The sequence below is a fragment of the Streptomyces sp. ICBB 8177 genome (genome assembly GCF_003144095.1).
Classification (GTDB): domain Bacteria; phylum Actinomycetota; class Actinomycetes; order Streptomycetales; family Streptomycetaceae; genus Streptantibioticus_D.
The window spans coordinates 717611-1059619 of sequence record NZ_NSKH01000023.1; the positions used below are offsets into that span (position 1 = coordinate 717611).

290 protein-coding genes, 1 tRNA gene, 2 rRNA genes and 6 pseudogenes (1 of these 299 running past the window's edge) are annotated in these 342009 nt (G+C 73.3%); 162 read left to right on the top strand and 137 right to left on the bottom strand.

Going from position 1 to position 342009, the window contains the following annotated elements; all coding sequences use genetic code 11:
- Both CK485_RS29140 and rrf read left to right on the top strand, forming a co-directional pair.
- A 23S ribosomal RNA gene (locus CK485_RS29140) occupies nt 1-1551 on the top strand (it extends 1977 nt beyond the left edge of the window).
- 133 nt (nt 1552-1684) lie between these two features.
- Nucleotides 1685-1801, top strand: a 5S ribosomal RNA gene (gene rrf, locus CK485_RS23560).
- Nucleotides 1802-1903: 102 nt separating this feature from the next.
- Here rrf and CK485_RS29145 read toward each other — a convergent pair.
- A complete protein-coding gene (locus CK485_RS29145) occupies nt 1904-2908 on the bottom strand; it encodes a hypothetical protein (RefSeq protein WP_199239534.1) in 1005 nt (334 codons plus the stop codon).
- A 90-nt stretch (nt 2909-2998) separates the two neighbouring features.
- On the opposite strand from CK485_RS29145, the gene CK485_RS29150 reads away from it, so the two are divergent.
- Nucleotides 2999-3955 (top strand): hypothetical protein, encoded by a 957-nt coding sequence (locus tag CK485_RS29150; protein ID WP_241968603.1) that lies wholly within the window; start codon nt 2999-3001, stop codon nt 3953-3955.
- Nucleotides 3956-4072: 117 nt separating this feature from the next.
- Here the strand turns inward: CK485_RS29150 and CK485_RS23570 are convergent, their stop codons facing one another.
- Nucleotides 4073-5404, bottom strand: coding sequence for a DUF1015 domain-containing protein (locus CK485_RS23570; RefSeq protein ID WP_109453854.1), 1332 nt, complete (start codon nt 5402-5404; stop codon nt 4073-4075).
- A gap of 128 nt (nt 5405-5532) precedes the next feature.
- Here CK485_RS23570 and CK485_RS23575 point away from each other — a divergent pair, with 128 nt between their 5' ends.
- Nucleotides 5533-6555 carry an HAD-IIA family hydrolase gene (locus CK485_RS23575; RefSeq protein WP_109453855.1) on the top strand — a complete coding sequence of 341 codons (1023 nt, stop codon included), beginning with the start codon at nt 5533-5535 and terminating at the stop codon, nt 6553-6555.
- Between the two features lie 72 nt (nt 6556-6627).
- On the opposite strand, the gene CK485_RS23580 is transcribed toward CK485_RS23575, so the two are convergent.
- Nucleotides 6628-6975: an SCP2 sterol-binding domain-containing protein gene (locus CK485_RS23580; RefSeq protein WP_109453856.1), complete on the bottom strand. Its 348-nt coding sequence runs from the start codon at nt 6973-6975 to the stop codon at nt 6628-6630.
- Nucleotides 6976-7129: 154 nt separating this feature from the next.
- Here CK485_RS23580 and CK485_RS29155 point away from each other — a divergent pair, with 154 nt between their 5' ends.
- The 6 genes from CK485_RS29155 (at nt 7130) to CK485_RS23610 (ending at nt 13580) form a co-directional block, all read left to right on the top strand.
- On the top strand, nt 7130-8425 hold the full coding sequence (locus CK485_RS29155) for a hypothetical protein (protein ID WP_199239485.1): 1296 nt from the start codon (nt 7130-7132) through the stop codon (nt 8423-8425).
- Nucleotides 8418-8714 (top strand): hypothetical protein, encoded by a 297-nt coding sequence (locus CK485_RS23590; protein ID WP_241968551.1) that lies wholly within the window; start codon nt 8418-8420, stop codon nt 8712-8714. The genes CK485_RS29155 and CK485_RS23590 overlap by 8 nt, the downstream gene beginning before the upstream one ends.
- A 7-nt stretch (nt 8715-8721) precedes the next feature.
- A complete protein-coding gene (locus CK485_RS23595; protein WP_109453857.1) occupies nt 8722-9537 on the top strand; it encodes a TlyA family RNA methyltransferase in 816 nt (271 codons plus the stop codon).
- Nucleotides 9534-10481, top strand: coding sequence for an NAD kinase (locus tag CK485_RS23600; RefSeq protein ID WP_109453858.1), 948 nt, complete (start codon nt 9534-9536; stop codon nt 10479-10481). The genes CK485_RS23595 and CK485_RS23600 overlap by 4 nt, the downstream gene beginning before the upstream one ends.
- Nucleotides 10482-10591: 110 nt before the next feature.
- A complete protein-coding gene (gene recN / locus CK485_RS23605; protein WP_199239521.1) occupies nt 10592-12319 on the top strand; it encodes a DNA repair protein RecN in 1728 nt (575 codons plus the stop codon).
- Nucleotides 12320-12455: 136 nt separating this feature from the next.
- Complete coding sequence (locus CK485_RS23610) at nt 12456-13580, top strand: glycosyltransferase family 4 protein (protein ID WP_109453859.1); 1125 nt, start codon at nt 12456-12458, stop codon at nt 13578-13580.
- Nucleotides 13581-13603: 23 nt separating this feature from the next.
- Here CK485_RS23610 and CK485_RS23615 read toward each other — a convergent pair whose 3' ends face one another.
- Complete coding sequence (locus CK485_RS23615; protein ID WP_109453860.1) at nt 13604-15430, bottom strand: glycoside hydrolase family 15 protein; 1827 nt, start codon at nt 15428-15430, stop codon at nt 13604-13606.
- Nucleotides 15431-16121: 691 nt separating this feature from the next.
- Here CK485_RS23615 and CK485_RS23620 point away from each other — a divergent pair.
- From CK485_RS23620 to CK485_RS23660, 9 genes are all read left to right on the top strand, one after another.
- Nucleotides 16122-17768 carry a CTP synthase gene (locus CK485_RS23620; protein ID WP_275124677.1) on the top strand — a complete coding sequence of 549 codons (1647 nt, stop codon included), beginning with the start codon at nt 16122-16124 and terminating at the stop codon, nt 17766-17768.
- Nucleotides 17769-17937: 169 nt separating this feature from the next.
- Nucleotides 17938-18564 carry an NUDIX hydrolase gene (locus CK485_RS23625; RefSeq protein WP_109453861.1) on the top strand — a complete coding sequence of 209 codons (627 nt, stop codon included), beginning with the start codon at nt 17938-17940 and terminating at the stop codon, nt 18562-18564.
- 163 nt (nt 18565-18727) lie between these two features.
- Entirely contained in the window at nt 18728-20692 is a 1965-nt protein-coding gene (locus tag CK485_RS23630; RefSeq protein WP_241968552.1) for an NB-ARC domain-containing protein, read from the top strand.
- 261 nt (nt 20693-20953) lie between these two features.
- The gene (gene ald / locus CK485_RS23635; RefSeq protein ID WP_109453862.1) at nt 20954-22069 is read left to right on the top strand and encodes an alanine dehydrogenase; all 1116 of its coding nucleotides are present in this window, start codon (nt 20954-20956) and stop codon (nt 22067-22069) included.
- A gap of 309 nt (nt 22070-22378) precedes the next feature.
- Nucleotides 22379-23452, top strand: a complete 1074-nt coding sequence (locus tag CK485_RS23640; protein WP_109453863.1) for a ParA family protein — start codon at nt 22379-22381, stop codon at nt 23450-23452.
- Complete coding sequence (locus CK485_RS23645) at nt 23437-24060, top strand: hypothetical protein (protein ID WP_109453864.1); 624 nt, start codon at nt 23437-23439, stop codon at nt 24058-24060. The genes CK485_RS23640 and CK485_RS23645 overlap by 16 nt, the downstream gene beginning before the upstream one ends.
- Nucleotides 24061-24116: 56 nt before the next feature.
- Nucleotides 24117-25208: a segregation/condensation protein A gene (locus CK485_RS23650; RefSeq protein ID WP_109453865.1), complete on the top strand. Its 1092-nt coding sequence runs from the start codon at nt 24117-24119 to the stop codon at nt 25206-25208.
- 49 nt (nt 25209-25257) lie between these two features.
- On the top strand, nt 25258-25851 hold the full coding sequence (gene scpB, locus CK485_RS23655) for an SMC-Scp complex subunit ScpB (protein WP_199239522.1): 594 nt from the start codon (nt 25258-25260) through the stop codon (nt 25849-25851).
- On the top strand, nt 25851-26924 hold the full coding sequence (locus CK485_RS23660) for a pseudouridine synthase (protein ID WP_109453867.1): 1074 nt from the start codon (nt 25851-25853) through the stop codon (nt 26922-26924). Before scpB ends, CK485_RS23660 begins: the two co-directional genes overlap by 1 nt.
- Before the next feature lie 53 nt (nt 26925-26977).
- Here the strand turns inward: CK485_RS23660 and CK485_RS23665 are convergent, their stop codons facing one another.
- Nucleotides 26978-27340, bottom strand: coding sequence for a DUF952 domain-containing protein (locus CK485_RS23665; RefSeq protein ID WP_109453868.1), 363 nt, complete (start codon nt 27338-27340; stop codon nt 26978-26980).
- Nucleotides 27341-27420: 80 nt separating this feature from the next.
- On the opposite strand from CK485_RS23665, the gene CK485_RS23670 reads away from it, so the two are divergent.
- From CK485_RS23670 to der, 4 genes are all read left to right on the top strand, one after another.
- A complete protein-coding gene (locus CK485_RS23670) occupies nt 27421-28506 on the top strand; it encodes a prephenate dehydrogenase (protein WP_109454376.1) in 1086 nt (361 codons plus the stop codon).
- 151 nt (nt 28507-28657) lie between these two features.
- Nucleotides 28658-29341, top strand: a complete 684-nt coding sequence (gene cmk, locus CK485_RS23675; protein WP_199239486.1) for a (d)CMP kinase — start codon at nt 28658-28660, stop codon at nt 29339-29341.
- Nucleotides 29342-29409: 68 nt separating this feature from the next.
- Entirely contained in the window at nt 29410-30000 is a 591-nt protein-coding gene (locus CK485_RS23680; RefSeq protein ID WP_109454377.1) for a lysophospholipid acyltransferase family protein, read from the top strand.
- A 71-nt stretch (nt 30001-30071) separates the two neighbouring features.
- Nucleotides 30072-31529: a ribosome biogenesis GTPase Der gene (gene der, locus CK485_RS23685; RefSeq protein ID WP_109453870.1), complete on the top strand. Its 1458-nt coding sequence runs from the start codon at nt 30072-30074 to the stop codon at nt 31527-31529.
- A 57-nt stretch (nt 31530-31586) separates the two neighbouring features.
- Here the strand turns inward: der and CK485_RS23690 are convergent, their stop codons facing one another.
- Both CK485_RS23690 and CK485_RS23695 read right to left on the bottom strand, forming a co-directional pair.
- On the bottom strand, nt 31587-31931 hold the full coding sequence (locus CK485_RS23690; protein WP_241968553.1) for a hypothetical protein: 345 nt from the start codon (nt 31929-31931) through the stop codon (nt 31587-31589).
- Between the two features lie 187 nt (nt 31932-32118).
- Nucleotides 32119-32946: a hypothetical protein gene (locus CK485_RS23695; RefSeq protein ID WP_109453872.1), complete on the bottom strand. Its 828-nt coding sequence runs from the start codon at nt 32944-32946 to the stop codon at nt 32119-32121.
- 521 nt (nt 32947-33467) lie between these two features.
- Between CK485_RS23695 and CK485_RS23700 the strand changes: the two genes are divergently transcribed.
- On the top strand, nt 33468-34178 hold the full coding sequence (locus CK485_RS23700) for a transglycosylase family protein (protein ID WP_109453873.1): 711 nt from the start codon (nt 33468-33470) through the stop codon (nt 34176-34178).
- 18 nt (nt 34179-34196) lie between these two features.
- Here the strand turns inward: CK485_RS23700 and CK485_RS23705 are convergent, their stop codons facing one another.
- Genes CK485_RS23705 through CK485_RS23715 form a run of 3 tightly spaced genes read right to left on the bottom strand, consistent with a single transcriptional unit; the run spans nt 34197 to nt 38141 of the window.
- Nucleotides 34197-34871 carry an ATP-binding cassette domain-containing protein gene (locus tag CK485_RS23705; protein WP_109453874.1) on the bottom strand — a complete coding sequence of 225 codons (675 nt, stop codon included), beginning with the start codon at nt 34869-34871 and terminating at the stop codon, nt 34197-34199.
- A complete protein-coding gene (locus tag CK485_RS23710) occupies nt 34868-37639 on the bottom strand; it encodes a branched-chain amino acid ABC transporter permease/ATP-binding protein (RefSeq protein ID WP_109453875.1) in 2772 nt (923 codons plus the stop codon). The genes CK485_RS23705 and CK485_RS23710 overlap by 4 nt, the downstream gene beginning before the upstream one ends.
- Nucleotides 37640-37646: 7 nt before the next feature.
- A complete protein-coding gene (locus CK485_RS23715; RefSeq protein WP_241968554.1) occupies nt 37647-38141 on the bottom strand; it encodes a hypothetical protein in 495 nt (164 codons plus the stop codon).
- A gap of 159 nt (nt 38142-38300) precedes the next feature.
- On the opposite strand from CK485_RS23715, the gene CK485_RS23720 reads away from it, so the two are divergent.
- The 3 genes from CK485_RS23720 (at nt 38301) to CK485_RS23735 (ending at nt 41281) form a co-directional block, all read left to right on the top strand.
- Nucleotides 38301-38819, top strand: a complete 519-nt coding sequence (locus tag CK485_RS23720) for a hypothetical protein (protein ID WP_109453876.1) — start codon at nt 38301-38303, stop codon at nt 38817-38819.
- Nucleotides 38820-38952: 133 nt separating this feature from the next.
- Nucleotides 38953-40254 (top strand): ABC transporter substrate-binding protein, encoded by a 1302-nt coding sequence (locus tag CK485_RS23725; RefSeq protein ID WP_199239523.1) that lies wholly within the window; start codon nt 38953-38955, stop codon nt 40252-40254.
- An 811-nt stretch (nt 40255-41065) separates the two neighbouring features.
- Nucleotides 41066-41281, top strand: a complete 216-nt coding sequence (locus tag CK485_RS23735; RefSeq protein WP_109453878.1) for an I78 family peptidase inhibitor — start codon at nt 41066-41068, stop codon at nt 41279-41281.
- 95 nt (nt 41282-41376) lie between these two features.
- On the opposite strand, the gene CK485_RS23740 is transcribed toward CK485_RS23735, so the two are convergent.
- Nucleotides 41377-42468 (bottom strand): phosphatase PAP2 family protein, encoded by a 1092-nt coding sequence (locus tag CK485_RS23740; protein WP_109453879.1) that lies wholly within the window; start codon nt 42466-42468, stop codon nt 41377-41379.
- Nucleotides 42469-43011: 543 nt separating this feature from the next.
- On the opposite strand from CK485_RS23740, the gene CK485_RS23745 reads away from it, so the two are divergent.
- Both CK485_RS23745 and CK485_RS23750 read left to right on the top strand, forming a co-directional pair.
- Nucleotides 43012-44733 carry an MFS transporter gene (locus tag CK485_RS23745; protein WP_109453880.1) on the top strand — a complete coding sequence of 574 codons (1722 nt, stop codon included), beginning with the start codon at nt 43012-43014 and terminating at the stop codon, nt 44731-44733.
- Between the two features lie 187 nt (nt 44734-44920).
- Nucleotides 44921-46108 (top strand): acyl-CoA dehydrogenase family protein, encoded by a 1188-nt coding sequence (locus tag CK485_RS23750; protein ID WP_109453881.1) that lies wholly within the window; start codon nt 44921-44923, stop codon nt 46106-46108.
- Nucleotides 46109-46228: 120 nt separating this feature from the next.
- On the opposite strand, the gene CK485_RS23755 is transcribed toward CK485_RS23750, so the two are convergent.
- Nucleotides 46229-46675, bottom strand: coding sequence for a cell division protein SepF (locus CK485_RS23755; protein ID WP_109453882.1), 447 nt, complete (start codon nt 46673-46675; stop codon nt 46229-46231).
- Nucleotides 46676-46963: 288 nt separating this feature from the next.
- Between CK485_RS23755 and CK485_RS23760 the strand changes: the two genes are divergently transcribed.
- The 6 genes from CK485_RS23760 (at nt 46964) to CK485_RS23790 (ending at nt 53510) form a co-directional block, all read left to right on the top strand.
- Entirely contained in the window at nt 46964-48262 is a 1299-nt protein-coding gene (locus CK485_RS23760; protein WP_109453883.1) for a DUF5685 family protein, read from the top strand.
- A gap of 140 nt (nt 48263-48402) precedes the next feature.
- Complete coding sequence (locus CK485_RS23765) at nt 48403-49314, top strand: S1 family peptidase (RefSeq protein ID WP_241968555.1); 912 nt, start codon at nt 48403-48405, stop codon at nt 49312-49314.
- Between the two features lie 67 nt (nt 49315-49381).
- On the top strand, nt 49382-50356 hold the full coding sequence (locus tag CK485_RS23770) for a YafY family protein (protein WP_199239487.1): 975 nt from the start codon (nt 49382-49384) through the stop codon (nt 50354-50356).
- Nucleotides 50357-50456: 100 nt separating this feature from the next.
- Nucleotides 50457-51602 carry an SPFH domain-containing protein gene (locus CK485_RS29825; RefSeq protein ID WP_241968556.1) on the top strand — a complete coding sequence of 382 codons (1146 nt, stop codon included), beginning with the start codon at nt 50457-50459 and terminating at the stop codon, nt 51600-51602.
- Between the two features lie 524 nt (nt 51603-52126).
- Entirely contained in the window at nt 52127-52843 is a 717-nt protein-coding gene (locus CK485_RS23785; protein WP_241968557.1) for a molybdopterin-dependent oxidoreductase, read from the top strand.
- Complete coding sequence (locus CK485_RS23790) at nt 52827-53510, top strand: cytochrome b/b6 domain-containing protein (protein WP_109453885.1); 684 nt, start codon at nt 52827-52829, stop codon at nt 53508-53510. Before CK485_RS23785 ends, CK485_RS23790 begins: the two co-directional genes overlap by 17 nt.
- A 61-nt stretch (nt 53511-53571) precedes the next feature.
- On the opposite strand, the gene CK485_RS23795 is transcribed toward CK485_RS23790, so the two are convergent.
- Nucleotides 53572-54567, bottom strand: coding sequence for a L,D-transpeptidase (locus CK485_RS23795; RefSeq protein WP_109453886.1), 996 nt, complete (start codon nt 54565-54567; stop codon nt 53572-53574).
- A 323-nt stretch (nt 54568-54890) separates the two neighbouring features.
- On the opposite strand from CK485_RS23795, the gene CK485_RS23800 reads away from it, so the two are divergent.
- The 7 genes from CK485_RS23800 (at nt 54891) to CK485_RS23830 (ending at nt 65465) form a co-directional block, all read left to right on the top strand.
- The gene (locus CK485_RS23800; protein WP_109454381.1) at nt 54891-58355 is read left to right on the top strand and encodes a DNA polymerase III subunit alpha; all 3465 of its coding nucleotides are present in this window, start codon (nt 54891-54893) and stop codon (nt 58353-58355) included.
- Nucleotides 58352-59431, top strand: a complete 1080-nt coding sequence (locus CK485_RS23805; RefSeq protein WP_109454382.1) for a hypothetical protein — start codon at nt 58352-58354, stop codon at nt 59429-59431. The genes CK485_RS23800 and CK485_RS23805 overlap by 4 nt, the downstream gene beginning before the upstream one ends.
- Nucleotides 59432-59617: 186 nt before the next feature.
- A complete protein-coding gene (locus CK485_RS23810) occupies nt 59618-60490 on the top strand; it encodes an alpha/beta fold hydrolase (RefSeq protein ID WP_109453887.1) in 873 nt (290 codons plus the stop codon).
- Nucleotides 60491-60622: 132 nt separating this feature from the next.
- Nucleotides 60623-62209: a carboxyl transferase domain-containing protein gene (locus tag CK485_RS23815; protein ID WP_109453888.1), complete on the top strand. Its 1587-nt coding sequence runs from the start codon at nt 60623-60625 to the stop codon at nt 62207-62209.
- Between the two features lie 89 nt (nt 62210-62298).
- Nucleotides 62299-63477: a methyltransferase domain-containing protein gene (locus CK485_RS23820; RefSeq protein ID WP_109453889.1), complete on the top strand. Its 1179-nt coding sequence runs from the start codon at nt 62299-62301 to the stop codon at nt 63475-63477.
- Nucleotides 63474-63860 carry a GntR family transcriptional regulator gene (locus CK485_RS23825; protein ID WP_109453890.1) on the top strand — a complete coding sequence of 129 codons (387 nt, stop codon included), beginning with the start codon at nt 63474-63476 and terminating at the stop codon, nt 63858-63860. The genes CK485_RS23820 and CK485_RS23825 overlap by 4 nt, the downstream gene beginning before the upstream one ends.
- A 195-nt stretch (nt 63861-64055) precedes the next feature.
- Complete coding sequence (locus CK485_RS23830) at nt 64056-65465, top strand: xylan 1,4-beta-xylosidase (protein ID WP_241968558.1); 1410 nt, start codon at nt 64056-64058, stop codon at nt 65463-65465.
- Between the two features lie 27 nt (nt 65466-65492).
- Here CK485_RS23830 and CK485_RS23835 read toward each other — a convergent pair whose 3' ends face one another.
- From CK485_RS23835 to CK485_RS23855, 5 genes are all read right to left on the bottom strand, one after another.
- Entirely contained in the window at nt 65493-68984 is a 3492-nt protein-coding gene (locus tag CK485_RS23835; RefSeq protein ID WP_241968605.1) for a lipopolysaccharide biosynthesis protein, read from the bottom strand.
- A 175-nt stretch (nt 68985-69159) separates the two neighbouring features.
- A complete protein-coding gene (locus tag CK485_RS23840; protein ID WP_109454384.1) occupies nt 69160-69939 on the bottom strand; it encodes a polysaccharide deacetylase family protein in 780 nt (259 codons plus the stop codon).
- A gap of 41 nt (nt 69940-69980) precedes the next feature.
- The gene (locus tag CK485_RS23845; protein WP_109454385.1) at nt 69981-71024 is read right to left on the bottom strand and encodes a glycosyltransferase family 2 protein; all 1044 of its coding nucleotides are present in this window, start codon (nt 71022-71024) and stop codon (nt 69981-69983) included.
- A gap of 5 nt (nt 71025-71029) precedes the next feature.
- A complete protein-coding gene (locus CK485_RS23850; RefSeq protein ID WP_109453892.1) occupies nt 71030-71908 on the bottom strand; it encodes a glycosyltransferase family 2 protein in 879 nt (292 codons plus the stop codon).
- Nucleotides 71909-72441: 533 nt separating this feature from the next.
- On the bottom strand, nt 72442-72843 hold the full coding sequence (locus tag CK485_RS23855) for a hypothetical protein (RefSeq protein ID WP_199239488.1): 402 nt from the start codon (nt 72841-72843) through the stop codon (nt 72442-72444).
- Between the two features lie 349 nt (nt 72844-73192).
- Between CK485_RS23855 and CK485_RS23860 the strand changes: the two genes are divergently transcribed.
- Nucleotides 73193-73453 (top strand): hypothetical protein, encoded by a 261-nt coding sequence (locus CK485_RS23860; RefSeq protein ID WP_109453893.1) that lies wholly within the window; start codon nt 73193-73195, stop codon nt 73451-73453.
- Between the two features lie 208 nt (nt 73454-73661).
- Here CK485_RS23860 and CK485_RS23865 read toward each other — a convergent pair whose 3' ends face one another.
- The 3 genes from CK485_RS23865 to hmgA form a co-directional block, all read right to left on the bottom strand.
- The gene (locus CK485_RS23865; RefSeq protein ID WP_342673499.1) at nt 73662-74924 is read right to left on the bottom strand and encodes a type ISP restriction/modification enzyme; all 1263 of its coding nucleotides are present in this window, start codon (nt 74922-74924) and stop codon (nt 73662-73664) included.
- 93 nt (nt 74925-75017) lie between these two features.
- Nucleotides 75018-75764 carry a GntR family transcriptional regulator gene (locus CK485_RS23870; protein ID WP_109453895.1) on the bottom strand — a complete coding sequence of 249 codons (747 nt, stop codon included), beginning with the start codon at nt 75762-75764 and terminating at the stop codon, nt 75018-75020.
- Nucleotides 75765-75807: 43 nt separating this feature from the next.
- Complete coding sequence (gene hmgA / locus CK485_RS23875; RefSeq protein ID WP_109453896.1) at nt 75808-77160, bottom strand: homogentisate 1,2-dioxygenase; 1353 nt, start codon at nt 77158-77160, stop codon at nt 75808-75810.
- Between the two features lie 256 nt (nt 77161-77416).
- Between hmgA and CK485_RS23880 the strand changes: the two genes are divergently transcribed.
- The 3 genes from CK485_RS23880 to CK485_RS23890 all read left to right on the top strand — a co-directional run bounded on the left by CK485_RS23880 (nt 77417) and on the right by CK485_RS23890 (nt 80880).
- Entirely contained in the window at nt 77417-78835 is a 1419-nt protein-coding gene (locus CK485_RS23880) for an aldehyde dehydrogenase family protein (protein ID WP_109453897.1), read from the top strand.
- 101 nt (nt 78836-78936) lie between these two features.
- Complete coding sequence (locus CK485_RS23885; protein ID WP_109453898.1) at nt 78937-80019, top strand: Zn-dependent alcohol dehydrogenase; 1083 nt, start codon at nt 78937-78939, stop codon at nt 80017-80019.
- Between the two features lie 180 nt (nt 80020-80199).
- On the top strand, nt 80200-80880 hold the full coding sequence (locus CK485_RS23890; RefSeq protein WP_109454386.1) for an SUMF1/EgtB/PvdO family nonheme iron enzyme: 681 nt from the start codon (nt 80200-80202) through the stop codon (nt 80878-80880).
- Between the two features lie 292 nt (nt 80881-81172).
- On the opposite strand, the gene CK485_RS23895 is transcribed toward CK485_RS23890, so the two are convergent.
- Entirely contained in the window at nt 81173-82345 is a 1173-nt protein-coding gene (locus tag CK485_RS23895; RefSeq protein WP_109453899.1) for a helix-turn-helix domain-containing protein, read from the bottom strand.
- Between the two features lie 202 nt (nt 82346-82547).
- Nucleotides 82548-84029, bottom strand: coding sequence for an amidase (locus tag CK485_RS23900; protein ID WP_109453900.1), 1482 nt, complete (start codon nt 84027-84029; stop codon nt 82548-82550).
- Nucleotides 84030-84585: 556 nt separating this feature from the next.
- On the opposite strand from CK485_RS23900, the gene CK485_RS23905 reads away from it, so the two are divergent.
- The 5 genes from CK485_RS23905 to rbsD all read left to right on the top strand — a co-directional run bounded on the left by CK485_RS23905 (nt 84586) and on the right by rbsD (nt 90526).
- Complete coding sequence (locus CK485_RS23905) at nt 84586-85611, top strand: LacI family DNA-binding transcriptional regulator (RefSeq protein WP_109453901.1); 1026 nt, start codon at nt 84586-84588, stop codon at nt 85609-85611.
- A 65-nt stretch (nt 85612-85676) separates the two neighbouring features.
- Nucleotides 85677-87188 carry a sugar ABC transporter ATP-binding protein gene (locus tag CK485_RS23910; RefSeq protein WP_109453902.1) on the top strand — a complete coding sequence of 504 codons (1512 nt, stop codon included), beginning with the start codon at nt 85677-85679 and terminating at the stop codon, nt 87186-87188.
- Nucleotides 87178-89136 carry a substrate-binding domain-containing protein gene (locus CK485_RS23915; RefSeq protein ID WP_109453903.1) on the top strand — a complete coding sequence of 653 codons (1959 nt, stop codon included), beginning with the start codon at nt 87178-87180 and terminating at the stop codon, nt 89134-89136. Before CK485_RS23910 ends, CK485_RS23915 begins: the two co-directional genes overlap by 11 nt.
- A gap of 77 nt (nt 89137-89213) precedes the next feature.
- On the top strand, nt 89214-90137 hold the full coding sequence (locus CK485_RS23920) for a ribokinase (protein WP_109453904.1): 924 nt from the start codon (nt 89214-89216) through the stop codon (nt 90135-90137).
- The gene (gene rbsD, locus CK485_RS23925) at nt 90134-90526 is read left to right on the top strand and encodes a D-ribose pyranase (protein ID WP_109453905.1); all 393 of its coding nucleotides are present in this window, start codon (nt 90134-90136) and stop codon (nt 90524-90526) included. Before CK485_RS23920 ends, rbsD begins: the two co-directional genes overlap by 4 nt.
- A 37-nt stretch (nt 90527-90563) precedes the next feature.
- Here rbsD and CK485_RS23930 read toward each other — a convergent pair whose 3' ends face one another.
- Entirely contained in the window at nt 90564-91214 is a 651-nt protein-coding gene (locus CK485_RS23930; protein WP_109453906.1) for a TetR/AcrR family transcriptional regulator, read from the bottom strand.
- A 79-nt stretch (nt 91215-91293) separates the two neighbouring features.
- Between CK485_RS23930 and CK485_RS23935 the strand changes: the two genes are divergently transcribed.
- Complete coding sequence (locus tag CK485_RS23935; RefSeq protein WP_109454387.1) at nt 91294-92445, top strand: acyl-CoA dehydrogenase family protein; 1152 nt, start codon at nt 91294-91296, stop codon at nt 92443-92445.
- Between the two features lie 70 nt (nt 92446-92515).
- Nucleotides 92516-93130, top strand: a complete 615-nt coding sequence (locus tag CK485_RS23940; RefSeq protein WP_109453907.1) for a TetR/AcrR family transcriptional regulator — start codon at nt 92516-92518, stop codon at nt 93128-93130.
- An 18-nt stretch (nt 93131-93148) separates the two neighbouring features.
- On the opposite strand, the gene CK485_RS23945 is transcribed toward CK485_RS23940, so the two are convergent.
- Nucleotides 93149-93610, bottom strand: a complete 462-nt coding sequence (locus CK485_RS23945; protein WP_109453908.1) for a MaoC family dehydratase — start codon at nt 93608-93610, stop codon at nt 93149-93151.
- Between the two features lie 203 nt (nt 93611-93813).
- Nucleotides 93814-94386, bottom strand: a pseudogene (locus CK485_RS23950) (hypothetical protein); the annotation flags it as partial.
- A gap of 210 nt (nt 94387-94596) precedes the next feature.
- Here CK485_RS23950 and CK485_RS23955 point away from each other — a divergent pair.
- Nucleotides 94597-97428: a penicillin acylase family protein gene (locus CK485_RS23955; RefSeq protein ID WP_109453909.1), complete on the top strand. Its 2832-nt coding sequence runs from the start codon at nt 94597-94599 to the stop codon at nt 97426-97428.
- An 80-nt stretch (nt 97429-97508) separates the two neighbouring features.
- Here the strand turns inward: CK485_RS23955 and CK485_RS23960 are convergent, their stop codons facing one another.
- Entirely contained in the window at nt 97509-98693 is a 1185-nt protein-coding gene (locus CK485_RS23960) for a hypothetical protein (protein ID WP_109453910.1), read from the bottom strand.
- A 142-nt stretch (nt 98694-98835) separates the two neighbouring features.
- Here CK485_RS23960 and CK485_RS23965 point away from each other — a divergent pair, with 142 nt between their 5' ends.
- The 6 genes from CK485_RS23965 to CK485_RS23990 all read left to right on the top strand — a co-directional run bounded on the left by CK485_RS23965 (nt 98836) and on the right by CK485_RS23990 (nt 105085).
- Nucleotides 98836-99615: an SDR family oxidoreductase gene (locus tag CK485_RS23965; protein WP_109453911.1), complete on the top strand. Its 780-nt coding sequence runs from the start codon at nt 98836-98838 to the stop codon at nt 99613-99615.
- Nucleotides 99612-101339 (top strand): AMP-binding protein, encoded by a 1728-nt coding sequence (locus CK485_RS23970; RefSeq protein WP_109453912.1) that lies wholly within the window; start codon nt 99612-99614, stop codon nt 101337-101339. Before CK485_RS23965 ends, CK485_RS23970 begins: the two co-directional genes overlap by 4 nt.
- Before the next feature lie 72 nt (nt 101340-101411).
- On the top strand, nt 101412-102011 hold the full coding sequence (locus CK485_RS23975; protein ID WP_109453913.1) for a TetR/AcrR family transcriptional regulator: 600 nt from the start codon (nt 101412-101414) through the stop codon (nt 102009-102011).
- Nucleotides 102012-102029: 18 nt separating this feature from the next.
- Nucleotides 102030-103013, top strand: a complete 984-nt coding sequence (locus CK485_RS23980) for an NADPH:quinone oxidoreductase family protein (protein WP_109453914.1) — start codon at nt 102030-102032, stop codon at nt 103011-103013.
- A gap of 159 nt (nt 103014-103172) precedes the next feature.
- Nucleotides 103173-103772: a helix-turn-helix domain-containing protein gene (locus tag CK485_RS23985; RefSeq protein ID WP_109453915.1), complete on the top strand. Its 600-nt coding sequence runs from the start codon at nt 103173-103175 to the stop codon at nt 103770-103772.
- Nucleotides 103769-105085: an MFS transporter gene (locus CK485_RS23990; protein WP_109453916.1), complete on the top strand. Its 1317-nt coding sequence runs from the start codon at nt 103769-103771 to the stop codon at nt 105083-105085. Before CK485_RS23985 ends, CK485_RS23990 begins: the two co-directional genes overlap by 4 nt.
- A gap of 126 nt (nt 105086-105211) precedes the next feature.
- Here CK485_RS23990 and CK485_RS23995 read toward each other — a convergent pair whose 3' ends face one another.
- A complete protein-coding gene (locus CK485_RS23995; RefSeq protein ID WP_109453917.1) occupies nt 105212-106420 on the bottom strand; it encodes an acyl-CoA dehydrogenase family protein in 1209 nt (402 codons plus the stop codon).
- Nucleotides 106421-106426: 6 nt separating this feature from the next.
- Entirely contained in the window at nt 106427-107479 is a 1053-nt protein-coding gene (locus CK485_RS24000) for a phosphotransferase family protein (RefSeq protein WP_109453918.1), read from the bottom strand.
- 200 nt (nt 107480-107679) lie between these two features.
- Here CK485_RS24000 and CK485_RS24005 point away from each other — a divergent pair, with 200 nt between their 5' ends.
- Both CK485_RS24005 and CK485_RS24010 read left to right on the top strand, forming a co-directional pair.
- The gene (locus CK485_RS24005) at nt 107680-108432 is read left to right on the top strand and encodes an SDR family NAD(P)-dependent oxidoreductase (protein WP_109453919.1); all 753 of its coding nucleotides are present in this window, start codon (nt 107680-107682) and stop codon (nt 108430-108432) included.
- Between the two features lie 176 nt (nt 108433-108608).
- The gene (locus tag CK485_RS24010; RefSeq protein ID WP_241968559.1) at nt 108609-109907 is read left to right on the top strand and encodes a glucarate dehydratase family protein; all 1299 of its coding nucleotides are present in this window, start codon (nt 108609-108611) and stop codon (nt 109905-109907) included.
- A gap of 86 nt (nt 109908-109993) precedes the next feature.
- Here the strand turns inward: CK485_RS24010 and CK485_RS24015 are convergent, their stop codons facing one another.
- Together CK485_RS24015 and CK485_RS24020 are read right to left on the bottom strand one after the other, a co-directional pair.
- Nucleotides 109994-111394 (bottom strand): gluconate:H+ symporter, encoded by a 1401-nt coding sequence (locus CK485_RS24015; protein ID WP_109453920.1) that lies wholly within the window; start codon nt 111392-111394, stop codon nt 109994-109996.
- A 105-nt stretch (nt 111395-111499) separates the two neighbouring features.
- Nucleotides 111500-111997: a gluconokinase gene (locus CK485_RS24020; protein WP_109454389.1), complete on the bottom strand. Its 498-nt coding sequence runs from the start codon at nt 111995-111997 to the stop codon at nt 111500-111502.
- Nucleotides 111998-112188: 191 nt separating this feature from the next.
- Here CK485_RS24020 and CK485_RS24025 point away from each other — a divergent pair, with 191 nt between their 5' ends.
- Complete coding sequence (locus CK485_RS24025) at nt 112189-112890, top strand: FCD domain-containing protein (RefSeq protein WP_109453921.1); 702 nt, start codon at nt 112189-112191, stop codon at nt 112888-112890.
- Between the two features lie 106 nt (nt 112891-112996).
- Nucleotides 112997-114121, top strand: coding sequence for a HoxN/HupN/NixA family nickel/cobalt transporter (locus tag CK485_RS24030; RefSeq protein WP_109454390.1), 1125 nt, complete (start codon nt 112997-112999; stop codon nt 114119-114121).
- An 85-nt stretch (nt 114122-114206) separates the two neighbouring features.
- On the opposite strand, the gene CK485_RS24035 is transcribed toward CK485_RS24030, so the two are convergent.
- Complete coding sequence (locus tag CK485_RS24035; RefSeq protein ID WP_109453922.1) at nt 114207-114752, bottom strand: NUDIX domain-containing protein; 546 nt, start codon at nt 114750-114752, stop codon at nt 114207-114209.
- 51 nt (nt 114753-114803) lie between these two features.
- Between CK485_RS24035 and CK485_RS24040 the strand changes: the two genes are divergently transcribed.
- Both CK485_RS24040 and dmpI read left to right on the top strand, forming a co-directional pair.
- Nucleotides 114804-115718 carry a LysR family transcriptional regulator gene (locus CK485_RS24040; RefSeq protein ID WP_109453923.1) on the top strand — a complete coding sequence of 305 codons (915 nt, stop codon included), beginning with the start codon at nt 114804-114806 and terminating at the stop codon, nt 115716-115718.
- A gap of 115 nt (nt 115719-115833) precedes the next feature.
- Complete coding sequence (dmpI, locus tag CK485_RS24045) at nt 115834-116016, top strand: 4-oxalocrotonate tautomerase DmpI (RefSeq protein ID WP_109453924.1); 183 nt, start codon at nt 115834-115836, stop codon at nt 116014-116016.
- 143 nt (nt 116017-116159) lie between these two features.
- Here dmpI and CK485_RS24050 read toward each other — a convergent pair whose 3' ends face one another.
- Nucleotides 116160-116603, bottom strand: coding sequence for a ribonuclease domain-containing protein (locus CK485_RS24050; protein ID WP_199239491.1), 444 nt, complete (start codon nt 116601-116603; stop codon nt 116160-116162).
- Nucleotides 116604-116817: 214 nt separating this feature from the next.
- Between CK485_RS24050 and CK485_RS24055 the strand changes: the two genes are divergently transcribed.
- Nucleotides 116818-118188 carry an FAD-dependent oxidoreductase gene (locus CK485_RS24055; RefSeq protein ID WP_109453925.1) on the top strand — a complete coding sequence of 457 codons (1371 nt, stop codon included), beginning with the start codon at nt 116818-116820 and terminating at the stop codon, nt 118186-118188.
- A gap of 66 nt (nt 118189-118254) precedes the next feature.
- Here CK485_RS24055 and CK485_RS24060 read toward each other — a convergent pair whose 3' ends face one another.
- Complete coding sequence (locus CK485_RS24060) at nt 118255-119076, bottom strand: hypothetical protein (protein WP_109454392.1); 822 nt, start codon at nt 119074-119076, stop codon at nt 118255-118257.
- A 254-nt stretch (nt 119077-119330) separates the two neighbouring features.
- Nucleotides 119331-119996 (bottom strand): methyltransferase domain-containing protein, encoded by a 666-nt coding sequence (locus CK485_RS24065; RefSeq protein WP_109454393.1) that lies wholly within the window; start codon nt 119994-119996, stop codon nt 119331-119333.
- Between the two features lie 15 nt (nt 119997-120011).
- On the opposite strand from CK485_RS24065, the gene CK485_RS24070 reads away from it, so the two are divergent.
- Nucleotides 120012-120350, top strand: coding sequence for a YnfA family protein (locus tag CK485_RS24070; protein ID WP_109453926.1), 339 nt, complete (start codon nt 120012-120014; stop codon nt 120348-120350).
- A gap of 175 nt (nt 120351-120525) precedes the next feature.
- Here CK485_RS24070 and CK485_RS24075 read toward each other — a convergent pair whose 3' ends face one another.
- Nucleotides 120526-120954, bottom strand: coding sequence for a PPOX class F420-dependent oxidoreductase (locus CK485_RS24075; protein ID WP_109453927.1), 429 nt, complete (start codon nt 120952-120954; stop codon nt 120526-120528).
- A gap of 502 nt (nt 120955-121456) precedes the next feature.
- Here CK485_RS24075 and CK485_RS24080 point away from each other — a divergent pair.
- The 4 genes from CK485_RS24080 to CK485_RS24095 all read left to right on the top strand — a co-directional run bounded on the left by CK485_RS24080 (nt 121457) and on the right by CK485_RS24095 (nt 126967).
- Nucleotides 121457-124393 (top strand): nitrate- and nitrite sensing domain-containing protein, encoded by a 2937-nt coding sequence (locus CK485_RS24080; protein WP_109453928.1) that lies wholly within the window; start codon nt 121457-121459, stop codon nt 124391-124393.
- Nucleotides 124394-124554: 161 nt separating this feature from the next.
- Nucleotides 124555-124962 carry a roadblock/LC7 domain-containing protein gene (locus tag CK485_RS24085; protein WP_275124678.1) on the top strand — a complete coding sequence of 136 codons (408 nt, stop codon included), beginning with the start codon at nt 124555-124557 and terminating at the stop codon, nt 124960-124962.
- A gap of 476 nt (nt 124963-125438) precedes the next feature.
- Nucleotides 125439-126560: a DUF6397 family protein gene (locus CK485_RS24090; RefSeq protein WP_109453929.1), complete on the top strand. Its 1122-nt coding sequence runs from the start codon at nt 125439-125441 to the stop codon at nt 126558-126560.
- Nucleotides 126557-126967 (top strand): hypothetical protein, encoded by a 411-nt coding sequence (locus CK485_RS24095; protein WP_109453930.1) that lies wholly within the window; start codon nt 126557-126559, stop codon nt 126965-126967. The genes CK485_RS24090 and CK485_RS24095 overlap by 4 nt, the downstream gene beginning before the upstream one ends.
- 19 nt (nt 126968-126986) lie before the next feature.
- Here CK485_RS24095 and CK485_RS24100 read toward each other — a convergent pair whose 3' ends face one another.
- From CK485_RS24100 to CK485_RS24110, 3 genes are all read right to left on the bottom strand, one after another.
- Entirely contained in the window at nt 126987-127406 is a 420-nt protein-coding gene (locus CK485_RS24100) for an HIT family protein (protein ID WP_109453931.1), read from the bottom strand.
- A 71-nt stretch (nt 127407-127477) separates the two neighbouring features.
- Nucleotides 127478-128359, bottom strand: coding sequence for an acyl-CoA thioesterase II (locus tag CK485_RS24105; RefSeq protein WP_109453932.1), 882 nt, complete (start codon nt 128357-128359; stop codon nt 127478-127480).
- A gap of 55 nt (nt 128360-128414) precedes the next feature.
- Entirely contained in the window at nt 128415-130931 is a 2517-nt protein-coding gene (locus CK485_RS24110) for a DEAD/DEAH box helicase (protein WP_109453933.1), read from the bottom strand.
- 135 nt (nt 130932-131066) lie between these two features.
- Here CK485_RS24110 and CK485_RS24115 point away from each other — a divergent pair, with 135 nt between their 5' ends.
- Nucleotides 131067-131867: a metal-dependent hydrolase gene (locus CK485_RS24115; protein ID WP_109453934.1), complete on the top strand. Its 801-nt coding sequence runs from the start codon at nt 131067-131069 to the stop codon at nt 131865-131867.
- Between the two features lie 50 nt (nt 131868-131917).
- On the opposite strand, the gene CK485_RS24120 is transcribed toward CK485_RS24115, so the two are convergent.
- Nucleotides 131918-132394 carry a MarR family transcriptional regulator gene (locus tag CK485_RS24120; protein WP_109453935.1) on the bottom strand — a complete coding sequence of 159 codons (477 nt, stop codon included), beginning with the start codon at nt 132392-132394 and terminating at the stop codon, nt 131918-131920.
- A gap of 122 nt (nt 132395-132516) precedes the next feature.
- Between CK485_RS24120 and CK485_RS24125 the strand changes: the two genes are divergently transcribed.
- Complete coding sequence (locus CK485_RS24125; protein ID WP_109453936.1) at nt 132517-134373, top strand: ABC transporter ATP-binding protein; 1857 nt, start codon at nt 132517-132519, stop codon at nt 134371-134373.
- On the opposite strand, the gene CK485_RS24130 is transcribed toward CK485_RS24125, so the two are convergent.
- On the bottom strand, nt 134370-134735 hold the full coding sequence (locus CK485_RS24130) for a nuclear transport factor 2 family protein (RefSeq protein ID WP_109453937.1): 366 nt from the start codon (nt 134733-134735) through the stop codon (nt 134370-134372). The two genes, CK485_RS24125 and CK485_RS24130, sit on opposite strands and share 4 nt — an antisense overlap.
- Before the next feature lie 319 nt (nt 134736-135054).
- On the opposite strand from CK485_RS24130, the gene CK485_RS24135 reads away from it, so the two are divergent.
- Nucleotides 135055-136164, top strand: coding sequence for a hypothetical protein (locus tag CK485_RS24135; protein ID WP_146214577.1), 1110 nt, complete (start codon nt 135055-135057; stop codon nt 136162-136164).
- 186 nt (nt 136165-136350) lie between these two features.
- On the opposite strand, the gene CK485_RS24140 is transcribed toward CK485_RS24135, so the two are convergent.
- The 6 genes from CK485_RS24140 to CK485_RS24165 all read right to left on the bottom strand — a co-directional run bounded on the left by CK485_RS24140 (nt 136351) and on the right by CK485_RS24165 (nt 142270).
- Complete coding sequence (locus tag CK485_RS24140) at nt 136351-137967, bottom strand: cytochrome P450 (protein ID WP_109453939.1); 1617 nt, start codon at nt 137965-137967, stop codon at nt 136351-136353.
- 100 nt (nt 137968-138067) lie between these two features.
- On the bottom strand, nt 138068-138706 hold the full coding sequence (locus CK485_RS24145) for an ATP/GTP-binding protein (protein WP_109453940.1): 639 nt from the start codon (nt 138704-138706) through the stop codon (nt 138068-138070).
- Nucleotides 138687-139046 carry a DUF742 domain-containing protein gene (locus CK485_RS24150; protein WP_109453941.1) on the bottom strand — a complete coding sequence of 120 codons (360 nt, stop codon included), beginning with the start codon at nt 139044-139046 and terminating at the stop codon, nt 138687-138689. The genes CK485_RS24145 and CK485_RS24150 overlap by 20 nt, the downstream gene beginning before the upstream one ends.
- Complete coding sequence (locus CK485_RS24155; RefSeq protein WP_109453942.1) at nt 139043-139450, bottom strand: roadblock/LC7 domain-containing protein; 408 nt, start codon at nt 139448-139450, stop codon at nt 139043-139045. The genes CK485_RS24150 and CK485_RS24155 overlap by 4 nt, the downstream gene beginning before the upstream one ends.
- 2 nt (nt 139451-139452) lie before the next feature.
- Nucleotides 139453-141093: an ATP-binding protein gene (locus tag CK485_RS24160; protein ID WP_109453943.1), complete on the bottom strand. Its 1641-nt coding sequence runs from the start codon at nt 141091-141093 to the stop codon at nt 139453-139455.
- Nucleotides 141094-141457: 364 nt separating this feature from the next.
- The gene (locus CK485_RS24165; protein ID WP_109453944.1) at nt 141458-142270 is read right to left on the bottom strand and encodes a G1 family glutamic endopeptidase; all 813 of its coding nucleotides are present in this window, start codon (nt 142268-142270) and stop codon (nt 141458-141460) included.
- Between the two features lie 271 nt (nt 142271-142541).
- Here CK485_RS24165 and CK485_RS24170 point away from each other — a divergent pair, with 271 nt between their 5' ends.
- The gene (locus tag CK485_RS24170; RefSeq protein WP_241968560.1) at nt 142542-143657 is read left to right on the top strand and encodes a hypothetical protein; all 1116 of its coding nucleotides are present in this window, start codon (nt 142542-142544) and stop codon (nt 143655-143657) included.
- A 29-nt stretch (nt 143658-143686) separates the two neighbouring features.
- Here CK485_RS24170 and CK485_RS24175 read toward each other — a convergent pair whose 3' ends face one another.
- Nucleotides 143687-144607 carry a squalene/phytoene synthase family protein gene (locus CK485_RS24175; protein ID WP_109453945.1) on the bottom strand — a complete coding sequence of 307 codons (921 nt, stop codon included), beginning with the start codon at nt 144605-144607 and terminating at the stop codon, nt 143687-143689.
- Nucleotides 144608-144783: 176 nt separating this feature from the next.
- Between CK485_RS24175 and CK485_RS24180 the strand changes: the two genes are divergently transcribed.
- Entirely contained in the window at nt 144784-146196 is a 1413-nt protein-coding gene (locus CK485_RS24180) for a hypothetical protein (protein ID WP_109453946.1), read from the top strand.
- Between the two features lie 13 nt (nt 146197-146209).
- Here CK485_RS24180 and CK485_RS24185 read toward each other — a convergent pair whose 3' ends face one another.
- The 3 genes from CK485_RS24185 to CK485_RS24195 form a co-directional block, all read right to left on the bottom strand.
- Complete coding sequence (locus CK485_RS24185; protein WP_109453947.1) at nt 146210-147409, bottom strand: MAB_1171c family putative transporter; 1200 nt, start codon at nt 147407-147409, stop codon at nt 146210-146212.
- Nucleotides 147402-147926, bottom strand: a complete 525-nt coding sequence (locus CK485_RS24190) for a hypothetical protein (RefSeq protein WP_109453948.1) — start codon at nt 147924-147926, stop codon at nt 147402-147404. Before CK485_RS24190 ends, CK485_RS24185 begins: the two co-directional genes overlap by 8 nt.
- Before the next feature lie 174 nt (nt 147927-148100).
- Complete coding sequence (locus CK485_RS24195) at nt 148101-148919, bottom strand: helix-turn-helix transcriptional regulator (protein WP_109453949.1); 819 nt, start codon at nt 148917-148919, stop codon at nt 148101-148103.
- Between the two features lie 377 nt (nt 148920-149296).
- Here CK485_RS24195 and CK485_RS29830 point away from each other — a divergent pair.
- Nucleotides 149297-149529: pseudogene (locus CK485_RS29830) on the top strand (amino acid permease); the annotation flags it as partial.
- A 217-nt stretch (nt 149530-149746) separates the two neighbouring features.
- On the top strand, nt 149747-149962 hold the full coding sequence (locus CK485_RS24205) for a dodecin (protein WP_109453951.1): 216 nt from the start codon (nt 149747-149749) through the stop codon (nt 149960-149962).
- A 22-nt stretch (nt 149963-149984) separates the two neighbouring features.
- On the opposite strand, the gene CK485_RS24210 is transcribed toward CK485_RS24205, so the two are convergent.
- The 3 genes from CK485_RS24210 to CK485_RS24220 all read right to left on the bottom strand — a co-directional run bounded on the left by CK485_RS24210 (nt 149985) and on the right by CK485_RS24220 (nt 153152).
- Nucleotides 149985-150881, bottom strand: a complete 897-nt coding sequence (locus CK485_RS24210; RefSeq protein ID WP_109453952.1) for a hypothetical protein — start codon at nt 150879-150881, stop codon at nt 149985-149987.
- Nucleotides 150882-151119: 238 nt separating this feature from the next.
- On the bottom strand, nt 151120-151980 hold the full coding sequence (locus CK485_RS24215; protein ID WP_109453953.1) for an IclR family transcriptional regulator C-terminal domain-containing protein: 861 nt from the start codon (nt 151978-151980) through the stop codon (nt 151120-151122).
- Nucleotides 151981-152204: 224 nt separating this feature from the next.
- The gene (locus CK485_RS24220) at nt 152205-153152 is read right to left on the bottom strand and encodes a zinc-binding dehydrogenase (protein WP_109453954.1); all 948 of its coding nucleotides are present in this window, start codon (nt 153150-153152) and stop codon (nt 152205-152207) included.
- Nucleotides 153153-153816: 664 nt separating this feature from the next.
- Here CK485_RS24220 and CK485_RS24225 point away from each other — a divergent pair.
- Nucleotides 153817-154116, top strand: a complete 300-nt coding sequence (locus tag CK485_RS24225; protein ID WP_109453955.1) for an antibiotic biosynthesis monooxygenase family protein — start codon at nt 153817-153819, stop codon at nt 154114-154116.
- A gap of 48 nt (nt 154117-154164) precedes the next feature.
- On the opposite strand, the gene CK485_RS24230 is transcribed toward CK485_RS24225, so the two are convergent.
- The 4 genes from CK485_RS24230 to CK485_RS24245 all read right to left on the bottom strand — a co-directional run bounded on the left by CK485_RS24230 (nt 154165) and on the right by CK485_RS24245 (nt 157450).
- Nucleotides 154165-154398, bottom strand: a complete 234-nt coding sequence (locus CK485_RS24230; protein ID WP_109453956.1) for a DUF6296 family protein — start codon at nt 154396-154398, stop codon at nt 154165-154167.
- Between the two features lie 142 nt (nt 154399-154540).
- A complete protein-coding gene (locus tag CK485_RS24235) occupies nt 154541-155293 on the bottom strand; it encodes a DUF72 domain-containing protein (RefSeq protein WP_109453957.1) in 753 nt (250 codons plus the stop codon).
- A 16-nt stretch (nt 155294-155309) separates the two neighbouring features.
- Nucleotides 155310-156161, bottom strand: a complete 852-nt coding sequence (locus CK485_RS24240) for a peptidoglycan recognition protein (RefSeq protein WP_241968561.1) — start codon at nt 156159-156161, stop codon at nt 155310-155312.
- Between the two features lie 110 nt (nt 156162-156271).
- Nucleotides 156272-157450, bottom strand: coding sequence for a CoA transferase (locus CK485_RS24245; protein WP_275124669.1), 1179 nt, complete (start codon nt 157448-157450; stop codon nt 156272-156274).
- A 128-nt stretch (nt 157451-157578) separates the two neighbouring features.
- On the opposite strand from CK485_RS24245, the gene CK485_RS24250 reads away from it, so the two are divergent.
- The 3 genes from CK485_RS24250 (at nt 157579) to CK485_RS29160 (ending at nt 160863) form a co-directional block, all read left to right on the top strand.
- On the top strand, nt 157579-158196 hold the full coding sequence (locus CK485_RS24250; protein ID WP_146214578.1) for a DUF6230 family protein: 618 nt from the start codon (nt 157579-157581) through the stop codon (nt 158194-158196).
- Between the two features lie 109 nt (nt 158197-158305).
- Nucleotides 158306-158983 carry a DUF6230 family protein gene (locus CK485_RS24255; RefSeq protein ID WP_241968562.1) on the top strand — a complete coding sequence of 226 codons (678 nt, stop codon included), beginning with the start codon at nt 158306-158308 and terminating at the stop codon, nt 158981-158983.
- Complete coding sequence (locus CK485_RS29160; protein WP_199239492.1) at nt 158974-160863, top strand: DUF6114 domain-containing protein; 1890 nt, start codon at nt 158974-158976, stop codon at nt 160861-160863. Before CK485_RS24255 ends, CK485_RS29160 begins: the two co-directional genes overlap by 10 nt.
- A gap of 132 nt (nt 160864-160995) precedes the next feature.
- Here the strand turns inward: CK485_RS29160 and CK485_RS24265 are convergent, their stop codons facing one another.
- The 11 genes from CK485_RS24265 to CK485_RS24315 form a co-directional block, all read right to left on the bottom strand.
- Complete coding sequence (locus tag CK485_RS24265; protein ID WP_109453960.1) at nt 160996-162231, bottom strand: cytochrome P450; 1236 nt, start codon at nt 162229-162231, stop codon at nt 160996-160998.
- Nucleotides 162232-162574: 343 nt separating this feature from the next.
- Nucleotides 162575-163786 (bottom strand): MAB_1171c family putative transporter, encoded by a 1212-nt coding sequence (locus tag CK485_RS24270; protein ID WP_109454398.1) that lies wholly within the window; start codon nt 163784-163786, stop codon nt 162575-162577.
- Entirely contained in the window at nt 163779-164450 is a 672-nt protein-coding gene (locus tag CK485_RS24275; protein ID WP_109453961.1) for a hypothetical protein, read from the bottom strand. The genes CK485_RS24270 and CK485_RS24275 overlap by 8 nt, the downstream gene beginning before the upstream one ends.
- Nucleotides 164447-164959, bottom strand: a complete 513-nt coding sequence (locus tag CK485_RS24280) for a helix-turn-helix transcriptional regulator (protein ID WP_109454399.1) — start codon at nt 164957-164959, stop codon at nt 164447-164449. The genes CK485_RS24275 and CK485_RS24280 overlap by 4 nt, the downstream gene beginning before the upstream one ends.
- A 254-nt stretch (nt 164960-165213) precedes the next feature.
- Nucleotides 165214-166326, bottom strand: a complete 1113-nt coding sequence (locus tag CK485_RS24285) for a cation diffusion facilitator family transporter (protein WP_109453962.1) — start codon at nt 166324-166326, stop codon at nt 165214-165216.
- 208 nt (nt 166327-166534) lie between these two features.
- Nucleotides 166535-167788, bottom strand: coding sequence for a precorrin-6y C5,15-methyltransferase (decarboxylating) subunit CbiE (gene cbiE, locus CK485_RS24290; RefSeq protein ID WP_109453963.1), 1254 nt, complete (start codon nt 167786-167788; stop codon nt 166535-166537).
- Nucleotides 167789-168017: 229 nt separating this feature from the next.
- Nucleotides 168018-168452, bottom strand: a complete 435-nt coding sequence (locus CK485_RS24295; protein ID WP_109453964.1) for a subtilase-type protease inhibitor — start codon at nt 168450-168452, stop codon at nt 168018-168020.
- Nucleotides 168453-168854: 402 nt separating this feature from the next.
- Nucleotides 168855-170531, bottom strand: a complete 1677-nt coding sequence (locus tag CK485_RS24300; RefSeq protein ID WP_241968563.1) for a phosphatidylglycerol lysyltransferase domain-containing protein — start codon at nt 170529-170531, stop codon at nt 168855-168857.
- A gap of 244 nt (nt 170532-170775) precedes the next feature.
- The gene (locus tag CK485_RS24305) at nt 170776-171216 is read right to left on the bottom strand and encodes a hypothetical protein (protein ID WP_109453966.1); all 441 of its coding nucleotides are present in this window, start codon (nt 171214-171216) and stop codon (nt 170776-170778) included.
- A gap of 106 nt (nt 171217-171322) precedes the next feature.
- A complete protein-coding gene (locus CK485_RS24310; protein WP_109453967.1) occupies nt 171323-172156 on the bottom strand; it encodes a heavy metal-binding domain-containing protein in 834 nt (277 codons plus the stop codon).
- Nucleotides 172157-172208: 52 nt separating this feature from the next.
- Complete coding sequence (locus tag CK485_RS24315; protein ID WP_109453968.1) at nt 172209-173228, bottom strand: heavy metal-binding domain-containing protein; 1020 nt, start codon at nt 173226-173228, stop codon at nt 172209-172211.
- A gap of 234 nt (nt 173229-173462) precedes the next feature.
- On the opposite strand from CK485_RS24315, the gene CK485_RS24320 reads away from it, so the two are divergent.
- The 3 genes from CK485_RS24320 to CK485_RS24330 all read left to right on the top strand — a co-directional run bounded on the left by CK485_RS24320 (nt 173463) and on the right by CK485_RS24330 (nt 177532).
- Nucleotides 173463-173951, top strand: a complete 489-nt coding sequence (locus CK485_RS24320; protein WP_109453969.1) for a GNAT family N-acetyltransferase — start codon at nt 173463-173465, stop codon at nt 173949-173951.
- Nucleotides 173952-174335: 384 nt separating this feature from the next.
- The gene (locus CK485_RS24325; protein WP_109453970.1) at nt 174336-174914 is read left to right on the top strand and encodes a MarR family transcriptional regulator; all 579 of its coding nucleotides are present in this window, start codon (nt 174336-174338) and stop codon (nt 174912-174914) included.
- Nucleotides 174911-177532, top strand: coding sequence for an MFS transporter (locus CK485_RS24330; RefSeq protein WP_109453971.1), 2622 nt, complete (start codon nt 174911-174913; stop codon nt 177530-177532). Before CK485_RS24325 ends, CK485_RS24330 begins: the two co-directional genes overlap by 4 nt.
- Nucleotides 177533-177631: 99 nt before the next feature.
- Here the strand turns inward: CK485_RS24330 and CK485_RS24335 are convergent, their stop codons facing one another.
- Complete coding sequence (locus CK485_RS24335) at nt 177632-178216, bottom strand: TetR/AcrR family transcriptional regulator (protein WP_109453972.1); 585 nt, start codon at nt 178214-178216, stop codon at nt 177632-177634.
- Between the two features lie 99 nt (nt 178217-178315).
- Between CK485_RS24335 and CK485_RS24340 the strand changes: the two genes are divergently transcribed.
- From CK485_RS24340 to CK485_RS24355, 4 genes are all read left to right on the top strand, one after another.
- On the top strand, nt 178316-179227 hold the full coding sequence (locus CK485_RS24340) for a glutaminase (RefSeq protein WP_109453973.1): 912 nt from the start codon (nt 178316-178318) through the stop codon (nt 179225-179227).
- 95 nt (nt 179228-179322) lie between these two features.
- On the top strand, nt 179323-181902 hold the full coding sequence (locus CK485_RS24345) for an excinuclease ABC subunit UvrA (protein WP_158288239.1): 2580 nt from the start codon (nt 179323-179325) through the stop codon (nt 181900-181902).
- A 162-nt stretch (nt 181903-182064) separates the two neighbouring features.
- Complete coding sequence (locus CK485_RS24350; RefSeq protein ID WP_109453974.1) at nt 182065-183093, top strand: NADPH:quinone reductase; 1029 nt, start codon at nt 182065-182067, stop codon at nt 183091-183093.
- A 145-nt stretch (nt 183094-183238) separates the two neighbouring features.
- Nucleotides 183239-183628 carry a DUF427 domain-containing protein gene (locus CK485_RS24355; protein WP_109453975.1) on the top strand — a complete coding sequence of 130 codons (390 nt, stop codon included), beginning with the start codon at nt 183239-183241 and terminating at the stop codon, nt 183626-183628.
- A gap of 58 nt (nt 183629-183686) precedes the next feature.
- Here the strand turns inward: CK485_RS24355 and CK485_RS24360 are convergent, their stop codons facing one another.
- The 3 genes from CK485_RS24360 to CK485_RS29165 form a co-directional block, all read right to left on the bottom strand.
- Nucleotides 183687-185432: a bifunctional 3'-5' exonuclease/DNA polymerase gene (locus tag CK485_RS24360; protein WP_241968564.1), complete on the bottom strand. Its 1746-nt coding sequence runs from the start codon at nt 185430-185432 to the stop codon at nt 183687-183689.
- An 84-nt stretch (nt 185433-185516) separates the two neighbouring features.
- Entirely contained in the window at nt 185517-185792 is a 276-nt protein-coding gene (locus CK485_RS24365; protein WP_109453976.1) for a DUF4190 domain-containing protein, read from the bottom strand.
- A 42-nt stretch (nt 185793-185834) separates the two neighbouring features.
- Nucleotides 185835-185996: a hypothetical protein gene (locus CK485_RS29165; RefSeq protein ID WP_199239493.1), complete on the bottom strand. Its 162-nt coding sequence runs from the start codon at nt 185994-185996 to the stop codon at nt 185835-185837.
- Between the two features lie 150 nt (nt 185997-186146).
- On the opposite strand from CK485_RS29165, the gene CK485_RS24370 reads away from it, so the two are divergent.
- Both CK485_RS24370 and CK485_RS24375 read left to right on the top strand, forming a co-directional pair.
- Complete coding sequence (locus tag CK485_RS24370; RefSeq protein ID WP_109453977.1) at nt 186147-186806, top strand: TetR family transcriptional regulator; 660 nt, start codon at nt 186147-186149, stop codon at nt 186804-186806.
- 168 nt (nt 186807-186974) lie between these two features.
- Nucleotides 186975-188519: an MFS transporter gene (locus CK485_RS24375; RefSeq protein ID WP_109453978.1), complete on the top strand. Its 1545-nt coding sequence runs from the start codon at nt 186975-186977 to the stop codon at nt 188517-188519.
- Between the two features lie 22 nt (nt 188520-188541).
- On the opposite strand, the gene CK485_RS24380 is transcribed toward CK485_RS24375, so the two are convergent.
- The 3 genes from CK485_RS24380 to CK485_RS24390 form a co-directional block, all read right to left on the bottom strand.
- The gene (locus CK485_RS24380; protein WP_342673500.1) at nt 188542-189594 is read right to left on the bottom strand and encodes a chitinase; all 1053 of its coding nucleotides are present in this window, start codon (nt 189592-189594) and stop codon (nt 188542-188544) included.
- Nucleotides 189595-189848: 254 nt separating this feature from the next.
- Nucleotides 189849-190811 carry an ROK family protein gene (locus CK485_RS24385; RefSeq protein ID WP_109453979.1) on the bottom strand — a complete coding sequence of 321 codons (963 nt, stop codon included), beginning with the start codon at nt 190809-190811 and terminating at the stop codon, nt 189849-189851.
- Entirely contained in the window at nt 190808-192316 is a 1509-nt protein-coding gene (locus CK485_RS24390) for an APC family permease (RefSeq protein ID WP_109453980.1), read from the bottom strand. Before CK485_RS24390 ends, CK485_RS24385 begins: the two co-directional genes overlap by 4 nt.
- 347 nt (nt 192317-192663) lie before the next feature.
- Here CK485_RS24390 and CK485_RS24395 point away from each other — a divergent pair, with 347 nt between their 5' ends.
- Nucleotides 192664-193833, top strand: a complete 1170-nt coding sequence (locus CK485_RS24395) for an ROK family transcriptional regulator (RefSeq protein ID WP_241968609.1) — start codon at nt 192664-192666, stop codon at nt 193831-193833.
- Between the two features lie 652 nt (nt 193834-194485).
- Here the strand turns inward: CK485_RS24395 and CK485_RS24400 are convergent.
- The 5 genes from CK485_RS24400 to CK485_RS24420 all read right to left on the bottom strand — a co-directional run bounded on the left by CK485_RS24400 (nt 194486) and on the right by CK485_RS24420 (nt 201692).
- The gene (locus tag CK485_RS24400) at nt 194486-196318 is read right to left on the bottom strand and encodes an ABC transporter ATP-binding protein (protein ID WP_109453982.1); all 1833 of its coding nucleotides are present in this window, start codon (nt 196316-196318) and stop codon (nt 194486-194488) included.
- Entirely contained in the window at nt 196318-198171 is a 1854-nt protein-coding gene (locus CK485_RS24405; RefSeq protein ID WP_109453983.1) for an ATP-binding cassette domain-containing protein, read from the bottom strand. The genes CK485_RS24400 and CK485_RS24405 overlap by 1 nt, the downstream gene beginning before the upstream one ends.
- Before the next feature lie 125 nt (nt 198172-198296).
- On the bottom strand, nt 198297-199043 hold the full coding sequence (locus tag CK485_RS24410; RefSeq protein WP_109453984.1) for a succinate dehydrogenase/fumarate reductase iron-sulfur subunit: 747 nt from the start codon (nt 199041-199043) through the stop codon (nt 198297-198299).
- On the bottom strand, nt 199040-200986 hold the full coding sequence (locus CK485_RS24415) for a fumarate reductase/succinate dehydrogenase flavoprotein subunit (RefSeq protein WP_109453985.1): 1947 nt from the start codon (nt 200984-200986) through the stop codon (nt 199040-199042). The genes CK485_RS24410 and CK485_RS24415 overlap by 4 nt, the downstream gene beginning before the upstream one ends.
- A 1-nt stretch (nt 200987) precedes the next feature.
- Nucleotides 200988-201692 (bottom strand): succinate dehydrogenase cytochrome b subunit, encoded by a 705-nt coding sequence (locus tag CK485_RS24420; RefSeq protein WP_109453986.1) that lies wholly within the window; start codon nt 201690-201692, stop codon nt 200988-200990.
- A 94-nt stretch (nt 201693-201786) separates the two neighbouring features.
- Here CK485_RS24420 and CK485_RS24425 point away from each other — a divergent pair, with 94 nt between their 5' ends.
- Both CK485_RS24425 and CK485_RS24430 read left to right on the top strand, forming a co-directional pair.
- Nucleotides 201787-202716 carry a LysR substrate-binding domain-containing protein gene (locus tag CK485_RS24425; RefSeq protein WP_109453987.1) on the top strand — a complete coding sequence of 310 codons (930 nt, stop codon included), beginning with the start codon at nt 201787-201789 and terminating at the stop codon, nt 202714-202716.
- A gap of 306 nt (nt 202717-203022) precedes the next feature.
- Nucleotides 203023-203790, top strand: a complete 768-nt coding sequence (locus CK485_RS24430) for a putative protein N(5)-glutamine methyltransferase (RefSeq protein WP_109453988.1) — start codon at nt 203023-203025, stop codon at nt 203788-203790.
- Nucleotides 203791-204368: 578 nt separating this feature from the next.
- Here the strand turns inward: CK485_RS24430 and CK485_RS24435 are convergent.
- The 4 genes from CK485_RS24435 to CK485_RS24450 form a co-directional block, all read right to left on the bottom strand.
- Nucleotides 204369-204617, bottom strand: a complete 249-nt coding sequence (locus CK485_RS24435) for a hypothetical protein (RefSeq protein WP_109453989.1) — start codon at nt 204615-204617, stop codon at nt 204369-204371.
- Nucleotides 204614-205048 carry a hypothetical protein gene (locus CK485_RS24440; RefSeq protein ID WP_241968565.1) on the bottom strand — a complete coding sequence of 145 codons (435 nt, stop codon included), beginning with the start codon at nt 205046-205048 and terminating at the stop codon, nt 204614-204616. The genes CK485_RS24435 and CK485_RS24440 overlap by 4 nt, the downstream gene beginning before the upstream one ends.
- A 184-nt stretch (nt 205049-205232) precedes the next feature.
- Entirely contained in the window at nt 205233-206741 is a 1509-nt protein-coding gene (locus CK485_RS24445) for a HAMP domain-containing sensor histidine kinase (protein WP_109453990.1), read from the bottom strand.
- Entirely contained in the window at nt 206738-207430 is a 693-nt protein-coding gene (locus CK485_RS24450) for a response regulator transcription factor (protein WP_109453991.1), read from the bottom strand. Before CK485_RS24450 ends, CK485_RS24445 begins: the two co-directional genes overlap by 4 nt.
- Nucleotides 207431-207606: 176 nt before the next feature.
- Between CK485_RS24450 and CK485_RS24455 the strand changes: the two genes are divergently transcribed.
- Entirely contained in the window at nt 207607-208485 is an 879-nt protein-coding gene (locus CK485_RS24455; protein WP_241968566.1) for a trypsin-like serine protease, read from the top strand.
- Nucleotides 208486-208500: 15 nt separating this feature from the next.
- Here the strand turns inward: CK485_RS24455 and CK485_RS24460 are convergent, their stop codons facing one another.
- Nucleotides 208501-209541, bottom strand: a complete 1041-nt coding sequence (locus tag CK485_RS24460) for an enoyl-CoA hydratase/isomerase family protein (RefSeq protein ID WP_109453992.1) — start codon at nt 209539-209541, stop codon at nt 208501-208503.
- A gap of 160 nt (nt 209542-209701) precedes the next feature.
- Nucleotides 209702-209986 (bottom strand): annotated as a pseudogene (locus CK485_RS24465) (sugar ABC transporter substrate-binding protein); the annotation flags it as partial.
- A gap of 326 nt (nt 209987-210312) precedes the next feature.
- On the opposite strand from CK485_RS24465, the gene CK485_RS24470 reads away from it, so the two are divergent.
- Nucleotides 210313-210555: a hypothetical protein gene (locus CK485_RS24470; RefSeq protein ID WP_146214580.1), complete on the top strand. Its 243-nt coding sequence runs from the start codon at nt 210313-210315 to the stop codon at nt 210553-210555.
- 100 nt (nt 210556-210655) lie between these two features.
- On the opposite strand, the gene CK485_RS24475 is transcribed toward CK485_RS24470, so the two are convergent.
- Nucleotides 210656-211462: a polysaccharide deacetylase family protein gene (locus CK485_RS24475; protein ID WP_109453995.1), complete on the bottom strand. Its 807-nt coding sequence runs from the start codon at nt 211460-211462 to the stop codon at nt 210656-210658.
- A 304-nt stretch (nt 211463-211766) separates the two neighbouring features.
- Here CK485_RS24475 and CK485_RS24480 point away from each other — a divergent pair, with 304 nt between their 5' ends.
- The 3 genes from CK485_RS24480 to CK485_RS24490 all read left to right on the top strand — a co-directional run bounded on the left by CK485_RS24480 (nt 211767) and on the right by CK485_RS24490 (nt 216526).
- Nucleotides 211767-213719 carry a Xaa-Pro dipeptidyl-peptidase gene (locus tag CK485_RS24480; protein WP_275124679.1) on the top strand — a complete coding sequence of 651 codons (1953 nt, stop codon included), beginning with the start codon at nt 211767-211769 and terminating at the stop codon, nt 213717-213719.
- A 397-nt stretch (nt 213720-214116) separates the two neighbouring features.
- Nucleotides 214117-215133: a 2-oxoglutarate and iron-dependent oxygenase domain-containing protein gene (locus tag CK485_RS24485; protein WP_109453997.1), complete on the top strand. Its 1017-nt coding sequence runs from the start codon at nt 214117-214119 to the stop codon at nt 215131-215133.
- Between the two features lie 151 nt (nt 215134-215284).
- Nucleotides 215285-216526, top strand: a complete 1242-nt coding sequence (locus tag CK485_RS24490; protein WP_109453998.1) for an amidohydrolase — start codon at nt 215285-215287, stop codon at nt 216524-216526.
- A gap of 35 nt (nt 216527-216561) precedes the next feature.
- On the opposite strand, the gene CK485_RS24495 is transcribed toward CK485_RS24490, so the two are convergent.
- Nucleotides 216562-217062: a VOC family protein gene (locus tag CK485_RS24495; protein ID WP_109453999.1), complete on the bottom strand. Its 501-nt coding sequence runs from the start codon at nt 217060-217062 to the stop codon at nt 216562-216564.
- A 249-nt stretch (nt 217063-217311) separates the two neighbouring features.
- Between CK485_RS24495 and CK485_RS24500 the strand changes: the two genes are divergently transcribed.
- From CK485_RS24500 to CK485_RS24520, 5 genes are all read left to right on the top strand, one after another.
- On the top strand, nt 217312-219768 hold the full coding sequence (locus CK485_RS24500; protein ID WP_199239494.1) for a Tex family protein: 2457 nt from the start codon (nt 217312-217314) through the stop codon (nt 219766-219768).
- Between the two features lie 241 nt (nt 219769-220009).
- Nucleotides 220010-221182: a CaiB/BaiF CoA-transferase family protein gene (locus tag CK485_RS24505; protein WP_109454001.1), complete on the top strand. Its 1173-nt coding sequence runs from the start codon at nt 220010-220012 to the stop codon at nt 221180-221182.
- A gap of 10 nt (nt 221183-221192) precedes the next feature.
- Nucleotides 221193-222335 (top strand): acyl-CoA dehydrogenase family protein, encoded by a 1143-nt coding sequence (locus tag CK485_RS24510; RefSeq protein ID WP_109454002.1) that lies wholly within the window; start codon nt 221193-221195, stop codon nt 222333-222335.
- Nucleotides 222336-222418: 83 nt separating this feature from the next.
- Nucleotides 222419-223633, top strand: coding sequence for an acetyl-CoA C-acetyltransferase (locus CK485_RS24515; RefSeq protein WP_109454003.1), 1215 nt, complete (start codon nt 222419-222421; stop codon nt 223631-223633).
- An 86-nt stretch (nt 223634-223719) separates the two neighbouring features.
- Entirely contained in the window at nt 223720-225903 is a 2184-nt protein-coding gene (locus tag CK485_RS24520; protein WP_109454004.1) for a 3-hydroxyacyl-CoA dehydrogenase NAD-binding domain-containing protein, read from the top strand.
- 424 nt (nt 225904-226327) lie between these two features.
- Here the strand turns inward: CK485_RS24520 and CK485_RS24525 are convergent, their stop codons facing one another.
- The 6 genes from CK485_RS24525 to CK485_RS24550 form a co-directional block, all read right to left on the bottom strand.
- Complete coding sequence (locus CK485_RS24525) at nt 226328-227065, bottom strand: MerR family transcriptional regulator (protein WP_109454005.1); 738 nt, start codon at nt 227063-227065, stop codon at nt 226328-226330.
- Between the two features lie 122 nt (nt 227066-227187).
- Nucleotides 227188-228756, bottom strand: a complete 1569-nt coding sequence (locus tag CK485_RS24530; protein ID WP_109454006.1) for an acetolactate synthase large subunit — start codon at nt 228754-228756, stop codon at nt 227188-227190.
- A 39-nt stretch (nt 228757-228795) separates the two neighbouring features.
- A complete protein-coding gene (locus CK485_RS24535) occupies nt 228796-229833 on the bottom strand; it encodes an acyl-CoA desaturase (protein WP_109454007.1) in 1038 nt (345 codons plus the stop codon).
- 226 nt (nt 229834-230059) lie between these two features.
- Nucleotides 230060-230824, bottom strand: a complete 765-nt coding sequence (locus CK485_RS24540) for an ATP-grasp domain-containing protein (RefSeq protein WP_109454008.1) — start codon at nt 230822-230824, stop codon at nt 230060-230062.
- A gap of 133 nt (nt 230825-230957) precedes the next feature.
- Nucleotides 230958-231146 (bottom strand): antitoxin, encoded by a 189-nt coding sequence (locus CK485_RS24545; RefSeq protein WP_109454009.1) that lies wholly within the window; start codon nt 231144-231146, stop codon nt 230958-230960.
- Between the two features lie 186 nt (nt 231147-231332).
- The gene (locus CK485_RS24550; protein WP_109454010.1) at nt 231333-232019 is read right to left on the bottom strand and encodes a nitroreductase family protein; all 687 of its coding nucleotides are present in this window, start codon (nt 232017-232019) and stop codon (nt 231333-231335) included.
- Nucleotides 232020-232411: 392 nt separating this feature from the next.
- Here CK485_RS24550 and CK485_RS24555 point away from each other — a divergent pair, with 392 nt between their 5' ends.
- Nucleotides 232412-234022: an ABC-F family ATP-binding cassette domain-containing protein gene (locus CK485_RS24555; RefSeq protein ID WP_109454011.1), complete on the top strand. Its 1611-nt coding sequence runs from the start codon at nt 232412-232414 to the stop codon at nt 234020-234022.
- Nucleotides 234023-234111: 89 nt separating this feature from the next.
- On the opposite strand, the gene CK485_RS24560 is transcribed toward CK485_RS24555, so the two are convergent.
- Nucleotides 234112-234507 (bottom strand): nuclear transport factor 2 family protein, encoded by a 396-nt coding sequence (locus CK485_RS24560; protein ID WP_109454405.1) that lies wholly within the window; start codon nt 234505-234507, stop codon nt 234112-234114.
- A 114-nt stretch (nt 234508-234621) separates the two neighbouring features.
- Between CK485_RS24560 and CK485_RS24565 the strand changes: the two genes are divergently transcribed.
- The gene (locus CK485_RS24565; protein ID WP_109454012.1) at nt 234622-235092 is read left to right on the top strand and encodes a MarR family transcriptional regulator; all 471 of its coding nucleotides are present in this window, start codon (nt 234622-234624) and stop codon (nt 235090-235092) included.
- A 126-nt stretch (nt 235093-235218) separates the two neighbouring features.
- Here the strand turns inward: CK485_RS24565 and CK485_RS24570 are convergent, their stop codons facing one another.
- The 3 genes from CK485_RS24570 to CK485_RS24580 form a co-directional block, all read right to left on the bottom strand.
- The gene (locus CK485_RS24570) at nt 235219-236466 is read right to left on the bottom strand and encodes a phosphodiester glycosidase family protein (RefSeq protein WP_241968567.1); all 1248 of its coding nucleotides are present in this window, start codon (nt 236464-236466) and stop codon (nt 235219-235221) included.
- Nucleotides 236467-236677: 211 nt separating this feature from the next.
- Complete coding sequence (locus CK485_RS24575; RefSeq protein WP_109454014.1) at nt 236678-237739, bottom strand: family 2 encapsulin nanocompartment cargo protein polyprenyl transferase; 1062 nt, start codon at nt 237737-237739, stop codon at nt 236678-236680.
- A 209-nt stretch (nt 237740-237948) separates the two neighbouring features.
- A complete protein-coding gene (locus CK485_RS24580; protein ID WP_109454015.1) occupies nt 237949-239391 on the bottom strand; it encodes a family 2B encapsulin nanocompartment shell protein in 1443 nt (480 codons plus the stop codon).
- A 324-nt stretch (nt 239392-239715) separates the two neighbouring features.
- Here CK485_RS24580 and CK485_RS24585 point away from each other — a divergent pair, with 324 nt between their 5' ends.
- Nucleotides 239716-240906 carry a thiolase family protein gene (locus CK485_RS24585; RefSeq protein WP_109454016.1) on the top strand — a complete coding sequence of 397 codons (1191 nt, stop codon included), beginning with the start codon at nt 239716-239718 and terminating at the stop codon, nt 240904-240906.
- Nucleotides 240907-240988: 82 nt separating this feature from the next.
- Here CK485_RS24585 and CK485_RS24590 read toward each other — a convergent pair.
- The 3 genes and pseudogenes from CK485_RS24590 to CK485_RS24605 form a co-directional block, all read right to left on the bottom strand.
- Nucleotides 240989-241780, bottom strand: a pseudogene (locus tag CK485_RS24590) (alpha/beta hydrolase).
- Nucleotides 241781-241933: 153 nt separating this feature from the next.
- On the bottom strand, nt 241934-243157 hold the full coding sequence (locus tag CK485_RS24600; protein ID WP_241968568.1) for an MFS transporter: 1224 nt from the start codon (nt 243155-243157) through the stop codon (nt 241934-241936).
- Nucleotides 243158-243506: 349 nt separating this feature from the next.
- On the bottom strand, nt 243507-244208 hold the full coding sequence (locus CK485_RS24605) for a type III effector protein (protein ID WP_109454020.1): 702 nt from the start codon (nt 244206-244208) through the stop codon (nt 243507-243509).
- 131 nt (nt 244209-244339) lie between these two features.
- Here CK485_RS24605 and CK485_RS24610 point away from each other — a divergent pair, with 131 nt between their 5' ends.
- The 3 genes from CK485_RS24610 to CK485_RS24620 all read left to right on the top strand — a co-directional run bounded on the left by CK485_RS24610 (nt 244340) and on the right by CK485_RS24620 (nt 245799).
- Nucleotides 244340-244774, top strand: coding sequence for an Hsp20/alpha crystallin family protein (locus tag CK485_RS24610; protein ID WP_109454021.1), 435 nt, complete (start codon nt 244340-244342; stop codon nt 244772-244774).
- Nucleotides 244775-244878: 104 nt separating this feature from the next.
- Complete coding sequence (locus CK485_RS24615; protein ID WP_109454406.1) at nt 244879-245301, top strand: DUF2267 domain-containing protein; 423 nt, start codon at nt 244879-244881, stop codon at nt 245299-245301.
- 102 nt (nt 245302-245403) lie between these two features.
- Nucleotides 245404-245799 carry a DUF2267 domain-containing protein gene (locus CK485_RS24620; RefSeq protein ID WP_109454022.1) on the top strand — a complete coding sequence of 132 codons (396 nt, stop codon included), beginning with the start codon at nt 245404-245406 and terminating at the stop codon, nt 245797-245799.
- A gap of 55 nt (nt 245800-245854) precedes the next feature.
- On the opposite strand, the gene CK485_RS24625 is transcribed toward CK485_RS24620, so the two are convergent.
- Nucleotides 245855-245942: transfer RNA gene (locus CK485_RS24625), tRNA-Leu, on the bottom strand.
- Between the two features lie 212 nt (nt 245943-246154).
- Here CK485_RS24625 and CK485_RS24630 point away from each other — a divergent pair.
- From CK485_RS24630 to CK485_RS24640, 3 genes are all read left to right on the top strand, one after another.
- On the top strand, nt 246155-247480 hold the full coding sequence (locus CK485_RS24630; protein ID WP_109454023.1) for a M20/M25/M40 family metallo-hydrolase: 1326 nt from the start codon (nt 246155-246157) through the stop codon (nt 247478-247480).
- Nucleotides 247481-247695: 215 nt separating this feature from the next.
- Complete coding sequence (chpH, locus tag CK485_RS24635; RefSeq protein ID WP_109454024.1) at nt 247696-247929, top strand: chaplin ChpH; 234 nt, start codon at nt 247696-247698, stop codon at nt 247927-247929.
- 186 nt (nt 247930-248115) lie between these two features.
- Nucleotides 248116-248919 carry a chaplin gene (locus CK485_RS24640; protein ID WP_109454025.1) on the top strand — a complete coding sequence of 268 codons (804 nt, stop codon included), beginning with the start codon at nt 248116-248118 and terminating at the stop codon, nt 248917-248919.
- A gap of 125 nt (nt 248920-249044) precedes the next feature.
- On the opposite strand, the gene CK485_RS24645 is transcribed toward CK485_RS24640, so the two are convergent.
- Nucleotides 249045-249233: a DUF5703 family protein gene (locus CK485_RS24645; RefSeq protein WP_109454407.1), complete on the bottom strand. Its 189-nt coding sequence runs from the start codon at nt 249231-249233 to the stop codon at nt 249045-249047.
- A gap of 47 nt (nt 249234-249280) precedes the next feature.
- Between CK485_RS24645 and CK485_RS24650 the strand changes: the two genes are divergently transcribed.
- Nucleotides 249281-249943: a hypothetical protein gene (locus CK485_RS24650; protein WP_241968569.1), complete on the top strand. Its 663-nt coding sequence runs from the start codon at nt 249281-249283 to the stop codon at nt 249941-249943.
- 51 nt (nt 249944-249994) lie between these two features.
- Here CK485_RS24650 and CK485_RS24655 read toward each other — a convergent pair whose 3' ends face one another.
- Entirely contained in the window at nt 249995-252178 is a 2184-nt protein-coding gene (locus CK485_RS24655) for an ATP-binding domain-containing protein (protein WP_109454026.1), read from the bottom strand.
- Nucleotides 252179-252200: 22 nt separating this feature from the next.
- Entirely contained in the window at nt 252201-253181 is a 981-nt protein-coding gene (locus CK485_RS24660) for an aldo/keto reductase (RefSeq protein WP_109454027.1), read from the bottom strand.
- Between the two features lie 127 nt (nt 253182-253308).
- Between CK485_RS24660 and CK485_RS24665 the strand changes: the two genes are divergently transcribed.
- Nucleotides 253309-254358, top strand: coding sequence for an LLM class F420-dependent oxidoreductase (locus CK485_RS24665; RefSeq protein ID WP_109454028.1), 1050 nt, complete (start codon nt 253309-253311; stop codon nt 254356-254358).
- Between the two features lie 114 nt (nt 254359-254472).
- Here CK485_RS24665 and CK485_RS30110 read toward each other — a convergent pair whose 3' ends face one another.
- Nucleotides 254473-255078 (bottom strand): hypothetical protein, encoded by a 606-nt coding sequence (locus tag CK485_RS30110; RefSeq protein ID WP_109454408.1) that lies wholly within the window; start codon nt 255076-255078, stop codon nt 254473-254475.
- 336 nt (nt 255079-255414) lie between these two features.
- Entirely contained in the window at nt 255415-256407 is a 993-nt protein-coding gene (corA, locus tag CK485_RS24675) for a magnesium/cobalt transporter CorA (protein ID WP_109454029.1), read from the bottom strand.
- Nucleotides 256408-256457: 50 nt separating this feature from the next.
- On the opposite strand from corA, the gene CK485_RS24680 reads away from it, so the two are divergent.
- The 4 genes from CK485_RS24680 (at nt 256458) to mshC (ending at nt 260025) form a co-directional block, all read left to right on the top strand.
- Nucleotides 256458-257153 (top strand): histidine phosphatase family protein, encoded by a 696-nt coding sequence (locus CK485_RS24680; protein WP_109454409.1) that lies wholly within the window; start codon nt 256458-256460, stop codon nt 257151-257153.
- Nucleotides 257154-257252: 99 nt separating this feature from the next.
- Complete coding sequence (locus tag CK485_RS24685; RefSeq protein WP_109454030.1) at nt 257253-257849, top strand: DUF3090 domain-containing protein; 597 nt, start codon at nt 257253-257255, stop codon at nt 257847-257849.
- A complete protein-coding gene (locus tag CK485_RS24690; protein WP_109454031.1) occupies nt 257813-258679 on the top strand; it encodes an SCO1664 family protein in 867 nt (288 codons plus the stop codon). Before CK485_RS24685 ends, CK485_RS24690 begins: the two co-directional genes overlap by 37 nt.
- 116 nt (nt 258680-258795) lie before the next feature.
- The gene (mshC, locus tag CK485_RS24695) at nt 258796-260025 is read left to right on the top strand and encodes a cysteine--1-D-myo-inosityl 2-amino-2-deoxy-alpha-D-glucopyranoside ligase (protein WP_109454032.1); all 1230 of its coding nucleotides are present in this window, start codon (nt 258796-258798) and stop codon (nt 260023-260025) included.
- Between the two features lie 78 nt (nt 260026-260103).
- Here mshC and CK485_RS24700 read toward each other — a convergent pair whose 3' ends face one another.
- The 5 genes from CK485_RS24700 to CK485_RS24720 form a co-directional block, all read right to left on the bottom strand.
- The gene (locus CK485_RS24700) at nt 260104-261222 is read right to left on the bottom strand and encodes a PAC2 family protein (RefSeq protein ID WP_241968570.1); all 1119 of its coding nucleotides are present in this window, start codon (nt 261220-261222) and stop codon (nt 260104-260106) included.
- A gap of 237 nt (nt 261223-261459) precedes the next feature.
- Nucleotides 261460-263067: a glycerol-3-phosphate dehydrogenase/oxidase gene (locus CK485_RS24705; protein WP_109454033.1), complete on the bottom strand. Its 1608-nt coding sequence runs from the start codon at nt 263065-263067 to the stop codon at nt 261460-261462.
- Between the two features lie 8 nt (nt 263068-263075).
- Nucleotides 263076-264620, bottom strand: a complete 1545-nt coding sequence (glpK, locus tag CK485_RS24710) for a glycerol kinase GlpK (RefSeq protein WP_109454034.1) — start codon at nt 264618-264620, stop codon at nt 263076-263078.
- A gap of 55 nt (nt 264621-264675) precedes the next feature.
- Nucleotides 264676-265473, bottom strand: a complete 798-nt coding sequence (locus CK485_RS24715; protein ID WP_109454035.1) for an MIP/aquaporin family protein — start codon at nt 265471-265473, stop codon at nt 264676-264678.
- Between the two features lie 209 nt (nt 265474-265682).
- Entirely contained in the window at nt 265683-266450 is a 768-nt protein-coding gene (locus tag CK485_RS24720; RefSeq protein WP_109454036.1) for an IclR family transcriptional regulator, read from the bottom strand.
- Between the two features lie 311 nt (nt 266451-266761).
- On the opposite strand from CK485_RS24720, the gene metH reads away from it, so the two are divergent.
- The 3 genes from metH to CK485_RS24735 all read left to right on the top strand — a co-directional run bounded on the left by metH (nt 266762) and on the right by CK485_RS24735 (nt 273599).
- Nucleotides 266762-270265, top strand: coding sequence for a methionine synthase (metH, locus tag CK485_RS24725; RefSeq protein WP_109454037.1), 3504 nt, complete (start codon nt 266762-266764; stop codon nt 270263-270265).
- Between the two features lie 181 nt (nt 270266-270446).
- Nucleotides 270447-271148 (top strand): HAD family phosphatase, encoded by a 702-nt coding sequence (locus CK485_RS24730; RefSeq protein ID WP_109454038.1) that lies wholly within the window; start codon nt 270447-270449, stop codon nt 271146-271148.
- Nucleotides 271149-272000: 852 nt separating this feature from the next.
- Complete coding sequence (locus CK485_RS24735; protein ID WP_109454039.1) at nt 272001-273599, top strand: ABC transporter substrate-binding protein; 1599 nt, start codon at nt 272001-272003, stop codon at nt 273597-273599.
- A gap of 102 nt (nt 273600-273701) precedes the next feature.
- Here CK485_RS24735 and CK485_RS24740 read toward each other — a convergent pair whose 3' ends face one another.
- Together CK485_RS24740 and CK485_RS24745 are read right to left on the bottom strand one after the other, a co-directional pair.
- Nucleotides 273702-274373: a response regulator transcription factor gene (locus CK485_RS24740; RefSeq protein WP_109454040.1), complete on the bottom strand. Its 672-nt coding sequence runs from the start codon at nt 274371-274373 to the stop codon at nt 273702-273704.
- A gap of 41 nt (nt 274374-274414) precedes the next feature.
- Nucleotides 274415-275365, bottom strand: a complete 951-nt coding sequence (locus CK485_RS24745; protein ID WP_109454041.1) for a PD-(D/E)XK nuclease family protein — start codon at nt 275363-275365, stop codon at nt 274415-274417.
- 115 nt (nt 275366-275480) lie between these two features.
- Between CK485_RS24745 and CK485_RS24750 the strand changes: the two genes are divergently transcribed.
- The 3 genes from CK485_RS24750 to CK485_RS24760 all read left to right on the top strand — a co-directional run bounded on the left by CK485_RS24750 (nt 275481) and on the right by CK485_RS24760 (nt 278649).
- Complete coding sequence (locus tag CK485_RS24750) at nt 275481-276725, top strand: site-2 protease family protein (protein ID WP_109454042.1); 1245 nt, start codon at nt 275481-275483, stop codon at nt 276723-276725.
- 70 nt (nt 276726-276795) lie between these two features.
- On the top strand, nt 276796-277785 hold the full coding sequence (locus CK485_RS24755; RefSeq protein WP_241968571.1) for a tRNA (adenine-N1)-methyltransferase: 990 nt from the start codon (nt 276796-276798) through the stop codon (nt 277783-277785).
- Nucleotides 277786-278088: 303 nt separating this feature from the next.
- Entirely contained in the window at nt 278089-278649 is a 561-nt protein-coding gene (locus tag CK485_RS24760) for a hypothetical protein (protein ID WP_109454043.1), read from the top strand.
- A gap of 158 nt (nt 278650-278807) precedes the next feature.
- Here CK485_RS24760 and CK485_RS24765 read toward each other — a convergent pair whose 3' ends face one another.
- Nucleotides 278808-279113, bottom strand: a complete 306-nt coding sequence (locus CK485_RS24765; RefSeq protein WP_109454410.1) for a ferredoxin — start codon at nt 279111-279113, stop codon at nt 278808-278810.
- 304 nt (nt 279114-279417) lie between these two features.
- Here CK485_RS24765 and arc point away from each other — a divergent pair, with 304 nt between their 5' ends.
- The 6 genes and pseudogenes from arc (at nt 279418) to prcA (ending at nt 285196) form a co-directional block, all read left to right on the top strand.
- The gene (gene arc, locus CK485_RS24770) at nt 279418-281184 is read left to right on the top strand and encodes a proteasome ATPase (protein ID WP_109454411.1); all 1767 of its coding nucleotides are present in this window, start codon (nt 279418-279420) and stop codon (nt 281182-281184) included.
- Nucleotides 281185-281344: 160 nt separating this feature from the next.
- A complete protein-coding gene (gene dop, locus CK485_RS24775; RefSeq protein WP_199239497.1) occupies nt 281345-282856 on the top strand; it encodes a depupylase/deamidase Dop in 1512 nt (503 codons plus the stop codon).
- A 177-nt stretch (nt 282857-283033) separates the two neighbouring features.
- Complete coding sequence (locus tag CK485_RS24780) at nt 283034-283249, top strand: ubiquitin-like protein Pup (RefSeq protein ID WP_109454045.1); 216 nt, start codon at nt 283034-283036, stop codon at nt 283247-283249.
- Nucleotides 283250-283470: 221 nt separating this feature from the next.
- Nucleotides 283471-283578, top strand: a pseudogene (locus CK485_RS29840) (recombination endonuclease VII); the annotation flags it as partial.
- Entirely contained in the window at nt 283530-284375 is an 846-nt protein-coding gene (gene prcB / locus CK485_RS24785) for a proteasome subunit beta (RefSeq protein ID WP_109454046.1), read from the top strand. The pseudogene CK485_RS29840 and the gene prcB, both read left to right, overlap by 49 nt.
- Before the next feature lie 59 nt (nt 284376-284434).
- On the top strand, nt 284435-285196 hold the full coding sequence (gene prcA, locus CK485_RS24790) for a proteasome subunit alpha (protein ID WP_109454047.1): 762 nt from the start codon (nt 284435-284437) through the stop codon (nt 285194-285196).
- Nucleotides 285197-285215: 19 nt separating this feature from the next.
- On the opposite strand, the gene CK485_RS24795 is transcribed toward prcA, so the two are convergent.
- Complete coding sequence (locus tag CK485_RS24795; protein ID WP_109454048.1) at nt 285216-286328, bottom strand: LacI family DNA-binding transcriptional regulator; 1113 nt, start codon at nt 286326-286328, stop codon at nt 285216-285218.
- A gap of 94 nt (nt 286329-286422) precedes the next feature.
- Between CK485_RS24795 and CK485_RS24800 the strand changes: the two genes are divergently transcribed.
- The 10 genes from CK485_RS24800 (at nt 286423) to CK485_RS24845 (ending at nt 297273) form a co-directional block, all read left to right on the top strand.
- Entirely contained in the window at nt 286423-287673 is a 1251-nt protein-coding gene (locus tag CK485_RS24800) for an MFS transporter (RefSeq protein WP_109454049.1), read from the top strand.
- A 9-nt stretch (nt 287674-287682) separates the two neighbouring features.
- A complete protein-coding gene (pafA, locus tag CK485_RS24805; protein WP_109454050.1) occupies nt 287683-289044 on the top strand; it encodes a Pup--protein ligase in 1362 nt (453 codons plus the stop codon).
- Nucleotides 289045-289207: 163 nt separating this feature from the next.
- The gene (locus tag CK485_RS24810; RefSeq protein ID WP_109454051.1) at nt 289208-290194 is read left to right on the top strand and encodes an FKBP-type peptidyl-prolyl cis-trans isomerase; all 987 of its coding nucleotides are present in this window, start codon (nt 289208-289210) and stop codon (nt 290192-290194) included.
- A gap of 64 nt (nt 290195-290258) precedes the next feature.
- Nucleotides 290259-290630, top strand: coding sequence for an FKBP-type peptidyl-prolyl cis-trans isomerase (locus CK485_RS24815; RefSeq protein ID WP_109454052.1), 372 nt, complete (start codon nt 290259-290261; stop codon nt 290628-290630).
- A 128-nt stretch (nt 290631-290758) separates the two neighbouring features.
- Complete coding sequence (locus tag CK485_RS24820) at nt 290759-291730, top strand: WYL domain-containing protein (RefSeq protein ID WP_109454053.1); 972 nt, start codon at nt 290759-290761, stop codon at nt 291728-291730.
- Nucleotides 291731-291772: 42 nt separating this feature from the next.
- Complete coding sequence (locus CK485_RS24825; RefSeq protein ID WP_109454412.1) at nt 291773-292702, top strand: WYL domain-containing protein; 930 nt, start codon at nt 291773-291775, stop codon at nt 292700-292702.
- A 13-nt stretch (nt 292703-292715) separates the two neighbouring features.
- Complete coding sequence (locus CK485_RS24830) at nt 292716-292949, top strand: hypothetical protein (RefSeq protein ID WP_109454054.1); 234 nt, start codon at nt 292716-292718, stop codon at nt 292947-292949.
- A gap of 87 nt (nt 292950-293036) precedes the next feature.
- Complete coding sequence (locus tag CK485_RS24835) at nt 293037-293240, top strand: hypothetical protein (protein ID WP_109454055.1); 204 nt, start codon at nt 293037-293039, stop codon at nt 293238-293240.
- A 191-nt stretch (nt 293241-293431) separates the two neighbouring features.
- Nucleotides 293432-294361 carry a twin-arginine translocase subunit TatC gene (tatC, locus tag CK485_RS24840; protein WP_109454056.1) on the top strand — a complete coding sequence of 310 codons (930 nt, stop codon included), beginning with the start codon at nt 293432-293434 and terminating at the stop codon, nt 294359-294361.
- A 77-nt stretch (nt 294362-294438) separates the two neighbouring features.
- On the top strand, nt 294439-297273 hold the full coding sequence (locus tag CK485_RS24845) for a DEAD/DEAH box helicase (protein ID WP_109454057.1): 2835 nt from the start codon (nt 294439-294441) through the stop codon (nt 297271-297273).
- 54 nt (nt 297274-297327) lie between these two features.
- Here the strand turns inward: CK485_RS24845 and CK485_RS24850 are convergent, their stop codons facing one another.
- From CK485_RS24850 to CK485_RS24860, 3 genes are all read right to left on the bottom strand, one after another.
- The gene (locus tag CK485_RS24850; RefSeq protein ID WP_109454413.1) at nt 297328-298275 is read right to left on the bottom strand and encodes an ADP-ribosylglycohydrolase family protein; all 948 of its coding nucleotides are present in this window, start codon (nt 298273-298275) and stop codon (nt 297328-297330) included.
- A 174-nt stretch (nt 298276-298449) separates the two neighbouring features.
- On the bottom strand, nt 298450-299301 hold the full coding sequence (locus CK485_RS24855) for a siderophore-interacting protein (RefSeq protein WP_109454058.1): 852 nt from the start codon (nt 299299-299301) through the stop codon (nt 298450-298452).
- A 113-nt stretch (nt 299302-299414) separates the two neighbouring features.
- Nucleotides 299415-300356, bottom strand: coding sequence for a 5'-3' exonuclease (locus tag CK485_RS24860; RefSeq protein ID WP_199239498.1), 942 nt, complete (start codon nt 300354-300356; stop codon nt 299415-299417).
- 294 nt (nt 300357-300650) lie between these two features.
- On the opposite strand from CK485_RS24860, the gene CK485_RS24865 reads away from it, so the two are divergent.
- The 3 genes from CK485_RS24865 (at nt 300651) to CK485_RS24875 (ending at nt 304429) form a co-directional block, all read left to right on the top strand.
- Nucleotides 300651-301727 (top strand): betaine/proline/choline family ABC transporter ATP-binding protein, encoded by a 1077-nt coding sequence (locus tag CK485_RS24865; RefSeq protein ID WP_109454060.1) that lies wholly within the window; start codon nt 300651-300653, stop codon nt 301725-301727.
- Nucleotides 301720-303540, top strand: a complete 1821-nt coding sequence (locus CK485_RS24870) for an ABC transporter permease/substrate binding protein (RefSeq protein WP_109454061.1) — start codon at nt 301720-301722, stop codon at nt 303538-303540. Before CK485_RS24865 ends, CK485_RS24870 begins: the two co-directional genes overlap by 8 nt.
- A 175-nt stretch (nt 303541-303715) precedes the next feature.
- Nucleotides 303716-304429, top strand: coding sequence for a helical backbone metal receptor (locus CK485_RS24875; protein WP_241968611.1), 714 nt, complete (start codon nt 303716-303718; stop codon nt 304427-304429).
- A 20-nt stretch (nt 304430-304449) separates the two neighbouring features.
- Here CK485_RS24875 and CK485_RS24880 read toward each other — a convergent pair whose 3' ends face one another.
- The 4 genes from CK485_RS24880 to CK485_RS24895 all read right to left on the bottom strand — a co-directional run bounded on the left by CK485_RS24880 (nt 304450) and on the right by CK485_RS24895 (nt 309150).
- The gene (locus tag CK485_RS24880) at nt 304450-306639 is read right to left on the bottom strand and encodes an FUSC family protein (RefSeq protein WP_109454063.1); all 2190 of its coding nucleotides are present in this window, start codon (nt 306637-306639) and stop codon (nt 304450-304452) included.
- A gap of 85 nt (nt 306640-306724) precedes the next feature.
- The gene (locus tag CK485_RS24885) at nt 306725-307516 is read right to left on the bottom strand and encodes an HNH endonuclease family protein (RefSeq protein WP_109454064.1); all 792 of its coding nucleotides are present in this window, start codon (nt 307514-307516) and stop codon (nt 306725-306727) included.
- 53 nt (nt 307517-307569) lie between these two features.
- Entirely contained in the window at nt 307570-308277 is a 708-nt protein-coding gene (locus CK485_RS24890) for a gamma-glutamyl-gamma-aminobutyrate hydrolase family protein (RefSeq protein ID WP_109454065.1), read from the bottom strand.
- A 96-nt stretch (nt 308278-308373) separates the two neighbouring features.
- A complete protein-coding gene (locus tag CK485_RS24895; protein ID WP_109454066.1) occupies nt 308374-309150 on the bottom strand; it encodes an FCD domain-containing protein in 777 nt (258 codons plus the stop codon).
- Nucleotides 309151-309235: 85 nt separating this feature from the next.
- On the opposite strand from CK485_RS24895, the gene CK485_RS24900 reads away from it, so the two are divergent.
- From CK485_RS24900 to CK485_RS24910, 3 genes are all read left to right on the top strand, one after another.
- Nucleotides 309236-310603, top strand: coding sequence for a glutamine synthetase family protein (locus tag CK485_RS24900; protein ID WP_109454067.1), 1368 nt, complete (start codon nt 309236-309238; stop codon nt 310601-310603).
- A 118-nt stretch (nt 310604-310721) separates the two neighbouring features.
- The gene (locus CK485_RS24905; protein ID WP_109454068.1) at nt 310722-312110 is read left to right on the top strand and encodes an aldehyde dehydrogenase family protein; all 1389 of its coding nucleotides are present in this window, start codon (nt 310722-310724) and stop codon (nt 312108-312110) included.
- Complete coding sequence (locus CK485_RS24910) at nt 312107-312898, top strand: 3-oxoacyl-ACP reductase (protein ID WP_109454069.1); 792 nt, start codon at nt 312107-312109, stop codon at nt 312896-312898. Before CK485_RS24905 ends, CK485_RS24910 begins: the two co-directional genes overlap by 4 nt.
- A gap of 54 nt (nt 312899-312952) precedes the next feature.
- Here CK485_RS24910 and CK485_RS24915 read toward each other — a convergent pair whose 3' ends face one another.
- The gene (locus CK485_RS24915) at nt 312953-314164 is read right to left on the bottom strand and encodes an amino acid deaminase/aldolase (protein WP_109454414.1); all 1212 of its coding nucleotides are present in this window, start codon (nt 314162-314164) and stop codon (nt 312953-312955) included.
- Nucleotides 314165-314423: 259 nt separating this feature from the next.
- On the opposite strand from CK485_RS24915, the gene CK485_RS24925 reads away from it, so the two are divergent.
- From CK485_RS24925 to CK485_RS24935, 3 genes are read left to right on the top strand one after another with little or no spacing between them, the layout of a single operon-like run.
- On the top strand, nt 314424-315383 hold the full coding sequence (locus CK485_RS24925) for a hypothetical protein (protein WP_199239499.1): 960 nt from the start codon (nt 314424-314426) through the stop codon (nt 315381-315383).
- A gap of 5 nt (nt 315384-315388) precedes the next feature.
- On the top strand, nt 315389-316570 hold the full coding sequence (gene mycP / locus CK485_RS24930) for a type VII secretion-associated serine protease mycosin (protein WP_109454415.1): 1182 nt from the start codon (nt 315389-315391) through the stop codon (nt 316568-316570).
- Between the two features lie 46 nt (nt 316571-316616).
- Entirely contained in the window at nt 316617-317366 is a 750-nt protein-coding gene (locus tag CK485_RS24935) for an SseB family protein (protein ID WP_109454070.1), read from the top strand.
- 100 nt (nt 317367-317466) lie between these two features.
- Here the strand turns inward: CK485_RS24935 and CK485_RS24940 are convergent, their stop codons facing one another.
- Nucleotides 317467-317784, bottom strand: a complete 318-nt coding sequence (locus tag CK485_RS24940) for a DUF1844 domain-containing protein (RefSeq protein WP_109454416.1) — start codon at nt 317782-317784, stop codon at nt 317467-317469.
- A gap of 424 nt (nt 317785-318208) precedes the next feature.
- On the opposite strand from CK485_RS24940, the gene infC reads away from it, so the two are divergent.
- From infC to CK485_RS24980, 8 genes are all read left to right on the top strand, one after another.
- Nucleotides 318209-318850: a translation initiation factor IF-3 gene (gene infC / locus CK485_RS24945; RefSeq protein WP_109454071.1), complete on the top strand. Its 642-nt coding sequence runs from the start codon at nt 318209-318211 to the stop codon at nt 318848-318850.
- Nucleotides 318851-319003: 153 nt separating this feature from the next.
- Nucleotides 319004-319198: a 50S ribosomal protein L35 gene (gene rpmI, locus CK485_RS24950; RefSeq protein ID WP_109454072.1), complete on the top strand. Its 195-nt coding sequence runs from the start codon at nt 319004-319006 to the stop codon at nt 319196-319198.
- A 99-nt stretch (nt 319199-319297) separates the two neighbouring features.
- Nucleotides 319298-319681, top strand: a complete 384-nt coding sequence (gene rplT / locus CK485_RS24955; protein WP_006141703.1) for a 50S ribosomal protein L20 — start codon at nt 319298-319300, stop codon at nt 319679-319681.
- A 201-nt stretch (nt 319682-319882) separates the two neighbouring features.
- Nucleotides 319883-320716, top strand: a complete 834-nt coding sequence (locus CK485_RS24960) for an RNA methyltransferase (RefSeq protein ID WP_109454073.1) — start codon at nt 319883-319885, stop codon at nt 320714-320716.
- Between the two features lie 34 nt (nt 320717-320750).
- On the top strand, nt 320751-321881 hold the full coding sequence (locus CK485_RS24965; RefSeq protein WP_109454074.1) for an ATP-binding protein: 1131 nt from the start codon (nt 320751-320753) through the stop codon (nt 321879-321881).
- A 142-nt stretch (nt 321882-322023) separates the two neighbouring features.
- On the top strand, nt 322024-323142 hold the full coding sequence (gene pheS / locus CK485_RS24970; protein ID WP_109454075.1) for a phenylalanine--tRNA ligase subunit alpha: 1119 nt from the start codon (nt 322024-322026) through the stop codon (nt 323140-323142).
- Nucleotides 323142-325631 (top strand): phenylalanine--tRNA ligase subunit beta, encoded by a 2490-nt coding sequence (gene pheT, locus CK485_RS24975; protein ID WP_109454076.1) that lies wholly within the window; start codon nt 323142-323144, stop codon nt 325629-325631. The genes pheS and pheT overlap by 1 nt, the downstream gene beginning before the upstream one ends.
- A 281-nt stretch (nt 325632-325912) precedes the next feature.
- Nucleotides 325913-327277 carry a PP2C family protein-serine/threonine phosphatase gene (locus CK485_RS24980; RefSeq protein ID WP_109454077.1) on the top strand — a complete coding sequence of 455 codons (1365 nt, stop codon included), beginning with the start codon at nt 325913-325915 and terminating at the stop codon, nt 327275-327277.
- Here the strand turns inward: CK485_RS24980 and CK485_RS24985 are convergent.
- From CK485_RS24985 to CK485_RS25020, 8 genes are all read right to left on the bottom strand, one after another.
- A complete protein-coding gene (locus CK485_RS24985; RefSeq protein WP_109454078.1) occupies nt 327255-328151 on the bottom strand; it encodes a glycoside hydrolase family 16 protein in 897 nt (298 codons plus the stop codon). The genes CK485_RS24980 and CK485_RS24985 overlap by 23 nt on opposite strands.
- 167 nt (nt 328152-328318) lie before the next feature.
- Nucleotides 328319-329197: a 3-hydroxybutyryl-CoA dehydrogenase gene (locus tag CK485_RS24990; protein WP_109454079.1), complete on the bottom strand. Its 879-nt coding sequence runs from the start codon at nt 329195-329197 to the stop codon at nt 328319-328321.
- A 113-nt stretch (nt 329198-329310) separates the two neighbouring features.
- Complete coding sequence (locus tag CK485_RS24995; protein ID WP_109454080.1) at nt 329311-329754, bottom strand: DUF6314 family protein; 444 nt, start codon at nt 329752-329754, stop codon at nt 329311-329313.
- Between the two features lie 192 nt (nt 329755-329946).
- Nucleotides 329947-330150, bottom strand: a complete 204-nt coding sequence (locus tag CK485_RS25000) for a DUF1918 domain-containing protein (protein ID WP_109454417.1) — start codon at nt 330148-330150, stop codon at nt 329947-329949.
- A gap of 51 nt (nt 330151-330201) precedes the next feature.
- Nucleotides 330202-331758 carry an MFS transporter gene (locus tag CK485_RS25005; RefSeq protein ID WP_241968572.1) on the bottom strand — a complete coding sequence of 519 codons (1557 nt, stop codon included), beginning with the start codon at nt 331756-331758 and terminating at the stop codon, nt 330202-330204.
- Between the two features lie 93 nt (nt 331759-331851).
- Complete coding sequence (locus CK485_RS25010) at nt 331852-332232, bottom strand: RNA-binding S4 domain-containing protein (protein ID WP_109454081.1); 381 nt, start codon at nt 332230-332232, stop codon at nt 331852-331854.
- Nucleotides 332233-332357: 125 nt separating this feature from the next.
- Complete coding sequence (locus CK485_RS25015; protein WP_109454082.1) at nt 332358-334577, bottom strand: NADP-dependent isocitrate dehydrogenase; 2220 nt, start codon at nt 334575-334577, stop codon at nt 332358-332360.
- 213 nt (nt 334578-334790) lie between these two features.
- Entirely contained in the window at nt 334791-335303 is a 513-nt protein-coding gene (locus CK485_RS25020; protein WP_109454083.1) for a DinB family protein, read from the bottom strand.
- A gap of 69 nt (nt 335304-335372) precedes the next feature.
- On the opposite strand from CK485_RS25020, the gene CK485_RS25025 reads away from it, so the two are divergent.
- From CK485_RS25025 to CK485_RS25035, 3 genes are all read left to right on the top strand, one after another.
- Nucleotides 335373-335792, top strand: coding sequence for a helix-turn-helix transcriptional regulator (locus tag CK485_RS25025; RefSeq protein ID WP_109454084.1), 420 nt, complete (start codon nt 335373-335375; stop codon nt 335790-335792).
- A 10-nt stretch (nt 335793-335802) separates the two neighbouring features.
- Nucleotides 335803-336219: a VOC family protein gene (locus CK485_RS25030; protein ID WP_109454085.1), complete on the top strand. Its 417-nt coding sequence runs from the start codon at nt 335803-335805 to the stop codon at nt 336217-336219.
- Nucleotides 336220-336394: 175 nt separating this feature from the next.
- Nucleotides 336395-338782 carry an excinuclease ABC subunit UvrA gene (locus CK485_RS25035; RefSeq protein WP_241968613.1) on the top strand — a complete coding sequence of 796 codons (2388 nt, stop codon included), beginning with the start codon at nt 336395-336397 and terminating at the stop codon, nt 338780-338782.
- Between the two features lie 33 nt (nt 338783-338815).
- Here the strand turns inward: CK485_RS25035 and CK485_RS25040 are convergent.
- The 3 genes and pseudogenes from CK485_RS25040 to CK485_RS25050 all read right to left on the bottom strand — a co-directional run.
- Nucleotides 338816-338989: pseudogene (locus CK485_RS25040) on the bottom strand (short-chain dehydrogenase); the annotation flags it as partial.
- 177 nt (nt 338990-339166) lie between these two features.
- Nucleotides 339167-340288, bottom strand: a complete 1122-nt coding sequence (locus CK485_RS25045) for an epoxide hydrolase family protein (protein WP_109454086.1) — start codon at nt 340286-340288, stop codon at nt 339167-339169.
- A gap of 51 nt (nt 340289-340339) precedes the next feature.
- Entirely contained in the window at nt 340340-341785 is a 1446-nt protein-coding gene (locus CK485_RS25050) for an MFS transporter (protein WP_109454087.1), read from the bottom strand.
- Nucleotides 341786-342009: the final 224 nt, after the last annotated feature.

A 342009-nucleotide genomic window follows, 5' to 3' on the forward strand; every position in this document is an offset into this window, starting at 1 on the left:
TTGATCTCTTCGGAGTGATGGGGAGTGGTGGAGCCGCCGGCCCGAGGGAGTAGTAGGTAAGTGATGGGGTGACGCAGGAAGGTAGTCCAGCCCGGGCGGTGGTTGTCCCGGGGTAAGGGTGTAGCCCGAGTGGTAGGTAAATCCGCCACTCACATGAGGGTGAGACCTGATGCCGAGCCGATTGTGGTGAAGTGGATGATCCTATGCTGTCGAGAAAAGCCTCTAGCGAGTTTCATGGCGGCCCGTACCCTAAACCGACTCAGGTGGTCTGGTAGAGAATACCGAGGCGTTCGGGTGAACTATGGTTAAGGAACTCGGCAAAATGCCCCCGTAACTTCGGGAGAAGGGGGGCCACACCTGGTGATCACCCTTGCGGTGTGAGCTGGGGGTGGCCGCAGAGACCAGCGAGAAGCGACTGTTTACTAAAAACACAGGTCCGTGCGAAGCCGTAAGGCGATGTATACGGACTGACGCCTGCCCGGTGCTGGAACGTTAAGGGGACCGGTTAGCTCCATTTCGGTGGGGCGAAGCTGAGAACTTAAGCGCCAGTAAACGGCGGTGGTAACTATAACCATCCTAAGGTAGCGAAATTCCTTGTCGGGTAAGTTCCGACCTGCACGAATGGCGTAACGACTTCTCGACTGTCTCAACCATAGGCCCGGTGAAATTGCATTACGAGTAAAGATGCTCGTTTCGCGCAGCAGGACGGAAAGACCCCGGGACCTTTACTACAGTTTGATATTGGTGTTCGGTTCGGCTTGTGTAGGATAGCTGGGAGACTGTGAGGCCTGGACGCCAGTTCGGGTGGAGTCGTTGTTGAAATACCAGTCTGGTCGTGCTGGATGTCTAACCTGGGTCCCTAATCGGGATCAGGGACAGTGTCTGATGGGTAGTTTAACTGGGGCGGTTGCCTCCTAAAGGGTAACGGAGGCGCCCAAAGGTTCCCTCAGCCTGGTTGGCAATCAGGTGTTGAGTGTAAGTGCACAAGGGAGCTTGACTGTGAGACTGACGGGTCGAGCAGGAGCGAAAGCTGGGACTAGTGATCCGGCGGTGGCTTGTGGAAGCGCCGTCGCTCAACGGATAAAAGGTACCCCGGGGATAACAGGCTGATCTTCCCCAAGAGTCCATATCGACGGGATGGTTTGGCACCTCGATGTCGGCTCGTCGCATCCTGGGGCTGGAGTCGGTCCCAAGGGTTGGGCTGTTCGCCCATTAAAGCGGTACGCGAGCTGGGTTTAGAACGTCGTGAGACAGTTCGGTCCCTATCCGCTGTGCGCGTAGGAGTCTTGAGAAGGGCTGTCCCTAGTACGAGAGGACCGGGACGGACGGACCTCTGGTGTGCCAGTTGTTCTGCCAAGGGCATGGCTGGTTGGCTACGTTCGGGAGGGATAACCGCTGAAAGCATCTAAGCGGGAAGCCTGCTTCGAGATGAGGGCTCCCACCCACTTGATGGGGTAAGGCTCCCAGTAGACGACTGGGTTGATAGGCCGGAGATGGAAGCCAGGTGACTGGTGGAGTTGACCGGTACTAATAGGCCGAGGGCTTGTCCTCAGTTGCTCGCGTCCACTATGTAGCTCCCAGATTGCGAACCATCGCACTGGTCGCAGCTGACTTACTCAACTAAAAAGTGTGCTTGTTCACGGCACCTTGCCAACTCCCGCTCAGCGGGATGGCCCGATGGTGTTTCGGTGGTCATAGCGTTAGGGAAACGCCCGGTCACATTCCGAACCCGGAAGCTAAGCCTTTCAGCGCCGATGGTACTGCAGGGGGGACCCTGTGGGAGAGTAGGACGCCGCCGAACAATTCTTACGGACCCTCGGTCCTGGCCTGAGCGCTGGGACCGGGGGTCCTTTTTGTATTACCTGCCGGGACGCAGCCGTCCGGCGGGTACGAGACACTGGCACTACAGCAGTACGAACCGACAGGAGTCACGTCGATGACCAACTCGTCCGAGGATCGCTCGGAGCGACCCGAACGCAGGGAGCGGAACGGGGGCGCCGGCGACCGGCGCGAGTTCCGCGGGGGCGGGGCGCGTCGCAGCGACGACCGTGGTGGTTACCGTCGTGACGACGACCGTCCGCGCGGCCCCCGTCGTGACGACGATCGCGGTGGTTTCCGCCGTGACGATCGTCCGCGTTATGACCGTCCGCGGGACGATCGCCGCGACGACCGTTCCCGTGACGACCGTCCGCGGGGCCCGCGTCGTGAGGACGACCGCGGTGGCTTCCGTCGCGACGGTGAGCGTGGCGGTGACCGTGGTGGCTTCCGCCGGGACGATCGCCCGCGCTACGACCGCCCCCGTGACGACCGTCGCGATGACCGTCCCCGTGGCCCCCGTCGTGAGGACGACCGTGGCGGTTTCCGCCGTGACGATCGTCCGCGTTACGACCGTCCGCGCGATGACCGCCGCGACGACCGTTCCCGTGACGACCGTCCGCGGGGCCCGCGTCGTGAGGACGACCGCGGTGGCTTCCGTCGCGACGGTGAGCGTGGCGGTGACCGTGGTGGCTTCCGCCGTGATGACCGTCCGCGGTACGACCGTCCTCGTGATGACCGCCGTGACGACCGTTCCCGCGATGACCGTCCGCGCGGTCCTCGCCGGGACGACGACCGTGGCGGTTTCCGCCGTGACGACCGTCCGCGTTACGACCGCCCCCGCGACGACCGACCCCGTGGCCCCCGCCGTGAGGACGACCGTGGCGGCTTCCGCCGTGACGACCGGCCCCGTTACGACCGCCCCCGCGACGACCGTCCGCGCGATGACCGCCGTGACGACCGTTCCCGCGACGACCGTCCCCGTGGTCCCCGCCGGGACGACGACCGTGGCGGCTTCCGGCGTGATGACCGTCCCCGCGGCCCCCGTCGAGACGACGACCGCGGCGGGCGGTCCGGCGGCGACCGTGGGCATCGTCCGTACACGTCCGGGCGTGGCCGGTTCGAGAACCGGGACGACCGCCGCCGGGACGACTCGCGCGAGGAGCGGGAGCCGGTCAAGCGGCTGCCGATTCCCGAGGACGTCACCGGTCAGGAGATCGACAAGAGCGTCCGCCAGGAGCTCCAGAGCCTGCCCAAGACGCTCGCCGAGGACGTCGCCCGCAACCTGGTGATGGTGGCCCGTCTGCTCGACTCCGAGCCGGAGCAGGCGTACGGGTACGCAAAGGTCGCGTTCCGGCTGGCGTCCCGGGTGGCCGCCGTCCGCGAGGCGCTCGGCTTCGCCGCGTACGCCAACGAGAAGTACTCGGAGGCGCTGGCGGAGTTCCGCGCCGCGCGCCGGATGACCGGGTCGGTCGAGCTGTGGCCGGTCATGGCGGACTGTGAGCGCGGTCTCGGCCGGCCGGAGCGCGCGCTCGCGATGGCCGGCGAGCCCGAGGTGCACAAGCTGGACAAGGCAGGCCAGGTCGAGATGCGGCTCGTGGCCGCCGGGGCCCGCCGCGACATGGGCCAGGCGGAAGCCGCCGTCGTCACGTTGCAGAGCCCCGAGCTGGCGTCCAACTCCCTCCAGCCGTGGACCGCGCGGCTGCGTTACGCCTACGCGGACGCGCTGCTCGCCGTGGGCCGCGAGGACGAGGCGCGGGAGTGGTTCGGGAAGGCGCTGGAGGCGGACCAGAGCGGCTCCACCGACGCGTCGGACCGGCTCGCCGAGCTGGACGGCGTGGAGTTCGTCGACGCCCTCGACCCCGAGGCCGACGAGGAGCCGATCGAGCCGGGTGAGCCGGAGGAGGCGCGGACCCCTGACGCTCGGGACGCGGACACCGAGGAGCCCGCGGTCCAGGAGCCGAAGGCCGGCGCCGAGGACGTGAAGGCCGACGAGCCGGGCGAGGCGTCCGGGGTACCGGAGACCGAGGCGGCCCCGCAGCCGTCCACCTTCCTCGACAACCCCTTCCGCGAGCCGCAGCCCGGCCCCGCCGCCGAGGACACCGCCGGCCAGGACGGCAGCCACGACCAGCGGGACTGATCGACCGGACTGACCGGCGACCATCCGCCCGAGGGCGGCACCCGTACGCGACGACCGTACGAGTGCCGCCCTCGCGGCGTTTCCGGGCCCGCGAGGACGCCTGGCCCGCCGGACCGATCAGTCCGCCTCGACGCTGCGCAACACCAGGCCTGAGGCCGGCTTGGGGCCGAAGGAGGTCGACTTGCGCGGCATCATCACGCCCTCGCGGGCCAGCTCCAGCACGGTATGCTCGGCGACGGGGTGCATCAGGACCGCGGTGCCGCCCAGCCGTTCCGCCTGCCGCACGGCCGCGGGCGCGTCGTGGACGTAGCCGATGTGCTCGGGGGAGTCCGGTACCCGCCATACGCGGTCGATGAGCAGGCTGTGCAGCACGGTCGCGTCCAGTTCGCGCCAGGCACGCGGCTGGTCCTGGGGCACGGCTTCCGCTACGAGGTGTTCGTCCGGCCTGGTCAGCAGGTGGAACCGCCCGTCGCCCGCGAGCAGGAAGGCGTTCCGCCCACTGCCGTCCCCGCCCTGGGCTGTCGCCGACGCCAGCGCCTCCAACGCGCCGTCCAGCGGACCCCGGACCTCCCGCACGCTGAAGGCGCCGCGTACCGCCGCCAGCGCGTCCGCGACCGGCAGTTCTCGCAACACTCGGTGGATGGCCCGTACGCGCAGCGGATAGCGGGCGGTGTCCACCAGCAGCACCAGCCCGTGGTCCCACGCGCCCGGGTCGTCGGCCGGGCGCTCGGCGAGCAGCCGCAGGTACGTCGCCCAGCGATGGTGGCCGTCAGCGATCAGTGCCTGGCGCGGCGCGAGGTCGGCGTCGACCGCGGCGATGTCATGGGGATCGGTGACCGCCCACAGGCGGTGCCGGGTGCCGTCCTCGGTGGTCGTGGCCAGCAGCGGCGGCAGCCCCGCGGTGCGCTCCACGAGGCGGGCCGCGGCGCCCGCCTCGTCGCCACGGTAGGCGAGCAGCAGCGGCTCCAGGTTGGCGGCCGTCGCGCGCATCAGGCCGGCGCGGTCGGCGACGGGCTCGGGCATGACGCTCTCGTGCGGCAGGACCACCCGTTCCTCCGGCCCGGTCAGCCGCAGGGCGCCGATCAGGCCGCGCTGCACGCCGCCGTCGCGGGGGCGCTGCTCGTAGACGTAGAGCGCCGGTTCGGGGTCGGCGGCCAGCACGCCGTCGTCCAGCCAGCGGCGCAGGGTGCGGGCGGCCTGGGCGTGCCGGGTCGAGATGTCGCCGTCGCGCGGCAGGGTCAGCCGCACGATGTTGTACGGGTCGAGGGTCTCCAGGTGGTCCAGTCCGTCGGGCCTGACCACGACGTCGTACGGTGGCGAGGTGACCGCGGACAGGCTGCCGACCCGCTCGGGGACGTAGCGCAGCCCGCGGAACGGTGCCAGCCGCAGCCCGGGCGCGCGCCGGGGTACCCCTCGGTGAAGGCCGGGGGACGATCCTGGATTGCTCATCAGAGCATGCTATGTGCCCGGCGGCTACGCGCGAAGACGGTACCTCCCGCGTGCGCCGGTGCGCGCCGGGGACGAGGACGCGAACCGTACGGGACCGTACGGAGGACGACGTGAGGGAGACGCGACGGATGGATCCGCGGACCGCGCCGGGCGGCAGTGAGCGCCGGCTCGACGAGGCGTACGACACGGCGCTGCTGGACCTCGACGGGGTGGTGTACACCGGCCCGCACGCCATCGAGCACGCGCCCGAATCGCTGAAGACCGCGCGCGAGCGGGGCATGCGTCTCGCCTACGTGACCAACAACGCCCTGCGCACTCCGGACGCGGTCGCCGCCCACCTGACGGAACTCGGCGTCCCGGCGCGCAGCCAGGACGTCATCACCTCCGCGCAGGCCGTCGCCCGGCTCATCGCGGACGAGGTGCCCGAGGGCGGGCGGGTGCTGGCGATCGGCGGCGAGGGGCTGCGCGCGGCGCTGCGGGAGCGCGGGCTGGAGCCGGTGGACTCGGCGGACGACGAACCGGTCGCCGTGGTTCAGGGCTACGGCGGCCCGGACCAGCCGTGGAGCAGGCTGGCGGAGGCCGGTTACGCGGTGGCGCGCGGCGTGCCGTGGTACGCGTCCAACACCGACCTGACCATTCCCAGCCCGCGCGGCATCGCCCCCGGCAACGGCGCCGCGGTCGAGGTGGTCAGGATCGTCACCGGCGCGGAGCCCAAGGTCGCCGGCAAACCGCGGCCGCCGATGCACCGCGAGACGATCCTGCGCACCGGGGCGAAGCGCCCGCTGGTCGTCGGCGACCGGCTCGACACCGACATCGAGGGCGCCCACGCGGGCGGGGTGGACTCGCTGCTGGTGCTGACCGGGGTCACCACGCCGGCGGCACTGCTCGCGGCCGTCCCCGAGCACCGGCCCACGTACGTCGCCGCCGACCTGCGCGGGCTGCTCACCGCCCAGCCCGACGTGAGCCGGGACGGCGAGGCGTGGCGCTGCGGGGGCTGGACGGCCCGCGCCGACGGCGACGCGCTGGCGGTCGAGGGGGACGGCGACCCGTTCGACGGCCTGCGGGCGCTGTGCGCGGCGGCCTGGACGGCGAGCGGCTCGCAGGCGTGCGGGCTGGACGCGGGCAAGGCGCTGGGGCGGCTGGGGCTGTAGGAGCCTGCGGAGGCGCACCGCCTGCCTGCGCAGGCAGGCGGTGGGACTGCCTGCGGAGGGCCGGACGGGGGCTCAGAGCAGTGTGCGCAGCCGCAGCAGGTCGCGCAGGCCCGCTTCCAGCTTGACGCGGCCGGTGGCCCAGGACACGGCGAAGTTGAGCCGCCCGTCCACCAGGGCCACCAGGTCGTCGCCGGACATCGCGAGCCGGATGTCGGCGCGTTCGGCCGGCGTTCCCCGTACGGGCACGATGTCGCGGATGGCTCCGTCCGACAGCCGGCCGGTGAAGGTCACCCCGAGATCGGTGATCGCGCAGCTCACCGAGCGGTCGACGGCTGCGGCGCGGGCCACCTTGCCGTCGGCCCCGGCGAGGTTGTGCGACAGCCGGTCGAGCGCGCTGCGGCACTCCTCGATGGTCGCCATCGGCGGTCTCGCTCCCCGGTGCGGCGGTACGTACCGCACGACCGTACACCGCCTGCCGGACGGCCCCGGCGGCTCGCGTCCGCTCAGCGGTACGACCGGCGCGCGGCGGCACGCGGTAGCGTCGTGACCATCGGCGTCCTAGGAGAGGCGAGGAGTGAGGGTATTGCGTGACGCGTTGCGCACCTGCCTACAGATCGCGGGCGGGCTGACCGAGGCCACCCGACGGCGGGCCGCCACCACCGCCCGGGAACTGCTCGACCAGGCCGGGGTGGACGTGGACACCCTCCAGCGGCAGATCGGTGAACGCATCCCGCCCGAGGTCCAGGCCCTCGCGGACGAGCTGATCGCCTCCGGACGGGCCAACCGCGACCTGCTGGTCGGACTGGTCAAGGAAGAGGTCGACAAGGCGATGGGCCGGGTCGGCCGGATCGCCGACGAGGTCACCAAGGTCGGCGTGATCCTGGAGGCGCTGGAGCGCCGGGTACGCAACCTGGAGGGCCCCGGCGAGCCGGAGACGCCGCGCGAGCGGGTGCGGCTGGAGGACGAGCCCCCGGCCGCGTCGCACCAGCACCCGAGGGTGAAGACCGCGGAGCCGCCGGTACGGCCGGGCGGCCGCCCGGGCCTTCGCCCGCAGGCGCCCACCGGGACCACCCGACCGGCCCCGGCCCGGGTGAAGACGGCCGAGCCGCCGGCGAAGCGCGCCGCCGCGGAGGGCAGGACGGCCGCCGAGAAGGCGTCCGAGGGCAGCGCCCCCGCGAAGAAGACGGCGGCCAAGAAGACCACGGCGAGGAAGGCGGTCGGCAAGAAGACGGCGGCCGAGAAGACCGCCGCGACGACCGCTCCCGCGAAGAAGACGGCCGCGAAGAAGACCGCGGCGAAGAAGACGGCGGCCAAGAAGACGGCGGCGTCCGCCGGGACGGCCGCCGAGCAGATGGCCGCCGGGAAGACGGCCGCGAAGAAGACCGCCACCAAGAAGGCCGGCGCCAAGAAGACCGCCCCCAACAAGGCCGGCGCCAAGAAGGCCACCGCCAAGAAGGCCGGCGCCAAGAAGGCCACCGCCAAGAAGGCCACCGCGCAGGCCAAGAAGCCCGCGACGGAGAGCGCGTTGACCAAGGCGGCGCTGACCAGGGCCGCGGTCTCCGGCAGGACGGCGCCCGGGAAGGACGCCGCCGGTACGACGGCCCCGGGACGGAAGACCTTCGGCGCCCCCGGCAAGAAGGCGACGACGGCGAAGGGCGCGCCCGCCGTGAAGACGGCGACCGCGCGGGCCGCGGCCGAGGCAGCCGCTGGGCAGGCCTCGCCGCGGCAGGTCGAGGCGACCAGGGCCGCCGCGAAGAAGGCCACCGCGCGGCAGACGGACGCGAAGAAGAGCGCCCCCGATCAAGGTGCCGCCGCCGACCAGCCGCCGACCCGGCCCACCGCCCCTGGTGAGCCGCGTTCCGATGGCTGAGGCGGAGCACTCCGGCGAGGAGATCCCCGTACCGCTGGAGCAGGACGCGCAGGTGCGGGACGCCACCGGGCCGGAGCCGCTGGGTGTCGTGCTCACGCCCACCGGCAGCCCGGAGGTGGACGCGGCGCTGGAGCGGCTGGCGGACGCGGACCACCTGCCCACCGACAGCCACGTCGAGGTGTACGAGGATGTACACGCCCGGCTGCGGGACGCGCTCACCGCGCTCGACGCCGCACCGGGCCCACCGGGGCCGCGGGAGAGCGCGGCCACGTACGACGACAGGAGCTGAACCGAAGGTGGCAGGACCGGCAAGACGCCGTCTCGACGCGGAGCTGGTGCGGCGTGGGATGGCGCGTTCGCGCGAGCACGCCGCGCAGCTGATCGCGGCGGGGAGGGTCACGGTGGGCGGCGGGGTGGCCACCAAGTCGGCGACCCAGGTGGAGACCTCCGCCGCGCTCGTCGTCGCCGCGGACGACTCCGACCCCGACTACGTCTCGCGCGGAGGCCACAAACTCGCCGGGGCGCTGGCCGCCTTCACCCCGCTGGGGCTGCGGGTCGAGGGGCGGCGCTGCCTGGACGCGGGGGCGTCGACCGGCGGGTTCACCGACGTGCTGCTGCGCGCGGGGGCCCGCCAGGTGGTCGCCGCGGACGTCGGATACGGGCAGCTGGCCTGGTCGCTGCGGAGCGACGAGCGGGTCGTGGTCAAGGACCGCACCAACGTGCGGGAGCTGACGCTGGACGACCTCGACGGCGAGCCGGTCGACGTGGTCGTCGGCGACCTGTCGTTCATCCCTCTGGGCCTGGTGCTGCCGGCGCTGGTGCGCTGCTCGGCGCCGGACGCGGACCTGGTGCTGATGGTCAAGCCGCAGTTCGAGGTGGGCAAGGAGCGGCTGGGCAGCGGCGGCGTGGTGCGGCGGCCCGAACTGCGGGCCGAGGCGGTCAAGGGCGTGGCGCAGCGTGCCGCCTCCCTCGGGCTCGGGGTGCTGGGCGTGACCGCCAGTCCGCTGCCCGGGCCGTCCGGCAACGTCGAGTACTTTCTGTGGCTGCGGGCCGGGGCGCCGGAACTCGACCCCGCCGATGTCGACCGTGCGGTAGCGGAGGGGCCCCGTTGAGCGGATGGAGCACGTCAGACAGCACAGGTGGCGACGTCCCCGGTACGGCGGGGCGCACCGTCTTCCTGCTCGCGCACACCGGCCGCCCGGCCGCGGTGCGCAGCGCCCAGCGCGTCGTCCAGGGACTGCTGCGCAGCGGCATAGGGGTACGCATCCTGCGCGCCGAGGCGGCCGACCTGCCGGTGCCGCTTCCGGAGTCGGTCGAGGTGGTGGACAGCCGCCCGGGCGTGGTGGACGGCTGCGAGTTGCTGGTCGTGCTCGGGGGCGACGGCACGCTGCTGCGCGGCGCCGAGTTCGCCCGCGCCTCGGGCGTGCCCATGCTCGGCGTCAACCTGGGCCGGGTCGGCTTCCTCGCCGAGGCCGAACGCGACGACCTGGACAAGGTGGTCGACCGGGTGGTGACACGGGCGTACGAGGTCGAGGAACGCATGACGCTCGACGTGCTCGTGCGCGAGGACGGCCGCGTGGTGCACACCGACTGGGCGCTCAACGAGGCCTCGGTGGAGAAGGCGGCGCGCGAGCGGATGCTGGAGGTGGTCATCGAGGTGGACGGCCGCCCGGTGTCCGGGTTCGGTTGCGACGGCGTGGTGTGCGCGACGCCGACCGGCTCGACCGCGTACGCCTTCTCGGCGGGCGGTCCCGTGGTGTGGCCGGAGGTCGAGGCGCTGCTGATGGTGCCGATCAGCGCGCACGCGCTGTTCGCCAAGCCGCTGGTGGCCTCGCCCTCCTCGGTGCTGGCGGTGGAGGTGCAGCCCAAGACCCAGCATGGCGTGCTGTGGTGCGACGGGCGGCGCACCGTGCCGTTGCCGGCCGGGGCGCGGGTGGAGGTGCGCCGCGGCGGGGTGCCGGTGCGGCTCGCCCGGCTGCACCACGCCAACTTCACCGACCGCCTGGTGGCGAAGTTCGCGCTGCCGGTGGCGGGCTGGCGGGGCGCACCGCGCTGAGCGAGCGCGGCCCCGGCCGCCGGGCCCGCCCCCCGGGAGCCGGGTTCGATGGGGGCGCGCGTCGCGTCGAGGGGGCCGGACCTCGTATCGTCTTGGGCGTGCTGGAGGAGATGCGGATACGGTCCCTGGGCGTCATCGACGACGCCGTGGTCGAGCTGTCGCCCGGGTTCACGGCGGTGACCGGCGAGACGGGCGCGGGCAAGACCATGGTCGTCACCAGCCTCGGGCTGCTGCTGGGGGGCCGGGCGGACGCCGCGCTGGTGCGCATCGGCGCGAAGGCCGCGGTGGTCGAGGGCCGGATCACGGTGGACCCTGCGTCCCCGGCGGCGGCGCGTGCCGAGGAGGCGGGGGCGGAGTTGGACGACGGCGCGTTGCTGGTGAGCCGCACCATCTCCGCCGAGGGGCGCTCCCGGGCGCACGTGGGCGGCCGTTCGGTGCCCGCCTCGCTGCTGGGCGAACTCGCCGACGACCTGGTGGCCGTCCACGGCCAGACCGACCAGCAGGGGCTGCTGCGCCCGGCCCGCCAGCGGCAGGCGCTCGACCGGTACGCGGGAGACGCGGTCGCCGAGCCGCTCGCCGCCTACCAGCGGACGTACAAGCGCCTGCGCGAGGTGACCGCCGAGCTGGACGAGCTGACCAGGCTCGCCAGGGAACGCGCCCAGGAGGCGGATCTGCTGCGGTTCGGCCTGGAGGAGGTGGCCGCCGCCGACCCGCGCCCCGGGGAGGACACGGAGCTGGCCGCCGAGGCCGAGCGGCTCGGGCACGCGGAGGCGCTGGCGTCGGCCGCGTCCGCCGGGCACGCGGCGCTCGCCGGCAACCCGGAGGACCCGGAGGGCGTGGACGCCGCGACCCTGGTGGCCGGGGCGCACCGCGCGCTGGAGGCGGTCCGGGGCCACGACCCCGCGCTGGCCGCGCTGGCCGACCGGCTCGGCGAGATCGCCATCCTGGTCGCCGACGTGGCAGGCGAACTCGCCGGTTACGCCGACAACCTGGACGCCGATCCGCTGCGCCTGGCCGCCGTCGAGGAACGGCGGTCCGTGCTGGGCCAGTTGACCCGCAAGTACGGCGAGGTCGAAGGGGGCGTCGCCGCCGTGCTGGCCTGGGCCGAACAGGGCGCGGCCCGCCTGGCCGAACTGGACGGCGACGACGAGCGGATCGACGCGCTGACCGCGGAACGCGACGGGTTGCGCGCCGAACTGGCGTCGCTGGCGGGCCGGTTGACGGACGCGCGGACCAAGGCCGCGGCGCGCTTCGCCGACGCGGTCACCGCGGAACTCGCCGAACTCGCCATGCCGCACGCCCGGATCACGGTCGAGATCGGGCAGACCGACGACGAGGACGGCATCGCGATCGACGGCCGCACGGTCGCCTTCGGCCCGTACGGCGCCGACGAGGTGGAGCTGCACCTCGCGCCGCACCCGGGGGCGCCGCCGCGGCCGATCGCCAAGGGCGCGTCGGGCGGTGAGCTGTCGCGGGTGATGCTCGCGGTCGAGGTGGTCTTCGCCGGATCCGACCCGGTGCCGACGTATCTGTTCGACGAGGTGGACGCGGGCGTCGGGGGCAAGGCGGCGGTCGAGGTCGGACGGCGGCTGGCCAGGCTGGCGAAGTCGGCGCAGGTCGTCGTCGTCACGCACCTGCCGCAGGTAGCGGCCTTCGCCGACCGGCAGTTGCTGGTGGAGAAGACCAACGACGGCTCGGTGACCAGCAGCGGGGTGAAGGTGCTGGACGGTGAGGAGCGGGTGCGGGAGCTGTCGCGGATGCTCGCGGGCCTGGAGGACTCCGACACCGCCCGGGCGCACGCGGAAGAGCTGCTGGAGACGGCACGGTCGGCCCGCTGAACCTCCCCGGCTCACTCGTCCGGGTGATAGGGGGAGGGCTACGGGCCGGTAGGACGGGAGATCGACACCCGAACTGTCGCACCCTGCTGGCATCCTGGACCCTGCCCGCCCCCGACCCAGGAGCCAGAGCCTTCCGGTGACCAGCACTCACATCCCGCGGCCGTCCGGCCCGTTGCGCGCCGTGCAGGTCTTCGGCGCGTGCGGCGGCGGGCACGTCAGCTCGCTGTCCGGGGGACTGGTCGCGCGGGGCGTCGAGGTGACGGTCTGCGCGCCCGCCACCTCCGCCGCGGCCTACGGCTTCGAGGGCACCGGCGCCCGGTTCGCGCCGGTGGAGATCGGCGGGCGGCCGGGACCGCTGGGCGAGGCCGCCGCGGTCGCCGCGCTGCGCGCCGCCTGCGCCGGCACCCACGTGGTGCACGCGCACGGCCTGCGCGCCGGGATGCTGGCCTCGCTCGCGCTCACCGGCGCGCGGGGCCCGGCCCTCGTGGTGACCTGGCACCCGCCCGCCCCGGCGACCGGCACCAGGGGCGGCCTGGCGCGGCTGCTGGAACGGAGGGTGGCTCGGGCCGCCACCGTGGTGCTGGGCGCCTCGACGGATCTGGTGGACCGGGTGCGCGGACTCGGGGCGCGTGACGCCCGGCTGGCGCCGGTGGCCTTCCCGGTGCCGCGACCGCGGCACGCGCCCGACCGCGACGCGCTGCGGGCCGAACTCGGCGCCGAGAAACGGCCGTTGGTCCTCGCCGTCGGCCGCCTCGAACCGTACAAGGGGCACGATCTGCTGCTGGACGCCGCGCGCTGCTGGCGGGCGCTGGACCCGGCGCCGCTGGTCGCCATCGCGGGCGAGGGCAGCCGCCGGGGCGAACTCGCCGCCCGGATCGGGACGGAGGACCTGCCGGTGCGGCTGCTGGGCCGCCGCGATGACGTGGCGCACCTGCTCCAGGTGGCCGACCTGGTCGCGCTGCCCAGCCGCTGGGAGGCGCATCCGCTGATCGTCCAGGAGACCCTGCGGGCCGGGGTGCCGCTGGTGGCGACCGCGGTCGGTGGCGTGCCGGACCTGGTGGGGGACGCGGCGGTGCTGGTGCCGCAGGGCGACGCGGCGGCGCTGGCCCGGGCCGTCGCCGACCTGCTGGCGGACCCGGCCCGCAGGACGGCCCTGACCGCCGAGGCCCGTGCCCAGGCGGCGACCTGGCCCACCGAGGACCACACGATCGCCCAGATCCTCAGCGTCTACGACGAGCTGACCGGCACCCCGGCCCGCTGACCGGAGCCCCGCGCCCCGCCCGGTCAGCCGCCGTACGCGCCGCTGGCGGTCAGGCGCAGGGCCGTGTCGATCAGGGGGACGTGGCTGAAGGCCTGGGGGAAGTTGCCCACCTGGCGTTGCAGGCGCGGGTCCCACTCCTCCGCCAGCAGGCCCAGGTCGTTGCGCAGCGACAGCAGCTTCTCGAACAGCTGGCGGGCCTCGTCGACCCGGCCGATCATCGCCAGGTCGTCCGCCAGCCAGAACGAGCAGGCCAGGAACGCGCCCTCGTCGCCGGGCAGGCCGTCGACGCCCTCGTCCGAGCCCTCGGTCGGGTACCGCAGCACGAAGCCGCCCTCGACCGTCAGCTCCTTCTGGATCGCCTCGATCGTGCCGATGACCCGCTTGTCGTCCGGCGGCAGGAAGCCGACCTGGGGAATCAGCAGCAGCGAGGCGTCCAGCTCCTTGGAGCCGTAGGACTGGGTGAAGGTGTTGCGCTCCTTGTCGTAGCCCTTCTCGCACACGTCGCGGTGGATCTCCTCGCGCAGCTCGCGCCACCGCTCCAGCGGGCCGTCGACCTCGCCGGACTCGATCAGCTTCACCGTGCGGTCGACCGCGACCCAGGCCATCACCTTGGAGTGCACGAAGTGGCGGCGCGGGCCGCGCACCTCCCAGATGCCCTCGTCCGGCTCGGTCCAGTGCTGCTCCAGGTAGCGGATCAGCTTCAGCTGGAGCAGGCTCGCGTAGTCGTTGCGGGCCAGGCCGGTCATGTGGGCCAGGTGCAGCGCCTCGCTGACCTCACCGTAGACGTCCAGCTGGAGCTGGTGGGCGGCGCCGTTGCCGACCCGCACCGGCTGCGAGCCCTCGTAGCCGGGCAGCCAGGTCAGCTCCGTCTCGCCCAGCTCGCGTTCGCCCGCGATGCCGTACATGATCTGGAGGTTCTCCGGGTCGCCCGCCACCGCGCGCAGCAGCCACTCGCGCCAGGCGCGGGCCTCCTCGCGGTAGCCGGTGCGCAGCAGCGACGACAGGGTGATCGCCGCGTCCCGCAGCCAGGTGAAGCGGTAGTCCCAGTTGCGCACGCCGCCGATGTCCTCGGGCAGCGAGGTGGTCGGCGCGGCGACGATGCCGCCGGTGGGGCCGTAGGTGAGCGCCTTCAGAGTGATCAGCGAGCGGACCACCGCGTCCCGGTACGGGCCGTGGTAGGTGCACTGCTCGACCCAGTCGCGCCAGAACTGCTCGGTCGCCTCCAGCGAACCGGCGGGGTCCGGCAGCGCCGGCGGCTCCTTGTGCGAGGGCTGCCAGCTGATGGTGAACACCACCCGGTCCCCCGGGGCGACCGTGAAGTCCGCGTAGGTCGTCAGGTCCTTGCCGTAGGTCGGACAGTCGGTGTCCAGCCACACGGAGTCGGGGCCGGCGACGGCCACCACCCGGCCCTCGGAGGCCTGCGGGTCCGCGACCTTGTGCACCCACGGCGTGACCCAGCCGTAGGAGAAGCGCATGACCAGCTCGGAACGCATCGGCACCCGGCCGGAGACGCCCTCGACGACCCGGATCAGCTGCGGGGCGCCGTCGCGCGGCGGCATGAAGTCGGTCACCCGGACCGTGCCGCGCTTGGTGTCCCACTCCGATTCCAGGATCAGCGAGTCGCCCCGGTAGCGGCGGCGGGTCGCGGAGGGCGGCTCCTCGGACGCCGGGTGGGCCGGGCCCAGCCGCCAGTAGCCGTGTTCATCGGTGCCCAGCAGTCCGGCGAAGATCGACGGCGAGTCGAACCGGGGCAGGCACAGCCAGTCCACCGTCCCGTCCCGGCAGACGAGTGCGGCGGTCTGCATATCGCCGATGAGTGCGTAGTCCTCGATGCGCCCGGCCACGTGCATCTCCAGTCGAACAGTCGATCAGTTGAACGTCGAGCCGTCCCCCTCCTGCCCCTGCGCGAGGGCGGGCAGCAGAAAGCGTCCGAGCAGAATACGACGTGGAACAGGGGGACGCGCGAGTCTCGGTGGAGCCGGGCTCGGCCGGTCGGGTGAGGCGTCCCCGCACGGTGCCCTGTCGCGCCAACGCACCCATCCTACGGCCCCCGCCGGGCCCTGACCTTGTGGGCGGGACGTGCGGGAACGCGCGAGTGCGCGGCCCGCATCGTAGGGCCTGCGACCCCCTCGGCGCACATTCCGGAGCGCACGCCTGCGGCCGTTCGCCACGGGTGCGGGAGGGCGCCTCGCCGAGGGAGGGGGAGGGCGCCTCCCCACGGGCGCGGAAGGGCCCTCGCCACAGGCGCGGGAGTGCGGCGCGCCGGGCGCCGGAGCGTGCCGGGCGAGGCGCCGTGCCCCCGGACACCCCGGCCCCGGCGCCCCCGCGCCGCCGACGGGTGCGCCGGGGCGCTGATACCCTGGTAGCCCGTGGGCCGGTGGGCTGAACCACTGAACCGCCGCGACGGCACCCCATCTGACCGGCGCCGTCCGACCCTCACCTCGCGACCACGGGAGCCCCCTCTTGGCACTGCCTCACGCCGGCAAGACCGCACTCGGCCGGAACTCCGGGACGACCAAGCACATCTTCGTGACCGGGGGTGTGGCGTCATCGCTCGGCAAGGGGCTCACCGCCTCGAGCCTCGGCGCCCTGCTCAAGGCCCGCGGCCTGCGGGTCACCATGCAGAAGCTCGACCCGTACCTCAACGTCGACCCCGGCACGATGAACCCGTTCCAGCACGGTGAGGTCTTCGTCACCAACGACGGGGCCGAGACCGACCTGGACGTCGGCCACTACGAGCGCTTCCTCGACGTCGACCTGGACGGCTCGGCCAACGTCACCACCGGCCAGGTGTACTCCACGGTGATCGCCAAGGAGCGGCGCGGCGAGTACCTGGGCGACACCGTGCAGGTCATTCCGCACATCACCAACGAGATCAAGTCGCGCATCCGGCGGATGGCCACCGACGACGTGGACGTGGTGATCACCGAGGTCGGCGGCACGGTGGGCGACATCGAGTCGCTGCCGTTCCTGGAGTCGGTGCGGCAGGTGCGGCACGAGGTGGGCCGCGACAACGTCTTCTTCGTGCACGTCTCGCTGCTGCCCTACATCGGCCCCTCCGGCGAGCTGAAGACCAAGCCCACGCAGCACTCGGTCGCCGCGCTGCGCAACATCGGCATCCAGCCGGACGCCATCGTGCTGCGCGCCGACCGCGAGGTGCCCACCGCCATCAAGCGCAAGATCTCGCTGATGTGCGACGTGGACGAGGACGCGGTGGTCGCCGCGATCGACGCCAAGTCCATCTACGACATCCCCAAGGTGCTGCACGGCGAGGGCTTGGACGCCTACGTGGTGCGCCGCCTGGACCTGCCCTTCCGCGACGTGGACTGGGCGCAGTGGGACGACCTGCTGGAGCGGGTGCACAACCCGGCGCACGAGGTCACCGTCGCCCTGGTCGGCAAGTACATCGACCTGCCCGACGCCTATCTGTCGGTCACCGAGGCGCTGCGCGCGGGCGGTTTCGCCAACAACGCCCGGGTGAAGATCAAGTGGGTCACCTCCGACGACTGCGGCACCCCCGAGGGCGCCGCAGCGCAGCTGGCGGACGTGGATGCCATCTGCGTGCCCGGCGGCTTCGGCGACCGCGGGGTCGAGGGCAAGGTGGCCACCGTCACCTACGCCCGGGAGAACGGCGTGCCGCTGCTCGGCCTGTGCCTGGGCCTGCAGTGCGTCGTCATCGAGGCGGCCCGCAACCTCGCCGGGATCACGGACGCCAACTCCACCGAGTTCGACGCGGTCACCGACCACCCGGTCATCTCCACCATGGCCGAGCAGATGGACATCGTGGAGGGCAAGGGCGACCTCGGCGGCACCATGCGGCTGGGCATCTACCCGGCCAAGCTCGCCGAGGGCTCCATCGTCCGCGAGGTCTACGGCGGCGAGCCCTACGTGGAGGAGCGGCACCGCCACCGCTACGAGGTCAACAACGCCTACCGCGGCGAGCTGGAGAAGAAGGCGGGCATCGTCTTCTCCGGCACCTCCCCGGACGGCAAGCTCGTGGAGTTCGTCGAGTACCCCCGCGAGACCCACCCCTACCTGGTCGCCACCCAGGCGCACCCGGAGCTGAAGTCGCGCCCGACCCGCCCGCACCCGCTCTTCGCCGGCCTGGTCAAGGCAGCCGTCGAGTGCCAGGCGCGCCAGGCCCGTCAGCCGCGTACGAGCGGCGACGCCGCGCCGACCGCGTCCTGAGCCGGTGCGGGCCGGTGCGCCCGCCTCGCGTTACGGTGCCGGAGGGGGACTTCCCGATCATGGGCGGTCCCGCTCCGGCACCGCCGTCTTTTCCCACGGCCTTTTTCCCACGGCCCGCCCCGGCCCGAGCGCGGTGCGGGCCGGTCAAGCCCTCGTCGCGGAGGACCGCATGTTGCACGACATCCCCGAGCAGTGGCCGGTGACCGGCACCAGCACGCCGTTCACCGGCAACGTCACCGGTGTGCGCACCGACGAGGTGACCATGCCGGACGGCGGCACGGTGCGCCGGGACTACCAGACGCACCCCGGCTCGGTCGCCGTCGTCGCGCTGGACGACGCCGCCCGGGTCCTCGTCCTGCGCCAGTACCGGCACCCGGTGCGCCACCTGCTGTGGGAGGTGCCGGCCGGGCTGCTCGACGTCCCCGGGGAGCACCCGTTGCGCGCCGCCCAGCGCGAGCTGTTCGAGGAGGCGCACGTCGAGGCCTCCGACTGGCGGGTGCTCGCCGACATCTACTCCACCCCCGGCGGCTCCGACGAGGCGATCCGGATCTTCCTCGCCCGCGGCGTCACCGAGGCCACCGGCGAGCGGTACGAGGCGTCGGAGGAGGAGGCCCAGTTCGAGCACGCCCGGGTGCCGCTGGAGGAACTGGTGCGCGGGGTTCTCCAGGGTGAACTCCACAACGCCTGCCTCGCGGTGGGCGTGCTGGCGCTCAACGCGGTGCTGGCGGGGGACGGCGTGGAGTCGCTGCGCCCGGCGGACGCGCCCTGGCCCGCCCGGCCCTTCGACGCCTCGTAGCGCCCACCGCGCCGACGCCTCCGGCCGGGTGACCGGGCGGCGCCGTCCACCCCTTCCCGGGCGCCCGGTGAACTAGGCTCAAGTCTCCCGCGCACCGGCGTCGAGGCCCCCGCGCACCGCCGGCCGGCGCGGTGTCGTAGGCGCGCAGGAACGGAGTGGGCCGGTGTCGGACGAGGTGACGTCGAGCGGCGACGCGCTGCCGCCGGACCCGGAGCGCTTCGTCGGCCGGGAGCGCGAACTGCGCGAGCTGCGCGCCGACATCGACACTCCGAGCCTGGACGCGCTGCGTGGCAGGCCCGCCGCCACCTGCCGGGTCCTGCTGATCGCGGGCCGCCCCGGGGCCGGCCGCACCGCGCTCGCCCTGCGCCTCGCCCGCGAGCAGGCCGCCCGCCACCCCGACGGGCTGCTGTACGCGGCACTCACCGACGCGCAGGGCGAGCCCCGTACGTCCGGGGAGGTCGCGGCGCAGCTGCTGCGCGGACTCGGCCGGGAGGCGGACGACGAACCCGAGGCCGCCCTGCGCGAGGCGTTGCGGGAGCGCCGCGTGCTGCTGGTGCTGGACGACGCGGCGAGCGGGGAGCAGGTCGCGCCGCTGCTGCCGCACGGCGACGCGGCCCTGGTGGTCGCCACCTCGCGGGGTCCGCTCGCCGGGGTGGCCGACGTACGGCCCTGCACCCTGGGCGGGCTGCAGAGCGCGGCGTGCGTGGAACTGCTGGCCCAGGCGATCGGCTCGACCCGGGTGACCTGCGACCCGCGCGCCGCCGAGACGCTGGCGGAGCGCTGCGGCGGGTCGCCCGCCGCGCTGCGCCTGATGGCCGGGTGGCTCGCCGACCGGCCCGGGACGTCGGTGGCCGACGCGGTCCGCGCGCTGCCCGACGACGACGCCGCGCCGCTGGAGCGGGCGTTCGGGATGGTCGCCGCCCAGCTGCCGGGGCCCGCCGCCCGGCTGATGCGGCTGCTGGCGCTGGCCCCCGGCGCGCTGGTGGACGCCCATCTCGCCTCGGCGCTCGCCGGGTGTGCCCTTCAGACCGCCCGCGACGCGCTGGAGGACTTCGCGCGCTACGGCCTGCTGCGCCGCGACCCCGGGCCCGGCGCGGGCACCGAGCAGGCCGCCTACCGGATCGCCGGGTGGGCGGCGCCGCTGCTGCGCGAGGCGCTGGAGGCGGGGGAGCGGACGCAGGAGGTTCGGCTCGCCCGGGCCCGGATGCTGGAGCGCACCGTCCGGCTGGTGCGGGCGTGCGCCGGGCGGGCCGCCGCACCGGGCGAGGACGCGGCCGACGAGGTGCCGCCCGCCCTGCGCTTCGCGGACCGCGAGGCCGCCGCGGCCTGGCTGCGGCGCAGGCTGCCGGAGCTGCTGGCGGCCGCCCGGGCCGCGGTGGCCGACGGAGAGCTGGACACCCTGGCCAGGCGGCTCGCCTCGGCGGCGGTGCTGGCCCTGGACGCGCACGGGCAGCCGGCGCCGGAGCGCTACGAGCTGCACGGGCTGCTGCTGGAGGTGGCCGAGCGGCGCGGTCCCGACCGCGAGCGGGCGGCGGCGCTGGTCAACCTCGGCGACCTGGACGCGGCGGCGGGCCGCACCAAGGACGCGGTGGCCCGCTACCGCGCGGCGCTGGACGCGGCCCGGGCCGGACGCGACGCCTTCACACTCGGGCGGGCGCTGGAGGCGCTGGGCGACAGCCACCTGGAGCTGGGCGACCGGGAGCGCGCCGCCGACTGGTACGGCAGGGCGCTGGCCCAGCGCGGCGAACGCGGTGAGCTGGCCGACGCGGCCCGGCTGCACTCCCGGCTCGCGCTGCTGCACACCGACGACGGCCGCCGCCAGGCCGCGCTGCGCGAGTGGCGGGCGGCCGCGGCGGCGTACCGCAGGCTGCGCGATCACACCGGGTACGCGGCGACGCTGGCGGAGGTGGCACGGGCGCAGGAGGCGTCCGGGGCGGCGGAGGAGAGCCTGCGCACCGGACAGGAGGCGCTGCGGTGGGCCCGGCAGGCGGACGACGCACCGCTCCAGCGCGCGGTCCTGCTGGGCATGGCGCGGGTGCTCGAACGCCTGGGGGACACGGAGGGGGCCCGGCTGCAACGGGAGGCGGCGGACGGCCTGACGGACCCCGGAGACGCCAGCGACAGCTGAGCGGATCGTTGCTCATCGTTGCTCTCAGCGACCACAACCTACGAATCTGCCAATCGCTTCCGAAAAAATAGTCACTTTGTAAGGCTAGACAGCGCGTCCTCCTTCATTAGACTTGGGTCAACCGCTGGCAACGCGGTCAGGTCCGACGTGTGCCCCCATCTGGGGAAATGTCCGGACGGCAGAGGTGCCCGTGCCGTGAGCGCGTGCGCGAGTGCCCTTGCGCCCCAAGTCAAGCCATCTCATCCAAGGACCGTGATCCACGTGAAGGTCGGTATCCCCCGCGAGGTCAAGAACAACGAGTTCCGGGTCGCCATCACCCCCGCCGGCGTGCACGAGCTCGTGCGCAACGGGCACCAGGTCTACGTGGAGCAGGGCGCCGGCGACGGCTCCTCCATCACGGACGCCGAGTACACCGCGGCGGGGGCGGACATCCTCGGCACCGCCGACGAGGTGTGGGCCACCGCGGACCTGCTGCTGAAGGTCAAGGAGCCGATCGCGCAGGAGTACCACCGCCTGCGCAAGGACCAGACCCTCTTCACCTACCTGCACCTGGCCGCCTCCCGCGAGTGCACCGACGCGCTGCTGGAGTCCGGCACCACGGCCATCGCCTACGAGACGGTGGAGACCGCGAACCGCGCGCTGCCGCTGCTCGCCCCCATGTCCGAGGTCGCGGGCCGGCTGGCCCCGCAGGTCGGCGCGTACCACCTGATGCGCTCGGCCGGCGGCCGCGGCGTGCTGCCGGGCGGCGTGCCGGGCGTCCACGCGGGCAAGGCCGTCGTCATCGGCGCCGGCGTCTCCGGCTGGAATGCCACCCAGATCGCCGTCGGCATGGGCTTCCACGTCACCCTGCTCGACAAGGACATCAACAAGCTGCGCGAGGCCGACAAGGTCTTCGGCACCAAGGTGCAGACGATCGTCTCCAACGCCTACGAGCTGGAGCGGGCCGTCCTGGAGGCCGACCTGGTCGTCGGCGCCGTGCTGATCCCGGGCGCCAAGGCCCCGAAGCTGGTCACCAACGAGCTGGTCTCCCGCATGAAGCCGGGCTCCGTGCTCGTCGACATCGCGATCGACCAGGGCGGCTGCTTCGAGGACTCGCGTCCCACCACGCACGCCGAGCCGACCTTCCAGGTGCACGACTCGGTCTTCTACTGCGTGGCCAACATGCCGGGTTCGGTGCCCAACACCTCCACCCACGCGCTGACCAACGCCACGCTGCCGTACATCGTCGAGCTGGCCAACCGCGGCTGGCGCGAGGCGCTGCGCCGTGACGCCGCGCTCGCCAAGGGCCTCAACACCCATGCCGGCCAGGTCGTTTACGCGTCCGTCGCCGAGGCGCACGGGCTGGAGCACGTCGAACTCGCCGCGCTGCTCGGCTGAGTCGTACCGCACACCTGAACACCCCTTCACCGGCCGGGTCTTGTCCGTCAAGACCCGGCCGGTGGCGTTGTGCGACGTTGCGACACATTCGTGGTTACCGTCGATACGCCCTTGACAGCGGGGTGTTCCATTGCCGACACATCGTGCCGTCTCCGGTGGATTGTGTTGCTGCGGACCGCCGACACGCCATAGAGTCGCAATTCGTCGGCATGGTGTCACGCTGACCTATTGAGAAGTTTCCTGGTCACCAAGGAGGTAAGACGACTTGTGAATGAGTCGACATTTGCTCCCGGGGGTGGTCAACCAGGAATGACCGTTCAGGGCCCGGACCCCGCCCGGTTCGAGGCCGTTGGATCCGTCGCGGTCCGCACCTTCGAGGCACGCAGGACCGAGACGAGCACGGAGACGCAAGCAACGCACCCCATGTCGACATACGAGGAAGACCTGCCGGACGGTCAGTTCTACGACCCCGACGCCGAGTACGAGCCGGACCCCGAGTACGCGGCGACCCTCGCCCCGGACGCCGCCCGGCAGCGCCGCGAGCGCGTCGGCCCGACCGGCCGCCCGCTGCCGTACTTCCCGATCCCCGGCCCGGTCTCCGAGCACGGACCGGCCCAGATCATCGCCATGTGCAACCAGAAGGGCGGGGTCGGCAAGACCACCTCGACCATCAACCTCGGCGCGGCGCTCGCCGAGTACGGCCGCCGCGTGCTGCTGGTCGACTTCGACCCGCAGGGCGCCCTGTCGGTCGGGCTGGGCGTCAACCCCATGGAGCTGGACCTGACGGTCTACAACCTGCTCATGGAGCGGGGGATGGCCGCGGACGAGGTGCTGCTCAAGACCGCGGTGCCCGGCATGGACCTGCTGCCGAGCAACATCGACCTGTCGGCCGCCGAGGTCCAGCTGGTCAGCGAGGTGGCCCGGGAGTCGACGCTCCAGCGCGCCCTGAAGCCGCTGATGTCGGACTACGACTTCGTCATCATCGACTGCCAGCCCTCGCTCGGCCTGCTCACCGTCAACGCGCTCACCGCCGCGCACCGGGTGATCGTGCCGCTGGAGTGCGAGTTCTTCGCGCTGCGCGGTGTCGCGCTGCTCACCGAGACCATCGAGAAGGTCCGCGAGCGGCTCAACCCCGACCTCGACCTCGACGGCATCCTCGCCACGATGTACGACTCGCGCACGGTGCACTCCCGCGAGGTCCTCGCCCGAGTCGTCGAGGCCTTCGACGACCACGTCTTCCACACGGTCATCGGCCGCACCGTCCGCTTCCCGGAGACCACGGTGGCCGGTGAGCCGATCACCACCTACGCCTCCAACTCCGTGGGCGCGGCGGCGTACCGGCAGCTCGCCAGGGAGGTGCTCGCCCGTTGCCACGCCGAGTGAGCCTGCCCGGAGCCGACGAACTGTTCCGCACCACCGGCGGCATGGCCCTCAGTGCGTCAACTCCCCGACAGCACGGCAACGGTGAGGCGGCGTCGCAGGCCGCCGAACGACTGCGCTCGGTCCCCGCTCCGGCGGCCGGCGACGACGACGCCGTGCCCGGCACGGACGGCGCCGTCCACGACGCGGAACCGGACGAGGCGGGCGCCGACCCTAGGGACGGCCGCGAGCGCGCCGCCCGGCAGGCGGACGCCGCGCAGCCGCCCGGCGCCGCCGAGCACACCCGTACCGCCGCCGACGACGCCCGTGTGGCGACCGCGCCCGCGCAGCGCCACGCCCCGCAGGAGCAGGGCGGCTCGCAGCGGCGACGCGGCCAGGGCTCGCCCGCCCGCCGCCCCTCGGGACGCGAGCGGCACGACGAGAAGATCACCGTCTACGTCTCCGCCGAGGAGCTGATGGACCTGGAACACGCGCGGCTGGTGCTGCGCGGGGAGCACGGCCTCGCCGTCGACCGGGGGCGCATCGTGCGGGAGGCGGTCGCGGTGGTCCTGGCCGACCTGGAGTCGCGCGGCGACGCGAGCATCCTCGTGCGGCGCCTGCGAGGCCGCTAGCCACCGGGGCGATAGGCTGCCGGTCCCGCCCCGCACCCTGGACCCCGCCTTCCGTGATGAGCGCCACCGACGACCACGCCTCCCCCCGCCGCCGCAGGCTCGGCCGCGGGGCCGTGGCGACCGCGGAGGCGGAGCCGGCGCCGGCCGTCGCGCCGGAGCAGGGGACCGCGCCGGACGCCGCGCCGGAGCCGGGGGCGGCGACGGGCGCCGCGCCGCCGCCCGGCACGGAGTCAGGGCCCGCCGGCGCGCCGACCGGACCGGAGGCCGCGCCGGGAGCCGAACAGGCCGCCGACGACGGGCGGTTCACCGTCCGGCTGGCGAACTTCGAAGGCCCCTTCGACCTGCTGCTGCAACTGATCTCCAAGCACAAGCTGGACGTCACCGAGGTCGCGCTCTCCCGCGTCACCGACGACTTCATCGCCCACATCCGCGCGATGGGCCAGGACTGGGACCTCGACCAGGCCACCGAGTTCCTGGTGGTCGCCGCGACCCTGCTGGACCTGAAGGCGGCCCGGCTGCTGCCCGCGGCCGAGGTGGAGGACGAGGAGGACCTCGCGCTGCTGGAGGCCCGCGACCTGCTCTTCGCCCGCCTGCTGCAGTACCGCGCGTACAAGCGCATCGCCGAGATCTTCGCGGCACGCCTCGCCGCCGAGTCGAGCCGCCACCCGCGCACCGTGGGCCTGGAGCCGCACCACGCCGAACTCCTCCCGGACGTCGTCATCAGCATCGGCGCCGCGGGCTTCGCGAAACTGGCCGTCAAGGCCATGCAGCCCAAGCCGGCGCCCCGGGTGTACGTCGAGCACATCCACGCGCCCCTGGTCAGCGTGCGCGAGCAGGCGGAACGCGTGATCGCCCTGCTGCGCGAGCGGGGCGGCGCGACCTTCGCGGAACTGGCCGCCGACGCCCCCGACACGCTCACCGTGGTGGCCCGCTTCCTCGCGTTGCTGGAGCTGTACCGCGAGAAGGCGGTGGCACTCGACCAGCCCGAGGCGCTCGGCGCGCTCACGGTGCGCTGGACCGGCGGCGACTCGGACGGCGAACGGGCCCTGGTCACCGACGAGTTCGACCGTGAGACGGCAGGCGGCAGGCCGGACGGGCCCGGGCAACGACGTCAGGAGGACGCCAGTGACGACGACCGCGACGAATGACCGGCCCGCTCCGGACGAACCGCCGGCCGGCACGCTCGACGTCGGCGAGCTGGACCTGCGTCCCGCGCTCGAGGCGGTCCTGATGGTCGTGGACGAGCCGGTCACCGAGGAGCACCTCGCCAAGGTGCTCCAGCGCCCCCGCCGCGCGATCGGCGACGCCCTGCGCGAGCTGTCCGACGAGTACGCCCGCCGGGGCAGCGGCTTCGAGCTGCGGCTGGTCGCCGGAGGCTGGCGCTACTACACCCGCCCCGAGTACGCGGCGGCCGTGGAGACCTTCGTGCTCGACGGCCAGCAGGCGCGGCTGACCCAGGCCGCCCTGGAGACGCTGGCGGTCGTCGCCTACCGGCAGCCGGTCAGCCGCTCGCGGGTCTCCGCGGTGCGCGGGGTGAACTGCGACGGCGTCATGCGCACCCTGCTCCAGCGCGGTCTGGTCGAGGAGAGTGGGACGGAACCCGAGACAGGTGCGATCCTGTACAGGACGACGAACTACTTCCTGGAGCGGATGGGCCTGCGGGGCCTGGACGAACTGCCCGAACTGGCACCGTTCCTCCCGGAGGCGGACGCGGTCGAGGCGGACTCCCTGGAGGGGGTGCCGTCGTTCGACCCGGACGCACCGGACCCGATCTCGACTACGGAAACTTGATGCGAAGCAGTAGCGGCAGGAACAGCGGCAACCGGAACTACCGCGGGGCGGGCAACTCGCGCGACGACAAGACCAAGCGCGCCGGCCGCCCCCGCCCGGAGGAGCGCCGCTACGACGTGGGTGAGACCGGCCAGTCCGGCGGCGGCCGCGGCAAGCCCGGCGGTGCCAAGGGCGGCCCCGGGCCCAGGGGCGCGGCGGCCAAGGGCGGAGCGGCCAAGGGCGGCAAGGGGGCGCCGCGCAGGACCTCCCCGGCCCGCCCGCGCGAGCTGGACGCCCAGATCGAGGAGCGCAACCGCGCCCGGCACGGCAAGCCCCGGCTGAACCTGCCCAAGACCTTCCCCGGCGCCGAGGAGGAGGGCGAGCGCCTGCAGAAGGTGCTGGCCCGCGCCGGCCTCGGCTCGCGCCGCGCCTGCGAGGAGCTGATCGACCAGCGCCGCGTCGAGGTCAACGGCAGGATCGTCACCGAGCAGGGCCTGCGCGTCGACCCGGACAAGGACGAGGTCAAGGTCGACGGCCTGACGGTGGCCACCCAGTCGTACCTGTTCTTCGCCCTCAACAAGCCGGCCGGCGTGGTCTCCACGATGGAGGACCCGGACGGCCGCCAGTGCCTCGGCGACTACGTCACCAACCGGGAGACCCGGCTGTTCCACGTGGGCCGCCTGGACACCGAGACCGAGGGCATCATCCTGCTCACCAACCACGGCGAGCTGGCCCACCGCCTCACCCACCCGCGCTACGGCGTCAAGAAGACCTACCTCGCCGCCGTCCAGGGCCCGCTGCCGCGCGACCTCGGCAAGCGGCTGAAGGACGGCATCGAGCTGGAGGACGGCTACGCGCGAGCCGACCACTTCCGGGTCGTGGAGAACACCGGCAAGAACTACCTGGTCGAGGTCACGCTGCACGAGGGCCGCAAGCACATCGTGCGCCGCATGCTCGCCGAGGCCGGCTTCCCCGTGGACCGCCTGGTGCGCACCTCCTTCGGGCCCATCCCGCTCGGCGACCAGAAGTCGGGCTGGCTGCGCCGGCTCACCAACACCGAGGTGGGCATGCTGATGCGCGAGGTCGACCTGTAGGACGGCGCGGGCGCGGCCCTTCCCGGGCCGCGCCCGGCGTCCTGCGGGCCGCGTCAGGACCACAGGCGCAACGAGACCGCGTGGCCGTCCGCGTCCCGCTCCACCTCCAGCATCCCGGCGACCGCCGTGCGGTTGACGCGCCCGTAGACGTGCGGGAACAGGGTGCCGGGCGCGGTGCCCGGCGGCGGGGACGGCGTGGGCGGCTCCCAGCGCACCGGGGTGTCCAGCGCCGCCTCGTCGATGAGCAGCACCATCAGCGGCCCGACCGCCTCCCGGTAGAACGTGTCGGCCACCGTCAGCGCCGACTTCTCGTCCGGCGAGCAGTGCACGAAGCCGTCCGAGGCCAGCGTCGGCGGGGCGTAGGGGCGGTCGGGGTCGCGCAGCCAGTCGTCCAGCGGCACCACGTGGAAGATCATGCGCAACGTTCTACCGGACGCCGGGCCCGCGACCGTATCCCCGTCGCGGCGTGGGCGCCGTCTGGGAGAGGATGACCTTCATGCGTACCGCCGCCGTCATCGGCACCGGACTGATCGGCACCTCCGCCGCCCTCGCGCTCACCGGACGCGGGGTCACCGTCCACCTCCAGGACCACGACCCGGACGCCGCGCGCACCGCGGCGGCCCTCGGCGCGGGCACCACCGAGCCGCCCGCGGGGCCGGTGGACCTCGCGATCGTCGCCGTGCCGCCCGCCCACGTCGCCCGCACCCTCGCCGACGCCCAGCGCTCCGGGCTGGCCCGCGGCTACCTGGACGTGGCCAGCGTCAAGGGCGGGCCGCACCGGGAGCTGGAGGCGCTCGGCGTCGACCTCACCCGCTGCATCGGCACCCATCCGATGGCGGGCCGCGAGCGCTCCGGGCCGCTGGCCGCGACCGCCGAACTGTTCGAGGGGCGGCCCTGGGTGCTCACCCCGACCCCGGCCACCGACACCGAGGTGCTCAACCTCGCGCTGGAGCTGGTCGCCCTGTGCCACGCGGTGCCGGTGGTGATGGACGCCGACGCCCACGACCGGGCGGTCGCGCTCGTCTCGCACACCCCGCAGCTGGTCTCCAGCCTGGTCGCCGCCCGCCTGGAGCACGCGGAGGAGACCGCGGTGCGGCTGTGCGGCCAGGGCATAAGGGACGTGACCCGGATCGCGGCCTCCGAGCCCGGCATGTGGATCGACATCCTGTCCGCCAACCCCGGCCCGGTCGCCGACGTGCTCGCCCGGGTCGCCGCCGACCTCGGCGAGACCGTCGAGGCGCTGCGGGCCCTCCAGTCCCGCGACGAGGACGAACGGCGCGAGGGTGCCGCCGGCATCGAGGACGTCCTGCGGCGCGGCAACGCCGGCCGGGTCCGCGTGCCCGGCAAGCACGGCGCCGCCCCCGCCGCGTACGAGACCGTCGCCGTGCTCATCGGCGACCAGCCCGGCGAGCTGGCCCGGGTCTTCGCCGACGCGGGCGCGGTCGGTGTCAACATCGAGGACGTCCGCATCGAGCACTCCACCGGCCAGCAGGCGGGCCTGGTGCAGCTCATGGTCGACCCGGCCGCCGTGCCGAAGCTCACCGCGGCGCTGCGCGAGCGGGGCTGGTCGATCCGGCAGTGAGGGCCGTGCCGTCCCGCGACATCTCGTGGCACAGCACCGCCCCCCGGCCGGTAACCTTGGGGGATGGCGTACGCCCGGCGGACGCCGCCCTCCCCCCCCAGGACACCGAACCCCGTACCCCGAACCCGTGCAACGAGGAAGGCCCCGCGCTGTGGAAACTCCGGTGATCGTCGCCATCGACGGCCCCTCCGGCACGGGCAAGTCGAGTACGTCGAAGGCGGTCGCGGCCGAGCTGGGGCTGAGCTACCTCGACACCGGCGCCCAGTACCGGGCGATGACCTGGTGGATGCTGTCCAACGGCATCGACGTGGACGACCCGGCGCAGGTCGCGCTCGCCGCGGACAAGCCGGTGATCGTCTCCGGCTCCGACCCGTCCGCGCCCACCATCACCGTGGACGGCGCCGACGCGTCGCTGCCGATCCGCACCGCCGAGGTCACCGCGGCGGTCAGCGCGGTCAGCGCGGTCCCCGAGGTGCGGCGCAGGCTGGTGGAGCTCCAGCGCGCGGCGGCGGCCCAGGCCCCGGTCGGCATCGTGGTCGAGGGCCGCGACATCGGCACCACGGTGCTGCCCGACGCCGCCGTCAAGATCTTCCTCACCGCCTCCCCGGAGGCCCGGGCGGCCCGGCGCGGCGGCGAGATCGGCGCCAAGGCGGCGGCGGACCTCGCGGCCACCCGGGAGGCGCTGATCAAGCGGGACGCGGCCGACTCGGGCCGCAAGACCTCACCGCTGGCCAAGGCGGCCGACGCGGTCGAGGTGGACACCACCGAACTCACCCTCGACCAGGTCATCGAGTGCGTCGTCACCCTGATCGAGGAGAAGCGGGCGGCTCGGTGAACCGCCCGGACGGCGCGGTCCCCGGCCCGAAGGGAGCGGCGACCGGCCGCAGGATCGGCATCGGCCTGATGCACGGGCTGTGGCGTCCCAGGGTGCTCGGCGCCTGGCGGATGCCGTCCGCCGGTCCGGTGATCCTGGCCGGCAACCACGCGCACAACGTGGACGGACCGATGCTGATCGGCACCTCACCGCGGCCGATCCACTTCCTGGTCAAGCGGGAGGCGTTCGTCGGGCCGCTCGGGTCGTTCCTGCGCGGCATCGGGCAGCTCCCGGTGGACCGTACGGCGCCCGACCGCGTCGCGGTGACGTCCGCGCTGGGGGTGCTGGCCCGCGGGGGCGTGCTGGGGATCTTTCCCGAGGGCACCCGCGGTCACGGCGACTTCGCCGAACTGCGCTCGGGACTCGCGTACTTCGCGGTGCGCTCCGGCGCCCCGGTGGTGCCGGTCGCGGTGCTGGGCAGCGCCCGGCCGGGACGGCTGATAACGGCGCTGCCGCCGCTGCGCGGCCGGATCGACGTGGTGTTCGGCGATCCGTTCCTGGCGGCGGAGCCGTCCCAGCGGCGCACCCGCGCCACCCTGGACGCCGCCACCGAGCGGATCCAGAAGCACCTGGTGGCACACCTGGACGACGCCAGGCGCGCGACCGGGCGCGACGAGTAGGGCCGCACGGCCCGGGGCCGCGAGTGCACGGCCCGCACGGACTTCTCTTACGAGGCGACGAGGAAGACTTCATGGACCACGAGAACGAGTACGGCGAGCACGGCGCGCTCGGCGACGCCGAATACGCCGAGTTCATGGAGCTGGCGGCCGAGGAGGGCTTCGACCTCGAAGAGGTCGCGGGCGACCTGGCCGAGGCCGGGCACGGGCCGCTGCCGGTGCTGGCCGTCGTCGGCCGCCCGAACGTCGGCAAGTCGACCCTGGTCAACCGGATCATCGGCCGGCGCGAGGCGGTCGTGGAGGACCGGCCGGGCGTCACCCGCGACCGCGTCACCTACGAGGCGCACTGGAACGGCCGCCGCTTCAAGATCGTCGACACCGGCGGCTGGGAGCAGGACGTCCTCGGCATCGACGCCTCGGTCGCCGCGCAGGCCGAGTTCGCCATCGAGGCGGCCGACGCGGTGGTCTTCGTCGTGGACGCGACCGTGGGGGCCACCGACACCGACGAGGCGGTCGTCAAGCTGCTGCGGCGGGCCGGCAAGCCGGTCGTGCTGTGTGCCAACAAGGTCGACGGCCCCAGCGGCGAGGCGGACGCGGCGGCGCTGTGGTCGCTGGGCCTGGGTGAGCCGTACGCGGTCTCCTCGCTGCACGGCCGCGGCACCGGTGACCTGCTGGACGCGATCCTCGAAGCGCTGCCCGAGGCCCCGGCGCAGACCTTCGGCGACGTGCTCGGCGGCCCGCGCCGGGTCGCGCTCATCGGCCGCCCCAACGTGGGCAAGTCCTCGCTGCTGAACAAGGTGGCGGGCGAGGAGCGCGTCGTCGTCAACGAACTGGCCGGCACCACCCGCGACCCGGTCGACGAGCTGATCCAACTCGGCGGCAGGACCTGGAAGTTCGTGGACACCGCAGGCATCCGCCGCCGGGTCCACCTCGCCGAGGGCGCCGACTACTACGCCTCGCTGCGCACCGCCGCCGCGCTGGAGAAGGCGGAGGTCGCGGTCATCCTGATCGACGCAAGCGAGACGCTGTCGGTGCAGGACACCCGCATCATCCAGATGGCGATCGACGCGGGCCGCGCCTGCGTCATCGCCTACAACAAGTGGGACCTGCTGGACGAGGAGCGCCGCTACTACCTGGAGCGCGAGATCGAGCAGGACCTCGTGCAGGTGCAGTGGGCGCCCCGGGTGAACGTCTCGGCGTCCACCGGGCGGCACATGGAGAAGCTCGTCCCGGCGATCGAGACCGCCCTTGCGGGATGGGAGACCCGGGTGCCGACCGGGCGGCTCAACGCCTTCCTCGGTGAACTGGTCGCCGCCCACCCGCACCCGATCCGCGGTGGCAAGCAGCCGCGGATCCTGTTCGGCACCCAGGCGGGCACCAAGCCGCCGCGCTTCGTGCTCTTCGCCTCCGGCTTCCTGGAGGCGGGCTACCGCCGGTTCATCGAGCGGCGGCTGCGCGAGGAGTTCGGCTTCGAGGGCACGCCGATCCAGGTCTCGGTGCGCGTGCGCGAGAAGCGCAGCCGCAAGAAGTGACCGGCTGACGGTACGAGCGGCCGTACGGCGGCCGGCCCTGGAGCGGGCCGGGCGCCGTCACAGACCGTGCATCCGGTTGGCGTGCGCGCCGCCGGACGGGGCACCGGGCGGCAGCGCGGCGGGCAGGACACCGCGCGGCCGCCCGGTGCCGTACGGGGAGTGCGCCACGGGGTGCCACTGCGCGGGGCGCGGGGCCACCGGCTGGAGCCGCAGCTGCTCCTCGCCGCTGCGGTCGAACGGCAGCGCCCGGAAGAGCCTGCGGTACTCCGAGTACAGCGCGTCGTAGATCGGCGTGTTGGACACCGTCACGGTGTCGTGCGGGGCGCGCATCGGCGGGATCTGGCTCTGGTACGGAGGCCGGGGCGAAGTGTCGTAGGTGTGCACGTATGGGGCAACGATCATCCTGCGCCCTGGATGCGGCCCGAAAGGACGAAATGGCCAGCTCCTTACCCGCGGGCCCGGCGTACGGAAGCGTGCCGGGGGCGCGGGGCACCGGGCGCGCGGGCCGCGTTGACGGGTGCGGGCAGCGCGAAGGCCGGGCGCGCGCTCGTGGCGGAGCGGTGCGCCCGGCCCCACGGCTCACCGGGGGTCAGGTCCCGGCGAGCGGCATCGTGCCGCCGACCAGCAGGCCCTTGGCGGCGGCGCGGTCGAGCGCCTCGCGCATCAGGTCCTCCCGGGGCTGCCGGCCGATGGTGCCGACCGGGGCGGCGTAGACGAAGACCTCGTTGGTGCGGTTGGCGGCGGCCCGCCAGCCGTCGCTGACCGGCAGCGGCTGGTGCGCCTGCCACCAGGCCGTGGAGTTCTGGCTGTTGGTGCCGCCCTGGAGCACGGCATGCAGCTTGCCCATGGCGAGCAGCACCGACCAGCCGCCCAGCGCGGGCGGCGGGGTCTCCAGGCTCGTGATCGGGTGGAAGCCCTCCTCGCTGAGCAGCAGCAGGAACTCGTCGTCCGCGGTGCTGCCCGGGCGGCCGACCGGGCCGGTCGGTTCCACCACCAGTGCCGGGTGCAGGTTGTCCTGGCACAGCACCAGGCCGCAGGTGATGCCGAGGACCGCCTGCCGCGGCACCTGCGCCCCGGTGGAGGCGAGCGGGCTCGCGGGCGGGGGAACGGCGGCGGGGGCGGGCTGCTCGGAGATGGAGGTCTCGCCCTGGATGCTGCGGACGGCCACCTGGAGCTGTTCCTCGGAGACCGGGACCACCTGTGAGGGGATGCAGGCGGCGTGCGCGAAGGCGAGGACGGCCGTCTCCTCGCCCACGAAGAGCACCGTGCTGGTGCGCTCCTGTGTGGTGTCGCCGGGGGTGCGGCAGGAGGTGCAGTCGTACGGGCCGGGCGCGTTCTCGCCGGCGAGCAGGCGGTCGGCCTCCGCATCGCCGATCTCGGCGCGTACCTCGTCGCTGACATCGAGCAAGGGCGGCACGGATGACTCCTCGGGGGTTGCGGTGCGTGTCGTGCGAGCGCGGAGGTTCCGGCTCGCAGTGACAACGGGTGATCTGTGGCCGGGGTCACGCGCGGAGTCGTGCGGAGTGAATATGCCGGATGCGGAACGTTACAGGGGTCCGGAATTCGCTCACTCTCCGTCGAATCCTCCGACTCGCCCGACGGTGTGACGAGGTGAAGAACGTCACAGGACGGTGACGGTCGGGAGGAACAACAGCGGGCAAAAGGGCGCCAACTGCCCCGCCGAATCTGTTACTTACCTCTGGTAACCGCCAACTGGCCTGCGATCCGCGGCATTTGGTTGATGTGACGGCCTCTCGCTCCCTAGATTCGGCGGCCGTGTGCACAGAGCACCACCCGGGCAGTCCGCACGGAGGATGACGGCGCGTCACCACTGGCGCCGGCAGCGGACGGACAGGCCGGACACGGGACGCAAAGGCGTCCGGTGGACGGTCCGTCGGCAACACAGGGGGAAGCCCGGGGTCGTCGAGAAGGGGATCCATGTCCGGACATCCGGAGCGCCGTAAGCACGCCGCCACGTCGGGCAACGGGAGGGGACTGGGCCGCCGGGCGCGCGCCGCGGTCGTCCTGGCCTCGGCCGCGGCGGTCAGCCCGCTGGCCGCGCTGGCGGCGAGCGGAACGGCGCAGGCCGCAGACAGCGGCGTGTGGGACCGCATCGCCGCTTGCGAGAGCGGCGGCAACTGGAGCATCAACACCGGCAACGGCTACTACGGCGGGCTGCAGTTCAGCGCCAGTACCTGGGCGGCCTACGGCGGCACGCGCTACGCGCCGGTCGCCAGCGGTGCCGACCGCAGCGAGCAGATAGCGATCGCCAACAAGGTTCAGGCGGCGCAGGGCTGGGGCGCCTGGCCGGTCTGCTCGGCCCGCGCCGGGGCGTACGGCAGCGCGCCGGCCGCCTCCTCGGACGCCGGTTCCTCCGGGTCGCACACCGACACCTACTCCACGCGCGCCGAGGGCTACAAGCCGCGCGAGTCCGCCCCCGCGCACCGCGAGCGGACCCCCGAGCGCACGGCGACCGCGGCACCGGCCGGACGGCAGGGCCACGGCGACTACACCGTGGCCCCGGGCGACACCCTCAGCGGGATCGCCGCCGCGCACGGCACCAGCTGGCAGCGGGTCTACGACGCCAACCGCGAGGTCATCGGCGGGAACCCGGACCTCATCATGCCCGGCCAGCGGCTGAACGTCTGACGCCCACCGCCGGCCGGATCACCGCGCCGCAGGGCCCGCGGGGCCGTGGAGTTCGGCCGGTTCACCGGCGAACACCACGGCCCCGCGCCGCAGTTCGTACACCACGCGGGCGGCGTCGCGCAGCGCGGCGGGCAGCCGCTGCTCGGCGACGACCACGGTACGGCCGGACTCCGCCAGCCGCGCCAGGGCCCGGTGGGCGGTGTCCGCCACCGCACGGGCCAGGCCCTGGCCCGGCTCGTCGACCAGCACCAGGCCGGCCGGGGCCAGCAGCGCGCGGGAGACCGCGAGCATGCGCTGCTCCCCGCCGGACAGCGTGGCCGCCCGGTGCGCGAGCAGGCCGCGCAGGGCGGGGAAGGCGGCCAGCGCCGGATCCGGGTCGGGCCCGAACAGCGCGAGGTTCTCCGTGACCGTCAACGAGCCGAACACCGCCCGCCGGTCGGGGACGAAGGCCAGACCACGGCGTGCCCTGCGGTGCGCGGGGAGCCCGGTCACGTCCTGCCCGCGCCACACCACCCGCCCGGCGGACAGCGGCACCGACCCGGCCAGCGCCCGCAACACGGTGGTGCACCCCGAGCCGTTGGGCCCGGACAGCACGGTCAGGCAGCCCGCGGGCACGGCCAGGTCGACACCGTGCAGCGCCTCCAGCGGCCCGTAGCGGACGCGGGCCCGGCGCAGCGCGATCTCGACGCTCATCCCGCCGCCTCGGCGAAGGCGCCGCGCACCCGGGGGTCGGCCAGGACGGCGGCGGCCGGTCCCGAGGCCACGACGCGGCCCGAGGCCATCACGTGGACGACGTCCGCGAGATCCGCGACCAGATCGAGGTCGTGCTCGACCAGCAGCACCGCCGTGCCGTCCGCCGCAAGCGCCCGCAACACCCTCGCCAGCGAGGCCACTTCGGCCTCGTCCAAGCCCGCCGCCGGCTCGTCGAGCAGCAGGACGCGGGGGCGGGCGGCCAGCGCCCGGCCCAGTTCCACCCCGCGCAGAGCCCCGGTCGGCAGGTCGGCCGCGTCCCGGTCGCGCACCGCGCCGAGTCCCAGCAGCCGCAGCGCCGCGTCGGTGACCGCCGCGCGCTTAGCCGGGCCGGTGGCGGGCCCGTGCTCGGCGCCGACCCGGACGTTGTCCGCCACCGTCAGCCCGGAGAAGACCGCCACCTGCTGGAAGGTGCGGCCCACGCCGAGCCGGGCGCGCGCGTCGGCGGGCAGCCGGGTGACGTCCCGCCCGTCCAGCAGCACCCGCCCGGCATCCGGCCGCGCGGCGCCGCACAGGCAGTCGAACAGAGTGGACTTCCCCGCCCCGTTGGGTCCGACCACGGCCGTGATCCGGCCCCCGGTGACGGCGAGGTCCACGCCGTCCACCACGGCCGGGCCGCCGTAGGAGCGGCGGATGCCGCGGGCCGTCAGCCGCGCGGGCGGCGCGCCGCCGGGCATCCTGACCGGCCGTCCCGAGCGCGGGGGAGAGGCCGCGGCGTGCGGCTGTCTCGCGGGAGCCGGGGCGTGCGGTTGCTCCGGGGGAGCAGCCGCGGCGTGCGGCTGTCCCGGTGAACCCGGGTGCGCCGTCACCGGAGCCATGCCCGTACCCGCCGCCCCCGGTCCAGCCACCGCCGCCCGCACCCGCAGCCCCAGCGGGCTGAGCCGGGGCGCCGGGCGGGGCGCGGCCAGACGGTGCCACAGCCCGGGCAGGCCGCCGGGCAGCCGGGCGAGCGCGATCGCCAGGACGCCCACCACGGCGGCGGCGACGCCCTGCACGGTGCCCGCGTCCAGACCGACGAGCAGCGCGGCGGCGGCCAGGGCGCCCAGCGGGCTGTCGGCACCCGTCACGACCACGGCGGCGAACCACAGCAGTCCCTGCACCGGGTCGAAGGCGTCGGCGTCGAATGCTTGCGTGCCCAGCGCGAGCATGCCACCGCCGAGTGCGGCCAGCGCGGCGCCGACGACGAACGTGGCCACCTTCAGCGCGGGCACCCGCACCCCGGCAGCCACCGCGCCGGGCTCGTGGTCCCGCATCGCCGCCAGCGCCCGCCCGGACCGGCCGCGGCGCAGCATGCGGACCGCGGCCAGCACGGCGCCCAGCAACCCGAGTTCGAGCGCGTAGTACGCGTGGTCGCCGGTGAACCCGGCGGGCCGGGCGGGCCCCGTACCCAGCGATGAGGTCGCGTACGGCTGGGTGAGCACGAAGCGGCTGATCGCCACCCCGACCGCGAACGTGGCCAGCGCCAGCGCCAGTCCGCGCCGCCAGATCGCGGGCGTCCCGGTGAGCAGGCCCAGCGGCGCCACCAGCACCACGGCGAGCGCGAGCGCGGCGAGTCCCGGCAGCGCGGGCAGCCCGGGAAAGGACCCGGTCGCCAGCAGTGCGGTGAACAGCGCGCCGAGCCCGGCCCAGCCCGCCTGGCCCAGCGAGATCTGCCCGCCGGAGCCGGTGACCACCACCAGCGACAGCAGGATCACCGCCATCGCCGGGACCTGGACGGACGTCGTCAGGTCCGGCCCGGTCAGGCCCAGCGGCAGCAGGAACAGCAGTGCGCAGACCGCCCAGGCGCGGTACGAGGCGTGCGGACGGCCCCGCGCGCCGGAGGTCGCCCGGCGCACCGAGCCGGTCGCGCCGCCGATCGCGGGCCCGGCCACCGAGACGACCAGCAGGGCGACCACGAAGAGGTTGGCGCCGACCGCCTGGAGCAGCGGCTGCGGCCAGCCACCGGGGTGCAGGCGGGTCAGCTGGCTCTGCGCGATCCCGATCGCCAGGGCCACCGCGACCGCGGCCGGGATGCCGCGCCGCCCGGCCGCCACCGCGACCGCCATCGTCTCCATCACCAGCAGTGACAGCCCGTACGGGTCGAGCCGCAGGAAGGGCGCGAGCAGTACGCCGGCCAGCCCCGCGGTGAAGGCGCCGAACGCCCAGCCCGCCGCCGCGACCCGGTCGGCGTCGACGCCGGTGAGCACGGCGAGCCGACGGTCGTCGACGACGGCGCGCAGCCGGGTGCCGAACGGCGTCCAGCGGGCGACCGCGCCCACCGCGCAGCCCACCACGGCCACCGCCGCCAGCGTGGTGACCGCCTGCGCGACCGGTCCGGAAGGCACCAGGGACGGCGCGTCGGTGAGCGCGTTGCCACCCCACACCAGGTACACCACGCCGACGAGGAGCACGAAGACACCGAGGGTGGCGACCAGCGTCTCACCGGTGTCCGCCTCCCGGGCGGCCAGTGGGCGGAACACGACGCGGTCCAGCGCCAGCCCCATCGCGGGGGCGAGCAGCAGCAGGCAGGCGGCGGCCGCGGGCCACAGCGGCCAGTGCCGGACGACGACCAGCTCGCGCAGGACGTACGCGGTGACGGTGGCGACGGCGCCGTGCGCGAGGTTGAACACACCGGTGGCGCGATAGGTCACCAGCAGGCCGATGCCGGTCAGCGCGGCGGCGCCGCCCACGGCGAGCCCGGCGAGGGTCAGGTCGACGGTGAGCGAGGCCACGGGTCTCTCACCGGTCCGGTTCGCACACCGGACAGGGGTCCAACCGGCCCTCTCCGGGCGGCAGTTCGGTCGCGTCCCGGCGGTGGGCGACCAGCGGGCAGTCGGCGCGGTGGCGCATCGTGCCGCCGGGCACCGCGAGCAGCCGGGACGAGGAGGGCGCGTCGGGCGCGCCGGGTGGGCCTTCGCGGTCGTCCTCGGTGAGCAGCCGGTACAACTCCTCGACGCGGGCGGACGCCTCCGCGGAGCCCTCCTTGGCCAGCAGCACCGCGCCCGCCACGATCAGCGCCGCGCCGGGGACGGTCGCCGAGGCCAGGTAGGGGAGTTGACGCTGTGTCAGGCTCTGCCCGGACACGCCGTACCAGCCCAGCACGCACAACACCGCGCCCGCGACCACGGCCAGCCACCCGCCCCACTCGGCGAGCAGGCCGCGCAGCCGGGCGGCGGTCGCGGGGAGCGTCCGCGCCGACCGGGGCGGCGACGGCGGCCGGGGCTGTTCGGCCATCGGTCCCCCTCGCGGCCCGGGGCGTCCGCGAGGCCGTGGGGGCGACGGGGGCGCCGGGATGTGAGCGTGCGTGTATGTTGCATGTCACCCGATTTGCCATAATATGTCACCCGTAGCGACAACCCAAACGTGTGCGGACCTCCCGGGACGGTGAGGAAGATGGCTCGTACCCCGCGCACCGCGCTGGCCGCCGGAGCGACCGCGGTGGCGCTGGCGGCCGCCCTGACCGCGTGCGGCGGCGGGTCCTCCTCGCCGTCCAGCACCCCCGCGACCACGGCCACCACCTCGGCCGCGCCGTCCGCGAGCGGCACCGCCCCCGCCGACCCCTCGGCGGCGAAGGCGCAGGTCGTCAAGAACTGGGAGAAGTTCTTCGACCCGAGCACCTCGCTGGCGGACAAGACCAAGCTGCTGGAGAACGGGCAGAAGATGACCAAGGTCGTCGAGGGGTTCGCCGGCGACCCCAGGGTCGGCCAGGTCAAGGCCACCGTGCAGAGCGTGCGGTTCACCTCGCCGTCCGGGGCCGACGTCACCTACTCGCTGGCCCTGAAGGGGACCACCGTGCTGCCCAGCGCCTCGGGCACCTCCGTGCTCCAGGACGGCGTGTGGAAGGTGTCCGACCAGACCCTGTGCGCGCTGATCTCCCTCGACAGCAGTGGTTCCGCGATCCCGGGCTGCTGAGACCCGACGCCGGGCAGTTCGCGTTGAGACGCGACGCCGGACCGTCGAGACGCGACGCCGGGCAGTCCGCGCTGAACCGCGACGCCGGGCCTTCCGCGCCGGGGCGGCCTGCCTCGCGGCGGCGGCCCTCGCGCTGACCGCCGCCTGCGGGACCCGACTGCCCTCCCGCGACTTCACCGCCCCGCCCACCGCCGCGCCGACGGGCACCGGCGGCGCCGCGCCGATCCGCGTGGGCGTCATCACCAGCGCCACCAGCCCGGTCGGCGGGGACACCTTCGTCGGCCCGCGCGACGGCGCCGAGGCCTACTTCGCCCGGCTCGACGCGCACGGCGGGATCAACGGCCACCCCGTCACCGTCGTCACCTGCGACGACGGCGGCAGCGGCGTCGGCGACACCTCCTGCGCGCACCGGCTCGTCGACCAGGACAAGGTCTTCGCCCTGGTCGCCACCACCGCACTGGACTACGCCGCCGCCCCCTACGTGAGCGCCCACGACGTCCCCGACATCGGCGGCCAGCCCCTCGGCACCGCCTACGACACCTATCCGCACCTGTACGGGATCTACGGCAGCGACGCCCCCCGCGACGGGGCGACCGGCTGGCACGGCACCCTGGTCGCCGGCACCGAGGTCTACCGCTACTTCAAGCAGGAGCAGCACGCCCGCACCGCCGCCGTCGTCTACTACAACCAGGCGGACTCCGCCCGCTACGCGAACCAGGTCGTGCGGGGACTGCGCACCGAGGGCTACCGCGTGGTACCGGAAGAGGCCGACTTCGCGCTGCCGGACTTCTCCGCGGTCGCCGCGGACCTGCGCGCCCACCACGTCGACATCCTCTTCGACGCCCTGGACACCGGCGGCAACTCCCAGCTGTGCAAGGCGATGCAGGCCGCCCACGTCACCGTCGCCGCGAAGGTCACCAACGTCCAGAACTGGGACTCGAACGTGCCGAGCGCCTACGCCGGGGCGCCCGGCTGCCGGCGCGCGCTGTGGGTGACCGGTTCCAGCCGGGACTACGACGACACCGCCAACCCCCAGGTCGCCGCGTTCCGTTCCGGCATGGCGGCCTACCGGGCGGCGCACGGCGGCTCGCCCTCGTACCTGTCGCAGTGGCAACTGGAGGGCTGGGCGGCGGGGATGTGGCTGCGTGACGCGCTCTCCGGGTGCCCGGCGCCCGGCACCACGACGGGCTCGGTCGGCGCCGCGCGGGCCTGCGTCGAGCGTTTCATGAACCGCCCGCAGGGCTACGACGCGCACGGACTGCTGCTGCCCGCCACCTTCCATTCGCTGCCCGCGCCGCCGAGGACCGCCCGCGACTGCCTGTCGGTGGCCCGCTGGGAGCCCGGCGCGGACGGCGGCCGCGGCGGCTGGGTCCCGCAGGGGCCCGACATGACCCGCAACTGCTTCACCGTCCCCCAACTTCCGTACAAACCCTGACCGCCGGCCGCTTCTCGCGCCGCATTCCGTGGCGCTTTCGGTGCCGTAGCCGTGCCGGGCGGTGCGCGGTAGCGCGCGCGGCGTCCAGGAAAGTCCGGCGAACCCCCACGAGAAAGCCGTATGTCGCTTCATCAGGCACCTGACCCCCGCTCCACGGCCGCCGACGCCGACCCGGCCCCGGGCGCCGCGCCCGCCTGGGCCGCACCCCACCGGGCGAGCGCGCCGCCGTGCTGGGCTCACGGACGCGGCGGCCACCCTGCTGCGCGAGCCGGCGCGCGTTCACGGTCAGATGTTCCACCAGCCCGGCGCGGCTGCTGCGACGGCAGTTCGCGTACCGGGGTCACACCTCTCCCGCCATCGATGTGGAGCCGGGACGCGGAAGCGGTTTCTCCCTTGAGCGACCACCGGAAACCGCTTCCTGATCCGGTCCCGGCTGCTGACCGACGAGGAGCTGACGGCGCTCGGGCGGGGGCCGGGGGGTGGTACGGGCCGGGAAGACGATCGGTCGATATTGTGAACACGTGAACAACGGGGAGGCTGTGTGGAGGAGTTGTGCGACGGCGTTCCGGGCTTCCGGATCGCCTTTCGCCGATTCCTCGGGGACGCTTTCCAGGGTTATCCGCATCGGCTCCGGAAAACCGTCGCGTGTAAGAGGAAGGCGAACTTGTCCGGGGAATTCGGCAAACTGGCGCGCTGGTCTTCCTGGCGGTCCGGAGCGCCACGTTCGAGTGAAGCCGGAATGTCAAACTCCGCACCCCGCACTGTGACCGAAGCGTGACGCTGGCCCGGGAACCGGCCTACCGTGGACGGTATGGCACCCGTTCCGCACCCCGGCCCCACCCCCGACGACAGCACCGACGCCTACGTCGGCCTTCCTGCGGAAGAGGCCGAGCGGCGGGCGGTGGAACACGGCTGGACGACGGTGCGGCCGCTGCCGCCCGACTCGGTGATCACGATGGAGTACGTGGCGGGGCGGCTGAACTTCACCGTCAGGGACGGCGTGGTCGCCCGCTGCTGGCAGGGCTGACCGCCCTCCCGCGCCGCGACCCGCGAAAAGGGCCGGCGGCCCGCGAGGACGTGCGTACCGTCCCGCGGACCGCCGGCCCGTTCGTTCTCAGCGGTTCAGCCGGGGGTGCCCCGGCGGGCCGCCTGGACCGGCGGCGGGGTCTGGCGCACCGGACGCTCGCCGTGCGCCCGGCGGTTGGTGCCGGACGCGGTGACCGCCGCCCGGTCGTAGCGCTGCCCGTAGCTCCGCGCGCCGTGGTGCGCGCCGCCGCGCACCGGGGGCACCAGGGGCACGATCGACGGCGGCCGGACCGCGGTGGACGCCGGGGCGGTCGCGGGGGCAGCGGCGGTGGCCACCACCGCGGCCGGGACCGGCTCGCGGGCCCCGTCCGGGTCCTCGGACGCGCCGCGCGGCGGCACCAGGGCCCCGGGATCGCCGACGGGCGCCCCGGCCGGTGCGACCGCGGCCCGGGGCCGCAGCCGCGCCAGCAGACCCAGCAGCCACTCCTCGGCGCGGGCCACCAGCGGCTCGAACCATGGCAGCGCCAGCAGCACCAGCAGCCCCGCGCACCAGCCGCTCAGTACGTCGCTCACCCAGTGGGTGCCGAGGTAGATCGTCGTCATGCCGACGCCCATCGCGAGCATCGCGCTGACCACCGAGCCGACCCGGCGGGCCAGCGGTGTGGTCGCCAGGTACGCCAGCACGCCCCAGGTCACGACCGCGTTCGCGGTGTGCCCGGACGGGAATATGTCCCCACCGCGGAACAGCTCGGCCGATCCGATGGTGGTCGCGTAGTGCGGGCCGAGGCGTCCCAGCCCGTACTTCACCGAGCCCACCGTGACGTTGAGGAGCAGCAGCGAGGTGCCGAGGATCAGCAGCGGACGCAGGGAGCGCTGCTTCCAGGTGCGCCAGCCGAGCCAGGCGGCCACCATCACCGCGGTCGGTCCGCGCTGCCCGAGGACCACGAAGTAGTCCAGGAAGGCGTGGTACTGGGGCCACTGCTTGTACGGCCGGAAGAGCATGACCTGCCAGTCCAGCGACACGAGTGGCGTACTGGCCAGTACGGCCACGACGATTGCCGCGTAGGCCACCAGCGTGGTGCCGAACAGCACGCGGCGCGTTCGGCTCATGCCCGGGACCTCGCGGTCGTTCGGTCGCTCCTGTCCTCGCTCCTGCTCCGAGTGGGCGACGATTCGGTCGGTACGCACTCAATCGACGTTACAGCGTGTGACGGGTGTGTTCGGCCGTAGAAGCCTCTTCGTGATGACGATGTGATGTGGCAACTGTCACGCCGTGTCGGCCTTCTCACATTTTCCACTTCCCCCGAACGTCGGCCGGTGAAGGGCCGGTCGAAGCCCCCGGCTTTCCTTCCCGGCTTTTCTCCGGAGAATCCTGTGAATTGCGCGGCCGGACATTCCCGGCGCCAACTCACTCTCTGACGTCGCATCAGGTTACGGGGCCCCGGCGCCCTTCCGTTTCAAGATCGGTAACGGCGGCGAGTCGTCCCGGCGGCCGGCCGGTGACGCCCCGGTGACCGCTCCGGTGTGACGAACGCCACTGGCGCCGCACGCTCGGCGAACGCCGCGCCGGCCCCGTCGTACGCGGGCCGCGACCGCGGGAACCCCTGGCGCCGGCGCGGACTCGCGTAACCTGGCGGCTCACTCGCCGATCCCCACCCGGGCCCGACGGGGCCGCCCGCTCGCCGCCCCCACGAGCCGCCCGGGGCGAGCGAACACAGCGGAGGTGCACGGATGACCGGGACGACCACGGCCGGCGGTCGGACCACGACCGCCGCCGCCCCGGAGGACGACCGGCGGCCGGGCCCGCCCGCAGGGCCCCGCGACACCGGACGGCGCGGACGGCACGCCAGACTCGGTCCGGCCGGCTCTCCCGCCAACCGCTGGACCGTCCTGGTCGTCCTCTGCGTGAGCCTGCTGTTCGTCGCCCTGGACGCGACCGTGCTGCACGTCGCGGTGCCCTCGCTCACCGAGAGCCTGCGGCCGGGCGCCGTCGAACTGCTGTGGATCGTCGACGTCTACCCGCTGGCCGCCGCCTCCCTGCTGATCCTCTTCGGCACCCTCGGCGACCGCGTCGGCCGCCGAAAGGTGCTGCTGCTCGGGTACGCGCTGTTCGCCGCCGCCTCCGGGATCGCCGCGCTCGCCGGGAGCCCCGCGGTGCTGATAGGCGCCCGGGCGCTGCTGGGCGTCGGCGGTGCCATGATCATGCCCGCGACGCTCTCGATCGTCCGCCAGGTCTTCCCCGACCGCCGGGAGCGGGCCGTCGCCATCGGCGTGTGGTCCGCGGTGGCGGCGGTCGGCGCCGCGGTGGGCCCGGTGCTCGGCGGCTTCCTCGTCGAGCACTTCTGGTGGGGCTCGGTCTTCCTGGTCAACATTCCGCTGATGGCGGTCATCTGGCCGTTCGCCCGGCGCATGGTGCCGGAGTCCACCGGCGACCGGGACGGGCCGTGGGACGTGCTGGGCGCCCTCATGGCCGCGCTCGGCATCCTCGGCGCCGTGGTCGGCGTCAAGGAACTGGGCGCCGGACTCTCGCCGCTCTCCCCGGTCGCGCTGGTCCCGCTGCTCGCCGGGGTCGCCCTGCTGTGGCTCTTCGTGCGCCGCCAGCGCGGGCTGCGGCACCCGCTGGTGGACGTCACGATGTTCGCCAGGCCCGCGTTCGGCACCTCCGTCGGCTGCATCGTGCTGGCCATGCTGGCGCTCGTCGGGCTGGAACTGATCGCCGTGCAGTACCTCCAGCTGGTGCTGGACCTCGCGCCGGTCGACACCGGGCTGCGGCTGCTCCCGCTGACGTTCGCCGCCATGGCCGCCGGGCTCACCGGCTCGCGCACCCTGCGCCGCTTCGGGCCGCGCGCGATGGTCTGCGGCGGCTTCCTGCTGACCGCCGCCGCCGTGCTCGCGCTGACCGCGATGGGCGAGCACGACCGGCCGTGGCTGCTGACCGGAGCGTTCGTGGCGCTCGGGTTCGGTCTGGAGACCACACTGTTCGGTTCCTACGAGTCGATGCTCAGCGAGGCCCCGGCCGGCTGCTCGGGCGGCGCGGCGGCGGTCGGCGAGACCTCCTACCAGCTCGGCGCCGGCATCGGCATCGCGCTGCTCGGCTCGGTCATGAACGCGGTCTACACCCCCGGCCTGCGGCACCTGCCCGGAGTGCCCGCCGCCGACAGCGCGGGCGCCGGACGCTCGCTGGGCGAGGCGTACGACCTGGCCGACCGGCTCGGCGGCCGCACCGGCCAGACCCTGCGCGCCGCCGCCCGGCACGCGTTCGTCCACGGGCTGCACGTCACCCTGGTCGTCAGCGCGGTGCTGCTGCTGGCCGGCGCGGCGGCCGCGCTGCGGTTGCCGAAGACGTTCGACGGCACGGCGTGCGGGGAAGAAGCGGGCCGGGGCGCCGAGGACGCGGGGGCCGCCGAGGTGCCCTCGCCGCGCGAGCCGCAGACCGCGGGCCGGGCGGGGTGACGCGCGCGGGCTTGTCCGGCCGATGTCCGGCCGACGGGAGCCGTGCGGGCCCGTGTGACGCCCGCGACCCGTGTCCCGAAGGGCTTTACGCCGCCAGGCCAGGCCCGTAGCGTCGGCCACGACCTGCGGTGATCGTCCGGCGGCGGGCGCCGGACGGCCGCGGCCCGACCGAAAGCGGAGGCCCGTCATGAGTGGCAGTGGACTGCCGTCCTTCGACCCGCGCGACCCGCTCGGCATCGACGACCTGCTGAGCGACGAGGACCTCGCGGTGCGCGACACCGTGCGCCGCTGGGCCGCCGACCGGGTGCTGCCGCACGTCGCCGACTGGTACGAGCGCGGCGAGCTGCCCGGCGTCCGCGAACTGGCCCGGGAACTCGGCTCGATCGGGGCGCTCGGGATGTCGTTGACCGGCTACGGCTGCGCCGGTGCCTCCGCCGTCCAGTACGGGCTGGCCTGCCTGGAGCTGGAGGCCGCCGACTCCGGCATCCGCTCGCTGGTGTCGGTGCAGGGCTCGCTGGCCATGTACGCGATCCACCGCTTCGGCTCCGCGGAGCAGAAGAACGCGTGGCTGCCGCGGATGGCCTCCGGCGAGGTCATCGGCTGCTTCGGCCTCACCGAGCCGGACCACGGCTCCGACCCGGCGGGCATGACCACCTACGCCAAGCGCGACGGCGGCGACTGGGTGATCAACGGCCGCAAGATGTGGATCACCAACGGCTCGGTGGCCGGCGTCGCCGTGGTCTGGGCCCGTACCGACGAGGGCATCAGGGGCTTCGTCGTCCCGGCCGGCGCGCCCGGCTTCTCCGCCCCGGAGATCAAGCACAAGTGGAGCCTGCGCGCCTCGGTCACCAGCGAACTGGTCCTGGACGACGTACGGCTGCCCGCCGACGCCGTGCTGCCCGAGGTCGCCGGCCTGCGCGGACCCTTGAGCTGCCTGAGCCACGCGCGCTACGGGATCGTGTGGGGCGCGATGGGCGCCGCCCGCGCCAGCTTCGAGTCGGCGCTGGAGTACGCCACCACCCGCGAGCAGTTCGGCCGCCCGATCGGCGGCTTCCAGCTCACCCAGGCCAAGCTCGCCGACATGGCCGTGGAACTGCACAAGGGCGTCCTGCTCGCCCACCACCTCGGCCGCCGCATGGACGCCGGCCGGCTGCGCCCTGAGCAGGTCAGCTTCGGCAAGCTCAACAACGTGCGCGAGGCCATCGAGATCTGCCGCACCGCGCGCACCGTCCTCGGCGCCAACGGGATCTCGCTGGAGTACCCGGTGATGCGGCACGCCACCAACCTGGAGTCGGTGCTCACCTACGAGGGCACGGTCGAGATGCACCAGCTGGTGCTGGGCAAGGCGCTGACCGGACTCGACGCCTTCCGCTGAGCGGAGGCCTCCGCCGAGCGGTGCTGTTCGCCGGGCGGAGCCTTCCGCCGAGCGGCGCCGGGGCGTTCCCGGCGGGTCCCTGCCCGGACGGGACGGGGCCCGGCGGGGCGCGCGCCCCGGTCAGCTCTGGTTGAAGAAGCCGTCCGAGGCGCGGCCCGCGCTCTCCCCGCTGACCACGGTGTAGTCGGCCGGGGTGAGCAGGAAGACCCGGTTGGCGACGCGCTCGATGTCGCCGCGCAGCCCGAAGGTCAGCCCGGCGGCGAAGTCCACCACGCGCTTGGCGTCGGACGGCTCCATCGCGCTCAGGTTGACGATCACCGGGACGCCGTCGCGGAACAGCTCGCCGATGCCGCGCGCGTCCCGGAACCCGTCCGGGGTCACCGTGGCGATCCGGCGGCCGGTCTCCTGCGCCGCGTCGGCGGCCACCCGCACCCGCGGGTCGGTCACCCAGGCGTCACTGGGCACCGGCCCCTCGGCGTAGTCCGTGTACTCCTCGTCGTAGTACCGCTCGTCGCCGCTGTCGTCGACGAGTCCCAGCCACGCGCTGGCCTTACGCACCGAACCCATGGACGCCTCCTCTCACGTGCGGTCTGTACCGTCCGCCCTCCTATGGTCGTCCATGATGCTGATGATGCGCCAAGCGGAAACCCTTGACATCACGGTTTCGTGACGGTTCTGGTGCACAGGCTCGGATGGCGACACGTCAGGTGGCAGGCGGCATACGGAAGGTGACGGACCATGGGAAAAAAATTCGGTCGGTGACGCACGGGAGAGTGAACGAGCGCCGCCGTCCGGCCCAGGGTCCGGACAGGTAATATGACCCGCCGATCGTGGCCGAAACGCCCTGGGGGAGAGTTGTTCGGGATCGTCAGGCCGTGCCGCCACCGGCTCTCCGAAGGACTCGCGACCTCGTGGACGGCCCATCTGTGCGGCCTGTGCCTGGCGCTGCGCGACGACCACGGCCACCTCGCGCGGGTCGCCACCAACTACGACGGCCTGATCATCTCGGTCCTGACGGAGGCTCAGTCGGTCACCACCGGCGCCTGGCGCAGGACCGCGGGACCCTGCCCGCTGCGCGGGATGCGCGGTGCGCCGGTGGCCACCGGTGAGGGCGCCCGGCTCGCCGCCGCCGTCTCCCTGGTGCTTGCCTCGGCGAAGGTGCGCGACCGTGTCGCCGACCGCGACGGGCTGTTGGGCCGCAGACCGGTCGCCGCGGCGGCCCGCCGGGTGGCCGGACGCTGGGACCGGGCGGCCGCGCGGACCGCCTCCGCCGTCGGGTTCGACACCGCCGTGCTGCTCGACGCGGTGGACCGCCAGAGCGGCATCGAGGCGTCGGCCACCACCGGCACCTCGCTGCTGACGGTCACCGATCCCACCGAGACCGCGACCGCGGCCGCCTTCGCGCACACCGCCGTGCTCGCGGGCCGTCCCGGCAACGCCGCGCCGCTGCGCGAGGCGGGACGGCTCTTCGGCCGCCTCGCCCATCTGCTGGACGCGGTCGAGGACCTGACCGCCGACACCGCCTCCGGCGCCTGGAACCCGCTGACGGCCACCGGCACGAGCCTCGCCGAGGCCCGGCGGCTGTGCGACGACGCGGTGCACGGCGTACGGCTGGCGATGCGGGAGGTGGAGTTCACCGACGGGCGCCTCGCGCACGCGCTGCTGTGCAGGGAACTGCCGCGCTCGGTGGACCGCGCGTTCGGCACCCACGCCTCCTGCGGCACGGCCGCGCCCCACGCCTCCTACCCGCCCCCGCCGCCGGGCGGCCCGTACGGCGACCCGCACGGCACGCCGGGGCCGAACCCGTACGCGCAGCCCGGCCCCGGTCCGTACGGCACGCCCGGCCCGAACCCGTACGGCGACCCGTACGCCAACCCGTACGCGGGCGGCCCGGGCGGTCCCGGCGGCGGGTTTCCGCCGCCTCAACCGCCGCGCGGGCGCGGGCCGTTGGCGGGATGCGCGCTGTGGCTGGGGCTGTGCTGCACCTGCCAGGTCTGCTGCCGAGACCCCTACCACGACCCGTGGACCGGGCAGCCCCGCAGCGGCTGGTGCCGCGGGTGCGACTGCGGCGACTCCTGCTGCGACGGCCTGGAGTGCTGCGAGTGCTGCGAGTGCCTCCAGTGCTGCGAGTGCCTGGACTGCGGAGGCTGCTGAGACCCGCGCCGGACGTGGCCGGAGGGCGCCGGTGCGCCGCCTTTGCGGCCGCGCGCCCGACGGGGCGCCCTTGTACGACGCCCCCGGTGGTCTGAATACTCCAGCGGCAGTGACCCTCCGCACCGCCGAGGAGGCCCTGAGTGATCGCTCGCCACGCTCCGCGCACCGCGCCCCACGACCACCCCGCCCCGGCCGGGCGCCGCGTCGCCGCCGCCGCGACCGCCGCGCTGCTGGCCACCGGAGCCGTCGTGGGGGTCCCTGCCGCCGGCGCCGTGCGGAACGCCACCGGTGGGCTCGGCGCGGTCGCGGACGCCGTACGGGCGCTGGGCATACCCGGCACCGCCTGGAGCGGCGATCCCGCGACCGGCCAGCTCGTGGTGACCGCCGACGCCCGGGTACGCCCGGACCAGCTCGCCAGGCTGCGCGCCGGGACCGCCCGCTTCGGCGGCGCGGTCCGCATCGAGCGCGCCGCCGGAGTGCTCGCCCCCGTGCCCACCGGCGGCGGCGCGGTCTACGGCGCCGGGTACCGCTGCTCGTTCGGGTTCGGCGTGCGGCGCGGCGGCACCCGGTACTTCCTGACCGCCGGACACTGCGGCCGTGCCGCGCGCACCTGGTACGCGGACGCCGAGCGCACCGTCCGGATCGGCACCACCGCGGCATGGGCCTACCCGGGCCACGACTACGCGCTGGTGCGCGCCGAAGGGCCCGCGCGTCAGGCCCCGCGCACCACGGTCGACGGCCGGGTCGTCGACCGCGCGGGCGAGCCCCGCGTCGGCGAACGCGTCGCGCGGGCCGGCAGCAGCAGCGGGGTGCGCTACGGCACCGTCACCGCGCTGGACGTCAGCGTGGACTACGGCGACGGCGAGGTGGTGACCGGGCTCATCCAGACCGACGTGTGCGCCGAGCCGGGCGACAGCGGCGGACCGCTCGTCGAGGGCGACACCGCGCTGGGCCTGACCTCCGGCGGCGACGGCGACTGCGCGACCGGCGGCACGACGTACTACCAGCCGGTCACCGCCGCCCTCGCGCGCTACGGCGTGAGCCTGGACTGAGCGCCCGCCCACCGGTCGTCCCCCCTCGCGGACCGATGCTGTCCGCGGCGGGTGGCAGCATGGGCCCATGCTGGAGACCTCCGCCCGACTGCTGCGTCTGCTCTCGCTGCTCCAGGCCCGCCGTGAGTGGTCCGGCGCGCAGCTCGCCGAACGCCTGGAGGTGACCACCCGCACGGTCCGGCGCGACGTGGACCGGCTGCGCGGCCTCGGCTACCCGGTGCACGCCACCTCGGGCACCGCGGGCGGCTACCGGCTGGGCGCGGGCGCGGAGCTGCCCCCGCTGCTGCTGGACGACGAGGAGGCGGTGGCCGTCGCCCTGTGCCTGCGCACCGGCGCGAGCGGCGGGGTGGCCGGGATGGCGGAGACCGCGGCGCGGGCGCTGGCCAAGCTGGAGCAGGTGCTGCCGTCCCGGCTGCGGCACCGGGTGCAGGCCACCGAGGCGATCGCGGTCTCGGCGCAGGACGGGGCCCCGACCGTCGCGCAGGCCGTGCTCACCGCGATCGGCGCCGCCTGCCGGGACCACGAGCGCCTGCGGTTCGACTACACCGGCCACGACGGGCGGGTCGGCAGGCGGGAGGTGGAGCCGCACCGCCTCGTGCACCTCGCTCGCCGCTGGTACCTGCTGGCCTGGGACACCGAGCGCGGTGACTGGCGCACCTTCCGGGTCGACCGGATGGTGCCCGCGACCCCGACGGGTCCGCGCTTCACCCCGCGCGAGCCCCCGCCGGACGCCGCCGCGTACGTGGCGCGCGGGGTGACCTCGGCCGTCTACCGGCACCGGGCCGTGGTGACGCTGCACGCGCCCGCCGAGCGGGTCGCGGAGTACACCACGCAGGGGACCGCCACCGTCGAGGCGGTCGACGACACCCGCTGCGTGCTGCGCACCGGCTTCGCCTCGCTCGACGCGCTCGCCGTCTACATCGCGCTCTTCGGCGTCGAGTTCGAGATCCACGAGCCGCCGGAACTGGCCGCCCGGATGCGCGAGGTGGGCGAGCGGCTGCTGCGGGCCGCTCCCGAGGGCCCGGACGCCACGACCACCTGACGGCGACCGTACCGGGGCGTACGGTGAAAACAGGACACCCCGCGGGCGGTCCGCCGTCCGCGGTGCCCACGTGTGCAACTCCGCCCGGCAGGGGGCAGTGATGATCGTTGACGTGGTGGCGGCCGTGCTGTCGTTCGGCGCCGTGTACCTCCTGGCGGGCGCCCGGGTGGTCAAGCAGTACGAACGCGGACTCGTCTTCCGGCTCGGCCGGCTGCGGTCCGACGTGCGTCCGCCCGGGTTCAAGATGGTCGTCCCCGGGATCGACCGGCTGGTCAAGGTCAACATGCAGATCGTGACCCTGCCCATCCCGTCCCAGGAGGGCATCACCCGCGACAACGTCACCGTCCGGGTGGACGCGGTGGTCTACTTCAAGGTCATCCACCCCGTGGACGCCGTCATCAACGTCGAGGACTACCGCTTCGCGGTGCTCCAGGTCGCGCAGACCTCGCTGCGGTCCATCATCGGCAAGAGCGACCTGGACGACCTGCTGTCCAACCGCGAGAAGCTCAACGAGGGCCTGGCGCTGATGATCGACAGCCCGGCGCTGGGCTGGGGCGTGCAGATCGACCGGGTCGAGATCAAGGACGTGTCGCTGCCGGAGAGCATGAAGCGCTCGATGGCCCGCCAGGCGGAGGCGGCCCGGGACCGCCGCGCCCGGGTGATCAACGCCGACGCCGAGCTCCAGGCCTCCCGCAAGCTCGCCGAGGCGGCCGCCGCGATGGCCCACGAGCCGGCCGCGCTCCAACTGCGGCTGCTCCAGACGGTGACCGCGGTCGCGGCCGAGAAGAACTCCACGCTGGTGCTGCCGTTCCCGGTGGAGCTGCTGCGCTTCCTGGAGCGGGCGGCGCAGAACCAGCCGCTCCAGGAGCAGGAGCCGCCCGCCCCGGTCCGGGGTCCGGCTGCGGAGGCCGCCGCTTCCGGCGCCGGGGGCCCCGACCCGGCCCTCGGCGCCGATCCGGCCCTCACCGCGGACCTCGGCCCCGGCCCCTTCCTCGATCCCGCGCTCGGGCCGGTCCCGGGGGAGGGTGAGGGGGACGGCGCCGGCCCGGAGGGGCGCGACGGCCTGGAGGACGTCCCCGAGCTGCGCGACCCCGTGGATCCGCTCAATCCCGTCAACCCCGTCGAGCCCCAGGAACCGCCGGGGACCGGGCCGTCCGCGCCGCCGGTGCCGCCGCCCGATCCGCTGCCGCCGGTCGACCCGGCGGACCGCACGGATCCGGTCACCGGACGTCCGCCGGAGGCCTGAGCCGTGCGCGTCCGGTGTCCGGGCCGTGTGCGGGGCCGGGAGCCCTGCACCCGGCGTCCATCACAGCTTTTTCACAGGTTGTGTCTTGCGCCGCCTCGCGCCGGATTGGGAAACTCAGCCACGCCGATCGGCACGGCCGCGTGCGGGGCCTTACCGGCGGCGCATCCTCCGGGCCCGTTGTCATCGGGCGGGCCCAACCCCCACAGGAGGTAACCGAGTTGAGCCCCCGGCGCACACTTCCCCGGCCCCCCGCCCGGACCGCCCCCGCTCCGTGACCCCGTCCGGCCGCCTCGACCGCGCGGCCGCCGGCACAGGTCCGTAACCCCTCGAACCATCGCGGATCCCCCCACCCGCCGAGGGCCGTACGCGCGAGCGCTCGCGTACGGCCCTCGGCGCGTTGGGCCCCGCGCGCCCGCCATCGACCGTCACCGGGCCCGCCCGTGCCCCGGCGGCAGGCCTTACGGAAGGCTGACGTCCGCCCGAGGAGGATGTCGAGATGGGGGAGAGGGTGGTCGAATCGGGACATGGTGAAGGACGGCGAGGGCGCCCCCGTCGGGCGGCGGGTGGTGCTCGGCATGCTCGGGCTCGGTGCGGCCGGGGTCGCCGCCGGCGGTTATCTGCAGAACGGCTTCGACAACCTCCTGGCCTCCATCGCCTCCAAGGACCCCACCGGGCTGAGCGGCCTGCTGCCCGGCGGCGGGGGCTTCCGCTTCTACTCGGTCTCCGACTCCGTGCCGCACCGCTCCGCCGCGGACTACCGCCTCACCGTCGACGGCCTGGTCGAGCACCCCGCCACCTACACCCTGGCGCAGCTGCGGGCGATGCGCTCCACCCGGCTGGTGCGGGACGTGCAGTGCGTGACCGGCTGGCGCGTTCCGCACTACGCCTTCACCGGGGTTCGGCTGTCGGACCTGCTGGACGCGGCCGGGGTGAAGCCGGGCGCGAAGGCGCTGCGCTTCACCTGCTTCGACGGGGTCTACAGCGAGAGCCTCACGCTGGAGCAGGCCAGGCGCCCCGACATGCTGGTCGCCTACGGGATGGACGACAAGCCGGTGACCGCCGCGCACGGCGGCCCGGTGCGGCTGTACGCGGCGCCGATGTACTTCTACAAGTCGGCCAAGTGGCTGTCCGGGATCACCGTGACCGACCAGGTGATCCCCGGCTACTGGGAGCACTACGGCTACGACGTCGACGCCTGGGTCGGCCGGTCGAACGGACGCGACGATGCCCCTACCTCGTGACCCGCGGCGGACGCCGGAAGAGCGTTCCGCGTCCGGTGAGCTGCGCCGCTTCACGCCCGCCGAGCGCTGGATCCACCGGGTCACCGCCGCGCTGATGGGCACCGCGATCGTCACCGCGGCCTTCCTCTACCTGCCCGCGCTGGCCGAACTGGTCGGCAGGCGCAGGCTGTTGGTGACCGTGCACGAGTGGTCCGGGGCGCTGCTGCCGGTGCCGCTGCTGGCCGGTCTCGTCTCCCGCGCCTACCGCGCCGACCTGGGACGGCTCAACCGCTTCGGCGTCCACGACCGGCGCTGGATCGGCCGTGTGCTGCGCCGGGTGCCGGGGCCGCGTCCGGCGGGCAAGTTCAACGCCGGGCAGAAGCTGTACGCGGCGTTCGTGGCGGGCGCGGTGCTGGTGATGCTGGGCACCGGGATCGTCATGTGGTTCCCTTCGTTGACCCCGCTGGTGTGGCGCACCGGCTCGACCTTCGTGCACGACTGGCTCGCGCTGGTCATCGGCGTGCTGGTGGCGGGCCACATCTGGATGGCGGTGCGCGACCCGGAGGCCCGGCGCGGCCTGCGCACCGGCTGGGTCTCCCGGGCCTGGGCCCGCGGGGAGCATCCGCTGTGGGAACGCGAGCAGCGCGCCCCTGACACGCGGCAGGCCCCGGGCGACGACCCCCGTTGAGGGGGACCGCCGCCCGGGGCCTGCCGTGGGCCGGGGCGTCCGGACGTCCGCGAGGGGAGCGTCAGGAAGCGCTGGTGGTGAACTCGCCGGAGCCGCTGGCCGACAGCCAGTCGGTCCAGGAGACGTTGTAGTCCGCGTAGCCGTTGTCACCGGCGGCGTCACCGCGCGGGGAGCCGGTGATGGTGATCGGGACGCCCTGCTGCACGTAGTTGTAGAACCACTCGGCGTCCGAGTACGACAGGTGCACGCAGCCGTGCGAGCCGTAGCTGTGGCCCGGGGACGGGTCGCCCGTCGAGTAGTGGACGTAGGTGCCCGAGGTCGTCAGCTGGACGTCCCACGGCAGGGTGAGGTCGTAGAAGTTCGGGTTGCCCTTGTCGCAGGTGATGCCCACGCTGCAGGAGGTCATCCGGACCTCACGGGCCTTGTCCATCACGGCCATGGTGCCGTCCCACGAGGGGAACTGCGGGCTGCCCGCGTCGATCGGCATGGTCCGCACGGTCTTGCCGCCGTTGGTGACCGTCATGCTGTGGCCCGGGACGGAGACCTTGGCCTCGATGTCCTGGCCGATGGTGAAGCTGTGCTTGTAGTCGTGCGTGCCGTAACGGCCGTTGCCGTCCGGCACGTTGGTCAGCTGGGCGTCCAGGCTGACCTTGGTGCCCGGGGTCCAGTACTGCTTCGGCCGGAAGTCGACCCGGGTGCTGCTGAACCAGTGCCACGCGCCGGTGACCGGCGTCGAGGTGGTGATCTTCAGGTGCTTCTCGACGTTCGCCCGTGCCGAGGTGGCGACCGGCTTGCTGAAGTCCACGGATATGGGCATCGCCACACCCACCGTGGTCCCGTCCTCGGGTTCGATCGTGTCCAGCAGCATCGGCGGACCCGCCGGGCGCGTCGGCGACGGCTTGGCGCTGGGGCTGTGGCTCGCGCCACTACTCGCAGCCGCCTGCGCGTTCTTCCCGTCCGCTCCGGTCGCCGAGGCGTTGCCGCCACACGCACTAGCGGTTGCCAGCACGGCACCCGCCATCAGTGCGACCCCGATGCTGCGCTTGATCCGCCCCACTCTTGCTCCACTCACGTCACTTCGTCAGGTACATCCGCCATACCTAGAGACACGGACTCTACGCAAGTGGTTGCAGGGGTCCTGTAAAGCGAAGGCCAAGATTAGGACTCGGCGGGATCACCATACGGAGACGTCTGTGTGCCGCCTGTGCATCCTGAACACGATCTGTCACGGCAGGTGTAACGGAGTGTGCGGACCGGTCTCCGTGTTCACCTCCGCCCACCTATGTCGAACGCATATTCGAAATCTGGTCTATGGTGGAAAACGCAAGGTCCGAGGGCCGGACCGGGGAGGGGCGCGATGGGGAGCGGGAGGTGCGCGGCATGCCGGGCTTTACCCACCTGCACACCGCCTCCGGCTTCTCCGCGCGCTACGGCGCCTCCCTCCCGGAACACCTCGCGGAGCGCGCCGCCGAGCGCGGGATGGACGCCCTCGCGCTGACCGACCGGGCCACCGTGGCCGGCGCCGTCCGGTTCGCCACGGCCTGCCGCCGAGCGGGGGTGCGGCCGCTGTTCGGCGCCGTGCTCGCGGTCCCCGGCGCCCCCGGCGTCGAACGGCGGCGCGGTCCGGCCCCGGTGCGCGGCGGGGCCTTCGTGGACGAGTCGGCGCCGCGCGCCCTCTTCCTCGCCCGGGACGGCGCGGCGGGCTGGGCGGCACTGTGCCGCCTGATCACGGCGGCGCACCGGGACCGGGAGCAACCCCGGCTGGAATGGCCGGATCTGGTCGGTGAAGGGTTGACGGTTGTGCTGGGACCCGACTCGGGGATCGGCGTGGAACTGGCGGCCGGCCGCCCCGACCGCGCCGAGCGGCTGCTCGCCCCCTGGCGCGAGCGGTACGGCGACGCGCTGCGCCTGGAGGTGGTCAGTCACGGCAGACCCGGCACCGGCCCCGGCTCACTGCGGCTGGCGGCCCGCACCCTCGGCTTCGCCGCGCGGCAGGGGGTGCGCCCGGTGCTCACCAACGCCGTGCGCTACGCCGACCCAGGTCAGGGCGAGGTCGCCGACGTGCTGGACGCGGCCCGGCTGCTGGTGCCCATCGACATCCTCAAGCCTCAGGCGCTGGACAGCGGTGAGGCGTGGCTGAAGGGCGCGGACGCGATGGCCAGGACCGCGGAACTGGTCGCCGAGGCCGCCGGGTTCCGCCGCACCGCCGCGTACAGCCTGCTGCGGATGACCGAGGAGACCGCCGCCGAGTGCGCCGTGGACCCCGGGGACGACCTGGGGATGGGCGGCAGGCACTTCCCCGAGCCGGAACTGGTCGGGGTGGGCGGGCGCACCGCGGACCGGGTGCTGCGCTCGCGCTGCGCGGCGGCCATGGTGACGCGCCGACACGACCGGGACCGGGAACGCTGGGACCGGCTCGACGCCGAACTGCGGGTGATCGCCCGGCTGGGGCTCGCCGGGTACTTCCTCACCGTCGCGGCGGTCGTCGACGACGCCCGGACGCTGGGCATCCGGGTCGCCGCCCGCGGTTCCGGCGCGTCCTCCTTCGTCAACCACCTGCTGGGCATCGCCACCGCGGACCCGGTCGAGCACGGGCTCCTGATGGAACGTTTCCTCTCAGAGCGCCGCGTCGCGCTGCCCGACATCGACATCGACGTGGAGTCCGCCCGCCGCCTGGAGGTCTACCGCGCGATCCTCGACCGCTTCGGCGAGCGCCGGGTGGCCGCCGTCGCCATGCCGGAGACCTACCGGGTCCGGCACGCGGTGCGCGACGTGGGCGCCGCCCTCGGCATGGACCCGCTGGAGACCGACCGGCTGGCCAAGGCGTTCCCGCACATCAGGGCCCGCGACGCCCGCGCCGCGCTGGCCGAGCTGCCGGAGTTGCGGGCGATCGACGCGCAGGGCTACGCGGACCGCTACGGCACCCGGATGTGGGACCTGGTCGAGGCGCTGGACGGCCTGCCGCGCGGGGTCGCCATGCACCCGTGCGGGGTGCTGCTGTCCGACGCGGCCCTGCCGGCGCGCACCCCGGTCGTGCCGACCTCCGGCGAGGGCTTCCCGATGTCGCAGTTCGACAAGGACGACGTGGAGGAGATGGGGCTGCTCAAGCTCGACGTGCTCGGGGTGCGGATGCAGTCGGCGATGGCGCACGCCGTCGCCGAGGTGGAACGCGCCACCGGCGAGCGGATCGACCTGGACGACCGGACCCGGGTGCGGCCGGACGACCCGGCCACGTACGAACTGGTCCGCTCCACCGAGACACTGGGCTGCTTCCAGATCGAGTCGCCCGGCCAGCGCGACCTGGTCGGCAGACTGCAACCCCGGACCTTTCACGACCTCGTGGTCGACATATCGCTTTTCCGGCCAGGCCCGGTCGCCGCCGACATGGTCCGGCCGTTCGTCGAGGCCCGGCACGGCCGCCGCGCGCCCGAGTACCCGGACCCGGCGCTGGAGGACGTGCTCGGCGAGACCCACGGCGTGGTGGTCTTCCACGAACAGGTCATCCGGATCATCCACGTGATGACCGGGTGCGGTCTCGACGAGGCCGACGAGAGGCGCCGGGCGCTCTCCGATCCCGAGGCGCAGGGCCGGGTACACGCCTGGTTCGTCGAACGCGCCCGCGCCCGCGGCCACTCCACCGAGGCGGTCCGGCGCACCTGGACGATCCTGGCGGCCTTCGGCGCCTACGGCTTCTGCAAGGCGCACGCCGTCGCGTTCGCGGTCCCCACCTACCAGTCCGCCTGGCTCAAGGCGCACCGCCCGGCCGCCTTCTACGCGGGACTGCTCACCCACGACCCCGGCATGTACCCCAAGCGGCTGCTGCTCGCGGACGCCCGGCGGCGCGGGGTCCCGGTGCTGCCGCTGGACGTCAACCGGTCCGCGGCCGACTATCGGATCGAACTGGTGTCCGGTAAATGGGGGTTGCGGCTCGCGCTGTCCGACGTGCGCGGCATCAGCGAGCAGGAGACCGCGCGGCTGGTCGCGGGGCAGCCCTACTCCTCGCTGCCCGACCTGTGGCGACGGGCCCGCCCCAGCCGCCCGGTGGCCGAACGGCTGGTCCAGGTCGGCGCGGCGGACGCCTTCGCGGCACCCGGGGCCACCCGGCGCGACCTGCTGCTCCAGGTCGCCGAACTGCACCGGCAGGGCAAGGCCGCCCCGGCACCGGACCAACTGCCGCTCCCGGTGGGCGATTCCGGGCGGCCCACCGCGCCGGCCGGGCTGCCCGACATGGACGACGGCGAACGGCTCGGCGCCGAACTCGGCGTCCTGGGCATCGACGCCTCCCGGCACCTGATGGACGACCAGCGGGCGTTCCTCGCCGAACTCGGGGCCCTGCCCGCCAAGGCGCTGCGGGACGCCAGGCACGGCGAGACGGTGCTGGTCGCCGGGGCGAAGGCGGCCACCCAGACGCCGCCGATCCGCTCCGGCCGCCGGGTCATCTTCCTCACCCTGGACGACGGCACGGGCCTCGCCGACTGCGCGTTCTTCGACGACAGCCACGAGGCGTGCGCGCACACCGTCTTCCACTCCTGGCTGCTGCTGGTGCGCGGAGTGGTGCAACGGCGCGGCGCGCGGGGCCTGAGCGTGGTGGGCGCGGCCGCCTGGGACCTCGCGGAACTCGCCGAACTGCGCCGCGAGGGCGGGCTTGACGCGGTCGCGGCCCGGCTGGCGGCGCCGCCCGAGCGGGAGCCGTCGGGCCGGGCGCCGGACGACCCCACCGGGGGCCGCCGCATCCACCTGCCCACCGGCTACGAACTCCACCCCTGGGCCGACCTCAGGCCGGCGGGCGAACCGGCGTCCGCGGGACGGAAGTTGTGGCACTCCAGCCCGGGGAGCGCGGGATGACACGAGCCTCCACCTCCGGCACGGTACCTGCCTCCGGCGCGGTCCCTCCCCCCGGCACGGCCACCGCCCCCGGTGCGGACGCCGCCCGCGTGCTCCACCTGCGCTTCCACCCGCCCGCCGGCGCGCCCGCACTCGGGGAGGACGTCTACGCGGGCCTGCTCGCGCTGCTCGGCGAGGTCACCCCGGTCGTGCAGGCGCTCCCTCCGGACGCCGCGCTCGCCGACGTGCGCGGCAGCCTGCGCTACTTCGGGCGCACCGCCGCCGAGTTGGCCGCCCTGATCAGGGTGCGGGCGCTGGCCCGGCACGGCACCGACTGCACGGTCGGCGTCGCGGCCAACCCGCTGCTCGCCCGTATGGCGGGGCAGAGCGGTCCGCCCGGCGCGGTCCGCGTGCTGCCCGACGCGCCGGAGGCGGTCGCGGCCTTCCTGGCCGGGCAGCCCGCTCAGGCGCTCGACGGGGTCGGGTCCGCCACGGCGGAACTGCTGGCGCGGTACGGGCTCGACACCGTCGGCCGGATCGCCGACGCGCCGCTCGGCACCCTGCAACGGCTGCTGGGGGCGGCGGCCGGGCGCAGGCTGCGCGAGCGGGCCCGCGGCATCGACCCGGCACCGGTCACGCCGAACGCGCCGGCCCGGTCGATCGGCACCGAGCGGCGGTTCGACCGCGACGAGCTGGACCCGGAACGGCAGCGGCGGGCGCTGCTGTCGCTCACCGACGAGCTGGGGGCCCGGCTGCGCGGGGACCGGCTGGCGGCGCGGTCGCTGACGCTGGTGGTGCGGTACGCCGACCGCTCCACGACCACCAGGACCCGCGCCCTGCCCGAGGCGACCGCGCACACCGCCGCGCTCACCGACGCCGCGTACCGCATGCACGCCGCGCTGGGTCTGCAACGCGCCCGGGTCCGCGCGGTCTCGTTGCGTGCCGAAGGGCTGATCGGCGCCGAACTCGCCTCCCATCAGCTCGCGTTGGACCCGGCGGACGAGCGGGCGCGGCGCCTGGAGGAGGTCACCGACCGCGCCCGGGCCCTCTTCGGACCGGCCGCGGCCGGCCCGGCGGGGCTGCTCGGGGCGGCGTGAAGCACGGCAGTGGCCGGAAGGCGGCCGTGCTCACGTCGGACTGTATGTCCGCTGGATGACGAAGACTTTACCGACACGTAACTAGGCAGCGGCGCTACCCGACCGTAACTTTCCAGCAAGTAGCAATCTTGTGATCCGGATCACAGGCCCCCTCTGTTCGCATGCCCTGACCTGCGAGGAGATCACATGAAGCTGCCCGCACCCGCGCGCAGACACCGTCGCCGCGCGGCGGCGCTCCTGCCCGCGTTCGCACTCGCCCTCGCCGCACTGGTCGCCGCCCCCACCCCGGCCAGTGCAGCGACGACCAGCGGCTGGAACGACTACGGCTGCAAACCGTCCTCGGCGCACCCGCGTCCCGTCGTGCTCGTTCCCGGCACCCTCGGCAACGAGACCGACAACTTCCTTGCGCTGGCGCCCTATCTGGTGGACCGCGGCTACTGCGTCTTCTCGTTCGACTACGGGCAACTGCCCGGCGAGACGCTGTTCGACGGGCTCGGGCCCATCGCCGACTCCGCGCAGCAACTGTCCGACGAGGTCGACAAGGTGCTCGCGGCCACCGGCGCGAGCAAGGTGGACATCGTCGGGCACTCGCAGGGCGGCATGATGCCCCGCTACTACCTGAAGTTCCTCGGCGGCGCCGCCAAGACCGACGCCCTCATCGGGCTCGCTCCCGACAACCACGGCACCACACTCGACGGACTGACCGCGCTGCTGCCCTACTTCCCCGGCGCCGCCTCCTTCCTCCAGTCCGGCGCCCCCGGACTCACCGACCAGGTCGCCGGATCGCCGTTCATCACCCGGCTCAACGCGGGCGGTGACACCGTGCCCGGCGTCCACTACACCGTCATCGCCACCCAGTACGACGAGGTGGTCACGCCCTACACCTCCGAGTACCTGTCAGGACCCGACGTGCACAACGTGCTGCTCCAGGAGCTGTGCCCGGTCGACCTGTCCGAGCACGTCGCCATCGGGCTGACCGACCGCGTCGCCTACCACGAGGTCGCCGACGCCCTCGACCCCGCGCACGCCACCCCGACCACCTGCGCCTCGGCGCTCTGAGACGCCGCGCGCCCCAGGCCCCGCCGCCACCCGGCCCGGTGGCGGCGGGACTTCGGCACGGCCCGCACGTGCGACGGGAGCGACCGGAGGCGGTCAGCGGCGGCCCCAGGTGATCGTGACAGGGTTGACCGCATGACCGCACTCGATCTGCTGCAGACCGTGGTGGACCCCGGAACCTGGCACCGCTGGGACGAGCCGGTGACGACCCTGCCGCGCGACCCCGGCTACCGCGCCGACGTCGAACGCGCCCGCGCCCGCACCGGACTCGACGAGTCCGTGGTCACCGGCGAGGGCCGGATCAGGGGCCGCCGGGTCGCCCTGATCGCCTGCGAGTTCGCGTTCCTGGCCGGGTCGATCGGCGTGGACGCGGGGGAGCGGCTGGTCCGCGCGGTCGAACGCGCCACCCGCGAACGCCTGCCGCTGCTCGCCTCACCCGCCTCCGGCGGAACCCGCATGCAGGAGGGCACGATCGCCTTTCTCCAGATGGTCAAGGTCGCCGCCGCCGTCACCGACCACAAGGCGGCGGGCCTGCCGTACCTGGTCTACCTGCGCCACCCCACCACCGGCGGGGTCCTCGCCTCCTGGGGCTCGCTCGGCCACCTCACCGCCGCCGAACCGGGCGCCCTGATCGGCTTCCTCGGCCCCCGGGTCCACCAGGCGTTGTACGGCGAGGAGTTCCCCCAGGGCGTCCAGCTCGCGGAGAACCTGCTGGCGCACGGCCTGGTCGACGCGGTCCTGCCGCCCGACGCCCTCGCCCCGGCCGCGGCCCGCGCCCTGGCGGTGCTGTGCGGGGAGGACGGCGAGCGGCTCGGGGCTCCGCATGGGGCTACTGCCAAGGAGGTTGACGGGACGGGTCGCGCCGACGCGGGTGCCGGGGCGGACGCGGGGGCGGGCCGGACGGACGGCGGCGCGGACACCGCCGAATCGCTGCGGCGGTCCCGGCGGCCCGAACGCCCGGGCCTGCGCGCCCTGTTGCGCACCGCAGGCACGGACGTCACCCCGCTCAGCGGGACCGGCGCGGGGGAGCGCGATCCCGGACTGCTGCTGGCGCTGGCGCGGTTCGGCGGCGCGCCCTGCGTCGTCCTCGGGCACGACCGGCCGGACGGCGACGCCGACGGCGGTGCAGCCGCCGACAGCGGGCCGGGCGCCTCCCGGCCGCCCGCGCTGGGTCCGGCGGGACTGCGTGAGGCCCGTCGGGGCATGCGCGTCGCCGCCGAACTCGGCCTGCCGCTGCTGACGGTCATCGACACGGCCGGGGCCGCGCTCTCCCGCGAGGCCGAGGAAGGCGGCCTCGCCGGGGAGATCGCCCGCTGCCTGGCCGACCTGGTCACGCTGCCGGCGCCCACGCTCTGCCTGCTGCTCGGGCAGGGCGCGGGCGGCGGCGCGCTCGCCCTGCTCCCCGCCGACCGGGTGCTCGCCGCCCGGCACGCCTGGCTCTCGCCGCTGCCCCCGGAGGGCGCCTCGGCGATCCTGTACCGGACGACCGAGCGCGCGTACGAGGTCGCCGAACGCCAAGGGGTGCGCTCCGCCGACCTGCTGGCCCACCGCGTGGTGGACCGGATCGTGGAGGAGACCCCGGACGCGGCCGACGATCCCCGGCCCTTCCTCGCCCTGCTCGGCGAGACCCTCGGCGCCGAACTGACCGCCCTGCGCGCCCGCGACCGCGACGAGCGCCTGGCCGCCCGCCGCGCCCGCTACCGCGCGCTCGGCCTGGGCTGAACCGACCGCCGTGCGGGCCACCGTCACCGTCGCGGCGGTCCGCGAACGGTCGCGGCGCGATTGTCAGTGGTGGGTGCGAGGATCGGATCATGACTGAGGACAGCGGTGACCCGCCCGCCGCGGACGCCTCCTTCTGGGACGCGGCGGCGGACGCCTTCGACGACGAGCCGGATCACGGACTGCGCGACCCGGCGGTGCGGGACGCCTGGGCCCGGCGACTGAGACGCTGGCTGCCCGAGGCGCCCTCCGCCGTGCTCGACCTGGGCTGCGGCACCGGCAGCCTCGCCCTGCTCGCCACGCGCGACGGGCACCGGGTCGTCGCGGTCGACCGCTCGCCGCGCATGACCGCCCGGGCCGCCGCCAAGCTGGCCGGCACCGGCGCCCGGGTCCTGCTCGGCGACGCCGCCCGGCCGCCGCTGGCCGAGGGCGCGTTCGACGTGGTGCTGGTGCGGCACGTGCTGTGGGCGCTGCCCGATCCGGCGGCGGTGCTGCGCCGCTGGGCCCGGCTGCTGCGCCGGGGCGGCCGGCTGGTGCTGGTCGAGGGACGCTGGGGCGAGAGCGCACCGGTGGGCCTGACCGCCGACGACCTCGCCGCCCTGACCGCCCCGCTCGGCGGCCGTACCCACGTCGAACAGCTCGGCCACGACAGCGCGTTGTGGGGCCGCCCGGTCCGCGACGAGCGGTACGTCGCCGTCGTGCACCCGCCGCCGCCGCGCCGCCACACCGAGATCGTCGACGTCCACCTGATCCTGCGGCGGGGCGACGAGGTGCTGCTCGCCCGCAGATCGGGCACCGGTTACGCGGACGGACTGCTCAACGCGCCCAGCGGACATGTCGAGGACGGCGAGGACGTCCGGGAGGCGGTGATCCGCGAGGCGTACGAGGAGGTGGGCGTCGTCATCGACCCGGCGGCGGTCCGGGCCGCCCTGGTCATGCAGCACAAGGCACCCGACGGCGCGCCGCGCACCGGCTGGTTCTTCGAGGCGCGCGACTGGCGGGGCGAGCCGGTCAACCGCGAACCGGACAAGTGCTCCGGCATCGGCTGGCACCGGCTCGACGCCCTGCCCGACGACATGGTGGCGTACTGCAGGGCGGGCCTGGACGCGTACCGCGCCGGTGACCGCTTCGTCCTGCACTGGCACCGGCCGGGCGACGCGATCGCCCACGACCCCGTAGGCCCCGGCCGGGCGGTCGTCCTGCCGCACAATGATCACGGCATACCGTCCGCCGAGCCACCGTCCGCCGAGCCAGCGGGAGACCGTACGTGAGCCTGCGCATCACCATCGATCCGGAGTCGTCCGTCGCCCCCTTCGAGCAGCTGCGGCGCCAGGTCGCCGAGGGCGCCCGGGCGGGCGAGCTGCCGGTGGGCCACCGGATGCCGACGGTACGCGGCCTCGCCGCCGAACTCGGCCTCGCCGCCAACACCGTGGCCAAGGCCTACCGCGCGCTGGAGGCGGACGGCGTGATCGAGACCCGCGGCAGACACGGCACGTTCGTGGCCGCCGCGGGCGACGCAGCCCACCGGCACGCGGCGCAGGCCGCCGAGGCCTACGCCACGCAGGCGCACCGCCTCGGCCTGAGCCGCGCGGACGCGCTCGCCGCGATCGAGGAGGCGCTGCGCGCGCGGTACGAGCGGGACGGGGAGGGCTGACGCTCACCACGAGGAGAGGCAGGCACGGGCTGACGCTCACCACGAGGGGGGAGGGCGCGGGCTGACGTTCGCCACGGCCGGGAGGGCGCGGGCTGGCGGCACGCCGACGGCGCGCGCCCGGCGTGCCCCCGGCCCTTCCTGGGAGTACCCCGAAAGCGCCGGTTACGGACGCCGCCCGCCCCTAGAGTGCGGAGCGTGATCGCGCGTCATGAGGGCCCGCGCACCGGCCGGCCCGGGTCGGCACGCCGCCGGGTCCTGGTGGCGTCCGCCGTGCTCGCCGCCTGCCTGCTGTGCCTCGGCGCGCTCCTCGCCGTCCTCGGCCTGCCCGGCGGGCACGGTGACGTCGAGGTCACCCACGGCACCCCGGCCCCCGGCGTCTTCGGCAGCCCCGGCACCCCGGGGCCGCCCAGCGCCGACCTCGGGTTCGGGTTCACCCACACCCAGTTCAGCGCCGACGACGGCACCGGCGCGGCCGACCGCACCGCCACCCGCGCCATCGCCGCGCAGCCGCTCCCGCAGGACCAGGCGATCATGGGCTGGGGCGCGGACAACCCCGAACCGGCGCCCGGCGCCTACGACTTCACCAACCTCGACAGCCGCGTCGCCCTCATCCGCGCCACCGGCGGCACGCCCGTGCTCACGCTGTGCTGCGCCCCGGACTGGATGAAGGGCGGCAGACCCGGCACCACCGACTGGTCGAAGCTGGAGCAGGCCCCCGACCCCGCGCACTACGCGGACTTCGCCGCGCTCGCCGCGAAGGTCGCCCGCCGCTACCCGGACGTCACGCACTTCCTGGTGTGGAACGAGTTCAAGGGCTTCTGGGACGAGAGCGCCGACCGCTGGGACTACCAGGACTACACCCGGCTCTACAACCTGGTCTACGCGGCCGTCAAGAAGGCCGCCCCGCACGACCTGGTGGGCGGCCCCTACCTGGACATGGACAGCGTCGCCCCCGGCCAGAAGACCGACGCCTCCGCCGTGCGCGGCCCCTGGGGCAGCCTCGACCAGCGCGTGGTGGACGCGCTCGACTACTGGCTCGCGCACAAGAAGGGCGCCGACTTCCTGGTCGTCGACGGCGCCAGCACCACGCACGACGGCGCCCTCGACCCCGGTCCGTTCACCGCCACGGGGAAGTTCGCCGCGGTCGGGGACTGGCTGCGGCGGGTCGGCGGCGGGCTGCCGGTGTGGTGGGCCGAGTGGTACGTCAAGCCGGACGACGCCTCCTGGCCCGCCGGCCGGCTGCTGGCCGTGCAGGCCGCCGCCATGATGGAACTGGTCGAGGGCGGGGCGGCAGCCGCCTTCTACTGGAACCCCGAGACCCGGGAGGGCGACTGCCCCGGCTGCCTGTGGAACGCCACCGGAGGCGGCCCGGACGGCGGCGCCGCGCAGCCCATGCTCACCCTGCTGCGCCGTTTCGCCGCAGCCTTCCCGCCCGGCGCCCCCGCGCGCCCGGTCACCGTGGCCGCTGCGGGCGTCCGGGCGCTCGCCGGCCGCACCGCGACCGTCGCCGTCAACACCACCGGCCACCAGTTGACCGCGCGCGTCGGCGGCACGACGGTCACGCTGGCCGCGTACGGCGTCAACTGGCTGCCGTCCGGCGCCTGATCACCGTCCCGCGCGAGGGCCGGGCGCTCAGCTCAGCGTCACGAACCGGTCCGCCAGCGCCGCCAGGAACACCGCGAGCAGCACCAGCGAGACCCGCAGCGACACCGACATCGCCCGCATCCGCCGCCGGGCGGGCACCATCACCCGCGCCACCTCGCGCGCCGCCAGCACCAGTACCAGCAGCGCCCCCGCCACCGCGCCCACCACCGTCCACGGCGTCCAGGTCACCACCGGACCGATCCCGCCGATCGCCGGCAGCGGCACCGCGCCCGCCGGTGGCGTCGCCATCGCGAAGACGGCCGCGTCCTGGTCCGACATCACCTCGCGCACCTGGGGATCGGCACGCAGCGCGGCCACCACCGCACGTTGCCAGTCGGCCGGGTAGCCCGCGTTCTGCACCAGGTACTGCGCCGTGCCGGTCGTGATCATCAGGTACGACCCCGGGCCCGAGGCGCGCAGGTCCTGCACCAGTCCGGTCACCCGCGCCGGGTCCACCGGGGCGAGCACACCGCGGTAGACCACCTTGTCCATGTCCTTGGCGCTCCACGGCAGATTGGGCGTCACGTCGTCGACCGTGTCCTCGGTCGGCCACAGCACCCGCGCGGTCGGCGAGTCGTGGCCGTAGACCCAGTCCATCGCCGCGACCTCGCCGGTGCGCACCCGCTCGAAGCCCTCGTTGCCCCAACGCGCCAGCAGGAAGCCGAAGATCAGCACCTGCCCCGCCACCAGCGCCGCCAGTGTGCCCAGCCACGGCCTGCCGGACGCCGCGGGCACCCGGGGGAAGAACGCGAACGCGGCCAGCACCGCCGCGCCGGGCGAGGCGAACAGGAAGACCCGCAGCGCCATCTCGCCGCCGTACGACTGCATCCCGAAGCCGAGGAACGGCACCAGCGACAGGATCAGCAGCGACCGGTCGCTGATTCCCGCCCGCCGCCTGCGCAGCAGGCCGAACCCGCCCAGCGCCAGCGTCCCGGCGGCCAGCAGCACCCGCGCGTACAGCACCACATGGTGCAGGTCGTCGCCGCCCTTGATGCGGCCGGAGACGCTGGAGGTGACGTTGCCGCCCAGTGAACCCAGGCCGCCGAACAACTCGTTGAAGTGCCCGGACCAGTACGCCTCGCCGAGGAAGCCCACCCAGCCGGTCACCAGCACCCCGCACAGCAGCGGCAGCCCGCGTAGCGCGCAGCGCCGCCAGACCACCAGCGCGGCCACCGCGCCCAGCATCACGAAGGGGGTGAGCTGATGGCTGACCACGGAGGCGGTGAACACCGCCAGCACCACGCCCAGCAGCACCCCGCGCTCCTCGCGCCCGATCGCGGGCACCGGCTCCTCACCCGGCAGCCGCCTGCCGCCCGGGTCGCCCGACGGCGAGCGGAACCACACCAGCAGCACGGCCACGAACACCAGGTAGAAGAAGACGTTGAGGGACTGCGGCGAGAAGTAGTCCTGCCCGACCCAGCCGCACAGCACGAACAACCACGCCGCGCACCACTTCGCCCGCCAGTTCGCCCGCACCGCCCGCAGCAGCAGCATCAGCGGTGCCAGGTAGAGGAGTTCGACGGCCAGCGGCCACCAGCGCAGCACCTGCGTCAGGTCGGTGATCCCGCACGCCTTCGTCACCAGCGCCACGCCCGCGAAGAACCCCGGCCACGACCAGCGGGCGTCCAGGTAGGGCCGAGTCTGCCCGGTGCGGTCGATGTACTCGACGAAGCCCGCGTGCTGCCAGGCGGTCGCGAACCTCGGCTGCGCCTCCAGTACCGCGGGCACCGCGTGCAGCGAGACCACGGTGGCCAGCAGCGCCGCCAGCAGCAGCCACCGGTGCGGCGCGCGCAGGCCGAGCCCCCAGCAGAACGCGACCACGAGCAACGCCGCGCCCGCGAGCGTCGCGTGCGGCAGGACGGAGATCAGGCCCAGGCCGTTCATCCGGTCCAGTGAGGCGTCGTCCATCCCGCGCAGCGGCAGCCAGTACAGCGCGAGCGCGGCCAGCAGCACCGCCCAGCCGCCCGCCTGCGCCAGCCGCGTCCGCAGCGGCACCCGCTCCTTCGGCTCCTTCGGCTCCTTCGGTTCCCTCGGCTCCCTCGCGACGACGGGCGGGGCGGCCGGGGGCGCGGCGGCCCGCTCCGCGCCCGCGTCGAGCGGCAGGCAGGGGCGGCGCTCCTGGTGCTCGAAGTCCAGTCGCACACCCAGCCCCAGGGTGTCCTGGTCGATCCCGGAACGCGCCCAACCGGTGCCCAGCACCAGGGTGTCGTCGTCGGCCCCCGCCTCCCGTGCCGCCGACTCCCCTTCGCCCGGCGCCTGTTCGCGCTCCTTCGCGGCGGGCGCCGCGCGCAGGATCCGCACGAGCCCCACGCAGGCGATCGCCGCGATCACGCACTGGCTGCACAGCTCGGCCACGCCCGCGCCGACGATCCCCAGCGGCCGCAGCAGGGCCAGCGTCGACCCCAGCACCAGCACGCACAACGCACCCTGCAACAGCGCCACCAGCGAGGTCCTGCTCTGCGCGCGCAGCACCCCGAAGTACGCCTCGAACAGCACCCGGGTCAGCGTCGCGGTCACCATGAACCGCAGCAGCGGCGCCCCCTGCGACGCGTACCCAGGCCCGAACACCCGCAGCACGTACGGCGCGAAGACCGCGAGGAACATGCAGATCGGGATCATGATGCGGGCCATCCGGCGCAGCGCCGCCCGCAGGTGGTCCGCGATCCGCGACGGGTCGTGCGCGCCCTCCACGGTGAGTGAGGCGCCCATGTTGATGGCCAGCAGGTCGACCGTGCTGCCGATGGTCGAGGTGATGTAGAAGTACGCGTTCTGCCGGGAGCTGATCTGCGAGGCCACGATCACCGGAACGAGGTAGACCACGGCCAGCGAGAAGAGCGAGCCGGTGTAGTCCCCGGCCAGGAAGCGGCCGACCTCCCGCCCGGTGGGCGGCTGCGCCCGTTGCTCGGTCGCCGCCACGTGGCGCGGCACCAGCCGCCGGAAGACCAGCCAGCCCAGCGGCACCACCGACAGCGCGATGGCCGCCACCCACGAGACGAACACGCCGGTCACCGGCACCGTGGTGGCCAGCACGACCAGCAGCACCAGCTTGCCGGTGGAGAACACCGTGTTGCCCACCGGCACCCACACCGCGCTGCGCAGCCCGGTGAGCACCCCGTCCTGGAGCGTCATCACCGACCAGGCGACCACCGCGCCGACGAACGCCAGCCCCGGCAGCGGCCCGTGCAGGAAGTGGTAGGAGGGCCCCCACAGCCGCAGCGTGAGCAGGAAGACCATGGCGGCCAGCGCCACCACGGCAGAACTGGCCAGATAGGTCGTCGCCACCATCCGCCCGGTGCGCCGCCCGGAGACCGGGATGAACCTGGCCAGCGCGCCGGTCAGCGTCACCGCCGTGATCCCGGCCAGGAACTTCATCGCCGCGATCGCCGCCGAGCCCTGCCCGACCGCCTCGGGCGCGTAGTAGCGGGCCGCGACCAGCCAGTAGCCGAGCCCCAGCACGGCCGAGACCCCGGTGTTGAGCATCAGCGCGTACGCGTTGCGCAGCAGTGGGTCCCGCCCGCCGCCGCGTCCACCGCCCCGTGCCCCGCGCCCGCCGCCCGCGTCGGCGCGCCGCCCCGGCAGCCGCAACCGGGCCCGTCGCCCGGCCGGTTCGCCCGGGACCGGCGGCCGCAGCGGCTGCGAGGTGGTGGTGGTCGTCTCAGACACGGGCTCGTGACACCTTCCGCAGGGCTCGGCGGGATCCGCGCACCATGGCGTAACCCCCGGTCAGCAGCCGGTCCTTGGCGAAGTTCCGGCCGATCGCCCGGCCCTCCAGCAGCCGTTCGAACTCCTCGGTGTCCGTGCCCCGGCGCACGGTCACCCGCCGCAGCGCGTACGGGCCCTGCCGGCGCCGGGCCAGGTCGTTGCCGACCGCGAGCGAGATCGCGTACGCGCCCCGTACCGTACGCCGTACCCGGCGGCTGGAGTAGCCGTACGGATACGCGAACGACACAGGAGGAGCGCCGAGTTCCTCCGCGAGGATCTCCTTGCAGCGCAGCACCTCGAACCACAGCGCCTCGTCGCCGAGCTGGTCGAGCTGCGGATGGCTGTGGCTGTGGCCGCCGATCTCCACGCCCGCGGCGGCCAGTTCGCGCACCTGGTCCCAGCCGAGCGTGCGGTCCGGTGCCGAGCCCGCCAGGTCCGGCAGGCCGCGGCCGCGCAGCCAGCCGGTCGTGACGAAGAGGGTCGCCGCGAAGCCGTGGCCCCTCAGCACCGGCAGGGCGTGCCGGTGCACGCCCTCGTAACCGTCGTCGAAGGTGATCAGCACCGGCCGGGCGGGCAGCGGGCGGTCCAGCCGCCAGCGGTACGCCAACTCCCGCGTGCTGAGCGGGGTGCGGCCCCGCGCCGCCAGCACGTCCATCTGCTCGGCGAACGCGGCCGGGGTCACCGACAGACCCAGCGCGGCCCGCGCCGGGTCGTCGGACACCGCGTGGTACATCAGGATCGGCACCGCCGGCGCGCCGTCCCCCGTCGCCCGGCTCACGCCACCACCTCTCCCGCCTCGGGAACCGGCTCGCGAACCGCCTCGGCCACGGGCTCCGGCACGGGCCCGCAGGCGGCGGCGGTGGGCGCGACCGTGAACGGCGACGCGGCGCCGCGCGAACGCAGGCGGCCGACCGCGTACCCGGCCGCGGTCGTCGCCAGGCCCGCCACGATGGCCGCCGCCCGGCCCGCACCGCCACGGCGCCCGAGCAGCGCGTCCCGCACCCCGCGCAGCGCCCCCGCGGGCAGCACCCGCGTCGTGTAACGGCGTTCGCTGGCGAGGCCGTCCCGCGCGCCGACGCTGCGGGTGACCAGGGCCTTCGACAGCCCCTCCGCGTAGCAGCGGGTCCTGAAGTAGCCGAACCGCTGCCGGGCCGCCGGGACCCGGTGGTGGATCACGGCCCGGTTCTCCAGCAGCAGCACCGCGTCCGGCAGGGCGTGCCGCAGCCGGATGCACAGCTCGGTCTCCTCGCAGCCCAGGGGCCTGCGGTCGCCGTCCCGGCCGATGCCGGTCGCGAAGCCGCCGACCGCGTCGAAGGCGGCGCGGCGGAACGAGGCGTTGCCGCCCAGCACGTTGCGCACCTCGGCGCGGCCTTCCGGCAGGCCCAGGTAGGCGCAGCCGACGACCCAGTCGAACTCGCGCGGGAACCACGCAGGGCGGTGCCCCGCGTCCCACCTCGGCAGGGTCCGGCCACCGACCGCCATCACCCGCGGGTCGCGGTAGGCGTCGGCGAAGTGCTCCAGCCAGTCCGGCTCGGCGACCGCGTCGTCGTCGAGGAACGCGACCACCTCGCCGCGGGAGGCCGCGATGCCGGTGTTGCGGCCCGCCGACAGGCCCCGGGCGCCCGCGTTGGGCAGCACGATCACGTCCGCGTCCGCCGCGTAGTGCGCGCTCAGCCGGGACAGCAGCGCCGGATTGTGGTCCACCACGAGCAACGTCGCGGCGGCGGGCAGGCGTTGCGCGCGCACCGAGGCCACCGCGGCGAGCACGTCGCCCCAGCGGTCCTCGGTGTACGCGCAGATGACCACGGAGACGGTCATCCGCGTCACGCGCCCTCCCCGAGGTTCGCCGCGGCGAGCGCCGCGCGCGGTCCGGTCCGGCGGGCCCGGCGCTCGCGCAGGATCACCTTCAGCACGCGCAGCCCGTCGCGCACCGCCCGCAGGTTGCTCGCGCCGTGGATGCGCAGGTGCTCGTGGCTGGGTATCTCCTGCACCCGCAGACCCGCGGTGACGACCCGTATGTTCATCAGGGTCTCCACCTCGAACCCGGCGCAGTCCAGGGCGATCTGCTCCAGGCAGTGCCGCCAGAACGCGTTGTAGCCGTAGCACAGGTCGGTGTAGCGGGCGCCGAACTTGGCGTTGACCAGCGCGCACAGCACCCGGTTGCCGAGCTTGCGGACGAACGTCATGTCGTCGGTGCCGCCGCCGTTGGCGAACCGCGAGCCCTTGGCGAAGTCGGCGCCGGAGACCAGCGCGGAGACGTAGGAGACGATCTCGTTGCCGTCCGCCGAGCCGTCGGCGTCGACCATCACGATGATCTCGCCGGTGGCCGCCTCGAATCCGCTGATCAACGCGTCGCCCTTGCCCCGGCCCCGCTGTTCGACCACCCGTACGTCCGGCCGCAGTTCGCGGGCCACCTTCACGGTCTCGTCGGTGGAGTGCCCGTCGACCAGGACGACCTCGTGTATCCAGGGCGGCAGGGTGGCGAAGACGTGCGGCAGGTTCTCGGCCTCGTTCATCGCGGGAATGACCACGCTGACCGGCGGGGCGATCGCCAAGTGCGAGGAAATCGCGCGGAATCTGTCGGGGAAGCTCGGAAATCGGTCCGGAATACGGACGCCGGCGACCGCCGTGGGGGATGCGTGCTGCGTCGGATCGCTATTGGACGACGGCCTGGGCATGGCCGGATGGACAAAGGAACTCATGGTGCGTTTTCCCTCTCGTCCCGCGGACCGCCCGCCCCCCGGGCGGTCCTCATGGTGTGTCCGGTTCGAAAGGGGGTTCTCGGCGGGCCTGATCGCGGGATTTCCCATGGCGAATTCCGGCCATGGGTCGGCCCGACGCCTTGCCGGCCCGGCGAGTCGGCGTCTGCTTCTCGCCGCGCGGTACGCGACCCGGCACATACGGAAACCGGCCGGGCACGGCACCCCCCTACCGCGCCCCGCACTCGCTCCAGCGTGACCCAACGAGCCCCTCCCGAAGGTCACTTGCATGATGGGACGGTGCGGGCGGATGTACGACGGTATTGATGGATGCGACTCTATGGCAAGACCCGCGAGGGTGAATGGCGTTTGGCTGAAACGACCCCTTGATTCTCTGTTCGGATGCGAAATCCGATCATGAATCGATGACCGATCTTGAAAGGAACGGTTCGAGCCCTTACCGATGCCGGGGATTGCTGATCAGCGATATGAAGGAAACGGTCGTCCGCCGGAACGGCACGTGCGCGGGCCTCGCGTCAGGAGGCCCGTCCCGCCCGGCCGCCCGAGGCGGCCCGTTTCCCCGCCGCGCGGGCGTAGCCGTGCCGCACCAGCGGCAGCAGGAACAGCACGGCGCTGATCACGGCGACCCCCGCCACGCCGCCCCGGATCGACCACATCCGCAGCATCAGCAGCAGTTGGGCGACGAGCAGGTCGACCACGAGCGACCCGGCCGCCGCCACCACGGTCCTGCTCAGCGGGTCGAGGCCGGGCAGGGTCGAGGCGAGCGCGGCGCCCGGCGCGGCGACGAGGAAGAAGAAGGTGAACGGCGCGCGCAGCGGCGACTGGATGTTCGCCAGAACGAGTGCCGCGCCGACCCCTCCGGTGCCCACGGCGGCACCGGCCAGCAACGGCAGCGATTCCCTGGTGATCGGATACATTCGCGACGATGCCCCCCACAAGTGCCGGATGCCCGGCAGGAGTTCAATGTCGCGCCACCCGCGCCGGGCCGTCAAGGAGTCCGGGAAAGCCCCGTCCCCCGGCCCGCGATGTGCTACGAGGGCGCTCGCGGCACCTGGCCCGCCGCCGGGCGCGGTGCCCTGCCCAGGCCCGTCCTCGCAGCCCGTCCTCACGGTCCGCGTGCCTCGCGGGCGCGTGGTGATGCGTACAGGCGCGCGTCAACACCCTTGCGCGGAAGGTGAATCGGCGCCCGCGAATGCGCGGGTGACGCGCGAGGGCGATAGGGTTACGCTGCCCGGGCCGGGTGTCTCGTACGGGTGGGGAGTAGCAATGGAACAGATAGTGCGCAGCAGGCCACGTGTGCCTGCCATCAACTGCGGGAGCGGTGCGACCAGCGCCCGCCTCGACCGCCATCTCGCGGTCCTGGGCGGCCCCGCCATACCGCGGGGCGAGTCCGCCGACGCGACCCTGCTGATGCGGGAGCTGACCGCGCGCGACACCGGCCACGTCCGCGAGAACCGCGGCGCCCGGGTCTCGCTCTTCGCGCCGCTGCGCAGGCTCCGTCGTTCGCTCTTCGGCAGCCGCCACTGACGCGTCGCGCACACCCCGTTCGTCGCGTCTCCCGCGCGCACCCCGCGTAGCCGCCGGCCCGTCCGCCGGCCGGACCGATGAGGCCGAGCGCCCTTCGGTCCGACCCGGCGCACCCGCTCCCGCGCACCCCCGCGAAACCGGCGGCACGCATCGCTCCACCCGGCCCGCACCGCCCGCATCACCGGCGTGATCCGCACTCCGGACGCCGTCACACCAGCGCGAACTGGCCGTCCGGCCCCTCCTCGTGATGGTCGAGCACCGAGGCCGGACGCCGCGCCGCGGGCGGCACCGGAAGCACCCCGGCCGCCGTCAGCGCCCGCGTCCCGATGCGGTGAGGGTCCCGCCGCAGCCGCTCCGCGAACGCCCTGCGGCGCGGTCGCAGACCCGCCGCCAGCGTCAGCACGGTGACCAGCTCAAGCAGCGCGGACGTCCACTCCCGGGACCACCCGGCGGGCCCGATCGCGGCGAGCCCTTCGCCGACCGAGGCACCGGACGCGCCGCGGCCATCGCCAACGGCACCGCTCGCCCCGACCGCCCGGCCCGCGAACCAACTCTCCAGCACCCCCGTGCCGCCCGCCCGCGACTCCCACACCTCGCGCGCCACCGGTGCGATGCGCCCCTCGCTCCCGTCGACGCCGAGCAGCAGCAACGCCTCGTCCTCGGCCTCGTACCGCAGCCCGGCCGGGCGGACCGGGATCGCCGCGCGGACGTAGGGGCGCCGCCCGCCCGGCAGCCTGGGCCGTTCCATGCCGCCCGGCGGCCCGGGCCGCAACCGCAGCGCCTCGCGGCCCAACTCCACGCCCTCGCGCCACATTTCGGGATTCCCCGGCAGCGGCACCACGCGGTCGCCGCGCGGCCCGGTCTCCGCGGCGGCGGCGATCCACGCGACCAGTTCCCCGGCGCCCACCGGGCTGCCGTACCGGTCGGACAGCATCGGCAGCAGCCCCGGCACGACGTTGGGCTCCACGCCGCCGGGTCGCCGGTACAGCGGACGTATCCGGCCACCGCGTGCCAGCGGCAGCACTCCGGTCACGGTGACCTGTTCGTCCGCCGCCTCGGGGTCGGCGGCCTCGACGACGAAGAGCTGCTCGTCGTCGGCGACCCGCCACAGCTCGGGCCGGGCGGCGTCGAGGACGCGGTGGTCCGGGATCAGCCACCGCTGGTCGTACGGGCCGAAGAGCACGGGGACCGGCGCCGGGCACGGTTCGTCGGCCCTGGCCAGCGGGACGGTCGGCGCGGTCTGCCCCGGCAGCTGGGGCACGCGGGAGCGCAGGGTGCGCGAGCGGGTCTCACCGAACAACGCCGCGCGCTCCGGCTCACCACCGGCACGCAGCAACGCCTCCCACCGCGCCTTCAGCGACCGCGGATCGGGCGCCGTCACCCACTCCCGGCCGGGCCTGACCGGGGCGCTGGACCAGGGCATCAGCTCCGCGAGCGCGACCGCTTCGTCACTCACCGCCTCGTCACTCACCGGCCGCATGCTATGCGAGCGGCCCGGCACCCGCACGACGCGCCGGGCAAGGCCGCGCACCGTACGCGCGGAGCCCTCGGGCCTCGCGCGGTCTCACCGCGCCTCCATCGTCACCGAGAACGCGAACCGGTCGCCGCGGTAGTGGATGCGGGCGACGTCCACCACCCGGCCGTCCTCGTCGTAGGTGACGCCCGTGTAGTGCAGGATCGGGCTGAGCAGCGGCACCGCGAGCAGTTCCGCGGTGCGCGGGTCGGCGAGCCGGGCCTCGACCGTCTCGGTGTTGCGGCTGATGCGCACCCCCAGCCGGTCCCGCAGCACCTTGGTCATAGGCCAGTGCTCCAGGTCGGCCGGGTCGACGCGCTCGCCGAGCCGCGCCAGCACGTGGTTGTGGGCCCAGTTGGTCGGCGTACCCTCCTCGTCGCGGCGCAGCCTGCGGAACGCGACCACCTCGGCGCCGCCGGGGAAGTGCTCGGCCAGCTCCGGCGGCACCGGGACCGGCCCGTGGTCCAGCAGCGTGGCGCGCTGGCCGGACTGCTGGGCCACGATCGCGTCGACCGAGCCCAGCAGCCGCACCGGCGCCGCCCGGCCCGCCCCCGGCTCGATGAACGTCCCCCGCCTGCGGTGCCTGCTGATCAGCCCTTCCTCCTCCAGGGACTTCAGGGCCTGCCGCATGGTCAGCACGCTGATCCCGTAGTGCGCCGCGAGGTCCTCCTCGGTCGGCAGCCGCAGCGGGGCGTCCGCGTGCCGGCCGAGTATCGAGGCGCGCAACGACTGCGACACCTGGTACCACAGCGGGAGTCTGCGGTTGAGGGTCAGCGGGTCGGGGGTGAAGGCGTTCACGTCGGGCTCCGGTCGGAGAGGTCGGACGCCGGGGCGGGGCGCGTCAGACGTCGAAGTGCCGCTCAAGACCCTGCCACACCGCGTCGTAGCCGTCCTGACGGTGGTCCGCCGTCATCGCCTGCGCGGTCGGCACCACCGGCCAGCGGGTCTCGAACATGAACGCCAGCCCGTCGTCCACCCGTTGGGGCCTCAGCTCCGCCGCGCTCGCCCGGTCGAAGGTCTCCCGGTCCGGCCCGTGCGCCGACATCATGTTGTGCAGCGAGGCGCCGCCGGGCACGAAGCCCTCGGCCTTGGCGTCGTACGCGCCCTCCACCAGGCCCATGAACTCGCTCATCACGTTGCGGTGGAAGTACGGCGGCCGGAAGGTGTCCTCGCCCACCAGCCAGCGCGGCGCGAACACCACGAAGTCCACGCCCGCGAGTCCCGGGGTGTCGCTCGGCGAGGTCAGGACGGTGAAGATCGACGGGTCCGGGTGGTCGTAGGAGATGGTCCCGATGACGTTGAAGCGCCGCAGGTCGTAGACGTACGGCACGTGGTTGCCGTGCCAGGCCACGACGTCCAGCGGCGAGTGGCCGTACTCGGCCGCCCACAGGTTGCCGCCGAACTTGTTGACCACCTCCGTCGCGCGGTCCAGGTCCTCGTCGTACGCGGCGACCGGGGCCTGGAAGTCGCGGGCGTTGGCCAGCCCGTTGGCGCCGATCGGGCCGAGGTCGGGCAGCCGGAAGGGCGCGCCGTAGTTCTCGCAGACGTAGCCGCGCGCCTCGGCGGTCAGCAGCTCGACGCGGAAGCGCACCCCGCGCGGGATCAGCGCGACGTGACCCGGTTCGCAGGCCAGCATGCCGAGTTCGGTGCGCAGCAGCAGCCCACCGCGCTCGGGGACGATCAGCAGCTCGCCGTCGGCGTCGGAGAAGACGCGGTCGCTCATCGAGCGGTTGGCCACGTACCAGTGGACGGCCATGCCGGTGCGCTGGAGGACGTCGCCGTTGCCGCCCACGGTGACCAGGCCGTCGAGGAAGTCGGTGGGCTCGGCGGGCACCGGCAGCGGGCTCCAGCGCAGCCGGTTCGGGTCCGGCTCGACCTCGGTGAACGGCGCGCTGCGCAGCCGCTTGTTGTCGATCCGGTGGAACGGCGGGTGCGCGGCGGAGGGCCGGACCCGGTAGAGCCAGCTGCGCCGGTTGTGGTGGCGCGGCTCGGTGAACGCGGTGCCCGACAGCTGCTCCGCGTACAGGCCGAGGGGCGCGCGCTGCGGCGAGTTGCACCCGACCGGCAGGGCGCCGGGGACGGCCTCGCTGACGTGCTCGTTGCCGAAGCCGCTGGAGTACGTGAGGGCGCCCGCCGTCTTGCGCGCCGCCTCGGTGCCGCCCGCGCCGCTGCCCGCGCTGTGCGTCGTGCTCATCGCCCGCTCCCGGTGTCCGTCGTCCGCTCCCCGAGGCCGGGGAATCCTATGCCCGACCATAGGATTGCGGCGGGGGTCCGTCAATCGCCCGCCCCGGGCTCCTCGTGAGCGACGTACGGCCCGCGCTCGCGCGGGGGGCCTGCTGGCGCCCGGCTGATTAGCGGCGCTAGTTTGGGCGGGACCGCTGCACCACGGGGCTCGCGGCGCGGCTCGCGGCCCGCGAGACCGCGAGGCGCCCCCTCGGGAAGGACGCGACGTGAAGGCTCACGACGGCATGTACATCGGCGGCGAGTGGCGCCCGGCCGCCACCACCGAGGTCATCGAGGTGGTCAACCCCGCCGACGAACAGGTCATCGACGCCGTCCCGGCCGGTACCGCGCGGGACGTGGACGCCGCCGTACGGGCCGCACGCGCCGCCTTCCCCGCCTGGAAGGCCACCGCCCCCGCCGAGCGCGCCGCACGCATCGCCGCGCTCGCCGGGGCGCTCGCCGCCCGGCGCGACGAGATCGCGGCGACCGTGACCGCGGAACTCGGTTCACCGCTGCCGTTCGCCGAGATGGTCAGCGCCGACCTGCCCGCCGGGGTCACCGCCTCGTACGCCGAGTTGCTGAAGACCTACGAGTTCAGCGAGCGCGTCGGCAACTCGGTCGTCCACCACGAGCCGGTCGGCGTGGTCGGCGCCATCACCCCGTGGAACTACCCGCTGCACCAGATCACCGCCAAGGTGGTCCCGGCGCTCGCCGCGGGCTGCACGGTGGTGCTCAAGCCCGCCGAGGACACCCCGCTGGTCGCCCAGCTCTTCGCCGAGGCGGTGCACGAGGCGGGCTTCCCGGCCGGCGTCTTCAACCTCGTCACCGGTTACGGCGCGGTCGCGGGCCAGGCGCTCGTCGAGCACGACGGGGTGGACCTGGTGTCGTTCACCGGCTCGACGGCGGTCGGCAAGGGCATCGCCGCGACCGCCGCCGCCTCGGTCAAGCGCGTCGCCCTCGAACTCGGCGGCAAGTCCGCCAACGTGATCCTGCCCGGCGCCGACCTGGAACGCGCGGTCAAGGCGGGGGTGGCCAACGTGATGGCCAACTCCGGCCAGACGTGCAGCGCCTGGACCCGCATGCTGGTGGACGCCGACCGCTACGACGAGGCGGTCGAGCTGGCCGCGAAGGCGGTCGCCAAGTACGTCCCAGGCGACCCCGCGCGGCCCGGCACCCGGCTCGGTCCGCTGGTCAGCGCCAAGCAGCGGGACCGCGTGCGCGGCTACATCGAACGCGGCGTGGCGGAGGGCGCGCGCCTGGTCGCGGGCGGCCCCGAGGCGCCCGAGGGCCTGGAGACCGGCTACTACGTACGGCCCACGGTCTTCGCCGACGTGACGCCGCGGATGACCATCGCGCAGGAGGAGATCTTCGGCCCGGTCGTCTCGATCATCCGGTACGCGGACGAGGACGAGGCGCTGGAGATCGCCAACGGCACGGTGTACGGCCTGGCGGGCGCGGTCTGGTGCGACGACGAGGACAAGGCGGTCGCCTTCGCGCGGCGGATGGAGACCGGCCAAGTGGACATCAACGGCGGCCGGTTCAACCCGAGCGCCCCCTTCGGCGGCTGGAAGCAGTCGGGCGTCGGGCGCGAGCTGGGACGGCACGGGCTGGCGGAGTTCCTCCAGACCAAGTCGTTGCAGTTCTGAGCGCACGGGAGACACGAGTGTCCCGGCGCGCAAGTGGTCGCCGCCAGTCTTCAGGCGCAAGTGGTCGCCGTCACCGATTCCACCCATCCCGAAGGAGCCCCATGGTCCGCGCAGCCGTCCTTCCCGCCGTAGGCGCTCCGCTGGAGCTGGCCGAGATCGACCTCCCCGACCCGGGACCGGGCCAGGTGAGGGTGCGGCTGGCCGCGGCCGGCGTGTGCCACTCCGACCTGTCGCTGTCCAACGGCACCCTGCGCCAGCCGGTCCCGGCGGTGCTGGGCCACGAGGGCGCGGGAACGGTGGTCGCGGTGGGCGAGGGCGTCGAGTCGGTGTCCGCGGGCGATCGCGTCGTCCTCAACTGGGCGCCTTCGTGCGGGAGTTGCCATTACTGCGGCCTGGGCGAGCCGTGGCTGTGCGCCAATGCGGGCCAGGCGGGCGGGAGTCCGTATGCCAGCCGCGCGGACGACGGCACGCCGCTCTACCCCGGCCTGGGCACGGCGGTGTTCGCCGAGGAGACGGTGGTCGGCGCGAACGCGGTGCTGCCGCTGCCGGAGGGCGTGCCGCTCGCGGACGCGGCGCTGCTGGGCTGCGCGGTGCTGACCGGTTACGGAGCCGTGCACCACGCGACCCGGTTGCGCGAGGGCGAATCGGTGGCGGTCTTCGGCATCGGGGGCGTGGGGCTGGCGGTGTTGCAGGCGGCGCGCATCGCGGGGGCCGGCCCGATCGTGGCGGTCGACGTCTCCCCGGCGAAGGAGGAACTGGCGCGGGCGGCCGGGGCGACCGACTTCCTGATCGCCTCCGACGCCACGGCCAAGGACATCCGCAAGCTCACCGGCGGCCACGGGGCGGACGCGGCGGTCGAGTGCGTGGGCCGTGCGGACACCATCCGCACGGCCTGGTCGGCGACGCGGCGCGGCGGCCGCACGACGGTCGTCGGTATCGGCGGCCCGCAGGAGCAGGTCACCTTCAACGCGCTGGAGCTGTTCTACTTCGGCCGCACGCTCACCGGCTGCGTCTACGGCAACAGCGACCCGGCGAAGGACCTCCCCGTCCTCGCGGACCACGTCCGAGCGGGCCGCCTCGACCTGTCCGCGATGGTCACCGACCGCATCGCCCTGGACGGCATCCCGGCGGCGTTCGACGCGATGCTGGCGGGAAAGGGCGGCCGGGCGCTGGTCGTCTTCTAGGGCCGGCGCGCGAAGGGCACGGGCGCCGGTGAGACTCCCGCGCGCGCAAGGCATGGCAGACCGGTGTGACGTTCCTGTGGACCGCGTTGTTCCGTCGGAACGCGGCCGCTTCGGGGGAAGTTCGGCGCCGCTGAGTCCGCGGACCTGTGAGGCGGAAAGGGCGCCGATAGGGTGGCGGTCGTGGACACGGGGACGGGGAACGGGCTGGTCGCCATTCCGCCGGGGCGGGTGACCTTGTCGGACCGGCGGACGCGGAGCAGTTGGCAGGTAGAGGTCGCTCCTTTTCGGATCTCGGCGTTCCCCGTGACGCAATCGTCGTACGCGCGGATCACCGACGAGCGGCCGAGCAGTCATCAGGGTGACGGGCTGCCCGTCGAAGGCGTCTCGTGGTGGGACGCGGTCCAGTACTGCAACGCGCTGTCGCGGCATGAGGGCCTGGCACCCGCGTACCACTTGCGCGCGGGCACCGAGACCGCCGAATGGGACACCTCCGCGGACGGGTACCGGCTGCCCACCGAGGCCGAGTGGGAACACGCCTGCCGCGCGGGTTCCACCGGCCCGCGCTACGGGCCGCTCGAGGAAGTCGCCTGGTACGGCGGCAATTCCGGCGGGCGGGTGCACCCCGTCGGCCTCAAGCGGCCCAACGCGTGGGGTGTGCACGACATGCTGGGCAACGTGTGGGACTGGTGCTGGGACGTCTACGACGCCGAGGTGTACGGCGCCTACCGGGTGCTGCGCGGTGGCGGGTGGGCCGACGAGCACTGGAGCTGCCGGGCGTCGGTGCGGCGACGCAGCCACCCGACCTTCAGGATCGACGACGTGGGATTCCGCGTCGCGCGCCCCCTGTCCCAGCCGGCCTGAGCCCGTTCGACGTCGGTATGCGATCACTGGGACGGCTCGGGCGTCAGGCAGACGGCACACCGGCAGGGCGGCCAGGCCGTGGACAACGGGGGTAACGCGACGGGCTCGACGGTGGTCAGCGGCCGGATCTCGCGCCGCTCTCCGTCCGTGAGGTCGACGCGGTAGACGCGAAGAGTCATTTGTGCGCGGGCGCTACGGTCCCGTTGAGTTGCCATGCGAATACGCTAGGTAGCGTTACTCAAGCAGCTCAATGTCACTTTGGCGGGGTGTCAGGCGGAAGTGCCACAAGGCGTCATAGCGGGAGCCCCACCGCGTCCGCGAGGGCGCGCATCTCCGGGGTGAGGGTGCGGCGGTGGGTGACGATCCGGCGCAGTACGTCCTGCGCGTAGCGCTGGTTCGCGAGCCACTCCGGGGCGGCGTGCCGGATATCTTCGAGGACGTCGACCGCCTCGCCGTAACGGCGCATCGCCACCTGCGCGTTCGCGACATCGAGCAAGTGGCGGTTGCGGTTGTTGGAGGTCGGCCGCATCTCGCTGGGACGGACCTTGGCAGCCATCGAGAGGACCAGATCCGGCCTGTCGGTCACCATGGCGTTCTCCGCCCGCTTGAGTACGACGGTGAGCGGTCCGAACGCCTGGAGGAAATCGCCCCCCGGCGCGGCCTCGCAGCCCATCGCCACGGCGGCCGAGTGCGCGAGGCGCATCGCGTCATCCGCGTCGTCAGGACGGTTGTCCCGGACAGCAGCGGCGGAAGCGCGCAGCAGCAGCCAGCCCCACGCGCTCAACTCACCCTTGCTCGCCCGCGACATGCGTGGTTCGATCTCGCTCGCCCACCGCTCCGCGAGGCGCCCCGCCTCGTCGATCCGACCGGTGCGCAGCAGCAGCCAGCATCGCGTGCTCACCGTGACGGCGGCCCGCGACGTGTCCGGGGCACCGTCCAACGCACGACCGAGGGCCTCGTCCGCCGCGTCGAACTGCCTGGTCTGGGTCAGCAGCCAACCGGTGAGCTGCATGACCCGGGTCCGCAGCGCCCGGCCCTCGTCGTCCAGGTCGGCCACACTATCGGCGTCCCGGATCAAGGAGGGCAGAACGACGGACAGTTGGCGCAACCGGTCGCCCGCGAACAACGGCTCAGCCGCCGCGAGCGCGTCGCGAACGCCACCGACCGTCGGAGCTTCCTGCACGGCACCACTCGATGGTGCCCGGAGCGCTTCCCGTACGGCAGTCCAGGTCCCGTCGGCGGACGGCGTGACGTCATCAACAGGCGCCTCCAACAACGAAGTCGTGGGCACGCCCAGCGTCACCGCGAGCCGTCGTGCCGTCTCCAGGCGTACCGTCGCGCGTTCTCCCTGTTCCAGCTTGCGGATCAGGGAGACCGACACCCCGGACTCCGTGGCCAGTTCACGTTGAGTCATCCCGCGCCGCTTGCGCACCTCGCACAGCCGCCGCCCGATGTCCGCACCCATGCCTCCAGCGTAGGCGGCGCACGGCCGTCAGGGGTGACTGGTGACATCCTGGCCGCGCCGGAGCCGCCCGCCGCGCACAGCTCGGCCGAAGGCGGACGGCACCGGGGGGCAGGACACTCGCCGTTCGCGACTTTCGGCGCCGAAGGCGCCCACCGCGTCATGGGGGAGCGCCACGACGAACGTCGCTGCGGTCATCCGTCCCTCATCCTCGAAGGGCACCTCGTAGCACGCCCTCGTTGGGTGCCTGGAATCCGCCGATCCCCCTCTCGAGCAGTTCGGCCAGCCGCAGCGGGGTGCGGTCCTCGAACATCGGGCCGATGAGCTGTACTCCCACCGGCAGGCCCTCGGGGGACAGGCCCGCTGGTACGGCGGTGGCGGGCAGGCCGGGCATGGTGGCCAGGCCGGCCCAGACGAACTGGTCGAGGAACGGGTACTCGACGCCGTCGATGTCGATCCGCCGTTCCAGCAGATTGGGGTCGGGGTCGTGCGGGAATGCGGGCGTCGGCGTGACCGGGCACACCACAGCGTCGAACTCGGTGAACAGCCGCCGCCAGCCATGGCGGTGGAGTTCGCGACGGCTGTCCGCCTCCAGCCAGTCGCGGTGACTGAACCCCATGGCGCGCAGCCGCGTCGCGCCGAGACTCCGGTCGTCCGCGCTGAGTCCGGCGGCGCGGGTCCGCAACTGTTCGTGGGATTCGGTGGGAAAGCGCGCAGCGGATCCCGAAATCAGCAACTGCGTGTAGAGCGTCGCGGCTTCGGCCAGGTCGGGCAGCAGCGGACTGTGCCGTTCGACGCGGGCGCCGTCGGCGACGAGCGCGTCGGCCACCCGGTTCACGCCCGCCCGCACAGCGGAACCGGTCGGAACGAGCGGATGCTCGTCGAGGACCAGGACCCGGAAACCGCTGAGCCGCTCGTGGCGCGCGGGCGGCAGCTCCAAACGGTACGCCACGCCGAGCGTCAGAGGATCCGGCCCGGCCATGACGTCGAGCAGGAGCGCGAGGTCGCGGGCGGTACGCGCCATCGGGCCGACGACGGCGAGGTCGAGCTCGACCGGCAACGCAGGCGCGGGCGGCGGGACCATGCCGCGGTTCGCCACCAGCCCCAGCGTGGGCTTGTGCGCGTAGACACCGCAGTAATGCGCGGGGACGCGCAGCGAACCGGCGATGTCGGAGCCGATGGACAGCGCGCCGAACCCGGACGCCAGGGCCGCCGCCGACCCACCGGAGGACCCACCCGGCGTGCGATCGAGATCCCACGGGTTGTTGGTGGTGCCGTAGACCTCGTTGAAGCTCTGCCAGTCCTGGAGCCCCAACGGCACATTGGTCTTGCCGAGCACGACCGCGCCCGCGTCCTTGAGCCGCGTCACCTGCACCGCGTCCTCGGCCGGTATGTGGTCCCGGTGTGGCGGCATGCCCCACGTCGTGGGCAACCCGGCGATGTCGTAGGACTCCTTCACCGTCACCGGAACACCGAGCAACGGCCGGTCCTCACCACGGGCACGCGCCCGGTCGGCACGGCGCGCGGCGGCCCGCGCGCGGTCGAAGTCCGGCACACAGATCGCGTTGACCGCTTTGTCGTCCCGCTCGATACGAGCGATCGCCTCCTCGGTCAGCTCCACCGAGGTCACCTCACCGGCGCGCAGGGCGGCCGTGAGTTCTTCCGCAGACTTCAGGTTCCACTCCATGAATTCGACCGTACTGGCCTCTGGAAGAGGTCATAAAACGCCGGTTCGCGCAATGGCTGGATGCCTCAACTCATCACGTCGGCGCCCGGGTTCGGCCGGAGAGCGCCGCCCGGTACCCGCCAAGGCATGCTGCGGGGAGTTCGACGCCCGCGCGCCATCGAGCGCCATCCCCGCCCGAACACGGTGACGTGATCGAGGCGGGCGAGTCGGGCGGCGGTGCAGAGGCGGTGGCCGGCGACCGGCCACCGTGAAGACGCGAGGCTTCATCGCTGAGGCCCTGAGGCCCTGAGGCCCTGAGGCCCTGAGGCCCTGAGGCCCTGAGGCTCTGACGCCCTGAGGCCTTGAGGCCCTGAAGCCGTGCGCCAGCCCGTGCCAGACGCCCCCCACGTCACGCCTCCGCCCCGCGAGCCTTGAGCCCGCCCCGCCGGGGGCCACGCCCGCCCCGCACGCGCGCACGCCACCCACCCCCAAGGTCACGATCCGGATTCGCCCTCTTGCGGAGCTCGCATGTAATCGATTCCAATGCGTGGAATCGTTTCCACAAGGAGCTGTGCCCATGGCGAGCATCAAGGACGTGGCCTCCCGGGCCGGCGTCTCCGTTGCCACGGTGTCCCGGGTGCTCAACGAGCACCCGGCCGTCCGGCCCGAGACCCGTACCCGGGTGCTGGCCGCCGTCACGGCCCTGGGCTACCGGCCCAACGCGGTCGCCCGCTCCCTGCGCACCGATCAGACCCGCGCCCTCGGCCTGGTCATCAGCGACGTGCTCAACCCGTTCTTCACCGAGCTGGCCCGCTCGGTGGAGGACGAGGCCCGCGCCCTCGGCTACAGCGTGGTCATCGGCAACGCGGACGAGCAGCCCGAGTTGCAGGACCACCACGTCCGCACCCTGATCGACCGCCGGATCGACGGGCTGCTGGTCAGCCCGGCCGACGGCGGGTCGCCGATGATCACCGAGACCGCGCGCGCGGGCGGCACCCCGATGGTGTTCGTCGACCGCTGGATCCCCGGCCTGGACGTCCCCGTGGTGCGCACCGACGGCACCGCCGCCGTGCGCGATCTGGTGACCCACCTCCACGGGCTCGGCCACCGCCGGATCGCCGTGATCGCGGGGCCCGCCGCGACCACCACCGGGAGCGAGCGCGTCGAGGCGTTCCGGCAGGCCCTCGCCGAGTACGGCCTGCCGCTGCCGCGGGAGTACGTCGGGCAGGGCGACTTCCAGGCCGCCAGCGGTCGCCGGGTGACCGCTGGCTTCCTCGACCTCGCCGAGCCGCCCGAGGCCATCTTCGCCACCGACAACCTGATGGCGCTCGGCGCGATGGACGAGATCCGCGCCCGCGGCCTGCGGGTGCCCGACGACGTCGCGCTCGCCGCCTTCGACGACATCCCCTGGTTCCTGCACACCGACCCGCCCGTCACCGCCATCGCCCAGCCCACCGGTGAACTCGGCCGTGCGGCCGTACGCGCCCTGGTCGACCGCATCGAGGGCGGGGCCGCGGAGTCCGTCACCCTTGCCGCACGCCTCGTCGTCCGCGGGTCCTGCGGCGAGACGGCGAGCGGCGAGACGACAAGGAGCAGCAGTTGAGCAGCGTCGCCACTTCGACCACACCACCGGCTCCGGCACCGGGAGAAGCCGGGGAACTTCTCCGGATGGAAGGCGTGCGCAAGACCTTCCCCGGCGTCGTGGCGCTGGATCACGTCGACTTCGACCTGCGCCGGGGGGAGGTGCACGTCCTGCTCGGCGAGAACGGGGCGGGCAAGAGCACCCTGATCAAGATGCTCTCCGGTGCCCACCGTCCCGACCAGGGCCGCATCCTGGTCGGCGGAGAACCGGTGCGCATCAACGGCGCGCAGGACGCGGAGCGCCTGGGGATCGCCACCATCTACCAGGAGTTCAACCTGGTACCGGAGTTGAGCGTCGCGGAGAACATCTTCCTGGGCCGCCAGCCGCGCAGGCTAGGCCTCGTCGACCGCCGCAGGATGAACGCGGACGCGGCGCGACTGCTCGCCCGGGTGGGCGTGGACGTCGCGCCGCAGACCCGGGTCGGCGACCTCGGCATCGCGCGGTTGCAGATGGTGGAGATCGCCAAGGCGCTGAGCCTGGACGCCCGCGTGCTCATCATGGACGAACCGACCGCGGTGCTCACCACCGACGAGGTGGACAAGCTCTTCCGGATCGTGCGCGCCCTGCGCGAGGACGGCGTGGGCGTCGTCTTCATCACCCACCACCTGGAGGAGATCGCCGCGCTGGGCGACCGGGTCACCGTCCTGCGGGACGGCCGCAGCGTGACCCAGGTGCCGGCCGACACTCCCGAGGAGGAACTGGTCCGGCTCATGGTCGGACGCAGCATCGAGGCGCAGTACCCGCGTGAACGGGCCGCGCCCGGCGCCCCGTTGCTCAAGGTGACCGGGCTGACCCGGCACGGCGCCTTCGCCGACGTCGGTTTCGAGGTGCGCGCAGGTGAGGTGGTCGGCCTGGCCGGGCTGGTCGGTGCCGGACGCACCGAGGTGGTCCGCGCGGTGTTCGGAGCGGACCCCTACGACTCCGGCACGGTCGAGGTGCAGGGGACACCGCTGCCTCGGGGGGACGTCAACGCGGCGATGGACGCCGGGATCGGCCTGGTCCCGGAAGACCGCAAGGGCCAGGGCCTGGTGCTGGGGGCGACCGTCGAGGAGAACCTCGGCCTGGTCACCCTGGGCCGCGGCGCCCGCTGCGGTTTCGTCGACCGCTCGGGTCGGCGCCGCGAGGCGGGCCGGATCGCCGGCCAGCTGAAGGTCCGCATGGCGGGACTCGACCAGCAGGTGCGCACGCTGTCCGGCGGCAACCAGCAGAAGCTGGTCATCGGCAAGTGGCTGCTGGCCGACTCCAAGGTGCTCATCCTCGACGAGCCGACCCGGGGCATCGACGTGGGCGCCAAGGTCGAGATCTACCAACTGGTCAACGAACTGACGGCGTCCGGGCACGCCGTCCTGATGGTCTCAAGCGACCTGCCCGAGGTGCTCGGCATGAGCGACCGGGTGCTGGTCATGGCCAAGGGACGGATCACCGGCGAGCTCGACGCGACGAAGGCAACCCAGGACGCCGTCATGGCACTGGCGGTTACGGATCCGGCGGCGACGCGGCTGCCGGACAGGAAGGTGGAGGTCCCCCGTGGCGACTGAGACGCTCGAACGCGGCACGCCGGCGGCGGGAGGCGCGGGACTGCGCCGCCTGCTGCTGGACAACGGTGCCCTCGCCGCCCTGGTCGTCCTGGTGGTGGCGCTGTCGGTGCTGTCCGGCAGCTTCCTGACCGCGAGCAACCTGCTGAACGTCGGCGTCCAGGCCGCGGTCGACGCGATCCTGGCCTTCGGCGTCACCTTCGTCATCGTCTCCGCGGGCATCGACCTGTCGGTCGGCTCGGTGGCCGCGCTGTCCGCCACCGTGCTCGCCTGGCTGGCGACCCACGCGGGCGTGCCGGTGTGGCTGGCGGTGGTGGTGTCCATAGCCACCGGCATCGTCAGCGGCCTGGTCAGCGGCACGCTCATCTCCTACGGCAAACTGCCGCCGTTCATCGCCACGTTGGCGATGCTCTCGGTCGGCCGCGGTCTGGCCATGGTGATCTCCCAGGGCAGCCCGATCGCCTTCCCCGGCTCGGTCTCCGCGCTCGGTGACACCATCGGCGGCTGGCTGCCGGTCCCGGTCCTCGTCATGGTGGCGATGGGGGTGGTCACCGCGATCGTCCTCGGCCGCACCTACGCGGGCCGCGCGATGTACGCGATCGGCGGCAACGAGGAGGCGGCACGCCTGTCCGGGATCCGGGTCAGGCGGCAGAAGCTGGTGATCTACGCGCTCTCCGGCCTGTTCGCCGCGATCGCGGGCATCGTGCTGGCCTCCCGCCTGGCCTCGGCGCAGCCCGACGCGGCCGACGGCTACGAACTGGACGCGATCGCGGCAGTGGTCATCGGCGGGGCCAGCCTCTCCGGCGGCAAGGGCAAGGCGTCCGGCACCTTCATCGGCGCGCTGATCCTCGCCGTCCTGCGCAACGGCCTCAACCTGCTGAACGTCTCCTCCTTCTGGCAGCAGGTCGTCATCGGTGTGGTGATCGCCCTGGCCGTGCTGCTGGACACGTTGCGCCGCCGAAGCTCCGCCCGCACGGCCACGCCCGGCGCCACCGGCTCACCGGGAGGCGGCAAGAGCCGGTTGCGCGCCAACGCGATCGGCGCCGTCGCGGTGGTCGCCGCCATCGGCCTGGTCATCGGCGTGAACGCGTACCGTTCCGGCTCCGGCACCAGGACGCGGATCGGCCTGACCCTCTCCACCCTGAACGACCCGTTCTTCGTCTCCGTCCGGGCCGGGGCGCAGGCGGAGGCCAGGGCCGAGGGCGTCGACCTCACCGTGACCGACGCCGACAACGACGCCTCCTCGCAGGCCGACCAGGTGTCCAACTTCCTGAGCCAGAGCGACCAGGCGATCATCCTCAACCCGGTGGACTCCAACGCCGCCGCGCCCTCGGCGAAGCTCGCCGCCAAGTCCAAGGTGCCGGTCATCGCGGTGGACCGCGGCGTCACCGGAGCCCCGACCACCAGCCTGGTCGCGTCCGACAACGTCGCCGGCGGCGAACTGGCCGCGAAGGCGATCGCCGCGCAACTCGGCGGCAGGGGAACGATCGTGGTGCTCCAGGGCACCGCAGGCACCTCGGCCGCGCAGGAACGCGAGCAGGGCTTCAAGCAGGGCATCGCCGCGTACCCCGGCATCAGGATCGTCGCGGAACAGCCCGCCGACTTCGACCGCACCAAGGGACTCGACGTCATGGGCAACCTGCTCCAGGCCCACCCCGGCATCAACGGCGTGTTCGCGGCCAACGACGAGATGGCGCTCGGCGCGATCAAGGCGCTGGGCGGCAAGGCGGGCAGGAGCGTCAAGGTCGTCGGCTTCGACGGCGAGAAGGACGGCCTGGCCGCGGTCAGGGCGGGCACCGAGGCGGCCGACGTGGCCCAACGGCCTTCTCAGCTCGGCAGGCTGGCGGTGCGCAACGCCGTGCTCGCGATCAAGGGCAAGAAGGTGCCCGGCGACATCAAGGTGCCGGTCGAGGTCGTCACGTCGAAGAACGTCGCGGGCTTCAAGTCCTGACCCCCGGGCGCTCGCGCTGAATCCGGCCACCGGGCGAGCGAGCCCGGTGGCCGGCTCCCATGAAAGGACGTACAAGGATGCACGCCTACGACCTGGTGGTCGTCGGATCGGCCAACGCCGACCTCGTGGTCCGCGTCGACCGGCGGCCGGGCGCGGGGGAGACGGTGCTCGGCTCCGATCTGGTCACCCACGCCGGTGGCAAGGGCGCCAACCAGGCCGTGGCCGCCGCGCGGCTGGGGGCGACCACGGGACTGCTCGCCCGGGTCGGCGAGGACGCCCACGGGCGGTTGCTCGCCGACTCGCTGGGCGAAGCCGGGGTCGACACCCGCGGACTCCTGGTCGGCGGGGCCCCCACCGGCGTCGCCCTCATCACCGTGGACCCTTCCGGCAACAACAGCATCGTGGTCTCGCCGGGAGCCAACGCGCGGCTCACTCCCGAGGACGTCGACCGGGCCGGGCCGCTGCTCGCCGCCGCCCGGGTGGTCTCGCTCCAACTGGAGATCCCGCTCGTCACCGTCGCCGCCGCGGTGGCCACCGCGGCCCGGGGCGGCACTCGCGTGGTGCTCAACGCGTCGCCGCCCGTGCCGCTGCCCGCCGAGGTGCTGGCGGTCTGCGACCCGCTCGTGGTCAACGAACACGAGGCCGCCTTTCTGCTGCGCGTGGCGGGGGACCCGGCGGGCGAGGAATCGCCGGCGTCGCCGGAGCGGTGGGCCGAGGCCCTGCTGGCCGCCGGGCCCCGGTCGGTCGTGGTGACCCTGGGCGCGGACGGCGCCGTGCTCGCGGACGAGACCGGTGTGGCACGCGTGGCCGGCCTGCGGGTCGAGGCGGTGGACACCACGGGCGCGGGCGACGCCTTCACCGCCGCGCTGGCCTGGCGGCTCGGCCTCGGCGAGAACCTGACCGAGGCGGCCCGCTTCGCCGTGCGCGTCGGCGCGGCCGCGGTCACCCGGCCGGGCGCGCAGGAGTCCTATCCCACCTTCGACGAGGTCGCCGCCCGGTGAGGAAGTCCGGGATCATCAACCGCCGCCTCGCCGGGGCGCTGGCCGGACTCGGCCACACCGACGGCGTCGTGGTCTGCGACGCGGGCCTGCCGATCCCGGCGGGGCCGGAAGTGGTGGACCTCGCCTTCCGCTTCGGCACGCCCTCCTTCGCGGAGGTGCTCGCGGGAGTGCTGGACGAGCTGGTGGTGGAAGCGGCCACCGCGGCGCGGGAGGTCGAGGCGGCCAACCCGCGGGCGGCGCGCGTGCTGGCCGAGGCCTTCCCGCGGACGCTCCAACTGGTCCCGCACGAGACCCTCAAGGCACGGACCGCGCGGGCCCGACTCGTCGTCCGCACGGGCGAGGCCCACCCCTACGCCAACGTGCTGCTGCGATGCGGGGTGCCGTTCTGAGGGAGAGCGCACGACGCCCGGGGGACCGCTGGTCCCCTCAGCCGCCCTCCGGGGCCCGCGCCAGTGTCGCGAACCGTACGGCCAGGCCGTCCAGCAGGGCCGTCAGGCCCACCTCGAACGCGCCCTCGTCCACGCGCTGCTGGTGCTCGGGCAGCAGGTGCGCCTGGCCCAGGTGCGGGTACGCCGCCGGGTCGTAGGCCGCCGGGTCGCCGACGAAACCGCGGGCGAAGGAGCCCAGGGCCGAACCGGCCACGAAATACCGCATCATGGCGCCGATCAGGGTCGCCTCGGCCACCGGCCAGCCCGCCTCGACCATCGCGCCGAAGACCGCGTCGGCCATGCGCAGGCCGGCCGGACGGCGGCCGGGGCCCTGGGCGAGGAACGGGACGATGTTGGGGTGCGCGGTGAGGGCGGCCCGGTAGGAGCGGGCCCACGCGGTCAGCGCGGCCCGCCAGTCCGCGCACCCCTCGAACATCGACAGGGCGACTTCGCCGACCACGGTGTCGGCGACCGCGTCGAGGATCTCGTCCTTGGTGCGGAAGTGGTTGTACAGGGACGGCCCGCTGACCCCCAGCTCCGCCGCCAGCCTGCGCGTCGAGACCGCCCCCAGGCCCTCGGTGTCGACCAGGGCGAGCGCCGCGGCGACGATGCCGGCTCGGCTGAGCAGGGGCTTGCGGGGACGGGCCATGCGGCACATAGTAGGGGCTGCCCGCAGAAAACTAGCACTGGTAATTTATGCCGGTGAGTCATGGAACGGAGTGCCGGCCGTGGACCTTGGGCTCAGCGAGGAGCAGACCGCCGTACGGCGGCTCGCCCGGGACTTCGTCGAACGTGAGATCGCGCCGCACGTCGTCGCCTGGGACCGCGCGGAGAGCGTGGACCGCGGCATCGTCGGCAAGCTCGGCGCGGTCGGCTTCCTGGGCCTGACGATCCCCGAGGAGTACGGCGGGTCCGGCGGCGACCACCTGTCGTACTGCCTGGTCACCGAGGAACTCGGGCGCGGCGACTCCTCGGTGCGCGGCATCGTGTCGGTCTCCCTCGGCCTGGTCGCCAAGTCGATCGCGGCCTGGGGGAGCGAGGAACACAAGCGGGGATGGCTGCCGAGGCTGTGCTCCGGTGAGGCGGTCGGCTGCTTCGGGCTGACCGAGCCCGGCACCGGCTCCGACGCGGCCAACCTCACCACGAGGGCCGTCCGCGACGGCGACGAGTACGTCATCGACGGCACCAAGATGTTCATCACCAACGGCACCTGGGCCGACGTCGTCCTGCTCTTCGCCCGCACCGGCGCCGCACCGGGCCACAAGGGCGTCAGCGCCTTCCTGGTCCCCACCGACACTCCCGGTCTCGAACGCCGGGTGATCCACGGCAAGTTGGGGCTGCGCGGGCAGGCCACCGCGGAACTCGTCCTGGACGGCGTGCGGGTGCCGGCCTCCGCGATGATCGCCCCCGAGGGCAAGGGGTTCTCGGTGGCCATGTCGGCCCTGGCCAAGGGGCGGATGTCGGTGGCCGCGGGCTGCGTCGGCATCGCCCAGGCGTGCCTGGACGCGGCGGTGGCGTACGCGGGGGAGCGCGAGCAGTTCGGCGCCCCGATCGCGAGCCGCCAGCTCGTGCAGGAGCTGCTGTCCGACATCGCGGTGGACGTGGACGCCGCGCGCCTGCTGACCTGGCGGGTGGCCGACCACATCGAGCGCGGGCTGCCGTTCGCCACCGAGTCCTCGGTCGCCAAGCTCTACGCGAGCGAGGCCGCGGTGCGCTGCGCCAACAACGCGCTCCAGGTCTTCGGCGGCTACGGCTACATCGACGAGTACCCGGTGGGCAAACTGCTGCGCGACGCGCGGGTGATGACGCTCTACGAGGGCACCAGCCAGATCCACAAGCTGCTGATAGGCCGCGCCCTGACGGGTGTGTCGGCGTTCTGAACCGCGCGGCCGGAGCCCTGCGGCCACGCCCGCTAAGCGCTTGCTCAGGCGGCCATGTAGGGTGTCCGCCATGGACGAGGAGGAGCGCGCGACCGAGGGGTGGGCCGACGTCACACCCGACGCGGCCAGGCGGCTGGTGATCGCCGCCGTGGAGGCGTTCGCCGAGCGGGGCTACCACGCCACCACCACCCGTGACATCGCGGGCCGCGCCGGGATGAGCCCCGCCGCGCTCTACATCCACTACAAGACCAAGGAAGAGCTGCTCTACCAGATCAGCAGGGTCGGCCACCTGCGCTCGCTGAGCCTGGTGCGGGCGGCCCGCGACACCGACGGCACCCCCGCCGAGCGGCTGGACGACGCGGTGCGCCGCTTCGTGCGCTGGCACGCCGAGCACCACACCACCGGCCGCGTCGTCCAGTACGAACTGGGCGCGCTCGCCCCCGAGCACTACACCGAGATCGTCGCGCTGCGCCGGGGCACCGAGGACGTGATCCGCTCGATCATCCGGGACGGCGTGGACAGCGGCGCCTTCGACGTGCCGGACGTGTCCGGGACCACGCTCGCCGTGCTGTCGCTGTGCATCGACGTGGCCCGCTGGTTCAACCCGGCCGGCCGCCGCACCCCGGACGAGGTCGGCACGCTCTACGCGGACCTCGTCCGACGGATGGTCGGCGCCGCCCGCTGACGGGGCGCGTCGCGCCGGTCACACGTACAGCCGTACCACCGTGTCGGCCACGCACACCGGCTTGTCGCCGCCCTCGCGCTCCACGGTGATCCGGGCGACCAGCTGGACGCCGCCGCTCACCTCGTCGACCTCGGCGATCAGGGCGCTCGCCCGAAGCCGCGAGCCCACCGGCACCGGAGCGGGGAAACGCACCTTGTTCACGCCGTAGTTGACGCCCATGCGCACCCCCTCGACGGCGAACAGCTGCGGGGTGAAGGACGGGATCAGCGACAGCGTGAGGTAGCCGTGCGCGATGGTCGTGCCGAACGGCCCGGCCGCCGCCTTCTCGGGGTCGACGTGGATCCACTGGTGGTCGCCGGTCGCGTCCGCGAACAGGTCGATCCGCTTCTGGTCGACCTCGAGCCACTCGGTGGGCCCCATCTCCTGGCCCACGGCCGCCCGCAACTCGTCCACCGATGAGAAGATCCTGGGCTGCGACATCCGATGCCTCCACATGCGTCACGGCGAGCGCTGTCTCACGCGTGCTGGTTTCTAAGCGCTTGCTCAGCATGGTGGGTGCGTCCGGCGCTGTCAACGAGCGCCCGTCCGGCGTCTCCCGCCCGCCCTCCACGGCCGCTCGCCCCCGCCCGGCGCTCGCCCGCCCGCTGCCCGGGCACGCCGTCCGGCTCCCCGCCGCCCGTCAGCGCACGGGCCAGTGCGCGCTGGGACAGGGCGGGCGGCGGCACGAGGATGCCGCAGGTGGCGCAGACCGGGCCGGACGCCGGCTCGTGGCCGAGGTCGTCGTGCCAGACCACCCGGGGACTGGCGCAGACCGGGCAGCCGTCGCCGGGACCGGAGTCCAGCGCGGTGGTCAGCCGCCTCAGGACGTCGGCCAGCCGGTCGTCGGGGTGCCGTGCGGGGTCCTCGCACCACGCCACCCCGAAGCCGCCCCAGGTGCGCCGGTGCCAGTCGTCCATCGGCGTCGGCTTGCGCACGCCGTCGCGCTTCTCGCGCTTGCGGCGGTCGGCGAAACGGGCCTCGTAGACCTGCCAGACCCTTCTGGCCTCCTCCAGCTCCTCGATCGCGGCGAGCAGCTGGTCGGGGCGGGGATGCCGGTCGTGGGGCGACATGCCGTGCCGTACGCACAAGTGGTGCCAGGTGGCACGGTGGCCGTACGGGGCGAAGTGCTCCAGGCATCTGCGCAGCGAGGTCCGCCGCTCCGCCGCCACCAGTCTCGGGTCGCGCACCCGTCTGGCGAGGCTCCGGAAACCTGCCATCTCTCCCACCTCCATCGGTCGCGGTCCGTGGATGGGACGTAGCGGACCGCCGATCGGCTCCCGCGAAACGGGAATTGGTGAACGCGTTCCCGGCGAAACGGGAAGAACTCCTGCCCGTGGGGAAACGTGACGTGTGCTCATCTTCACCTCGTGGCATACCGGCGGTAACGTCCGTCGCACTGTCTCGCATCGGCTACGGGAGGAGCAGGTATGCGACGACGTATCCTCGGGCTGAGAGCAGCCGCCCTGACCGCGCTGCTCGCGCTGGGGACCGGCCTGGTCGTCCCCGCGCAGCAGGCGGTGGGCGCGGCGGCCGCCACCAACGACTACTGCCAGGGCCAGTGTTCGGACATCCTGCCCCCCGGTGAGAACGGCAACGCCACGCTCGCCGACATCCTCGCCAACAAGGCGCTCGGCACCCATCCCGCGCACAGCGACGACCAACTCGGGCCCTACGACTCGCTGTCCGACGACTACGGCTCGCTGACCGACTCGTCCATCGACCAGTTCTTCAACGACTCCTCGTTCGGCGTCCCGGCCGCCGACGTCGCGTCGGTGGAGAGCCCCCGCTCCGACGTCACCATCACCCGCGACAAGGCCACCGGCGTCCCGCACATCCTGGGCACCACCCGCTCCGGCACCGAGTTCGGCGCCGGGTACGCGGCGGCCGAGGACCGGCTGTGGCTGATGGACCTCTTCCGGCACGTCGGCCGCGGCCAGCTGACCTCGTTCGCCGGTGGCGCCGCCGCCAACCAGGGCCTGGAACAGCAGTTCTACCAGGCCGCCCCCTACACCGAGGCCGACCTGCAGGCCCAGGTCGACCGGATCGCCAACGACAACGGAGCCCGCGGCAAGCAGGCCCTCGCCGACGCCCAGGCCTACGTGGACGGCATCAACGCCTACATCGACAAGGCGAAGGCGGGCCGCTACTTCCCCGGCGAGTACGACCTGACCGGCCACATGAACGCCATCACCAACGCCGGGACCATCGACCACTTCACCGTCACCGACCTGATCGCGCTCGCCTCCGTCATCGGAGCGCTGTTCGGTTCGGGGGGCGGCGGCGAGGTGCAGAACGCGCTGTCGCTCGAGGCCGCGCAGGCCAAGTACGGCGTGACCGAGGGCACCAAGGTCTGGGAGTCCTTCCGGGAGGCCAACGACCCGGAGGCGGTGCTCACCGTCCACGACGGCCAGAGCTTCCCCTACGCCGAGTCGCCGGCGAACCCGCAGGGCGTCGCCATGCCCGACCCCGGCTCCGTCGTGCAGGAACCGCTGGTCTACGACCGCACCGGCTCCGCCGCCGCCGAGCAGAAGTCGGCCACCCACACCCCGCCGAAATCACCTGTCAAGGCGCCGGCGAAGCTGAAGAAGGCGCAGGGCATCTTCGACGACGGGGTGCTCCCCGCCGACCTGCTGACCAACCCGCGCAAGGGCATGTCCAACGCCCTCGTGGTCTCCGGCGCGCACACCGCCAGCGGCCACCCGGTCGCCGTCTTCGGCCCGCAGACCGGCTACTTCGCGCCGCAACTGCTGATGCTGGAGGAACTCCAGGGCCCGGGGATCGACGCCCGGGGCGCCGCGTTCGCAGGCCTCAGCCTCTACGTGGAACTGGGGCGCGGCGAGGACTACGCGTGGAGCGCGACCTCCGGTGAGCAGGACGTCACCGACACCTACGCCGTCCAGCTGTGCGACCCCGACGGCGGCACGCCGACCACGGCGGACGACTACTACCTCTACCACGGCACGTGCACGCCGTTCCAGGAACTCCAGCAGGCCGACTCCTGGTCCCCGACGCTCGCCGACTCCACCGCCGCGGGCGGGTACACGATGCGGATGTACCGCACCAATTACGGCCTGGTGACGGCCAGAGCGACGGTCGGCGGCAAACCCGTCGCCTACACCTCGCTGCGCAGTTCGTACATGCACGAGGCCGACTCGATCATCGGCTTCCAGATGCTCAACGACCCCGGCTACGTGCACGATCCGGCGAGCTTCCAGAGCGCCGTGCAGCACATCAACTACACCTTCAACTGGTTCTACGCCGACTCCGAGCACACCGCGTACTACAACTCCGGCAACAACCCGGTGCGGGCGGCGGGCGTCGACCCGTCGCTGCCGGTGACGGCCGAGCCGCAGTACGAGTGGCAGGGCTTCGACCCGTCCACCAACACCGCCGACTACACCCCGCCCGCGCAGCACCCGCAGTCGGTGGACCAGGACTACTACATCTCCTGGAACAACAAGCAGGCCAAGGACTACGCCTCCGCCAACTTCGGCGACGGCTCGGTGCACCGGGCCAACCTGCTGGACGCGCGCGTCAAGAAGCTCGTGCAGGCGGGCGGCGTCACCCGGGCCTCGCTCACCCAGGCGATGGAGGACGCGGCCGTCACCGACCTGCGCGGCGAGGACGTACTACCCGACCTGCTCGCCGTGCTGCACAGTTCACCCATCACCGATCCGCAACTGTCCAACGACGTACAGGAGTTGCAGAACTGGCTGAACGACGGCGCCAAGCGCCGCGAGACCTCGCCCGGCTCGCACACCTACGCCGACTCCGACGCCGTCCGCATCATGGACGCCTGGTGGCCGCTGCTGGTCAAGGCGGAGTTCGAACCGGGGCTCGGCAGCGACCTGTACACCGCGCTCACGGACAACCTCACGGTGGACGAGTCGCCGTCCGCCGGACACGGCCCCACCGGCAGCCACGCGGGCAGCTCCTTCCAGTACGGCTGGTGGAGCTACGTCGACAAGGACCTGCGGGCGGTGCTGGGCAAGCCGGTACAGGGCGGCCTGGCGCAGAAGTTCTGCGGCGGCGGCGACCTCGCCTCCTGCCAGTCCACCTTGCTGACCACGCTCGGACAGGCCGCGGCCACCCCGGCGACCACGGTCTACCCGGGTGACTCCACCGGCTGCTCGGCCGGCGACCAGTGGTGCGCCGACAGCATCGAGCAGCGCCCGCTGGGCGGCATCAGCCAGAACCGCATCTCCTGGCAGAACCGCCCCACCTTCCAGCAGGTCGTCGAGTTCCCCTCGCACCGCTGACGGCCTCACGACGCAGGACAACGGCCCGGTACCGTGCGGCAGTTCACGCCGTACGGCACCGGGCCGTCCTCTTCCGCGGCCTACCGCATGATCCGGGCCGCCCGCAGCACCACCCGGGCCAGGTCCGCGTGGCAGACGTCGAGGTGGGCGCCGACCGGCGGGCAGCCGTTGCGCACCACCGACGAGGCGTCCACGCTCACCCGCCCGCTGTCCGGGAACCGCCGCGTCACGCTCGGCGCGGTCGCGGCCAGCGGCAGTCGCACGGCCTCCTGCGCCAGCCCCGCGTAGCCCACCGCCCGCGGGCCTTCCGGTGTCCCCGTCACCCGCGACGCGATCGGGTACAGCACTCCGAGCCAGTCGTCGTGCCGGGAATGGCAGACCACCACGGGTCCGGCGACCCGCCGCTCCACCCCCCGCAACTCCTCCTCCGTCAGCGGCGCCTGAAGGAGCGTCAGCGACCCGGCCGGCCGCAGGGCCGAGCGCGCCGCGGACGCCGCCAGGGCCGCGCCGAATCCGTGGCCCAGCAGGTGGACCCGGGTGCCCGCGGCGTCCCTGGCCAGCCGTCCCAGCGCCGGGCCGAGCCCCACCTCGCCCGCGTGGGCACCGCGTCGCAGCATCAGCCCGTACGCCGCCTGCCGCAGCACCTCGCGCGCGCCGCTCCACAGCCGCGCGAAGGGGTCACCCGGCAGCCGCGCCCCGGTGCGCTCCAGCGCGCCCGCGAACTCCTCGTACACCCGGGCGGGCAGGTCGTTGAGCATCGCCAGCGGTGGCTCGCCGGACAGCTTGCGCACCAGGCCGAGGAACTCCGCCAACCGCGCCTGCGACAGCGGCCGTTCGCGCAGCAGTCCGTTCATCCTCCGCAAGGACTCGGTGTGTTCGGGGAACAGGGCCACCAGGCCGTCCAGGGTCTCGGCCGCCACACCGCGCTCCAGCGCCATGTTGGCCGCCTGGTCGGCGAAGGCGTTCGGCTTGTGGTCCACCGCGGGCTCCTCGGCGAACCGCAGCGACGGCCAGAACACCCCGGCGTACCCCACCCGCGCCGAGGTGCCGTCCCGCACCAGCAGTGCCGGGAACGGCGTGAAGAAGCGGCGCAGCAGCCGCGTGGTGGTCGTGTGGTCGTTGTTCCAGCCGTGCGCGAAGACGACCAGATCGGTCAGCCTGCGCTCGCGCACCCCTCTGGCCAGGGCGTCCCGGCGCGCCGGGTCCAGCGCCCCCGAGGCGTCCACGGCCAGTTCCCAGTACGGCTCCACCCCGATGCCCGCCATGAGCGCATCATCGCGGCAGCGGGCGGTCCCGGCCAGGGGGCGCGGCGCATTCCGCCCGGTCCCGGCCCTTCCGGGGGCGCCGACCGACCGCTTAGTATGTCCGGCGGACGGGGTGGTCCGACCAACCGAAGGGACGCCAAACGTGGGCGCGCACCAGGGAACACGGGTCTTCGTCAGCGGCGCGGGCCGCGGCATCGGTGCCGCGCTCGCCAGACGGTTCGCGGCCGAGGGCGCCCGGGTCGCCGTCAACGACCTGGACGCGGACGCCGCCGGGGCGGTCGCCGAGGAGATCGGCGGTGTCGCGGTCCCCGGCGACGCGGCGGGCGAGCAGGGCGTCGCCGACCTGGTCAAGCAGGCCACCGCGGCACTCGGCGGCGGCATCGAGGTCTACTGCGCCAACGCCGGAGTCCCCACCGGCGGCGGTCCCGAAGCGCCCGAGGAGGACTGGGCGCTGGCCTGGGACGTCAACGTGATGGCCCACGTGCGCGCCGCCCGGATCCTGCTCCCGGAGTGGCTGGAGCGCGGCGAGGGCCGGTTCGTGGCGACCGTCTCGGCGGCCGGGCTGCTGACCATGGTCGGTGCCGCGCCCTACTCGGTCACCAAGCACGGCGCCTACGCCTTCGCCGAGTGGCTGTCGCTGACCTACCGGCACCGCGGCGTCCACGTGCACGCGATCTGCCCGCAGGGGGTGCGCACCGACATGCTCGCGGTCACCGGCGAGGCGGGCGACCTCGTGCTGCGGCCCACCGCCATCGAGCCCGAGCAGGTCGCCGACGCGCTGCTCACCGGCATCGCCGAGGACCGCTTCCTGATCCTGCCGCACCCGGAGGTCGGCGACTACTACGCGGTCCGCGCGAGCGACCCGGGCCGCTGGCTGGGCGGTATGAACAAGGTGCAGCGGAAGCTGGAGGGCCAGGCATGACGAAGGCGACCGACAGCGCGGGCCCCACCTACGCGGACCGCCCCTGGCGGCGGCACTTCGCGCCCGAACTCCTCGCGCTGCCCGAGCCCCCGCCCTCCGTGCTCGACGCCTTCCGCGCCTCCGCCGCCCGGGTGCCGGACCGCCTCGCGATCGCCTACTTCGACGGCCGTCTGACGTACCGTCAACTGGACGAGCTGAGCGACGGGCTGGCGGCGTACCTCGCGGAGCGCGGCTTCCGGCGCGGTGACCGGCTGGCGATCGTGCAGCAGAACACCCCGCAGTTCGTCCTCGCGCTGCTGGGCGCGTGGAAGGCGGGCGGCGTCGTGGTGCCCGTCAACCCCATGTACAAGGAGCGCGAGATATCCCACGTGCTGCGGGACGCGGGAGTCGTCGCGCTCGTCTGCCACGAACGCGACTGGCACTCCCACATCCGCGCCGCCGCTCAGGGCTCCGGGTTGCGCGTGCCGCTGGTCACCAGCGCACTCGACCTCCAGACCCGCGACGACCAACGCCTCTTCGCCGGCCACGAACGCCTGTCGGCCGACGACGCCGACGACCTGCTGACCGTCGCGCGCACCACGAAGGCCGAGCCGCCCGCCGATCCCCGGTTCGGGCCCGGCGACACCGCGTTGATCAGCTACACCTCCGGCACCTCCGGCACCCCGAAGGGCGCCCTGAACACCCACGGCAACATCGCGTACAACGCCCACCGCCAGGGCCACGTGCTCGGGCTGCCGGACGGCGCCGTGATCTTCGCCCTCGCGCCGCTGTTCCACATCACCGGCATGGTCTGCCAGCTGTCAGCCGCCCTGACCTCCGGCGACGCCGTGGCACTGGCGTACCGCTTCGAGCCGGGCGTGGTGCTCGACGCCGTCCGCGAACACCGGCCCGCCTACATGGTCGGCCCGTCCACCGCCTACATGGCGCTGATGGCGCGCGCCGACGCCACCGCCGAGGACTTCGCCTGCTTCCAGGTGCTCAGCTCCGGCGGGGCGCCGCTGCCGCCCGCGATCGTCGCGGAGTTCCGCCGCCGCTTCGGCCACTACATCCGCAACGGCTACGGGCTCACCGAGTGCACCGCGCCGTGCGCCTCCGTGCCGCCGGGCCTGGAGGCGCCGCTCGACCCGGAGTCGGGCACGCTCGCCGTCGGCGTACCGGGGCCCGACACCGACGTGCGCATCGTGGACGACTCCGGTCACGACGTGCCGTTCGGCGAACGCGGCGAGATCGCGGTGCGTGGACCGATGGTCGTGCCCGGTTACTGGCAGCGGCCCGAGGAGTCGGCCGCCGCGATGCCGGACGGCGAACTGCGCACCGGCGACATCGGGTTCATGGACACCGACGGCTGGCTCTACGTCGTCGACCGCAAGAAGGACATGATCAACGCCTCCGGCTTCAAGGTCTGGCCGCGCGAGGTCGAGGACGTCCTCTACACCCACCCCGCGGTGCGCGAGGCCGCGGTGGTCGGCGTGCCCGACGCGTACCGGGGCGAGACGGTGAAGGCGTACGTGAGCCTCAAGCCCGGTGCGACCGCCGACCCCGCCGAGATCGCCGCGTACTGCAAGGAACGGCTCGCCGCCTACAAGTACCCGCGCGAGGTCGAACTCCTGCCGGACCTGCCCAAGACGGCCACCGGCAAGATCCTGCGGCGGCAACTGCGCGACCAGGGGGGCGCAGCGGCGAAGGGAGCGCCCGGCCAGGCGCCGACGCAGCGGGAGGCATAGATCCGTACCGGTCGGTATGCTGGCCCGGCGGTCCGGGATCACGCGGACCGCCGGGCGAGAGGGGACCGGAACATGGCGGAGAGCGCAGGGACCAGGGCGAGCGCGGCGGTGCCGCGGCGGCTGCTGGCCGAGGCCACCCGGCTCTTCGCCGAACGCGGCTTCGACCGCACCTCCGTCCAGGAGATCGTCGAGGCCGCGGGCGTGACCAAGGGCGCGCTCTACCACTACTTCGGCAGCAAGGACGACCTGCTGCACGAGGTCTACGCCCGGGTGCTGCGCCTTCAGACGGAGCGCCTGGAGCGGATCGCGGCGGGCGGCGGGAGCGTGGCGCAGCGGCTGCGCGCCGCCGCGGCCGACGTCGTGGTCACCAGCATCGAGAACCTGGACGACACCAAGATCTTCTTCCGCTCGATGCACCAGCTCAGCCCCGAGAAGCAGAAGGCGGTACGGGCGGACCGGCGCCGCTACCACGAGCGGTTCCGCGCCCTGGTGGAGGAAGGACAGCGCGAGGGCGTCTTCCGCGCCGAACTGCGCCCCGACCTCGTCGTGGACTACTTCTTCGGCTCGGTGCACCACCTCGGCACCTGGTACCGCGAGGACGGCCCGCTCGACGCCGAGCAGGTCGCCTCGGACTTCGCGGACATGCTGCTGTACTCGGTACGGCGGCCCTGACGTTACGGAGAACCGGCAGTGAAGGCATGGCGAGTCCACAGCAACGGCGAACCGCGTGCGGCGATGCGCCTGGACGAGGTGGAACGGCCCACGGCCGGCCCCGGGCAGGTGCTGGTGAGGGTGCGCGCGGCGAACGTCAACTTCCCCGACGCGCTGCTGTGCCGGGGCCAGTACCAGATCAGGCCGCCGCTGCCGTTCACCCCCGGCGTGGAGCTGTGCGGCGAGGTGGTCACCGCCGAGCCGTCCACCGGTTTCCGCGAGGGCGACCGCGTCATCTCCCCGGCCGCGCTGCCCGGTGGCGCCTTCGCCGAGTACGCGGTGGTGGACGCCGCGACCGTGCTGGCCGCGCCCGAGGCCCTTGACGACGCCGAGGCTGCCGCCCTGCACATCGGCTACCAGACCGGCTGGTTCGGGCTGCACCGCAGGGCCGCGCTGAAGGCGGGGGAGACGCTGCTGGTGCACGCCGCCGCCGGCGGAGTGGGCAGCGCCGCCGTGCAGTTGGGCAAGGCGGCCGGCGCCACGGTCATCGGCGTCGCGGGCGGCCCCGGCAAGGCGGACGTCGCGCGGAAGCTGGGCTGCGACGTGGTGGTCGACCGGCGCTCGGAGGACTTCGTGGCCGTGGTCAAGGAGGTCACCGGCGGGCGCGGCGCCGACGTGGTCTACGACCCGGTCGGCGGCGAGGCGTACACCCGCTCCACCAAGTGCGTCGCGTTCGAGGGCCGCATCGTGGTGGTCGGCTTCACCAGCGGCACGATCCCGGCGCCCGGCCTCAACCACGCGCTGGTGAAGAACTACGCGATCCTGGGCCTGCACTGGGGCCTGTACAACACCCACGACCCGGCCGCGATCCGCCACTGCCACGAGGAGCTGACCCGCCTCGCGACCGACGGCGCGGTCCGCCCGCTGGTCAGCGAGCGCGTCCCGCTGACCGGCGCGGCCGACGCGGTGCAGCGCGTCGCGGACGGCACGACGACCGGCCGGGTGGTCGTCGTCAACGACTGAACGTCGTCAACGACTGAGCAGTCAACGCGCTTGCGGAGGGCCGCCGTTGGGCGGCCCTCCGCCGTTTCGCACGGCAACGAGCACCGCGCCGAAAAGATGCGGGGACTTCTTAGCAGAGAACTCTATGCAGAGACTTCTCTGCACCCGTACGCTGCCGCCATGTCCGACACTCCCGCGCACGGCACGAAACCCACCCGCCGCCTCGACGCCCGCGCTCTGCGGGCCCTCGCGCACCCGCTGCGACTGCGGATCCTCGAAGTGCTGGGCCTGGACGGCCCCGCCACCGCCACCGGACTCGCCAAGCGCCTCGGCGAGAACACCGGCACCGTCAGCTGGCACCTGCGCCACCTCGCCGAACACCGCTTCATCGAGGAGGACACCGACCGCGGCACCAAGCGAGAGCGGTGGTGGAAGGCGGTGGACGAGGCGACCATGCTGCGCGCCGGGGACTTCGCGGACGGCGACGCGGAGACCAGGGGACAGCTGTCCCTCTACCTCCACGAGATCGTCCAGAGCATGTACAACCAGGTCGTCGCCTTCGTGACCGAGGACTGGGACGAGCAGTGGCGCGGCGCGAGCCTGATCAACCGCTACACCGAGCTTCGTATGACGCCCGATCAACTCAAGGCCTTGAACGCCGAGTTGACCGAAGTCGTCGAGCGGCACCTGCCCGCGCCCGACGCCCGGCCCGAGCCCGGGTCGCTGCCGGTCGTCGCGCAGTGGCAGGCGTTCCCCCGCAGAGAACGGCCCGCCGAGTGAGCGCCCGGTCCTTCGGCGGCGGACTGCTGCGTCGCAGCCGCGACTTCAGGCTGCTGTGGTGCGGCGAGACGACGGGGAAGTTCGGCGACGCGGTCGCCACGGTGGCGGTGCCGCTGATCGCGGTCGGCACCCTGCACGCCTCCACCTTGGAGGTCAGCCTGCTCAGCGCGGCGATATGGCTGGCCTGGCTGCTGATCGGCCTGCCGGTCGGGGTGTGGGTGGACCGCTGGCGGCGCAGACCGGTCATGCTGGCCGCCGCCGCGGTCTCGATGGCGCTGTTCGCCGCCGTCCCTGTGGCGCGGTGGGCCGGGTGCCTCGACTACCCGGTGCTGCTGGGCGTGGCGCTGGCGACCGGGGTGGCCGCGGTCTTCTTCCAGACCGCGTACGCCGCCTACCTGCCCGGGCTGCTGGCGCCCGAGGACCGGGCCGAGGGCAACGCCAAGCTGAACGGCAGCGCCTCGGCCGCGCAGATCGCGGGGACCGGCGCGGGAGGTCTGATCGCCCAGGTCGCGGGGGCCGTGGGCGGCATGCTGGCCAACTCGGCGACGTTCGCGGTGAGTCTGGTCTGCCTCACCGCCATCCGGCACCGCGAGCCGCGCGCCGACCAGGCGGCGCCGGGGCGGGCGCGCGGCGGGATGGGCAAGGAGATCGCCGAGGGGCTGCGGGTGCTGGCGGCCGATCCCTGGCTGCGGGCCGGCACGTTGTTCGGCGCGGGGGCCAACCTGGTGCTGACCGCCTCCAACTCCATCGACGTGGTCTTCCTGGTCCGCGTGGTGGGGCTGTCGCCCGGCACCGTCGGCCTGCTCTTCGCCGCGGGCGGCACCGGGGGAGTGGCCGGCGCGCTGATCGCCCGGCGGATCGGTGAACGCCTGGGTACCGCACGGGCGTTCACGCTTCTGAGCACGGTCCTGCTCGTCTTCGACCTGCTGATACCGCTCACCGGCCGGGGCGCGGGCACCGCCTTCTTCGTGGTGGGCGCCTTCTGCCTGGAGACCGGCGTCGTGGCGGGCAACGTCATCTGGGCGACGTTCCGCCAGCACCGCTGCCCGCCCGAGCTGTACGGCCGCCTGATCGCGGGCAGTTCGTTCGTCAACTACGGCCTGATGCCGCTCGGCGCGGTCCTCGGCGGCACGCTCGCCACCGTCCTCGGCCTGCGCGCCACGATGTGGGCGGCGGCGGCGATCCTGCCCCTGGCGGGCCTGGCGCTGCTGCTCACCCCCGTGGGCCGGGCCCGCGACCTGCCGACCGAGCCCCTCGCCCGGCCCGCGGCCGGTCCCACCCGCCCGGCGGCTCCGACGCCGTCCGCCGCGTAGGGGGGACGGCGGGCGGCGCGGGCCCCTCCCCCGCGTAGGGGGTGGCGGGCGGTGCGGGCCCCTCGGCCGGTCAGGGGCCCGCACACCGGTTTCCGTGCGAGCGGGGATGAGCCGTGTCCCGCCGCCTCAGCTGTACTTGCGCAGCTCCCGCCGGGCCAGCGAACGCTTGTGGACCTCGTCCGGACCGTCCGCCAGGCGCAACGTCCGCACCCCCGCCCACAGTTCGGCGAGCGGCGTGTCCTGGCTGACGCCCGCCGCGCCGTGGACCTGGATGGCGCGGTCCAGGATGCGCTGGACCGCCGCCGGAGTGGCGATCTTGATGGCCTGGATCTCGGTGTGGGCGCCGCGGTTGCCCACGGTGTCCATCAGCCACGCGGTCTTGAGCACCAGCAGCCGCAACTGCTCGATCTCCACCCGCGCCTCCGCGATCCACTCGCGCACCACGCCCTGCGCCGCCAGCGGCCTGCCGAACGCGGTACGGGCCACCGCCCGGCGGCACATCAGCTCCACGGCCCGCTCCGCCATGCCGATCAGCCGCATGCAGTGGTGGATGCGGCCGGGCCCGAGCCGGGCCTGCGCGATGGCGAAGCCGCCGCCCTCCTCACCGATGAGGTGGTCCACCGGCACCCGCACGTCGTCGAAAAGCACCTCGGCGTGGCCGCCGTGGTCCCCGTCGTCGTAGCCGAACACCCGCATGCCGCGCCTCACTTCGAGACCGGGGGTGTCGCGCGGGACCAGCACCATGCTCTGCTGGCGGTGCCGCTCGGCCTCGGGGTCGGTCTTTCCCATGACGATGAAGATCTGGCAGTTGGGGTTCATCGCCCCGGAGATGTACCACTTGCGGCCGTTGATGACGTACTCGTCGCCGACACGCTGGATACGCGTCTCGATGTTGGTCGCGTCGGAGGACGCCACGTCCGGCTCGGTCATGGCGAACGCCGAGCGGATCTCGCCCTCCAGCAGCGGCCGCAGCCACCGTTCGCGCTGCGCCTCGCTGCCGAACTCGTTGAGCACCTCCATGTTGCCGGTGTCCGGCGCGGCGCAGTTGAGCGCGGGCGGGGCCAGGTGCGGGCTGCGCCCGGTGATCTCGGCGAGCGGCGCGTACTGGAGGTTGGTCAGGCCGGCGCCGTTCTCACCGGGCAGGAAGAGGTTCCACAGACCGCGCTTCCTGGCCTGCTCCTTCAGCTCCTCGACCACCGGCGGCGGCGACCACGGGTCCTGCGCGGCGGCCCGCTGCTCGGCGAAGACCGGCTCCGCCGGATAGACGAACTCGTCCATGAACGCCAGCAGTTCGCCGCGCAGCTGCTCGGTGCGGGCGTCGTATCCGAACTCCATGCGGCATCAGCCTTCCTGAAGGGTCGTCAGGCCCTGTTCGATCAGACGCGGGACGAGCGACCCGATGCGGTCGAAGCCGGTGCCCACGGTCTGCCCGAGCGTGTAGCGGTAGTGGATGCCCTCGGCGATCACCGCGAGCTTGAAGTTGGCGAACGCGGTGTACCAGGCGATGGAGGAGACGTCCCGCCCCGAGCCCCGCGCGTAGCGCTCGGTCAGCTCGTCGGTGGAGGGGTACCCGGGCGCGCCGCCGAGCGCCGCCACCGGCGAGTCAGGGTCCTGCTGCCCGGAGTACATCAGCAGCAGGCCCAGGTCGGTCAGCGGGTCGCCGAGGGTGGACATCTCCCAGTCCAGCACGGCGGTGATCGCGTCGCCGTCGCCGACGAGCACGTTGTCCAGCTTGTAGTCGCCGTGCACCACCGCGGCCGGTCCCGAGGCGGGGAGCGCGGCGCCGAGCCGTTCGTGCAGCTCGTCGATGCCGGGCAGGTCGCGGCTGCGCGAGGCGGCCAGTTGCTTGCCCCAGCGCCGCACCTGCCGCTCCAGGAAACCCTCCGGGCGACCGAAGTCCTCCAGACCGGCCGCCTTCGGGTCCACCGAGTGCAGCGCCACCAGGGTGTCGACCAGTTCGAGCACGATGCGCCGGGTGCGGTCCTCCCCGAGCCGGGCCAGCTGCGCGGCCGTGCGGTACGGCACACCGTCGACGTGCTCCATCACGTAGAACGACGCGCCCAGCACCGCGTCGTCCTCGCACAGCAGCAGCGGCCGCGGCACCGGCACGGCGGTCGGGTGCAGCGCGCGCAGCACGGTGAACTCCCGCCGCATGTCGTGGGCGGTCGCCAGCACGTGGCCCAGCGGCGGGCGCCGCACCACCCAGCGCGAGACGCCGTCGGTGACCGCGTACGTCAGATTGGACTTGCCGCCCTCGATCAGCCGTCCGGCCAGCGGCGCGGCGGCGAGGCCGGGGCGCTGTTGGTCCAGGTGCGCCCGCAGCCGGCCGAGGTCGAGGCCGGGCGGCCCGGTGCCCGCGTCGGCGTCGGCGGATGCGGTGTGGTCGGTCGTCACGGGCGGCTCCTCAACCGTCGGGCGTGTCCTCGCGGTGGTTCCGGACGTCTCTCCGGGGTCCCGAAGCCATCATGCCGACCAGTCGGTATGCCGTCCAGTGGGAGATCCGTCACGGCGGGCGGGTTCAGTCCCCGCGGGCCGTCCGCTACGTTGCGTCCGGCGGTCACCAAGATCGCCGGGTCCAGGGAGGGGAAGACGCGATGAACCGTTTCGAGGGACGCAGGGCACTGGTCACCGGTGCCGGGTCGGGCATCGGGCGGGCGACCGCGCTGCGGCTGCTGGAGGAGGGCGCCGCGGTCGTCGCCGCCGACGTCAGCGAGGCCGGGCTGAAGGAGACCGCTGCCCGTGCCGGCGGCGGCTCGCTGACCACCGCGGTCCTGGACGTCTCCGACGAGGCGGGGGTGGGCCGCGTCGTCGAGGAGGCGGTTTCCGGGCTTGGCGGGCTGGACGTCCTGGTCAACGCGGCCGGAATCCTGCGCAGTTCGCACACGCACGAGATGACGCTGGAGTTGTGGAACACCATCATCGGCGTCAACCTCACCGGCACCTTCCTGGTCACCCGCTCCGCGCTGCCCGCGCTGCTGGCGACCGGTCGCGGCGTCGTGGTCAACTTCAGCTCCACGTCGGCCAGTTTCGCCCACCCCTACATGGCGGCGTACGCGGCGAGCAAGGGCGGCATCCAGTCCTTCACCCACGCCCTCGCCCTGGAGTACAGCAAGCAGGGGCTGCGCGCGGTCTGTGTCGCGCCCGGCAGCATCCAGTCGGGCATGACCTCCGACCCCGGCCTGCCGCAGGACACCGACTGGTCGCTGCTGGCCAAGCTGGCCCCCGCGATCGGCGAGGGCTTCGCGCCACCGGAGACGGTGGCGGGCGTGGTCGCGATGCTGGCCAGTGACGACGGCGCGTTCGTCACCGGCACCGAGATCCGCGTCGACGGCGGCACCCACATGTGACCCGTCCTTGACGCCCTTTCGCGATCGAGCCTAGGGTCCCGTTCTGATAGGCGTACGTGATTCATATTCGTGAACGGGACGTGCGGCGGCGCCGCGGGCAGCGGTACGCGGCCGGGCGGGCCGCGGGCAGCGGCATCGCGACAGCGCGGGGAGCGGAAGTGATCGGGAGTGATCGGGTGATACCCCAGGCGAACCTGACGGTCGAGGCGGTGCGGCTCACCCCGGTCCTGATCGCCGATCCTCCGCTGCTCAACACCCAGGGCGTCCACCAGCCGTACACCCCGCGCCTCGTCGTCGAAGTGGTCACCGAGGCCGGGGTGACCGGTGTCGGCGAGACCTACGGAGACACCGCCTACCTGCGGCTGGCCGAACCACTCGCCGAGGCCCTGCGCGGCCGGCGGATCAACGACCTGAACGCGCTGGAGTCGCTGGCGCAGGCCGTCTGCGGCGACCCCTCCTCCGTCAGCGACCGCGTCGACGCCTCCGGCCTGCGCGGCGTGCGCACCGCCGACAAGCTCAGGCTTTCGGTCGTCTCCGCCTTCGAGGTGGCCTGCCTGGACGCGCTCGGCAAGACCTGCGGCCTGCCCGTGCACGCGCTGCTCGGCGGCAAGGTGCGCGAGAGCGTGGAGTACAGCGCCTACCTCTTCTACCGCTGGGCGAAGCACCCCGCTGACGGTGCCCCGGCGGACGACTGGGGCGCCGCCCTCGATCCGGAGGGGATCGTCGCGCAGGCCCGGCGGTTCGCCCGCGACCACGGGTTCACCTCGTTCAAGCTCAAAGGCGGCGTCTTCCCGCCGGACGAGGAGATCGCCGCGATCCGGGCGCTCGCCGAAGCGTTTCCCGGCCGGCCGCTGCGGCTCGACCCCAACGGGGCCTGGTCGGTGCAGACCTCCCACGAGGTGGCCCGCGCGCTCGACGGCGTACTGGAGTACCTGGAGGACCCGACGACCGGCACGCCCGGCATGGCCCGGGTCGCCGCCGCCACCCCGCTGCCGCTGGCCACCAACATGTGCGTGACCACCTTCCCGGAGATCGAGGAGGCGTTCAGGACCCAGGCGGTGCGGATCGTGCTGTGCGACCACCACTACTGGGGCGGTCTGCGCAACACCCGCCGCCTCGCGGGGATCTGCGACGCGTTCGGCGTCGGCCTGTCGATGCACTCCAACACCCACCTGGGCGTCAGCCTCGCCGCGATGACCCACGTCGCCGCGACCCTGCCGCGCCTCGACCACGCCTGCGACACCCACTACCCGTGGCTGACCGAGGACGTCGTCACCGAACGCCCGGTCTTCACCGGCGGCCGCCTCACCGTCTCGGACGCCCCCGGACTCGGGGTCGAGCTGGACCGCGAGGCGCTGCGCGTCCTGCACGAGCGCTGGCTCGCGGACGACGGCACGCTGCGTGACCGCGATGACGCGGCGGCGATGCGGGTGGCGGACCCGGCCTGGGTCACGCCCGCCGTGCCGCGCTGGTAGGGGCGCGTCGAGGCGGCGGGCGTCGCGGGGCGGCCGTGGGCGCGGGCGCCGGGCCGCAGACCGGTCGCCCCGCGCCGCCCCGCTCGCTACACCACCACCGACAGCGCCAGCACGAGCGCCAGCGCCACCACCGACACCAGCGACTCCATCACCGACCAGGACTTCAGCGTCTGCGGCACGTCCATCCCGAAGTACTCCTTGACCAGCCAGAAGCCCGCGTCGTTGACGTGCGAGAAGAACAGCGAGCCCGCGCCGACCGCCAGCACCAGCAACGCCGTGTGCGTGCCCGACATGTGCGCCGCCAGCGGCGCCACCAGACCGGCGGCCGAGATCGTGGCGACCGTCGCCGAGCCGGTCGCCACCCGGATCAGCACCGCGATCAGCCAGGCCAGCAGCAGCGCCGGTATGTGCCAGTGCCGGGAGGTGTCGAGGATCATCTGACCGACCCCCGCGTCCACCAGGACCTGCTTGAAGCCGCCGCCCGCGCCCACGATGAGCACGATCCCGGCGATCGGTCCCAGTGACGCGTCCACGATGCCGGAGACCCGCTCCTTGCCGAAGCCCGCACCGCGGCCCAGCGTGAACATCGCGACGACCACGGCGATCAGCAGCGCGACCAGCGGCGTGCCCAGCACGTCGAAGACCCGGTAGACCACGCTCGCCTGGTCCTTGACCAGCACGTCCACCAGTGCCTTGGCCAGCATCAGCACGACCGGCAGCAGCATCGTGCACACCGTGGGCACGAAGCCCGGCCGCCGCTCCAGCCCTTCCGAGGCGCGCGCGGGCGTCATCCGCTCCGGCGGCTCGGCCTTGACCCAGCGGTCCGCGACCCGTCCGAACAGCGGCCCCGCCACGATCACCGACGGGATCGCCACCAGCACGCCGAACGCGAGCGTCGTGCCGAGGTCGGCGTGGATCGCGGAGACCGCGGCGAGCGGGCCGGGGTGCGGCGGCACCAGGCCGTGCATCACCGAAAGACCGGCGAGCGCGGGCAGGCCGACCCGCATCAGCGACTGGTTGCCGCGCCGCGCCACCAGCAGCACCACCGGGACCAGCAGCACGATGCCGATCTCGAAGAACAGCGGCAGTCCCACCAGCGCCGCGATCAGGGTCATCGCCCACGGCAGCCGCCGCTCCCCGGTGCGCTCCAGGATGGTGTCCACGATGACGTCGGCGCCGCCCGAGTCCGCGAGCAGCTTGCCCAGGATCGCGCCGAGCGCCACCAGCGTGCCGACGCTCGCCACCGTGGCGCCGAGGCCGTTGCTGTAACTGGTGACCGTCGCGGCGAGCGGCGCCCCCGCGACCAGCCCCAGCACGCCGGAGCCGATGGTCAGGGCGAGGAAGGCGTGCACCTTCCAGCCGGTGATCAACGCGACGATCACCGCGATGCCGGCCAGCGCGGCGATCGCGAGGCGGGCGTCACCGGCGTGGGTGATCGGGGGCGGCGCCGCGGTCGCGGCCAGCAGCTCGGCGCTGAGTGCGGGCATGGCGGAACTCCGTTACGTACGTAGGAAGTCGGGGAGGGGCGCGGGAGGCTTCGGTTGCGCGGGGCGATCGGTGGCGCTGGGTGATCGGTGGGTGGGGCGGGCCCCTCAGCGGGGCGGCGTCACGGGTCGGGGCGGCAGCGCCGCGAGCGCGCGGGCGGTGATCCGCTCGGGACCGCCGTCAACGGTGACGACCGTGCCCGCCTCGTCGGCGTCCAGCGGTTCCAGGGCGTCGAACTGCGAGTCCAGCAGCCCGGACGGCATGAAGTGCCCGAGCCGGGCTGCCAGGCGGGCGGCGATCAGCTCGCGGGGCCCGTCGAGATGGAGGAAGAACAGACCTGGCGCCGCCTCGCGAAGCCGGTCTCGGTAGCGCCGCTTGAGCGCCGAGCAGCTGACCACGCCACCGCCGAGCCCGTCGTGTTCGGCGATCCAGCCGGCGATGGCGTCCAGCCAGGGCGCGCGGTCCGCATCGTCCAGGGCCTGGCCGGCGGACATCTTGGCGATGTTGGCGGTCGGGTGGAAGTCGTCCGCCTCGGCGTAGGGCACGCCGAGGCGCTCGGCCAGTAGCCCTCCCACCGTGGACTTGCCGGAGCCCGAGACTCCCATCACCACGATCACCGGCGACACCGGTACCTCCTTGGCCTGTCGGGTGGCCGAATCCGCACTGTCCGGAGGGCCGCCGTTCAATAAACGCCATAGGTACTACTTATTCAAGAGGCTGTGACGTAAAAGTCATATGAGTGTGAGCGGCGGTGCCGCATAGGCTGTCCTCCATGTCTCAGCATCCGGAACCCGGCATGGGAACCGACGCCGGCGGCCTGCACGCCCGGGTCCTCGCCAGGCTCGGCCCCGCGATCGCCTCCGGCGCGCACCCGCCCGGCACCGTGCTGCGACTGGACGAACTGGAGCGCCGCTACGGCGTCTCGCGCACCGTCGCCCGCGAGGCGGTGCGCGTACTGGAGGCGATGCACCTGGTGCAGACCCGGCGCAGGGTCGGCATCACGGTCCGTCCCACCGAGGAGTGGAACGTCTTCGACCCCGCCGTCATCCGCTGGCGGCTCGCCGGCCCCGACCGGCCGCGCCAGCTGCGGTCGCTGACCATGCTGCGCACCGCCGTCGAGCCGGTCGCCGCGGGCCTGGCCGCGCGCTCCGCCACCCCGGAGCAGTGCCGCAGGCTGACCGTGCTGGCGGGGGAGATGGCGGCGGCCGGACGGGCGGGCGACCTGCGCGAGTACCTCGTGCACGACGTCGCCTTCCACCGCGAGGTGCTCGACGGCTCGGGCAACGAGATGTTCGCGCGGCTCGGGGACGTGGTCGCCGAGGTGCTCACCGGGCGCACCGAGCACCACGTCATGTTCGACGCCCCCGACCCGGAGGCGGTCACCCTGCACGTACGGGTCGCGGAGGCGGTGCGAGCGCGGGACGCGGCCGAGGCGGAGCGGCTGATGCGGGAGATCTGCGTGGGGGCGCTGCGGGAGCTGGACATCCTGGCGCCCTGAGCGGCCCGATGGACGGTGACCCTGGGGTGCCCGCGCGGCGCTGTTGCGGGTAATGTGCAATAGCGAACCGCCTGTGACCGCGCACGTCCCCGAGGAGCCCCGCACCGTGACCGCCACCCAAGCCCCTCCGGCGCCGTCGCTCCACCGGATACGCCAGTCGCTGACGCGCCCCGAGTGGGCCAGGCTCGGCGGCATGGCCGGCTTCATCGTGCTGCTGCACGTCGTCGGCTTCGGCATCCTCGCGCTGGTCGTCCCCGACCACTACCGGCTCGGCACCGGCGCGTTCGGCATCGGCACCGGCCTGACCGCGTACACCCTCGGCATGCGGCACGCCTTCGACGCCGACCACATCGCCGCCATCGACAACACCACCCGAAAGCTGATGAGCGACGGCAAGCGGCCGCTGTCCGTGGGCTTCTGGTTCTCCCTGGGCCACTCCACGATCGTCTTCGGCCTGACCTTCCTGCTGGCCCTCGGCGTCCGCGCGGTCGGCACCGGCCTGGCGAACGACAACTCCCGCATGCACCAGGTCGGCGGCCTCATCGGCACCCTGGTCTCCGGCGCGTTCCTGGTGCTGATCGCCGCCATCAACCTGGCCGTCCTGCTCGGATTGGTGAAAGTGTTCCGCGCCATGCGGGCGGGCGAGTACGACGAGGCGGCGCTGGAGGAACAGCTCGACAAGCGCGGCCTGATGAACCGCGTCCTGGGCCGCGCCACCCGCGCGGTGCGCAAGCCGTGGCAGATGTACCCGGTCGGCGTGCTGTTCGGCCTTGGCTTCGACACCGTCACCGAGGTCAGCCTGCTGGTGATGGCCGCCGGTTCGGTCGCCTCCGGGCTGCCCTGGTACGCGATCATCTGCCTGCCCGTGCTGTTCGCCGCGGGCATGTCGCTGCTGGACACCATCGACGGCTCGTTCATGAACTTCGCCTACGGCTGGGCGTTCTCCAAGCCGGTCCGCAAGGTCTACTACAACCTGACCATCACCGGCATGTCGATCGCCGTCGCGCTGATCATCGGCGGCATCGAGCTGCTGTCCATCGTCGGCGACAAGCTTTCGCTCACCGGCCCGTTCTGGGACTGGATCGCCTCGGTCGACCTCAACACCATCGGCTTCTGGATCGTCGGGCTGTTCGTCGCCACGTGGGCCGTGGCGCTCGCGGTGTGGAAGTTCGGCCGCATCGAGGAGAAGTGGGACGCGGCCGTCCCCGCGGCCCGCGAGCCCGCGGCCTGAGCCTGATCGCGGCTCGGGACGTGAGCGCGGTGCGGGCCCGAGCCCGGCTCGGACGTGCTCGCGGCACGGCTCGGCGCGTGAGTGCTCAGGCCGTCCCGCCGCGTATCGCGCGCAGCCGGTGGTAGGCCGCGAGCCCGTCCGGCACCCACTCCCACTCCGGCAGCCTCGCCTCCAGCTCCTCGTCGGTGAGGAAGGCGTGCCACGCGACCTCCTCCGCCTGCGGGTCCACCGGCAGGGCGCAGGTGACCTCGTAGACCCGCGACCACCAGGTGTGCTCCGGTGTCTCGTACAGGAACGACAGCACCGGCACCGGCTGCGGCAGCCCGCTCACCCCCAGCTCCTCCCGCGCCTCGCGCAGCGCCGCCTCGTCGTACCCCTCGCCCGCGCCGACGACACCGCCGACGAACATGTCGTAGCGGGAGGGGAAGACCAGCTTCTGCGCGGTGCGCCGGTGCACGAAGATCCGGCCCTCTGTGTCACGCGCCAGTACGAAGACGCACCGGTGCCGCAGCCGCCGGGCGTACGCCTCCCCGCGCCGGGCCTGCCCGACGACCCGGTCGTGCTCGTCCACGACGTCCAGCAGCTCGTCCGCCGAGCGCCCTTCCTCCGCCGCACCGCTCTCGTCAGCCATGACGCCATGAAAGCAGACGGCTGTGACAACGGCGCCGCATAGGATCCCGGGGTGGAACTGCGCCAGTTGGAGTACTTCACCGCCGTCGCCGAGGAGATGCACTTCGGCCGCGCCGCGGAACGCCTGCACATCGGGCAGCCCGCAGTCAGCCAGCTGATCCGGCGGCTGGAGCGGGAGTTGGGCGTCGAGTTGTTCGACCGCTCGCCGCGGCACGTCCGCCTCACCCCGGCCGGTGCCAGTCTGCTGCCGCAGGCGCGGGCCGTGCTGGCCGCCGCCGACCGCGCCCGGGCGGTAGTGGCCGAACACCTCGCTGAGCGCGCCGCGACCCTGCGCGTCGGCACCAGCAACGGCATGGGCGGCCATCTCGACACCGTGCTCGACGCCTTCGCCGCCCTCGCCCCGGACACCGCCGTCGAGCTGGCCTACGTGCCGACCGCCGAACGCCTGGCGCAGGTCGCCGACGGGCGGCTGGACGCGGCGTTCGTACGGGGTGAGCAGGAGGAGGCCGACGGCGTGCGGGTGGTCCCGGTCTGGCAGGAACCGCTGGTCGCCGTGGTGCCCGCGAGCCATCCGCTGGCCGGCCGCGACGAGTTGCCGATCGCCGAACTCGCGCCGCTGCCACTGCGGCTGACCGCCCGTCGCAACAACCCGCCACTGGTCGACCTGGTCGTCTCCGCCTGCCGGGACGCGGGCTTCGAGCCGCTTCCCGGGCCGCCCACCGCGAGCCTCCAGGACACGCTGGCCGCGATCGGTTCCGGCACGGCGATGTGGACGGTGGTCTACGCGGCGCACGCCGAGCGGATGGTGGCGCCCAAGGTGGCGTTCGTGCCGTTCGCCGCGCCGGGGCTGACCATCACGACCGGGCTGGCGCTGCACCGCACCCGTCCGCCGCGCCGCACACAGCAGTTGCTGGATGCGTGCGGGAGGGCGCGGGACGCCGCCGGGGCCGGCGATCACGCGGACTGATCGCTGCGTTCGCCGGTTGCGTCTTGGTGGCGGGGGCGGGAGACGGTGGACTGGGGTCGTGCCGGTGAGCGGCCCGGAACCACCGGGCGCCGCCGGGAGACCCGAGGGAGCAGACATGCCGAACGTGACGATCCAGCAGGGCCCGCGCGACGTCGAGGCCAAGCGCGACCTGGTCCGTAGGATCACCGACGCCTTCGTGGACGCCTACCAGATCCCCGCGGACACCGTCTTCGTCTGGTTCCAGGACACCCCGGCCGACAGCTGGGGCGTCGGCGGGGTGCTGCGCGCGGACAAGTGAGCGGCACGCCTCACGCTGAGGTGTGACGAGGGCGGCGGCGCGCGGGACGCTCCACGGGGGAGACCGTCCCGCGCGCCGCCACCGGGATCGAAGGGTGGGAAGGCTGCCGGTCAGCCGATCAGCCGACGATCGACTTCAGCCGTTCAGCAGCTGAAGTCGACCGCGTCGAACGACTCGTAGTGGTCGGCGGTGTAGTAGTCGGTGCCGTCCTCGCCGGTCACGATGCGACGGGTGCCGCGGTTGCCCGCGCCGGGGGTCGTCACCGTGTACTCGTGGTAGTAGCCGCTCGGCTCCGACGGCAGGACGTGCTCGTCGTTGCGGAAGACCTCGCCGTCCTCCGGGTACGGGAACGGGCCTCCGTCGGCGATGAGTTGGAGGGTGTCGTCGGCCTGGCTGGGCAGGTTGGACTCGCAGACGGAGCCGACGTCGAGGTGCCGTACGACGACGGCGGTACGGGCGGGTGCGACGTGAGCGGTCGCGGCGTCGGCGGGCGTCGCCAGGAGCGAGGCGGGACCGAGCAGCAGCGTTCCGGCGACGAGCAGCGCGGAACCGTGGGGGGAGCGCAACGCGCGTAGAGGCATTCGCATGCCGTCAGTTTGACCAGCGTCCCGCCCGCCGCAGAAGCGTCTCGCGCGAGGGTTCACCCGACGTTCACCGCTCGGCACGTCAGGTGGCGGAGCTGTGCGAAACCAGTGCGTTCACGCCACTGCGTGTTGACGCGCCGTCAACACGCTGATCCACGCGTGCCAGGGCGTCCGGCGGGGAGACTGGTCGGCACGGCGAGCGTGAGGAGCGGACACCATGACGGCACAACGGCTGGTCGTGATCGGGGCGGACGCGGCGGGCATGTCGGCCGCGTCGCAGGCGCGTCGCCGCAAGGGGCCGGACGAACTGGCCATCACCGCCTTCGAACGCGGCCACCACACCTCGTACTCCGCGTGCGGCATCCCGTACTGGATCGGCGGCACCGTGGACGGCCCCGACCGCCTGGTCGCCCGCACCGCGAGCGAGCACCGCTCCCGCGGCATCGACCTGCGGCTGGGCACCGAGGCGGTCGAACTCGATCCGGACCGCGGCCGGGTGCGCACCCGGGACGCGGACGGCTCGTACGCGTGGACCCCGTACGACCACCTCGTCGTCGCCACCGGGGCGGTCCCCGCACGGCCCCGCATCCCCGGCATCGGCGCGGACGGCGTCTTCGGCGTGCAGACCCTCGACGACGGCGAGGCGGTCCTCGACGGGCTCGCGCGGGACGGCGTGCGCAGCGCGGTCGTCGTCGGCGGCGGCTACATCGGGGTGGAGATGGCGGAGGCGATGCTGCGCCGCGGCCTGTCCGTCACCGTCGTCGACGCCGGTGAGCAGCCGATGTCCACGCTCGACCCCGACATGGGCGCGCTGGTGCGCGACGCGATGGAGGGCATGGGCATCGAGGTGGTCTCCGGCGCCCAGGTGCGCGAGGTGCTCACCGACGGCGACGGGCGGGCGCGTGCCGTGGCCACGAAGGACGCCGAGTACCCGGCGGACATCGTCGTGCTCGGCATCGGCGTCCGCCCGGGCACCGAACTCGCCCGCGAGGCGGGGCTGCCGCTGGGCGAGGCGGGCGGCCTGCTGACCGACCGCGCCCAACGGGTGCGCGGACACGACCGGATCTGGGCGGGCGGCGACTGCGTCGAGGTGCTCAACCTGGTCTCCGGCGCCCTCCAGCACGTCGCGCTCGGCACCCACGCCAACAAGCACGGCCTGGTCATCGGCACCAACATCGGCGGCGGGTACGCGACGTTCCCCGGCGTGGTGGGCACCGCGGTCAGCAAGGTCTGCGAAGTGGAGATCGCCCGCACCGGCCTGAAGGAGTCCCAGGCCCGGGCCGCAGGACTGCGCTACGTCACCGCGACCGTCGAGTCGACCAGCCGCGCGGGCTACTACCCTGACGCCTCCCCGATGACGGTGAAGATGCTCGCCGAACTCGGCAGCGGGCGGCTGCTCGGCACCCAGATCGTCGGCCGCGAGGGCGCGGCGAAACGGGTGGACGTCGCGGCGGTCGCGCTGACGGCGGGAATGACGGTCGAGGCGATGACTTCGCTCGATCTCGGCTACGCGCCGCCGTTCTCGCCGGTCTGGGACCCCGTGCTGGTCGCGGCCCGCAAGGCGGCGGCAGCGGTACGGCAGCCGTGAGCGCCCGAAGGACCTGACCACGGAGCCGTGGGGGCCCAGGGGGAACGAGGGGACGCGGCGGCGTCCTCAGCCGTCGGTGCGCACCGCCAGGGCGTCCAACGCGGCCAGCAGGCCCGGCAGTTCGGGGCCGCGGCCGACCGGCCGCACCTCGCCCGCTTCGTCGTCGGTCAGCACGAAGGCGATGTCGTCGGTCCGGGCGACGATGCTCCAGCCCGGACCGTCCGCCCGCAGCGCCCGCGCTCCGCCCTCCGCGAAGGACGACCTCACGCGGCCGGGCGGCGGGGGATGCTCCACGTACTCGCGCGCCTCCCGCAGCACCCGGCGCACCACGGACCCGCCGGGCCCGCCCGCGCCTTCGCCGTCCCGCGCCGCGGTACGGTCCTGCGGCGCCTTCACGAAATCCTTCTCGTCGTCCACCTGCGAGCGCCAGCTCTTCCACTGGAGCGCGATCTCGTCCGCGCCCAGGCGGCGCTGGGCCGGTCCCCAGACGCTGGTGTCCGGCGGCGTCAACGGCGGGCCGCCGCCCTCCGCTTCCGAGGGGTCGTGCGGCGCGGGCAGCCCCGGCGCGGCCACCGCCACGGCCAGCGGCCAGCCCGGCAGCGACGCGACGATGGTGCGCTCACCCGGCGACAGGTCGTACTCCATGCCGCAGTCCCAGGTGGCGACGGCGACCGCGACCAGCGCGGTGTCCAGCGTCACGACCGTCCACCGGGCGCCCCGGCCGTCCTGCCCCAGCACCAGCCCGTAGCCGCCCGCCACCGGCCGCAGCCCCAGCACCGCGCAGGCCGCCGGATAGTCGTCGCCGAGCACGCTGGGGAACTGCCCGGGCGTCAGCAGCACGGCGGTCAGCACGTAGAACGAGTCGTCGCGCGCGGCGTCGTCGACCACCGCGAGGGCGGAGACCGCCGCCGATTCGTCGGTCGCAGAGCCCGCGGTCTTCGTGGCGTCGTCGGCCGAGTCCGCCGCATCGGCGTTCGGCGCGGTGTCGTCCGTCACGGACACGGAACCTCTCCTTCACCGTGGGACGCCGACGTGCGGACACGCCTGCGGGCCGTCCCGCCCCGGGTGGGGCGTTCGCGCACCTTAACCACCGGGTAACACTCGCGTCGAGAGTCCGGAGCGAGGACTTCCACGGCCTCCGTTCAGTTCAGGGCGCGCACCGCGAGCGCCAGATAGCGCTCGTCTCCGTCGTCGTACGCGGCCAACGTCCAGCCGGCGCGTTCGAGCAGCGGGCGCAGGTTGGGCTCCGCGCGGACGTCGTCGGGGGTCAGGGTGTGGCCGCGGCGGGCCGCGAGGGCGGCGCGGCCGATGGGGTGGAAGAGCGCGAGCCGTGCGCCCGGCCGGCAGACGCGGGCGAACTCCCGCAACCCCGCCGCCGGATCACCGAGGTGGTGGACGAGCCCGGCGGCCAGCACCGCGTCCAGCACGCCGTCGCGCAACGGAAGCCGGCTCGCGTCCGCCTCCGCCAGCAGCGCGATCCGGTCCCGTCCTGCGCGCGCCGCCTCGGCGAGCATCTGCGGCGTGAGGTCGGCGCCGATCACCACGCCCTCCGGGCCGACGGCAGCTCGGCAGGCGGCCAGGGCGCGGCCGGTACCGCATCCGGCGTCCAGCACGTGATCGCCCCGACGCAGCCGCAGTTCGGCGACGGCGGCCTCGTACGCCGGGGTGTCGTCGGGGAACTTGGTGTCCCAGGTGGCCGCCTTGGGCGCGAAGAAGGCCCGCACGCTCGCCGGGTCGGCACCGTGGTGGCGCGGCCCCGTCGAGCGGTGTTCCTCGGCCGGGGCGGCGTGATCCGCTCGGTCGCTCATGGGCATCATGGTCCCATGCTCACGCTCCGTTCCGTCGTCCTCTTCGTCGTGGCCGCCCTCTTCGAGATCGGCGGCGCGTGGCTGGTCTGGCAGTGCGTACGCGAGCACCGCGGCTGGGCGTGGGCGGTGGCGGGCGTCATGGCGCTCGGCGTCTACGGTTTCGTGGCGACGCTCCAGCCCGACGCGGCGTTCGGCCGCATCCTTGCCGCCTACGGCGGTGTGTTCGTGGCCGGATCCCTGCTGTGGGGCCTCGTGGTGGACGGCTACCGGCCCGACCGCTTCGACGTCATCGGAGCGGTCGTCTGCCTGGCGGGCGTCGGCATCATCATGTACGTGCCGCGGGGCGGTGGTTGAGCGGGACGCGGGCGCCGCGAGGCGGCTGGGCGGCGCAGGCGCGGCGAGGGCCGTCGAGTAGGTCAGGCGCCGGGAGGGCCCGGCGAGCGGGTCAGGTGGCGCGGGCAGGCGCCGGGAGGGCTGTCGAGCGGATGTGGACCGCCGTCGGCCGCACGCCCGGTGACCCGGGCGCGCCTCAGTCCGCCAGATCCTTGATCGCCGTCACCTTGCCGACGTGCAGCCGCACCAGCAGTTCGCCGGGAACGCCGTTGCGGCGGCCGAACTCCTCGCCGCGTTCCTGGCCCATGTAGCGCGTGCCGATCCGCGTCGCCCAGACGCGCACCTGGTCCAGGTCCTCGCTCAGCTCCGCCCGGCCCTCCAGCAGTGCGAAGCCGAACGGCGGGCGCTCGTCGTCCACGCACACCGCCGCCCGTCCGTCCCGCGCGAGGTTCCGCCCCTTGACGGTCTCCTTGCCGGTGTTGAAGACGAGGTCGTCACCGTCCAACACGAACCACACCGGTGCGACGTGCGGGCTGCCGTCGGCACGTACGGTCGACAACTTCCCGGTCCGGGTCCCGGCGGTCACGAACTCGCGCCACTGCGCGTCGGTCATCTTCTCTGCCATGACTCCATGGTGCGCGGCCGGGACGGCTCCCGCCGGTCCGCACTGTGAGATCTCCCGCCCCCGGGCGTCGAAGATGTGACATGTCACAGTCACCACGGTCCGGCCGCCCGGTACGGCCAGACTGTGCGGACCCGCACACCCGGCGGAGCCCGGAGGCGTGCCGGAGCCGCACCGGCGTCGCATCGGAGGGGTACCGGCGCGGCGCTGGACGCGTACCGGCGCCGCTCGTCCGCCCCGCTCCGGCATGCCGCGTTCCGCCGTGTGAGGGCGCCGGGGCGTCCCGGAGGGTGGGCGCGGTGCGTTGAGCCGTCCGGGGGAGTCCCGGGCGAGCGACAAGCCCGCGGACACAGCAGAAGAACGCCGAAGCTTTCTCCCGACCACTACGGACAGCCCCCGAACCTCCCCCTCCAGCCGCCTCGACCCCCGTCCCCGCCCCGTCCGCCACCACCCAGCGCCCAGTACCGCCGAGCAACCCGAGTGAAGACCGAGGACCCGCCCGCCCATGCGACTGCGCCCCCGCACCATTCGCACCCAGCTCCTCGTCCTGCTGACCGTCCCGATGGTCTCGCTGTCCGCCCTGTGGGCGTACAGCTCGTACACCACCGTGCGCGGCGCGCTCGCCCTCACCCGGGTCGGCGCCACCTTCCGCTACTACGGCATCCCCACCGACCGGTTGACGCTCGCCCTGCAGAACGAGCGGCGGGCCGCCGTCCAGTACGACGCGTCGCGCGGCGACCGGGGGAGCGGGCCTGGCGGAAGCGGCGAGGCCGGCGCCGAGGGCTCGGACTACGCCGCGCTCGTCGCGTCCGAACGGACCACCGACGCGCGTCTCGCGGCGCTGCGCGACCACGTCACCCGGAACGACTGCCGGGGCGGTCTCACCACCGCGCAACGTGCCCGTATGGCCGCGGTACTGACCGCCGCGCGTCAACTCCCCTCCCTGCGCGCGATGGTGCGGGACCACGACACCAACTGGTCTGCGGTACTGGGCCGGTACTCGGCCGTCATCGACCCCGGCTTCCGGCTGCGCGGCGCGCTGTCCGACCTCCAGACCGGCGCGGTCGCCCGCAGGGGGGCGGTCGTCCTTCAACTCGCCCGCGCCCGCGAACTGCTGTCCCGCGAAGACGCGATGGTGACCGGTGCCAGGGCCGCGGGCGGTATGACGGACGCGCAGTACCGGGACTTCATCGGCATCATCGACGGCCGCAAGCTCCTCTACGACATCTACGCGCCCGAACTCCCCGCCGCCGACGCCGCCCAGCTGGCCGCCTTCGAGAACGGCGCCGCCGGGCGCGGGCTCGCCTCGCTCGAAGAGGCGGCCCGGGCGAGCGCGGCCGCCGACGTGGACAGGCAGTTGCCGGAAGCGGCCTGGCGGCCCACCGCGGACGCGGCTCTGCGCCGGCTGGGCTCCATCGACGTCTCCGCGTCCCGCTCCATCGGCGGGCAGGCGCACGAGACGGGCATGCGGGTCCTGCTCAAGGCGGCCGGACTGAGCCTCGCGGGACTGCTCGCGGTCGTCGCCTCGCTGATCGTCTCCCTGCGCATCAGCCGCCGCGTCACCCTTCGGCTGACCGAACTGCGCGATGCGGCGGAAGAGTTGTCGCAACGACGCCTCCCGGATCTGCTGCGCAGGCTGCGCGAGGGCCAGTCGGCGGAGCCGGTCGTACCGGTCGTACCGGTCGTACCGGTCGGCTCGGGGGAGCCGGAGACCGCCCGCGCTCCGGGCGGAGGCCACGTCCCGCCTTCTACAGCGGCCTTGCGGTTCGATGACGACGAGATAGGCCAGGTGGCGCGGGCGTTCAACGTCGCGGAGTGCGCGGCCGTGCGGGCGACGGTGGAACAGGCCCGGCTGCGCCGTGGCGTCGCGGCCGTCTTCACCACGCTCGCGCGACGCGGACAGGTCCTGCTGCACCGGCAGTTGGCGCTGCTGGACGCGATGGAACGCCGTACCGAGAACGCGGACGACCTGGCCGACCTCTTCCGGCTCGACCACATGACCAACCGGATGCGCCGCCAGGCCGAGGGGCTGCTCATCCTCTCCGGCAACACCCCCGGCCGCGCCTGGAACCGTCCGGTGCGCATGGCGGAGGTGGTGCGGTCCGCGGCCGGCGAGGTCGAGGGCTTTCAGCGGATCGTGGTGCGACGCGTGCCCCGTGTCACGCTGTCCGGCGGCGCGGTGGCCGATGTCGTGCAACTGCTGGCGGAGTTGCTGGAGAACGCGACGTCCTTCTCGCCCCCGGAGCGCGAGGTCGTGGTGGAGGCCCGTTGGGTGGGCGGAGCCGCGGACGGGCCCATCGGCCAGGGCGGGAAGGGCGGGGGCGGGAGCGGGGGCGCCGCCTTCCTGGTCACCGTCGCCGACCGCGGTCTGGGCATGAGCGCGGAACGCCTCACGGAGGTCAACGCCGCCCTGCGCGAGGCGTTGGCCCTGCCCGGTGACGGTGTCGCAGGGGGAGTGGACCTGCCCGAGTCCGATCGCCTCGGTCTGTACATCGTGGGACGGCTGGCGGCGCGGCAGGGTGTGCGCGTGACGTTGCGCTCGGCGCGGGGCGGTGGCACGACCGCGCAAGTCCTTCTTCCCGGCGCGCTGTTGCTCCGTACGGAGGAGGGCGCGCCCGGGGGCGACGAGGGCGAGGAGGTGGCGGCTCCGGTGCGCAGGCGGCGCATGCCCGCGGGGGCGGTCGCGACGGGGGCGCCTGCGGGGGCAGGGGCGGAGGCGGGGGCGGGCGGCTCCGGTGCGGCACGCGGCGCCGACGGGCCGGTGCCGCCGCGGAGGACGGGCGGCGCACCGCGGCCCAGCGTTCCGGCGGTGGTCACGACGGCGGCGGGCTTACCCCGGCGGGTGCCCGGGCATGAGGCGGCGCGGGACGTCGTCCGGTCCGCCGGAAGCGCCGCCGTCGAGGCGGGAACGGCATCCGGGGGCGGGGTGGCGTCGGGTGGCGCGGCGGGCGGCGTGAATGCTGCGGTCCCACCGGACGAAGGGGAACGTTCACCCGAGTCCGCCCGTTCCACTGTGGCAGCCTACGCACAGGGGTTGGCGAGGGGACGCGCGCGATCGGGTGTGACGCGGGAGCCCGTGACGACGCTCGCACCGGGCTTCCCCCGCGGCCCACGAGGAGAGGCGCACCAGGGCCCCGACCAGGCCGCACAGGTGCGACGGACACGACGAACAGCGATGGAGCCGGAAGCGGCACGAGAAGCCTCAGGACCACAGGAGCCGACAGGACCGGTAGCACCATCAGGACCGGCTGGAACAGCAGGATCGGTTGGCACGTCAGAACCGGTTGGAACAGCAGGACCAGCGCGACCAACGGGGCGAGCGGTGCGGCGGGAAGCGCCGGGACCGCCTGAACCACCAGCACGACACGACCAGCGAGAACCGGAAGAACCGGAAGCAGCAGTGGTACGGAACGCGGCAAAGGAAGACGGGGGACCACGATGACCAGCGGAGCCACCACACCCGGCGAGCACGGCATGCCGAGGAGGCCGACCGGGCACGGCCGTACGCAGGAGCCCGGGTGGCCGGACGCGTCCGGCGCGGCGCGCGGACCGCAGGCCCCGGGTGCACCGGGCGCCCAGGGGGAGGACGGCGGACTCGACTGGCTGCTCGACGACATGGCGGACCGCATCGAACAGGTCAAGCACGCGCTGATCCTGTCCAACGACGGCCTGGTCACCGGCGCCAGCCGGGACCTGCGCGGTGCCGACGCGGAACACCTCGCCGCGATATCGTCCGGCTTCCACAGCCTGGCCAAGGGCGCCGGGCGGCACTTCCGCGCGGGCGAGGTCCGCCAGACGATGGTCGAGTTCGACGCCGGATTCCTCTTCGTGACGTCGGCGGGCGACGGCAGTTGCCTGTCGGTGCTGACCGGTGAGGGTACGGATGTCGGCCAGATCGCGTACGAGATGACGCTCCTGGTCAACCGCGTGGGCGAGCACCTCGGGGTCGCTCCCCGCACCGAGGACGGCGTCGTCCCCCAGACCGAGGACGGCGCCGCGACAGGAACATGAGCCGCGCGCCGGACGGTTCGGGCCCGCTGTGGTACGACGACGGGGCGGGCTCCATGGTCCGCCCGTACACCGTCATCCGCGGCCGGACCACTTCGGCACCCGGCACCCCGAGGATCGACCTGCTCGCGGTGTTCATGAGCGCTCCGGAGTGTCCCCGAAGCTTCCCAGAGTTATCCACAGGCCTGACGCGGTGTCGGCCCCTTCGCCTACAGTCGTTACAGAAAGTGATCGACCAGAAGCGAAGGGGCATCATCATGAGCACGCGAATGGACGCGCGGAACCGAGACCGCTCAGGCTCAGACCGTCACCGTCCCGGCCCGGTGCGCGACGGCACGGGCCCGGCCCGCAGCGCCGTGAGCCCGGCCCGCAGCGCCGTGAGCCCGGCCAGGAGCCGGAGCGGGCCGCCTCGGCGGCGAACCGGCGCCCTCGGAAACCGAGGTCCGGAACCCGGCCCGGGTGAGCTGCTGGACCCGTCCGTGGCGAGGGCCGAACTGTGCCTGGACGCCAAGGAGTTCGAGCTCGCCGTCGAGCTGGGGGAGGTGCGGACCGCCGTCGTGGACCCGGGCGTCCCACGGCGCCGCCCGGTGCCGAGGCGCGAGGTCGACCGCCTGGTCGCCGAACACGGCTTCCCGGACGCGCTGCGTGAACGGTTGCACCTGGTCGGGGCGGTGACCGGCGCGGAGCTGCTGGGCATCACCCGCGGCCGGTTCGCCTGCCTGGCCAGAGCCGGGTGCTTCCGTCCGGCCCGCTGGTACGTCAACCGCTACCGGGCGACCGTCTGGCTCTACCTGGCCTCCGACGTACTGGGATTCGCCGAGGAGCACGACGACTGGCTCATCGGGAGACTCCCGAAGGCGGTGCGCGAGAAGGCCCGGAGCGGGGTGGACCTGCGGGCCCAGGGGTGGCGGGCCCGCCGGGTCGAGCAGCTCGTGGCCGCGGCCGTCGACGCCTGGGACGAGGCCGCCGCCTGGGCGGCCCTGCTCGCAGCGGACGACCGCGCGGGCCTGATCGCCGACGCGGACGAACGCCGGGCCCTGACCGCCCTGGTCCCGTCGCTGTCCTCGGTTCGGCCGGGCGGCCCACCCGGCCCAACCGTCGAACCCGCCGCGCCGCTGGTCGCGGACGATCCCGACGAGATCGCCTTCGCCCGCCTCAGCCTCGCGCACGCGCTCGAACGGGCCCGCGCCCACAGCCCGGCCCCGGCAGTCCCAACGGCACCAAGAACACCACCGACGCCACTTACGGCACGGACACCCCTGGCCTCACCGACACCACTGAGTTCGCCGACACCATTGGCCGCCTCTGCCGCGCCAGCTGCTCGGGACGCGTGGGCACCACCCAACGGGCACACAACGCACACACAGGGCACGGGTGCGGCCACGATGAGTGGGCACGGTACGCCGGGTGAGGGGCCTCGCGGGACCCGTTGCCGAACGGTGACGAAGCGCGCGCAACGATGGTCGTGGCTGCGGGGTCTGTCACACCGTACGACCCGGGACACACGCGGCACGGGCCACGGCGCGAGCGGTGGCGAACGGGGAGCCGGCCGCGCCGCGCCGGACACCGACCGACCTGACCAGTCGAAGGGGAAACCATGATCCACCGCAACCGCCGCACCCTGCGCCTCGCCGTAGTCGCCGCCTCGGGACTGTGCGCCCTCGGCCTCGCCGCGGGCACCGCGTCGGCCAAGTCCGGCATCTACTTCTCGGCGGGCCCGCACAACGTGCGGCTGGGAAGCCTCATACACGCCACCGGGCACGGTGAGGACGACAACGCCACGTTCAACAAGTTCTGCGTGCAGGAGCGCTCCGGCGGCTCCGCCTGGAAGACGCTGAGGTGCTCGCGGGGCAGCTACAACGGCGGCGGGTCGGTCAGCATATCGACCCGGGCCGAGCGGCGCGGGGTGGTGTCCCTGCGCGGGGTGCTGCTGGAGGGCTCGTCGCCCAAGGACAACCACCCCAAGGTGCGGCTGACCTCCCGGGTCTTCGCACTGGCCGTGCGCTAGCGGATCCCGGCCGGCCGGACTACGACCGGTCGGCCAGTTCGGCCCGCAGCCGGGCGGCGACGTCCCGCGCCTGCTCCTCGCCGGAGTAGTGGCCGCGCGGCCAGAAGAACCCCCGCAGTCCGTCCTTGCGGTTGCGCGGCACGACGTGGACGTGGAGATGGGGCACGGACTGGCTGACCCGGTTGTTCATCGCCACGAACGACCCGGCCGCCTCCATGCCGCGCTCCACGGCACCCGCGACACGCCGCACCCGGGCGAAGAACGGACCCACCGCGTCCTCGGGCAGGTCGGTCAGCGTCTCGACGTGGACGCGCGGCACGACCAGCGCGTGTCCGGGGAAGAGCGGCCTGTGGTCCAGGAAGGCGACCACCATGTCGTCGTCGAGAACCAGGTGGCTCGCCGTCTCACCGGCGACGATGGAACAGAAGGCGCACGTCATACGGCCAGTCAACTACGCGCAGGCGCCTGGGCCGAGGCACCGCGCGGCCGTGCCCCCGACAGCTCGGTGGTTCACCGCGCGTGCGGGCGGAACAGGCCCTCCTGCATCACGGAGACCAGCAACCTGCCCCGGCGGTCGTAGATCTGGCCGCGGGCCAGGCCGCGACCGCCGATCAGGACCGGGGACTCCTGCTGGTAGAGGAACCACTCGTCGGCCCGGAAGGGGCGGTGGAACCACATGGCGTGATCCAGCGAGGCCATGTCGAACCCGCGTGGTCCCCACAGGGGCTCGATCGGCACCCGCACCGCGTCCAGCAGCATCATGTCGCTGGCATAGGTGACCGCGCAGGTGTGCACCAGCGGATCGTCGCCGAGAGGTCCCACGGCCCGCATCCACACGGCGCTGCGCGGCTCGGCCGCGGCGACCTCCTCGGGGGTCCACCGCAGCCGCTCGACGTAGCGGATGTCGAACGGCTGGCGGCGCGCCATCCGCTCCAGGGCCTCCGGCAGGGTGCCGAGATGGCCGCGCAACTCGTCGGCGAGCCTGGGCAGTTCCTCGGGTCCGGGCACCTCGGGCATCGGAAGCTGCTGCTCCGAGCCCGGTTCGGGAAGATGGAAGGAGGCGGTCAGGTTGAAGATCGTGCGGCCCTCCTGGACCGCGACCACCCGCCGGGTGGTGAACGAGCGCCCGTCGCGCACGCGTTCCACCTGGTACACGATCGGCACGCCCGGGTGGCCGGGACGCAGGAAGTACGCGTGCAGCGAGTGCACCGGGCGTTCGCCGTCCGTGGTGCGGCCGGCGGCCACCAGCGCCTGCCCGGCGACCTGCCCGCCGAAGACCCGTTGCAGACGCTCCTGGGGGCTGCGACCGCGGAAGATGTTCTCCTCGATGCGTTCCAGGTCGAGCAGGTCCACCAGCCGCTCGGCGGGGTTCGGTTCTGCGCGGTCGGGCATGGCTGGTTCCTCCGGTGGTCCTCGGGCTGCGTCAGCGTACCGGCGGCCGCCCGAGCTACAGGTGTCCCACGTCGGTGAGCCGGATCACCGCACGGCCCTCCTCGTCCGAGGCCGCCAGGTCGACCTCGGCCGACAGACCCCAGTCGTGGTCGCCCTCGGGATCGGCGAAGACCTGACGGACCTTCCACAACCCGTGCTGCGGCTGCTCCTCGATCTGCAGCAGCTTCGGCCCGCGGGCGTCGGGACCTGTGCCCAGGTCCTCGTACTCGTCCCAGTAGCCGTCCATCGCGTCCGCCCAGGCGTCGGCGTCCCAGCCCGACTCGCCGTCCATCTCGCCGAGTTCGTCGTACTTCTCCAGCGCGGCCAGCTCCACCCGGCGGAACATCGCGTTGCGCACCAGCACCCGGAAGGCCCTGGCGTTCGCGGTGACCGGCTTGATCTGCTGGTCGGCGTGGTCGGCGGCCTCGTCCGCCGTCTCCTCCTGCGGGTTCGCCAACTGCTCCCATTCGTCCAGCAGGCTGGAGTCCACCTGGCGCACCATCTCGCCCAGCCACGCGATCAGGTCCTGCAGATCCTCGGACTTCAGGTCCTCCGGAACCGTGTGCTCAAGGGTCTTGTAGGCGTTCGCCAGGTAGCGCAGCACGATGCCCTCGGCACGGGCGAGTTCGTAGAAGGTGGTGAACTCCGTGAAGGTCATGGCCCGTTCGTACATGTCACGGACCACGGACTTCGGGGACAGCGGATGGTCGCCGACCCACGGGTGGCTCTTGCGGTAGACGCCGTAGGCGTGGAAGAGCAGTTCCTCCAGCGGCTTGGGGTACGTCACGTCCTGGAGCCGCTCCATGCGCTCCTCGTACTCCACGCCGTCGGCCTTCATCTCGGCGACCGCCTCGCCGCGCGCCTTGTTCTGCTGCGCGGCCAGGATCTGCCGCGGGTCGTCCAGCGTGGACTCCACGACCGACAGCATGTCCAGGGCGTACGACGGCGACTCGGGGTCGAGCAGGTCGAAGGAGGCCAGCGCGAAGGTGGACAGCGGCTGATTGAGGGCGAAGTCGGACTGGAGGTCGACGGTCAGCCGGACGATGCGGCCCTCCGCGTCCGGGGTCTGCAGACGTTCGACGACCCCGCCGTCCAGCAGCGAGCGGTAGATGGCGATGGCCCGGCGGATGTGGCGCAGCTGCGCCTTGCGCGGCTCGTGGTTGTCCTCCAGCAGCCGCCGCATCGCCTCGAACGCGTTGCCGGGCCGGGCGATCACCGCCAGCAGCATGGCGTGGGTGACGCGGAAACGCGAGGTCAGCGGCTCCGGTTCGGAGGCGATCAGCTTGGTGAAGGTCTGCTCCGACCAGTTCACGAAGCCTTCCGGCGCCTTCTTGCGCACCACCTTGCGGCGCTTCTTCGGGTCGTCGCCCGCCTTCGCCAGCGCCTTCTCGTTCTCGATGACGTGTTCCGGTGCCTGCGCCACGACCAGGCCGGCGGTGTCGAATCCGGCACGCCCGGCGCGACCCGCGATCTGGTGGAACTCGCGCGCCCGCAGCACCCGCACCCGGGACCCGTCGTACTTGGTCAAGGCGGTGAACAGCACCGTGCGGATGGGCACGTTGACGCCCACGCCGAGGGTGTCGGTGCCGCAGATGACCTTGAGCAGGCCTGCTTGCGCGAGCCGTTCCACCAGGCGGCGGTACTTCGGCAGCATGCCCGCGTGGTGCACACCGATGCCGTGGCGCACGAAACGCGACAGGTTGCGGCCGAACTTGGTGGTGAAGCGGAAGTTGCCGATCAGCGCCCCGATGGCGTCCTTCTCCTCGCGGGTGCACATGTTGATGCTCATCAGCGCCTGCGCCCGCTCGACAGCGGCGGCCTGGGTGAAGTGCACGATGTAGACCGGCGCCTGATGGGTCTGCAGCAGCTCGGTGAGCGTCTCGGTCATCGGGGTGGTGACGTATTCGTAGCTCAGCGGCACCGGACGCGTCGCCGAGCGCACCACGGAGGTCGGCCGCCCGGTGCGCCGGGACAGGTCCTCCTCGAACCGCGTCACGTCGCCGAGCGTCGCCGACATCAGCAGGAACTGCGCCTGCGGCAGCTCCAGCAGCGGGATCTGCCAGGCCCACCCGCGGTCCGGCTCGGCGTAGAAGTGGAACTCGTCCATCACCACCTGGCCGACGTCCGCGTCCCGCCCGTCCCGCAGCGCGATGGACGCCAGCACCTCGGCGGTGCAGCAGATGACCGGGGCGTCCGGGTTGACCGACGCGTCACCGGTCAGCATGCCGACGTTCTCGGTGCCGAACAGCTTGCACAGGTCGAAGAACTTCTCCGACACCAGGGCCTTGATCGGCGCGGTGTAGAAGGTCACCTGGTCGTTCGCCAGCGCGGCGAAGTGGGCCCCCGCCGCCACCAGGCTCTTCCCGGAACCGGTGGGGGTGGACAGGATCACGTTGGACCCCGAGACCACCTCGATCAGTGCTTCTTCCTGAGCCGGGTAGAGGGTGATGCCGCGTTCGGTGGCCCAGGTGGAGAAGGCCTCGAAGAGGGCGTCCGGATCCGGGGTCGAGGGGAGCTGATCGATGAGGGTCACGCACCCATCTTGCCTGGCTCGGCGCCCCCACGGAGAACCGGCCGTTCATGTGAAGATCACCCACCGCTAGGCTGTGCCGTCGCGAGAACATCAACTCCCGTCCTCGGACGGGCAGAAGGGGGCGGGGCGCACACCATGATGGGACCGGCGCATTCCTTGTCCGGGGCGGCGGCCTGGCTGGCCGCGGGAGCGGTGGCGGCCGGGCTCGGCCACCCCATGCCCTGGCCGACCCTCGCGGTCGGTGCCCTGATCTGCGCGGGTGCGGCGCTCGCCCCCGACCTCGACCACAAACCGGCGACGATCTCCCGGGCCTTCGGACCGCTGTCCCGCCTCCTGTGCGTGATCGTGGAGCACATCGCGGAGGCCGTCTACAACGGCACCCGGATGAAGGGCGACCCGCACCGCAACGGCGGCCACCGCACCCTGACCCACACCTGGCCCTGGGCCGTGCTGATCGGCGCGGGCAGCTCGGCGATCTGCGTCTACGGCGGCCGCTGGGGCGTGCTCGGGGTGCTGTTCGTACACCTGGTGCTCGCCATCGACGGGCTGCTGTGGCGCCAGGTCAAGAGTGGCCACCAGCTGATCGTCTGGCTGCTGGGGGCGGCCGGCGCCTGGATACTCGCCGACGTCCTGAAGGACCCGGGCAACGGCAGGACGTGGCTGTTCACCCACCCGGGGCAGCAGTACCTGTGGATCGGACTGCCGGTGGTGCTGGGCGCGCTCGTGCACTGCATCGGCGACGCGATCACCGTCTCCGGATGCCCGTTCCTGTGGCCGATACCGATCGGGCGCAAGCGGTGGTACCCGCTGGGCACCCCGCACTTCATGCGGTTCCGCGCCGGCAGCCCGGTGGAGCTGAAGGTGCTGATGCCGATGTTCATGGTGATCGGCGGCCTGAGCTGCTTGGACGCGCTGGGCCTGATCAAGCTGCGCTGAGCGCGTCGACAGCGTGACCCCGGCCGGTAGTCGCGACTGCGGGCCGGGGCTCAGCCCTCCGGGTGGCGCTCCGCACCCGCGTCCAGCGCGGTCAGCAGGGCGCCGAGCTGTGCGCGCTGGTCCGCGTCGAGCGGCGCGAGGATCTCCTCGATGGCGGCCCGGCGTGCCTCGCGCAGCCGGCGCAGTACGCCCTCGCCCTCCGCGGTGACCTCGACCCGGACCACCCGGCGGTTGGCGGGGTCGGCGACCCGCCGCACGAGGCCGGCCGCCTCCAGGCCGTCGACCAGCGTCGTCACCGCGCGCGGCACCACGTCCAGCCGCTGCGCCAGATCGACCATGCGCTGCGGCTGCTCCCCGTGGCTCGCGGCGCGCAGCAGCCGGGACATGGCGGGGGTGATCCCCAGCGGCTCCAGGTGCCGCTTCTGGGTGCGGTGCGTCCGCCGGGTCAGCCGCAGCAGCTGATCGGCGAGGGTCCCGGCGGGGTCCGTCGTCTCGACCACGTCGTGCGGTGCGTCGGTGACAGCCATGGTCAGAGGCTATCAGGACACCGGTCATTGTGAGCCTAGGTAACAATGACCTATCCTCGGCTTCGTCGCCGCTCGTCCACGCGGTCCGAAGGGACGGATCCCGAGGGGCGCCCAAGGAGCTCATGAAGATCCCCGAAATCAACTGGACCCCGCCGCCCAAGGATCCCGGCAAGCCCGCTGACGTGTGGCGGATCCTGCGGCTCTTCCGTCCCTACCGCGGTCGGCTGGCCTTCGTGCTGCTGCTGGTCGCGGCCTCGTCGCTGGTCTCGGTCGCCTCGCCGTTCCTGCTGCGGGCGATCCTCGACACCGCGATCCCGCAGGGCCGGGTCGGTCTGCTGAGCGTGCTCGCCCTGGGCATGATCGCGACCGCGGTCGTCACCAGCGTGTTCGGCGTGCTGCAGACGCTGATCTCGACCACCGTGGGCCAGCGCGTCATGCACGATCTGCGCACGGCCGTCTACGCGCGGTTGCAGCGCATGTCGCTCGCCTTCTTCACCCGTACGCGCACCGGCGAGGTGCAGTCGCGCATCGCCAACGACATCGGCGGCATGCAGGCCACCGTCACCACGACCGCGACCTCCATCGTCTCCAACCTCACCAGCGTCGTCGCCTCCATCGTCGCCATGGTGGCGCTGGACTGGCGGCTGACCATCGCCTCCCTCCTGCTGCTGCCCGTCTTCGTCTGGATCAGCCGCCGCGTGGGCCAGGAGCGCCGCCGTATCACCACCCAGCAGCAGCGGCAGATGGCCGCGATGTCGGCCATCGTCAGCGAGTCGCTGTCGGTCAGCGGCATCCTGCTCGGCCGCACGATGGGCCGCGCCGACTCCCTCACCAGCGCCTTCGAGGGCGAGTCGGAGCGACTGGTCGACCTGGAGGTGCGCTCCAACATGGCCGGGCGCTGGCGGATGTCGACCATCAGCATCGTCATGGCCGCCATGCCCGCCCTGATCTACTGGGCCGCGGGCATCGCCCTGCACGTCGGCGGAGCGGCGATATCGATCGGCACGCTGGTCGCGTTCGTCTCGCTCCAGCAGGGGCTGTTCCGGCCCACCGTCAGCCTGTTGCAGACCGGTGTGCAGGTGCAGACCTCGATAGCGCTCTTCCAGCGCATCTTCGAGTACCTGGACCTGCCCGTCGACATCACCGAACGCCCCGAGCCGGTGCGGCTGGAGAGGGTCCGCGGCGACGTGCGGTTCGAGGGCGTCGACTTCTCCTACGCCCCCGCCTCCGGCGAGCCGACCCTCACCGGCATCGACCTGACCGTCCCCGCAGGGGGGAGCCTGGCGGTCGTCGGCGCCACCGGATCAGGTAAGAGCACCCTGAGCTACCTGGTCCCCAGGCTCTACGACGTGACCGGCGGACGGGTCAGCATCGACGGGGTGGACGTGCGGGACCTGGCGTTCGACACCCTGTCCTCGGCGGTCGGGGTGGTCTCCCAGGAGACCTACCTCTTCCACGCCTCCGTCGCGGAGAACCTGCGCTTCGCCAAGCCGGACGCCACCGACGCGGAACTCGTCGAGGCCGCCCGCGCCGCCCAGATCCACGACCACATCGCGGGCCTGCCGGACGGCTACGACACCGTGGTCGGCGAACGCGGCTACCGGTTCTCCGGCGGTGAGAAGCAACGGCTGGCCATCGCCCGCACCATCCTGCGCGATCCGCCGGTGCTCATCCTGGACGAGGCCACCAGCGCGCTGGACACCCGCACCGAACTCGCGGTGCAGGACGCCATCGACGCGCTGGCCGCCGGGCGCACCACCATCACCATCGCCCACCGCTTGTCCACCGTCCGCGACGCCGACCAGATCGTCGTCCTGGAAGCGGGCCGCATCGCGGAGCGCGGCACGCACGACGAACTCCTCGCCCTCGACGGCCGCTACGCCGCCCTGGTGCGCCGCGACGCCCGCATGACCGACGCGACGGCCGCGGACTCCGGCGACGGGGAGGCCCTGGCCGCCGCCGCCCGCCACGCCCGCTAGGAGAACCTGCCGCCGAAGTACACCTGCGTCTCGGTGATCCGCCCGTCCCGCACCGTGCTCAACTCGACGTTGCGGTACCGCTCGCCGTCGCGCAGCACGTACTCGTACGCGAGGAACACCGTGCCGGGCCCCGCGGGCACCGCGTGCAGGACCCGCTGCTCGACGAAACGGCCGGCGGTCGGAAAGCATCGGCGGAAGAACTCCTCCTTGCCGATGTGGTCGTCCTGCGGGCTGGTGAACACGAAGTCGTCGGCGGTCAGCCGCTCCACCGCCGCGCGGTCCTGGGCCCGGTAGCCGGCCAGACAGGCCAGCACCACGTCGACGTCGGACCGGCTCGCACCGCCCGCGTCGTGGGTCGCCACACCTACCACCTCCCGCGCCCGGCACGGGAGTCGGGCCGCGGGGCCACGGTAGGCGGTGCGGAGCGACCGGACACGGTGGAGCCGCCACGCCGATCACTATTGATCGCCAAGGGTCGGTTCGGGACTAAAATGGAACCTGTCCCTCCGCACTACTCGACCGTATTGAATCCATGCCGCGACGTTGAATGTTCATGGGCATGGTGGGGGATGACCGTATTAACACACTGCACTCTGGGGACAGTTGTGCCTCCGGAGCGCGGTGACAACCGGTCAAGGAGTTGTGATGATTGCCAGCAGGGCGCCTTCTCATCCGCCTGCCGTGGGGATCCCAACACTCTGGTGCCCGTTCCCCGCCCGGGTTAATCCCCGTGCCGCCGGGGTCGAGGAACACCTGATCGACTGGGCGAGGAGATTCGACCTCGTCCGCAGCCCCGAGGCGGAACGCCACCTGAGGGACTGCGGGTTCGGAAAGTTCGCCGCCGACGTGTACCCCAGGGCCGAACGCCTGCGGCTGGTCGCCGAATGGACCGTCTACAGCTGGATACTCGACGACCAGCTCGACGAGGGCCACGAGGACAACCGCGCCGCCGACACCTCCTCCCAGCAGGCCCTGTTCATCGAGGAACTCATCGCCCAGCTCACCCCCGAACCAGCCGCGGCCCCGAAGCCCGCCATGGCCCAAGGGCTCGCCATGGCCCCGGAACCCGCCGTGGCGGCACGGCCGGTCGCCCCGTACGGGCCGACGGCCCGGGCGGGCGGCCCCGCGGTCGCCGCCATCGCCGACCTGTGGCGGCGCACCGCCGGACCGATGTCCCGGGCCTGGCGTGAGCGGTTCGCCGCGCACTACCGCGACTATCTCGTCTTCAGCGTGATGCCGTTACCCCGTCAGCCAGGGGCGTACGGCACCGCGCCGGAGCTGACCGGGTTCGTGCGCAGGCGGCGGCTGTTCTCCGGCTGCGAGATGTTCTTCGACCTGAGCGAGGTCGCCAACGCGGCCGAGGTCCCGGCCGTCGTGGCGGACAGCGATCCTTACCGGGCGATCCGCCTGGCCGCCAACGACATCATCACCTGGACCAACGACATCTACTCGGTGCGCAAGGAACTCGCCCGCGGCGATCACGACCACAACATCGTCGCGGTCCTGAAGGACATCACCGGCGACAGCTGGCAGGAGACCCTCGACCGGGTCGCCGGAATGATCGCCGAGTCCACCCGCGACTTCCTCCAGGCCTGCGAGGACCTGCGCGGCATGCGGTTCCTCTACGGGCTGGACGACGAGGCCTGGGGCAGGGTGGAGGACTCGCTCACCGATCTGGGCGCCTGGATCTCCGGCAGCCTCAACTGGCACCGCACCAGCCCCCGTTACCAGGACGGCGGCTTCGGCCCGGCGGGACAGGCACCCGCCTACGTCGAACAGCACCTGTACTGACCAGCACCTCTTCCCGTCGAGGCGAAGCTCCGACGCGGAAGGCGCAACCGGCCGTACGGGACGTCCCGCCCTTTCCAGGGGCGGGACCCGCGGCAGGCAGACCCGGGCGGGCCGTCCGCCCGCGCCCCGCACCCCCGCGCGCCGGCGCAACCCTCGCGCCCCGCTCCCCGGCGCGCCCCCCGCGCCTCACACCTCCCCGCGCCACCACCGCCCCAGCGCGCGCCACCACCGGCCCACCGGACCGCCACGGTCCTGCGCACTGCCGCCCCCGCCCGGGCCGGTAGCGCCGGGCACCGGTTCCGGTGCCCGTTCCGGCAGCCGCTGCGGTGCCCGCCGTTCGGCGGCGGAAGCCGGGGCCGCCTCCTCGCGGGCCGCCGGGACGGACGCGGCGGCCGTCGCCACCCCCACCGACGCCGTGGCCACCGGATCCCCGAAGCCCGCCACCACGCCACCGGCCAGCGCGCCGTCGAGCGGCCCCGACTGCGTGGCCGTCGCGTTGCGCCACACCGACTCGGGGTGCGACGGCGACCTGGGCGGCGTGAACTCAAGCGGCAGCGACATCAGGCGCCGCGACAGCACGTTGTACTCCCAGCGCAACTCCTCCTCCGGGACCGCGAGCCGGGCGTCCGGCAGCCGCATCAGCAACGCGTCGATGCCCACCTCGGTGATCGCCCGGCCGATGTCCTGCCCCGGGCACTCGTGCGGGCCGCCGCTGAACGCCAGATGGGAACGGTTGCCGTGCATCGGCACGTTCAGGTCGGGGCGCACCACCGGGTCGCAGTTGGCCGCCGCGAGGCCCAGCACCAGCATGTCGCCCGCCTTGATGTGCTGACCGGCGAAGACCGTGTCCCCGGTGGCCCAGCGGCCGTAGACCCGGGCGAACGGCGGGTTGTCCCAGAGCACCTGCTCCACCGCGTTGGGCAGTGTCATGGAACCGCCCGCCAGCGACGAACGGAACCGCGGATCGGTCACCACCATCAGCAACGTGGTCGCGATCAGGTTCGCCGTCGTCTCGTACGAGGCGATCAGCACCATCCGCAGCTGCTCGACCGCCTCGTCGTCGTCGAGTTCCGCCGGGTGGGTCAGCAGCCAGGAGGCGAAGTCGTTGGCGGGCTCCGCCCGTTTGCGGTCCACCAGCTGACGCAACGTCTTGACCAGGTACTCGTTGGAGGCGAGCGCTGTCGGGGACGCCTGCATCATGTCCCGCGTGGCGTCCACCAGCCGCGGCCCGTACTCCTCCGGCATCCCCAGCAGCTGGGTCATCGTCAGCATCGGCAGGTGCTGGGCGAAGCGCTCCACGATGTCCACCAGGCCCTCGCCCGCGAACTCGTCGATCAACTGGTTGGCGAAACGCGTCACATGGCGGCGCATGCCGCGGCTGTCGAAGCGGTCCATGCTGTCGGTGACCGCCGCGCGCAGCCGCTCGTGCTCCTCGCCGTCGAGGAAGGAGCACATCGGCTGCCAGGTGACCACCGCCAGCAGCGGGGAGTCCGGCGGCACCCGCCCCTCGCGCATCTCCCGCCAGCGGCGCGAGTCGTGCGAGAAACGGGACGGGTTGCGCATCGCCTCCAGGTTCTCGCTGTGACCCAGCACGATCCAGGCCGGGAAGTCGCCCGGCACCAGGACCGGGGCCACCGCGCCGTACTCGGCGCGCAGTTTGGCGTACAGGCCGCGCGGGTCGGCGTCGGCCTCCGGTCCGTAGAGCCTGCGCAGCCCGTTGGGGCCGAGCCCGTGGGCCGGACAGCCGGGCGGCGGTCCGAGCAGTGAATCGAGGCGGGAGTTGTCCGGCTGGGAAGCGGTCACGACGGCTCCGGTACGACGGGGTTCTCGGGATGGACAGCGGGGTTCATGGGGGACGGGGGGGCAAGGGGCGGCGGGAGCCGTGCCACGGCTCCCGCCGCCTTCACGCGCCCGCCGGGTTCAGCGTCATCGCGTGCAGATACCGCATCAGCGTCATCAGCACGTCGCGGCTGGAGGCCCGCTTGCGTGCGTCGCAGTCCACGATCGGCACCTGTTCCGGCAGGTCCAGCGCCGCCCGCAACTCGTCGATCGGGTAGGACGGCGCGTCGGGGAAGGTGTTCATGGCGACCACGAACGGCACGCCGCGTTCCTCCAGGCGCCCGATCACGTCGAAGCTGACCTCGATGCGACGGGTGTCGACCAGCACCACGGCGCCCAACGCGCCTTCGAACAGCCCGTTCCACAGGAACCAGAAACGCTGCTGGCCCGGGGTGCCGAACAGGTACAGCACCAGCTCGCGGTTGATGCTGATGCGGCCGAAGTCCATCGCCACGGTCGTCGCGGTCTTGCGCTCGACCCCGGCGGTGTCGTCCACACCGACACCGGCCTGGGTCATCGTCTCCTCGGTGGTCAGCGGCCTGATCTCGCTGACCGAGCCGACCAGGGTGGTCTTGCCGACGCCGAAGCCGCCCACGATCACGATCTTCACCGCCGCGGCGGCGGACGACGGCAGCAGGTCCTCACTGCGCGGCCCTACGATCGTGCCGACTCCGTCGACCGGGTCAGAGCTTTTGAAGTCCATACATCACCGCCTCGATGATCGCTGGATCGGGGAGCTGCGCCGGCGGCACCAGCGAGCGTGCTTCCACCCGGTCTTCGGCCAGCAGGTCGTGGACGAGCACGCTGACCATGCTGACCGGAAGATGTAAGTACGCGGAGATCTCGGCCACGGAGAGCGGTGAGCGGCACAGCCGCAACACGTTGGACTGCTCCGGCTCCATGCCCGGGGTGGGCCCGGAGCGGGAGACGATCAGTGTCACCAGGTCCAGCGGCGCCTTGTCGTCCGCGCCGCTGCGCCCCCGGGTGACCACGTACGGCCGTTCGGGCTCGCCGCTCTCCCACACCTGATCGGATTCGCTCATGTGACCTGCCCGTCATGGCGCGGCGGACTGCTCAGGTGCTCGCCGATCCGGGCCACCAGGTCGCGCATCCGGTGGCCCATCAGCCCGGCGTCCACGCCCTCGTCGGCCAGCACCGCGAGGTACGCGCCCACGCCCGCCGCCATCAGGTAGAAGTAGCCGCCGTTGATCTCGATCACGACCAGCCGCATCCGGCCGTCGCTGTGTGGGAACTCCGCGCCCACCGCGGCGGCCAGGCTCTGCAGCCCGGCGCAGGCCGCGGCCAGCCGGTCCGCCGCGTCGGGCTCGCCGCCGAACTGGGCGATCCGCAAGCCGTCTGAGGACAGCACCACCACCTGGCGGGTCTGCGGGACGCTCTGCGCGAGGTCCTTGAGCATCCAGTCCATGTTGGCTCGCAACTGCATCATGGCTATTCACCCTTGTCCGACTCGTCCGACGACTCGTCGCTCTTGTCGCGCGCCTCACCCGGAGCCGGGCTCTCGCCGGCCACGGCGCTGGTGAAGGCGGCCAGCCACATACCGGGCTGTACGGGATCCTCGGACGGCTTCGGTGCCGCCGGGTCGGCCGACCGCGCCGAGGGCGGGGCGGCCGGGGTGTTCGGGGCGGAACCGGTCACAGGCCGCGCGTGGCCGCGGGTCATGACCCCCGGCACGCGGCGCCTGCGCTGCGGCAGCCCGTTGGCGGTGCGCTCGGTGACGATAGGGATGTCGTCCTCGAACGGCGGCGGGGGAGGCGGCTTGGGCACCGAGGTGCGCGCCGCCCGCGAGCCGGACCGCACGCCCGGGTGCTGCACCGGGCGCTGCGGGGTGCTGATCCGCGGCAGGGTGGTGCGCGGCGGGGCCTTCTCGGTGCGGGTGCCCGCGGAGACGGCGCCGATGCCGTGCGCCCGGCCGGGCGCGGGGGCGGTGGTGAGGTACTCGGACGGCACGATGAGCACCGCGCGCACCCCGCCGTACGCCGACGGGCGCAGGGCGACCTGGAACCCGTACAGCTGGCAGAGCCTGCCGACGACCGCGAGACCGAGTCGCGGGGTCTCGCCGAGGTCGTTGAGGTCGATGCCCGCCTGGGCCTGCAACAGCAGGCGTTCGGCCCGCAGCCGCGCCTCCTCGCTGAGGCTCACGCCGCCGTCCTCGATCTCCACGGCGATGCCCGACTGCACCTCGACCGCGGTCAGATGGACCATGGTCTGCGGCGGCGAGTAGCGGGTGGCGTTGTCGAGCAGCTCGGCCAGCGCGTGGATGAGCGGCTCGACGGCGGGGCCGACGATGGCGATCTCGGTGACCGAGTGCAGTTCGACCCGGGTGTAGTCGAGGATGCGGGACATCGCGCCGCGCAGCACGCTGAACAGCGGGACCGGCCTGCTCCACTGCCTGCCGGGCCGGGCGCCGCCGAGGACGGCGATGCTGTCGGCGAGGCGGCCGATGAGCGCGGTGCCGTGGTCGATGCGCAGCAGGTCGCCGAAGACCTCGGGGTCGGCGCCGTGCCGGTCCTCCATCTCCCGCAGGTCCTGGGCCTGTTGGTGGGTGATGGCCTGGACGCGGCGGGCGATGTTGACGAACGCCCGCTGCGCGGAGTCGCGCTGGTCCTCCTCGGTGGAGACGATCTCCAGCACCTCGCGCAGCACCCTGCGGTGCGACGCGTTGAACGGGGTGCCGCTCGCCACCTCCTGGGTGGCCATCGACTCCAGCACGTCCAGCGGGCTCTCGCCCTTGCGCAGCCGGGTCAGGCCGATGGGCAGCAGCACCTCGGCGATCCGGGCGGTCTCCTCGTCGTGCCGGGCGAGGCGGCGGGCGATCGACTGCTCCTGCCGGTCGTACCTGCGCCGCAGGTCGGCCAGCGCCCGGTCGCGGCGCGACCCCACGACGCAGACCACGGCCACCACGGCCGTCGCGGCCCCGCCGCACCAGATCACCGGCGCGCGGGCCGCCGAAGTGGTCGTCGCCGCCACGACCGCGGTGCACGCGGCGACCGCGAGCGCGGGCAGTAACCAGGCGAGACCCGAGGCGGGCCGGGAGACTCCGGTTGACGATCCTCTACGAACCATCAGCATCCTCAAACCGTCGGCAGACAGGGAATCGGACCAGCGAAATTCAGCGTCAGGCGGAAGATCTTCGCAGGTCAGAGGACATGCGTTGACCAGGCGTAATTGCGACAACACGCTGAGCCGCAAGTAGCATAGCCGTCCTCCGCTTGTGGCTGACGCATAATCACCTCGCTTGTGACAGCAGCCCATGGCGGTCCTGATTTTGCGGTACGGTGCCCCCCTTCAGGCCGCGTCCCAGCCCTCGTTCACCCGACGGAGTCGGACCCGAACTGGCTTGCCCCGAACATGACTTCGCCCCGCCGGGGGGTGGGCAGGCCCGGCGGGGCGAAGGGTGTGCGGTGCCGACCGGTGCGCGGCGGCGGGTGGGGTGTCAGCTGTAGTTCTCCCAGGTGTCGGAGAAGTCGCCGCCGGACAGCGAGCCGGGCTGGGCCATCACGTCGCCGCTGTCCTGGTTCTGCATGGTGATCTCGGTGGGCGAAGTGCTGTCCAGCGACTGGCCGTTGGCGGTGGAGCCGGTGAAGTCGACCTCGCCGAAGTTCGACAGCTGGGCTATCTGGCCGCCGACGCTGGTCGCCTCGGCCACGACCTCGGCGGAGCTGTCCTGGTAGCCGGAGGAGCCCGAGTGCCTGGTGGTCTTGGTCCAGCCCTGGGTCGAGTCGGCGAGCGTCATGGTGAAGGTGCCGTCCCCGTTGTCGGTGACGGTCGCGGTCAGCTGGTCGCCGGGGGCGACGGTGACCGAGTACGGGCTCTCCGAGGCGGGCAGCACCTCCCACCAGGCGCCGTACTCCGCCTGGCCGCCGATGCAGTCGGCCTCCGTGCCGGTCTGCTCCAGCGCCGAGTTGTTGTAGCCGTCGAGACCGACCCAGTACGAGGAGTAGGTGTCCTGGTCGCCGCAGGTGATCGACGGCTGGACCCAGGAGGAGGAGACGGAGGTGTCGCTGCCGTTGGACCCGGTGGCGGCGTAGCCGGACCAGTTGCCCGAGGTCACCCCGGCGTGCTTGCCGGCGTCGCGGACGTTGCGCAGATCGTGGCTCTCGTGGCGGGCCACGGAGGGGCTGACCTGCGCCGGGTGGGCGTGGTGGGCGGTCGGCGCGGCGGCGTGCGCGGCGGGGGTGACGGCGAGCGCGAGGCCCGCCGCTCCCGCGGCGACCGTGAGCAGGCGTGCGGAACCCTTGTGGGGCATGGGGAACTCCCTCGAATCGTGGGGGGTTTGTGGGGGGTGCTTGCGCAGGGCTGTGCGGGCTGCTTGCGTGTGGTGCGCGGTACGGCCCTGGTCCCCGTTGGGGCGAGGACCAGGTGGTGGTGGGGGGTGCCGCAGGAAAGACTGCACGTCGCGTCATGTGCATGGCAAGATGCTGGAAGTCGTTCAGAATTGAGCGAATTGGCGCAGCAGTGCGCAGCGGCACGCGCAAGTGCGCGGCAGCGCGCGGGACCGGGAAGGCCAGGACGACCCCATGGAGCCCAGACCGCAGGTCGAGTCCAGAACACAGGCCCGCGCCGCGAGAGGGCGGACATCGTTGTCCCCCGGCGTGGGCCCCGCCCCGCAGCCGGCCGGCTGGCCTCCCGCCGACCGGGCGCCCGACCCGCGTCCGGACCGCGCCCGCGCCGCGCGCCCCGCCGAGTGCGGCGCCGGACACCCGCAGGTGGCCCGGCTGTTGCGAACCGGCCCGTTCGCGGAGGCGCTGCGCGCCGCGATCGCCGCCAGCGGCCTGAGCCTGGAGCGGGTGCAGGACCGGCTGCGCCGCCGCGGCACCACCGTCTCGGCCGCCACCCTCAGCTCCTGGCAGTCCGGCCGCAACCGCCCCGAACGCCCCAGCTCACTGCTGGCGTTGACCGCCCTGGAGGACGTACTCGGGCTGCCGCAGGGCGCGTTGGCCGCGCTGCTCGGGCCGCCCCGGCCGCGCGGCAGACGGGTACCCGGCGCCGCGCGCCGCTCCGCGCTGGCCGACGTGTGGTCCGGACTCGACGACGTCGCCCAGGCGCTGCGCCGGGTCGACACCCGCTGGGACAGCAGCCTGACCCGGCTGAGCAGCACCATCAGGATCGAACTCGACGAGCGGGGCCGCGAGCGCTCCAAGTGGGCCCGTCAGCTGCTGCTCGCCGACCGCGACGGGCCCGACCGCTGGGTCACCGTCTACCGCCTCGAACGCCCGGGCCCGCCCCCGCTGGTGCGCGCCGCCCCGCCCTGCCGCACCGGCCGGGTCGTGGAGGTGCCGGAAAGCGGGCTGCTGGTGGCGGAGTTGCTCTTCGACCGGCCGCTCGTGCGCGGTGAGACGATCATCGTCGAGTCCACCCTCGAACACCGCGCGCCGCGCCCGTTCTCCACCCGCATCGAGTCCACGCTGCACGTGCCGGTGCGCGAGTACGTGCTGGAGGTGCGGTTCGACCCGGCCGCGCTGCCCGTCACCTGCCACTCCTTCCGCAGCGCCGGGCTCGACTCCCGCCCGCAGGAGAAGCTGCTCAGGCTGGACGCGGCGGGCGCCGTCCACGCCGTCGCGCTCGCCGCCGGACCGTGCCGCTTCGGCATCCGCTGGAGCTGGGACGACGCCCACGGCACCGGCGACGCCTGACACGGGCGACCCCGGGCCGTCGGCCGGACTCAGCGCCCGCGACGGGCGTTGACCCACTCGCGCAGCAGCACCGCGGCCGTCCCCGGCTTCGACGCCTTCACCGGACCGCGCAGCAGCCCCGCGCCCTCGGCCCGCGCCGCCGTCAGCGTCAGGTCGTCCAGACCGGCCAGGGCGCGCAGCAGCGGCCGGCCCACCGGCGGCACGTCGGGGATCAGCCGGTGGGTGGCGGCGAGCCCGTCGCGGACCTGCCCCAGCACGTACGCGACCAACTCGCGCGTCGCGGGCGTGTCCCGGGCCGACCGCAGATCGTCGCGCGTGACGCCGAAGCGCTCCAGCGTCTCCAGCGGCAGCGTGAGCCGCCCGGCCGCCAGGTCCTCCGCGAGGTCGTTGACGAAGTCGAGCCGCTGGGCCGCGTCGATGTAGGTCCGGCAGGCGGTGCGGAACGCGGCCCGGGCGGCGTCCCCCTCGGGTTCCAGCAGGCAGGCGACGAGCAGGAACGCGGGCAGCGAATAGCGCTCCACATAACGCAGGTGGTCCGCCTCCGTCGCGAACCCGGTGAAGTCCAGGTCCGCCCGCGCCGTGTCCAGGTAGGCGGCCACGTGCTCGCCCAGCCGGGGCCTCGCCGCCGCGCTGTGCAGCAGGGCTCGCAGGCCCGGGTCGGCCTCGCGGTCGGCGCCGTCCGCCAGCCCGGCACGCACCTCGCGCTCCCATGCCTCCCATGCCTGCGCCCGGCCCTCCTTGGGGCCGCTGTCGAGGAGGTTGTCGCAGGTGTGCATGAACGCGGTCGCCGCCACCACGTGCGGCAACAGCTCACGCGGCAGCAGCAGGAGCGCCGCGAGGTAGGCGTCGCGCTTGAACCGCACGACCACCTCGCGCTGCCGGGTGTAGTCGGCGCGCAGCGCCGTGTCGCGGATCCCGGCCGCGTCGAGTGACTTCTCCCATGCGCCCATCCCGGCCGCCCTTCGTCGTCCCACGCTCCGTGGCGGCCCCGCCCCCGGGTCAGGATCCCGGCGAACCGCTCCGGGACAGTGGATCACGCCGCGCCGCACGCCGTCAGCGGGGCCCACGGCAGGCGCGAGCCCCTTAGGGTGCGGTGGGGGAACGATGCCGATTCCGAGGGGGAGTTGTGCGTACGGCTGTCGTGCTGGGGGCCAGCGTCGCGGGGCTGCTGGCGGCCAGAGTGCTGAGTGATCACGCCGAGCGCGTGGTGATCGTCGAACCGGACGACATGGCGGCCGGTGGCCGCACCGGTACGGACGCCGGGGGAGCGGCGGGCGGCCCCCGGCCGGGCGTGCCGCAAGGGGTGCAGTTGCACGTCCTGATGGCGATGGGCCGCACCCAGCTGGACCGCTGGCTGCCCGGCATGTCGGACGAACTCCTCGGCGACGGCGCGGTGTTCTGCGCGGGCGAGCGGGTCCACCAGTACACCGACGGCGTCCGCCGGCCGCTGATCCCGGGGCACGACCTGATCAGCTCCACCCGCCCGTTCCTGGAGCAGCGGGTGCGGCGCCGGGTGCTTGGCCTGCCCAACGTCGAAGTGGTGCGCGGCCGGGCGGACGGCCTGCGCTTCACGGCCAACACCGTCGGCCGGCGGGTGTGCGGCGCCTCCTACCTGCCCACCGGTGATCCGGCGACCGACGACGAGCGGTCCCCGGCCGGGCCCGCCGGCGCCCGCCGCGTCTGCCTGGCCGCCGACCTCGTGGTGGACGCGACCGGTCGCGGCACCCGGATCGGCGCGTGGCTGGAGAAGGCGGGCTGGCAGGCGCCCCCGGTCGAACGCATCGCCATCGACCTGGGCTACGCCACCGCCCTGCTGCGGCGCGGCCCCGAACTCCCCGACGTCGCCGTCACCACCGCGCTGTCCACCCCGGCGCCCGCCGGGTCGCCCCAGCCGGACTCGGCCGCCGTGGCCGAGGTGGAGGGCGGCCGGTGGATGATGGTTTTGAGCGGATACGCCGCACGCCGCCCCGGCCGCGACCCGCGGGAGTTCGTGGCGCGCTGTGCCGCGATCCCGGCCGGGCCGGTGCGCGAGATCGCGACCGGGTGCGAGCTCCTCGGCGACGTCGTGTGCCACCGGGTCCCGGACAGCAGGCGGCGGGAGTTCACCCGGCTGAGCCGCTTCCCGGCCGGGCTGGTCGTGGTCGGCGACGCCGCCGCCTCCTTCAACCCCGTCTACGGGCAGGGCATGACGTCGGCGGCCCTGCACGCGTCCTGTCTGTCCGCGTACCTGCGTTCGGGCGGCCGGGTCGACGAGCCCGCCCGGGACTTCTTCGTCCGGCAGCGCGTCGTGGTCGACGCGGCATGGCAGCTGTCGGCCGTCGGCGACCTGGCCCAGCCGCACGTCGACGGCCCCTACCCAGCCGGATTCCGGGCCGCCCAGTGGTACAGCGCCCGCCTCGGCCGAGCCTGCGCACTCGACCCCGAGGTCTACCGCCGGTTCCTCGACGTGGTGAACATGCGCGAGCGCCCGGGGCTGCTGTCCCGGCCCGGCACCGCGCTGCGCGTCGCCCGCGCGCTGCTCGCCGCGAACCGCGGCTGAGCGCCTCCCGCCGTCACGCTGCGGCGGTGCGCCGTCCCAGGAGGTCGCGCACCAGCGGATGGTCCAGCGAGCGTGCCACCCTCACCAGGTGGGCACGCTCGCTGTGCGGCGCCACGTCGGTGTGCCGGGGCAGCACGCTGTACGCCGGCGGCTCGCCGCGCCCCCTGCGGTCCACCGCGTCCAGCAGCATCGCGGCGGCGGTCAGCGCGCGCACCTCCTCGGGGGTGGCCCGCGCCGCGTCCGCCGCCCGCGCGACCTCAGCGGCGAGCCCGGGGTCCATCCAGGGCGACAACGCCCGCTCCGCGTCGCAGATGTCGGCCAGCCGCCGCACCAGCAGCCAGGCCCCCGCGCTCAGCAGCGACCAGCGCTCCACCATCCGTCCCGGCGGCGCCAGCGCCACGGTGCGCCCCGCGCCCTCCACCGCGGTGTCCCACAGCGGTCGCAGCCGCCGGTAGTCGCGCCGGTCGCGCCACCAGGTCTGCAACACCGGCCCGGAAAAGCCCCAGTTGAGGACGAAGGCGCCCACCGTGCCGGACAGCGCACCGAGTTGGGTCAGCTGGTCGAGCGCGTGGTCCCCGGTGGCGGCCAGCGCCAGCGAGGGCCCGGAGAAGACCACGTAGCCGAAGATGAACAGGGACGCCGTGCCGATGTCGCGCAGGCCCTTGCGCAGCCGCTCGTTCTCGGTGCGCGAGCCCTGCCGGCACTCCCAGGCCGCCGACAGCATCGAGTACGACAGGCCCACCATGAACACCGTGAGGAAGGCGACCACTTCCCCGTCGCCCGCGTACGAGACGTTGAACGTCAGCGGATGCTCCGGCCCCGTGATGCGGGCGCGCAGGAACGTGACGGCCATAGCCGCGAGGATCGCCGCGTAGCAGACGGCGTGCACCCCCACGCGCAGCCTCGGCGCGGGCACGCCCCTGACCTCGGCGGCCCACAGCACGGCCAGCAGATGGGCATGCGCGCTGAACAGGACGATGCAGGAGTACACCACGAGCGTCGCGAACCCCGGCCGTCCGGCGGCGGAGTCGATCGCCCGGTACACCAGCGGGGTCGCCCCCAGGAAGGCCCCGATCCCCGCGACGTGGCAGGAGATCATCACCACCAGCGACACCGTGAAGCCGCGCCGCAGCGCCACCACCTTCACCGCCGCGCTGGAGCAGCCGATGAGCACGACGACCAGGTAGACGACGTCGGCCGTGCCCTCAGACACCGGGCCTCCTGTTCTCCAGCGCCGAGGTGTACGAGCCGGTGGCCGCGGCGCCCGGGGTCAGGTCGAGCATCTGCATCAGCTCGGTACCGCCGACCTCCGCCAGGTGCTCCACCTCGTCCCGGTCGTGCGCGCCGTCCAGGCAGCGGCCGAGCAGCACCATCTCCACCATGTCCTGGCCGAGACCGGGCATCAGCGCGCGGGCGGTCTCCGGGTCGATGGGCCCGTCCTGCGCGGGCGCGTCGTCGTGCAGCAGGTGGAACAACTCGTGGCAGGTGATGACCATCTGGAGGAACCGCGGGGCGGTCGCGTCGACCACCACGACGTCCCGGTCCTGGCGCACCGCGCAGAAGCCGGTCACCCGCGGCGCCAGCACCCGGTGCACCACCTCGACGGGCTTGCCGCGTGCCGCGGCCACCGCGTCGACCAGGTGCTGGAGGGTGAGCGGGCGGCCCTGCGGGAGGGCGAGCCGCCGGCGGATGAGCCTGCGGGCACGGCGCCTGTCGCTGCTGATGCCCATCTGCCTTCCTCCTCAAGGCGCGTGCGGCCGGCGTCGAACGGCTGATCGCTGGAGCACCGATCGTAGTCGCGGACGGGGACGACCCCGACCATGGCGGCCGGGCGGGGCCCGGGCCGCCGGGGGAGCGCCGCCTCAACGGCCCGATGAGGCGGCGGCCCGCGGACGGCCCAAGGTCTAGGACCGCTTCGGCCAGGTGTGGTTGAGGACGCGCCCGACGACCCGCTGGACCCGCTCGTCCCGCAGGGCGATCAGCGTGCGCAGGCTCTGCTCGATCTCCTGGACGGCCGGCGAGTCGTCCTCCGCCGTGAGGTAGACCTCCGAGACCCGGAAGTGCCGGGCGACCAGTTCCTTCGGGCCGTGGACGAAGTACGACAGTGAGACGCCGAAGAAGCGGGCGAGTTCCGCGGCGACCGGCAGGCCCGGCTCGTTGGTCCCGGCACGCAGGTTGCCGATGTACTGGCCGGACTTGCCGACCGCGGCGCCCACCTCGCGGTTGGAGTACGGCTTGCCGGTGGCCGGGGAGATGCGCTGGCACAACTGGTCCAGCCGCACCGCGAAGGTGTCGCCGTTCAGCGGAGCCCCCACGCACAGCCGCCGGATCGTCTCCACCGGGACGCCGCTGGACTCGGCGACCTCCTCGTGCGTCCACGGGCCGCGCCCGGCCGGGTAGATGTCGGCGAACAGCAGGTTCATGCGCCGGGACACGCACGTCCAGGCGCGCACCTGCGGCGAGTCGTCCGGCAGTGTCAGGAATTCCACCGGGACCCTGAAGTGCCGTGCGACTGACTTGAGTTGGTCGTCCGTCGGGTCGGGCGCGTCGCTCGCCTCGGCGTCGCACAGCCGCCGGATGACCTCCGCCGGCACGCCGGTGGACTCGGCGACCTCTTCCTGCGTCCACGGGCCGCGGCCCGCAGGGTGGACGGCCCGGAAGAGCGAGCGCAGTCGGCGGGCCACCCGCAGGGCGGGCCGGTCGGCGCTGCTGCCGTTGCTCATTCCGCGGTCGCTCACTTCCGTAAGGAGGCACTCCTCTCGGTCACCGCTCCTACTGTGGCAGCGCGGATCCGGGCCCGGCAAGAGCGGGTGACCGTACGGGCAAGGCGGCGGGAGCGCGGTGATCGGGGGGTGGTGAAAGTATAGTTGACAACACCTCGCGACCTGGCGCAGGATCGGGTACAGCGCCGAACCGGCCGACCGCCCCAGGGCGGAGCGCCCGGCGCCACACGGGGGTAGTCGCAGCTCAGGGCGCGGCATTTCGGGCCACGTCCTGAACTGCGACTCAAGTCCCCGGGCCGCGGCGCGATGCCTCACCAACGCGGCCCGCTCACCCGCCACTTGGCCGATCCTCCCGAGGCGACCGCGCCCCGCCAGGCCTGGCGTGCGCGGCGCTGCCGGTCATCGCGGTCTTCACCGTCAAGGACTTCGGCTTCCTGCCGGCGCCGACCCCGGCTCGTCGCTGAGCCGGATCCTGCCCGGCGTCGTCGCGCCGGCCGCCCGCGCGGGCCTCGTCGACAGCCTGGCTGTCAAGGCCCGCCGCCCCGAGGCCCACGCCCGCATCGGCCCGGGCGACGAGGCCTTCCAACTGGAGAGGGCCGCCTCTTCCTGAACCCACTCCCCGCGCTCCCGCCCCCTGGCCCGCCCCCCCGTCCGAGCGCAGGCGGGCGGCAGGTGGCGGCGGTAGCATCCGACGCGGGGGCGAGGTGGTCGTTTCGCGGCCTTCGCCCCCGCGTACGTGCTTGGGAAGGAAGGCGACTCGCAGGCCGTCACACCAGGCGTTCCCGCCGTGCGACGTCGTCCGCTCCGACGACCTCGAAGGGACCACCATGACCAATCGCACCTACCGGGTGACCGAGATCGTCGGCACCTCGCCCGACAGCGTCGAGGCGGCGATCCGCAACGGCATCAAGCGCGCGGGCCGCAAGCTGCGCAACCTCGACTGGTTCGAGATCACCCAGGTACGCGGGCAGATCGTGGACGACGAGGTGGAGCACTTCCAGGTCGGGATGAAGGTCGGCTTCCGCCTGGAGGACGCCGACTGAGACACGGCCGGCCCGAGGGCCGTCAGTCGCACCAGAACAGGAAGCACGAGCCCGGCGCGGACCGCGAGGGACTCGGCGCCGGAGCCGTGCTCGCGGGCGCGGTCGGGCTCTGCGGGGGCGCGCTGGTGACCGGTGGCGGCGCGGGCGCGTTCGCGGTGGGCGTGGTGACGGGCGCACGGCTCGCCGGCGTGCTCGGTCGCGCGGACGCCTTGGCGGAGGGCGAAGCGCTGTTGCCGGAGGGCGACGTCGAGGGCAGGTGAAGGGCGGCGGCCGGCTCGGCGCTCGTGCCCGGCAGGCTGCTCGCGCCGCCGCCGTCGTCGGAGGCGCTCGCGCCGGCGTCGGGCGTGCCGGACGGCGCCCGCTGCCCGGTGGGCACGAACTCGCCCGGCAGCGCGGTCACCACCGCCCCGGCGAGCACGCATCCGGTGGCCATGCCCAGCGCCACCTTCAGGCCGCGCCGCCTGGGCCGCGCCCGGCGGCCACCACGCCCGGTGCGCCCGTGCCCGGGCCCCGGCACAACGGCGTCGGCGTCGTCGGACCCGGCGTCCGCGTCCGTGCCGGCACCGGCGGGCGTCGCGTCGGACAGCGGGTCAGGCACACCCGCCGGACCCGTCAGCGGCTCGCGAGAACCTGGCGGATCGGCCAGGGTGGCGGCGGCTTCGTCCCAGTCGCCCGCCCACACGCCGGCGCCGGGTGCCGCGGAGCCCGGCCCCGTCTCGTACGGCTCGTACGCCTCGAACCGCGTGTAGGGGGCGGCCACGTGCCTGTCGTGCGAGGCGACGGCCACCGGCTCCGGCGCGTAAGGACGCGGCAGCGGCGTCTGCGGGGGCTCGGGGCGCGGATGGAACGCCTGCGTCGCGCAGGCGGGGCAGCCCGGCCCCTGACCCGGGAAGGCGCCGCAGACAGGGCAGTGGTCCATGGCCCGCCGGTACTCCCTCGTCCTTCTCCCTTCACCCGGTCCGGGCGAGGTGGCGATCAATGTAGCGGCGGGGGGACCACGGCAGGAGGTGCCTTTGTGATGCCTGGGTGAAAGGCGGCGCGGGGGTGGTGGGGACAGTGTGAAGGGCACGCGTAAGGGATCACGTGCCCTGTACGGGACTTATCGCGCCGGAGCCGGGCCACGCGCGGCGATCGGGGGCGGTTCGCCCGCGGCCCCGCTACGCGTACGCCACGGCGGACGGCCACGGGCCGCTGGCCAGGCGGCTCAGGCGGGCCGCCGCGGTCTTCGTGGCGTCGATGACCTCGGGCGGGGCGAGCGGCATCTCGTGCATCGGCTTCAGCAGCAGCACGGCTCCCATGATCGAGTCGTCCCACATGATGGGCGCGGCGCAGGAGTTCCATCCGGCCATGCACTCCTGCTGGCCGAGTGCGTAGCCGCGGTCGCGCACGTCGGCGAGGGAGGCGATCAGCGCGTCGTCGTCCACGTAGACGCCGGGGCCCGCCTCCTCGGGGACGCGTTCGGCGATGACGCGTTCCTGGAGGGAACGCGGAAGATAGGCCAGAATCGTTCGTCCGGAGGCGCCGGTGCGCAGGGACCTGGTCACCGACAGCACGTCACGCGGGGTCATCCCGAGTTCGACCAGGTCGGAGTCGCCGACGGCCATGTCGATGCACTGCCGCTGGGCGCCGCCGAAGGGCGCGAGCATGTAGAGGAACGCCAGTCCGCCGCCGGTCGCGGTGCGCAGCTCCTGCAACGCGGCGTGGCCCGCGTCGCCCTCCGGGCCCCGCGCCAGCGCGTGCAGGCCCAACTGTGCGGCGGCGAGGCCGAGTTGGTACTGCCCGCGGCCCACCCGCACGAACGTGCCCTGGTAGACGCCGGACTGGAGGATGCGGTGCACCGCCGAGTCGTCGAGACCGGTCACCCTGGCCAGCTCACCGGGGCCGTGCGAGACGCCGCCGAGTTCGGCGAAGGCGGTCTGCACCCGGAAGACCCGCTCGGCGTGGCTGGTGCCGCCCGGCGAGGCGTGGCCGTCGCGCCGTGTGTCCACGGGGTGCCCGGAGTTGCTGTGCCTGCTCATCGCGGTGAGCCCGCCCCTCGCTCAGGTGACGTGACATGGTCAGGGGAACAGCTTTCCACGGAAACCGCGGCACGCAAGCTCGGGCCGCCCGACGCGGGGCATACCGGACGCCGGGCGGTCGATTCCCGGCCGCCCGGTACGCCCTGCCGCCCGCGACCGCGCCTTGCCCAACTCCCCGCGATCGGGTCCTCGCGCGCCCTCGCGGAACGCGGTGCGCCGTGCCCTCAGGAAGCCGTCGTGAGCACCAGCTTCCCCGCGCCCGTCCGCTCGGCCAGGGCCCGGTGCGCCCGCGCCGCCTCGGCCAGCGGGTAGGTCGCGCCGATCACCGGACGCAGTGCGCCGGAGCGCACCGCCGCGATGAGCGCCCGCATGCTCGTGGGCAGCGCGTGGCGGTCGGTGTACAGCTGGGGGAGCCAGAAGCCGCTGACGGTGACCGACTTCTCCATCAGCAGCCGCACGGGCACGTCCACCGCCTCACCGGACGCGTAGCCGTACACCGCCAGCCGGCCCCGCGGGGCGACCGCGGCGAGGGTCGCGTGGAAGGTGGCGCCGCCGGTCATCTCCAGCGCCGCGGCCACCGGACCGCCCGCCGCGTCCAGGATGCGCTCCGTCAGGCCCTCGGGCGTGGAGGAGTCGACGACCGCGGCGGCGCCGAGGTCGGCCGCGAGCCGGCGCTTGGCCTCGGTGCCGGCCATGGCGATCACCCTGGCGCCCGCCTGCTCGGCCAGCTGCACCGCCAGCGAGCCGAGGCCGCCACCCGCCGCGGGGATCAGCACGGTCTGCCCGGCGGTCACCTGGGCGGCGCCGAACAGCAGGTGCCAGGCGCTGTTGCCCTGAAGGGCGAGCGCGACCGCCTGCTCGTCGGTGATGTCGTCCGGCACGTCGAACGCCACCTTGCGGTGGACCAGGGTCTTCTCCGCGTAGCCGCCGCCCCGGGTCAGGGCGACGACCCGGCGGCCGTCCTCGGTGGTGCCGACGATCTCGTTGCCGGGGATGTACGGCAGCTCGACCGGGGCCAGATAGGTGTTGCCGCGCACGTGCACGTCGGCGTAGTTGACCCCGGCACGGGTCACGTTCACCAGGAGGTGGCCTCCCCGGGGTTCGGGGTCGGGAACCTCGGCGAGTTCGAGCACCTCGGGCCCGCCGAACTCACGCATGGTGATAGCGCGCATTCTTCTCCTCGCCTGCCTCAACTGCCCCGACCGTCCTGGCCGGCCACATTTCTCTGCTGCCCCCTGAGGACCGTCCGGCCGCCGCTGGAGCGTGCCGCGGACAGCCGCCGGAGTCCTGCCGACGACAGCGTATGACATTCGCCGATCCCGGGTACGCGAACCCGGCGCGGCCGTACGCGGTGTCACGGGAACCCCGCTCCGCATTACGTTTCTCGCCCTGCGAGAAAGCGCGGAGAGCCGGAAGTCGTCGCATCCGGACATAACGGAGTACCGCTTTCTCGCAGGGCGAGAAAGCGGTTGAGGCCTTGCGGTGCGGGGGCAGCTTTGACATAGTGAACTCGCGAGTCGCGCTCGGGTCTTGAACCCGCAAGGTCCGCGGGGGATTTTTGGTCCTGCGGGTTCTGGGTGGGATTTACCCCACACCCGAGCGCGACTCATTCAGTTTTCTGGAAAGCGCAGGGCCCCGCGTAGAACGCCGATCGGCCGCCTTTCCTCACCCGCACTCCTTGACTCCTTTTCGCGTCGTCTTTTCCTTGTGCGGGAAATTCGTCCGCGTGCCGCCGAATCAGCGCGTTCCCGGGTGGGGGAGCGGGCCGGGCGCCGTGGTGGGTCCGAGCGGATAATGGGCCGTGTCCGCTCGGTCCATTGACCGCAGGAGGCCCAAGTGATCGTCCGCGTGTGGGAGGCGCCGGTCGTCCCCGGCCTGATGGGGGAGTTCTGCGCCATGATGGCCGCGGACGTCGTGCCGCCGATCCGGCAGGTGGACGGGTGCCTGGGCGCGGAGCTGCTGTGCTCCACGGACCCGCAGGAGCCCCGGGTGCTGCTGGTGAGCCGCTGGCGCGACGAGGCGGCGCTGCGCGGCTACGCGGGCCCGATGTGGCGGGTCAGGCCGGTCTGGGCCGAGCAGGAGCTGCGCTACCTGCTGCGGGCGCCGAGGGTCTCGCACTTCACCCCGCAGGGCTGAACGCCGTGGCCCGTGCGGAACTCGTCCCCCGCGGCCGCGTTCACCGCCTCACGACAGCGGTTTGACGTCCGTGGGGCGGGTGAGCGCCTGACGGCCTCCGGAGGGCAGCATCCGCACCTCGCCCTCGTCGCTGATCTCCGCCCTGACGATGCCGCTGTCGTCCTCGTAGACCGCGCTGCCGCCGGGTCCGGACGCGTCGGTTCGGCGCACCACCACGCGGTCGGGCTCCTCCTGCCCGGGGTGCGGGAAGGCCAGTTCGTACGCCGTCGTCCGTGTGTCCATGGCACCTCCCGGTGCTGGTCCGTGCGAGCAATGTGAGGGATGTGAAGCGCGTTCCGCCGGTAGACATCAGTACACGTAAGTGCACATCAGTACATTTTCGCACCTTTCCGCGACCCAGGTCGTCCGCACGGCCCCCCCGGATCTACGGGGTCCGGGTGGGATCCCGGCCGGAGGCGGCCAGGACCCGGGCGAAGGCCGACGCGTCGAGCACCGCCGCGCCCCCCGGGTCGTTGTTGAAGTACGCGAACACCTCGGCCTCCCGCGGCCAGGCGTCCGCGATCCGTCCCGCCCAGCTCTCCAGCGCCTGGCGCCCGTAGCGCGGCCACGGCTCGGCCAGGCCCGCGTGGAACCTCACGTACCCCCACGAGGCGGTGCGCCACAACGGGGTCACCGGGCGCGAGCCGCGGTCGGCCCAGCACAGCGCGGCGCCGTGCCGCTCCAGCACGCCGCGGACCCCGTCCGTCCACCACGACTCGTGCCGCATCTCGACCGCGACCCGGACGCGTTCGGGGAAGCAGCCGAGGCAGGCGTCGAGCAGCCCGGTGTCGCAGCGCAGGTTGGGCGGCAACTGGAGCAGCACCGGGCCGAGCCGGGCGCCGAGCCCCGCCGCGTGCGCGAGCAGCCGGCGCACCGGCTCCTCGGGATCGTGGAGCCGCTTCATGTGGGTGAGGTAGCGGCTCGCCTTGACCGCGATCACGAAGTCGTCCGGTGTGGCGCGCCGCCAGTCCGCGAAGGTCGCCTCGGACGGCAGCCGGTAGAAGGCGTTGTTGTTCTCCACGGTGGCGAAGCGGGCCGCGTACTCGGCGAGCCACTCGCGCTGCGGCGTCCCCTGCGGATAGAGCACCTCGCGCCAGTCCTTGTACTGCCACCCCGATGTCCCTACCAGTACCGGCACGCGGACTCCAGCGGTGTCACGACAGCGCCCTGCGGACGAAGGAGGGCGGCACCACGGAGGGCAGGGTGCCGGCGGGAGCGCTGCGGTCCTGGAGGTCGTAGGCCCGTGCCCGCAGGTCGGGCAGCCGGGCGTAGAGGGAGTCGCCGGGGCACCTGGTGCAGTAGCCGTCACGGTGGCCGGATATGACACGGAAGACGTGGCGGGTGCCGCGGGCGAAGCGGCTGCCGCTGTTGGTGGAGACCAGGACGGTGCTGCCGCGCGCGTCCACCCCGTACATGCCGAGCTTCCACGCGCACAGCCGGGCTATCGACTCCAGCATCGCGTCGGGCACCGGCTCGCCGCCGCCGTAACTGCCTATCGCCGCTATGCCCACCGTGCCCACGTTGAACCCGAGGGTGTGCGCGCCTATCACCGCGTTGTCCACGCCCCCGGCCCGGCCCTCGTAGATCACACCGGTGCGGTCGACCAGGAAGTTGTAGCCGATGTCGCCCCAGTCGCGGCTCTCTATGTGGTCGTTGTAGAACGACTGGATCAACTCCGGTACGTCACCGGGGGAGTAGTCGTTGCCGCTGTCGGTGTGGTGCACGAATACGGCCTTCACCGAGGGCGCCGAGAGGCTGGGCTTCTCGTGGTGCGCCGGATCCGGATGCCAGGCCGAACGCGGTACGACGTCAGGGCGCGCCGCCGACCAGCGCGCGGCGGCCACGGCCACGTCCCGGCCGCGCGAGGGGCGGGACGGCCCCACGGGCCGCGCCGACCTGCTCCGGGACGACCGGCCCGCCTCGGCCGCCGCCAGGGCCGCGCCGAGCAGGCCCGCGGCGGCGGCCCTGCTCAGGCCGCGCAGCACCATGCGCCGGTCTATGGTCATGATCATGAGCGTAAGCGGCACCCGCGGGCGCCGCATCCGCTGTCCGCCGCCGACCGGCCGCGGTACCGCGGCCGGTCGGCGGCGGCCGCCCAGGCGTGACGCGGGCCGTCTCAGGAGTCCAGCCAGGCGGCGATCTCCTCGGTGTGTTCGCCCAGCCGGGGCGGACGCCGGTCGTAGCGCGGCGGAGTCGCCGACAGCCCGATGGGGTCCCGCACCAGATCCATCGCGCCGTCCCCGGCCCCGCCCGCACCCCGAGCCGCGCCGTCCGCCTCGGGCACCGCGACCGTCGGCCGCAGCCCCAGCCGTTCCGCCAGGTCCACCGCCGCGGCCAGGTCGTTGACCGGACCGCATGGCACGCCCAGCGGGGTCAGCAGCTCGAACCACCGCGCCGCCGTGCGCCGGCGCAGCGCCGCGCCGAGCACCGCCGCCAGCTCCTCGACGTGCGCGACGCGGTCGGGATTGGTCGCGAACCGGGGGTCGGCGGCCAGTTCCGGTGTGCCGAGACCCCGGCACAACGCGGCGAACTGGCGGTCGTTGCCCACCGCGATCACGATCGGCCGGTCCGCCGCCTCGAACACCTCGTACGGCGCGATGGACGGGTGGCGGTTGCCCAGGATGCCCGGGACCGCTCCGGCCAGGGTGTACCCGGCGGACTGGTTGACCAGGCTGGACAGCAGCGTGGACAGCAGGTTCACCTCCACCAGCTGGCCCTGCCCGGTGGCGTCCCGGTGCCGCAGCGCCGCCAGCACCCCGACCGCCGCGTGCAGCCCGGTCAGCACGTCGACCAGCGCGGCGCCGGTCTTGACCGGCTCGCCCGGCGCGGGCCCGGTCACGCTCATCAGCCCGCCGAGCGCCTGGAGCAGCAGGTCGTAGCCGGGCAGCGCCGCGCCCGCGCCGCCCCCGAACCCGGTGACCGAGCAGTAGACCAGACCCGGGTTCAGCTCCCGCGCCCGCTCCCAGCCGAGGCCGTACTTGTCCATCGTGCCCGGCCGGAAGTTCTCGAACAGCACGTCGGCGCGGCGCACGAGCTCCTCGCAGCGCGCGCGGTCGCGTTCGTCGGCCAGATCGGCGGCGAAGGAGCGCTTGTTGCGGTTGACCGAAAGGAAGTAGGTGGCCTCGCCGTGCGCGTGCGGCGGCCCCCAGGCGCGGGTGTCGTCGCCGCTCCCGGGACGCTCGACCTTGACGACGTCCGCGCCGAGGTCCGCCAGCAGCATGGTCGCGTACGGCGCGGCCAGCACCCGGCTGAAGTCGGCCACCAGCACTCCGGACAGCGCGGCACGGGACGTCACGGACACCTCCGGATCGGCGGGGACGCCCATTCTGCCGCCGCGCCACGCCCCGTCAACCGTCCCGCCCAGCCTCACGGGTGGGGCCGGTTCCGGTTGCCGGGGTGCGGCGGCGCGGTTGCAATGGTCGGGTGAGCAGCCCCGTACCCGTGACGCACCACGGCCACACCCGCAGGAAGCGGCTGGCCCTGGTCCTGCTGCTGGTGCTGCCGGCCGCCGCCGTGCTGATGGTGGGTGTGGGCGCGGGAGCGGTGCCGGTCTCGCTGGCGATATCGGCCCGCTCGCCCGCGCTGTCCGGCCAGACCTTCCAGGTCGCCGCCGACCGCCTCCAGGGCACCGGCTTCACCCAGTCCACCGGGGACGACTCCACCGCCCGCGGAGGCTTCCCCGAGGCCGTCTCCGGGATCAGGTCGGCGGACCTGTACGACCTGTGCCAGTCCGTCGTCAGCAAGGTGCCCGGCTTCGGCGCGGTCACCGTACGCATCACCGCTGGCGGCGGCGGACACCCCGCACACGCCGACAACCTGGTGGTCCGCAGCGACGACCTGTCCGGCGACGCCACCTTCCGCGACGTCACCATGGGCGTGGACGCGGGCACCTTCGGCGGCGCGGCCGGCAGTGTCGGCCAGCAGGCTGACGCGGTGACCATCGACCACCTGCGTCAGACCACCCGGGCGGTGAGCGCGGCCACCTTCCGCCTCAACGGACTGCACCTGAGCGTCCGAGCGCACGCCGCCCCCTGTTTCTAGCCGTCGGCCGCCGCAACGACCCCCGGACGGGGGCGCGCCGGGCGTACGCCGATCGGGTGGTCGCCCGCCGGGCCCGACACCGGGCGGTCGGTACCGCGTTTGAGAAGACGTGCACCCCGACGACACCCTGCCCCCGGCCGCGCGGACCGCGCCTCCCGCCGTCCCGGCCGCCGCGGCGACGGGCCGGACCCGGTGGGGGCGGCTGGCGCTGGTGATGGTGCCGGTGCTGGCGGTCTCCGCGGCCCTGCTCGCCGCCACCGCGGAGGGAGCGCTCGCCGCGTCCTTCGGCGTCTCCGCCAACTCCTTCACGGTTTCCGGCCGCAGCTTCCAGATCAGCGCCGACACCCTCGCCGGCACGGACTTCGTGCAGTACGGCGTGGTGGACCAGGGCCGCTCCGGCTCCTACCCGGAGGCGCTGTCCGGCATCAACTCCGCCGATCTGTACGACCTGTGCCAGTCCGTCGTCCAGGACCTGCCGTTCGTCGGCCCGGTCACGCTGCGGCTGACCTCCGGGACCGCCGGCCCGCCCGCGCACGCCGACCGGCTGGTGGTGGACGCTCACGACCTGCGCGGCGACGCGGTCTTCCACCACATCGACATCGGCCAGGACGCCTCGACGGTCTCCGGCGTGCCCGGCGTTCAGGGATCGCCCGGCGGGTTCGGAGAGCAGGCCGCCACCATCCGCATCGACCACCTGCGCCAGCAGACCCGTTCGGTGAGCGCCGCCACCTTCCGGCTGCCCGGGCTGCACCTGTCCGTGACGTCGGGCGACCGTTCGTGCTTCTGAGCGCCACCACCGGGAGGCGGGCCGGCTTCCGCGACTGGCGGCGCGGCAGGCCGTTCTGGGCCGGGGTGTGGACGCTGCTGGCCGGGGTGGAGATCCTCTCCATCCCGCTGGCGCCACTGGCGTTGATGATCCACGAGGGCATCGCCGGGGTCTCCGGCATGCTCATGGGCGTCTTCCTCGTCGTACTCGCCCTCACCCTCTGGCTCGCCCCGCATTACCGGGTCTTCGCGGGCATCGCCACCCTGGTCTTCGCCGTCGCCTCCCTCGTCCTGTCCAACTTCGGGGGCTTCCTCGTCGGATTCCTGCTGGGCGCGCTCGGCGGCGCGATGGCGGTCAGCTGGACCCCGGACGCACCTGTGCCGCGCCCGCGACCGGTGCGCCAACCCGGGCTCAACTGGCCGCACGACGGGGACGACCGAGACGACGGGACGGGCGGCGGACCGGGCCCCGGGCCGAACCCCGGCCCCGGGGGCGGCGGTCCGGGTCCTGCTCCGGGCCCCACCTCCGGCCCCGGCCACGGCCCGACCGGCAAGCTGTTCAAGGCGATCGGTGTGCTGCCCGCCGGGGGAGCGCTGCTCGCCGGCGGAGTGCACCCGCTGCATCCGGCGCAGCACGCCGCCGCCCCGGCCGCGCCCCCGGACGGCGGCGGTGCCCACGACGCGGGCGGCGGGCTCACCGTCTGCTCGCTGCTCGACGCCCTCCTGGCCGCCGCCGGCCCCACCGTGCACATCGCGGGTGACGGCGGCCCCGTCACGTCCGCCACCCACGCCGGCGACCCCTCCGGATCCCAGGACTCGCAAGGCATCCACCTCGGCCTCGACGGCCCCCTCGGCCTGCACGCCTCCGTCCACGCCACCCTGCCCGGCCGGCGCACGCCGGGTCCGCCCGCGCCGGAGCCGCCCCGCAGCGGCGGCCTGCTCGGCGCCGTCACCGGGCTGCTCGGGCTCAATCCAGCGGAGCACGAGGGCGGTTCGGCTCCCCACGCCGCGCGCGGCCCCACGGAGCACGTGCCCGGCGGGCCCAGCCCCGCGACACCGGCGCCGAAATCCCGCTCGGCGCCCGGCGCTTCGGCCTCCGCGTCCCCGCGGCCCCCGGCGACCGCCGGGAAGCCCGGCGTGGGAACCGGGAACTCCGTCTCGCCGTCGTTGCTGCGGCTGGTGCTGCCCCGGCTGCCCGCCGACCACGGCATGGACGGCGTGCTGGCCGGGCTGCCGCTCCAACTGCGTCCGGGCGAGGCCGATCCGCACTCCCCGTGGTGCCTGGACTCGGTCTCGCTCGCGCTGTCACCGGGTGCCGCCCGCTACGGCGACGTGCGCGCCGCCGCCCAGCCGTTCCGGGTCCGCACACCCCTGCTGGCGCTGACGGGACTCACCTACCACGGCATCACCGAGGTGCCCACCGCGTCCGGGCCGCAGCGCGTGCTGGCGTTCACCGCCTACCGGGTGGACATCGCGAGCCTGCGACAGACCGCCGCACTGCTCGCGCCGGGGTGCGGGCCGGGGCCGGGCGGGTTCCCGTACTTCCATGGGCTGCCCGGACTGCGGCTGCCGCTGCTGGACATGGGGATTCCCGGCATCGGGCTGACCGATCCGGACGCGCCGCGGCCGTGGGCGGCCTGCCAGGGGCAGTCGGAGACCGACGGCGACCCGGACGGCACCACGACTGCGACCGGCGCACCGGTGGTGCTGCTGACCCGGGTGCTCAGCGGTGACCTGCTCGGGCTGCTGCCGGTCACGTTCACCCCCGACATGCCGCCGCCGCTGCCGCCCGGGCTGACCGTGCCGATCCCGCTGTTCTTCACCGACGTCACGACGTACGACCAGTACCTGGGCGCCGACGACCTGACGGTCCCGGGCCTGCACCAGACCGCCGTCGGGTAGCGCGTCGCGGGCCCGGCTCCCCGGGACAGACCGGGTGAACGAAGAACCTGCCCGGTGCGACGGGGGATGCACACCGGGCAGGCTCAAGGATCTTTTTACCGCATCGGGCACGGGTTACGCATCAAAAACCGCTCAGTTCCGGCCTTCCCAGCGAACGGGGAGCGAGATCAGGCCACGGGCCCGGATCGTCGGCCGCCACCGCAACTCGGAGCGAGGTACCGACAGTTCCAGCACCGGGAACCTGGCCAGCAGTTCCCGCAGCGCCACCTCGGTCTCCATCCTGGCCAGCGCCGCCCCCAGGCAGTAGTGGACGCCGTGCCCGAGGCCCAGGTGCCCGCCGCGGTCGCGCCCGAAGTCGAGGCGGTCCGGGTCGCGGAAGCGCTCCGGGTCGCGGTTGGCGGATCCCACCGCCAGCAGCACCGTCTCGCCCGCGGGGACGGTCACGCCGCCCACCTCGACGTCGGTCACCGGGAAGCGGCGGATCGCCAGCGGACCGGGACCGTCGAAACGCGCGAACTCGTCCGCCGCACCGGCCAGCCGCTCCGGGTGCTCGCGCAGTTCGCGCAGTCGTTCCGGATCGTCCAGCAGGGCGAGCACCGCGTTGGCGATCAGGTGCACGGTGTTCTCGTAGCCCGCGAAGAGGATGAGGAACGCCAGCGACGTCAACTCGTCCTCCGACAAGCGGTCCCCGCCCCCCTCGGACTCGTCGTCGCGCACCGCGATCAGGTCGGAGAGCAGGTCGTCACCGGGCCGATCCCGCTTGCTCGCGATGAGTTCGGCGTAGAAGCGCATCATGCTGCCGACCGCCTCTCGCGTCGCCTCCGGGCGTGCCGGATCAGGCGTGATCAGGCGGTCGGTCCAAGCCCTGAAGTCCACCCGCGCCTGCGGTGGGACGCCCAGCAGGTCGCAGATCACCGCGATGGGCAGCGGCCCCGCGTACGTGGCCAGCAGGTCGGCTCCGCCGTCCGGGGCGACGGCGTCCAGCAGTTCACCGGCGAGCCGCGTCACCGGCTCGCGCAGCCGCTCCACCCGGCCCGGAGTGAACGCCTTCGCCACCAGGCGGCGCACCCGGGTGTGGTCCGGCGGGTCCATGTTGAGCAGGTTGGCGTCCAGGGCGGCAGGCAGCCGCAGGCCGTCGTAGTTCCCCGGCAGCGCGTTCCGCTTGTCCAGCGAGAAGCGGGGGTCGGCCAGCGCCCGCCGCACGTCCTCGTACCTGACGACCAGCCAGGCGGGCCTGCCGTCAGGACCCGTGACCCGGTGCACGGGCCCGGCCTCGCGCAGCCCGGCGTAGACGGAATGGGGATCGGCGATCAGCGCCTCGGTGTCCACGGTGGTGACCGGACACCGGGGCGGGGTGGAGTTCCGCATGGCTCCCGACTCTAGACGCAGCCGGCCCGGCCCCCGGCCGCGTGAACGGCACACGGCCGGTGCCGATGCCTTCACCGCCACAACTGGCTGGAAACGGACGTCACCTGGCGTCGCCGCGCGAAGCGACCCGGCGAACGGTTCCGTACCGGGCGGTCGCGCACGGCGTGGTCACGCGGCACGGCGGCCGCGTGCGGCGCGGTCGCAGCACACCGGTCGCGTGCCGCGCGGTCGCGCCGGTCGCACAGGGCGCGGCCCCCGGGGCCGGGTGCTCCCCGGGGCCGCCCCTGTGGTGCAGGTGGCCCTGACCCCCGTCCGGGGCCACCCGGATCTCGGCCGCGCGCCGTCAGCCTCCCGCGGCAGCACTGCGGTCCCGCAGGGCCGCGAGCGCGTCGTCCACCAGCGGCAGCCGGTAGACGTCGGCGACGCGCGCCAAATGCTCGTGCTCCTCGGCCAGTTCACCGCTCACCGTGACCACGAGGGTTTCCGCGGGCGGGCTCGGCACCTGGCCCGCCGCCTGGTTGCACAGGCCCCGGCGCAGCGCGACGGCCTCGGCGAAGGCGTCCAGCCTCCGGTCCGCCAGGCCCGCGGCGGCGCCCAGTTCCCTCGCGGTGTCGAGCGCGTCGGCCTCCACGTAGCGGCGTATCGCCCGCTGCACGTCGCGGATCTCCGCCATCTGCCGGTTGGCCCGCCACTCCAGGTCGGCCAGCGGCCACCACCGCGACCAGCCCGGCTCGTCCATCGTGACCTCCGGCGCCTGAGCGGCCACCGCCCGCCACAACGGCCGCAGCCGCCGCAGCCTGCGCCACGCGGACGCCCGGGGACCGGCGGCCGGCATCGCGAAACCGACCAGGACCAGCAGCGCGGCCACCGAAGCGCTCAGCGGGGCCACCCCGTTGGACAGCCACCGCTGGTCCGCCCCGGCCCAGGAGCAGAAGAAGCCGACGACCTTGCACAGGCAGTAGAACATCCCGCCCCAGCAGCCCACCGCCAGCACCCGCAGGCCGCGCGCCAGCCAGGTGCGCCCCAGCCGGGCCGCGTACCGCGGGCACAGCACGCCCAACGCGCCCGCGGCGGAGCCGAAGACCGCCAGGTACAGCACCAGGAACGCGACCACGCCCGGCGCGTGGGCGTACGCGGTGCTGAAGTCCCGCGGATGCTCGACCGCGTCGGGGCGGCCGACCGCGAAGCACACGATCGCGACCGTCCACACGGCGGCGACCACCGCGACCGCGACCCGGGCCCGCCGGGCCGCGCGGATCCGCGCCGCCTCGCTGTGGCGGCCGTGCCAGCGCAGCAGCAGCACCAGCGCCCCGGTGGCGAACACCACCACGGAGGAGTACAGGAAGGCCATGGCGAGGTTCGCCACACCCGTCAGCCGGTCGAACCAGCGGTAGATGCTGGGCGCGGAGAACAGGAAGACGGTCGCGATGGCCGCCGTCATCACGCAGGTCAGGCCCAGGTCGGTGTTGCCCCGGTCGCGCAGCCAGGCACGGCACTTGTAGCCGGTGATAGTCCAGGCGGCCAGGGCGAAGCACAGGTAGACGACGTCAAACACCCGGCTCACCGCCCGGCCCCGGCTCCTCGCGCCGCTGCCGCTCGCTCTGCACGTGGCGCAGGGCGGGCCCGAGGGACTCGGCGAGTTGCGCTGCCGGGCCGTCCAGCGGCAGACCGCGGTCGGTGGTGGACGGCACGACGCGCTCCATCAGCAGCGTGCCCAGCACCTCGGTCTCGCGCTCGGCGAGGTTGTCGTAGCAGTTGTGCCGGGCGAAGCCCATGGCCAGGCCCATCCGCCTGATCGCGGTGGCCACGTCCACCGACGGCGTCCAGACCTTCAGCGCCTCCTCGGTGACGCTGGGCTCCTGGTCGTGGCCGAGCAGCAGGTGGCCGATCTCGTGCAGCACGATGTGCGTCTGGTGCCAGGGCGAGGTGCCGCGTTCGTAGAACACCCAGAACGCGTCCTCGGTGGTCGCGGTCATGCCGGAGACCACACCGTCCAGGCCCATCGGCACCAGGTGGATGGGGCGGCCGACGCGGCGGGCCACCACGTCGCACAGCTCGCGCAGCCCGGTCGCGGCCGGGACTCCCAACTCGTCGACGAGCCGCTTGCAGCGACGACGCATCACACCGACGCGCATGACCGTACCGTCCTCGTCCGACGTCCGTTGCCAGGTGTGGAAGAGCTGTTCGCGCTCGTCGACGTCCGCCGCCCCGGCGCTCATCGGGCGCCCTCGCCGGGGACGTCGCCGGGGGCTGGGGGCCCGCCGTCGCGCGGGTCGGCCGGAAGGTTCATCTGGGCGCGGAACTGGGCGATGATCGTGCCCAGGCTGTCCTGCACCTCCGGCGGCAGCCCCACCGAGCGCAACGCGATCGCCCGGACCCGCTGGTCGCGCATGGCCACGAGGAAGCGGACCTCCTCCTCGACCCGCTCCGCCTGCGACGGCGACAGGTCGCCCAGTAGGTAACCGACCGGCACGGCGAAGAACTTCGCCAGCGCCCGCAGCACGTCGGGACTGGGGTTGGCACGCCGTCCGTTGCGCAGCATCGAAAGGTACTGCTCGGTCAGCCGCACCCCGCCGTACTCCTCGGCGCCCTGGCTGATCTCGGCCGCCACGTGCGCGTTGGTGTACGGGGCGCCGGGCGGATGCATGTGCGTGAACAGGTAGTTGAGGCGGGTGGCGAGCGTGCCGCCGTCCGCGCCCCGAGGTGTTCTGTCCTCGGTCGCCGCCATGCCGCACCACCCCTCGCCGTCCCGGGCCGTCCCGCGCGTGGTGGCACCGTCGCCGCCGTGCGCCAACGGGCGTGTTCTCACGGTCAGTTAAGACGCGTCACACCCTGGTGAGCATCCTGCCACGGAGGCACGGCGGCGCACTAGGCCGGTTTCGGTACGTCTCCACTCGCCGTACTTAACCGGCGGTTGATACGGCCCCGGCCTGCGGGGACGCGTCAGGGCGGCCCCCGGCCGGGACGGCCGGCGTGCGGCCGTCAGTGCGGGTGCGGGCCCTCGCGGTGCACCGGGCCGTGGGTGTCGGCACAGTGCCCGGTGTGCTCGGCGTCAGCCGCGGTCTGCGGGTTCGGCGCCACCGCGAGCAACTGCTCGGGCGCGTGGTCGACCTGGAGGGTGGTGTGGGTGATGCCGTGGTCCTCGCGCAGCATCTCCACCATCTCCCGCTGCACCGTGTGGCAGTCGCCGGCCGGCTCGACCAGGACGTGCGCGGAAAGGGCCGGCTGGCCGGAAGTGATCTGCCAGACGTGCAGATCGTGCACCTCCACCACCTCGGGCCGGGAGACCAGCAGGTCACCGAGCGCGTCGGGATCGACCCCGGCGGGCGCCGCCTCCAGGAAGATCCGGCCCGACTCGCGCACCAGACCGGTGCCCGCCCGCAGCATCAGCGCCACCACGACCAGCGAGGCGATCGCGTCCGCCCGGGAGAAGCCGGTGGTCAGCACCACGAGTCCGGCGATCGCGGTGGCGATGAAGCCGAACAGGTCGGTCAGGATGTGCTGGTAGGCGCCCTCGACGTTGAGCGAGGTGCGGTTGGCCCGGGAGATGCACCACGCGGCCAGCACGTTGACGGCCACCCCGACCAGCGCGGTGGCCAGCACCAGGCCACCGGTCACCGCGGGCGGCGCGATCAGCCTGCGCACCGCCTCGTACGCCAGCCACACCGACAGCAGCAGCAATGTGATGCCGTTGGCCTGGGCGGAGAGGATCTCGGCCCGCTTGAGTCCGTAGGTGAAGGTGCCCCGGGCCGGACGCGCCGCCAGCCGCATCGCGATCAGCGCCAGCACGATGGAGGCCGCGTCGGTCAGCATGTGGGCCGCGTCCGAGATCAGGGCCAGCGAGTGGGCGATCACGCCGACGACCACCTCGACGGCCATGAACGCCGCGATCAGTGCCAGCGCCATGGTCAGCCAGCGGCGGTCGGCGTCGGCGGCGACACCGTGCGAGTGCCCGTGCCCGCCGTGGTCATGACCGCCATGCCCGTGCCCGTCGTGCCCGTGCCGGTCGTGATCGTTCCCGGCGCCCGCCCCGGAGGCCGGAACGGCACCGTGGTCGTGGTCGTGGCTCCGGTCCTGCCGCGGTCCGCTGCTCATCGCCAAGCCCTTCGCCCCGTCGTCGTCCGTTGGCCGGCCGCGACGCGTTTCGTCACGTCCGGCCCCCAGCAGTGAACCGCGAAACGGCGAAAGATCCAAAGACTGCACTGGGAACGGTTATCGGCGCCGGTAAGGTGGCTCTGACCTGCGGTTTCGGCGCGAGTGGCGCGTCGGTGAGATCATCGGATGTACGGCCCGCAGTCCTGGCTCACGGCTTACGCACCGCCCACTGGGTGACCGGCATCGCCTGCCGCCAGCCGGTGAACCCGCCGACCGGGACGGCCTGCGCCACCGCGATCCTGACCAGGTCCCCGCCGTGCCGCGCGTACCACTGCCCCAGCAGTGCCTCCGACTCCAGCGTGACGGTGTTCGCGACCAGCCGTCCGCCCGGCGGCAACGCCTCCCAGCACGCCGCGAGCAGCCCCGGCGCGGTCAGCCCGCCGCCGACGAACACCGCGTCCGGCACGGGCAGTCCGGCCAGCGCCTGCGGTGCCGGGCCGGTGACCAGCCGCAGGCCGGGCACGCCCAGCGCGTCGGCGTTGCGGATCACGCGTTCGGCCCTGGCCGGGTCGCGTTCCACCGCGATCGCCCGGCACGAGCCGTGGGCCCGCATCCACTCGATCCCGATGCTGCCGGAGCCCGCCCCGACATCCCAGAGCAGTTCGCCGGGGGCCGGGGCGAGCGCGGCGAGGGTGGCCGCCCGCACGTGGCGCTTGGTCAGCTGCCCGTCGTGCTCGTACGCCTCGTCCGGCAGTCCCGGCACCAGCGACAGGGGATGGGCGTCGGCGCCGGCCGCGCACTCCAGTGCGATGACGTTCAGGGGGTCGCCGGGCGGGTGCGGCCAGGCGTCCGCGGTGCCGTCCAGGACGCGTTCGCGCTCACCGCCGAGCTGCTCCAGCACCCGCATCCGGCTCGCACCGAAGCCCCGTTCGCGCAGCAGGCGCGCCACCTCGGCGGGGGTGGCCGCGTCCGCGCTCAGCACGAGGAGCCGGCGCCGGTCGTACAGCGCCGCGTGCAGCCCCGACGCCGGGCGGCCGACCAGCGAGACCACCTCGGTGCGCTCCACCGGCCAGCCCAGCCGGGCGCAGGCGTGGGAGACCGACGACGGATGCGGCAGGACCCGCAGCCGCTCGGCGCCGGCCACCTCGGCCAGGGTACGGCCGATCCCGTGGAACATCGGGTCACCGCTCGCCAGCACCGCCACCCGGCGCCCGGCGTGCTCCGCCAGCAGCCCCGGCACGGCGGGCCGCAGCGGCGAGGGCCAGGCGACCCGCTCGCCCGCGCACTCGGGCGGCAGCAGGCCGAGTTGCCGCCCCGCGCCGATCAGCACCTGGGCCCGCCGCAACTCCGCGCGTGCCCGCTCAGTGAGACCCGCCCAGCCGTCGGCGCCGATGCCGACCACGGTGAGCGGTTCGCCCGTGCGGGGAACGGGGGCCGCAGGGAGGGAATTCAACGGGGGCACCTCGGGTCTTCTGGCACGGTCCGGGGACGGACCGGGAACGGGTCGCGGGCCACGGGCCGCGGAAGGGCCCGCGCGGGCCCTCGCACTCTACTGAAGCCGTCGGCGGGCACGGGCAGGCGGCCGAACGCGACGACGCCGGGAGCCACGGGGGTCACCCGCGGCTCCCGGCGTCCGACGACGGACCGCCCGCGCACGACCGGATCGGGTCGTGCGCGAAGGACCCGGTCGCTCAGAAGTGGAACACGTACTTGCTGGCGCCCTGCATCATGCAGGCGTTGGGGTAGGTGTGCGAGTACGACACCTCGCGGCCCTGCCAGACGCCTTCCGCGGTCACCACCACGGGCTTCCACAGCATCATGCAGATCGGCTGCGGGCTGGCGCCGGTGAGCGAGGTGAAGTCGCCGTGCACGCCGTCGAGTTCGCTACAGGCTCCCTGCGGGTCCGGGTGGTTGCCGCCTACCTCGGGGTCACAGGTGAGGGTCACGGCGCGCTGCACGGCCGCGGAGGTGGCGTTGTCACCCTGGGCGATGGTCAGCACCAGGTCGGTCGGGTCGGCCGGGTTCGCTTCGGCGTGCGCGGCGGTGGTGCCCACGCCCATGAGGCAGCTTGCCGCGATGGCGGCGACGGCGCCCAGCGAGCCCAGCGTTCCCTTGATGTTCCGCATTCCGGATACTCCTTGGTCGGGGTTGTGCGGATAACGGACGGGAGTCTTGCCGAACCGTTCACGGGACGCACATCGATCGCACACTTCCGGTCGCGCTCGGCGACGCCTCCGTGGCGCATTGTGGCGACCGTTCCTCACGGGCAGGGTTCGACGGCCGTGGGCTGGGCCGGTCGTTGCCGGAAGACGGGCCGCGGAAGGCGATTGACGCCTTGCCGGCTCGTGCGCGCGGAGTGTGAGCGACGCTCTCAAGTCGTGGCGACTCGACCGGAAACCACCGTTTTGCGGCACGGAAAACCCCCGCCGCCCATGATCGGGGCGACGGGGGTCGTGGACCGCACGGCGTCCGTGGCGTCACTGCGACGGCGGCCCCCGAACGTCAACGGGACTGCGACGCAAGGGCTTTCACGTGTCGCGGCGCAGCCGGGCCAACGGGGCCGGGGCCACGATGAAGCCCTCGGCGCGGGCGCTCGCCAGGCCGATGCGCGGCAACTGCGAGCTCTTCTCGAACAGCAGGAAGCGCGGCTCCCAGATCGGGCGGTACTTGGCGTTGGCCCGGTACAGCGACTCCAGCTGCCACCAGCGCGAGAAGAACATCAGCGCGGACCGCCACAGCCGCAGCACCGGACCCGCGCCCAGCCGCGCGCCCTCCTCGAAGACCGAACGGAACATCGCGAAGTTCAGCGAGATCCGCTGCACGCCCACCGAGTCCGCCTGCTGGATCAGCTCCAGCACCATGAACTCGACCAGACCGTTCTCCGAGGCACGGTCGCGGCGCATCAGGTCCAGCGACAGGCCCTTCGGGCCCCACGGCACGAAGCTCAGCAGGGCACGCAACTCGCCCTCGCCGTCGTGGCACTCGATCATCACGCAGTCCCCGTCGGCCGGGTCGCCCAGCCGCCCCAGCGCCATCGAGAACCCGCGCTCGGTCTGGCCGTCGCGCCAGCGGTCGGCCGCCGCGAGCAGCTGGGCCATCTCGTCGGCCGGGATGTCGTGGTGGCGCCGGATGCGCGTGGTGTAACCGGCGCGCTTGACGCGGTTGTACGCCTGGCGCACGCCGCGCATCGCCCGGCCGTCCAAGGTGAACTCACCGGTCTCCACGATCGCCTCGTCGCCCAGCTCCAGGGCGTCGAGGCCGTGCCGCGCGTAGACCGTGCCGCCCTCCTCGCTGGCGCCCATCACGGCCGGGATCCACGCGTGCTCGCGCGCCTCGGCCAGCCAGGCGTCGATCGCGCCCGGCCACGCCTCGACGTCCCCGATCGGGTCGCCGGAGGCCAGCGTCACACCGCCGACCACCCGGTAGGTGACCGCCGCCTTGCCGGTCGGAGAGAAGATCACCGACTTGTCCCGGCGCAGCGCGAAGTAGCCCAGCGAGTCCCGGGCGCCATGCCGGGCCAGCAGCGCCCGCAGTTTGTCCTCGTCGTCCCGGCCGAGCCGCTCCCGCCCGCGCGGCGAGCGGAAGAGCGCGTACAGCACGGCGAGGAAGAGCACCAGGCCGGTGAGGTTGATGCCCGCGCCCACCCAGTGGTTGACGCGCAGCGCCTGGAAGTCCTGGTCGTTGGTGAGCGCGGTCAGCCGCAGCGCCACGTACCACACGCGGTCGCCGATGCTGGCGTGGTCCGGCCCGGCGGCCGTCACCAGGGTCGCCCCCGCGCCCACCGAGATCAGCGCACCGACGCCGAGCACCGCCAGCGCCAGCTGCGGGTTGGTGCGGTCGCCCTTGGCGTAGAACTCCCTGCGCCCGATCAGGGTGCAGACCAGCACCAGGCAGGTCACGCCCGTGGAGACCCAGTTGAACGGATGGCGGCGCAGGTCGTCGAAGGTCAGCGCCCACACCGACAGCACCGCGTACAGCCCGCACAGCAGCGTGACCACGATCCACGCGACCCGCTTGCGGCGCCCCAGCATCATCGCCATGAACAGCGCGGCGGCGGCCGAGGTGAACCCGGCGAAGAGCATGAAGGGCGTGTAGAGGTCGCCGGTGTTGTGCGCGTGCACCTGCTCGCGCAGCGTGAAGGAGACGGCGGTCAGCAGATTGAGCAGACCCACCACCCGCAGGTACCACTCGGGCACCAGGGCCATGCGGCGGGTGAGAGCGGTCGAGCGGTCACCCGGCCGACGTGGTTGCTGCCCCCCGGCGCCCTGCCCGGTGCCGGCATCGGCACGTGGCGAGACATTGACAGCATTGCTCATCTACGGCGCCTCTCAGATTCTTCTCATGATGCCAGGGCGCCCGACGATATCAATGACACGAAAGGGTGGTACCGCGCGTGGGCCGTGGACCACGGCCCACGTGGGCGACATCACGTCGAGGACGACCGCGGGATCAGGCGCCGCCGAAGCCCAGCAGCCGTTCCATCGCCTGCCGGGCCCTCGCGTCCGACGCGGCACGGGCCGCGATGGCACCGGCCAGCTCCCGCGCCCACTCGTCCAGGCCCACCGGCCGCCGGGAGAGCACCACCCCGCGCACCTCCTTGCAGACCTCCCCCTTGGGGCGGCCGCCGGCCAGGTCCAGCACCAGCCGCTGCTCGCCCAGTGCCACCTGAAGGCGCTCCACCCTGCCCTCGCGGCCCGCCAGCCGGTCGGCCATCCCGCGCTTGCGCTCGATCGTCACCGCGTCCGGCGGCAGCGCGTCGGCCAGGCTGCCGGTGAGCACCTGGGCGTAGACCTCCAGGTCGGCGGCGTCCTGGCGCAGCGCCGCGGTCAGCAGGTCCACCGAGGCCGGGTCGCCGGCGGGTTCGTAGGGCATCGGGTCGTTGGCGGTCATCGCCGGGCCTCTCGCGGTCGTGCGGTCACGGGGGGATTCCACGCGGTACGTCGCGTACGCCGGGCACCTCGCGTGCGCCGCGTACACCTGTTACAGGGTCGCGCGATCAGCCGTCGAGGCTCAACACCATGGTCGGGCGCTCGATGACGTGGTCGTCGCGCAGCGGGCGCACCGCCGTGCCGATCGCGAAGAACTCCGTCGTGTGACCGCCCCAGCGGTGGTTGTGCGCGTTCAGCTGCACGCCGACGATGCCCTCCGCGTGCAGTTCCTCCGCCTCGTTCTGCATCCGCTCCATCGCCAGCTCGCGGGCGTCGTACAGGGCCTGGGTGAACGGTTCGATCTCCACGTTCTTGCCGATGTTGGAGAAGACCGAGCCGAGCTTCTGGTGCGCGATGTGGTACACGCAGGTGCCCATCACCATGCCCAGCGGCGCGTAGCCCGCGCGGATCAGCGTCCAGAAGTCCTGGCCGCTCAGGTCCGAGGTGAACGGCTGGCCCTTGGCGTTGCGCCAGCTGCCGTTGCCGCCCGGCGCGGGGGAGTCCGCCTTGACCGCGGTGCCGAGGGCGATGAACTCGGCGATGTCGTTGCCGAACTCCCGCGCCTCGACCGACAGCCGCACGCCCACGATGCCGTCGGCGCCCAGCTGCGCGGCCTCCGCCTCCATGCGGGTCATCGCCAGCTCACGGGCGTGGTACATCGCCTGGCTGAGCGTGGTCAGCTCCTGGTTCTTGCCCCAGCGGCCCAGCTGGATGCCGACGTGGTAGATCGAGCTGCCCAGCACCAGGCCGATCGGACGGAACCCGGCCTCGCGCACCAGAAGGAACTCGTTGACCGACAGGTCACTGGTGAACAGCCCGCCGGGCTGGCCCGGGCGCAGGTCCGCCAGCCGGCGCATCGCGTCGGCGGGCACGCCCTGCGGGGCGGGGTCGGTGGCGCTCATGATCGGGTTCCCCTCGTTGTGCCGCGGGCGCGCCCCGCGTCGACGGTGCGGTTCACTCGGTGCCGTCCAGCTCGGACAGCTCCGTCATCATCCTGCGGACCTCGTACGGGTCCGTGCCGTACGAGCCCAGCTCGCGTTCGATCCGCCTGCGCAGCCGCTTGCGGCGGGAGTCCAGCGGCATGATGCTCAGCGTGCGCGCCGGGCTCCCGGTCACGGTGAACGAGGCGATCGCCGAGCCGACCAGTGTCGCCTCGGCGACGTGGTCCTCCTGCTCGGAGTTGTTGTTCTTGGCGCGGATGCACGACTCGCCCCACACCCGCAGGTCGCTGCTGCCCAGCACCACGCCCTGCGCGCCCGCGTCACGGGCCTGGCGGGTCAGGTGGGCGCGGGCGTCGTGGCGGGTGGCGTTCACCAGCTCGCTCCAGCCGGTGACCTCCTGGTTCCCGGCGCTCAGGCGGCGCTGCTGGTAGACCTCCCAGTCGTCGTGGCGCACCCCGATCGAGATGCCGACCAGCAGCTCCACCGGGACCCAGCCCGAGGCGAGCAGCTTGGCGAAGCCCTGGCCGTCCAGATGCGTGGTGAACGGCTGCCGCGGCCGCACCGGGCCCTGCGCGCGTACCGCCGTGCCGATGACCTGGAACTCCAGGCAGTTGGGCTGCGCGGGGAACGGCGCCATCGTCAGGTTCGCCGCCACCACCCCGTCGCCGCCCAGCGCCGCGCACTCGGCCACCATGCGCTCCAGCGCCTTGTGGCGGGCGTCCATCAGCACCTTGACCAGCGCGCGGGAGGCCGCGCCCTGCCCGGACAGCGCGACGTTCGCCACCCGGTCGAAGCGGCCCATCAGCCCCGCGTAGCCGTGGCCGCAGTCGTAGTAGCCCCAGTACGTGCCGCTGCGGGAGACGTGGTAGACGGCCGACCCCATCACCTGGCCCACCGGCTCGAAGCCGACGGACCGGATCGCGGCGAACTCGCCGGTGGACAGCGCGGAGGACCACGTGCCGCTGCGCCGCGCTTCCGCGGTGCGCGCCGCCGCCACCGGCGGCAGCCCCGCCGAGGTCCATTCCCCGCTCATGGACACCAACTCCCGCTTCACCACCCCCCACCGGGGGCATGGGAGCACGAGTCTAGGACCTGGCGCCGACACCCCGCACGTGGGTGCGGCACCGCGTGCCGCGCCCTGGACGACCGCGCGGCGCGTTCCGTCGCGCCCCGGGGGTCTCGCAGATCCCGGGGGCGGCGGGCGATACCGGTCGCGCCGGGGGTCTGCGCGCCCCGTCGCGCCGGTAAAGTCGGAAAGGTGAAGGTGATGCGGATCGTCACGCCCCGGCTGACGCTGCGGCCACTGACCGTCGAGGACGCGACGGCCCTGGTCGATCTGCACGCCGACGAACGGGTCAGCCGCTACACCGGCGCCTACTCCCACGAACGCGCGCTGGTGCGGCTTGCCGCCGTCGAGGAGCAGTGGCGCACCCGCGGATACGGGCTGTGCGCCGTGGAGTTGAAGGCCACCGGCGAGTTCCTGGGCCGCTGCGGCCTCAACTACTGGGAGCAGTTCGACGAGGTGGAGGCGGGCTGGGCGCTGCGGGCCGCCGCCTGGGGCCACGGGTACGCCACCGAGGCGGCCCGGGCCTGCGTCGAGTGGGCCGCCGCCGCGCTCGACGTCCCGTACCTCACCGCGATGATCCACCCCGGCAACACGGCCTCCTCGCGGGTCGCCGAACGGCTGGGCTTCGTCCCGCACCGCGAGGACGTCCTGTTCGGCGCCCCCGTCACGGTGTACGTGCGCCCGCTGTGACGGAGCGGGGGTGTGCCGGCTCACACCCCGTAATCGGCCGCGCCGCGCTCGCGCTCGGCGGCGGGGGGCGGGGGACTGGCACCCACCGCCCCAGGTCGGACCTGCGTCCACCGTGTCGTGTGGTCGTCAACTGCCGTGATCCGAGAGCCTGTCGAGGCACCGGAAGCGGGTGTGCGGCTTCCTCGTGCCGGAAGCCGCCCGGGGCACCCCCGGCCCGCGCGCCGTGAGCCGGGACGGCGGCGCGCGGCGGCCGGAACGCGCCGTCAGACGATCCCGGGCTCGGCCCGCGGCGCGAAATCGTGGCGCGGAGCCCGTCCAAAGCGCGCTACACTAACTTGCTGGATACAAGCAATACCGGCACAGGGGTAGCGGAGGCGGTGAGCGATGGGCAAGGGGACGGTCCATGGCGGGGACCAGGCGAGAGCGCCCGGTACGGCCACGATCACCGCGGAGCAGGGGCCACCGGTGGCGACCGCCGCCGAAGCGGCGTCCGGGCTGGGCTCGGAGATCGTACGCTTCACCCGGCTCATCGCGGCCTGGAAGCACAAGGCGAAGAACGAGCCGGGTGCGGCCGACCGCGTCCTGCTGGCCCGGCTGGTCGTGGGCGGCGAGCGGAGGGCGACCGATCTGGCCGCGGACGCCTTCCTCGATCTGTCGACCGTCAGCAGGCAGGTGCGGTCCCTGGTGGAACGCGGCCTGGTCGAGCGCCACCCGGATCCGGAGGACCGGAGGGGGTCGCTGCTGACCGCGACGGAGGCCGGCCGGGAGGCGTTCGAGCAGTACCGCCGGCAGCGCGACGCGGAACTCGCCGCGCTGCTGGAACCGTGGCCGGCCGAGGACCGCTACCAGCTGATCAGGCTGCTGGCGCGCCTCAACGACGACTTGGTGGAACAACAACACGCGCGGCACTGTCCCGGGGGACACACGGGCACCGCGGCGAAGCAGGGAGAAACACAACGATGAGCGACTCCGCGTCCCCGCCGACCGCGGGAGCGAAGGCGATAGCCTCGCCGGGCGGCCTTACGCACCGGCAGATCCTGACCATCCTCAGCGGCCTCATGCTCGGCATGTTCCTGGCCGCGCTCGACCAGACCATCGTCTCGACGTCCATCCGGACCATCGCCGACGACCTCCACGGCCTCAGCCAGCAGGCGTGGGCCACCACCGCGTACCTCATCACCTCGACGATCGCGACGCCGCTCTACGGCAAGCTGTCCGACCTGCACGGACGCAAGCCGTACTTCCTGACCGCGATCACGATCTTCATCGCCGGCTCGGCGATGTGCACGTTCTCCACGTCGATGACCGAGCTGGCCGCGTTCCGCGCCTTCCAGGGGCTCGGTGCCGGTGGTCTGATGTCGCTCGCGCTGGCGATCATCGGCGACATCGTGCCGCCCCGTGAGCGCGCCCGGTACCAGGGCTACATGCTCGCCACCTTCGCCACCTCCAGCGTCGCCGGCCCCCTCATCGGCGGCGCCCTGGCCGGCCAGCAGCACCTGCTGGGCATCACCGGCTGGCGCTGGGTCTTCCTGGTCAACGTGCCGATCGGCATCGTCGCGCTGTTCGTGGTCGCGAAGGTGCTCAACCTGCCGCACACCCGCCGCGACCACCGCATCGACTGGTGGGGCGCGATCACCATCGCCATCGGCGTCGTCCCGCTGCTGCTCGTCGCGGAACAGGGCCAGGACTGGGGCTGGGGCTCGGCCAAGTCGCTGGCCTGCTACGTGATCGGCGGCGTCGGCATCGTCGCCTGGATCTTCGTGGAGCGCTGGATCGGCGACGACGCCCTGATCCCGATGCGGCTGTTCCGCAACGGCACCTTCAGCAAGACCAGCCTGCTGTCCGTCCTCATCGGCATGGGCATGTTCGGCGGCATGCTGCTCATCCCGCAGTACCTGCAGATCGTCAAGGGCTCCAGCCCGACCAAGTCCGGTCTGGAGATGCTGCCGCTGATGGCGGGCATGATGGTCGCCTCCATCGTCTCCGGCCAGATCACCTCCAAGACCGGTCGCTACAAGATCTTCCCGATCATGGGCACCGCGCTGATGGTCGTGGCGATGCTGCTGTTCTACCGCGAGGTGCAGTGGAACACGCCGCTGTGGCAGACCATGGTCTACATGCTGGTCTTCGGCGCCGGCCTCGGTCTGTGCATGCAGACCCTCGTGCTCGCCGTGCAGAACGCCGTGCCGCCGCGCGACATGGGTGTCGCCACCGCGTCCTCGACCTTCTTCCGCCAGATGGGCGCCACCGCCGGCACCGCTGTCTTCCTGTCCGTGCTGTTCAGCACGGTCGGCGACAAGATCTCGTCGGCGTTCAGGAGCGACGTGCCCACCAGCTGGTTCCAGGGCGCGCTGCACGACCCGTCGGTGGTCTCCAACCCGGCCAACAAGCCGGTGCTCGACATGCTCAAGAACCCCACCGGGGGCGGCGGTTCGTCCAGCGTCCTGAGCGACTCCTCGTTCATCCAGAAGCTGGACCCGCGGCTGGCCGAGCCCTTCAAGCAGGGCTTCGCCGACTCGATGCACGTCGTCTTCCTGATGGGCGCCGCCATCATGCTCGCGGCCTTCCTGCTGATGTGGTTCATCAAGGAGGTCCCGCTGCGGCAGGTCTCCGGTCTCCAGGCCGCCGCCGCCGAGGCCGCGGAGGTCGCGGGCGTGGTCGTCCCGGGCGACGGTGAGGGCGGCGCGGCGGCTGCCGCTGACGCGCCCGGTGCGGTCGCCGGTGCCACGGGTGCGCCGGACGGCGCCGGCCCGGTGACAGCCGCCCTGGGCGCCTCCGCCCCGGCGCAGACCGCCGTGCTGGAGAAGTCCCCGGCCGCGGGCGCGCCCGTCCAGGGCCTGGTGCGCGACGGCGACGGCAGCCCGGTGGCGCAGGCCGTGGTCACCCTGATCGACGTCAGCGGTCGGCAGCTGGACCGCACCGTCACGGGTGCGGACGGCCGCTACCAGGTCGGCACCCCGGGCGGCGGCACGTACGTGCTGATCGGCTCCGCCGGTGCCCGCTCGCCGCAGGCCGCCACCGTGGTGGTCGGCGACGCGCCGGTCGACTTCGACCTCACCCTGTCCGGCGCGGCCGGGCTGAGCGGTGCGGTGCGCGACGCCGACGGCGAGGTGCTGGCCGGCGCCCTGGTGGTCGCCACCGACTTCCGCGGCGAGGTCGTGGCCTCCGGCGCGGCGGACTCCGACGGCGGCTTCGCCTTCGGCGAGCTGGTCCCCGGCGGCTACACCCTGGCGGTGAGCGCCGAGGGCCACCGCCCGACCGCGCTCCAGGTCGAGGTGGCTCCCGGCGGCGCCAACCGCTACGAGGTCCGGCTCGCGCCCGGCGCCAGCATCACCGGCACCGTGCGCACCGCCGAGGGCCGGCCGCTGGACGACGCACGGGTCACCCTGCTCGACCCCGCGGGCCACGTCATCGGCACCGCCACCACCGGTACGGACGGCGCCTACGGGTTCACCGACCTCGACGGCGGCGAGTACACCGTGATCGCCAGCGGATACGCGCCGGTCGCCACGCCGGTGCGGGTCGACGGCGCGGGCCGGGACGACTTCGACGTCGACCTCGGCCACGAGCCGGTCAACTGACGCGAGGCGCTGACCGGTCGGCTCGACCGGACGCGGGGCCCGGACCGTTCAGCGGTCCGGGCCCCGCCTGCGTTCCGCCCGCCGCGGACCGCCTCGCGCTCAGGAACCGAGCAGCGCGGGCAGGATGACCGCGTCCACGTAGCGCGTCAGGTAGTCCGCGTCCGCGAAGCGGTCCTCCACGATCTTGCGCGCGGGCAGGGCGCCCAGCAGCATGTGGACGAAGAACTCCACCGCCGCCGCGTCCGCGCGGATCTCCCCGCGGTCCACCGCCCGCCGCACCAGCTGGTCCAGCAGCGCGCGCTCCGGCTCGATCAGCATCTCGCGCAGCGCCACCGCCAGCTCGGGGGTCTGGTGCACCGCGTGGCCCACCGCGTTCATGAACGCCGTGTCCCGGCCCGCCGCGTCGCCGATCTGCCGGGCCAGCTCGTGCAGGTCGCCCCGCAGGCTCCCGGTGTCCACCGACGAGGTCCGCACCGGCTTGGTGTGCCGCATCGCCGCCGCGACCAGTTGCGGCTTGCCCTTCCACTGCCGGTAGAGCGTCGCCTTGCTGGACCGGCTGCGCGCGGCCACCGCGTCCATGGTCATCGCCTCGTAGCCCACCTCCCGCACCAGTTCGATGACGGCCTCGTACAGCTCGCCCTCGCGCTCGGGGGTGAGCCGGGAACGACGGACCGGGGCGGTCATGATGCGGCTCCATTCAGTACGCGACGCACACGGCACCGGCTCCCACCAGGCAGGAGGTGCCGTCCCAAGGCAGCTTAGGGCCTGTGGACAATAGCGCCCATGGACTACCAGCAGCTGTTGCACGACGCCATGGACGCCGCCCGCGCCACGGTGGGCCGGGGCAAGGTCGCCGACTACATCCCGGCGCTCGCCGGGGTCGATCCGGACGGCTTCGGCATGGCGCTGGCGACCGTCGAGGGCGAGGTCTTCGGCGTGGGGGACTGGGAGAAACCATTCTCCGTGCAGAGCGTCTCCAAGCTCTTCTCGCTCGCCCTGGTCCTCGCGCACGGCGGTGACGGCATCTGGCACCGGGTCGGCCGCGAGCCGTCCGGCAACCCCTTCAACTCGCTGGTCCAGCTGGAGAGCGAACGCGGCATCCCGCGCAACCCGTTCATCAACGCGGGTGCCCTCGTCGTCACCGACCGCCTTCTCACCCTCACCGGTGACGCGGCCGAGTCGGTACGGGAGTTCCTGCGCGCCGAGTCCGGCAATCCGGGCCTCGACACCGACCCCGCGGTGGCCGCCTCCGAGGCCGAGCACGGCCACCGCAACGCCGCCCTCGCGCACTTCATCGCCAGCCACGGCAACCTGGACAACGACGTCGACACCGTCCTGGAGCACTACTACGGCCACTGCGCGATCGCGGCGAGCTGCCGGGACCTGGCGCTGGCGGGCGGCTTCCTGGCCCGGCACGGCACCCGGGCCGACGGCATCCGGCTGCTGAGCCGCAGCGAGGCCAAGCGGATCAACGCGGTGCTGCTGACCTGCGGTACCTACGACGCGGCGGGCGAGTTCGCGTTCCGGGTGGGGCTGCCGGGCAAGAGCGGCGTGGGCGGCGGGGTGCTCGCCGTGCTGCCGGGGCGCGCCTCGCTGTGCGCCTGGGGACCGGAGCTGGACGCGGCCGGCAACTCGGTGGCCGCCGTCGCCGCGCTCGACGCCTTCACCACGGCGACCGGGCTGTCGGTGTTCTGAGCGCGGCGGCCGGGCACATACCCGGCCATGAATCCAGGGCATACCCGTACAATCACGCCGAAAAGCCACCGGTGCCGAGCGGAGACGACCAGCAGATGACCAACGGTGCACAGGGGCGCGGCGGCGCGCAGACGGGACGCGGCGTGGAGACGGCACGGGCGGACGGCGGCCGTGGTTCCGGGGCGCACGATCCGTTCCTGCGGGTCCGGGGCGCGCGGGAGAACAACCTGCGCGGCGTCGACATCGACGTGCCGCGCGACGCGCTGGTCGTCGTCACCGGCGTCTCCGGCTCCGGCAAGTCGTCCCTGGCGTTCGGCACCATCTACGCGGAGGCGCAGCGGCGCTACTTCGAGTCCGTCGCGCCGTACGCCCGGCGGCTGATCCACCAGGTCGGCGCACCCAAGGTCGAGGAGATCACCGGACTGCCCCCGGCCGTGGCCCTGGAGCAGCGGCGCTCCGCGCCCACCTCGCGCTCCTCGGTCGGCACCGTCACCACGCTGTCCAACTCGCTGCGCATGCTCTTCTCCCGCGCCGGGACCTACCCGCCGGGCGCCACCCGCCTGGACTCCGACTCCTTCTCGCCCAACACCGCGGTCGGCGCCTGCCCCGAGTGCCACGGTCTGGGGGTCGTGCACGACGTCACCGAGGCATCCCTCGTCCCCGACCCCGACCTGACGATCCGGCAAGGCGCCATCGCCTCCTGGCCGGGCGCGTGGCAGGGCAAGAACCTGCGCGACATCCTCGACGCCCTCGGCTACGACGTCGACCGTCCCTGGCGCGAACTGCCGCGCCGCGACCGCGAGTGGATCCTGTTCACCGACGAGCAGCCCGTGGTCACCGTCCACCCGGTGCGCGAGGCCCACCGCATCACCCGCCCCTACCAGGGCACTTACACCAGCGCGAAACGCTACGTGCTGAAGACCTTCGCCGACTCCAAGAGCGCCGCGCTGCGGGAGCGGGCCGCCCGCTTCATGACCAGCGGGCCCTGCCCGGCCTGCGGCGGACGCCGACTGGGCCCCGAGGCACTGGCGGTCACCTTCGCCGGGCACGACATCGCGGACCTGACCGCCCTGCCGCTCGACCGGCTCGCCGGCCTGCTGCGACCGGCCGCCGAAGGGCCGGGCGACGGGGTCGCCGAGACCATCACGCGCGACCTGCTCGCCCGCATCGAGGTGCTCGCCGAACTCGGCCTCGGCTACCTCAGCATGGACCGGCCGACCCCCACCCTGTCCGCGGGGGAACTCCAACGGCTGCGCCTGGCAACGCAGTTGCGGTCGGGCCTGTTCGGCGTCGTCTACGTGCTGGACGAGCCGTCGGCGGGACTGCATCCGGCGGACACCGCGTCCCTGCTCGGCGTGCTGGAACGCCTCATCCGGGCGGGCAACTCGCTGCTGGTCGTGGAGCACGACCTCGACGTGATGCGCCGCGCGGACTGGATCGTCGACGTCGGCCCCGGCGCGGGGGAGCAGGGCGGCCGCGTGCTGCACAGCGGGTCGGTCGCCGAACTGGCCCACGTACGGGAGTCGCGAACGCGGCGGTTCCTGTTCGGAGACGGAGACGGAGACGGGGGCGGGGACGCGGACGCGGGAGAGCCGGGCGGGCGTCGTGAGGCGCGGCGGCCGACCGGCTGGCTGGCCCTCGGCGGCATCACCCTGCACAACCTGCGCGACCTCGACGCCCGCTTCCCCCTCGGCGTCTTCACCGCTGTCACCGGCGTCTCGGGATCCGGCAAGTCCACCCTCGTCAGCCGGGTGCTCGCGGACGTGATCGCGGAACACCTCGGCGATCGCGGCGCCCCGGCGTCCGCCGGCGAAGAGGACGGTGATGAGGCAGAGTTGACGTACCGTCACGTCGGGACGGCCGAAGGGCTCGACGCGGTGGGACGGCTGGTCCGGGTCGACCAGAAGCCCATCGGCCGCACCCCGAGGTCCAACCTTGCCACGTACACCGGGCTGTTCGACGCCGTGCGCAAGCTCTACGCGTCCACCGAGGAGGCCAAGGCGCGTGGCTACACCGCGAGCCGCTTCTCGTTCAACGTGCCCGCCGGACGCTGCGAGACCTGCCAGGGCGAGGGCTTCATCGCGGTCGAACTGCTCTTCCTGCCCGGGACGTACGCGCCCTGCCCGACCTGCGGCGGAGCCCGCTACAACCCCGACACGCTGGCCGTCACCCATCGCGGCGCCACCATCGCCGACGTGCTGGGGATGACGGTGGACACGGCGGCGGACTTCCTGGCGGACGTGCCCGCCGCCTCGCGCGGCCTGCGCACGCTGCGCGACGTCGGCCTCGGCTACCTGCGGCTCGGGCAGCCCGCGACCGAGCTGTCGGGCGGTGAGGCGCAGCGCATCAAGCTGGCCACCGAACTCCAGCGCACCCGGCGCGGCCACACCGTCTACCTGCTGGACGAGCCGACGACCGGCCTGCACCCGGCGGACACCGAAGTGCTGATGCGGCAGTTGCACGGCCTGGTCGAGGCGGGCGACTCGGTGATCGTCGTCGAACACGACATGGCGGTGGTCGCGGACGCCGACTGGGTCGTCGACCTCGGCCCCGGCGGCGGCGACGAGGGCGGGCGCGTGGTGGCGCAGGGGACGCCGCGCGAGGTCGCGGACTGCCCGCACAGCCGCACGGCGCCGTACCTGACGGAGCGCCTGCGCGGCGGCACGACGGCATGAGGTCGCGGGTCGCGGGGCCACGGTTCCGCGGGATCACGGGCGCGGAGGAGGCACGGGTTCGCGGGGCCGGGCGGGGCGGGCCCCGGGGCCATCCGGGCGAATGAGCGCGACCGGCCCGCCGGGCCGGGAAGATCCTGCGCCGCGCCGGACTTGTATCCAGGCATGAAGTCGATCGTCTACACCCAGCACGGCGGCCCCGAGGTCCTCTCGCTCGTCGAGCGGCCGCTTCCCGAGCCCGGCCCCGGCGAGGTGCGTGTCAAGGTGCACGTCTCCGGCGTCAATCCGACGGACTGGAAGTCGCGGGCCACGCCCATGCGCCCGCTGCCCGAGGACGGCGGCGGCCAGGTGCCCAACCAGGACGGAGCGGGCGTCGTCGACGCGGTCGGGGAGGGCGTTCCCGCGTCCCGCGTCGGTGAGCGCGTCTGGCTGTACCTCGCCGCGTACGGAAGCGGACACGGCAGCGCGCAGGAGTACACCGTGATCCCGCAGCACCGGGCGGTCCCACTGCCCGAGGGAGCCTCGTTCGACGTGGGCGCGTCCCTGGGGGTGCCCGCGCTGACGGCGCACCGCTGCCTGACCGTCGCCGAGGACGGCCCGCGACGGCTCGCCCCCGGCGCGCTGACCGGGCGCACCGTGCTGGTCGCGGGCGGGGCCGGGGCGGTCGGCAACTGCGCCATTCAGCTCGCGCGTTGGGCCGGCGCCACCGTCGTGACGACCATCAGCAGCGACCGCAAGGCGCGGCTCGCCCGGGCGGCCGGAGCACACCACATCGTCAACTACCGCACCGAGAAGGCGGACGAGGCGATCCGCGAGGCGGCGCCGGACGGCGTGGACATCGTCGTGGAGGTCTCACCGGCGATGAACGCCGGCCTGGACGTCGCGGTGACCGCCAACAACGCGGCGATCGCCTACTACGCCAACAACGGCGGCGACGAGGTCACGATCCCGTTGCGCGAGTCGTTCAGCCGGAACCTGCGCTGGCAGGGCGTGCTGCTCTACAACGTGCCCGACGAGGCGCTGGCGGCGGCCGTCGAGGCGGTCTCGGCCGCGGTCGCGGACGGCGCGCTGCGGGTGGGCGAGGAGGCCGGACTCCCGCTGCACCGCTACCCGTTGGACCGCACCGGCGACGCCCACACCGCCGTCGAGGAGGGCGCGGTCGGCAAGGTGCTCATCGACGTCGCCGGGGCCTGAGGCGCCGACGCCTGACAGGACGGGACGACCGCCCGCCTCCGAGATCCCCGCCCCCGCACGGAACGCGTCCGGGGCGGAACAGACGGAGGCGGGCGGTCGTTGTGCTGGGTGACGGAACGCACCGCGGGGGAGAGGGAGGACGGTCATGCCGGACAGCAAGCGAGGGCACCGCGTCACCGCCGTGCCCGGCTCGCAGCACGTCAGGGTGGAGATAGCGGGCCGCGTGGTCGCCGACAGCCGCCGTCCCGTGGTGGTACACGAGACCGGCCTGCCGGTGCGCTACTACCTGCCGCCGCAGGACGTGGACCTCACGCTCTTCGAGCCCACCGACACGCACACCACCTGCCCGTTCAAGGGCATCGCGTCGTACTGGACCTACCGGGGCGACGGCGACGCCACCCGCAAGCAGGACGTGGTGTGGGCCTACGAGGAGCCGCTGGCCGCGGTGGCCGCGATCAAGGGCCACCTGTCGTTCTACGACACCGTCGCGGACGTCACCGTCGAGGGCCCGGAGCCCGAGGCGCCGCAGGACTGACCGCCCCCGGCCGAGCCGTCGATCCGTGGCGGTCAGGCAGCCGGCTGCTGCTGGCGGGTCACTTCGCGCGCGGACGCCCGGTGCGCTGTCCGGCGCCCTTCGCGTCCGCGTAACAGGCGACCGCCCGGGTCTCGAGCGGGAAGCGCACCGGGGTCGGACCGAAGACCAGGCGCCCGGCGCGTGCCCCAGCCTCCCGGACCGCCTCGACCACGGCGTCGGCGAGAGCGGCGGGGCAGTGCACCACGACCTCGTCGTGCTGGAAGAACACCAGCCGGGCCGGGGACGGCGCGCCCTCCCCGCCGAGCCCGGCCAGGGACAGCCGCAGCGTGGCGAGCAGGGCGAGCGCCCAGTCCGACGCGCTGGCCTGCACGCGGAAGTTGCGGGTGAACCTGCCCCACGCGCGGGCGGCCCGCAGCGCCGGTGAGCCGTCGCCCGCCTCGTCGCCGAACGGGCCCGTCTCGTCCTGGGGACCGCCCGCCGAGGGCCGGGGCGAGGTGCGCCCGAGGCGGGAGCGGACCATGCCGCCCGCCTCGCCGGTGCGCGCCGCCTCCTCCAGCAGTTCCATGGCGTCGGGGAACCGCCTGCGCAGGACCGCCACCAACTGCCCGGCCTCGCCGCTGGTCTGGCCGTACATCGCGGCCAGCAGCCCGATCTTGGCGCGGGCCCGGTCGCCGTCGAACGCGGCGGCGGCGAGCCCCGCGTACAGGTCGCCGCCCGCCGCGGCCCGAGTCATCGCCCGGTCCCGCGACATCGCCGCCAGCACCCGCGGCTCCAACTGCCCGGCGTCCGCGACGACCAGCAGGTGGCCGGGGTCGGCCACGACGGCCGAGCGCAGCGGGCGGGGGATCTGCAACGCGCCGCCGCCCCGGGTCGCCCAGCGGCCGGAGACCACCCCACCGGCCACGTACTCCGGGCGGAACCTGCCGTCGCGTACCCACTGTTCGCGCCAGGCCCAGCCGTGTGCCGAGTGGATGCGGGAGAGTTCCTTGTAGCGCAGCAGCAGCGCGGCGGCCGGATGCGTCACCTCGCGCAGCACGTACGACCTGGTGGAGGCCAGCGGTACGCCGATCCTGGCGAACGCCGACATCACCTGCGCGGGCGAGTCCGGGTTGACCGGCCGGCCGAGCGCGTCGGAGAACTCGGCCGCCAGCCGGCCCAGCACCTCGGGCCTGGCGCCCCCCGCGGGCCGCGGCCCGAGCAGCGACGACAGCAACGCGTCGTGGACGCTCGCGCTCCACGGCAGCCCGTCGAGGCGCATCTCCACGGCCGCAAGCACCCCCGCGGACTCCGCCGCGCACAGCAGCCGCATCGCCTCCGGGTTCTCCAACTCGGCGGTCCTGCGCAGTTGGTCCGCGTGCACGTCGACGACGGCCGTCAGGTGGTCGGCCCCGGGCGGCAGGCGGTGCCGGTCGGCGGCGAACAGCGAGGGCTGGCCGTCCGCGGCCCCTTCTCCTGCGTCATCGGGAACGGGCAGGCCGCGCAGCCTGGCCCACGCGGCGCCCAGCGACCGCGGATGGTGGTGGCGGCCCGCGTGGCCGAGCAGCAGCGCCTCGGTGAGCTTCAGGTCGTGGCAGCGGCCGAGCCGTACGGCCACGCGGTCCAGCAGGCGGGGGTAGAGGCCGTCGGTGGCCGCCCAGATCCAGCGGGGGTGGCGGCGCGCTTCGAGATCGGCGACCGCGCGGGCGAGATCGGTGACCGTCTCCACCGGCCCGGCGGGCGTCCCGTCGTCGGCGACGGCCAGCAACCGGCCGCCCGGGCCCACCTCGTCGGGGGCCACGGCGAAGCGGTCGGCGGCGGCGGTCACCGGCCGAGTTTATCCGAACGGCCGTACGAATGCCGGGAGTGGGGCAGGCGCGTCAGGGTGACGAGAGAGAGGGGGCCGGGCGCTTCAGAAGCCGGGGGTCCAGCTGATGCTGTGGTGCGTGGCGATCAGCGTGGCGAGGATCGCGACGTCCGCGACGCCGAGCGTGATGCCGAGCAGCGCGCGTCCGCGGCGGCGGGTGGCGCGGGTCAGCGAGACGCAGCCGAGGATGATGGCGAGCGGTCCGAAGACCGCGTTGAGCACGAAGGTGCCGAGCAGACCGATGATGAACGACGCCACGGCGGTGCCGTCGGCGTCCGAACGCGTCGCGGCCGGGGTGTGGGCAGGAGCGACGGTGTTCATGGGATCAGCTTCCTAGGTCGGAGTGGGTGAGGGGCGGGCGCGTCACTGGTCGCGGGTGCGGGTCCGGGAGACGTACTCGCGCAGGCAGAACGCCAGCAGCCAGCCGCCGATGAGCGCACCGGCGATGACGAACACCGGCGCGGGCGCGTACGCCGCGGCACCGAACAGCGTTCCCAGGACGATGACGATGAGGGCGAGAGCCATGATCGGCCTTTCCTGTGGACGGTGTGGGTCCACGATGTGTCGTCGCGGTAAAGTCAGTGAACAGTTGGGATGACACTTGTTCACTGACACTCCTACCTTACCCCGCCCGCCCCCTCGCCAAAGTCGGCGAACGACTGTTTACTGGATGACGTGAGTCACATCCTTGGGGCCCGCCAGGCCCAGAAGCTCCGCACGCGTCAGGCACTGCTCGACGCGGGGCTGCGTCTGCTCGAACACCAGAGCCTCAGCAGCCTCGGCCTGCGCGAGATCACCCGCGAGGTCGGCGTCGCCCCCGCGGGCTTCTACCGGCACTTCCGCGACATGAGCGACCTGGGCGTCGCCCTGGTCGAGGAGTCGTTCGGCTCACTGCGCGCCATGGTCCGCGTCATCCGCGACGGCCGCGCCAGGTCCGACGAGGTCATAGACAGCACGGTCGACGTCATCGCCGCCTACGTACGCGACCACCGCGCGCACTTCCGCTTCATCGCCCGCGAGCGCAACGGGGGAGTGCGCGAGGTGCGCGACGCCATCGCCGGTGAACTCGCCCTGTTCGCGGAGGAGTTGGCGAGCGATCTGGCCGAGCAACCGGAGTCGGCCGGGTGGAGCCCCGAGGATGTCAGGATGCTGGCCGACCTGTATGTCGACCACATGGTGATGACGGCGACCGCCTTCCTCGACGTACCCGCCGCGCCCTCCCCGGAGGCCACCGCCGCGGAGCAGGCCATCGCGCGCAGGGCGCGCCGCCAGATGCGCCTGATCCACCTGGGCCGCAGCCACTGGCTCGACGATGGCCCGGGCGGGGCGGACTGAGGGGCGGTCCGCCGTAGAGCCCGCGCATCCGGCGCAGCCGCGCGCCCCTTATCGGGCGCATATCGACCCGCACCACGCGTGTCCCGCCCGCGCCCGGGCACCAGCCAAGGAAGAAAGGTACCGAGGCCGGAAGGCGACCTGCCGGCCCGGGAGCGTGGGAGGTGGGCGATGGCGACGCCAGGCGACGTGCGCGGCGGGCACGACGACGACCGGCGCGGCAGGGGAACGGGACGTGCGGGCGCGGGAGGCGGTGGCGCCGCGAGCGGTCCGGCCGTCAGGACCTCGGTCCCGGCCCGGCTCGACCGGCTCCCGTGGTCGCGCTGGCACTGGATGATCGTCATCGGCCTCGGCACGGTGTGGATCCTCGACGGCCTCGAAGTCACCGTCGTCGGCAACATCGCCTCCCGCCTGTCCCAGCCCGGCAGCGGCCTGCACGTCTCCAGCGCCCAGGTCACCGGGCTCGCCGCCGCGCTCTACGTGGCCGGCGCCTGCGTGGGGGCGCTCTTCTTCGGCTGGCTCACCGACCGGCGCGGACGCAAGAAGCTCTTCCTGATCACCCTCGCCGTCTACCTCGCCGCGACCGCGCTGACCGCGCTGTCGACCCAGCCGTGGTGGTTCTTCACCTTCCGGTTCCTCACCGGTTTCGGCATCGGCGGAGAGTACGCGGCGATCAACTCCGCCATCGACGAGCTGATCCCGTCCAGGCACCGCGGCCGGGTGGACCTCATCATCAACGGCAGCTTCTGGGTGGGCGCCGTCGGCGGCTCGCTGCTGTCCATCCTCATGCTCAACACGAACTACTTCCCGGCCAACGTCGGCTGGCGGCTCACCTTCGCGCTAGGCGTGGTCCTCGGCCTGGTCATCCTGCTGGTGCGGCGCAACGTGCCGGAGTCGCCGCGCTGGATGTTCATCCACGGCCGCGGCGACGAGGCCGAGCGACTGGTGTCCTCCATCGAGGAACGCATCAGCGAGGAGACCGGCCGCCAACTGGAGCCGGTGGACCGCGAGATCACCATCCACCAGCGCGAGAGCGTCGGCTTCGGCGAGATCGCGCGCACCGTCTTCCGCGACTACCCCCGCCGCGCCGTGCTCGGCCTGGCCCTCTTCATCGGCCAGGCGTTCCTCTACAACGCGATCACCTTCGGCTTCGGCTCGATCCTCAACAAGTTCTACGGCACGCCTTCCGACCACACCGGCTACTACTTCGCCGTGATCGCGGTCGGCAACTTCCTGGGGCCGCTGCTGCTCGGCGGCCTCTTCGACACCGTGGGCCGCCGGCCGATGATCGCGGGGACCTACATCGGCAGCGGTGTGCTGCTGTTCGTCACCGCGTGGCTCTTCGGCGGCGGACACCTCAACGCCGCGACACTGACGGGGTGTTGGTGCGCCGTACTGTTCTTCGCGTCGGCCGGCGCGAGCAGCGCGTACCTGACGGTCAGTGAGATCTTCCCCATGGAGACCCGGGCCATGGCGATCGCCTTCTTCTACGCGGTCGGCACCGCCGCGGGCGGCATCAGCGGCCCCCTGCTCTTCTCCGACCTGACCAGCACCGGAGTGGTCTCCGACACGGTGAACGCGTTCCGCATCGGCGCGGCGCTGATGACGCTCGCCGGGGTCGTCGCGGCGTTCCTGGCGGTGAAGGCGGAACGCCGCTCCCTGGAGGACATCGCGACCCCGCTGTCGGCCGTGGGGCACGCCACGACCCGAGCCTGACACGGCCGCGCCTGACGGCTCCTCACAGGCCCGACCCGACCAGCACCTTGGTGAAGTCCCAGTCCCGCTGGGCGACCCCGGAGCACGTGTCGTCCGTACGGTAGGCGCCCGGGCACGGGCGGTCGCGGTTGACCGACCAGAACGTCAGCCGGGCCAGCCGGTGCCGTGCCGCGTACGCCGCGACGGTGCGGAAGTCCGCCTGGGTGATCGCCTCGCCGTCGCCGGTGACGCCGTTCTCCGAGGAGATGCCCATGTGGTGGTACGCGTCGGCCGCGTCGTAGCCGTAGGCGGAGCGCAGGACGCGGGCCAGCCCCTCGGCCGCCCGGACCGTCGCGGCCCCCATGTCGTGCTCCGCGCCGCCGAAGTCGAACGGCATGATCGACCAGCCGTCCGGCCGCAGCCCCGAGGCCGCCGCCCGGTCGACCAGGGTCGCGTCGGGACCGTCGCCCCCGCTGGGGAAGGTCACGTACTCCACGAGCCCCGGGTCCGCCGCCTTGACCGACTTGAGGGCCTCCACCACCTTGCGCCGCACCCCGGCGTCCGCGTAGGGGGCGCCCTCGATGTCGACGTCGATCGCCCGCAGCCCGTAGGCGTCGATGACCCGGCGGTACGCGGCGGCCAGCGCGGCGGCGTCCGGGCACTCGGTCTCCAGGTACGGCCCGCGCCCGCCGCCGAACGACGCGATGACGTCACCGCCCGCCGCCCGTACGGTGTCCACCGTTGCCTGGTCGGCGCCCCCGGTCAGCGGACGGGTGCCGTCCCACCGGGGATCACACCCGCCCCCGTCCAGCACGAACGCCATGCTGAACCACCGCACCCCGGTCGCCCGCATCACGGCCACCGGATCCGGCGGGTCGCCCCAGCCGTTGTAGAAGTACGGAGCCACGGCCATCCCCGGCGAGCCGGCCACCCCTGCCGCCGCACCCGTGCCGCGGGCGGTCGCCGACGCGGGCGGGACGGCCGTGGCGGCGAGCGCGGCGCAGGCGAGCGCGGAGCCGAGGGCGAGCGCGGCGGGGCGGAGGCGCAAGGGGCTCGCGGCGCGGTGGGAACCGACCGGTGGATCCTGAGAGGGCATCACGTACTCCTCGACGGCACGGAGATGACGTGATCAGGATGCGGGCGCTCGGCGGTCCATCGGTGCATATGCCGCAGATGTGCCGTGTGTGTCGCCCTTCCCGGCGCCGGTGCGCGGGTCCCGCGCCTGGCGGGTCAGCCGGCCGCCGGGGACGGCGATGGGCGGCCAGGGGCAGAGCGGTTGGACGGTGCCGCCGAGCCGTGCGCGTCCCGGGCGGGTCACCGTGGCGAGCGCGTCCAGTCGGGTGTCGTGTGCTACGCGGGCGGCTCGGGCCGCGCCGGCTGCGGACGGGCCGTGGCCAGGGCGTCCAGCGCCAGGGCCAACGCCCCGCGCAGCGCCGAGTCCTGGACGTAGCGGGCCGGGACCAGGTCAGGCGGGAAGGGGACGGACTCCTTCAGGCGGCGCTCCAGCGCGGGGAGCACCCGTTCGGCGGACGCCATCATGCCGCCGCCCACCGCGATGCGGGCAGGGTCGACGGTGATCGCCAAGTTGGCCACGTGGACGGCGAGTTGGTCGAGGGCGTCGGCCACCAACGTCCGCGCCCGCGCGTCCCCCGACGCGAACAGGCTTGCGGCCGTGGCCGGTTCGCCCAGCATCGCCGACCCCCTGCGCGCCAGGCCGATGCCCGAGGCGTACTCCTCCAAGGGCGCACGCCCTGATGCCACGCCGGCCGTCTCGGAGGCGTCGCGCAGCAGGTAGCCGATCTCGCCGGCCGCGCCGTTCGCCCCGTCCAGCACGCGCCCGCCCACGACGAGGGCCGCGCCGATGCCGGTGCCCAGGCTGAGGAAGATCCCGGGATCGGCGTCCCGCAACGCGCCCCACCGCGCCTCCGCCAAACCGCCCGCCTTCACGTCGTTGGCGCAGGCCACCACCTCCAACCCAAGTTCCTCACAGGTGAGTTGACGTAGCCGCAGGTCCTCCCAGCCCGGGACGTTCGGTGCGAACGGGATGCGGTCCTCGTGCACCACGCCCGGACTCACCGCGCCCGCGGCCAGGCATTGGCCGCCCGTCGTCTCCAGTGCCTCGCGCGTCTCGCGGGCGGCACGCAGTGCGCGTTCCACCGCCTGGGCGGCGCCGTCCGCGGCGAGGGTGTCGAGCCGCAGCGACCGCAGCACCCGGCCTGTGCGGTCCGCCGCGGCGATCGCGATCTTCGTCCCGCCGAAGTCGATCCCCAGCACGAAGTCGCGCTCCCCGGCACGCCGCCTTCCCTCGCTCATGCCGTGGGCTCGCCATCGCCGGTGGGTTCGTCGTCGAGGCCCTCGGCCACCTTCAGGAAGTCCTCGCGGATGTCCTTCGGGCCGAACGGCCAGGTGTGTTCGCGTCGCGCCCAGACCAGGAAGGCGATCACGCCTAGCGCCACCCAGCCGAGCGACCACTCGATGGGATGCAGACCGGGGTTGTTCTTGTCGGCGAAGACGTAGACCGTCAGCCAGCCCACCAGCGCGACGACGCTGGGCAGCGGATACAGCCACATCTTGTACGGCCGTGCCAGGTTCGGCTGCCTGCGCCGCAGCACCGTCACCGCGGCGATCTGCGCGAAGGCCTGCACGATCACCATCACCGTCGTCAGCAACGTGATCAGCACGGTCAGCGGCGGGGTCTTCGCCGACGTGCCCACGTGGCGGCTGAAGTAGAACGCCCCAGCGGTGATCACCCCCATCGCCAGCAGACTCAGCGTCGGGAAGCGGTGCTTGGGGTGCAGTCTGCCGAACTGCCGGAAGAAGACCTTGTCGCGCGCCGCGTCGTACGGCACCCGCGAGCCGCCGAGCAGCCCGGCGAACACCGAGGTGAAGGCGGTGACCAGGATGAGCACGGTGATGACGTTGGCGGTGCCCTTGCCCCACGCCCTCTGCAGGACGACCGCCGCCACCGACTGCGAGGCCGGGTTGTTCGGGTCGATCATGTCCTTCCAGCTGACGACGCCCAGCACACCGATCTGCATCAGCAGGTAGATGCCCATCACACCGAAGATCGCGTAGATGATGGAGCGCGGCAGTACCCGGCCGGGGTTCTTGATCTCGGCGCCCATGTACGCGGTGGTGTTGTACCCGAGGTAGTCGTAGATGCCGATGGTCAGCCCGCTGGCGAAGCCCAGCCAGAACTTGGTGGTGCCCAGTGCGAAGGCGTGCGGCGGGTAGCTGAACGCGTCGCTCGCGTGGAAGTGGGTGAACGCCGCGACGATCACCGACGCCACGCTGACGATCATCACGATCCACAGCATCGACGCGAGCTTGCCGATCGACTCGATGCGCCGCCACAGCAGCAGCACCACCGCGACGCACATCGCGAGCCCCACCAGGTCGCCCTGGCCCTTGGTCATCGACGGCCACAGATACGTCAGGTACTGCACGAATCCGGCCACGCCGGTCGACATGATCAACGGGATGAAGAGCATCGCGGTCCAGGTGAACAGGAACGGCATCAGCCGCCCGGTGCGGTACTGGAACGCCTCGCGCAGATAGATGTAGGAGCCTCCGGCGCCCGGCAGCGAGGCGCCGAGCTCCGCCCAGATCAGGCCGTCCGCCAGGGCGAGCACCGCCCCCGCGATCCAGCCGACGACGGCCTGCGGACCGCCGAAGGCCAGCACCATCGCGGGGATGGTGATGAACGGCCCGATGCCCACCATCTGGCTCATGTTGATCGCACTCGCCTGGAACTGGCCGATCCGCCGGACGAAGCCGCCGTCCGTCGTCGCGGGTGCGTGGTGATCGGTGGCCGCCATCGAGCCCACCTCCTGTGGCTGAAAGTAGCCCGTTAAGGAACTATCAAGTTAGTCTCCTTAACAAATAGAGGTCAAGGGGTGGTGGGAAACCCCCGCGGGGTGGCCGGGAACCACACCGGCCGGACCGCGTCCCGGGCCGCCCGTCTCGTAGGCTGACCACTGACAACGGTGAGGCAGCCGTGACCGGCCTCCGGCAGGCTTGAGCAGGGGGAACGATCCTGAACGCGGACACCACCGGCGCGGACACGCCGGATCGCGGCCCGGGCGCGCGGGTCGAGTCACCGGGGACGCGAGCGGAGCCCGGCGCAGGGACCGAGCCGGGCGCACGGCCCTGGAACCGGGGCGTCCTGCGCAGCTTCAACGAACGCGTCCTGCTGGACGCGCTGCGCGCCGCGGGCACCACCTCCCGCGCCGAGCTGGCGCGCACCACGGGCCTGTCCAAGCCCACCGTCTCCGCGGCGCTGGCCAACCTGGAGCGCGCCGGCCTGGTCAGGCAGACCGGGGAGATGACCAGGGGGCTGGGGCGCGGCCGGGCCGCCGTCCTGTACGAGGCCGACCCCGCCGCCGGCCACGTCATCGGCATCGACGTGGGCCGCGGCTGGCTGCGGGCCGCCGCCGCCGATCTCGACGGCTGCGTCGTCGGCCGCCGCGACGCGCCGAACACCGCCCGCACGGCGGGTGCCATGGTCCACGCCGCCGCGGAACTCGCCCGCGCCGTCGCCGCCGAGGCCGGGCTCGACTGGTCGCGGGTCGTGCACACCGTCGTGGGCAGCCCCGGCGTCACCGACCCCGGCTCGCACCGGGTGCGGTACGCGGTCAATCTGCCCGGTTGGGGCCGCAGCGACCTGTTCGACCGGCTCCGCGCCGAACTCGGCACCGGCCTGGACGTCGTCAACGACGCCAACCTCGCGGCGCTCGGCGAGTACGCGGTCGGCGCGGGGCAGGGCTCGCGGCTCTTCGCGTACCTGTGGATCGGCACCGGCCTTGGCGCCGGTCTCGTCGCGGACGGCAAGGTCTTCCGGGGCGGGCACGGGGCGGCCGGTGAGATCGGCTACCTGCCGATGTTCCCGCTGCCGGTCGACGGGGAGCCGCCCGCGCCGGGCTCTGCGCGGGGCGGGCCGCTGGAGGGGGCGGTGTCGGCCGACGCGGTGGTGCGGCTGGCGCACGCGATGGGCATGCGGGCGGACCGGGTCGTGACGGCGAAGGACGTCTTCGCGGCGGCCCGCGCGGGGGACGCGACCGCGGCCCGGGTCGTCGATCACGAGGCGGCCCGGCTGGCGCACGCGGTCGCCGCCCTCGCGGCGGTGGTGGACCCCGAACTCGTGGTCATCGGCGGGGCGGTGGGACGCAACGGGGACCTTTTGCTGGCCCCGATCCGGACCCACCTGCGCGATCTGACGCCCCTGCGGCCCCGGGTCGTGGCCTCCGCGCTCGGGGACGACGCGGTCCTGCTCGGCGCGATCGCCACGGCGGCGGAGACGGCTCGCGACCACGTCTTCGCCACGCGGGAGGGGTGACGGGGCTTTTCGCCGGGGGTCGGGGGCGGGGCGGGGCGGTTCCTCCGTGGACCGTATATTTACGAGCCCCCAACCGGAACGCGTGCGCCCTCTTGCCGGAGACGTCAGGGGGCTCACAAATATGCGACAGCGTCCACGGAGCAACCGCCCCGCCCCACCCCCTCCTGCCGTCCCCCACCTGCACCTGGACCGGAGCCATCGACGTTGCTCCCGGTGGTGCGGTCGCCATGGCCGTCGCCGGTTCCATCGGCCGCGGAGGCGTGAACCGCACCCGCTCAACCAGGAGGGTGCCAGTTGCTCGGGCTTCCGTCCCTTCGGCGATGGCCTGGTCGACGGCGACCGGCATGGTGGCGAACGCGCGCGCATCTGGTCGTGGCAGAGCTGGAGTTGATCGGGCACCTGGCCGCCCGGAGGCATGTGGACGGGTGGACGGATTGAGGCGGGGAAGCCCCCGCCGACGCCCGTGCGGGGGACGGCGGAAGGGGCGGGGTGGGGTAGTTCCTCCGTGGACGCTGTCGCATATTTGTGAGTCCCCCGGCGTCCCCGTGAAGCAGCGCCGTACGTCCAGAGCGGGGGCTCGTAAATATGCGGTCCACGGAGGGACTGCCCCACCCCGCCCCCGACCCCGGAAGGCCTCAGCCGCCGAACCCCTTCATCCCGCGGCCGTGCCGTCGAGATAGCCCCGCGCCTGGAGGGCGAACAGCTGGCTGTACGGCCCGCCCCCCGTCATCAGCTCCTCGTGCCCACCGACCTCCGTCACCCGTCCCCCCTCCAGCACCACGATGACGTCGGCCGTGCGCACGGTCGAGAACCGGTGCGAGACCAGCACGGTCACCGCCCCGCGACCAGCCCCCTCGCGTGCCGCCTGCGCCCACCGCGCGTACAGCGCGCTCTCCGTGGCCGCGTCCAGCGCCGCCGTCGGCTCGTCCAGCACCGTCAGCAACGGCTCCTCGCGCATCAACGCCCGTGCCAGCGCCAGTCGTTGCCACTGCCCGCCGGACAGCTCCGTCCCGTCGGAGAAGTACCGGCCCAGCTGGGTGTCCAGCCCGTTCGGCAGTCGCTCCACCGTGGCGTCCGCGTCCGCCCGCCGCACGGCGGACCGTACCGCCGCGTCGTCCCCGGCACGCGGCAGATCGCCGACGCCCACCGTCTGGCGTGCCGTCAACTGATAGCGGGAGAAGTCCTGGAACGCGGCCGTGGTGCGCTCACGCCAGCGTGCCGGGTCGATGTCGGCCAGGTCGGTGCCGTCCACCGTGATCCGTCCCGCCGTCGGCCGGTACATCCCGGTGAGCAGCTTGACCAGGGTCGTCTTGCCCGCCCCGTTCTCGCCCACCACGGCGACCGTCGCACCGGCGGGCAGCCGCAGGTCGACGTCGCGCAGCACCGGCTCCCGGCCGCCGTGGTAGCCGAACGTCACGCCCTCCAGGCGGATGCCGTCCGCCAGCCGCGCCGGCACCGCGCCGGTGGCAGGCGTGGTGGCCCCCTCCGCCGCCACCTGGTCCTCCAGCGTCAGCAGCCGCCCGGCCGTGCGGAACGCGCTGCCCATCGCGCCGGCGGTGTCGGTCGCCCCGGAGACCTGTCCCTGCGCCCGCCGCAGCAGGCTCACCGCCATCACGACCTGGCCGGGGCTGGTGTGGCCGTGCGCCGCGCGCAGCACCAGCAGCACGATCGCACCGCAGAACCCGGCCGCGTACACCAGCCAGCCGGCCGCCTCCCACGCCGCACTGCGCCGGGCCGCGCTCACCGACCGGGAACGCACCCGCTCGCCGAGCGCCGCGTGCCGCGCCGCCAGGTCACGGGTCACGCCGCAGATGCGCAGCTCCTTGGCGGTCTGAGCGGTGGTGGTGATCCGGAACAGGTCGGCCAGCAGCCGCCGGTCCTGCGCCAGGTCGTCGTCGGCCTGCTTCATCAGGCGGGAGGCGCGCCGGTCGGCCAGCGTGGGGACCACGCCCAGCAACGGCACGATGACGATCGGCGGGTAGACGGTGATCAGCAGCACCAGGATGCCGCCGCCGCGCACCAGCGTCTGGAGGCCTTTGAGGAACTGCCGGGGCGCGCCCGCGATGCTGCGCCGGTTGTCGCGGACCTGGTCGAGGTCGGCGAGCCGGTCCGGGCGCTCCAGCAGTTCGAGCCCGGCGACAGTGGCGGTCAGGCGGCTGAGCCGGGTGTTGATCAGCAGCGCCACCTTGTCGGTGAGCACCGAGTTCTGCATCGCGCCGACGATCCCGCACACCCACGAGACGGTGAACAGCGCGGCCACCAGCGCCGCGCCGACCGCCGCGTGGTGCGCGTCGTGGCGAGCGGCGGAGTCGATGACGACGCGGTAGCCGAGGGTGCCGGTCACAGAGGCGACCGAGCCGACCACGTACAGCAGCGCGGACGCCGTCATCAGCACGGGAGCGGCGCGGAAACCGGACGTGCCCAGCAGGGCGAGCACCCGGAGGTCAGGCAACAGGCCGCGCAGGCGCGAGATGTGATGCCGCATCAGTTTCTTCTCTCGGCGGTCCTGGCCGTGGCGCCGGTGAAGCGGGCCGCCTGGGAGTGGAACAGCTCCGCGTACTGGCCGCCCGCCGCCAGCAGTTCGTCTTGGCTGCCGGTCTCGGTGATCCGGCCGCCGTCCAGGACCGCGATGCGGTCGGCGCGGCGGACGGTGGAGAAGCGGTGCGAGATGATCACGCTGGTGGTGCCCTCGGTGATGGCGAGGAAGCGGTCGTAGAACGCGGCCTCCGCGCGCACGTCCAGTTGCGCGGTCGGCTCGTCGAGGACCAGCACCCGGGCACCGCGTTCCACCGCGTACAGCGCGCGGGCGAGCGCGAGCCGTTGCCACTGGCCACCGGACAGGTCGGTCCCGCCGGTGTAGTGCGGGGACAGCACGGTGTCCCAGCCGCGCGGGAGTCCGGCGATCAGTTCGGCGGCCCCGGCTCGTTCGGCGGCGCGGGCCAGTGCCCCGGGGTCGGGCGGATCGCCGCGAAGCGAGAGTGAGACGTTCTCCGCGACGGTGAGCGGGTAGCGGGTGAAGTCCTGGAAGACGACGGCCAGTTGGTGCTGCCAGGAACGCGCGTCGAGGCCGGTCAGATCGGTGCCGTCGACGGTGATGCGGCCACCGGTCGGCTCGCGCAGCCGGGCCAGCAGGGCGACCAGGGTGGTCTTGCCCGCCCCGTTCACCCCGACCAGGGCGAGGGAGCGGCCGGCGGGCAGCTCCAGGTCGAGGTCGTGCAGGACGTCGTGCTCGGCGCCGGGGTAGCGGAACGCCAGCCCTTCGAGCCGGATCGCCTCCCGGGGCAGGCCATCGGCGTCCCGCAGATCCTGATCTCCCGTCGCATCCGTTTCCGCGGAACCGAGATCGGCTTCCAGGCGGTCCAGGTCGGGCAGCGCCGACAGCATCCCCTCCAGGCTGAAGTCGGTCGCCGTCACACTGCCGACCGGCATGGTGGCCAGCAGCATCGGCAGCATCGTCGCCAGCGTGCGCAACGGCACCTCGTGGTGGTAGGCGTCCCAGGCCAGGGTGCCCGCGCCCAGCCCGTAGGCGGCCAGCACCAGCAGCGCGCACAGCGCCACGCGCAGGTTGAGCCGGGCCACCGAACGCCACGAGGGCCGCATCGCCTCGGTGTAGAGCCGGGACGCCTCGGACACCACCCACTCGCCGAGCCCGAAGACCCGTACCTCCTTGGCCCACTGCGGCCGCCAGGCCAGGCCCAGGAAGTACCAGCAGCGGCGCAGCGGCCGGCTGGCCCGACGGTAGGTGCCGACCCGCGAGCGCACCAGGGCGCGCAGCGGCTGCCGCACGACCAGCCACGCGGCCAGCAGCGCCAGGCCCAGCCACCAGCGGTACGTGCTCAGCACCCCGCACGCGACCAGCCCGCCCAGCCTGCTCCCCATCTGCTGGAGCAGCGTGATCGGCGCGTCCGCCGGTTGCTGGCCCACCACCTCGCCCTGCGCCGACGCCAGCCGGTCCAGCACCTCGGGGTCCTCCAGGTGCGCGATCCCGGCCGGTGCGGAGACCGCCCGCACCAGGCGCTCCTGCAACGCGGCGGTGAGCCGGGCCCGGGCGGCGGCGCTCACCACGTCCTGTGCCGGGCCGCGCAGCATGGACAGCGCGAAGCAGCAGGCCGCCAGCGTCAGCGACCACAGCAGCGCGTGCCCGGCGGGGGAGGCCACGCCGTGCGTCACGGCGGCCGGGATGCGGCCGGTCGCCCAGCCCATCGCCACCAGGGTGAGACTGGGCAGCACGGCGTCGGCGGCCAGCAGCGCGAGGGCGGCGAGCGACAGCGTGCGGGACGCCGACCACAGCATCCGCCAGGCCGCCCATCGGGTGCGGTACGCGGGCGGATCGGGCATGGCTCTCCCCCGGAAAGACGCGATCGGTGCCCGCCGAGTGTGCGCCGCCCCGGCGCGTCGGCGCAAACCCCTTTCCCGCACGGCCGGACGCGGCCGGCCGTCCGCCTCCCGGCGCACGGCCCGGGCTACCTGGGCGCCTTGCGGGCCGCGCGCAGGAACTCGCGGTTCATCGCCGCGATCGACGGCAACGGGATGCCCTTCGGGCAGGCCACCGCGCACTCGCCGGTGTTGGTGCAGCCGCCGAAGCCCTCCGCGTCCATCTGCCCCACCATGTCCAGCACCCGGCTCTCCCGCTCCGGCGCGCCCTGCGGCAGCACGTTCAGGTGCACCACCTTCGCCGCCGTGAACAGCATCGCCGACCCGTTCGGGCAGGCCGCCACGCACGCCCCGCAGCCGATGCACTCGGCGTGCTCGAACGCGGTGTCGGCGGCGGGCTTGGGCACCGGGGTGGCATGGGCCTCGGGGGCGCTTCCGGTGGGCACGGTGACGTAGCCGCCGGCACCGATGATCCGGTCGAACGCCGAGCGGTCGACGACCAGGTCCCGGACGACCGGGAAGGCCGCGGCGCGCCACGGCTCGACGTCGATGGCGTCGCCGTCCGCGAAGTGCCGCATGTGCAACTGGCAGGTGGTGGTGCGCTCCGGCCCGTGCGCCCGGCCGTTGATCACCATGCCGCACGCGCCGCAGATGCCCTCCCGGCAGTCGTGGTCGAAGGCCACCGGGTCCTCGCCTCGCGTGATCAGCCCCTCGTTGAGGGTGTCGAGCATCTCAAGGAACGACATCTCGGGCGCGATGCCGTCGACCTCGTACGTGGTCATGGCGCCGTCGGCGTCCGGACCGGGCTGGCGCCAGACGCGCAGGGTGAACCTCATGCGTAACTCCGCTGGGTGGGGTGGACGTACTCGAAGACCAGGTCCTCCTTGTGCAGGACGGGCGCGGTGCCCTCGCCGGTGAACTCCCACGCGGCGACGTAGCCGAACTCCTCGTCCCTGCGGGCCGCTTCCCCCTCGGGCGTGCGGCTCTCCTCGCGGAAGTGGCCGCCGCACGACTCGGTGCGGTGCAGCGCGTCCAGGCACATCAGCTCGGCCAGCTCCAGGTGGTCGACGATCCGGTTGGCCTTCTCCAGTTGCTGGTTGAGCCGCTCGCCGGTGCCGGGGACCTTGACCCGCCGCCAGAACTCCTCGCGCAGCGACGGGATGCGCTCCAGCGCCTCGCGCAGTCCGGCGTCGTCACGGGCCATCCCGCAGTGGTTCCACAGCAGTCGGCCGAGTTCCCGGTGGAACGACTCGGGGGTGCGGTCGCCGTCGACCGCGAGCAGCCGGTCCAGCCGCTCGGTCACCCCCGTGACCGCCTCGGTGGCGGCCGGGTGCGCCGGGTCGGGCTCGTCGCGCGGCTGCCGGGCGAGATAGTCGTTGATGGTGCACGGCAGCACGAAGTAGCCGTCGGCCAGGCCCTGCATGAGCGCGGAGGCGCCCAGCCGGTTGGCGCCGTGGTCGGAGAAGTTGGCCTCCCCGATGGCGAACAGCCCGGGGACCGTGGTGCGCAGGTCGTAGTCGACCCACAGCCCGCCCATCGTGTAGTGGATCGCCGGATAGATGCGCATCGGCACCCGGTACGGGTCCTCGGCCGTGATCCGCTCGTACATCTCGAAGAGGTTTCCGTACTTCTCCGCCACCTTCTCCCGGCCCATCCGCGCGATGGCGTCGGCGAAGTCCAGGTAGACGCCCTGCCCGCCGGGGCCGACGCCGCGTCCCTCGTCGCAGACGTTCTTGGCCGCGCGGGAGGCGATGTCACGCGGCACGAGGTTGCCGAACGCCGGGTAGATCCGCTCCAGGTAGTAGTCGCGCTCCGCCTGGGGGATCTCGTTGGGCGGACGCCGGTCACCCTTGGCCATCGGCACCCAGATGCGGCCGTCGTTGCGCAGCGACTCGCTCATCAGCGTCAGCTTCGACTGGTGGTCGCCGGAGCGCGGGATGCAGGTGGGGTGGATCTGGGTGAAGCAGGGGTTGGCGAAGTAGGCGCCGCGCCGGTGCGCCCGCCAGATCGCGGTGGCGTTGGAGTTCTTGGCGTTGGTCGACAGGTGGAAGACGTTGCCGTAGCCGCCGGTCGCCAGCACCACGGCGTCCGCGAGGTGGGTGCTGATCCGGCCGGTGACCAGGTCGCGGGCGACGATGCCACGGGCTCGCCCGTCGATCACGATCAGGTCCAGCATCTCGGTGCGCGGGTGCATCTCGACGGCGCCGGCCGCGATCTGCCGGGACAGCGCCTGGTAGGCGCCGAGCAGCAGTTGCTGCCCGGTCTGGCCGCGCGCGTAGAAGGTCCGGGAGACCTGCACGCCGCCGAACGAGCGGGTCTCCAGCAGGCCGCCGTACTCCCGGGCGAACGGCACGCCCTGCGCCACGCACTGGTCGATGATCTGCACGGACACCTCCGCCAGCCGGTGCACGTTGGACTCGCGGGCGCGGAAGTCGCCGCCCTTGACGGTGTCGTAGAACAGGCGGTGCACCGAGTCGCCGTCGTTGCGGTAGTTCTTCGCCGCGTTGATGCCGCCCTGCGCGGCGATCGAGTGCGCCCGGCGCGGAGAGTCCTGGTAGCAGAACTGCGTGACGCGGTAGCCCTGTTCGGCCAGCGTCGCCCCCGCCGCGCCGCCCGCCAGCCCTGTGCCGACGACGATGACCGTGTGGGCGCGGCGGTTGGCCGGGTTGACCAGCTGCGCGGTGAAGCGGCGGCGGTTCCAGCGTTCCTCGATCGGGCCTTCGGGCGCCCGGGTGTCGGCGATCGGGTCGCCGACCGCGTAGTTGGTGTACGGCGTCATGTCAGTTCAGCACTCCGGTCATCACCGATACGGGCACCGCGACGAACCCCGCGGTCAGGACGAGGGCGAGCGCGTTCCCTGCGATCCGGAACGCCCGGTCGCCGCGCCGGGTGACGGCGCCCAGGGTCTGCGCCGCGCTCCGGAAGCCGTGGCGGATGTGCAGGCCGAGGGCGAGCATCGCCACGAGGTAGACGACGTTCGCGTACCAGTTGCGGAAGTCGGCGACCACGTTCTCGTACGGGTGCCCCGGCTCCGCACGCGGGTTCACCGTCAGCGTCGTCAGGTCCAGGATGTGCCAGACGACGAACAGCGCCAGGATGATGCCGCCCCAGCGCATGGTGCGCGTCGCGTAGCCGGCGCCCGGTCGCCGGTGGACGTAGGGAGTGGGGCGGGCGGCCAGGTCGCGGCGGCTGAGCTGCCACGCCGAGACCACGTGCCCCACCACCGAGGCCACGAGCCCCACCCGCATGATCCACAGGAACCAGCCGTGGTGCAGCGCCGGTTCGCCGATGGTGCGCAGCCAGCCCGCGTAGGCGTTGTAGTCGCCCGCGCCGAAGAAGATCTTCAGGTTGCCCAGCATGTGCGCGACGAGGAAGAGCAGCATGACCACACCGGTGACGGCCATCACCGTCTTCTTGCCGATCGTGGACCGCCACAGGGTCGCCAGGGTGGACGGTCGCGGTACCGCCCGAGTCGCCAGTGCCATACCGGCGACGGTAGGACGGCACGGCCGCATCGGTCCAAGACATGATGTGGCTGGTTTCAATAGGCTGAGGCTATCGTCGCCCTACGATGGCGGCGTGCAGCTGCATCAACTCCACTACTTCGTCACCGTCGCCGAGACCCGCCACTTCACCCGGGCCGCCGCCCGGGCGCACGTCGCCCAGCCGTCGCTGTCCCAGCAGATCCGCGCACTCGAACGGGAGCTGGGCGCCGAGCTGTTCCACCGCGCCCGGGGCCACATCGCGCTCACCGACGCCGGTGAGGCGCTGCTGCCACTGGCCCGGCGCATCCTCGCCGACACCGAGACCGCCCGCCGCGAGGTGCAGGAGGTCGTACAGCTGCGGCGCGGCCGGGTCCGGCTGGGCGCCACCCCGAGCCTGTGCGTCGGCCTGGTCCCCGACGTGCTGCGCGCCTTCCACGACCGCTACCCGGGCGTCGAGCTGGTCGTCCACGAGGGCGGCTCGCGCGACCTGGTCCGGGTGCTGGCCGCGGGCGAACTCGACCTCGCCCTGGTCATCACCCCGCTGCCCGGCCAGGGCCCCGCGCTCGCCACCACCGAACTGCTGCGCGAGGAACTGGTGGCGGTCACCTCCCCGGACGCGCCGGCACCGGGCAGCCGGGGGCGGCTGAAGGTGGCCGACCTGCGCGACCAGCCGCTGGTGATGTTCCGGCGCGGCTACGACCTGCGGGAACTGACCACCGCGGTGTGCCGGGCCGCGGGCTTCGACCCGGTCTTCACCGTGGAGGGCGGCGAGATGGACGCGGTCGTGGGCTTCGTGCGCGCCGGGCTCGGACTCGCCGTGCTGCCCGGCATGGCCGCCGTCCGCTCCGGACTGCGCGTCACCCCCTTCGAGGGCCCCGGCCTGCACCGCACCATCTCGCTGGCGCACCGCAAGGACGTCGAACCGCCGCGCGCGGCACGGGAGTTGCGTACCGTGCTCGGCGAGCACCTGGCCGCCGCGAGCCGCGCCGGGGAACTGCCGCCCAGGACCCGGCTGCTGGGGTAGGGTTGCGCACCGGGACGATGCACCAGCGCGTCCCCAGCCATAGGACAGCCGCAGGATCCGGGACCGGTCACCGACGACCGCTCCGGACCGGACCGAGCCGAGGAGGTGAGACAGATTCCCGCTGTGTCAGACCGGGCGCTCCCGTCTCGCCGCCGTCACGCCCGTTCCGTCGCCCCGGCGCGTACGGTCCGTACGGCGTAGCCCGTCGAGGAGTGCCCGCGGGCATCCCGAAAGGCTCCCATGTCGTACCCGTCGTCCCACCCGCCCCACCGCCGCGACCCGGCCCGAACGCCTCCGCCGGCCCCCATGACGCGCGCCGGGGTCGTCACCGCGCTGCGCGCCGCGGGCTGCGTCTTCGCCGAGGACGAGGCAGACCTGCTGATCTCCACCGCCCGCCACCCGGACGAACTCGCCGCGATGGTCGGGCGCCGCGCCGCAGGCCTGCCCGTCGAGCACGTCGTGGGGTGGGCCGAGTTCGCCTCGCTGCGCGTCGCGGTGGGCCCCGGGGTCTTCGTGCCCCGACGCCGCACCGAGTTCCTCCTCCGCCACGCGGCCGCACTGGCCCGGCCCGGCGCGGTCCTGCTCGACCTGTGCTGCGGCTCCGGCGCGCTCGGCGTCGCGCTCGCCACCGCCGTCCCCGGCGCCGAGCTGCACGCGGCGGACGTCGACCCGGCGGCGGTGCGCTGCGCCCGGCGCAACCTGCGACGCGTGGGCGGCCGGGTGTACCGGGGCGACCTGTTCGCGCCGCTGCCCACGGCGCTGCGCGGCCGCGTGGACGTCCTGACCGCCAACGTGCCGTACGTGCCCACCGACGACATCGAGTTGCTGCCCCCGGAGGCCCGCGACCACGAGCCCCGTGTCGCGCTCGACGGCGGCGCGGACGGTCTCGACGTCCTGCGCAGGGTGGCCGCCGAGGCGCCGCGCTGGCTGGCCCCGGGCGGCAGCCTGCTGACCGAGACGAGTGAACGCCAGGCGGAACGCGCGGTGCGGACGGTCGCGGCCGGAGGTCTCGTGCCGCGGGTCGAGCGCGACGACGACCTCGGCGCGACCGTCGTCGTCGCGACCGCGCCCTGAACCGGTGCCCCACGGCATCGTGCCCCGGCGCGCGAGGCGGCGCCGGGGCACGACAGGGGTGGAAGGCCCTCACCGCGACGGGGAGGTAGGCCGGTACGGCTCAGGCCTTCCGGTCCGGATGGCGGCGCGAGCAAGGGCACGCGCCGGCGCCGCGAAAGGCGGCGGGATGGTGGTCGTGGACGAGCGCGGCGGCGAACGGCGCCGCGGGAGAGGTCCGGACGCGCGAGCCGGACGTGCCCGGACCAGGCCGGGTGACGGCTGTCGTGACGGCCGAGGGCGTACGGATGTCGCTTCCCGTACGACCGGCTATGTGCCCCACACCGTTCATGGCGGACTCCCGGGTTGACCGGACGGCTCACCCCGATCCAATCCGCCCCGCGGCGACCGTGCGACGCGGGCGACACGCCGGGGCTCACCCGGACGCCGTACGGCGTGATGCGCCGTGAACGTCGTTTCCACAGGTCGGAGGTGGTGGGCGCGGGGCGGCCAAAGTGCGGAGTGCCCTCACCCGGCCGGGTGAGGGCACTCCGTTCGAGGGACCGCCTCGGCACCTGTCGCCAGGCTCTTGCCGCTAGTCGCTAGTCGCTCTTCGCGTCCTGGTCCGCGGCGTCCGCCGCGCTCTGCGCCGCGTTCACCTTCTGCTGCATCTGCTGGAGCTGGTCCGCGGACGAGCCGGAGGGCGCGCCCGCACTCGGCGACGAGGTGGCGGCGGGCCGCGTACCACCCGGCGCCGCGCCGCTGTCGTGGCCGGAGCAGGCCGTCGTGAACAGGGCCGGGACCGCCAGGGCCGCCGCGACGCCGAGGGACAGCCGACGACGCCGCGTCACGAGCTGACGCCCGCGGAGCCGCTGCCGTCGCCCTGCGTCTGGCACCAGGACCCCACCGACTTCAGGTCGGTCTGCCGCTGCTCCAGGTTGGGCAGCAGCGCCTTGCGGGTGGCCATCCGGTCGCCCAGCAGCTTGGCGACGGCCGTGTCGCCCTTGGCGTCTGCGTTGTCGATGCGCTGCTGGAGCCGGGCGATCGAGCCGGGCGTGCCGACGCCGGCCTCCAGGCGCTTGACCGCCCGGTCCACCCGCCGCTCCAGCGCGGGCACCCGGCGGCACAGCACCTTGGCGCCGTCGCCCCGCGGTGCCTTGGCGGCCGTGGTGACCGTCGAGGACGCGCTGTCGGCGTAGGACGGCGCCGCTCCGGCCGCCAGGGAACCCGTCAGGGCGATGCCCGCCACGGTCGCGGCCATCGCCGTCTTGCGACGCTGCATGGTCTTCACTCCACTTCGTGCGGCCCCGCCACGGGGGCTTGCGATACGGAAGGGAGCGGCCCGCCACCGCCGCTGGGAGGGCTCGGCGGGCCGCGTGGGAGCGACCGTAGGAGCGCTTCTTGTGGTTTCTTTGTGGGCGCCCACCACGCCCCCTGGGCCCGCCCACCCAGGCCCGTACGATCCGTCAGGCCCCTTGCCAACTGCCCGGGGCGCCCGATGTGCCCGGTGCGCCCGGCGTTCGCGGGAGGGAGCCGGTCAGCCAGTCGCGGTGGACCGGCAGGACCACCGTCGGCGTGTCGCTGAGCGGCAGCGTCACCTCGAACCGGGTCCCCGGCGAGCCGTCCGGCCGGTCGGTGATCCGCACCGTGCCGCCGTGCAGGTCGACCTGCTGAGCCACGAGGGTCAGGCCGAGCCCGGTGCCGGGGCTGTCCCCGCCGCGTTCGAAACGGCGGAAGACCCGCTCGCGGGCGGATCGCGGGATGCCCGGGCCGTGGTCGTCCACGGTGAGCACCGCGGCTCCCGGCCGGGCGCGCAGCGCCACCTCGACCACGGCGCCCGGCGTGCCCGGAGCGCGCCCGTGCACCAGCGCGTTCGTCAGCAGGTTGTCGACGACCATCCGCAGCCCCGGCTCCCAGCCGCGGATGCGCGGGCCGGGATCGACGGCGGCCGTCACGCGCGCCGCGGGATGCCTGCGCGCCGCGTCGGCGGCGGACGCGGCGACCAGCTGGCCGAGGTCGACGGGCGTGAAGGCGTCCGCCTCGACCAGGTCGCCCTGCGCCAGCGCCCGCAGCGTCACCAGCAGCCCCAGCAGCCGTTCGTGCTCGCCGCGCAGATCGGTCACCACCTCGGCGCGCTCGGCCGGGTCCAGGTCCGGGTGGGCGGCGAGGATCTCCAGGTTGGTCTGCATGCTCATCAACGGCGTGCGCAACTCGTGCGAGGCCGCGGCGGAGAACGACCTGGCGGTCTCCAGCGCCTCACCCGTGCGTGCCGCCTGCTCGTCGTAGCGGGCGAGCAGCGTCTGGAGCGTCCCGGCCAGTTCGTCGACCTCCGTGACGCGCGAGGGGCGGTGGTCGAGCCGGGCCGCGCTCACCCCCGGGTCCAGGCCACCGGCCCGCCGCCGCAGGCGCCGCAGCGGCAACGTGGCCCGCTCGGCGATCCCCAGCCCCACGAGCGCGGATACCGGCGCGGCGATCAGCGCGACCAGCAGCACCCGCCGCCGCACCGCCTTCACGCCGGCGTCCGTCTGCGACGCGGGGGAGAAGACCCACAGGGTGTCGCCCGCCTGACCGCCGGTGATCGGCAGACTCAAGCCCCGCCAGCTCCTGCCGTCGGCACTGACCGTCACCGGGTTGCGGCCCGCCGCGGCGGGCAGCGGCACACTGTCCGCCGGTTGCGGCCCGCCCTCGGCGGCGATCGAGCCGTCCGCCCCGGACACCACGCGTACGCCCACGTCCAGCGCGGCGCTCAGCAGCTTGCGTTCCCGCGACTGCTCCAGCGCGGGCCGCCCCGCCCGGTCCACCCGCAGCAGACCGCGCGCCACCGGCAGCACCACGGCGGCCCGGTCCCGCAGCCGCGCGTCCTGCCCGGCGTGGATGTCCCGGCTGATCAGCCGCGTCAGCAGCACTCCGGACGCCAGCACCATCAGCGGCACCGTCACGCCCACCGCGATCGCGATCCTGGTCGACAGCTTCACCGGGTCTCCCCGCGCAGCACGAAGCCCACTCCGCGCACGGTCTGTATCAGCCGGGGCCGCCCGTCCGCCTCCAGCTTGCGCCGCAGGTAGCTCACGAACGTGTCCACGGCGTCGGTGCGCACGTCGAAGTCGTACCCCCACACCCGGTCCAGCAGCTGGTCGCGGCTGAGCACCATGCCCGCGTTGCGCGCCAGGACCTCCAGCAGCTCGAACTCCCTGCGGGTCAGGCGCACCGGCACGCCCGCGTAGGTCACCTCCCGCGAGCCGGGGTCGAGCACCAGCTCACCGGCGCGCACCTGGTCGCCGGGGCCGGCGGGCCTGCGCCGCAGCAGCGCCCTCAGGCGCAGTTCGAGCTCCTGCAACGCGAACGGCTTGACCAGGTAGTCGTCGGCCCCCGCCTGAAGCCCCGCGACGCGGTCGGCCACCTCGTCCAGGGCGGAGAGCATCAGCACCGGCACGTCGTCACCGGCGGCCCGCAGCCGCTCGCACACCTCGATGCCGCTGATGCCCGGCATGGACACATCCAGCACCACGACATCGGCGGGCTGGTCCGCCAGCGTCTCCAGCGCGGTCGCGCCGTCGGGGGCCAGGCTGACCGCGTACCCGGCCAGCCGCAGGCCCCGCCCCAGGGAGCGCAGGATCGCGGCGTCGTCGTCCACGACGAGGACCCGGCCCGATCGTTCGGTCATGGGAACGTCTCTCCTGCCTACGCGTGCCGCCGTACGCGCGTCGTGATGCGGGGCGCGCCGGCCGGGGGGCCCGGCGCAGGGGCCGAACCGTACCGGGCCTTCCTGCGAACGCGGTAGCGGCCCCGTCCGGACCACTGCGGTAGCGGGCCGCGACGAGCGCGCCCAGTATCGGGCGCATGGGCGTGCACGCTACCGGGGTCGCCCCGACGGCCCGGACCCGGCTGGTCGCGGGGGCCGCGCTGCTGGTCGCGGGCGCGCTGCTCGCCTCCTGCGGTCTCGGCGGCCCGGCGGACACCCGCGACGCCTTCAGCACCTGGTCGGCGCAGCGCCTGCGCCGCGCGACCGCGGACATCCAAGCGCCGCGCGGCATGTCGTACACGCCGCTGCCCACGCTGGGCAACGCCCGGATCGGGGCGCTGTTCGACCACGACGCGAACGGCGACCACTTCTGCAGCGCCAGCGTCGTGCACAGCCCGGGCAAGGATCTGGTGCTCACCGCGGCGCACTGCATCCACGGCGGCCAGGGCAACGGCTACCGCAAGGACATCGTCTTCGTCCCCAGCTACCGCGACGGCGCCGCGCCCAACGGCGCCTGGCGGGTGCGCGGCCTGGTGGTCGACCCGCGCTGGGCGAAGACCTCCGACCCCGACCTGGACGTCGGCTTCGTCATCCTGCGCCCGCTGCGCGGCAGGCACATCGAGGACGTCCTCGGCGCCAACGCCCTGGGTGTGAACACCCCGTTCGGCCGCCCGGTGCGGCTCACCGGCTACCCGTCGAGCGGCCAGGAGCCGATCTCCTGCGTCAACACCACCATCCGGCAGAGCGCCCGCCAACTGCGCGTCAACTGCGTCGGGTTCCCCGGCGGGACCAGCGGCAGCCCGTGGCTGACCGGATACGACCCGGCGGCGGGCACCGGCACGGTCGTCGGCGTCATCGGCGGCTTCCAGGAGGGCGGCGACACGGCGGACGTGTCGTACAGCCCGTACTTCGGCGCGGACGTACGGAAGTTGTACGAGCGGGCGGTGGCGATGGACGGCGGCGGGGCCAAGCGGTAGGCGGTGGCGGCCGGTTCACCCGTCGAGCCACGCCACGAGCCGGTCCCGCTCCTCGCGCGTCAGCTCCGCCGGCGTCCCCGGCGACCAGCGCGGCTGACGGTCCTTGTCGACGAGCGCGGCCCGCACCCCCTCGGTGAAGTCGTGGGTGGGCGCGACCCGCAGCGCCAGCCGCAGGTCCCGGTCCAGGCATTCCGCCAGGGACGAGGACGCGCCCCGGCGGATCACCTCGAAGGTGAGCACGAGGCTGGAGGGCGCCGCCCGGCGCAGCGCGGCCAGCGTCTCCCGGGCCCACTCGCCGTCCTCCTCTGACCGGGCGGCGTCGTCGAGCCGGTCGAAGACCTCCTCCAGCGTCTGAACCCCGAAGCAGCGGTCGATGGCCTCGTAGTGACCGTGCAGTTCCGACGGCGGTGGCGTCGTGCGGTACCGGGCGAGGACCGCGTCCAGGTCGCGGCCGCCGGACGCGGTCAACTCGCGTTCCAGCGAAGGAAGGTCACCGGAGTCCACGTAGTGGGTGGCCAGGCCGCACTCGACGGCGGCGGCGCCCGAGACGCGTGCCCCGGTCAGGCCGAGGTACGTGCCGACGGCGCCGCGCAGCCGGGGCAGGAAGTATCCCGCGCCGATGTCGGGGAAGAAGCCGATCGCCGTCTCCGGCATCGCCAGCCCGGCGCGTTCCGTCACCACGCGTACCGAGCCGTGCACCGAGATGCCCAGGCCGCCGCCGAGCGCGTAGCCGTCGATCAGCGACACGTACGGCTTGGGGTATCCGGCGACCGCGGCGTCCAGCCCGTACTCGGCGGCGAAGTAGCCGCGTACCGCGTCCGCGTCCCCGCGTAGCGCGGCCTCCCGCACGGCCCTGATGTCGCCGCCGGAGCAGAACGCCTTCGGGGAGGTGCTGCGCACCACCACGGCCCGCACCGACTCGTCGTCCCGCCAGGCCTCCAGGGCGGCCCGCATCCGCTGGACCATCCGCAGGTCGAGCGCGTTGAGGGCGGCGGGCCGGTCCAGCAGGATGGTCGCGACGCCGTCGTGGACGGATGTCTTCACGGGGACGGTCATGCTGCTCCTGCCTGGACGACGCGGACCCGGCGCCGGTGGCCGGAGCGCCGCGGGATCGGACTCCTCCCGCCAGCCTAGGCGCCGGTCCGGGCCTCCCGTCCGGCGGGCCCGCGTCTTTTCCGGGGCCACGTGCGCCCCGGCCGCCCCGGGGAGGCCGGCGTCAGCTCTGGCGCGGCAACCGGTCGCTCCGGGCGCCGGCGTTGTCGAGCGGCTGCTTCGGAGTCTCCCTGCCCTGGAGCGCCTTCGCCACCGCGTTCTGGAGCACGATCTTCATCTGGTCGGTCATCACCACCGGCGTGTAGTCGACCGCCCCCTTGAGCGCTTCGGCCGAGGCCACCCGGACCGCGCCCTCACTGGTGCCGTCGTCCGTCGTCCAGTACGGCTCGTCGAGCGACCCCACGGTCGAGGGGAAGATCGCCACCTTGCGGGCGAACGACTCCTGGTGGCGCCGTCGGCGCTGAGCTTCTCCGCGTAGTTGTCGGCGGGCTGGTGCGACCCGGTTGACGCGCACGTCCGGAGCGTCAGTAACTAATGCGCTTCAGCGGATTACCGCTCAAGCGTATTAGTCAGATCATCGCCAGGCGAATGTCGTGAAGTTGGGACAAGCGTACGGAACCTACCGCCCAGGAGTGAGGTCTGTATGGGTTGCGTCACCAAAAGGCGGTGTGTCGCTGTTGTCGGTAAAGATCCCGTCTTGGTCAAATACCTGATGCTGCCTGGTTCGTTGGGCAGAACCCAAGTCCCCATCGAATGACCTTGGAGGCATCAGCAATGAAGTCCCTCACCTCGTCACTCAGCCGCGCCCTGGGCGTGCTGGCCGGTGGCGCCGCCGCCGTCGTCCTCGCGGCCGGCGGTGCCCAGGCCGCGACCGACCACCACGCGCCCTTCCACGGCCGCGGTGACTGGGGTCACGGCCGCGGTGACTGGGGTCACCGCCACCTGCACCACGGCTACCCGCACCGCTTCCACCACCACCACACCCACCACATCGGCTTCTGGCACCACGTGCGCTGACGATCCGTCCGCGCGGGGCCGGGTGAGGCCGCGCGGTCGCCCTCTCGGGCGCCGCGCGGCCTCACCGTTTTCCGCGCCATGCGGTGCCGACCCGGCGCTCTCAGGCCAGCATTCGCGAGACGGTCACCGCGCGCAGGCCCCGCTGCCGCAGCCCGTCGAGGATGGCGGGCAGCGCGGCGACGGTTCCGGGGTGGCCGAAGTGGAGGCTGACGACCGAGCCGCCCCGCACGTGGCCGAGGACGGTGTCGCGCACGGCGTCCGCGCCGGGGTCGGTGTAGTCGAGTGAGTCCAGGTCGTACGACAACACGTGCGGGTATCCCGCCCGCCGGGCCAGCCGCAGCACGGAAGGCGACGCGTACTGGGCCTGCGACGGCCGGAACCAGCGGCCCACGCCGCCGGTCAACCGCCGCAGCCGCTGCGCGCACTGTTCGATCTCGGCGGCCGCCTGTGAGGCCGGCATGGCGTTGATGTCGCGGTGGTTCTCGGTGTGGTTGCCCAGTTCGTGGCCGCCGTCAAGGACGCGCCGGGCCATCGCCGGGTACGCCTCCAGCCAGCTGCCCACGGCGAGCACGGTCAGGCCGGCGCCCACCCGTTCCGCCTCGGTGAGCAGCGCCTCGGCCTCCTTGGGGTCGCCCTGCCCGTGGAACGTCAGCGCCACCATCGGGCGGCCGGACGGCCCGTGGGCGATCTGGTCCGGCAGGCCCGGCGGCAACGCGGGCAGCGCGGCGGGTTCCGTGCGTGAGCCGGGGGCCGCGGGCGTGTGCGGCGAGGCCGTCGGGTCGGTCGAGGGGGCCGGGCGGGCGGCGGCCCGGACGGCGTGGCCGTCGCCGCAACCGGCGGCCAGCGCGCCACCCGCGGCGGTCCCGGCCGCGGCCCGCAGAACGCTTCGGCGATCGATGGACGTCACCGGGCAACCGTAGGCGGCGAATGTGATGATCTGTTGTATTTGGTACGTCACGGGCGAGCCGGGCGGGCCGGGGGAGCCGGGCGAGCCGGGTCTGTGGCGCGGGCGGGTGCCCGGCCTGCGGCCGCCGGACCGCCGTCCGTTCTCCCGGGCCGGTCGCCCGCCGTCCGTCGCGCGCCGCCGTCCGCTTTTCGGGACACCTCGTCGCGACCATTGTCCGGAAGCACGCTTCTGTCATGGCAGTGTCAGGCGGTACCGTCCGCCCGTGCTGTCACACGCGCGGAGAGCCCGCATCCCCCTACACTCCCTGTCGGTCGTGGCGGTCGTCGTAGCCGCCCTCCTGGCCGTCTTCACTGCCCCGGCCATGGCCCACGGCCGCCCCGCACCGAAGGACACGGGCACCCAGCCCGTCTACTCCTACTCCAGCGCCATCCGGCAGTCCGTCTGGGTCGACACCGGCATCGACGGTGACCGCGACGGCAAGACCGACCGGGTGGCCGCCGACATCATCCGGCCGAGCGAGCTGGCGGCCAAGGGCCAGAAGGTGCCGGTCATCATGGACGCGAGCCCGTACTACTCGTGCTGCGGCCGGGGCAACGAGAACCAGCTCAAGACGTACGACAAGAGCGGGAACCCGGTGCAGTTCCCCCTCTACTACGACAACTACTTCGTCCCGCGCGGCTACGCCGTCGTCCTGGTCGACCTGGCTGGCACCAACCGTTCTGACGGCTGCGTCGACGTCGGCGGCCCCTCCGACGTCACCTCCGCCAAGGCGGTCGTCGACTGGCTCAACGGCAGAGCGAAGGGCTACACGACCAGAACCGGAACGACCGCCGCGCAGGCGAGTTGGGCCAACGGATCGGTCGGCATGATCGGCAAGAGCTGGGACGGCACGATCGCCAACGGGGTCGCGGCCACCGGCGTCGACGGCCTGAAGACCATCGTCGACATCAGCGGCATCAGCTCCTGGTACGACTACTACTTCGCGCAGGGTGCCGCCCTCTACGACGGCGGCCCCGACGAACTCGCCTCCGAGGTGGAGAGCTCCGCGGCGCAGTCCAAGTGCTCCGCCGAGGAACAGGCGTTGCGCGACGGGGCGCCGCGCGACGGCGACTGGACATCGGCCTGGCAGCAGCGCGACTACGTGGCCGACGCCGCCAAGGTCAAGGCGAGCGTCTTCGTCGCGCAGGGACTCGAGGACCTCAACGTCCGCACCAAGAACTTCGGCCAGTGGTGGGACGCGCTCGCGGCGCACGGCGTGCAGCGCAAGATCTGGCTGTCGCAGACCGGTCACGTCGACCCCTTCGACTACCGCCGCAGCGCCTGGGTCGACACCCTGCACCAGTGGTTCGACCACTACCTGATGGGCGTCGACAACGGCATCCAGAACCAGCCCATGGCCGACATCGAACGCACCCCGGACCACTGGACCACCGACGCGGTGTGGCCCCCGTCCGGCACCGCGACGACCCCGCTCAGCCTCGACCCCGGGACGACCAACGGACTGGGCGGGCTGAGCACCACGCCGCCCGCCTCCGGCAGCAGCGAGAAGTACACCGACAACCCGAAGCAGAGCGAGGACGACTGGTCTTCGCAGGTCGACCAGGCCACCTCGGACAAGGTCGCCTTCACCACCGGGCCGCTCAAGCAGGACCTGCGGCTGTCCGGCAGCGGAACGGTCACGCTCACCGCGACGTCCTCCACCACCAGCGCCCATCTGTCGGCCGTCCTGGTGGACCTCGGCCCGGCCACCATCCGCAACTACGAGGACGACGGCGAGGGCATCACCACCCTGACCACCCGCTCCTGCTGGGGTGACAGCACACCGGGCGACAGCGCCTGCTTCCTGGACACCGCGGCCGACACCGAGAACGTCGACTACACCGTCTTCAGCCGCGGTTGGGCCGACCTCGGGCACTACGCCTCGCTGGACAAGGGCGTCTCGCTCACCCCGGGCAAGCCGTACACCATCACCGTGCAGCTGGCCGCCAGCGACCACGTCGTCCCGGCCGGGCACCGGCTCGCCCTGATCGTCGCGGGCACCGACAACGGGCTCATCGTCGCCCCGCCGTCGACCCCGGCCATCACGCTGGATCTGTCGGCGTCGCACGCGAACCTGCCGCTGGTCGGCGGCGTCTCCCAGCTGCGCCGCGCCCTGGGCTCCGGTCACGCCGGGCACCCGGCGGGCGCCCCGCTCACCGGGCTGACCGGCTCGGCCGCGGGCGCGCTTCCGGCCGGTCAGGCGGTCCGCCTGCGCTGACCTCCTGCGCACGGCCCGACGGCCCGCGCCTTCGCCACGGCTGACGCCTGGTGGGGCGCGGGCCGTCCGCCTGCTGCCCGTGTCCGTGCCGACCGCGTGCTGCCCCTCGTACGCCCGGCGTCCTGCCGCCTTGTTCCGGCAGGCCCTCTCCCGTCGCCGTGACGTTCGTCACCGCCGCGGCGGCCGGGGCGCGAGTACCCTGCACGCATGCTCCTGCTCGTGCGCCGTCGACACGTGGACTTCGTCCGCGTCACGAGCATGTCCTGTCGCCGCAGCGGCTGACCTCGACTCCCTCACCCACCACCGGCACCGCGGCCGCGCCCCACCCGGCGCCCGCGCGCGGCGCGCCCGGCCACCGCCGGGCCCGGCCGGGACCTCACCCTGCGGGACACCACCCATGACACACGACCACCAGCTCCCCGTCATCGACCTGTCCGCCGCCGACCGCGGACCGCAAGGCCGGGCACGGCTCCACGCCCAACTGCACACCGCCGCCCACGAGGTGGGCTTCTTCCAGCTCACCGGCCACGGCGTGAGCGCGGAGCGCACCGCCGACCTGACCCGGACCATGCGCGAGTTCTTCGCCCTGCCCGAGGCCGACCGCCTGGCCGTCTCCACCCTCGACTCACCGCACTTCCGCGGCTACACCCGGGTCGGTGACGAGCGCACCGGCGGCAGCCGCGACTGGCGCGACCAGATCGACATCGGCGCCGAACGCCCCGCCCGCGTCCCCGGCCCGGACGAGCCCGCGTACTGGTGGCTGGAGGGGCCCAACCAGTGGCCCGCCGCCCTGCCGCGGCTGCGCGGCGTCGCCCTCGGCTGGATCGAAGAGCTGAGCGCGGTCGCCGACCGGCTGCTGCGCGAACTGCTCACGGCCATCGGCGCACCCGCCGACTTCTACGCGGACGCCTTCGCGGGCAACCCCCACCTGCACCTGAAGCTGGTGCGCTACCCCGGCAGCGCGCCGGACGGCGCCGACCAGGGCGTCGGTGCCCACAAGGACTACGGATTCCTGACGCTGCTGCTCCAGGACGAGGTCGGCGGGCTCCAAGTGGAGCGCGGCGACGGGCGGTTCCACGACGTACCGCCGCTGCCGGGCGCGTTCGTGGTCAACCTCGGCGAACTCCTCGAAGTCGCCACGGACGGCTACCTGAAGGCGACCAACCACCGCGTCGTCAGCCCGCCCGGCGCCCGGGAGCGCTTCTCCGTGCCGTTCTTCTACAACCCCCGGCTGGACGCCCGTATCGAGAAGGTGCCGTTCCCGTACGCGGACCGCGCGCCCGGTGCGACGCGCGACCCGGCCAACCCGTTGTTCGCCGAGTACGGCCGCAACGAGCTGAAGGGCTGGCTGCGCGCGCACCCGCAGGTCGCCCGCCGCCACCACGCGGCCCTGCTGGAACCCGCCGCCGCGTAGCCGCCACCGCTCGTCGCCGCCGGGCCCCTCGTGAACGCAGCCGCCGACCGGCACTCGCGCCGGAGCCCGGAATGGGGGATGTTGGAGATCACCGTCTCGGGCAGCCCCTCGGGCCCGCCGGAGCGAACAGGCCGACACAGGTGAGGTAGCGATGAGCAGCGAGCAGGACGCCACGGTGGGCGCGACGACCCTTGAGGAGCTGTACCGGGACCTGCACGCCCACCCGGAGCTGTCCTTCCGCGAGAGCCGCACGGCCGGCATCGCCGCCGACCGCGCCGAGGCCGCCGGTTTCGAGGTGATCCGGGGCGTCGGCCGCACCGGCGTCGTCGCCGTCCTGCGCAACGGCGAAGGCCCGACGGTGCTGCTGCGCGCCGACATGGACGCGTTGCCGGTGCGCGAGGACACCGGCCTGCCGTACGCCAGCCAGGTCACCGGCACCGACGAGAACGGCCACGAGGTCCCGGTGATGCACGCCTGCGGCCACGACGTGCACGTCACCTGTCTCATCGGCGCCGCCGAACGGCTCGCGGCGGACCGCGCCGAGTGGTCCGGCACGCTGATCGCGCTCTTCCAGCCCGCCGAGGAGATCGGCGGCGGCGCGCGGGCCATGGTGGACGACGGCCTGTTCGAGCGGGTCGGCAAGCCCGACGTGGTCCTCGGCCAGCACGTCGCCCCGATGCCCGCGGGCTGGGTCGGCGCCCACCCGGGTCCGGCGTTCGCGGCGGCGGACGCGCTGCGGGTGCGGATGTTCGGCCGCGGCGGGCACGGATCGCGTCCGGAGACCACCATCGACCCGGTGGTGATGGCCGCGGCGACCGTGCTGCGGTTGCAGACGGTGGTCGCCCGCGAGGTCGCCGGGGCCGACACCGCGGTGCTCACGGTCGGCTCGCTGCGTGCCGGGACCAAGGAGAACGTCATCCCGGACGACGCCGAACTCGGCCTGAGCATCCGCTCCTACACCGCGCCGGTGCGCGAGCGGGTGCTGGAGGCCGTGCGCCGGATCGTGCACGCCGAGGCCGCCGCGTCCGGCGCGGTGAAGGACCCGGAGATCACCGTCGTCGACTCCTTCCCGGTGCTGGTCAACGACCCGGAGACGACCGATCGCACGATGAACGCCTTCCGCACCGAGTTCGGCGACGCGCAGGTGGTCGCCCCCGGACCGGTCAGCGGCAGCGAGGACGTCGGCGTGCTGGCCACGGCGGCGGGCGCCCCGCTGTGCTACTGGCTGCTGGGCGGCGCGGACCCGGCCGCCTTCGCCGCCGCGGCGAACGGCGGCACCGCCGACAGCGAGGTGCCGTCGAACCACTCCCCGAAGTTCGCCCCCGTCATCGAACCGACGCTGTCGACAGGCGTACGGGCGCTGGTCACCGCGGCCCGCACCTGGCTGGCCTGAGTCGGAAGCCGCGCCGCTGACGTCCGACGGCGGGCTCAGGTCGCGGAGCCCGCCGCGGCCCCCGTGAGGAGGTCGGCGCCCCAGCGCTCCACGGACTCCGTCAGGTCAAGCGGCCGCACCCCGCCGCCGCCCTCGGCCGACGGCCAGTCCTCGCGCGGCACCCGCCACATCACCTCGAACTCGTTGCCGTCGGGGTCCTTGGCGTAGAACGACTTGGAGACCGCGTGGTCGGTGGCGCCGACCAGCGCCCCGCGCTCCCTCAACTCCCGCCCGATCGCGGTGAGTTCGCCGAGTGTGCCGACCTCCCAGGCAAGGTGGTACAGACCGACCGCGCCTTGCCGCGGGCCCGGCGCGTCGTCGCCCACCGCGAACAGGCCGAGGTCGTGGTCGTTGAGGGTGCCGGGCGCCCTGAGGAAGGCGGCACGGCCCGGGATCTCCTGGGCCACCTCGAAGCCGAGCACCTCGGTGTAGAACCCGACGGCGCGCCGGACGTCGCGGATGTAGAGCACCGCGTGGTTGAGCCTGCGTACGGGCATGGCGTCCTCCTCCTCGCTGGGGACGGGCCGGGTCCGGCCTGATCCCTCCGTCCCCCGTGTGCGGTGGTCCCGCCACTCCACCGTACACCCGAAGCTTGAAAGTTCAAGATTCGCCCCGAGGTGGTGCCATGCCGTCCGGCCCGCGCCGCTCGCGGCCCGCCGCGCGCCGCCCCCGGGGCCTGCGCGACAAGCGCCGGGCCGCGGCGGCAGAATGCCAGGACCAGCTCAGCGACGAAGCGGATCGAGACAGTGACGACAGCTGTGAACAGCGCCACCGGGACCGGTGGGTCCAACGAGGCCATCGGGCGGCGGATCGCCGACGAACTCGGCGTACGCGAAGGGCAGGTGAGGGCGGCCGTAGAGCTGCTGGACGGCGGTGCGACCGTCCCGTTCATCGCCCGCTACCGCAAGGAGGCCACCGGCACCCTGGACGACGCCCAGCTGCGCGCCCTGGAGGAGCGGCTGCGCTACCTGCGGGAGCTGGAGGAGCGCCGCTCGGCGATCCTGGAGTCCGTACAGGCCCAGGGCAAGCTGGACGACGAGCTGCGCGCCCGCATCCTCGCCGCCGACTCCAAGGCCCGCCTGGAGGACATCTACCTGCCCTACAAGCCCAAGCGGCGGACCAAGGCGCAGATCGCCCGCGAGGCCGGGCTCGAACCGCTCGCCGACCGGCTGCTGGCCGACCCGGGCCTCGACCCGGCGGCGACCGCGGCCGGGTTCGTCACCGGTGAGGTCGCCGACGCCGCCGCCGCGCTGGAGGGCGCCCGGGCGATCCTGGTGGAGCGCTTCGGCGAGGACGCCGACCTCATCGGCGAACTGCGCGAGCGCATGTGGTCGGACGGCCGCCTGGCCGCCAGGGTCCGCGAGGGCAAGGAGGAGGCGGGCGCGAAGTTCTCCGACTACTTCGACTTCGCCGAGCCGTTCACCAAGCTGCCCTCGCACCGCATCCTGGCGATGTTCCGCGGCGAGAAGGAGGAGGTCCTCGACCTCGCCCTGGAGCCCGAGGCCGACCCCACGCAGGAAGGCCCCACGCGCTACGAGCGGACGATCGCCGCCCGCTACGGCATCGCCGACCGGGGCCGCCCCGCCGACGCCTGGCTGCGCGAGACCGTCCGCTGGGCCTGGCGCACCCGCATCCTCGTCCACCTCGGCATCGACCTGCGCACCCGGCTGCGCACCGCCGCCGAGGACGAGGCGGTGCGCGTCTTCGCCGCCAACCTGCGCGACCTGCTGCTCGCCGCGCCCGCGGGGGCCCGCGCCACGCTCGGCCTCGACCCGGGCTTCCGCACCGGCGTCAAGGCCGCCGTGACCGACCGCACCGGCAAGGTCGTCGCCACCTCGACCATCTACCCGCACGTGCCGCAGCGGCGCTGGGACGAGTCACTGGCCACGCTCGCCGGGCTGTGCCGCGAGCACGCCGTCGAACTGATCGCCATCGGCAACGGCACCGCCTCCCGCGAGACCGACAAGCTCGCCGCCGACCTGATCAAGGCCCATCCGGAGCTGAACCTCACCAAGGTCGTGGTCTCCGAGGCCGGCGCCTCCGTCTACTCGGCCTCCGCGTTCGCCTCGCAGGAACTGCCCGAGCTGGACGTGTCGTTGCGCGGCGCGGTCTCCATCGCCCGCCGCCTTCAGGACCCGCTGGCCGAACTGGTCAAGATCGACCCGAAGTCCATCGGCGTCGGCCAGTACCAGCACGACCTGTCCGAGTCCAAGCTGTCGCGCTCGCTCGACGCGGTCGTCGAGGACTGCGTCAACGGCGTCGGCGTGGACCTCAACACCGCGTCCGCGCCGCTGCTGCGCAGGGTCTCGGGCATCACCGCCACCCTCGCCGACAACATCGTGCGCCACCGCGACGACAACGGCCCGTTCCGCAGCCGCAAGGGGCTCAAGGACGTCGCGCGGCTCGGGCCCAAGGCGTTCGAGCAGTGCGCGGGCTTCCTGCGCATCACCGGCGGCGACGACCCGCTGGACGCCTCCAGCGTGCACCCCGAGGCGTACCCCGTGGTGCGCCGCATCGTGAAGGCGACCGGCGGCGACATCGAGCGACTCATCGGCGACAGCGCGACGTTGCGCGGGTTGAAGCCGCAGGACTTCGCGGACGAGACCTTCGGCGTGCCGACCGTCACCGACATCCTGGGCGAGCTGGAGAAGCCGGGGCGCGACCCGCGCCCCGCGTTCAGGACGGCCACGTTCAAGGAGGGCGTCGAGGAGCTGAAGGACCTCGTGCCCGGCATGCTGCTGGAGGGCACGGTCACCAACGTCGCCGCGTTCGGCGCCTTCGTGGACGTCGGCGTCCACCAGGACGGCCTGGTCCACGTCTCCGCGATGTCGAAGACCTTCGTCAAGGACCCGCGCGACGTGGTCAAGCCGGGTGACGTGGTGCGTGTGAAGGTGCTGGACGTCGACATCCCGCGCAAGCGCATCGCCCTCACCCTGCGGCTGGACGACGACGCGCCGGAGCGCCGCGGCGACCGGGGTGACCGAGGCGGCCGCCAGGGCGGCGGCAAGGGAGGGGCGAACGACCGCCAGGGCGGTGGGCAGGGTGCCGGCCGCCGCCGCGACACCCCGCCGCGCCAGAGCCGCGGCGGGCGCCCGGCCCGGCCGGCCGGCGGCGACGGCGGGGGCAACGGCGCGCTGGCCGACGCCCTGCGCCGCGCGGGCCTGGTCGGCGGCGACGGGGGCCCGGGCCGCGGCCGGCGCTGACACATGCCGCGCGATGCCGAACCGCACGGGGGCCGGGGCGAACGCTTCGGCCCCCACGTGTGCCTTCCCCGCGTCGTTCCTCCAGTGTCCGGAACGCGGCACTGCCGCCCGTACCGCGGTGTACTGGTGAGTACGAAAGCCTTGCGCGCCGCCCCGGCACTTCCTAGCATCGTCGCTGTTACATCGTTACTGTCACAGTGACTTCGGCCCGTGGACCGCGAGGCGACGAGGGAGTCCGCCCATGGAGCAGCAGCGTCCGCCCGGTCCGCTCGCGGGAGTACGCGTCGTGGAACTCGCCGGGATCGGCCCCGGCCCGTTCGCCGCGATGCTCCTCGGCGACCTGGGCGCGGACGTGGTGCGGGTGGACCGGCCCGGCGGGCCCGCGCTCGGCATCGACCCCGAGCACGACGTGACCAACCGCAACAAGCGCTCCGTCGTGGTGGACCTCAAGTCCGCGGAAGGCCCCGGGCTCGTGCTGGACCTCGCCGCCCGCGCCGACGTGCTGCTGGAGGGCTGGCGCCCCGGCGTCGCCGAACGCCTCGGCGTCGGCCCCGACGCCTGCCTGGACCGCAACCCCGCGCTGGTCTACGGCCGGATGACCGGCTGGGGCCAGGACGGCCCGCTCGCCTCGGCCGCCGGGCACGACATCGGCTACCTCGCCACCGCCGGAACCCTCGGCATGATCGGCCCGCCCGACGGCCCGCCCGCGATCCCCGCCAACCTGCTCGGCGACTACGCGGGCGGCGCGCTCTACCTCGTCGTGGGCGTCCTGGCCGCGCTGCACCACGCCCGCGCCGGCGGCCGGGGCCAGGTCGTGGACGCCGCGATCGTGGACGGCGTGGCCCACCTGGGCGCCATGATCTGGGGCATGCTAGGCGCGGGTGTCTGGCAGGACCGGCGCGGCGTCAACCTGCTGGACGGAGGCGCGCCCTTCTACGGCGTCTACGAGACGGCGGACGGCGGGTACATGGCGGTCGGCGCGCTGGAGCCGCGTTTCTACGAGGAGTTCAGCCGCCTGCTGGGGCTGGACGCGGACGGCGACGCCGGCGCCGAGGTGCCCGGCCGCGACGACGTCGCGCGCTGGGCCGAGTTGCGCGACCGCGTCGCGGCCCGCTTCAGGACCCGCACCCGCGACGAGTGGACGGCCGTCTTCGAGGGCGGTGACGCGTGCGTGGCGCCGGTGCTGTCGCTGCGCGAGGCCGCCCGGCATCCGCATCTGGCCGCACGGGGGACCTTCACCGAGGTCGCGGGGGAGACCCAGCCCGCGCCCGCGCCCCGGCTGAGCGCCACCCCCGGGACCCTGCGCAGGCCGCCCGCGCCGCCCGGCGCCCACACCGCCGAGGTCGCCCGCGACTGGGACCTGCCGGGACTGGCTGCGGCGAGCGCGAACGGCACCGCCGACTCCGACACCTGAGGACACCGGTATGCAGCGAGACCTGTTCACCGACGAGCACGAGGCGTTCCGCGAGACGGTGCGGACCTTCCTGGCCAAGGAGGTCGTCCCGCACCACGAGCGCTGGGAGAAGGCGGGCGTGGTGGACCGCTCCGCCTGGCTCGCCGCCGGACGCCAGGGGCTGCTGGGCCTGGCGGTGCCCGAGGAGTACGGCGGCGGGGGCACCGCCGACTTCCGCTACCCGGTCGTGCTGGCCGAGGAGTTCACGAAGGCGGGCGCCTCGGGGCTCGCGATCGGCCTGCACAACGACATCGTCGGCCCGTACCTGACGAACCTGGCCACCGAGGAGCAGAGGCGCCGCTGGCTGCCGGGATTCTGCTCCGGCGAGACGGTCACCGCCATCGCCATGACCGAACCCGGCGCGGGCTCCGACCTCCAGGGCATCCGCACCACCGCCACCGACCGCGGCGACCACTGGGTGCTGAACGGTTCCAAGACCTTCATCTCCAACGGCATCCTCGCCGACCTGGTGGTCGTGGTCGCGAGGACCACCCCCGAGGGCGGTGCCAAGGGCCTGAGCCTGCTGGTCGTCGAACGCGGCGCGCCCGGCTTCGAGCGGGGCCGCAACCTCGACAAGATCGGCCAGAAGGCGCAGGACACCGCCGAGTTGTTCTTCGACGACGTGGTGGTGCCCAAGGAGAACCTGCTCGGCGACCTCGACGGCGCGTTCGTCCACCTGATGACCAACCTCGCGCAGGAACGGCTGACCATCGCCGTCTCCGCCATCGCCGCCGCCGAGCACCTGCTGGAGCTGACCACCGCGTACGTCAGGGAACGCGAGGCGTTCGGCAGGCCGCTGGGCAGGCTCCAGCACGTGCGGTTCGAGATCGCCGAGATGGCCACCGAGTGCGCGGTCACCCGGACGTTCGTCGACCGTTGCGTCAGCGAGCACAACCGCTGGGCGCTCACCCCGGTCGACGCCTCGATGGCCAAGTGGTGGGCCACGGAGCTGCAGAAGCGGGTGGCGGACCGCTGCCTTCAACTGCACGGTGGATACGGCTACATGGCCGAGTTCCCGGTCGCCAAGGCGTTCCTCGACGGCCGCATCCAGACGATCTACGGAGGCACCACCGAGATCATGAAGGAGATCATCGGCCGTTCGCTGCTGAACTGACGGCCCGTCGACACAGCACATACAGAGCAGTGCTGGCGCCATGTCACCTGATATGCCGTCACCTTCCTTGAGAGGCAACCGAAGTGACCACCGAAGCGTATGTGTACGACGCGATCCGCACCCCGCGCGGGCGCGGCAAGGCGAACGGCTCGTTGCACGCCACCAAGCCCATCGACCTGGTCGTGGGCCTCATCCACGAGGTGCGCCGCCGCTTTCCCGGCCTGGACCCGGCCGCCATCGACGACATCGTGCTCGGCGTGGTCGGCCCGGTCGGCGACCAGGGCTCCGACATCGCCCGGATCGCGGCGATCGCCGCGGGCCTGCCCGACAGCGTCGCCGGCGTGCAGGAGAACCGCTTCTGCGCCTCCGGCCTCGAAGCGGTCAACCTGGCCGCCGCCAAGGTGCGTTCGGGCTGGGAGGACCTGGTGCTCGCCGGTGGCGTGGAGTCGATGTCCCGGGTGCCGATGGCCTCCGACGGCGGCGCCTGGTTCGCCGACCCCATGACCAACTTCGACGTGGGCTTCGTCCCCCAGGGCATCGGCGCCGACCTGATCGCCACCATCGAGGGCTTCACCCGCCGCGACGTCGACGAGTACGCGGCGCTGTCCCAGGAACGGGCCGCCGCGGCCTGGAAGGACGGCCGGTTCGCGCGCTCCGTCGTCCCCGTCACCGACCGCAACGGCCTCGTCGTCCTCGACCACGACGAGCACCTGCGCCCCGGCACCACCGCCGACTCGCTCGCCGCCCTCAAGCCGTCCTTCGCGGGCATCGGCGAACTCGGCGGCTTCGACGCCGTGGCGCTCCAGAAGTACCACTGGGTGGAACGGATCGACCACGTCCACCACGCGGGCAACTCCTCCGGCATCGTGGACGGCGCCGCGCTGGTCGCCATCGGCTCCCGCGAGGTCGGTGAGCGCTACGGCCTGACCCCCCGCGCCCGCATCGTCTCCGCCGCCGTCTCCGGCTCCGAGCCCACCATCATGCTCACCGGCCCGGCCCCCGCCTCCCGCAAGGCGCTCGCCAAGGCCGGACTGACCCCCGACGACATCGACCTGGTCGAGATCAACGAGGCGTTCGCCGCGGTCGTCCTGCGCTTCGCCCGCGACCTGGGCCTGAGCCTGGACAAGGTCAACGTCAACGGCGGCGCCATCGCGCTGGGCCACCCGCTGGGCGCCACCGGCGCGATGATCCTCGGCACCCTCATCGATGAACTGGAGCGGCGCGAGAAGCGCTACGGCCTCGCCACGCTCTGCGTCGGCGGCGGCATGGGTATCGCCACGGTCGTCGAACGCCTCTGAGCGACCACGTCCGACGCCACCGGTCGCCCCGACGCGACCGCCCGAAACCGCCCCGACCGCCCAGCCCTCACGGAGCCGCGAACACCATGACCGAGTCCACCACCATCCGCTGGGAACAGGACGCCGACGGCGTCGTCACCCTCGTCCTCGACGACCCCGGCCAGTCCGCCAACACCATGAACGCCGCCTTCCGCGACTCGCTCGACGCGACCGTGGACCGCCTGGAGGCCGAGCGCGACAGCGTGCGCGGTGTCATCGTCACCTCCGCCAAGAAGACCTTCTTCGCCGGCGGCGACCTGCGCGACCTGATCCGCGCCACCCCCGAGACCGCCGAAGAGGTGTACGCCGGCAGCCTGCGCATGAAGCGCTCGCTGCGCCGCCTGGAGACCCTGGGCAAGCCCGTGGTCGCCGCCATCAACGGCGCGGCGCTCGGCGGCGGTTACGAGATCGCCCTCGCCTGCCACCACCGCGTGGCCCTCGACGCCCCCGGCTCGAAGATCGGCCTGCCGGAGGTCACCCTCGGCCTGCTGCCAGGCGGCGGGGGCGTGGTGCGCACGGTGCGGCTGCTCGGCATCACCGACGCCCTGCTGAAGGTGCTGCTCCAGGGCACCCAGTACCACCCGCAGCGCGCCCTGGAAGCCGGTCTCGTCCACGAGGTCGCCGCCACCCGCGAGGAGATGCTCGCCGCCGCCCGCGCCTTCATCGACGCCCACCCCGAAGCCCGCCAGCCCTGGGACGAGGACGGCTACCGCATCCCCGGCGGCACCCCCGCCAGCCCCAAGTTCGCCGCGAACCTGCCCGCGTTCCCCGCCAACCTCAAGAAGCAGCTGAACGGCGCCCCCTACCCGGCGCCGCGCAACATCCTGGCCGCCGCTGTCGAGGGCTCGCAGGTCGACTTCGACAACGCCCAGGTGATCGAGGCCCGTTACTTCACCGAACTGGCCTGCGGCCGCACCTCGAAGAACATGATCCAGGCGTTCTTCTTCGACCTCCAGGCCGTCAACTCCGGTGCCAGCCGCCCCGACGGCGTGGAGCCGCGCACCGTGCGCAAGGTGGCCGTCCTCGGCGCGGGCATGATGGGCGCGGGCATCGCGTACTCGTGCGCTCGCGCGGGCATCGAAGTCGTGCTCAAGGACGTCACCGCGGAGGCGGCCGAGCGCGGCAAGGCGTACTCCGCCGGGCTGCTGGACAAGGCGGTCGCCAAGGGCCGCACCACGCCCGCCCGGCGCGACGAGACGCTCGCCCGCATCACGCCCACCGCCGAGGCGGGCGACCTCGCGGGCTGCGACGCGGTGATCGAGGCGGTCTTCGAGAACCCGGAGCTGAAGCACAAGGTCTTCCAGGAGATCCAGGACGTCGTCGCGCCCGACGCCCTGCTGTGCTCCAACACCTCCACCCTCCCCATCACCCTGCTGGCCGAAGGCGTCGCACGCCCTGAGGACCTCGTCGGCCTGCACTTCTTCTCGCCGGTCGACAAGATGCCGCTGGTCGAGATCATCAAGGGCGAACGCACCGGCGACGCGGCACTGGCCCGCGCCTTCGACCTGGTCCGCCAGATCCGCAAGACGCCCATCGTCGTCAACGACAGCCGCGGCTTCTTCACCTCCCGCGTCATCGGCCAGTTCATCAACGAGGGCGTCGCGATGGTCGGCGAGGGCGTCGACCCCGCTTCCGTCGAACAGGCCGCCGCGCAGGCCGGATACCCGGCCAAGGTGCTCTCGCTGATGGACGAACTGACGCTGACGCTGCCGCGCAAGATCCGCAACGAGACGCGGCGCGCCGTCGAGGAGGCGGGCGGCACGTGGGCCTCCCACCCGGCCGAGGCGGTCATCGACCGCATGGTCGACGAGTTCGACCGCCCCGGGCGCAGCGGCGGCGCGGGCTTCTACGACTACGAGGACGGCAAGCGCACGCGGCTGTGGCCGGGCCTGCGCGAGCACTTCGGGTCACCGGGCGGTGAGGCGGCGACGGTACCGTTCGAGGACATGAAGGAGCGGATGCTCTTCGCGGAGGCGCTGGACAGCGTCCGCTGCCTGGAGGAAGGCGTCCTGACGTCGGTGGCCGACGCCAACATCGGCTCGATCCTGGGCATCGGCTTCCCGGCCTGGACCGGCGGCGTCCTGCAGTACATCAACGGCTACGAGGGCGGCCCGCAGGGCTTCGTGACCCGCGCCCGCGAGCTGCAGGAGACCTACGGCGACCGCTTCACCCCGCCGAAGCTGCTGCTGGAGAAGGCGGAACGGGGGGAGTTCTTCCGCGACGGTGAGTGAGGCGTAAGGGGGCGGGGCCGAAGGCCCCGCCCCTGGGCCCTGGACGAACGTGCTCCCGCAGCGGATGTCCGGACGAGCCGCCCACGAAGTCCCCGCCGGCGACGGCGAGCGACCTCGACGGTGTGGTCCGGCGGTGCTGTGCGTGCCGCGGCAGGTGTTCAGTCGAGCCGGCAGCAGAAGTATCCGCCGCGACGGCGAGCGACCCCGACGGTGTGGTCCGGCGGTGCTGTGCGTGCCGCGGCAGGTGTTCAGTCGAGCCGGCAGCAGAAGTATCCGCCGCGACGGCGAGCGACCCCGACGGTGTGGTCCGGCGGTGCCGTGCTCGGCGCAACCCGCTGATCCTTGCCCCAACCCCCGCAAAGGACAGGCACGTCGGCGCCAAACACCCACCCGCCCCCTCGGTCACGGCGATCGTGGCGAACGCCTAAGCCGTCGCCCCGGAGTCCGCCGTGCCGTCGTCGGGCCCCCGCTGGGGCCCGTAGCACGCCTGCACCTCCTCGCGCAGGGACCGCTGGAACGCCGTCACCAGCGCCTGCACCACCAGCGGCTGCATGTGCGCCGACAGCGACCTCATCGCCGCCTCGCGCCCCGGCTCCCACACCTCGTCGCGGAACATCCTGCTCAACTCCCGCGCCGCCGCCCGCGAATGCTCCAGCATGACCTCCCGCGCGGCCAGGATCGTCTCCAGTGCGATCGGCACGTCCAGCAGCCGCACCCCCAGGTGCAGGATCGCCGGATCGACCTCGAAGACGTCCGGGTCGTCGGTGCGGCGCAGGACCGTCATCGCCGCGAGGCGCCGCACGTCCTGCTCGGTCAGCGATCGCCCCGCCCGGTGCTCCAGCTCCTCGCGGGTCGTCTCCCGTACGTCCTCCGGCAGCCAGGAGGCGACGAGCGCGCGGTGGATCGCCAGGTCGTGCGCCGTGATGCCCTCGGGAAGCTGCTCCAGGTAGCGTTCGATCGCGGCCAGGGTGAGCCCCTGGTGCTGCAACTCCTCGATCAGCGCCAGCCGGGCCAGGTGCTCCGGCCCGTACCGGCCGACCCGGCGCGGTCCCAGCACCGGCGGCGGAAGCAGCCCCTTCGTGCCGTAGAAGCGCACCGTGCGCACGGTCACCCCGGCGCGCGCTGCCAGCTCGTCCACGGTGAGCCCCGGCGGCGGAGTCATGGATCGGCCCTCGCTCCCTGCTGTCGCGGTCCGGGCGGGTACGGCCCCGTGGTGCAACAGTATTGCTGTCTCAGCAGCCGTGCGAAACCTCCACGACGGCGGGGAACGCGCGGTCGGCGCCGCTAGCCGATCGACGGCACGACCGCCTCGACGAGGCCGGGACCCGGCTCGGCCAGCGCGCGCCGCAGCGCCGCGGTGAACTCGCCCGCCGTACGCGCGCGTTCGGCCGGGACGCCCATGCCGCGGGCGAGGGAGACGAAGTCCAGGTCCGGCCGGGACAGGTCCAGCAGGTCGCGGGCGCGCGGCCCGGCCGCCTGCGCGCCCACCCGGCGCAGTTCCATCTCCAGGATCGCGTACGAACGGTTGGAGAACACCACCGTCGTCACGTCCAGCCCCTCGCGCGCCTGCGTCCACAGTGCCTGGAGCGTGTACATCGCGCTGCCGTCCGCCTCCAGGCAGAGGACCCGCCGCCCCGGGCAGGCCACCGCCGCGCCGGTCGCCACCGGCAGCCCTTGGCCGATCGCGCCGCCGGTCAGCGTCAGCCAGTCGTGCCGCGGCGCGCCCTCGGTGGCGCCGGGCAGCCACAGACCGGAGGTGTTCGCCTCGTCCACCACCACCGCGTCCTGCGGCAGCAGCGCGCCCACCGCGTAGGCGACCGCCTCGGAAGTCAGCGGCGCATCGCCCTCCGGCGCCGCGGGCCGTGCGGCGACGGGCGTGACCGCCTTCGACTCCCGCTCGTTGGCGACGAGTTCGGACAGGTGGGCCAGTGCGGAGGCCACGTCCTCGTCGTCCCGCGTGAGCACGTGCACCTCGCACCCGTCCGGCACCAGGTCTCCCGGCAGCCCCGGGTAGGCGAAGAACGAGACGGGGGAGGCGGCGCCCGCCAGCACCAGGTGGCGCAGGCCGTCCAACTGGCCGGTCGCCATCTCCGCGAGGTAGGCCAGCCGTTCCACGACGGGCACCCCCGCGCCGCGTTCCAGCCGCGCCGGGAACGTCTCGCACAGCAGCCGCGCCCCGCTCGCCGCCGCGATCCGGCCCGCCGCGCGCAGGCCGTCACCGCGCGTCGCGGCGCCGCCGATCAGCAGGGCGGCCGGTTCGCCACCGGACAGGGCCGCCGCCGCGCGTTCCACGACCGCGTCCGGCGCCACCGCGGCCTCGACCGGCAGCAACGCGGGCGCCGGCGCCGCGGGGGCCTCGGACCACGAGATGTCCGCGGGCAGGACGAGCGTCGCGACCTGCCCCGGCGCGCGCCGCGCGGCCCGTACCGCCTCGACGGCGTCGCGCGCGAGCGCGCCCGGATCGGTGGCGCGCCGCAGCCAGCCGGAGACCGACCCGGCGACCGCGTCGATGTCCGACTCCAGCGGCGCGTCCAGCCGCTTGTGGTAGGTGGCGTGGTCGCCGACCACGTTCACCAGCGGGGTGTGGGCGCGGCGGGCGTTGTGCAGGTTGGCCAGGCCGTTGCCGAGTCCGGGGCCGAGGTGCAGCAGGGTCGCCGCGGGGCGGCCCGCCATCCGCCCGTACCCGTCGGCCGCGCCTGTCGCCACCCCCTCGAACAGGCACAGCGCCGCCCGCATCCCCGTCACCTCGTCCAGCGCGGCCACGAAGTGCATCTCCGAGGTCCCGGGATTCCCGAAGCACACCTCCACACCGGCGTGGGCGAGGCTGCGGATCAGGGTCTGCGCACCGTTCATCTGGGCCCTCCTGCGGTCGGCCGGCTGCCGCGCCCGACGCTACCTGGCGCGGCGCAGCGGGGCACCGACGGCGTGCATGTGACCCAGCGCCTGCGTGTACGACTCCAGCGGGCCGGCCTCGGTGTACGGCACCCCGAGGCGCGCGCAGTGCGCCCGTACCAGCGGCTGGGCGAGCCGCAGGTGAGGGCGGGGCATGCTGGGGAACAAGTGGTGCTCCACCTGGTAGTTGAGGCCGCCGAGCAACCAGTCGGTGACCCGTCCGCCGCGCACGTCGCGCGAGGTGAGCACCTGCCGCCGCAGGTGTCCCCACTTCTCGCCGCCCTCCGGCATCTCCATGCCCTTGTGGTTGGGCGCGAACGCGCAGCCGAGGTGGAGCCCGAACAAGGCGTGGTGCAGCGCCGCGAACGCCACCGCCGTTCCCACCGGCATCGCCGACAGCAGCAACGACACGTACACCACCAGGTGCGCCGCCATCAACGCGCCTTCCACACGCCGCTCCCGCGACGGCAGCCGACGCAGGTCCCGCACGCTCGCGATCTTCAGGGCGACGCCTTCGAGGGTCAGCATGGGAAAGAACAGCCACGCCTGGTACTTCGCCAAGAAGCGGGCGAATCCCTCGCGTTCGACCGCCTGAGCCCGCGTCCACACCAGGGCGCCCACCTCGACGTCCGGGTCCTTGCCCACGTGGTTGGGGTTGGCGTGGTGCCGGTTGTGCTTGTCGTTCCACCACCCGTATCCCATGCCGAGCAGCAGATCGCCGTGGATCAGCCCGAGGGCGCGGTTGACCCCGCGGCTGGCGCTGATCTGCTGGTGCCCCGCGTCGTGCCCGACGAACGCGGTCCGTCCGCTCAGGATCGCCATCGGTACGGCGAGCAGCAGCACCCACCACGCCCCTCCCGACAGCAGTACACCGGTCCATATGGCGGCGACGGCAAGGAGGTTGGCGCCGATCGTCCACACGTAGTACCCGTGTCTGCGCCGCAGCAGCCCGCGTTCCCTGACCTGCCGCAGCAAGGGGGCGAACTCGCTCCCCGCCGCTGCTTCCGCTTCCAGGAGGGACGGGCCGGCCACAGGCATGAGGACTCCAGGTGGTGAGGGCGCTCCCATCGAGTGGCGGGAGCCGACTCCCCGAACCTATGAAGCGCCGCCCCCGCAGACCATGCGGGCCGCCCCCGACCATGCCGGGGGCGGCCACCCGAGCCCGAGCGGGGGACAACCCCCGCAGGCGGCCGGATCCGTCCCCCCGGGGCGGCCGCGTGTGCCCTCACCGGAGATCCGACCGCCAGGCAGACCGTGCGGATCGTCATCCCTTCGCGAGCGGGCCGGGAACGCGGAGGAACCGGCGATCGCGGGGTGCGACGGCTTCTGCCGGCCCCGCGGCCTGGAGTACGACGTCCAGGGCCCGCTGGGGGTCGGCCAGATACATGCCGCTGGCCCAGGCGGCGTTGGCTTCGATCACCGACCAGCTCCCGGACGCCGTGCCCACGTCCACGACGATGGCGGAGGGCAACGTGCCGCTGCACCCGTCGAGCAACCCCGCTCCGAAGGCGGCCGCCTCCTTGCTCAACGGCCCAGGACTGAGACGCCCCTGCTCCGCGTAACGGCTGCCGGTGTGAACCGACCCGTTGAGCAGGTAGAGCCGGTACTCGGTGGTGAACTCCACCAGGTCGCTGACCAGTACGGGTGTGGACGGGTCCACGGCGTCCGGGCCGGGCAGCCGTGACCCGTCGGTGTAGATCCGTGCCGGTATCCCCTTGTCGTTGGGAGACTTGACGAAGGCGGGCCGCCGCAGGCTGTAGGCCTCGTGGATCGGCCCGAAGGTGATCTCGCGCCCGGTGTACTCCCGGGGCAGACGGGCGAGCCAGTCCTGCGGAGCCTCCAGCAGGGCGATGTCGAGTACGGGTGCCACGAGGTCCGCGAAACCGGGCCCGGCGTGGAGATGCTCGGCACGCAGACCGGCCGGTACGGCAAACGTGGGCAGTTGCACGGTCGGCAGACCGCGACGACGAGCCGCGTCACGCAGAGCCCGGGCGGAGGCGGTGAGGCGGGGTGGCAGAAGGAGGGTCACAGGCACGGATCATCGCTCACGCCCAGCGGTCGGCCCACCGCACTTGCGGCCGGGCACCAGTGGCGGGTGTGCGAAGGCCGCCGACACGGTGTGCCGGCGGCCCGACCCAGGACAGGGTCACGCGGACGGGTCGCTAGTTCTCGTCGGCGCCGCCGTAGGTGCGGCGGATCGCGTCGGCGGCCTTGTCGGTCTGGGCGTCGAAGCGGTCGTCGGTGCGCTCGTCCGCGAACCGCTCAGCCCGCTCCACGCCCTTGTCCGCCTGGTCGGGGTGGCTCGAGGCCATCTCCTTGGCCTTGTTGGCCAGATCTCCGAGCTTGCCCATTGCAGCCTCCTCACGGTGGTGCGTGCGGTCTTGCGTTGGATCGCCTTGCCGATGTGCCACGACTGAAACCCGCGCCGCCCGTGGCGTGGAGGCAGCCGTACCCGGCCTCGTGATGCAGCAGGTGGACGGTGAACTGGTGCTCCGCGACCACGATCCACCGGCCGCCGGGAGGGGGCACGCCCCGCCTCACAGCCTGATCAGGACCTCGTTCAGCTCCTTGCGCTGGATGTCCGGCACTCGGGCTCCGGGTGCCGGGTAGCCCACCGGGATCACGTACGACGCGCGCTCCTGCGGTGGGCGGTCGCAGATCTCGTTGAGGAAGCGCATGGGACTCGGCGTGTGCGTGAGGGTCGCCAGGCCCGCCTGGTGCAGCGACGCCAGCAGCAGCCCGACCGCGATGCCGACCGACTCCTTGGTGTAGTACGGGCGCGGCGAGTCGGGGCCCTTGTGCACTTCGAACACCACGACCACCACGGGCGCCCGTTCCAGGAACGGCTTGTGCCAGTCGGTGCCCAGCGGCGCAAGTGCGTCGAGCCACTCCCGCGAAGCGCGGCGGCCGTAGAACTCGCGTTCCTCCGCCTCGGCCGCCTCCCGCAGGCGCCGTTTGCGTTCCGGGTCGGTGACCGCGACGAAACGCCACGGCTGGACGTTGGCGCCGCTCGGCGCGGTCGCGGCGGTGCGCACCGCCCACTCCAGCACACCGTCCGGCACCGGTTCGGGGGAGAAGTCCCGCACCGTGCGGCGCCGGGCCATCACCTCGTGGAAAGCCCTGGCTCGCGCGACGGCGTCGTCAGCGGACACCACCATCGGGCGAAGCGGCACGGTCGGGTACGGGCGCCCGCCGGGAACCGCGTGCGTCGTGTCATCGGCCATGCCGCCAGGACAGCACACCCCGCCCACGCCCAAAAGACCGCACGACCGGCCAGGAGGGCGGCGCACCGCGTTATTTCCGTTGCGGCGGCACGCCCCGTTCCGTACCGTCGTACGTGGTCCTGATGTCGCCCGATCGGAGAAGGCCGTTGCTCGTCTGAGGTCCCCACGACACCGTGCGATGATCGCGTGCCTCGCCACGCGATCCGCGGCGTGTACGACCTCGGCGACGAACCGCCTCTCGGCGACCATGTTCCCGGCCTGCCCGGGACGCCCTGCGCGGGCCTGCTGAGACCACTGCGCGCCCGGGACGCCCCGTCCCCGCCGCTCGTACCCGCCTCCCACGGTGTCGGCACACGTCAACCCCATCGCCGTGAACCGACCGGGAGCCCCGTATGACCCAACCCGCAGCGTCCATCGCCACCGCCGGCCTGTCGTTCGCCTGGCCCGACGGAACCACCGTGTTCGACGGCTTCCAGCTCGCCGTCGGCCCGGGCCGCACCGGCCTGGTAGGCCTCAACGGGTCGGGAAAGTCGACCCTGTTGAGGCTCATCGCCGGAGACCTCACGCCGTCCCGCGGCACCGTGCGGGTGCGCGGCGAGGTCGGCTACCTGCCGCAGGACCTCACCCTGGAGACCACCGCACGCGTCGACGAAGCCCTCGGTATCGATCGCGTCCGCGCCGCACTGCACGCCATCGAGAACGGCGACCCCGGCGAGGAGCACTTCACCGTCGTCGGCGACGACTGGGACGTCGAGGAGCGCGCCCGCGCCACCCTCGACCAGCTCGGTCTCGGCGGGCTCGACCTCGACCGCACGGTCGGCGAGGTCTCCGGCGGCGAGTCGGTGCTGCTGCGGCTCGCCGCGCTGCTGCTGGCCCGCCCGGACGTGCTGCTGCTGGACGAGCCCACCAACAACCTCGACCTGCGCGCCCGCGCCCGGCTCCACGACGCGGTCGCCTCCTGGCGAGGGGTACTGGTGGTGGTCAGCCACGACCGTGAACTGCTCGAACACGTCGACCAGATCGGCGACCTGAGAGAAGGACGCGTCCACTGGTACGGAGGCAACTTCACCGCGTACGAACACGCCCTCGCCGTCGAACAGGAGGCGGCGGAACGCACCCTGCGGGCCGCCGAGGGCGATCTGCAACGCCAGCGGCGCGAACTGGCCGACGCGCACGTGAAGTTGGCCCGGCGCGTGCGCTACGGGCAGAAGATGTACGACACCAAGCGCGAACCCAAGGTGGTGATGGGAGAACGCAAGCGCCAGGCCCAGGTCTCCGCGGGCAAGCACCGCATCATGCACCAGGAGAAGGTGCAGGAGGCCAGGGAACGCGTCGACGAGGCGGCAGCCGCGGTCCGCGACGACGCCGAGATTCGCGTGGACCTGCCCCAGGCGGACGTGCCGCGGGGCCGTGCCGTGCTCACCCTGCGCGACCTGCGCCTCGCCCACGGCGGCCGGGCCGGGCGGTTCCAGGTCCACGGCCCCGAGCGGATCGCGCTGACCGGCCGCAACGGCGCGGGCAAGACCACGCTGCTGCGCACGCTCGTCGGTGAACTGGCGCCGCTGGAGGGCGAGGCGGTCGCCCACGTCCCCGTGCGCTACCTGCCGCAGCGGCTGGACGTGCTCGACGACGGGCTGACCATCGCGCAGAACGTGGCGCGGTTCGCCCCGGGAGCCGGCGAGAACGAGATCAGGGCCCGGCTGGCGCGGTTCCTGTTCCGGGGTGAGCGTGCCAACCAGTTGGCCGGCACCCTGTCCGGCGGCGAACGCTTCCGGGCAACCCTCGCCGCGCTGATGCTCGCCGACCCCGCACCTCAACTGCTGCTGCTGGACGAGCCGACGAACAACCTCGACCTCGCCGGCGTCCGCAGGCTCACCGAGGCCCTGGCCTCGTATCCCGGGGCGCTGATCGTGGCCAGCCACGACCTGCCGTTCCTGCGGGGCCTGGGCATCACCCGCTGGGTGCGGATGGACGGCGAACTGACCGAGGGGGACCCGATGTGAGCGCCGGCGGCACCCCGTGCGGGCCCGGCGGCCGTTCCGCCCCCGCGCGTGACCGCCCGCGCGGGGGCGGTCCGCTGCGCGCGCACGGGTCAGCGCGCGCTGCCCAGGTCGCGGTCGGCCTCCGAGCCCTCCAGCATGAGGGTGGTCTCCTCGATGGTGAGGAAGCGGCCGTCCGCGGCGAGGCGGGCGAAGACGTACACCTCGGTGCGGACCACGGAGCCGTCCTTCTTGACCACCCGGACGGTGTGCCGGTCGGCGTAGCGGTCGCCGTCGGCGAGTTCGTCGTGCACCTCGACCTCGCCCTCGGCGATCAGCTCCCGCAGGTGCGCGATGTGCGCGGCGAACTCCGCGCGGTTCGCCCAGGCGCCGTCGGTGCGCTGGCGGTACTCGGGGGAGAAGTGACGGTCGACGGCCTCCTCGACGCTCAGTTCGCGGTTGAAGAGCAGGTCGGTCAGGGCGGGGGCTATGGCGGTGTGACGGGACATGGCGAAACCTCTCGTGTTCTTCATGGCGCCGCTCCTCGCGATTTTCGTGCGCGACGCACGCTGTGGTCACACCGTACACCACGCTGCGTGCGTCGCGCACGCTAATCTGGAGGGGTGGAGAACGACGCGGGACACGAGATCGCCGAAGCGCTGGGCGTACTGCTCAAGCGCACCACGCGGGCACGCCTCTACCAGGGGCTGACCGAAGGACTGGGGGAAGGAGTGGACGAACTGACGTACCCGGTGCTCAGCGGCCTGGCCAGGTCCGGCCCGAGCAGCGCGGCGGACCTGGCGCCGGAGGTCGGCCTCGACCGCTCGGGCGTGACCCGGCGCGCGACCCGCCTGGAAGAGGCCGGCCTGGTGCGCCGGGAGCCCGATCCCGGTGACGCACGTGCGTCGCTGCTGGTACTCACCCCGCAGGGGGAGGAGGTCGTGGCCGTCCTGCGCGAACGTCTCGCCCGCCACATCAACGCGGCCCTCAGCGACTGGGAGCCGCAGGACGTGGCGGTCTTCGCCCGGCAACTGCGCGAGTTCGTGACGCGAGGACCGTTCCGCGCGACGGACCAGGACGGCGGATCGCGGTAACGGCTGTGTGCGGCAAGGGCGTTGGGCGTCCGGCCTGAGACCTGGGCGCCGGCAGGGCTCAGGACTGAGGCCGGACGCCCGCAGGCTCCGCCCGAGGCTCGGACGCTCAGGGCGGCGCCGCCGCATCTAGCGGGAGAAGATCCCGATTCCCTCCGGCACCGGGCGCTCCGCGCCGTCCGACGGGTGGTTGACCACGGTGACCTCCGCCGCGTGCGGTTGCCTGGCCACCAGCGTGGACGAGCCGCCGCCGTCCAGATCCACCGCCGACGACGCGCCCAGGGCCCGCATGAGCGAGGCCAGTTCGGCGACCGTCAGGCCGATCCCGTGCCCCGATCCGCCGTCCAGGGCCATCAGGTAGAAGCGGTGGCCGCCCGAGGCGAACCCCGCGCTGGTGCGGATCGCGGTCGTCCTGTTGTCGAGTCCGGACAGCGGCGTGCCATCACGCAGCAACGGGAATCCGCCGACCGCGAACCGCAGCGGCGACCCACCGGCCCCGGTCAGCCGGTCGCTGACCGTCACCCGTTCCCCGACGCGCAGCGCCCGCAGCGCCGTCGCCCCGCCCTCGCGCCCCACCAGTTCCACCGTGCCCCGCGCGATGGTCCCGGAGCCGGGGGAGTCGGAGACCGACACCACCCTTCCCTGGCGTACCGTCACCTCGTACGTCTCGTTCGTGCACCCCGCGCCGCGTTCCGTGTCCGTGCCGCAGACCGCCCGCTCGCGGGAGGCCGAACCCCACAGCGAGGTGTACGCGCCGACCCCGCCGACCGGCAGCGCGTACTGGTTGAGCCCGCGCAACGCGATCGTGCGGCCGGCGGCGGACACCGAACCGGACAGAGTGAGCCGGTCCAGCCGTGCCACCCGGTCCTCGCCCACCCCGATCACGTCGCGAGTCGAGTCACCCGGTGGCATCGCCGGGCCGAAGCGCTGACCGTCCGGCACCGCCGCCTTGTACATGACCCCCCGCCCGATGGCCGGGCCCACGGCCGCACTCGTGGGCTCGACACCGGGGTGCTGCGTCTCGCTGTTGTCGAAGAAGTCCGCGTTGACGCCACCGACCGCGCCCTGCGAGTCGGCCAGATCGGAGACGGCCTCTGGTCTCGCCACCGTGCCGGGGGTGAGCAGGTCGGCGGAGACGTGGTGGTTCGTCAGGTCGGCGACAAGGACGTACCCGCGCGCCGTGCCGCCCGCCTCCTGGGCCGAGAACTCCTCGTACGTCACCCCCGGGGCGAGGGTGGTGTGCCGGGTCACCCGGACCCGGTCGGCGGCGGACGCGCCCTGGGCCGCACTTCCCGCCAGCAGTACCGCGCAGGCGCCCAGTACGGCCACCGCGAGGCGCGACCGCGACCGGCGGCCATGGAACGAACGGTTCGTCACGAGCCCTCCTGTGATCTCCGGTTGATGTCGTCCCGCTGTGTGATGGCACTCCGCTCCGCCATGCCCCCGTTCACCGGGTGCGCATGTGCATGCCATCACGGTGGCGGCAAACGAAAGGGGGACCGACGCGGTCGATCGGGGGAATTCCCCACGTTGGCGGGCAACGCGACGGCCGGGCCCAGGTCGGCGCCTGGGCCCGGCCGGATCGCGGTCAGTGGCTGCGGCGGGTCACCAGTTCCGCCAGGGCCAGCAGCTCGCCGGCCCGCACGCCGTCCGGGATCGCGCCGGACAGGTGGCCGATCGCGCCCGCCATGCGGTCGCAGGCCTGCATCTGAGCCCAGTCCCGGCCCCCCGCGCGGTCGATCGACTCCGCCGCACTGTGCAGGTCGGCGGCGGTCAGGGGCTCGTCCGCTCCGTAGATCCGGGCGAGTTCCGCTCCGGCGGGGGTGCCGGAACGCAGGGCGGCGACCACCGGCAGGGACTTCTTGCGGGCCGCCAGGTCCGCGCCCACCGGTTTGCCCGTCACCTGCGGGTCGCCCCAGATGCCGATCAGGTCGTCGATGAGCTGGAACGCCAGCCCGACCTGCCGGCCGAAGGCGTCCATCGCCTCCACCGCGTCCGCCGGTGCCTGCGCGTAGAGGGCTCCGACGGCGCAGGCGCAGCCCAGCAGCGCGCCTGTCTTGGCCTCCGCCATCGCCAGGCACTCGCTCAGCGAGACGTCATCGCGGTGCTCGAAGTCGCAGTCCGCGTGCTGGCCGTCGCACAGTTCGATGACGCAGGCCGCCAGTCGGGACGCCGCCCGCGCCGCCGCCGGGTGCTCGTCCTCCGCCAGTACGCGCAGGGCGAGGGCCTGCATGGCGTCACCGGCGAGGATGGCGTCGGCGCCGCCGAAGACCGACCAGGCGGTGGGGCGGTGCCGCCGCGTCGGGTCGCGGTCGATGACGTCGTCGTGGAGCAGGGTGAAGTTGTGTACCAACTCCACCGCCGCCGCGGCCCGTACGGCGCCCTGCGCCGCGTGCGGGCCCCCGAGGGCCTGGGCGGCGGCGAGGACCAGCGCGGGACGTATCGCCTTGCCGGAGTCGCCGCTCGCCGGTGCGCCGTCGCTGTCGAGCCAGCCGAAGTGGTAGCCGGCGATCCGACGCATGGAGCCGGGCAGTGATGCCACCGCCGACCTCAGCACCGGGTTCACCGACTGCCTGGCGCGAGCGAGCACGGCCGCCGCCTCGTGGCCGTCGCGATCGATGCCTTCGCGGTCGAGCGTGGAGATTCCCATGGTTGACGCACCTCGGCTTCAGTGAGGACTTGGTCAGGCTGCGCGAAGTGAACGAGGGGGGAAGCGGGTGAGGTCACCGCCGCTCACGGTGGCGGCACCTGGTGTGCGAGGGCAAGCGTTCGGCAGGGCGCGGTCATCGGGATTCCGCGTCTTCGCGTCCGTCCCGTGACGCGCGCCCTGCCTTACGCTCAACGCCCTTTCAGGGAATGTCAGTCGTGGGAGAGGGAGACTTCGACATTCTCCAGGACGCCGATCGCGTCGGGAACCAGAATGGCCGCCGAGTAGTAGGCGGTCACCAGATAGGAGATGATCGCCTTCTCGTTGATTCCCATGAATCGCACTGAGAGGCTGGGCTCGAACTCGTCCGGGATTCCGGTCTGGTGGAGTCCGATGACACCCTGGTTGTCCTCACCGACTCGCAGCGCGATGATGGAACTGGTGTTTCCGCCGTTGACCGGGATCTTGTTGCAGGGGAGGAAGGGAATTCCCCGCCAGGACGGCACGGCGTTTCCGTGGAAGTCCACGTTGCCCGGGTAGAGACCGCGCTTGTTGCACTCCCGGCCGAACGCCGCGATGGTGCGCGGGTGGGCGAGCAGGTACTGCGTGTTGCGGCGGCGGCTGATCAGCTCGTCCAGGTCGTCCGGGGTCGGCGGGCCGGACCGGGCGTGGATGCGCTGGCTGTACTCCGCGTTGTGCAGCAGGCCGAACTCGCGGTGGTTGATCATGTCGTGTTCCTGGCGCTCGCGCAGCGCCTCCACCGTGAGCCGCAACTGGTGCTCGACCTGGTTCATCGGCTGGTTGTAGAGGTCGGCGACCCTGCTGTGCACCCGCAGCACGGTCTGGGCGACGCTCAGCTCGTACTCGCGCGGCGAGAGTTCGTAGTCCACGAACGTGCCGGGCAGCAGGGCTTCGCCCTCGTGTCCCGAGGAGAGCGCGATCTCCGCCTCACCGTGCTTGTTGCGCGCCGGGCCCGAGCCCGACAGGTACTCGGCGACCCGCTCGCGCAGCGCCTCGGACTGCGCGGCGACCGCGGCGAACTCCTCCCTGGACAGCGACATCACCGTCACCGCCGTCTTCGCCTTGGCGGTGAACTCCCAGGTGCCGTCCTCGTCGCCCAGGGAACGGTCGCCGAAGTGGTCCCCGTCCGCCAGCACGCCCAGCGCGGCCGGTTCGCCGTACTTGCCCTCGCCGAGTTTGTCGATCTTGCCGTGGACGATCAGGAAGACGTGGTTGGCGGGGGTGCCCGCCTCCACGATGACCTGGCCCGGCTCGAACTCCCGCTGGGTGAAACGGCCGGCCAGCGCGCGCAGCACCTCGACGTCGCCGAAGTCGCGCAACAGCGCCAGCTCACCCAGCTCTTCGGGAATGACCCGGACCTCGGCCCCGGTCTGGATGAAGTCGACCCGGCCGTCGCCGACCGTATAGGTCAGCCGCCGGTTGACCCGGTACGTGCCACCCGCAACTTGGACCCATGGCAGAATACGCAGCAACCAGCGCGACGTAATGCCCTGCATCTGCGGTGCGGACTTGGTCGTGGTCGCCAGATTCCGCGCGGCCGCGGTGCTCAGGCTCAATTGGGCCTGGCCGTTCTGCGTACGCGCTTCTCCGGAATCCCCGTTTGATTCCACGCCAAGGCCTGCATCGACCGACATCGAAGGTCCCTCCCCTGATTCGTGTGGCCTGCGGATCAATGGTGGCGGTGATCACCGGGCACTGTCATCACACGGACAGGTGAATCGATCCATCGGATAGTGGTATGGAACGAATGGCGGGATCTCGCACGCGCGAGCGGCGCGCGCGGAGAGCGCGCACGACGGCGCGCAATTCCCCCGGTACCGCGCCGGGTGCGCCGGGCGGGCGTTGACAGGCGGAGCGAAGCGGCAGGAGACTCGGGGCGATCGGGAGGGGTGAACGAGGGTTCACCGCGCGAACATCCGGTCGGAAGACCCCCAGGAAATCCATCACCGAGGACGCTGATGAACGACCCGATGCGTGACGTCTACGTCGTGGACGCCGTCCGGACCCCCGTGGGGAAGTACGGCGGCGCGCTGTCGTCGGTGCGGCCGGACGACCTCGCGGCGCACGTCGTACGGGCCCTCGTCGGCCGCTCGCCCGACCTGGACCCGGCGCGCGTCGACGACGTCGTCATGGGCAATGCCAACGGCGCGGGCGAGGAGAACCGCGACGTGGCCCGGATGGCCGCGCTCCTGGCCGGCCTGCCGGCCGGCGTGCCCGGCGTGACCGTCAACCGGCTGTGCGGATCCGGTCTCGAGGCCGTCATCCAGGCCGCCCGCGCGGTCGCGGTCGGCGACGCCTCGGTCGTGGTGGCCGGCGGCGTCGAGTCGATGTCGCGCGCCCCCTGGGTGCTCCCCAAGCCCGAACGCGCCTTCCCGGCCGGTCACCAGCAGATGTTCTCCACCACGCTCGGCTGGCGCATGACCAACCCGCTGATGCCGAAGGAGTGGACGGTGGCGCTCGGCGAGGGCGCCGAACTCGTCGCCGACCGGCACGGCATCACCCGCGAGGCGCAGGACGCCTTCGCCCTCGCCAGCCACGAGAAGGCCGCCAGAGCCTGGAAGGACGGCGCGTACGACGCCGAGGTGGTGCCGTACGAGGGGGTCGAGCTGCCCCGTGACGAGACGGTGCGGGACAACACCTCCATGGAGGCACTCGGGCGCCTCAAGCCCGCCTTCCGCGACGGCGGCACGGTCACCGCGGGCAACTCCTCGCCGCTCAACGACGGCGCCGCCGCGTTGCTGCTCTGTGACGAGGAGGGGCTGCGCGCGACCGGACGCGAGCCGCTCGCCCGGATCGGCGCCTGCGCGGTGACCGGCATCGAGCCGCAGTTCTTCGGCCTGGGGCCGGTCGAGGCGGTGCGCAAGGCGCTGGCCAGGGCGGGCCGGGACTTCGGCGACCTGACCACCTTCGAGCTCAACGAGGCGTTCGCCGCCCAGGCGTTGGGGTGCCTCGCCGAGTGGCCCGACCTCGACCCGGCGGTGGTCAACCCGCGCGGCGGAGCCATCGCCATCGGCCATCCGCTGGGCGCGTCCGGCGCCCGGCTCGCGGGCGCGGTCGCCCACCAGCTCGCGGCGGCGGGCTCGGGCACCGGACTGGCCGCGCTGTGCATCGGCGTGGGCCAGGGGCTGGCGCTGGTCCTGGAGCGGTGACCCGCCGCGCGGTGACGCGGCGCGCGGTGACGCGGCGCCCGCACGCCTGCGCGTCCTCAGGCCTGCGTACGCCTGCGCGTCCTCAGGCCCCCGCGCCGCTCGGCAGCACGACCCGCAGGAAGCGGTCCAGCATCGCGTTGACCTGGTCGGGCACCTCCAGCTGGACGAAGTGGCCGGCCCCGACCGTACGGCCCAGCGCGACACCCCGGTGCTCGCGGAGCGCGGGCTCCGGCTCGTCCGCCGTGATCGCCAGCAGGGGGACCGCCGCCCGGGCGAGCGCCCCCGCGCCGTCGAACTGAGCCATCGCCCGCATCCCCTCCGCCGCGACCGCCGCCGGCACCACGGCCGCGCCCGCGATCGTCTCCTCGCGGCGCACGGTGTCGGTGGCCAGCATCCGCCGGACGGCGAAGCCGCGGCGCCAGGAGCCGTCGTGGTCCGCGGCGACCTCGGCGACCGACCGCGCGAACCGGGCCTTGGCCGCCTCCCTCGCCAGCGGCGCGGGATCGACCAGGACCGCTGCCGCCACTTCGTCGGGGAACGCCGCGCAGGCCAGCGCGACCAGGCCGCCCAGGCTGTGGCCGACGACGACGGGGCGGCGCAGTCCGGCGTCCCGGACCACCGCGCGCACGTCGTCGGCGAAGGCGGTGACGCCCTAGCTCCCTGGGACGCCGGGGTCGGGGCGGTCGCTGCCGCCGTGCCCGCGCAGGTCGAGCGAGACGACGGCGCGCTCCTCGGCGAAGTGCTCGTGCTGCGGGGCGAAGAAGGACCGGTCGCAGCACCAGCCGTGCACGAGGACCAGCGCCGGGCCGCCGCCGCTCCCGTCCTTCTCGTACGCGATGCGCACGCCACCCGCCGACTCGGCCACCTGCCGCATCCCGGCCTCCACCTCACGCCCCGCACGGGTCGCTCCCGCGTCGGGCGCAGTATGCCGGACGCCACCCGGACATCCCCGTGCGGTCCCGACCGCCGACCTTCGTCCCCGACACCAGCCTCACGCCAGCCTGTTGAACAGCGAAAACCGGCACCGTCACGCCGCCGACAACGCGCCTTCCGGCTCGCCCGGCAGAGCCCGCAGCGACCGCAGGCAGAGCGTCCCGACGGCCGACGTCAGCCCGAACGCCACGCAGCACGCCCAGGGCAGCCACTCGTGCCCGCTGTGCCGGCCTATGTCCATGGCCCAGCCGATCACGAAGTTCCCGCCCGCGCACGCGGCGCCGGAGAAGACGTAGAAGAGACCGAAGTACGTGCCCGTCAGCTCCTCACGACCGAACCGGGGGATCAGCTCCATCACGGCCGGCTGCGCCACCATCAGGCCGAGGTACATCAGGCAGACCCCGGCGGCCAGCGGCAGCGTGCGCAGCACGGCGGCGGAGGCGTCCGGCGGATCCCTGAGGTCCGCCACCAGCGCGGGCGGCACGAACCCGAGCCCCATCAGGGCGAGTCCGGGACCGACCCAGCGCGCCGGGCCGCCGCGGGCCTGGACGAAACGGGTGATGCGCAGTTGGAAGACCAGGTTGGCGATGGTGCCGAGGGTGGGGGGCAGCCCACTCGCCCCGTCCCAGCCGGACGCCCGGCGGGCTCCCTCCGGCATCAGCAGGTACATCTGGTTCTGGAGGGTCGCCATGCCCACCATGGTGGCGGCGAAGGCCATGAAGCTCCGGTTGCCGAACGCCTCGCGCCAGTCGGCCAGCACCCCCGCGCGCGACGGGGACACCTTGTGGGCGGGCAGCGCGAACATCTGGGCCACCGTCAGCACGGCGAACAGCGAGGTGGCGGCGAGCGCGCAGGCCTTGAAGTTCACCAGGAACAGCAGGCTGCCCAGGACCAGCCCGAGCAGGCCTCCGGCGGTCTCGAAGATGTTGAGCAGCCCGAACGCCTCCGCGCTGCGCTCCCGTGCCTCGACGGCCAGGTAGGCGCGGGCCGACGGGTAGAACAGCGCGGCGGACAGGCCGCTCAGCGCCGAGGCGACGAGCACCACCCACGTCCCCTCGCCGAAGGCGAAGAGCCCGAAGCCCACGGTGCGCAGCACGCAGCCGCAGGGGATCACGCGGTGTGCCCCCAGCCGGTCCGCGGCGCTGCCGCCGAGCACGAACAGGGACTGCGAGCACAGGTTGCGCACTCCCAGCACCACCCCGACCAGGGCGGTGGACATCCCGAGGTCTCTGCCGAGGTGCGTCGCGAGGTAGGGGATCAACAGGTAGAAGCCGAAATCAACGGTGAACTGGTTGATCAGCAGCAGTCGTACGGACATGGGAAAGCTACGCAGAGATTTGAGTGTTCCCATATCGGCAGAGTAGGTCCGGAAACGTGTCGAATTTCCATCCGGCTGGAATTGCGACACTTTCCAGCTACAATTGCCATATTTACTGTGCCTGAATTGCCGCTTGTGTAGGTATTTAGGGCGGAATCTCCGAATGTCGGGGCGAGTGGTCTGTCCGAATCATCCCTGTTCAGGTGGCTGCACGCTCGCCGCCTCCAGCCCGTTCCCACCCCCGGCGGCCGGGCGGATTTGCCCTGGTGTGACGCCCGGGGGAATCCCCAACTCCGCGTCGTAATAAGGTAGTTAGGCAGGCGAAGGGTGTGCGGCGCATTGTCGCGGATCACGGAAAGCGGCGTCGCTCGGCGTTCTCTCGGCGCAGCCGGTCGGTCTGCCGGACGAGCGAGTCGACGCGGGTCGCCAGCTGCGGGTGGGTCGCCCTCAGGTGCGGTGGTGCTTCGGCGAGGGGGGAGACCAGGAGCGCGGGGTCGTCCTCGGCCAGTGCCACGGCGAGCCGGGCGATCAGCGCGTGGGCGCCGGGCGGCGGGTCGGCGAGACCGGCGATCTGCCCGGCCAGCTGCCGCAGGTCGGCCGCGTTGCCGCGGGCCCAGGTGGCGACCGTACGGTCGGCGGCACGGCGGTCCCGGGTGGCCCGCACGCGCTGCTCGCCGGTGGTGCCCGGCGCGCCGGGGCGCAGCCGCAGGTAACGCCGTTCTGCCGCCTGGCGGCTGGCGACCCCCAGCGGCGCGGCCAGGTCGGCCCAACTCGCCCCGGCCTGACGGGCCGTCTCGATCAGGCCCGGCTCCCAGTCGGCGAGCTGCTCGCGCAACTGGCGCAGCAGCAGCAGTGCGGCCAGCGCCTCGGCACGGTCGGCCACCCGGTCCTGGCGGTCCGGCTCCGGTGCGCAGTGGTCCCGACGCGACCGGGCCGCGGCGGTCCCGGTGGTCCTGGCGGTACGGACGGCCTCGTCGATGGCCTCGAGCGCGGCCGCCGCGGCCGGGAGGGACGGAGCGGCGCCCGGGGAGGGGTGGTCGTTCGCGGTCATGCACGCACCTCCGTCGCTGTCACCCTCACGATGACATCACCACTTGTCATCGTTTGGACGACATGCTACAAGGAAGAGCAGGTGAAGCGCATTGGCACCAACTGCCTGAGCGACGACGGAGGTGTTTCCCGATGTTGATGCGCACCGACCCCTTCCGCGAGCTGGACCGGCTCACCCAGCAGCTCCTGGGCGCGAACGGCACCTGGTCGCGACCGTCGGCCATGCCGATGGACGCCTACCGCGAGGGCGACCGCTACGTGATCGCCTTCGACCTGCCGGGCGTGCACCCCGACGCGATCGACATCGACGTCGAGCGGAACATGCTCACCGTCAAGGCGGAGCGCCGTCCGGCCGACAGGGGCAAGGAGGTCCAGATGGAGCTGTCCGAGCGGCCGCTGGGCGTCTTCTCCCGTCAGGTGATGCTGGCCGACAGCCTCGACACGGAGCACATCGAGGCGGCCTACGACGCGGGCGTGCTCACTCTGCGGATCCCGATCGCCGAACGCGCCAAGCCGCGCAAGATCGCCGTCAGCGCGGCGGACGAGAAGAAGCAGATCAGCGGCTGAGGGCCCCGGCGGGCGGCGGAGTCCGGCGCGCCGGCGTGCGCGCGCCCCCGCCTCGGCCCGCCGGCCCGGCCGTTCGCCCCGCGACATCGAGGCAGGTGGACGTCATGGCCATGCGATGGGAGAGCTTCCTGGAACAGGTGCGCGAGCGCGGCGAGTACCCGACGCGCTCCGAGGCGGACCGGGCCGCCCGCACCGTGCTGGCGCTGCTCGGCGCCCACCTGGTCGGCGACGTGCGCAGTGAACTGGCCGCCCGGCTGCCGGAGTCCTTCGCGCTGATCCTGCTTAACCCGTTGCAGGCGGCCGAGCCCCTCTCGCCGGAGCGGTTCGTGCGGGCGACCGCGGCCTGGATCGAGGGGGCAACCGAGCGGACCGCCGCCTGGGACGTGGGCGCCGTGCTCAGCGTGGCCGCCGACGCCGCCGGCGAGGACCTCACCCGCCGCATGCTGCTCCAACTCCCACCCGGCTACGACCTGCTCTTCGGCCGCCCGCAGCACGACCCGGCCGAGGAGGCCGCCGCCCGCGACTAGCCCGCGCGACCCCAACTCCACGACCACGTACCCGAGAAAGGCGTCACTCCCGCGATGCTTCCCCAGGCGGAACCCACCACGCCCCCCACGTCCGTCCCCGTCATGTCGTACGCGCAGATGCTGGAGCGCGTCCGCTACGACGGCGCGTACCCCACTCGTGAACGTGCCGAGGACGCCGTCGTGGCCGTCCTGGCCGGTCTCGGGCGGAGACTGACGGGCGAGGAGCGCTTCGAACTCGCCGCCCGCCTGCCCCGTCAGGCGGCCGCGGTCCTCACCGCCGAGATCCCCGGGACGGCGGCGGGGACGGGCTGGGAGTTCGTCAAGGAGGTGGCCGGCCGCACCGGCGGCACCCTCGCCACCACCCGCTGGGACGTGGGCTCCGTGCTGGGCGTGGTGGCCCGCCTCGCGGGCCCCGAACTCCTCGGGCGCATCCTGCGGCAGCTCCCCGGCGGCTACGCGATCCTCTTCGGCCGCGCCGAACTCGTCCAGGCCGCCTGATCCGCGCCGCCGGGAAAACGAGAAGGACCCCCGCTCAGCAGGGGTCCTTCTCGCATGGTGTCCGAGGGGGGACTTGAACCCCCACGCCCGATAAAGGGCACTAGCACCTCAAGCTAGCGCGTCTGCCATTCCGCCACCCGGACCGGGTCGCCGCCACCGGTACCTCCCGGCGCGACGCGGTAAACCATAGCAAAGATTGCCGGGCCCCGATCACCACGAACCCCCAGGTCCGCCCACCGGCCGCGCGGTTGTGACGGGCGTGTGACGACCCGCGGCCGCCTTGGGCGCGACGGCGGCCGCGAGGGAGGATGGCCAGGGAGCCGCGCGGGCGCGGCGATCGTCATGAGGAGGCAACGTGAGCGAGTCGAAGCCGGTACCGACGGTCAGCGGACAGGACGAGGTCGTGGACCTGTGCCGCGACCTGATCCGCATCGACACCAGCAACTACGGCGACCACTCGGGCCCCGGCGAGCGGGTGGCGGCCGAGTACGTCGCCGAGAAGCTCGCCGAGGTCGGGCTCGAACCGCAGGTCTTCGAATCGCACAAGGGCCGCGCCTCCACCGTCGCGCGCATCGCGGGCGAGGACCCGTCGCGGCCCGCCCTGCTGATCCACGGCCACCTGGACGTGGTCCCCGCCAACGCCGACGACTGGACCCACCACCCGTTCGCCGGTGAGATCGCGGACGAGTGCGTGTGGGGGCGCGGCGCGGTCGACATGAAGGACATGGACGCGATGACGCTGGCCGTCGTGCGTGACCGGCTGCGCAGCGGTCGAAGGCCCCCGCGCGACATCGTGCTGGCGTTCCTGGCTGACGAGGAGGCGGGCGGCGTCTGGGGCGCCAAGCACCTGGTGCGCGAGCACCCCGACCTGTTCGAGGGCGTCACCGAGGCGATCGGAGAGGTGGGCGGGTTCTCCTTCACGGTCAACGAGCAGTTGCGGCTGTACCTGGTGGAGACCGCGGAGAAGGGCATGCACTGGATGCGCCTCACCGTGGACGGCACCGCGGGCCACGGCTCGATGACCAACGACGACAACGCCATCACGGAGCTGTGCGAGGCGGTCGCCCGGCTCGGCCGCCACAAGTTCCCGGTGCGCGTCACCAAGACCGTGCGGTCCTTCCTGGACGAGTTGTCCGACGCGCTGGGCACCCCGCTCGACCCGGAGGACATGGACGCCACGCTCGCCAAGCTCGGCGGCATCGCCAAGCTGATCGGGGCCACGCTGCGCAACACCGCGCAGCCGACCATGCTGGGCGCCGGGTACAAGGTCAACGTCATCCCCGGACAGGCCGTCGCGCATGTGGACGGCCGGTTCCTGCCGGGCTTCGAGGAGGAGTTCCTCGCCGACCTCGACCGGGTGCTCGGGCCGCGGGTCAAGCGGGAGGACGTGCACGCCGACAAGGCGCTGGAGACCAGCTTCGACGGCTCCCTGGTGGACGCCATGCAGTCGGCGCTGCGGGCCGAGGATCCGATCGCGCGGGCCGTGCCGTACTGCCTGTCCGGCGGCACCGACGCCAAGTCCTTCGACGACCTGGGCATCCGCTGCTTCGGCTTCGCGCCGCTGCGGCTTCCTGAGGAACTGGACTTCGCCGGCATGTTCCACGGCGTGGACGAGCGGGTTCCGGTCGACGGGCTCAAGTTCGGCGTGCGCGTTCTCGACCGGTTCCTGGACCAGTGCTGACCCTCCACCGCTCGGGCGCTGACCGGAGTTGACGCGGCGTCAGCTCACGGCGACAGCTCGCGCGGCGGGTTCCGACCGCGCACCGATCATTCGGTTACGTGTGCGGCCTTAGCCGGAACGGGTGAATGGATTCGATCGCTCGTTGCCCGCCCCCGGCGACCTCGTTAGGTCAGTGCGGTCCGCGGCTGGGACCGCACTGCCAACGAGGAGGAACAATGATCAAGAAGGTCGTCGCCGCCGCGGCTGCCACCACCGGCCTGGTGCTCGCGGGCGCCGGCATCGCCGTCGCCGACTCCGGTGCCCAGGGCGCCGCGGTGCAGTCCCCCGGTGTCATCTCCGGCAACGTGATCCAGGTCCCGGTTCACATTCCGGTCAACGTCTGCGGCAACACCGTGGACGTCATCGGTCTGCTCAACCCCGCCTTCGGCAACGCCTGCGTCAACAAGTGACGTCGCGTCGGACCCCAGCGGTCTGACCTGTCCGGCCCTGGAGCGCTGTCGCGCTCCGGGGCCGTCAGTGGTCTCCAGGGACACCAGTGGTCTTCGGGGGCCAGGTCACGACGAGTCCACCGTCGGACTCGCTCAGCGCGGGCGGTCGCCCGCGTGTACCCGGATACACCAGAAGGCAGGGAACACATGAGGCAGGTCGCGAAGAAGGGCCTGATCACCGCTGTCGCCACCGGAGGCGTCCTCGCCGTCACCGGCGGCTGCGCCTACGCGGACGCGGGCGCGACCGGAGCCGCGGTCGGATCCCCCGGGGTCCTGTCCGGCAACACCGTCCAGGTGCCGGTCCACGTGCCGGTCAACGTCTGCGGCAACACCGTCAACGTGGTCGGCGCGCTCAACCCGGCGTTCGGCAACAAGTGCGCCAACGTCTCGGCCCACCACGGCCACGGTCACGGCGCCGGGCACGCCGCGGCGGGCTCCGGCGCGGTCGGCCACAGCGTCGGCTCCCCGGGTGTCGGCTCGGGCAACACCGCGCAGGTGCCGGTCCACGTCCCGGTGAACGCGTGCGGCAACTCCGTCGACGTGGTCGGCGCACTCAACCCCACGTTCGGCAACAGTTGCGGCAACGTCTCGGTCACCCACGAGCACAAGCCCACTCCGCCGCACCACTGCCCGCCGCCGCATCACGTGACGCCGCCGCAGCACCACCACCACGGCCACCAGCCGCCGCCGCACCACTGCCCGCCGCCGCACCACGTGACGCCGCCGCAGCACCACACGCCGCCGGCCCCCCAGCACCACACGCCGCCGGCGCACCACGCGCCCGTCCCGTCGCAGCCGGTGCACTACGCCCCGCCGCAGCACGTGACGACGCCGCCGGTGCTCGCGCACACCGGTGCCGACCAGGCCGGGACCGCGGGCATCGCCGGTGCCGCGTTCCTGCTCGCCGGTGTCACGCTGTACCGCAAGGGACGCGCCGTAGCCGGTCGCTGACCCGCGCACAGCCGGCCGTGCCGCCGCCCGGCAGCGGGCGGACCCGCCAGGCCATGGCGTTCAGGAACAGGGCCGGGGCAGCCGCGTTCTCGCGGCCGCCCCGGCCCTGCCCTTGTGCGCCACGGTCACCAGGTGGCGCGGACCTGGCGGATGATCCGGCGCCGCAGCCGCACCTTGCGGCTCCCGTCCGGATACAGCCGCAGGCGCTCCAGTTCCCAGTGCCCGTACTCGGCGTGGTCGGTCAGCAGGCGCCGTGTGGCGTTGCGGGAGACGCCCCTCGGGACGTACACGTCTTGAAACTCGTATTCCGGCATCGGATCCATTGTGCGGCCAACCGCCCTGTGCGGATAGCGTCTGCCTCATGTCTGATGCCGCGCAGCCAACCGTTGCCGAGGTACGCGCCGCCGCCGAGGCGGTCAAAGCAGCCATCGACCGCCATCTGGCCGCCATCGAGAACCGCATCGGCGACGACGACCCGGCCGTCTTCGCCGCGTTCGACGACCTCGCCACCGCGGCCGAGGCCTACGACGAGCTGCTCTACGACACCTATGACGAGGTCACGCCCTTCGAGATCCCCACGGACACGCTGCCCGCCTACTCCGGGCCCAGGGAGCCGAACGCGATCAGCCTGCTGATCCGGCGCGACTACGCCGTCACCGACCCGCAGCGGCTGCTCGCCCAGGCCGAACGCGTCGGCGGCCCGGCCGGTGCGGGCGGCGGCGGGGTGGGCGCCGGGATCGGCGTGCTGTTCGGCGAGTTCGAACCGGACGAGATCGCCGCGCGCCACAAGGAGTTCGGTTTGGAGGAGGGCGACTCCACGCTGTGGGTGTCGGCCGCGGAACCCGCGGAGCCGGGGGAGTGGCTGTCCGCGCCGTTCGACCAGGCCGACCCCGCCATGGTGATCTGCCGCTTCGACGTCAGCGCGGTCTTCGACGACGAGGGCGACGAGGACTACGACGGGAACGGCGCCACCAAAGCCGCGAGCGGCGGCGCCGGGACGGCGGGGGCCACGACGGACGACTGAACCCGCAAAGCCCGCGGGGCCCACCGTGCCGGTGGGCCCCGCGGTGCGACGTCAGGCCTGCGCGACCGCCTCCGCGTCCGCCGTCTGCTCGCGCAGGACGGCCCGCAGCCGTGTCGTGCGCTCCTTCGCCGGGACCTCCCGTACCGCCTGGGCCAGCACCTGGTCGACACCCTGGACGACGGACAGGTGGCGCTGCGCACGGCTGAACGCCGTGTAGACCCAGGAGCGGGTCAGCGACGGCGCGGCGTCGCCCGGCAGCACCACGACCACCGCGGGCCAGCACGTGCCCACCGCCTGGTGCGCGGTGACCGCCCAGCCGTGCCGCAGCGCGCCGCGCACCCGCTCCGGCGGCACCACGACCGGCGTGCCCTCGCAGTCCAGGCGCAGGCCCTCGGCGTCACCCGAGACCACGGTCCCCGGCACCGCCAGGCCGGGGCCCTGCACGTACACCACCCGGTCTCCGGGGTCGAAGCCGGCGAACCGGCCGGGGCCGGGATTCAGCCGTTCCTTGAGCGCCGCGTTGAGCGCCCGCGTGCCCGCCAGGCCGCCGTGGCCGGGGGTGACGACCTGGGTCCGCTCCGCCGGGACGCCGATGACCCGGGGCACGGAATCGGCCACCAACTGCACCGTGCGGTGCACCGCCTCGGCCGGCTCGCGCACCGGGACGATCACGACTTCCCTGCCCGGCGCCTCGACCGGCTCCAGCTCGCCGATCGCGATGCCCGACACCAGGTCGCCGACCGGGCCCGGGTCCGGGGTGCGCGAGACGACCTGCGGGCACACCTTCGCCGCCAGCAGGTCGGCGAACGCCCGGCCGGGACCCGCCGACCACAGCACCGCGGGATCGCCGCTGAGGACCAGCCGCGCGCCGTCCGGCACCGCCTCGACCAGCGTCGCCGCGCGCTCGACGTCCAGCTGCGGCGCGTCGAGCACGGCCAGCAGGTCGAGTTCGAGCGCGCCGTCCGCGCCGCGTCCGGGGCCCTCGGCGCCGGAGAGCAGCCCGTCGACGGTGACCGCGGCGCCCTCGGCCCCGGTGCCCAGCAGCGCGGCCAGCCGCCGCCTGCCGCCCTCGGTGTGCGCCGCCGCCCAGGCGCGCAGCCCGGCGGCGCGGGCCGCAGCGACCAGGGCGGCCGGCTCGGCGCGGGCCGCCTCGCCGCCGGTGTGCGCCACCAGACCGCTCCCGGCGACGGCCCGGACCAGCGCGGCGGCCGACGGCGAGGGCGCGGCGGCCTCGATCGCGGCCCAGTCCGCCCGTCCGCGGGCGGCGACGGGGACGGCGGCGTCGTCCTCGGCGCCGGTGCCGGCATCGGCCGCCGCGGTGTCGCCACCGGCAGCCTCCTCGGCGGAGCCGTCCGTCCCGGCCGCGTCCGCCTCGGCCTCACCGCCCAACGGCGGCCCCCCGTCGCCCTGTTCGCCCGATTCCGCCTCGAAGGTGTTCAGCAGCCGTACCAGCCCGTCCGCGAGGCTCTCCTCGGCCAGCGCGTACCGGTCGAGCGCCAGCAGCACGGTGACCGGCGGCCCCTCGTCGCCGGAGGGCGCGGGACGTCCCGCGCCCTCCGGCTCGTCCTGGAAGACCATCACCTGGCCCTCCTCGACAGCCCTGCGCAACGCGTCCTCCGCGTCCGGCACCGACTGCCCGCGCAGTGCCTCCAGCAGTACGGACCATTCCAGCGCGGTGTGCCCGGCGTCCGCGGCGCGGCGCATCAGCCAGCCGGTGACGGCCCGGCCGCGCCGCTCGTCACCGGGGCCGCAGGCGTCGCCGAGCAGCACGCGGGCGAAGCCGTCCGCCTGGTCGGGCCGCACCCCCGAGAGGGAGAGCACCAGCCAGGGGTCCTCGGCGAGCAGCTCCCCGGCGCGCTCGCCGAGCGCCTCGACGGCGGGGCCGGCCAGCGTCTGAGGCGCTCCACCCCGCGCCAGCACCGCCCGCGCGGCGGCCAGCGGCTCCTGGGGCAGCGGCGCGGAAGGCGCGGGAACGGCGGCGGGGGCCGCGGCGGGAGGCGCCGCCGGGGCGGACGCGGGCGCCTCGGCACGCGGCCGGGGCGGCGCCGACGCGGCACGGGACTCGTCGGCCGGTTCGCGGCGCTCGATGGCCTTCACGGCCGCCGCGAGCCGCGCGAGCTCAAGGGAGCCGCCCGGCGCCCCCGCGCCACCGGCGGCGGACTGCCGTCCGGTCGGCTCCGCCCGCCCGGGCGTGCGCTCCGCCGGTGCCCCGTCCGCCCCGTCCGTGCTGCTCATCGTGCTTCCTCGCCTGCCTCACTCACAGCGTGCTCCAGCCGTCGTCCGGGTACCGGTGCACGGGCGCCGACACGTCGTCCAGCGCCTGGTTGATCTCTTCCGGAAGCGTAAGGGCCTCCACTGACAACGCCTCGCCGAGCTGCCGCGCGTCGCGGGCGCCGAGGACCGGCGCGGTCACCCCGGGCCGGTCGCGCACCCACGCGAGCGCCACCTGGAGCGGGGAGACCGCCAGCCCGTCGGCGGCGGTCACCACCGCGTCGACGATGTGCCCGGCCGCGTCGTCCAGGTAGGGCGCGACGAACGGCGCGAGGTGTTCGGATGCGCCCCGGGAGTCCTGCGGGACGCCGTTGCGGTACTTGGCCGTCAGCACCCCCCGGCCCAGCGGCGAGGAGGGCAGCAGGCCCACCCCGAGGTCGCGTGCGGCGGGCAGCACCTCGCGCTCCACCCCGCGTTGCAGCAGCGAGTACTCCATCTGTATCGAGGCCAGCGGGGTCCGGCCGATGCCGGCGAGCTGCCAGGTGGCGGCCTTGGCCAGCTGCCAGCCGGAGAAGTTCGACACCCCGGCGTAGCGCGCGCGTCCGGTGGAGACCGCGATGTCCAGCGCCTGGAGCGTCTCCTCCAGCGGCGTCCCGGCGTCGAAGGCGTGCACCTGCCACAGGTCCACGTGGTCGGTGCCCAGCCGCCGCAACGAGGCGTCCAGCGCGGACAGCAGGTGGCCGCGCGAGCAGTCGAAGCGCCGGTCGGGGTGCGGGACGCTGCCCGCCTTGGTGGCGATCACCAGGTCGGAGCGTGGCACGAGGTTCTCCAGGAGCCGCCCGAGCAGGTACTCCGCCCCGCCGTCGGCGTACACGTCGGCGGTGTCGACCAGGCTGCCGCCCGCTTCCCAGAAGGTCTTCAGCTGGTCCGCCGCGTCGCGTTCGCCGGTGTCCCGGCCCCACGTCAAAGTGCCCAACCCCAGTCGCGAGACGCGCAACCCCGTACGGCCGAGATGCCTTTGCTCCATGTCCGGTGACACTACTGGCCGACGGCCCGCCGTGGCGCGGTGTGGCACACCCGACAGGCGTGGAAGGGGCCGGACCGCGCTACAGTCCGGAAGGACGACGACGTTACTGTTCAGTAGGGAGACCGTTATGCGGCTCGGCATCAACCTCGGCTACTGGGGTGCCGGAATGGACGCGGACAACCTCGCGGTCGCGCGCGAGGCGGACCGGCTCGGCTACGCGGTCTGCTGGGCCGCCGAGGCGTACGGGTCCGACGCGGCGACCGTGCTGTCGTGGGTGGCGGCCCAGACCGAGCGGATCGACGTCGGCTCCGCGATCTTCCAGATCCCGGCGCGCACCCCGGCGATGACCGCGATGACCGCCGCCACGCTGGACACCCTCTCCGGCGGCCGGTTCCGGCTGGGCCTCGGCGTGTCCGGGCCGCAGGTGTCCGAGGGCTGGTACGGCGTGAAGTTCGACAAGCCGCTGGCGCGCACCCGCGAGTACGTGGAGATCGTCCGCAAGGCGATGTCCCGCGAACGCCTGTCGCACGAAGGCGAGCACTGGACGCTGCCGCTGCCCGGCGGCCCCGGCAAGCCGCTGAAGCTGACGGTGCACCCGGTGCGCGAGCACATCCCGCTGTACATCGCCGCCATCGGCCCGAAGAACCTGGAGCAGACCGGCGAGATCGCCGACGGCGCGCTGCTGATCTTCCCCTCCGCCGAGCACCTTCAGGAGACCGCCATCGCCCCGATCCGCGCGGGCCGCGAGAGGGTGGGCCAGACCATGGACGGCTTCGACGTCTGCCCGACCCTGCCGATCGCGCTCGGCGACGACGTGGACGCGCTGGCCGACCTCTTCCGCCCGTACACCGCGCTGTACGTCGGCGGCATGGGCAGCCGCAAGCAGAACTTCTACAACCGGCTCGCCCAGCGCATGGGGTACGAGAAGGAAGCCGCCGAGATCCAGGACAAGTACCTGGCCGGCGACAAGGACGGCGCCGCCGCCGCCGTGCCGCGCGACCTGATCGACTCCACCAGCCTGCTCGGCGGCGTCGAGCGCATCGCCGACCGCATGCGCGCCTACGCCGAGGCGGGCGTCACCACGCTCACCCTGACCCCGGCGGGCTTCACCCTGGACGAGCGGCTGGCGGCCCTGCGCGCCGGAGTCGAGGCAGCGGAGCACGCCGGCCTGGCGTGATCCCACGCGCCGCGGCCCGGCCCGTGCCGGACACCCGCCCGGCGGCGGACGTCCAACGCCCGCCGCCGGGCGGGTGGTTGACGGCCACGTCAGGGTCAGGCCGGCGTAAGCCCGTCAGTGCGGAACGAGCCGCCCCAGCAGACGGCCGAAGTCGATCAGACGGGCTATCTGCCCCGGGCCGCCGTCCTCCAGCGACTTGCTGAAGCGGAACGCCTCGGGGCGCAGCCGTGCCGAGGCGACCGGGGAGTCCGGATCGGTCTGCACGGCGCTCAACTCGTGCGGCGTGGCGGTCGCGAGGACCAGGTAGACGCCGCGGTCCACCCGGGCGCCGCGCTCGTCGCGCCCCACCAGCGTGCGCATCCCGACGTGGCCGATCGCGCCCAGCGGCAGCACCTGGATCGAGGAGTCCAGCACCGTGCCCCCGGGCGCCGCCTCGTCGGCCAGCTCCTCGCTGTGCCACAGGATGAGCCGGCGGCCGTCGCACACGGCCGCCTCCTGCCACACCGACGCCCCCGCCTCCGTCAGGTCCACCACCCGCTCCAGGGTGAAGCCGCGCACCTTGCGGCGGCCGAGCACCCCGCCGACCGCCTCCAACGCGACGTCCGCGTGCAGGAAGTAGGCCCGGGCGGCGTCCTCCAGGCGGGTGTACGGCGACCAGTCGGACCCGGCAGGTCCCAGACGTCCCGTCCCCGGACGACTTCTGGCCGCCTTGCTGAACATGTCCACCTGCTTCGCGATCCCGTCCCCTGGTGTCCCACTGCCCTTTGGCACCTTACCCAGCCATACCGACAGGCACGGGGGAGAACTGCGGTGAAAGGGCTGGGGCGGCGGCGCGCGGGCCGGGACGGGCACATCGGGACGGCCCGGACAGGACGGCGGACAGCGCCGGTGCGGAGGGCGCGTCGCACCACGTCGTGACGTTTCTGCGGCCGTGGTGGGGGCTCGGGGGGTCTTCCCCGCCACGGCCGACACCCCTTCAACGCCCCGGCGGCCGAAGGGTTACGGGTCCGGCGGCGGGCGACAGGCGGCGTGCGGCGAAGCGCGGCCGCCGGTCGCTCACAACCAGTCGCGCTTGCGGAAGAACCGGTAGAGCACCGCGCACACCATGAGCATGCCGACCAGCACCACCGGATAGCCGTAGCGGGTGTGCAGCTCCGGCATGTGGTCGAAGTTCATGCCGTACACCCCGGCGATGAGCGTGGGCACCGCCGCGATCGCCGCCCACGCGGAGATCTTGCGCATGTCGTCGTTCTGCCGCACGCCCACCTGCGTCAGATGGGCGCCGAGTATGTCGGTCAGCAGCCGGTCGAGCCCCTCGACCTGCTCGGTGACGCGGGCGAGGTGGTCGCTGACGTCGCGGAAGAACGGCCTGCTGCGCGGGCTGACGTACGGCACGCCCGCCTCCGCGAGCCGCCGCATCGGCTCGACGAGCGGCTGCGTCGCCCGGCGGAACTCCAGCACCTGCCGCTTGAAGCCGTAGACCCGGCTCGCGGTGTTCTTCGCGTCGGCGCCGTCCGGCGCGAAGACCTCCTCCTCCAACTGGTCGAGGTCCACCTGCAACTCGGCCGCCACGTCGATGTAGTGGTCCACGGTGGCGTCGCCGACCGCGTACAGCACCGCGCAGGGGCCGTGCGCCAGCACCTTCGGGGCCTCCTCCAGGCGCCTGCGCACCTCCGCCAGCGCCTGCCCCTCGCCGTGCCGCACCGTCACCACGAACGAGTCGCCGACGAAGACCATCAGCTCCTCCGTGGACACGCTGGAGGTCGCGTCGTCGTACGTGCACGGCTTGAGCACCAGGAACAGCGAGTCGTCGTAGACCTCCAGCTTGGGCCGCTGGTGCGCGGTGAGCGCGTCCTCGACCGCCAGCGGGTGCAGCCCGAACTCGCCGGACACGAGCGAGAACTCCTCCGGCGTGGGCTCGTGCAGCCCGATCCACAGGAACGCGTCGCCGTCCCTGCGGGCCTCGGCGAGGGCGTCGGAGAAGTCGGCGGGGCCCGGGGTGCGGTGCCCGCCCTTGTAGATGGCGCAGTCCACGATCACGCCGGACATTGTGCCCGCCGTCTTCGGGGAAGTCGTAGCCGAGCCGTACGCTCGTGACCATGCCCACTGTCATCCTGGTCCGGCACGGCCGGTCCACCGCCAACGCGGACGGGGTTCTCGCCGGCTGGAGTCCGGGCGTCGCCCTGGACGAGCACGGCGCCGCCCAGGCCGCCGCACTGGCCGGACGCCTCGCCGACCTGCCGGTCCGCGCCGTCGTCAGCAGCCCGCTGCAGCGCTGCCGGGAGACCCTGGCCCCGCTGCTGGCCGCCCGCCCCGAGCTGCCCTCGTACACCGACGACCGGCTGGGGGAGTGCCGCTACGGCGACTGGACCGGCCGCAAGCTCGCCGAGCTGGCGGACGAGCCGCTGTGGCAGACCGTCCAGCGCCACCCCTCGGCGGCCGTCTTCCCCGGCGAGGACGGCGAGTCGGTGCGCGCCATGCAGCACCGCGCCGTGGAGGCGATACGCGACTGGAACGAGCGGATCGAGCGCGAGCACGGACCCGACGCGCTCTACCTGGTCTGCTCGCACGGCGACATCATCAAGTCGGTCGCCGCCGACGCGCTCGGGATGCACCTGGACCTCTTCCAGCGGCTGTCCGTCGAACCCTGCTCGGTGACCGCCGTCCGCTACACCCCGATGCGGCCCTACGTGGTGCGGCTGGGCGACACCGGCGAGTTCTCGGGCCTGGTGCCGCGCCTGGCGCAGGGCGCCGCGGACGACGCGGTGGTCGGCGGAGCCACGGGCGCACCGTGATCCCCTGGCGCAGTAGGGTGGTGCAACGGATTCCACGCGGCCCCCAGCGCGGCCGTACGCACTGAGTACAAACCGTCCAGTCGAGCAAACGGAGCGAACGTGCCCCGTCAGGTGTTCTTCTACGAGCAGCCGGACCGGTTCGTGGCCGGCACGGTCGGGCAGCCCGGTCAGCGCACCTTCTTCCTCCAGGCCACCGCCGCCGGTCGCACCACCAGCGTCGCGCTGGAGAAGAGCCAGGTGGAGGCGCTCGCCGAACGGGTCGACGAACTCCTCGACGAGGTGGTGCGGCGCAGCGGCGGCAGCACCTCGGTGCCCGCGGTCGCCCCGGCGGAGCTCGCCGACACCGCGCCGCTCGACACGCCCGTCGACGAGGAGTTCCGGGTCGGCACGATGGCCCTGGCCTGGGACACCGCGGCCGAGCGCATGATCCTCGAGGCGCAGGCCCTGGTCGAACTGGACACCGACGAGATGTCGTCGGACGACCTGGAGGCGGCCGAGGAGATGCTGCTCCAGGACGAGGAGAACGGCCCCCCGATGCTGCGCGTGCGGCTCACCGGCGCGCAGGCCAGGTCGTTCGCCAAGCGGGCGCTCGAGGTGGTCTCGGCGGGCCGTCCGCCCTGCCCGCTGTGCAGCCTGCCCCTGGACCCGGAAGGACACGTATGCCCGCGTCAGAACGGGTACCGCAGGGCGGGCTGACGCCCACCGCGACGCCGTCGCACGCGGCCCGCGTGGCGTCCCCGGACACCGAGGCCGACCTCGACCTGCTCACCCGTGGCGAGCTGACCGTGCGCGGCAGGCTGCGCGAGGCGTCCAACGCCGTCCTGTACTGCGCGGTCGCCCTCGACGGCCGGGAGGCCGCCTGCGTCTACAAGCCGGTCGCCGGGGAGCGCCCGCTGTGGGACTTCCCCGACGGTACCCTGGCCGCCCGCGAGGTCGCCGCCTACCTGGTCTCCGAGGCCACCGGCTGGGACCTGGTACCGCCGACCGTGCTGCGCGACGGGCCGTACGGCGAGGGCATGTGCCAGCTGTGGATCGAGGCCGACCCCGGCACCGCCCTGCTGGCCCTGGTCGAACAGGACGAGCCGGGCCCTGGCTGGAAGGCCGTGGTCGAGGCCGAGGTCGCCGAGGGCCGCACGGCGCTGCTGGTGCACGCCGACGACGAGCGGCTGCGGCGGCTGGCGGTGCTGGACGCGGTGATCAACAACGCCGACCGCAAGGGCGGCCACCTGCTGCCCACCGCCGACGGCCGGCTCTACGGCATCGACCACGGGGTGACCTTCCACACCGAGGACAAGCTGCGCACGCTGCTGTGGGGCTGGGCGGGCGATCCGCTGACCGAGGAGGCGCACGCCGTCCTGCGCGGCCTGGGCGCCGCGCTGGACGGCGATCTGGGCGCCCGGCTGGCCGCTCTGCTCACCCCCGCCGAGACCGACGCCCTGCGGGCCAGGACCGCGGCCCTGCTGGCCTCGGGACGCCATCCCGAGCCGGGGGGCGGCTGGCCCGCCATCCCGTGGCCCCCGGTGTGACCGCGCCGCGCCACGCTCGTATGCACGTCGGGGCCGGTTGCGGCAAGACCGCCCATCCGGCCAACCCCGGCCGTCCCGGGTCGTAGCGGGAACGTTCGTCCGGTTAGGCTCGGGACATGCATGCCTGGCCCGCTTCGGAGGTTCCCGCCCTGCCCGGCAGGGGACACGAACTCCGCCTCCACGACACCGCGACCGGCGGTACGGTCACCCTGGACCCCGGTCCCGTCGCCCGCATCTACGTATGCGGCATCACTCCCTACGACGCCACGCACATGGGGCACGCGGCCACCTACACCGCGTTCGACCTGGTGCAGCGCGTGTGGCTCGACACGAAGCGGCAGGTCCACTACGTACAGAACGTCACCGACGTCGACGACCCGCTGCTGGAGCGCGCCGTCGCCACCGGTGTCGACTGGACCGAGCTGGCGGAGCGTGAAACCGCCCTGTTCCGCGAGGACATGACGGCCCTGCGGCTGCTGCCGCCGCGTCACTACATCGGCGCGGTCGAGGCGATACCCGGGATCGTCCCGCTGGTGGAGCGGCTGCGCGAGCAGGGCGCCGCCTACGAACTCGACGGCGACGTGTACTTCTCCGTCGAGTCCGACCCGCACTTCGGCGGTGTCTCGGGTCTCGACGCCGCGACCATGCGCCACCTGTCCGCCGAGCGCGGCGGCGACCCGGACCGCCCGGGCAAGAAGAACCCGCTCGACCCCATGCTGTGGATGGCCGCCCGCGACGGCGAGCCCAGCTGGGACGGCGGTTCGCTGGGCCGCGGCAGGCCCGGCTGGCACATCGAGTGCGTCGCCATCGCGCTGGACCACCTCGGGATGGGCTTCGACGTCCAGGGCGGCGGCTCCGACCTCGCCTTCCCGCACCACGAGATGGGCGCCTCCCACGCGCAGGTGCTCACCGGCGAGTTCCCGATGGCCAAGGCGTACGTGCACGCCGGGATGGTCGGTCTCGACGGCGAGAAGATGTCGAAGTCCAAGGGCAACCTGGTCTTCGTCTCGCGGCTGCGGCAGGACGGCGTCGATCCGGCCGCCATACGCCTCGCCCTGCTGTCCCGTCACTACCGCGCCGACTGGGAGTGGACCGACGGGGTGCTGGACGAGGCGGTCGCCCGGCTCGGCCGCTGGCGCGCCGCCGTCTCCCGGCCGGACGGCCCGTCGGCCGAGGAACTGGTGGAACAGGTCCGCGCGGCGCTCGCGGACGACCTGAACGCGCCCGCCGCGCTCGCCGCGGTCGACGCGTGGGTGGCGCGGCAGGACGCCGAGGGCGGGACCGACACCGGCGCGCCCGGGCTGGTCTCGCGGGCGGTGGACGCGCTGCTGGGCGTCGCGCTGTAGCACCGCGCGGCGGTCACGCGCACGAGGGCGGCCCCGGCCGGAGACGGCCGGGGCCGCCCTCGTGCGTGCGCGGGCGCGTCAGTCCTCGCCGGAGCCGTCCGCCGCGTCACCAGTGTCGGAGTCGGAGCCCGAACCGGAGTCTCCGTCGCCCCGGCCCTCCTGGTCCCGGCTGTCCTCGTCCCGGTCGCCGGCGTCCTCGGGGCCCGAGTCGCCCCGGTCGCCGTCCTCGCGGTCCTCCTTGTCCTCCCGGTCCCGGGGGAACGGGCCGCCCTGGCCCGTGGTGCCCCGGCGGAACGGGCCAGGGCCGCCCAGCTCGCCGCCCTCGGTGGCGTGTGAGGCGCCCTGGCCGCCGGGCTGGCCGTCGCGGCGGCGCAGGTAGCGCTCGAACTCCCGGGCGATGGCCTCGCCCGACGCCTCCGGGAGCTCCGCGGTGTCCCGCGCCTCCTCCAGCGTCTGCACGTACTCCGCCACCTCGCTGTCCTCGGCGGCGAGTTGGTCCACGCCCAGCTGCCAGGCGCGGGCGTCCTCGGGGAGTTCGCCGGTGGGCACCCGCAGGTCGATCAGGTCCTCCAGCCGGTTGAGCAGCGCCAGCGTCGCCTTGGGGTTGGGCGGCTGCGACACGTAGTGCGGCACCGCGGCCCACAGGCTGACGGTGGGGATGCCCGCGTGCGTGCAGGCTTCCTGGAGGATGCCGACGATGCCGGTCGGGCCCTCGTAGCGCGACTCCTCCAGGCTGAGGGTGCGGGCGAGGTCCGGGTCGGAGGTGACGCCGGTGACCGGGACCGGGCGGGTGTGCGGGGTGTCGCCGAGCAGCGCGCCCAGGATCACCACCATCTCCACGCCCAACTCGTGCGCGAAGCCCAGCAGTTCGTTGCAGAACGACCGCCAGCGCATGCTGGGCTCTATGCCCCGGACCAGGACCAGGTCGCGCGGGGAGGGGCCGGGGACGCGGACCACGGACAGCCGGGTGGTGGGCCAGGTGATCTTCCGGGTCCCGTTGTCCAGCCATACCGTGGGCCGGTTGACCTGGAAGTCGTAGTAGTCCTCGGCGTCGAGCGCCGCGAAGACCTCCCCCTTCCACTCCCGGTCCAGGTGGGCGACCGCGCTGGACGCGGCGTCCCCGGCGTCGTTCCAGCCCTCGAACGCGGCCACCATGACCGGGTCGATCAGCTCGGGTACCCCCGAGAGCTCGATCACCCAGTGCCTCCTTCCGTCCTCGGCGGAGCGTCCGCCGCGAACCGTTGCGCCGCCCACGGCACGGGCGGCCCGACTTCAGTGCGCCACCAGCCTACGGCTTTCGCCGCGCGAGTCCGCAGACCTCGTGAGTCCGGCGGACGCCGACCCCGGACGGGACGCGGACGTCCTCGCGAACGCGGACGGCCGGGCGGAAGGGGCCCTCCGTCCGGCCGTCCCGCGCGCGAACGCGCCCTGCCGTCAGCCGCGCGCGGCCAGCAGCCCGCCCACCCGGTCGCGCACCTCGTCGGTGTCCAGGCCGCGGATGGTCAGCGTGGTGCGGCGGCGCAGCACGTCGTCGACCGTCTCGGCCCACTCGTGGTCACGGGCGTAGACGACCTGGGCCCAGATCTCCGGGCCGTCGGGGTGTATGCGCTCGCCCAGCGCCGGGTCCTCGTTCACCAGCCGGGCGATGTCGAACGACAACGCGCCGTAGTGCGTCGCCAGATGACGGGCCGTCAGCGGATCGATGCGGGTGCCGGGCTCGCGGTCCACCAGCAGCCGGTGGGCGACCGCGTTGGGGTTGGCGACGCCCGGCAACGGCACCCGGCGCACCAGGTCGCCGATGGGCTGCATGTCCTCGCCCAGCGGGTGACCGGGCAGCTCGGCGAGCTTGCGCATCACCGTGCGGCCGATGTGCCGGTAGGTGGTCCACTTGCCGCCGGCCACCGACAGCATGCCGCCGCGGCCCTCGGTCACCACGGTCTCGCGCTTGGCCTGCGCCACGTCGCCGGGGCCGCCGGGCAGCACCCGCAGGCCCGCGAAGGCGTAGGTCATCAAGGACCGGTCCAGGTCGGCGTCCCGGATGGAGAACGCCGCCTCGTCCAGGATCTGCTGGATGTCGGACTCGGTGGCCCGCACGTCCGCCGGGTCGCCCTCGTACACCTCGTCGGTGGTGCCCAGCAGCAGCTGGTCCTCCCACGGCAGGGCGAAGGTGATGCGGTACTTGTCGATCGGGGTGGCCATGGCGGCCTTCCAAGGCGACTTGCGCCTCATCACGATGTGCGCGCCCTTGGACAGGCGGATCGACGGGTCGGCGCCGCTGTCCTCCAGCTTGCGCAGGTGGTCGACCCAGGGGCCGGTGGCGTTGAGGACCACGCGCGCGTTGACGCCGAACTCGGCGCCGTCGACGCGGTCCTTCAGCTCCGCGCCGCTGACCCGGCCGCGGGTGAAGCGCAGCCCGGTCACCTCTGCGTGGTTGAGCACCACGGCACCGGACTCCACGGCCGCGCGGACCGTCATGACGGCCACCCGCGAGTCGTTCATCTGGTGGTCGTAGTAGACCGCGACGGCCTTGAGGTTGTCGGTGCGCAGGCCGGGGTTGGCGGCCTGCGCCTTGGCCGGGGAGATCACCTTGCCGACGCCGTCGCCGAAGGCGGACAGCGCCGAGTAGGCGAACACGCCGGCGCCCAGCTTGGCGGCGCCGACCGGGCCGCCCTTGTAGACCGGCAGGTAGAACGTGAGCGGGTTGACCAGGTGCGGGGCCACGTCCTTGGCCAGCACCCGCCGCTCATGGTGGTTCTCCGCGACCAGCTTGACCGCGCCGGTCTGCAGGTAGCGCAGACCGCCGTGCACCAGCTTGGAGGACGCGGACGAGGTGGCGCCGGCGAAGTCGCCGGCGTCCACCATCGCGACCCGCAGCCCGGCCTGGGCCGCGTGCCAGGCCACCGAGGTGCCCAGGATGCCTCCGCCGATCACGAGCAGATCGTACGTGGCGTGGCTCAGGAGATCCCGGGTCTCGCTGCGGCTTGCGTTGCGACCGGCGGCCGGATGCGTCCCGAGGGTCGGGACGCTCTGCAGGGTGGTCATATCTCTACTCAGTGCTCCTCTTCGATCCAGCCCATGGTCCGCTCGACGGCCTTGAGCCAGTTCTTGTACTCGCGGTCACGATCGGCCGCGTCCATACGGGGGGTCCATTCGGCCGCGCGGCGCCAGTTGGCGCGCAGCTCGTCGGTGTCCTGCCAGAAGCCGACCGCGAGCCCGGCCGCGTAGGCGGCGCCCAGGCAGGTCGTCTCGGCCACCATCGGCCGCACCACCGGCGCGTCCAGCGCGTCGGCGATGGTCTGCATCAGCAGGTTGTTGCTGGTCATGCCGCCGTCGACCTTGAGGGCGGTCAGCTCCACACCGGAGTCCTTGTTCATCGCGTCGACGATCTCCCGGGTCTGCCAGGCGGTCGCCTCCAGCACGGCGCGGGCGATGTGCGCCTTGGTGACGTAACGGGTCAGGCCCGCGATCACGCCGCGCGCGTCGGAGCGCCAGTAGGGCGCGAACAGCCCGGAGAAGGCCGGGACGAAGTAGGCGCCGCCGTTGTCCTCGACCGACATCGCCAGCGTCTCGATCTCGGCCGCCGACTTGATCAGGCCCATCTGGTCGCGCATCCACTGCACCAGCGAACCGGTGACCGCGATGGAGCCCTCCAGCGCGTAGACCGGCTTCTGGTCGCCGATGCGGTAACCGACCGTGGTGAGCAGGCCGTTGTAGCTGTTGACCGGCTCGTCACCGGTGTTGAGCAGCAGGAACGTGCCGGTGCCGTATGTCGACTTGGCCTCGCCCTTGCTGAAGCAGGTCTGCCCGAACAGCGCGGCCTGCTGGTCGCCCAGCGCGGAGGCCACCGGCACGCCCTCCAGCGCGCCCTTGGCGGTGCCGTAGACCTCGGCGGACGAGCGGATCTCGGGCAGCACGGCCGCCGGGATCTCCATGGAGGACAGGATCTTGTCGTCCCAGTCCAGGGTGCGCAGGTTCATCAGCAGGGTGCGCGAGGCGTTGGTGACGTCGGTGACGTGCACACCGCCCTGGGCGCCGCCGGTCAGGTTCCAGATGACCCAGCTGTCCATGGTGCCGAAGAGGATCTCCCCCGCCTCGGCGCGCTCGCGCAGGCCCTCGACGTTGTCGAGCATCCAGCGGATCTTCGGACCGGCGAAGTACGACGCCAGCGGCAGGCCGGTCTCGCGGCGGAAGCGGTCCTGGCCGACGTTGCGGCCCAGTTCCTTGCACAGCCCGTCGGTGCGGGTGTCCTGCCAGACGATGGCGTTGTGCACCGGCTCGCCGGTCGCCTTGTCCCACAGCACCGTGGTCTCGCGCTGGTTGGTGATGCCCAGCGCCTTGACGTCGGCGGTGGTGATCCCGGCCTTCTCCAGCGCGCCGGCCACGACCTCCTGGACGTTGGCCCAGATCTCCGCGGCGTCGTGCTCGACCCATCCGGGCTTGGGGAAGATCTGCTCGTGCTCCTTCTGGTCGACGGCGACGATGCGGCCGTCGCGGTCGAAGACGATGCAGCGCGAGGAGGTGGTGCCCTGGTCGATGGCCGCGATGAACGGGCCCTGGCCGTGCGAGGAGGCGGCGGCTTCGGTGGTGTCGGTCACTGGTGCTCCTGAGGTCTGGTGAGGGTGCGGTGGTCGGTCTCGTCCGGGTGCGGCATCAGGCGAACGCGAGCTGGTAGATACCGCCCGCGATGGCGCCGCCGATCAGCGGACCCACCACCGGTATCCACGCGTAGCCCCAGTCGGAGCCGCCCTTGTTGGGCAGCGGCAGCAGGGCGTGGACGATGCGCGGGCCGAGGTCGCGCGCGGGGTTGATGGCGTAGCCGGTCGGGCCGCCGAGCGACAGGCCGATGCCGACCACCAGCAGCGCGACCATCAGGGTGCCCAGGCCGTTGAGGGCCAGGCCCTTCGTCATGCCCATCGTCAGGATGAAGAGCACCAGCACGGTGGTCCCGATGATCTCGGTGGCCAGGTTCTGGGCGACGTTGCGGATCTCCGGGCCGGTGGAGAAGATCCCCAGCACCGGACCGCCGGGCTGACCGGGGCGGTCCTCCTCCCGGGTGACCGGGCCCGCCGGGTCGGCCTGCGTGCCGCCGACGATCTCCGGGTCGGTCATGTGCGCGGCGAACTGCCCGTAGTAGGCGAGCCACACCAGGGTGGCGCCGATGATCGCGCCGAGGATCTGACCCCCGAGGTAGACCGGCACCTGGCTCCACTGGCCGGTCTTGATGGCCACGCCGAGGGTCACCGCCGGGTTCAGCTGCCCGCCGGACAGGCCGTTGGAGATGTAGGCGCCGGCCAGGACGGCGAAGCCCCACCCGAAGGCGATCGCCACCCATCCGGCGCCCTTGGCCTTGGAGTGCTTGAGCGTGACGGCGGCGCACACACCGCCACCGAGAAGAATCAGAACGGCGGTACCGATGAGTTCGCCGACGAAGACGTGGCCGTTGGACAAAGCGGGCTCCTTACGTTCTCATGCCCATCCGATGAGCAAGGTGGCGGACCCCGGGTCCCGTCCGGTGTTCGACAATGTCGACCGCCGAACGGAAGTTTTGCTCTCGGTATTCATGGCGTCAAGGGGCGCGGAGACCGCTCCCGGTGAAGAGCCCAAACAGTTATCAACGGTCCTCGCGGACATTCCGTACGCGTCGCGCACCCGCCGCCTCACTGGAAGCGCCCCCCGCCCAGGTCGCGGGAGACCGACCGGGCGCAGTCGCGCACCGCGGCCACCAGCCGGGCCCGCACCTCGCCGCCCTCGCACATCCGCTCCACCGCGCCGGTGATGCCCACCGCCCCCACCGGCATCCGCCGCCGGTCGTGGATGGGCGCCGCCACCGAGGCCACCCCGTCCCAGGTCTCCTCCAGGTCCACCGCCCAGCCGCGGGCGCGGGTCAGATCGAGCACCGCCTCGAAGTCCGGCACGGACGTCACCGTGCGCGGGGTGAACTCCTCCCGCGCGCCCTCCAGCGCCTCGGAGTGCGCCACCGGGTCGTACGCGGCCAGCACCTTGCCCAGCGCCGTGCAGTGCAGCGGCTGCATCGCGCCGATCTCCAGCACCTGGCGGCTGTCGTCCGGCCGGAAGACGTGGTGCACGATCAGGACGCCCTGCTGGTGCAGGACGCCCAGGTAGACGCTCTCGCCGCTGGAGCGGGCCAGGTCGTCGGTCCACACCAGGGCGCGGGCGCGCAGCTCGTGGACGTCCAGGTAGCTGTTGCCCAGGCGCAGCAGCTCGGCGCCCAGCTGGTAGCGGCCGGAGGCGGTGTCCTGTTCCACAAAGCCCTCCTGCTGGAGGGTGCGCAGGATGCCGTGCGCGGTCCCCTTGGCCAGGCCGAGCGTGGACGCGATGTCGGTCAGCCCCAGCCGTCGTTCGCCGCCGGCGAGCAGCCGCAGGATCGCGGCCGCGCGCTCGACCGACTGGATGCTTCCTGCCATAGGGCCAACCTCCGTGTGCCGCCGTTGTCCTCGGCCCGCCCGCGGGTGTCCGGGCAGGGCCACTTGCGGTCGGCAATGCTGAACAGCATCGGGCGATGCCGAACACCATCGTAGGCAAAAGTCTGCCAACCGTGTCCCGGCCCGCACACGCCACCCTCCGGATCCGGCCACCGCGTTCAGCCGGTCGGCCCGTCCCACCCTTCGGAACGCTCTGCGTCGTCCGGGCCCGACGCCGCTAGGCTGGCCGGGTGCGCATCTCGCGAGCGGGGTGCGCAAAGCCGACAGCCGTCGCATCCCAGGGAGCAGTTCCTATGGCCTCGCCGTCCCAGCAGACCGCCCAGCAGTCCCGCGCAGCCGCCCTCCGAGAGGCGCTCGCCACCCGCGTGGTGGTGGCCGACGGCGCGATGGGGACCATGCTGCAGGCCCAGGACCCGTCCCTCGACGACTTCCAGGGCCTGGAAGGCTGCAACGAGGTCCTCAACGTCACCCGGCCCGACATCGTCTCCGCCGTGCACGAGGAGTACTTCGCGGCCGGCGTCGACTGCGTCGAGACCAACACCTTCGGGGCCAACCTCGCCGCCCTCGGCGAGTACGACATCGCGGACCGCATCTTCGAACTGGCCGAGGCCGGCGCCCGCATCGCCCGCGAGGTCGCTGACGGCTTCGCCACCCCCGATCGCCCGCGCTGGGTGCTCGGCTCGGTCGGCCCCGGCACCAAACTGCCCACCCTCGGCCACGCGCCGTACGCCGCGCTGCGTGACGCCTACCAGACCGAGGTCGAGGGGCTGATCGCCGGCGGCGCGGACGCCGTCCTGGTGGAGACCACCCAGGACCTGCTCCAGACCAAGGCCTCCCTCATCGGTGCCCGCCGGGCCCTGAAGGCGGCCGGTGTCGACCTGCCGCTGCTGTGCCAGGTCACCGTGGAGACCACCGGCACCATGCTGCTCGGCTCCGAGATCGGCGCCGCGCTGACCGCCCTGGAGCCCCTCGGCATCGACCTGATCGGCCTCAACTGCGCCACCGGCCCTGCCGAGATGAGCGAGCACCTGCGCTACCTCGCCCGGCACGCCCGCGTCGGCGTCTCCGCGATGCCCAACGCGGGCCTGCCCGTCCTCGGCAAGGACGGCGCCCACTACCCGCTGACCCCGGCCGAACTCGCCGACGCCCAGGAGGTGTTCGTCCGCGAGTACGGCCTGTCGCTGGTCGGCGGCTGTTGCGGCACCACGCCCGAGCACCTGCGCCAGGTCGTCGAGCGGGTCCGCGGCCACGAGATCACCCCCCGCAGCCCGCGCCCCGAGCCGGGCGCCGCCTCCCTCTACCAGACCGTGCCGTTCCGCCAGGACACCTCGTACCTGGCCATCGGTGAGCGCACCAACGCCAACGGCTCCAGGAAGTTCCGCGAGGCCATGCTGGACGGCCGCTGGGACGACTGCGTGGAGATGGCCCGCGAGCAGATCCGCGAGGGCGCCCACCTGCTCGACCTGTGCGTCGACTACGTGGGCCGCGACGGCGCCGCCGACATGCGCGAGATCGCCGGCCGCCTGGCGACCGCCTCCACCCTGCCGATCGTGCTGGACTCCACCGAACCGGCCGTCATCCAGGCCGGACTGGAGCTGCTGGGCGGGCGCGCCGTCATCAACTCCGTCAACTACGAGGACGGCGACGGCCCCGACTCCCGTTTCCAGAAGGTCACCGCGCTCGCCGTCGAGCACGGCGCCGCCCTGATCGCCCTCACCATCGACGAGCAGGGCCAGGCCCGCACTCCCGAGCACAAGGTCGCCGTCGCCGAACGGCTGATCGCCGACCTGACCGGCAACTGGGGCGTGCACGAGAGCGACATCATCGTCGACTGCCTGACCTTCACCATCGCCACCGGCCAGGAGGAGTCCCGCAAGGACGCCGTCGCCACCATCGAGGCGATCCGCGAGCTCAAGCGCCGCCACCCCGACGTGCGGACCACCCTGGGCCTGTCGAACGTCTCCTTCGGCCTCAACCCGCCCGCCCGGATGGTCCTCAACTCGGTCTTCCTCAACGAGTGCGTCGAGGCGGGCCTGGACTCGGCGATCGTGCACGCCGCCAAGATCCTGCCCATCGCCCGCATCCCCGAGGAGCAGCGCGAGGTCGCCCTCGACCTGATCTACGACCGCAGGCGCGAGGGCTACGACCCGTTGCAGCGGTTCCTGGAGCTGTTCGAGGGCGTCGACACCAAGTCGGTCAAGGCTGGCCGCGCCGAGGAACTCGCCGCCCTGCCGCTGGACGAGCGCCTCCAGCGCCGCATCATCGACGGGGAGCGCAACGGTCTGGAGGCCGACCTCGACGAGGCGCTGCGCGAGCGGCCCGCCCTGGAGATCGTCAACGACACGCTGCTGGAAGGCATGAAGGTGGTCGGCGAGCTGTTCGGCTCCGGCCAGATGCAGCTGCCGTTCGTGCTCCAGTCCGCCGAGGTGATGAAGAACGCGGTGGCCTACCTGGAACCGCACATGGAGAAGAGCGACGAGGCGGGCAAAGGCACCATCGTGCTCGCCACGGTCCGCGGCGACGTCCACGACATCGGCAAGAACCTCGTCGACATCATCCTGTCCAACAACGGCTACAACGTGGTCAACCTCGGCATCAAGCAGCCCGTCTCGGCGATCCTGGACGCCGCCCAGGAACACAGGGCCGACGTGATCGGCATGTCCGGGTTGCTGGTGAAGTCCACGGTGATCATGAAGGAGAACCTGGAGGAGCTCAACCAGCGCGGGCTGTCCGCCGACTACCCCGTCATCCTCGGCGGCGCCGCCCTCACCCGCGCCTACGTCGAGCAGGACCTGCACGAGATCTACCAGGGCGAGGTCCGCTACGCCCGCGACGCCTTCGAGGGCCTGCGGCTGATGGACGCGCTCATCGCCGTCAAGCGCGGCGTCCCCGGCGCCACCCTGCCGGAGCTCAAGGCCCGCCGGGTGCCCAGGCGCGAGGTGCAGGAGGCCGAGCCGCAGGAGAACCTCGGCCAGGTCCGCTCCGACGTCGCCACCGACAACCCGGTGCCCGCCCCGCCGTTCTGGGGCAGCCGCGTCGTCAAGGGCATCCCGCTCAAGGACTACGCCTCCTGGCTGGACGAGGGCGCCCTGTTCAAGGGGCAGTGGGGCCTGAAGCAGGCCCGCGCGGGCGGACCCACGTACGAGGAACTGGTGGAGAACGAGGGCCGGCCCCGGCTGCGGGGACTGCTCGACAAGCTCCAGACCGAGGGCCTGCTGGAGGCCGCCGTCACCTACGGCTACTTCCCGTGCGCCTCCAAGGGCGACGACCTGATCGTGCTGCACGAGGACGGCTCGGAGCGGGTCCGCTTCACCTTCCCGCGCCAGCGCCGCGGCCGCAGGCTCTGCCTGGCCGACTTCTTCCGGCCGCAGGAGTCCGGAGAGACCGACGTGGTCGGCTTCCAGGTGGTCACCGTCGGAGCCAGGGTCTCCGAGGCGGCCAACCAGCTGTTCGCCGCCGACTCCTACCGCGACTACCTGGAGCTGCACGGCCTGTCCGTCCAGCTCGCCGAGGCGCTCGCCGAGTACTGGCACGCCCGCGTCCGCGCCGAGCTGGGCTTCGGCGGGGAGGACCCGGCGGACGTGGAGGACATGTTCGCCCTGAAGTACCGCGGCGCCCGCTTCTCGCTGGGCTACGGCGCCTGCCCCGACCTGGAGGACCGGGCGAAGATCGCCGAGCTGCTGGAGCCGGGCCGGATCGGCGTCGAGCTGTCGGAGGAGTTCCAGCTGCATCCCGAGCAGTCCACGGACGCCATCGTGATCCACCACCCGGAGGCGAAGTACTTCAACGCCAGGTAGCCGCGGGCGCCGGGGCTGCGCGCGCCGCCCCCCGGCGTTTCCCCTGGTGAAGCCCGTGGGTCACGCGCTCGACGGGCGGATGATCCATCCCGGAAGTACACTGGACGGTCCGGTGGAGGCCGGTCGCTCACCGCGTCAGTGGTGGACGGCCGGCCTCTTCGTCCCCTACGGAGGTATCCGGATGACCAGCAGCGTCCCCGCCGTCCAGGTCCAGCACACCGACGGCCCGTCCCCGCGGGCCGTGCTGCTCGACATGGACGGCACCCTGGTGGACACCGAGGGGTTCTGGTGGGCCGCCGAGAGCGAGGTCTTCGCCGGGCTGGGCCACGTCCTGGGGGAGGAGCACCGCCAGGTCGTCATCGGCGGCCCGATGACCCGCAGTGTCGCCCACCTGATCGCCGTCACCGGCGTCCGGCAGAGCTTCGACGAGCTGTCCGTACTGATCAACGCCCGGTTCGCCGAACTCATCGGCCGCGGCGTCCCGTTGATGCCCGGCGCCCGGCGCCTGCTGACCGAACTGGCCGCCCACCAGGTGCCCACGGCGCTGGTCTCCGCCTCCCACCGCCACATCATCGACATGGTGCTGCGCTCCCTCGGCCCGGAGAACTTCGCCCTGTCGGTCGCCGGCGACGAGGTCACCCACACCAAACCGCACCCCGAGCCGTACCTGACGGCCGCCGCCGGGCTCGGCGTCGACCCGGCCGAGTGCGTGGTCGTGGAGGACACCCTGACCGGGGTCGCCTCCGCCGAGGCGGCCGGCTGCCGGGTGGTCGCCGTGCCCTCGCTGGTGCCCGTCGCGGCGGCTCCCGGGCGCACCGTCGTGCCGTCCCTGGAACAGGTCGACCTGACTTTTCTTCGCTCGGTGATGGCGCCCGCCGCCTGAAACGATGACGGTGAAGGAACTGCCCGTGCACTGAGCGTGCCGCGCAATTCGCCGCGAGAACTCTCGGCTCCCGCCTGCTCATTTTCCGTGACGAATACGCTGATCGAATTCCGGAACGGCCGCGTACGAGAGGTTCCGTGATTCTTGTCACTGGCGCGCCCGTTGACGTGACCCGGTGCATGTGCTGAACGACGGGCCCTGAAGCCCTTTCCGGCGCCCTTGTGTCCCGTTTGGTGGCCGCAAGGGAAGAACGCGCCGGTGTCCGGATATCGGAGTGCGACGCGTCGTTATCTCGGTGTGATTCCGCCTCAACTGGTCCGTGTTCTGGTGCAGTCAGGCGTTCCTACTAGGGTCTTCGCTGGTCAATGCCGAAACACCAGATCGGCATTGGGCAACGGATTCACGAGATGCCGCTCACCAAGCCGCCGTGACCGCTGCCGCCGCACCGAGACCTTGAAGGAGGGCCGATGACCGCCTACCCGGACGCACGGCGCGGGACGCACCCCGCCGTGCACCGCTCCCGCGCGGCCGTCCTCAGCCGGTGCGACGGCGGCCCTGCCGCGCGGAGCGAGAACTTTGGCGCCTCCTTGGTACGGAACCACCGCAACCTCGGTATCGTCGCGGAAGCGTGCGACACGGACCGCGGTGGTGTGCACGGACCCCTCGCCGAACGGGGCGTCCCGCACACGGTGTTGGCCGGCCCGCCACACCCGTCCGCCAAGGAGCCGCTCCACTCCGCCGTCCCAGCGTGGACACAGGTACGACACCGATGATGTACGGGGGAGCGGGCGGCGCCGGCGTAGCGCCCTCCGCAGTGCGAACAGCCAACGCCGACAAGGGAGACCAACGAGGATGAATCGCAAGCTACTGGTGCTGCCGGCCGTGGTGGGCCTGATCGCGCCCGCCCTTGCCGCGTGCGGTGGTTCGAGCGGCGGCAGTGGGGGCGGCGGCGACGCCATCGTCGTGGGCACTACCGACCAGATCGAGGTGACCAAGGACAGCCCGGCACCGCTGGATCCGGCCGACTCCTACGACATCGGCGAATGGAACATCCTCGGCAACACCCTGCAGACCCTGCTGAGCTTCCCGCCCACCGGCACCGACCCCGTCCCGGACGCCGCGAGCAAGTGCGGCTTCACCGACCAGCTGGGCGAGACCTACCGCTGCACCCTGCACAGCGGTCTGAAGTTCTCCAACGGTGACCCGCTGACCTCGAAGGACGTCAAGTTCTCCATCGACCGTCAGCTGGGCATCCACGACCCCAACGGTCCGTCCTCGCTGCTCGACAACGTCGACAAGGTCGAGGCCCCGACGGACGACACCGTCGTCTTCCACCTCAAGACCCCGGACGCCACCTTCCCCTACAAGCTGGCGACCCCGGCGGCGGCGATCGTCGACAGCAAGGTCTACCCGAGCAACAAGATCCTCGCCGGCACCAAGCTCGTCGGCTCCGGCCCGTACAAGCTGGACTCCTTCAAGCAGGGCGACGAGGCGGTCTTCGACAAGAACCCCAACTACAAGGGCGCCTTCAAGCTCAACAACGACAAGATCATCCTGCGGTTCTACAAGTCCTCCGCCGCGATGGTCCAGGCGTTGCAGAACGGCCAGGTCGACGTCGTCAACCGCACCATGACGCCGGACGAGATAGCCAAGTTCCAGGACACCACCTCCAGCAAGATCAACCTGGTGGAGGCGCCCGGCTCGGAGATCCGCTACCTGGTCTTCAACACCAACGACCCCACCGTCAAGAACGCCGCCGTCCGCAAGGCCGTCGCCGAGGTCGTCGACCGCGAGGCATTGGTCCGCGACGTCTACGCGCGCACCTCCGAGGCGCTGTACTCCATGATCCCGCAGGGCATCACCGGTCACAGCAACTCGTTCTTCAACACCTACGGCGACCCCAGCGTCACCAAGGCCAAGCAGACGCTGCAGAAGGCCGGTATCAGCACCCCGGTGCACCTGACGCTGACCTACACCACCGACCACTACGGCTCGGTGACGGCCAACGAGTTCGCCGAGCTGAAGAAGCAGCTGGAGGCCAGCGGCCTGTTCAAGATCACGCTCCAGGGCGTGCCGTGGGACTCCTTCCGAACCGCCTCGCTCAACGGCCAGTACCAGGTGTGGGGCATGGGCTGGTTCCCCGACTTCCCGGACCCGGACAACTACCTGGCGCCGTTCATGGGCAAGGACAACATCCTCGGGACGCCGTACCGCAACAGCCAGATCGAGAACCAGATCATCCCGGCCGAGCGCAAGCAGACCGAGCGCAGCGCGGCCGTGAACAGCTTCGAGACCGCGCAGCAGGACCTCGCTGACGACGTGCCGTTCATCCCGCTGTGGCAGGGCAAGCAGTACCTGGCCGCCAAGAACGACATCACGGGCACCGAGTGGGCGCTGAACTCCTCCTCGGAGCTCCAGTACTGGGAGCTGGGCCGCGGCGTCTCGGAGTGATCCGGACGGCGGCCCGCCAGGGCCGGTGACGAAGGGGTGGGCCCCGGCGCGTAGCACGCGCCGGGGCCCACCCCTTCTACGGCCTTCCCCGCCGGGAGCGGGTCAGGACGCCCCTGGCCGCACCAGGCCGCTCTCGTACGCGTACACCGCCGCCTGCACCCGGTCCCGCAGGCCCAGCTTGGTCAGCACATGGCCGACGTGCGTCTTGACGGTGGTCTCGCTGACGAACAGCTCGGCGGCGATCTCGGCGTTGGACAGCCCCCTGGCGACCAGCTTGAGCACCTCCACCTCGCGCTCGGTCAGCGTGCCCAGCGCCTGCGGCAGCGGCTCCTCGCCGGACGGCAGCCGTCCCGCGTACTTGTCCAGCAGCCGCCGCGTGATGCTGGGCGCGAGCATCGCCTCGCCCGCCGCCACCACCCGGATCGCCTGCACCAGCTCGACCGCGGGCGCGTCCTTGAGCAGGAAGCCGCTGGCGCCCGCGCGCAGCGCCTCCACCACGTACTCGTCCAGGTCGAACGTGGTCAGCACCAGCACCTTCGCCGGGCCGTCCCGCCCCGGGCCGGTGATCTGCCGGGTCGCCTCGACACCGTCCATCCGGGGCATCCGGATGTCCATCAGCACTACGTCGGGCTGCAGCGCGCGCACCTGCTCCAGCGCCTGCAGGCCGTCCCCGGCCTCGCCGACCACCGCGAGGTCCGCCTCCGCCTCCAGGATCATCCGGAAACCGGTGCGCAACAGCGGCTGGTCGTCCACCAGCAGGACGCGGATCGCCACGGGATCTCCTTCGGGCAGGGGGCGGTCGGCCCCATTCTGGCCTAACCGGCCGGATCGGTCGGCACCAGATCGTCCGGAGCGGTCCGCGTCGTGGGCAGCGGATAGACCGGGGGCGTGCCGCCGAACGAGGGGCACAGCGCGCGGTGGTCGCACCAGTCGCACAGCTTGCCGGGCCGCGGGCGCCAGTCACCGGTCTCGGTGGCCCGCCGGATGGCCTCCCACAGCGCCAGCAGCTTGCGCTCCACCCCGCGCAGGTCCTGCTCGGTCGGGTCGTAGGTCAGCACGTCGCCGCTGCCGAGGTAGACCAGCTGGAGGCGGCGCGGCACGACCCCGCGCAGCCGCCACAGCACCAGCGCGTAGAACTTCATCTGGAACAGCGCCTCGGCCGCGTACTCCGGGCGCGGCGCCTTGCCCGTCTTGTAGTCGACCACCCGCAGGTCGCCGGTGGGCGCCACGTCCAGCCGGTCCACGTAGCCGCGCAGTACCAGGCCCGACTCCAGCGCAGTCTCCACGTACAGCTCGCGCTCGGCCGGCTCAAGGCGTGTCGGGTCCTCCAGCGAGAACCAGCGCTCCACCAGCCGCTCCGCGCTCTCCAGCCACCGCGCCAGCCGCTCCGCCCCGCCCTCCGCGTCCGCCGGCGTCCCGGTTCCGCCCGCTGCCCCGGCGGCGTCCACCGCGTCCGCCACCCCGGTGGCCGAGTCCGGCGCGAACAGCTCGGCCAGCTCGGGGCGCTCGGCCAGCAGCCGCTGCCACTGCGGCGCCACCATCGAACGGGCCAGCACCGGCGTACGCTCGATCGCGGGGACGTCGAACAGCCGCTCGAGCACCGCGTGGACCACCGTCCCGCGGGTCGCCGCCTCGCTCGGCTTCTCCGGAAGCCGGTCGATGACCCGGAAGCGGTACAGCAGCGGGCAGCGCATGAAGTCCCCGGCCCGGGACGGCGACAGCGACGACGGGGGCCTGGGAGCGGCGAGTTCGGGCCTGGCGTTCATGGCACAGACCCTAAGGGGCGCCACTGACATCGAACGCACACCGCGTCGTTACCATCGACGGCAGACGCCCCGTACCGCATGATCGAGTACGGGGTTCACCTGACGAGGGGACACAGTGGACAACAGCGGGCATCCGCAGTCCGGCAGCGGGGGAGCGCCCCCCGGACCGCCACCCAAGGGCGGCGGGGACGGCAAGCGCCCGCGCGAGGCGGGAGGCGGCATCCTCATGGGCCGCCCCTTCGGAGTGCCGGTCTACGTCGCGCCCAGCTGGTTCCTGGTCGCCGCGCTCATCACCTGGGTCTTCGGCGGCCAGCTCGACCGGGTCCTGCCCGGTCTGGGCGCCGCCCGCTACCTGGTGTCGCTGTTCTTCGCGGTCGCCTTCTACGCCTCCGTGCTGGTCCACGAACTCGCCCACACGGTCGCCGCACTCCGCTTCGACCTGCCGGTGCGCCGCATCCAGCTCCAGTTCTTCGGCGGTGTCTCGGAGATCGAGAAGGAGTCCGAAAGCCCCGGCCGGGAGTTCGTGCTGGCCTTCGTCGGACCGCTGCTGTCCCTGGTGCTCGCCGGGGTCTTCTACCTCGGCATGCGCGGCGTCACCCCCGGCACCGTGCCCGGCGTGCTGCTCGCCGGGCTGATGGTCTCCAACCTCATCGTCGCCGCCTTCAACCTGCTGCCCGGCCTGCCGCTGGACGGCGGCCGGATGCTGCGCGCCGTGGTGTGGAAGCTCAGCGGCAGGCCGATGACCGGCACCGTCGCCGCCGCCTGGACCGGCCGCGCGCTCGCCGTCGCCGTGCTGATCGGGCTCCCGCTGCTCAGCTACGCGGGCGGGCGCGGCGACCAGACGGCCGTCACCGGTGCCGACTCGCTCACCGACGCGCTGCTCGCCGCCATCCTGGCCGCCATCATCTGGACCGGCGCGGGCAACAGTTTGCGCATGGCCCGGCTGCGCGAGCGGCTGCCCGGCCTGCGCGCCCGCACCCTGACCCGCCGCGCGGTCCCGGTCGAACCGGCCACCCCGCTGTCCGAGGCGCTGCGCCGGGCCAACGAGGCGGGCGCCCGCGCGCTGGTCGTCGTCGATCCGCAGGGGGACGCCACCGGCCTGGTCCGGGAGAGCGCGATCATGAGCATCCCCGAGCACCGCCGCCCCTGGGTCGCCGTCAGCGGCCTCACCCAGGAGCTGCGGCCCGGGATGCGGGTCTCGGCCGAGCTGTCCGGCGAGGAACTCCTGGACACCCTGCGCGAGACCCCGGCCAGCGAGTACCTGGTCCTGGAGCCCACCGGCGAGATCTACGGTGTCCTGTCCACCGCGGACGTCGAGCGGGCGTTCGTCCAGGCGATGGCCCAGCCGACCCGCCCGTAGCCCGCCCCGACCTGGAGCGCGGGCGCCGGCGGCGGCCGGGGCACCCCCTGACCTCCGATACGCTGTTCACATGTCCGAACCGACCGGTGCCGCCCGCCGTCGCGGGCCCTTCCAGGTCGGGGACCAGGTCCAGCTCACCGACCCCAAGGGACGCCACCACACCTTCACGCTCGAAGCGGGCAAGAGCTTCCACACCCACAAGGGCTCTTTCCCGCACGACGAGCTGATCGGCGCCCCCGAGGGCAGTGTCGTGCGTACCACGGGGAACATCGCGTACCTCGCGCTGCGGCCCCTGCTCCCCGACTACGTCCTGTCCATGCCCCGCGGTGCCGCCGTGGTCTACCCCAAGGACGCGGGGCAGATCCTGTCGATGGCCGACATCTTCCCCGGTGCGCGGGTGGTCGAGGCGGGAGTCGGCTCCGGCTCGCTCAGCTGCTTCCTGCTGCGCGCCGTCGGCGACCAGGGCATGCTGCACAGCTACGAGCGCCGGCCCGACTTCGCCGAGATCGCCGCGGACAACGTGCGCCGCTACTTCGGCGGCGAGCACCCGGCCTGGCAGCTGACCGTCGGCGACCTGCAGGACAACCTGTCGGACACCGACGTCGACCGCGTCATCCTCGACATGCTCGCCCCCTGGGAGTGCCTGGACCCGGTCTCCAAGGCCCTGGTGCCCGGTGGCATGCTGTGCGCCTACGTCGCCACCACCACACAGCTGGCGCGCACCGTCGAGGCGATCCGCGAACACGGCACGTTCAACGAGCCGACCGCGTGGGAGACCATGGTGCGCACCTGGCACGTGGAGGGTCTCGCCGTACGGCCGGACCACCGCATGATCGGCCACACCGGCTTCCTGCTCACCGCCCGCCGCCTCGCCGACGGTGTCGAGCCCCCGATGCGCCGCCGCAGGCCCGCCAAGGGGGCCTACGGCGAGGACTACGCGGGCTGGGGGGCGAAGGACGCCACCCCGGCCGCGAGGGACGCCGCCTCGACCGCGAAGGACGCCGCCCCCGCCCCCCGCGACAGCGCCGCCGCCCCGCAGGAGGAGCCCCCGACCGCGTAGCCCCGTCGCCCTGGGGGAGCCGGGTCCGCGCCCGCCCCTTTTGGGCGCACGGCGCACCCCTCGGAGCGCATGGCACGCCCCAACCCTCCGGCGCCGCCGCCGAGTTCCCCGTCGCGGGAACCCGGCGGCGGCGCCGAGCCGTTGGCTGATCAAGGGGGCGCTCCCGCGTCGCCCGCAGTCCGCATGCGCACGCGGCCCCGACGACCACCGCCCCGGTGGTCCCGCACCCGTGTGACCTGTGGCACCATGCTGGCCACCCCTTCGGACACGCCATACGGCCCGAGTTCCAGGAGACGTTCGCGCGTGCAGCCTTCCGCCGGACCGGACCTTCCGCACACCCGCGCCACCGCGGCGCACTGGCTCGCGACCGGCCTCGGCGTCGCCGCCGCCGTCGCGATCTGCGTGGTCGCGCAACCCGCGGGCGCCGCGCCCACCATCGCCCCCGCCACCGCACCCGGCGCCCCGAACGCCTCGGCCGCCCACTACCCCATCGCCTGCCACGGCCTGCCGGTCGACGTGGTCTCCAAGGCCGCCGCCGACCTCGACGGCGACGGCCGCCCCGAGACGGTCGCCGTGGTCCGCTGCGACGCCCCCACCGGCACCCCGCCCAGTGGCGTCTACGTGCTCGACCCGCCCGCCACCCCGGGCGGCCGGCCGCGCGTCGTCGGCACGCTGGTCGACCCCGCCAACAAGCTCAGCCTGCGTGACTTCACCGTCACCGGGCGCACCGTCTCGGCCACCCTGCTCGGCTACTCCTCGAACCAGGTCCCGCGCTGCTGCCCGGACCTGGCGCGGAAGTTCAGCTGGGAGTGGAACGACGGCCGCTACGTGGCGATCCCCGGCCCGCACGCCAACAGCGTCTGAGGCCCGTGCCGAGAGCGTCTGCGCGACAGGCCGGCCGGGACGGGCTGCGGCCCGAGGCCGTTACGAAAAGCCTGCCGCGCCGCCCGTACGCGACCCGTGCCCGACCGGTCATCGCGGGTGAACGCCCCGGCGGTTCCCCGAACCGCCGGGGCGGCGCGTCACTGCGCGTCCGGCCCGTACACCTCGACGCGGTCGGAGACCCTGCGCACGTGGATGCAGTCGCCGGGACACTCCTTCGCGGAGTCCACCACGTCGGTCAGCAGCGGCAGCGGCACGGGAACGGTCGCCCCCGGCTCTGCGCGCAACTCCTCGTCCTCGCCCTTGACGTAGGCGAGCCCGTCGATGTCCAGCTCGAAGACCTCAGGCGCGTACTGGGCGCAGATCCCGTCGCCGGTGCACAGGTCCTGGTCGATCCAGACCTCCAGCTCCTCGCCCGCAGCGCCCACAGCCTCGCTCACGAAAATCCCTCGCCTGCCGTTCGTCGTCTCGCCCGGTCGTCCGGTCCGCGCCGTTGCGCAGGCCGTGCGTACCCGCCCGGGACGGTCCCGGAACCGCCGGGAATAACGGATCCTGGCGGGTGTTGACCAAACTGACGATACAACCGGTCGCTTTCCGATGTTGTTGGGTGGGTATCTCCCTGACGTGGGGGCGCGCGCAAGGGTGAAGATCGGACACACCCCGACCGGGTTTGTGATCTAGGGGTTTCAACCCGCACCGGCCCAGGTAGGGTCTGAAAGCGTCCAGCTCCCCATGGAGGAGGTGAGGACCGTGGCAGCCCACGACGACGACATCAACCGTGGCAACCGGCCCGCACGGGGTTCGGAGGACCCCGCGAGCCAGGTGGCCTTTCTCGAGCAGGAAATCGCCGTCCTGCGACGTAAGCTCGCCGACTCTCCGCGTCACACGAGGATTCTCGAAGAGCGGATCGTCGAGCTCCAGGCCAACCTGGCAGGCGTGTCCGCGCAGAACGAACGGCTGGCCAACACCCTGCGTGAGGCTCGCGACCAGATCGTGGCCCTCAAGGAGGAAGTGGACCGGCTCGCCCAGCCGCCTGCCGGATTCGGTGTCTTCCTGCAAGCGAACGAGGACGGTACGGCCGACATCTTCACCGGCGGCCGGAAGCTGCGGGTGAACGTCAGCCCGTCCGTCGAGGTGGACGAACTCCGGCGTGGCCAGGAGGTCATGCTCAACGAAGCGCTCAACGTGGTCGACGCCATGGAGTTCGAGAGCGTCGGCGACATCGTCACCCTCAAGGAGATCCTGGAGGACGGCGAACGGGCGCTGGTGATAGGGCACACCGACGAGGAGCGGGTGGTCCGGCTCGCCGAGCCGCTGCTCGACGTCACCATCCGCGCAGGCGACGCCCTGCTGCTCGAGCCGCGCTCCGGCTACGTCTACGAGGTCGTCCCCAAGAGCGAGGTCGAGGAACTCGTCCTGGAGGAAGTCCCGGACATCGACTACGACAAGATCGGCGGCCTGGGCAACCAGATCGAGCTGATCCGCGACGCGGTCGAACTCCCCTACCTCTACCCGGACCTGTTCCGGGAGCACGAACTGCGCCCGCCCAAGGGTGTCCTGCTCTACGGCCCGCCCGGGTGCGGCAAGACGCTCATCGCGAAGGCGGTCGCCAACTCCCTTGCCAAGAAGGTCGCCGAGGTCACCGGGCAGCCCCAGGGCAAGAGCTACTTCCTGAACATCAAGGGCCCCGAGCTGCTCAACAAGTACGTCGGTGAGACCGAGCGGCACATCCGCCTGGTCTTCCAGCGGGCCCGGGAGAAGGCGAGCGAGGGCACCCCCGTCATCGTCTTCTTCGACGAGATGGAATCGCTCTTCCGCACCCGCGGCTCCGGCGTCAGCTCGGACGTGGAGAACACCATCGTCCCGCAGCTGCTCGCCGAGATCGACGGCGTCGAGGGCCTGGAGAACGTCATCGTCATCGGCGCCTCCAACCGCGAGGACATGATCGATCCGGCCATCCTGCGTCCTGGCCGGCTGGACGTGAAGATCAAGATCGAGCGTCCGGACGCCGAGGCCGCCAAGGACATCTTCTCGAAGTACCTCACCGCGAAGCTCCCGCTGCACACCGACGACCTGTCGGAGCACGGCGCCTCGCCCGAGGCCACCGTCGGCGCCATGATCCAGTCGGTGGTCGAGCGGATGTACGCCGAGTCCGAGGAGAACCGCTTCCTGGAGGTCACCTACGCCAACGGTGACAAGGAGGTCCTGTACTTCAAGGACTTCAACTCCGGTGCCATGATCCAGAACATCGTGGACCGGGCCAAGAAGATGGCGATCAAGGACTTCCTCGACCACAACCAGAAGGGCCTGCGCGTCTCCCACCTGCTCTCGGCCTGCGTGGACGAGTTCAAGGAGAACGAGGACCTGCCGAACACCACCAACCCGGACGACTGGGCCCGCATCTCCGGAAAGAAGGGCGAGCGGATCGTCTTCATCCGCACCCTCGTCACCGGCAAGCAGGGCGCCGACACCGGTCGCTCGATCGACACCGTGGCCAACACCGGGCAGTACCTGTAGGACGCCGTCCGGCTGCCGGGTACCGGTCCCCACCGGTACCCGCGGCCGGACATGTTTTTCCTGGTCGGGGCCGAAGCCGAGGAAAGCGCCAAATGATCTCCCCACCGCCCTCCTCGCGCTCTACGCTCTTCGGTACCGCGCCACGCGCAAGGAGGGCCGCATGACCGTACGGCGAGTAATGGGGATCGAGACGGAGTACGGGATCTCCGTCCCGGGCCACCCGAACGCCAATGCCATGCTCACCTCGTCCCAGATCGTCAACGCCTACGCGGCGGCGATGCACCGGGCGCGCCGGGCCCGCTGGGACTTCGAGGAGGAGAACCCGCTGCGGGACGCCCGCGGCTTCGACCTCGCCCGCGACTCCGCGGACTCCAGCCAGCTCACCGACGAGGACATCGGGCTGGCCAACGTGATCCTCACCAACGGTGCCCGGCTCTACGTCGACCACGCCCACCCGGAGTACAGCGCCCCGGAGGTCACCAACCCCCGGGACGCGGTGCTGTGGGACAAGGCGGGGGAGCGGATCATGGCCGAGGCGGCCGAGCGGGCCGCACAGCTGCCCGGCGCGCAGCCCATCCACCTGTACAAGAACAACACGGACAACAAGGGCGCCTCTTACGGCACCCACGAGAACTACCTCATGAAGCGGGAGACCGCCTTCTCGGACATCGTCCGCCATCTGACCCCGTTCTTCGTCTCCCGCCAGGTCGTCACCGGCGCGGGCCGGGTCGGCCTCGGCCAGGACGGCGGGGAACACGGCTTCCAGATCAGCCAGCGGGCGGACTACTTCGAGGTCGAGGTGGGACTGGAGACCACCCTCAAGCGGCCCATCATCAACACCCGCGACGAGCCGCACGCGGACGCCGAGAAGTACCGCAGGCTGCACGTCATCATCGGCGACGCCAACCTGTCGGAGATCTCCACCTACCTCAAGCTGGGCACCACCTCCCTGGTCCTGTCCATGATCGAGGACGGCTTCATCGCCGTCGACCTGGCCGTGGACCAGCCGGTGCGCACCCTGCACCAGGTCTCCCACGACCCCGGTCTGCGACACCTCATCACGCTGCGCAGCGGCCGCACTCTCACCGCGGTGCAGCTCCAGATGGAGTACTACGAGCTGGCCCGCAAGTACGTCGAGGACCGCTACGGCACCGACGCCGACGAGCAGACCAGGGACGTGCTGACCCGCTGGGAGGACGTCCTGGGGCGCCTGGAGAGCGATCCCATGAGCCTGGCGGGCGAGCTGGACTGGGTGGCCAAGCGGGAGCTGCTGGAGGGCTACCGCAGGCGCGACGGCATCGACTGGGACGCCGCCCGGCTCCACCTCGTCGACCTCCAGTACGCGGACGTACGCCCCGACAAGGGCCTGTACAACCGTCTGGTGGCCCGGGGGCGCATGAAGCGGCTGCTGGACGAGGACGCGGTCTCCAGGGCCCGTATCAAGCCTCCTGAGGACACCAGGGCGTACTTCCGGGGGCGCTGCCTGGAGCAGTACGCGGACGACGTGGCGGCCGCCTCGTGGGATTCGGTCATCTTCGACCTGCCGGGCCGTGACTCCCTGCAACGGGTGCCCACCCTGGAGCCACTGCGCGGCACCCGCAACCACGTCAAGGAACTGCTGGACCGCTGCCGCACGGCGGAGGACCTGGTCCGGATCCTCTCGGGAGGCTGAAAGGCGGCCCGGGAGGGAATCATCCAGGTGACCCCGGAGCGTTGAAGGGGTTGAACCGGCTCACCGGCCGGCCCGGGCCGCCGCGGCACGGGGCCACCGGAGAAACAGGGCCGATGTCGGACCCGGCTTGTAGGGTCTGATCTTGCAGGACATGCAACCGAGCGGGGTGAGGGGCACATGGCTACCAAGGACACCGGCGGGCAGCAGCGGGCGACGCGTTCCACCGAGGAGGTCGAGGAGACCACCGAGGACGAGCAGTCCACCTCGGACCTCAAGGAGCGCCAGGAGAAACTCTCGGACGACGTGGACTCCGTCCTGGACGAGATCGACGACGTCCTGGAGGAGAACGCGGAGGACTTCGTCCGGAGCTTTGTCCAAAAGGGCGGTCAGTAAGCCGCGAGGACCCGGCCCGCGCGACGGGAGGGAGCGCTTCCGCGAGGAGAGCGCCCCCGTCGTCGGCGGGCCGCGCCGTCCCCCGGCCCGGGCGCGGCCGACGTCGCCCGCGGTACGCGGTCGGCGTGGGCCGTTCGGCTCCGGCTCCGGATGTGGATCACCGCCGTCCGGCGGGTAGGGTCCTGGCGTACCGTGCACCAACCGCAACTGACGCATCAGAAGAGCTCAAGGACGACCCGGACGTCCCACGTCGGGCCGCCGCATACCTGGAAGGAAACGTGTGGAAGCCAACACTCGTAGCACCGGGCGTCTACCAGCTGCCTTCCTGACGCCCGGATCGTCGTCGTTCATCGACTTCCTGGGGTCGCACGCGCCCGAACTCCTGCCGGGCAACCGCTCGTTGCCCCCGGTGCAGGGCGCCGTGGAGATCCCGCACGGCACCACCATCGTCGCCGCCGTCTTCCCCGGCGGTGTCGTGCTCGCCGGTGACCGCCGCGCCACGATGGGCAACGTCATCGCGCAGCGCGACATCGAGAAGGTCTTCCCCGCCGACGAGTTCTCCGCGGTTGGCATCGCCGGCACCGCGGGCCTGGCGGTGGAGATGGTCAAGCTCTTCCAGCTGGAGCTGGAGCATTACGAGAAGATCGAGGGCGCCACGCTCTCCCTGGAGGGCAAGGCCAACCGGCTGTCCACGATGATCCGCGGCAACCTCGGCATGGCCCTGCAGGGCCTGGCCGTGGTCCCGCTCTTCGCGGGCTACGACACCGACCGCGAGCGGGGCCGGATCTTCTCCTACGACGTGACCGGCGGCCGCTCCGAGGAGCACGGCTTCGCGGCCACCGGCTCCGGTTCGGTCTTCGCGCGCGGCGCCCTGAAGAAGCTGTACCGCAAGGACCTGACGGAGCAGCAGGCGGTCACCGCCGTCGTCCAGGCGCTCTACGACGCCGCCGACGACGACTCGGCGACCGGCGGCCCCGACCTCGCCCGGCGGATCTATCCGATCGTCACCGTCATCACCGAGGACGGCTTCCGCAGGCTCGGTGACGAGGAGGGCGCGGACATCGTGCGCGCCATCCACGAGCAGCGGCTCCAGGAGCCGGACGGCCCGCGGGCCTCCGTCCTGTAGGCGGCGAGAGCCACGTGACCGGAAAGCACTCCGCACTGACAGAAAGGGACGGATAGCCGGTGTCGACGCCGTTCTATGTCTCACCACAGCAGGCCATGGCGGACCGCGCCGAGTACGCCCGCAAGGGCATCGCGCGCGGACGCAGCGTCGTCGTGCTCCAGTACACCGACGGCATCCTCTTCGTCGCCGAGAACCCGTCCCGGGCGCTCCACAAGGTCAGTGAGATCTACGACCGCATCGCCTTCGCCGCGGTCGGCAAGTACAACGAGTTCGAGAACCTGCGGATCGGCGGCGTGCGCTACGCCGACCTGCGCGGTTACACCTACGACCGGGACGACGTCACGGCCCGGGGCCTGGCGAACGTCTACGCGCAGACGCTGGGCACCATCTTCTCCAGCGTGGGCGAGAAGCCGTACGAGGTGGAGCTGATCGTGGCGGAGGTCGGCGCGGCCCCCGAGGACGACCAGATCTACCGTCTGCCGCACGACGGCTCCATCGTGGACGAGCACGGCGCGGTGGCGGTCGGCGGCAACTCCGACCAGATCGGCAGCTACCTCGACCAGCGCCACCGCGACGACATGACGCTCGCCCAGGCGCTCAAGCTCGCCGTGGACTCCCTCAGCAGGGACAACAACGGGGGTGAACGGCGGCTGACCGCCGAGCAGTTGGAGGTCGCGGTGCTGGACCGCACCCGGCCCCAGCAGCGCAAGTTCCGCCGGGTGCTGGGCGGTGCGCTGACCCGGCTTCTGGAGTCCGGGGCCGCCGAGACCCCGGTGGCGGACGACGCCGGGACGGACGAGGACTCCACCGAGCAGGAGTAGCCGCTTTCGACAGCGGTGTTCACCGTGGTTCCACCGGGCACGGCCCGGTGGAACCACGGATCGCCAACTCGACCGGCAGGTCGCCGCGTTGCGGGCTGCCGCCGTCGACCACGGCGAGCAGCGCGGCCATGCCACGCGCCCCCGCCTCGTCGGCCGGGAGCCGGACGGTGGTCAGTTCGGGTTCCACCGCGGTCGCCAGCGCCAGGTCGTCGAACCCGGTGACCGACACGTCCAGCGGCACCCGCAGCCCGAGGCGCCGCGCCGCCTTGCAGGCACCCGCGGCGAGCACGTCGTCGTCGCAGACCAGGGCGGTCGGCCTGGGCCCCGGCGCGGTCAGCGCGTCGTGCGCGGCCCGCAGACCGCCCTCGACACTGAGCGCCGCCGCCCGCCGGGTCACCACGGCGCCCGGCAGGTCGCGCGTCGCCGAGTCGAACGCGGCGCGGCGGACCCGGAAGGTCCAGGAGTCGACCGCGGAGGCGATGTGCGCGATCCTGCGGTGGCCGAGGGCCGCCAGATGGCCCGTCACCTGCCGCATGCCGGAGGCGAGGTCGAGGTTGACGGTGGCCGCCGCCCCGCTCTGCGCCGGATCGCTGTCCAGCATGACCAGCGGCAGCCCGTCGGCGCCGCTCTCCCGGGGCGCCGCGGCCGCCTCCCCGCTGATCGCGGCCAGCGCGTCCGCCGCCATCGAGGAGGCGATCACCCCGTCCAGCGCCGCCCGCGCCGAGCCGAACGGGTCGCGGGCCGGGCCCACGCCCTCCGGCGACGGGTAGAGCACCACCCCGAAGTCGTGCGCGGCGGCGACCCGCGCGGCGCCGGTGTAGACCCGGGCGAAGTACTCGTTGGTGAGCGCGGGCACCACCAGCAGCGCGGTCCTGGTGCGGCCGAGCCGCAGGCTGCGGGCCGCGAGGTTGGGCCGGTAGCCCAGCCGCAGGGCGGTCTCCCGCACCGCGTCCGCCGTCGCCGGGGAGACCCGCCCGTGCCACTTGCCGCCGAGCACGAGCGAGACCGTGGCCTGCGAGACGCCCGCCTCGCGTGCGACGTCCCGCGAGGTGGGACGCGGGGTGGGCGGCACCTGCTGCTTCCTTCCGTCGGGCCCCGCGGTCCGTGGGTTGGACGTGCGAGGTCCGCCCATGCTACGTATGACACGATCGACGTTATACGTAAAACCTCGCGTGGGTGAGCCGCGCACGACACCGCGGGCACGGGCTCGCGGGAACGGGGAGGACATGGCGACCGGCTATCTGCCGCTGCTGCGTACCCGGCACGCGCTGCGGCTGCTGACCGGCACTCTGGTCGGGCGGCTGCCCAACGCGACCGCCGCGCTGGCGATCGTGCTGTTCACCCGGGCCCACGGCGGCGACTTCACCCTCGCCGGAGCGCTGTCCGCGGTCTACGGGCTCGGCAACGCGGTCGGCCAGCCGGTGCTGGGGCGGCTGGTCGACAAGCGGGGCCAGCCCGGCGTACTGCTCGGCGGCGCCGTGGTCTCCGCCGCCGCGACCACGCTGTTCGCCCTGACCGGCCCCCGCCCGCTGCCGGTGGCCTGCGCGGCGATGGCGGTGGCGGGCCTGGCCGCGCCGCCGCTGGAGGGCGCGCTGCGGGCCCTGTGGCCGAGCGTGCTGGGCGGACGGCAGGAGCAGGTGCACGCCGCCTACGCGCTGGACGCCGCCGCGCAGGAAGTGATGTTCGCGGTCGGCCCGCTGCTGGTCACGCTCATCGTGGCCGCCGCCTCGACCGCCGCCGCGCTGGTGACGCTGGCGCTGGTCGGCGTCGCCGGCACGCTGTGCGTGGTCACCTCCGGGCCCTCGCGCCGCTGGCGGGCGGGGGAGCGCGACGCGCACTGGCTCGGGCCGCTGCGCTCACGCGGCCTGCTGACGCTGCTGGGCTCACTGTTCTTCGTCGGGCTGGCGCTCGGCTCGATCGCGGTGGCCGCCGTGGCCTACGCCGACGCGCACGGCGGCGGCATGGTCTCCAGCTGGCTGCTGTCCGCGCTGGGCCTCGGCGCGCTCGTCGGCGGGGTCACGTACGGCACGCGCACCTGGGCCGGCGTGCCGGAGCGGCGGCTGCGGCTGCTGATGCTCGCCCTGGCCGTCTCCTACCTGCCGTTGGTGGCCGACGCGCCGGTCGCGGTGATGACCGCGCTGTCCGCGCTCGCCGGGCTGTTCCTCGCGCCGGTGCTCGCCTGCGCGTTCGTCGTCGTCGACCGGCACGCCCCGGCGGGCACCGTCACGGAGGCGTTCTCCTGGCTGGTGACCGCGTTCGGCGTCGGCGCCTCGGTGGGCACCGCCGCGGCCGGTCCCGCCGCCCAGTACGGCGCCGCGCGGGCCGCCTTCGCCGTCGCGGGGGCGGGCGGCACGGTCGCGTTGCTGGTCCTGTCGGCCGGTAGCCGCTTTCTCGCCGCGCCAAACCTGCGGCAGCGGAAGGAAAATGATCGAACCGTGCCCGCCGAACCCGGTTTCAGCAGTAGTCATCAGGCGTAATGTTCAGTCATGGACCGCCGCATTTTCGGGCTGGAGAACGAGTACGGCGTCACGTGCACGTTCCGGGGACAGCGACGCCTGTCGCCGGACGAGGTGGCGCGGTACCTCTTCCGCCGTGTCGTGTCATGGGGTCGCAGCAGCAACGTCTTCCTGAAGAACGGCGCCCGTCTCTACCTCGACGTGGGTTCGCACCCGGAGTACGCCACTCCCGAGTGCGACAACGTGACCGAACTGGTCACGCACGACAAGGCGGGGGAGCGCATCCTGGAAGGCCTGCTGGTGGACGCCGAGCGCAGGCTCCACGAGGAGGGGATCGCCGGCGACGTCTATCTGTTCAAGAACAACACCGATTCCGCGGGCAATTCGTACGGCTGCCACGAGAACTATCTCGTCGCCCGGCACGGTGAATTCTCCCGCCTCGCCGACATCCTGATTCCGTTCCTGGTCACGCGTCAGCTGCTGTGCGGCGCGGGCAAGGTGCTCCAGACGCCGCGCGGCGCGGTCTACTGCGTCAGCCAGCGCGCCGAGCACATCTGGGAGGGCGTCAGCTCGGCCACCACGCGGTCGCGCCCCATCATCAACACCAGGGACGAGCCGCACGCCGACGCCGAGCGCTACCGCAGGCTGCACGTCATCGTCGGCGACTCCAACATGTCCGAGACGACCATGCTGCTCAAGGTCGGCGCCACCGACCTGGTGCTGCGCATGATCGAGGCGGGCACCGTGATGCGCGACCTGACCCTGGAGAACCCGATCCGGGCCATCCGCGAGGTCAGCCACGACATAACGGGACGCCGCAAGGTGCGGCTGGCCAGCGGCCGGGAGGCCTCCGCGCTGGACATACAGGAGGAGTACTACTCCAAGGCGGTCGACTTCTGCGAGCGCCGGGGCATCCGCAGCGGGGTCACCGCGCAGGTCCTCGACCTGTGGGGCCGCGCCCTCGAGGCGATCGGCTCCGGCGACCTGTCGTCGATCGGCACCGAGATCGACTGGGTGATGAAGTACCAGCTCATCGAGCGGTACCGCAAGCGCGACAACATCACCATGTCGCACCCCAGGATCGCGCAGATAGACCTCGCGTACCACGACATCCACCGCCGCCGCGGGCTGTACTACCTGCTGGAGCGCAAGGGCCAGGCCAAGCGGATCTGCGACGACCTGCGGATCTTCGAGGCCAAGTCGGTGCCCCCGCAGACCACCCGGGCGCGGCTGCGCGGGGACTTCATCCGGCGGGCCCAGGAGCAGCGCCGCGACTTCACCGTCGACTGGGTGCACCTGAAGCTGAACGACCAGGCGCAGCGCACGGTGCTGTGCAAGGACCCGTTCCGTTCGGTGGACGACCGGGTGGAGAAGCTGATCGCCGGAATGTGATCCGGTCGTGAGGCGATCGGCGCCCGCCACGATCTCCATACGTTCATCACACGAGTCACATGAGGCGTCAAGCGAGCGCCGGGGCCCCGTACGTTTCTCGTACGGGGCCCTTCCTTCGTCGTACAGTGGGCCGCATTGCCCGCTCGCGACCCCGGTTGGACTGATGACTCGCACTACGTTCGTACGACGCGCCGCCGCGATGCTGGTGGCACCGGCCCTCCTGCTCACCGCGGCGGCCTGTGGATCCAACTCATCGAGCGGTTCCTCCGGCGCGGTGGCCCAGGTCACCGGCAAGGAGGGCAGCAAGCCCGCCATCACCATCCCCAAGAAGGGTGACCCGTCGAAGAGCACCGTCGTCAAGACGCTCGACGCGGGCTCCGGCTCGGCCATCAAGAAGGGCGACTGGGTCCGGGTCGACGTCCAGGCGGAGAACTGGAAGACCGGGCAGCCCATCGTCAGCTCCTGGACCACCACCTCGTCGGCGAACAGCCCGCACCAGCAGCTGGTGCTCCAGACCGGTCAGGCCAGCCAGCAGCTGCCGGAGAAGGTGCTCGACGCGGTCGTCGGCCAGAAGACCGGCAGCCGGGTCCTGGTGCAGGGCACCGCGGGCGACCTCGTCGGCTCCGGGCTCAACCCGCAGTCCGGCATCTCCGCCTCCGACACCCTGGTGTGGGTGGTCGACGTGGCCGCGGCCGGCAGCTTCGACGCCAAGGCCGAGGCCAAGGGCGCCCAGGCGCCCAGCCAGTCGGGTCTGCCGACCGTGCAGTCGCCCTCGCAGAAGGCGGCCGTCATCACCATCCCCAAGGGCGAGAAGGCGCCGGCCCAGCTCAAGCAGCAGGTGCTGATCCAAGGCACCGGGCCGGTCGTCAAGAAGGGCCAGGGCCTGATCGCGCAGTACACCGGAGTCATGTGGTCCAACGGCAAGAAGTTCGACTCGTCCTGGGACCACGGCGGCGCCACCGGCTTCCAGATCGGCACCGGCTCGGTCGTCCCCGGCTGGGACAAGGCCCTGGTCGGCAAGCACGTCGGCGACCGGGTGCTCATCGTGATCCCGCCCGCGGACGGCTACGGCTCCCAGGGCAACCCCCAGGCGGGCATCTCGGGCACCGAGACGCTGGTCTTCTCGGTCGACATCCTGGGCACCGTCTGATCACCTGCGTGGGCCGGGGTGGCAGACTGTCCCGGTTGCAGACAACGCACTGAGGAGCACCGACGTGAACATCGACAAGCCCGAGATCGACTTCCCGGGCGGCGAGCCGCCGGCCGACCTGGAGATCAAGGACATCTGGGAGGGCGACGGCGAGGAGGCCAAGGCCGGCCAGACCGTCACCGTCCACTACGTGGGCGTCTCCTTCAGCACCGGTGAGGAGTTCGACGCGAGCTGGAACCGCGGTCAGCCGTTCCGCTTCCCGCTGGGCGGCGGCCGGGTCATCAAGGGCTGGGACCAGGGCGTGCAGGGCATGAAGGTCGGGGGGCGGCGCCAGCTGACCATCCCGGCCCACCTCGCCTACGGCGACCAGAGCCCCACCCCGGCGATCCAGCCCGGCGAGACCCTGATCTTCGTGGTCGACCTGCTCGCGGTCTGAGCGAGCCTGGTTCGCACCCGCGTTCCGACGGCGGCCCCCGCCCTTCGCGGCGGGGGCCGTCGGCTTTTGCGGCGGGCGCGCGGAGCGGTAGGTTCGACGGCGGAACAGCTGAACAGGAGGGGTGCGTCGTGGCCATCGCCAAGGCCGAGCGACTGATGAACCTGGCACTGTGCCTGATGAACACCCGTCGCCCGCTCGCCAAGCGGGAGTTGCGCCTGTCCATCGAGGCCTACCGCGAGATCGGCACCGAGGACGCGTTCAACCGGATGTTCGAGCGCGACAAGGACGACCTGCGGGAGCTCGGCATGGTCATCGAGACCGTCGAGGGGCTCGACGGCGAGACCGGCTATGTGGCCCGCCGCGACCGCAACCGCCTCCCCGAGATCGCCCTGGACGCCGAGGAGGCCGCCGCGCTGAGCCTGGCCGCCAGGGTGTGGCAGCAGGCCCGCCTCGCCGGTGCCGCCAGCGGCGCCCTGCAGAAGCTGCGGGCGGCCGGCGTGCCGTTCACCGAGGAGGGCTACGGCGGCGAAGGACACAGCGTCATCGAGCCGCACATCCCCGCTCACGAGCCCGCGTTCGAGCCGCTGATGCTCGCCGCCCGCGACCGCCGCCCCGTCGTCTTCGAGTACCGCAAGGCCACCGCGGTGCGCCCGGAGACCCGCGAGGTCGAGCCGTGGGCCCTGGAGTGCTGGCGCGGCCACTGGTACCTGGCCGGGTGGGACCGCGAGCGCGCCGCCCGCCGGGTCTTCCGGCTCAGCCGCATCACCGGCCGGGTCCGGCCGCGCGGCGGCCGGTTCACCGCCGAGGTGCCCGACCACGTCGACGTGCGGCAGACGGTGGCGAGCTGGGCCGGGGAGGGCGCCACCTCCACCGCCCGCATCCGGCTGCGCCGAGGCGCCGGCTACCCGCTGCGCGCGAAGGCGGTCGAGACCGTCCCCGCGAGCGGCGAGTGGGCGGCGGACTGGGACGAGCTGGAGATCCCGTACGGGCACGGGCTCGACGCCTGGCTGGTGGAGTTCGGGGCGGACGCGGTGGTGCTCGCCCCCGAGGAACTGCGCGCGGACGTCGTCGACCGGCTGCGCGCCGTGGCGAAGGGCTGAGGGGGCCACGAGGTGTCCAACGCGATCGACCAGACCCGGCGCATGCTGTCCCTGGTGACCTACCTGCGCGAGCGGCCCGGCGCCCGGGTCGGCGAGGTGGCCCGCGCCTTCGGGGTCAGCGAGGCCGAACTCATCGGCGACCTCAACGTGCTGCCCATGTGCGGCACCAGCTTCCGCGGCGGCGACCTGCTGGACATCGACACCGACGGCGAACACATCTGGTGGCACAACGCCGCCACCGCCGACGAGGTCGCCCAGCCGCTGCGGCTCGCCGCCGACGAGGCGACCGCCCTGCTGGTGGCCGCTCGCGCGGTGGCGACCCTGCCGGGGCTGCGCGAGAGCGACCGGCAGGCGCTGCTGCGGGCCTGCGCCAAGCTGGAGACGGCGGCCGGTGAGGCTGCCGGGGCCAGCTCGCGGCTTTCGGTGACCTTCGAGTCCGAGGGCGGTGTCTTCGCCGACGTGGACCGGGCCATCGCCGAGCGGCGCAGGCTGTGGATCCGCTACTACTCGCCCGCCCGCGACGAGCTGACCGAGCGTGAGGTGGACCCGATCCGGCTGTTCGCGGTCGGCCACACCTACTTCGAGGGCTGGTGCAGGCTCTCGGAGGACCGCCGCACCTTCCGGCTGGACCGGGTCGCGGAGATCAAGCTGCTGGACGAGCCGTCCGACCCGCCGCCCATCGAGCCGCGTGACCTGTCGGCCGGTCTGGTGCAGCCCGCGGGCGACGACCCCGAGGTGGTCGTGGAGGTGGGCCCCGGCGGGCGCTGGGTCGCCGAGTACTACCCGTACGACAGCGCCGAGGAACTGCCGGACGGCGGGCTGCGCGTCACCCTGCGCACCCCCGACCCGGGGTCGCTGCGCAGGCTGGCGCTGCGCCTGGGGCGCGACGGCCGCATCGTCTCCCCGCCGGCCCTGGCCGACAGCGCCCGGGCCGCCGCCGAGCGGGCGCTCGCGGCGTACGGCGAGCGGTGAGGAGCGACGCACCATGACGCCCACCGTGCACGACGTGGTCTTCCGCGCGGCCTGCCCCGACTGCCGGGGACGCTTCGAACTGGCCGCCGCCGCCCTGCGCCTGGCCATCGGACGCACCGCGCGGACCACGTTCTACTCCTTCACCTGCCCCGACTGCGGCGCCGCGGTCCGCAAGCCCGCGGGCGAACGCATCGTGGAACTGCTCACCGGCGGCGGAGTCCGCACGATGCGGCTGCACGTCGGCTGACGCCGGTCCCGCCTGTCCGGCCCGACCGGCTCGCGTCCCGGCGGACCGTGTGACCGGCCGCCGGGGGAGAGGCACTAGGCTCGCCGCATGCTCTGGCTCTTCGTCTGGACCGGCCTCGCGTTCTGCGGGATCGCGGTCCTCGGTGTCCTCGCGATCCGGGTCCACCTGGAGGTCCGCAGGCTCTCCGCGAGCATCGCCGCCGGTTCGCGGGCGATCGCGGGCGCGGCGGAGGAGTTCCAGCGCACCGCGGAGCCGCTGGCGGTCCGGGCGGGCGAGATCGCGCGCCGGTGACCGCCTGCGGACGGTACCGGCCGGAGGGGTAGGCTGACGGCGCCGCCCCGGTCGCGGGCCGTCCAGGCCGCCCGGGGGCGGTGACGCGACGGTTCCCCGGGGATTGCCAGGGGTTCACCACAGCGCGTTACCATCGCTCCACCGAGACCCAAGCCGACGACGACGGCTGCCGCACGAGATGAGGACGTGGGTTGCTCAAGTCCGCCCGCAAGACGAAGGACCCCGAGGGGCGGATGCCGCTCGTGGACCACCTGCGTGAGCTGCGCAATCGCCTCGTGAAGTCGTTGCTGGCGGTGGGCGTGGTCACCGCGGTCGCGGCGTACTTCCAGAAGCGGCTGATCGAGTTCCTCGCCCACCCGCTGCTGAAGGCGGTGGGCTGTCACGGCCCGGCCTCCGAACTGCTCAGCGGCGCCCACCCGTGCGCCAACCTGACCGTGAGCGGCATCCTCGGCCCGTTCAGCATCGCCTTCAAGGTGGCGCTGATGGCCGGCGTGGTCTGCGCGGCCCCGGTCTGGCTCTATCAGCTGTGGGCCTTCGTCGCCCCGGGCCTGCACGCGCACGAGAAGCGCTACGCGATCTCGTTCGTCAGCGCGGGCGTGCCGTTGTTCGCCCTCGGCGGCTACTTCGCGTACACGATCCTGCCGACCTCGGCCTCGGTGCTGCTGCACCTGACCCCGGCCCACGTGACCAACCTCGTCCCGGTCGACGACTACATCGACCTGGTGACGCGGATGGTGGTCGTCTTCGGGCTCGCCTTCGAGCTGCCGCTGCTGCTGGTCCTGCTGAACTTCGGCGGCATCCTCAGCGGCCGCAGGATGCTGCGCTGGTGGCGCTGGATGGTCATGGGCATCACCGTCTTCACCGCCATCGCCACGCCCACCACCGACCCGGTCGGCATGCTCGCGCTGGCCGTGCCGATCGTCGTGCTCTACTTCGTCGCCGTCGCGATCTCGCTCGTCCACGACCGCCGCAAGGAGAAGCGGGCCGACGACGGTCTTTCGCCGGACGAGGCCTCCGACCTGGACCTCACCCCCGAGGGCCTGCCCGCGGTCGAGCCGGTCGCGACGCCCTCCGCGCTGCCGGAGGCCGACCGCACGGACGGCTTCGACGACGCCACCTGATCGCGGGGCAGCGGTGAGCCGGGGCCCGGAAAAGATCACACGGGCTGTCGGACCCGGCCGGTAGGCTCGTAGGCACGATGACCGACGAGATCTCACCAGCCGAGCGCTACGCCGCCGCCCGGCGCCGCGCGGCCGAGCAGGCCACCGCCTTCGGCTCCTTCCGCGAGATGTACGACTTCGACCTGGACCCGTTCCAGATCGAGGCCTGCCAGGAGATGGAGGCGGGCAAGGGCGTGCTGGTGGCGGCGCCCACCGGCTCCGGCAAGACCATCGTGGGCGAGTTCGCGGTCCACCTCGCGCTGCGCGAGGGCCGCAAGTGCTTCTACACCACGCCCATCAAGGCCCTGTCCAACCAGAAGTACGCGGACCTGGCCCGCCGCTACGGCCCCGAGCGGGTCGGCCTGCTCACCGGCGACAACAGCGTCAACTCCGAGGCGCCCGTGGTGGTGATGACCACCGAGGTGCTGCGCAACATGCTCTACGCGGGCTCGCAGACCCTCGACGGCCTCGGCTACGTCGTCATGGACGAGGTGCACTACCTCTCCGACCGCTTCCGAGGGGCGGTCTGGGAGGAGGTCATCATCCACCTCCCCGAGTCGGTCACCCTCGTGTCGCTGTCGGCCACGGTCTCCAACGCCGAGGAGTTCGGCGACTGGCTGGACACCGTGCGCGGCGACACCGCCGTGATCGTCTCCGAGCACCGCCCGGTCCCACTGTGGCAGCACGTGCTGGCGGGCCGCCGGATGTACGACCTGTTCGAGGAGAAGGACGGCGCCGGCCCCGGCGGCCGCCTGGAGGTCAACCCCGACCTGGTACGGCTCGCGCGGATGGAGAACACCCGCACCTTCAACCCGCGCGACCGCCGCCGCCGGGGCTACGAGGCGGACCGCGAACGCGACCGCCGCCAGCGCAGCCGCATCTGGACGCCCGGCCGCCCCGAGGTCGTCGAACGGCTGGACGCCGAGGGCCTGTTGCCCGCCATCACGTTCATCTTCAGCCGCGCCGGCTGCGAGTCGGCCGTCCAGCAGTGCCTGTACGCGGGACTGCGGCTCAACGACGAGGAGGCGAGGGCGAAGGTCCGCGCCATCGTCGAGGAGCTCACCGCCGCCATCCCCGACGAGGACCTCAACGTCCTGGGCTACTTCGAGTGGCTGGAGGGCCTGGAGCGCGGCATCGCGGCGCACCACGCGGGCATGCTGCCGACCTTCAAGGAGGTCGTCGAGGAACTCTTCGTACGGGGCCTGGTCAAGGCGGTCTTCGCCACCGAGACGCTGGCCCTGGGCATCAACATGCCCGCGCGCTCGGTGGTGCTGGAGAAACTCGTCAAGTGGAACGGCGAGACGCACGCCGACATCACCCCTGGCGAGTACACCCAGCTGACCGGCCGGGCCGGCCGCCGGGGCATCGACGTCGAGGGGCACGCCGTGGTGCTGTGGCAGCGCGGCATGGACCCGGGGGCGCTCGCCGGCCTCGCCGGGACCCGCACCTATCCGCTGCGCTCCTCCTTCAAGCCCTCGTACAACATGGCCGTCAACCTCGTAGGCCAGTTCGGGCGGCACCGCTCGCGGGAGCTGCTGGAGACCTCCTTCGCCCAGTTCCAGGCGGACCGCTCGGTGGTCGGCATCTCCCGCCAGGTGCAGCGCAACGAGGAGGGCCTGGCGGGCTACCGGCGGGGCATGACCTGCCACCTGGGCGACTTCGAGGAGTACGCCCGGCTGCGCAGGGAGCTGAAGGACCGCGAGGCGGAGCTGTCGCGGCAGGGCGCCGCGCACCGCAGGGCGGCCGCCGCCGAGGCGCTGGAGAAGCTGCGTCCCGGCGACATCATCCACGTGCCCGCGGGACGCTTCGCGGGGCTGGCGCTGGTGCTGGACCCGGGCGTGCCCGCCGGACGCAGCCCGGGCCGCTCCCGGCAGCGCCCCGGCTACCACGACTTCGACGACAGCCCCCGCCCGCTGGTGCTCACCGCCGAACGCCAGGTCAAGCGGCTGGCGCCGACGGACTTCCCCGTCCCGGTGGAGGCGCTGGAGCGGATGCGCATCCCCAAGTCGTTCAACGCGCGCAGCCCGCAGTCGCGGCGCGACCTGGCCTCCGCGATGCGCTCCAAGGCCGGCTCGGCGGGCGTCCACGCGCCCCGGCGCCGCAAGGACCGTTCCGCGGCGGCCGACGACACCGAGATCGCCCGGCTGCGCACCGAGATCCGGGCCCACCCGTGCCACGGCTGCGACGAGCGCGAGGACCACGCCCGCTGGGCCGAGCGCTACCACCGGCTCCAGCGCGACACACGGCAGTTGGAGCGCCGCATCGAGGGACGCACCAACACCATCGCCCGCACTTTCGACCGCATCTGCGCGCTGCTGACCGAACTCGGCTATCTGGAGGGCGACACCGTCACCGGCGACGGGCGGCGGCTGTCGCGGCTGTACGGCGAACTGGACCTGCTGGCCAGCGAGTGCCTGCGCGACGGCGTCTGGGAGAACCTGGGCCCGGCCGAACTGGCCGCCTGCGCCTCGGCGTTGGTCTACGAGGCCCGTGCGGCCGACGACGCGATGCCACCGAAGGTGCCGGGCGGCGCGGCGCGGGAGGCACTGGGCGAGATGGTACGCATCTGGTCCCGCCTGGACGACCTGGAGGAGCGGCACAAGATCAACCAGACCGAGGGCGTCGGCCAGCGCGAGCCGGATCTCGGCTTCGCCTGGATCGCCCACCAGTGGGCCTCCGGCAAGGGACTGGACGCGGTGCTGCGCGAGGCGGACATGCCCGCCGGGGACTTCGTGCGCTGGACCAAGCAACTGATCGACGTGCTGGGCCAGATCGCCGAGGCGGCGCCGCAGGACAGCACCGTGCGGCGCACGGCCCGCAAGGCGGTGGACGGGTTGCTGCGCGGGGTGGTCGCGTACTCCTCGCTGGGGTGAGGTGGCGGTCGCCCGGGGCCGCCGCCTTGGCCGCCGCGTCCCGGGGCGCGCCCCTCAGCGCCGGTCCGCCGCCACCGCCGCGCCGTCCAGCCGCAGGGCCAGCGCGGTCAGCTCGGGGGTGCGCAGGACGCGCCCCGGGCTGCCGGGCAGCGGTACGTGCAGGTGGTGCGTCCAGCGGGCCGGGATCGCGGCGAGGCCGTACACCGCCCCGGCCAGCCCGCCGGTGACCGCCGCCACGGTGTCGGTGTCGCCGCCCAGGTCGACCGCCGCGCCGAGGGCCGCCTCGAAGGACGTGGTGGTGCGCAGTGCCCAGACGGCCGAGCCGAGGCAGGGCCACACGGCGCCGTTGAACTCGGTGGCCCGCGACGGATGCCAGTCGGGCCCGAGCACCCAGGCCCAGCGTTCGCGGTGCGCCGGGTCGACGGCGTCCAGCGCGTCCGCGAGCCCGGCGCAGGGGTCCTCGCCGTCCAGCGCGATGCGCAGCAACTCGTGGTAGAGCGCCGAGCCCTCCCACGCGGACGGGTCGCCGTGGGTGAGGGCGGCGAGCGCGCGGGCCGCCTCCATGGTGGCCTGCCGGCCCAGCGCCGCGTGGTAGACCGCCGAGGTGGTCGCCCGCATGAGGGCGCCGTTGCCCGCGGCGCGGCGGTGGGTGCCGTAGTACCGGGCCGCCGCCAGGTCCCATGGCTCGCCCGAGGTCAGCACGGCCTCCGTCTGGAGCCCCATGTCCTTGGGTTCCGCGGCGGCCCAGCGCTGGAAACGCGAGAAGACGTCGGCCGGGTCGAAGCCGCCGCGCTCCAGCAGGGACTCGGCGACCAGCACGGCCATCTGGGTGTCGTCCGTCGCCTCGCCCGCCTCCCAGCCGCCGCCCGCGCACATCATTCCGGCGCCGTCGGGGAAGCGCGCCCGGTACGCTCCGGGCGGGCCGAACTCGAAGGGTGCGCCCAGCGCGTCTCCGGTCGCGGATCCCACGACCGCCCCGGCCACCCGATCCTCACGTCGCATGCCGGCGACGCTATCGGTCACCGCGCCCGGTGCCGCCGCCACGCGCCGGATCCGCGAGTGAGCGTCTGGCAAAACCGCGAACGGCCGGGGTCCGCGGTGAACACCGGCCGTTCGTGGTCGGAACGACGGCTCGTCAGGTGACGGGGCGCCGGGGCATCGCCCCGTATGGGTGGGTCAGGAAGCGGCGCCGCCCTCCTGCTCGGACTCCACCTGGCGGTTCCAGTCGGACTTCGACGCCTGCCAGCCGTCCTCGTCGGCGCCGGTGCGCCAGTAACCCGAGACCGACAGCCGCTCACGCTCGATCCCGCGCTCCACGCGCAGGTAGCGGCGCAGCTCCTTGACGAAATTAGCCTCGCCGTGCACGAAGACGTGCGGTGTCCCGGCGGGGAAGGGCAGCGCCCGCACGGCCGCCACCAGCGCCTCGCCGACCGGGCGGTCGCCGCGGTGCAGCCAGGTGATCCGGACGCCGGGCGGGGCCTGGAGCTTCTGCTCCTCCCGCTCGTCGGCGACCTCGACGAAGACGTGCGCCACCGCGTCCCCTTCGAGTGCGAGCCGCTCGATCGCCGCGGCGATCGCGGGCAGCGCGCTCTCGTCACCCGCGAGCAGGTGCCAGACGGCTGCCGGGTCCGGGGCGTAGGCGCCGCCGGGGCCGGTGAACAGCAGCTGGTCGCCGGGCCGCGCGTTCGCCGCCCACGGGCCCGCGATGCCCTCGTCGCCGTGGTGCACGAAGTCGACGGTCAGCTCGCCGGCGTCCGGGTCCCAGTGCCGCACGGTGTAGGTGCGGGTGCGGGGCCACCGCTCGCGCGGCAGTTCCTCGCGGATCCGCCGCAGGTCGAACGGCTCCGGGAGGGCGGTGCCGTCCTGCGGGAAGACCAGCTTGACGTAGTGGTCGGTGTACGTGCCCGCGGTGAAGCCGTCGAGGTCGCCTCCGAGCACCACCCTGATCATGTGCGGGGTCAACCGCTCGGTGCGCAGGACGCTCCCCCGGAAGACCGGACGCGACCTGCGCTGCGGGGCCTCAGCCATACACACTCCCTGATCACACGAAGTCTATGAGTTAGGCAAGCCTAACCTCATATCCCGCCGCGCGGAAGGGTTTTTCGCCGCAATCGATATATCGGCGACGTATCAAATGTCTATCATACGTGGGCGTTGGCGTGTGCGTTGGCCAAAGCTTCAATGGTGCGGCGGAGCGAGCCGCCCAGGCCCCAGCGGCCCGACAGCTTCTCCAGGGCTGCCGGGTCGGCCGGCCCGCTCGGCAGCGCCGGATCGAGCTCCGGCAGCGGAACGTCCCGGGCCACCCTGACGACCTTCGGCGCCACCGCCAGATACGCGGACGCCTCCAGTAGGCGCTTGCGCTGCGCCGGGGTCAGTCCGGACGCCGGATCGGCCGCCGCGGCCTGGATCCCGGCCAGGTCGCCGTACCGCGCCAGCAGCTTCGCCGCCGTCTTCTCGCCGATCCCCGGCACGCCCGGCAGTCCGTCGCTGGGGTCGCCGCGCAGCAGGGCCAGGTCGGCGTAGCCCGAGCCGTCCACACCGTACTTCTCGCGCAGGGCCGCCTCGTCGGTGACGTTCAGCGTGCCGACGCCCTTGACCGGGTACAGCACACGCACCCCGCGGGTGTCGTCCACCAACTGGTAGAGGTCGCGGTCGCCGGTGACGATGTCCACCGGGCCCCGGGCGCGCTCGGTGAGGGTGCCGATGACGTCGTCCGCCTCGTAGCCCGGGACGCCGACGCGGGCGACGCCCAGCGCGTCGAGGACGGCCTCGATCACCGGCACCTGCGGCGACAGCGTGTCCGGCACCTCCTCCACGTCGGACCCCGCCGGGACCTCCTCGGCCACCCGGTGCGCCTTGTAGGAGGGGATCAGCTCGACCCGCCACCGCGGGCGCCAGTCCGCGTCCATGCACGCCACCAGCTCGCCGGGGGAGTGGTCGTCGACGAGCCGGGTGATGAAGTCCAGCAGCCCGCGCACGGCGTTCACCGGTGTCCCGTCGGGCGCCTTCACGGACTCGGGGACGCCGAAGTAGGCCCGGAAGTAGAGGCTGGCGGTGTCGAGCAGCATCAGACGTGAGGTCATGCGGGCGATGATGCCCTACCGGCGGCGCGACCCGGAGGCGGCGAGGGATGGCGTGCCGAAGGGGGCGAAACGGGCGGCTGACTGTCGGCGCGCCACCCGGTCCGGCCGTCTCCTGCCGGACTCCGCCGTTCACCGTCGGGCTCTCCGGTCGTAAAGCGGTCATACACCCTCGTACCACCCTCGTTTCCTGTGACCCGCACCACTCTTTGTTTGGTCGGTACAACCTTGGGCAGCGGCTCGGGCTGGAGCGGCCCGGGTGCATCGGGCCGCCTTCGTTCGACCCGAGAGGTACGTGTGTCCACCCTTCAAGCCGACCACTTGTTCAAGGTCTTCGGGAGACATCCCGAGGACGCGGTGCGCGAGCTCCAGCACGGGGCGGAGCGTGACGCGCTGCGCGACGGCGGGACCACCGCCGCCGTGATCGACGCGTCGTTCACCGTCGAGCCCGGCGAGATCTTCGTGGTCATGGGTCTCTCCGGTTCCGGCAAGTCCACGCTGCTGCGCATGCTCAACGGACTGCTGGAACCGACCACCGGGCGCGTGCTGTTCGACGGCCAGGACCTGACCGCGCTCGACCCGCGCGAACTGCGCCGGGTCCGCTCCCGCGAGATCAGCATGGTCTTCCAGCACTTCGCCCTCTTCCCGCACCGCAGCGTGCTGGAGAACGCCGCGTACGGGCTCCAGGTCCAGGGCGTCGAGCGCGCCGAGCGGCTGCGCCGCGCCACCGAGGCGCTGCGGCTCGTCGGGCTCGACGGCTGGGAGAAGTCCTGGCCCGACGAGCTGTCCGGCGGCATGCAGCAGCGCGTGGGCCTGGCCAGGGCGCTGGCCACCGACGCCAAGCTGCTGCTGATGGACGAGTCGTTCAGCGCGCTGGACCCGCTGATCCGCCGCGACATGCAGGATCAGCTGCTCGAACTCCAGCGCACCCTGCGCAAGACCATCGTCTTCATCACCCACGACCTCAACGAGGCCATGCGGCTCGGCGACCGCATCGCCGTGATGCGCGACGGCCGGATCACCCAGATCGGCACCGCCGAGCAGATCGTCACCGAACCCGCCAACGACTACGTGGCCTCGTTCGTCAAGGACGTCGACCGCTCCCGGGTCCTGACCGCCGCCTCCGCCATGGTGGAGCCGAACCGCCCGGACGCCGGCGCGTGCGGCTGCGAGGGCGTGACCCCGCGCACCCCGCTGGCCGACCTGCTCGCGGTGAGCGCCCGGGTGCCGCACCCGGTCGCCGTGCGCGACGAGGCCGGGGCGCTGCTCGGCGTGGTGCCCCGGCAGCGGCTTCTGACCCTGCTCGGCGACCACGAGGGCGGTCCGCTGCCCTGCGACGCCGCTCTCGCGGACAAGGAGGTGGCCGGTGCCTAGGCTGCGTCTCGGTGACTGGGTGAACAACGCCGTCACCTTCCTCACCCACCACTTCGCCTGGCTCTTCGACGCCGTCAGCAGCGTCGTGTCCGGCATGTACGACGGCGTCAACGCGGTGCTGTCGGCGCCCTCGCCGCTGCTGATGGCCGGGATCCTGGCCGTGCTGGCGTTCTGGCTGCGCGGCCTGACCGCCGCCGTGCTGGCGTTCCTGGGGTTCGCGCTGGTGGACTCCGTGCAGCAGTGGGGCGCGGCGATGCAGTCGCTGTCCCTGGTCCTGGTCGCGACCGTGATCACCATCGTGATCGCCGTCCCCGTAGGCATCGCCGCCGCCCGCCGCAAGGGCGTGTCCGCCGCGGTGCGCCCGGTGCTGGACTTCATGCAGACGATGCCCGCGTTCGTCTACCTCATCCCCGGCATCATCTTCTTCGGCCTGGGCACCGTCCCCGGCGTCATCGCCACCATCGTCTTCGCCATGCCGCCCGGCGTGCGCATGACCGAACTGGGCATCCGCCAGGTCGACGGCGAACTCGTCGAGGCCGCCGAGGCGTTCGGCACGACCCCGCGCGACACCCTGCTGCGCGTCCAGCTCCCGCTGGCCCTGCCGACCATCATGGCGGGCGTCAACCAGGTCATCATGCTCGCCCTGTCCATGGTCGTCATCGCGGGCATGGTCGGCGCCGGCGGCCTCGGAGCCCAGGTCTTCACCGCGATCAGCCAGGTCAACGTCGGCCTGGGCTTCGAAGGCGGCATCTGCGTCGTCATCCTGGCGATGTACCTGGACCGGATGACCGGCGCCCTCGGCAGCCGGGTCTCGCCGGTCGGCCGCCGCGCCCTGGCCAAGGCCGCCGCCGCGTCGCCGCGCGCCTCGCGGGTGCTGCGCTACCGGCCCAGCACCGCCGTGGCCACCGTGGGCGTCGTCGTCCTCGCGCTGGTCGCGGGCGGCGTGGGGATCTGGGGCGGCAACGGCGACGGCGCCCCCAAGGTCTCCGCCGCCGACAACGTCGGCAAGGGAAAGACGGTCAACCTGGGCTACATCTCCTGGGACGAGGGCATCGCCTCCACCTTCCTGTGGAAGGAGATCCTGGAGGAGCGCGGCTACAAGGTGAACGCCAAGACCTACGACGTCGGCGCGCTCTACACCGGCATGGCCGACGGCAACGTCGACTTCCAGACCGACTCCTGGCTGCCCACCACGCACGCCCAGTACTGGAAGAAGTACGGCAAGGACCTCACCGACCTCGGCTCCTGGTACGGCCCGACCTCCGAGGAGATCTCGGTGCCGTCCTACGTCAAGGACGTCCACTCGCTGGCCGACCTCAAGGGCAAGGCGTCCGAGTTCAACGGCCAGATCATCGGCATCGAGCCGGGCGCGGGCGAGATGAGCATCATCAAGGACAAGGTGATGCCCGCCTACGGCCTCGACAAGGAGTACACCCTCACCACCGGCTCCACCCCCGGCATGCTCGCCGAACTCCAGCGGGACTACGCGCAGAAGAAGCCGGTGGCCGTCGTGCTGTGGTCGCCGCACTGGGCGTACGACAAGTACAGCCTGACCAAGCTGAAGGACCCGATGGGCGCGTTCGGCAGCGGTGACCACATCCACAGCCTGGGGTCCAGGGACTTCCCGTCGAAGTTCCCCGCCGTCGCCGGGTGGCTGAAGAACTTCCACCTGAGCGAGAAGGACCTGACCAGCCTGGAGGCGTCCATCCAGGACGCGGGCCAGGGCAACGAGCAGCAGGGCGTGCGCGACTGGCTGAAGAAGCACCCCGGCCTGGTCGACAAGCTGGCACCGGTCGGCGGCAAGTCCGCCTGACCGTCGGCCGGCGGCCGGTACGACAGCGGTACGCCGCCGTGGTACCGGCCGCGCGGTGCCGAGGCGGCGGTGCGGTGCGGAGCGGTCCGCACCGCACCGCCGTCGTATGCCGGTACGTCGGCCACGCCGTAGCATCGGCGGCATCCGGTCGCCCCGAAGGGAGCCCCACGTGCGTGTGGTCTCGCTGGTCCCCTCGCTCACCGAGGCGGTCGCGGTCACCGCGCCGGGACTGCTGGTCGGGGCCACCGACTGGTGCGCTCACCCGGCGGACCTCGACGTCGTACGCGTCGGCGGCACCAAGAACCCCGACACCGCCCGCGTCGCCGGCCTCGCACCGGATCTCGTGATCGCCAACGAGGAGGAGAACCGGGCCCCCGACCTCGCGGCGCTGCGGGACGCGGGTCTGCGGGTGATGGTCACCGAGGTCCGCGACCTCGGCCAGGCGTTCGGTGAACTGCACCGGGTGCTGGTGGACGGCTGCCGCCTGCCCCGGCCCGGGTGGCTCGACGACGCCGAGCGCGCCTGGCGTTCGGTGGACGCGCCAACTCGCCGCCCGCGCGCGGTCGTTCCCGTCTGGCGGCGCCCGTGGATGGTCCTCGGGCGCGACACCTTCGCGGGCGACCTGCTGGCGCGGCTCGGCGTGGACAACGTCTACGCGACGCACTCCGAGCGGTATCCACGTCTGTCGATCGGTGAACTGCGCGACTGCGGGGCGCGGTTGGTGGTCCTGCCCGACGAGCCCTATCGCTTCACGGCCGACGACGGGCCCGAGGCGTTCTGCGGCATTCCCGCCGCACTGGTGAGTGGCCGTCACCTCACCTGGTACGGACCGTCGTTGACGCAGGCGCCCGCCGTGCTGGGGGAGGCGCTGCGGGCCGCGCGGGGCTGACCGGCCTCGCACGCGAGGGGTCATGAGCCCGCCGGGGCGCGCTGCCCGGGGGAGATCCGGGTCAGGTTCTCGACGGCCGCGCTCAGCCAGACCTCGGCGTCACCCACGTGCAGCATCGTCGGGCCGTCCGCGTGGTCGGCCGCCGCCGCGTGCAGCGCCACCGGCAGCGCCTCGGCGGCCGGGCCGGGCAACCGGTCCGCCCGGGCGGCCCGCACGCGTGCCGCCTCCTCGCGGTAGGCGCCGGCGGTGGCCGCGGCCGACCGCAGCAGGTGGTCCGCGGCGCGCGGCGACGCCGCCAGGGCGTCCGGCGGACAACGGCGCAGCAACGCCTCCGTGCCGCGCACCAGGAACTGCCCCGCCAGCAGCGTCGCCTGCCAGTCGACACGGGTCATCCGCGGATCGCGGCGCTCGCTCTGGTACTGGGCGAACGCCGCCTCCGCCAGCAGCATCCGGTACCGTGCGCCGGGCAGCGCCGGGCGGCCGCCGTCATCAGGCCCCGGCCGGGGCAGCGGGCGGCCGGTCAGCAGGGCCGCGGTGTCCTCGACCACCCGGGCCGTCGCGGTCAGCAACCCGGCCGCCGTACGGCACAGTTCGCCACTGCCGCCGCGCGGCCACGCGCACAGCCCGGCCATCGCACCCACCAGCGCCCCGGCCAGCACGTCCTCCGCCCGTGTCTCCGCCAACCGCCAGTTCGCGGGCGCCAGTTGGCCGAACGCCATCGCCACCACCACGGTGAACAGCCCCTGCCCCCAGCCCACCCCCAGCAACGGTCCCAGCACGAACGCGACCAGCATCACCACCGGCAGCGCGGCCACGTAGAAGACGGGGCGGTGGCCGAAGCCCAGCAGCAGCGCGGCGGCGACCGCGGCGCCCACCAGCGTCCCGGTCAGCGCAGGACGCAGCGCGGTACGGGTGTCGGACGCCGACCCGCGCATGAGCGTGAGCGTCGCCAGCATGACCCAGAAGCCGTGCGACAGGTCCAGCGTCCCGGCCACCACGCGCGCAGCCACCAGCGCGAGCGCGGTGCGCACCGCGCTCTGGAACGGGACGGAGCGCGGCGTCAGGTGCAGTCGTGCCCGGTGCCACCACAACTCCACCGGACCGCGGTCGGCGTACCACAGCGGGCCCGGGCGCTCGGCGGGCGGCGTGTCGTCCGGAGGCGTCGGCGCGCCCCGGCACACCCGGGCGGTCAGCACCACGAAGCGCACGACGACCGCGATGTCCAGGGTGACGCAGTTGATGCGCAGCCTCGTGAGGTCCGGCAGGCCGGTGTGGCGGGCGGCGGCGCGTTCGCGCTCCGCGGTGAACGCGGCGATCGCCTCGTCCAGCGGCCCGGCCGCGGGCGCGGGTCCCGAACCGGCGAACGCCCGGCCCGCCTCGCGCAGCGCGCGGGCCGTCGCGTCCTGGAGGCCGGTGACGCGCGGATCGGGCCCGTTCACGCCCTCCACCAGCGCCGGCAGCCGCTCGCAGCGCGCGGCGGCGTACCGCAGGGCGGCGGCCGCCTGGCTGCGCGCGCGGTCGCGCACCCCGGGCGACGCGGGACGCAGCATGGGCGGCACGGTGCTGAACCGCAGCCGTTCCATCGCCTCCCCGGTGCGGCGCAGCGCCCCCTCGGCACGACCGGGGTCCGCCGGCGCCGCCACCACGTCCGCGAGGTCGTCCGCCGCCCGGGCCAGGCGGTCGGTGTAGCGGGGAGGCGGCGGATCGGGCCACAGGAGGAGCTCGCCCGCGGCCAGCAGGACGACGCCAATGGTCACTCCGGCCAGCCGCGAGAGCAGCGAGCCGGGATCGTACGGCGGGAAGCACGGGAGGATGTAGAAGAGCTGGAGCCCGCTGCTCAGGCCCACCACACGCGGTCCGCCCACGCCCGCGTACGACACGACGAACCCCACCAGCAGCATCCCGCAGGCCGCCGCCCAGGTGCGCACCGCGAGCGCGGTGCCGGCCGCGATCAGGGCGTACGCGACGGGCAGCACGCACAGCAGGGTCCTCGCCCGGCGCGCCGGGCCACCGCCGAGCTGCGACAGCGCGCCCAGGGCGACCGCGGCGAAGAGCGCGTAGACGGCCATGACCGGGTCGGACAGCCCGTAGCGGCAGGCGTAGAAGCCGCCGACCGCGGCCGTGGTGGTGCGGACCGCGTGCCGCACGGTGAGCAGTCCTGGGTCCCGTTCGCGCAGCCGCGCGACGACACCGTGAGGCAGCCCGCGCACGCCCCGAGCGTAGGCCGCGCCGCCGCACCCCGCGACTTCGCGGAACGCGCGCTCCTCGGCGGACGCCGTCGAGCGGTCCCGGGCGTCAGCCTCCGCACTGGCGGAGCATCATGGCCTTGTCCGGGCCGGTGACGGGAAGTGCGTACTTGAGCGACACCTGCGCGAACCGCACCACGTACGCGCACCGGATCGCCTTGTTCGGCGGCAGCCAGCTCGCGGGGCCCGAGTCGCCTTTGGCGGAGTTGGCGGGGCCGTCGACCGGCATGAGGTTGAGGGGGTCGTTGGCGATCCGTTCGCGCTCGGCCCTGGTCCAGCGGGCGGCGCCCATCTGCCAGTCGTAGGACAGCGGCATCACGTGGTCGATCTGCACGGTGGCGGCGTGCTGTTTGGTCCAGTCGATGACCTTTCCGGTGTACGGGTCGTCCAGCGTCATCGACGTCACCACGCACGTCGACCCGGCCCGGAACACCACGTCCTGGCCGTCGCGCCTGAGCACGTCGTCGCGGGTGTCGCAGCCGTTGTGGGCGTAGGGGACACCCTGGGCGGAGTCCGTCCACGCGTAGCCGAACTGCTCGCGCGAGTAACCGGTCCTGGGCCCGCGGCCCTTCGTCGTGACCCTCGCGATCAGCGCCCGCGCGGCCGCCCGGTCGGCGCTCGTCGTCAGGGGCGCGAGGCCCGGCCTGGTGCCGTCGGGGTCGGCCAGCGGGCTGGTGGCGTGACCGGCGGCGGCCGACGTCGCGGGCCCGGGCCCCGCCGGGCCGCCCGCCGCGTCACCGCCGGCCGCCCGGCACCCCGGGACCAGCGCCAGCGCCGCCACCACGGCCACCGGGACCCCGGCCCACCGACGTGCACCGACCGACGACGACCGCCCGCGCATGATCGTTTCCCCTCCCCGCCGCAGCCGCGGCCACACCACCCCGCGACGGACTCCTACCCGCGCGCCGCCGCTTCCACCAACGCCCGCACCACCCGGGTGTCGTCGCCGACCTCCGGGTGCCACTGCACGCCCAGCGCGAAGCCCGCTCCGGTGGCCTCCAGCGCCTCCACCGTGCCGTCCTGCGCCGCCGCCGAGGCCACCAGGCCCGCGCCCAGCCGGTCCACCGCCTGGTGGTGATGGCTCGCCACGCCGAACGATCCGGGCAGCAGTTCGCCGATCCGGGTGCCGGGGACGGTCTCGACCGCGTGGTCGGTGAAGACGCCGGGGCGGGGGTTGTGGCCGTCGTGGCCGACCGTCTCGGGCAGGTGCTGGGCGAGCGTGCCGCCCGCGGCGACGTTCATCAGCTGCATGCCCCGGCAGATGCCGAGCACCGGCAGCCCGCAGTCCAACGCCGCCCGCAGCAGGGCGAGTTCCCACGCGTCGCGCTCCGGGCAGGGAGTGCCGGTGCGCGGGTGCGGCGCGGCGCCGTACAGTGCGGGGTCGAGATCCTCGCCGCCCGCCAGCACCAGCCCGTCCAGCCGCTCCACCAGCCGGGCGGCCCCGTCCGGCGTCTCGTCCGGCGGCAGCATCACCGCGAGCCCGCCGGCGGCGCGCACGTACGAGGGGTAGAAGGCGGGCAGCAGCGCGGCACGCATCGACCACGCGCCCCAGTGCGCCTCGGTGAAGTAGGTGCTGATCCCGATCAGCGGCTTGCGGTCCAACGCGTCGCCTCCCCGTCCGGCCCTGCCACGGCATCCGGGCCCGCCGTGGCTCAATGGTACGCAACCATACCTTTGGTTCGCCGTGGGTGCCGCGGGTCAGGTGAGGAAGCCGCGCAGCAGTGACGCCGTGCCCGCGCAGTGCTCGCGCATCATCTCGCGGGCCCCGTCGGTGTCGCCCTCCAGGATCGCGTCGAGCAGCGCCGCGTGCTGGTTCTGCGAGTGCTCCAGGTTGCGCACCAGCAGCGGGATGCGGTCCAGCAGGTCGTTGACGGTGGCCCGCACGCCGGCGTACGCGGCGGCCAGCGACGGCGACCCCGACAGCTCCGCCAGCGTCAGGTGGAGCCGGGTGTCCAGCCTGCGGTACTCGCCCAGCGGCGCGTCGTTGGTGGCCGCCAGGCACGTCTGTAGCCGGTCCTCCTCCTCGGCGGTCAGCTCCCGTGACGCGCACAGCTCCGCGGCGCCCACCTCCAGCACCTCGCGGAACCGCAGCACGTCGGCCACGTCGATCTGCTCGACCCGCCGGCGCAGCTCGTCGCGTCCCGCCGCGCCCGTGCCCGCGTCGGCCAGCGCGCCCGCCCGGTAGCGCACGAAGGTGCCGCCGTACCGCCCGCGCCTGCTCTCCACCAGGCCCTGGTCCTGGAGCACTTTCAGCACGTCCCGCAGCGTGACCCGGCTGATCCGCAGCCGCTCCGCCAACTCCCGCTCCGACGGCAGGCGTTCGCCGTAGGAGACCAGGCCGAGCCGCAGCACCTGGAGGATCTGCTCCAGCGCCTCCTCGAAACCGCTGCCCGCGCGCACCGGCCGCAGCACGGTGGACAGCCCTTCGTCGCCGCCCGGGGGGCTGTCGTCCCCGGCGTCCCGCGACTCGCTCATCGATCTTCCTCCCGCGCCCTCTTCCCAACCAAAGGTCTCTGTGTATACCTTATAGCTCCCGGTCCACCGACAGGAGGCTCACCCCGTGGCAGACCGTACGCCGCCGCTGTCCGCAGCCGAACTGCGCCGCCTCGTCGACTCCGGCGAGATCGACACCGTCGTGCTGGCCTTCACCGACATGCAGGGGCGCCTGCAGGGCAAGCGCTTCGCGGCACGCTTCTTCCTCGACGACGTCCTCGACCACGGCACCGAGGGCTGCAACTACCTGCTCGCCGTCGACGCCGAGATGAACACCGTCGACGGCTACGCGATGTCCTCCTGGGAGCGCGGATACGGCGACTTCGCCATGCACCCTGACCTCGCCACGCTGCGCCGCACCCCCTGGAACCCCGGCACCGCCATGGTCACCGCCGACCTCGCCTGGCACGACGGCACCCCGGTCACGGCCTCCCCGCGGCAGATCCTGCGCCGCCAGCTCGACCGGCTCGCCGAACGCGGCTGGAGCGCGCAGGTCGGCACCGAGCTGGAGTTCATGGTCTTCAACGACTCCTACGAGGACGCCTGGAGCCGCGGCTACCGGGCGATGAACCCGGCCAACCAGTACAACGTCGACTACTCCGTCCTCGGCACCGGCCGCGTCGAGCCGCTGCTGCGGCGCATCCGCAACGAGATGGCCGCCGCGGGCATGACGGTGGAGTCCGCCAAGGGCGAGTGCAACCTCGGCCAGCACGAGATCGCCTTCCGCTACGACGAGGCGCTCACCACCTGCGACCAGCACGTGATCTACAAGACCGGGGCCAAGGAGATCGCCGCGCAGTCCGGCAAGTCGCTCACCTTCATGGCGAAGTACGACGAGCGCGAGGGCAACTCCTGCCACATCCACCTGTCGTTGCGCGACGAGGCCGGACATCCCGTCTTCGCCGACCCCAGCGGCGAGGCGGGCATGTCGAAGACCATGCGCCACTTCCTCGCGGGACAGCTCGCCGCGCTGCGTGAGTTCACCCTGCTGTACGCGCCGAACATCAACTCCTACAAGCGCTACCGCCCCGGCTCCTTCGCGCCCACCGCCGTCGCCTGGGGCCCCGACAACCGCACCTGCGCGCTGCGGGTCGTCGGCCACGGCCACTCGCTGCGCTTCGAGAACCGCGTACCCGGCGGCGACGTCAACCCCTACCTGGCCGTGGCAGGACTGATCGCGGCGGGACTGCACGGCGTCGACGAGCGGCTGGAGTTGGAGGCCGCCTGTACCGGCAACGCCTACCGCGCGGACGCCGCCCACGTGCCCACCACCCTGCGCGAAGCCGCCGAGCTGTGGCGAAGCGGACCGCTGGCCAGGGCGGCCTTCGGCGACGACGTGGTCGACCACTACGCCAACATGGCCCGCGTCGAGCAGGACGCGTACGACAGCGCCGTCACCGACTGGGAACGCTTCCGCTCCTTCGAACGCATGTGACGTGACCGACGCAAGTGACGTGACGAGCCCGTTCGCGGCGCGCCGCAGCCGGTCGCCGTCGCCGCGGGTCCCACGACCCGTCGCCGCCCCCGGAGCCCCGCAGCCAAAGGAAACGCCCGTGCCCGACCAGCACCCCACCGAGCACCTCGTACTCAACCCGGCGACCGAGGAGTTGATCGCCACCGTCCCCGCCACGCCACCCGACGAGGTGGACGCCGCCGTCGCCAGGGCGGTGCGCGCGCAAGTCCGCTGGGCCGCCACCGCCCCCGCCGACCGGGCCCGGCTGCTGCGCCGGTTCGCGGCGGTGGTCGACCAGCACCGAGAGGAACTGGCCGAGTTGGAGGTCCGCGAGGCGGGCCATCCGATCGGCAACGCCCGCTGGGAGGCGGGCAACGTCCGCGACCTGCTTGAGTACGCCGCCGGGGGAGTGGAACGCCTCAACGGCGCACAGATCCCGGTGCCCGCAGGCCTGAACGTCACCTTCCATGAACCGCTGGGCGTCGTCGGCGTCATCGTGCCGTGGAACTTCCCGATGCCCATCGCCGGCTGGGCCACCGCCCCCGCGCTCGCCGCGGGCAACGCCGTCGTGCTCAAGCCCGCCGAGACCACCCCGCTCACCGCCCTGCGACTGGCCCAACTCGCCCTGGAATCCGGCCTGCCCGAGCACCTCTTCCAGGTACTGCCCGGAGCGGGCCCGGTCGCGGGGGCGGCGCTCGTCGACCACCCGGACGTCGCCAAGATCGTCTTCACCGGGTCCACGACGGTCGGCAAGCAGGTCATGGCCCGGTGCGCCGGGCAGGTCAAGCGGGTCACCCTGGAACTCGGCGGCAAGAGCCCCAACATCGTCTTCGCCGACGCCGACGTCGAGGTCGCCGCCCTGGCCGCGCCGATGGCGTTCCTCGACAACACCGGCCAGGACTGCTGCGCCCGCACCCGCATCCTGGTGCAGCGCTCCGTGTACGAGCGGTTCATGGAACTGCTGGAGCCCGCCGTGCTCGGCGTGACCGTGGGCGACCCGGCCGACCCGGCGACGGCGGTGGGCCCGCTGATCTCCGCCGCCCAGCGCGAACGCGTCCGCTCCCACGTCCCCGAGGACGCCCCGGCCGCCATCCGCGGCGAGGCCCCCTCCGGCAAGGGCTTCTGGTACCCGGCGACCGTGCTGACCGGCCTCGCGCCGGACGCGCCCGAGGTCACCGAGGAGATCTTCGGGCCGGTGGCCGTCGTGCTGCCCTTCGAGGACGAGGCGGACGCCGTGCGGCTGGCCAACGCCACCTCGTACGGGCTCGCCGGATCGCTGTGGACCCGCGACGTCGGCCGCGCGATCCGGGTCTCCCGCGCCGTCGCGGCGGGCAACCTGTCGGTCAACTCGCACAGCAGCGTGCGCTACTGGACCCCCTTCGGCGGCTTCAAGGGGTCGGGCCTCGGCCGCGAACTGGGCCCCGACGCGCTGACCGCCTTCACCGAGACCAAGAACGTCTTCATCAGCACCGAGGAGAGCCGACCGTGACCGACCAGCACCCCACCCCCGTCTGCCGCCGCCTGCCCGGCCGCACCGCCGTCGTCACCGGCGCGGGCAGCGGCATCGGGCTGGCCACCGCGCGCCGCCTCGCCTCCGAGGGCGCCCGCGTGGTGTGCGCCGACATCGACGAGACCGCGGGCAAGGCGGCGGCCGACGAGGTCGGCGGCCTGTTCACCAAGGTCGACGTCACCGACGCCGAGCAGGTCGAGGCGCTGTTCAAGACCGCGTACGACACCTACGGCTCGGTCGATGTCGCCTTCAACAACGCGGGCATCTCACCGCCCGACGACGACTCCATCCTCACCACCGGCCTCGACGCCTGGCGCCGGGTCCAGGAGGTCAACCTCACCTCCGTCTACCTGTGCTGCAAGGCCGCGTTGCCCTACATGCGGCGGCAGGGCAAGGGCTCCATCATCAACACCGCCTCGTTCGTCGCGGTGATGGGCGCCGCCACCTCGCAGATCTCCTACACCGCCTCCAAGGGCGGCGTGCTGGCGATGTCGCGCGAGCTGGGCGTGCAGTTCGCCCGCGAGGGCATCCGGGTCAACGCGCTGTGCCCGGGGCCGGTCAACACCCCGCTGCTGCGGGAGCTGTTCGCGAAGGACCCGGAGCGCGCGGCGCGTCGCCTGGTGCACATCCCGCTGGGCCGGTTCGCCGAGGCGGAGGAGATCGCGGCCGCGGTCGCCTTCCTGGCCAGCGACGACTCGTCGTTCATCACCGGCTCGGAGTTCCTGGTCGACGGCGGCATCGCGGGCGCCTACGTCACCCCGGTGTAGTGGTCCACACGGTTCCGCCCGCGTACCGGGGCCGGGGCCGGGCACGTTCCGAAGTCACAGGAACGTGCGGCCCTCGCCCCGGTACGTGGGCACCGTCGCGGTCACCCGGTCGCCCTCGATCAGGTGCAACTGAGCAAACCGCTCGCACAGTTCACCCGCCTTGGCGTGCCGGAACCACACCTTGTCGCCGATCAGCAGGTCGTCGGCGGCCGACCCCAGCAGCGGCGTCTGCACCTCGCCCGCGCCCTCCTGCGGGTCGTAGGCCAGACCGTGCGGCAGATACGGCTGCGGCAGCCGGTCGCGGCCCGCCGCGCCGGAGGCCGGATAGCCGCCGCCCAGCACGGTCACCACGCCCACCCCCGGCCGCCGCACCACCGGCTGGGCGAACAACGCCGCCGGACGCCCGCGGAACGAGGTGTAGTTGTCGAACAGCCTCGGCACGTACAGCCCGGAACCCGCCGCGATCTCGGTGACCGCGTCCTCCGCCGCCGTGTGCTGCACACTGCCCGTTCCGCCGCCGTTGACGAACTCCAGGTCCGGCGCCACCGCGCGCACCGCACGCACCACCTCGGCCCGGCGGGCGGCCAGCTCCTTCCGGGAGACCGACTGCACCACACGGACCGCCCGCGACCGCAGCGGCTGACCGGCGACGTCGTCCCCGACCCCGGCGACATGACCCTCGTACGCCATCAGCCCCACCAGCCGGAAGCCCGGACGTCGCGTCACCTCCCGTGCCAGCGCGGCGAGTTGGGCCGGTTCGCGCAACGGGGAACGCCGCGCCCCGATCCGCACCCGCCCGCCCAGCAGCCGCAACGATGTGTCCAACTCCAGGCAGACCCGCACCTGTTGGCCGCCACCGTCGCGCGAGGCGTCGACCAGGTCGAGTTGCGCGACGTCGTCGACCATCACGGTCACCGCGTCCGCCAGCTTCTGATCACCCGTCAACTCCGTGTAGGCCGAGCGGTCCACCGAGGGGTAGGCCAGCAGCACGTCCTCGAACCCGGCCCGGGCGAGCCACAGGGATTCGGCCAAGGTGAACGACATGATCCCGGCGAACCCGTCCCGCGCCAGCACCCGTTCGAGCAGGGCACGGCAGCGCACGGACTTGCTCGCCACCCGGATCGGCTTGCCGTGCGCCCGGCGCACCAGATCCGCCGCGTTGGCGTCGAAGGCGTCCAGGTCCACGACCGCGAGCGGCGCGTCCAGATGGGCGGTGGCCCGGTCGTAGCGGGCCCGGTCGGCGGCGCGAGCGGCGCGATCAGACATGCGGGCAGCTTGCACCGTGCCCGTCCGCCGGACAAGCCCCACGGCGACCAGGGCCACGCGTCCCGACGGCTGGGGCGCGGTCCGAGCGGCCGTGCGGGGACTGCGGGCGCGGCCGGACCGGTGCCACGGGTGGCGCGAGGCGGCCGGACCGGGCGCCGACGCACAGGCACAACCCGTAGAGTTACCGCCGGCCGGTCCCGCCGCAGGTCCGGCGTCACGCACGCGTGGCCTGCACGCACCGGCCAGGAGGGGGCACCGGGTGGGAGCCGGAGTCGACAACGGGGCGCCGCGTCCCGCTCCGCCACCGCGCCCGGCCCACCCGCCCGGCCTCATCCACGGCACGCCACCCGGGTACGCCACCCGCCCCGGGTCCGCCCCGCCCGCCCCCCAGGACGCCGCCCGCCGGGCCGGGCACGTGACGAAGGCCGCCAGGGCCGCCGTCGCCGCCGGGGTCTGCCTGGTCCTGGGCGTGGGGCTACTGGCCGGGGCCCTCGTCGGCCACTGGGTCGACAACCCGGCCCAAGCGCAGACCGGCCCCGACGCCACCGCCCGCGCCTTCACCGAGGCACGCTCCGCCTGGCACGGCGTCCCGGTCGACAGCCTCTTCCCGCCCACCGTGAAGGGCACCGGCGCGGGCCCCGGCGGCGCCGACCGCACCTGGATCCGCGTGGGCGTCGCCCCGGACGGCGGCTGCGCGGGCGCCTTCGACCCGCCGCTCGCCGCCGCGCTGGCGCCGCTGGGCTGTGCCCGGCTGCTGCGGGCCACGTACACCGACGCGACCTCCAGCGACGTCACCACCGTCGGCGTCCTGGTCACCACCGCGAGCCCGGCCGCCACCGCCGCGTTCAGCGCGCACTGGACCTCCTCGCACCTGGGCGGGCGCACCGACGCCATGCCCAGGCCGGTCGCCTTCCCCGGCACCGACTCGGCGGGCTTCGGCACCGCCCAGCGCGCCAGCTGGACCGTGAACGTCTCCGCCGGACTCCCGCTCGTCGTCTACGCGGTCAGCGGCTTCGCGGACGGCCGCACCGCCGGCGCGCCCCAGCCCGCCGCCGCGGCCACCGTGCGCGGCGCCACCACCGTCCCCGCGCAGTCCGGCCTCGGCTACGACGCGGCCGGACTCGCGCAGGCCATCGCCGGCCGCTACACCGCCGCCGTCCCCGACGCGCTCGACCCGGGCGGCCCCGGCCAGTCCCCGGCCGGACAGGGGACACCGTGAGGCGCGTGACGCGGCGGACCCACGCGGTCGTGGCCGTGCTGCTGGCGTGCCTGGCGACGGCCCTGCTGCCCGGCGCGCCCGCCGCCCGGGCCGACTCGATACGCGACCAGCAGTGGCCGCTGACCACCCTGCACGCGGCGCAGGCGTGGCGCACCAGCGAGGGCGAGGGCGTGACCGTCGCGGTGCTGGACACCGGCGTGGACGGCACCCACCCCGACCTGACCGGCCAGGTGCTGCCCGGCACCGACCTGGTCGGCTTCGGGGCGAAGCGCGGTGACTCCGCCTGGGCCCGGCACGGCACCGCGATGGCCGGGATCATCGCGGGCCACGGGCACGGACCCGGCGGCAGCGAGGGCGTGATGGGGATCGCGCCGCGGGCGAAGATCCTCCCGGTACGGGTGATCCTGGAGGACACCGACCCCAAGCGGCAGCAGGCCCGCGAGACGCGCGGCGGCGCCCTGGCGCAGGGGATCCGGTGGGCCGCCGACCACGGCGCCGACGTCATCAACCTCTCGCTCGGCGACGACAGCAAGACCGCCCACCCCGACGCGGCGGAGGACGAGGCCGTCCAGTACGCGCTGGACAAGGGCGTCGTGGTCGTCGCCTCGGCCGGCAACAGCGGCCAGAACGGCGACCCGGCCTCGTACCCCGCGGCCTACCCCGGCGTGATCGCGGTGACCGCCGTCGACCGCTACGGGCACCGCGCCGCGTTCTCCACCGAACGGTGGTACGCGACCGTGGGCGCGCCCGGCGTCGACGTGGTGATCGCCGACCCGGACCGCGACTACTACGAGGGCTGGGGCACCTCGGCGGCGTCGGCCTACGTCTCCGGCGTGGTCGCGCTGATCCGCTCCGCGTACCCGCGGCTGAGCCCCGGACAGATCCGCACCCTGCTGGAGACGACGGCCACCGGCACCCCCTCCGGCGGGCGCGACGACGCGGTCGGCGCGGGGGTGGTCGACCCGGTGGCCGCGCTGGCCGCGGCGGCCCGGCTGCGCCCCGCCGCCCAGACGCCCGCCGCCGCGGCCTACGCCCACCGCTACTTCGGTTCGGGTCCCGCGTCCGGCGCCCCCAAGGCCGCGGCGGGCGGCACCTCGGGGCTGGCGCCGGTCGCCGCGGTCGCGGGGCTGTGCCTGCTGGCGGTCGCCGCGGCGCTGCGGGTGTACGTCTGGCGGCTGCGCGGCTGAGCCGCCCGCGCGCCGGACGGCGTACCGGCGCCGATACCCTCGTGCCGTGGCTGACAAGAACATCCCGGACCCCGGCTTCGCGGACGACGACGGCAGCGCCGACCCCCGGCTGCGCGCCGCGCTGGAGGCGTACGCGAACGACCCCGCCGCCGAACCCGAGGTGTTGGCCGCACTGCCCACCGCACGGCTGCTGGTGCCCGTCGTCGCGCTGCTTGGCGAGGCGGAGACCGGGCCGGACGGCCTGCGGCGCGAGAAGACCAGCGACATGGCGGTGCCGACCATCGAGGCGCCGGACGGCCGCCGCGCGCTGCCCGCGTTCACCTCGGTCGAGACGCTGGCCCGGTGGCGGGCCGACGCGCGGCCGGTGGCGGTGCCGTTCCGGCAGGCGCTGGCCGCGCTCGCGCACGAGGGGGCCGACACTCTGCTGATCGACATGGCGGGCCCGGCCCGCTACGTCCTGTCCGGGCCCGCGCTGCACTCGCTGGCCTCCGGCCGGGACCGAGTGGACCCGCTGACCGACCCGGACGTCGCCGCGGCGCTGCGCGAGACGCTGGCCGCCGAGCCCGAGGTGGTGCGCGCCCACCTCACCCCGCCGCGCGGCGGGGACGGCGCGCCGACGGACGGCACGCTCTGCCTGGTGCTGGCTCCGGGGACCGAGGTGGCCGTCGTCGCCCAGCGGGTCGCGTCCGCGCTGGCCGGGCACGACGCGTTGCGGGCCCGGCTGGTGCGTGGCCTGGACCTCGCGCTGCTGCCGCCCGAGGCACGGGTCCCGGGCGAGCCGCTGTTCGCGCGCTGACGGGCTCGTACGGCGACAGCGTTCGCCCGTACTGCTACAGCACTGAGGGCGGGCGCCCGGCGCGCCCGCCCTCACCGCCCGTCACGTGGACGGGAAACCGTCAGCCGAAGACCGGTCCGGTGTACTTCTCGCCCGGGCCCTGGCCCGGCTCGTCCGGGACGACGGACGCCTCGCGGAACGCCAGCTGGAGCGACTTGAGCCCGTCGCGCAGCGGACCGGCGTGGTAGGAGCCGATCTCCGGGGCCCCGGCGGTCACCAGCCCGGCCAGCGCGGTGATCAGCTTGCGCGCCTCGTCGAGGTCCTTGTGCTGATCGCCCTCCTCGGCCAGCCCCAGGTTCACCGCCGCGGCGCTCATCAGGTGCACCGCGACCGTGGTGATCACCTCGACCGCGGGCACCTCCGCGATGTCGCGGGTCATCGTGTCGAAGTCGGCGCCGGGCTGCTGCGCGCCAGGGCCGGCGGGGCCGTCGGGGTGCGGGGTGGTGTCGCTCATGACGCACACGATAGGCCCCGTTCGGGCGATTACTGCCGTCGGCCAACGACTGGTATGCTGGTGGATCGACCGGCCGGACACTCCTGTGCCCGGCCCGCAAGTGGAGCTCCAACTCCCACCTGACCGGCCCCCGGGCCGGCGGGTCCCGGTCAGACGGTGCGGTGTCGACGACGCCGTGGCCGTCCGATGCGCCCCGCGGAATAAACGCGGCGGTGCTCCCGGTTGTGAGGAGCCCCGCCTGTGTCCCGTACGGGGCGTTTTTGGCGTCCAGGGTACGGGGTCGTAGGTACAAAGACTCAAAGTCGCGCGCTGTCCGCCAGACGGCGCGTGGTGCAACCGAGGAGGCCCCATCAGCGCCGAGCCCCGCATCAACGACCGGATTCGCGTCCCCGAGGTGCGACTCGTCGGTCCCAGTGGCGAGCAGGTCGGCATCGTGCCGCTTGCCAAGGCCCTGGAGCTCGCACAGGAGTACGACCTCGACCTGGTCGAGGTGGCGGCGACCGCCCGCCCGCCGGTGTGCAAGCTCATGGACTACGGGAAGTTCAAGTACGAGTCGGCCATGAAGGCCCGTGAGGCGCGCAAGAACCAGGCGCACACGGTCATCAAGGAGATGAAGCTCCGGCCGAAGATCGACCCGCACGACTACGACACCAAGAAGGGTCACGTCGTCCGGTTCCTCAAGCAGGGCGACAAGGTCAAGATCACGATCATGTTCCGTGGTCGCGAGCAGTCCCGGCCCGAGCTGGGCTTCCGGCTGCTCCAGCGGCTCGCTGAGGACGTCCAGGACCTGGGCTTCGTCGAGTCCAACCCCAAGCAGGACGGCCGGAACATGATCATGGTTCTCGGTCCGCACAAGAAGAAGACCGAGGCGATGGCCGAGGCCCGCGAGGCGCAGGCCGCCCGCAAGGCCGGTCGCCAGCCCCAGCAGGACGAGTCGGAGCAGGACCAGGAGCACGAGCAGCAGGCTCAGGCTCCCGCCGACGCCGGCTGAGGCCAAGGCCGAGAGGAGCCCCGGAGCCCTGGTTCCGGGTCAGGCGGTGCGATGGACCCCTGCGGTCGTCGCGTCGCGGTAATGCAGGACTGACGCTCTCCGTCCGTCGTGACCGGCGGACGGGAGGGCCAGCGACGAGGAGACTACGGCGCCATGCCGAAGAACAAGACGCACAGCGGTGCGAGCAAGCGGTTCAAGCTCACCGGCTCCGGCAAGGTGCTGCGCGAGCGGGCCGGCAAGCGCCACCTGCTGGAGCACAAGCCGTCCACCAAGACCCGTGCCCTGACCGGCACCGTCGAGGCGGCCCCGGCGGACGCCAAGAAGATCAAGAAGCTTCTCGGCAAGTAACGGACGCGCCCTCCTGGCGGAGGCGTATCCCTCAGACCGGGACCAATCGTTTTCGGGCCGTGTGAGTTCCCACCGCGGTCCCTTACAAGGAGTTACCAAGTGGCACGCGTCAAGCGGGCAGTGAACGCCCACAAGAAGCGCCGGGCAATCCTCGAGCAGGCCAGCGGCTACCGCGGGCAGCGCTCCCGCCTGTACCGCAAGGCGAAGGAGCAGGTCACCCACTCCCTCGTCTACAACTACAACGACCGCAAGAAGCGCAAGGGCGACTTCCGTCAGCTGTGGATCCAGCGGATCAACGCCGCCGCCCGCGCCAACGGCATCACCTACAACCGCTTCATCCAGGGTCTGAAGGCCGCCAACGTCGAGGTGGACCGCAAGATCCTCGCGGAGCTGGCCGTCAACGACGCCAACGCGTTCGCCGCCCTGGTCGAGGTGGCGCAGAAGGCCCTCCCCAGCGACGTGAACGCCCCGAAGGCCGCGTGACCCGCTCCCTTCGCCCGTAACGTCGCGGGCCTTCCGGCCCGTTCCGGAAACGCCCTTGGGACGTCGCACAGGACCCAGGACCCGCAGGCGCACGCCTGCGGGTCCTGGGCTGTCCTGGGCACCGCTTCCGGCGGCGGGCCGGCCCGCCGCCGCAAGCCCGTCCCGCCACCGCCCGCACCGACCACCGAAAGCGCGCGCACCGTGACCCCTGACCTCACCTCGCCCCGCAACCCCCGCGTCGCCGCCGCCAAACGCCTGGCCAAGCGCAGCACGCGCGGCAGGGAGCGGCGCTTCCTCGCCGAGGGCCCGCAGGCCGTCCGCGAGGCCGTGGGCCACCTCGTCGAGGTCTACGTGACGCCGGAGGCCGCCGAGCGGCACGCGGACATCGTCCGGGCCGCCTCCGGTGCCGGGGTGCGGGTGTTCACCGCGACCGACGAGGTCGTGGCGGAGGTCTGCGACACCGTCACGCCGCAGGGCGTCGTCGGCGTCTGCCGCTTCCTGGACTCCCCGTTCGAGGAGATCCTGCGCGGCGCGCCCAAGCTCGTCGCCGTCCTTGCCAACGTCCGCGACCCGGGAAACGCAGGCACCGTGCTGCGCTGCGCGGACGCGGCGGGCGCCGACGCGGTCGTGCTCACCGACGCCTCGGTGGACCTGTACAACCCCAAGGCCGTGCGCGCCTCCGTCGGCAGCCTCTTCCACCTCCCGGTGGCCGTCGGCGTCCCCGTCGACCAGGTCGCGAGCGGTCTGCGCGCGGCCGGGGTGCGGCTGCTCGCGGCGGACGGCGCGGGTGAGCGCGACCTGGACGCAGAGCTGGACGAGGGCACCATGGGCGGCCCCACCGCGTGGATCTTCGGCAACGAGGCGTGGGGCCTGCCCGAACAGACCCGCGCGCTGGCCGACGAGGTGGTGCGTGTCCCCATCCACGGGCGCGCGGAGAGCCTGAACCTCGCCACGGCCGCCGCGGTGTGCCTCTATGCGTCCGCCCGTGCACAGCGCGCACCCGGAGGGTGCCGCACGGTGGCCGCCGACCAGTAGGGTGTCGCCCCTGGGTCCGGGAGGGGATGCGGGGATGGACAGTACGACTGGAGCCGGTCCGGCCGGTGGTCCGCCCGCCGGTCCCGCGCGGCCCGCGCCCGGCTGCCTCGACCCCGACGACCTCCCGGACGGGCTGATGGTCGCCGACCACGACGGGCGGGTGACCTGCTTCAACGCGGCCGCCGCCCGCATCACCGGGGTGCGCCGGGCCGACGCGCTGGGTGAGGCGTACGACCGCGTGCTGCCGCTGGAGGACCTCGAAGGCCGCCGCTGGTGGGCGCTGACCGACCCGTACCGGGGCCTGGCCGTGCGCACCGGGCAGCCGGAGCGCAACCTGCTGCTGCCCGGCGGCCGCGAGGTGCTCGTCTGCGCCCGCTACGTGCGCGAGCGGCCCACCGGGCCGGTGGTGCGGCTGGTCGTCTCGGTGCGCGGCACCGAGGCGCGCCGCCGCACCGAACGCAGCCACGCCGAACTGATCGCCACTGTCGCCCACGAACTGCGCTCCCCGCTCACCTCGGTCAAGGGCTTCACCGCGACGCTGCTGGCCAAGTGGGAGCGGTTCACCGACGACCAGAAGCAGCTGATGCTCCAGACCGTGGACGCGGACGCCAACCGCGTCACCCGGCTCATCGCCGAACTGCTGGACATCTCCCGCATCGACGCCGGCCGCCTGGAGGTGCGCCGCCAGCCGGTGGACGTGGCCGCCGCCGTCAAGCACCGGGTGGACGCCCACATCGCCGCCGGTACCCCGGCCGACCGCTTCCGCGTCCTGGTGGCCGACCCGCTGCCGCCGCTGTGGGCCGACCCCGACAAACTCCAGCAGGTGCTGGTCAACCTGCTGGAAAACGCGGTGCGCCACGGCGCGGGAACCGTCACCATCGAAGTGGCACCCGCGCCACGACCGGGTGCGTCCGGCACATCCGACGCGGAGGGAACGGCCGTCACCGTGAGCGACGAAGGCCCCGGCATCCCCGAGGAGTCGGTCGGGCGTGTCTTCACCCGCTTCTGGCGGGGGAACCGGCGCGGCGGCACCGGCCTGGGCCTGTACATCGTCAAGGGCATCGTCGAGGCCCACGGCGGCACGATCACCGCGGGCCGGGCGCCCGGCGGCGGCGCCCGGTTCCGATTCGTCCTGCCCGCCGGGACCCCGGCCTTCCTGGCCTGAGCCCCCCGGCGGGCGTCCACCTGCTGATCCACGCGCGGGGCGGTGCGCCGCCGCCCAGTAGAATCGGCCTTTGGCCCCCTGGGCCGTACGCGGTCCACGCGAGGACCCCGCGCGCCAGCCCCAACCGGAAACACGGGAAGAGATGTCGGCACCCAACAAGTCGTACGACCCTGTCGAGGTCGAGGCGTTGAAACCGGAAGAGATCGAGCGGATGCGCGACGAGGCGGTCGCCGCCATCGCCGCCGCCACCGACCTGGAGGCGCTGCGCGAGGTGAAGGTCGCCCACACCGGTGACCGCTCGCCGCTGGCGCTGGCCAACCGGGAGATCGGGGCGCTGCCGCCGCACGCCAAGGCGGACGCGGGCAAGCGCGTCGGCCAGGCCCGCGGCGCGGTCAACAAGGCGCTCAAGGCCCGCCAGGAAGAGCTGGAGGCGGAGCGCGACGCCCGCGTGCTGGTCGAGGAGGCGGTGGACGTCACGCTGCCCTACGACCGCCGCCCGGCCGGCGCACGCCACCCGATGACCTCGTTCGCCGACCGCATCGCGGACGTCTTCGCCGCGCTCGGCTACCGGGTCGCCGAAGGCCCCGAGGTCGAGACCGAGTGGTTCAACTTCGACGCCCTGAACTTCCCGCCGGACCACCCGGCGCGCGAGATGCAGGACACCTTCTTCGTCGAGCGCGACGGAGTGGCCGACTCCGGCGTCGTGCTGCGCACCCACACCTCCCCGGTGCAGATCCGCTCCCTGATCGGGCAGGAGCCGCCGGTCTACGTGATCTGCCCCGGCCGCGTCTACCGCACCGACGAGCTGGACGCCACGCACACCCCGGTCTTCACCCAGGTCGAGCTCCTCGCGGTCGACGAGGGGCTGACCATGGCCGACCTGAAGGGCACCTTGGACCACATGGTGCAGGCGCTGTTCGGCGAGGGCATGCGCACCCGGCTGCGGCCGAACTTCTTCCCGTTCACCGAGCCGTCCGCCGAGATGGACATGGTCTGCTACGTGTGCCGCGGCGAGTCGGTCGGCAACCCGGACCGCCCCTGCCGCACCTGCTCCTCCGAGGGCTGGATCGAGCTGGGCGGTTGCGGCATGGTCAACCCGCGGGTGCTGACCGCCTGCGGCGTGGACCCGGAGAAGTACAGCGGTTTCGCCTTCGGCTTCGGTATCGAGCGGATGCTGATGTTCCGCCACGACATCGAGGACATGCGAGACATCGTCGAGGGTGACGTGCGCTTCACCCTTCCGTTCGGGATGGAGATCTGATGCGGGCCCCGCTTTCCTGGCTGCGGGAGTACGTCGACCTGCCGGCCGGCACCACCGGCAGCGACGTGCAGGAACGGCTGGTCGCGGCCGGCCTCGAGGTCGAGAGGGTCGAGCGGCTGGGCGCCGGTCTCGCCGGCCCGCTGGTCGTCGGCGAGGTGCTGGCGATCGAGGAGCTGACCGGCTTCAAGAAGCCCATCCGCTACTGCCAGGTGGACGTCGGCAAGGCCAACGGGACCGGCGAGCCGCAGAACATCGTGTGCGGCGCCACCAACTTCCGGGTCGGCGACAAGGTCGTCGTCATCCTGCCCGGCGGCGTGCTGCCCGGCGACTTCCGGATCTCGGCCCGCAAGACCTACGGCAAGACCTCCGAGGGCATGATCTGCTCGGCCCGCGAGCTGGGCATGGGCGACGACCACGACGGCATCATCGTGCTGCCGCCCGAGCACGAGGCCGGCACCGACGCCATCGGGCTGCTTGAGCTGGTCGACGAGGTGCTGGACATCGCGGTCACCCCCGACCGCGGCTACTGCCTGTCGATGCGCGGGATCGCCCGGGAGACCGCGACCGCGTACGGGCTGCCGCTGCGCGACCCGGCGCTGCTGGACGTGCCCGCGCCGAACTCCCACGGCTACCCGGTGGAGGTCGCCGACCCCATCGGCTGCACCCGCTTCACCGCCCGCACGGTGACCAACGTCGACCCCGACGCGGTCTCCCCGCTGTGGCTCCAGCGCCGTCTGCAGAAGGCGGGCATGCGGCCGATCTCGCTCGCCGTGGACATCACCAACTACGTGATGCTGGAGCTGGGCCAGCCCTTGCACGCCTACGACCGCTCCCGGGTGAAGGGGACGATCGGAGTGCGCCGGGCGGCGCAGGGCGAGAAGCTCACCACGCTGGACGGCACCCAGCGCACGCTGGACGCCGAGGACCTGGTCATCACCGACGACTCCGGTCCGATCGGGCTCGCCGGTGTCATGGGCGGCGCCCACACCGAGATCGACGACACCGGTGCCACCACCACCGAGATCGTCATCGAGGCCGCGCACTTCGACCCGGTCGCGGTCGCCCGCACCTCGCGGCGCCACAAGCTGTCCTCCGAGGCGGCCAAGCGCTTCGAGCGCGGCACCGACCCGCTGGCCACCTCGGCCGCCGCGCAGCGCACGGTGGACCTGCTGGTGCTGCTGGCCGGCGGCACCGCGGAGGCCGGGGTCACCGAGGTGATCACGCCGTCCGCGCCGCACACCATCGCGATCCCGGCCGACCACCCGGACCGCGTCGCGGGCACCTCGTACGGCCGCGAGACCGTGGTGCGCCGCCTGCAGCAGGTCGGCTGCGACGTCTACGGCTCCGACGAGCTGGTCGTCACCGTCCCCAGCTGGCGGCCCGACCTGCGCGACCCCAACGACCTGGCGGAGGAGGTCATCCGGCTGGAGGGCTACGAGAACCTGCCCTCCACGCTGCCCAAGCCGCCGTCCGGGCACGGCCTGACCGAGGGCCAGTTGCTGCGCCGCAGGGTCGGCCGGGCGCTGGCCGGCGCGGGCTACGTCGAGGTGCAGGCCTACCCGTTCGTCGGCGAGGCCGCCTTCGACCAGCTGGCCCTGGACAAGGACGACCCGCGCCGCCGCACGGTGCGCCTGGTCAACCCGCTCTCCGACGAGGAGCCCGGGCTGCGCACCACGCTGCTGCCCGGACTGCTCGCCACACTGCGCCGCAACGAGGGCCGGGGCGCGCACGACCTGGCCCTGTTCGAGACCGGGCTGGTCTTCCTGCCCACCGGCGAGGAACCGCTGCCGCCGAAGCTGCCGGTCGACCGCCGTCCCACCGCCGAGGAGATCGCCGCTCTCGACGCCGCGCTGCCGCACCAGCCGCGCCACGTCGCCGTGGTGCTGGCCGGTTCCCGCGAGCCCGCCGGCTGGTGGGGCAAGGGGTACGCCGCGAGCTGGGCGGACGCCGTCGAGGCGGCCCGCACCGTGGCCCGCGAGGCCGCCCTCGAACTGGCGGTGCGTCAGGCGCAGTACGCGCCCTGGCACCCCGGCCGCTGCGCCGCGCTCTACGTGGGCGACCAACTGATCGGCCACGCGGGCGAGTTGCACCCGCGCGTCATCAAGGCGCTGAGCCTGCCGGAGCGCACCAGCGCGATGGAACTCGACCTGGACCTGGTGGAGCGCGCCAAGGGCGGACCGGTGCGCGCGCCGCGCGTGTCCACCTTCCCGGTGGCCACCCAGGACGTCGCCCTGGTCGTGGACGCGGGTGTGCCGGCGGCCGAGGTCGAGGCCGCGCTGCGGGACGGCGCGGGCGAACTGCTCGAATCGCTGCGGCTGTTCGATGTCTTCACGGGTGAGCAGATCGGCGAGGGCCGCAAGTCGCTGGCGTACGCGCTGCGCTTCCGCGCCCCCGACCGCACCCTCACCGCCGAGGAGGCGTCCGCCGCCCGCGACGCGGCGGTGGCGCGTGCCACCGAGCGCACGGGGGCCGCGCTGCGCGGGGTGTGAACCGGGGGCGGGCCCGTCCCTGAAGGGCCCCGAGGGGCGCGTCCGGAGTGTGGTCCGGACGCGCCCCTCGCGCGTGCCGGGGGCACGGAGGACGAGTTTCCGGGGCGGTCGGGGGGCGGCGAGTCTCACCCTGGACGTGAGCCCGAGGGTTCTGTAGCTCGAACGAGTGAATTGCCTACCCAGGGTGGTGGTTTGCGCGCGTACGGTCGCGAGAATCGACCGACGCGGCAAGGGGCTCGCAATCACCGACCATGGCCGCGGCCATGAGGGGGAGCCGTCGGATGACCCGGACCAGCACAGCGACCGCCGCGCGCGACGGCGCACGCGGCGGTGCGCAAGGCGGCGCGGACGGCGCGGGCCGAGCGTCGCTCGGGAAGACGGCCCTGGCGCGGGCTCTGACCGGCGGCCGGGCGGGCCTGGGCCGGGCGCTGGTCCTCGTGCTGCCCGCCTTGTGGACCGGAGCCGTCGTCGCCCTGGAGGCCGTCGTGCCGGGCGGTCACCGCCTCGTCCCGCTGCTCGGCGCGACCCCGGCGGTGGCCTGCGCGGGCAGCGGACGGCGCCGGTGCGTGCTGCTGGGCGGGGCCTGCGCGTTGCTCGGGCTGCTGCCCTTCTCCGGGCTGGGCGCGGCGGGGGGCGGCGGTCACGACACCGCCGCGCTGGTGACGCGGGCGGGCACCGCGCTCGCGGTGCTGACGGTCATGGCGGCCGGCTGCCTGGTCTGCGGCCGGCGCACCCGGCTCGCCGACGAACTGGAACGGGTCCGGGAGGTCGCCGTCGCGGCCCAGCAGACGCTGGTGCGCCCGCTGCCGCACCGGGTCGGCGGCTTCGGGGTGGCCGGCGCGTACCTGCCGGCGCAGGTCGGCGCGCAGGTCGGCGGCGATCTGTACGACGTGCTCGCCACGCCGTACGGCGTCCGGGTCGTCCTCGGCGACGTGCGCGGACACGGGCTGCCCGCGCTCGCCACGGTCGCGGCGCTGCTGGCGGGGTTCCGGGAGGCGGCGCACGAGGAGCCCGGGCTCGACGGCGTGATGCGGCGACTGGAGCGCTCGATGGCCCGCCACCTGCGCGAGCGCGCCCAGGCGGAACACCCCGCCGCCGGGCGCCCGAGCGGCGGACAGGCCGCGGTGGGCGAGGAGTTCGCCACCGTACTGCTGCTCCAGGTGCGCCGCGACGGCACCCTGACCGCCCTCAGCTGCGGCCACCCCTGGCCGCACCGGGTGCGGGCGACGCCGGGCAAGCCGGTGCGCGTCGTGCCGCTGTCGGGCGCCCGGCCCATGGCACCACTGGGCGTGCTCGACCCCGGAGCCCAGCGCCCGCGCCCCCATCACGGCAAGTTGCGGCCCGGGGAGGCGCTGTTCCTGCACACCGACGGCGCACAGGACGCCCGTGACGCGGCCGGGGAGTTCTTCCCGCTGCCCGCCGCGCTGGAGCGCGCCGCCGGGCACGCGATCACCGGTGACGGCTCGCTCGTCCCCGAACTGCTCGTCGCGGCCGTGCGCGAGGCGCTGCTGCGGCACGCGGGCGGGCGCCCCACCGACGACGTCGCGCTGCTGGCGTTGCGCAGGGACCCCGCCCGCGCCGACGGGCGCCCCGGGCCCCGCCCTGCGCAAGGCGCCGCCGAACTCAGCTGTACGACCAGCCCTTGACGTAGGTGATGTCGAGCTGCGCCCACGAACCCGGGGCCGCCGACGGCCCGTTGAGCGCGGACTCGTTCTGGATGATCCACGACATCGGCTGGTCGGGCACGCCCTCGGTGGAGTGCCCGACGACCTTCCCGTCGAGCAGGAACTCCACGCTGCCCGGGGTCCAGACGATGTCGGTGGTGTGCCAGGAGGTCCACTTGGCGCCGGTCTCGTACTGGTCCTGCGCGCCGCCCGCCATGCCCTGGTGGTGCGCGTAACCCCAGATACCGCCGTCCCAGTTCCCCTCGGCGAAGTCGTCCTCGCAGTTGGGGCAGGCGTTGTCGTCCTGCGGCCACAGCATGTGCGCGCCCTTGTAGCCGGGCGCCGCCTTCGAGACGCGGAAGCGCTCCTCGAACTTGCCGTACGTGCGGTCCATCAACTTCCTGGGCACCAGGGCCGCCGAGTGCACGACGCCGCCCGCCGCCGACCGCCAGAGCCTGATGTGGAGTTGGCCGTCACCACCGACCGGCGAGATCCACAGGTCGCTGCCGGGGTCGTACGTGCCGTGCACCCGGTAGCCGTTCTCGCTCGCGGTGTCCGGCCACCCCTCGGGGTACGCCCACCAGTCGGCCCGTACGGAGGCTGGCAGGTCGGCGCAGTAGGCGCGCGGGGTGTCCACGTCGTGCGCGCAGTCGGCGAAGTCGCCTTTCGGCACGGGGGTGTCGAAGTCGTCCTCGAACAGCAGATGGAAGTGGGACGAGCCGGACGCAGCCGCCGCGCCGGACCCGGTCGTCGCGGACGCGGGGGCCGGAGGCGGCTGGGCGGCCGTACCCGCCGGTGCGCAGCCGCCCAGCAGGAGTCCGGCCGTCGACAGGACGACCACGATGAGCCTTCGCACCGCACGCCTCCGTTCCCTCGGATCACACCAGCGTGACCGACGGGGCCCCTCCGGCACACGGGAACGCGGCACTTCACATGCTCGGGCCGCCCGCGAACGGCGGGCCGACACGCGAACGGGCCGCCGCCTCCGGTGTGGGAGGGCGGCGGCCCGTTCGCGCGAAGGGCTCAGGCGTAGTCGTAGAAGCCGTGGCCGGTCTTGCGGCCCAGGCGGCCCGCGTCGACCATGCGCTGGAGCAGCGGGGGAGCGGCGTACAGCGGCTCCTTGTACTCGTAGTACATCGAGTCCGCGATCGCGGCGACGGTGTCGAGGCCGATCAGGTCGGACAGCTTGAGCGGGCCCATCGGGTGGGCGCAGCCCATCTCCATGCCGTTGTCGATGTCCTCGCGGGTGGCGCTGCCCGCCTCGAACATCCGGATCGCGGAGAGCAGGTACGGCACCAGCAGCGCGTTCACCACGAAGCCGGAGCGGTCCTGGGCGCGGATGGCGTGCTTGCCCAGCACGTCGCCGACCAGCTTCTCGGCGCGCAGCAGGGTCTGGTCGGAGGTGGTGAGGGCCGGGATCAGCTCCACCAGCTTCTGCACCGGGGCCGGGTTGAAGAAGTGGATGCCCAGCACGTGGTCGGGGCGCGAGGTGGCGACCGCGAGCTTCACCAGCGGGATGGAGGAGGTGTTCGAGGCGAGGATGGCGTCCTGCCGGGCCACCACCTGGTCGAGCACCTGGAAGATCTCGGTCTTGACCTGCTCGTTCTCCACGACGGCCTCGACGACCAGGTCGCGGTCGGCGAACTCGCCCAGGTCGGTGGTGAAGGTCAGCCGGTCCAGCGTCGCGTCGCGCTCCGCCTCGCTGATCTTGCCGCGCTCGGCGGCCCGGCTCAGCGAGTTGGTCAGGCGGGTGCGGCCCAGTTCCAGTGCCTCGCCGGTGGTCTCCGCCACCCGTACGTCGAGCCCCGAGCGGGCGCACACCTCGGCGATGCCCGCCCCCATCTGTCCGCAGCCCACCACTCCGACGAAGCGGATGTCGCCCGCTCCCGACTCTTCGCTCATCTGTCGCCTGGCCTCTTTCTTGCCCTCGGTCGTGTCCAAGCTCGCGCCGCCCCGGGTCGCGGGGTGGCATGCCGGCGGGTGGTCGCAGGGACCGGTAACCCACCCGGGCGACCCTACACCGGCTCCGAAGCGGCCCCGATACGGCTGTGGACGGTGGTGAGCAGCAGGTCCTTCACGGGTCCCGACACCCGCCACACCACGCGCCAGCGGTCCTCACCGAGCACCGTGAACTCGCCCCGGTAGTGGTCGGCGGCACACGGGTGCCCCACCACGCAGGTCCCGGTGCGCAGATCCAGGGGGTGGAAGGGTCGGCCGTCGGGGAAACGCACCAGCGCGGTGCCGTCGCCGGCCGGCTCGAAGCGGTGCTCACGGCTCGCGGGCCTGGTCACCCCGCCCCAGGTGAAAGCCCCCTGTTCGACGTGGCGCAGCGCACCGTGCGGCGGCTCCGCGGTGAAGTCCGCGCGCCCGGTGAACCGGCCCTCGGCGCCACCGGCCAGATCGCGCACCACGCGCTCGACGTGCCAGGCCCCGGCGAGGTACGCCAGGGCGTCCGGCACAGGGCAGCCGTGCTCACGCGCCGCCGTCCGCCCGCGCGACGACGGTGCGGATCCGGGTCGCGTGGTCTCGTCATGGGTGTCCACCGCGTCCGCCTCCCGGCCCGATGCTATCGGGGGAGGCCCAACGGCGGTGTGCTGGTCGTACTTTCGCCGGGGGTGCGGAGGTGCCCAGGAGGAACGCGGGGCGGGCGGTCAGCCCGCCGCGGTGGGCGCGTCGCCCGGCCGCACCACCGAGTCGGGGCCCGGGGACATCACGCACTCGTGCCCGTCCTCGAACCTCACCCGGTACGGCGGCTCGCCCTCGGTGCCCAGCACCTCGACGATCTCGCCGACCCGGTCGTGCTGGCCGACGATCCTGCCGTGCATCAGCAGCCTGTCGCCTTCGTGCGCGTTCATGTCGATGACCTCCCGCCAGGAGGGGACGTGTCCGGCCCGCACTACAGCAGTCTAGGCGGGCCCGCCCGGTATGTCCCCGCCCGCGTCCCGGGTCCGGTCGGGGCCCGGCTCCAGCGGGGGCGTCGTGGGCGCGCAGTGCACGCAGCAGCGCGGCTCGGCCGCCGGCGCCTCCGGTGCCGGGCCCGCGCCTCCGAGGACGTCGGACGGCACGGCGTACCAGGAGATCAGCGCGCCCAGCACCATCAACCCCGCGCAGACCAGCACCGCCGCACCGAAGGCGCGGTCCACCGACGCCGGCGCGCGGTACGCGGCGCCGGACAGGCCGACCGCCAGCGGCAGCGAGGCGACCGCGAGCAGCTGGGCGACGCGCGCGGCAGCGTTGTTGACCCCGCTGGCGATCCCCGCGTGCCGGACCTCCACCGACGCCAGCACCGTCGCGGTGAGCGGTGCGACGAACGCACTCATGCCCAGGCCCAGCACCACCACGGCGGGCAGCACGTCGAGCCAGTACGAGCCGCCGGGATGGACCCGGCGCAGCAGGGCCAGCCCGGCGGCGGCCACCAGTGGCCCCGCGGTCAGCAGCGGCCGCGGCCCGATCCGCTGGGCCAGCCCCCCGGCCGGACCCGACAGGGCCATCATCAAGACGGTCACCGGCAGACTCGCCAGCCCCGCGCCCAGCGCGTCGTAGCCCAGGCCGTTCTGCAACTGGGTCGGCAGCAGGAAGAAGACCCCGCCGATCGCCGCGTACAGGCACAGCGTCACCACGTTGACGGAGGCGAACACCTTCGAGCGGAAGACGGCGAGCGGCAGCATCGGATGCGCCACGCGCCCTTCCCGTACGACGAACGCCACGCCCAGCAGGACCCCGGCGCAGCCCGCGGCGACCACCGTGGGGCCGGCCCCGCCCGGCGCGTCGATCAGCGCGTAGGTGATCCCGGCCAGCGCGAGCGCGGCGAGCGCGGCACCGGTCACGTCGAACCGCCCGGACGCCTGCCAGTCCCGGCTCTCCGGCACCCACCGCAGCGCCAGCGCCAGCACACCCAGCGCCAGCGGCACGTTGAGGAAGAAGATCCACCGCCAGCCGGGGCCGTCCACCAGCCAGCCGCCCAGGAACGGGCCGACCGAGGTGGCCACCCCGCCGAGTCCCGACCACAGGCCGACCGCCTTGGCCCGGTCGTCGGGACGAAAGGAGCCCTGCACCAGCGCCAGCGACCCGGGCGTGAGCAGGGCGCCGCCCACCCCCTGCAACGCACGCGCCCCGATCAGCGCCGCGTCGCCCGGGGCCAGCCCGCACAGCATCGAGGCCGCCGCGAACCACACCGCCCCCACCAGGAAGACCCGGCGCCGCCCGTAGCGGTCACCGAGGCCGCCGCCGAGCAGGATCAGCCCGGCGAGCGGCAGCATGTAGGCGTTGATCGTCCACTGCAACGCGGACAGCGGCACGTCGAAGTCGGCGCCGATGCGCGGCAGCGCCACGTTGACCACCGTGCCGTCCAGCATCACCATGCCGGAGCCCAGCACGGCGCAGGCCAGCACCCCGCGCCCGGCAGGGGAAGCCAGCCGCAGCCCTCCGGCCCGCGCCCCGTCGTCCGTCGCCGTCCGGCTCACCCCTCCAGCGTGGCGCAGCGGACGGACCGGCGCACGGCCGCATCACGCCACGCCCGGCGGGCCCACGCCACGTCAGGGCAGTCCCACCCGGGGTCAGCGGACCGGGCCGCGCAGCCGCTCCAGTTCGCGGCGGTCGCGCTTGGTGGGGCGGCCTGCCCCGCGGTCGCGCACCGCCACCACGGCGACCTGCTCCGGCCGGGGCGGCGGCGGGCTGTTGTCCACGTAGCACTCGGCCGCCACCGGCGCGCCGACCCGCTTGGTGATGACCTTGGCGACCACGACGACCCGCTCCCGGCCCGCGTACCGCAGGCGCACCTCGTCGCCGGGCCGCACCGGCTGCGCGGGCTTGGCCCGCTCGCCGTTGACGCGTACGTGCCCGGCCCGGCACGCGGCGGCGGCCGCCGAACGCGTCTTGGTCAGCCGAACGGACCAGATCCAGCTGTCGACGCGCACCGGCCCCTCGTGATCTGCCATACCTGCGACTCTACGGCGGGGCACCGACAACTCCGAAGGCGACGGCGCGATCCGCCGAAGCCCCGAACACGCCGAAGGGACCGCCCGTCGCGGAGCGGTCCCTTCGGGCCGTGCGGTGGGCCGGATCAGGCGAGGGTGGCCAGAGCCTGGTTGAAGGTGGCCGACGGGCGCATGACCGCCGCCGCCTTCTGCGGGTCGGGCTGGTAGTAGCCGCCGAGCTCGGCGGGCTTGCCCTGCACCGCGATCAGCTCGTCGACGATGGCCTTCTCCTGCTCGGCCAGCGTTCCGGCCAGAGCGCCGAACGCCTCGGCGAGCGCGGCGTCCTCGGTCTGCCCGGCCAGCTCCTGCGCCCAGTACAGGGCGAGGTAGAAGTGGCTGCCGCGGTTGTCGATGCCGCCGAGCCTGCGGCTGGGCGACTTGTTCTCGTTGAGGAAGGTGCCGGTGGCCCGGTCCAGGGTGTCGGCCAGGATCTGGGCGCGGGCGTTGCCGGTGGTCTTCGCCAGGTGCTCGAAGCTGACGGCCAGCGCCAGGAACTCGCCCAGGCTGTCCCAGCGCAGGTAGTTCTCCTTGACCAGCTGCTGCACGTGCTTGGGGGCTGAACCGCCCGCGCCGGTCTCGAACAGGCCGCCGCCGTTCATCAGCGGCACGACCGACAGCATCTTGGCGCTGGTGCCCAGCTCCAGGATCGGGAACAGGTCGGTCAGGTAGTCGCGCAGCACGTTGCCGGTGACCGAGATGGTGTTCTCACCGCGGCGGATGCGCTCCAGGGACAGCGCGATCGCCTTCTCCGGGGAGAGGATCTCGATCCGCAGGCCCTCGGTGTCGTGCTCCGGCAGGTACTGCCGGACCTTGGCGATCAGGCTGGCGTCGTGGGCGCGGTCCTCGTCCAGCCAGAAGACGGCCGGGTCGCCGGTGGCGCGGGCACGGGTGACGGCGAGCTTGACCCAGTCGCGGACCGGCAGGTCCTTGGTCTGGCACATGCGGAAGATGTCGCCCGCCGAGACCGTCTGCTCCAGCACGGCGGTGCCGGACTCGTCGACCACGCGGACGGTGCCGGTGACCGGGATCTCGAAGGTCTTGTCGTGGCTGCCGTACTCCTCGGCCTTCTGCGCCATCAGACCGACGTTCGGGACCGAGCCCATGGTCGCCGGGTCGTACGCGCCGTTGGCCCGGCAGTCGTCGATGACGACCTGGTAGATGCCCGCGTAGGAGCTGTCCGGGATCACCGCGAGGGTGTCGTGCTCCTGGCCGTCGGGGCCCCACATGTGGCCGGAGGTGCGGATCATGGCCGGCATCGAGGCGTCCACGATGACGTCGCTGGGCACGTGCAGGTTGGTGATGCCGCGGTCGGAGTCGACCATGGCCAGTTCCGGGCCCTCGGCCAGTTCCGCCTCGAACGACGCCTTGATCTCGGCGCCCTCGGGCAGCGCCTCGACGCCCTTGAGGATGCCGCCCAGACCGTCGTTGGGGGTCAGGCCCGCGGCGGCGAAGACCTCGCCGTACTTCGCGAACGTCTTCGGGAAGAATGCACGCACCACGTGGCCGAAGATGATCGGGTCGGAGACCTTCATCATCGTCGCCTTCAGGTGCACCGAGAACAGCACGCCCTCGGCCTTGGCCCGGGCCACCTGCGCGGCGAGGAACTCGCGCAGCGCCGCGACCCGCATCACGGAGGCGTCGACGATCTCGCCGTCGAGCACCGGTACCGACTCGCGCAGCACGGTGGTGGAGCCGTCGTCGCCGTGCAGCTCGATGCGCAGCGAACCGGCGCGCTCGACGATCGCCGACTTCTCGGTGGAGCGGAAGTCGTCGGCGGTCATGTGCGCCACGTTGGTCTTCGACTCAGCGGTCCAGGCGCCCATGCGGTGCGGGTGCGCCTTGGCGTAGTTCTTCACCGAGGCGGGCGCGCGGCGGTCGGAGTTGCCCTCGCGCAGGACCGGGTTGACGGCGCTGCCCTTGACCTTGTCGTAGCGGGCGCGCACCTCGCGCTCCTCGTCGGTCTTCGGCTCGTCCGGGTAGTCCGGCAGCGCGTAGCCCTGCTGCTGCAGCTCCGCGACGGCGGCCTTCAGCTGCGGGATGGAGGCCGAGATGTTCGGCAGCTTGATGATGTTGGCCTCGGGTGTCTGCGCCAGCTTGCCCAGCTCGGCGAGGGCGTCGCCGATGCGCTGGCCCTCTTCGAGGTACTCGGGGAAGCTCGCGATGATGCGCCCGGCCAGCGAGATGTCGCGGGTCTCGACATCGACTCCGGCCGTGGAGGCGTACGCCTGGATCACAGGCAGGAACGAGTACGTCGCCAAGGCCGGGGCCTCGTCGGTGTGCGTATAGATGATGGTCGAGTCAGTCACCGGTGCTCCGCTCTCCACGTCTGCAACATTGCTCGACATCAAGATATCTCCTGGGCGCCCCCATCCCGAAAGGGCCCTGCCCCGGCCGCCCGCCCGCGGACGCGCCTGCCGCCCGCAAGACCGACCGCGCAGGGCCGCACGCCCACGTCCGGCCGCCCGCCCGCCCGCGTACGACCCCGCGCAGGCCCGGCCGCTCGCACGCCCGCGCCGGCCTCACACCCCCGTGCTGCCGTCGATCCGCTCGCGCAGGAGGTCGGCGTGGCCGTTGTGGCGGGCGTACTCGGCGATCATGTGCGTGTAGATCCACCGCAGGCTCACCTGCCCGGGGCCGAACGCCGAGGTGTCGTCCAACGACCGCTGCGCGCAGTTGGCGCGCGCCCGGGCGATCTCGTCGCGCCACGTCGCGCGGGCGGCGGCGAAGGAGACCTCGTCGCTCAGCTCGAAGCCCCCGTCGTGGTTCCCTGCCCCGGCGGACGGGCCGTAGATGGGCGGCGCGTCCTCCCCGGCGAGTATTCGCCGGAACCAGTTGCGCTCGACCTCCGACAGGTGCTGCACGAGGCCCTGGAGCGTCAGCGCCGAGGGCTCAACGGAGGCGGTGCGGGCCTGCGCGTCCGTGAGCCCCTCGCACTTCATCGCCAGCGTCTCGCGGTAGAAGTCCAGCCAGGCGGCGAGGTTGGTCCGCTCGTCACCGTCGAGCGGCGGCATCGTCCGTTCGTTGATCGTCATGCCCTCATCGTGCCAGCGGGGTGTGACAACCGCCCCGGTCCGCCCGCGCGCCCGTGCGATGCTGGGGGCATGGACCTGGACGACCTGGTACGGCTGCGCAGAGCCCGGGACACGATGGACCGCGACTACGCGCGGCCGCTGGACGTCCCGGCGCTGGCACGCGTCGCCCTCATGTCGCCGGGGCACTTCTCCCGCAGCTTCCGCGCGGCCTTCGGCGAGACGCCGTACAGCTACCTGATGACCCGCCGTGTCGAGCGGGCGAAGGCGCTGCTGCGGCGCGGCGACCTGAGCGTCACCGAGGTCTGCTTCGCGGTCGGGTGCACCTCGCTGGGGTCGTTCAGCACACGCTTCAGCGAACTGGTCGGCGTCAGCCCCAGCGCCTACCGGGCCCGCGGTCACGAGGCCGCCGCGGCGATCCCGGCGTGCGTCGCCAAGATCCTCACCCGGCCGGTCAGGATCAAAGAAGCGGAATCCGCCGCGGCCTCGTAGCGTCGAAGCCATGACCATCAAGCTCTCGACCTGTTTCATCGCCGTCGACGACCACGACAAGGCGCTCGCCTTCTACCGCGACGTCCTCGGCCTCGAGGTCCGCAACGACGTCGCGTACGAGGGGATGCGCTGGGTGACCGTCGGCTCGCCCGAGCAGCCCGACGTGGAGATCGTCCTCGAACCGCCGCTCGCCAACCCCAACGCCTCGCCCGCCGACAAGCAGGCGATGGCGGAACTGCTGGCCAAGGGCATGCTGCGGGCCGTCATCTTCACCACCGACGACGTCGACGCCACCTTCGAGCGCCTGCGTGCCTCCGGCGCCGAGGTGCTCCAGGAACCCATGGACCAGCACTACGGCGTGCGCGACTGCGCCTTCCGTGACCCGGCGGGCAACATGCTCCGCTTCAACCAGCCCCGCAAGCAGTAGGGCACCCCGCACACCTCCACGGGCACAGGCCCGGCCCGTACCGTACCGACGGACGCACGGGCCGGGCCCTGACGCACGCACCGAGACCGGGCCCGCGCACCCACCCAGCCCGCCCGGCGGACGGCGCGCGCGGACGACGTAGACGCAGGCGTAGACGCAGACGCAGATGGAGACGATGAACATGGCCAGGACGCGGCAGACCACACCCCCCGCGCCGCACGCCGCCGACAGCCACGAGGTGATCCGCGTGCACGGCGCGCGCGTGAACAACCTCAAGGACGTCCACGTCGAGATCCCCAAGCGCCGTCTGACGGTCTTCACCGGTGTCTCGGGATCGGGCAAGAGCTCCCTGGTCTTCGGCACCATCGCCGCCGAGTCGCAGCGCCTGATCAACGAGACCTACAGCGCCTTCGTGCAGGGCTTCATGCCCACGACGGCGCGGCCCGAGGTCGACGTGCTCGAAGGCCTGACCACCGCCATCACCGTCGACCAGCAGCGGCTGGGCGCCGACCCGCGCTCCACCGTCGGCACCGCCACCGACGCCAACACCATGCTGCGCATCCTCTTCAGCCGCCTGGGCAAGCCGCACATCGGCTCGCCCAACGCCTACGCCTTCAACGTCCCCTCGGTCCGGGCCAGCGGCGCGATCACCGTCGAACGCGGCAACCGCAAGGCGGTCAAGGCGACGTTCGAGCGCACCGGCGGCATGTGCCCGCGCTGCGAGGGCCGCGGCTCGGTCACCGACATCGACCTCACCCAGCTCTACGACGCCTCCAAATCGCTGTCCGAGGGAGCACTCACCATCCCCGGCTACACCGCGGGCGGCTGGAACTACCGGCTCTACGCCTCCTCCGGCCTCGTCGACCCGGACAAGCCGATCCGCAAGTACACCAAGAGGGAACTGCACGACTTCCTGTACCGCGAGCCGGAGCGGATGAAGATCGAGGGCATCAACATGACCTACGAGGGTCTGGTGCTGCGGGTCCGCAAGTCGATGCTGTCGAAGGACAAGGAGGCGATGCAACCGCACATCAGGGCGTTCGTGGAGCGCGCCGTCACCTTCACCGTGTGCCCCGAGTGCGAGGGCACCCGGCTCAGCGAGGCCGCCCGCTCCTCGAAGATCGCCGGGATGAGCATCGCGGACGCCTGCGCCCTGCAGATCAGCGACCTGGCGGAGTGGGTCCGCGGCCTCGACGAGCCCTCGGTCGCGCCGCTGCTGACCGCGCTGGTCGCCACGCTGGACTCGTTCACCGAGATCGGCCTCGGCTACCTGTCGCTGGAGCGCCCGTCGGGCACGCTGTCGGGCGGCGAGGCGCAGCGCGTCAAGATGATCCGCCACCTCGGCTCGTCGCTCACCGACACCACCTACGTCTTCGACGAGCCCACCATCGGCCTGCACCCGCACGACATCCAGCGCATGAACGACCTGCTGCTGCGGTTGCGGGACAAGGGCAACACCGTGCTGGTCGTGGAGCACAAGCCCGAGGTCGTCGCGATCGCGGACCACGTGGTGGACCTGGGCCCCGGCGCGGGAACGGCCGGCGGCACCGTCTGCTTCGAGGGCACCGTCGAAGGCCTGCGCCGCAGCGACACCGTCACCGGCCGCCACCTCGACGACCGCGCCGCCCTCAAGAAGACGGTGCGCGAGCCCACGGGCGTCCTGGAGATCCGCGGCGCCGACGCCAACAACCTCCGCGACGTCGACGTGGACATCCCCCTCGGCGTGCTGTGCGTCGTCACCGGCGTCGCGGGCTCGGGCAAGAGCTCCCTCGTGCACGGCTCGCTGCCGCCCGGCGCGGACGTGGTGGCGATCGACCAGACGCCCATCAAGGGATCGCGGCGCAGCAACCCGGCGACGTACACCGGGCTGCTCGAACCGGTCCGCAAGGCGTTCGCCAAGGCCAACGGCGTCAAGCCCGCGCTGTTCAGCGCCAACTCCGAAGGTGCCTGTCCCACGTGCAACGGCGTCGGCGTGATCTACACCGACCTGGGGATGATGGCCGGCGTCGCCGCCCCGTGCGAGGACTGCGAGGGCAAGCGGTTCCAGGCGCAGGTCCTCGAATACGAACTCGGCGGGCGGGACATCAGCGAGGTGCTGGCGATGCCGGTCGCCGGGGCGGAGCGGTTCTTCGCCGAGGGCGAGGCGCGCGTCCCGGCCGCCCACCGGATCCTGGAACGGCTCGTGGACGTCGGCCTGGGCTACCTCACCCTCGGCCAGCCGCTCACCACCCTGTCCGGCGGTGAGCGGCAGCGGCTGAGGCTGGCCACGCAGATGGCGGACGACGGCGGCGTCTACGTCCTCGACGAGCCGACCAGCGGCCTGCACCTGGCCGACGTCCAGCAGCTGCTCGGCCTGCTCGACCGGCTCGTGGACTCCGGCAAGTCGGTCGTCGTCGTCGAGCACCACCAGGCCGTCATGGCCCACGCCGACTGGATCATCGACCTCGGCCCCGGCGCGGGCCACGACGGCGGCCGGATAGTCTTCGAGGGCACGCCCGCCGACCTGGTCGCCGACCGCTCCACGCTGACCGGTGAGCACTTGGCGGCGTACGTGGAAGCCTGAAGCATCGTCAAGTTCGCTGACTCGTAAGGAAGTTCACCAGGGAAGCCGTCCCGAGGCGTCGAAGTAGTCCCCGGTGGGCCCGTCCTGGCCGATCCGGGCCATGCGCACGATGATCCCGGCGCCCTCCTCGACCGTCTGCGTGCCGGTGTTCCCGTTCAGGTCGGTCTTGGTGAAGCCGGGCTCGACCGCGTTGATCCGCATCCGGGGAACGTTCGCCCGCGTCGTCCACGTCTCGGAGGTCGAAAACCAGCAGCTCCGCGCAGCCGCCGTCGAGGCGGACGACGTTCGCCCATTGCGCCGACCCACAACGTGATGTGTCGGTAACCGGAGGGACGGACAGGACCATCCCCTCGGGCTCGGGCTTGCCAGGGGTGGTACGGGCAGTCAGCGGAACAGGCGGAAGAACCCGCGTACCTGCTGGACCAGTGAATCCGGCTGCTCCAGCGCGGCGAAGTGGCCACCATGCGGAAGCTCCTCGAACCAGCGCAGGTCGGTGAACCGCAGCTCGGCCTCCCGCCTCGACGGGCGGGTGATGTCGCGTGGGTAGACCGACAGTCCGGATGGCGCGGTCACCTTGTCCCGGAAGCCGGCGAAGCTCTCCCAGTACAGTCGTGCCGACGACGTGGCCGACGCGGTGAACCAATAGACCGAGATCTCGTCGAGGATCGTCTGCCGTGACAACGCGTCCTCGGGATGGCCGTCGTTGTCCGTCCACGCCCAGAACTTCTCGGCGATCCATGCGGCCTGTCCCGCCGGGGAGTCGGTGAGGCCGTAGCCGAGCGTCTGCGGCCGGGTCGCCTGGATCGCCGAGTACCCGCGGCCGGTGCGCTGCATCTCCTTCTCGGCCTCGAGGTTCGCCAGTTCCGCGGGCGTCGGGTCGTCGAACGTGCCCGCTGCCACGGATCCCAGGTTCAGGTGCACGCCGGCGACCCGCTCGGGTGCCACCTCGCCCAGCACCGCGGACACCGCCGAACCCCAGTCACCGCCCTGCGCGCCGTACCGTTCGTAACCCAGCGAGACCATCAACGTGTCCCAGGCGCGCGCGGTGCGAGTGACGCCCCACCCGGTCGTCGACGGCTTGTCACTCCAGCCGTACCCGGGCAATGACGGCGCGACCACGTGGAACGCGTCCGCCGGGTCGCCGCCGTGCGCGCGCGGGTCGGTGAGCGGGCCGAGGACCTCCAGGAACTCGAGCACCGAACCCGGCCACCCGTGCGTGAGCACGAGCGGGAACGCGTCCGGCTCCGGCGAGCGGACGTGCAGGAAGTGGATGCCCAGCCCGTCGATCGTGTCGCGGTACTGCGGGAACACGTTCAGCCGCTCGGCGAACCCGAAGTCGTAGTCCTCGGCCCAGCTGCGGCAAAGCTCTTGCGCATACGCCAGCGGCACACCCTGCGACCAGTCGCCCACCGGTTCGCGCTCCGGCCAGCGTGTCCGTCGCAATCGTTCACGCAGGTCTGCGATCTCGGCATCGGTGACGCTGACCTCGAACGGCTCGGCGGACATGGCAAGACTCCTTACTGGTCGAGGCGTTATCGGATCGGTGTGGGTGGACCGTCATCGCGGGATCCCACGCGTGGCGTCGGGTTCGGGGCGATGGTCGGCGGCAGGGCGCGCGGTCAGGCTGACGACGAGTCCGGCCAGGGGGAGTGCCGCGAGTACGGCGAGGGCCACCGGCACCCGCACGATGCCGGACAGACCCGCGACCGTGGCCGGACCGATCCCGCCACCCAGGGCGTTCATGAAGTTGAGCAGGCCCTGCGCGGTGTCGCGGTCGTCCGCGGCGACCAGGTCCGGCGCGAGGCCCACCAGTACGGCTTGGGCGCCGGCGAACCCGCACACGGTCAACGCCGTGCCGACGACGACGGGGATCGGCCCGTTGAAGACCGCGACCGCGAGCACGCCGACGACGGTGACTGCCGCAAGCCCGGCCGACACCTGCCAGCCGGTGAACCGGCCGGTCAAGGTGCCGGCCAGCCGCCCGGCCAGCACCGAGCAGGCGGCGGCCGGGACCAGGATCACGCCGGCTTCCAGGGGGCCACCGCCCGTGGCCTGCTCGATCAGGGACGAGGCGCGGAACAGCACCCCGTAGTAGCCGGCGAAGACGGTCCCGCCGATGAGCCCGGCCGCCAGGAAGCCGCGGGCGGCGATCACCCGCCGAGGCACGAACCCCTCGGGCGTGCTTCGCACGCGCCACCACACCCCCACGGCGGCGAGCACCCCCGCGGCAGCCACGACGAGCGTGACCGGAGCGGGCAGGCCGACCGAGTGCGCCTGCAACAACGTGATCAACGAGCCGGCGAGTACCGACAGCACGGCCGCGCCGACGACATCGAGTCGCCCGGCCGAGCCGTTTCGCTCGCCGCTACCGCTGCGCGTCAGCGCGCGCCTGCTCGGCAACGCGGCCAGCAGGAGGGGCAGCGCGAGGACCGGGATCGCGAGCACGGCACGCCACCCGAGCCATGCGGTCACCGCCCCGCCCAACAGCGTCCCGCACCCCGACGCCGTCGCGCTGGCCGCCGCGATGATTCCCAGGGCGCGGATCCGGTGCCGCCCGGGAAGGGCGGTGGCCGCGGCGAAGACGGCGATCACGGTCGCGCCCGCCCCGGCGCCGCCGATCAGTCGGCCGACGATCACGACGGACAGGGTCGGCCCGGCTCCGGCGAGCGCGGAGCCCGCGGCGAGCGCCACGACCCCGGCGACGAGGACCTGCAAGGGACTCCAGCGGGCCAGCAGCCGACCCGCGACCGGCATCGCGAGCGCGGAGGTCAGCGACCACGCGGCGAGAATCCACGCGGTGGCCCCGAACGGCACCGCGAGTGCGCGCCCGATGGCCGGCAGGGCCACCGACGGCGCTCCCAGCGCCACGTACATCGGCAGCACCAGCATTCCCAAGGTCAGCCCCAGCCGACGCCCGTCCGGGGCGTCGGTTCGCTCCGGTGTCGGGGCCCCTGCGGACGGGATCGTCCGCGGCGTCGTCCTCTGCCGAGTATGTTGTGACATGTAAAAGCTCCTTTGGGTGTGACACTAAGGAGCAGTGAGGAGATACGTCAAATGCGGGATGCGTATTACAGCCCCTCGGCGGTGCAGACGGCCGTCGACCTGGCCAACACCTTGAGGCCGGTCAAGGGAGAGGACGCGCTCGAGACCGTGGAGCAGCTCCGGGACTTCCTTGACGACCACCCCGCGGCTGAACCTCCGAGTCCGGCCGCGAACCAGGGGGCCGG

What these genes read in the sequence shown, in the direction of transcription:
- CK485_RS29145 (WP_199239534.1), bottom strand. Translation starts at nt 2,908, where the DNA reads ATGCCCACGGTCGCCGCCGGACCGCCCGCCGCGGTCGTCGTCTCGACG.
- CK485_RS23570 (WP_109453854.1), bottom strand. Translation starts at nt 5,404, where the DNA reads ATGAGCAATCCAGGATCGTCCCCCGGCCTTCACCGAGGGGTACCCCGG.
- CK485_RS23575 (WP_109453855.1), top strand. Translation starts at nt 5,533, where the DNA reads ATGGATCCGCGGACCGCGCCGGGCGGCAGTGAGCGCCGGCTCGACGAG.
- CK485_RS23580 (WP_109453856.1), bottom strand. Translation starts at nt 6,975, where the DNA reads ATGGCGACCATCGAGGAGTGCCGCAGCGCGCTCGACCGGCTGTCGCAC.
- CK485_RS23590 (WP_241968551.1), top strand. Translation starts at nt 8,418, where the DNA reads ATGGCTGAGGCGGAGCACTCCGGCGAGGAGATCCCCGTACCGCTGGAG.
- recN (WP_199239521.1), top strand. Translation starts at nt 10,592, where the DNA reads ATGCGGATACGGTCCCTGGGCGTCATCGACGACGCCGTGGTCGAGCTG.
- CK485_RS23615 (WP_109453860.1), bottom strand. Translation starts at nt 15,430, where the DNA reads ATGCACGTGGCCGGGCGCATCGAGGACTACGCACTCATCGGCGATATG.
- CK485_RS23625 (WP_109453861.1), top strand. Translation starts at nt 17,938, where the DNA reads ATGTTGCACGACATCCCCGAGCAGTGGCCGGTGACCGGCACCAGCACG.
- CK485_RS23640 (WP_109453863.1), top strand. Translation starts at nt 22,379, where the DNA reads ATGACCGTTCAGGGCCCGGACCCCGCCCGGTTCGAGGCCGTTGGATCC.
- CK485_RS23650 (WP_109453865.1), top strand. Translation starts at nt 24,117, where the DNA reads ATGAGCGCCACCGACGACCACGCCTCCCCCCGCCGCCGCAGGCTCGGC.
- CK485_RS23660 (WP_109453867.1), top strand. Translation starts at nt 25,851, where the DNA reads ATGCGAAGCAGTAGCGGCAGGAACAGCGGCAACCGGAACTACCGCGGG.
- CK485_RS23665 (WP_109453868.1), bottom strand. Translation starts at nt 27,340, where the DNA reads ATGATCTTCCACGTGGTGCCGCTGGACGACTGGCTGCGCGACCCCGAC.
- CK485_RS23670 (WP_109454376.1), top strand. Translation starts at nt 27,421, where the DNA reads ATGCGTACCGCCGCCGTCATCGGCACCGGACTGATCGGCACCTCCGCC.
- CK485_RS23680 (WP_109454377.1), top strand. Translation starts at nt 29,410, where the DNA reads ATGCACGGGCTGTGGCGTCCCAGGGTGCTCGGCGCCTGGCGGATGCCG.
- der (WP_109453870.1), top strand. Translation starts at nt 30,072, where the DNA reads ATGGACCACGAGAACGAGTACGGCGAGCACGGCGCGCTCGGCGACGCC.
- CK485_RS23690 (WP_241968553.1), bottom strand. Translation starts at nt 31,931, where the DNA reads ATGATCGTTGCCCCATACGTGCACACCTACGACACTTCGCCCCGGCCT.
- CK485_RS23700 (WP_109453873.1), top strand. Translation starts at nt 33,468, where the DNA reads ATGTCCGGACATCCGGAGCGCCGTAAGCACGCCGCCACGTCGGGCAAC.
- CK485_RS23705 (WP_109453874.1), bottom strand. Translation starts at nt 34,871, where the DNA reads ATGAGCGTCGAGATCGCGCTGCGCCGGGCCCGCGTCCGCTACGGGCCG.
- CK485_RS23715 (WP_241968554.1), bottom strand. Translation starts at nt 38,141, where the DNA reads ATGGCCGAACAGCCCCGGCCGCCGTCGCCGCCCCGGTCGGCGCGGACG.
- CK485_RS23720 (WP_109453876.1), top strand. Translation starts at nt 38,301, where the DNA reads ATGGCTCGTACCCCGCGCACCGCGCTGGCCGCCGGAGCGACCGCGGTG.
- CK485_RS23735 (WP_109453878.1), top strand. Translation starts at nt 41,066, where the DNA reads ATGGCACCCGTTCCGCACCCCGGCCCCACCCCCGACGACAGCACCGAC.
- CK485_RS23745 (WP_109453880.1), top strand. Translation starts at nt 43,012, where the DNA reads ATGACCGGGACGACCACGGCCGGCGGTCGGACCACGACCGCCGCCGCC.
- CK485_RS23750 (WP_109453881.1), top strand. Translation starts at nt 44,921, where the DNA reads ATGAGTGGCAGTGGACTGCCGTCCTTCGACCCGCGCGACCCGCTCGGC.
- CK485_RS23755 (WP_109453882.1), bottom strand. Translation starts at nt 46,675, where the DNA reads ATGGGTTCGGTGCGTAAGGCCAGCGCGTGGCTGGGACTCGTCGACGAC.
- CK485_RS23770 (WP_199239487.1), top strand. Translation starts at nt 49,382, where the DNA reads ATGCTGGAGACCTCCGCCCGACTGCTGCGTCTGCTCTCGCTGCTCCAG.
- CK485_RS29825 (WP_241968556.1), top strand. Translation starts at nt 50,457, where the DNA reads ATGATCGTTGACGTGGTGGCGGCCGTGCTGTCGTTCGGCGCCGTGTAC.
- CK485_RS23785 (WP_241968557.1), top strand. Translation starts at nt 52,127, where the DNA reads ATGGTGAAGGACGGCGAGGGCGCCCCCGTCGGGCGGCGGGTGGTGCTC.
- CK485_RS23790 (WP_109453885.1), top strand. Translation starts at nt 52,827, where the DNA reads ATGCCCCTACCTCGTGACCCGCGGCGGACGCCGGAAGAGCGTTCCGCG.
- CK485_RS23800 (WP_109454381.1), top strand. Translation starts at nt 54,891, where the DNA reads ATGCCGGGCTTTACCCACCTGCACACCGCCTCCGGCTTCTCCGCGCGC.
- CK485_RS23805 (WP_109454382.1), top strand. Translation starts at nt 58,352, where the DNA reads ATGACACGAGCCTCCACCTCCGGCACGGTACCTGCCTCCGGCGCGGTC.
- CK485_RS23810 (WP_109453887.1), top strand. Translation starts at nt 59,618, where the DNA reads ATGAAGCTGCCCGCACCCGCGCGCAGACACCGTCGCCGCGCGGCGGCG.
- CK485_RS23815 (WP_109453888.1), top strand. Translation starts at nt 60,623, where the DNA reads ATGACCGCACTCGATCTGCTGCAGACCGTGGTGGACCCCGGAACCTGG.
- CK485_RS23820 (WP_109453889.1), top strand. Translation starts at nt 62,299, where the DNA reads ATGACTGAGGACAGCGGTGACCCGCCCGCCGCGGACGCCTCCTTCTGG.
- CK485_RS23835 (WP_241968605.1), bottom strand. Translation starts at nt 68,984, where the DNA reads ATGCTCAACACCGGGGTCTCGGCCGTGCTGGGGCTCGGCTACTGGCTG.
- CK485_RS23840 (WP_109454384.1), bottom strand. Translation starts at nt 69,939, where the DNA reads ATGTACCACGCGGTGTCCGACGACCCGGCGCGGGCCGCGCTGGGTCTG.
- CK485_RS23845 (WP_109454385.1), bottom strand. Translation starts at nt 71,024, where the DNA reads ATGACCGTCTCCGTGGTCATCTGCGCGTACACCGAGGACCGCTGGGGC.
- CK485_RS23850 (WP_109453892.1), bottom strand. Translation starts at nt 71,908, where the DNA reads ATGAGTTCCTTTGTCCATCCGGCCATGCCCAGGCCGTCGTCCAATAGC.
- CK485_RS23855 (WP_199239488.1), bottom strand. Translation starts at nt 72,843, where the DNA reads ATGTATCCGATCACCAGGGAATCGCTGCCGTTGCTGGCCGGTGCCGCC.
- CK485_RS23860 (WP_109453893.1), top strand. Translation starts at nt 73,193, where the DNA reads ATGGAACAGATAGTGCGCAGCAGGCCACGTGTGCCTGCCATCAACTGC.
- hmgA (WP_109453896.1), bottom strand. Translation starts at nt 77,160, where the DNA reads ATGAGCACGACGCACAGCGCGGGCAGCGGCGCGGGCGGCACCGAGGCG.
- CK485_RS23885 (WP_109453898.1), top strand. Translation starts at nt 78,937, where the DNA reads ATGGTCCGCGCAGCCGTCCTTCCCGCCGTAGGCGCTCCGCTGGAGCTG.
- CK485_RS23895 (WP_109453899.1), bottom strand. Translation starts at nt 82,345, where the DNA reads ATGGGTGCGGACATCGGGCGGCGGCTGTGCGAGGTGCGCAAGCGGCGC.
- CK485_RS23900 (WP_109453900.1), bottom strand. Translation starts at nt 84,029, where the DNA reads ATGGAGTGGAACCTGAAGTCTGCGGAAGAACTCACGGCCGCCCTGCGC.
- CK485_RS23905 (WP_109453901.1), top strand. Translation starts at nt 84,586, where the DNA reads ATGGCGAGCATCAAGGACGTGGCCTCCCGGGCCGGCGTCTCCGTTGCC.
- CK485_RS23910 (WP_109453902.1), top strand. Translation starts at nt 85,677, where the DNA reads ATGGAAGGCGTGCGCAAGACCTTCCCCGGCGTCGTGGCGCTGGATCAC.
- CK485_RS23920 (WP_109453904.1), top strand. Translation starts at nt 89,214, where the DNA reads ATGCACGCCTACGACCTGGTGGTCGTCGGATCGGCCAACGCCGACCTC.
- CK485_RS23930 (WP_109453906.1), bottom strand. Translation starts at nt 91,214, where the DNA reads ATGGCCCGTCCCCGCAAGCCCCTGCTCAGCCGAGCCGGCATCGTCGCC.
- CK485_RS23940 (WP_109453907.1), top strand. Translation starts at nt 92,516, where the DNA reads ATGGACGAGGAGGAGCGCGCGACCGAGGGGTGGGCCGACGTCACACCC.
- CK485_RS23945 (WP_109453908.1), bottom strand. Translation starts at nt 93,610, where the DNA reads ATGTCGCAGCCCAGGATCTTCTCATCGGTGGACGAGTTGCGGGCGGCC.
- CK485_RS23955 (WP_109453909.1), top strand. Translation starts at nt 94,597, where the DNA reads ATGCGACGACGTATCCTCGGGCTGAGAGCAGCCGCCCTGACCGCGCTG.
- CK485_RS23960 (WP_109453910.1), bottom strand. Translation starts at nt 98,693, where the DNA reads ATGGCGGGCATCGGGGTGGAGCCGTACTGGGAACTGGCCGTGGACGCC.
- CK485_RS23970 (WP_109453912.1), top strand. Translation starts at nt 99,612, where the DNA reads ATGACGAAGGCGACCGACAGCGCGGGCCCCACCTACGCGGACCGCCCC.
- CK485_RS23975 (WP_109453913.1), top strand. Translation starts at nt 101,412, where the DNA reads ATGGCGGAGAGCGCAGGGACCAGGGCGAGCGCGGCGGTGCCGCGGCGG.
- CK485_RS23985 (WP_109453915.1), top strand. Translation starts at nt 103,173, where the DNA reads ATGTCCGACACTCCCGCGCACGGCACGAAACCCACCCGCCGCCTCGAC.
- CK485_RS23995 (WP_109453917.1), bottom strand. Translation starts at nt 106,420, where the DNA reads ATGGAGTTCGGATACGACGCCCGCACCGAGCAGCTGCGCGGCGAACTG.
- CK485_RS24005 (WP_109453919.1), top strand. Translation starts at nt 107,680, where the DNA reads ATGAACCGTTTCGAGGGACGCAGGGCACTGGTCACCGGTGCCGGGTCG.
- CK485_RS24015 (WP_109453920.1), bottom strand. Translation starts at nt 111,394, where the DNA reads ATGCCCGCACTCAGCGCCGAGCTGCTGGCCGCGACCGCGGCGCCGCCC.
- CK485_RS24020 (WP_109454389.1), bottom strand. Translation starts at nt 111,997, where the DNA reads ATGGGAGTCTCGGGCTCCGGCAAGTCCACGGTGGGAGGGCTACTGGCC.
- CK485_RS24025 (WP_109453921.1), top strand. Translation starts at nt 112,189, where the DNA reads ATGGGAACCGACGCCGGCGGCCTGCACGCCCGGGTCCTCGCCAGGCTC.
- CK485_RS24035 (WP_109453922.1), bottom strand. Translation starts at nt 114,752, where the DNA reads ATGGCTGACGAGAGCGGTGCGGCGGAGGAAGGGCGCTCGGCGGACGAG.
- dmpI (WP_109453924.1), top strand. Translation starts at nt 115,834, where the DNA reads ATGCCGAACGTGACGATCCAGCAGGGCCCGCGCGACGTCGAGGCCAAG.
- CK485_RS24050 (WP_199239491.1), bottom strand. Translation starts at nt 116,603, where the DNA reads ATGCGAATGCCTCTACGCGCGTTGCGCTCCCCCCACGGTTCCGCGCTG.
- CK485_RS24055 (WP_109453925.1), top strand. Translation starts at nt 116,818, where the DNA reads ATGACGGCACAACGGCTGGTCGTGATCGGGGCGGACGCGGCGGGCATG.
- CK485_RS24065 (WP_109454393.1), bottom strand. Translation starts at nt 119,996, where the DNA reads ATGAGCGACCGAGCGGATCACGCCGCCCCGGCCGAGGAACACCGCTCG.
- CK485_RS24070 (WP_109453926.1), top strand. Translation starts at nt 120,012, where the DNA reads ATGCTCACGCTCCGTTCCGTCGTCCTCTTCGTCGTGGCCGCCCTCTTC.
- CK485_RS24075 (WP_109453927.1), bottom strand. Translation starts at nt 120,954, where the DNA reads ATGGCAGAGAAGATGACCGACGCGCAGTGGCGCGAGTTCGTGACCGCC.
- CK485_RS24080 (WP_109453928.1), top strand. Translation starts at nt 121,457, where the DNA reads ATGCGACTGCGCCCCCGCACCATTCGCACCCAGCTCCTCGTCCTGCTG.
- CK485_RS24095 (WP_109453930.1), top strand. Translation starts at nt 126,557, where the DNA reads ATGATCCACCGCAACCGCCGCACCCTGCGCCTCGCCGTAGTCGCCGCC.
- CK485_RS24100 (WP_109453931.1), bottom strand. Translation starts at nt 127,406, where the DNA reads ATGACGTGCGCCTTCTGTTCCATCGTCGCCGGTGAGACGGCGAGCCAC.
- CK485_RS24105 (WP_109453932.1), bottom strand. Translation starts at nt 128,359, where the DNA reads ATGCCCGACCGCGCAGAACCGAACCCCGCCGAGCGGCTGGTGGACCTG.
- CK485_RS24115 (WP_109453934.1), top strand. Translation starts at nt 131,067, where the DNA reads ATGATGGGACCGGCGCATTCCTTGTCCGGGGCGGCGGCCTGGCTGGCC.
- CK485_RS24120 (WP_109453935.1), bottom strand. Translation starts at nt 132,394, where the DNA reads ATGGCTGTCACCGACGCACCGCACGACGTGGTCGAGACGACGGACCCC.
- CK485_RS24125 (WP_109453936.1), top strand. Translation starts at nt 132,517, where the DNA reads ATGAAGATCCCCGAAATCAACTGGACCCCGCCGCCCAAGGATCCCGGC.
- CK485_RS24145 (WP_109453940.1), bottom strand. Translation starts at nt 138,706, where the DNA reads ATGGACTTCAAAAGCTCTGACCCGGTCGACGGAGTCGGCACGATCGTA.
- CK485_RS24150 (WP_109453941.1), bottom strand. Translation starts at nt 139,046, where the DNA reads ATGAGCGAATCCGATCAGGTGTGGGAGAGCGGCGAGCCCGAACGGCCG.
- CK485_RS24155 (WP_109453942.1), bottom strand. Translation starts at nt 139,450, where the DNA reads ATGATGCAGTTGCGAGCCAACATGGACTGGATGCTCAAGGACCTCGCG.
- CK485_RS24160 (WP_109453943.1), bottom strand. Translation starts at nt 141,093, where the DNA reads ATGCTGATGGTTCGTAGAGGATCGTCAACCGGAGTCTCCCGGCCCGCC.
- CK485_RS24165 (WP_109453944.1), bottom strand. Translation starts at nt 142,270, where the DNA reads ATGCCCCACAAGGGTTCCGCACGCCTGCTCACGGTCGCCGCGGGAGCG.
- CK485_RS24170 (WP_241968560.1), top strand. Translation starts at nt 142,542, where the DNA reads ATGGAGCCCAGACCGCAGGTCGAGTCCAGAACACAGGCCCGCGCCGCG.
- CK485_RS24175 (WP_109453945.1), bottom strand. Translation starts at nt 144,607, where the DNA reads ATGGGCGCATGGGAGAAGTCACTCGACGCGGCCGGGATCCGCGACACG.
- CK485_RS24190 (WP_109453948.1), bottom strand. Translation starts at nt 147,926, where the DNA reads ATGGGCATCAGCAGCGACAGGCGCCGTGCCCGCAGGCTCATCCGCCGG.
- CK485_RS24195 (WP_109453949.1), bottom strand. Translation starts at nt 148,919, where the DNA reads ATGAGCAACGGCAGCAGCGCCGACCGGCCCGCCCTGCGGGTGGCCCGC.
- CK485_RS24205 (WP_109453951.1), top strand. Translation starts at nt 149,747, where the DNA reads ATGACCAATCGCACCTACCGGGTGACCGAGATCGTCGGCACCTCGCCC.
- CK485_RS24210 (WP_109453952.1), bottom strand. Translation starts at nt 150,881, where the DNA reads ATGGACCACTGCCCTGTCTGCGGCGCCTTCCCGGGTCAGGGGCCGGGC.
- CK485_RS24215 (WP_109453953.1), bottom strand. Translation starts at nt 151,980, where the DNA reads ATGAGCAGGCACAGCAACTCCGGGCACCCCGTGGACACACGGCGCGAC.
- CK485_RS24220 (WP_109453954.1), bottom strand. Translation starts at nt 153,152, where the DNA reads ATGCGCGCTATCACCATGCGTGAGTTCGGCGGGCCCGAGGTGCTCGAA.
- CK485_RS24230 (WP_109453956.1), bottom strand. Translation starts at nt 154,398, where the DNA reads ATGGACACACGGACGACGGCGTACGAACTGGCCTTCCCGCACCCCGGG.
- CK485_RS24240 (WP_241968561.1), bottom strand. Translation starts at nt 156,161, where the DNA reads ATGACCATAGACCGGCGCATGGTGCTGCGCGGCCTGAGCAGGGCCGCC.
- CK485_RS24265 (WP_109453960.1), bottom strand. Translation starts at nt 162,231, where the DNA reads ATGCGGAACTCCACCCCGCCCCGGTGTCCGGTCACCACCGTGGACACC.
- CK485_RS24275 (WP_109453961.1), bottom strand. Translation starts at nt 164,450, where the DNA reads ATGAGCGCCGGGGCGGCGGACGTCGACGAGCGCGAACAGCTCTTCCAC.
- CK485_RS24280 (WP_109454399.1), bottom strand. Translation starts at nt 164,959, where the DNA reads ATGGCGGCGACCGAGGACAGAACACCTCGGGGCGCGGACGGCGGCACG.
- CK485_RS24285 (WP_109453962.1), bottom strand. Translation starts at nt 166,326, where the DNA reads ATGAGCAGCGGACCGCGGCAGGACCGGAGCCACGACCACGACCACGGT.
- CK485_RS24295 (WP_109453964.1), bottom strand. Translation starts at nt 168,452, where the DNA reads ATGCGGAACATCAAGGGAACGCTGGGCTCGCTGGGCGCCGTCGCCGCC.
- CK485_RS24300 (WP_241968563.1), bottom strand. Translation starts at nt 170,531, where the DNA reads ATGGCCCTGGTGCCCGAGTGGTACCTGCGGGTGGTGGGTCTGCTCAAT.
- CK485_RS24305 (WP_109453966.1), bottom strand. Translation starts at nt 171,216, where the DNA reads ATGACCGCCAACGACCCGATGCCCTACGAACCCGCCGGCGACCCGGCC.
- CK485_RS24310 (WP_109453967.1), bottom strand. Translation starts at nt 172,156, where the DNA reads ATGAGCGCCACCGACCCCGCCCCGCAGGGCGTGCCCGCCGACGCGATG.
- CK485_RS24315 (WP_109453968.1), bottom strand. Translation starts at nt 173,228, where the DNA reads ATGAGCGGGGAATGGACCTCGGCGGGGCTGCCGCCGGTGGCGGCGGCG.
- CK485_RS24320 (WP_109453969.1), top strand. Translation starts at nt 173,463, where the DNA reads ATGCGGATCGTCACGCCCCGGCTGACGCTGCGGCCACTGACCGTCGAG.
- CK485_RS24325 (WP_109453970.1), top strand. Translation starts at nt 174,336, where the DNA reads ATGGGCAAGGGGACGGTCCATGGCGGGGACCAGGCGAGAGCGCCCGGT.
- CK485_RS24330 (WP_109453971.1), top strand. Translation starts at nt 174,911, where the DNA reads ATGAGCGACTCCGCGTCCCCGCCGACCGCGGGAGCGAAGGCGATAGCC.
- CK485_RS24335 (WP_109453972.1), bottom strand. Translation starts at nt 178,216, where the DNA reads ATGACCGCCCCGGTCCGTCGTTCCCGGCTCACCCCCGAGCGCGAGGGC.
- CK485_RS24340 (WP_109453973.1), top strand. Translation starts at nt 178,316, where the DNA reads ATGGACTACCAGCAGCTGTTGCACGACGCCATGGACGCCGCCCGCGCC.
- CK485_RS24345 (WP_158288239.1), top strand. Translation starts at nt 179,323, where the DNA reads ATGACCAACGGTGCACAGGGGCGCGGCGGCGCGCAGACGGGACGCGGC.
- CK485_RS24350 (WP_109453974.1), top strand. Translation starts at nt 182,065, where the DNA reads ATGAAGTCGATCGTCTACACCCAGCACGGCGGCCCCGAGGTCCTCTCG.
- CK485_RS24355 (WP_109453975.1), top strand. Translation starts at nt 183,239, where the DNA reads ATGCCGGACAGCAAGCGAGGGCACCGCGTCACCGCCGTGCCCGGCTCG.
- CK485_RS24365 (WP_109453976.1), bottom strand. Translation starts at nt 185,792, where the DNA reads ATGAACACCGTCGCTCCTGCCCACACCCCGGCCGCGACGCGTTCGGAC.
- CK485_RS29165 (WP_199239493.1), bottom strand. Translation starts at nt 185,996, where the DNA reads ATGGCTCTCGCCCTCATCGTCATCGTCCTGGGAACGCTGTTCGGTGCC.
- CK485_RS24375 (WP_109453978.1), top strand. Translation starts at nt 186,975, where the DNA reads ATGGCGACGCCAGGCGACGTGCGCGGCGGGCACGACGACGACCGGCGC.
- CK485_RS24380 (WP_342673500.1), bottom strand. Translation starts at nt 189,594, where the DNA reads ATGCCCTCTCAGGATCCACCGGTCGGTTCCCACCGCGCCGCGAGCCCC.
- CK485_RS24385 (WP_109453979.1), bottom strand. Translation starts at nt 190,811, where the DNA reads ATGAGCGAGGGAAGGCGGCGTGCCGGGGAGCGCGACTTCGTGCTGGGG.
- CK485_RS24390 (WP_109453980.1), bottom strand. Translation starts at nt 192,316, where the DNA reads ATGGCGGCCACCGATCACCACGCACCCGCGACGACGGACGGCGGCTTC.
- CK485_RS24400 (WP_109453982.1), bottom strand. Translation starts at nt 196,318, where the DNA reads ATGCGGCATCACATCTCGCGCCTGCGCGGCCTGTTGCCTGACCTCCGG.
- CK485_RS24405 (WP_109453983.1), bottom strand. Translation starts at nt 198,171, where the DNA reads ATGCCCGATCCGCCCGCGTACCGCACCCGATGGGCGGCCTGGCGGATG.
- CK485_RS24410 (WP_109453984.1), bottom strand. Translation starts at nt 199,043, where the DNA reads ATGAGGTTCACCCTGCGCGTCTGGCGCCAGCCCGGTCCGGACGCCGAC.
- CK485_RS24415 (WP_109453985.1), bottom strand. Translation starts at nt 200,986, where the DNA reads ATGACGCCGTACACCAACTACGCGGTCGGCGACCCGATCGCCGACACC.
- CK485_RS24420 (WP_109453986.1), bottom strand. Translation starts at nt 201,692, where the DNA reads ATGGCACTGGCGACTCGGGCGGTACCGCGACCGTCCACCCTGGCGACC.
- CK485_RS24430 (WP_109453988.1), top strand. Translation starts at nt 203,023, where the DNA reads ATGACGCGCGCCGGGGTCGTCACCGCGCTGCGCGCCGCGGGCTGCGTC.
- CK485_RS24440 (WP_241968565.1), bottom strand. Translation starts at nt 205,048, where the DNA reads ATGCAGCGTCGCAAGACGGCGATGGCCGCGACCGTGGCGGGCATCGCC.
- CK485_RS24450 (WP_109453991.1), bottom strand. Translation starts at nt 207,430, where the DNA reads ATGACCGAACGATCGGGCCGGGTCCTCGTCGTGGACGACGACGCCGCG.
- CK485_RS24455 (WP_241968566.1), top strand. Translation starts at nt 207,607, where the DNA reads ATGGGCGTGCACGCTACCGGGGTCGCCCCGACGGCCCGGACCCGGCTG.
- CK485_RS24460 (WP_109453992.1), bottom strand. Translation starts at nt 209,541, where the DNA reads ATGACCGTCCCCGTGAAGACATCCGTCCACGACGGCGTCGCGACCATC.
- CK485_RS24470 (WP_146214580.1), top strand. Translation starts at nt 210,313, where the DNA reads ATGAAGTCCCTCACCTCGTCACTCAGCCGCGCCCTGGGCGTGCTGGCC.
- CK485_RS24485 (WP_109453997.1), top strand. Translation starts at nt 214,117, where the DNA reads ATGACACACGACCACCAGCTCCCCGTCATCGACCTGTCCGCCGCCGAC.
- CK485_RS24490 (WP_109453998.1), top strand. Translation starts at nt 215,285, where the DNA reads ATGAGCAGCGAGCAGGACGCCACGGTGGGCGCGACGACCCTTGAGGAG.
- CK485_RS24495 (WP_109453999.1), bottom strand. Translation starts at nt 217,062, where the DNA reads ATGCCCGTACGCAGGCTCAACCACGCGGTGCTCTACATCCGCGACGTC.
- CK485_RS24505 (WP_109454001.1), top strand. Translation starts at nt 220,010, where the DNA reads ATGGAGCAGCAGCGTCCGCCCGGTCCGCTCGCGGGAGTACGCGTCGTG.
- CK485_RS24510 (WP_109454002.1), top strand. Translation starts at nt 221,193, where the DNA reads ATGCAGCGAGACCTGTTCACCGACGAGCACGAGGCGTTCCGCGAGACG.
- CK485_RS24520 (WP_109454004.1), top strand. Translation starts at nt 223,720, where the DNA reads ATGACCGAGTCCACCACCATCCGCTGGGAACAGGACGCCGACGGCGTC.
- CK485_RS24525 (WP_109454005.1), bottom strand. Translation starts at nt 227,065, where the DNA reads ATGACTCCGCCGCCGGGGCTCACCGTGGACGAGCTGGCAGCGCGCGCC.
- CK485_RS24530 (WP_109454006.1), bottom strand. Translation starts at nt 228,756, where the DNA reads ATGAACGGTGCGCAGACCCTGATCCGCAGCCTCGCCCACGCCGGTGTG.
- CK485_RS24535 (WP_109454007.1), bottom strand. Translation starts at nt 229,833, where the DNA reads ATGCCTGTGGCCGGCCCGTCCCTCCTGGAAGCGGAAGCAGCGGCGGGG.
- CK485_RS24545 (WP_109454009.1), bottom strand. Translation starts at nt 231,146, where the DNA reads ATGGGCAAGCTCGGAGATCTGGCCAACAAGGCCAAGGAGATGGCCTCG.
- CK485_RS24550 (WP_109454010.1), bottom strand. Translation starts at nt 232,019, where the DNA reads ATGGCCGATGACACGACGCACGCGGTTCCCGGCGGGCGCCCGTACCCG.
- CK485_RS24555 (WP_109454011.1), top strand. Translation starts at nt 232,412, where the DNA reads ATGACCCAACCCGCAGCGTCCATCGCCACCGCCGGCCTGTCGTTCGCC.
- CK485_RS24560 (WP_109454405.1), bottom strand. Translation starts at nt 234,507, where the DNA reads ATGTCCCGTCACACCGCCATAGCCCCCGCCCTGACCGACCTGCTCTTC.
- CK485_RS24575 (WP_109454014.1), bottom strand. Translation starts at nt 237,739, where the DNA reads ATGGGAATCTCCACGCTCGACCGCGAAGGCATCGATCGCGACGGCCAC.
- CK485_RS24580 (WP_109454015.1), bottom strand. Translation starts at nt 239,391, where the DNA reads ATGTCGGTCGATGCAGGCCTTGGCGTGGAATCAAACGGGGATTCCGGA.
- CK485_RS24585 (WP_109454016.1), top strand. Translation starts at nt 239,716, where the DNA reads ATGAACGACCCGATGCGTGACGTCTACGTCGTGGACGCCGTCCGGACC.
- CK485_RS24600 (WP_241968568.1), bottom strand. Translation starts at nt 243,157, where the DNA reads ATGTCCGTACGACTGCTGCTGATCAACCAGTTCACCGTTGATTTCGGC.
- CK485_RS24605 (WP_109454020.1), bottom strand. Translation starts at nt 244,208, where the DNA reads ATGACCGCGAACGACCACCCCTCCCCGGGCGCCGCTCCGTCCCTCCCG.
- CK485_RS24610 (WP_109454021.1), top strand. Translation starts at nt 244,340, where the DNA reads ATGTTGATGCGCACCGACCCCTTCCGCGAGCTGGACCGGCTCACCCAG.
- CK485_RS24615 (WP_109454406.1), top strand. Translation starts at nt 244,879, where the DNA reads ATGGCCATGCGATGGGAGAGCTTCCTGGAACAGGTGCGCGAGCGCGGC.
- CK485_RS24620 (WP_109454022.1), top strand. Translation starts at nt 245,404, where the DNA reads ATGTCGTACGCGCAGATGCTGGAGCGCGTCCGCTACGACGGCGCGTAC.
- chpH (WP_109454024.1), top strand. Translation starts at nt 247,696, where the DNA reads ATGATCAAGAAGGTCGTCGCCGCCGCGGCTGCCACCACCGGCCTGGTG.
- CK485_RS24640 (WP_109454025.1), top strand. Translation starts at nt 248,116, where the DNA reads ATGAGGCAGGTCGCGAAGAAGGGCCTGATCACCGCTGTCGCCACCGGA.
- CK485_RS24645 (WP_109454407.1), bottom strand. Translation starts at nt 249,233, where the DNA reads ATGCCGGAATACGAGTTTCAAGACGTGTACGTCCCGAGGGGCGTCTCC.
- CK485_RS24650 (WP_241968569.1), top strand. Translation starts at nt 249,281, where the DNA reads ATGTCTGATGCCGCGCAGCCAACCGTTGCCGAGGTACGCGCCGCCGCC.
- CK485_RS24655 (WP_109454026.1), bottom strand. Translation starts at nt 252,178, where the DNA reads ATGAGCAGCACGGACGGGGCGGACGGGGCACCGGCGGAGCGCACGCCC.
- CK485_RS24660 (WP_109454027.1), bottom strand. Translation starts at nt 253,181, where the DNA reads ATGGAGCAAAGGCATCTCGGCCGTACGGGGTTGCGCGTCTCGCGACTG.
- CK485_RS24665 (WP_109454028.1), top strand. Translation starts at nt 253,309, where the DNA reads ATGCGGCTCGGCATCAACCTCGGCTACTGGGGTGCCGGAATGGACGCG.
- CK485_RS30110 (WP_109454408.1), bottom strand. Translation starts at nt 255,078, where the DNA reads ATGTTCAGCAAGGCGGCCAGAAGTCGTCCGGGGACGGGACGTCTGGGA.
- corA (WP_109454029.1), bottom strand. Translation starts at nt 256,407, where the DNA reads ATGTCCGGCGTGATCGTGGACTGCGCCATCTACAAGGGCGGGCACCGC.
- CK485_RS24680 (WP_109454409.1), top strand. Translation starts at nt 256,458, where the DNA reads ATGCCCACTGTCATCCTGGTCCGGCACGGCCGGTCCACCGCCAACGCG.
- CK485_RS24690 (WP_109454031.1), top strand. Translation starts at nt 257,813, where the DNA reads ATGCCCGCGTCAGAACGGGTACCGCAGGGCGGGCTGACGCCCACCGCG.
- mshC (WP_109454032.1), top strand. Translation starts at nt 258,796, where the DNA reads ATGCATGCCTGGCCCGCTTCGGAGGTTCCCGCCCTGCCCGGCAGGGGA.
- CK485_RS24705 (WP_109454033.1), bottom strand. Translation starts at nt 263,067, where the DNA reads ATGACCACCCTGCAGAGCGTCCCGACCCTCGGGACGCATCCGGCCGCC.
- CK485_RS24720 (WP_109454036.1), bottom strand. Translation starts at nt 266,450, where the DNA reads ATGGCAGGAAGCATCCAGTCGGTCGAGCGCGCGGCCGCGATCCTGCGG.
- metH (WP_109454037.1), top strand. Translation starts at nt 266,762, where the DNA reads ATGGCCTCGCCGTCCCAGCAGACCGCCCAGCAGTCCCGCGCAGCCGCC.
- CK485_RS24730 (WP_109454038.1), top strand. Translation starts at nt 270,447, where the DNA reads ATGACCAGCAGCGTCCCCGCCGTCCAGGTCCAGCACACCGACGGCCCG.
- CK485_RS24735 (WP_109454039.1), top strand. Translation starts at nt 272,001, where the DNA reads ATGAATCGCAAGCTACTGGTGCTGCCGGCCGTGGTGGGCCTGATCGCG.
- CK485_RS24745 (WP_109454041.1), bottom strand. Translation starts at nt 275,365, where the DNA reads ATGAACGCCAGGCCCGAACTCGCCGCTCCCAGGCCCCCGTCGTCGCTG.
- CK485_RS24755 (WP_241968571.1), top strand. Translation starts at nt 276,796, where the DNA reads ATGTCCGAACCGACCGGTGCCGCCCGCCGTCGCGGGCCCTTCCAGGTC.
- dop (WP_199239497.1), top strand. Translation starts at nt 281,345, where the DNA reads ATGACCGTACGGCGAGTAATGGGGATCGAGACGGAGTACGGGATCTCC.
- CK485_RS24780 (WP_109454045.1), top strand. Translation starts at nt 283,034, where the DNA reads ATGGCTACCAAGGACACCGGCGGGCAGCAGCGGGCGACGCGTTCCACC.
- CK485_RS24795 (WP_109454048.1), bottom strand. Translation starts at nt 286,328, where the DNA reads ATGGGCGGACCTCGCACGTCCAACCCACGGACCGCGGGGCCCGACGGA.
- CK485_RS24800 (WP_109454049.1), top strand. Translation starts at nt 286,423, where the DNA reads ATGGCGACCGGCTATCTGCCGCTGCTGCGTACCCGGCACGCGCTGCGG.
- pafA (WP_109454050.1), top strand. Translation starts at nt 287,683, where the DNA reads ATGGACCGCCGCATTTTCGGGCTGGAGAACGAGTACGGCGTCACGTGC.
- CK485_RS24810 (WP_109454051.1), top strand. Translation starts at nt 289,208, where the DNA reads ATGACTCGCACTACGTTCGTACGACGCGCCGCCGCGATGCTGGTGGCA.
- CK485_RS24825 (WP_109454412.1), top strand. Translation starts at nt 291,773, where the DNA reads ATGCTGTCCCTGGTGACCTACCTGCGCGAGCGGCCCGGCGCCCGGGTC.
- CK485_RS24830 (WP_109454054.1), top strand. Translation starts at nt 292,716, where the DNA reads ATGACGCCCACCGTGCACGACGTGGTCTTCCGCGCGGCCTGCCCCGAC.
- CK485_RS24835 (WP_109454055.1), top strand. Translation starts at nt 293,037, where the DNA reads ATGCTCTGGCTCTTCGTCTGGACCGGCCTCGCGTTCTGCGGGATCGCG.
- CK485_RS24845 (WP_109454057.1), top strand. Translation starts at nt 294,439, where the DNA reads ATGACCGACGAGATCTCACCAGCCGAGCGCTACGCCGCCGCCCGGCGC.
- CK485_RS24850 (WP_109454413.1), bottom strand. Translation starts at nt 298,275, where the DNA reads ATGCGACGTGAGGATCGGGTGGCCGGGGCGGTCGTGGGATCCGCGACC.
- CK485_RS24855 (WP_109454058.1), bottom strand. Translation starts at nt 299,301, where the DNA reads ATGGCTGAGGCCCCGCAGCGCAGGTCGCGTCCGGTCTTCCGGGGGAGC.
- CK485_RS24860 (WP_199239498.1), bottom strand. Translation starts at nt 300,356, where the DNA reads ATGACCTCACGTCTGATGCTGCTCGACACCGCCAGCCTCTACTTCCGG.
- CK485_RS24885 (WP_109454064.1), bottom strand. Translation starts at nt 307,516, where the DNA reads ATGCGCGGGCGGTCGTCGTCGGTCGGTGCACGTCGGTGGGCCGGGGTC.
- CK485_RS24895 (WP_109454066.1), bottom strand. Translation starts at nt 309,150, where the DNA reads ATGAGCGAGTCGCGGGACGCCGGGGACGACAGCCCCCCGGGCGGCGAC.
- CK485_RS24915 (WP_109454414.1), bottom strand. Translation starts at nt 314,164, where the DNA reads ATGTCTGATCGCGCCGCTCGCGCCGCCGACCGGGCCCGCTACGACCGG.
- CK485_RS24940 (WP_109454416.1), bottom strand. Translation starts at nt 317,784, where the DNA reads ATGACCCGCGACATCGCGGAGGTGCCCGCGGTCGAGGTGATCACCACG.
- rpmI (WP_109454072.1), top strand. Translation starts at nt 319,004, where the DNA reads ATGCCGAAGAACAAGACGCACAGCGGTGCGAGCAAGCGGTTCAAGCTC.
- CK485_RS24965 (WP_109454074.1), top strand. Translation starts at nt 320,751, where the DNA reads ATGGACAGTACGACTGGAGCCGGTCCGGCCGGTGGTCCGCCCGCCGGT.
- pheS (WP_109454075.1), top strand. Translation starts at nt 322,024, where the DNA reads ATGTCGGCACCCAACAAGTCGTACGACCCTGTCGAGGTCGAGGCGTTG.
- pheT (WP_109454076.1), top strand. Translation starts at nt 323,142, where the DNA reads ATGCGGGCCCCGCTTTCCTGGCTGCGGGAGTACGTCGACCTGCCGGCC.
- CK485_RS24980 (WP_109454077.1), top strand. Translation starts at nt 325,913, where the DNA reads ATGACCCGGACCAGCACAGCGACCGCCGCGCGCGACGGCGCACGCGGC.
- CK485_RS24990 (WP_109454079.1), bottom strand. Translation starts at nt 329,197, where the DNA reads ATGAGCGAAGAGTCGGGAGCGGGCGACATCCGCTTCGTCGGAGTGGTG.
- CK485_RS25000 (WP_109454417.1), bottom strand. Translation starts at nt 330,150, where the DNA reads ATGAACGCGCACGAAGGCGACAGGCTGCTGATGCACGGCAGGATCGTC.
- CK485_RS25010 (WP_109454081.1), bottom strand. Translation starts at nt 332,232, where the DNA reads ATGGCAGATCACGAGGGGCCGGTGCGCGTCGACAGCTGGATCTGGTCC.
- CK485_RS25020 (WP_109454083.1), bottom strand. Translation starts at nt 335,303, where the DNA reads ATGACGATCAACGAACGGACGATGCCGCCGCTCGACGGTGACGAGCGG.
- CK485_RS25025 (WP_109454084.1), top strand. Translation starts at nt 335,373, where the DNA reads ATGGACCTGGACGACCTGGTACGGCTGCGCAGAGCCCGGGACACGATG.
- CK485_RS25030 (WP_109454085.1), top strand. Translation starts at nt 335,803, where the DNA reads ATGACCATCAAGCTCTCGACCTGTTTCATCGCCGTCGACGACCACGAC.
- CK485_RS25035 (WP_241968613.1), top strand. Translation starts at nt 336,395, where the DNA reads ATGAACATGGCCAGGACGCGGCAGACCACACCCCCCGCGCCGCACGCC.
- CK485_RS25045 (WP_109454086.1), bottom strand. Translation starts at nt 340,288, where the DNA reads ATGTCCGCCGAGCCGTTCGAGGTCAGCGTCACCGATGCCGAGATCGCA.
- CK485_RS25050 (WP_109454087.1), bottom strand. Translation starts at nt 341,785, where the DNA reads ATGTCACAACATACTCGGCAGAGGACGACGCCGCGGACGATCCCGTCC.